Below are 448,462 nucleotides of genomic sequence, written 5' to 3'. Positions count from 1 at the left end.
GAACACGGACAAATGATAGCTTCGCTTGCCGCTGTGCGCCTGCATCCCTACATGCGCCGCATGTTCATCGAAACCGAAACTACGCCCAACCCGTCCAGCCTCAAGTTCCTGCCGGGACGTCCCGTCATGGGCCAGGGGACCCGCGAGTTCGCATCCCCCGAAGCGGCGGAGGCAAGTCCGCTGGCGCAGGCGATCTTCGACACCGGTGAGGTGGTGAATGTTTTCTTCGGCGGCGAATTCGTAACCGTTACCGCTGCTCCCGGCGCAAGCTGGACCGATCTGAAACCCCAGGTCCTGTCCATCCTGCTTGACCACTTCGTATCCGAGGCTCCGCTTTTCGCAGCAGGGACAGCGGCCGGCATCGCTGTACCTCCGGAAGATGAAGAGCTGCTGGTCGAAGAGAACGAGGCCGACGCCGACATCGTCGCGCAGATCAATGAATTGCTCGAAACGCGCGTTCGGCCCGCGGTGGCAGGCGATGGCGGCGACATCCAGTATCGCGGGTTCCGCGACGGTGTGGTCTATCTGCAGCTCCAGGGCGCCTGCGCCGGCTGCCCTTCGTCTACGGCCACACTGAAGCATGGCATCGAGGGTCTGCTGAAACATTATGTCCCGGAGGTCGTTGAGGTTCGCGCAGCCTGAATTTCATTTCGACACGCGAGTATTCGATGACCAAGCAGTTTCACGACAACACCCTTTCCGCCGACGCCCTCGACCAGGTTTTCCGCGAGGCACGCAGCTACAATGGCTGGCTCGAAAAAGAAGTGTCGGACGAACAGATTCATGCAATCTACGAATTGCTGAAGATGGCGCCGACGTCTGCGAACATGCAGCCTTCGCGAATTGTCTGGGTGAAATCGGAAGCTGCGAAGAAAAAACTCGCCGATTGTGCGTCGGAAGGAAACACCGACAAGATCCTGACTGCCCCGGTTACGGCTATCATCGGGTACGACATCGACTTCCATGAAGAGCTGCCTTGGCTCTTTCCCCATACCGACGCAAAGAGCTGGTTCGAGGGCGACGAGGAAGGACGCAAGGAAGGCGCATTCCGCAATTCCTCGCTGCAGGGCGCATACCTCATGATCGCAGCACGCGCTGTCGGCCTGGATTGTGGCCCGATGTCGGGCTTCGATGCGGACGCAGTCGACAAGGCATTCTTCGGGGACAACCCGAAGCACAGGACCAACTTCATCTGCTCGATCGGTTACGGTGATCCGACCACGATCTTCGACCGTAGCCCGCGGCCCGATTTCGACAAATTCAACACCATCGCCTGACTTGAAGCGCGCGCAAGGCTGAGGCACTGCGCTTTTCATGCGTTTGCTTGTTATAGAAACCGCGACGGAAGCCTGCTCGGTAGCGCTCTTCGACGGGGATCATTCACTGGGATCGTTTCACGAGACCATCGGCCGCGGCCACGTGGAGCGGCTCGTCCCCATGATTTCCCGCCTCGATGAAAAGGGGAAGGCAGACATGATCTGCGTTTCCCTTGGCCCGGGCAGCTTCACGGGTGTGAGGATCGGCCTTGCGACGGCACGCGCGCTGGGCGTTGCCTGGAATGTCCCGGTTCGTGGATACCCCACTCTCGCGCTCGTTGCGGCAATGGCCCGAAGCGAAGAGGCAGGCGAAGTCACGGTGTGCATGAATGGCGGCCATGGCGAATGGTTCATGCAGGATTTCGACGCGGCGGGTCTCCCGATGGCTGAACTCTCGTCAGTCTCTCCCGAAGCTGCTGCTCAACGCACGACCTATCCGACCATCGCCGGATCGCGGGCAGAAGAGCTGGCTGCATTACTTGATCGGCAACCCTCGGGAGTCGTGAAGACACTCCCTGAAGCCGCGAAGTTCCAGCATTTGCCCGAAGCCCTGCTGAGCGAAAAGCTGTCCCCCTTGTACGGACGCGCGCCGGACGCCAAACTGCCCTCGAGATGACCGATATCGACAAGGTGATGGCGGTTATGAATGCCGCATTCGATCCCCACTGGCGCGAGGCATGGACGCGCCGGCAGGTCGAAGATTCGCTCGCGCTTTCATCCGGCTTCATGATCCTGATGGATGAATTGGGCTCCTATCCCTGTGATGGCAAGCCTGCTGCAGGCTTCGTCCTTGCCCGCAGGGTGCTGGACGAAGTCGAATTGCTTTTGATCGGAGTATTGCCTGAAAAGAGGGGACGCGGACTTGGCAGGAAGCTGCTCGACGAGTTCTTGCACAAGTCGGCCCAACTCGGCGCGGCCAACGTCTTTCTCGAAGTACGCGCTAACAATCAGGCCGAGAAGGTCTACCGAGCAGCAGGCTTTGCGCCGATTGGGCGAAGGAAAGACTACTATCGTACTGTCGATGGGACCAGAATAGACGCTGTGACCTTCGGAAAAGCCCTCTGATCGGGATTAATGATCGCGAATCTTGTATACACGCGACAAAAGTGGCGTTTTTATACAATTCCGAGTAGACAGTGCCAAAACTCCCCTATAGTCGAAAGAAAAGGGAGAAATTGCACTATGGACCAATTCGAAACCGACATGACCGAGACGCTCATTACGCTGACGTCGGACATCGTCGCCGCTCACGTCAGCAATAACAGTGTCGCCGTTGATGACGTTCCGACGTTGATTTCGAATGTCTATGCCGCTCTCACCGGGCTCGAAGGCGGAGGCGCGGCGGAAGAAGTGCGTCCCGATCCGGCCGTATCGATCCGGTCCTCGATCAAGAAAGATCACATCGTCTGCCTCGATTGCGGCAAGAAGATGAAGATGCTCAAGCGCCACCTTTCGACCGAACATGGGATGACGCCGGACGAATATCGCCAGCGCTGGGATCTTTCTTCTGATTATCCGATGGTTGCGCCCGATTATGCGGATACGCGCCGCGATCTTGCGAAGAAGATCGGTCTTGGTCGCAAGCCTGGCCAGAAGCGCGGTCGTCGTAAAGCCGCCTAATCGGCACTGCCTGCTTGAGAACAATGCCCCGGCCCGATAAGGGTGCGGGGCGTTTTCAATTGGGGATCCCCATTGCACCAGAAGATCGATCTAGAGCAGCTTTGTGCTGACAAGGGACTGCGTATCACCGAACAGCGTCGCACTATTGCGAAAGTGCTGTCGGAAAGCGACGATCATCCCGATGTGGAAATGCTCCACGAACGTGCCAATAAGATCGATCCCGGCATTTCGATTGCCACGGTCTATCGTACCGTGCGCCTGTTCGAAGAAGCCGGCATTCTCGACCGCCACGACTTCGGGGACGGACGCGCTCGCTATGAAGCCGCACCCGAGGCGCATCACGACCACCTGATCGATGTGGAAAGTGGCAAGGTCGTCGAATTCGTCGACCCCGAACTCGAAGCTTTGCAAAAGCAGATAGCAGAGAAGCTGGGATACCGCCTCGTCGACCACCGCATGGAGCTTTATGGCGTCCGCCTCGACCGCGAAGGCTGAGCGCCGCCTGGAGCGTTATTCCAAGAAGCGGCTCGCTGCAGCACGCGGCGAGAAGGTTCCTCTGACGCCGATCGGATGGGTCCGCTTTATTGCGCGACTTGTCGGCATAGTCTTGCTTCTGCTGTTCTTCGTCCCGCTCCATTATGCCTTCCGCATCGTGGCGTATGGTTCACCCTTCCCCATGCTGTTCCTGCGCTACACAGCGCGGGTCGTAGGAGCGCGGGTCGAGGTGGTCGGCACTCCCCTGCGACGTGATGTATTTTTCATCGCCAATCACGTTTCGTGGATCGACATCCTCGCCATGGCCGGAGCCAGCGGTACGGCTTTCGTCGCCAAGTACGAATTGAGCCAGGTGCCCGTCATCGGCTGGCTTTGCAGCCTAAACCGGACGGTATTCGTCAAGCGCGAACACCGCATGGGTGTCGCAGAACAGATCAACGCTCTGAAGGAAGCTCTCGCCGACAATTGGTCCGTGACCGTATTTCCGGAAGGAACGGTCACCGACGGGCATTCTCTCTTACCCTTCAAGTCGAGCATGATTTCAGTTCTCGAACCGCCTCCCCCCGGGGTCATGGTCCAGCCCGTGGTGGTCGATTACGGACAAAATTCGGAAGAGATCGGTTGGATTGGCGAAGAAAGCGGCCTGCACAATGCAATGCGCATCATGGCTCGGCGCGGTACGTTCAAGCTCCGCCTGCATTATCTCGAGCCCTTCAGCCCGGAGGAATATCGCGGTCGCAAGGCGATCGCATCCAAGGCGCGGGAGGAAATCGAGGAGAGGCTAATCGCGAACCTCGGAGGGCCGCTACGCGATTACCAGCACGTGGTGGATGCGGTCCGCTACAAGCCGCCGCAAGCCGAAACGGAAGGCTAAAGCTCCGCTTTCACCAGCCAGTCGTGGAACAGCCGCACCGGCCTTTCTTCAAGTGCCGTGGGCTTGCAGACGAACCAGTAACTGTAGGGGCTTTCGACTTCGACGCCGTACAGATCTGTCAGGCGATCATCGGCCGCGCGGCGCAAGTGATCATCATGCATAATCGCAATGCCGAGACCCTGCGCAGCCGCTTCGAGCATCAACTGACCTGAATCGAAGTGGTCGATCGCCGCAGGTTCGATATCCCTCAGGCCGAGCTCGTCTTTCCAGGCCACGAAGCTTTCGGGCAATCCGTTGTGGATCAGGAAAGTCTGGCGTCCGAGCAATTCCGGATCGGGCTTGTCACCAAGCTTAGCAGCCAGTTCCTTGCTCGCGATCGCGTGCACCATGTTGAAATCGAGGCGAACGGCATGGAGGCCGCTGGCCGGCCCTCGCGACAGGATAATTGCCGCATCGAGCGTATCGCCAACTCGGTCTTCGAGATGCGGTCCCGTGTCGATGTCGATGTGCAACAGGGGGTGGCGTGCCCTCAGCTCTGCCAGGCGCGGGAAAAGCCTCTGGCTGCCGAACAGCGGCAGCACGCCCAAGTGCAATCTCAGGACGGAAAGATTGTCGGACTGGCTCTCCACCGCCCTCGCCAAGGCTTCCAGCTGGGGGTTCACCGCTTCGTAGAAGGCGTGACCGTCGTCGGTTAGCTGCATGGCCTGACGCGCACGGGTGAACAGCTTCTTGCCGACGAATTCCTCAAGATTGCCAATTCGCCTCGACAAAGCGGAGGGGCTCAGGCCCAACTCGTCTGCCGCTGCACGCGCCGACCCCAATCGGACCGTGCGGACGAATGCCTCGAGGGCGCGCAATGGGGGAAGTCTGCGGACAGCCATGGTGCGCTCGGCCTATTGCGCCCCAGCGACCCTGTCGAGGACCAATGTGCGAATTAATGCAACAGAGCGATCAGTCATCCTTGGCAACCCCACCGGGCGGCTCGTGCAGGCGCATGCGCTTAACGTGGGTCTCGTCACCATCGAGGATTTCAATCCGCCAGCCGCTGTCGTGTTCCAGCACCTTGCCTACGGGCGGAACCTGCTCAGCGAGGACGAATGCGAGGCCACCGAGCGTGTCGACCGCCTCCTCCACCTCTGCAAGGCGCGGATCGACCTTGTGGGCCACGTCGTCCAGTTCGGCGCGGGCGTCGCAATCCCACATCCCCTCGCCGATCGACACGATCCATTCTTCGGGCAATTCGTCGTGTTCGTCTTCGATCTCCCCGACGATTTCCTCGACGAGGTCTTCGATAGTTATCAGCCCGTCGGTGCCGGAGAACTCGTCGATCACAATTGCCAGATGCATGCGCTGAGCCCGCATATCCGCGAGCACATCCAGGGCGTTGCGGGTCTGCGGAACATAGAGCGGTTGCCGCATCAGCACGGTCCAGTCCACCGGGGCCGCTTTCTTCTCTGCCAGAAAGGGAAATACATCCTTGATGTGGATCATCCCGATCACATCGTCGAGCTGGCCGCGGTAGACAGGCATGCGCGAATGGCCGTGCTCGGAGAAAGTCGCGACCAGTTCGTCCCAGGTGGCATCGGCGGAAATCGCCACGATTTCGCCGCGCGGCACCGCGACGTCGTCGGCATCGTGCTCGCTGAAATGCAGCAGGTTACGCAGCATCTGGCGCTCTACGCCGGACAGGTCGCCCTTGGCATCATCTTCGGCCGAGGAATCGCCGTTCTCGCCTTCGTGTTCGTCGATAGCCTCTTCGAGCTGCGCGCGCAGGGAGCGCTCGCCGCTATCGGGGTCGAACAGTTTACGGATTGCGGGCCAAAGCCCGCTGCTACTCTCCGCGTCTCCGGCGGGGGTGGAAGAATTGGCCATGGGCCGGGTGCGTACTCCTATTTGTCGCGGTCCCCATATGGGTCCGCTATACCCAGTTTTGCAAGCGCTTCGATCTCGAGTTTTTCCATAGCCTCTGCCTGCGCGTCGGAATCGACATGATCGTGACCGGCTAGATGGAGGAAACCGTGGATCAGAAGATGGGCGGCGTGGTCCGCCAGACTTACCACTTTCTCCTCCGCTTCACGGGCGCAAGTCTCGAACGCCAGAGCGATATCGCCGAGCATCTCGGGCGGTCCATCCGGACCTAACGCAATGAGGTCTTCGCGCTCCAGCATCGGAAATGAAAGCACATTGGTCGGCTTGTCCTTGCCCCGCCATTCCCGATTGAGCTCGTGAACCTGCTCGTCACCGGTGAAAAGGACGCTCGTGACGAGGCGCGCATGGCCGAGCGCAGGTTCGATCCTTGCGATCGCGGCATAAGCCTTGGCCGAGAGGGCTTCCCAATCCTCGTCCGCAGGCCAGCCGTCGATTTCGATATCCAGGTCCACCTAGGCCGCCGGGCCCTCGTAAGCCTCGACAATCCGCCCCACGATCGGGTGCCGCACGACGTCGGCGGCGGTGAAGCGAATGGTGCCGAAACCGTCGACGCCCTCCAGCTTCCCGACCGCGTCAGCCAATCCGCTCATCCTGTCGCCGCCGGGAATGTCGACCTGGCGCGGGTCACCGCAGATTACCATCCGGCTGTTCTGGCCGAAGCGGGTGAGAAACATCTTCATCTGTTCGCGCGTGGTGTTCTGCGCTTCGTCGAGGATGACGAAGGCGTCAGCCAGCGTGCGGCCGCGCATGAAGGCGATGGGCGCGATTTCGATCTCGCCCGAGGCCAGCCGCCGCTCGACCTGTTCGGGCGGCATGCAATCATAAAGCGCGTCGTAAAGCGGACGCAGGTAGGGATCGACCTTGTCCTTCATGTCGCCCGGCAGGAAGCCGAGCTTTTCGCCCGCTTCGACGGCAGGACGGGAAAGGATCAGGCGTTGCACGCTGCCATTGATCAGCTGCGCAACGGCCTGGGCCACCGCAAGATAGGTCTTGCCGGTTCCCGCCGGACCGAGCGCGAAGATGATGTCGTCGCGCGTAAGCGACCGCATATATGTCGCCTGCATCGCGCTGCGCGGGACGATCGTCTTGCGCCGTGTGCGGATCATGATCGGCGGGCCCTTGGGCTCTGCGTCCATGATCCCGTCCAGCGTCGGCTCGTTCGACATGGAAATCAGGGACTCGATCGCGCCTGCGTCAAGATCCTGCCCCTGCGAGAGGCGATCGTACATTTCATTGAGGACGTCGCGGGCGCGCGCCACGCTGTCTTCCGGGCCTTCGATATGGAGATCGTTGCCACGCGCCGCGATGAAAACGCCGAGGCGGTTCTCGACCTGGACGAGGTTGGCATCGAATTGCCCGAACAGTGCGCCCAAGAGGCTCTGGTTATCGAAGCTGATGTCGATCTGTGCGCGGCGAACTTCACGCTGCGGACTGGGCGGCGGTGTGAAAGCCTGATGGGCCTTCGGTGCGGGTTTACGAGCCATGCGCTCCTTTCGTTTCCGAGTCGGAATCTAGGCCCTGTCCGGACTTGCGCAAGTCATGGCGCGACGATCCGGTGGAAAGTCACGCGGATGTCATCAAGCGGAGACGGTTTCCCGCAGCTTTCCGGCGATCGAGTTCGGCCCCGCCTCGACCAGTTCGGCCTGAACGAGATCGCCGATTTGCGCGTCGCCTGCGAACCAGACGCTTTGCAGCCAAGGTGACTTGCCAAGCCATTGGCCCTCATGCTTGCCCTTGCGTTCGACGAGGACTTCGCACGTCTTGCCAACGCTCGCTTCGTTGAAGGCCATCTGGTCACGATTGAGCGCGGCCTGGAGGCGCTGGAGACGTTCGTCCATGACCTCTTTCGCGACCTGCCCGTCCATCGTCGCAGCAGGCGTACCGGGACGCGGGCTGTACTTGAAGCTGAAGGCCTGCGCGTATTTGACCTCGTCCACCAGCGCGAGGGTTTCCTCGAATTCGGCATCGGTCTCGCCCGGGAAGCCGACGATGAAGTCGCCCGACAATGCGAGGTCGGGCCGCGCAGCACGGAAACGGTCCAGCAGCTTGAGGTAGCTTTCCGCCGTGTGGCTGCGGTTCATCGCCTTCAGGACCCGGTCGCTGCCCGCCTGCACCGGCAGGTGGAGGAAGGGCATCAGCTTGTCGATCTCGCCATGCGCGGCGATCAGGTCGTCGTCCATGTCGGCCGGATGGCTGGTGGTGTAACGGATGCGCGAGAGGCCATCGACGTTGGCAAGGTCGCGGATCAGGCCTGCGAGGCCGACCTGGTGGCCCTTCTCGTCCTCGCCGCCCCAAGCCGAGACATTCTGGCCAAGCAGCGTAATCTCCTTCGCGCCAGCGTCGACCAGCTTCTTCGCTTCGATCACCAGGTCACTGTAAGGACGGCTGATTTCCGCGCCGCGGGTATAGGGCACCACGCAATAGGTACAGAATTTGTCGCAGCCCTCCTGCACGGTGAGGAAGCTCGCCGGATTGGTGCGGCGGCGTTCGGGCAGTGCGGCAAACTTGGCGATGGCCGGCATGTCGGTGTCGGTCGCGCGCTCGCCCTTCACTGCCTTGTCCAGCATCTCCGGCAGGCGGTGATAGGCCTGCGGGCCGACGACCATGCTGACCGCCGGAGAGCGCTTCATGATCTCCTCGCCCTCGGCCTGCGCGACACAGCCCGCGACGGCGATCAGCGGCTCCTTGCCCGCCTCGCGCCCCGCCTTGGTCAGGCGACCGATGTCCGAATAGACCTTCTCCGCCGCCTTCTCGCGAATGTGGCAGGTGTTGAGCACGACGAGGTCTGCCTCCTCGCCCTCGGGCGCGGGCACGATACCCTGCTCACCCAGCATTTCGGCCATGCGCTCGCCGTCGTAGACGTTCATCTGGCAGCCGAAGCTCTTGACCCTGTAGGTCTTGGGGGTGGTTGATTTCATAGGAATTTCAACAAATTTCCGTGGGTGGCCCCACACATTCTCCGCCGCCACCGCTTGGAGCGCCGTCTGGTCCAAGCAAAGCAGCAAGTCCTAAAGTTGCGAAGCAGAATGCAACTACGCCACCGACAACCGCGAGAACGTTCAGGCCAAATTTTTCGTTCAAGACCGAATACGCAATGATACCAGCGCCGAAGGTGAACGGAATTGCGACAATCCATCGAAGCCCGTTGAAATTGTCAGGAGCGAAGAAGAATAGCCAAAAAATCCCGCCAATGATAGCGACAGCGGCTGCGATCTCTTTCCAAGCCTCGAAGGCGACGCCTTTCTCATTGAGTGGATCTGTTTCGTTCACCCAACAGTAGCCTTCACGATCTTGCCCGGGTTTGCCGGCGGCTCGCCCTTGGGCAGGGCGTCGATGTGTTCCATACCGCTCTCGACCTGGCCCCAGACGGTGTACTGGCCGTCGAGGAATTCGGCGTCGTCGAAGCAGATGAAGAACTGGCTGTTGGCGCTGTCGGGCACCTGGGTGCGGGCCATCGAGCAGGTGCCGCGGGTGTGCGGTTCGCTGTTGAATTCGGCCTTGAGGTCGGGCTTGTCGCTGCCGCCCATGCCGGTGCCGGTCGGATCGCCGCCCTGCGCCATGAAGCCCGGGATCACGCGGTGGAACACCACGCCGTCGTAAAAGCCTTCGCCTGCCAGCGTCGTGATACGCTCTACGTGTCCGGGTGCGAGATCGGGGCGCAGCTTGATGACGACGTCCTTGTTGTCGCCGTCGCCGGTGTCGAGGGTGAAGGTCAGCTTGTCGGCCATTGGTATTGTCTCCTGTAATTCGGTTGGCGCCTACATAGGCGTTCACAGCCTCATGTCACCCTCTGCTTGCTTTATGAGGCCCACTGCCTAGAGGTTGCGCCCCATGGCGGAGCACGAGCGCCCCCTTGACGATGACGACGTGATCCTGGCCGGCGAGGAGCAGGACGAAGGCGCGCGTCCGGACGACCGCATCGACGACGAGCGCATGGACGAGGAGAACACGCTCAAGCGCGAATTCGTCCGATCCGTCGAAGATGCACTGGAAGCGGGCGAGACCGGTGCGGTCTACGACCTTGTCGAACCGCTCCACCCCGCCGACGTCGCCGACCTTCTCGAACTGTTCGACCGTGACGAGCGTCACCAGCTCGCCGCGGCCATCACCGACCTGATGACCAGCGAAGTCGTTGCCGAACTCAACGACTACGTTCGCGAAGAGATGATGGAAGCGCTTCCTGCCGATGCGGTGGCGCAGATCGCGGAACAGCTCGATACCGACGATGCCGTCCAGCTGATCGAGGATCTGGACGAGGACGACCAGCGCGCCATCCTGGCCGAACTGGAACCGGAAGACCGGTTGGCCATCCAGTCGGCCCTCTCCTATCCGGAAGAGACCGCCGGCCGCCTGATGAACCGCGATTTCGTCGCGGTGCCGGAGCACATCAAGGTCGGCGACCTGATCGACTTCCTGCGTGAGGGACGCGAATTGCCGGAGGACTTCTTCGAGGTCTTCGTGGTCGACCAGCGCCACCACCCCGTCGGCACCTGCAACCTCTCGTGGATCCTGCGCACGCCGCGCAACATCGCGCTGGGCGATGTGATGAAGCGCGACCAGACGCTGATCCCCGCCATGCTCGACCAGGAAGAGGTCGCGCTGATGTTCCAGAAGTACGGCCTCATCTCCGCCGCCGTGGTGGACGAGGACGGGCGCCTGGTGGGCCAGATGACGGTCGACGACATCGTCCACATCATCGCGGAAGAAGCGGGCGAGGACGCCCTGCTCATGTCCGGTGCAGGTGAAGGCGACATCAACGAGCCGATACGGGAGGCATACTCCAGCCGCGTACGTTGGCTGGTCGCCAACCTCGGCACCGCGCTCATCGCATCGCTCATCATCGCCGCATTCGGCGCCGCTATCGAGAAGCTGGTCGCCCTTGCCGTGCTCATGCCGATCGTCGCCAGTATCGGCGGCAATGCCGGTACGCAGACCATGGCCGTGACCGTTCGCGCCATCGCCATGAACCAGCTGACGCGCAGCAACACCCGGCGCATCCTGACACGCGAATTGCGCGTCGCGCTGCTCAACGGTGTGACCATTGCCGTGCTGATCGGAGCGGCGACGGCGGTCATCTTCACCCCGCTGCTGGGTGCGGTGATTGCGTTGGCCATGGTCATCAACGTGGTGACAGCCGGGCTTGCAGGCGTCCTGGTCCCCGTCGCTTTCGACCGCCTGGACCAGGACCCTGCAGTGGCATCCAGCGTATTCGTGACCATGATTACGGATTCGATGGGTTTCTTCGCTTTCCTCGGCCTTGCCGTGGCATTGCAGGTCGTCTGATCTCCTACAGAGTGGAACGGGTGGAACACGGTCCTGGGAGAAAAAATCCTCGGCCTGCAAAACACCCCCGAAACGGCGCAATTGCGTTGATGGGCGGCGAGAGTCTTCGTCCATGACGCATGCCTGCCCCAGCCGCGCCATTGTAGGAAAGCCCGTTCCCGGCATTGCGGATCGGCCCATGCAAACTACATCGGTCCCATGCCGCTAAACCTGACCAAGATCGCTTTCGGTGCGCAAAGCTATGGCGATATCGAAAGCTGGTATGCGCAGCGGCGCAGTCCGAACCTGACCACCCGTTATCGCCCGACCAAGTGGGAACAGTGCATCGGGGGCTCGCTCTACTGGATCCACCAGCATAGCATTGTGGCGCGCAGCGAAATCCTCGGCTTCAGCGAGACGAAGGACGGGCGCTGGTCCATCGACCTGAAGCCCGAACTGGTGCGCGTCATGCCTCGCCCCAAGCGCGCCCACCAGGGCTGGCGCTATCTCAAGGGCGATCCGCCGCGCGATCTGGAAGACGGCGAGGACATCGGCGATGCCCTGCCCGGCAAGCTCGCCGGAAAGCTGGAGCGCCTGGGGCTGATCTAGCCCGGTATCACAATCACTTACGCTGGGTGTCGCCGGAACCGGCTGCGTTCCGCGCCGTTGTGACGTCACCGACTGATAAAACATGGCGCGCCGTCGGTCTGCGCTATCGGAGAGTGACTATGAAGAAGTTCCTGACAATGCTCGCATTCGGCAGCTCGGCCATCCTGCTTTCGGCCTGCAACACGATCGACGGCATCGGCGAAGATGTCGAATCCGCAACCGACTGTGCCGACGGCGTAGAAGGCAACTGCTAAGCCGCACCAAGCCGATCGGCTTACGAAAGAGGCGCCACCCCACGCGGGCGGCGCCTCTTTCTTTGCCTATTGCTTCTGCCTGCTCGCGCCCTCGGGAAAGCGAGCGCTCTTTGCGGTGAAATGCGGAACATTGCCAAGGGCTTACCCGTTGGTTGGGCAAAGGAGACTTTCATATGCCCGAACGCCAATCCATGCACCCCGACAACGACCTGATCGACGAGATTACTAAGTACGACACCCCGTCGCAGCAGAGCCGTTCCGGCGGCGAAGTAAACCGCCAGGTCGGCACACGCGGCGAACTGAACCGCGCCTTCGACCCCGACAATCGCGAGCCGGAAGTCGGCTCGGACAACCCGGCACAGGACGCACAGAAGGGTGAGAAGACCCTTCAGGCCATGCAGGACAGCCGTTCCAGCTAAAGCTGGCTACACAGCTTACAGCGAGAGACGCCCCGCCGGTTCTTACCGGTGGGGCGTTCTTCTATCTCGCTATTGGCCTGGATTATTGCGCTTACGAGGAAGCGGAACCTGTCTCGCGATTAGTAAAAACGATCGAGATTCTATCGAGAGCTTGCCAGTCTGCGCCTTTCAGCGCGTATGTATCCAATCGTGCGGGGATCGCTAATGTAGAAGTGAACGGCAATGACTGCGCCGTCTCGCGTCTCAAAAACAGCTTTCACGCCGGCCGAGGGCTTTGACAAAGGGTGATACGCTTTCTCGCATGAGATTGCGTTTTCCGGAAAGCTCGAAGGCTGGTAGCATTGGGACCAGTTGATCCAATGATCGACACCTTCCTTTTTGCGAGCATCCTGCGGGAGAGGAAGATTACCGAATTCCGATCCCGCGAGACCCAATTTCTCCATGAAATTGACCGCATACCGTTCTACCATTGCTTGTTGCTTCGGATCATCGGAATAAGCAATGCGACAGGTGAAAAGCGCCTGTTCATCGCAATCGCGAACCCGTGCATTAAAATCGATCACCATCCCATTCGAAATCATAGTGGCTAGAGCGCCACGAATACGTTCTCGCTCTTCGCGACTGCGGAATTCCGCTTCGTCGATAGGTGGGAAAAGCGCGTCCATCATGGACTGCACGCCCTCAGCAGTCGCAATCTCTGCTCCTCCAGGCCTATCGTTCGCCATGGCAGGACCCACCGCAAACAGGGCGATACTCACATTCAGCATCGCTCGATGTAATCCCGCAAGCTGCACTAAACACTCCCAAGTTACTTTAGCTTCCAAGTCCAGGAGTAAGGTAAATCACTGATATAAACCTTACCGCGCCTGGAAAACCCGCCACTCAGAAGGGAAATTGGACCGGAATACGAGTTGGCTTCACCCAGCCGCTGCCGTCTTCTCCGCCACCCGCCTCAGCGCATTGACGTAAGACTCCGGTGGCTGTGCGCCGGGCACCATGAACCGGCCCTCCAGGATCATCGCGGGTACGCCGCTGATGTTCATGTCCCATGCGGCGCGTTCTTCGGCGCGGGTCTTGTGGGCGACCTGCTCGTCGTCGAGCGCGGCTGACGCGGCGTCGCGGTCGAGCCCGACGCTCTCGGCCACATCCAGCAGCACTTCGCGCTCGCCGATCCGCTGGCGGGCATTGAAATGCGCCTTGAACAGGGCGAGCTTGAGTTCGGTCTGCTTTTCCGCGCCGTGCTCCTCGCCCGTCCAGGTCAGCAGCTTGTGCGCCTCGAACGTGTTCCACATCATCGCATCGGGCGCAGGGTCCGGCCCTTCGTAATCGAGCGATACGCCAGCCGCATCGGCAGCCTGCCGCATCTGGCCTTGGACTTCCTTCGACTGCTCGATCGTGCGCCCGTATTTGCGTGCGATATGGGCGGTGCGCTCCTCGCCTTCTTCCGGCATGTCGGGATTGAGTTCGAAAGCGTGCCAGCGCACGTCCGCCTCGATCTCGCCTCCCAGCTGCTCGAGCGCCTGCGACAGGTTCCCCCATCCGACGAGGCACCAGGGGCACATCACGTCGGACCAGATATCGATCGTCATCTTGCGGGGCTGGGTCATGTGTGGATCCACCAATGCATGAGGTGATGGGCGATGGCATGGGGCGGCGGCGCGCGGAACGGACCGTCGCCTGCCAGCGAGGCTTTCACCTCGTCGCGCGTGTACCAGTTGATTTCCGCCATCTCGGTTTCGTCGATGGTCAGGGCGTCGTCATCGGCATGACTGTGGCAGCCGATCATCAGCTGGCTGGGGAACGGCCACGGCTGGCTGGCGACATAGGTCACGTCGCGTACGCGCACGCCGCTTTCCTCGAAGACCTCTCGCGCAACGCCTTCCTCGATGCTTTCACCGGGTTCGACAAAGCCTGCGAGTGCGGAAAAACTGCCCTCGGGCCAGCCAAGACCACGGCCGAGCATCAGCTTGCCGTCATATTCGACCAGCATGATCGTGACGGGGTCCGTGCGCGGGAAGTGGCTTGCCCCGCAGGCCGTGCAATCACGCTGCCAACCGCCCTTGGCGATTTTCGTATCGCCGCCGCACTGGGCGCAGAACCGGTGGCGTGCGTGCCAGTCGACGATGCTGCGTGCGCCGCCGTAGAGCGCAAGATCGTCGGGCTGAAGATTGGCCATTAGCGACCAGAGCTGCGGGTTCGCCATGCGCGGACTTGCATCGCCGCGCGGCGGGACGGCTGCAAAGCAGGCCTTGCCTTCATCGAGGCCCAGGAACACCAGTTCCGCGTCCTCCGGCGCATCCGCCAGAGTGCCCCACGAAAGGCGCCCGGCATCGTCCATCGACGGCATCAGACCATCGAGAGCAAGCAGCCGGGCCTTCCAGTTCATGTAGCCTGCCAGCCGCTCCGGATCGGCGCGGACGTGGTCGGCGCGATCCAGGCGCGAGCCGGTAAAGGAAAGCACGGCGCTTACGCGCCCATCATGGCTGCAAGGTCGGCCTGTACGGCGTTGGGGAAGCCTTCGTGGATGGGATAGGCTTCGGACGGCATGTACTGGGTGTAGAGGCTGGCCCGCAGTTTCGCCGGGTAGTTGACGAAAGCGACCGTACCGGCAGCGCCGCCCCAGCCGAACGAACCGTCAGATACACGGCCACCGGCGCCGAAGCCCTGTCCTTCGACCCAGGTGCCCTTGGTGACGGCGGTTTCCGGCAGCAGGTCCGAAGTACCGAGCTTGACCGCAGCCTCGCTCATCACGCGCTTGCCGTCGATTTCACCATAGCCAAGCAGCATCTTGAGGAAGCGGTCGTAATCGCGCGGGCTGGAAACCAGACCCGCCCCGCCGAACGGGAATGCCGGATCGTCGAGATAGATCGAAGCGCCGGCCGGATCGAGCGGCAGCGGGGTGCCGCCCATGATGCCGTAATTGGTGGTGAGGCGCGGCACTTCGCTTTTCGGCACGCGGAAGAAGGTGCTGTTCATGCCCGCCGGCTCGAAAATCTGGGTGCGCAAATATTCGTCGAAGCTCATGCCGCTCGCGACTTCGATGACGCGGCCGAGCAGGTCGAGGCTGACCGAATAGCTCCACTTGCTGCCCGGTTGGAGGACCAGCGGAAGCTGGGCAAGATTGTTGGCGAACTTGTCGAGGCCGCGGATTGCCTCCTCGCGGCCGAGGCCCGGGATCGGCAGGCGCGTCACCTGGCCGGGCACCACGCCGTACTTCACATATTGTTCGCGGATCGGCCCCTTCTGGATGATCGAATAGCCAAGGCCCGCCGTGTGCGTCAGCAGGTGACGGATCGTGATCGGGCGCTCTGCCGGGACGAGATCGGTGACCGAACCGTCATAGGTCTTCTGCACCATCATCTTGGAGAATGCGGGCAGGATTTCGGCGAGAGGCTGGTCGAGGCCCAGCTTGCCCTCGTCGATGAGCATCATGGTCGCCATGCCGGTGACCGGCTTGGTCATCGAATATATGCGGTAGAGGCTATCCATGCCGGCAGGCGTCGCGCCGCCGATCGCCAGCGTGCCCTTGGCGATGAGCAGGGGATCGCGGTCACCCCAGCCCAGCGCGGCCGCCATATTCGCGACCTTGCCTTCGGAGACATACTTGTCGACCAGCTTGGAGACCATCGGCCAGTCCGCCGACTTGCTGTGTGCCAGCGCCAGGCCGCCGCCCGGCAGGCCCGACATGGCTGCACCGGCGGTCAGCCACGCCCCGCCCCTGAGCAGCGAACGGCGCGAAAGCTGGGCATCGTCGAAATTGCGGTAGGCCATTATATTCCTCTCGAAGTTCTTTTCGCGCCTTTTGTGCGGAAGCGATGCTGAACGGTCAATTGCGAATTGAAACTCTTGAATTTCGTCAGTGTCCTATCCATATAGGACACATGCTGAACCTTCTCTCATTCCTGTTCGGAATCGTCTCGCTCGTCATCGTCATTCCGGCCACGATACCTCTCTTGGGGTGGGCGAACTGGCTGGCCCTGCCGCTTATCGTAATCGGCATCATCGTCGGCCAGCTGTCGTCGAGCAATTCGGGCCGCAATTTCAACATCATCGTGCTGCTGATCGCGGCACTGCGCCTGACGCTGGGCGGCGGCATCATCTAGGCAAGCGCCAGCCGCGCTGCCTTTGCGAACAGCGTCGGTAATCCCGCTTCGTCGAGCCTGTCGAGCGGCCACCATTCCCCCTCTTCAAGGGGGTCGGAGGTCGCTTGCGTTTCGCACACCGCCAGTTCCAGCGCGAAATGCGAGAATGTGTGCCGAACAAGCCCCAGGTCGCGCCACGGCCCGCCGGTCGGAGCATTTTTGTGACCGTCGCCCTTCGCGGACCATCCGTCATCGGGAAGCGCGCGCATTCCGCCCAGCATTCCCGTCCCCTCACGCCTTACGAGCCAGACGTGATCCTCTCTGGTGATCCAGTAAGCCTGCCCCTCGCGCACCGGCTTTGCCTTCTTCGGTGCCTTGAACGGATAGCGCGAAGGATCGCCGTTTGTCCTGCCCTCGCACGAGGCCGATAACGGACAAAGCAGGCACTTCGGATCGCGCGACGTGCAGATCGTCGCGCCGAGATCCATCATCGCTTGCGCGAAATCGCCCGCCCGCTGCTCGGGCGTAATCTGGTCCGTGTGCTCGCGAATGAGCTTGCGGGAAGAAGGTAGCGGCTCCTCGATCGCGAACAGCCGCGAAACCACCCGCTCGACATTGGCGTCGACTACAACGGCGCGTGCGCCGAACGCGATCGAGGCAACCGCAGCGGCAGTATAGGCGCCGAGGCCGGGCAGGCCGCGTAATTCGCTCTCGGTCCGGGGGAAGCCGCCCATGTCGGAAACGGCGCGCGAAGCCTTCACGAGATTTCTCGCCCGCGAATAATACCCCAGCCCCGCCCATGCCGCCATGACGTCTTCTTCCGGCGCCGCCGCCAAATCCTCGACGCTCGGCCAGCGATCGGTGAACGCTTCAAAATAGGGTTTCACCGCAGCGACCGTAGTCTGTTGCAGCATCACCTCGGAAAGCCAGACCCGGTAGGGGTCGGTCGGCGGCGCACCGGGCCGCGCACGCCACGGCAGGTCGCGGGCGTGCGTGTCGTACCATGCGAGAAGTGTGTCGGAGATGCTGGCGGCCACGCGCTGCCTATGGCATGAGCGCAGCCCTAATGGAAAGCGACAAGCCGAAATCCCCGAACAGGCCTTCCGGGCAGAAGAAGCCCGCCAGCAAAGGCAAGGCGGGAAAGCCGTACGAGCGGCCCAGGGGCGGTCAGGCAAAAGCCATCTCGGACCTGATGCCACAGATCGGACGACCCGCTTTCCGCCGCTTCGGTTTCGTCCAGTCATCGATCGTGAGCCGATGGCCCGAAATCGTCGGTGACACCCATTCGCGGGTCTGCACGCCGGAAATGATCCGCTTCCCTCCGGGCGAAAAATCCGAAGGGATCCTGGAACTGGTGGTCAAGCCCGCCCACGCCCCGCTGATACAGCAGGTCTTGCCGGAGATCATCGAGCGCGTGAACCGGTTCTTCGGTTACAAGGCAGTGGCACGAATCAAGCTTCGGCAAGGTGCGGTTAAGCCGCCCGAGGCAAAGCAGAAGGCGAAAGCCCCGCCGTCGCTGAAGCCAATACCGATGGAACTTGGCGATAGTTTGCGCGATATCGGGGATCCTGAACTGCGTGCCGTGCTTGAATCGCTGGCACGCGGTCTCGGATCGCAAGAGGAAGACGGAACCGACTGACGTGAAAATTTCTGCCAAACTCGCCGCGAGCGCCCTTTTCGCCGCTGCTGCATTTGCTTCCATTCCCGCCGCTGGACAGGACCTTCCGACGAACAAGCCGCGCGGTAACTGGAATACCGTGGTCAACGAAGTCGACGGCGGCCATGTCCTCGGCAATCCCGATGCCGATGCGCGGCTGGTCGAATTCATGAGCTATACCTGCTCGCACTGCGCAGAGTTCACGAAGACCGGCGAAAGCGCGATCAAGCTTCTCTACGTGCCCGGCGGCAAGGTTTCCTACGAGGTCCGGCACCTTATCCGCGATCCGGTCGACCTCACGGCGGCCCTCGCCGCGCAATGCGGTGCGCCCTCCAAGTTCTTCGCCAATCACACCGCGCTGCTTATGAAATATCCCGAATGGATGGCCAAGGCGCGCAGCATGACACAGGCGCAGATGGCGCGGTGGAATTTCGGCAGCTTCGCAGCTCGCTCTCAAGCGATTGCTAGCGATCTCGATTTTTACGAGATCATGGAAAGCCGCGGTTATTCGCGCATCCAGCTGGACGACTGTCTGAAGGACGAGACCAAGGCGCGCGCCATTGCGGCACAAAGCCAGGCCGATGTTGCGAAATACGGGCTGACCGGCACTCCGACTTTCATCATGGGCGGAGAGATGCTCGACGCGCATGATTGGCCGCGCCTCCAGCCCTATCTCGACGCGCTCTACAAGAAGTAACTCTGCAACTTCATGGTTGCATTTGTCGGGGATAGGGCTGTGGACACAGCGCCTCCAGCGCTTCACCCGCCCCAAACCCTGGCTTAGCCTACCCAATCACTCGAGAGGATACCGATGAAAACCAGCTTGCGCCTCGCCATTCTCGCACCATTCGCCCTGACGCTTGCGGCGTGCGGCGACAGCACGGAAGAGGCGGACGCCGGTTCGCTCGAAGGGGATGCGATCGCCGCGATCGCCGCACCGGAAGGTACGAGCTGGCTTGAAGTCGCCAGCAAGACCGGCAATGGCGGGTTCGTAATCGGCAATCCCGACGCGCCGCTGAAGCTGGTGGAATTTGCCAGCCACACCTGCGGAGCCTGCGCCTATTTCGCCGAGAACGGTTCGACGCCCCTCCAGCAGGATTACGTCGATACCGGCGTGGTCAGCTATGAAATCCGCCCGCTTCTGCGCGATCCGCTGGACGTGACGATTTCGACGCTGGCACAGTGCGGCGCTCCGGAAAGCTTCCACGCCTTGTCCGACCAGGCATGGGCTTCCCTCGGCACATTTGGCGAAACGCTTCAGGCCAACCCGTCTGCGTATGAAGCCGCGATGCAGGCAGCGCCCGAACAGCGCTTCCTCCAGCTTGCCCAGTCCGCAGGACTGATCGATTTCTTCGCCGCTCGCGGTCTCTCCGCCGATCAGGCGCGCACCTGCCTGACGGACGCACAGGGAATCGAGGCTATCGCGACCACCTCGCGCACTGCGGCCGATGAACTGAACGTCACCGGCACACCCACCTTCTTCCTCAACGGCCAGCGGCTCGACGGGAACCAGTGGGCGCAGATCGAACCAATCCTGCAACGCGCCGGCGCCAGGTAAAGCCGGGGCTAAAGGGGGGACACGGCGACGATGCTCATAAAACAGCTCAGACTGAGCGGTTTCAAGAGCTTCGTCGAGCCGTCCACCCTGCGCATCGAACCCGGGCTGACCGGCGTGGTCGGCCCCAACGGGTGCGGTAAATCCAACCTGCTGGAGGCGATCCGCTGGGTCATGGGCGAAAACTCGCCCAAGTCCATGCGCTCGGGCGGGATGGAAGACGTCATCTTCGCCGGCACCGCCACGCGTCCGCAGCGCGACTTCGCCGAAGTCCAGCTATCTGCCGAAAGCGACGAAGGCGACGAGCTTGAGGTCATCCGCCGGATCGAGCGCGGCGCGGGCAGCGCGTACCGCGTCAATGGCAAGGATGTGCGCGCCAAGGATGTCGCCCTCACCTTCGCCGATGCCGCCACAGGTGCCCACTCCCCTGCCCTCGTCAGCCAGGGCAAGATCGCGCAGGTCATCGCGGCAAAGCCGGTCGAACGCCGCCAGATGCTGGAAGAGGCGGCGGGGATCGCAGGTCTCCATGTCCGCCGCAAGGATGCCGAGAGCAAGCTGCGCTCGACCGAAACCAATCTGGCGCGGCTCGAAGATCTGATGGCCGGGCTCGACAGCCAGATCGCTTCGCTGCGGCGGCAGGCGAAACAGGCGGAACGCTACAAAAAACTCTCGGACGAGATAAAGACTGCCGAGGCCCGGCTCGTGTTCGCACGCTGGCGCGATGCCGCAGCGGCTGCCGAAGAAGCCAGGAAAGCCGCTGCTGCTGCCGAAGCGCGGGTGACCGAGGCGCAGAAGGCCGCCGACGAAGCGCAGAAAGCGCAGCGAGCAGCCGCCGAAGCATTGGCACAAGCGCGCGAGGAGCAGGCAGACCGCCGTGACGACGCGAGCGCACATGGGCACCGCATGGCTGCCCTGACCAGCCAGCTGGAGGCGGCAGAACAGCGCCTCGCCGATCTCGACCGCCAGAAGCGCCGGCTGGAGGAAGATCGCGGCGATGCCGACCGCATGACCAAGGACGCGGCAGAGGCTTTGGCACGGCTCGAAAAGGAACTCGCAAACAGCGAGAAAGACCTCGCCGCAAACGAGGAACGCCGTCCCTCGCTCGTCGCGCAAAGCGAGGACGCAGAACGCGCCAGCCGCACGGCAGAACTTGCCTTGGCAAAAGCCACTGCCGATAATGCCGGGGTCGAGGCTGAATGGCGCGTCGTAGAGGCGGAGATAGCGCAGGCCCGGATGCGCCTTGAACGGATCGAGGCCGACGGTCGCCGGATGGCCGAACAGCGGCAGTCTCTGGCAGGCGAAGACGTCGAGGGAGCGCTCGAAATCGCCAGGATCGCTGCCGAGGAAGCGGCCAAGTCGCTGGCAAGCAAGCGTGCGGCTATCGAAAGCATGCAGGCACGCAAGAGCGAATTGCAGGCCGCGCGCGATGAGGCGTCGAGTGCGCTCTCTGCCGCCAAAGCCGAGCTGTCAGGCATCCAGCGCGAACACGATGCCCTCCTCCGCGACCGTGAAGCACGCGAGCGCGCCGCCGCCAAGCGCTCGGGCCGCAAGCAGGCCATCGACGGCGTGCGTGCCGCCAAGGGCTATGAACGGGCGGCTGCCGCAGCCTTGGGCCGCGACGGGAAAGCCTTGCTTGGACTGCCGGACGAAGGCGCGGAAGGTCGCTACTGGACCGGTGCGAACGCCCCGCCGGCAGTGGTCGACAACCTCGCGGATCACCTTGACCAGTGTCCCGACGAACTGCGCGCCCGGCTCGCGCTCGTCCATGTGGCAGACAGCGACGATGGCCGCACGCTCGCTCCCGGCGAAAGCCTGGTCACCCTTGGTGGTCAGCTGCGTCGTTGGGATGGTCTTGTCGTTCGCGGCGAAGGCGCAGCGGAAGCTGCAAAGCTTGAAGCGGACAATCGGTTTGCAGAGCTGGCGGAACGGCTGCCAGCCCTGCAAGCGGCAGTATCGGCTGCTCAACACGATGAGGCCCGTTCGAGCGAAGAACTGGGCACGCTTCAGCGCGAGTTGATCGCCGCCGATCGCGAATTGGCCGCTACCGCCGATGCAGAGAGGCAGGCGCTGCGCGCACTCGACCAGGCCGAGGCCGCTCGCGAACGTATCGCCGCCCGGCTGGAAGAGCTCGGACGCGCCGAGGGCGAGCACAGCGAATTGCGTGCTGCTGCCAAATCGGAGCTGGCAGCAGCGCAGGCCAAGCAGGCCGCGCTGCCCGACCCGGAGGCTGGCCGCGCCTCGCTCGATGCGGCGCGGGCGAAAAACGAGGCCGCCCGCTCGACCCTTCAGGCACGCGCCGCAGAGCTTGCCGCGCACGATCAGTCACTCGCCGTCGCGCGCGAACGCACCGCCGCGCAGCGCAGCGACATGTCAAACTGGCAGGCCCGTTCGGGCGAAGCCACGCGCCGCCTTTCCGACATGGCCCGCCGATTCAAGGAAATCGAAGAAGAGCGCGCGGTCTTCGCAGCCAAGCCGGAAGGGCTGCTGCGCGAAATCGAACAGGGCGACCAGGTGCGCGAACGGTTGGGCACCGAGTTGGCGAAGGCGGAGCAGGCTGTCGCACAGGCAAACGAGCGCGCGGCCGAAGCTGACAGCGTCTACGCTACTGCCAACGAAGCGCTGGCGGCCGCCCGCGAAAACCGCGCTGGCCTGTCCGAACGGGCAGAGAACCAGGACGGCCGCCGCATCGAAATGGCGCGGATTTCAGGCGAACGCTTTCAGTCGCCCCCGCCCCTGCTCCCCGCAAAATTCGAGTTCGAGGAAACCGAGGTCAAGTCGGCGGACCAGGAAGGCGAGGAAATGGATCGCCTCACCGCCAGCCGCGAGCGTATCGGGCCGGTGAACCTCGTCGCGGCCGAAGAGCTCGAAAGGATCGAGAGCGAGCATGGCTCGAACGCGGCCGAGCAGGAAGAACTGCGCGAAGCCGTCAATCGCCTGCGCGGCTCGATCGGCAGCCTCAACCGCGAAGGGCGTGAGCGATTGCGCGAGGCGTTCGAGCAGGTCAACGATCACTTCAAGCACCTCTTCACGCGTTTGTTCGAAGGCGGCGAAGCGCACCTTGCCCTGATCGACAGCGACGACCCGCTCGAAGCGGGCCTCGAAATCTTCGCCCAGCCGCCGGGCAAGCGCCTCCAGTCGCTCACCCTCTTGTCGGGCGGGGAACAGGCGCTAACGGCCACGGCACTCATTTTCGCGCTGTTCCTGACCAACCCAGCCCCGATCTGCGTGCTCGACGAGGTCGACGCGCCGCTGGACGATGCCAACATCGACCGCTTCTGCGACCTGCTCGACGCCATGGTGCGCGAAACCAACACGCGGTACCTGATCGTCACGCACAACGCCGTGACGATGAGCCGGATGCATCGCCTTTTCGGCGTCACCATGATCGAGAAAGGCATCAGCCGCCTCGTCAGCGTCGACCTTGGCGGGGCGGAAGAACTTCTGGCGGCAGAATAGCGTGTCGGATATTCCCGCTGCGTGATGCGGCGGGGGACCAACGATGACGCAACGGATAGGTGATGGCAGCGCGGGCGATGTCGATTATGGCGACATCGGGGGAACCTACGCCCAATTCCGCCAGCCCGACCCGATAATCGAAGCTCAGATCCACCGCGCGTTGGGAGATGCAAAGACCGTCTTGAACGTCGGCGCAGGAGCCGGTTCCTACGAGCCGACCGATCGTGAGGTCACGGCGGTCGAACCATCGCGTTCCATGCGGGCACAGCGTCCTGCACATCTGGTCGAAGCCGTCGATGCCATGGCGGAAGACCTGCCTTTTCCCGACAAATCCTTCGATGCCTCGATGGCGAGCGTTACCGTCCACCAGTGGAGCGATCTCGAAAAAGGCCTGTCGGAAATGCGCCGGGTCACGATCGGCCCGATCGTCCTGCTGGTGTGCGATCCGGAGCTTATGCACGACTATTGGCTGAGCGATTACATTCCCGAAGTGCGCGCAGTCGAAGCCGCGCGTTTCCCGCAGATTTCGAGGATTGTGGACGCCTTGGGAGGCAAGATCGAAGTCGAGCCAGTTCCCGTCCCGCTGGAATGCAGCGACGGTTTCAACGAAGCCTATTACGGAAGGCCCGAACGCTTCCTCAATCCTGCCGCACGACTGGCCTGTTCAAGCTGGAGCCTGGTTCCGGATGAAGCGGTCGATCGTTTCGTCACCACGCTTGCCGAAGATCTGGAAAGCGGGAATTGGGATCGAAAATACGGGCACTTGCGCACGCAGCCGTTCTTTGACGGTCCGCTGCGCCTGATCATTGGAAGACCAGTCTAGTTGAGCCTGGCCCTAACCGGCGGCTTCTAGCGCGGCACGCAGTTCGTCACGCACGGACTTCAGGCGCGGGAGGAGAGCTGCGGGGGACCCGGCAGGTGTGGAGATTGTCGCATCCTGCGCCGCAGTCTGCTGGTCCGGAACGCCGCGCAGCGCGGCTTTCGCGCCCTTCAGAGTATAGCCTTCCTCGTTTACTAGCCGGTTGATCCGTTCGACCAAGGCCACGTCTTCGGCGCGGTAATAGCGCCGTCCGCCACTGCGTTTCAGGGGCTTGAGGCTGGGGAACTGCTGTTCCCAATATCGCAGGACATGGGTCTTGATACCCGTCGCTCGCGCTACCTCACCGATGGTGCGGAGCGCACCTTCGTCCTTGTGATCGTCGAATTCGGCCATGCGATCCCCTTAGCAGTTAGCCGTCGGCGACGCGATCCTTAAGCAACTGGCTTGCCCGGAAAGTCATGACGCGGCGCGGCGTGATCGGAACTTCTACGCCCGTTTTGGGATTACGGCCAATACGCTCTTTCTTGTCGCGCAGAACGAAGCTGCCGAAACCGGAAATCTTCACGTTCTCACCCTGGATCAGGGCCTGCGACATCTTGTCGAGCACCTGCTCCACCAGATCGAGCGATTCGGCCCTGCTGAGGCCCATCTTACGATTGATAGTTTCTGCCAGATCGGCGCGGGTCAGGGTTCCCACCGAGCGCATCATGTCCATTTCTCTCTCCCCAGACGCGACCCTGGGTCCGATTTAGAAATGGCAACATACTGTATTCGGTAGTCTTTTACAACCGAATGCGTCATTTGTTTATAAGCTTACATGCGGGCGAGCGATGCACCCCAGGTAAATCCGCCGCCCATGGCTTCGAACATGACGAGATCGCCCTGTTTTATCCGGCCGTCCCGGCGCGCAACATCGAAGGCCAGCGGGACCGAAGCAGCCGACGTATTGGCGTGCTTGTCCACCGTGACGATCACCTTTTCTACCGGCAGATTGAGCTTGCGCGCGGTCGCATCGAGGATGCGCGCGTTGGCCTGATGCGGCACGACCCAGTCGATTTCTTCGGCAGAAATTCCTGTATTTCCAATCACTTCACGCAGAACATCGGCAAGATTCACCACGGCATGACGGAACACTTCGCGTCCCTTCATCCGCAGCTTGCCAACTTCTCCGGTCGTCGAGGGACCGCCATCGACGTAGAGCAATTCGCGATGCGCTCCGTCGGCATGAAGCTTGGTCGAAAGGATGCCGGGACCGTCCTCGGCAACGTCCTGCGCTTCGAGCACCACGGCCCCCGCGCCGTCGCCGAAAAGGACGCAGGTCGTGCGGTCTTCCCAGTCGAGAATGCGGCTGAAAGTCTCTGCGCCGATCACCAGCGCCTTCTGCGCCATGCCGGTGCGCAGCATCGAGTCGGCGGTTGCCAGCGCGTACAGGAAACCCGAGCAGACTGCCTGCACATCGAAAGCCACACCCCCGCCGCAGCCCAGCGCATGCTGGACCTGGGTAGCAGTGGCGGGAAAGGTGTGGTCGGGCGTGGCCGTCGCCAGTACGATCAGGCCGATTTCGCTCGCCTCGACGCCCGCATCTTCGAGCGCATTGCGAGCCGCTTCGGTTGCCAGGGTCGAGGTGGTTTCACCCTCGCCGGCGATGTAGCGCTGGCGGATGCCGGTGCGTTCCACGATCCATTCGTCGCTGGTTTCGACACGCTCGGCCATCTCGGCGTTGGTCACACACTTCGCTGGAAGTGCGCTGCCGCTGCCGGTGATGACCGAACGGATCATTTCGCCGAGAACCCTTCGGTGCCGACAGCGCCGAGATCCTTGCGGATGCGGTTGAGGATATCGTCCTCAAGCAGGCGTGCGGCGACTTCCACGGCATTGGCGACGCCGGTGGCGTCCGCGCTTCCATGGCTTTTCACAACCACGCCGTTGAGGCCGAGGAATACGGCGCCGTTATGGTTGTTCGGGTCGAGATGGTGCTTGAGCAATTCGGTCGCCGGACGCGACACGAGGAAGCCGACCTTGGAGCGAATCGAGCTGGTGAAGGCGCGGCGCAGCAGGTCGGTGACGAAGCGCGCCGTACCTTCGATCGCCTTGAGCGCGATATTGCCGGAAAACCCGTCGCACACGACCACATCGCATTCGCCGCGGTTGATCTTGTCCGCTTCGACATAGCCTTCGAACTCCATGTCGAGACCGGTGGCCCCGCGCAGGATTTCGGCGGCATTCTGGATGTCTTCGGTGCCCTTGGTCTCTTCCGTGCCGATATTCAGCAGGCGGGTGCGCGGACGTTCGCGGCCGGTCACGATGCGCGAATAGGCCGCGCCCATGATGGCGAACTGGACCAGGTTGCGCGCATCGCATTCGCGGTTTGCGCCAAGGTCGAGCATGATAACGTCGTTATCGCCCAGCGTCGGCAAGAGCGCTGCAAGGGCGGGCCGGTCGAGGCCCGGCATTGTGCGCAGGGCAAGCTTGCTCATCGCCATCAGCGCGCCGGTGTTTCCGGCAGAGACGGCTGCGCCAGCTTCGCCGCGCTTAACGGCGTCGACAGCCAGGCCCATGCTGGTGGTTTTCGCACGGCGCAGGGCCTTGGAAGGCTTTTCGTCGCCCCCGACCACATCTTCGCAATGCAGGATTTCCGAAGCGCCGGACATTCCCGGATGATCGGCGAGCGCATTCTTGATGCGCGTTTCATCGCCGACCAGCAGGAACTTGAATCGATCGTGGCGGCGCCGCGCCATCGCGGCACCGTCGATCATGGTGCGCACGCCTTCGTCGCCGCCCATCGCGTCAATAGCGATACGCGGCAAACTCATGACGATCTCCGGCTTACGGTGACGGTCTTAAAGACCGACGGCGATGACTTCGCGCCCGTTGTAGAAACCGCAGTGCGGGCAAAGGTTGTGCGGACGCTTGAGTTCACCGCAGTTCGAGCACTCGTGATGAGCTTCGACCTTGAGCGAATCGTGCGCACGACGGTTGCCGCGGCGGTGGGGCGATACTTTCCTCTTGGGGACGGCCATGGCGGCACCTGTTCCTCAAACAATTACAATCAATTTCGGTGGCCGCCCTAGTGGAAGGTCCGGCAACGCACAAGTGCGCTTAAACCCGAAACTTCTCGACCATGACGGTGAAGGCGCGCGCTATAGCGATTTTTCGCCTCAGTGCAAGCGCTGTGCGTTGTCATCACCTGCACATTGCATGGTCCGGCCCTTGCCTATAGCCCGAGATGGGGTTCGCGAGAGAAATCACAAGGGAGGGATCGTATGGGTTTGTTTCTACCTGTCACACTGACAGCAGCGGCTGCGGCGGCACTTATCAACCTGTGGCTGTCGGTGCGAGTCGGCCAGATGCGCGGTGTAACCAAGACAATTCACGGCGACGACGGAGGCGGTCCGCTGACCCGCCGGATGCGCGCACAGCTCAACTTCGTGGAAAACACGCCCTTCGTGCTCGTCCTTATCGCTGCGATCGAAATTAGCGGCAAGGGCGCTCCGTGGCTCGCCTGGGTTGCCGGCATCTATATGCTGGGCCGCGTCGCCCACGGCATGGGCATGGATGCGGAAACCGGCACCAAGCCACGCATGATCGGCACTCTGATCACCATGCTGACCCTTCTGGGACTCGCGGTGATGGCCACGCTGATTGCGATGCGGGTTATCTAGGGAAAAGGCGGGCCGGGCGCGTGTCCGGCCCGCTTCTCACGCAAGCGCCGCGTCGCTGACGAAGGCGTTTGTCTTGCGCTCCTGGCCGAACGTGCTGGTCGGACCGTGGCCCGGAATGAACGTCACGTCATCGCCCAGCGGCCAGAGCTTCTTTGTAATCGCGTCGATCAGGTCCTGGTGGTTGCCCATAGGGAAATCGGTGCGCCCGATGCTGCCCTGGAACAGGACGTCACCCACGATGGCAAATTTGCTCGGCCGGTTGAAGAAGACCACGTGCCCGGGGGTGTGGCCGGGGCAGTGAATGACTTCGAGCTCCAGCTCGCCAACAGTGACAGTATCGCCATCTTCCAGCCAGCGGTCCGGTTCGAAAACCTGGCTGTTCATACCGTAGCGCGCGCCGTCCTCTTCAAGGCGGCTGATCCAGAAACGGTCGGCCTCCTGCGGTCCCTCGATCGGCAAGCCAAGTTCCTTGGCCAGGACACCCGCCTCGCCGCAATGGTCCATGTGGCCGTGCGTGATGAGGATCTTTTCAAGTTCCACCCCGGTCTTGGCGACCGCAGCCTTCAGCTTGTCGAGATCGCCGCCCGGATCGATCAGGGCACCCTTGTTGGTCTTGGTGCACCAGATCAGCGAGCAGTTCTGCTGGAGCGGCGTTACCGGTACAATGCCGGCTTTCATCGGGGGCTGCGAAGGGGTTTCGGTCATGCGGCCGAGATGGCTGTAGCGGCGCCTGAATGCAAGTCAGTGCGCCCGCCAGACGATCAAACCCTGCCTCCTTTCCAAACCACGCGTCCGATCACCTCCACCTCGTCCCGCGCGAGTTCGATCGGCGCATAGGCGTCGTTCGCGCTGATGAGTGTGATACGCCCCGGCGCGCTGGCCTGGATCTGTTTGACGTGCAGCACGTCTGCGATGCGCACGACATGGATGCCCTCGCCTGCGCGCTTGTTGCGGTCGACAAAAATCTCGTCTCCGCTGCGAAGGGTCGGCTCCATACTGTCGCCCTCTACCCGGATCGCCGACAGGTCTGCACCCTCAAGGCCCATCTCGCGCAACCATCGGCGCGAGAAGCGGAAACTGTCGAAGGATATTTCCTCCGCTGAAACCGCACCAGGCCCCGCTGAAGCATCGAGAGCGAGCCTCGGTACAGCGAGAAAGTCGTCCGATTCGCGCGGTCGGACCAGTTCCGGATCGGCGCCCAGTTCGACCTCGTCCACACCGAAGAATTCCGCCAGCCTGCGCCGGTCCTGTTCCTCCAGCCGACGCGGACTACCCTTGCGCACGAATTGCTGCAAGTAACTGGGATTACGCCCCAACATCGACGAAAGCGCCGACAGGCTGGTCCGGTTCGATTCCGCCAATTCGACCAGTCGCGCCCGGTCCGCGCTGAGATTTTCCGCCATCCTTAACTCCTCGCCAACTCTCGTGATTGGCACAAATCCGCGCTTCCCGAAGAACTCGCCAGAGAAAATTCCTATAGCATAGGATTTTTCCTAGACAAGTAGGATTTGGGCTGGAACGAATAGAGAACACGGCGAGCGATTCGTCAGTCCGAACAGCCAAAGGGGAGCACCGCATATGCTGATTCGATCCATCGAGAAGTTCCTTCGCACCCACGAGATGCCGCCGACCAAGTTCGGTCGTCTCGCGGCTCACGATCCCCGCTTCGTTCTCGACCTCAGGATGGGACGCGAGCCCCGCAGCGGCACCGAAGCACGCATTCGCGGGTTCATGATGGGGTTCGAGGCAGCGCGCGGCGAAACTCCCTCCAAGGAGGTGGCGCATGTCGGTTGAAGGCAAACCACCCCGCAAGAGACCCATTCGCCCCCGCCGGACCGCTGGGGATCGGTTGCGTGACGCCCTGATTACCCTTGGCGAACACCAGGGACAGGTGCTCACCCATACGGAAAAGGCATGGGCCAGCATCACCTTCGCAGGCACGCGCCACAGCCTTTCCATCCTGTTCGCGGGCGAGGATGCGGTGGAAGCGGGGGAGCGTTTCATTGCCGCCCTGCCCGATCACGAATTCATGCTCGCCGGACAGCTGGTTGCCGACGCCGGCGTGAGCGAGGTCGATCACCGGATCATGCCCGACCCGCGACTGGTCGTTCAGTGCGAGCTGCTCCTGCTCGAAGACGCCTGATCAGTAACCGGCGACAAGGTCCATCTGCGGGCTGACCGGCTCGCCCTTCTGCCACCTTTCGAGATTCTCGACGAACCTGTCGGCGCTGCGCTGGAACATCCTGGTCTGCGCGCGGCCCGACAGGTGCATCGTGACCTGCGCATTTTCGAGATCCCACAGCGGGTGATCTTCCGGAAGCGGCTCCGGATCGGTCACGTCGAGCAAGGCGGCTTCGATCTTCTTTGCCTGCAAGGCCTCGACGAGCGCATCCTGTTCCACCACATCGCCGCGCGCGATGTTCACGAGCACGGCATTGGGGCGCATGGCGGCCAATTCGGCGGCACCGATCATGCCCTTGGTTTCTTCGGTGGACGGTACCGCCAGGATTACCCAATCGAACTCGCCCAGCTTCTCGCGCCATTCACCGGGGCGCAGGTTACCTTCCCCACCTGAACGACGCACCGGCACCACCGTCATGTCGAACGCCTCGAGACGCGTCTTGATCAGGCTGCCGATCGCACCAAGGCCGAGGAGCAGCACGCGCTCGCCCGACAATTCGCGCTTGCCGGGGCTGTCGAGCAGCCACTCGTGCCGTTCCTGCGCGCGGACGACCTCGCGATAGCCCTTGGCATGGGCGAGCATCAGCATGACGACATATTCGGCGATGGTGATGGCGTTGATGCCGACACCGTTCGTGACCGTGACCCCGCGCTCCTGAAGGAGTTCCAGCGGCATAAAGTCGAGGCCGGCATAGATGGAATTGAGCCACTTTAGATTGGTCGCGGCCTTCGCGATCTCGATCATCGGCTCTTTGTCGTTGAGGTCGAACCACCCGATCTCAGCCTCCGGAGCGAGTTCCAGCGCCTGCTCCTTGGTCATGAACCACATGGGCTCCACCCAATCGGGCAGGCGCGGCTCCACCAGCGGGCGGATCAGGGCGGACATCACGGCTTTGGTCATGCGGGGGACTCTCCTCTTCAAGAAACAGTCCCTAACCGCAACTTAGCCCAGCTTCCACTCCCAGCCGAGCGGATCGCCGTCCATCACTTCAACACCCTTGGCAGCGAGGGTCGCGCGGATCGCATCGCTGGTGGCGAAATCCTTGGCGATTTTCGCCTCCTTGCGGCGGATCAGTTCGGCCTCGATCTCGGCTTCGGTGATCTCTGCCGAGACTGGGCGAATGCGGAGGTGTTCGCGGGTCAGGTCGAACAGGTTCAGGCCAAGAACGCGGTCCATGTCCTCGATCACGGCGCGCTTCACACCGCCATCGACCTTCTTGACCGCCAGCGCCTCGTCCAGCGCCACAAGGGCGACAGAAGTGTTAAGATCGTCAGAAATCGCGGCCTCGAACTTTTCACGCATCGGTGCGAACTTCTGGTGCGATGGATCGCCTGCCACTTCGTCCTTCAGGCGTTCGACACCCATCACGATACGCTTCAACCGCGTCAGCGCAGCCCCCAGCCCCTCCCAGCTGAACTCCAGCTCGCTGCGGTAATGCGCCTGGAGGCACATCATGCGGTATGCGAGCGGGTGGTAGCCCTTGTCGATCAGCAGTTGCAGCCGGAGGAACTCGCCCGAGCTCTTCGACATCTTGCCGCTGCGCTCGACAAGGAAATTGTTGTGCATCCAGATGCGCGCGCCGCTGTTCTCGGCATCGCCCAGCCCGCCGGTGCAGCAATAGGCCTGGTTCTGCGCGATCTCGTTCGGGTGGTGGATTTCGCGATGGTCGATGCCGCCGGTGTGGATGTCGAACGGGAAGCCGAGCAGCGCCTCACCCATGACCGAGCATTCGAGATGCCAGCCGGGCGCGCCCTTGCCCCATGGTGAATCCCATTCCATCTGCCGCGTCTCGCCCTCAGGCGTCTTGCGCCAGATTGCAAAGTCGGCGGCGTTGCGCTTGCCTTCCAGCCGGCCGATCCGGCCTTCGCCTTCCTCGGTCACGGCGCGGGCCAACTTGCCATAGTCATCGATGGTCGAGACGTCGAAATAGAGACCGCTTTCGAGCTCGTAGCAGTGCTTGTCGGCGATCCGCTTGCCCCACTCGATCATCGGCTCGACATATTCCGTGGCGCGCGGGTGCTGCTTGCCGGTAATGTTGAGCCGGGCAAGGTCGCGCTCGAAATCTTCCTGATAGAACTTGGCGATATCCCAGGCGGATTTGCCCGCCTTGGCCGCCATTTTCTCCATCTTGTCTTCGCCCTCGTCCGCATCGGAGGTGAGGTGGCCGACATCGGTGATGTTGATCACATGGGTGAGGTCGTAGCCTTTCCAGCGCAGCACACGGCCGAGCGTGTCGGAGAACACGTAGGCGCGCATATTACCGATGTGCTGGTAGTTGTAGACCGTCGGCCCGCAGGAATAGACGCGCGCCTCGCCCGGATGGACGGGAGTGAAAGTCTCGATCTCGCGGGTGAGCGAGTTGAACAGCTTGAACGGCGTTTCGGTCATGGCGTGCGCATTAGGTCGCGGCGCGCTTACTGCCAACCCTCCCAGCGCACGGATTCTTTCAGCGGGGCGCGTTTCACATCGAACTGGTTCACCGGAGCATCCGGATCGCGGTAACCGATGGCCATGCCGCAGAAGAAGGTGTGGTCGTCTGGAATGTCGACCATCTCGCGCACCTGCGGGCTGTAGGCGGCCCAGGCTTCCTGCGCGCAGCTATCCAGCCCTTCCTCGCGCAGCAGCAGCATGATCGTCTGCAGCCACATGCCGATATCGCTCCACTGCGGCGGGCCCATGTATTTGGGCGTGTGGACCAGCATCAGCACCGGCGCCCCGAAGGCGCGAAAGTTCTGCGCGAACCACATGAGGCGCTTGGCCTTGTCCTCTCGGGTGATGCCGAGCGAGGAATACATGTCCTCGCCCACGCCGAAGCGGCGCTCCTCGTAAACGCCGTCGAGACCCTTGGGATAAATATCGTATTCGGGCTTCAGCGCCGCGCGCCCTTTGGGAAACTCCTGCGCCACCCGGTCGAACAACGCCTGCATCGGCTCGCCGGTGAGCATAATGGCATTCCACGGCTGAACGTTACCGCCCGAAGGCGAACGCTGCGCCTTCTCGAGCACGCGGATGAGCGTTTCTCGGTCGACCGGCTGGTCGGTAAAGGCGCGGACGGAGCGGCGAGACTGGACGGCTTGGGTAACGTTCATTTGCTATCCTTGGTCGGAACAAAATCAATCCGTGCTGATCGGGCGAGAATTGTTCCGCCTGTGCCGTAGACATCCTCTAGGCCCAATTCGATGTCACCAGCTCGTACGTCAAACAACCTAGGGGGAAACTCCGTGCCTTCTATAATCGTACGAAATCCGAGCGAATGAACAGTGCTGGGTACAGCGCAAAAAAGATGGAAGCCAACCACTTGGACCATCGCTATTTTCACCCGGCATTTCTTATCGGGATTGAATGTCCCTCTTTGCCAGGCTCCATCCATTTCGATTTCCACGATAGCCTGCCCATCGCGCAGATAAAGTCCGACGAGGTCAGAATCGTGGAAGGAAGGGTGTTCCCCCAAATATTCGGTGAGGGCAGAACACCCCGCAATTCCACTCAGAACTGACGGATCAAAGTCCCAATCAAATGGTCTTTTGTGTTTCTGGGTCGCCAACGCTTAGCTCACTCCACCTCGAACAATCCCGCAAGTTGCTCGATAATAGTCCCCCCGAGCTGTTCCACGTCCATGATCGTCACCGAGCGCTTGTAATAGCGGGTCACGTCATGGCCGATGCCGATGGCGGCGAGCTGGACGGGGCTTTGCTTCTCGATCCACTCGATCACCTTGCGCAGGTGCCCTTCGAGATAGCCCGCCTGGTTCACGCTCAGCGTGCTGTCGTCGACCGGCGCGCCGTCGCTGATGACCAGAAGGATGCGGCGGTCTTCGGGGCGAGCGAGCAAGCGGGTGTGCGCCCAGAGCAGCGCCTCGCCGTCGATGTTTTCCTTCAGCAGCCCTTCGCGCATCATCAGGCCGAGATTGCGGCGCGCGCGGCGCCAGGGTTCGTCGGCCTTCTTGTAGATGATGTGGCGCAGATCGTTGAGGCGGCCCGGGTCGGCAGGACGGCCGTCGGCGAGCCACGCCTCGCGTGATTGCCCACCCTTCCACGCCCGGGTGGTGAAGCCGAGGATTTCGGTCTTCACGCCGCAGCGTTCGAGCGTACGCGCCATGATGTCGGCGCTGATCGCAGCGATGGAGCTCGGCCGCCCGCGCATCGAGCCGGAATTGTCGATCAGCAGGGTGACGACCGTGTCCTTGAACTCGGTGTCTCGCTCCATCTTGTAGGACAGCGCATGGCCGGGGCTGACGACCACGCGGGTCAGGCGTGCGGCATCGAGCAGGCCTTCTTCCTGGTCGAAATCCCAGCTGCGGTTCTGCTGCGCCATGAGGCGGCGCTGGAGCCGGTTGGCCAGCCGCGTGACGATGCCCTGCAGGCCAGCAAGCTGGCTGTCGAGATAGGCGCGCAGACGGTCCAGTTCCTCGTGATCGCACAGCTCGGGCGCCTCGACCACCTCGTCGAACTTGTCGGTATAGGCGCGGTAGTTGAAATCTTCGGGCAGGTCGGTCCACGGTCGGTTCGGGCGGACGGGCTGCATGCCCTCGCCGTCCTCGTCCGAAGGATCGCCATCGGACATTTCCTGCTCGCCCTCGACGTCCTGATCCGCATCGCCATCGGCTTCGCCGTCGCTGACTTCGCCGCGGGCATCGGTTTCCTGCGGCTGGGCCTCGCCCTCGTCTTCCTCGTCGGTGTCCTGGTCTTCTTCGGGCGTATCGCCCTCGTCCTCGTCACCGTCCTCGCGGCCCTCGTCCTCGGGCATTTCGGGCAAGGTCAGCTCGAGATGACGGAGCATCTCCATCGTCAGGTCCTGGAAGGCGCGCTGGTCGTCGAGCGCTCCTGCAAGATCGTCCATATCGCTGCCGATCTTCGACAGGATGTCCTCGCGCACCATGTCGACGCCCGCCTTCGCGCGCTCGGGTATGGCTTCGCCCGTCAGCGCCTCGCGCAGCATCAGGGAAAGCGCAGTCGGCAGCGGGACTTCGTTCGCGGCATCGGCGCGCGCGATGGGGTCGCTGGCCGTGCGCAGTTCGACCGCCGCGTCCAGGTTGTCGCGAATGCCGGAATAGCGCGTGCTGCCGATCGCCTCGTAACGCACCTGCTCGATCGCATCGTAGCAGGCGCGGGCAATCGGTTCGGGCGGCGCGCCGCGATTGTGCAGCGCTTCGTTGTGGTGGCGAAGGCGCAGCGCGAAGCTGTCGGCAAAGCCGCGCGCTTCCGTCGCCTGGTCCTTGGGCAAGGTGCGACCGGGCAGCGGAACGCGGAAGTTCTTGCCCGACTGGCTCGGGCTGTCCGCGCTCCACGCGACCTCGACCTCCGGCTCCTGCGCCAGGGCGCGGGCGGTGCCGGTCAGTGCCTGCTTGAAGCGGTCGAGGGGTGTCTGGTCGGTCACGTAGGCCTAGTTAGGACGTCGGGATGCTTTGGCCAGTCTTTTCCCAGTCCTTGATGAAGCCTTCCAGGCCCTTGTCGGTCAGGACGTGCTTGAAGAGGCCCTTGATCACGGCAGGCGGCATGGTGGCGACATCGGCACCGATACGCGCACTTTGCAGCACGTGGACGGGGTTGCGGATCGAAGCGACGAGGATTTCGGTCTCGAAGCCGTAGTTGGAATAGATCTGCGCGATATCCGCGATCAGCTCCATGCCGTCGAAGCCGTTGTCGTCGTGGCGGCCAACGAAAGGCGACACGAAGGTCGCGCCCGCCTTGGCCGCAAGCAGGGCCTGGTTGGCCGAGAAGCACAGCGTCACATTGACCATCGTGCCGTCGCTGGTCAGCTTCTTGCAGGTCTTGAGCCCGTCGATCGTCAGCGGAACCTTGATGCAGACATTGTCCGCGATCCGGCGCAGGGTTTCCGCTTCCTTCATCATGGTTTCATGGTCGAGCGCGACGACCTCGGCGCTGACCGGGCCATCGGTAAGGCCGCAGATTTCCTTGGTCACTTCCATGAAATCGCGACCCGACTTGGCGATCAGTGAGGGATTGGTCGTCACCCCGTCGAGCAGGCCGGTGTCGGCCATTTCCTTGATGTCGGCGATATCGGCAGTGTCGACGAAGAATTTCATGGGTGTGCGCTCCGCAAAAAGGCGAGAAAAGGTGTTACCCGCTGCAAGGCGATTGCGGGCTATGAGTCAAGGCTTGGCCGTCGCACGCTCACGCATTGCCCACCACCAAACAGGCCGCGGCGACTAGCGCCCCGGTCCAGCGGTTGGCGCGGAAACGTTCGAGCGGATTGTCGGGGTCCTCGCCATCCAGCGTGGCGACCTGCCATACCAGATGCGCGGCAGCGGGCAGCAGGGCCAGCAAGGCGATCCAATCCGCCCGGTATAGCCAGAAGGCAAGCGCCCAAAGGGCCACGGCTCCACCATAGAACAGCGCGACGCCCCCGCGCACCCTGCCCCCAAGGCGGAGTGCGGACGAGCGTATGCCGACCAGCGCGTCATCCTCGCGGTCCTGCATGGCGTAGATCGTGTCGTAACCAATCACCCACAGCGCAGCGCCCGCATACATGGCGGCCAGCGCATCGAGATTATCGGCGCGGAAATGGGTGAAACCGACCAGCAGCCCCCAGGTGAAGACCATGCCGAGCCACGCCTGCGGCCACCAGGTGATGCGCTTCATGAACGGATAGGCCGCAACCAGCGCAAGGCTGGCCAGCGCGACCATTTGCGCCAGCGGTTCGAGTTGCAGCAGGACGACGAGGCCGACGAGGCTCAGCGTAACCAGCCAGCCCCATGCGAGTTTCTTCGACACGCGCCCGCTTGCCACAGGGCGGCTGGCGGTGCGCGCCACCTGCCGGTCGAGCTTGGCATCGACGATGTCGTTATAGACGCAGCCCGCGCCGCGCATGGCGATGCTGCCGAGCAATAGCCAGCCGAGCAGCGCGAACTGCCAACCTGCTCCTGCCAGCCACACGCCCCATGCGCAGGGCCAGAACAGCAGCCACCAGCCGATCGGCCGGTCGAACCGCGCCAGCATCGCAAGGTCGCGCGGCAATTGCGGCAGGCGCTCGACCAGTCCGCGATGTTCGCTGTCGGGGACGATCTGCGGAGGGGCGGAGGTGTCGTTCATCGCTTGCTTCCTAATGCGCGAGACGCCAACAGGCTAGCCATGCCTGCAACAGCCGCCTGGCCGCCCAAGAGCGCTCCCCGCCTGTTCGTCGACACCGAACTTTCGAACCATGCGACCGTTCAGATAGAGGGCAATCAGGCGCACTACCTGACCAAGGTCATGAGGGTATCCCCCGGCGACGCGGTGATCCTGTGCGACAACGTGACTGGCGAGTGGGCCGCCGAAGTGGTCGAAGCCGGCAAGCGTCACGTGACGCTGCAACCGACCCATCACCAGCGCCCGCGCGAGCCGGTGCCGGATTTCTGGCTGTGTCCTGCGCTGTTGAAAAAAGACCGCTTCGACATGGTGCTGGAAAAGGCGACCGAGCTCGGCGTCGACCGGATCGCGCCGGTCGTCACGCGGCGCTGCGTTGCGGACAAACTCAACCTCGACCGTGCTTCTGCCATAGTGACCGAAGCGGCAGAGCAATGTGCCCGTACTGCTCTCCCCCAGGTAGCAGAGCCGGTGAAGCTCGACGCCCTGCTGCGCGATTGGCCCGAAGATCGCCTGCTGTTCTTTGCCGACGAGGAAGGCGGCGAACCGGCCGCCGATGCCTTTTGCTATGCGGACGGCCCGGCAGCACTGCTCACCGGGCCCGAAGGCGGCTTCGACGATGCAGAACGAGAGGCGATCCGCGCCCACCCCAATGCCCGCCCGATCGGTCTCGGCCCGCGCATCCTGCGCGGCGAAACGGCAGCGATTGCGGGAATAGCCGTGTGGATGGCTGAGGCAGGCGACTGGATCGACGAGGAATAATTCCTTTGCGCAGCGGGATTGGGTTTTCTAACGCCACCCAATGAGCACGCGCGACACCTCCGCCAAGGAAGATCCGATCATCGAATCGCGCGACCAGTTGGTCGCCCCGATGCAGTCTGGCGAAAAACCGAAGGCCGACTGGCGCATCGGGACCGAGCATGAAAAGCTGGTGTTCCGCCGCGAGGATTTCCGCGCGCCTTCCTATGACGAACCAGGCGGCATTCGCGATATCCTGATGTCGCTGCGCCAGTTCGGGTGGGAGCCGGTGGAGGAAGGCGGCAAGGTCATCGCCATGCGCGGCGACGACGGCACGGTCAGCCTAGAACCGGCCGGCCAGCTGGAGCTATCCGGCGCGCCGCTGGAAAACCTGCACCAGACCTGCGCCGAAACCGGACGACACCTCGATCAGGTGAAGCGTGTCGGCGAAGACTGCGGCGTCGGCTTCCTCGGCCTCGGCATGTGGCCCGACAAGACCCGCGAAGAGCTGCCGATCATGCCCAAGGGCCGCTACGAGATCATGATGCGGCACATGCCGCGCGTCGGCACTCTCGGACTCGACATGATGCTGCGGACCTGCACCATCCAGGTGAACCTCGACTATTCATCGGAAGCGGACATGGTGCAGAAGTTCCGCACCGGCCTCGCGCTGCAACCGCTGGCAACGGCCCTGTTCGCCAATTCGCCCTTCACCGAAGGGAAGCCCAACGGATACCTTTCCTATCGCAGCCATATCTGGAGCGACACCGACCCGCATCGCACCGGCATGCTGCCCTTCGTGTTCGAAGACGGCTTCGGATATGAACGCTGGGTCGACTACATGCTCGACGTGCCGATGTATTTCGTCTTCCGCGACGGCAAGTACCTCGACGCGGCAGGCCTCAGTTTCCGCGAATTCCTCGATGGCAAGCTGTCGATTCTCCCCGGCGAAAAGCCGACGCAAAGCGACTGGTGGGATCACCTTTCCACCGCCTTCCCCGAAGTACGCCTCAAGAGCTTCCTCGAAATGCGCGGCGCGGACGGCGGTCCGTGGAGCCGCATCTGCGCCCTTCCCGCATTCTGGGTCGGCCTGCTCTACGACCAGGGCGCGCTCGATGCGGCGTGGAACCTGGTCAAGGACTGGACGATGGAAGAGCGCGAAAACCTGCGTAACGCGGTGCCCAAGCTGGCGCTCGACGCGCCTATCCCTGGTGGTGGCAAGCTGCGCGATATGGCGAAGGACGTGCTGGCCATCGCCCGCTCGGGTCTCGCTGCGCGCGGCAGGCTGAATACCTCGGGCGACAACGAAACGGGCTTCCTCGAAACGCTCGACGAGATCGTCGCCAGCGGCAAGGTGCCCGCGCAAGTCCTGCTGGATCGCTATCACGGCGAATGGGGCGGCGATATCAAGCGGGTCTACAAATACAGCTTCTGAGAGAGGACACGGCGATGATCCAGATTAACGGCACGATCCGACTGGCCGAAGGTATCGACAGCAACACGCTGGACGCGATCATTACCATGGTCCGCGCAAGCCGCGCAGAAGACGGCTGCCTCGATTATACTTTCGCGCGCGATCTGGCCGATCCCAACACGCTTGTCCTGTTCGAGCGGTGGCGCGACAAGGCGGCGCTCGATGCGCATGGCAAATCGGCGCACATGGCGGCTTTCCAGGAAGTCATGGCGAACAATCCGCCCGTTTCGCGCGACCTGCGGATCTACGAAACCGACGACGGCCAGCCGCTCGGCTGACTACTCGGCAGGTTGTGCCGGTGCCCGCGGGCGCGGCGTAAACTTCGCGAAAAGCCTCGTCAGCGGCGCGGTAATCAGGCCGTTGCGCCCCATCCACGCGTAATAATCGCGATATTTCTGGTCCTCGGCCAGCAGGTGCGCCTCTTCCGTGCGCGCACGCCAATAATAGATGCCGTTCACGCAGAGGAGGAAGAAGGTGTTGCGGATCGCATCCACCGGGCTCTGGTTCACGACGAGGAACGGCATCACGCTGCACCACCAGAACAGGTTCTTGGACAGATACGCAGGGTGCCGGGTGAAGCGATACGGGCCGTTGGTCAGCACACCGCGGTAGGTGAGGTTGGAAAACCGGATACCGAAGGCGAACGTCGCCCACGCATAAATCGCGGTCAGGCAGACCAGCAATCCCGCCCACAGCCACAGGACAACCTCGTTTCCGGCCAGCCAGTAATGCCATTGTTCGACATGGTGTTCGTAGCTCATGACCTGCCCGTTGCCGAGGATGCCCCACACGAACGGCGGATAGCACACCAGCGCTGCCAGCCAGCCGCCGAGGAAGGGATTGCCGGACCGGATGTGCGCATCGAGCGGACGTAACGTCACAATGTATCCCACCGCGCCCACCATCACATCGACGAGGAACAGCAGGTTGATCAGCACCACGGCGAAAATCACCGGGTTGGACAGGAATTCATAGAGGTCGGCATTCACTACATTGGCGAAGTTCACCGGTACGATCGAGATCATGAAAGCGCCGAAAAAGGCCTTGATGATCCATGCGCGCCAGTGCTTCAGCACCTCCCCGCGGTCCCAGTCGTCGCGCATGAACAGCATGGCGCCGAAATGCCAGGCATGGTCGCGCGGGTTCTTCATCACGCGGTCCAGCCACAGAACATAGGGCACCGACAGCACCACCATCGCGGCCCCCATGACCGCCAATACCTTCAGCGCGTAAATATAGTTTCCGGCCCAGTACCAGCGACACAGGCAGTAAAGCGCTACAAGGATGGCCCAGGTCGCCCACAGTCCCGCGATCTTGGTCAGCGACATCTCGAGATCGGGCTTGCGGCTTTTCCCGAGCGACCAGTCGATCCCGGTCGAAGGGCGCAGGTGCACCTTGTCGACGAGTATCGACCACGCAACCATGGGCACGGTGATGAAGACGAGGCCGGCAATTGCCGCGTTTTGCCCGACCAGTGGCTCTCGCGGGCCCGGCAGCCCCCAGAATTCGGCTATTCCCGCCCAGTCCCGCGCAATCCACACCCATGCGAGCAATGCAGCAAGCCCCACCAGCCCGACGGCTGGCGAGACATCGCTGGGTGGACGCGTGTCCGGAACGGATGCGTGTTGGACCATGGCCGCACCCTATAACGCGGCAATGGTAAACGGTACGAAAACTATCGCGCGCCTAGCGGAAAGCGGTGATCGTGCCGCTGTCGTCGAGAACGAAGAGCGTTTCGTTGGCAACAACGGGTGGCAAGCTGATAGATTCGCCCAGTTCGGTGAACAGGGTGGCCGAACCTTCGCCGGTGCTGATGCGCCAGATCTCGCCATTGGAATTGACCGCCCACAGCTGGCCGCCGGCGAGAACCGGACCCTGCCAGAAGATCGGGTTCTTCTTCTTTTCCTCGTTTTCGTAACGCGGCATCTGGGTCAGCCAGCGGACCTTGCCGCTGCTGCGCTGGATCGAGATCAGGCGCGCATCGTCGGTCAGCGCGAAAATCCACTCGCCAGCGATGGCCGGGGTCGAAATCCCTGCCACGTTGAGTTCCCACAGGCGCTGGCCCGTGACGAGCTCATATGCGGCCATGCGTCCACCCTGACCAAGCGCATAGACCCGGCCATTGTCGATGATGGGATCGGCGTCGATGTCCGACAGTGCACCGACCTGCGTGGAGATCGAGGTGCGGGCCAGGGCGTCTGCCCATAGGCTGCGGCCGTTTTCATAGCGATAGGCGATGAGTTCGCCCGAAGTGTAACCGGCAACGACCGTACCCTGACCTGCCGCAGGGGCAGCCACGCCGAACACGCCTGCCATGGTCGTCGAACCCGATTCGTCCCACTGCAGGCTGCCATCCGCCGCGTTGAGGGCGTAAAGGAGGTTATCCTGAGTCATCACGAAGACGTTGTCGTACGCCAGCGTCGGCGAACCGCGCAGCGGGCCGCCGGGCTTCACCTTCCACAGCTCGGCACCGGTCTGCGCATCGAGGGCGAAGACATTGCCTGCCCCATCGGTGCCGTAGACCTTGCCCGCGCTGTAGCTGACGCCGCCGCCGAAAGCCGAGGGGCGCGTGTCGTCGGTAAGTTGCGATTGGTAGTCCCACTGGCGCACACCGGTCTGCGCATTGAAGGCGTTCACGCGGCCGTCGGTGCCAACGGCAAACAACTTGCCACCACCAACAACGGGAGAAGCGCCGAGACGCTGGCGATTGTCGGCGCCGGCGACTTCCGCGGTGAAGGCACGGGTCGGGGTTTGCGAGAGGGCAAGGTGCCCGTAGCTCTTGCTGGCGGAGCCGCCTGCCTGGCCCCATTCGGCATTGGCCTGCGCCGGGGGCAGGACCACCGAAACGCCGGCGAGCGACGGATCGACCTTCGCGCCCGTTTCGATACGCGAAAGGATAGGCTCACGGTCGCCGAGGGTCGGGGTCGTTTTCTTGTCGTCGGAGCCCCCGAACAGGCCACCGCTACAGGCGGCGAGGCCCAAGGCCAGGGTTGCGGCAATCGTGCCGCGCTTGATCGATTTGGCTTTGGTCTGGCTCATCATGGGTCCGTATATGATCGATTATTCGCTGGGTGTGCCGGATTGCGGGTCGGCACGCTGGCTGTCGAGCAGTTCCTCGACATCGTCCACGGCATCGACGCCTAGCACGCCAGCCATATTGAGCACGCGTGCACGTGCACCTTCCGGTGTCGCGGCGTCGCGGGCGATCTGGCCGAACAATGCTCCGGCCTCTGCGCGCTTGCCCTGTGCCAGATAGGCATGGGCGACGAGCTCGCCTGCCGTGGCGAAGAAGGGTTCGCCCGGGGTCGCAAGCGGCTTGAGCTTGGCGATGACGTCCGCAGGCTTCATCGAATCGTACTGGACGGTAACCTGGCGGATCAGGGCGATATCGCGGAAGGTTTCCGGCGCGCTGCCATCTTCGGCTACTTCGCCGAACAGCTTGGCGGCTTCTTCGGCATTGCCTTCTTCCGCCGCCAGACCTGCGCGCAGCAGCTTGGCGCTGATCGCGGGGGTTCCTTCGCCCTCCACGCCGTCGAGACGGTCGAGTGCTGCCGCGGTATTGCCGGCTTCGAGCTGGTCGAGCGCGACGACCAGGGCTTCGGACTGGTTTTCCATCGCCGCTTCGTTGCGGTTGTCCCACCACAGGTATCCGCCGAATGCCGCAAGGCCGACGATCAGCACGCCGATCAGCGGTTTGCCATAAGTCCCCATGAAGCTTTCCATGTCGCCCTGGCGGACGGCATCGTCGACCTCGCGCAGAAGGGCTTCCTGTTCGGCGGCCTCGGCGCGTGATTTCTTTTCTTCGCGGGTGAGTTCGGTCTTGGGTTTGCGGGCCACTGCGGCTCGGTCTCCATTAAGGGCAAATCTGTGGGCGGGTCTTTAGGCATAGCTCGGTAAGAGGGCAATGCCTGTCCGTCCGGGGAGCGAGCCTGTCCCCCGACGGGTGAACGCGCGATGAAACGTCGCGCAGCGCTTCAGAACTCCCTGCGCATGGCACTGGAATACAGGCGGCGATAGGTCGCGACCATCTTGTCGCGGTCGAACTGCGCACGGGCCTTCGACTGGTTTGCCGCTCCGATCCGCTCTGCGCGGCCGGAATCGCGCGCCAGGTCGCGTAGGTATGCGGATAGTGCACCCTCGTTGCCCGGCGGCGTGATAAATTCACGGTTTTCCTCGGCCACGATGTCCTTGATGTCGCCCACGTCCGGCGCAACGACAGGAAGGCCAGCGGCCATCGCCTCTACTACCGAGAGGGGGAATTGCTCGGAATCGCTCGACAGGGCGAATATATCGAACAGGCCTATCACGCGCGCCGGATCCCTGACCGCACCGGGCAAGTGGACACGGTCGTTGATCTCCAGCCGGTCGACTTCCGCCTGGATAGCATCGCGCTCTGCCCCCTCGCCGATGATCACGAGGTGCCATTGATCATCCATGGAAGCGAATGCGCGCACCAGCCGGGGCAGGTTCTTCACGGTTCTCAGGCCCGCCAGCGTGCCGACCCAATGCTCGCCCTTGCGCTTGATCAGCCGCAGGGTGTCGGGCTTGGGCCGCATGGCGAAAGCCTTGGTGTCGATGCCGTTGGGGATCCGCTTCACGCGGCCGAGCGGTTGCTGCCATTCGACGAGTGCGATCTCTTCCAGCGTCTCGGATGGCACGACCAGGCCGGATGCCTTGCCCAGCGCAACCCGGCGATACCAGGTGCGGCTGCGCTTGCGTTTCCTCAATTCGCTTTCGTCGAACCCATCTTCGTGATGAATCAGCGGTGGCAGGTCGAGCGCCTCGGAAAACATCGTGTGCGCCATGACTGCATCCATCGCGCCCCAATTATAGGTCAGCACGAGGTCGTATTGCTTCATCGCCTTGGCGATTTTCATCAGCCGACCGGGAAGCGGTGTGCCCTTGAGGCTCGGGAAATCAGGCTGCAGCGTGACGCGAATGCCCTTGGCAATGCCCTCTGCCGCATCGAGCCGGTCCGGTTCAGCCGACACGATTGTGTGGGCCAGCCTGCCCCCGAAGGCGTTGATCAATTCGACAGTGCGACGTTCCTTGCCGCCAGCGGCAAAGGTCGATTGCAGGTGCAGGACACGCGGCACGCCGCCGCCGGACTTGGCGTTCATTTGACGCTGGCGAGCAGGGAATCGATCGCCGTGCGCACTTCCGGCTCGTCCAGCGTAGGCGCATGGCCGGCATCCGCGACGACGACGACATCCGCGTTGGGGGCGCGCTTCTGCATTTCGGCGAAAGCATCGGCGCTCAGCAAGGCGGACAGGCCGCCGCGCACCAGCAGCAGCGGATTGCTCGCCAATGCTTCGAAACCGGGCCACAGGTCGGGCGGGACTGCATTTTCATCGGCGTCGTTGAACGGGTCCGCGATCTTCATGTCGTAATCGAATGCGATGCGGCCATTGCTGCACACGGTCATCCCGCGCTTGGCCATCGCAATCCAGTCCTCCGTATCGAAGGAGGGATGCGATTCCCCATGCACCTCTTCCAGCGCGCGTGCCGCGTGCATCCAGGTCGGGAAGCTGCGGCCCTGGCCCAGGTACGTGCGAATCTTGTCGATGCCCGCCGGATCGACCACCGGGCCGATATCGTTGAGCAGCGCGGCAGCAATGCGCTGCGGCATGGCCTGCGCGATCAGCATGGTCATGAGCCCGCCCATCGAGGTGCCGATGGAGACAAACTTTTCGATTCCCTCCTGCTCAAGGAGAGCCAGAACGTCGCCGATGTAATGCGGCACGGCGTAGGTCGCGCTGTCTTCGGCGTAGTCGCTTTTCCCGCGACCGCGCATGTCGGGCACGATCACCCGCCAGCCTTGGTCGGCGATATGTGCCGCGACGTCTTCGAAATCCTTGCTGTTGCGGGTCAGGCCATGAAGACACAGCACCGGAGGGCGATCGTTCGCCTGCCCGTAATCACGAAAATAGAGGGTCAGGCCCTCGGCGCTTTGCCAGCTACGCTCGCTGTATTCGGTGCTCATAGGAAGCGCGGTAGCGCCTCGCGCAGCAAATTTCGAGCCATGACTTGCACGCAAGGTCCAAGGACCTCATTTCTCAAGGGATGCCAAATGCCCCGGAACCTGCCGCCTACCGCCCCGATACACCGATCCTCGGCCTTGGCGATTGGCTCGGCGATCCGGTAGAAGCGGCCGATTTTCCCGAGACGAGATTGCGCTTCCGCAATGATCGCTGGGCAGCGGCGGTCGGTCTGGCGGACTTGAGCGACGAGGAATGGACGCGTCATTTCGGCCGGTTTTCCCCGCTGCCCGATAACTTGCCCCACCCGCTCGCCCTGCGCTATCACGGACACCAGTTCCGCGTGTACAATCCGGAGCTTGGTGACGGGCGCGGGTTTCTCTTTGCGCAGCTGCGCGACGGGCAGAACCGCCTGCTCGACCTCGGCACCAAGGGATCGGGCCAGACACCGTGGAGCCGCGCTGGCGATGGCCGCCTGACCCTGAAGGGTGCGGTACGCGAAATCCTCGCCACCGAGATGCTCGAAGCGCTCGGCGTGAATACGTCGAAGACGTTCAGCGTCGTCGAGACCGGAGAACAGCTGGAACGCGGCGACGAACCATCGCCCACGCGATCGGCGGTGATGACGCGGCTAAGCCACGGGCACATCCGCATCGGCACGTTCCAGCGCTTGCTGGCGCTCGAAGAAAAAGAGCACATGGAAGCGCTGGTCGATTACTGCCTGACGCAGTTTCCCGGCCCTTCCTCTCCGGAGGATGCGCCGGGGCGCGACGAGCCCGCGGTGCGCCTGATGCACCAGGTGGTCGAGCGGCTGGCCGATCTTGCCGCCGCCTGGATGGTCGCTGGCTTCGTCCACGGCGTTCTCAACACCGATAACATGAACATTTCGGGCGAGAGCTTCGATTACGGTCCTTGGCGGTTCCTGCCGCAATGGAAGCCCGGTTTCACCGCCGCCTATTTCGACCATTCCGGCCTGTACGCCTTCGGGCGCCAGCCGGAAGCGCTGCACTGGAATTGCGGCCAGTTCGCGATTGCGCTGAGGCTGATCTGCGACGCCCCGCCCCTCGTTGCGGCAATGGAGCGGTTCGGCCCGCTCTACATGGATGCGGTTGCACGGCGCTGGTGCTGGCGTCTTGGCGTCGTTCCCAAGGACAATGACGACGACGCGCGGCTGGTCGGCACCTGCGAAGCGCTGATGGCCGAAAACGAGGCTCAGCCTGACGAATTCTTCTTCCGGCACCGTGGAGGCCGGGACGCACAAGGCGACCTCGCCGCTGCGCTTGCGGGATACGAGCCTGTCGCGGATAACCACGGGTATTGGTTGGACGAGGCTCCGCAATCTATGTTGATCGAGGAGGTCGAAGCCATCTGGGCCGCGATAGACCGAGACGATGACTGGGCGCCGCTCCATGCAAAGATCGACGCGCTCCGCCGCATGGGCAACGCCCATGGTCCGGCACCGGTCCTGCCCGATCGGCGCTGGACCCCGCACACTTGATTTGACGCGCAGGCGCGGCTGTCACATAGGCGGCGCGAGAAGCTCGCACGAGCGAGAGGAAGGGACCCTACGTGTCGCAAGCCGAAATGATTTCCACCGAACCGGCCACCGGCAAGCTGCTCTGGAAGGGCGAAGTCGGGAGTGTCGAGCAAGCGATCGATATCGCGGTAAAAGCCAAGACGGACTGGGCCCGCCAGCCGGTCGGCCAGCGCATCGAACTGGTCCGTCGCTTCGCCAACGAAGTGCGCAAACAGGCGGACCCCTTCGCCGAACTCATCGCACGCGAGACGGGCAAGCCCCTGTGGGAAGCCAAGACCGAAGTCCAGGCCGTCATCGGCAAGGTCGAAATCTCGGTCACGGCCTATGCCGAGCGCACTGGCCAGAAGAAGCTCGACAGCGCGCTGCAGGGCACGGCGGCCCTGCGCCACAAGCCTCACGGCGTGATGGCTGTCCTCGGCCCGTACAATTTCCCCGCCCACCTTCCCAACGGACACATTGTGCCGGCATTGATCGCGGGCAACGTCGTGATCTTCAAGCCGAGCGAGAAGACCCCGGCCGTCGGCGAATTCCTGGTGAAATGCTTCAACGCCTCGGGCATTCCGGAAGGCGTGGTCCAATGCCTCCACGGCGGTGCCGAGGAAGGCAAGGCGCTTGTCGAACACGCCATGATCGACGGCGTCCTGTTCACCGGATCGGCGCGTGCCGGCATTGCGATCAACCGCAAGCTGGCCAGCAATCCGGCCAAGATCGTCGCGCTGGAAATGGGCGGAAACAATCCGATCGTGATGCTCGACACGCCCAAGATCGACGATGCTGCGGCAACCATCATCCAGTCGGCCTTCACTACTGCGGGCCAGCGTTGCACGGCGGCGCGGCGCCTGATCGTGGTCGACAGCATCTACGACCAGATCGTGCCGGCAGTGAAGAAGCTGGCGGAAAAGCTGATCGTGGCCGAGCCGTTTGCCGATCCCCAGCCCTTCATGGGCTGTGTCATCGACAACCAGACGGCGGATCTGCTGTCCGAAAGCTTCGTCGCGCTGATCAGCCGTGGTGGCAAGCCGGTGATGCACATGAAGCGTCCCGACGAGCAGCTGCCTTTCCTGTCGCCCTCGATCATCGACGCGACCGAGATGAGCGACCGGCCCGACATCGAGCTCTTCGGCCCGCTGTTGCAGGTGATCCGCGTGCCCGACTTCGATGCCGCAATCGCAGAGGCCAACAACACGCGTTACGGCCTCTCCGCCTCGCTGATGGGCGGCAAGCCGGAAGATTTCGAGAAGTTCTGGTTCGAAGCGCGCGCGGGTATCATCAACTGGAACCGACCCACCAATGGTGCGTCCTCGGCCGCTCCGTTCGGCGGTGTCGGCCTGTCGGGCAATCACCGCCCGGCCGCCTTCTACGCGGCGGATTACTGCGCCTATCCGGTCGCCAGCACGGAAATGGACCAGCCACGCGCCAGCATCGGGATCGGCCTCAAGGAAGGCTGATCCGGTTCGGCCTCAGCGCTTGCTGGTAACGAGGTCGACTTCGGTCACCTTGCCCGGCAGGTCGCGGGCGTAGATGACCATCGCGCTCTTACCATCGATGGCGGACAGCACGTTTTCGCCTGCCTTGAGCGCATGTTCCACCGTGTATCCGGCATCGGCTGCGCGGGTTGCGTAGAATGCCAGCACGTCGCTTTTCGGCACGCCGGTGCGGAAGGTAACTGCACGGACAGTGCAGCCTCCATCGTCGCTGCCAGCCGCCTCGATCGTGTTTCCGCGAGGATAGATCGGGAATTCGGCCGGAAGTTTGGCCGACCACGAGGCCGAATAGCTCACTTTTTCGAAGCAGTTTGTGTTGCCTGGGCCCTGGAGCGCGCGTGCAGCCTGGACCATGGCAGGTGTGTCTGCCGCACCCTCTCCCAGCCGTTTCGCGGTCGGTAGTGCATCCATGTTGGCGCTGCCGCCCACCATCTGGACCGCACGATTGCGTGCATCCTCGATCGCCCGTTCCGAGGTGTCGATCTTGGGAATGTTCTGGTTTCCGGTACCCGACAGCGCAGCACCCTCTTCGCTGCTGTTAGCCAGATCGGGATCGGTCGCGAGATTTTCGTTGAGCGCGCCCTCGCTGGCCGCGTTCATGTCATCGCCGTCCTCGGCATCTCCGTTCCCGCCCGAACAGGCGGCAAGCATCGCGATGGGGGCAGCAAAGGCAATCAGGCGCAGTTTCATTTCGGGCATCTCCGGCACATTTCCGTGCCGATATGCCTTCCCCGCGCGAAATTGACCATACGCTGCGCAAGCATGGCTCAATGCGGGACAATCCCGTGCGAACGCATAAAGGGCGCCGCCCGCCCCTCTTGTGGAGGGTGCGGACGACGCCCATCACAACCCGAAGGTCGCGCTATCGGCCGCGGGTGGGCACGGCCTCAAGCTGTTGTCTGATTAGCCGCAGCGGGTGCTCGAGCGGTCGATGGAGCGTCCGAGAAGGGCACCGGCAGCGCCGCCGATGATGGCGCCGAGCGTACGGTCCCCGCCGCGACCGGCTACTTCGTGACCCACAAGGGCTCCGACGCCTGCGCCGATCAGGAGACCGGTCGTGCCGTTCTCACGCTCGCAATAGTAGCGACCGTCACGGCCGCGCCAGATGCGCGTATCGCGATAAACCGGCTGTCCGTAATCGCGGTCGTAACCCATGTAATAGGGGCGCGCTTCGCGATAGCCGCGATATTCGCGATGATCGTCGTAATGACCGCGGTGATGACGCTTCCAGTGCTTGCGCTTTTGCTTCTTGCCATGCTCGTAAGTCATGTCACCGGCGATGGAGGCCGCGACACTGTGTGCCTGCGGTGCAGCATGGGCCGGTACTGCGGCAGATGCCGGAGCGGCGAGAGTGAGGCCGGTGGCCGCGAGGGCCAGCGAAGCGGTCTTGAGAAGCGTTGCCATAATTCAAATCCTTGGTCGTATTCGACTCGGGGTGCGTCGATGGCGTTCAGAATTACGCTCCGCTTCCTGAACGATTTGCAACGCCGCAGTCAGATTGGTTCAGTTTCGACGAGTTGAGCATTAACGCACGACGAATTGAGGCTTGCGGCCCGGTAGAAGCAGGCCTAGGCGGCAGCGGTTCATGGACACGACAGAATCCGACCAGCGCCGTTCGGGCCTTACCTCCGCGCTGGGTGCCTATGTAATATGGGGATTCCTGCCGCTGTACCTGCTCCTCGTGAGGGAAGTTCCGGCGTTCGAATTCGTCGGCTGGCGTATCCTGTGGACGCTTCCCCTTTGCCTCGTGATCGTGGCCGCCAGGAAGCAACTGCCCCAGCTGAGAGCCGCCTTTGCGACGCCGAAGGTGATGCTGCTCCTGCTGACCAGCGCCACCCTGATCGCGGTCAACTGGGTCGTCTACGTCTGGGCTATCCAGCAGGGCAATGTCTACGCGGCCAGCCTTGGCTATTACATCAACCCACTGGTCAACGTCCTCTTGGGCACACTGTTATTGGGAGAGCGATTGAGCCGCGCTCAGTGGGCAGCGGTGGCGCTGGCCGGTGTCGGTGTCTCCATGCTTCTGGCAGGCGCTCTCACGACGCTCTGGATCAGCCTGACCCTGGCGCTGAGTTTTGGCACCTACGGCCTTATCCGCAAGCAGGTGGACGTGGGCGCCCTGCCCGGTCTCACCATCGAATCCCTTCTACTTAGCGTTCCGGCGGCAGGCGTCGCAATTTATTATGCCGGATTGCCGGAAGGGTCATCGTTCACGCAGTCGTTCGGGCTCGGTGCGGCGATCATGCTGGGTGGAGCGTTGACCGCATTTCCGCTGCTGCTGGTCGCAATCGCGGCGCGCAAACTGCCCTATTCGACGCTGGGCTTCATCCAGTTCCTCGCGCCAAGCATCGTCTTCGTGCTCGGCCTGACCGTGTTCGGAGAACAGCTGAAATGGGCGCAGGCGGCCTGCTTCGCCTGCATCTGGATGGCGGCAGTGATCTTCGTATGGGATTTGTGGAACCGGTCTAGGACGCCAGCCGCCAGCTGAGCGTTTCGCCGGCGTGGAAGGGGACGATCCGGGCTTCCCCGCCGTCGACTTCATCCGGAACCTTGACCGCGTTCTTTTCCAGCGTGACCGTCTCTTCATTCACGGGCAGCGAATAGAAGGCCGGGCCGTTCAGGCTGGCAAAGGCCTCGAACCGGTCGAGCGCATCTTCCTCGTCGAACACCGTGACATAGCTTTCGAGCGCGAACGGCGCATTGAAGATGCCCGCACAGCCGCAGGCCGATTCCTTGTCATGGCGATAGTGCGGGGCGCTGTCGGTGCCGAGGAAATACTTGGCCGAACCGCCGGTGGCCGCCTGGCGAAGTGCAAGACGATGCTCTTCCCGCTTGGCTACCGGCAGGCAGAACATATGCGGCCTGATCCCGCCGACGAGAATGGCGTTCCGGTTGATGTGGAGGTGCTGCGGCGTAATCGTCGCCGCGATATTCTGGCCGGACGCATCCACGAACTCGACCGCCTGCCGCGTCGTGATGTGTTCGAAGATCACCTTCAATTCTGGCAGGCGCTTGACCAGCGGCGCAAGAACGCGATCGATGAAAACGGCTTCACGGTCGAATATGTCGATATCGGCATGGGTGACTTCGCCATGCACGCACAGCGGCATTCCGATTTCCGCCATCTTCTCGAGGACGCCCTCGATATTGGCCACGTCGGTCACGCCGTGGGCGGAATTGGTCGTAGCCCCTGCGGGATAGAGCTTGGCAGCGGTCAGGGCGCCTTCTACATAGCCGGTGGCAAGGTCCGACGGATCGGTCTCGTCGGTGAGATAGGCGGTCATTAGCGGCGTGAAGTCGACACCTGCGGGCACCGCTGCACTGATCCGGTCGCGGTATTCTCTCGCTAGGGCGCTGGTCGTAACCGGCGGCGACAGGTTCGGCATCACGATCGCTCGCGCGAACTGGCGCGCCGTGTGTGGCACGACGGCTTCCATGGTCGCTCCGTCGCGGAAATGCAGGTGCCAGTCGTCGGGGCGGCGGATGGTGAGTGTCTGGGTCATGATCGCGGTTCCCTTAGCCCTGCTTTTGCCGATCTGCCAGCCATGCCCGCGCATCCTCCTCACCCTGTTCCCAAGTTCGCGTCACCTTCGAGGCGTCTGCGAAGTCGATCTTGTCGGCAGCGACTTCACGGCTCGGCTGGACGTAGGTTTTGCGGGCCTCATCCGGGAAACGGGCATAGCGGCTCGAAAGCAGGGTTAGCGTGCGGCCGTTATCCGGCTGGGGCGGCGGCGCCTTGTCGAGCATCCCACCGTCGAGAACGCGATCACCCTCCCACCGGGGCACGTCGAACACCGGGGGAATGGTCGCAGCCGCGCAGATCAGGTCGACCAAGGCACCATCGCGGGCCGCCTGCCTCGCATCCACGCACAACGTCGTCAGGCCTGCACCGCGCGGCCATGTCAGGTGCGGGGTAGAGCGGACCGCCTGATCCAGCTTGTAGAGCACGCCGTAAAAAAGCGCGGCTGCCATGGGTGGCATGCCGCGGGGCGGACACGACAGATAGACCTGGAACTGCGGACCTCCAGCTATCCGCTCGATCGCTTCGGCATCCAGCGTCGTTTCGACAACGGCGCGGTAGATTTCCTGGTGCGGCGTATAATTCGATCGATTGCGGGCATAGTTAGCTTCGTTGATCTCGAAGGCTTCGGTCATGAGAATAAGGAGATCGCGTTCACGGTCTCCGATCCAGGTGGCCGCGCTCAGGGCGCCGCCGGAAACTCCGCTGATCCTGACCGGGTCCAGCGCCAGCGCATCGCCCGCTTGGGCCAGGAAGCCGCCATGCCAGAAGCAGCGAATCCCTCCGCCGGAAAAGACCAATTGTTCGAAATCGAAATTCACAACATTGCCTATGGCCAGCATCCGCCTATCTGTCACCCATGACTGCAAGCCGCCTGTTCGACCGCGCCGTGATCCGCCTTTCCCCTTCCGACGGGGAAGAGGACGTCGCCGCCTTCCTCCAGGGGCTGCTTACCAACGATGTGCGCGGAGCCTTGCCGGTTTACGCAGCGCTCCTGACGCCTCAGGGCAAGATGCTGTTCGACATATTCGTCTGGCCAGCCGCCGACGGCGAAATCCTGCTCGATTGCGAGAAGGACCAGGCGGAAAGCCTCGCCAAGCGCCTTTCCCTGTACCGCTTGCGCCGCAAGATCGACATCGCTGTCGATGAAAGCCTTGGCGTCCATTGGCAGAAAGAGCCGGGAGACGGCGGCGCAGCCGACCCGCGCCTGGCGTCGTTGGGGCAACGCTGGCTGGCACCCGTATCGGAAGAGGACGAGCCCGCCGACGACGCGTATCTCGCGCACCGGCTCGGTCTGGGTGTGCCCGAAGGATATGGCGAGATGGGCGACATCCTCTGGCTGGAAACCAATGCCGTGGAACTGCATGGCGTGGCTTTCGACAAGGGATGCTACATCGGCCAGGAAAACACCGCCCGGATGAATTGGCGCAGCAAGGTCAACCGCCGACTGATGGTGGTCCCGCTCGAGAAATCCGACGAAAAGCGACGCAAGGCTACCTACGACGACCTCGGACTGGCGGTAGACCATCTGCGCGTTGCCGACATCCACCCGGCGACAGTGCCGGTCTGGCTGGAACGCGCATTCGTCGAGGACTGATAGCCGCTCGTGCCGCTCTCGCTAATCCATCCCGCGGGGACGAAAGAGTTGGTATGAGGGTTATGACCGATGAAAAGATCGATGCTGTTTGCGGCCGCCCTGGCCGTGACGTCCCAGACCGCCATCGCGCAGGATGCGCCTGACCCACAGGTCGACGAGGCCGTCCGCAGTGAGGTGGTCGGCGCACTCGCCGAAGCGATGATCGACAAATATGTCTTCCCGGACAAGGGGGAAGAAACCGCTGCCGCCCTGCGCGAAAAGGCAGCGACCGGAACATACCGCAGCCATGCCACCGCCCGCGCCTTCGCCGATGCGCTGCGCACCGACCTGCGCGAAGCGGGCAACGACCGCCATTTGCAGGTCCGCTTCATCCCCGGCTTCGCGCCTCCGCCCGAAGGGGCCGATCCCAACAAGCATACGCCCGAGGAAGTCGAGGAGATGCAGCGCGAGATGGCAGCCAATGGCTTCGGCATCTTTCGCACCATGCGCCTTCCCGGCAATGTCGGCTATCTCGACGTCCGCTTCTTCGGCCCGCCCGAAGGCGTCGCGCCGGCCTATGAGGCCGCCATGCAACTGCTCGACGGCAGCGATGCGCTTATCATCGACCTGCGCGCCAATGGCGGCGGCGACCCGGCATCGGTGGCCCAGCTCGTCAGCCATCTCTTCGCCAAGGGCGACGTGCGCCACATCAATAGCATTTACGAGCGCACCCAGGACCGCACGCGCGAGTTCTGGACCAACCAGAGCGTCGCCACGCGCTACATCGGGCCGCTGTTCGTCCTGACCTCGAGCTATACGTTCTCAGGCGGCGAGGAATTCGCCTACGACATCCAGACGCAGGAGCGCGGCACGCTGGTCGGCGAGACCACCGGCGGCGGCGCGAACCCGGGCATGATGGTCCCGCTCGGCCACGGCTTTGCCGCCTTCATCCCTACCGGGCGCGCCATCAATCCGGTTACCGGCACCAATTGGGAGCATGTCGGGGTGAAGCCGGATATCGCCGTCGACGCCGACCAGGCGATGACTACCGCCATTGGCCGGGCGCTGGCCGCGATCAGGGAAGCGAACCCGGATCGGGCAGAGGACATCGCGGGCGTCGAGGCTAGGCTCGCCGAAGGCAAGCTCGACCTGCCCGGCTGGAAGGACCCCAGCGAGGGGCGCTAGGACTTGTCGGCGACCGCTTCGAGCGAGCGTACCAGCATCCGCTCGGCGCGGTCGCGAGCCGCCGTTTCCGGCAGGCCGAGCGAGCGCGCCAGCGCGCTGCCGATCAGCGCATCGCCCATGGCCATCAGGACCAGCGCCAGCGTTTCTTCGTGAACCTGCGTGGCCGATCCGCTATGGGCGGCCTCCTCGGGCGCGATCTCGTCCACCAGTTCGTGGATCGTTTCCACGATCGGGGTGAGCGCATCCTCATTGCCGGTCAGGATCATCCAGCTGGCAAGCGCGCCCGCGCCTTCCTTGTCGAAGGCATCGAAAGCGAGGTCGACCACTTCGCGCGGGTGGCCCAGGCCGGCGCGGCTGGCGCGAACCGCGTCGGCGATTGTCGCGCAGACGGCTTCGGCCAGATGCCCGGCAAGCGCTTTCTGCAGGCCGGCAGCGGAGCCGAAATGGTGGAGCAGGTTCGCATGCGTGCGCCCGATCCGCGCGGCGACCGCTTTCAGCGTCACCGACTGAGGCCCTGTTTCGATCAAAAGACCGCGGGCGGCCTCCAGGGCTGCGAGGCGCGATTCTTCGGGTGAAAGTCGTTTGCGGGTTGCCATTGCGGCAGAGCGGTAAACCATTGCGGCGGACAGGGGAAGCCGCCCGCGAACCTTATTGACACTTATGTCAGTAGCCGCTACTTACACTGATGTAAGTTAATCACGGAGCAGGACATGAACGCCCCCCTCCCCATCGATACCGCAACCGCCAAGACTGCGCCGACCCCGGCCGATCTCACCATCACCGTGCGCGACGAGCGTTTCAATCGCGGAACCAACCCGCGCCGCTGGTGGGCCGGAGAACCCTTCGGCACGGCATGGCACAATGCGCTTTCTGCCACCTTCCCGCGCGGAGAGGCATTCTTCATCGAAGCCGTGAAGGCACACCGCGAAGGTGCCGATCCCAAGCTGGAGGCGGAAATCCGCGCGTTCGTGCGGCAGGAAATCAATCACACCCGCGAACACATCGCCTTCAACAAGCTGGCCGAGAACGCCAGGTACGACATCAAGGCAATCGACACGCGCGTCGCTGAAATGCTGGCGCTCACCAAGGGTCGCCCTGCCATTGCAAACCTCGCCGTCACCATGGCGCTGGAGCACTACACTGCCATGATGGCAGCGGAATTTCTCGCCAACCCGCAGCACTTCAGGGACGCGGATCCAGAAGTGCGCAAAATGTGGCGCTGGCATGCGGCCGAGGAAATCGAACACAAGGGCGTCGCCTACGACACCTGGAACCACGCAACCAAGGACTGGACGCCGTTCCGTCGCTGGAAAGTGCGCAGCCTCGTGATGCTGACAGTCACGGCCCGCTTCTTCAAGAACCGCTGGATCGATTCGCTCAACCTGCTGGAGCAGGATGGCATCACCGGCTTCAAGGCGAAGTGGGGCCTGTTCAAGTACCTCACCGTTTCGCCTGGTGTCGTGCGCCGCATCTTCCCGGCGTGGCTGAGCTATTTCAAGCCCGGCTTCCACCCATGGGATCACGACGATCGCGAATTGATCGGACTGTACGAGGGCGAGTTCGAAGACGCCCTTCTCCCCGCCGAATAACCCGAGCCATCGGGTCGCAAGGAAGGCCCCGCGAGCGAACGCGGGGCCTTTTATCTTGTTCAAGCCGCCATCGGCGGCGCAACCTTGGTTTGGTCGAGGTTCAGTTCGAAAAGGGCGCAATCGACATCCGCGCCGCGCGCACAGCTGTACCGCTTCGCGACCCGTCCCGTGGGCCGGAAGCCAAGCTTGCGCAAGACCCGGCCCGACGCGGGATTGTCGAGGAAGTGCCCGGCCTCGATCTGACGATAGCCGAGCAGCTTCGCCACTTCGAGCACGCCCAGTCCGGCCTCGGTCGCATAGCCCTGACCCCAATAGGGCCGCGCGATCCAGTAGCCGAGCTCGACGCCAGTTTCGGTCTCACCCAGCCCGATCGAGCCGATGATTCGCGAGCCATGCTCGCCGGGTAGCGTCATGAGGAAATTGGGGACGCGTTGGTCCTGCTCGCGCTTGACGAATTCTCGCGCATGTTCGGGGAGATACGGCCACGGCGCGCGGGCAAGATTGCGGACGACACCTTCGTCGGCGATCCCGCCAAACAGTGCCTCGGCATCTTCGGGCCATGCAGGCCGCAGCAGCAGCCTCTCGGTGATATGGAACATGCGTTTACTCCCCGTCAGGTCCACGCTCCGGGCTCCTAGGCCGGACGCGTGACAATTGCGTGATGGCGAAAGGCAATTTTCGCCTATGCGGTTTTGAAGAGGGAGAAACGACAAGAGGGAGACGGGTCGGCCCCATCTCCCTCTTCGTCTGCCGGATCGTTAGCCCGGCTGGGACCGTCCCGTTTGGACGATCCCGTTATCGGATTGTCCGGTTATTCGGCGGCTTCCGCCATTTGGTCGACCGATACGTATTTGCGGCCGAGCTTGCCCGAGTGGAATCGGACGACGCCGTCGGTAAGCGCGAACAGCGTGTGGTCCTTGCCCATGCCGACGTTGACGGCCGGGTAGAACTTCGTGCCGCGCTGACGCACGATAATGTTGCCGGCGACGACGTTTTCGCTGCCGAACTTCTTCACACCAAGACGACGACCGGCTGAGTCGCGACCGTTACGCGATGAACCGCCTGCTTTTTTATGTGCCATGGTCCGGGTTCCTTACTTCTTGGATTCGGTCTTCTTGGCTGCTGCCTTCTTGGCAGGAGCCTTCTTGGCGGGGGCCGCCTTCGTAGCAGCAGCCTTCTTCGGCGCTGCCTTCTTGGCCTTGGGCGCAGCCTTCTCTTCGGAAGTGTCCTTCTTCGGAGCGGCCTTCTTTTCTTCGGCCTTGGGCGCCGCTTCCTTCTTGGGAGCAGCCTTCTTCTCGGCCTTCGAGTCGCCGACAGCAGTGATGCGCAGCAGGGTCATCTGCTGGCGGTGGCCGTTCTTGCGGCGATAGTTGTGGCGGCGGCGCTTCTTGAAGACCGTGACCTTCTCGCTCTTCGCCTGGGCGATGATTTCAGCCGAGACGGTGGTCTTGGCAGCATCGGCGATCTTGTCGCCTTCGCCTGCAAGCAGGACGTCACCCAGCGTGATGGTATCACCGGCTTCGCCAGCCAGCTTCTCAACCGCGATCTTGTCTCCGGCGGCAACCCGGTATTGCTTGCCGCCCGTGCGCACTACTGCGAACATGGTCGTTATCTCTCGTTCAAATTGCTGTGCCGCATCCTTGCGAATCTACGGCGCACCCGTCGACCCACCTAGGGCGGGCCCGGAAAGAAGCGTGCCGTTAGGCGAATCCCGCAATCAAGTCAACGCTGGCGGCTGGCATTTTTTGCCATTCTCGCTGGCGCGCTTCCTGCTGCATGCTATGTGAGCGCGATGCTGCGAATTGCAAGTTTCTCTACCGCTCTTGTCCTCACCCTCGGTGGGTGCGCCGCTTCGAGTGGAGATTACCCATCGCTCGCCGTGCGGGATGTGGAGCGGGTGGACGGCAGTTTTGCCTCTCCGGAGCGCAAGGCGATCCAAGTACCCGAAGTCGAGATCGATCTGGACGGAACGCTGGACGTCGTGCTTCCCGCCCTCGTCTCCCGCACCGAAGAAGCCCACGCAGAGTTTGTGCGTCTTGCCCCAAGGGCACAGCGCCTCGTCGCGTCGGCGTCCAATACGGCGGAGGGTTCGCCCGCCTGGGCCAGCGCGCAGGTCGCACTTGCCGAGCTCGATTCGGCACGTAGCGTGGCGGCGGTGCCGCTCGGCGATATCGACACCCTCTATACCGCAAAGCGTGTGGCCGCCGAAGACGTGACCGCGATCGAGCAGGCCCGCGAACGGATCGTAGCCCTCATAAGCGAAGAAGACCGCACGCTCGCGCAATTACGCGAACGTGCGGACTAATAGTTCAAGCTGAAAACGCGGGAAGCGAACTAGGCCAGCGCCTCCCGCGTTCCCCTCTCCTATCGCACGATCGATGCGATGGTGACTGCGATGATGCCCCAGCTGAATACGATTGCCGGCAGGATCAGGACCTGGACGGCCGCATCGCGCATCGGGAGGCGTCCGGTGTGGGTGGAAATGCCTTGCGAGCGGAGCTGGCTCCAGCTCATTGGCTTCGACTTCGTCTCCGGCGCCAAGCGCGTCCAGATCGTAGGTACGCCGAACCCGGCTACGATAAAGAAGGCGAATATCGCCATCGGGATTGCAAGGCCGGCAGTCGGCAGGCCGGTTGCCATTACCGCAAGGAAACCGAGATACAGTCCGACGGTCGCAACATAGAGACCCTTCGGCAATTCGAAGGTCCGGTCGACCTCGTGGTGCTTGACCGGGGTTTCGACGATGCGGGCCTGTTCGGCTACCAGTTCGCGGCTGAAGTGCTTAACCATTGTGCGTCTCCTGTGTTGGAGACTTGATGCCGAACGCGCGGTCCCGATTCCTTGATCGAGATCAATTCAGCGAGATTATTTCCAGCGATCGAGATCGCTGTGGTCTTGCTCACGCGGTTCGATCCAGTGCCAGCCATCTCCCCTTCGCTCGCGTTTCCAGAACCAGGATGCGGATTTCAGGTGGTCCATAAGAAAATCGACCGCATCGAATGCCGCGCGGCGATGAGACGCTGCTGCCGCCACCAGCACGATCGGCTGGCCCGGCGTCATCACCCCTACCCGGTGCCAGGCAAGCACTCCTGCAAGATCGAAGCGCTGCAAGGCGGTTCGAGCAAGTTCTTCCATGCCCGGCAGGGTGAGCGGCTCGTAATGGCTGAGTTCCAGCGCCTTTACATCGCTATCCGTGCGCACCTTGCCGAGAAACGATGCCGTGCCTCCAGCATCGGGATAAAGGGCGTTGAAAGCCGCAAGCGCCTCGCCAACAGACAGCCCCCGATCGAGTAGGCGGATGTCATGGGGGGAAGAAAGCGCGAGCCTAGCCACCGCTCACCGGGGGGAGCAGCGCGACTTCGTCGCCATCCTCCGCCAGCAGAGTAGTCTTGTCGGCGAGCACAAGGCCCTTGCAGGCAACATTGACCCGCTCTTCCCGCAATTGCGCAGAGACTGGAGTCCCAACTGCCTCGAGAAGACCATTCCAGTCGAGTGGCGCCTCGACCTGCATCTCATCCTGACCTGCCAGATCCCGCAGAGGCCCGAGGAAGAGGATCCGTACGCTCACTGCGACGCCTCTAGATAATGTCCGGTCACGCCCGGGGCTCGTTCGAGATACGCGACGATGCCGTCGAGTGCAGCGCCCTCACCTGCGACGACATTTGCGCGCTGCGGCGTGTGTTTGCGCGCCAACATGGCTGCTGCAGCACTGCGCCATTCGCCGTGCGTGTGATCGGCGGGCGGCATGGTTATGACAACGTCCTGCCCGTTCGACAGCGCGCGCTCTATCGGGTCGAGCCAATTCTGGTGAAACAGTCCCGCCGCGGCGAGCGGTTCTTCCGGCAGTCCCTCGACCTCGATCCGCTTCATCAGCGGCGCTCGCGATGGAGCGTGATCCCGATTTTCTCGCCCGCTTCTGCAATCGCCAGCTTGACGATCTTCACCGTCACGGCCTCGACGCGCTTGTCCTGCAGGAACAGCGTTTCGCAAACATGGTCTGCGACCGCCTCGATCAGCTTGAAATGTACTCCCTCCGGCAGGGCTTCCGAAGCGGCGAACTTGAGATCCATGTAGTTCTTGGAATCGTCGAGCGGCGTGTCCGCATCGTAATGCGCAAGCGGCTTCATCCGGACCTGGATCGTGAAGCGCAGCGGCTGCGGCTTGCCCGTCTCTTCCGAATAGATGCCGGTGAGGACGTCATGTTCGAAGTCCGCAACTTCGAGGATCAGCGAATCGTTCATGGGTCCCCCTAACCCGGATTGGACCAGCGTGCGAAGATCGCGGTGGGCAAATGCCGTCCGTTCTCGCCGGTTTCGCGTACCGCAAGGTCGCCATGTTCTATCTTGCCGGGCAGGTCGGCGAACACCTCTTCCAGAAGTCCGCCAAGCGCGAGGCTGCTCATTCGGACGGCATAGACCGTCAGGAACAGGAAGCGGCTGTTTTCGTCCAGCAGTTTGCGGCAGTCGGAAACCAGTTCGGGAAGGCCGTCTTCAAGTCGCCAGGTTTCGTTCTTCGGGCCGCGGCCGAATTTCGGCGGATCGAGAATGATGCCGTCGTAGCGATTTTTCCGGCGAACCTCGCGTGCGGCGAACTTCATCGCATCGTCGACCAGCCAGCGGATCGGGCGATCTTCCATGCCGGAAAGCGCCGCGTTCTCGCGGGCCTGCGCAACCGATTTCTTGCTAGCATCGACATGCGTCACCCGGCCGTGGCGGCTGAGCGCGAGCGAACCGACGCCGGTGTAGCCGAACAGGTTCATGGTCTCCGCATCGGTGCGCCCGTCGAGCTGCTTACGCATCCAGTCCCACACCGGCGCCATGTCGGGGAAGAATTGCAGGTGGCGAAACGGCGTCGGCTGGGCGGTAAAACGCACCTCGTCATAGCCGAGGGTCCAGCCCGCTTCGGGCAGGCTGTCGTTCAAGTGCCAGCGACCGCCGCCATCCTCGTCGGCGCCGGGAATGAATTCCCCGTCGGCCCGCCAGTCGTCGCTACGCGGCGACCACATGGCCTGCGGTTCGGGGCGGATGAAACTGTAATCGCCGAAGCTTTCCAGTTTGCGGCCATGCCCGCTGTCGAGCAGGCGATAGGCATCCCAGCCCTCCCCGACCATAAGCATCGGATCGCGCACAAGGTCGGCCATCAGGCCGCGTGCTCCAGGATGTGGGCACGCACGGCCTCGTAGGTGCCGGGCAATTCCACATAGCTTTCCTCGCGCGCGAACAGGTCGCCTACGCGAGACGGCAGGGGCGGACGCAGCCCGGTCGCCCGTTCGACGGCATCGGGGAACTTGGCCGGATGAGCCGTCGCGAGCGTCACGACTGGCACCGTTGGATCGATCCGTGCGGTGCGAGCCGCGTGAAGGCCGATAGCGGTATGCGGATCGAGCATTTCATCGCACTGCTCGAAAGCCCAACGCATGGCCTGCGCCATGTCGTCCGCATCGGCGCGAGCGCTCGTGAACAGGGAAGCCGCGCCTTCGCGCTGCGCATTGGTAAGCCGCATCGCCTTTTGCGCATCGAAGGCCGCCATCTGGTCGGCCATCGCAAGGCCATCGCGCCCGCCGACGTCAAACAGGAGGCGTTCGAAATTGGAGCTGACCTGGATGTCCATGCTGGGCGCAGCGGTGGCGGTCACGGTGCCGGTCGAATAATCGCCGTCCGCCAGCGCGCGATGCAGGATGTCGTTCACATTGGTGGCGACCAGAAGCTTTTCGATCGGCAGCCCCATCTGCGCCGCCACGTGGCCTGCGAAGACATCGCCAAAATTCCCGGTCGGCACGCTGAAAGCGACCTTGCGCTCCGGCCCGCCCAGCTGAAGCGCGGAGGTGAAGTAATAAACCACCTGCGCCATCAGCCTGGCCCAGTTGATCGAGTTGACCGCACCGATCCGGTGCTTGGCCGTGACGTCGGCATCGGCAAAGATGCGCTTCACCATTGCCTGCGCATCGTCGAAACTGCCATCGATGGCGATGTTGTGGACGTTGGGCGCGCGCACCGTGGTCATCTGGCGGCGCTGGACGTCGCTGACCCTGCCCTTGGGGTGCAGCATGAAGATCTCGACATTGTCGAGCCCTGCAACCGCATCGATCGCGGCGCTGCCGGTATCGCCGCTCGTCGCGCCGACGATGGTAAGGCTGCCCTCTTCCCGTGCCAGGAATTCTTCGAACAGCAGGCCAAGCATCTGCAACGCCACGTCCTTGAAGGCCAGCGTCGGACCGTGGAACAGCTCGAGCACCCAATGCTGCTCGTCCAGTTGTACCAGAGGTGTGACTGCCTTGTGAGCGAAGCGGCCGTATGCCTTCGCCGTGAGTTCACGCAGGCGCTCAGGCGTCAGGCAATCGCCGACAAAGGGCTCCATCACGCGGGCGGCCACTTCGGCATACGGAAGACCGCGCATATCGGCGATCTGGTCCTGGGTGAACCGGGGCCACTCTTCGGGCACGTAAAGGCCGCCATCGCTGGCAAGGCCTGCCAGGGTGACGCCTGCAAAATCGAGCGTCGGAGCGCTGCCGCGGGTGGAGACGTATTTCATCGTGAGAAGGCGGTTAGCGAGGTGCCGCCCACCGGGCAAGCAAGCGGGTCTTTATTCGTCTTTAGCGCGTGTGCCACGCCGACGCAGGGCAAGGATGTAGATCACCAGCGCAGTGAGCGCGAAGAAGAACCACTGTCCGGCATAAGCGAGGTGGTTGTTGGGGAGGTTTCGCGGATCGGGGCTGGCCAGCGGTTCGAGGCCTGCCAGACCTTCTGCAGACACCACACGTCCGCCGGGCGCAATCGTACCGCGTACTTCGCCGCCTTCCCATTCGACCGGTTGCGGGCTGCGCGAAAAACCGAGATCGACAATTATGGTCCGGCCATCTGCCAGGACGCAACTCGCCCTGTGCGCCATGCCCTTTGCTCCGCGGCTATCGGTACCAGCCACGGTCGTGGTGTTCGTCACATCCTGGCAGGTAACCGTGGTCCTGCGGTAGAGCACATCCTCGATGCCTGCTGCATCGTCCGGGTATCCGACCTCCGACGACATGCGCAGCGATTGCTCCGCCTGCACAATGAGCGCCTCCTTCTCGTCCATCCGGCCCAACTGCCAGAAGCCGAGCGCGATCATCACGGCAATGGCTCCTGCCACGATTATCGTAGGAATGATGGGAATGCGGGTGGTCATGGTGTCATTGTCTCGATCGAAAGCGAAAGGGGCAGCCGCGGCAATGCCGGGCTGCCCCTTTCAATATCCGGCAAGCCGGAAGGCATTAGTGGAATTCGGCTCCCCAGCCGCCCCAGACGTAGACTACAGCGAAGAGGAAGAGCCACACGACGTCGACGAAGTGCCAGTACCATGCAGCCGCTTCGAAACCGAAGTGCTGGCGGGGCGTGAAGTGGCCCTTGTAGGTGCGCACGAGGCAGACGATCAGGAAGATCGTGCCGACGAGCACGTGGAAGCCGTGGAAGCCGGTCGCCATGTAGAAGGCCGAGCTGTACGTGTTGCCGCCGAAGGCGAACGGCGCGACGCCATACTCGTAAGCCTGGATCAGGGTAAAGACAGTACCGAGGATGACAGTGAGCCACAGGCCCTTCTTCAGGCCTTCGCGGTCACCGTGGATCAGCGAGTGGTGCGCCCAGGTAACCGTGGTGCCCGAGCAGAGCAGGATCATGGTGTTCAGCAGCGGGAGGCTGAAGGGATTAATGACTTCTTCGATCGCCGCCGGGGGCCAGACGCCGCCCACCACTTCGGAGATTTCCGAGGGGAACAGTGCGAAATCGAACCAGCTCCAGAACCAGCCGACGAAGAACATCACTTCCGAAGCGATGAACAAGATCATGCCGTAACGCATGTGCAGCTGGACGACCGGCGTGTGATCGCCGCGCTCTGCTTCCTTCACGATGTTGCTGAACCACGCGAAGAACGTGGCGATCAGGCCAGCGATGCCGAGACCGAGCACAAGGTGCGCGCTGGCCATTTCGTGCATGAAGAGAACCATGCCGCTGGTGAAAGTAAGCGCCGACAGCGAGCCGATCAGCGGCCAGATATCGGGTTCGAGGATATGATATTCGTGATTGACGTTGCCAGCCATTATACTCGCGTCCTGTATTCGCGTTATCGCGCTGCCCTTAAAGCGCCATGGCGCGCGGGTCTAGGGTCTACTCTGCAGAATCTATCGCGCGGTGGAAAGTATAGGAAAGCGTGATCTGTTCGACACCTTCCATGTTGGGATCGTCCAGCGCCTTGGGATCGACGAAATACAGCACCGGCATGCGGACTTCCTGTCCTGGCTGGAGCGTCTGCTCGGTAAAGCAGAAGCACTGGATCTTGTTGAAATATGCGCCCGCCTGGACCGGCATGACGTTGAATGTCGCCGTGCCGGTGACCGGCTTGTCGGAATTGTTCCTTGCAACGTATATCGCCATGTCGCGCTGACCGATGGTTACCGTGTCCGTCGGCTGTTCCGGCTTGAAGTCCCAGCCGAGGCCCGGTGCGACGGAACCGTCGAACCGGATCGAAATCTGCTTGCCACCGGCAGCCTGGCCCATCCGCTCGGCTAGGCTGGCTTCACTTTCCGTGGCGCGCTGCGTCGTTCCGCCGAAGCCGGTGACCTGGCAGAACAATTCGTAAAGCGGCACCGCAGCGTAACCGAGGCCGAGCATGGCGGCGGCGCCCAGCAGGGCCAGCAGCGCTGTGCGGGTCTTGCGTGTTTCGAGCGTTGCAGCAGTCACCTTATCCTCACATCCTCACGATCGTGATCATGTAGAAAAGCACTGCGAGAAACAGAAGGATCCCGCCGAGGACGAGATTCCGGCTCTTCTGGCGGCGCTTGAATTCGGCTTCTTCTTCGGGGGTCATAGGGCGGCTCCGTATTGGGCGGCGATGCGATCCACGACCAGCACCGCGAAAAGGGCGAAGAGGTATAAGATGCTATAGCCGAAAAGGCGCTTTTCCGGGAGCATCTTGTCCCCTTCATCCGGCTCGCGGAATGCGACGGGGAAGGAGAGCGCCAGAAAGCCCACCGACAGAATGCTGGCCGAAATCCCGTAGATCGCGCCTGTCCCGCCGATGAGCCACGGCGCGATGGCAACCGGGAGGAGAAAGACCGAATAAGCCAGGATCTGGCGACGCGTCGATTTGGCGCCTTTGACCACCGGCATCATCGGAATTCCGACCTTTGCGTAATCGCTCTGCACGAACAGGGCGAGCGCCCAGAAATGCGGCGGCGTCCAGGTGAAGATAATCGCGAAAAGCAGGACCGGCATCAGGGTAATATCGCCAGTTACGGCAACCCAGCCGATCAGCGGCGGAAAGGCCCCTGCCCCGCCTCCGATAACGATATTCTGCGGCGTGCGCGGCTTCAGCCAGATAGTGTAGATCACCGCATAATAGACGATGGACAGCGCCAGTATCGCCGCCGACAGCCAATTTACCGCAAGGCCCATGATGACCACGGAGGCGGCGGATATCAGGATGCCGAAGTCCCGGGCGTCGGTGCGCTGCATCTTGCCAGTCGGCAAAGGACGCTGCGAAGTGCGCTTCATTTCCGCGTCGATGTCCGCTTCCCACCACTGGTTGAGAGCGGCCGCACCGCCCGCGCCGAGTGCGATACACAGGATGGCGGTAAAACCGATCACCGGATTGATGCTTCCAGGCGCAGCCAGCAGGCCGCACAGGCCCGTGAAGATCACGAGGCTCATCACGCGTGGCTTGGTCAGCGCGTAAAAATCGCGCCAGTCCGCCGGGAGCTGGGTTGTGGGGGCTGCTTCAGTCATGGGATTCGCTGGCGCCGCCTATACCTTGTTACGAGGCCCTGTCCAAGCCGTCTCGGGAAGACATGCGCCGGCCTGCTCGGTCACAGCTTCGAAAGCCATTCGAGCAGCAATCGGTTCACCTCTTCAGGGCGTTCCTGCTGCGTCCAATGGCCAACGTTTTCGAGTATGTGCCCTTCGATCTTCGGCGCGAAGAACTTCATCATGCCGACCGGGTCGGTGACCGCGCCGAAGAGGAAGGTTGCCGGATCACGGGTGCCGCCGATGAACAGCGATGGCTGCTCGATCCGCTTGCCGTTCCAGCCCTGCAACCATTCGAAATCCCGTTCGTGATTGCGATACCGGTTGAGCGGGCCGCGAAAGCCCGACGCCTTGAATTCCGCCTCGTAGAAGTCGAGGTCCTCGTCGGTGAGCCAGGGCACAGGTAGCGGGTCGGGAAGCCCCTCGAGGAAGGTCGCGCCATAGGGCTTGTCCCAATAGCTGCCCGCCGGGACATCGCCGCTGATCGAGTACATCATCCGGTGCACCCAGTCGCGCGGGTCCTTCTCGGCCTCGGCTTCGGCCACACCCTCGGCCTGGAAATACTCTTGGTAGAAGTACTTTCCCTGGGATGTGAAGTGCTCGTGAAACACCTCGGTAAAGGGGCGCTGGGGCACTCCCGCAAACGGGACAGAGAGGCCCGCGACTGCGCGGAAATGTTCGGGATGGGTAAGCGCGGTATTCCAGACGATGGGCGCGCCCCAGTCATGCCCGATCAGGATCGCCGGCTGGTCCGGTCGCAGGGCCATCTTCAGGCCGACGAGGTCCCCGACAATCCGTTCGAGCGCATAAGCTTCGACCGGGTGCGGCTTGTCCGAGCCACCATAACCGCGAACGTCGATGGCACAGGCTGTGAATCCCGCCTCGGCGATCGGAGCGATCTGGTGCCGCCAGCTGTACCAGCTTTCCGGAAAGCCATGCACCATGATGACGAGCGGACCGTCGCCCTCGAGCGCACAACGCAGGCTCAGCTCTCCGACATCGATCATCCGCATTTCAGGCATTCGGGCTTTCCTTCGCGCAAAACAAAACGGCCGATCCCTCATGGGACCGGCCGCTTGTCATTGTCCAGTGGACTAACCGTTTGGTCGGGACTGGGCCGTTCAGGCGGGCTTCGCGCCGCGCGGCATGTGGTCGTGGTGATCGTGGTGCTCTTCGATCACCGGCAGTTCGCTGAACTGGTGGAACGGCGGCGGGCTCGACAGCGTCCACTCGAGCGTGGTTGCACCCTCGCCCCAATAGTTGTCTTCGGCCTTCTTGCCGGCGACGAAGGCATAGATGATGTTCACGAAGAACAGGACCATCGATGCAGCCATGATCGTGTACCCGAGGGTGCTGATCTCGTTCCAGTAGGTGTAGGCGTCCGCGTAGTCCGGATAACGGCGCGGCATGCCCTGCCAGCCCAGGAAGTGCTGCGGGAAGAAGATCACGTTCACGCCGATGAAGAAGCCCCAGAAGTGCAGGTGCGAGAGCAGTTCGGAGTGCATCCGGCCGCTCATCTTCGGGAACCAGTAGTAGAAACCGGCGAACATCGAGAACACGGCGCCCATCGACAGCACGTAGTGGAAGTGGGCAACCACGAAGTAGGTGTCGTGCACGACATCGTCCACGCCGCCATTGGCGAGGTAGACGCCGGTGACGCCGCCCACGGTGAACAGGAAGATGAAGCCCAGCGCCCAGACCATCGGCGACTTGAACTCGATCGAGCCGCCCCACATCGTGGCGATCCAGCTGAAGATCTTCACGCCGGTCGGGACCGCGATGACCATGGTCGCTGCGGTGAAGTACATCTTCGTGTTCACGTCGAGGCCGACGGTGTACATGTGGTGGGCCCACACGACGAAGCCGACGACACCAATCGCGACCATGGCGTAGGCCATGCCGAGATAGCCGAAGACCGGCTTGCGGCTGAAGGTCGCCACGATCTGCGAAATCATGCCGAAGCCAGGCAGGATCATGATGTACACTTCGGGGTGACCGAAGAACCAGAACAGGTGCTGGTAAAGGATCGGGTCGCCACCACCTGCGGGGTCGAAGAAGGTCGTGCCGAAGTTACGATCGGTAATCAGCATCGTGATTGCCGCCGCGAGAACCGGCAGGGCCAGCAGCAGCAGGAATGCGGTGACCAGCACCGACCATACGAACAGCGGCATCTTGTGCAGGGTCATGCCCGGCGCACGCATGTTGAAAATGGTGGTAATGAAGTTCGTGGCACCCAGGATCGAGCCTGCGCCCGCAAGGTGCAGCGAGAAGATTGCGAAATCGACTGCCGGACCGGTCGAGCCCGAGGTCGAAAGCGGTGCGTATACCGTCCAGCCCACGCCAGCGCCCGGCCCGATACCGCCGGGCACGAAGAGCGAGAACATCAGCGACAGGAAGCCTGCCACCGTCAGCCAGAACGAGATGTTGTTCATGCGCGGGAACGCCATGTCGGGCGCACCGATCATCAGCGGGACGAACCAGTTGCCGAAGCCACCGATCATCGCGGGCATGACCATGAAGAAGACCATGATCAGGCCGTGAGCAGTGATGAACACGTTCCACATGTGAAGCGCGCTGTCGATATCGGCTGCGCCGCCCATCAATTGCGCCCAATACTGGAGGTACTGGATGCCGGGTTCGGCGAGCTCGGCACGCATGATGCCCGAAATCGCGCCACCAACGATACCCGCGAAGATCGCGAAGATCAGGTAGAGCGTACCGATGTCCTTGTGGTTCGTGGACATGAACCAGCGCGCGAAGAAGCCGGGCTTGTGGTCGGCATCGTGTGCGTGGTGGTCGTCGTGGGCCTGGAAGCTGTCGGCGGTAGTGGCCATCTTGCTATACTCTCGAATGCGTTTTCGTCAGCGGACTGAAATCTGAGGCGTAATCAGGTGGTCGGATTTTCGACCGGGAATTCACCGGCACCGACAGCACCTTCTACAGTGCTTTCAGGTTCCTGGAGCGGAGCGAGCTCTGCATCCAGATCGCCGGTTTCTTCGGCGCCGGCAATCGTGCCGCCCTGTGCGAGGACCCACTGGTTATACTGCTCGAGCGGGAGCGCTTCAACGGTGATCGGCATATAAGCGTGACGGGCGCCGCACAGCTCGGAACACTGGCCGTAATAAACGCCCGGCTTTTCGACCATCAGGATCTTCTCGTTGAGACGACCCGGGACGGCGTCGAGCTTGAACCACAGGCTCGGCACGGCGAACGAGTGGATCACGTCGGCAGCAGTGATCTGCATACGGATCGGAACGCCGACCGGTACGACCATGCGATTGTCGACGGCAAGCTGCGTCGGTTCACCGCGGGCTTCCGCCTCGGCATCGTCAAGCATGTTCGAGATGATCTCGAATTCGCCATTGTCGGGGTATGTGTAGCCCCAATACCACTGGTAGCCGGTCGCCTTGATGGTGATGGCATCCTTGGGGATCGGCTCGTACTGCTTGGCGATCAGCGTGATCGAGGGGATCGCGATGGCAAGCAGGATGAGTGCCGGAACGACTGTCCAGACGACTTCGATCAGCGTGTTGTGGCTGGTCTTCGACGGCGTCGGATTTGCCGAGCGGCGGAAACGGAACATGGTGTAAAGCATCAGCACCAGGACGAAGAGGCTGATCGCGACCATTACCCAGATCAGGCCGACGTGCAGGCCATATGCGAATTCGCCGGTTTCCGAGAACTGCTGCTGGATGTCGACACCGGCATCAACCGGCATACCGATACCTTCGGTCGGTTTCATCGGCGTGTAGGCCCCGCTACCTTCCGTAACGGCACCCGGATCGGCAACGTCCGCTGCCTCTGCCGGATCGACAGATTCGAGCTGTTCGGTGGCGGTAGCTTCGGCTGCATCCTGCGCAATGGCGGCGTGCGATCCGAAGACCAGGGCGAAGGCCATTACCAGGCTGGCGACAATCCGGTGGAAACCGAGGAATTTCATCGTCTTGGCACTCTTTCGTGTCATGTCATCGTCCGGGCCTGAACCTCGCTGTGTAGGCCGAAAAAGTACCTTCGGCGCACGGGCTAGCGACCCTGCAACGAGGGCCCGGTTGGGCCGCCCTATAGATAGACATCGCGAATGCCTCAAGCGCTGGGGGCAGAAAAATGTGCATCCTGCATTGCCTCTTGCGCAATCGAGCCGGACGCGCTTTGAGCCAAGGCGACATGACAGAAGATGAAATCCTCTCCGAATTCCGCGCCAGCGAAGCCCTGCTCGAAGGCCATTTCAAGCTATCGAGCGGCAAGCACAGCGGGCATTACCTGCAATGCGCGCGGGTGCTGATGAACCCCGATCGGGCCGGCAGGCTGGCACGAGCCCTGGCCCAAAAAATCCCGCGCGAGATGCGCAACGAAATCGACGTGGTCGTCAGCCCCGCAATGGGCGGCATCATCATCGGCCAGGAAATGGGACGCGCGCTGGGCAAGGACGCGATGTTCCTCGAACGGCCCGAAGGCGAATTCCACCTGCGCCGCGGGTTCCGCATCGAACCGGGTGCAAAGGTGCTGATGGTCGAAGATGTGGTAACTACAGGTCTTTCGAGCCGGGAAGCTATTGCCGCCGTGGGACGCGAGGGCGGAGAAGTGATCGCCGAGGTATCGCTGGTCGACCGCAGCAATGGCTCTGCCGATCTGGGCGTGCCGTTCTTCCCGCTCATCGATATCAACTTCCCGACCTATGACGAGAGCGAGGTTCCGGAAGATTTGGCCGCAATCGAGATCACCAAGCCAGGCAGTCGCAAGTGAGAGCAGTATTGGCGGCACTGGCTGCGGTCATGCTGACCGGCTGCCCGCCGCCAGACGGGTTGGTATATAGCACATCCTCACCCTCTGCATCGCTGCTGACCAAGGACCGCCTGCAGCCGATCGTCGATACCTATGCATTCGATGGCGAACTGCGCATTTCCGGCGGCCCCCTGGACGGAGCGGCAATGGGCAGGGGAAATCTCTGGCCGTGGGCGTCGGTGACCAAGCAAATGGTTGCCACGCTTGTGATGCAGGAAGTCGAGCATGGCAGGATTTCGCTCGACGTTCCTGTCAGCAGGTACCTTTCCGAGTGGCCTGATAGCGGCCCAGCCGCTCCGAGTCTTCGACAACTGCTGCGTCACCAGTCCGGCCTCTACGATCCCGAAGACGATGCAGGCTTCGTAATCGACCCGTCGACCCCGCTCGACCCAATGGTATGCGTTGATCGTCGAACGCAGGCGGCGGGCGGAGATTTCAACTATACGAACTGCGACACGCTGATCGTCGGCAAAGTGCTCGAACGGGTTACCGGGCTGGATCTGGCGAGCCTTTTTGCCGAGCGAATTGCAGAGCCCTCCGGCATGATGGAAGCCGGGTTCGTCACCGCCGAAACACAGCTGGCTCCCAGCGCGAAAGGCACCCCGGCAAGCGAGATCGCCAATTACGGAGCGTCAGGCGCATTGGCTGGCACCACTCGCGACCTGATTGCATTCGACAGGGCGTTGATGGCCGGGCACCTGCTCTCGCGATCCGCGCGCGAAGAAATGTGGGACGGAGTGCCAGAGCTTGGCTACGTCGCTCTCGGCCAATGGGAAAGCACCCTCCCTCTTGATGGTTGCGCCGAGCCAGTCCGGATCATCGAACGGCGCGGCGCGATCGGCGGTTACCAGGCCCGCAACTTCATCATTCCGGAACGCGATATAGCCATCGTCACCTTCATCGGGCAAAGCGAAGACGATTATTCCTTCGGCGAACCGTGGAGCCGCGAGGGACTCAGCTACGAACTTCTTTCTGCAGCGGTGTGTTCAATATGACCCGTCCCCTACGCCTCGGCGTAAACATCGACCACGTCGCCACCATCCGCAATGCGCGCGGCGGCGACCATCCCGATCCGGTGCGCGCTGCCAAGATCGTGGCGAGCGTCGGCGGCGACGGGATCACCGCCCACCTTCGCGAAGACCGGCGTCACATCCGCGATGACGACCTCAGGCGCATCCAGGAGGCCACCGACCTCCCCCTCAACCTTGAAATGGCAGCGACCGAGGAAATGCTCGAGATCGCGCTGGCCCACAAACCGCATGCCGCCTGTATTGTCCCGGAAAAGCGCGAGGAGCGGACGACCGAAGGCGGTCTCGACGCTGCCGGCCAGCACAATACGCTGGCGCCGATCGTCTGGAAGCTGAAGGACAACGGCATCCGCGTGTCGTTGTTCATCGAGGCTGACGAGCGCCAGCTGGATGCCGCACTAAAGCTTGGCGTCGAGGTGGTGGAATTCCACACCGGCGAATATGCGCACGCCCATCTCGATGGCGACAGCGAGAAGATGGCCCGCGAATTTAAGCGCATTGCCGATATGGCCGCGCTGGCTGCCAAGAACGGGATCGAGCCCCATGCGGGGCACGGCCTCACTTACGAGAACGTCCAGCCAATCGCCGCCATTCCCCAGATCGCCGAACTCAACATCGGGCACTATTTGGTGGGCGAAGCGGTCTTCGTCGGTCTGGAAAGCGCGGTACGCCATATGCGTGAATTGATGGACGAAGCTCGGTGAGCAAGGCCGCGCTGTCCGGCAAGGAACAGCTTTGGGCGCTCGCAGGCGTCATCCCATTCCTCTTGAGCATCGGACTGCTGGCTTTCGCGGTCTCGCAAGAGACTGCGCTCGCATTTGCGATCGGCTGGCCGATCATCCAAGTGATCGGCTATGCTGGCGCGTTCAAACGCTCAAAGGGCGAGATCGACCACCCCCTGGTCAAGAGCCAGGTCTTCATTCACTGGATGATGCTGATCATCCTTATCGTCATGATTTCGAGGGCAGCATGATCATCGGAATGGGCTCCGACCTGTGCAATATCGAGCGTATCCAGAATTCGCTCGACCGCTATGGCGAACGGTTCGAACTGCGCGTCTTCACCGAGATCGAGCGTGCGAAGGCCAGACGGCGCCCCTTCACCATCGCCGGCACTTACGCGAAGCGCTTTGCCGCAAAGGAAGCTTTCTCCAAAGCGGTCGGGACCGGCTTTCGGCGCGGTGTCTTCATGAAGCATATCGGCGTTGTGAACGCCCCTTCGGGCGCCCCTACCCTGGCGCTGGAGGGCGGCGCGGCACAAAGGCTTGCCGAAATGGTCCCGCACGGCCATGAGCCGCGCATTCATCTCACCCTCACCGACGACCATCCATGGGCACAGGCCTTCGTCATCATCGAGGCCTATCCCGCTTGAGTATCGACACACCGGCCGTGACCAGATCAAAAGAAAAAGACGAGAAGGTAAACTGGTTCGCGGAAATCCGCGGCCTGGCGCTGATGCTGCTCGCCGTCTTCGCCTTCCACAGCTTCATTGCGAAGCCGTTCTACATCCCGTCCGAATCGATGCTGCCCAACCTGCTGGTCGGGGACCGACTAGTGGTGAGCAAGTACCCTTATGGCTGGAACTGGTCTTCGGTCAGCTTCCACCTTGCGCCGCGGGGCGACTGGCGGGTTGCAGGATCGACGCCCGAATACGGGGATATCGTCATTCCAGTGCACCCGGAGCGTGACGAGGATTACATCAAGCGCGTCGTCGGCCTGCCCGGCGATACGATCGCGGTCGTCAACGGGCGCATCGAATTGAACGGTACGCCCGTGCCGCAGGAGGTGGAGCCTGCGCGCGACCTGCCGGTCGATGCCAATTCCACCTGCTGGGGCTTCGGCGATCCGAGCTTCCTGGTGACCGACGACGACGGCACGCCCGTTTGCCGCGTCCCGGTCCTACGCGAGACGCTGCCGAACGGGGCGAATTATCTCGTCATCGACCACACGCGCACACAGCTCGACAATTTCGGACCAATGACCATTCCGGCAGGCGAAGTTTTCGTAATGGGCGACAATCGCGACCATTCCTCCGACAGCCGCGAACTCAACTCCTCGCGCGGACTCCTCGGCCCCGTACCGCTCGAAAATATCGGCGGACGCGCGGAATTCATCACCTTCTCGCTCGACGGCACGACTTCACTCAACCCCGTGACCTGGTTTACCAGCTTGCGCGAAGGGCGTTCCTGGACCACTCTGCGCCCTGCCATAGCGCAGGAGCCCGAAGGATAAATGCCTGAAAACAAAGCCGCGCAATCCGACCTGGCGGTAGAGGACGACAAGCCCGGCGCCAGCCCCACGCGTATCGGCGATCCGCGCCTGAGGTTCGAAGCGGCCCGGGCATTGACCTGGGGCCTCGTCATCGGCCTGATCGCACTTGCAGTCCACCTTTCCCAATCGCTGCTGGTCATTTTCGGCGCGATGGTTTTTGCAGCCCTGATCGACGGCGGCTCGCGTCTCCTGGGTCGCGCCCTTCCCATCGGCCGCAACTGGCGCGTGGCCATTGTCCTCGTGCTGGCGACCGCCTTCCTGGTCTGGCTGGTCTATTTTGCAGGCTCGCAGATCTCGCAGCAGGCGGCCGAGTTCCCTTCGATAATCGAAATGCAGCTGGAGCGTTTCCTGGAATATCTGCGCGGCAAGGGCTTTGCCGTGCGGACCGAGGACATCCAGTCGATGATCGGCAACCTCGTCAGCGGGGTCGGCACGGTCACTCGCGCCATCGGCGGCCTCTTCGGGGGCGTGACCACCCTCCTGCTGATCATCATCATCGGCATCTATTTCGCCATCGACCCGCGCATCTACGAGCGCGGCGTCGCCTGGATGGTCCCGGCGAACAAGCGCGAGGCGTTCTACGATACGCTCAGCTACCAGGCCTATACGATGCGCAGGCTGCTCGCCGGACGGCTGGTCGGCATGGTCGCAGAGGGTATCTTCACCTGGGCCTTGCTCGCGCTCTACGGGGTGCCGATGGCCGCCCTGCTCGGCCTGCTGACCGGACTGCTGGCCTTCATTCCGAATATCGGCGCGATCATCTCGGGCGTCCTGATGGTGCTGGTCGGGTTCTCCGGCGGCGTGGACATGGGGCTCTATACGATCTTCGTCTATTTCCTCGTACAGAACTTCGACGGCTATATCCTGGTCCCCATGATCGCCAAGAAGACGGTCGATCTTGCGCCGGGCCTCGTCCTGTCGGCCCAGCTGATTTTCGGGGTGCTCTTCGGTATTCTTGGTCTGGCGTTGGCCGACCCGATGCTGGCGATGATGAAAGTCGCGCTGGAACGCCGTTCGGAGCGTTTGGCAAAGCTTGACGAAAACGAAGAGATGACGGAGGCAGAGGCCTGAAATGGCACGCAAATTCCTCTATTTCGTGGCTATCATCATCGCGATAATCATCGTCGGCGCAATCGCGCTAGCGATCTATGGGCGCGAGGCGACAGAGATCGCTTTCGTCCCGCGGGGCGAATTCGTCGAGCAGGAAGCGCTCGCCGCCAACGCCTATGAAGATCCAGCCATGTGGTATTCGAGGCCCGGTATCGGGACCGACGATCCGGCGCGCTACCAACCCGCCATTGCGCAGATAGCAGCCGATCCCGCAACCCGCGCGCCGTCGCCCGAAGCTCCCGCCGCCGAACGGAGCATAGACGGACCCGCGCCTTTCGCCACCGTGGGTTCGGCGCGCGGTGAAGCTGCCGACGCCAGCGAGACGCCGTCCTTCGCCGTCTTCTTCGTACCGCCCACCAGCTACACCAAGGGCGCGCTGGGCGAATGGAATGCGCCGCTGGACGATGCCGAGACCGACCGGCTCGCGCGCGTATTCCTCAGGGGCCTCGCAAGTCCCTTCAACCGCGCTGAGGAGATTTGGGCGCCAAAATACAGGCAGGCTGCCGTGGGCGCGTTCCTGACCGAAAAGGACGAGGCGAGCCGCGCAATCGATGCCGCCTATGCCGACATCGCTCAGGCGTTCGCCTATTTCCTCGATAGCGTGGATGCCGACAAGCCGATCGTACTGGCGGGCCACAGCCAGGGCTCCGTCCATATCCTGCGCCTTCTGCGCGACGAGGTTGCCGACACGTCCCTGCGCGACAGGATCGCCGCAGTCTACGTTCCGGGCTGGCCGATTTCGGTCGAACACGACCTGCCGTCGCTCCCCTATCCGGCCTGCGCAACGGGCGAACAGGCGAGCTGCGTCGTATCCTACATCAGCTTCACTGACGATGGCGATCCGGGGCAATTGCTCCAGAGATACAGCGCGCTTCCCGGCCTTGACGGTAAGCCGCGTGGCCAGGACGACATGGTACTGTGCGTCAATCCGCTGACTGGAATGACGGGCGGCTCGGCACCTGCTGCCGATAATCTCGGAACGCTCAAGCCAAGCGCGGACATGAGTTCCGCCGAACTGGTCCCGGGAGCGGTGCCCGCGCGCTGCGATGAAGCGGGCATCTTGCGTATCGGCGACGCGCCCGATCTCGGCCCAGGCGTGTTGCCGGGCGGCAATTATCACGTCTACGACATCCCCTTGTTCTGGAAGAACTTGCAGGAAGATGTCCTCAACCGGGTTCGCACATGGGCAACGCGGCAATCGTAACCGACAACCGGCTCGAATTCGGCGACCTGCTGCCTGACGGCGGGGTTCTCCTCGCGCTCGACCTCGGGACGAAGACAATTGGCGTTGCGACGTGCGATGCCGGATGGCGCTTTGCCACCGCCGGCAAGACCCTGCCTCGGGGCAAGTTCACCCAGGACTGCGGAAAACTGCGCGAAATCGTGAAGGACCGCGCGGTCCGGGGCGTGGTCATCGGATTGCCTCGCAATATGGACGGCAAGGAAGGGCCGCGCGCCCAGGCCAGCCGGGCTTATGCACGGAACATTGCGACCGCGCTGGACTTACCCGTGCTGCTGTGGGACGAACGCTGGTCGACCGCGAGTGCGGAGGCCGCGATGATCGGACAGGACATGAGCCGGGCAAAGCGCGCCGAACGTATCGATGCCCACGCGGCAGCGGTCATCCTGCAAGGCGCCATAGACGCGCTGGCGGGAGGGGGTTTTTAGGGAGAGGGTCGCAAATGCTGGGATTGTTCGACGTGTTCGACGTCTACGAAGGTAATACGAAAATCAGGGCGAGCCGACGTCGCAGAATTTTACGCCTGCTTGCCTTCGCCGTCATCGCCGTGCTCTTCGTCCTGACAATCCGAACCCTTTGGTAGAAAGCTCCTAGAGCGCAGCTCTTCGCGAAGCTGCTTCGGCCGCAAGCATTATGCTACCGCTCTGCTCTGCCCGCCGCCACAGGAAATCCTGGTCAGCCTTGTCCAGCAAGCCGCTACGCGCTTCATAGCTGGCGAGACTCATCCTGTCGCTTGGGTGCGACCTGCCTACCCATTCCGCGAAATCCAGCGCTTCTTCGGTTCCGATTCCGATGGCGCAGCGCAGGAAGCACTCGGTCGACGTGGGGTTGAGAATGCCCGTAACGGTCTCGTTCTCGAGATCGAAGCCGTACTGGTCACACCAGCCCTTCGCAGGATCGACGTGCATCACGTTAAGCGAGACCGAAAGGCTTTTCGGCGGCAGTTGGGCGTGCACGTCGCGGTGGGCGCGGTAGAGCATCAGCTTGCCTTCGGTCAGGGCGGACCGCTCGACAAACCTCAGCCCTGCCTTTTCGCCCTTATATCCCGCCACGCTTTCGTAGTCGTATTCGTAGTAATCGCTCAGATAGCCGGGTCCGAAATAGCCTGCCGTCAGAAAGCTGAAATTGTGGTCGTGCGGAATTCCGTAGACGAAAGCCTTCGCTCCGTTGGCCTTGAAGCAGGCCTCGTCTTCACTGGGCCAGATATTCGCGCGCAGGAAGAAACTGCCCATGTTCGGCGACAGGACAATCGCCTGTGGTCCATAACCGCTTTCGTGGCCGCCTTCGCGATGGTTCTGCTTGAGCTGTTCGATCAGAAGGTCGCCGAGAAAATTGCGGTCATTGGCGAGCCGCCGCAAAGCAAGCGAAGCATTCGAAAGGCTGCACTCGTCTTCGGGATCGAAGCCTCCCGACAGCATTTCGATGCACTCTCCAAGAGCGTGCGATTGAGTGTCGACTACATCGATTACGCGGGGCATTCGGCAAGCTCCTGTGAGGCTAACTGGGGATAAGTTTCGAGCAGCTGCGCGCGCAGTGTCCCTGCCGTCGTAGCGAGGGGATCGCCAGGGTCGCTGGCCATCCGGGTGAGCGCGGCGAACCCAAGTCCACTGTCGAGCGCGAGGCATTCGCGCAGCGCCTGCCAGCGGGCATGATCGCTGCCCTCGCGGCTGAGCCGGGCAAGGACCGGAGCCGCATCGCGCCGCCCCATGCGCCCCAGCAAGGCCGCTTTCATTTCAAGACCGCTTTCATGACGCGAACCGCTCGCCCGGTGCAGCAGGCGGCCATCGTCCAGCGCATATTCGCAGGCGTCGCCGGGCACCTCGTCCGTCCTCGACAGGCGCAGGACCGCCAACCGGCCATGCACCCTCAAAATGGATTTCGTGTTGTTACGCCCGGCGAAATGCATCACCTCGCCAGCGGTAATCCGGCGGGTGTCGCAATCGATCGCCGCTCTGTCCCGCCGCTCTTCGAGTAATTCGAGAAAACGAATGTCGGCACTGCCCGCCAGCACGGCCTCGTGCCGCTCACCACCTGCAAAACAGGCGGACTTCGCCTCGGCACCGCCCAGCTCGGTGTACAGCAACAACGTCAGCGCCGCACGGCCGGACTGGGCGAGTTGAAGCACGCTTAGACCATCCGAATGCTGATGACGGATTGGGACCTGGCCCGTCGGGTTCTTGGCCAGACAGGCCAGCATCGGCTGCATCAGTGCCGTCACCAGATCATGCGCTTTTGAGCCATCGCCGAAGAGTGCCTCCAGGGTCGGGCAATCATCCAGCGACGCGCCGTCCCCGTAGGCTTCAAGCTCGCCGAGCGCATTGAATGCCTCACCGCTGCGCCATTCGTCGCGAACCTGTTCGAGAGCTAACTGCGCGTTGCGCTGCGAAGCGGAATCACCTCGCAGCGCGCGCAATTTCGGATCGATCCTCACTGCGTCTGCCCGACCTTAGAAGAAAGTTTCCGGCTCTACGGTCTCGTAGACGTAGACCATGATCACGACCACGCGATCGTCCACGGTCGGACCGCCATTGGCGGAAAGGCTGCCGAAGAGACCGGTAACCGTGTCGAGGCCCGGCAGGCTGGAAATATCGATCTTGGGAAGATCCATTGTGTGCTCCCTGTTGCGCGGAGCATGGCGTCGGTGCCGTGCTTTCGCCGCGCCGGCACTGGCTGGCGCGTTGCGGGGCGGGGATCGAATTAAAAGGCTGTAACTTGCGGGAACCCGGCGCTATCGCCGCCCCGAACCATGACCAAGACAGAGACTTTCGATCCACGCGCGGCCACGCCATTCCTCACCAGCAGGGGGCATTCCGGCTGGCTGGGACTGGCCTATTCCGACCACGGCGAAGATTGGGTTGAACTCACCCTCCCATGGCGCACGGACCTGCTCGGCGAGGAAGGACAGCAAGTTCTCGCTTCGGGCCCGATCATGAGCCTCATGGACATGGCAAGCGGCCTGGCGATCTGGAAAACGATGAACCGGTTCGAACCGATCGCTACGCTCGATCTCAGGGTCGATTACGTTCGCCCTGCACGCGAAGGCGCATCGGTTTTCGGTCGTTCACAATGTTATCGCCTGACTCGCAGCGCCGCCTTCGTCAGGGGGCTTGCCCATGACGGCGACGTCGATGACCCCGTCGCCCATATCCAGGGCGTCTTCATGAAGATCGGCGGAGCCGACACGCGGGAGGTGCCCGGTGGCTGAGCATCCCGACATCAGCGTCCTTACCCCTTATGCCCGCTCGCTCGGCATAAAACTGGCGGAATGGGACGGCGGCACGCCGATCATGCGCGTGGACTTCGTCGAGGCAGTCGAAGGACGGCCCGAGCATTACCATGGCGGGGCAACCGGTGGGCTGCTGGAGACTGCAGGCTATGCGGCCCTGCGGGCCCTATTGGCGCAGAAGGACCGGGAGGCGGTGCTCAAGCCGATCAACATCACCGTGCAATATCTGTCGGCGGGCAAGAGCCGCGAGAGTTACGCCAGAGGTCGCGTCACCAAGCTTGGTCGCCGCAGCGCGAACATCACGGTCGAGGCGTGGCAGGACGATCCCAAGCGCCCCATCGCAACCGCAGTCATGAATGTCCTGATGGCGGAGCCGGCGCAGGACTAATTGGGATCGAGAGCGCCTCGCCGTTCGAGCTCCTCGCGAACCGCCTGGTTACGTTGCTCTTCGGCCCTGCGCCGCGCTTCTTCGATCGCCTCTTCGGAAATGGAAACGCCTTCGTCTCCAATCCGAATATCGACCGGAATGCCCTCGATCTCGGTCGAGAAAACCGCCTCGCCGTCGCGAATCCGCAAGCGCGAATTGCCATCGCCCAAGGGAATATCCTCCAGGTCGGGCACGTCGAGCGGTTCGACTGGTCCGCCCGGATCCTCGTTGGAGCGCGGTCCCGCACGATCCGGTGCAGCCGATGCACCCAGCGCCTGCGTCATGAAATTCCGCCAGATTTGCGCGGGCAATCCGCCGCCAGAAATTCCATTGAGCGAAGAGTTGTCGTCATTGCCGATCCACACACCGACGACCAGGTCGCCCGCATAGCCCACGAAGAGGGCGTCGCGGTTGTCCTGGCTGGTGCCGGTCTTGCCGAAATTCGGTCCGGACAGCATGGCCCGGCGCCCGGTCCCCTTGTTGATGACGGCTCGCAACATGTCCTCGATTTCGCCATGCGTCGAACTGCTCAGGCTGTCGTTGCCGTCCCACATGCGCTGGAACCAGTTCCGCTCTTCCTGGGCAAAGGCGTGCGGTTTCACCGGGAATGAATTCGCCGCAATCCCCGCATAGGCCGCGGTCAGCTCGAGCAGGTTCATGCTGGTGGAGCCGAGCGCGATGCTGGGATCGCCGGGAGTGAAGTCACCGGTGATCCCGAAATCGCGGACCGTCTCGATGACCTTTTCCGACCCCACCTCGTTGAATAGGCGCAGGGTCGCGACATTGCTGGACTGGGCCAGAGCATCGCGCAGGGTGATCGTAGGAGAGTAGCGACCATTGGCATTGCGCGGGCGATAGCTGCCCTCGGTAATCTCGGTGTTGTCGATCGTGTCGTCCGGGCTCCACCCGTCGCGCAGCGCGGCGAGGTAAACGAAGGTCTTGATCGTCGATCCCGACTGGCGCTCGGCCTGCGTTGCCCGGTTGAACGGAGAAGTCGCGTAGTCCTTGCCGCCGATCATCGCCACGACTTCACCATTAGTACGCATGGCGACGAGTGCCACCTGCGCTCCGCCCAGGGGCACACGGCTGGTCACATTACGCGCAATGTTCTGGAGCCGGCTGTCCAGCGTGGTGGTCAACGTCAGGCGGGAATAACCGGTTTCGGTCAAACGGCGTGCTTCGGGAAGGGCCCAGTCGGCGAAATAGGTGCCGGTCGGAAGGTCGCTCTTCATGCGCACGTCGAGCGCGGGAGACTTCATTGCCCGCGCCTGCGCCTCGGTGATGTACCCCGCCGCAACCATCGACTGGATGACCAGGCGCATGCGCTTTTCGGCGCGATCGTAATGGCGGGTCGGTGCATAGGCGCTGGGCGCCTGCAATAGCCCCGCGAGCATTGCCGCCTGGTTCGGCCGCAGGTTTTCCGGCTGGCGATAGAAATAATGCAGGCTTGCTGCGCGCAGACCGTAAACATTGTCGCCGAAATAGGCGTTGGACAGGTAGCGTTCGAGAATCTCGTCCTTCGTCAGCCAGCTTTCCAACCAGAAGGCGATCATCGCCTCGCGGGCCTTACGAGTCAGCGTGCGCTCGGGAGTGAGGAAAGTGAACTTGGCGAGCTGCTGGGTGATCGTGCTGCCCCCGCCGGTGCCGGTTACGGCAGCACGCGCGATGCCTCGCGGATCGACACCCCAATGGCTGTAGAACCGGCGATCCTCGATCGCGAGGAATGCCTGAACGACGTGGGCCGGCAGGCGGTCGACATCGACCGGCTCGTCGGTAATTGCGCCATTGCGGGCAATCGGCGTCCCGTCGGCAGCAAGCAGGGTAATCTGTGGCGGTGCGATCGGCTCTAGCGATTTGCCCAGCGGCGCAGTTATCGCCAGCCAGCCGACAAGGATTATGAAAAGTGCCAGGATCGCGGCGATTGCGCGTACGACCCACCAGCGCTTGCGGCGACCGCGCCAATACTCCCGTTGCCAGGGGCGAAGGCGCTTCTTCTCTTCGCGGGCGAGCGCATCGTCGAGATCGTCCCAGCGCGAATCCCAGGCATCGTCGTCGAACCCGTCGTGCAGCGAATAGAAGCCGCGATGCGAAGTCATCGCCGGTTCGCCGCGCCGTCTGCGAAAGATGGAATCGAGTACGCCCATGACCTACTGTGCTACACAAATAACACAGTCATTCATAGGGGGCTCAACCTTAACTCTTCCCGACCACGCTTTCGGGCAGGTCTTCGCCGAACACGCGCTGGTAGTATTCGGCCACCAGCATGCGCTCTTCCTCGTCGCATTTGTTGAGGAACGAGAGGCGGAAGGCAAAGCCGACATCCTTGAAGATGGCGTAATTCTGCGCCCAGGTGATCACCGTACGCGGGCTCATCACGGTCGAGATATCGCCATTGATGAAACCCTGGCGCGACAGGTCGGCGACCTTGATCATGTCGGCGAGGATCTTGGGATCGATGTCGGGGTTCTTCGCCTCGACGATCTTCTGCTCGGTTTCGGCGGGCAGGTAGTTGAGGCCCACCACGATGTTCCAGCGGTCCATCTGGCCCTGGTTGATCGCCTGCGTGCCGTGATAGAGGCCACTCGTATCGCCGAGGCCGACCGTGTTGGCCGTGGCGAACAGGCGGAAGTTCGGGTCCGGGCGGATCACGCGGTTCTGGTCGAGCAACGTGAGCTTGCCCTGCTGTTCGAGCACGCGCTGGATCACGAACATCACGTCCGGGCGGCCAGCGTCATATTCGTCGAACACCAGCGCGACGGGGTGCTGCAGCGCCCAGGGAAGCAGGCCTTCGCGAAATTCGGTCACCTGCAATCCGTCGCGCAGCACGATGGCATCGCGGCCGACGAGGTCGATACGGCTGATATGCGCATCGAGGTTGATGCGGATGCAAGGCCAGTTGAGGCGGGCTGCGACCTGTTCGATGTGGGTGGACTTACCCGTGCCGTGATAGCCCTGTACCATCACGCGGCGATCGTGCGCGAAGCCCGCGAGGATGGCGAGCGTCGTGTCCGGATCGAACACATAGCTTTCGTCCAGGTCAGGCGTGCGTTCGTCAGGCTTGGAAAACGCCGGTACTTTCCAGTCGATGTCGATGCCGAATGTCTCGCGGACATCCACCTCGATATCGGGTGCGGGAAGGACGGTTTTGGCAGCCGCGTCGAAGGTCTTGTCGGTCATCTCGTTCATCGCAGGGGCGAGGTAGGGATTTATCTTGGCCGAGCCAAGCCTATATTGGCCAGCAATGCCCCAAGACCCGCTTTCAGAACGCATCCGCATGAAGCTCGTCGAGCGCGTGCGCGGCGTGTTCAACGATGTCGAAGGCGGGGAACAGCCGGTCCCGGTTTCGGATGATGCCCTGTTCGATAAAGATACGCCCATACGCATGGTGCACGCGGACATCGTGGGCATGATGGTCGGCGGGATCCGCGGTTTGCTGTTGCAGATGCTCCATCCGCACGCGCTGCAGGGTGTCCTCGATCATTCCAATTTCCGCTCCGACATGCATGGCCGGCTGAGGCGCACTGCGCGCTTCATCGCGGTCACGACCTTCGGTCACCGCGACGATGCGCAGGTGGCGATAGAGCGGGTCAACCGGATCCATGCAGCGGTTGGCGGCACCCTGCCCGACGGTTCGCCCTATTCCGCCAGCGATCCGCGCACTCTCGCCTGGGTCCACGTTGCCGAAGCCACTAGCTTCCTGGCGGCCTATTTGCGTCATGTCCGTCCAGACATGCCGGGCAGCGAGCAGGACGAATACTATCGCCAGTTCGCCGTCATCGCCCGCGCACTCGGCGCGGATCCGATCCCGATCGACCGGCGCGAGGCCGAGCAGATATTCCGCGAACTGCGCAGCGATCTCGCAACATCGCCTAAGGCACGCGAGATCGCCGATCTGGTTCTCACGCAGCGACCGGAAGGGGCACCGCCTGCCGTCCAGTCAATGCTCGGTGCAGAAGCGGTGGCGCTGCTTCCTCCCTTTGCTCGCTCGATGCTCGGCCTCGAAAGACCTGGCATCGGGGCACTCCCAGCCCGAGCGGCCACTTGGGGCGTAGGCAAGACACTACGATGGGCCTTCCGCCAAAATTGACGCGCATTTGCCGTGGGGGCTTGCTACAGTTCGGGCCGAGGAGACGAGACATGGCCGAATACACCTTCTTCACCAATCCGATGAGCCGCGGTCAGATTGCGCGCTGGGCACTGCACGAGGTTGGTGCGGATTACGACACGGAACTGGTCGAATGGGCCGCCAAGTCGGAAGCTTTCCTTAAGGCCAATCCGCTCGGCAAGGTTCCCACGCTCGTCCACCATCACGGCGACCACATCCATACCGTCACCGAGGCGGCAGCGATCTGTCATTACCTCGCCGAGATGCATCCCGAAGCGGGGCTTTTGCCCGAGCCGCATGAGAAAGCCGCCTATTTCCGCCGTCTGTTCTTTGCCGCAGGTCCGGTCGAGCAGGCGGTGATCGCCAACAGCATGGGCTGGAGCGTCGACGATCCGCAGAAGCAGGGCATGCTCGGGTTCGGCAGCTACGAGCGGGCGATGGACACCTTCGACACGCTCATGGCGGACCGCGACTATGTATGCGGAGATCGCTTCACCATGGCTGATGTCTATGTCGGCAGCCAGGTCGACTGGGGATTGCAATTCGGCACAATTCCCGAGCGGCCTGTATTCGAGGCCTATGCGCAGCGACTACGCGAAAGGCCTGCCTACAAGGAAGCCAAGGCGATCGACATGCAACTGGTGTCGCAGCAGCAGGGTTAGGCGATCGCCCTGCTCTTACGCAGCGTCTGGTAGGCTTCGACGACCCTGTTGAGCCGCGTCTCGTATCCGCGATCACCGCCGTTCCGGTCTGGATGGTAGCGTCGGACGAGCTCCGAATACCGCCGCCGCAGGACCTTTCGATCCACGTCGAGGCCAAGACCCATGGTGTCGAGCGCCTCTGCCTCCTCCCGGCTGAACCGGCCGTCCATCGCCATTTCCGCCTGGCGCCGGGCCTTGCTCTTGAATCCGTTGGCCCGCGCCGAGATCGCTTCGAGCGGGTCGTCGTAATCCGCCCAGCGCGGCATGCCGTCCACGCCCGCAGTCGGCCTGAAGCTGGGACTTTCGGTTCGCCAGCCGCTGGCAGGGCCCTGCGCGTCGAGGATTTCCTCCGCCGTCATGCCTTCGAACCAATCGTACCCGGCGTTGAATTCACGCACGTGATCCAGGCACATCCAGCGCCACCTGCCCGGCCCGTCGAAGCCATGCCCTGCCCCGCCCGGAGCACGAAACTCTCCTGCCTCCCTGCAAGTCGGGTGTTCGCACACTCTTCCGGTGTCTTCATATCTTCCGTGAAACTTTGTCTGGCGCATTCGTTCTAGGATGGGGAGCGAATCCCTGTATGGAAAGAGGCGAAAAGGAGAAACGATCCGATGGCAGGCCCGGTTCAACAGGAGATGGAACGGCTTTTGACGGACGCATTCGCGCCGACGCGCCTCGAAGTGATCAACGACAGTGCCAAGCACCACGGCCACGCGGGCGACGACGGTAGCGGCGAATCCCACTTCACCGTGGTGATCGAGGCTCCCGCCTTTTCCGAAAAGAGCCGCGTCGAACGCCAGCGCATGGTGAATAAGGCGCTGGGCGATATCCCGGGCGAGCGCGTCCACGCCCTATCCATCCAGGCATCTGCACCGACCAGCTAAGGGGAGCCGCCATGAGCCAGATCGACCTTACGCTTCAGCCGACGACCCACGATCTCGGCCAGTTCGAGGTCCGACGGGTTCTCCCCGCCAAGAAACGCAGCATGGTCGGCCCCTTTATTTTCGTCGACCAGTTCGGCCCCTCCCAGCTCGATCTCGGCAGCGGCATGGACGTGCGCCCGCACCCGCACATCAACCTTGCGACGGTCACCTGGCTGTTCGAAGGCGCGATCGACCATCGCGACAGCCTGGGTAGCTTCTCGACTATCCGTCCGGGGCAGGTGAACCTGATGACTGCAGGCAAGGGCATCGTTCACTCCGAACGCTCTCCGGAAGAAGAGCGCAAAGCCGGACCCAAGCTCTACGGGATGCAAACCTGGCTTGCTCTGCCGGATGGCCGCGAGGAGATCGATCCCGCTTTCGAAGAACGCAAGGACTTGCCGATCGTCGAAGACGGCCGCGCCAAGGCCATCGTCATCATGGGCGAATTGTGGGGCGAACGCGCGCCAACAACGACCTATGCGGAAACGATCTATGCCGAGATCGTACTGGAGGCCGGCGGGGCGATACCGATCGAAGAAGACGCCGACGAACGGGCCCTCATGTTGGTCGGCGGAGAGGCGAGCGTAGATGGACACCCGCTGGAAAAATATACGCTCAACGTCCTCCAGCCCGGCCGTGACATGACGCTCGAAAGCAAATCGGGTGCGCGCGTGATGCTGATGGGCGGTGAAGCTTTCAGCAGCAATCGCCATGCCTGGTGGAATTTCGTCAGTTCCAGCCGCGAGAGGATCCAGCAGGCCAAGGAAGATTGGCGCGAGGGCCGCTTTCCGGTCGTACCCGGAGACAGCGAAGAGCGGATCGAATTGCCCGACGGTGCACCCAAGACCGTCACCTATCCTTGAGGAGGGACACAGATGAGTTTCGAGGGAAAAACTGCCTGGATTACCGGCGCCAGTAGCGGCATCGGTGCTGCACTCGCACGCGACTGGTCAGGTCGCGGCGCAAACGTGGTACTTTCCGGGCGGGACGAGGGGCGCCTGGCAGAGGTCGCCTCCGGACTCGACACCGACACGCTCATCCTCCCGTTCGACGTCCGCGACGAAGCGGCGATGCAAGCCGCGACAGAGCAGGCAATCGGCTGGAAGGGCAGTGTCGATATCTTCGTTGCCAATGCGGGCATTTCGCAGCGCAGCCCCGCGGTCCAGACTTCGATGCAGGTCTACCGCGACATTATCGAAATCGACCTGACCGCGCAGATCGCCGCGACACAGGCACTGCTACCGCATTTCGCCGAACGCGGCGACGGGCATCTCCTGTTCATCTCCTCGATCGCCGGCAAGGTCGGCGTGCCCATGCGCACCGCCTATTGCGCAGCGAAACACGGGCTGATCGGCTATGCCGATGCTTTGCGCGGTGAATTGTCCCGCAGCGATATCGGCGTCCATGTCGTGTGTCCCGGATCGGTTGCTACCGATGTCAGCCGCAACGCCCTGACCTCCGATGGCAGCAAGCGCGGCCGCAGCGACAAGGTGATCGACAATGGAATCCGTCCCGAAGATGCCGCCCGGCGGATCGTCGATGCGGTGGCCGAGGGACAGCGCGAGATAATTGTCGCTGATGGGATGGAAGAAGCGATGGGCGAGATGCGCCGCACGCCCGACGCGCTGTTCGACCAGGTCGCGGCGATGGTCGCGTCCGGCTACATGGAAAAAATGCAGGCGGAAGAGTGATGAACTGGCCACAAAAGCGCGTCGCGCTGGCGAATGGCATCGAACTCGACGTCGTCGATACCGGGCCAACCGATGCCCCTGCTCTGATCTTCCTGCATGGCTTTCCGGAGAACCACCGTACCTGGCGCAACCAGATCGCGCATTTCGAGGATCGCTTCCGCTGCGTGGCGCCCGACCAGCGCGGCTACCGCGGATCGAGCACCCCCGAAAAGGTAGAGGACTATACGCCGGACAAGCTGGTCGGCGATGTGTTCCTGCTCGCCGACGCACTCGGGATCGGCGAGTTCACAATTGTCGGTCACGACTGGGGCGGTGCGATTGCATGGGGTGTCGCCATGGCTGGCGAACAGATGGGCCGCGTCCCCCGCGCGGTCATCGCCAATGCCCCGCATCACGCCGTCTTCCAGAAACTGCTCTACACATCGCCCGTCCAGCGAGAAGCAAGCCAGTATATGCGCGGCTTCCGCGATCCGGCCAAGGACGAGCTGGTAAGAGAGCACGGCCTGTTCGGCATCCTGCAGGACCAGATCAACTGGGATGCACCCGACAAGATGGAGCCCGAAGAACGCGCTATCCTGCTGAAAGACTGGCAGGACCGCGAGACGGCTTTTGCGATGCTGAAATGGTATCGCGCAAGTCCGATCGACATCCCGCCGCTCGATGCGCCTTACGAAACGCCCGAAGGCTGGTCGCCGCCCGAGCTACCCAAGCTTACGATACCGACCTTGGTTATCTGGGCGCAGGACGATCTCGCCCTTCCGCCTGAAAACACGGCAGAATTAGGCAAGTATGTCGAGAAGTTGACTCTCGTCGAAGTGCCCGATTGCGGTCATTTCGTGCCGTGGGAAGCGCCCGATGCGGTAAATGCGGCAATGGACGCTTTCCTGGCACAGACGGATTAGCCGCCCAGCCAATCCACCCAAGCACCGTGCGGATGGGCATTCGCGAGGTGCACCGCCTCGCCTCCACCGGGCCAGTAGCGAACATGCAATTCGTGGGCGAAAGTCTCGCGATTGGTTTCAAGCGAAATGTGGGCAAAAGGCTTGTTTGCGCTCGCTCGCGCCCCCGCCTCCTGCATGGCCTCTTCGATCAGGTCCTGCGTAGCGTCGGGCAGGTATTGCCACATGATGGAATGGGCGAGAACGCGCGTCACGCCTTTGTCCTGAGGCTTCGCCAATTCCGCTTTCACCCACTGGCCGGCATCCATCCGGTCGATATGCGGCGGCTCGTCCTCGGCGAGCATGATCGCTGCATCGATGCGTGCCATGCGTCCCGTCGCCTCGGGCCAGACGAAGCTCTTGAGCCGCAAGGCCTCGGCTCTATCCGTCAGATCGACGGGGGCGATGTCGCTTCCGCGCGCCGTTACGAGGGTGTAACCAGTATTCGGAGGGGCTTTGCCGCGCCACTCCGGAGTGATGATCATGGGGCTGCCTTGGGGGCCGACATGCACATCGCCCAACTCATATCTATAGCGACCCATCATCGTGTTGATCCCCGCGCTCGCGCCGATCTCAAGCCATTCGAACTGCGCCGAAGTCCGCCCGTCCGCCAGCCAGAGCAGAGCTGCGGCGAAGCTTGAAGAGCGCCCCGCCTCATTGGTTTGCGGCGGCCCGTCGAGCCATGGGAGTAGCCGCGTATCGTGGGTCTCTACCAGCTCGCGAATGAGGGCGTCGGCATCGGATTGCGACGGCATGCGCCCGGCGTAAAGCGCCTCCAGTCGCGGTTCGTCACCGGTGAGGAGGAGGTTGTGAATGCCTCCGGTAATCCTGAGCGGCATCGCATCGCGCAGGCTCAATCCCTGCCACGCGAAAATCCTGCGCGCGGTTGCCGCCTCGCTATCTTCCAGCGCCAGGAGCGCGCGGACAACTTGCGCCGTCCCGGGAGCGCCCGCCTGTTCGGCATGCGTCGCCTGCCACTCGATAGCTTCGGGGACCGAAACGATATCCATTACACCGCCAGCGGTCATATGCGTTGCCCTTTCCTGCCTGCGCCCCTATTTGCGCCACGCAATGAATAGTGGACTGACCTTCGCCGTGCCCAAGGGGCGCATTCTCGACGAGGCGTTGCCCGTGATGGCGCGCGCCGGAGTGGTGCCCGAGGATGGCTTTCACGACAAGAGCAACCGCTCGCTCACCTTCGCCACCACGCGCGAGGACATGCGACTGATCCGTGTACGCGCGTTCGATGTGGCTACCTTTGTAGCCCACGGCGCTGCTCAGATGGGCATTGTAGGCTCTGATGTAATAGAAGAGTTCGATTATGCAGAGCTCTACGCACCCGTCGATCTCGATATCGGCCATTGCCATCTCGCTGTCGCCGAACCCAAAGGTGCGAGCGCGACGAACGGCGCCAGCCACCTGCGCGTTGCGACCAAATATCCCAATATCACCCGCCGCCATTTCGAGCGGATGGGAATTCAGGCGGAATGCGTGAAGCTGAACGGCGCAATGGAAATCGCGCCCGAGCTTGGCCTTGCCGGACGGATCGTCGACCTCGTTTCGACGGGCACTACCCTGCGTGAAAACGGACTCGTGGAATCCAGCCACATCATGGACATTTCCGCGCGGCTGATCGTCAACCGTGCCGCGCTCAAGACCGATCCGCGCGTTGCCGAACTGGTCGAGGCCTTCCGCGCCGACAGCGAACAGCGGGACGCGGCCTGATGTTGTTGCTGCGTACCACCGATGCCGATTTCGAGGCGAAGTTCGCCCGCGTCGTGCGCGACCGGCGCGAAAGCGATGCGCAGGTCGGCCGCGACGTTGCTGGCATTCTCAGCGAAGTACGCGAAAGCGGCGACAAGGCGCTGGTGGAATACACCAAGCGCTTCGACGGCCATAACCTGTCGAGCGATGGCGACTGGTCGATTTCCAAGCAAGCATGCGAAAAAGCCTATCACGCCATTGATGCCGAACTTCGCGACGCGCTGGAAACGGCGGCGACACGCATTCGCGCCTATCATGAGGGCCAGCTTCCCGAAGATCGCGACTATACCGATAGCATCGGCATGCGCCTTGGTGCGCGCTGGTCGGCTGTCGAGGCGGCGGGGCTGTACGTCCCCGGCGGACGCGCAGCCTATCCCTCATCGCTGCTGATGAATGCGATCCCCGCCAAGGTTGCGGGTGTCGACCGGCTGGTCGTGACCACCCCCACGCCGAAGGGCGAAGTGAACGAACTGGTCCTCGCCGCAGCCCATGTGGCAGGCATCGATGAAATCTGGCGTGTTGGCGGCGCACAGGCTGTCGCCGCTCTTGCTTACGGCACCGAGCGGATCGAGCGGGTCGACGTCATCACCGGCCCGGGCAACGCCTGGGTCGCCGAGGCCAAACGCCAGCTTTATGGCGTGGTCGGCATCGACATGGTTGCCGGACCCAGCGAAATCCTCGTCATTGCGGACGGCAAGAACGATCCCGACTGGATCGCCGCAGACCTGTTGAGCCAGGCGGAGCACGATCCGACCAGCCAGTCGATCCTCATCACCGACGATGCCGCTTTCGCCGCGCAGGTGAGCGATGCGATCGACCTCGCCTTCATGAAATTGCCGACGGCCAAGACCGCCAGGCAGAGTTGGGACGATCACGGGCTCGTCGTCATCGTCGACACGCTCGACGATGCGATCCCGCTTGCGGACCGGCTGGCTGCCGAGCATGTCGAAATCGCGGTCGACGATCCCGAACCCCTGTTCGCGAAGCTCCGCCATGCCGGCAGCGTTTTCCTTGGGCGCAACACGCCCGAGGCGGTCGGCGACTATATCGCCGGTCCCAACCACGTCCTTCCGACCGGACGCCGCGCCCGTTTCGCGAGCGGCCTCTCCGTGCTCGATTTCATGAAACGCACCAGCTTCATCGGCGCTACGCCCGATGCCCTCGCCGCGATCGGTCCTGCCGCCGTTCGCCTGGCCGAGGCCGAAGGGCTTCCCGCCCACGCTCTTTCCATTTCCAAGAGGCTCAAGTGAACACAGCCCCCCGCTCCCAGGCCCGTAGCGCCGCCCGTCTCGGCGCCGTGCAGGCACTCTACCAGCAGCAGATGGAGGGCACCTCCACCATCCGCCTGCTCGACGAATTCCACCAGCACCGTCTCGGCAAGGTGATCGAGGACGAGGAATACGCCGACGCCGATGTCGCGTTCTTCGACGATGTCGTGAAGGGAGTCGACGCCCGCCGCGAAGAGATCGACGACCTCCTGACCGCGCGCCTTGCCTCCGGCTGGACGCTCGCACGCCTCGACAAGACCATGCTCCAGATCCTGCGTGCCGGCACATACGAACTGCTGGCCCGTGTCGACGTGCCCAAGGCCGCTTCGATCAGCGAATACGTCGATGTCGCCAAGGCATTCTTCGACGATCGCGAGGCCAAGTTCGTCAACGGCATCCTCGACGCGGTTGCGAAAGAGACGGGACGCTGAACGAAGCGGGCTTCATCGACGCGTTGAAGGCGCTGGCGACATCGCCGGCCGCACGCGGCCTTGAAGACGATGCCGCAATTCTGGAATTCGGGGACGAAACCCTCGTCCTCACCCACGACACAATGATCGAGGGCGTCCACACGTTGGCGGGGCAGGACCCTGCCGATGTCGCGTGGAAGCTGGTTGCGGTGAACTTGTCGGACCTCGCCGCGAAAGGCGCAAAGCCCGTCGGCGTCCTGATCTCGCACATGCTGGGAACGGACGATCATCGCTTCGTAACCGGCCTTGGCGAAATCCTGGCGAGATACGACGTGCCGCTCCTGGGTGGAGACACCGTTCGCGGAGATGGCCAGCGCGTTTGGGGCTGTACCGCGATCGGGCGGGCGACCCATCGACCCGTCCCGTCGCGTGGCGGGGCGAGACCCGGGGACAAGGTCTACCTGTCCGGCAGGATCGGATACGCCATGCTCGGTCTCGAAGCCCTGCGCGACGACACCGATCAGGACGATAGCGCCTATCGTCGCCCCCAGCCCCAGCTCGAACTCGGGCAAGATCTCGCACCGCACGTCTCAGCGATGATGGATGTCTCCGACGGCCTGCTGCTGGACGCATCGCGGATCGCCCGGGCAAGCGGTGTGACGCTATCATTCGACAGTGTTCCGCTCTCGGGTCTGGCCCCGGAAGGCCGCCTGGATGAGGCAATCCGGTGGGGCGACGACTACGTTCTGCTGTGCACCGGACCGGCCGGTCTCGACGAGACGCTAGCCGTCACTTGCGTCGGCGAAGTCAGGGCGCGGGCGGACCATGATGTCCTGCTCGACAATGAGCCGCCAACGGGCGATCTCGGCTACACGCACTGATATTGCCGGATAGCGGGGCACAACCCGCCGTTTGCCGCCATTTCGGGCCTTGTCACGCAAGACATGACCCTTATACCTCTCGCCCACGTGCTCCGACGTCTCCCAAGGTCGAGAAGCATAAACATAAAACGGGAGGGGAAATTTTCGTGGACTTAGTTCTCATAGCAATTGCGCTGGGACTGCTGGCCGTCGTGTACGGCTTCGTCACCAGCCGCCAGGTGCTCAATTCGGGTGCCGGCAATGAAAGAATGCAGGAAATCGCAGGCGCCATCCAGGAGGGTGCGCAAGCCTATCTGAAGCGTCAGTACACCACCATCGCCATGGTCGGCGTCGTCGTCGCCGTGCTGGTGTTCGTGTTCCTCGGCCTGTGGCCGGCCGTCGGCTTCCTGATCGGCGCCGTCCTGTCGGGCGTTGCAGGCTTCATCGGCATGAACATCTCGGTGCGGGCCAACGTTCGCACGGCCGCTGCCGCGCAGAGCGGACTGCAGCAGGGCCTTACCCTCGCATTCCGCGCTGGCGCCATCACCGGCATGCTCGTGGCAGGCCTCGCCCTGCTTTCGATCGCGGTGTTCTTCTGGTACCTCGTCGGTCCGGGCGGTTTCGCTGCCGATAGCGACGAAGTGGTCTACGGCCTCGTCGGTCTCGCCTTCGGCGCTTCGCTGATCTCGATCTTCGCGCGTCTGGGCGGCGGTATCTTCACCAAGGCCGCAGACGTCGGCGCCGATCTCGTCGGCAAAGTCGAAGCAGGCATCCCCGAAGACGATCCACGCAACCCGGCCGTGATTGCCGACAACGTGGGCGACAACGTGGGCGACTGCGCCGGCATGGCTGCCGACTTGTTCGAAACCTATGTCGTAACGGTCGGTGTCACAATGGTCCTGACCGCGCTGCTCTTTAGCGAGGTTCTGGGCGACCTGCTGCTGCCCATGATGGCACTGCCCCTGCTGATCGGCGGCGCGTGCATCGTGACCAGCATCATCGGCACCTATTTCGTGAAGCTCGGCAAGGGCAGCACGAACGTGATGGGCGCGATGTACAAGGGCTTCATCGTCTCGGCAGTCCTCGCCATTCCGCTCATCTATGTCGTCATCAGCTATGCGCTTGGCGGTATGGGAACGGAAATCGGCGGCGCTGTCGCAGGCATCGACCCGGGCGCTCCGCTGGCTGAAGAAGGCACGGCAGCTCAGGTCGTCGGATTTACCGGCATGGACCTGTTCTGGTGCTCGCTGATCGGCCTCGCGATCACCGGCCTCATCATCTGGATCACCGAGTATTACACCGGCACGAACTATCGTCCGGTCCGCTCGATCGCCAAGAGCTCGGAAACGGGTCACGGCACCAATGTGATCCAGGGCCTCGCCATCAGCCTTGAATCGACCGCACTTCCGACGCTGGTGATCGTCGCCGGCATCATCGCCACCTTCCAGCTCGCCGGGCTCATGGGCATCGCCTATGCCGCCACCGCAATGCTGGCTTTGGCGGGTATGGTCGTGGCACTCGACGCCTATGGCCCGGTGACGGACAACGCAGGCGGCATCGCGGAAATGGCCGGTCTCGACGAAAGCGTTCGCGAAAAGACCGACATGCTCGATGCAGTGGGCAACACCACCAAGGCCGTGACCAAGGGCTATGCAATCGGTTCGGCGGGCCTCGGCGCGCTGGTGCTGTTCGCCGCCTACACGACCGACCTTGCGAAGCTGTTCCCGGATGCTGACGTCGATTTCAGCCTCGAGAACCCGTATGTCATCGTCGGCCTGCTTCTCGGCGCACTGCTCCCGTACCTCTTCGGTGCGATGGGCATGACCGCCGTGGGCCGCGCGGCCGGCGACGTGGTGAAGGACGTGCGCGAGCAGTTCGCAGCCGATGCAGGCATCATGGCCGGCACCAGCAAGCCAAACTACGCGCGTACGGTCGACCTCGTGACCAAGGCCGCGATCAAGGAAATGATCCTGCCTTCGATGCTTCCGCTTCTGGCACCGATCGTGGTCTACTTCTCCATCCTGTTCCTTGCAGGCCAGGAGAACGCCTTTGCTGCGGTGGGTGCATTGCTCCTCGGCGTGATCATCGGCGGTATCTTCGTGGCGCTTTCCATGACCGCCGGCGGCGGTGCGTGGGATAACGCCAAGAAGTACATCGAAGACGGCAATCACGGCGGCAAGGGCTCCGAAGCCCACAAGGCTGCCGTGACCGGCGACACCGTGGGCGATCCCTACAAGGATACCGCGGGCCCGGCCGTGAACCCGATGATCAAGATCACCAATATCGTTGCACTGCTGCTCCTCGCAGCACTCGCAGCTGGCTGATCCGTAAGATCATTGACGCTACAAAGGGCGGCGGCATCTCAGGGTGTCGCCGCCCTTTTCCGTGTGGGCATCGTGGTTTGCATCGCCGCACGATGGCGCTAGACCTTACATCAGGGTCGGAACTGCGCACTGCGACGGGGCCGGAAATATGCAGGAGCTTGGCAAACGCTCGGACTGCTCGTCCGCTGCCCTTTTCCCATGCCCACTGCCCGACGGCTTCCATTGCATCTCGTGGAAGGACGCAAACGCCCGCTTGCCCGAGGACGCGTGGCATTCTCTTGCCGGAAGCGCCGTATCGCCGAATCCGTTTTTCGAGCGCTGGTTTCTTCTGCCCTCCCTCAAGGCTTTCGATCCAAGTGGCCAGGTCGCGCTCGCCATTCTGGTAGAGGCCGGTCATCTGCGCGCGCTCATGCCGTTCGGGCAATCCGGCGACTATCACGGGCGCTCGTTACGTCACGCTGCCGCATGGTTGCACCCCAATATGTTCTGCGGCGCACCTTTGATCGCAGACGGGTACGAGACGCAGTTCTGGACGGATCTACTGGACCACATCGACCGCAACGCGGACGGAGCGCTGTTCTTTCACCTGCGACAGGTTTCGCCCGACGATCCGGTGATCGGATCTTTGCAGGAGGCCTGCCAGCGGACCCGCAGAACCATGCGAAAGGTCTTTTCCGCACAGCGTGCCCTGCTCCAAAGCAGCCTGCCGCCCGAGGCCTACCTCGCGAACTCAATGACCACGAAGGCGCGCAAGGAATTGCGGCGGCAGCGCAAGCGGCTGGCCGAAACCGGGACGCTCGAATTTTCAAGGGAGCGGTCGGACACGGATATCGACGGCTGGGTGGAGGCGTTTCTCGCCCTCGAAGAACGAGGGTGGAAAGGCGAAGCGGGTTCCGCCATCGCCGCCGATCCGCGCACGCGCGAAGTGTTTGGCAGGTCGCTCGCCAATGCGGCAGCTCTTGGCCGGCTGGAACGGCTGACCCTCTCCTGCGACGGTCGTCCCGTCGCCATGCTGGCCACTTTCCTCACGCCGCCCGGTTCATTCGCGTTCAAGACGACCTTCGACGAAGACTTCGCGAGGTTTTCGCCCGGCTTGCAGCTCCAGCTCGAAAACCTCGCCCTGCTGGAGGACGAGCGTATAGAATGGTGCGACAGCTGCGCCGTCCCGGGGCATTCGATGATCGAGCGCATCTGGTCCGAACGCAGGCGGATAGCCTGTTATTCGATCCCCGTAGGCACGGGTTGGCGCCGAATGGCAGGAGAGGCACTCGCATGGATCGAGGAACGGCGTCAGGAGGGCAGGCAATGAGCAGCAGGAAGCCTCCGGTATTCGACCATGAAAGCAGGGATGTCTTCGCCAGATCCTACCCCGAGGTGCCGCACACGCTCACCCATCATCTGGAAGACGAGCAGCGACTGACCCTCGACCGCCTGGCCGAACTGGCGTCGCAGCTTCCCGCCGGGAGCGTGGAATATAACCGCGGCGATGTGCCGATCGGCGTGGACGGCAAGCCCGCGTCCAACGGCCTCTCTATCCAGGACACGATCCGCCGGATTGCCGACAGCAACAGTTGGGCTGTCCTCAAGAATATCGAACAGGTGCCCGTATATCGCGACCTGCTCGAAGGGCTGCTCGACGAAATGAAGCCATTTATCGAAGCGCGGACCGGACGGATGCTGACCCCGCAGGGCTATATCTTCATTTCCAGCCCGGATGCAGTCACGCCTTACCATTTCGATCCGGAGCATAATATCCTGCTCCAGCTTAGCGGCACCAAGGTCATGACGCAGTTCCCCGCAGGCGATCCCGGTTTCGCGCCGGACACTGTGCATGAAAGCTATCACCTGGGCGGCCCGCGCGAATTGCCTTGGAACGACGCGCTCATAGACGCGGGCAGGCAATTCGAACTGGGGCCCAAGGAGGCGGTATATGTGCCGGTCATGGCGCCCCATTTCGTGCGCAACGGCCCTGCAAGTTCGATTTCTCTTTCCATCACCTGGCGAAGCGAGTGGAGCTATGCCGAGGCTGCGGCGCGCTGCTTCAACGGCGTCCTGCGCCGACGGGGCATGGCTCCGAGAGCGCCGGGCAGGTGGCCCCATCGCAACCGTGCCAAGTCGCTCGCCTGGCGGGTGCTGAGACGACTTGGAGCCGGGGGCGCTTGACCCTGCGCGCGCTCCGACGCAAAGCCGCTGCGTGACCGATACCAAGACCCCAGAAGACCTCGTCGCCGGATTAATCCGCCTGTTGACCGTAACCGACAAGGGCGACGGACATTTCGCAGGTCGCCAGCAGCCCGGAGGCATCGGGCGCGTATTCGGCGGACAGGTCGTCGCGCAGGCCCTCCAGGCAGCGCAGGCCAGCGCGCCGGAGGGGATGGAGGCGCATTCGCTTCACGCCTATTTCCTGCGCGGCGGACGCGAGGGCATCGACATCGACTATTCGGTCGCTGCCGATTTCGACGGCCGGTCCTTCGCCAATCGCAGGGTCGTCGCGCGCCAGCAGATCGGTGACGACGCGCCGAGCGCGATCCTGAACCTCACCGCCAGTTTCCAGCGCCCCGAAGACGGGCTGGAACACGCGGAAAGCCCGATGCCGGACGTCGCCCCGCCCGAAGACCTGTTGTCCGACGGCGAGTTGAGGAAACGTTTCCTGGATGCGATGGACAAGGTTTCTGACGTTCAGCGCGCCCTGATGCTGCGCCCGCGCCCCATCGAGATGCGCACGTCCGACAAGCTGCACTGGATGAACGCAGAACCCAAGCCGCCTGCCGCGCATAGCTGGTTCCGCACAGTCGCCCCGCTTCCTCCGATCGAGGAAAACCCAGCCCTGCACAGGGCCGTGATCGCCTATGCCAGCGATTTCACGCTGCTCGGCACAAGTGCCCTGCCCCATGGCCTGTCGTGGGCGCGCGGCGAACTGAAAGGCGCCAGCCTCGACCATACGATCTGGTTCCATCGCCCCGCCCGCGCCGACGAATGGCTACTCTACGCAACGGACAGCCCGTGGTCCGGTGGCGGTCGCGGTTTCAACCGTGGCCGGATTTTCAATCGGGACGGGCAGCTGGTCGCCAGCGTGGCGCAGGAAGGCGTGATCCGGCGCGCAAAGGGCAAGGACGAAGGCTGAGCGCGCCCTTCATTTCGCAGGTGCAAAATAAAACGAGCCAAACGGGTCGAATCCCGCTATAGGGCCGCCTGAACGCGCCGACGGCTTCTAATTTCCGCCGCGCTCTCCCTCTCGCGCACGTGCCTTAACGGACCGCGAGCAGCCGGATTCCTGTTTCCCCGCACGTCGCAGATATCGATGTGCCAAAGCCCGTGAGCCTTATGTCCTTCGAAACTCTCCCGCCGATGATCGGCGAAGCGCTGACCGAGCGCGGCTATACCGACCTTACCCCCGTCCAGTCCGCCACGATCGCGGACGACGCGAAAGGCCGCGATCTCATCGTTTCCGCCCAGACGGGCTCCGGCAAGACCGTCGCTTTCGGGCTGGCGCTGGCCGACGCCCTGCTGGAAGAAACCCGCAATCTGTCGCTGGTGGAAAAGCCGCTCGCACTGGTTATCGCACCGACGCGCGAGCTTGCCCTGCAGGTGAGCCGCGAACTCGGCTGGCTCTATGCCAAGGCAGGTCTGCGCATCGCGACCTGCGTCGGCGGAATGGACGCCAGCAAGGAACGCCGCGCCCTGCGGGCCGGACCAGCGATCGTCGTCGGCACGCCGGGTCGTCTGCGCGACCACCTCGAACGCGGCGCGTTGGACCTCTCTGGCCTAATCGGCGTCGTGCTGGACGAAGCGGACGAGATGCTCGACATGGGCTTCCGCGACGATCTTGAAGAAATTCTCGACGCCTCGCCCGAAACGCGCCGCACGCTGCTGTTTTCGGCTACCATGCCGGGCCCGATCGTGCGCCTCGCCGAACGCTATCAGCAGGACGCGCTGCGCCTCTCGCTGCGCGGCGAAGACCGTGGTCACGGGGACATCAGCTACCAGGCGATCACCGTCTCCCCTGCCGAGATCGAGAATGCCGTCGTCAACCTGCTTCGCTTCCACGAGGCGGAAACGGCAATCCTGTTCTGCGCGACACGCGACAATGTGCGGCGATTCCACGCAACGCTCCAAGAGCGCGGGTTCGCAGCCGTTGCACTTTCTGGCGAGCATTCGCAATCGGAACGCAACCAGGCTCTCCAGGCCCTGCGCGACAAGCGTGTGCGCGTGTGCGTTGCCACGGACGTGGCAGCCCGCGGCATCGACTTGCCGACGTTGAGCCTCGTCATACATGTCGAGATTCCGCGCGATGCGGAAACCCTGCAGCACCGCTCCGGTCGTACCGGCCGTGCGGGCAAGAAGGGTACGGCTGCGATCATCGTGCCCTACAACCGTCGTCGCCGGGTCGAAGGCATGTTGCGCGGTGCACAGATCGCTGCGGAATGGATGGAAGCGCCCTCGCCGGAACAGATCCGCAAGAAGGATCGCACCCGCCTGATGGAACGCCTCACCGAGCCGCGCGAGTTCAGCAATGAAGATCGCGAGATGGCGGCCGACCTGCTGTCGCGTATGCCCCCGGAAGACATCGCTGCCGCGCTGGTGAACACCCACCGCGCTCGTCTGCCCGAACCCGAAGAACTGGTCGCCAACACGCCCGAGGGGCGCGAAAAGGCCAAGACCGAACGCCACCGCCCCGGTTTCGAGGACGTGGCCTGGTTCAAGATCGGCGTCGGGCGCCGCCAGAATGCGGAACCGCGCTGGATCCTGCCGCTGCTGTGCCGCCGTGGTCACATCACGCGCAACGAGATCGGTGCAATCCGCGTGGGCCAGCACGAAACCTGGTTCCAGATTCCGAATAACGTCGCCGGCAAGTTCGCCGATGCCGTTGCGCGCACCGCGAGCCCGGAAGACGAGCAGGACGCGATCCTGATCGAAGCGGCGCCCGACGGACCCCGTATCGAGGCACGCCAGAACCGCCGTGAACACGGCGGTGGTGGCGGCGGTGGCCCGCGCGTTCGCCCCAAGCCCTTCGGCAAGGGTCCCGGCGGAAAGAAGCCCGGCAAGCCCTTCAAGAAGGGTCCGGGTGCAGGCAAGAAGTTCGCTGGAAAGCGCAAGCCGGGCCAGCCCGCAAAGGGCTGACCCGTTGCGCTCTCTCCTCCCCAACTCAGTGCTTGAGGAGGAGTGGCACCTTCACATCCGTGAGCATGGCGCGCGTCACGCCTCCGAACAACCGTTCGGCAAGGCGCAGGCGCCCATAGCAGCCCATCACGATCAGGCCCGCATCACGCGAATCGGCGGCCGACTGTATCGCGTGGGCGATACCCTTGTCGTCTGCCGCGACCTGCACGATCTCGCAGCCGATACCGTGACGGGCGAGGTAATCGGCGCCGCGAATAGCGGGCAGGTCGAAATCCTTGTCGCTCTTTTTCCCTTCGCCGACAGTCACGAGAAAGACCGCCTTCATCTTCGCCAGAAGGGGAACCGCAGCGCGCAGGGCGTGGGAGGCTTCCGACGATCCATCCCAGGCGACAATCGCCGTCTTGTCGAAGTCGAGCCGCTTGCACTCGTCCGGCAGGACCAGCACGGGGCAATCCGCGCCCAGCGCCACCTCACCGGCCGTGAACGACGGTGATTTGCCGCCGCTACGCGGCTCCTTCTCGCCGATCACGATTAGGTCGGCCAAGGTCGAATGGCGAATGAGCGAGAGCGATACCGGCCCTGCGCAATCGATCCAGTCCCACGCCACGCCTTCGTTGGCGAGGTCGTTTTCGGTATCTGCCTTCAACTTGGCCGCTTCTTCGCGCCAGATCGGCACCATGGCGGCGAAGGCTGCGCCATAGGGATCGATCGTGCCAGCGGCCTCATAGGGCACCGCGTTCAGTACCGAGAGATGACCGTCGAAGGCCCGCGCCAGGTCGAGTGCGAGATCTAGGCGCTGCGCATGGCCCTTGTCGGCGAAAGCGTTGAACAGAATGGACTTCATGGCGAATCTCCCACTTGGCGTTGATCCGGCAACCGAGGCTTTCCGGATTTGATGCAGTCAGGATAGCGCTTGCACGGCGGCGTTCATTGATCTGGCTCAAATTTGGGCCGCCGCCTCGAATGACACCAACTCGCGAAATTCGCGTCCAGTCGGAAGCCCTACCCGCCCGCGTGGTAGAAATCGTAGATCTGTTGCGCGACGCCTTCGCTAATGCCCGGCGCACGCATGAGGTCCTCCAGGGCCGCAGCCCTGACCTTGCCCGCGGTGCCGAAGTGGAGCAGCAGCGCGCGTTTGCGCGCGGGACCGATGCCCGGGATCTCGTCCAATGGCGAAGCGGTGATCGCGCGGCTCCGCTTGGCGCGGTGGGCGCCGATGGCATAGCGGTGCACTTCGTCGCGCAGGTTCTGGGCGTGGAACAATACCTGCGAATTGACCGGCAGCGTCTTTTCGCGCCCGTCGGGGAAATGGAACACCTCACGCCCTTCGCGACCGTGATGCGGCCCCTTGGCGATACCGATGACCGGAACATCGTCCGCGATTCCCAGATCCTCCAGCACCGCCATCACGCTCGACACCTGTCCCTTGCCGCCATCGATCAGCAGCAGATCGGGCCAGATCGCCTCGTGCCCCTTGCCCGTCGGAGAAGCCTCGTTGTCACGCTCCGTTTCGGCCAGCTTGCGGAAGCGGCGCTGCATGACCTCGCGCATCATGCCGAAATCGTCATTGGTCTTGGCGGTCTTGATGTTGAACTTGCGATACTGGCCCTTTTCGAAGCCTTCGGGCCCGGCGACCACCATCGCACCCAGCGCCTTGTCGCCCTGGATATGGCTGTTGTCGTATATCTCGATACGCTGCGGCACTTCTTCCAGCTCGAGGAATTCGGCCAGTTCGCGCAGGATGCGAGCCTTGGTCCCGCTTTCGGCCAGCCGCCGTTCGAGCGCCTCGGTCGCGTTGCGCTGGGCCTGTTGCATCAGCTTGCGGCGATCGCCGCGCTGCGGGATCGAGATGGCGACGGCATGGCCCGCCTTTTCCGCCAGTGCCTCTGCGATAAGCTCCTGCTCCGCCAGTTCGCGATCGGTCAGGATGGTCTTTGGCGGAGGAACTTCCTCGTAGAACTGGAGCAGCACATCGGCCAGAACCTGCGCCTCCTCCAGATCGCCCGTATTGCGCGGGAAGAACGCGCGATGCCCCCAGTTCTGTCCGCCGCGAATGAAAAACGCCTGCACGCCGATCTGGCCGCCCTTCTTCGCCAGCGCGAAAACATCGGCATCACCCACGCCGCTGGCATTGATGGCCTGCGAACCCTGGATGAATGTCGCGGCGCGCAGCCGGTCGCGCAGGATCGCCGCGGTCTCGAAGTCGAGATCTTCGGCAGCCTTCGCCATCTGCTTTTCGATATTGGCCTGCACGGCGGAGGATTTGCCGGACAGGAAATCCTTCGCCTCGTACACAAGGCTCGCGTAGCCTTCCTCGTCGATGCGGCCGACACACGGCGCGCTGCATCGCTTGATCTGGTAGAGCAGGCAGGGCCGGTCGCGATTGTTGAAGAAGCTGTCCGTACAGCTCCGCAACAGGAAGAGTTTCTGAAGCGCGTTCAGCGTCTTGTTGACCGAACCTGCGCTGGCGAAGGGACCGTAGTAATTGCCCTTGGCCCGCCGCGCGCCGCGATGCTTCTGGATGCGCGGGAAGGCATGGTCGGCACGCAGGAGGATGAAGGGAAAGCTCTTGTCGTCGCGCAGCAGCACGTTGAACGGCGGGCGATAACGCTTGATCAATTGCGCTTCGAGCAGAAGCGCCTCGGCCTCCGAGTTGGTGACCACGATTTCCATCGCACGGCACTGGCTGATCATGCGCACGATGCGGTTCGAAAGGCCGTTGATCTGGGTGTAGTTGGCAACGCGCGCCTTCAGGCTGCGGGCTTTCCCGACATAGAGCACATCTCCGCGCGTATCGAGCATCCGGTATACGCCGGGCCGCGGCTTTAGCGTCTTTACCGTCTCGCGAATGGCGGCGATCCCCGCTTCTAGGTCCGGCTGCGCGCTGGCCACGGTCTTGGTGGCGCGTTCCTCGTGGAAACGCTCCTTACCTCTGGGATCGTTGGGGGAACCGGCCTTCGAACGCGACATGACAAGGGAGATAGGCGGTGGACGCGCCATACTCAATCGCTTGCGCACAAAGGTCATTGAGGGCACGGATTGTCGGTATGGACGGGAACAAGATAGCGCCGCCGCGTACGGTCGGCTTCTGGGGCACCTCGCTGTTCCAGATCAACGGAATGATCGGGTCGGGAATATTTGCCCTACCCGCCGTGCTGGTAGCCGCCGTGGGCAGCTTTGCGCCGTGGCTGATGGTTATCGGCGGGATCATGTTCCTGCCGCTGGCGCTCACCTTCGCGTGGCTTGCCGCACGTTTCGACGGTAGCGGCGGACCGGTGCTCTACGGCAAGGCAGCTTTCGGCAGCTTTGCCGGCTTCCAGGCCGGGTGGGGTCGCTATGCATCGGGCGCAGTCGCGATGGCCGCGAACACCCACGTCATGATCGCCTATTTCGCGGCGGTCTTCCCATGGTTGGAGAACGGCACGGCGGCGACCGCCACCGTAGTCGTCACGATCCTTGCACTGACGGGCGTGACGCTGTTGAGCATGCGCAGTTCGGTCAACACGCTGGGCCTGCTGACCGCATTGAAGCTCATGCCGCTGGGCCTCATCATCGGGGTGGCCATGTTCGGAGCCTTCGCGCACAAGGCGGTAGTCCTGCCAGAGTTCAGCCAGGTCGAGTCCGTCGTCTTGCTGCTGTTCTACGCGTTCATCGGGTTCGAGGGCGTGACCGTCCCGGCAGGCGAGGTGCGGGATCCGAAGAAGGATATTCCGCGCGTCCTGGTCACCGTGTTGGCGGGTGTCACCATTCTCTATGCGCTGGTGATCTGGGCCTATCTCACCATTGGCCCCGAAGAAGGCGCCAATGAGAACGCGCTCGCAGGAGCGGCGGAGGTAGCCATGGGCCAATGGGGCGCACTTGTCATCGTCGTGGGCGCAGGTTTCTCGATCGCCGCCAATAGCTTGGGCGGACTGATCATCGTACCGCGCATGGCATACGGCATGGCCGAACAGGGAATGCTGCCCCAGTGGTTCGAGCGTGTCAGCCCGCGTTTCCTGACGCCTGCAAACTCCATCCTGTTCTACGGTTTTGCATCGGCCCTGTTCGCCGTGTGGGGAGGCTTTCTGGCGCTCGCTGCGGCCAGCACGCTGTCGCGCTTGCTGACCTATGTCATAACGGCCGCGGCACTGCCGATGATCGAACATCGCGAAGGGCGGATAAATCCGCTGCACCTGATTGTCGCCGTCCTGGCTTTCGCTGCCTCGGTCTGGATTGCCAGTCATGCGAACCAGCAGGCGTGGACCATGTTCGGTGTGCTCGTAGTCGTCGGCACGGTCCTGTATTTCGTTGCCGCGCGCCAGAAGCCGACAGAACAAGCCTGAGGCCGCCATGCCGGACAACTTCGATGCCATAATCCTCGGCGCAGGTGCCGCGGGCCTTATGTGCGCGGCGAGAGCCGGCCAGCGCGGCAAGCGGATGCTGGTGCTCGAAAAGGCGGACAGCCCCGGCAAGAAGATCCTCATCTCCGGCGGGGGCCGGTGCAACTTCACCAACATCGGCGCTGGTCCGGCAAATTACCTCTCAGCCAATCCGCATTTCGCCAAGAGCGCACTGGCCCGTTACACGGCGCGCGATTTCCTCGAACTGGTCGAAAGCTACGATATCGCATGGCACGAGAAGACGCTCGGCCAGCTGTTTTGCGACGGCTCGGCCAAGCAGATCGTGGCCATGCTGCTCGCCGAATGCGACAAGGCAAGCGTGTTCGGCGGGGAAGTGGTCGTCCGGTGCAATGAGGACGTGCGAACGGTCGAGCGTGATAACGGCTTTACCGTCACCACCGACAGGGGAACCTATCAAGGCGCATCGCTGGTCATCGCGACGGGCGGACCATCGATACCGAAGATGGGCGCGACCGGCTTCGCCTATGACCTGGCCCGTAAATTCGGCCTGAAAATCGTCGAGCCGCGCCCTGCCCTGGTCCCGCTGACATTGGGCGGCGAAGAAGTTCTGTTTCGCGAGATCTCGGGCGTTTCGGCCCCGGTCGTGGCGAGCGCAGGAAAGGGACGCTTTCCGGAAGCCGCGCTGTTCACGCATCGCGGCCTGTCCGGGCCTGCGATCCTGCAGGCCTCCTCCTACTGGAAGCCGGGTGATCCGATCCTGATAGACTTCCTGCCAGAAAGAGGTGCGGAATGGCTGCTCGAGCGCAAGCAGGAAACGCCCCGGGCCACAGTCCGCAGCGCCCTTCGCGAAGAGCTGCCCGACAGGCTGGCAGACATCCTCGCAGAAAAACTGAGCGTGGAGAGCGAGCTCGGCAATGCGTCCGACAAGGCGCTGCGCATTGCTAGCGAACGGCTCAAGCGGTGGGAATTCCGGCCAAATGGCACGGAAGGCTTCGCCAAGGCCGAAGTCACCGTCGGCGGCATCTCGACCACCGAATTATCGTCGAAAACTCTGGAGGCGAAGCAAGTCCCCGGACTTTACGCCATCGGGGAAGCTGTCGACGTAACCGGTTGGCTCGGCGGGTATAATTTCCAATGGGCCTGGGCCAGCGGCGTTGCCGCGGGGGAAGCGCTGTAACGCGCGATTTGACGCGCTGCACAATGATGCTAGCTTCCTTTCTTCGGACCGGCAAAAGCCGGCCGTGCAGGGGAGAGTTGCCGGGTGCCTTCGCGGGTGTGCGGCGGCTGGAAAGGAACATATGCAGCAACTGCAGGGCATGGACGCGAGTTTCGTCGCGCTCGAGACGCGCAATTCGCCGATGCATATCGGCTCCATCCTTATCTACGATCCCAGTACCGCGCCCGGCGGGTTCGTCCGCTTCAAGGACATCCTCGGTTTCATCGAGAGCCGACTGCAACTCTCGACTACCATGCGGCAACGCCTCGTTCGCGTGCCCTTCGATCTCGATTATCCCTACTGGATAGAAGATCCCGATTTCGATCTCGAATACCATGTCCGGCACGTCGCCCTCCCTGCACCGGGCGATTGGCGACAGCTGTGCATCCAGGCGGCCCGCGTCTTTGCCCGGCCGCTCGACCTCAGCCGCCCGCCGTGGGAAATCACGGTCGTCGAGGGGCTCGACGGCGTCGAAGGCGTGAAGAAGGGCAGCTATGCCTACATCACCAAGGTCCACCACGCGGCGATCGACGGGATGAGCGGGATCGACCTGATGGAGGCGACCCACACTCTGCGCCCCGACCAGCCGCCGCCCGAAACGCCCGACAAATGGAAGCCGGAAAAGGTGCCCAACCCGGTCGAATTGCTGGGCAAGAGCTATTTCAACGCGATCACCAATCCGCTCAAGCAGCTGGAAGTGGCCGCCAAGGCCGCACCCGGCCTCGCCAAGGCGCTAAAGGGCCTCGCCGCGAAGGAATTCGACGTCTCGAGCGAGATGATCGCCCCCAAGACGCGCTTCAACAAGAAGATCTCTCCCCACCGCGTGGTCGAAGGGGTCAGCGTTCCGCTGGCAGAGATCAAGGCGATCCGGACCGCCGCCGAAGGCGCCAAGGTCAACGACGTGTTCCTCGCCATTATCGGCGGAGCGATGCGGCGCTACCTTGAGAACAAGGGCGAACTGCCGAAGAAAACGCTCACCGCCATGGCGCCTATCTCGGTCCGCTCGTCGAACGAAAAGGACACGATGGGTAACCAGGTCGCGGCGATGATCGCCCCGCTCGGCACCCATATCGCCGACCCGATCGAACGGCTCGAGTGGGTGCACGACCGCACGAAGAATTCCAAGGCCATGACCGATGCGCTGGGCGCGCGGAACATGACCGAAATGAGCAAGGCTAGCCCTGCCCTTTTCATGGCCCTTGGCGCACAGCTCTACAGCCGTCTCAGCCTCGCCAATCGCGGTGTGGGGCCGATCTTCACGACAGTCGTGACCAATGTGCCCGGCCCTCCCATTCCGATTTATTCTGCCGGCGCGAAGATGCAGAGCATGATGGGGCTGCTTTGCCTCACCGACGGATTGGGGCTCGGCCATGTCGTGCAGTCCTATACGGACGAGGCGACCATCGCATTTACGGCCGATCGCGAGATGATGCCCGATCCGGAATTCTACGTGGAGTGCATCCGCGAATCCTACGAAGAACTGCGCGAAGCCGCGAAAGCCGGGGGCAAGCCTGCAGCGAAGGAAACCACACCCAAAAAGCCCGCCACCAAGAAGCGGGCACCGGCCAAGAAGGCCGCAACGACAACGAAGAAGGCGCCCGCCAAGAAGGGCACCAAAAGGGTCGCCAGCCGTTCAAAGGCTGCCCCGAAAGGGAAAGGAACAACCAAATCGTGACACAAGCAACCGCCGCAAGGGTCGACGCGCGTCCCCCCAGCCGCATCCTCGCGCTGGCCGAACCCGGCCGCGCCATGGGAGAGCTGGCGAGCTTCTACGCACTGCGTCCCTTCATGAGCCTGCTCCCGCGCGGCGACGGGCACGGCGTGTTGGTGCTGCCCGGCTTCATGGCGTCGGACTACTCCACCGGTCCATTGCGCCGCTTGCTGTGCGACCTGGGTTATGACTGCGCCGGCTGGAATCTCGGCCGCAACATCAAGGTGGACCAGGCCCGTATCGAAGCGATGATGGGCTGCGTCGACGAACTCCACGAGCGCACCGGCCGCCCGATCAGCATCGTCGGCTGGAGCCTTGGGGGCGTGTTCGCGCGCGAACTGGCCAAGCTGGCTCCAGAGAAGGTCCGTCAGGTCATCAGCCTCGGCAGCCCGATCTCCGACGATCGCAACCATACCAATGCCCGCCGCCTGTTCGAATACCTCAACGGCAAGGAGCCGGAGGTGATGCAGGGCGACAACTTCAAGAAGCTCGCCGAAGCGCCGCCGGTCCCGACCACGTCGATCCTCACGCGCACGGACGGTGTCGTCCACTGGCGCGGTTCGGTGCAGGAAGGCGACCGCGAGGACTGCGAAAACATCGAAGTGCTCGCCAGCCATTGCGGCCTCGGCGTCAATCCGGCGGCGGTCTACGCAATCGCCGACCGTCTCGCCCAGGGCGAAGGCGGGTGGAAACCGTTCAACGCGCCCCTATGGGCACGGATCGTCTTTCCCCAGCGCTCGCTTCACTAAGAGCAGTCTCGCCGCGCCTCAGAAGGCCTTGCGAATGTCGATGCCGAGATAGCGCCCGACCGGGTCTATCCGTTCGGGCGCAAAGGCGTCCGGCACTTCGCCGTTTTCGTCCAGCACTTCGCGTTGCGCATCGAACACGTTGTCGACCACGAAAGCCAGACGCAGGCCTTTCATCCAGCCCTCGTCCTTCTTGAAGATTTCACCGAGGTCGGCGAACAGCCGCATGTCGAACGTGGCCAGATCGCCGAAGAAGAGGTCGCTGGATCCCGGGGTATCGCCCCCCAGCAGCGTGGCCTCGCCGGTATAACGGCCGGACAAGCGCAGGCCGTAGCCCTGCCAGAAGAGGCCGGCTTCGAGGCGTGAGGTATGCTCGGAGATCGCACCGCCCTGCAGGACATCGCCAGAGAGCTGGTCGAACAGGGGTCCGCCCTGCGCAAGCAAGACTTCGTTCTCCAGCGCGATATTGTGATTGACGCTGAGAAAATAGCGCGGCCGCGTGTCATTGGAATCGCCGCCGAACATTCGGCCGAAACCGCCACCGCCGCGACGCTCGCCCGATTGCTGGCTTTCACCCGCTGGCGGGGACGAACAGATCCGCTCGCGCATGGTTTTCACCTTTTCCGGATCGATCTCGCCGTTTTCTCCGCGAAGGCGGGCAAGTACCTGTTCGGGCAGGCCGTCGAGCTGCGGAGGATCGGCACAGATCGCTGTGCGCATGGCGGTAAATTCTTCGCTGCGCCGTTCGGCGTCCTCGCCGCAGAACCTTTCGCGGGCAGCGGCGATCTTTTCGGGATCGGGGTTGCCGTTTTCGTCGAGCAGGCGTGCACGGAACATCTCCGGCACCCCTGAAAGGTCCGGCATCTCGCCTTCGGGCGTTTGGCAGAAGGTCTCGCGCAGTGCTTCCATACGTCCCGGATCGAAGCCGCCCCCGCCCTGACTCCCACGTCCCGCACCGGGCGGCGGTCCACCCCGACCGCGTTCACCGCGTTCGGGCCGTTCGGGCGCCTTGCCGATCTGGCCGCGAGCATTAAGGCCGAACGAGACTACCCTGCTGCGGGTCTCGTAGAGAGTCAGTGGACGACGATCGATGGAGAGCAGGTCGCCCGTCAGATCGCGGGTTACGCGATCCGGGAATGCTTGCTCGAAGGCCGCGCCGAAGCCCGGCGTTGCCGTTACTTCACGTGAACGGTTGATGCCGTAATCGACCTGGAAGCGGGCGTTTTCCCAGAACGGCAATTCCCAGTTTCCACTGAACTTCCAGTCCGCCTGCGTTTCGGCTGCCAGGTCGGGATTGCCACCGGTGACGATGGTCGCGAGCACGGTTTCGCCGCTCGAATAATCGAAAACGGGGACGTTAAATTCATCGATGCGCGGGTTGCCGAGGCTGGCGAGACCGGGCGCGACCTCGCGCCAGATGCGCGTGGCGCTGAAGCCGAGGGTGTCCGTCGGCCCCCAGTTGATACCGGCGCTCCAGTTACCGAGCGTCCCGAAGTCCGAAAGATCTTCGAAACCCGAACTGAAGTTGAGGCTGACGCCGCCGATTGCGCCCCAATGCCCGCCTCGCTCGGAGATCGGGACGGAGATATTCGTCCCTCCGTTCAGCCGCCGCCGCGTGAGCTCGGTCTCGAAATCGGTCCTGGTGTCGTCGCTGGCGAGGCGCACCCAGTCCAGTCCGTAGTCGACCGTAACACTGACATCGCCTGCCGGCAGGCTGATCGGATAGCCGGTCAGGGTCAGCGCGTTATCCAGCCGCCAGGTCCGATTCTTGGCGATATCGAAGCCGCTGCCGTCGAAAGCGTCGATCTCGGTGCGCGTGTCCGTGAAGACCGAGTTGTTCGTGAAGACCGCATTCCAGTCCCCCAGCGGTCGGGAAACGGTTGCGCCCACCGACACGGTATCGATATCGCTCCGCCGCTCGAGCGGCACGAGGCCGTCATTCGACAACCCCGACAGGCTGCGGCTTTCCGAGTGGTTGACCGTACCGTTCAGGCTGAGCGACAAGCCGGTTTCTTGGAAAGCGCGAGCGTAGTTGATCGTGCCCTCGGCGCTCATCGTGTCCGGACGCAGGCTGCGGAACGCAGCTTCGCCTGGTTCGCCGTTTGCGACGGTCAGGCCCCGCTCGGCCTCGGTAAGCAGGCTGGAATCCTCGATGTCGAGGTTGATGTTGAAACGTCCCTTCTCGCCGATACGCAGGAAAGTCAGCTCCTGTTCGTTGCGCGTGAAGCCTCCGCTCTCCGGGCCTTCATACTCGACTTCGGCCGTTACGCTGCGGAAATCGGGCTTGAGGAGGATATTGACGACGCGCTGGTCGGGAGAGAAGCCGAACCGCTGGGCGGTTTCTTCGGGGAAGACCTCGACCTTGCGGATCGCCTCGGGCGGATAGCTGCGGAATTCGCGCCAGCTGGATACGCGTATGCCGTTAATGAGGAATACCGGGCGGCCACCACCACGCCCGCCGCGAGCGCCGCTGCCCGTCGCAGGTTCGATGGCAGCGATCACGTCTGCGATCGAACTCGCGCCGAACGAGGCGATGTCCGCCTCATCGAATTCGGCGATCGGTTTCTCCTCGACGAAAAGCTGCCCCCGGATGCGGGTTCCTTCGACGACGATGGTATCGTTCGCGGCCGGAGGCACGCTTGCTTCGATCTCGTCGGGATCGGGCAGCGATTGCGGTTCCTGCTCCTCTGCCAAGGCGATCAGCGGCATACCGGCCAGTACCAGCGCAAGCATGCTTGCGGATTGGCGAGAACGTAAATTTATCAAAGACTAATCCTGCCTTGTCATTCCGCCCACAGCCCCTGTCGGGCATAGGCCGCTCTTAATTTCGATCAAACAGCCACTATGTATCGGTTTGTCGCGTGACTACGCCTCGCAGCCTCAATGCCTAAAGCTTCCCTTTTATCCCGCCTGCCGCTATGGGCGCGCGATACGAACCGATGAACAGCATTTTTGACTAAGGATACGAATGGCCAAGGAAGAACTTCTCGAAATGCGCGGGCGCGTTGTGGAGCTGCTGCCCAATGCTATGTTCCGCGTCGAGCTCGAGAACGGCCATGAGGTGCTCGGCCACACGGCAGGCAAGATGCGCAAGAACCGCATTCGCGTCCTGGTGGGCGACGAGGTGCTGTGCGAACTGACGCCTTACGATCTGACCAAGGCGCGCATCACCTACCGCTTCATGCCCGGACGCGGCGGCCCCGGCCCCCAATAAGCCGTCGTGGGCAAGCCCACTCTCATATTAGCATCCGCCAGCCCGCGCCGCCGCGAACTGATCGCGCGGCTCGGCCTGACGCCGGATGCCATCGCACCTGCCGATATCGACGAAACGCCCGCCAAGGGCGAACTGCCGCGCGACTATGCCAAGCGCATGGCCCGCGAGAAGGCCGAAGCTGCCGCTTCGGACGAGGGGTACGTTCTGGCTGGAGACACTGTGGTTGCAGCCGGTCGGCGGATCCTGCCCAAGGCGGAAGACGAGGCGACGGCGCGGGAATGCCTGGCGCTATTGTCGGGCCGTCGCCACCGCGTCCTGTCAGCCATAGCCCTGCGCGCGCCCGACGGCACGATGCGCGAACGGCTCAGCGAGACGATCGTGATGTTCAAGCGCCTCTCTCCAGAAGAGATCGACGCCTATATCGCCAGTGGCGAATGGGACGGCAAGGCCGGGGGCTATGCTATCCAGGGTTTTGCGGAAGGGCTGATCTCGCGCATCCAGGGCAGCCATTCGGGTGTCGTCGGCCTGCCGCTTTACGAGACAAGAGCGCTGCTGAAGGCGGCGGGCTTCGCAATTGCCTGATTGGCTGGTCGAGGAAGGGATCGGCGAGACACGCGCGATCCTGCTCGACGGCGACACGGTGATTGCTGCGAAATGCCGCTGGCATGGCGAACTTCATGCAGGCCAGCACGTTTCGGCCAAACTCACTACGAAACGCGGAACGCGCGGAACCGGACTTCTGGAGGATGGGCTCGAGCTCCTGCTCGACAAGCTGCCGCGCGATGCGAGCGAGGGAACGACGATTGCGTGCGCAATCACCCGCGCCGCCATCACCGAACGAGGACGATACAAGCTGCCTTCGGCGCGCCCGATCGAAGCGGTACAGAACGCCGGACCCGACACCTTCGCCAGCGCCAGGATCGTTCACCGCTTTCCCGCGGGGGCCTGGGAGGGCGTCTGGGAAGAGGCGTCCAGCGGTCATGTCGCATTCGACGGAGGCTCGCTGCTTCTTGCCGTTACTCCGGCAATGACCCTCATCGACATCGACGGCGACTTGCCTCCGCGCGAGCTTGCCTCAAGGGCGGTCCCCTCGATCGCCCATGCATTGCGCCAATTCGATCTGGCAGGCTCGATCGGGATCGACTTCCCAACCTTGGAAACCAAAGCGGACCGCAGGGCCATCGACGCCGCCCTCGACGATGCGCTGGACGACTGGCCTCACGAAAGGACCGCCATGAACGGGTTCGGCTTCGTGCAGCTGGTCGCCCGGCTCGAGGGGCCCTCTCTCCTCCACCGGTTCGCGACTTCTCGCACGGGTATGGCTGCCCGCATGGCGCTACGCCGGGCAGAGCGAGTGGAAGGGGCCGGCACCACCCTTCTGACCGTTCACCCGGCCCTCAAGTCGAAAATCAAGCAGGAATGGATCACCGAGCTGGAGCGCCGGACAGGTCGTCCGATGAGGATAGAGACCGATCCGGGACTTGCCATCGAAACGGCCGCTGCCCAAATCGTGCCTCATGACTAGCAAGAATCGCCCCTGCCCGATCTGCAAGAAGCCGCGCAGCCAAGAGCACGCGCCTTTCTGTTCCTCGCGCTGCCGCGACCGCGACCTGGCGAAATGGTTCGGCGATGGTTATTCGGTGCCCGGACGCCCTGCCTTGCCCGAAGAAATCGCTGGAGAAGTGGTCGGCGGCAAGGAAGAGTAAAATTCCCCCCTTGCAAAGGCGCGCCAGCTTCGCCATAGGCGCGCTCTCATTGCTCGCGGGGCTCATTTAAGCCTCCTTTGCCGAAGCAGTGTGCCCGGGTAGCTCAGTGGTAGAGCAGACGACTGAAAATCGTCGTGTCGGTGGTTCGACTCCGCCCCTGGGCACCACCTTCCTATTCAGACAGGAAATGCTCCACGGCGTGGGCGACGTCGCCCAAGCTTGCGAGATCGCGCGGCCTGCGCAGGATGCAAACCGGCGTGCCGGCAACCACCTGAGCCGCGACATGGGCCTGCCTGACCCAGCCATCCATCGCTTCGAGCATTTCGGGTCGATAGACCGTCGCAGCGAGGACCGCCGTCACCGCGCGATGCCCCTCCAGCCTCTCGATTTCGACTTTCTCACCGTCGGCCAGCACGAAGATCGCCCCTAGCGGCAATATTCCCTCCCCGGCATTATTCTTAGGCGCGCGGAGATGAAACTTGTCGTCGCGGAAATGGTCGCGCTGGATTACGCGATCTTCCCAGCCCAGCGCCTCGATCGCGTTGCGCCAAAGCTTGATCCGTGTGCTCGCGGGATAAACGCACGAAACTTCAGGGGATGCATCGATGCGACTGAGGTCGTCAGATACGAGCGACCACCCCTTCACCAGCATTGCAGCCGCCATCGTGCTTTTGCCCATGCCCGCATCGCCGCAGAACAGTATCGCTTGGCCATGGTGTTCGACCACGCTGCCATGCCACATGGCGAGGCCGCGCTGGTATCCCAAGGCGCCCCACGCGCTGCCTAGTGTAAAGAGGCGCAGATCACGATCCTGCGCACCTGCGTGCGGATAGACGCGGATTGTCTGCCCGCCCTGAATTTCCCAGACCCCGACATCATCGATCGCGAATCGGATCAGGTCGCCTTCGACGATCGTACCGTCCGCTTCGCTGCAAGCTGGCGCCTCTGCGTCGGAAACGACGATCGCGACGTCGCCTCCCTCACCGCAGGCGAAATCCTGCCATTCAGGCAACGCCAGGTCGGACGCGATCGAGAGGCCCGAGTGAAAGTAGTGTAAAGGCGCAGACATGTGCTTTCCTGCTGCCCTTCACGCAGCCAGGCTGCAAGCATTGTTGCAAGGGTCGCGGGGCGCGATTGCGTCCCCCTTTCATTCGCTGTAAAGGCGCAGGCTCGACGCCCCGGGGCGATCGGACACAGGCCGATCGTACTGCCGGGGCGGCAGTTTTTTGAGCGCGAAGGAAAATCCGCCCATGTCACGTCGCCGCCAGATCTACGAAGGCAAGGCCAAGATCCTCTATGAGGGCCCCGAACCGGGCACGATCATCCAGTATTTCAAGGATGACGCGACCGCCTTCAACGCCCAGAAAAAGGGTACGATCAACGGCAAGGGCGTGATAAACAACCGCATCAGCGAGTATGTGTTCACACGCCTTTCGCACATCGGTATTCCGACGCACTTCATTCGCCGCCTGAATATGCGGGAACAGCTGGTGCGCCAGGTCGAGATCATTCCTCTCGAAGTCGTGGTGCGCAACGTGGCCGCCGGTACGCTGTCCAAGCGCCTCGGCATCGAGGAAGGCGAAGTCCTGCCGCACACGCTGATCGAATATTGCTACAAGGACGACAGCCTTGGCGATCCCAAGGTTTCCGAAGAAGAAATCGCCTGCTTCAACTGGTGCAACCACGAAGAAATGCAGGATATGTCCAGCATGGCGATCCGCATCAACGACTTCCTTTCGGGCATGTTCAGCGCGATCGACATCCGGCTCGTCGACTTCAAGCTGGAATTCGGACGTATCTGGGACGGCGATTATGCCCGTGTGATCCTGGCCGACGAAATCAGCCCCGACGGGTGCCGCCTGTGGGATATCAACACCGGCGAAAAGCTCGACAAGGACCGGTTCCGCCGCGACCTTGGCGGCGAAAGCGAAGCCTATCAGGAAGTCGCGCGCCGTCTCGGCTTGCTGCAGAATGAAGACAATGGCCCCGGCGAAGTGCTCGACATGAACGCCCATCGCGGCCGTCTGCGCACGCCGGCAAAACCGACCAAGAAATAATCGCTCAGACCACGTAGCTCAGCGTCAGGCCGCTTGGCCCGATTGCAAATCCGCAGTCGGGCATATGGTCGCCGTCGACCTGTACCGGCGTCACGCAGCGGTCGAATTCGACCCTGCGGCACGAACGGATTTCGGCAATGCCCATTCTGGCGACCGGCAAGCGCAGCATCACTGCCAGGCTGAGAGCGATCGTACCCATCCGCGTGGAGCGCTTGAGCGTGATCAGTTCGACCGAATCAGCGGCCAGTGCGGCCTCCGGGCTAACCTTGAACGGACCGGCATAGAGCGCTGCGTGGCTGACGATGGCGGCTTCCGCTTCGTATTCGAACGGATCGCCACTCGCCAGTTCGCCGCGGATCGTCATCGTGTCGCGCGGCCAGTCGCGCATTTGCTGTGCCAATGCTACGACGTAGGCATAGCGGCCGATGCGTTTCTTCAGCCTGCCGTCGACACGTGCCACTGCATGGCTGTCGGGACCGATCGAAAGACATGAGACAATCGGCATGTCGCCCAGCCGATAGAGGGGCGATTGAACCCACGTTTCCGGGCCGCGCTCCCACGCAGCACGCAGATCGGCGGCAAATTGCGACGGTTTGCGCGCATAGCCCAATTCTCGGGCAACGAGATTGATCGTGCCCGAGGGGGCTACGCACAAGGGCACCTTCCCCGCAGCCGGACCCAATGCCTGGACGGTATCGCGCAGCGTTCCGTCGCCACCGTGGACGCATACCAGATCGGCAGAACCGGATAGCTGTGCGCCTTCTGCGGTCGTTGGCATCGGCGTCACGACGAACCCCTGACCCTCCAGCGCGATAACGAGAGCGTCGAGATGCGACTGGCTGAAGCTGCCCGAAACCGGGTTGTAGACGAGGTCGAGCGAGGCCATCGGATCGCTTTTAGTGACCTGCGCGATCCTGCGCCACGAAAAAGGGCCGGAAGGTCATCCCTCCCGGCCCCTCTTGGATCACATTAACGTATCGCTCAGTAGTCGAAACGGACCGACAGGCCGATCACGCGCGGATCGTTTACGAACGCGGTGTTGTTGTTGAAGTCGATACCGCCCTTCACATTGTCCGCATCGGTGATGTTGCGGGCGAAGAGAGCCACTTCGAACGTGCCGTCCTGCTTGGCGTAACCGACGCGCAGACCGCCTTCGATCTGGTTGTCGACGACATATTCCGCGCTGTCATAGAGGAAGAAGCTGGTTTCTCCCTGATACGTCCAGTCGGTGTAGGCGAAGAGTTCACCCACGGTGCCCAGCGGGATTGCGTAACGCGCGGTCAGGTCGGCAATCCATTCCGGAGCGTTGGGGAACGGGTTGCCGTCCACCAGCGCACGGTCGGTGCCCGACAGGTTCACGATCGGATCGAGCACGGTGCATTGCGCACAGATGCCGACTGCCAGGTTCTCGTCACGGATTTCGGTGTTGTTGTAACTGGCACCGGCAGTGACGAGGAAGTTCGGCGTGATCTGGAACGCGCTGTCCAGTTCGAAGCCCCAGCCGCGACCGTCTGCCGCATTGACCAGCTGCACCAGGTTTCCGGCACCGCCGACCGCGGAGAACTGCGGGTCTTCGATGTTGTAGAAGTAGGCTGCACCGTTCAGACGGACCCGGCGATCGGCCAGTTCCGACTTGAAGCCGACTTCGTAGCTCATGATCTTCTCGCTCGTCGCGATCGACGGCGGGGCGAAGAAAGCTACGTCGCGGCCCTGGATCGTCGGTGCGCGGAAACCGCTAGCGACGCGGGCATAGACGCTCGCATCGGCAGTGACGTCCACGAACGCCGCCAGGTCCCAGCTCAGACGCTCGTCGGAAACTTCGCGGGACTGCGGGTCGGCTGCATCACGCACGAAGAATGCCTTGTCGTCTTCGGTGTAACGCAGGCCGCCGGTCAGCTTGATCGTGTCGGTGACCTGTGTGGAGAGCTGGCCGAACAACGCCCAGCTTTCGTTGGTGTGGTTCACAGTCACGGAAGGCGGGAAGTCGAAACCGACCGTCGTCACGTCGAAGTCGCTGTCGAAGTAGAAGCCGCCGACCTGCCAGTCGAAAGCACCGCCGCCATTGCTGGCGAGACGGACTTCCTGCGTGAACTGGTCGAGCTCGATCGAATCCTGCGTATCGGACGGGAACGGGATGAAGCCCGGACCCATAATGGGCAGGAAGCTTGCGCCAAAACCACCGTCGATGTCGCCGCGGCTGGAGCCTTCGCTGTCGGCCCAGCTGGTGATCGAGGTGAAGGTGGCGAAGTCTGCTTCGTAATCGACCGTACCGGTGATGATCTCGGCCTTGTACTGCGCCTGGTTACCGGCACCGGCATCGTAGAACACGGTGTCGCGGTCGTAGTTCTCGTTGAGATCGTTGTTGCCCGGGCCAAGGATGTTGGCGCGGAACAGCGTCGATGTGCCATCGAGGTCGCGGATCGAGTAGCTGCCCAGGATCGACAGGCGATCGGTAGGCGTCAGCAGGATCTGCGCGCGGCCGGCGATGTCGGTGTAGGCGCCGTATGCGTCCTCCTCACCGGTGAAGCCGTTGTCGACCCAGTTGTCGCGCTGCTGCCACATGCCCGACAAGCGGACCGAGGCAAGGCCGGGGGCGACCGGGATAGTCATGCCGCCATCGATGGCAACCGAACCGAAGCTGCCATAGCTGGCCGAGCCGGTCACGGCGAATTCGTCGCCCGGCTTCACGGTGTCGATCTTGACGATGCCTGCCGGCGTGTTGCGGCCGAACAGCGTGCCCTGCGGTCCGCGAAGCACTTCGACGCGCTCGACGTCGAAGATGGGGAAGCTCTTCAGCGTTACGTTTTCGTGGACGACATCATCCATGACCACCGAGACCGGCTGCGATGCCGCAAGGTCGAAATCGGTGTTGCCGAGACCGCGAATATAGAAACGGGGCGCTGCACGGCCGTTTGAGCTTTCAACGAACAGGCCCGGCACGTGGGCCGAGAGGGCCGTAATGTCGGCACCGGCGTCGAAGATGCTGCGGGTCGCGTCGGCCGACAGGGTAGCGGCGGAAACCGGAACCTGCTGCAGGTTTTCTTCGCGGCGGTTGGCGGTTACGACAATCGTGTCGAGCTGGCCGTTATTGGCCTCTTCGGCACCGGTTGCTTCGGTGTCGGAGCTATCGACGTCTTGCGCCAGAGCCGGCTGCGCGAACGCGAGTGCCAGCGTGCTGGCGGAGAGAAGGCGGAGAGTAAGGGAGCGGTCAATCATGGGATGATCCTTTTGGCCCAGCGCTTGCCTGCGCGGGTTGGTGGGATGGAGAAGGGGAATTGACCGGGCGCCATTAGCCCAACCACACCATAATTGGAGTCGCAAACCGGCAGAAGCCTGCGGGATTTGGCGCTATGTTGCATTGCAGTGACAGATGCGGCGGCTGCGAAACGTCACGCGCCGCGGCGTGCACTATAAATACAACACAGCATCTCGTCGGACAATTACTATTGTAGTCCAGCAGTTCGTAGATAGCATTCGGTCGTTTGTCGCGTTTCTAGGAAAATCAGTAGAATTGAGACGAACCGGGACTTCTTCTTTGAAATCGACGAGTTACAGTTGGCGTCGGGACTGCCGCTTGGTGCGGCGTAAGAACAGGGACGCACTATGAAAAATTCTTCCATCCGCAGGATTCTCGTCGCCACACCGCTGATCGCGCTGACGCTGGCTGGATGCACCACGTACTCCGACACCACGGCTCCTGTCGCTTCGACCACGGCAGCCACTTCCGGCGTGGAATTGGGCCTTCCCGCGCGGACCGGTCTGACGGGCTGGAACTTCCCGGTGTACGATGTGCCGGCCGATCCGGCCGTGCGTTACGGCATTCTCGACAATGGAATGAAATACGCAATCCTGCGCAATGAAACGCCGCAAGACGAAGTCGTGCTGCGCATGAATTTCGACATCGGCTGGATCGACGAGAAGGAGGGCGAATTCAACGCTGCGCACTTCATCGAGCACATGGCATTCAACGGTTCGACCAACATTCCCGAAGGGGAGATGATCAAGCTGCTCGAACGAGAGGGTCTCAAGTTCGGGGCAGACACGAACGCCAGCACCTTTTTCGAAGACACCACCTACAAGCTGAGCCTGCCGCGTAATGACGCCGAGCTGATCGGCACCGGGCTGATGCTGATGCGCGAAGTCGGCTCCGAACTGACGTTCGACCCCGAGGCGGTTGATCGCGAGCGCGGTATCCTCCAGTCCGAAATCCAGACGCGAAACACCTACAACAGACGTCTCGGTAGAGCGTACCAGAGCTTCATCGCTCCGGGCACGCCCTTCGCCGAGAACATCAGCCATCCCACCGAGACTGCTGTAACTGCATCGATCACCGCAGACGAACTCCGCGGTATCTACGAGCGCTTCTACCGGCCCGACAACGCAACCCTGATCGTGGTCGGAGATGTCGAGCCTGACGAAATCGAAGGCATGGTTCGCGAACGCTTCGGCGATTGGGAAAAGCCCGCCAGCGCGATAATCGAGAGCGAGCGCGGCGAGATCGATTTCGATCGACCGGCGCAGGCTGGTTACTTCGTCGATCCGGCAGTGAACTACATCGTCCAGATCGACCGCCTCGCTCCATACGAGCGTAAGCTGAGCACGGTCGAGCAGGGACGCAAATCGCTGCAGCTTCAACTGGCCTCCATGGTCGTAAATCGCCGCCTGCAGAACCTGGCGCGCGATCCGGAAGGGTCGATCCTGGGCGGACGTCTCGCAACTTCGGATTTCTTCGACCGGGCAGTGCAGTCGAACATCCAGCTCGTGGCCAAGGACGGGCAATGGCGCGAAGCACTGGCGACTGCGGAACAGGAGGTGCGCCGCGCCACCCTGCATGGTTTCACCCAGAGTGAAATCGATGAAGCCCTGACGAACCTGGAAACCGCGCTGCGCAATGGTGCGGAACGGCAGGCTACGCGCCCTAGCCAGGCACTCGCAGACGGAATTCTCGCCACCGTGCGCGACGAACAGATTTTCGCGACGCCAGCCACCCGCCTCGCCGTGTTCGAAAGCGTCCGCGGCGAACTGACCCCGGAGAAGATCCACGAAACCTTCCGCGGCACCTTCGTAGGTTCGGCGCCGCTGGTCCACATAGCGACCAAGCAGGAAATAGAAGGTGGGGAAGACACGATCCTGGCTGCCTATAACGCTTCTACCAAAGTCGCCGTGGCAGCGCCGGAGGAGAAAGTGACCGCTGCCTTCGCTTACGAAGATTTCGGCGCGGAAGGGACTGTCGTGTCGGACCGAAAAGTCGATGATCTCGACTACCGTGAAGTGCGGTTTGGCAACAATGTCATGCTCAACCTCAAGAAGACCGATTTCAAGGACAAGGAGATACTCTTCCATGTCCGGATCGGAGCGGGCGAACTGGCGATCGGCGACGCCGAACCTGCGGCGTCGACGATGCTCAATGCTGTCTCGGCAACGGCCGGGCTCGAAGCGCACGACCTCGACGAGTTGCAGCGCATTTTCGCCGGGCGCAATGTGAGGTACGGCATTTTCGCCGCCAATGATCACTTCCACATCCCCGGCTCGACCAAGGCGGATGACTTCCTTTCCCAGATGCAGATTGCTGCCGCATTCCTGACTTCGCCCGGATACCGCCAGGAAGCCGAAGCGCAGTGGCAGGCGCTGATCCCGCCGTATATCGCGCGCCTCGATGCCAATCCCCAGGCCGTGGCAGGATCGCAGGTTCCCCGTATCGTGGCGAATGGCGATGCGCGCTTCGGGGCGCAGAGCGAGGACGTGCTGCTCGACACGACCTTGGCCGATCTTCGCAATGCCGTTTCGCCGAACCTCGGCAATTCGCCTATCGAGATCGTGGTGGTCGGAGATATCGACGAACAGGCAATCATCGATGCCGTGGCCAAGACTTTCGGCGCCCTGCCGGAGCGACCGCTCGAAAGTCAGAGCTTCGCCGAAGCACGCCAGGTCAGCTTTGCAGCAGACAGGAGCAAGCGCACTCTCTACCATTCCGGCGCTGCCGATCAGGGTATGGTGCAGGTCTACTGGCCGACCACTGACGATGATGACTTCCGCGAGGAGGTGGTCGGAGGCCTAGCTGCAGAAACGCTGCGTCTTCGCCTGCTGGAAACGTTGCGGGAGGAACTCGGCGCAACCTATACTCCGATGGCCGGGTTGGAGATGTCCGACACCTTCGACAACTTCGGCTATCTGATCGCGGCAGCCATTGTCGCTCCCGAGAACCAGGACCTTGTCTTCGAAACCATCGCGCAGATCGCGGCGGACCTGGGTTCGAATGGCATCGACGACGATCTGCTGTCCCGGGCACGCAACCCGCTGCTGGAAAAGCTTGCCAAGGACCGGCGTGAAAACGGGTACTGGCTGGGATCGCTGGAAGCGGCCCAACTCCAAAGCGATCGCCTTGATCGGGTGCGCAATTACGAATCGATCCTGCGGTCGGTCACCACCGCCGACGTGAAAGCGTTCGCCGAGAAGTATCTCGTTGCCAGCGAAGCGCTGGAGATCGCCATCGTACCCAAGCCCGGACAATAAGAGGGGAGATGGCCCTTCCCTCGTCCCGATAATCTGCCCGAAACCCCGGTCGGCGACTTGCTTCGCTGGCCGGGGCACGGCATAGGCGCGCGCAAGAAATCCAATCCTTGCGATCAAAGGCATTGCTCATGAAAGTCCGCGTCCTTGTCAGCCTCAAGCCCGGCGTCCTCGACCCGCAAGGCCGTGCGGTGCACCACGCGCTCGAAGGCCTTGGCTTCTCCGGCGTAGAAAGCGCCCGGATCGGCCGCACGATCGACCTCGACGTGGCCGACGACACGAGCGACGAGGCCCTCACCGAAATGTGCGAGAAGCTCCTCGCCAATACGGTGATCGAGAACTACCGCATCGAGAAGCTCGACTGATGGCTTTTCGCGCAGCTGTCGTTACCTTTCCCGGGTCCAATTGCGACCGCGACATGGCGGTTGCGATCGAACAGGTTTCCGGCTCGGCACCGGTCCGCGTCTGGCATGGTGATGCGCAGCTTCCAGAGGGGCTGGACTTCATCGCCCTGCCGGGCGGCTTTTCCTACGGCGACTACCTGCGTTCAGGCGCGATGGCGGCGAACAGCCCTATCATGCGCGAGATCGTGCGCGCAGCAGAGCGCGGCGTCCCGGTTCTGGGCGTTTGCAACGGCTTCCAGGTCCTTACCGAAGCGCGCCTCCTGCCCGGAGCGTTGATGCGCAATGCGGGCCAGACCTTCATCTGCCGCAATGTCGGCCTGAGGGTGGAAAACACGCAGTCGATTTTCACATCCGGCTATGACGCAGGACAGGAAATCAGCATCCCGGTCGCGCATCACGACGGAAATTTCTTCGCCGACAACGAAACCCTCGACCGGATCGAAGGCGATGGCCGTGTTGCGTTTCGCTACATGGAAAATTGCAACGGGTCGCAGCGTGATATCGCGGGCGTGCTCAATGCGGCGGGCAACGTCCTCGGCATGATGCCCCACCCCGAGCGCGCAGTCGATGCGGCCCATGGCGGGACAGACGGTCTGGCATTGTTCGAGGCGGCTATCCGGTCTCTCGCGGACGCCTGATCACGCCGATCGCGCTTCGTCTCTGGCGAAGATCTTCCGAACTTCCGAAACCGGCATCGGGCGTCCGAAGTGATAGCCCTGTATCTTCGTGCATCCCAAACGGCGGATCAGTTCCGCCTCTTCCTCGGTCTCCACACCCTCTGCCGTGGTGGTCATGTCCAAACTATCGGCCATGGCGACAACGGCACGAATGATCGCAAGGCTTTCGGGGCTGTTCTGCGCCGCGCCCTGGACGAACATCCGGTCGACCTTGATGGTCGTGAACTGCATCTTGCGAATGTAGCCGAGCGAAGAGTAGCCGGTACCGAAGTCATCCAGCGCAACCGAGCAACCGAGCGCCAGGCACTGTTCCAGCGCCTTTCGCACGACGCCTGCGTCACGCAGGAATATGCTCTCCGTCACCTCGAGCTCGAGCCGTTCGGCAGGCAAGCCGCTGTGCGACAAGGCCCTGACCACCGTTCCGACGAAATCGGGCTCCAGCAATTGCTCGGGCGAGACGTTGACGTTTACCTTCACGTGCGCCGGCCAATGGCTGGCGGCTTCGCGGCAGGCCTCGTTGAGTACCCAAGTGCCGATTGGCACGATCAGTCGCGTGTCTTCTGCCAGGGGGATGAATTTCACCGGGCTGACGAACCCGTGCACCTTGCTGTTCCAGCGTAACAAGGCCTCGAAGCTGACCACATCCTCGCTCGTGGCATCGACCACGGGCTGGTAGTGGACTTCCATCTCGTCGTTCTCGAGCGCGCTGCGAAGCGAGAACTCCAGCTGACGCTTCTCTTCGGCGATAGCGTGGAGTTCGGGCTGGTATTCGCAATGGATGCCGCCGCCTTCGTCCTTCGCGCGGTAGAGCGCGAGGTCCGCATTGCGCAGCAGTTCTTCCACGCTCTTGCCATCACGAGGTCCCAAGGCCGAACCGACGCTCGCGCCAACGTAAAGGACATGGTTTTCGACATGGTACGGCGCGGAGAGCGCCGCGATGACCGTCTTGGCGAGAGTGTCGATGCGCCGCCTGTCCGACGCATCGCGAACGACGATCGCAAATTCGTCCCCGCCCAGCCTGCCGCACGTCTCTCCTTCATCCATCAGCGGCGCGAGCCTGCCGGCCACTTCGGCCAGCATCTTGTCGCCGATGAGATGACCAAGCGAATCGTTCACTGCCTTGAAGCGGTCCAGATCGATCATCAGGAAAGCGCAGCGCGAACGCCACTTGTCCGCATATGCCAGGGCGTCGCGCAGCGTTTCGTTGAGCATCAGCCGGTTCGGAAGCTGGGTCAGCGTGTCGTAGCGCGCAAGATACGCGATCTTCTCGCTGCTCTCATGCTTGACCGTAACATCGGAACCGACGCCGCGGAAACCGCGCCAGACGCCCTTCTCATCCAGGACCGGCGTACCGGAGATTTCCCAATACCGCCGTTCGCCATTGATGACGACGCTGACAGTGAGGTTGGAGAAGCTTTCGCGTTGTTTCAGTTTCTCGGAGAATTCGCGCAGGCTGGCTGGAAAATTCCCCGCTTCCCAATTGTCGCCCGAAATCAGTTTCAGGAAGTATTGGCCTTCGACTGCCGCAGGAGTGCTCCCGAGTGCGAATGCCAGCCTCGGGCTGACATTTCGCAATTTGCGGGCGGTATCGATATGCCAAAGCCAGTCGGCTTCGCCCTCTTCGAATTCGCGCAGCAGCATCGACACGACTTCGCTCTTTTCCTGCATCACCAGTTCGGACAGGCGTGCGCCGACCCGCATGCGCGCCATCTCGAAGGTGCCCAAAGTGCCGATCATCATGGTCATTCCGATCATAGCGGCAAGCAGGCCATCACCGTTCATCAGTGAGACCAGAAGCGGACCGACCGATGCGGCAAGGAGGAATGTTATCGTGCTGAGCGGAACACTGTACCGGCTCGTCACTGTCGAGACGACGAGGAAGCACAGGATTATCCAGATCGTAATGAGGTCGCTCGCGGCGCCCAATGCGCACAGGGCCACGATCCCCAGTGACCAGACAGCACCCTTGTTTGCCGAAGACATGGCGTGTGCCCGCACGTTTTCGGGATCGAAGCGACCTGCTTCCGCGATCCTGAGTTTGCGATCGAGGATGAAGGCATGGGCGATGCTGAGTGAAAGCGCGCAGCCCCAGGTCACCAGTATGACGGCAGGCACCTTGGAATAGGTGGCGTAGGCAACCAGGGCGAAGGCGATCATGTGGAACAACGCACGGACAAACGCACGACGCGCCACCAGCGAATATTGATGACCGTGAATGCGGGACCAGTCCGAACCCTGGACGTTCGACATGCCAAGGACCTGACGTGCAGTCAGCTCCTCTGCATTAATCGGTTGGTTTTCTATCGTCTGGCTCACACTCGCACGATTAACCTCGAAAGGTTAGCCGCACGTAAACCTAAGACGGAAAAGAGAAACCTCGGTCCTGGGAGCTATTCGACAGTAACGGATTTCGCGAGATTGCGGGGCTGGTCGACATCAGTGCCTTTCACGCAGGCTACGTGATAGGCCAGCAACTGCACAGGAACCGCGTAAACCAGGGGCGCAATCAGGGGATGGACCTTCGGCATTTCGATGGTTGCCATGCAGCCTTCACCCGCTTGTTCCAGGCCTTCCGCATCGGAAATGAGCACGATCTGCCCTCCGCGTGCGCGTACCTCTTCCATATTCGACACTGTCTTTTCGAACAGGGGGCCGGACGGCGCGAGAACGATAACCGGAACCTCGTCGTCGATCAGCGCGATCGGGCCGTGCTTCATCTCGCCGCTGGCATAGCCCTCGGCGTGGATGTAGCTGATTTCCTTGAGTTTCAGCGCACCTTCGAGGGCCATGGGAAAATCAGGGCCTCGACCGAGATACAGCACATCGCGCGCCGGTGCGATCAGGTGGGCCATCGATGCGATGTCATCGTCGTGATCGAGGGCAGCGTTGAGGCATGCAGGCGCTTCCAGGAGGTGTTCTACGACCCGCTGCTCTTCTTCCCGGTTCATCAGGCCTTTGGTGACGGCCATGTGCGCTGCAAGCGCAGCCAGGACTGCCAACTGGCAGGTAAAAGCCTTGGTCGAAGCAACGCCGATTTCGGGACCGGCATGGGTGGGCAGCAGGAGATCCGCCTCCCGGGCCATGGAACTGGTCGGGACATTGACGACAGCGGCAATGGTCTGCCCCTGCTCCTTGCAGTGACGCAAGGCAGCAAGCGTGTCCGCGGTCTCACCGCTTTGCGAGATGAACAGGGAAAGCCCGTTCTCCTCCAGCACTGGCTCCCGGTAACGGAATTCGCTGGCGACATCGATATCGACAGGGACGCGGGCGAACTGTTCGAACCAGTATTTCGCGACCATTCCGGCATAATAGGAAGTTCCGCAGGCGACGATGGTTACCCGGCGGATCGACGAGATGTCGAAATCGAATTGCGGCAAGGCGACGGAATTGTCCGACTGGCGCAGATAGGAACTGAGCGTCTGCGCAACCACCGTCGGCTGCTCGAAGATCTCCTTCTGCATGAAGTGGCGGTAATTGCCCTTCTCCACCGCAGCCGCAGAAGCCCCGGAGGTCCTGATCTCGCGTTCGACTACCTTGCCTTCGTCATCATGGATCTCGGCCCCGTCACGAGTGACGACAACCCAGTCTCCTTCTTCGAGATAGGTAATCTGCTGCGTGAGAGGCGCCAGCGCCAGGGCGTCGGATCCGATGTAGGTTTCTCCGTCCCCGTACCCAACGACGAGCGGCGAACCGCGACGCGCTCCGATGAGCATGTCGGGATGGTCGCGAAACGCGATGGCAAGCGCGAAAGCACCCCGCAGGCGCGGCAGGACGTTGGCAACCGCCTCGCTTGGCGTTTCACCATTTTCTACCCGACGCGAGACAAGGTGAGCCACCACCTCGCTGTCGGTTTCGCTCTCCAGCGTCCGGCCATCCGCGATCAGTTCGGCCTTCAGTTCCTTGAAGTTCTCTATGATGCCGTTGTGAACGAGCGCGACGCGCTCGGTCGCGTGCGGGTGAGCGTTCTTTGCCGTCGGAGCGCCGTGCGTCGCCCATCGCGTATGCGCGATACCTACATCGCCCGCGGCGGGACTGTCCGCCAAAACACTGACGAGATTGGACAATTTTCCTTCCGCCCGGCGGCGGATCAGGCTAGAATCGTGGATGGTGCAGATACCCGCGCTGTCATAACCGCGGTATTCCATGCGTTTCAGGCCGTCGACCAACCGCTCAGCAACCGGTTCCTTGCCGACAATCCCGATAATTCCGCACATACAGACTGCTCCAAAACAATGACGCGGTCGTGACTTAGTTGATTTTGCCGAGCGATCAACGGCTCTCGGGTCGGGAGGCGCGCGGCGTGCTCCACCAGAGTATCAATCCTGCGCCGATGATTATCGTCGCTCCCAGCAATGTCATCAGATCCGGCACATCGCCGAACCACCACCAGCCCAGGCTCGTCGCCACCAGCATCTGCACATAGGTCGTGGGCGCGATTGTCGATGCCCCTGCGCGTTGGGTGCCCATGTAGGCAAGCCAATGAGCGCTGCTCGCAGTCACTGCAACCACCGCGCAGCGGGCAATGACCGACCAGTCCGGCATCGTAACCCTTAGCGCTTCCACGCCGGAAAAATGCCCTCCCAGGGCTGCGACCAGGAGGACCGGCATGGCGCCTACCTGCATGAAAACCTGCATCGACAGGGCACTCCCCTGCCCTGCACTGGCACGATTGGCGATGACCATGAGCGCGAAAAAGAAAGCGGACGCCAGCGGCAACAGCGCGACCAGCCCGAGGGCGGTCAGGTTCGGCCGCAGGACCAGCGCCACCCCGATCAGCGCAACGAGCGATGCCAGCCAGACGGCAGGGCGCACCTTTTCGCCGAGCAGTGGGCCCGAGAGGACCGCAACGATCACTGGCGACACGAATGCCAGCGCCATGGCTGTCGCAAGCGGCATCACGAAGATTGCCGAGAAGAACATCAACGACGCGGCGGCGAGGCACACCCCGCGAGCAAACTGGAGCTTCGGATTGGCCGGCCTGAATGCTTGTGGCCCCTCGGTCATGGCCAACAAAGCCGAAAGCCCCGTAGCCCCGATAGCGAAGCGCACACACGCAACCGCAAGCGGCGACCATTCCCCGGCCATCGTCTTGATCACCGCATCCCCTACGCTGAGCAACGCAAACCCGCACAGGGCGAGCAGGATGCCGCTACGTTCGGAATGTTGCATGGGAGGAAAGCCTTGGAAATTCGGGATGAATGGGCTCACTAGACTGGGGGGACCGTCATTGCCATCGCGACGGATCTTTACCAGCCATTTACCAAACTTCTTCAAGGCAAGCGGGAATATGTTTATAGGGTGCTTGGGGGGGCTTTTCGTGCGATGACCAAATTGATCATTCAGATCCCGTGTCTGAACGAGGCGGACACGATAGGCGACACAATCAGTAAGTTGCCCTCCAAAATCGACGGGATCGATGCGATCGAAATCCTGATCATTGATGACGGCAGCACCGATGACACCGTTGAGAAAGCACGTGCGGCAGGAATAAATCATATCGTTCGGCATCGCCGAAATCGTGGCTTGGCTGCAGCTTTCCAAAGCGGTGTGAGCAAGGCGCTCAGCGAGGGTGCCGATGTCATTGTAAACACCGATGCTGATGGCCAGTACGAAGGAGCGGACATCGACCTGCTCGTCAGACCGATTATTAATGGCACTGCCGATATTGCTGTGGGCGACCGGGGTGTTTCCGACAATGTGCACTTCGGCGTTTTCAAACGCCAGTTGCAGCGTCTCGGCAGTCTCTTAGTCAAAAGCTTATCCAAGGCCGAAATCAATGACGCTGTAAGTGGTTTCCGTGCCTTTAGCAGAGATGCTGCGAAGCGGCTAACCATTACGACAGAGTTTAGCTATACCACAGACATGCTGATTCAGGCGGGGCGTAAGCGGATGGCGATTGCCAGCGTCCCCGTCCGAACCCACGAGACCAAACGACCATCGCGCCTCTTTAAGTCGATTCCACGCTTCATCGTCAACCAGATGATCACGATTGGCCGAGCCTACACAACATACAATCCCTTGCGCGTTTTCGTGACCACAGGACTCTTTTTGAGTTTGGTCGGCATCCTTCCAATCACGCGCTTCCTCTGGTTCTACCTTCAAGGCGACGGAAATGGTCACCTTCAATCCCTCGTCATCGGAAGTGCCATCATGATAGTTGGTGCCTTGTTCTGCATGCTCGGGGTGTTAGCCGATCTCACGGCCGCAAATCGTAAGATGATCGAAACGACACTGCTCGAAGTGCGGGATTTGCGTGATCAGATCTCTCAAAAGGAAGAAAGTGAACTACTCGAGCTAAACAGCCGCGAAGGTGAAAATACGTTGTGAGTATGAAGCCTCTGCATCGACAGCGAATGTCGCCCACAGGCGACCTATCTAGGTCTCGACCGGATGCGGCTTTAGCGACCGGGACACTATTGCCTTGCATAGTACTATTGCTATTTATGCACGGTGATATCGCATTTAATCGCGCAATAAACTGGGACGAGTTTTATCATCATTCTTTGATATACGACCTTCTCTCAGGAGAATTATCCCAAACTTTCCAGACTTTTATGGCTCGCATTTATTCGTGGGTGCCAGGCTTAACGTCAGATATAAAGTCGCAATTCTTGATATTGCGGATCGGTGGGCTTGCAACTCTGCTGATTGCAGCAATTTCAATTTTTCTCTGCACACGCGCCTTCGCGTCGCGATCCACATCACTTGTTTGCAGCTTGTCTTACTTGGGCGCAGGGTATGTGCTGCAACATGGAGCCTCCTACAGAGCTGACACTCTTGCAGCGGGAGGGCTCCTACTAGGCGCATCGGTGCTGTTGCGAACCGATCTTCGATTTGCATGGTTGGCCATAGGAGCCACCATCACAGCGCTGGCTTCTATGCTAACAATAAAGGTGGTTTTGTTCGCACCGATTTTCGCAGGAGTGGCATTATATCGCTTGTCGAAATCCAATGGAAAGATCGGGACTCTTAAGAGCCTCGTTCTATTCGTTGGTTTGACCGTAGTGATTTGGATGGCTGGCATATATTTCCATTCCCAGTCCGTTAAAGAAGCTGATCCCACCGAAGTTGTGAGCTTGTCGTTGAGGGTGATGTTCGGCTTTGGCGATCTGCCATATTACTCAGTTATCCCTATCGCCGCTATTTTAAGCCTCCCCCTAGCCATAGCCATATTGATCACTCCCATCGTTTTGCTGATCAAGAACAAAGAAATGCGGCACGATAAATACGCGATCTGGGGATTTTGGTTACCGGTGCTTTCCCTTGCGTTTTATCACAACACAGCGCCGTATTTTTATGCCTACCTCCTAGCCCCCCTTGCGGTTGCCTGCGCACCTGTATTCGAGTGGTTCTGCAAGCGATATTCGCCCGCTTTCCTAGGAGTTCTTATCCTTCTCAACGCGGGGGCTGTCTGGTCTCTGGAGGAAAGACAAACTCTGAAGAACCAGATGGCGCTGCTCAAAGGAGTGCAGAGCATAGCGCCCAATCGCTACGGCTACTTTGATGCCAATGGTATGGCCGGTTGGCTGAAAAAGGAGAACCACTTCACCACCTTGGTGGGACAAGACCGATACTGGCACAATGAAGTACCAAGGTATGCAGACGTAATGGCCGCAAAGGCAGTACCGCTCGTGCTGGCCACCGATCCCGCTTTTGAAGGCGCATTGGATCACGAAGCCGAAACCACGGCCTTCTTTGCGGCGGATCGAGACGCACTTCGGGAAAGCTACATTCCATTTTGGGGACCAGTTCATCTCGCGGGAAAGGAACTGGAACCCGGCGAGCAGGCGACATGGAACGTCCGGGTGCCCGGGCCCTATACCGTAAGTGGCCATGTGCTTGTCGAGGGCATGGATATGGAAACGGGCGACGTGATTGAATTGCAGCGCGGCCAGATAGTACTAGCCGAGACACACGGTGCCCCGGCAGCGCTGACCTGGGGCGACAACATTGCTAAACCGACACATGCTCCGCCACCTCGCCCCTATTGGACCGGGTTCTGATAGCTATCAGAACTGCTTCTCGTCCGATGATGACAAACCAGCTTCTCGATCAAACACTGACCTGAAAAGATCATGCGAAATATTGCCCCTATTGAAGTCGTTATTGGAACCAAGGCCCAGTACATAAAAACGGCGCCGGTTCTTCGTGAATTGCGCCTCCAGAATATACCTTATCGGCTTATCGACACGGGACAGCACGCAGCGCTGTCGCCTGCCATTCGTGCCGCTCTTGATGTGGACGATCCTGAGGTGATTCTCGCAAATGACGGCAACGTTACCTCAATTGGCCACGCGGTGATCTGGTCATTGAAACTGCTTCTCGTCGCTCTTTTCCAAAAGCGAAGAGTTCAGCGCGAAATTTTCGACCCGCAATCGCAATGGTGCATTATTCACGGTGATACACCCACCACCTTCCTTTCTCTGCTGCTCGCAAAGCGTGCAGGCAAGAAGGTCGTGCACCTTGAAGCGGGACTTCGCTCTTTCCGAATTTTCCGCCCTTTCCCGGAAGAACTGGTCCGCATTTTTTGCATGCACTTTTCGGATCTCCTGTTTGTACCAAGCACTTTCGCCCTACAAAATGCGAGAAAGATGGGGCTTGAAGAGAAATCAGTTTTGCTGCCGCAGAACACCAACGTCGAAGCGCTGGAGTACGCCCTTACACAAGAGAGTGCGCAGCCGATCCCGGACGAACCATTTGCTTTAGTGACCACCCATCGAGTCGAGACGATTCTCAACAAGCAAAATCTACGATTTGTTATCGATGCGGCGCAGGAGGTGGCCACCACAAAGCATGTGGTCTTCGTCCTGCATGATCCTACAGAACGTAGACTCTTAAAATACGGTTGGATGGAAGAGCTTCTAACAAACAACAACATTACGTTGCAAAAGCTTACCGATCACCCGGGCTTTGTACGACTACTAGATAATTGCGATTTCGTGATGACCGACGGTGGGAGTATCCAGGAAGAAGCTTATTTCCTAGACAAGCCTTGCTTGGTCCTTCGCTCGGAAACCGAACGAGACGAAGGCTTGGCTACCAATGTGAGGTTAGCCAACTTCGATACGACTGCTTTTCAAGAATTCTTGAAAATTTGGCCAACTCTTCGACGAGGAGAAAAAGAACCCAACCTTAGGCCTTCAAGACTCATCGTCGATCACCTTATCCCGATCAGGACTGCCCACTGATGATGAGTGCTGGTTTCGTGTCGACAAATAGGTGACTCCAGCCGCCGCAACAATTGCATCGACAACGATGGTCATGGTTCGATGAATCAGAGATACCGTGATTGCAAAGGCGGCGTCGGCAAACAAAGAAAGCAGCGCTACCATCGCCAACTCGCGGAGTCCGATACCAGCAGGGGCTCCCGGCGCAGAGAAACCTATAATCCAAGCGGCGACAAATATACCGATCGCAGCCATCGGCGGAATTTCGCCCCCTAAACTACGTAAAACGACATAAAAAGACAAACCAACGATAATTTGAGAGACAAATACCAACCCAAATATTTGTAAAATATTCGCAATTGATATTTTCGCATGCGATAGCCATATGGCCAGTAACATTATCGGTAATACAGATAAAATAACTCCAAGGGCAGATACGTTCTCATAGTCATCCAACAATTGGGTGACACGCACATCGTATGAGAGCGTAAGAAAGGCGATCGCAATCCCGCTGACTAACGCGAATGCCAGTTCAATTAAACTTGCGAATCCTGTTTCGCGCAATGGAACTCCTAGAGCTTTAGACATCGCTCCTCGGCCGAGGTATTGCGCAACGTTACCCGGAACATACTTACCAATTTGGCTAACCAGTCCGATAATTACCATCGGCGCCGTTCTGACACCTCTTTGAAGTGCCCGCAGTATATGCGGAAAACACAGAGAAGACACAAAAAGAGATAGAGCGTACAATAAAGAGCCATATAAAATATACTCCCAATTTTTTACATCCACATTCTTTATGTCATCAGCTTTTTCCGTTATTATGATCGCAATAAATATTATCGATAATAATGAAAGCCCGCCAGAAATGACCCTTAGGGCCACGCCGCTTCGTATGTTACTTAAAGTTTTCAGACCAATTCTCTTGGGCATGAGGAAATTGCTCGTAGAAGGTTAACTTGCGCAGGAAATTGAAAATTATCGGCTCGCCTTGGCTGCGGTAAGTCGGGTGGGTCGTCAAGCATCTCGTGGTCCTCTCCCACCCCCCAACATTAGGAAAAAATCAAGGTTTCCGAATTATTCACCACAACCGCAAAGACGTGATTTGCCATCCTTTCGGCAAAACCAGCGCGTCATATGGATAGTGAGCCTCGGGGGTTTGGCATGAGTGCATTCGGACGCAAGAACGGTGCTGGCGGTATGGGATCCGGCGCTCGTCCGCAGTTTGGCGTGGCAAAGCCCATGCGCGGCGGCGCTGGCGGTTCCAAGTCCGCTGGCGACGATGCAGCCGAAGGCGGCGAACAGTTTCCTCCCCTTCCCGAAGAAGGCGCACCTGCCGCCGACGGCGCACCCACGGATCGCAACAGCGAGGCCATGGCCCGTCTGTCCGAGCGAATGAACGCAACTCACTCCGGCGACAGCGAAGTCGGCGGCTTTGAAGCCAGCGTTCACAAGATCAAGGAACAGGTCCTTCCGCGCCTGCTCGAACGCGTCGACCCCGAAGCGGCTGCTACGCTCACCAAGGATGAACTGTCGGAAGAATTCCGCCCGATCATCATGGAAGTGCTGGCCGAACTAAAGGTCACGCTTAATCGCCGCGAACAGTTCGCACTCGAGAAAGTCCTGGTCGACGAACTGCTCGGCTTCGGTCCGCTCGAGGAGCTGCTCAACGATCCCGACGTATCCGACATCATGGTCAACGGTCCGGACCAGACCTACATTGAAAAAGGCGGCAAGCTGATCCTTGCGCCGATCCGCTTCCGTGACGAGGGACATCTCTTCCAGATTGCCCAGCGCATCGTGAACCAGGTCGGCCGCCGCGTCGACCAGACCACCCCGCTTGCCGACGCCCGCTTGAAGGACGGTAGCCGTGTGAACGTCATTGTGCCGCCGCTTTCGCTGCGCGGCACCGCGATCTCCATTCGTAAGTTCTCCGAGAAACCGATCACATTGGACATGCTCCAGGGCTTCGGTTCGATGAGCGAGAAGATGTGCACCGCGCTCAAGATTGCCGGCGCTTGCCGCATGAACATCGTGATTTCGGGCGGTACGGGTTCGGGTAAGACGACGATGCTCAACGCCCTGTCGAAGATGATCGACCCGGGCGAGCGCGTGCTCACCATCGAGGACGCCGCCGAACTCCGCCTGCAGCAGCCCCACTGGCTGCCGCTGGAAACGCGTCCGCCGAACCTTGAAGGCCAGGGTGCCATCACCATCGGCGACCTCGTGAAGAACGCCCTGCGTATGCGTCCTGACCGCATCATCCTGGGCGAAATCCGTGGCGCGGAATGTTTCGACCTTCTCGCCGCCATGAACACCGGCCACGACGGTTCGATGTGTACGCTTCACGCCAACAGTCCGCGTGAGTGCCTCGGCCGTATGGAAAACATGATCCTGATGGGCGACATCAAGATCCCTAAAGAAGCAATCTCGCGTCAGATCGCCGAATCCGTCGACCTGATCGTGCAGGTGAAGCGTCTTCGCGACGGTTCGCGCCGTACCACCAACATTACCGAAGTCATCGGTATGGAAGGCGACGTGATCGTGACGCAGGAACTGTTCAAGTTTGAATATCTCGACGAGGGCGAGGACGGCAAGATCATGGGCGAGTTCCGTTCCAGCGGCCTGCGCCCCTACACGCTCGAGAAAGCTCGGCAGTTCGGCTTCGACCAGGCGTATCTGGAAGCCTGCCTCTAACGGGCAGCCCTATCCCCTGATTACAGCGGGGATCGAAACAACCAGCAGTGCGCCGCCCAGGACGGCGAACGTCAGGAAAAGTCCCGTCCAGGGTACCCAGCCGACATTATCGATGCTGGTGCGCTTCGAACGCCGGCGCTCCATTATCAGGGCGACCAGCGCCACAGCGATGCACGCGGCACCCCAAAGGGCGACGATTTCCGCCTCGCTCGCAAACGTAAGGAACCCCTTCATCGCCGGCATATGGGCGGCGAATTGCCCTGCTCCAAGGGGTAGGTTGCAGGAACGGCGTCTCTACAGGGCGGTTTTTTGTGGTATTGGAGCCAGTCCGAGAGGTCCTCGGGCGAAGGAGAATACCATGATGAAGAAACTGATGCTCGCCGTGGGTCTCACCACGATGTGTCTTGCCGCCACTGCCTGCAACACCGTAAAGGGCCTGGGTGAAGATATCCAATCGGTCGGCGAAGCTGGTGAAGACGCGATCGATTGACAACCAAAGGATCGCTCCCATGCTGAAACGCCTGATTTTGATTGCATCTGCCCTCTCCATGACTGCTGCGCTTGGTGCCTGCAACACGGTGAAAGGCCTTGGCGAAGACGTGAAATCCGTCGGTAAGGCCGGGGAACGCGCAATCGACTGACGCTGTTTTTGCAGACCGCGATCAGTAAGCGCCCGCCCGTCAAACGGCGGGCGTTTTCGTTTCAGTTCTTGCGATAAACCAGGACGAGGTTGTTGGCCGGCATTTCATGGCGCGCTTTACGAACCAGTCCATGTTTCGTGGCTAATCCGTCAAGCCATTCGACATGACGAATTCCCCAATCGGCATTACGGGCGCGCAGGCTGCGATCGAAATCGATGTTCGAACGGGCCGGCTCGAAACCCCCTTCAAAAAACGGTCCATATAAAATCAGCGGCGCTTCGCCGCTCAGCGCCATGCCCGCACCTCGGAGGAGGCCCTCACTCGCGGAAGCGGGGCTGATATGGACCATATTCACGCATAAGATCGCTGCAACTGCACCGACGTCCCAATCGGGATCCGCCGCATCAAGCGCAATCGCCTGTTCCAGATTGCCCAGCCCCGCTTCGGCTGCCCACGCATCAATCGATGCGAGCGCGTCCGGGTCGAGATCGCTCGGCTGCCAGCGCAAGCGTGGGAAGCGACGGGCAAAGAAGACGGCGTGCTCCCCCGACCCGCTCGCGATTTCGAGAACCTTACCCCGATCCGGAAGTTCTCCGGCCAGGACGTCGGCGAGCGGGCCTGAATTGCGTGCAGTTGCAGGCGCGTGGCGTTTCATCGCAGCAAGCTCAATTCACCAGCCGGTCTCGCCCTTCCCAGTAAGGGGCGCGCAAGTCCTTTCGCAGGATCTTGCCGCTGGCATTGCGCGGCATCACGTCGATGACGTCGATGCTCTTGGGAACCTTGAATTTTGCGAGACGCTCACTCGTCCAGGCAATAATGTCGGCTTCGTCTATCTGGGTCCCCGGTTTGGGTACGACGCAGGCTTTCACCGCCTCGCCCCAGGTGTCGTCGGGGACGCCGATCACTGCGACTTCGCCGACGCTCGGATGGCCGTAGATGGCGCTTTCGACCTGTGCCGGGTACACGTTTTCGCCGCCCGAAATGATCATGTCCTTGATGCGGTCCTGGATGAAAACGTAGCCGTCCGCATCCATGTAGGCGGCGTCACCGGTATGCATCCAGCCGTCCTTGAGCGAGCTCTCCGTCGCGTCCGGCAGGTTCCAGTAACACGCCATGTTTGAGGGGCTCTTGCAAATCAGTTCGCCGACCTCACCGCGGGGGAGTTCCTGGCCGTTCTCCCCGATGACCTTGAGTTCTACGCCGGCCACGGCCTTGCCGCATGATTTCATGCGCTCGTTCCCCTCGAGCGAATGATCTTCAGGCGGAAGCGCTGCGATGGTCCCGGTAGTTTCGGTCATGCCATAGCATTGCAGGAATCCCGCCTCGGGTATGGTGCGCACCGCTTCGCGCAAAAGGTCGAGCGGGATCGGTGCCGCTCCATAGAGCACATATTTGACCGCAGACATGTCGGTCGTCTTTGCCCGAGGATGTTGGACGACCATCTGCAAGGCAGCCGGAACGATGAACAGGCGCGTAATGCCCTGCTCGAACCCGTCGAGAACCCCGTCCGGCGTGAATTCGGCCTGCACGATAGAGCGGATACCAGCCCCCATCGCCATGACGCCCAGCCCCGTCCCGCCGATGTGGGCGCACGGCATGCAAACGAGGATCGCTTCATCCTCGTCGAACAGGGACCACGGCTGGCCTTCTTCCTGGCTCGGAATGCGAAGCGAGAACAGGTTGCGATTGGTGAGAACCGCGCCTTTGGGATTGCCGGTCGTGCCCGAGGTATAAAGCTGGAGTACCGCGTCATCGGGGCCTGCCGGCTCAAAGCTTGCTTCCTCCGCCTGATCGATGACGGCGATGGCCGCTTGCTGGCCGATAACTTCGGGCTTTTCGGACAGTTCGGCGACAGCCTTGGAGGCCATGTCCTCGAACCCCTCGCCAAGGAACAGGATCTTCGCCCCTGTATCCTTGAGGATATAAGCGACTTCCGGAGCGGCCAGGCGCCAGCCGATCGGCACCATGACCACGCCCATACGGGCGGCGGAATAGAACAGTTCGAAATAATGGCGCGCATTCTTGCCGAGCCAAGCGACCCGGTCGCCCTTGGTCAGGCCGTGTGCGGTCAACATAGCCACGATCTTGCGACTGCGCCTCTCGAATTCGGCGTAGGTGATCGCATCGTCACCTTCTTCCAGAACGACGGTGTCGGGCCGTTCGCTGGCCCAATGCGTAATGAATTCGTCGAAGCTCAGCTTCTGTTCGCCGGTACCGGTCATCGCCTGTATCTCCCTTGCGGGCCATCATGCCATGCATGCGGCCGAGGGCAAGCGTGCTATTTCCAGCGACCCCCGGCACGAGCTCGTCGTTCTCTTATGGCGAGCCAGAGGACGAGACCGAGGGGCCCTGCCATCAAGGTCGCGAAAAGGATCGGCGCCTGGATGAAACGCGAGAAATTCTTCGCATCGGCATCGCGCGCGATCCACAGGCCAACGAAGAGGTCGAAGGCGAGATAGTGGATCCAACCGATTGTCACGCCGGCATCGCTCGCGAAAATCTGGCGCACTCCCTCGATGGAGGAAAAATTACCGCCCTCAACACCCGGAAAAACACCCGTCACCACCGCAATCAAGAAGACTGCGTAGGCCGCGCTCAACAACCCGACGCCGAGATAGAGGATTGCCGAAAGCAGTGCCGGCGATCGCGGCAGGAACACAAGTGCCACCCACATCAACAACGCCAATGCGTTCGCGATTCCAAAGGCAGTGTCCCACATGGTCGCTCTCCTAGTCTGCAATCAGTTGCGGCAAGCGCTTTGCGGCCCGAACTATGCCGTCGTTGTCGTGGACGAAACGTCCCCTCGCCGCGCTCTTTGCAAGCGCTATCGCAGCCTGCGCTACGGTCTCTGCGTCGATCGCGCGATACTGGCGGTACTTGCCGTGAAGGAGGAGGTTTGCGACCGGCGCTGCGGCTATTCCGATTCTCTCACCAAGCCTGCGATCATTCTCCCGCTTGCCGCGGAGCAGCCCGGGGCGAAGGATATCGAGGCGGTTGAAGCGCAGCTTCGTCAACTCGCGCTCGGTTTCACCTTTGACGCGAAGGTAGAAATTCTTGGACGCCATATCCGCGCCGACGGAACTCACGGCGACGAAGCGGTCGACGCCCTGCTCCTTTGCCGCGCGCGCAGTGTCCAGCACGAGGTGCTGGTCGACGGCGCGAAAGGCCTCTTCGTTTTCTCCGGCCTTCTTCCAGGTTGTGCCCAGCGCACAGATAACTGCCTTAGGTCGGAGCGCTTCCAGCACTTCACCCCATTTGGCCGGTTCTGCGACGAACAGCTCCATGCGTATACCGCGCGGCAGCTGTGCTTCGCGCCGGGCGATCGCCGAAAGGCGTACGTCCTCGCGGCCGATACATTCTTCCATGACCTTGCCGCCGATCAGGCCGGTTGCACCGATCAGGCACAGACGCAGCACTTCGTCAGACATTGGACAACCCCTGCGGAGCGCGTCCGTATATCCGCGTGCACTGGTCGATCGCGAAACGATCGGTCATGCCTGCGATGAAATCGGCAATGTGCCGGCTTTTCTCCGGATCGGTGCCGGGAAGGCGTTCAAGCCAGTCATCGGGCATCGTGGTTGGATCTTGCTGATAGGCCACGAACAGGCGCGCGATTACGTCGCGCGCGCGTTCCGCAGTCTGCAACTGCTCCGGATGGTAATAGAGCCGCTGGTACATGAACTTTTTCAGCATGCGTTCCCGGTCCGCCATATCGGGCGAGAATCCGGCGAGTTGCTTGCCCGCCTCGCGAACCTGCTGGACGCTGTCGAGGCCCACGATGTTCTTGCGTGTGTGCTCCAGAACATCGTTCACCATAAGGCCGATCTGGCTGCGGACCAGTTCGCGAAGCTGCTTGTCGCGCGAGATGTGCGGAAATCGCTTCTCCACTGCCCGAAACTGATCCGCGAGGAAATCGATCTCCATCAGATCGTCGAGCGAAAGGAAACCGGCTCGCAGCCCATCATCGATGTCGTGATTGTCGTAGGCGATGTCGTCCGCGACTGCCGCCACCTGCGCTTCGAGGGAGGGCCATTGACCGAGTTCCAGCGGGTAAGCGGCATCGATGTCGCTCAAGGCCCAGTTGGCTGCCGAGACGGGACCATTGTGCTTGGCGAGGCCCTCGAGCGTTTCCCAGGTCAGATTAAGCCCGGGATGGTCGGGGTAATTACTCTCCAGCCGCGCCAGCATCCTGATGCCCTGCGCATTGTGGTCATAGCCGCCAGCGTGGACCATCGCCTCCTCGAGCGCTGTTTCGCCTGCGTGACCGAACGGGGGATGGCCGATATCGTGGCCGAGACACAAAGCCTCTGTAAGATCCTCGTCCAGCCCCAGTTCACGCGCAATAACGCGTCCGATCTGGGCGACTTCGATGCTGTGCGTGAGGCGCGTTCGATAGTGATCGCCGTCGGGCGCCACGAAGACCTGCGTCTTGGATCGCAGGCGGCGAAAAGCGATCGAGTGAATTATGCGGTCGCGGTCGCGCTGGAATTCGCTGCGCGGACCACGCGTGCCGTCACGGTCTTCGGAAAATTCGCGCCCGCGCGAAGCAGCGGGATCGGCAGCGTAAGGAGCTCTGTTCATGGAGCGCCAAGGCTTAGGTCAGCCGAATCCGCGCGACAACGTGAACGAAATGGGAACTTGCCCGCTTATCGGCGAAAAGCGACGCTGCGTGCCAAAAAACGGCCGATGCCGGTCAATTGTCGGCGAGCATCCATTCCGCAGCGGCGCGGCAGTGGATATCGGTGGAATCGAAGACGGGCAGCACATTCGCATCCGTGTCGACCACCATCTCCAATTCGGTGCAGGCAAGGACGATGGCTTTCGCGCCTTCTTTGTCCTTGTTGGTGATGATTGTCTTTAGCGCTCGTTCGGCAGACCGCGTGACCCTGCCGAGCATCAATTCCTTGTAGATGATGCCATCGACCAGTTCCACATCGCCCGGATCGGGCGGCAGCAGGTCGACGTCATGTGCGACGAGGCGCTGGCGATAGAAGCTTTCTGTCATCACGAAACGCGTCCCGAGCAAGGCCGCATTGTTGCAATTGGCCTTCTTCATTGCTTCGCCGACACTGTCTGCAATGTGCAGGACGGGAATGGATAACCCTTCGGCCACGCGGTCGTAGACCTTGTGCATGGTGTTGGCGGCGATGATCATGCCTTGGGCACCGGCACTCTCCAGGCGGCGGCCGCTTTCGACGAGCAAGGAAGCGACCGCATCCCAGTCATCGGCTTGCTTGGCCTTGGCGATCAGCGAATAGTCCAGGCTTTCGATCAGTAGCGGCGCGCTCGACATGAAGTTGGAGCGGCGCTGGATTTCCTTGTTGATACGTTCGTAATAGGCGCGGGTCGAAACCCAGCTCATGCCCCCGATGAGACCCAATTTGCGCAAGTAAGCGCTCCTTCCCGTTACCCTGTTACCACCGCATGATGCGACTTGTGTTTCAACGCCCTAGAACGGACGTGCGCTATTGCGGTTCCTCGGTTTCGGTGTTTCGGGTGGAGAGATTTTCGGCCAGCCATTCCGACAGATCGGCAGCGCTGCGCTCCGGTGTTTCTTCCATCGGGATGTGGCCGATCCCGTCATAAGCGACGAGCGTGGCGTTCGGGATATTCTCGGCATACCACTGGCCGCCAGCGAAGGGCACGAGCGCATCCTCTTTCCCCCACATCACGAGTGTAGGCACCGACATCGTTGCGGCCTGCTCGGCGGTGAAGCCTTCGCGCGGAGTCCCGAACCGCTTGCGTGTCGCAGCCCGATTTCCCGGATAGCGAGCCATTTCCCAATAGCGATCGATGGCCGCATCGGTGACGACAGCCTGATTGGAAACACTTTGCGACAGGCTCTTCGCTACCAGCGAGCGCGGGAGCACCTGGCTTAGCCCGGTTCCGACCACCGGCATGGTTGCGAGCTTGAAAGCGAGGTTACCCGAACCCTCGCGCTCGATGGGTGCACCCGACGCGTCGACCAGCACCAGACCATCGAGGCGCTCCGGGTCTTCGAGTGCATAGGCCATTGCGATCCAGCCACCCATCGAATTGCCGGCAAGGGTAAATGTGTCGAGCGCAAGCGCATCGGCTACCGCGTCGACGTCCGCTACGAATGCGGCCCGCGTGAACTCCGCATCCGGCGCCGCACCGGTTAGGCCGTGACCGCGCTGGTCGTAACGCACGACGCGGTAGTCTTCCCTGAGGATTTCAGCCCAGGGTTGCCACGTATGCAGATCGGCGTTCGAGCCGTGCAACAGCACGATAACGGGCGCGTCGCGCGGTCCTTCGTCGCGAACGTGGATTTCACGTCCGTCGGCAAGCGTCACTGCTTGCGATGGAGCAGAGCCATATTTGGCCCACATCTCGTCGCGGTCAGTGTCAGGTGTGCGCAAGAAGAGGAATGCGATCACCCCGATGACGAGGACTGCGGCGAAGATCCGAAAAACCCATTTCACTGCGGCATCTCCTCGATCCAGCGACGCACAGCATCGGCGCCTTCTTCGTCAATCGTCGCCTTGCCAAGTTCCGGCATGGCTATCCCGGGTTCATTGCTGAGCATGCGATGAAGAAGGATTGATTCCTGCGGCTTTCCGGGCACCACGTCGAAGAGCAATCCTCCGGCGCCGCGGCCGGCAGCTACCGGTCGCTTCATGATGCCGTTCGCATGGGGGTCGTCTTGCTCCCAACGCAGATCCAATCCGCTATTCGAGGCGGTCGCGCCAGGGCGGTGGCAATGCGCGCAGTTCACATCCAGAAAAGCTCGCGCAACGGCCGCCGTGCTCGACTGCGCACGATTTTCCCAAACCGGCAGCGTATCCGCGCCCTCCGGAAGCACGCCGAGATTGGCCGACAGCCATTCCTGAGAAAGATTACGCGCCTTGGGTCCGATCGGAACAACTGCATCGTTTAGGCCGTGGCATTCCTTGCATTGGTTCTTGTTGGGCACGCGGTAACTGATTTCTTCGCCCTGGGGCGTCGTGACCGGGACGCGAGCACCGGCGATAGCCAGGCGGGCCTCCGTCTGTTTTTCGTTCCACACATAGGGAAGTGCAAGCCATCCTTCCGCGCGGTGCAACAGGACGCGGGTTTCGATCAGTCGGCGCTCGTCACCTTCGCCAAATGCAAAGGTCTTGATCAGGGCGGTGCCGACCGGAAAATCGATCAGGCCTTCCCCGTCCGGCTGCATCTTCGTGCCCTGCGGCACGTAGACGAAACGAAGCTTTTCCGCTCCGTCCGAATAGAGCGGTGTATTGAGGCGATAGGGGATCACGCCGAGCGTCGGGATCTGGGCATCTGCATGAATGAAAAAGCCGAACTCCTCCAAGGTTCGCGGCAATGCCTTGCCCTGGATTGCCGCATCGGAGACTTCTGGCGCCATCCTGCGCGCTTCGACTGCCGCGGCAGAGGCGAAGGCGAGCACTGCGCAGAGAAAGACGCTGAGGTGCTTCATGATTACAGGCGAGTGTCCAGTTCCGCCGGCGCACCGATGCCGCTGCGGTCGAAGCTATCCGCAGGCGCATCGACCGTCATCAGGCCGGGCTGCGCACCGCCCAGCCCCTTACCCGCTTCTGTCAGGTTGAGGCTCCAGCCCATGGTGCCCTCTGCGGCCACGAGCGAACCAAGGCCATCCCACAGCACGGGAGGCAATTCGCCGCCGAATGCCGCAAGCAGCATCTCTGCACCGTCGAGCTGCGGATCGTAACCGCCGCCATCGAACTGGTTCGGCCCGACCACGACCTCGCGCGGCAACGGATTGTAGCGATCGTCATCATAGGGCTGAGTATAGGCGATCACCATGACCGGAGCGGTCGGGTTGCCCGAGAGGATATTGTCCTCGATCAGGACGTTTTCGTTGGCCATCACCATGATGCCGGTGCCGCGGCGCACCCCGGCAACGATATTGCCAGGAGGCGCGAAATTGGGCGTGTCGTTGGCCACCACGAGGTTGTTCGCAACGACAACATTTCCGCCGCCCATTACCGGCAGGTTGGGAAGATCGAAGACGAGGATGCCACCCGTATTGCGCGTGGCGATATTGTGTTCGACCAGCGCGTTGCGGCTGTTTTCGATTTCAATCCCCGCCACATTCGCCTCGGCGATCGAATTGCGCACAGTGATCCGGTTGGATTGGCCGACATAGATACCGGCATCGCTCGCCCCGGTCACTTTGACACCATCGATCAGCACGCCCGTGCTTTCGACCGGATAGATGCCGTAGGCGCCGTTTTCCGGATGAGGCCCCCGCGTCCAGGTAACGCGGATGCGGTGATAAACGATATTGTCGGCGCCCTTCGACTTCACGCCGTCGCCCTTTGGGTTTTCCAAGGCGAAATCACGCATGGTGACGTTGTCCGAAGTGACGAGAAGCCCCTCGCCCGCGCCCTGTTGACCGGTGAAGTCCAGAACCGTCCCGTCCATCCCTGCACCGCGCAGGGTCACGCCGTCGACATCGAGACTGAGCCCGTCGCTCATCGCATAGCGGCCGGCTTCCAGCACGATCTCGTCGCCGGGCTGGGCAAGGATCAGCGCTTCCTGCAAGCGCTCCTGGGCGTTTTCTCCGGGCGATATCGTGTGGGTTTCCGCAAGCAGCGGAGTGGCGCTGGCGAGCAGCGTGGCGACAAATGCGGTGCGGATCATGTGTGTCTCCCTCTCGGCCCACATAGTGCCGCTATCGGGAGCTATTGCAAGCGTCTCTAACGCGTCGTGAACGAGCAGATTGCCGCCGAGGTGCCGACGACCTCGATCGCTTCGGGATCATCCACACGGCGCAGGCGCTCAAGAAATTCGGCCATATTGAGCGGCACCGCGCTTTCGCCGTCGCGCGCCTGGAGGTTCTCCAGCTTGCGCAATTGGTTGAGCGACAGGCGCTCCGCCATGCGGGTGCCCATGCAGGCTGCCACGGGCTGCGAGATACCCTTGTTCACCAGCACGCTCTCGATGCGCCCCGCCGTCACGCGCTCGATCCCGCCAAAATAGCCCCAGGCGAACAGGCCGAGGATAGCGACAAGGGCGATGCCGATGATTGCTTTACGCATAGGTTAGTCGAGCGCCTTCACGATTTCCTCGACCATCTTCTTGGCATCGGACAGCAGCATCATAGTCTGGTCCATGTAGAAGACGTCGTTGTCGACACCGGCATAGCCCACGCCCCCCATCGAACGCTTGATGAAGAAGACCTGCTTGGCCTTGTCCACGTCGAACACGGGCATCCCGTAGATTGGGGAAGATTTTTCGGTCTTGGCCGCGGGGTTCACCACATCGTTCGCGCCGATGATGAAGGCGACGTCGGCCTGCGCGAATTCGCTGTTGATGTCCTCCAGCTCGAAGACGTTCTCGTAAGGCACCTGCGCTTCGGCGAGCAGCACGTTCATGTGGCCCGGCATGCGCCCGGCAACGGGGTGGATGGCGTATTTCACCTCGACGCCCTTTTCCTCCAAGATGTCGGCCATTTCGCGCAGCGCGTGCTGCGCCTGCGCCACCGCCATGCCGTAGCCCGGAATGATGATGACCTTTTCCGCCTGTTCGAGCATGAAGGCGGCATCGGCCGCGCTGCCCTGCTTGTAGGGGCGCTGCTCCTTCGCCTCGCCTCCGCCCGCGCTGGCATCCGCACCGAAACCGCCCGCGATCACGGAGATGAAACTGCGATTCATCGCGCGGCACATGATGTAGCTCAGGATCGCGCCCGAAGAGCCCACCAGCGCGCCGGTGATGATCATCGCCGTATTGCCGAGCGTGAAGCCCATCGCGGCCGCCGCCCAGCCCGAATAGCTGTTGAGCATCGAGACCACGACCGGCATGTCCGCCCCGCCGATGGGTATGATCAGCAGGAAGCCGATGAGGAAGGCCAGAACCGTCAGCGCGACGATCAGCGGCATGGTCTCGGAAGGTCCGGCCATGGCGAAGAGCGCCGTCAGCACGATGATTGCCGCCAACACGCCGAGATTGATGATATGGCGTGCGGGCAGCAGGATTGGCGAACCGCTCATCCGTCCCGACAACTTGGCAAAGGCAATGACCGAGCCGGAGAAGGTGATCGCTCCGATCGCGATGCCGAGGCCCATCTCGATCTTGGAAACCGCACTTATGTCGCTGCCCGGCAAGAGCAGGCCAAAGGCCCCCGGATTGAGGTAAGCCGCCCAGCCCACCAGCACTGCGGCAAGACCGACCAGTGAGTGGAAGGCTGCGACCAGTTCGGGCATTGCGGTCATAGCGATGCGGCGGGCGGTTATGAGGCCGATCACCGCGCCTATTGCGATGGCAACGAGGATCTCGCTCATCGACGCCCAGTCGGGTCCGGCATCACACAAACCGAATTCGCCGCACATCTTCTCAGGAATGTGCGTCAGCAATGTCGTGACTACCGCGATCAGCATCCCGATCATGCCGAAGCGATTGCCCGCTCGGCTGGTCGCTGGCGAGGACAGGCCGCGCAGCGCGAGGATGAAGAACACACCCGAAACGAGGTAGGCGAGCGCCACCCACGGGTTCACGGGCACGCCAGTCGAGGCGGCAGCGGGGGTCGCGAGCAGCGCAAAAGGCGCGGCGAGGAGAAGGCGACGCATCACTTCTTCTCCTTCTTCTTGTACATCGCGAGCATTCGCGCCGTCACCGCGAAGCCGCCGAAGATGTTCACGGATGCGAGCACGATGCCGAGCAGCCCCAGCCACTTCGCCCCCGGCACATCCGCCGCCGCCGCCGCGATCAGCGCACCGACGATGATCACCGAGGAAATCGCATTGGTCACCGCCATCAAGGGCGTGTGCAGCGCGGGCGTGACCGACCAGACCACGTAGTAGCCGACGAAACACGCCAGCACGAAGATCGAGAGGATTGAAATGAAGTCCATTATCGTGACCCCTCCCCGGGTCGGGTGATTACTGCGCCGCCAACCTCTCGTTCACGACCTTGCCGCCCTGCGTCAGGCGAACGGCGTCGCCGATTTCCTCGTCGAGGACAGGCTTTCCGGCCTCCTCATCCCAGAAGGCAGACAGGAAATTGTAGAGATTGCGCGCGAACAGCGCCGAAGCGTCGGCTGCCAGATGCCCGGCCGTGTTCGAATAGCCGATGATCTTCACGCCGTGCTTCTCGACAGTCTGGTCGGGCTGAGAGCCTACCACATTCCCGCCCTGCGCCACCGCGAGGTCGAAGATCACACTACCCGGCTTCATGCTGGCGATCTGCGCGTCCGAGATCAGGCGCGGCGCATCCCGACCCGGGATCAGCGCTGTGGTGATGACGATGTCCTGCTTTGCGATATGGCTGGATACCAGCTCGGCCTGCGCCTTCTGATATTCCTCGCTCATTTCGGTGGCGTAACCGCCCGAACCTTCGCCCTCGATGCCAGCCACATCCTCAACGAAAACCGGCTTCGCGCCAAGCGACATGATCTGCTCTTTCGTGGCGCTGCGCACATCGGTGGCCGAGACCTGCGCGCCGAGGCGCTTGGCAGTCGCAATCGCCTGAAGTCCGGCAACGCCCACACCCATCACGAACACCCTGGCCGCCTGCACCGTACCGGCCGCGGTCATCATCATCGGGAAGGCGCGGCCGTAGACATTCGCCGCAGTCAGCACGGCCTTGTAGCCAGCCAGGTTCGACTGGCTGGAAAGGACGTCCATGCTCTGCGCGCGCGTGATGCGCGGCATGAATTCCATCGACAGCGCTTCCAGTCCCGCCTTGGCATAGGCTTCGACGCGCGCTTTCTCGCGAAAAGGATCGAATGTCGCGGCGACCCACGCACCCGGCTTCGCACCCGCAAGTAGCGCCACATCGGGAGCCTGCACCCCGAGCACGATGTCGGCGCCATCCACGACTTTTGCCGCTGGGGCCACTTCGGCCCCGGCGTCACGATAGGCTTGGTCGGTGATGGAGGCGCTTACCCCTGCGCCTTCTTCGACCGCGACATCGGCCCCAAGTGCGATGAATTTTTTTGCCGTTTCCGGCGTCAATGCGACGCGGCTTTCGCCGGCGTCTCTCTCAGCCAGAACAGCGATCCGCATCTAGTGCGCGCTCAACCGGAGATCAGGATGACGACGATCGCAGCTATGATCGCAATTACGGGAATTGCCCACTTAAGCATTCCGATGAAAGAGCCATAGGTCTTGCTATGCGCTTTCATGTCGTTGCCCGGTTCCATACTCAGTCCCTCAAATGTTAACTCATTCCACGAACCCCTAGAGCGCTGATTAATCTTCGACAAGTGCCTGAATTCCCCGATCCACCGCCGAATTACAGGCTTAATCGCCCCTTTACCCATTTGCGATAGACCCTTCGGCAGCGAGCCCGCGATCATGCGAGCGCGCCTGAAGGAGTATGCGGGACAATGGCGAGTCAGGAAGGCCGTCTTCTCATGCTGATCGACGACGAACCGGCGCAAAGCCGTCTCGTCACCGCCCTCGCCGCGCGCGAAGGGTGGCGCACTTTGGTGGTCGAAAGCTGCGAAGAAGCGCAAAAAACCCTGTCCTCGAAAGAGGGTGCCCAGATTGGTGCCGTCCTGGTCGACCAATGGGTGCCGGGCGACAACGCCTGCAATTTCATCCGCTCCTTGAAGGCTGACAATCCGAATATTCCCGTCATGATGCTCACGGCGAGTACTTCGCCTTTGCTGGCGGTCGAGGCCATGCGCGCAGGCGCCAACGATTACCTGATCAAGCCGATCGCCCCTGAACGCTTTCTCTCGGCCTTGCGCAGCGCAACGCGTCGCGAAGCGCCAAAGGACGAATTGCAGCCCATGACGGAGAAGCTCTCCGAGGTGCTGGACTTCGATGCCATGGTCGGCACCGCAGCCCCGTTCCGCACCGCGCTTGCCAAGGCGGCAACCGCAGCGCGTGGTCATGGGCACGTGCTCGTCGAGGGCGAGACAGGCACCGGCAAGGAAATGCTGCTTCGCGCCATGCATCAGGCGTCGACCCGTTCGAAGGCGGCCGTGCGTCTGGTCAATTGCGCAGGCATGCCTGCCAATTCGCTGGAATCGCTTCTGTTCGGCCACGAGAAAGGCGCCTTCCCGGGCGCTTTCGACAAGCAGATCGGGCTGATCCAGCATTGCGACGGTGGCACCTTGATGCTCGACGAGATCGACCGGATCGATCCAGCGATCCAGGAGCGGCTGGCCGAAACGCTGGAGACCGGCATCGTGCGTCCCACTGGCGCGTCGCACGGTTTCAAGGTCGACGTTCGCGTTTTCGGTGCAAGCGACGTTCCGCTCGACATACTGATCGAGAACGGCGAGTTCTCCGAAGCCTTACGCGACAAGCTGTCCGCGACCAGCATCTATCTCCCGCCGCTGCGCGACCGATTGGGGGACATTCCCGCCCTCACCCGCTATTTCCTCTCGCGGATTGCCGAACAACCCGGGCTCAAACACCACTCGATTGCCGATAGCGGCCTGTCGCTGCTGGAAGCCTACGACTGGCCGGGCAACGTTCGCCAGCTCCAGGCTGTGCTCTTCCGCGCCTCCGTTTTCTGCGATGGCGAGGCCCTCACTGCCGAAAGCTTCCCGCAGCTTGCCGAACTGCTCGGCGATGGACACCGCGGTGAAAGCCGCGCTCGCGGGCTCGGCGTGCTGCTTTATCAGGACGATGGCAACCTGCGACCTCTGGAAGAGATCGAGGCCGACATCATCCGCCTGGCAATCGGGCACTATCGCGGGCGCATGACCGAAGTCGCGCGCCGCCTCGGCATCGGCCGCTCGACCCTCTATCGCAAGCTTTCCGACCTCGGCATCGACAACGCTGCGTGATCTGCTAGAAAGCGGGTCGAACCGAACGGGAGTAATTCAGGTGAACAAGGGACACCGCTGAGGCGGAACGACTGTCCACGCGGCTGCAAACGCGGCCCGAATTGCATCTGAATTTCCCGAGGTAACACCATGCAAAAACTGAATGAGAAACTGTGCGTCGTCACCGGCGGCGCACGCGGTATCGGCAAGGCCGTCTGTGCAGCTTTCAAGGCCGAAGGCGCGCGCGTCGTGCTGACCGATATCGACGACGCAGAAGGGCGAAAAGCCGCCGATGCGCTAGGCTGCGAGTTCGCCCGGCTAGATGTCGCGAGCGAGGCGGATTGGGACGCCTTTGCGCACGCTTTCCCGGCCATCGACGTGCTGGTGAATAATGCCGGCATCACTGGTTTCGAGGACGGCCCTGCCGCGCACGATCCGGAAAACGCCACTCTTTCCGAATGGCGACGCGTCCATGCGGTCAACACCGACGGTTGCTTCCTAGGCTGTCGTTATGCCCTTCGCGCGATGAAGGAGAAGGGTGCGGGCTCGATCATCAACATGTCCTCGCGCTCCGGCCTTGTCGGCATTCCGGGCGCGGCAGCCTACGCGGCGAGCAAGGCGGCGATGCGCAACCACTCGAAGTCGGTGGCGCTCTATGCCGCACAGAACGGCTGCGCGATCCGCTGCAATTCGATCCATCCTGCCGCCATCCTTACCGACATCTGGGAGCCGATGCTGGGCGACGGTCCCGATCGCGATGCGCGCATGGCGGCCCTCGTTGCCGATACGCCCCTGAAGCGCTTCGGCACGGTCGAGGAGGTCGCCGCTCTGTGCGTCTACCTCGCCAGCGACGAGAGCGGCTACATGACCGGCAGCGAACTCACGCTCGACGGCGGATTACTGGCAGGCTCGGCAGCTTCTCCGGGTAGCTAACCCGGCAGGTCGCTGAAGTCGGTCAGTGCTGCGTCCCTGAGGCCGCGCCAGACGTTGCGCGCCTGCACGGTTTCAGGGACGTCGTGCACCCGCACCACCTGGGCCCCGCTCCGCATTGCCTCGAGCGCAAGGGCAACGCTGCCACCTAGGCGCTGTTCAACAGGCGCCTCCTTGCTCAGCGCACCGATCATGCGCTTGCGGCTGGCACCGAACAGGAGCGGGTGCCCGAGCGCATGGAACATCGGCAGGGCGTTGATCAGGGCGAGATTGTCTGCCAGCGATTTGCCGAAGCCGATCCCGACATCGAGCATGATGTGCTTCGCCTCGATCCCCGCCTCCAGTGCGGCGTCACGGCGTGCTCGAAGGGCATCGAATACGTCGAACACCACCGCGTCATAGTCGCCACCAGCGTGAAGGTCCTCGCCCCCGGCACCCGGCGCATGCATCAGCACCACCGGACACCCGGCAGCAGCAACCACTTCGACGCTGCGCGGATCGTGCTTGAGACCCGACACGTCGTTGACCAGATGCGCACCGGCCCCCAGTGCAGCCTCCATGACGGCGGCCTTGCGCGTATCGATGCTAATCGCGGCCCCCATCGCTGAACACGCCTCGACCGCCGGTACCACGCGAGCGATCTCATCGCCTTCCCACAGTGGCTGCGCACCCGGCCGCGTGCTTTCGCCGCCAATGTCGATGATGGCCGCGCCGGCCTCGAGCATGGCGGCCGCGACTTCGCGCTGGACGTCGGGCTTGTCCATGAACTCGCCGCCGTCGCTGAAGCTGTCGGGCGTGACGTTGAGGATGCCCATGACCTGCGGTTGGTCCAACGCGACCGCTCGGCTTCCCAACTGCAAGGGCGGATGCGCCAGCGTGAGGTTGGCCCACTGGGCCTCGGCCTCTGCGCCCAATTCGTCGGGCAAGGCGCCCATGACTTCGTCGATGGTGTCGACCGAGGCGAGAAGCCTTTCGACGACCTCCCCGTCACGCCGCAGGATCACGGCGAAGCGGCTGGCGTAAACCATCGTCCCGGCAAGCCGGATGGCATTGCCATGTTCCGATTGTGGACCCGGGGCGAAACCGACAGGGCGGATATAGACGCGATCACTCATCGTTCAGCCTTCTAGCAGCGAAGCTAAAGGATGGAACACATGGAACACGGCCTTGGGAGAGAAATCTGCAACCCCGTAAATTCGTCGATCGTCAGCTCATGTGCCCCGAGTAATGTGGGCCACGGCAGTATGACAATCTTCAGACGAGCGTGTGCAGGCAGATATCGCATTCGACGCCAGCTGCAGGAAACCGCAGGTCGACTCTGCCGGCCGATCCGATCGCATCTGCAATCAGGCGGGAGCCGAAACCATCCTCGTGGACAGCCTCGACCCTGGGGCCGCCTTCCTCGCGCCAGGCAATGTCGAGCGCGTCTCCATTTGCGGAAATGCTGACAAAAACCCTACCATCCGAATTCGAAAGTGCGCCATATTTCAGCGCATTCGTGACAAGCTCGTGGAAGACTAGAGCGAGTCCCTGACCGGCGGCGCCGGAAAGCTCCTTGTCGCCACCCACCTCGATTTCAACCCTCTTCTCAAGGCTCGGAAACGCTGCCAGCTCCGCTTCCAGTATCGCGCGCGATGTGAGGGTTTCGGAAGCATCGCTGACCATCAGGCGATGACTTCGAGCGAGAGCTTCGACGCGCCCCTCCAGCGATTTTGCAAATCCTGCGATGTCGTCCGCCTTGCGCGACGACAATCGCACGATCGACTTGATCACCGCCAGCATGTTGCGAACCCGATGATTGAGCTCTTCGGTCAGGAGCGTGAGCCGGTTTTCGCGCTGCTTGGTATCGGTGATGTCGATCACGTGACCGATCAGCTTGGCCACCTTGCCATCCGGTCCCATCAGCGGTCGGCCCGAGGCGCTGATCCAGCGTAACTCCCCGTCATTCTTCCGAATGGCACAGTCGAAGGACCAGACTTCGCCCTTCTCGATAGCAGCCTGTTGCAGGTCGTGGACCAACTGACGTTGCTCGGGGACGACGTGTTCGATGAACTTGTCATAAGTCCATTCGTCCAGCCGTTCCTCATATCCGAAAATCGCGTCGTGATGCGCGTTGCGCAGTGCGAGACCGCTGCTCACGTCCAATTCCCAGATGCCGATATGGCCGGTCTGAAGGATCAGCCGCAGGTGGTCGGCGCTAAGCTCTTCGAATGGCTTGAGGTCGGGCATCTGGTCGTCAAAGTTATCATATGTGGAGAGGCTGTCACGCGAAATCGGGCGGTGTGGTCCAGGCACCTCGCGAACGAAAATCGGGCGCCCCTTCACAGGAGCGCCCGTTCCAAATTCTTGTCCGAGATCAACCGCCGAAGTTGAAGCGCACGCCGAGCGACACGATCGACTGCTGCGTTTCCACTTCAAGCGTAGCCGGAAGCAGGTTCAGTTCGACTTCCGGATCGTTGAAACTGTCGCGATAGGTGTACTGGGCGAAGATATCGAGGCCTTCGCTCACTTCGAAACCGGCACCTGCCATCAACTGGTAACCGAAGCTGCCGTCGCTATCGTCAGCCACATCCACGCCCGAAGGCTGGTAGTTCACATCGGTCCACTGATAGCCGAGGCCTGCGCCGACGAACGGCTTGAAGGTCGCGTCCGGTCCGCCGATGTCGTAATAGACGTTACCGAACAGGCCGAAGTTCGAGACATCGCCCTGCCCGTCGGCAATCACCGCACCGACGGTCGGGTTGGCATCGTCGGCGGCACCGCGGGTCAGCACGGCGACGTCGACGGTGTCGATATTGCCACCACCGACGGTGAGGCCGCTGTGCGTCTCAACGTCATACGAATTGTAGAACAGCTGGCCTTCGAAACGCAGGCCAGATGCCGTGGCATAACCGATGGCGCCGCTGGCTTCGAAGCCGTTGTCGAATTCGGTATTCCAGCCCACGCTGGTACCAGCCGGAATGGCACCGAAATCGTCGGTTGCGGCGATATCGGCGGTGGTTTCACCGCTGTTGTCGGAATCCGAGGGCAGAACGTAACCACCAGTTACGCTTACGTAAGTGCCCTGCGCAGCGGCTGCGCTGGGGATAGCTACCAGGCCGGCGGCGGCCGCGGTCGTGATAAGGATCTTGTTCAAGAGTCTTCTCCGTAATTTGGCCTGCGCTCGTTGCGCATCGGTTCGCCCAACGAGGCTGCGCAAGGCAGGTTCCGGCCAAAATTCGGGAACTTGTGGCAATTCTGCACTCTCACGATGACTGGTGCAAAAAGGGCGTTTATCCGCCATTTTCGGGGCTGCGAGCGACAGTCTTCTGGGAACTCCCCTTGGCTCTCGCCCATTGCTCGGGTTGCAAACAGCCCGGGTCCGTTCCGGACGCAACACGAGATTCCGATGCCCCATGAACTGACGCTCCACAGCATCCGCCCGGTCACCCACGACGTCCACGAATTGACTTTCGAGCGGCCGGAGGGCTTCGAGTTCCGCCCGGGGCAGGCCACCGATCTCGCGCTGGACCGCGATGGATGGAGGGACGAGAAACGCCCCTTCACCTTTACCTCCCTGCCCGGCGCGGACCATCTTCAGTTTACGATCAAATCATATCCTTCGCATGACGGCGTCACAGAACAGATCGGCATGATGGAAGCAGGTGACGGTGTCCTGATCGAGGGCCCGTGGGGCGCGATCGAGGACAAGGGTCCCGGTGTGATCATCGCCGGCGGTGCCGGTTTGACGCCCTTGCTCGCCATTCTTCGTGCGCGGCAAAAGAGCCATGGGTCGCTGGACGGCTACCGGCTGATCTTCTCGAATAGCAAAGAGAAGGACATCATTCTTCGTGAGGAGCTCGAGAAGATGCCGGGGCTCCGATTGGACCTCGTCCTGAGCGACGAAGACGTCGACGGGATCCACCATGGCCAGGTCGACGGCGATTTCCTCGACGAGGCAGGCCTCGATTTCGGCAACATGTTCTATTTGTGCGGACCCCCTCCGATGGAGGACGACGTGTCGAGCGCGCTCAAGGCCCGGGGTGTTTCTGAGGACCGGCTGGTCCGCGAAGCAGAATAGGATCGCAAACCGCCCCTTACGGCGTGTCCTCAGTCCTCGACGGCCAGCAGGTAGAGCTGGCGCGCAGCGTCGATCGGTTTCACGTCCCCATCGACTTCGTAATGCCAGAAGGTCCAGCCGTTGCAGCTGGGCGCGCCCTGCAATTCCTTGCCGAGGCCGTGAATGCTGCCGGTCTGCTTGCCGCACGCGAGCGACCCGTCGGCGCGGACGATGGCTTTCCAGCGCCGCTTCTTGTCGAACAGTTCGGTGCCGGGCTTCAGATAACCGTTTTCGACCAGCGCGCCGAAAGCCACCTTGGGTGCGCTGCGGCCCGCCTGCATCGTGGTGAGCGCGCTTTCGTCGAGCGGGAGTTCCTTCTCGATCCGCTTGATCGCAGCGTTGCGATAGACGCCTTCGCGCTCGCAGCCGATCCACTGGCGGCCGAGACGCTTGGCCACCGCACCGGTCGTACCGGTGCCGAAGAAGGGGTCGAGCACGACGTCGCCCTTCTCCGTGGTCGATAGCAGCACACGGTAAAGCAGGCTTTCGGGTTTCTGCGTCGGGTGAACCTTGGTGCCGCCTTCCTTCAGGCGTTCTGCGCCGTTGCAGATCGGCAGGACCCAATCGCTGCGCATCTGGAGCTCGTCGTTGAGCGTCTTCATCGCGCGGTAGTTGAAGTGATACTTCGCCTTCTCGCCCTGGCTGCACCACAGCAGCGTCTCGTGCGCATTGGTGAAGCGAGTGCCGCGGAAATTAGGCATCGGGTTCGACTTGCGCCAGACGATATCGTTCAGGATCCAGAAGCCCAGGTCCTGCAGGATCGCGCCGACGCGGTAGATGTTGTGATAGCTGCCGATGACCCACAGCGCGCCATCGGGCTTTAGGATGCGCTTCGCCTCGACCAGCCAGGCGCGGGTAAAATCGTCATAGGCCTTGAAGGTGTCGAACTTGTCCCAATCGTCGGTCACTGCATCGACATGGCTGCCGTCGGGCCGGTTGAGATCGCCGCCAAGCTGGAGATTGTATGGCGGATCCGCGAAAACAAGGTCGACGCTGGCTGTCGGGATGGAGCGCATGGCTTCCACGCAATCGCCTTCGAGGATCTTGCCCACGGGCAATTCGAGCGGGAGTTCGACCGCTCTTTCTGTGCGCTGAACGCGCGATTTCGTGGTCTCGATGACCCCCATGTGACCGTCCCCTTTGGCTTAGTTATCCACAGGGTGAGTCCAAACCGATTCCACGTCAAGCAGCTTCTGGGTTGCATATCGCTTCGACACACAACTCCTGAGGGAGAACGAAAGGAGTCCCCCACAAGATGTTGAGTCCGCACGAATTCGGCGGACTCAACATGATGCGGTGTGACCCGGAAGACTCTTTTCGTCGGTGTTTTCGGCTGGATTAGCTCTCGGCGGGCGCAAGACCCGGATCGACGCCGGTCAGGTCGATCGACTTCTCCCACAAGCGGGCAGCCAGCAGCGGGTCGCGGGCCGTGCGTGTGGCATAGGCCTTGCCCGATGCCTTGCCGCTCATTTCGCGGAAGCCCCAGCTGCCGAAATAGTCGCCGCCCTCGGCTTGCGGATCTGTGGCGGCCTGCAAGGCCGGGATGGCACCGTCCTCGGCAGAATTTAGGGCGAGCCCGATGACGGGGCCAAAAACGCTGCCGAGCAGGCCGAGGTGACGTGTCAGTTCCGTCTGCGCGACGCCCGGGTGGCAGGCAATCGATACGACCGGCGAGTTCGCGGCGCGCAGCCTGCGGTCCAGTTCGAGCGCAAAGAGAAGGTTGGCCAGCTTGCTCTGGCCGTAGAACTTCGTGCGCGAATAGCCGTGCCTCGCGTCGAGATTGTCGAAATCGATCTTGGCGCCCTTATGCGCGATGGACGACTGCGACACGACCCGCGCACCGCCGTCCTGCGCCAGCTTGTCGAGCAACAGGCCGGTGAATGCGAAATGTCCGAGATGGTTCACCGCGAATTGAGATTCCGTGCCGCCGATCGAGTGCGATAGCGGCGGCACCATGATCCCGGCATTGTTCACCAGGATGTCGATCTTCTTCTCCCCCTTCACCTTTTCGGCGGCCTCGCGGATCGAAGCGAGATTGCCGAGATCGAGGTGCAGGTAATCGAGATCCGCCTCCTCCGGCCCGCTCGCGATATCGTCCATCGCCGCTTTGGCCTTGTCCCCATCGCGGCAAGCTAGGATCACACGCGCGCCCTTGCGCGACAGGCCGCGGGCGATTTCCAGCCCGATGCCGGTATTGGAGCCGGTGACGATCGCGGTCTTGCCGCTCTGGTCGGGAATATCGGAATAGGCAAAGGTCACGCGAACATCTCCATTTGCGATACCGGCGCAAAGCTGCGGCGGTGCAGCGGGCTCGGTCCGTGTGTTCGCAATGCTTCGAGATGCTGGGGCGTTCCATAACCGGCGTTGCGCTCCCATCCGTAGTGGGGAAAACGATCCGCCGCATCGCGCATGACGCGGTCGCGATATTCCTTGGCCAGGATCGACGCGGCGCCGATTGCCTTTTCTTTGCCGTCGCCCCCCACGATCGCACGCGCGGGCCAGCGCCAGGCATCGCAGCGGCCATGCGGCGTCTGGTTCCCGTCGATGAGCACAGCTTCGGGCTCCTCTCCCAAAGTGTCCACCAGACGGGAAACGGCGAGCGTCATTGCGAGCATTGTGGCCTGGAAGATATTAATCCTGTCGATCTCCTCAACGCCGACGATGCCGAGGCCCCAAGCACAATTTTCGACGATTTGCGGCTCCAGCGCGGAACGGCGAGCGGCGCTGAGCTTTTTGGAATCGTCGAGGCCTTCGGGGCACGGGTTGCACAAGACCACGGCGGCAGCGACAACAGGACCGGCAAGCGGTCCGCGACCGGCCTCGTCCACGCCGATGATCAGCGGAGCTTGGCCCAGACCTTGTTCGGGAGATGAAGAGATCATGAAACGCCTATCGGTTATTGCCGCCACCCTATCCCCGCTGCTGATGGCCGCAAGCTGTGGAGGCGGTTACTCCACCGATGGAGGCAGCTCGGCGACATCGACGCCAACCCCGGTGGCAGGCGAATTCTCAGGCGAGTTCGCGATTACCGAACACGGATCGTTCGCCGATCCATGGGCTTCGGCCTTCCTCCCCGGCACCCGAATGATCTTCATCACCGAACAGGCAGGCAGCATCAAGTTCAAGGATCTCGCCAGTGGAAGGCTGGGCACTGTCACCGGCGTGCCCGAGGTCGATTATGGCGGCCAGGGTGGCTTGGGCGAAATCGCTTTCCTACCCAGCGAGGCAGGCCAGGGCACCGACCGCCGCACGATCTATCTGAGCTGGGCAGAAGCGGGTGAAGGCGATACGCGCGGTGCCGTGGTTGGTCGTGGCACATTGGTGTGCCAGCAGGCCGACGAGTGCAGCATTGAGGGGCTCGACGTCATCTGGCGCCAGGCGCCCAAGGTGACGGGCCGCGGCCATTATTCCCACCGCATCGCGTTCAGCCCGGACGAGCGATATCTTTTCATCACGAGCGGCGACCGCCAGAAGATGCAACCGGCGCAAGACACTTCGAACACGCTCGGCACCGTGGTGCGCCTCAACCTCGACGGCACTCCCGCTGCCGGTAACCCGCTGGCCGGACAGGGCAGCCCGAGCGACCAGATCTGGTCGTGGGGCCATCGCAACCTCCTCGGCATCGACTTCGATGCGAGCGGCCGCTTGTGGGAAATCGAGCACGGTCCGGCAGGCGGCGACGAATTGAATCTCGTCAAGCGCGGCGCCAACTATGGATGGCCGCTACGCTCGAACGGCGATCACTACGATGGCGACGACATTCCCGATCATACCGCCGACGACGGGTTCGAGAAGTTCGCGATCAACTGGACGCCGGTCATCGCGCCTGGAAACATGATTTTCTATCGCGGGGACCTGTTTCCCGGGCTCAAGGGCGATGCGATGATCTCCGGCCTCAAGACCAAGGCCTTGATCCGGGTCGAAGTGGATGGCGAGAACGCGCGCGAAGTGGCGCGTTACGACATGGGCAACCGCATCCGCTCTGTCATCGAAGGCCCGGACGGCGCACTCTGGGTCCTCGAAGACGGGGAAACGGGCCGCCTGCTGGAACTTCGCCCCGAATAAGCGAAACTTGGTCGACTTGATGGCGGTGCGGCCCTAATCGCCGCGCCGCTATGGCGACTATCGTACCCCTTTCCGCAATCGACCCTGCACTGGTCGAGCAATTGCTCGACGCGGCATTCGGGCAGCAGCGGCACGCGCGCACCGCCTATCGGATCCGCGAAGGGGTTGAAGCGCTCGAGGCGCTGAGCTTCGCCGTGCTCGACGAAGACGAATACCTTGCCGGAACCATCCAGCTGTGGCCCGTCGCCCTCGTCGATCCCGAGGGCAGGCCTCACCCTATGATCATGGTCGGCCCGGTTGCGGTCATGCCTGGACGGCAGGGCGAAGGTTTCGGCAAGGCGCTGATGGCGGCAAGCCTCGGTGCAATCGAAAGCGGTTTCGAAACCGGTGCCATGCCCTTGCCGCAGGTCATGATCGGCGACCCGGAATACTACGCGCGCTGGGACTTCACCGCGCAGCATACGGGCGGTTGGCACTGCCCCGGGCCCTTCGAAAAAGATCGGCTGCTGGTGCGGACCAGCAATCCCGGCGTGCTTCCGAACGAAGGCATGCTTGGACCGTGGCCCGCATAGAGTTGCGCTAAGCCGCGCGCCGCCCCAAATAGCGGGGCATGGTATATACCCCTCCCCCGGAACTTGCCGGACTGTCGCTGGCCCAGATTGCCGAGCAGGTCGAGGCGCGCAAGCTGCCTCCTGTTGAACAATGGACACCCGAACAGGTCGGTGAGAGCCATATGCAAATCCTGGAAGACGGCACCTGGCTACACGAAGGCAGCCCTATCTCCAGGCCGGCGATGGTCCGGGCTTTCGCGGGGCTATTAAGGCGGGAGGACGATGGGCGGTATTGGCTTGTCACCCCGTTCCAGAAGCTATCCATCGACGTCGAGGACGCCTGCTTCATCGCCACCGACGTCAGCGAGACGGAGGGCAACCTCGCCTTCCGCATCAATACCGATGAGTTGGTGGTCGCGGGACCGGACAACCCCATCCGCGCGGCTGGCGATACCGAGAAACCGCGCCTCTATGTCCACGTCAGGCGCGGCTGCGAGGCACGCCTCAATCGCTCGACCTACGAACAGCTCGCCCAGATTGCGCTGGGGAACGGCGAGGACTGGAGTGTGACCAGCGGCGGAGAGCGGTTCTCGCTACAGCCTGCATGAGCGAACTGTTCGATCGCCTCACCCACTTGTTCGAGCAGGGCCACGCCGCGCCCTCGCCCGAGCTGCTGAGCGACGAACGTTTTGCTGATCTAGACCGCACGGCCGATGCGGCAGTCCTCATCGCGGTGACGGACCGCGCCGACCCGACAGTGCTACTCACCCAGCGTCCGCGGACCATGCGCGACCATCCCGGCCAGGTCGCTTTCCCCGGTGGCAAACTCGACGAAGGCGAGCATGCCGTGGACGCCGCCCTGCGCGAGGCGTGGGAGGAACTGGGCATCGAGCGGCAGCACGTGCGGGTGATCGGCACGACAGACCGCTACCAGACCGGTACGGGTTTCGACATCACGCCGGTCCTTGCCACCGTTCCTCACGACCTGCCTATTCGTCCCGACCCGCGCGAAGTCGAAAGCTGGTTCGAAGCGCCGCTATCGCTCCTCATGCATCCGGAGAACTGGCGGGAGAACGAGGTTTTCTGGAAAGGCGCGATGCGCCGCTATTACGAGATGGATCACGAAGGCTACCGCATCTGGGGTGTGACCGCTGCGATCTGCATCAACCTCTCGCGGCGGCTGGCGTGGAAGGCATGAGCGTTCTAAAGGCGCTGCCATGACCCGCCTGCCCGACGCCGCCTGGACGAAGCGCACCGACCTCGCCGCCCTCGTGGCGGCGCTGGGTGCCGACAACACCCGCTATGTCGGCGGCGCTGTGCGCGACACGCTGCTGGCCAAGGCGATCCACGATATCGACCTCGCCACCACACTCGTGCCCCATGCCGTTATCGATCGCTGCAAGGAGGCGGGCATCCGTACGGTTCCGACCGGTATCGACCACGGAACGGTGACGGCGATCCTGCCGAATGGCCCGGTCGAAATCACGACCCTGCGTCGCGATGTCTCGACCGACGGTCGACGCGCCACGGTCGCATTCGCTGAAGAATGGCGCGAAGATGCGGCGCGTCGCGATTTCACGATCAACGCGCTCTACGCACACCCCGACACACTTGAGATCGACGATTATTTCGGCGGATTGGCCGATCTGGCAGAGCGCCGGGTGCGGTTCATCGGCGACGCTCGGGAACGTATTCGGGAAGATCACCTGCGGATCCTCCGGTATTTCCGATTCCAGGCGCGGTTTGGCGATAGTCCCGAAAGCGAGGCGATCTCGGCATGCTCCGATCTGGCGCACACGCTCAAGGGTCTCAGCCGCGAACGGGTGGCGATGGAATTGCTGGGCATCCTTGCCCTTCCCGACCCGCGTGGTTCGATAGCGTTGATGGCAGAGCATGGCGTGCTCGAGGTTATCCTTCCCGAAGCACGCGAGAGGGAGCAGAAAGTCCTTGCCGCGCTTGTCGCCCATGAGGCGCAGCTCGATCTAGAAGGTGATCCCGTCCGTCGTCTGGCCGCTCTCCTCCCGCCAATTCCCTCCATCGCTCAGGCCGTCGCCGCCCGGCTACGCCTTTCGCGCGCTCAGCGTGCGCGCTTGTCCTGCGCTGCCGAGCGCAAGGATGCGGATGCAGAGGCCCCGCGCGCTCTTGCCTATGCCGAAGGTATGGAATGCGCGCGCGACCGGCTGCTTATCGGGGGCTCCGACATAGCCCCGCTGTCCGGTTGGGATGTCCCGCGATTGCCGTTGAAAGGCGGCGAGATCGTTGCGCGCGGGGTCGGCGCGGGTCCGGAGGTTGCACGCATCCTGCAAGCCGTCGAGGCCCGCTGGGTCGAGGAAGAATTTCCCGACGCCAGCCGCGTCGCGCAATTGCTTGAAGAAGAGCTGTCCGCCCGTTCGCCTGGTTGATTGCAGCGTTGCAGCACGTATCCAGGACAGTTCGTCGCGCCGATCCTTCGGTTCATCCCCGGCTTCAGCTTGGCTTAAGCTGCACTGCAGCATAACTGGCTCACGCGGTTGCTTCCCAGCGATCGGTTTGTCATAGAGCGCCCGCTTCCTGGAGGGGGCATGCGGCATCGGCGTGAGGCTTTGTTCTCCGCAGCCGCTCAAATTTTCCACAGGACCCTTAGCGCGCACAGATGCGCATGGGGTTCGCATAATCTGAACAAGTTTAGGAGTTCGTCCATGAAGTTCGCAAAGCTGGCCGTCGCTGCCGTCGCACTCGCCGCCACCCCCGCCCTCGCCAACGAGCAGGTCGCTGCAGGCGCTACCGTGACCGGTCCCGAAGGCAATGCCGTCGGAACTATCGTTTCGGTCGAAAACGGCCAAGCCGTGCTCGACACCGGCAAGCACAAGGTTCCGCTGGGCGTCGAAATGTACGGCCAGGGCGAAACCGGCCCGACCATTACCGTGACCAAGGCCCAGCTCGACGGCATGATCGATGCACAAATCGCAGAAGCCAACGCCAAGCGTGACGCCGCACTTGTTGTCGACGCAGCGGTACTCAGCGCCGACGGTCAGATGCTCGGCACGGTCTACACCATCGACAGCGAAGACATGGCGATCATCAAGAGCGACGCTGGCATCGTCACGATGACACGCGATAACTTCGCCCTGGACGCTAACGGCGCGTTGATAGTTCTGTTCAACGCTGCCGATATCGCACCGAGCTTCACCCCGGTTCCGGAAGGCGCCGAAATCCTGACGCCGGCACAGGCTCGCGCAAAGCAGGCCGAAGCCGCTGCAGGCGATGCTGCCGAGTAAGCGAAGACTACAAATTCCCTGAGCCCAGTTTCAGGGTCGCAAGGGGCCGGGAGTGCGAAAGCGCTTCCGGCCTTTCTGCTATCCGAACCGGTTGTCGCGCGGGAAGCCTTGCGGCGGGAGGCGGCCTGCACCGCCACGCGCAACCTTCCACTGCCACATGTCGCCTTCGGTACGGGTCCGGTCGCCCTTGCCGCCCATCGTCCAGCTGAGCCCCTCTTCCAGCTTGAACGTGGTCGCATCCGACAGGCCACCATCGCGATAGCTTTGCAGCTTCACGCCCTGGCCCTTTGCGAGGCGCGGCAATTCCTCGAGGTTGAAAACCACCAGCTTGCGGTTGTCGCCGACGACGGCGACGTGGTCGTGCCCTTGCTCGATAGCCCGCGCAACGACCAGCTTCGCATCGCCCTTCAGATTGACGACCTGGCGGCCCTTTCGCGTTTCGGCGAGCATGGCGTCGGTGGTTGCGGCAAAACCCTTGCCGGTATCTGCGGCGAGCAGGACTTCCTGCCCTTCGCGATGGACGATTACGGCCGCGATCTGGGTACTCGTCTCGATGTCGAGCGTATTGCGGACCGGTTCACCGAACCCGCGCGCACCCGGCAGTTTGTCGGCCCCGAGCGTGAAGACACGGCCGTCGGCACCGACCAGCAGTAGCTTGTCGGTCGTTTGCGCGTGCAGGACAAAGGCCGGAGCGTCGCCTTCCTTGTATTTGAATTCCTGGTCCAGCGGCAGGTGGCCCTTGGCACCGCGTACCCAGCCCTTCTGCGACAGGATCACGGTGACCGGCTCTTTCTCGATCATCGCGTCCATGCTGAATTCGACTGCTGGTGCCGCCTCTTCGATCGTCGTGCGGCGGCGGCCCAGATCGGTGTCAGGTCCGTATTCCTTGCGCAGCGCATTGAGATCGCGCTTCAGGCGCGTGCGCTGGCGAGCCGGGGAGCCAAGCAGTTTCTCAAGCTCGTCCTGTTCTTTCAGCAACTCGTCCTTCTCATTGCGAAGCTGCATTTCCTCCAGCTTGCGCAAGGACCGCAGGCGCATGTTGAGGATCGCTTCGGCCTGCCGGTCGGTAAGCTTGAATTCCTCCATCATGACCGGCTTCGGCTCGTCCTCCGTCCGGATGATCTCGATAACGCGGTCGAGGTTGAGGAAGGCGATGATATAGCCTTCGACCAGCTCCAGCCGCTTGGCGATCTGTTCGAGCCGGTGGCGGCTGCGGCGCTGGAGGATGTCGATCTGGCTGGCGATCCAATTTTCGAGCAGTTCCTTCAGCCCCATGACCATCGGCGTGCGGCTGGCATTCAGCACATTGAGGTTGAGGCCGAAACGCGTTTCCATGTCGGTGAGCTTGTAGATGCTCTCCTTGAGCAGCTCGGGATCGACATTGCGGCTGCGCGGCACGAGCACGATGCGGATGGACTCGTCGCTTTCGTCGCGCACGTCCTCCAGGATCGGCAGCTTCTTGTCGGCAATCGCTTGTGCGATCTGCTCAATTAGCTTGCCCTTCGCGACCTGGTAGGGAATTTCGGAAATGACCAGTTGCCACTGGCCGCCGCCCAGCCGCTCGATCCCCGCTTCGCGATCTTCGGCCTTCTCCGCCTCTTCCGCATGGAAGCGCCCACGCACGCGGAACGACCCGCGTCCCGTTTCATAGGCATGGCTGATCGTATCCGCGCTTTCGGGAACGACCCCGCCCGTGGCGAAGTCCGGCCCCTTGAACAACTCCATCAGGCGCGGGTGTTCGACATGGGGATTGTCGATCACCTCCAGCGTCGCATCGACGATCTCGGCGACGTTATGCGAGGGGATATTGGTCGCCATGCCCACCGCGATCCCGCTCGCGCCGTTGGCGAGCAGGTTGGGGAAGAGACCCGGCATGATTTCCGGTTCTTCTTCCTCGTTATTGTAGGTCGGGATGAAGTCGACCGTGCCCGCGTCCAGCCCCTCCATCAGGCGCATCGCGGTCTTGGTCAGGCGCGCTTCGGTGTAGCGATATGCGGCAGCGTTATCGCCATCGATATTGCCGAAGTTGCCCTGCCCTTCGACGAGCGGATAGCGCAGCGCGAAATCCTGGGCGAGACGGACCATCGCATCATAAGCGGCCGTGTCGCCGTGCGGGTGGTACTTACCGATGACTTCGCCGACCACGCGGGCGGACTTCTTGAACCCGCTCGATGGGTCCAGCTTGAGCTGGCGCATGGTCCACAGCAGGCGCCGGTGGACCGGCTTCAACCCGTCACGAAGATCGGGCAGCGAGCGTGCGGTAATCGTGCTCAGCGCGTAGACGAGATAGCGTTCCGACAGGGCGGAGTCGAAAGGTGCATCAACGATCGCGTCGAACGGATCGACGCCAGAATCATCAAGATCGGTAGTGGCCATACGCCCTGCCCTATCAGAGCCACGGCTCGGCTGTCAGTACGGAACACAGCGCTGTCCCCACACGTTGCATGGGTAACAGAAAATCAAGGAGTTACCCTATGACAAAGCGCATCATGATCCTCGCCACCAACGGCTTCGAGCAGTCGGAGCTGATGAAGCCCATGGCCAATCTGGAAGACGCCGGTTTCGAAACCACTGTCGTGAGTCTCGAAAAGGGCGAAATCAAGGGTTGGGACCAGAAGGATTGGGGCGACAGCGTTGCCGTAGAGAAGACGGTCGACGAGATTTCCGACTGTTCGGGCTACGACGCTCTGCTCCTCCCGGGTGGCCAGATGAATCCCGACATCCTGCGTATGAACGAGCGCGCCATTGCGATCGTCCGCGAATTCGACATGGCGGGCAAGCCGATCGCCGCGATCTGCCACGCACCGTGGCTGCTCGCCGAAGCCGATCTCATCAAGGGCAAGACGGTCACCGCATGGCCCTCGATCCGTACCGACCTGAAGAATGCAGGTGCGAACGTGGTCGACAAGGAAGCCGTCGTCGATGGCAACCTCATTACCAGCCGCAACCCCGACGACATTCCGGCATTCAGCAAGGCGCTGATCGAAATGCTCGGTCAAACTGCCGAGAAGCGCGAACTCGAAAGCGCCTAACCGCTAGATCACTCTCGAGGAGAGAGGATGGCCCCGTCGCAGCAATGCGGCGGGGTTTTGTCCCTTTTTGGACCCTTGAGTGCGTGCAAGCATTGGGAATGGCATGGGGAAACAACAACTACTTCGCTCGATCCTGGTCCTGTTGCTCGCGGCCGCCGGCTTGTCCGCTCCGCCGGTGATGGCGCAAGGCATCGCGGTTGCGGAAGATAGCGAGCCTTACGTCTACGAGGTCGAGCAACTCGAATTCGAGGCCGGGCCGACCGCGCCGCTCGATCTCGACACCCCGATGGGGCTGATGGAAAGCTTCCTCGCGGCAGGCGAAGCGGGCGACTGGGAAAGCGCCGCCGCCGGTCTCGACATGGCCAATATCGCCGACGGAGACCCGCAGGATCTTGCGGCAAAACTCTATGACCTCGTCCATCGCTCCGTTCCGGTCGACTGGGCCGCACTGCCGGACCGCCCCGATGCGGTAGACACCGGCACGAGCAGCAAGGACCCCATGGCTGGCGTGCCGCGCCGTTCGATCACGATCGGCAGGCTGGCGTTGGACAACCGGTCCGTCCCGATCCGCATCGCCCGTGTCCAGGCACCAGACGGCGAACCGCTGTGGGTTTTCAGCCGCCAGACCGTCGACAATGTCCCAGCGCTCTACGAAGTCTACGGCCCGACCAAATTCGAAGAGATGCTGCCGGCACCCTTGCGCAAGCAAGCGTTCTGGACGCTGGCCTGGTGGGAAGTCATCGCCCTGCCAATTATCCTGCTCGTCGGTGCGCTGGCCGCCGCGCTGACCTATTTCGCGCTCAACCGTTGGCGCAAGCATCTCGACGAAGAGACCAAGCGGCACGGTGTCGTGAGCGCGGTCCACCTGCCGGCGACGCTGCTGGCCTTTGCCGGGACCATCGCGCTCGTAAGGGAAACCTTTTTCCGCCTCTCCGGTCCGGTGCGCGACCTGCTCGATCCCTTACAGCTCATCCTCATCGTCGCCGCCATCCTCGGGATCGCGCTCTCCGTGATCGAAGCGCTCTTCGATTTCGCCACCGACCGCCGGACGACCAAGCTGGAGGCGCCGGAAAACAACGAAGACCGCAATTTCTACACCAAGCTCAGTGCCATCCGGCGCATCATAACCGCAGCGCTCTTATTGGCGGGTGTGGGCTTCCTGCTGGTCGCCAGCAATATCTCTACCACCCTCGGCTTCTCCATCATCGCGTCGGCCGGCGTGCTCGGCCTCGTCCTCGTCTTCGCCGCGCGAAAGGTGCTGGGCGACATCATGGCCAGCGTCCAGATCGCTTTCGCTCAGACCGCGCGGATCGGCGATGCGGTCCATTACGACGGCCAGTGGTGCTACGTCGAAAAGATCGGTTTCACCCACTTGCGCCTGCGCACTTGGGACGAGCGCCGCGTCATCGCCCCTGTCAGCGCCTTCACCAGCGAAAGCTTTGAGAACTGGACCAAGAAGGACGCCAGCCTGATGATGCATGTCGAGTTGGAACTCGACAACCGCGCCGATGTCGAAGCGCTGCGCGAACCATTCTCCCAATTCATCGAGAACGACGACGACGTCATCGATCCCGAAGATGCCGTTTGCGAAGTCATCAACCAGAACGCCAAGGCGATGGTCGTGCGCTTCATGGTCCGCGCCGTCGATCCCAAGGTCGGCTGGGCAATGCATTGCCGCCTTCGCGAACACATGCTGGCAGCGGCCTCCAAGATGGACGCGGCGGCAGGCAACGAACCCGTACCCGCCTACATCCCGCGCGAACGCGAAGTGCGCATGGACGAGGCGGGTTAGCCCCTGCTCATGTCGTGGCTTTCCGCCGGGATCGCCACGCTCAACCCGTCGAGGCCGTCCTCAAGCAAGATCTGGCAGGACAGGCGGCTGGTGCGGCGCACGCCTGCAGCTAGGTCGAGCATGTCTTCCTCTTCCTCGCTTGCCTCGGGAAGCCGGTCGAACCAGTCGGCGTCCACGACCACATGGCATGTCGAACAGGCCATCTGCCCCTCGCACGTACCTTCCAGCGGCATGCCTGCTGCTTGCGCCACCTTCAACAGGCTGTCGCCAGCGATTCCCTCGGCTTCCACCCGCTTGCCATCGGTAGTGTGAAAAACGACCCTCATAGCGATCCCTGCGCCTCTGCTGCCTCGTTGATGATGCGCCCCGCCTCCTCGATTTCATCAAGCGTGGTGTAGCGCCCGAAACCAAGGCGGATGGACGCCTTGGTGAGTTTCTTAGGCAGGCCGATGGCTTCGAGCACATGGCTGGTGCGTCCAGATCCGCTGGCGCAGGCGGACCCTGCCGAGAACATCACGTTGCGGCACTCGCTCATCAACCGGCCCACATCGAGGCCGCCGCCATTGGGACCACGCGGGCGGATGTTGAGATTGCCGTGATAGCGCGCCTCCGCGCTGCCGTTGAGTTCCCACTTGTCGAAGATTTCGGTCGCCCGTTTCCAGAGCTTCTGCACGTGCTCGGCATCCTGCTCCATGCGATCCTTGGCCTCGGCAGCGGCAGCGCCCATGCCCGCAATCAGCGCAGGCGATAGCGTGCCGGAGCGAAGGCCGAATTCCTGCCCGCCGCCCGTCTGGACCTCGTGCAAATCGACCCCGTCGCGCACCCACAAAGCGCCCACGCCCTTGGGCCCATGGAATTTGTGCGCGCTGATCGCGATCATGTCCGCGCCGGTGACCTCGATCTTCCCATAGGCCTGCACCGCATCGCACAGGTAAAGCGCGTTGTTCTCCTTCGCCTTGCGGTGCCATTCGACCGTGGGCTGGATCACGCCGATCTCGTTGTTCACCTGCATCAGGCAGACCAGCCGGGTGTCCTGCGGCAGGTCCTGCTTGGTATTGCACTGCCCGTCCTTGGCGACGTTCAGCACATGGCATTTGCCCGCATCCTTCGCCGTGTCGAGCACGGCGGAATGTTCGATGGCGGACACGCTGACGGTCCCGCTGCCTCCGTCCCTTGCCCGCGTCCCGCGAATGGCGAGATTGAGCGCTTCGGTCGCGCCGGAGGTGAAGATCACCTTCCCGCCGGCGGGGAAGAGCGCCGCCACCTGGTCGCGCGCGAATTCGATCGCGGCCTTGGCCTCGCGGCCCATCTTGTGAGGGGAGTGCGGATTGCCGAACCCGGTACCGCCCGGCCCGTCGAGCCAGCGCATCATGGCATCGCGCGCTTCGGGGGCGAGCGGGGTCGTGGCTTGGTAGTCAAGGTAGATCATGCCGCTGCCCGTGCCGGGCAAAGGCGACGAAGTTTACACCCTGTCACCCGCCCTGAACGCGTCGAGACGCCCGGAATTGCGGGATTTTTCGCACGAGCCACCAGGGTGACACTTTGCTGCTTTGCGCGGAGAAAAACTGAATTCGTCATGGATCGGATCGTGGCCCGTCGTTCCGGAGTAGGAAAGGGATTGGCGGCGCAGGCGGCCGCGATGAACGTCATGCCTTCGCCAATTCAAGCCATACCTCGCAGAAGCGTTCCACTTCTTCGCGCGTGGTGTTCCAGCCGAAACTGGCGCGAATGGTCCGGTCGGCAACGTCGGCTTCGACCTGCATCGCCTGTAGCACGTGGCTGGTCTTCATCGTGCCGGACGAACAGGCGCTGCCTTGCGAGACCGAGATACCCGCCATGTCGAACCGCATGACCTGCGCGCTACCGCTCATCTTGGGCATGGCGATGGCGCGGATATAAGGCGTGGGGTCGGAAAGGCCGTCAGACAGGAATTTGCCACCGCTTTCGCGGCAGTGGGCAATAATTGCATCGAGCGGTTCGAGCACGAAGGGATCGAGATAGGGAGAGTGCGCAGCTTCCAGCGCTGCCGCCATGCCAGCCGCGCCAGGCAAATTCTCGGTGCCGCGTCGGTACCCGCGTTCTTGCCCACCCGCCGGTTCGAGCATCGCGAAGTCTTTCACAAGCAGTGCGCCAACTCCGATAGGACCGCCAAATTTATGCGCAGAGACTATTGCCAAGTCGCAAGGCGGAAGCGCGAGCTTGCCTGCGCTTTGGGCGCAATCGGCGAGCACGAGACCACCAGCTTGGTGCACCATTCCGGCAATCGGGGCGAGGTCCTGCCGATTGCCTGTTTCGGAATTGATTTGCTGTACGGCGACAAGCGGTCGCTCTCGCTGGACGGCTTCGGACAGGACCTCCAGATCGAGCGCTCCATCGGGCAGGACCGGCAGCCTTTCTGCATCGGGAGCCGCTTTCAGGATGGCATCGTGCTCCACCGCCGAAACCAGCCGTGCGCCCGTTTTTGCCTGACCCAGCGCCAGCGCCGCTGCCTCGCTCGCTCCGGAGGTGAAGATCACCTCCCCCTCCCAGCCGAGCGCCTGTTTCACCCGTTCGCGGGCATCTTCCAGCGCGGCGCGGGCCTTGCGGCCTTCGGCGTGCGGACTACTGGGATTTGCCCAAAGGTCGAAGCCTTCTTCCATCGCGGCGCGCGCTTCGGGGCGCAGCGGCGTGGTGGCGGCATGATCGAGATAAATTCGTGTCTTGACGGGACGTGCTCAATATAATTGCGATTTCGCAGCGAAACCCTATATAGCGCGCAACCTCGCGCAAGCCATATCCGGCCTGCGCCATCGAAAATTTCCGACAGGGTACATCTCCCCATGCCGACCGTGATCTTTCCCGGCCCCGAAGGCCGCCTCGAAGGCCGTTTCTCTCCCGCACCGCGTCCGCGCGCGCCCGTAGCGATGATCCTCCACCCGCACCCGCAGGGCGGCGGCACCATGAACGAGCAGATTACGCAGCGGCTCTACAAGACCTTCGTCAATCGCGGCTTCGCCACGCTGCGCTTCAACTTCCGCGGCGTTGGCCGCAGCCAGGGCAGCTTCGACAACGGGATCGGCGAATTGTCCGATGCCGCAGCCGCGCTCGACTGGGTGCAGCAGGTCCATCCCGAAGCGCAGGTGACCTGGGTTGCCGGTGTCAGCTTCGGTTCGCTCATCGGTATGCAGCTGCTCATGCGCCGCCCGGAAATCCGCGGCTGGATCAGCATCGGCGCGCCTGCCAGCATGTACGATTTCTCGTTCCTCGCACCCTGCCCCGCCAGCGGGATCTTCATCCACGGCGCGCAGGACACGGTGGTCCAGCCGGGCGCCGTTACCAAGCTCGTCGAAAAGCTGCGCACGCAGAAGCACATCACCGTGCACCACGAAGAAATCCCGCGTGCGAACCACTTCTTCGAGAACGAGCAGGAAGAACTGATGAAGTCGGTCGACAATTACCTCGACTTCCGCCTCGATCCGAGCTGCCCGATCAAGTGATCTGCTGACGGGCGGCTCCGACCCGATTTATCAGTAAATTAAAGCCTTTCCTGACAGGATCGCTGCGTCATCCGCGCGTCCAAACTCGTACCTCTTGCATTCATGGTGTAATGTTGTAACATTGCAGCCTAGAGTCGCAAGGAGAGGAAAGACTATGGCCTATGCAGATACAAGGAAGGCATCGCCGGCCGGCATGCTCGCCGCCATCGGTGTGCAGGCTGCCATCGGCTTTGCCGTCATCACCGGCCTGACCGTAACGGCAGGCATCGTCGAAAAGCCGGACATACTCGACACCTGGGACATCAAGGACGAGCCGCCGCCCCCGGCTCCGCCTCCGCCGGAACCCGCCACCGATGCCGTACCGGAAGTCGCCACGACACCGCCCATCACGGTGCCCAAGCCGGACCTGTCGCTGTCGGATATCAAGCCCGTCATCCCCACCACCGATCTGATCCTGCCGCCGCAGCCCATGCCCAAGCCGGGTCCGACCAAGCTCGATCCGGTCCCCTCGCCCACACCCAGCGGCTTCGATCCCGTAGGTGCCAAGCCGCGCAACGATCCGGGCCGCTGGCTGAGCGATCGTGACTACAAGTCGAGCTGGGCGCGCCGCGACCTGACCGGCACCGCAACTTTCAAGCTCGATATCGCGGCGACCGGCAAGGTGACCGGGTGCCAGGTGACCCGTTCCACCGGACACTCCGAACTCGATGCCGCAACCTGCGTGCTGGTCCAGAAACGCGCGAAGTTCGAGCCCGCCCGAGGTCGCTCGGGCGAGCCGGTGGCGGGAAGCTATACCGGCTCCGTCCTCTGGCAGCTGCCCGACTGAGCCTCCCGATCGGGCAGCGTCAGCGAGAGCCCCGTTCGACCTTGTCGAGCGGGGCTTCTCCGTCTGCGGTGGGTACCGTCCAGATCATCACGTTCACGACGGCGATGATCGCCAGCAGCACCATCAGGCCCGCATTCCTGAGATTGCCCGTCCGCTTCCACAGCATCCACGCGCCGAAAACCAGCAGGGCCGCAGCAAGAACGGTGAGCGATAGAACAGTGTCGAGCATGATTTCCCCGATTTTCGATGGGTGTATCCGGCGTTTGGCGGCGGAACGTCCGAACGTCTTTATCGTTTAACAAAGGTGCAGTCACTCTGACTGCGAAATCTTTCACAAAGGGGATTCAGCGATGGGTATTTTCAGCAAGATCAAGGACGCGATTTTCGGCAAGGAAGCCAAGGCGCAGGAAGCGCCGCCTGCCAATACCCCGGCCGGTGTCCCCCCGCAGCAGGACCGGAGCGTGCCCATGGTCAATGTCGAGAACAGTCTCGATTCCATGCCCGGCGCCGATCGCCTCAACTGGCGCACCAGCATTGTCGACCTGATGAAGCTGATCAACGTCGATTCCAGCTATGAAAACCGCAAGGCTCTGGCCCAGGAGCTTGGCCGCGAAGATTACAGCGGCACGGCGGAAGACAACATCTGGCTGCACCGCCGCACCATGCAGGAATTGTCGGCCAATGGTGGCCGCGTCCCGCCCGAATTCCTCGATTGATTTGACAAGGTGAGCGCGGCGGCCCCAAACCGCCGCGCATGACCACCCAAACCTTTGAAACCACCCGCCGCCAGTTCATCGCAGGACTTGGCGCGACCAGCGCTCTCACCCTCGGCGGATGCGCCGCAATCCCCCGTCCAGAAGGCATTTCGGCGGCTCAGACGATCGGTGCCGAGCGCCTGCTTGAAGTCGTCGGCTACAACCTGCTCGCCCACGAGCCGGAGCGCGCTACCGGACTTGGCGTCGATACCGGCCAATACGCGCATCTTCGCGGCAAGCTGGAAGACCAGTCGCCCGCGGGGCAACAGGCCTATGCGAACACTCTCAGGCAAGACCTCGAGCGCGTCCGCGCCTTCCCGCGCGAAGGCCTGGACAGCGAAAACCTGACCAATCTCGAAGTCGTCGAAAGCGCCTACGAACTCGCGCTCGACGGCTTTGCGCTTCCTTATGGCGACACGCCGGTCGGCAACTGGCGGACCGCGCCCTATGTCGTGATCCAGAACGTGCGCGAATACCTCGCCCTGCCGCGCTTCATGCAGTCGAGCCACAATGTCGAAAACGGCGACGATGCCGACGCCTATATCGAGCGCATGGAGCAGATGCCCTCGGTCTTCGATGGCGAGCTGGCCCGCATTCGCGCAGCGCGCGGCATGGGGGTCGTGCCGCCCTCCTTCCTGCTCGACAAGGCGATCGGCCAGATGGAGCAGACCATCGCCAGCGCCGGCAAGGGCGAGCTTTTCGCCGACGATCTGCGCGCCAAGCTCGATGCCAAGGGCATGCCGGAAAGCCACGCCAACCGCGCCCTGACACTGGAAACCGGTCCGATTGCCGAGGCACTGCAGCGCCAGCTTGCCGAACTTCGCGCCGAACGCGCCGTCGCCAGCGACGCGCCGGGCATTTCCGCGCGCCCTCAGGGCGAGGAATTCTACGCCTGGGCCCTGCGCTCCAGCACGACCACGCGCCTCACCCCCGACGAGGTCCACAACCAGGGCCTCGAAGAACTCGATGCGCTGCACGCGCGCATGGACCCGATCCTGCGCGATATCGGCTACACCAGTGGCTCGGTCGGCGAACGGATGCAGGAACTCGGCAACGATCCGCGCTACAAGTTCGCAGAAGGCGATCCGGGCCGCGAAGAGATCATGGAGTTCATCTGGGACCGGGTGAACTGGATCAAGGGCCAGATGCCGCGCGCCTTCAACACGCTGGTCGATCCCAACATGGAAGTGAAGCGCATCCCGCCGGCCGAAGAAGTCGGCGCGCCGGGCGCCTATGGCGGCGCGGGCAGCAAGGACGGCTCCATCCCGGGCCGCTTCTGGATCAATCTGCGAGACACCGACCTGCATCGCAAATACGATCTCGCCGACCTGACCTATCACGAGACGATCCCCGGTCACGTGTGGGAGGGCGAATATTCCAATCGCCTGCCGCTCATCCGCTCGATCCTCGCCTTCAACCCGTTCAGCGAAGGCTGGGCTCTCTATGGCGAACAGATGGCCGAAGAACTGGGCGCATACGACGAATTCACGGTCGGCCGCCTCGGCTATCTGCAAAGTCTCGCCTTCCGCGCGTGCCGCATGGTGGTGGATACCGGCCTTCACGCCAAGGGCTGGAGCCGCGAGCGCGCCGTCCAGTTCTTCGTCGAACGCAACGGCAGCAAGCGCGGCGAGGTGGAGAGCGAAGTCGATCGCTATTGCAGCTGGCCGGGGCAGGCGACCGGCTACAAGCTCGGCCACAGCCGCATCGTCGACCAGCGCTCGCGTGCAGAGCGCGAGTTGGGGAGCCGATACGATTTCAAGGCGTTCAACGATGCAGTGATCCTCGGCGGCAATGTGCCGATGGATGTGCTGGAGCGGAATGTGGAGCGCTATATCGCGTCCGCCTCCGCCTAGGGCGGAGTTGAACGGAAGGCCTGATGGAACAGATCGGCGAAGACCTGGAGACGATGCCGCGCGTTCCACTGGCCGACGAACATGTCGCCTGCCTGCGCGAACTCGGTACCGAGCAGACTTACGACAAGGGCGCGATGGTGGCCGAGGCGGGCGATGTCATGGATCGCTTCGTCTATGTGCTCGACGGAGAGATCGAGGTCGTCGACCCGTTTTCCGGAGAGCGCCTGCTCGAAAGTGCCCTCGGCCCGACTCAGTTCATGGGCGAGATCGCCTTCCTCAATGCCGGTTCGCATACGCTTCCCATGCGCGCGGCGCAGGACACGCGTACGCTGGAAGTGCCGCGCGAGGCCATGCTGGACCTCATGTCGCGCATCCCGGAATTATCGGACCACGTGCTGGGCGTTTTCGCCGCCCGCAGGCGCAAGCAGTTCGAAGGCAACAACAGCGCGATCAAGCTGATCGGTGCAGACCAGGATGCGGCAGTGCAATCGGTCGAACGCTTCCTCAGCCGCAACCGCGTACCCTTCCAGACGCTGGATCTCGACGGGGACGACGACGAGGCGCTGGAGGCGTGCCGGCTGGTGGAACATCGCCCGGCAGTGATCCTCGGACAGGACCGGGTGATTGACGATCCCAGCCCGCGCAAGATGGCCCAGTACTTGGGACTCGACATGGATGTCTGCCGCGAGACGGTTTACGACCTTTTGATCGTCGGAGCCGGACCCGCAGGCGTCGCAGCCGCAGTCTATGCCGGTAGCGAAGGGCTGCAGGCACTAGTGGTGGAAGACACCGCCATCGGCGGGCAGGCAGGCACCAGCAGCCGGATCGAGAACTACATGGGTTTCCCGACCGGCATCAGCGGCGCCGACTTGGTCTATCGTGGGCAGATCCAGGCGATGAAATTCGGCACCCGCTTCGCCATGCCTCGCCAGGTCTGCGGGCTGGTCCGCCGCGATGACGGCACCTTTTGTGCCGATCTCGACGATGGCGACCAGGTCTGCGCAAGAACGGTGCTGGTCGCCACCGGCGTGCAGTACCGCCGCCTGCCCCTCGACCGGCTCGCCGAATTCGAGAGCAAGGGCATTTTCTACGCCGCCACCGACATGGAATCCCGCTTCTGCGCGAAGACCGAAGCGGTCGTCATCGGTGGTGGCAATTCGGCGGGGCAGGCTGCAATGTATCTCAGCCGCACTGCGCGCCATGTCCACATCGTCGTGCGCGGCGACAGCCTTGCCGAAAGCATGTCGAAATATCTGACGGACAGGCTGATTGCCGACCCGTCGATCACCATACACTACCAGACCGAGGCGAGCGCGTTGCATGGCGACGATCACCTGGAAGGCGTAACGCTGAGCGGCCCCAATGGCGAAGAGGAGATCGCGACCAGGGCGCTGTTCATCATGATCGGCGCCGCGCCCAACACGCAATGGCTATCGGACCTGGCGCAGACCGATGAGGGCGGGTTCGTCGTGACAGGCAGCGATGCCGGGCGCAGTTCGCCCTATGAAACCAGCGCAGACGGTATTTTTGCCGTCGGCGATGTGCGCGCAGGATCCGTCAAACGGGTCGCCAGCGCCGTCGGCGAAGGATCGGTCGTGGTCAGCCGGATCTGGAACTACATCGACGGGCTGTTGCGAGAACAGCCCGCCGCTTAGGCGTCACCGCGCGGCGAGCCCGCCCACGATCGAGCCCAGGATTCCGCCAAGGCCGCCGCCCTGCTGGGCGCTGCCACCACCCGCCTGCTTCGCCATGTAGCCGGCGACCGCCATCGCGAGGATCGGCAGCATCTTCTTGAGCAGGTTCTCGTCGAGCCCGGTGATGGCCGACACTTCGCTGGCGACGCCGCGGCTGGTTTCCTTGCCGCCGAAGATCGTGCCAAGGATGTCGTTACCCTTGCCCGTATCGGTCGGACCGCCGCCGAGGACGGATTCGAGCAGGCCGCCACCGCCAAGGCCGCCGATGATGCTGCCAAGCCCGCCAAGGCCAGAAGTCCCCGCCGTGGTCCTACCCATACCGGCAACAATGGCCGGAAGCAGGGCGCCCGCGCCTGTGCGTGCGGTTTGCTCGTCGATGTTCAGCTCGCGTGCCATGCTGGCAATCGCGCCGCTGTCCTGAAGCATCCTGGCCAAGCTCATTCTTACTCTCCCTATCGAATCGAAAACGCACATTGCGCCACCCGGCACCGATTTCAAAGCCCGCCAATGAACCGATCTGTCGCCGATGAAGGAACACGCCTCAGATTTCTCGGATAATTCCGAGCAGAAACGTTGCCATCCAAAGTATATATACTAGGATATCGACTAACTGGAGGGTCTGAATGAAGTATTGGGTCGCTTTTCTGGCGCTTTTTGCGCTTGCCTCGCCTGCGTACGCAGATTGGTACGAAGCATCGAGTGAGCATTTCGTCATCTACGCGGATGACAAGGAGAAGGATATCCGGCGCTTTGCCGAGAACCTCGAACGCTATCATTCCGCGATGGCCCACGTCCTCAATCAGAAGCTGGATCGACCGAGCCCGTCAAATCGTGTCGTCATCTTCGTCGCGGGCAACCAGCGGGACATCCGTGAACTGGCGGGAACGAAGGACAAGACGCTCGCCGGGTTCTACCTGCCGCGTGCCGGTGCATCGCGCGCGTTCGTCCAGGATATCCGCAACAAGAAGGGGTATCCGAGCTTTTCGACCACGGTGCTGCTGCACGAATATGCGCACCACTTCCTGATCTCGACCACACGCTACGAAATGCCCCGCTGGATGAGTGAGGGCGCCGCAGAGTTCTTCGCTGCCGCCAGCTTCAACGGCGACGGCACCGTCCAGATCGGACGTCCTGCCCAGCATCGCGGCCTTGAACTGGCCTATGCCGAAAGGGTGACGGTGGAGCAGCTGCTTGACCAAGAGCTTTATGAGAACAGCAGGAGCGGTCGATACGACGCATTCTACGGTCGCAGCTGGGCGCTGTACCATATGCTGACCTTCAGCGAGGATCGGCAGGGGCAGCTGGGGCAATATTGGCTCAGGGTAGCCCGCGGTATGCCGTCGATCGACGCCGGGCGGGAAGTCTTCGGCGATCTTGATGCGCTCGACCGCGAACTCGACAGTTATCTGCAGCAAAAACGCATGATGAACTATGTCCTGAAGCCGGAAATGATACCCTTCAGCCCCGTCGAGATACGGCAGTTGTCCGAAGGCGAAGGGGAGATGATGAGCGTGCGGATGCGCTCGCAGCGCGGGGTCGATGAAGAAACCGCCGCCGAGGTTGTTGCGGACGCGCGCAAGATCGCGGTCGAATATCCGGGCGATGCGGGCGTGATGACCGCTCTGGCGGAGGCGGAATACGACGCAGGCAACGACGATGCTGCCATCGCGGCGGCCGATGCCGCAATCGCGCTCGATCCGTCCCGCAAGAATGCCTATGTCCAAAAGGGTTACGCACTGTTCCGCAAGGCGGAAGAGGCCGACGATGAAGACGCGGCATTCGAAGCTGCGATGGTTCCGTTCAGCCAGCTCAATGCGCTGGAAGTGGACCATCCTCTCCCGCTGATCTATTTCTACCGCAGCTTCGTCAATCGCAGAATGATGCCGAGCGAAAGCGCTCGTCACGCACTCGAGCGGGCCTACCAGCTCGCGCCCTTCGACAAGGGACTCGGCATGAATGTGGCCATGATGCAGGCCGGAGAGGGAAAAATCGCGCTCGCGATGGATACATTGGGTCCGCTATCGGCCGACCCGCATGGCGGCGGCCTTGCCAAGCGCGCCAGGCTCTATCTCGGACAACTTGGAAATGCGACCGAGGGCGAGCCCTGGTGGCCGTCGGCTATCATTGTCGATATACCGGAAATCGACGCCGACGAAGGCGAAGACTGACCCGATCCCGATACGAAAACCCCCGGGCCGCGTTTGATCGCGGCCCGGGGGCTCTCCTCTCCAACTTGATGAACCGTCAGGCGGCAGCAGGTGCCGCGTCGCGTACGCCCTGGTCGACATGGGCTGCGAAAGGTTCGAAATTGTCCACGAACAGCTGCACCAGCTTGGTTGCGGTGCGGTCGTATTCGTCCTTGTCGTCCCAAGTGGAACGCGGGTCGAGGATCTGGCTGTCGACGCCCGGGACCGCAATCGGCACTTCGAAGCCGAAGTTCGGATCCTTGCGGAATTCCGCTTCGTTGAGGCTGCCGTCGAGCGCCGCATTGAGCAGGGCGCGGGTCGCCTTGATCGGCATGCGGTTGCCGGTGCCGTACTTGCCGCCGGTCCAGCCGGTGTTGACCAGCCAGCACTGCGCGCCGCCTTCGGCGATACGCTTCTTCAGAAGGTTTCCGTAAACGCTCGGGTGGCGGGGCATGAAGGGTGCGCCGAAGCAGGTCGAGAACGTCGCTTCAGGCTCGGTCACGCCGATTTCGGTGCCAGCGACCTTGGCGGTGTAGCCCGACAGGAAGTGATACATCGCCTGGTCGGGTGTAAGACGCGCGATCGGAGGCAGGACACCGAAGGCATCGGCTGTCAGCATGATCACATTGCTGGGCGGCGGGCCCATGTTGTCGTCCGACGTGTTCGGGATCGAGGACAGAGGATAGGCGCCGCGGGTGTTCTCCGCGAGGCTGTTGTCGTCGAGATCGATTTCGCCATTATCGTCCATCACCACGTTTTCGAGGACGGTGCCCTCCATGCGAGTGGTGGCGTAGATTTCCGGTTCGGCCTCGGGGTTGAGGCGGATCATCTTTGCGTAGCAGCCACCTTCGAAATTGAAGACTGCCGTGTCCGACCAGCCATGCTCGTCATCGCCGATCAGCGTACGGCTGGCATCGGCCGAAAGCGTGGTCTTGCCGGTGCCGGAGAGGCCGAAGAACACCGCGCTCTTGCCGTCGGGGCCGATATTGGCCGAACAGTGCATCGGCATGACGCCCTTGGGCGGCAGCAGGTAGTTGAGGATGCCGAAGACACTCTTCTTCATTTCGCCGGCATATTTGGTGCCGCCGATCAGGATCAGCTTTTCTTCGAGGTTGACCGCAATCACGGTCTCGCTGCGAGTACCGTGGCGGTCCGGATCGGCCTTGAAGCTCGGCAGGTCGACGATGGTGTATTCGGGCACGAAACCTTCGAGTTCGGCTTCGGTCGGGCGCACCAGCAGGGTGCGGATGAACTGGTTGTGCCAGGCGAGCTCGTTGATGACGCGCACGTTGACGCGGTATTCCGGCTGCGAACCGCCGAACAGGTCGGCCACGAACAGCTCTTCCTTGTCGGCGAGCGCCGCCATGAAGTCCTGTTTCAGGGCAGCGAAGTGCTCCGGCTTCATCGAAGCGTTGTTGTCCCACCAGACCGTGTCTTCGGTTTCGGCGTTGCGGACGATGAACTTGTCCTTCGCGCTGCGGCCGGTGTGCTTTCCGGTCTGGACGACCAGCGGGCCATGCTTGGCGCGGCGGCCTTCGCCCCGCTCGAGCGCCGCGGCGGTCAGTTCTTCGGAAGTGAGATTGGGATGGATCGTCGCATCGATCTCGAAGCCCTGCGCGGCAAGCGAGGTGGAAAGCGGAAAGGTCACTGAAATCTCCAGCGCTGGTGAGCGAATTGTGTCCGGGAATCGCTGGCGCATACGAATGCGCCGCCCTTACCGGTCCCTTAGTCCGGCCCCGCCGCAACGTCAAACCACCATAGACCAAGAATGCCCAGAACGTGTGCGGCGTGCGTTGTCTTGCGTAAGGAAAAGCGTTACCCGACACAAACCATGGAAAACCAAGGCGAACAGGCCACCGCCCCGCAGGGCGCCACACCGCAAGCGGACGACCGCACGACCATTGCGCTGGTCGATGACGATCGCAACATCCTGACAACAGTTTCTATCGCGCTGCAGGCAGAAGGTTTTGCCACGCGCGTCTATTCCGACGGGGAGGCCGCGCTGACGGCGCTGCTCGACAATCCGCCGGACCTCGCGATCTTCGACATCAAGATGCCCAAGATGGACGGCATGGAATTGCTGCGTCGCCTGCGCGAAAACTCCGCCCTCCCCGTCATTTTCCTGACCAGCAAGGACGACGAGCAGGACGAGGAAGCCGGGCTGCAGATGGGTGCGGACGATTATATCGCCAAACCCTTCTCGCTCCGCTTGCTGCTGGCGCGCATCCGCGCGATCCTGCGCCGTAGCGATGCCCGGCGCCCCCTGCCGCTCGAAGTCGGCGAGAAGGCTGCCGAGATCATCGAGCGTGGGCGCCTGCGCATGGATCCGGCCCGCCATCACGTCACATGGGATGGCAAGCCGGTGTCGCTGACCGTGACGGAGTTCCTGCTGCTGGAGGCGCTCGCGCTGCATCCGGGCGTCATCAAGAGCCGCAACCAGTTGATGGATGCTGCATATCCCGACGACACCTATGTCGACGATCGCACCGTGGACAGCCATATCAAGCGAATGCGGCGCAAGTTCCGCAGCGTGGACAATGATTTTTCCTCGATCGAAACGCTTTACGGCGCCGGCTACAGCTTCAGCGATGGCTGAGAAGGACAGCGTCCTCAGGGGCGATCCACGACTTGAGAAATTGCGCTGGTCGCGCCGCCTTTCGCTCACCAGCCGCATCCTGTTCGTGAATGTCCTGCCGCTGGTGCTCCTTGGCGGCGGCGTCCTCTATCTCGACAGCTATCGCAAGCAATTGCTGGACGAGCGGTTCAAGCTCGCGCTGGTGGAAGCGCAGATCACGGCAGAGGCCCTGGCCGGTGCTACGGTCCAGCGACAGGAAGCCTTGCTGATCCAGATCGGCAAGGAACAGCGCCTGCGCCTCAGGGTCTATGGTCCCGGGGGAGAGCTGGAATCGGACAGTTTCGCGCTCGCTCCACCCAGTTTCGACCTCCCCGAACCGGCAGAGGTCGACCAGCGCGACATCGCGTACAGGATGGACCGCTGGTTCGACCGCATCGTGGGGGCACCCGCTCTGCCCGACTATGTCGAGCCAAAGAGTGACGAGGCTTCTGCCTGGCCGGAACTGGTCCGCGCCCGCGAAGAAAGCCTGACCCAAATCGTGCTGCGCGATGCGCCCGACGGTACACACGTGATCAACGCGGCCGCACCCGTCGGGCTGGATGGCGATACCTTGCTGCTGACCCGCAATCCCGTCGACATCACGGAGAGCGTACGTTCTGCCCGCACCACAGTCGCGCTGATCGTGCTGCTGTTCCTGCTTGTTTCAACGCTGCTGTCCTTCTTCCTCGCGCAGACGATCGTGCGGCCCTTGCGCGAACTCGTGCAGGCAGCCGTGCGTGTGCGCCAAGGCCGCGACCGCGCGGTGGAAGTCCCCCGCCTGCCCCAGCGCCGCGACGAAATCGGCATGCTGGCGCGGTCGATCTCGGACATGACCGCCGCCTTGCGCCATCGGATCGACGCGGTGGAAAGTTTCGCGGCCGACGTGGCGCACGAAATCAAGAACCCGCTGGCGAGCCTGCGTAGCGCGACCGAAAGCCTGGCCAAGGTCGATGACCCCGAATTGCGCGCCCAGCTTCTCGATATCGCGACGCATGATGTCCGCCGGATCGACAGGCTGGTCACCGAGATTTCCGATGCCAGCCGGATCGACGCGGAACTCTCGCGCGCCGAATTCGAGCCCGTGGATCTCGACACGCTTGTGCGCAATATCGTTAGCAGCCGCGAAGAGCGCGGAGAGAACGAGGGCCGTAAGGTCGAAATCCATGCAGGTGGCGGATCCTATACCGTCATGGGTGTTGCAATGCGCCTTGAAAGGGTGATCGACAACCTGCTCGACAATGCGGTGTCTTTCTCGCCGGAAGATGCCCCGATCGCGGTCCACCTTTCCCGCCGCGACGGAATCGTCGACCTCGCGGTCGAGGACTGCGGCCCCGGCATTCCGGAAGAAAAGCGCGAGAAAGTCTTCCACCGCTTCCATTCCGACCGTCCCGATGGCGAGGATTTCGGCAACCACTCCGGCCTCGGCCTCGCGATTGCGCGCACCATCGCAGAGGCGCATGATGGCACGCTGCACGCAGAGATGCGTCCGGGCGGGGTCGAAGGCGCGTGCCTCGTGCTCAGCCTTCCCGCTGCACGGTGACCGAAACGCTCTTCAACGTCAGCTGCGTGAGCCTGGGCGGCCGCGCGATCCTGATCAGCGGCCCGCCGGGCAGCGGCAAGTCGTCTTTGGCGCTTGCGCTAATAGATCGCGGAGCACAGCTTGTCGGGGACGATGGAATATCGCTCGATATTTCGGACGATGTTCTGGTGGCCAGCCCTCCCCCCGAAACCGCTGGCAAGATGGAAGTCCGCAATGTGGGCATCGTCGAACTGCCGACCACAACGGCTCCAGTCGCCCTGGTGTTGCACCTCAACCCTGAAGCACCGCGCTTCCCCCTTGAAGACCAGCATCGCAAATTCCTCGGCATCCAGATCCCGCTAATCGATTTCCGGCCGGGAGACGCCGTCCAGGCCCTGCGCGCACAATACGCGTTGGATAAACATGGCCTGAGGGTTCCATCCCCCTCCCCCGGGGGTGCTACGAAGGCGCGATGAGCGACGACTCGCAAAAGCAACGCGTACTTTTGGTCACCGGCCTGTCCGGCGCGGGCAAGAGCACCGCCTTGCAGGTCCTGGAAGACCTCGGATGGGAAGCGATCGACAACTTTCCGATCCGCCTGCTCACCGGGCTCGTCGGGACCGAAAGCGACCACCCTGCACCGATTGCCATCGGCTTCGATTCGCGGACCCGCGGCTTCGTCCCGTCCGAGACCATCGAACAATGCAAACTGATCTCACAGCGCGATGACATCGAGTTGATGACCCTTTTCATCGACTGCTCCACTGCCGAGCTGGAGCGCCGTTACAACGAAACCCGCCGTCCCCATCCCATGGCCCGCGGCCGTCCGGTCGCTGGCGGGATCGCCGCCGAACGCGAGGTTCTCGAACCGCTCAGGCGCTGGGCCGACAGCGTCATCGACACGACCGGCTTTTCGACCAACCAGCTGCAACAAGTCGTCCGCGAACGCTTTGCCGACAGCGAAGCCCGCGACATGACGATCACCGTATCGAGCTTCGGTTTCGCCCGGGGTATGCCCCCGCTCGCCGACCTCGTTTTCGACATGCGATTTCTCGATAATCCACACTGGATCGACGGCCTGCGCGAACAGACCGGACTGGATGAAGATGTCGCAGAGCACATCGCCGCGGATCCGGCATTCGGGCCGTCTTTCGCGCGCATTTCAGACACTTTGCGGGAATTGCTGCCACGCTATGCCGCACAGGGCCGTAGCTACCTGAACATCGCTTTCGGCTGCACCGGCGGACGCCACCGTTCTGTCTACAGCGCCGAACGCGCAGCCGAGGTCTTGCGCGAGGCAGGATTTTCGCCCACGGTCATACACCGAAATCTGGGAAGCCGCCCCGCCGATCCGCTCGAGCGCCGCTGATTCCCTCGCCGCATAATGGTCGACAGACAAAGCTAACACCTTCGGAAAGCACAGCACGGCTCACTTCCCATGATCGGAATGATTCTCGTTACCCACGGCAAACTGGCCGAGCACTTTATTGATGCGATGGAGCACGTCGTTGGCCGGCAGGAAGGTGTCGCCACCATCTGCATCGGTCCGAACGACGATATGGAATTGCGGCGGAAGGATATCGCCGATGCCATCGAGAAGGTCGATGACGGCGATGGCGCGATCATCCTGACAGACCTGTTCGGCGGCACGCCGTCCAATCTCGCGATCTCGCTGCTCGATACCGGTAGGATCGAGGTGATCGCCGGGATCAACCTGCCGATGCTGATCCGCCTTGCAGGCGCGCGCAAGTCGATGAACGTTGTCGATGCCGTGAACGCCGCGCAGACGGCGGGCCGCAATTACATTACCGTGGCGAGCGAGTTCCTCGGCCAGGAAATCGATAGCGAACGGAAGGCAAGTTGAGCGAGCTTCGCAGGACCCTCACCGTCGTCAATCAGCGCGGGCTTCATGCACGGGCCAGCGCCAAGTTCGTCGGCGCGGTCGCGGAAGTACCCGAAGGCTGCTCGGTACGCGTTGCGAAGGGCAGCAACGAAGCTGCAGGGGGAAGCATCCTTGGCCTCATGATGCTCGGAGCGGCCAAGGGCGACACGATCGAACTTATCGTTGCGGGAAACGGTGCGGACACTGTCATGGCCGACCTGTCCGCCATGATCGAGGACGGTTTCGGAGAGCCCTGACATGATGGGCGAGCGCAGCGACGCGCGCCGGATCATCACCGGCTTTTCCAATCCCACGGTCAAGGCGCTGCGTGCCCTGCGCGAAAAGAAGCACCGCAAGGCGGCGGGCAAGTTCCTCGCAGAGGGTCTCCGCCTGCTCACCGATGCGCGAGAATGCGGTCATGTGCCGGAGACGCTGGTCCTGTCCGACAAGCGCGACCCGCATCCGCTGCTGTCCGAACTGGAGCGAGCGGTCGAGGCATCGGGCGGCGAGATCATCGAAACCTCGCCCGACATCCTCGCCAAGATCACCGGCAAGGATAATCCGCAGGCGGTCGCCGGTGTATTCGCCGAATTCGACACTTCGCTTGCCGCGCTCGACAGGAATGCTGCCGATATCTGGTTGGTGGCGCAGGCGCTGCGCGATCCCGGCAATCTTGGCACGATGCTCCGAACCGCCGATGCCATCGGTGCAGGTGGCGTCATCCTGATCGACGATTGCGCAGACCCCTTCAGTGTCGAAACAGTACGCGCCAGCATGGGCGCCATCTTCACGCGGCGCGTTGCGCGCGCTGCATGGACCGAGTTCGAACAATGGCTGCGTGCCGGCGACGGCCAGCTGGTCGCCGCTTCGCTGCGCGATGCCGAACCCTATCGCAGCGCACCTTATGCCGCGCCCTGTTTCGTCATGGTCGGCAACGAAAGCCGGGGCCTGCCCGAAGAATACGAGATGGCGTGCGACCTTCGCGTGACCATGCCAATGAAAGGCCGCGCCGACAGCCTCAATGCCGCGGTTGCGGCTGCAGTGCTTGGCTACGAGGTGCTGGCAGCACTCGACAGTGGAAGCGCTTGATCCCGCGTCCGAATTGCTGCCTAATCGCGGCAAGGGAGAGACGGGATGATGAAAAGCGCAAGGTTTGCCGGAGTAGCTGGGGCCTTGCTCCTGTCAGCCTGCGTCACTGCCCCCGTCGAAGTGGCACAGGCCGATCCGGCCGATCTGATTCTTACCAACGCGCGGGTCTATTCGCTCGCCTGGGGCGACCCTGACGGGGACGGCAAGCCTGCTGCCGACGCGCCTTTCGATGGCTCGAACTGGCGACCTGACGCCGAAGCAGTCGCGATCGACGATGGCGCAATCGTGTTTGCCGGAAGCGCGCAGGATGCTCTTGCGTGGCAGGGTGCCGAAACGCGCATAGTCGATCTTCGCGGCGCGACTGTCCTCCCGGGCCTTGTAGACACGCACACCCATGTGGTCGAATTCGGCGCAAAGCTGGATGCCGTCGATCTCACCGATGTCGCGACCGAAGCCGAAGCCGTCGCGCTCGTTGCCGAACGCGCGAAGATGCTGCCTGCCGGAGAATGGATTATCGGCGCAGGTTGGGACGAAGGCGCATGGGCCAATGCCTATCCCGACAAGGCGCTCCTAAGCGAAGCCGTGCCCGATCATCCGGTCGTCATGCGGAGCCTTCACGGTTTCGGGCTATGGGCCAACCAAGCGGCTCTCGATGCGGCCGGGATCACGGCGCAGAGCGCAGTGCCGGAAGGTGGCGAAATGCGGCTCGGCGACGATGGCGCGCCCAGCGGCCTGTTTCTCAACCGGGCCACGACCATGCTGGACGAGGCGATCCCCACGGCATCTCTCGAAACCCGTATGCGGCAGACGCAAAAGGGCCTGATGCAGATGGCGCGCGACGGCTATGTCACGGTCCATGAAGCAGGCGCTGATACGCACGCGATGGAGACGTTCGCCGCCTTGGAAGAGGCCGGTACCTTTCCGATCCGCGTCTACGCCATGCTTTCCTTGCGCGATGAGCCACTGATGCGCCGCTGGATCGCGAGGGGACCGGACAGCGACACGGATTCCATGCTCGTGACGCGATCCGTGAAGGCCTATTACGACGGGGCGCTGGGCTCGCGCGGGGCGCGGCTGTTGGAAGATTACGCGGACCGTCCCGGCCATCGCGGCGTCAGCGGGAGCGGATACGGCTTCGATCGCGAATTGAACGAAGCGGCCATGAAAGCGGGCTTCCAGACCGGCATCCACGCCATCGGTGACGCGGGCAACCGCGAGGCGCTCGACATTCTCGAAAACGTCTTTGCAGAGGCCCCCGCTGCACGCGACAATCGCCACCGGATCGAGCACGCACAGGTCATCGCCCCCGAAGACATGGACCGCTTTGCCGAACTGGGCGTCATCGCATCGATGGAACCGCCGCACGCGGTGGAGGACAAGACCTGGGCCGAAGACAGGCTCGGGTCAAAGCGTATTCGCGGGGCCTATGCCTGGCGCACCTTGCTGCGAAATGGCGCACGGATGACTTTCAACGCCGACAATCCAGGCAGCGATCACAGCATCTTCTACGGGCTTCACGCAGCCGTTACGCGGCGCGACAAGGACCTGCAGCCCGACGGCGGGTGGTATCCCGAAGAGGCGGTAACCATCGAGGAAGCGATCCGCGCCTATACTTCGTGGTCGGCCTATGCGGGCTTCCGCGAAGACGAGACCGGCATCATCGCTCCCGGCCGCTGGGCCGATCTGACGGTCATGGACATCGACCCGTTCACCCTCGCCCGGACCGATCCCGCGAAGATACTGGAAGGCGGGATCGTAATGACAATCGTCAACGGCGAGATCGTCTTCGAGAGATAGCGCCTATTCGGCCGCCTCGCGGCCGTCTTCAATCTGTGCCGCATCCTCGGCATTGTAGCGCGGGGTCGCCTCGACCTTGGGCACTTCCTCGATCTCGCGCTTGCCGATCTCGATGCCCTGTTCGGAAAGACGACGTCCGGCAGACAGCACATTACGCTCGAAACTGCCCACGAACTTGTTGTAATTGTTGACCGCGGTTTCCAACCCGCCGCCGACGCGCTTCATGTGTTCCGCAGCAACCGCAAGACGGTCGTAGAGCTCTGCCCCCGCTTTACCGATGGCGACCGCTTCCTGGGCGATCGTGTCCTGCCGCCAGACCTGCGCGACGGTTCGCGCGATTGCGACAAGGTTGGTCGGCGTTGCAAGCAGCACCTTGTTGTGGAACGCGAAGTCCCACAGTTCCGGATCGTGTTCGAGCGCGGCGGCCACGAAATGTTCGCCGGGGACGAACATGACCACATAGTCGGGCGCGTCGTCGAACTGGCTCTGGTAGCCCTTGGAGCCGAGCGTCTGGACGTGGCCGCGCATCGACTTGGCATGCTGGTCCATGTGCCGTGCGCGCTCACCATCGTCCTCAGCCTCGAACGCGGCCTGGTAGGCATTGAGCGAGACCTTCGCATCGATCACCAGCTTCTTCTGGCCCGGCACGTTGACGATGGCATCGGGTCGCAGGCGTCCGCTTTCGGTATCGACCGACTGTTCGAGAATGAAATCGGTGTGCTCCGACAGGCCGCACTGTTCCAGCACGTTCTGCAAGGCCCGCTCACCCCAGCGACCGCGCGCCTTGGGAGCGTTGGTGAGGCTGTTGCCAAGCCGCTGCGCCTCACGCCGGACCTCTTCCTGCCCGCGCTGCATTTCGGTGATTTGCTGGTAAAGGCGCCCGAAGGCGTCGGTGCGCTTTTCTTCGAGATCGGCAACCTGGCGTTCGTACTTGGCCAGCCGTTCCCCGACCGGTTGCAGCAGGGCCTTGATCTTTTCTTCCGAAGTCTTTTCCGAGTGGCCCAGCCGTTCGCTCGCCCGTTCGAGAAACTTCTCCTGCGCTGCGCCGAGGACTTTCGCACCGGTATTCTCGAATTCCTTGAGCAGGTTGGCCCGCGATTCTTCCAGCAGGCGCTTCTGTTCCTCAAAACCGGCGGCCCGCGCTTTCAGCGCGCCATGCGCCTCGCGCTCTTCGTCCAGCTTGCGCGCCAGCTCGTCCGCCCGCGCCGCGCGATCGGACATGGTCGCCAGTTCGGGCGCCATGCGTGACAGCTTTTCGGACAGGTCCTTTGCCTCGCCATCGCGATCCGCATGGCGGGCCTTCCATTCCGCCACCGGGCGCGAGCCGAAAAACCAGCCTGCGAGCCCTCCGACAAGGAGGCCGCCGAACAATGCGATAAGAATGAAAATCATCGGATCCATGCCGCGACATTAGGCGGAACGGAGAGAGAACGCCAGAGGGCGCGGAAAGCTATCTACCGCTGGCGTTTCACCACGAGGTTGTAGAGGAAATAAAACCCCACCGTGAAGGCGAGGAAATAGGCGGCGAAGCGGATCGCGAGCTCGTCGAAACCCGTTCCGTCGCTGAAATAGCGCCAGGTGCAGCTGAGCAGGGCGAACAGCAGTCCGGCCAGTGCCGCCTGCGACCAGCTGATCCGGTCAGGCTGCCTCACGCAGTTTCTTCAGCTTCTTCAGGGCCATGTTGCGCTTGAGGCGCGAAAGATGGTCGATGAAGAGAATGCCTTCGAGGTGGTCCATCTCGTGCTGGATGCAGGTGGCCATCAGGCCTTCCATCTCTTCTTCGTGAACCTTGCCGTCGAGGTCCTGGTAGCGCACGCGGCAAGTGGCCGGACGATCCACATCGGCGAAGATGTCGGGGACCGAAAGGCAGCCTTCCTGGTAGCTCGCCAGATCTTCCGCCGGATCGAGGATTTCAGGGTTCACGAAGACCCGCGGTTCCTTCTTCGTCGGATAGTGGTGGTGGTGATGACCGCCGTGATCGCACTCTTCCGGCTCTGCATCGGTGTCTTCGGGCTGAAGATCGATGACGAGCAGGCGCTTGGGCACGCCGACCTGGATCGCGGCGAGGCCGATGCCGGGCGCGGCATACATGGTTTCGAACATGTCCTCGACCAGCGTTTTCAGCTCGTCGTCGAACTCGGTTACGGGTTCGGACACGGTCTTGAGCCGGGAATCCGGCACTTCGAGGATTTCACGGATAGCCATGAGGGGTCAGATAGGCGCTGAATGCGACCAATTCAATCGAATTGGCCTGCACTCACTGATCGATTAGCCGAGCGGCCGCCGCGCACGCAGCGCCTGCGCCAGAGTGCCCTCGTCAAGATAGTCCAGCTCTCCGCCGACCGGCAGGCCGTGCGCCAGCTGCGTGATGCGGATCGGGAAATCCTCCAGCCGTTCGGCGATGTAATGCGCGGTGGTCTGGCCTTCGAGAGTTGCGTTCATGGCGAGGACCACTTCGTCCACCCCGCCCGCCTCGACGCGCGAAAGCAGGCTGGCGATATTGAGGTCTTCAGGGCGAATACCGTCCAGTGCCGACAGCTTGCCGCCGAGCACGTGGTACTTGCCGGTAAACAGCTTCGCCCGGTCGAGCGCCCATAGATCCGCCACGTCCTCTACCACGCACAGCCCCTTGCCGTCGCGGCGCGGATCGGCGCAGATGCCGCAGGGGTTGGTGGTGTCGACATTGCCGCAGGTGTCGCATTCGACCAGCGCCTCGCCCACTGTGGCGAGTGCCTCGAGCAGCGCGGGCAGCGCGCTCTCGCGCCGTTTCACCAGCCACAGCACGGCACGGCGCGCGCTGCGCGGGCCGAGGCCGGGAAGGCGCGCCAGCGCGGCGGCCAGCGTCTCGATCTCTTGCGATGCCATAGATGCACAGATAGGGGCGCAAGCGCGACCAAGAAAGGCCATAGAACACGTCATGCGCATAATCTTCATGGGAAGCCCGGATTTCGCCGTGCCCACGCTGCAGGCGCTGGTCGATGCGGCGCATGAAGTGGTGTGCGTCTATACGCAGCCGCCCCGCCCCGGCGGTCGGCGCGGCAAGGCACTGACCAAAACCGCCGTGCACGAGCGTGCAGACCGGCTGGGGATCGAGGTGCGCCATCCCAAATCGCTGAAATCGGCCGAGGAGCAGGTGGCTTTTGCTGCGCTCGATGCCGATATCGCGGTGGTCGCGGCCTATGGCCTGATCCTGCCGCAGGCGATCCTCGATGCGCCGGAACACGGCTGCCTCAATGTCCATGCCTCCATCCTGCCGCACTGGCGCGGCGCGGCGCCCATCCACCGCTCGATCATGGCGGGTGACGAGGTGACGGGCGTCACGATCATGCAGATGGAAGCGGGCCTCGATACCGGCCCCATGCTCGCCACCGTGCGCACACCGATCGAGGACAAGACCACGGGCGAATTGACCGAGGAACTGGCCGAACTGGGTGCGCAGTTGATGGTCGGCACGCTCATCGATCTCGGCGCCTTGCACGCGGTCGAGCAGGACGATGCCGAGGCGACCTATGCCGCCAAGATCGACAAGGCCGAGGCCCGACTGGACTGGACCCGTCCGGCAGAAGAGGTCGTGCGTCACGTACACGGCCTGTCACCCTTCCCCGGCGCATGGTTCGACCATGACGGGCAGCGGGTGAAACTGCTGCGGGCAGAGTTATGCGAGGGGTCGGGTGATGCGGGAGAGGTGCTGGACGACCGCCTCGCCATCGCCTGCGGAGAAGGGGCGATCCGGCCGCTCGAATTGCAACGGGCGGGCAAGCCGCGCATGGACCTCGAGACTTTCCTGCGCGGCAATCCGATTGCGCAAGGCACCCGCCTTTCGTGACCCGTTTCGCGCTCACCCTGGAATTCGACGGAACGCCGTTTTTCGGCCTGCAGCGCCAGCCGCACGGGCCGAGCGTGCAACAGGCCGTCGAGGAAGCGGCCTTCGCGGTAACCGGCGAGGAAGTGCGGCTGGCCAGCGCCGGGCGGACAGATACGGGCGTGCACGCGCTGGCGATGCGCAGCCATCTCGACATCGAAAAGGATATCGAACCTTTTCGACTTATGGAGGCACTCAACGCAAAGCTCCGCCCCGATCCGGTGGCAGTGACGCAATGTGAGGTCGTACCGGACGATTGGCACGCGCGCTTCACCTGCACCGGGCGCAGCTATGTCTACAGGATCGCCAATCGCCGCGCGCCGCTGACGCTGGAGAAAAACCGCGCCTGGCAGGTGCCCCAGCCGCTCGACGAAAAAGCCATGCATGAGGCCGCGCAGGCGCTGGTCGGCAACCACGACTTCACGACCTTCCGGTCTGCTCATTGCCAGTCGGCCAGTCCACAAAAGACGCTCGACCGGCTGGAGGTGGAACGTGACGGGGATCACGTCCTGATCCATGCTGCGGCGCGCAGTTTCCTGCATCACCAGGTGCGCTCTATGGTCGGCTGCCTTGCACTCGTCGGCATGGGCCGCTGGGCTGTCGGTGATGTGAAAAAGGCGCTGGAAGCGCGCGACCGGCAGGAACTGGGCCTCAACGCGCCGCCGCACGGCCTCTATTTCGTTGCGGCGACCTATCCGGACGACAACTGACGTAACGGCACCCTAGCCAAGCCCGATTTCGAGGCGTAGCGAGGCCGCAAACAGGTTTCGTAAAGCAACGAAAGGGAATTGGATGACCACCGGCAAACAGCTTTTCACCACTCTGGAATCGGACGGCACGCTGACCGTCGAGATCGCCGAAAGCACCTTCCCCGAACCGACCGGCAACCAGGTCCTGGTCAAGATGGAAGCGGCTCCGATCAATCCATCCGACCTCGCCATCCTCACCGGCGCGGCGGATTTCGAGAATGCGGAATATTCGCCCGGCAAGGTCGTCGCGAAAATGCCCGAACCCTTCAACACCGGCTCCAAGGCTCGCCACGGCCAGCGCCTGCCTGCTGGTAACGAAGGCGCCGGCACCGTCGTCGCCACCGGCGATAGCGATATGGCCAAGGCGCTGATGGGCCAGCGCGTCGCCTGCGTTCCGGGCAACGCCTACAGCCAGTACGCCATCGCGGATGCTGCCATGTGCCTGCCGCTCGGCGATCACAGCGCGGAAGCGGGCGCGTCCAGCTTCGTCAACCCGATGACCGCGCTCGGCTTTGCCGAAAACGCCAAGATGGACGGCCAGAAGGCGATCCTGCACACGGTCGGCGCATCGAACCTCGGGCAGATGCTGGTCAAGATCTGCCAGGAAGACGGCCTCGGCCTCGTCAACATCGTGCGCAAGCAGGACCAGGTGGACCTGCTGAAAGGCCTTGGCGCCAGCCATGTCGTCAATTCCTCGGACGGGGATTTCATGGCCAACCTCAAGGCGGCCATCGACGAAACCGACGCTTTCTACGGCTTCGACCCCATCGGCGGCGGCCAGATGGTCGACACCTGCTTCAAGGCGATGGAACAGGTCGCCGTGGCCAAGATGACCGAATATTCGCGCTATGGTTCGAACCAGCAGAAGCGGATGTTCATCTACGGCCGCCTCGACTTCGGGCCGACCACGCTGACACCCTCCTACGGCTTCGGCTGGACGCTGTCGGGCTGGCTGCTGACGCCCTTCCTCCAGACGGCGGGCATGGAAACGGTGATGCGGATGCGCAAGCGCGTGCTCGACAACCTCACCACCACTTTCGCCAGCAGCTACAAGACCAAGGTCGATTTGGAAGGCATGCTGACGAAGGAAGCGATCCTCGATTATCGCCAGATGAAGACGGGCGAGAAATACCTCGTCCTGCCCAACGGCTAAGGCTTAGCGACCGTCGAAGGCGCGCTGGATGGCCGCGGGATCGCTGGTTCCGCTGGCCAGCAGCAATTGCAGCAGGATGCGCGCCTTCTGCGGGTTGAGCGCGCGGGCGGCGACAAAGCCGTTCGGCGTGTCCTCGGCCTCGCGATCGACCAGCCCTTCATCGGTCCGACTTGCGCGAACGACGGCGATGCCGCCCTTAGCCAACAGCGCCAGTTCCTGCCGCACGCGTTCGGGCATATTGCCCTCGCCCACGCCTGCAACGACGATACCGCGCGTTTCCTCGCCAACGAGGCGAAGCACTTCCTCGGCACACAAACCCGCATGGGCATAAGCGATCACGACCTGAGGCAAATCGTCGCACCACGTGAACGCAGCCGCCTCGTCCTCGCGCCAGGGAGCGCCGAACCATTCGAGTGACGCTGGCGTCACGAGACCAACGGATTCGCGGGGGAAGCCCCTGAAAGCGTCGGTTCCCCGGGTGCGGACCTTGCGCACATCGCGCGCGCCGAACACGCGGTCGCCCATCACGACCAGCACGCCGCGACCCGACGCATCCGGATCGCTCGCGACGCGCACCGCATTGGCGAAATTGCGCAGGCCGTCATACCCGACCGCATCGGCAGGCCGCATGGCGCCGACGACAACGACCGGCTTGGTCGCAGGCAGGGTCAGGTCGAGCAGGAAGGCCGTTTCTTCCAGCGTATCGGTGCCGTGCGTGACCACCACTCCATCGCACCTATCATCGGCCAAACTCTCCGAAATCGCGGCATGGAGTTGGTTCCACACCGCCGGACCGATATCTCCAGAATCGATATTGGCGATCTGGCGGCCGGACAATTCCGCCTCCAGCCCCAGGCCCCCGACCTTCTCGAGATAGTCCTCGATCCCGATTTCGCCCGAGCGGTAATCGCTCGCTATCGCCGACCCGGCGATTCCCGCGATCGTGCCTCCGGTGGCAAGGACATGCAGTCTTGTCGTCATCTGCCGCGCGATAGCGGGAAAGATACATCAGGTCACGGCGCGAAATTTTAACATAGGACAAAGGTCATGCGCTAAAAATGCGTCGCATCTGCAGAAACGAACATAAAGCTAACATGGGTTAATGGACCTCGTGGGAGCACCTTGCTTTATCGCGCGCAATGGACGCAATTCGTGGTGACATAAGGTCTGCCCAATACCCTCTGACCGGTGAATTCCTCGCCGGACGGCTGAGGGAACACCTGGACGTGGACGACCTTGAATACATCGAGAGACTCATCGACTCCGTGGAAGAACACGGTGATGGCACGCGCCTGCTGGAAAGGGGCGATGTCACCGACAGGAGCACGATGCTGATCGAAGGTTACGTGTTCCGCACGATCGAAAGCGGGGATCGCCGATATATAGTCGGGGTGCAGGTGCCGGGTGATTTCGTCGACCTGCACGGGTTCGCGTTGAAGCGCCTCGACCACAGCATCGTCGCGGCAGGACCGGTCAAGGTCGGCACCGTAAGCCACGAGAGTCTGCGCAGGGTCATGCAGGAACGTCCCAATATCGCTCGTGCCATGTGGTTTGCGACGCTGCTCGACGCTTCGATCCATCGCAAATGGATCCAGATCCTCGAACAGCTCGATGCGCCAAAGCGGATCGCGCATCTCTATGCCGAACTGCACAAGCGGCTGGAGCTGGTCGGCCGCAACGTACCGCGCACCTTGCGCACTCCTTTCACCCAGATCGACCTTGCCGACATGTGCGGGGTCAGCGCCATCCACGCCAATCGCGCGGTCGGCAAGTTGCGCGAGTTGGGCGTTGCCGAAATCCGCCGCGGCGACCTTTACACCGAGGATTGGGAGCGCCTGCAGCGCTATGCGCGGTTCAATGCCGACTACCTTTACGGCGACGGCGCGCTGAAGCTGGACGAAGGCTGGAACTGATACTCGCGCTTGACCCGGCGCGAAACCGCGCTACATGCGCGCTTCACCCCGATTGGGGGCGCTTAGCTCAGTTGGTAGAGCATCTCGTTTACACCGAGAGGGTCGGCGGTTCGAGCCCGTCAGCGCCCACCATCACTCCCCGAAAACCTCCGCCACGGCCGCGCGCGCTTCGTCGCTCGACCAGTCGTAGTCGCCGACGACGCGCCAGACTTCCAGCCCCTGCGCATCGTAGAGGATCGTGGTCGGCAGCGGCGTGTTGTCGTAGTGCAGGCCAAGCTCGTTCTGCGGATCCATCCACGGCTCGAGGTAACCGAACGCGTTCGCTTCGAAGTATGGCGCGACCTTTTCGGCCCCGCCCGCGTCCTGGCTCACCGTGATGACGTGCAATTGTTCGTCGAAATCCGCAGCAAGCGCATCGAGCAGCGGCATCTCCTTCTTGCACGGCGCGCACCATGTCGCCCACAAATTCAGCAGCACCGGCGTTCCCTGCAATGCGTCCAGATTGAGCTGGCGTCCGTCGGGATTGCTCACATTGATGGCTGGCATCAGGCTGTCGGCATAGGTGCGGTCGATCTCGCCGGTTGTGATCTGTGAAGCACCGCTTTCTTGCGCCTCATCGGGCGCGCTCCTATCGCAAGCGGACACAGCAAGACCCAGGGTGATGATCAGCGTGAGCGATAAGCGGGACAATCAAGGCTCCAATGCAATGTGGGGCGGCAGGTTCGCCGAAGGACCTAGCGCCATCATGCGCGAAATCAACGCCTCGATCCCCTTCGACAAGGCGCTGTGGCGCGAAGATATCGCGGGAAGCCGCGCGCATGTCGCCATGCTGGCCAAGCAGGGCATCGTCAGCGAAGCCGATGCCGCCGCGATCGACAAGGGTCTCGCGCAGATCGCCGAGGAATACGAAGCGGACGGCGTGCCCGAGGACTGGGACCTCGAGGACATCCACATGACCGTCGAGGCGCGGCTGACCGAAATCGTCGGTCCGGTCGCGGGGCGCCTCCACACCGCGCGCAGTCGCAACGACCAGGTCGCGACCGATTTTCGGATGTGGGTGCGCAGCGCCAATCGCCGCGCGATCGCGGGGATAGACGCGGTGCTCCACGCGCTGGTCGCCCGCGCCGACGAGCATGCCGACACGATCATGCCGGGCTTCACCCATTTGCAGACCGCGCAGCCTGTGACGCTCGGCCACCACCTGCTCGCCTATTTCGAAATGCTGGTGCGCGACCGCTCGCGGTTCTCAGACGCGCTGGCGCGGATGGACGAATGCCCGCTCGGTTCGGCGGCGCTTGCCGGAACCGGCTTCGACCTCAACCGCGAGATGACCGCGCAGGCGCTGGGCTTCGCCCGGCCCACTCGCAACAGCCTCGATGCGGTGTCGGATCGCGATTTCGCGCTCGATTACCTCATGGCGGCCAGCCAGTGCGCCTTGCACCTTTCGCGCCTGGCGGAGGAATTTATCATCTGGGCCAGCCAGCCCTTCGGCTTCGTGAAACTGCCCGATACGCTGTCGACCGGCAGCTCGATCATGCCGCAAAAGCGCAATCCCGACGCCGCCGAACTGGTGCGCGGCCATGCAGGGCGCGTGATCGGCTGCACCACGGCGCTGATGGTGACGATGAAGGGCCTCCCGCTGGCCTATTCCAAGGACATGCAGGACGACAAGCCGCCGGTCTTCGAAGCCGCCGGCTTGATGGACCTTTCGCTTGCCGCAATGGCGGGAATGGTGGCCGATAGCGGGTTCGACAAGGCCCGCATGCGCAAGGCCGCAGAGGCCGGTCATGCAACTGCAACCGACCTTGCCGACTGGCTCGTGCGGCAGGCTGACATCCCTTTCCGGGAGGCGCATCACATCACCGGTGCAGCGGTAAAGCTGGCCGACGAGAAAGGTGTCGCCCTCGACGGCCTCGCCATCGAGGATCTAGAGGCCATCGACAGCCGGATCGACGAACGCGTGTTCGACGCGCTTTCGGTCGATGCATCGGTCGCTGCGCGTTCTTCCTATGGCGGGACCGCGCCCGAGCGGGTAAGGCAGCAAGTGGAAGATGCCCGCAAGCGGCTGGAGAAGTTCTGATGCGCCTTGGCGCCCTCTTAATTGCCCTCACCCTGCTGTCCGCCTGCGGGCAGAAGGCGCAGCTCAAGCCCCTGGCAGGCGAGACGCTGCCGCCTGCGCCCTTCGGTGCCGAAGTGCAGCCGGATGCCGACGACCTGCTCCAGCTCGATCCCCAGGCCGCTCCGGAGCGCAGCACAGAATTGCGCACCCGTTCCGAAGAACGCGAGGACGATCCCTTCGATCTCCCGCCCGAGTAGGTTGCAGCGCGACAAGGAAGGCTTGCTAGACTTGTCCAAGGCCATTCGGCAAACGCGCTGGCCATGGACCATTTCCAGATCCGCGATGGCGTCCTCCATGCCGAGGACGTGCCGCTTACCCAGATCGCAGAAGCGGTCGGCACGCCCGTTTACGTCTATTCGCGCGCCACGCTTGAACGTCACGCGCGCGTCTATCGTGAAGGGCTGTCCGCGCTCGACAATCCGCACATTGCCTTTGCGGTCAAATCCAACCCCAACCTCGCCGTTCTGCGCGTGCTTGCCAACATGGGCTATGGCGCCGACGTCGTTTCGGGTGGCGAACTGACGCGCGCCCTGGCCGCCAGGATGAAGCCTGAAGACATCGTGTTTTCCGGCGTCGGCAAAACGCATGACGAACTCCAGCAGGGTCTCGAATGCGGGATCGGCCAGTTCAACATAGAGAGCGAGGAAGAGGGCTACGAACTGGCGGCGATCGCCCGCCGCTTCGGCAAGACGGCCGCCTGCGGCCTGCGCGTCAATCCCGATGTCGATGCGCGCACGCACGAGAAAATCTCGACCGGCAAGCGTGAGAACAAGTTCGGCGTGCCGATCGATCGTGCAGTCGAAATCTACGCGGCGCTGTCGGGTGAAGACGGTCTCGATATGCGCGGCGTTGCCGTTCACATCGGCAGTCAGTTGGCCGACCTCGAGCCGCTCGAAACCGCTTTCGGCAAGGTCGGTGCGCTCATCTCCGACCTGCGCGCGCAAGGGTGCAAGGTCACGCATGCCGATCTCGGCGGCGGGCTCGGCGTGCCGTACAAGAGCGGCGAGGAATATCCCTCACCTGCAGCCTATGGCGAAATGGTCGCAAGGGTCTCCAACGGATGGGACGTGCGCCTGATGTTTGAACCGGGGCGCGTGATTGCCGGGAATGCCGGAGTCCTTCTCACCCGGGTAGTGCGCGTGAAGCGCGGGATCGAGCGGCCTTTCGTGGTCGTCGATGCGGCGATGAACGACCTCGCCCGCCCTGCCATGTACGGTGCGTGGCATGATTTCGAAGCGGTGGAACCTACCGGACAGCGGATGACCGCCCACATCGTCGGCCCGATCTGCGAAACGGGTGACACCTTCGCGATGGACCGCGAATGCGATGCACTGGTCGCCGGAGAATTGGCGGTTTTCCGCACCGCAGGCGCTTATGGCGCGACCATGGCGTCAAGCTACAACAGCCGCGGTTTCGTGGCCGAAGTGCTGGTCGACGGGGACCGTTTCGCGACCGTCGCCGACCGGATTGCGGCAGGCGCGATCATGGACGCGGAACGCGTGCCGGAATGGCTCGACTGATGTTGCATTCGCTCCCGCTATTCCATCGTATTTCCGGCCAGCGGGTGGTCGTAGTGGGCAGCGGCGAGATGGCGGATGCCAAGGCCCGTCTCGTAGGACGCGCGGGAGGCATTCCCTGCGGGGAGACCGAGGCTCATCACGCGAAACTCGCCTTCGTGGCGCTCGAGGACGAGCGCGCGGCAGAGGCGGCGGCGCTGCGACTGAAACGGCTCGGCCTCTTGGTAAACGTCGCGGATAGGCCGGACCTGTGCGACTTTACACTGCCCAGCCTGCTTGAACGCGATCCCGTGCTGGTTGCGGTGAGCACTGGCGGGGCATCGGCCGGCCTGGCGAAGCACCTGCGCCTGCGACTGGAAGCTATCCTGCCGCAACATCTTGGCGGATTGGCCGAGGCATTATCCAACGCGCGCGAGAAAATCCGGGCGAAATTCCCTTCCGGCGACGACCGCCGGCGCGCGCTCGACGGCGCGCTCTCGCAAGGCGGCGCGCTCGATGTAATGGCCGCGAAGAGTGTAGAGGATGTAGAGCGCTGGATAGAGGATGGCGACCATCCTGTAGCGGACGAGGTCCTCGAAATCGTGTTGACGAGCGATGATCCGGAAGACCTCACTATCCGGCAGGCACGCGCGCTGGGAGAAGCCGACCACGTGCTGCACGATAGCGATATTCCCGAAGCGATCCTGATCCGTGCCCGGGCCGATGCGGCGCGTCATGCATTGCCGTGCGACGATCCGCCGACCAGCGGGCGCCGGGTCGTGATCAGGAAAGGCTAGGCTACAGCCTCGACCCGTTGGCGCGCGCCGATACCGGCTTCGCGAAAATACCGTGCCATCGCATCGGCCGTGCTGTCGGCCAGCGCGATATGCGCGCGGCGACGGTCGGCAGGATCGGGAATGCGCAGCAACAGGCCGCTTTCGACCATTTGCGCTATCCAGCGCAGAGCCGTGGTGGCAGGAACGCCCGCCGCGATGCACAGTGAAGTCACGCTGACCCGCTCCCTTCCGGCGCGCGCGGCAGCGAGGTCGAGCAATATGTCCCACGCCGGATCGGCGAAGAGGTCTGCATCGAAGAACTTGGCCCGCATCTGGCGGCGGCGAATGACCGCGCGGATCGCGGCCGCATCGGGCAGGCTCGGCACTTCTGCCCGAACACTCTCCGCATCCTGTCCGCGCCACGCCTGCGCTGCGGCTTCCAATCGAAATGCGCCCCCGCCTTCCCGCTGACCGGGAGACAGGCGTTCGATCCGTTCCGCCATCTTGCCGACCTGTTCGGTCAGGCGAAGGAGCATCAGGCGGTCTTCTTCGGCGAGTTCGCGCAATCGCAGGTTCGGCACATCGGCCAGCACTCGGCCCACCGCGATGATGCGTTCGGCGCGTCCCGGTTCCACGAGGATCTGCGCCCCCGACATGGAGAAACAGCCGAACACCGCATCGAGCGCTTCCATCCCGGTGGAGATCACCATCTGCGCGCCCGACTTGCCTGCCCGCATGTCCAGCCGCGCAAGCAGCGCCATCGTTTCCGCATCGGCCGCAAGGCAATCGACCAGCACGAGGTCGCCCAGCGCTGCGATCGAGCCGCTGGCAAACTCGTCAAGCCGGCAGCATTCCAGCACGCGAAAGCCCGCTGCCACAGCGTCGTCACGCATCTGCGCGCGCACGGCGTCGCGGTCCGCCAATATGGTCACGCCAAGCTGGCATCCGGCCCCGTCATACACCGGCTCGTAACTGAAATCGGCCTGCATGGAATCACCTCTCACGAGTCTCTGTAGGAGAACTTTGTGAGAACAAACAGTGATCGTGTCAAGAATTCAGGGGCGTATTTCGATCGGTGTCCCGTCGGGGATCAGCGACCACAGCTCCGCGATCTCGCGGTTGGAAAGGGCAATGCAGCCATCGGTCCAGTCGCCCGGAACGCGCGCATCGAAGGGCATTCCATTGGGCTGGCCGTGCAGGAAAATCAGCCCGCCGGGCGAGCGCCCCCGCGCCTTGGCATAGGCTTTGTCGGCGGCATTGGGATAGTCGATGTAGAGGCTGAGGTAGTAGCTCGACTGCTCGTTGCCGTATGTAATGGTGTAGCGGCCTTCGGGCGTGCGCTCGTCCCCTTCGAAGCGTTTATGGCCGACCGGCTGGTCGCCATATTGCAGGCCGTCATAAGTGCGGATGATCTTGCCCGCTTGGTAAACCCACAGCGTGCGATCCGACTTGTCGACCAGCACGAAATCCGCCCGCTCCCCCTCCTGCGCCTGTTGTGCACGCGCTTCCGGTACGGCTTGCGAGCAGGCCGTCAGGAGAAAGAGGCAGAACAGCGAAAGGATACGCATCGGGCGCATCCTGCCATTGCCCGATCAATCAGTCGAGGAATGGATCGCGCATAAGGATCGTATCGTCGCGTTCCGGGCTGGTGGACACCAGCGCCACGGGCGTTTCGATCAGTTCCTGCACGCGCTGGATGTATTTCACCGCATTGGCGGGCAGGTCAGCAAAGCTGCGCGCCCCGGCGGTCGATTCCTTCCAACCGTCCATCGTCTCGTAGATCGGCTCCACCTCCGCCTGGTCGGCGGCATGGCTGGGGAAGTAGTCGTAGACATTGCCGCGCAGGCGATAGCCGGTGCAGATCTTCACCTCGTCCAGCCCGTCGAGCACGTCGATCTTGGTGAGCGCGATGCCGGTGACGCCGCTGATCGAACAGCTCTGGCGCACGATGACCGCATCGAACCAGCCGACGCGGCGCTGGCGGCCGGTGACGGTACCGAATTCATGGCCCCGTTCGCCGATACCCTTGCCGACTTCATCCTCGAGTTCGGTCGGGAAGGGGCCGCTGCCGACGCGCGTGGTGTAGGCTTTGACGATGCCGAGCACATAGCCGGTCGAATTCGGGCCGAGGCCGCTGCCTGCCGCCGCCGTGCCGCTGACCGTGTTGGAGCTGGTGACGAAGGGATAGGTGCCGTGATCGATGTCGAGCAGCACGCCCTGTGCGCCTTCGAACAGGATCTTGGCGCCGGCCTTGCGGACTTTCTTGAGGCGCTTCCAGACCGGCTGGGCGAAATGCAGCACGAAATCGGCAATGCCGCGCAATTCTTCGAGCAACGCCTCGCGATCGACCGGCGGCTGGTCGAAACCGGCGCGCAGTGCGTCATGGTGTGCGCACAGGCGATCGAGCTGCGGTTCGAGATGGTCGAGATGGGCAAGGTCGCAAACGCGGATCGCGCGGCGGCCGACCTTGTCTTCATAGGCAGGGCCGATGCCGCGTCCGGTGGTGCCGATCTTGCCCGAACCGGCGGCCGCTTCGCGCAGCCCGTCGAGATCGCGGTGGATCGGCAGGATCACCGGGCAATTGTCGGCAAGTGCCAGATTGTCCGCGTTGATGGTAACGCCCTGCCCTTCGAGCTTTTCGACCTCGGCCTTCAGAGCCCAGGGGTCCAGCACCACGCCATTGCCGATGATCGACAGCGTGCCCGATACGATGCCCGAAGGCAGCAGCGAAAGCTTGTATACGTTCCCGTCGATGACCAGCGTGTGGCCCGCGTTATGGCCGCCCTGGAACCGGACGACGGCATCGGCGCGGCTGGCGAGCCAGTCGACGATCTTGCCCTTGCCCTCATCGCCCCACTGGGCGCCGATTACGGTGACGTTGGCCATTGAAAATCTACTCGCGATCTAGGGATGCACAAACGCGCGTCGCGTTAGGCGTTTGGAGCGAAGGGGGCAAGGCAGATCGGGGAAACTTCGACGCCACTTCTCCATTGTTCAGGCAAAGGAGAATTTATGACCGACTATCCCACGCTCAACCTGAACGACGGCCGCCAGATTCCGCAGCTCGGCTTCGGCACCTACAAGATCGACGAGGACAAGGCGCCCGAAGCCGTCTCGACCGCGATCGACGTGGGCTACTGGCTGATCGACACTGCGGCGATCTACCAGAACGAGAAGGGCGTCGGCAAAGGCGTGGGCGAATGGTCCGACATCTTCCTGCAGACCAAGGTCTGGAACGAGAGCCAGGGGTACGAGCGGGCCAAGCGTGCTGCGGACAAGTGCCTGAAGCGGCTGGGCCGCGACCATGTCGACATGCTGCTGATCCACTGGCCCTGCCCCGACAAGGGCGAATTCGTGGACACGTGGAAGGCGTTCATCGAACTGCGCGAGGAGGGCAAGGCCAAGTCCATCGGCGTTTCCAACTTCCGCGAACAGGATTTGCGAAAGCTGGTCGACGAAACAGGGGTGACCCCGGCGCTCAACCAGGTGGAACTGCACCCCAGCTTCCAGCAGCGCGCCCTGCGCAAGGTGCATGAGGAAATGGGCATCGTCACGCAAAGCTGGTCGCCGCTCGGCCAGGGCGAAGGCCTCTCGAACGAGACCATCGAGGCGATTGCGGAAGACACCGGCCAGCCCGCCAGCGCGGTTATCATCCGCTGGCACATCCAGCACGGTTTCTCGACGATCCCCAAGGCCAGCAGCCGCAAGCATATCGAGGCCAATTTCAAGGCCTTGTCGTTCGAACTGTCGGACGACCAGATGGCGCGGATCGACGCCCTCGACAGCGAAGATGGTCGCATGGGCCCCGACCCAAGCGAATTCTGCTGAACAGGAGGGGTGCGAGGCCGCGTGCACGCTGCTAAAGGCGCGCCATCATGACCGAGCACCCCATCCGTATTGCCGCGCTCTATCACTTCACGCGGTTCGACGATCCAGCCGCCCTGCGCCCCGCCCTTGCCGCGCTGTGCGACGAGCACGGCGTCAAGGGCACGCTGCTGCTGGCGCATGAAGGCATCAACGGCACGATCGCCGGAACCGATGCGGGCATCCAGGCGGTGCTCGACCACATCCGCGCCCTGCCGGGCTGCGAGGATCTGGAAGTGAAGGAATCGCGCGCCGACACCATGCCCTTCTATCGCAGCAAGGTGCGCGTGAAGGCGGAAATCGTCACCATGGGCCAGCCCGACCTCGACCCTGTCGAGGGTGTGGGCACCTATGTCGCGCCGGAGGACTGGAACGCGCTGATTTCCGATCCCGACACCATCGTGATCGACACGCGCAACGATTACGAGGTGCAGATCGGTTCGTTCGAGGGCGCGATCGACCCGGAAACCAAGAGCTTTCGCGAATTTCCCGAATGGTTCCGCGCCCGCCGCGCCGAATTCGAGGCCGAGGGCAAGACGCCAAAGATCGCCATGTTCTGCACCGGCGGCATCCGCTGCGAGAAATCGACCGCTTTCGTCAAATCCGAAGGGCTGGACGAGGTTTACCACCTCAAGGGCGGTATCCTCAAATACCTCGAGGAAGTGCCCGAAGAAGAAAGCCTCTGGAAAGGCGAATGCTTCGTCTTCGACGAGCGGGTGAGCGTCAAACACGGCCTCGAAATCGGGGAACACACGCTGTGCCGCGCCTGCCGCATGCCGCTGTCGCCCGACGACCTCTTGCACGAAACCTACGAGGAAGGCGTCTCCTGCCGCCATTGCCACGCAGAGCGCACCGACGAACAGCGCGCCCGCTATGCCGAGCGCCAGCGCCAGTCGAAGCTCGCACGCGAGCGGGGCGAGGCCCATGTCGGCAAGGTGCTGGACCGGGACGAGGACGATGGCTGAACCTGTCCTCTACAGCTTCCGCCGCTGCCCCTTTGCCATGCGGGCGCGCATGGCGCTGCACATAAGCGGGGTGGAGAAAGAACACCGCGAGGTCGTGCTGCGCGACAAGCCCTCAGCGATGCTGGAAGTCTCGCCCAAGGGGACCGTCCCCGTGTTCGTCACCGATGACGGCACGGTGCTGGAGGAAAGCCTCGACATCATGCGCTGGGCTCTCGGCAAGAACGATCCCGAAGGCTGGCTGGAGCGTCAGGACGCAGACCTGCTGGAAGCGACCGACGGGCCGTTCAAGCATCACCTCGACCGTTACAAATACCACACGCGCTACGAGGATGCCGACCCGCTCGAGCACCGCGCGCAGTGCCTCAACCACCTTAAACGCCTGGACGAGCGACTGGAGGATCAGCCCAACCTGTGCGGCGAGCAGCGCGGTTTCGCCGATATCGCGATTTTCCCCTTCGTGCGGCAATGCGCCAATCACGATCGCGACTGGTTCGGCAGTGCAGGGATTGCCAACGTCGCCGCATGGCTCGAACGCCATGTGACGTCCGACCTCTTCGCAGCCATCATGACCAAATATCCGAAGTGGGAGCCGGAAGCGGCCTAGAGCGGTTTCGGTTCGCCGTTATCGAGGCGGTGTGTGCACCCCAGCGATGCCGCGTCGTCCTCTGCGTTGACGGCTGCACGGGTGCGCCAGCCATTGGCGCGAAGGGCTGCCGCTGCAGAGCGGTCGTGGCCGAGCGGCAGGAACACGGTGTCGCGCTGCTCCGCTTCGCCCTTGCCCAAGGCTTCCAAAATCGGTTCCATGTAGAGCGAGAAGCCGGTGGCCGCCTCGTCGCTGCCCTTGATGGAATAGGTGCCGCCGCGGCCCAGCGCACCGCGTGCCTTGTCGGTGTGCAGCGTGAAACCGAACCAGCTCTGGTATCCGAAACCGTGGCGTTCGGACGGGTCCAGCGTCAGGCGCACGCGGTCGCCAAGGATCGCAGCCACTTCGCGCAGCGCCGCAGTCCGGCTGGCGAGCACGCCGCCGACATCCAACGCCGACAGCTTCTCCAGCGCCTGCTCCATCGGCCCTGCGGCATAGAGCAGCGGGAGATAGGCAGCGCCGCCGACAGCCTTGAGGCCACCTGCGTCTTTCATGTCGAGTTCGCGGCGCACCGCTTCACGCTGCTCCACACCGAGCGGTAGCGCTTCTTCGGCCAGCGTATCGACGAGATCGGGCATGGTGAAATCGACCGACAGGCCATCGACGCCGGCTGCCTCCAGCGCATCCAGCGCAACGGAAACAGCTTCGGCGGCGGCTGCCACGCTGTCGCTGCCGACCAGTTCGGCACCCAGCTGCAATCGCTGGCGTGCAGGATCGAGCTGGTCCGCCTTGATCGTGGCGACCTCACCTGCATAGCAAAGGCGCAGCGGGCGCGGCGCATCGCGCAGGGAGGTGGCGGCAATACGGCCGACCTGCACGGTCATGTCGCTGCGCAGGGCCAGCGTGCGCAGGCTTTCGGGATCGGTGAAGCGGATCATGCGGCGCGTCGCCACGCCTTCCATGCGTCCGGCAAGCGAATGCTCGAATTCCACCAGCGGTGGGCGCACACGGTCGTAACCGTGCGCGTCCATCGATTGTAGCACCTGGCGCATGGCGCTGGTGATGGCGGCGGCACGCGCAGGCAGCGCGTCTTCGAGCCCGATGGGCAGGAGATCGTCAGGCTGTGTCATACGGCCAGCGCCCCTGCCCCATCGCGCATCAGAATGCCAGTGGCATTACGGTCTTCACGCCTTCCAGCGCGCAGGCCTTGTCGACGACGTCCTGCGGGATCGGCTGGTCGACGCTGAGCAACAGGATCGCTTCCCCGCCCGCTTCGCGGCGGCCGAGGTTGAAGGTGCCGATGTTGATGCCGTTTTCGCCCAACAGCGAACCGATACGGCCGATGAAGCCTGGCGCGTCTTCGTTGACAATGTAGAGCATGTGGCCGTCGAGCTCCGCTTCGATCCGAACCCCGAAGATTTCGGTCAGGCGCGGCGCATCGGCGCCGAACAGCGTGCCGGCAACCGAACGATCGCCGCTATCGGTGCCCACGGTCACGCGCAGTAGCGTGTTGTAGGCGCCTTCCTTTTCGTGACGGATCGAACGGATATCGAGGCCGCGTTCCTTCGCGAGGAAGGGCGCGTTGACCATGTTCACCGTGTCCGAATACTGGCGCATCAGGCCGGCCAGCACCGCACCTTCGATCGGCTTGCCCGAAAGCTGGGCTGCGGCGCCTTCGCGCTCGATGCTGATCTTGGTGAGATTGCCGTGGGCGAGCTGGCCCACGAGGCTGCCGAGGTTTTCGGCAAGACCCATGTAGGGGCGCAGCTTCGGCGCTTCCTCGGCACTGAGTGAAGGCATGTTGAGCGCATTGGTGACGCCGCCGTTGACGAGGTAATCCGCCAGTTGTTCGGCCACCTGCAAGGCGACATTGACCTGCGCTTCATTCGTGCTGGCGCCGAGGTGCGGCGTGCAGATGAAGTTGGGCTTGCCGAAAAGCGGCGATTCCTTGGCCGGTTCGGTCTGGAATACGTCCAGCGCCGCACCTGCCACCTGGCCGCTGTCGAGCGCATCGGCCAGCGCCGCTTCGTCGATGAGGCCGCCGCGCGCACAGTTGACGATGCGCACGCCCTTCTTGGTCTTGGCGAGGTTTTCGCGGCTGAGGATGTTGCGGGTTTCATCGGTCAGCGGCGTGTGCAGCGTGATGAAATCGGCACGGGCGAGCAACGTGTCGAGATCGACCTTCTCGACTCCGATCTCGACTGCGCGGTCTTCGGTCAGGAAAGGATCGAATGCGATGACCTTCATCTTGAGGCCCTGTGCGCGGCTGGCGACGATCGAGCCGATATTGCCTGCGCCGATCAGACCCAGCGTCTTGCCGGTAACTTCCACACCCATGAAATCGTTCTTCGGCCATTCGCCCGCCTGCGTGCGGCGATCGGCGGCCGGGATCTGGCGGGCAAGCGCCATGATCATCGCGATGGCGTGTTCGGCGGTGGTGATCGAGTTGCCGAACGGGGTGTTCATCACGACCACGCCCTTGCCGCTGGCATAGGGGATATCGACATTGTCGACGCCGATACCGGCGCGGCCGATGACCTTGAGATTGGTCGCCGCGTCGAGGATTTCCTTGGTAACCTTGGTCGACGACCGGATGGCGAGGCCATCGTATTCGCCGATGCGGGCTTTCAGTTCTTCCGGCGTTTCACCGGTGATGACGTCGACGTTGCAGCCGCGCTCTTCGAAAATGCGCGCCGCGTTCGGGTCCATCTTGTCGCTGATGAGGACTTTTGGTTTGCTCATGACGGAATATTCCTGTCGTTCTCCCGGCTTTGCGCCGGGGCATTGATAAGGGAAAAGGCGGCGGCCCGATGCGCGGGCCGCCAGCCGGATCAGCCGTTCTTGACGGTCTCGTAGGCCCACTCGATCCAGGGCAGGAGACGCTTCAGGTCTTCCTGCTCGACCGTGCCGCCGCACCAGATGCGCAGGGACGGCGGGGCGTCGCGATAGCCGTTGAAATCGTAGCCCACGTCGCGCTCTTCCAGCAGCTTGACGATTTTCTTGGGCACGCCAGCTTTGTCCTCGTCGGACAGGCTGTCGTACCAGTCGCCCTGGAAGACGAAGCACACGCCGGTGTTGGTGCGCTTGGCAGGGTCGGAGACCATGTTGCGCAGCCACGGCGTCGCCTCGATCCAGTCGAGCACGATCTTGGCATTGGCATCGGCGCGTTCGAACATCGCCTTGCGCCCGCCCATCGCCTGCGCCCATTCGAGCGCATCGATGTAATCTTCGGTCGCCAGCATGGACGGCGTGTTGATCGTTGCGCCTTCGAAAATGCCGCGGTTGATCTTGTCGCCCTTCTTCAGGCGGAAGAGCTTGGGCAGCGGCCACTGGGGATCGTATTCCTCGATCCGGTTCACCGCCTTGGGGCTCAGGATCAGCATGCCGTGCTGGGCTTCGCTGCCCATCACCTTCTGCCAGCTGTAGGTCGTGGCATCGAGCTTGGCCCAGTCCATCTCCATCGCGAAGACCGCGCTGGTCGCATCGTTGATCGCCAGACCTTCACGGCCTTCGGCCAGCCAGTCGGTGTTGGGGATCTTCGCGCCCGAGGTCGTGCCGTTCCAGGTGAAGACGACGTCATTTTCCTGCGGGATCGACGCGAGATCGGGAATTTCGCCGTAATCGGCATCCAGCGTGGTCAGCTTGGGCAGCTTGAGCTGCTTGACCGCGTCCTGGATCCAGACGTTGCCGAAACTTTCCCACGCCGCGACCGTGGCCGGGCGATCGGGGCGCAGCATCGTCCACATCGCGCATTCCAGCGCGCCGGTGTCCGAGGCGGGCATGATGCCGACCAGGTAATCCTCGGGCACGCCGAGCATCTCCTTCGACAGGTCGATGGCATATTTCAGCCGCGACTTGCCAAGGGCGCTGCGATGCGAGCGTCCGAGCGATTCGGTTTTGAGGTTGGAAGCGGACCAGCCCTTGTGCTTGGCAGTCGGTCCGGACGAAAAGAAAGGGCGCTCGGGTTTGAGCGTCGGTTCGGCAGTCATGTATTCTCTCCTTGCAGAGAGCTCGCGCGGCGTTGGGACCGCGTGGCCCGTCGGCGGCAATAATGTTGCGGTGCGGCGAGTCAATGCGAAATAGGTATGCGTCGGAAAAGGGTGGGTGTGTTGAAACAAGCGCCCTCTCGCCAAAATCGTTCCACTTGCCTAAAGCCCGCGCTGATGGACGTTACGGATCTACGCATCGCGCTGTTCAGCGGGAACTACAACTACACCCGCGACGGGTGCAATCAGGCCTTGAACCGCCTGGCCGAGTATCTCCTGCGGCAAGGGGCAGCCCTGCGCGTCTACGCGCCGGTAGTGGCCGAGCCAGATTTCCCGCCCACCGGCGACCTCGTAAATGTGCCGAACATGCGCATGCCGGTGAAGAATCGCGGCGAATATCGCCTCGGCCTCCCGCTCGATGCGAAGGCGCGCGCGGATCTGGAAGCTTTTGCCCCCAATACCATCCACCTTTCGGCGCCCGACTTCACCGGTCATTCGGCGCTTAACTGGGCGCGCAAGCGCGATATTCCCGTGCTGGCCTCGGTACACACACGCTTCGAGACCTACCCGCAATATTACGGCGCGGGTTTCCTCGAACCTGCGGTAGTCGCGCTGCTGAGGCGCTATTACCAGCGCACCGATGCGCTGGTGGCACCTTCGCAGAGCCAGATCGACGAACTGAAGGCCCAGGGGATGCACGATGACATCTCGATCTGGTCGCGCGGGGTCGACCGCGAAGTCTTCGATCCCTCGCGACGGGACATGGAATGGCGCCGCGCGCACGGCCTTGCAGACGACGACGTGGCGATCGTTTTCCTCGGCCGATTGGTCATGGAAAAGGGTCTCGACGTCTTTGCCGAAACGATCGTCCAGTTGCGCAAGCGGCAGGTTCCGCACAAGGTGCTCGTCATCGGTGACGGTCCGGCGCGCAGCTGGTTCGAAAAGGCGCTTCCCGGCGGCACTTTTGCAGGCTTCAAGACCGGTGCCGATCTCGGCAAGGCGCTGGCGAGCGGGGACATCTTCTTCAACCCTTCGATCACCGAGACTTTCGGCAATGTGACGCTGGAGGCGATGGCCTGCGGGTTGCCCGTGGTGGCGGCAGGCGCGACGGGCGCGGCCAGCCTTGTGACGGACGGCGAGACGGGATGCCTGGTCCCTCCGGGCAAGCCCGAGGTTTTCGCCCCGGCCTGTGCCGAAGCACTGGCGCCCTATTGCACCGACGATGCCCTGCGGCTTGCCCATGGCGCGAACGGAGAGAAAGCCGCACGCGCCTATTCATGGGACGCGATCAACCAAGCGGTGGTCGAAACCTATCTGCGGCTGCACGCCTCTCGCACAGCCGCATAACAGGTGCTGGTCCTAGCGCAGGACGCCCTTCTTCTTCATCGACCAGGCATACCAGAGCTGGAAGATGGCTAGACCCCACAAAAGGATCGGGAACCAGCCGGGCTGCATTTCCGCCAGTTCGGCAGGCATATCCGCTCCCGCTTCATAGACTGTCGTCAGCGCTATACCGATGAGCGAGATGACGAAGGACCAGACGGCGAAGCGGCTGCGCAGCAAAAGCAGGACCGAGCCCATCACCGCGCCCCATACGCCGAGTGCCCAACCAGCTTCCGCCCAGGCGGGAAACTGGTCGAGATAATCGATGCCCGCCTGCGGGTACCCCATGGAATTGAGGTAATCCATGTTCCGCAGCTGCGTCTGCGTGTAATCGTTAGCGCCGAAGCCGTTCCACAACAGCGTCACGATCCCGACCACCCATAGGTGCCAAGGTGCCTTAGTCGCACTATCCATCTGATAATCCTCCCTCTCGCGTCCCTCGGCCGCTAGACTAGCGCCCGGACCGGGAGACGCAAGATTGAGGGCAGATCAGAGCCGTTCGATCTTCTTCGCCAGCTCGTCCACCAAATCGACGATTTCTCGGATTGTGTCGTCGTCCAGCTTTCCCGAGCGAGCGCGGTTCTTGAGTACGTTGGCAAGGTTGCCGACCGCGCGGAACATCTCCGGCGTGGCATAGGCCCGGCGGCGCTCTCCATGTCCTGCAAGCCGGTCGAACAAGGCCTCAACCTCGTCGGCGCGCTCCTCCAGCTCTTCACGTCCGGCATCGCTTACCTCGAAGGCCTTGCGTGTTTCGTCGCCCTTGGCCGGCACGATTGCGCCCTCGTCCTCGAGCAGCGAGAGAGTGGGATAAACCGTGCCCGGGCTGGGCGCATAGCTGCCGCCGGTCAGGTCCTCGACCGCCTTGATCAGTTCGTAGCCATGGCGCGCTTCATCGGCGAGCAGCTTGAGCAGGACGAGGCGCAGTTCGCCCGAACCGAACATGCGGCGACGACGGCGACCGCCACCGCCTTTGCCGAAGGGGCCGCCGGGGCCAAACGGTCCGCCCGGGCCAAACGGCCCTCCGGGTCCGAACGGACCGTCACGCCCGAAGGCATCGTCCCAGCCACCGGCCATCATCGCCGCGTAGGGCATTTTTCCGAGCTTGCGCATCTTGCGCCATTTATGAGCCTTGTGCATCGCATAATCCTATATCTTCGATATTGCTAAGATATATCTTACATCCACGAGCGCAAGCACCCCCTGCAATTTGTCGGCGAACGCACTATGTGATCCGATCAATGGCCGACCTCTTTCCCGAAGATCTCCCCCAGAGCCCCGCGACCGAGAGCGTGCGCGAAGATGCACCGCTTGCCGACCGGCTGCGTCCCAATTCCCTCGCCGAAGTGATCGGACAGGACCATCTGACCGGCCCCGAAGGCGCGATCGGCCGCATGGTAGCGGCAGGCCGCCTTTCCAGCATGATCCTGTGGGGGCCGCCCGGCACCGGCAAGACGACAATCGCGCGCCTGCTGGCGGACAGCGTGGGCATGCGCTTCGAGAGCGTGAGCGCGGTGTTCTCCGGCGTAGCGGACCTCAAGAAAGCCTTCGCCGCCGCAGACAAGGCGGCGCAGGCCGGACAGCGCACGCTGCTGTTCGTGGACGAGATCCATCGCTTCAACCGCGCCCAGCAGGACGGTTTCCTGCCTTTCGTTGAGCGCGGGACTGTGACGCTGGTGGGCGCGACGACGGAAAATCCAAGCTTCGCCCTCAACGCCGCACTACTCAGCCGCGCGCAGGTATTGATCCTCCAGCGCCTCGACCGCGAGGCTCTCGGGCAATTGCTCGACCGGGCGGAAGAGCTGGAAGGCCCCCTGCCCCTCACAGCAGAGGCGCGCGATGCACTGGTGGCGAGCGCCGATGGCGACGGGCGCTTCCTGCTCAACCAGGCGGAAACGCTGTACAACGCGAAGATACCCGAACCGCTCGATCCCGCGGCGCTCGGCAAATTCCTCCAGCGACGCGTCGCGGTCTACGACAAGGATCGCGAAGGCCATTACAACCTCATTTCCGCACTCCACAAGGCGGTGCGCGGCAGCGATGTGCAGGCCAGCCTCTATTACCTCGCGCGGATGCTAACCGCTGGCGAAGAGCCGCGCTTCCTAGCACGACGGCTGGTGCGCATGGCCGTGGAAGATATCGGCATGGCCGACCCGCAGGCGCTGGTGCAATGCATGGCGGCGAAGGACGCTTACGAGTTTCTCGGCAGCCCGGAAGGCGAACTCGCGCTGGTGCAGGCCTGCACCTATCTCGCCACCGCGCCCAAATCGAACGCGGTCTACAAGGCGCAGAAATCCTCGTTCAAAAGCGCGAAGGAAACCGGCAGCCTGATGCCGCCGCAGAACATCCTCAACGCGCCGACCAAGCTGATGAAGGATATCGGCTATGGTTCGGGCTACAGCTACGACCACGATGCAGAGGACGGCTTTTCGGGCGACAATTACTGGCCCGAGGAGATGGAGCCGCAAAGCTATTACCAGCCGGTTGAGCGCGGGTTCGAGCGCGAAGTGAAGAAGCGCCTCGACTATTGGGACAAGCTCAGGCGCGAGCGTGACTGACCGCTTCGACCATTTCGTGGCGATCGACTGGTCGGGGGCGAAAGGGGCGAAGCAGAAAGGCATCGCCGTCGCCATCGCCGATGCAGGCGGCGGCCCGCCGGTACTGGTCGAACGCGGAAAAGGCTGGGGCCGCGAAGATGTCCTCACCATCCTGCGCGACGACCTGCCGGACGATACGTTGGTCGGGGTCGATCTGGGCATCTCCCTCCCCCATGCCGATTGCGGCGCGTTCTTCCCTGCGAACGACGTGCTCCTGCCCCACGCCCCCTCGCTCTGGGCGCTGATCGACGACATCTGCTCGCATGAAGTGAACCTCGGCGCACAGGCCTTTGTCGATCACCCGTCCTACCGTCCCTATTTCCGCGACGGTAGCGATACCGGCGCGCATTTCTTCTGCGACAAAGCCGACCACCGGCGCGGGCGCTTTCGCGTGACCGAGCAGGTGCAGGCCAGCATGGGCTGCAAACCCTATTCGAACTTCAACCTCGTCGGCGCGGCGCAGGTCGGCAAGTCCAGCCTCACCGGCATGCGGATGCTGCACCAGCTGCGCGGACGCCTGCCCGTCTGGCCGGTCGACCCGCTACCCTCCACCGGTTCGGCTCTGGTCGAGATTTATACCAGCCTCGCCGCGCTGGAGGCAGGCCGCAGCGCAGGGCGAGCAAAGATGCGCACGGTCGAGGAATTGAATGCGGCGCTTACCGCCCTCGGGTCGCCTTCGGTACCCGGCAGCGGGGCAATCGACGACCACGCTTCCGACGCGCTGCTGACGGCCGCATGGCTGCGCAAAGTGGCCGGAGAACGGGAACGCTGGGCCCCGCGAGGGCTAACCGATGAAATTGCACGCACAGAGGGCTGGACCTTCGGCGCATTTTAGCCCAAAGGCGCGCGTCGTTGGGTGAACAGGCCGGCTTAGCTCAGTTGGTAGAGCAGTTGATTTGTAATCATCAGGTCGCGGGTTCGACTCCTGCAGCCGGCACCACCCGCCCCCTTAGCCCTCGTTTCCAGCCTCGCTTGCGGCCATCAGGTCCATGAAGTTGCGGGCGGCTTCGCGCTCGTCCTCGTTCTCGAATGCCACGTCGAGATCGGGTGCGGCGCCGAGCATGAAGAGCAGCGACCACAGCGCGAAGCGTTTGCCCGGGTCTGTTTCGAGGCCGAGGTCCACGCGGCAGCGTTCTATGCCCGCTTCCATGCCTGCCGGGGTCACCTCGGTCAGGTCGGGGGTAGCGAAATAGCGGCGCATGAGATCGTCGAACTGCATGAGCGCCCGAGTAGGTGCGAAAGCGGTGCGGCGCAAAGACAATTCGGCAGGGTGCCCAGCTTAGGGGCCACCAATGCTCGCCATCGGCGGCAAAAACGATTAGAGGCGCGCCATGCACTTTCTCGACCAAGCCAAGATCTACCTGAAAAGCGGTTCCGGAGGCCCCGGTGCCGTCAGCTTTCGGCGCGAGAAATATATCCAGTACGGCGGCCCCGACGGCGGCAATGGCGGCAAAGGCGGCGACATCGTTTTCGAAGCGGTCGAAGGCCTCAACACGCTGATCGACTTCCGGTATTCGCAGCATTTCAAGGCGAAGCGCGGTAGCCACGGCATGGGCCGCGACCGGACCGGCGCAGGCGCTCCCGACCTGGTGATCCAGGTTCCGGTCGGCACGCAGGTCCTGTCCGAAGACAAGGAAGAAGTGCTCGCCGATTTCACCGAAGCGGGACAACAGGTCGTCTTCCTCGAAGGCGGTATCGGCGGACGCGGCAACGCCAGCTACAAGAGCTCGACCAACCGCGCCCCGCGCCAGCACCAGCCGGGCGAAGCGGGCGAGGAGATGTGGGTCTGGCTTCGGCTCAAGCTGCTGGCGGACGTGGGCCTGCTGGGCCTGCCGAACGCGGGCAAGTCGACCTTCATCAACCAGGTCACGAATACCAACGCGAAGGTCGGGGCCTATGCCTTCACCACGCTGGTGCCCAAGCTGGGCGTCGTGCGGCACAAGGGCCGCGAATTCGTCGTTGCCGACATTCCCGGCCTGATCGAGGGCGCTGCCGAAGGCGCAGGGATCGGCGACCGCTTCCTCGGCCATATCGAACGTTGCCGCGTGCTGATCCACCTGATCGACATTGCCGGCGACGATCCTGCCGACGCCTATCGCACAGTGAATGCAGAGCTCGAGGCCTACGGCGCAGGCCTGCTCGACAAGCCGCAGCTGGTCGTGCTGAACAAGCTCGACCTTGCCGACAAGGAACTGGGCACGGCGTTCGCCGACGAACTGCTGGCCGCAGGGGCGGAAAAGGTCTTCTCCATCTCCGGCGCGACGGGCGCAGGGATCGAGGAGCTGATGGACGCGGTCCTGAGCTATCTGCCCGATCGCACGTCGACCGAAACCAAGGCCGCCCCTGTCGACGATACAGATGCCGACGACGCATCCGACTGGTCGCCTCTCTGATCACGCGATGGCCATAGCCTCCCTCGCCGACATTCGTTCTGCCAGGCGCCTGATCGTCAAGGTCGGGTCGGCCCTGCTGATCGAAAACGGTGAAGCGCGGCGCGGCTGGCTGGCGGGATTGGCCGGCGAACTGGCCGAATTGAGGGAAGCGGGCACCGAAATCATCGTGGTATCCTCGGGCGCGATTGCGCTGGGTGCTGCGCGCCTCGGCCTGCCGAAGGGTGGCCGCGCGAGCCTCGCCGATGCGCAGGCGGCCGCGTCCGTCGGGCAGGTCGAACTGGCGCGGGTCTGGGGAGAGGCGCTGGCGGCGCATGGCATGCTCGCCGCGCAGATGCTCGTGACGCTGGGCGATCTCGAGGATCGCAGGCGCTATCTCAACGCCTCCGCAACGCTCCAGCGGCTGGTCGAAACCGGCGCGGTGCCGGTCGTCAACGAGAACGACAGCGTGGCGACCGAAGAAATCCGGTTCGGCGACAACGACCGGCTTGCCGCCCGCGTGGCGCAGGCCGCAGGCGGGGATGCGGTCCTGCTGCTTTCCGACGTCGACGGGCTCTACGATCGCCACCCGGGCGAGGATGGCGCGCAGCTGATCGAAAAGGTCGAGGGCGTTTCACCCGAAGTCATCGCCATGGCGAGCACCGAATCGGGATCGGGCATGGGCTCGGGCGGCATGGTGGCCAAATTGCAGGCCGCGCGCATTGCCGAGCGCGCCGGGATCTGCCTCGCGATCATCAACGGCACATATGACGCCCCCATCGGCAGGGCGCTGGACAGCGGGACCGGCACCTTGTTCACCGCGCAGGGCGAGGAGAGCGCACGCAAGGCGTGGCTGTCCGGGCGGCTGGCCCCCGCTGGCGTCCTGACGGTCGATCCCGGTTGCACAGCTGCACTCGCCAATGGCGCGAGCCTGCTCGCGGCAGGTCTCACTGCGGTCGAGGGCGATTTCCAGCGCGGTGACCTTGTCGCGATCCACGGCGCCAAGGGCGAGCGGCTGGGCCAGGGCCTCGTCGAATACAGCGCCGCCGAATGCCGCCAGATCGTGGGCCTGCGCGAAGACGAACAGGCCGCAAAGCTCGGCTATTCACCCCGCGCGGCCGTCGTCCACCGCGACCATATGGTGCGCGCGTGATCATCGCACTGACAGGAGCCACCGGCTTCGTCGGCCGGGCCGTGCTCGACGTCGCTGGCGACCGGGATATCCGGGTACGTGCGCTGACCCGCCGTGCGCAGGACGAAACGGCCGGAGTGGAGTGGATCGAGGGCAGCCTGTCCGACATCGCATCGTTGGAAACACTTTGCGAAGGCGCCGACGCCATCATCCACGTGGCAGGCCTGACCAACACGCCCGATCCCGCTGCTTTCCACGAGGCGAATGTCGAGGGAACCTCGCGCCTGATCGATGCCGCCAAGGCGAAGAAAGTGAAACGCTTCGTCTTCGTCTCTTCCCTCGCCGCGCGCGAGCCGGGCTTGTCGGCCTATGGCGCATCGAAGGCGGAAGCAGAAAAGCTGGTCGAGGCAAGCGGCCTCGACTGGACCACCGTGCGCCCGCCCGGCGTCTACGGTCCTCGCGATGTCGACTATTTCGAGATGTTCCGCAGCGCGAAATTCGGGTTTCTGCCCCTGCCCCCGCGCGGTGCCAGTTCGCTCATTCATGTGCACGACCTTGCGCGTCTCCTGCTCGACCTCGTCGATGCGTCGCCTGCGTTGGTGAGACGCAAACTGTTCGAGCCGGACGACGGTCGCGAAGGCGGCTGGGGTCATGACGAGCTTGCCAAGGCGATCGGGCACGCCGTGGGCCGCCGCGTTTTCGCGCCTCACCTGCCCAAGAACGTGCTGGAACTGGGCGCAAAGGCCGACGAGATCCTGCGCGGCGAAAAGGCGCGCCTGACCGCCGACCGGGTCGGCTACATGACCCACCCGAACTGGGTATCGCGATCCGCAATGAAGGTGCCCGCAGCCGTGTGGGAGCCCCATATCGAAAGCCGCGACGGCCTGAAGCTGACCGCGCAATGGTATCGCGACGAAGGCTGGCTCTGAGCCGGATTTGCATTTCAGCGTGGGCGCAATTGCCCTCGTCGCTCCTCCCCCCTAGGGTCCGCGCAGGGTTGCGAGTCGTGAGCGGAAAAATCCGCCTTCATTCACGGGTCGCATTGGAGGTCTTCATGAGAAAACTGATACTCGTCGCAAGCGCGGCGATCCTGGCAGGCTGTTCGCAGGCTGCCGAAGAAGAAGTCGTTGACGAACCGGTGGAAGAAACCGCCGTGGTGGAAGAGGCCGGCATTGCCGCCGATGGTCAGCCGACCGCGGGAATGTACCGTGTCACGTCTTCGGACGGGACCGTGTACGACGAGGATCTTCGCACCGACGGAACCTACACCCAGTCGCTCAATGGCGAAGTGGTCGAAACCGGAACGTGGGAGCAGAAGTCGCCGAGCCAGTACTGCTACACTGCCGACGAAGCCTATGTCGACGAAGACACGCCCGCCGAGCAGCAATGCAACACCGAGCAGATCGGCGAAGACGGCGTCTGGACGTCGACCAATGCCGCCGGCGAGACTGCGGTCGTCGAACGCGTAGAAAGCTGAGTTGAACCAATCGGGGCGCGGGGGATCGATCCCTCGCGCCCTCTTTCTTTAGAGAAACGGTTCCTCGCCAGGCTTGTGGATGCCGCATTCGACCTTATCCCAGCCGCTCCACCTGCCAGCGCGGGGGTCTTCGCCGGGCTTGACCTGGCGGGTACAGGGGGAACACCCGATCGAGGGGAAACCGCGCTCCACCAGCGGGTGGCGCGGGAGGTCGTGTTCTTCGAAATAGCTGGCAATCCGGTCCGCGTCCCAGTCGATCAGCGGATTTATCTTCATCCGCCCCTGTGCATCCGCAGTGTCCACTTCGAAGCGCGGCAGATTGGCGCGCGTCGTGGACTGGAACGCCTTGCGCCCCGTGAGGCTGGCATCATAACGCGCCAGCGCCTTTTCCAGCGGACGCACCTTGCGCAATTCGCAGCATCCGTCAGGATCGTATGACCAGCGCAGGCCCGTCTCGTCGCGCTTTTCGAGGTCGGAAAGCTCGGGATACAGGTCGATCCGGTTGAGGCCGAGCAGGTCGGTCAATTCATCGCGATAAGCCAGCGTTTCGGAAAAATGCTTGCCCGTGTCGAGAAACAGGATCGGGATGCTGTCATCGACCCGCGACACCAGGTGCAGCAACGCCGCACTTTCCGCGCCGAAACTGGACACGAGGGCGATGTCTCCCACCAGGTTGCCCTCGACCACGGCGCGCAGCCAGTCTTCCGTCTCGCTGCCGCGAAACATTCGGTTCAGGCGGATGGCGTCCTGATCCGTGAAGCGTGGCCCCGTGTCGAGCCGGTCGATGGCGCGCGTTTCGTTCATGCGTGACGCTTGGCCCAGATCGGCGTGCGGCTGTCGGCGGCGGGCTGGTATACTTCCGGCCAGCGCGACAATGCGGTTTCGAGGTCAGCCTCGTTTAGGGCTGCGTCGGGTTCGAACGCATCGAAGCCGCAGCGGCGCATATAGGCGACCTGGTCCACCAGCACATCGCCGACGGCGCGCAATTCGCCCTCGTACCCGGCCTCGCGCAGGAGGCGAGCGGAGGAATATCCGCGCCCGTCACCGAAAGCGGGGAAGTTCACTTCCACAAGAGCAAGGCGTTCCAGATGCGGGATCAGTTCGCGCGCATCGTCGCCCGGTTCCACCCGCACGGCGCTGGCGTTCGACTGGTCGAGGAAGGAATCGACCGTCACCGCCGCGTGATCGACGGGCTCGTCTTCGCGATAGCGGATGAGCGTGTCGGTGTCGGAAACGAAGTCAGCCATAAAGGGCCTCCTTGAAGGGGGTCATGCCGATACGGCGGTAAGTGTCGAGGAAGCGTTCGCCGTCCTGGCGTTCGCGCAGGTAGACGTCTGCGGCGGTTTCGACCGCGTCGACGATCCCTGCTTCGTCGAAGCCGGGGCCGGTGATCTTGGCGAGGCTGACGTCCTCCGCCTCGCTCCCGCCGAGCAGGAGCTGGTAGTTTTCGACGCCCTTCTTATCGACGCCAAGGATGCCGATATGGCCCGCGTGATGGTGGCCGCAGGCGTTGATGCAGCCGGAAATCTTCAGCTTGAGCTGTCCGAGCGCTTCGGTCTTGCCATTTGCGGCAAAACGCTCCGAAATCTGCTGCGCAACGGGGATCGAGCGCGCATTGGCGAGGCTGCAGTAATCGAGGCCCGGGCAGGCGATGATATCCTCGACCGTATCGAGGTTCGGGCTGCCCAGCCCTGCTTCATCGAGAGCGGTCCACAGCGCGTGGAGATCGGCCTTGCGGACGTGCGGCAGGACGATGTTCTGCGTGTGCATTACGCGCAGCTCGTCGAAGCTGTAATCTCGTGCGAGGTCGGCCATGAGGTGCATCTGTTCGGTCGTCGCATCGCCGGGAATTCCGCCCACGGGCTTCAGGCTGATGACGGCGGACACGTATCCACCAGCCTTGTGCGCAACGGTATTGCGGTCGACCCACAGGGCGAAATCGGGATCGCTACGGTCGATCTCGTCGGCCAGGCCCGTTTCGAAAAGCGGGTCCTCGAAGAAGGTGCGGATGCGCTCGAGTTCGGCGAACGGTGGTTCGACGCCCTGTTCCAGTAAATGCGCGAATTCAGCCTCGACCTGGCGGGTGTATTCTTCCGCGCCCATTTCGTGGACAAGGATCTTGATCCGCGCCTTGTACTTGTTGTCGCGCCGTCCGTGGCGGTTGTAGACCCGCAGACACGCCTCGGCATAGGTGACCAGCTGGTCGAGCGGGACGAAGGGGTTGATGCAAGGCGCGATCATCGGCGTGCGGCCCATGCCCCCGCCGACATAGAAAGCAGCGCCCAATTCGCCGTCCTGCTCCACGATCTGGATGCCGATGTCATGCAACCGCATGGCTGCACGATCGGTATCGCTGGCGATCACCGCGATCTTGAACTTGCGTGGCAGATAGCTGAATTCGGGATGGAAGCTCGACCATTGCCTCAGCAATTCGGCATAAGGCCTTGGATCGACGACCTCGTCGGCGGCTGCGCCCGCGAAGTGATCGGATGAGATATTGCGGATGCAGTTCCCGCTGGTCTGGATGGCGTGCATTTCCACCTTGGCAAGATCGGCCAGGATGTCCGCCGCATCTTCCAGCTTGATCCAGTTGTACTGGATGTTCTGGCGGGTGGTGAAATGCCCGTACCCGCGGTCGTACTTCTCCGCGATATCGGCCAGCGCGTGCATCTGCCGGCTGTCGAGCGTGCCATAGGGAATGGCGACGCGCAGCATGTAGGCGTGCAGCTGGAGATAGAGCCCATTCATCAGCCGCAGCGGCTTGAACTGGTCTTCGGTCAGCTTTCCTTCCAGACGGCGGCGTGCCTGGTCGCGAAATTCCTCGACCCGGGCGTCGACCATCTGCTGGTCGAATGAATCGTACTTATACATCAGATCACCCAGTTGCCGATGTCGGGATCGGCCGGTTTGAGAGTGAGATCGGGGCGCACCGTCGGGCCGATCGCGCGGACGCGGTCCTTGATGTGCGAAGGGCGCGGACTGCCCTCGTCCATCGTGGCGTCAATCGCATAAGGCGCGTTGACGCGGCGCGCGGCTTCCTCGCGGCGGGCGATCTCGTCTTCGCTCCCGGTGACGTCCACGGCGTCTTCGACATGGAGAGACCAGTCGCTGCCGGTCCACCAGGTGACCGCACCCGTCTTGAGGTCGTTGCCGGTCAAGATCCTCATCGCGCAGCCTCCTGTGCAAGAGCCGCGAGCGAGAGGTTATCGCGCGCCGTCACCTCGCCGATGACGATCAGCGCGGGGCTGACCACCTGTTCTGCTTCGACAAGGTCGGGAAGACCGGCCAGCGGAGCGCGCAGCACGCGCATTTCGGGGCGAGCGCCGTTCTCGATAACCGCGACAGGCATATCGGGGGCAAGGCCGTCTTCCATCAATTTTTCCGCAATTTGCGGGGCGGTCTTCACACCCATGTAAATGACGAGCGTCCTGCCCTTGCCCGCAAGTCCGGCCCAGTCCTGGTCCTTGAGGCCCTTGCACTGGCCGGCGACGAAGCTGACGATCGACGATGCATCGCGGTGGGTCAGTGCGATCTGGGCCGCTGCCGCTGCGCCGTTGGCAGCACTGATGCCGGGCACGACTTCCACCGGGACATCTGCAGCTCGCGCCGCTTCCGCCTCTTCGCCGCCGCGGCCGAAGATGAAGGGGTCGCCGCCTTTGAGGCGCACGACGTCCTCGCCCGAGCGGGCAATGCGCACCAGCAGGTCGCAGATGTCTTCCTGCGCCATGGTGTGCTTCGAACGCTGTTTCGCGACCGAGATCAGCTCCGCCTCGGGATGGGCGAGCGCAAGAATTGCAGGATCGACGAGACCGTCATGGACGATGATGCGGGCACGATCGAGCAGGCGTGCAGCCCTGAGCGTCAGGAGTTCGGGATCGCCCGGCCCCGCGCCGACGAGATAAATGGTTCCGGTATTTGCCATGAGGCGTAGATGCGCCGCATGGCTTCCACGCGCCAATCAGAATGAATGCGCGGGCAGGTAGCGCAGATTTTGAAATCAGCGCTGTGCGCGCGCAAAACTATTCTTTTGTAACCTGCTCGCCGCCGCTGCGGGCCGCCATCAATTCGAACCACCGGTCGAGCTGGTCGCTGGACCGGATATGCAGGTCGCGCTGCGGGAACGGGATTTCGATGCCGTTCTCCTTGAAGAGCCACCACAGCTTCTTGAGGACAGCACTGCGCACGTTGCCGACGCCGTCTTCGGGATCCCTGATCCAGCAGTGGATCATGAAATTGACCGAATTGTCGCCGTATTCGGACATCCAGACCGTGGGAGGCGGCGCTTTCAGCACGCGGTCGCATGACTTGGCCGCTTCGAGCATGAGCTCTTCGGCAAGCTTCATGTCGGCTTCGTAGCTAACGCCCACCGGCACCTGCATCCGCACGTTCTTCGACGAATAGGACCAGTTTTCGACCTGGTTGATCATCAGGTTTTCGTTCGGGATGAGGTATTCGCGCTGGTCGCGGGTCGTCACCGATACCGCGCGCACGCCGATCTTGCGGATCTGGCCGAAACTTTCGTTGCCGGCCATGTCGGTGACGGCGATCACGTCGCCCGGCTTGATCGACTTGTCCATCAACAGGATGATGCCGGCGATCAGATTACCGAAGGTTTTCTGGAGACCGAAACCGATGGCGAGGCCGAATGCACCGGAGAAAACCGCCAGCGCAGTCAGGTCGATGCCGAGCAGGTCGATGCCGAGGAAGAACGCCGCAGCCCAGATCGCGATGGTGATGATCTTCTCGACCAGCAATTGCTGCGTATCGTCCAGCCGGTGGATGCGGCGAACCATCCGGCGTGACAGCTTGCTGATAAACCACGCAAATGCGATCACCCCGACGAGGATCGTTATGACGATAAGCACGTCGAACAGCGAAATTCGCATGTCGCCGAAGCTCAACGCCAAGGAATCGAGCGTGTCGACGATCGACCCGACCGTGGCGCTCTTCTCGCTGACCGCTTCCCTGATGCCTTCCGATGCCGCGACGGCGGTCTCTTCCGGAGCAGGTTCGGCCAAGGACCATGCCTGCTCTACCGTATCGGTCTGCGGGGTTTCACTGCTTGCGGGTGGTGTATCGCCCTGCACGGCTATCCTTTATCCATTGCCACGAAGGCCTGATCGAGATCGGCGATCAGGTCGTCTGCATCTTCGAGACCGATCGATAGGCGAATTCCGCAGTTATCGCCAATCCCCCAATCGCTTTTGGGCCAATCCATCACGCTGCGCACGCTCGGCACGTCGAACGGCAGGGCGAGACTTTCAAAGCCGCCCCAGCTGTATCCGATGCCGAACAATTCCAGCGCATCGATCAGGCGGACCCTTGCCGCATCGTCGCGACCCTTGAGGACAAAGCTGAACAGGCCGCAGCCGCCGGTGAAATCGCGCTCGTAGAATTCATGGCCCGGCGAGCCCGGCAGAACCGGGCACAGCACCTGCGCCACGTCATCGCGCGCTTCGAGCCAGTGCGCGATCTTGAGGGCGGTCGCCGTTTCGCGTTCCAGCCGGACGCCCATCGTCCTCAGCCCACGCAGCGCAAGGGCGGCATCGTCGGGTGATACGACATGGCCGAGCTGCTGGGCCGTCATGCGCAGACGGCGATACCAGCGTTCTCCAGCACTAGCGGAACCCATCATCAGGTCGGAATGGCCGCCGACGTGCTTGGTCAGGGCCATGATCGCAATGTCGCAGCCCCGCTCCAGCGCAGGGAAGCCGAGCGAGGTCGCCCAGGTGTTGTCCATCAGGATGACCGCGCCGCGATCCCTGCCGATCGCGGCCAGCGCGGGAATGTCGCACAATTCCATCGTCAGGCTGCCGGGGTTTTCAAGCATTACCGCCTTTGTCCGGTCGCAGAACTTTTCCGCGAACCCATCGAGGTCGAGCGGGTCGAAAAACCGGTGCTCGACGCCGAAGCGCTTGAGTAGGCCCATCGCCGTATTTCGGGTCGGATCGTAGGCATTGTCGGTCACGAGCAGGACGTCGCCCGCCTTGAGTACCGCCATCAGCGCCCCGACGATGGCCGCGACACCGCTTGGATAAAGCACTGTGCCGTGCGCCCCCGGCTCAAGCTCGGTGAGCGCGTCCGACAGCGCCCATTGCGTTGGTGCGCCCCGCCTGCCGTAGAAAAACCGCCCGTCCTCGTTTGCTTTCGGCCCCTCGCGCAGGGCTGCGCAATCGGGATAGAGATGCGTGCTCGCCCGCCATACAGGCGGATTGACAACGTGTTCGGCAAAATCGCCCGCCCGCCCCGTCGTCACGAGGCGCGTGCCCTTGCCCTGCCTGCCCCTTGAGCCTGCCATCGTCAGCCAGCCGCACCCTTCGCCTTGGGCGTATCGGGATCGGCGCCCCACTCCATCCAGCTGCCATCGTAAAGCGCGACATCTTCCTTGCCCGCCACTTCCAGCGCGAAGAGGAGGACGCAGGCCGTCATTCCGCTGTTGCAGCTGGTTACGACCGGCTTGTCGAGGTCCACTCCGGCGCCTTCGAAAATGCAGCGAATTTCTTCGGCGCTGCGATAAGTTCCATCCTCGTTGAGCAACCGGGTAAAATGCACGTTGGCTGCGCCGGGGATGTGGCCATCGGACCCACTCCCCTCTTCGCCTGCAAAGCGCGCCGCATCGCGGGCATCGACGAGTTGGGCATCGCTATCTTCCAGCGCGTCGAGGATATCCTGCTTGCCGCGCACGTCCCTGCGCACGTCGGGATCAGGATAGTCGCGTGGGGCGTGGGTCGGGCTGCCCTTGTCCACCTGGCGTCCCTCTGCGATCCACTTCGCCAGCCCGCCATCGAGCACGGCCACATTCGGTTCGCCCGCATGGTCGAACAGGAACCAGGCCCGCGCCGCGCTGCGGATGTCGCTATCGTCGTAAAGGACGATCCGTCCTCCGCGCGCCACGCCAAGCTCGCGCATCCGCTCGGCAAACTGCTCCGGGGTCGGTACGGCCTTTGGAACGCTCGACCCCGCATCGGTAAGCGTCGCCAGGTCGAGATACCTAGCCCCCGGAATGTGTCTTTGCCCGAACTCCGCCTGCGCATCCCTGCCGCTGTCGGGCAGATGCATGGTCGCATCGAGGATGATTACGTCATCGGCGCCGATCCGCGCGGCGAGCCATTCTGTCGAAACAAGCTTGTCCATGCCCCCGTGCTAGCGCGCAGGCGCTGGACTGTCGATGTCAGTCGAGAGCGCGTGCGGCAATCGGGCTCCAGCTGCGCAAGCCTTCGTCGAGGCGGAAGGGGGCCACACGGCCACCGTTGGCCTCGCCCTGCCCGACGACGAAAGTCTGGACCTTAGGCTCGCCGCGAGCATCGCTGACCTTTACCCGCAGCAGCGGGACCAGCAAGGCCATATCGCCTTGGCGCAAGGGACGCACATTGGCGATCGGGAGCTGTATCTTGCCTTCGAAGCGCACGCTCTGGCCCGGCGCGATCCGCTCGAATACATGTTGCTGCGGCAGATCCTGACCGGGCGAGGCGACCTGCTGTTCGACCGGAAGGTCGCCGTGCGCGGAAACAAGGTCCGCCGAAACCGCAACGCCCGACATGGCCGAGGTCGAACGGTTCAGCACGCTCACACGGTAATCGAGCGTCGCATTCGCGAAGGAAAGCGTCAGCTTGATGGCCTCCACCTTCAGCTGAACGGGCTTTGCTACCGGCGCAGCTGCGGGCGCCTGTTTGGGCGACACGACAGGACGTTCGATCCTTGGCGGCGGCGCACTTGCACGCTTGCGCTGCCACGCGAAGAGTGCGAGCCCCAGCGCAATCAAACCGGCCAGTGCGGCAAGAACGAACGCCCAGGAAAACCCACCTGCCTGGTCCTCGGCTGCGGCATCTTCCTGCGCGCCGGGCGCAATCGGCTCGATGATTGGCGGCGAAACGGTGCCCGGCGGGCTTATCGTGGCTTCGGTTTCTGCCGGAGCCGGGTCCGGAATAACATCCGTCGGAGCCTGGCTGGCCGGCGGCGCTGGGCGCGCACTTCCCACTACAGGGGTTTGCGTCGGAGCCCGCTGCGGCGCCGTGTCGATGACCGGTTCCGGCGTAATCGTGGGCGTTGGCCGCGGAGTGGCTTGTGCCGCGGGTGTGGCTTGCCGCGTCGGCGCAGGCGTAGGCCGTGCTGTTTCAATCACGCGCGGACGGGTCGTTAGGGGCGCTTCGTCATCCACCGGGCCCTGCACCTGCGGAGTAGGCGTCGGGGTGGGGTTCGAAGGCGGGAGCTGGAAATCCTGCACGCCCTGCGCTGCCGCAGAGGCAGGCAGGGCAAGCATCACGGCAGCAAGGAGAGGGGCAAAACGCATATTCATGGTAACGGCCGGTCTGGTCGAGGAGGCGCGCTGAATAGGCGGTGAAGGATGCGTATCCAAGCCCCCTCCTTGCGCCGGGACGACATTCGCGGCAGATGCGCGGCATGAGCGACACACCGACCCCCAAGTTTCTGGGCGAAAACAGCCCCCTGCCCACTTCGCCGGAAGAGGCAGAACTCGATTATGTGCCCAATCCGCGAGCCGGCCAGCTTTACCTGGTGCGTTTCGCAGCGCCCGAGTTCACCTCGCTGTGCCCCGTGACAGGCCAGCCCGATTTTGCGCACCTCGTCATCGACTATGCCCCTGGCGAGACGATCGTGGAATCCAAGAGCCTCAAGCTCTTCCTCGGTTCTTTCCGCAATCACAACGGCTTCCATGAAGACGTGACGGTCGGTATCGGTCAGCGCCTGTTCGAGGAAATGAAGCCCCGCTGGCTGCGTATCGGCGGATACTGGTATCCGCGCGGCGGCATCCCGATCGACGTTTTCTGGCAGAGCGGCGCTCCGCCTGCCGACCTTTGGCTTCCCGATCAGGGCGTCTCGTCCTATCGTGGGCGCGGATAGGGAGAAATTGCGATGATTGCGAAGCTGCCGAAAATCGCCCTGTGGCTGGCCGTCGGGCTGGTTCTCTGGTTCGCTGCTGCCGTCTTCGGCCCCAAGTTCGGCCTGATCGACTGGCGATTTGCGCTGGGGACGATGGTGCGCAGCTGGGGTCCGATCCTGATCGGCATCACAGCGCTGATAGCCGTCATCGCACTCGTCGCGATCCTCTGGAAGGGTCCGCGCGGCCAATGGTGGAAGGCCGCGCTCGCCCTGGCCATTCCCGCCGCCCTGATGGGTGGCCTTGCTTCGGTCGCCTCTACTGCGGAAAGCGTACCGCCGATCCACGATGTCGCCACCGACGTTACCGATCCGCCGCAGTTCACGGACTGGACCCGTGAGAAGCGCGCCCAGGCTTCGGCCAATCCGCTCAACGATTATGCGATGCCGCTTGGCGAACTGGACGCGTGGAGCGAGACGGAAGGCCCGCTCGCCTCGCAATCACACGCCCAGATCATCGCCGAAAGCTATCCCGACCTCGCCTCGATCCCCTATTCGGGCGATGCCAGCGATGCGATGGTCGCGGTTTCGCTCGCCATGGAAGATATCGGACTCTCCGAAGTTACCAGCGATGTCGAAGGCGGACGCGTCGAAGGCGTGGCTGAAACATTCCTGTTCGGCTTCAAGGACGATGTCGTTGCGCGCGTGCGCGATGGCGAGATCGACCTGCGTTCGGTCAGCCGTGTGGGTCTTTCCGATCTCGGCTACAACGCCGCGCGCCTACGCGAATTGTCGAAAGCCATCGAGAACCGGCTTAGCGAGTAAACCGGTCGATCCAGCGCCGATCCAGCCAGTCCTTAAGCTTGCGCAGCCAGCGGGTTTTCAGCGCGACGGGACCGTAGCTCAGGATGGCCTCGCCGCGCCCGGTGTTGAAGAGGTAGAAATCCATTCCCCTGCCGCGATAGGTGTTGGTCGGTGTCCGACCATCGAGGGCGCGCCGCAGATTGTCGGCAAGCACCGGTCCCGCATAGACCGCATGCACACCTGAATGCGGCAATCTGCGGTCCGTACGACGGGCCACGTCACCCACTGCAAAAATGTGCGCATGGCTGCACGACCTCTGGTGCCGGTCGACCTCGATAAAGCCATCGCCGTCGACTGCCAGCCCGCTTTCCCGCGGCCAGGCGGGAGCGCCGCTGCCGATCGCGGCAACGATCAGTTCCGGCGGCTTCAATTCCTCCCCGGCGACGCACAGCCCCTCTTCCCCGAAGGAGGCGTCGGACTCTATCAACCTGATGCCCTGCTCAGCCAGCTCCGCCCGTGCCTTGCGTTGCACGGATGCTGCGTGATCGGATAACAGCCCGCCCTCTCCGGCAATCAGGGTAACGCGCGTCTTCTTCGGCATGGGCGCATTCGCCAGACCGATAGCAAGTTCCAGCCCACCTGCCCCGCCGCCCACGACAGCGATGCGGCGCGGCGGTGCAGCGCCATCGCGCAGGTCGCGCCAGCGGTCGACGAACCGATCGATGGGACGGATATCGAGAAGGCGGGGGTCATCTCCAAGGACGCGTCTCGCACGGCCGGCCCCGCCAATGGCGATGGAGCAGATGTCGAAGGCGATATCATCGCCGGTGTCCAGGCGGACGGTTTTTCGGGAAGCGTCGATGCCCACCGCCGAAGCCTGGACCCACTCGATACCGGCCTCTTCGACCAGCGGCTGGAGTGGGATCATCGCCTCGCTCGCGCGGTATTCCCCCGCCAGCCAGCCGGGCACCATGCCGGAATAATGCATCGCCTTGCGCGGTTCGACGATTACCACCTTCTCGCAGGGCAAACCGTCCTTGCGGATATCGTCGATGACGCCGAGGTGCGCGTGTCCAGCACCGACCAGCAGAAGGGTTTTGCCGCTCATGCCAGCGATCTAGCCCTAATCGCCCGGCAGCGGAACCGGACCATCGATCAGTTGCGGATTTTCCAGCCCGATTTGAGCACGCGGTAGACGGCAAAGGCGAGTACCAGGTTGAATATGCCGAGACCGATCGCGCCATTGATGACCGCTTCGTTGGTGTCGCCAATGTCGCTCTTGCCGAGGAAGCCGAATCGGAACCCGCTGATCACGTAGAAGAAGGGGTTCAACCGGCTGATCGTCTGGAACACGGGCGCCAAATTGTCGATCAGGTAGAATGTGCCCGAGAGGAGGCTGAGCGGCGCGATCACGAAATTGCTGACTGCCGCGTTGTGGTCGAACTTTTCCGCCCAGATCGATGCCAGGAGGCCAAGAAGCGCCAGCAAGACTGCGCCCATCAGGCCGAACCAGGCGACCGCCCATGGATGTGCCAGCGACAAGTCGACGCCGGGGTAGAACGCCATCGCCAGGGCAACCGCGCCTCCGACGAGAATCGCGCGGGTGACGGCCGCAGCGACGATGCCGCCCATCAATTCGCCTTCCGAAAGGGGTGGCATGAGCAGGTCGATGATCGTGCCCTGAATTTTGCCGGACAGGAGCGAAAAGCTGGAATTCGCAAAGGCGTTCTGCATCATGCCCATGACGATCAGCCCCGGTGCAACGAAGGTGGCGAAGTTCACGCCAAGCACTTCACGCCCTTCGCGGCCCATCGCCACGGTGAAAATCACCAGAAAGAGGAAGGTAGATACGCCTGGAGCCCAGATCGTCTGCGTCTGGACCTTGAGAAAACGGCGAACCTCCTTAATATAGAGACTCCACAACCCGATGCGGTTTATCCCGGTGATCACCGGTACTCCGCGAGCGGGGAAACGACCCTTCCTCCCGGCATTACTCTCGGTGAACGAAGCATCGCCTTGCGGCACGGCGGGATTGGCGGGTTGGACTTGATCGGCCATGGGCGTGCGCCTAGGGCCAAGCATCCCGGCTGGCAAGCTACGTCGGGCCATGTAAGGAATACGGATTAGGTATGAGCTGGACCGACGAACGGATCGCGACGCTGAAGAAGATGTGGGAAGGCGGCTCCACCGCCAGCCAGATCGCCGAAGAACTCGGCGGCGTCAGTCGCAACGCGGTGATCGGCAAGGCACACCGCCTCGGCCTCAAATCCCGGCCCTCGCCCGTGAAGAGCGGCGAAAAGAAAAAGGCTGCAAAGCCGGCACCGAAGCCTGCGCCCAAGAAAGCGGCGCCGCGCGTAGCGGCGAAGCCCGCCAAGCCTGCCGCAACCGCACCTGCAGCCGCGCCCACGCCTGCCGCAACCGCCGCACGCTCGGACGCGAGCCCTTCGCAGCCGCTGCCCAACAAGACACCCGACCTGCCCAAGATCGTCTCGGTCGGACCGGGTGGCTTCCTGCGCCAGGGTCCTGGTGACCAGCAGCCGCCGATCCCGCCAGCGCCGCCGCGCCGGCTGGTCCCGGCAAAGCCCGATCCGTCGATCGCTGACAAGACCAGCCTGCTGGACCTGTCCGACAAGGTTTGCCGCTGGCCCATGGGTCACCCGGGCGAACCCGATTTCCATTTCTGCGGCGAAGCGGTGAACCCAGGCTTCCCCTATTGCGTCGAGCATTGCGGACGGGCTTACCAGGCACAGCTACCCCGTGGTGCACGCCGTCCCCCTCCGCCCCTTCCCTTTGGCGGTCCGCGCGTCCGTTAAGCGGACCGGCATGGGTTATCGTGCCAAAATCTAAAGACCTAAATTTCGCGAAGAATGGTAGAAAACCGCCATCCTTCGCGAAATCTTTCCTCGCCCTAAACCATATCGATTGACCACCCTGTCACCTCTTCCTGCGAAAAGGGGAGTGTGTCCTTTGTTAACGGACACGTTCGAGGACAAGGATCGTCATGGATTGGGCAAGCGCGTCATTCGGCGCCTTTATGGGAATAGCGATAGTGGTCAGCGTAACGTCGCTGGCCCTCTATCCATTCGTCCGCCGCGACTATCTCTTGTGGTGCGCCCTGCGTATCGCCTGCTTCGCCGCAATGACGATTGCGCTGCTCTCGCCTGGCCCTGCCGAAGGGCTGATCGCAGGACTGGATAACCGCGGCCTTGGGGAAGTCGCGCTGGCCCTCGGTGTAGCGTGTACCGGCCCCTTCTTTGCGACATATGTCGAACCGCACATCGATCTCGGACCCCATCGCAGGCATCTGTGGTATATTCTTCCTCTGGGCATCTTTGCTTCAGCCGCGACGTTTCTCGGTACGAGCTGGCCGATTTTCCACCAGCTGCACGACTTCGCACTGCTGACCGCGAGCTTCCTGCTCGGCAATAGCCTTCTCGCAGCCATCCGACGTCACAGCCGCGTCGCCAAGTTGCAGGCGATCGTCTGGGGGCCGCTCGTGCTGCTGGGCCTCGGTGCTTTCGCTTATGAATTCTTCGCCAGGGAGACCATTCCGCACTGGCCGCGACTGGTGCTTACGGCATTGTCGTTCGACCTCGTCATCACTTTCCTCGGCATCATGTACGGTTTCGGTCGCATCAAGCTGGAGCGGGACCGCGCGCTGGCCAACATCGAGGCCGCCGAACAACTCATGCTGATCGATCCGCTGACCAATATCGCCAACCGGCGCGGGCTGGACCAGCACCTCGCTTTCGACACCGCGCGCAGGCCGGCAGGGCTCGCGCTGATCGATTGCGACCACTTCAAGCTCGTGAACGATACCTTCGGTCACGAAATGGGCGACCGTGTGCTTGTCGCCGCGGCACAGGCCTTGAGGTCCGAAGACGTCTTCGTCGCACGCTTGGGCGGTGAGGAATTCGTCATCCTCGTCTATGGAGACGACTGGCAGAATATCGCGGAGAAAGCGCGCTGCCGTATCACCAGCGCCGTGCGCATTTCAGTTCCGGAGATGAGCCTACCGGTCACGGCCAGCGCCGGCCTGACGGCGATGTCGAGGACCGACACGCTCTCAACCGCCATGAGCCGTGCCGACAAGGCGCTCTATGCAGCAAAAGAAGCCGGCCGGGATCGCAGCGTCGCCCTTACCGAGTTCCTCCCCGCTAGCACGCCGCTGACGCAGGTCGCGTAGGGCGCCAATAGTGCCTAGCGCTTGCGCGCGAACCAGATGGTGTGGTGCGGCCCCTTGTTGTTGGGCCGGGCGCGGACACGGCGTTCTTCGACATCGAAGCCCGCTTCCTTCAATCTGCGGCTGAACTTGAAATCGGGTGCCGCGGACCAGACGGCGAGAATACCCCCGGGACGCAACGCGTCGCGGGCCTTGCCGAGGCCGGTAGTCGAGTAAAGACGCTGGTTGCCATCGCGCACGATCCCATCCGGCCCGTTATCGACGTCGAGGAGGATCGCGTCCCACTTCTCGCAGGTCCCGTCGTTCGCATCGTCGATCAGCGCTGCGACGTCGCACAGGACCACTTCCCCGCGCGGATCGGACAGGGTGTCTCCGGTCAGTTCGGAGAGCGGCCCCTCGGCCCATTCCAGGATTTCCGGCACGACTTCCGCCACGACGATCTGCGCACGTTCGCTCGCCTTCTCCAGCGCCTTGCGGAAGGTGAATCCCATGCCGTAGCCGCCGATCAGCACGAGCGGATCGGACTTGTCGAGTTCTGCCAGTGTCAGTTCGGCAAGCTGTTCCTCGCTGAACTGCATGCGCGTTCCCATCAGTTCGTCGCGCCCCACCATGATGATGAAATCGCGTCCATGACTGATCAGGGTCAGCGTTTCGCCATTGGGCACTTCGGCAGTGGCGACGGTTTCGCGCGGTAGCATCGGGATCTCCAGTTCGATTTGACCGCCCCGATAGCGTCTATGTCTCGCCAGCGATAGCTAGCCGGTCACTTCGAGAACCATGTTGGTCGGCGTTTCCGACGCACGGCGCACCTTTCCGAAGCCCGCTTTGTTCAGCACTCCGGTAAGCCGCTGTTGTCCCGCCTGGGCGCCCAGGCCAAGGCCCACATCCTGTGCCAGCGACGCGGGCGTGCAAACCGTGGTCGAGAAGGCGTAGAATATCTGGCCAAGAGGATGCATGTTATCGGCCATGCTGTCGCCGGCCATCGGCTCCACCAGCATGAAGGTCCCGTCCTCCTTCAGCGTTTCGCGAATATGGCGCGATGCTCCGACCGGGTCGCCCATGTCGTGCAGCGCATCGAAGATGCACGCGAAATCATAACCTTCGCCGGGATAATCCTGCGCCGAGGCCACTTCGAACTGCACATTGTCGACGCCGGCAGCCTTTGCCTTGCGTCTGGCTTCCTCGATCGATGGTTCGTGAAAGTCGTATCCGTGGACGGTCGATTTCGGATAGGCCTGAGCCATCAATATGGCCGATGAACCATGCCCGCAGCCGATATCGGCAATCTTTGCTCCAGCCTTGAGCTTTTCCTCCACTCCGTCGAGGGCGGGTATCCATTCGTTGGTCAGGTTCGCCGCATAACCGGGCCGGAAGAAGCGATCGGTGCCGCAGAAACAGCATTCGCTCTGGTCGCTCCAGGGGCGCCCCTTCCCGCTTTTGAAGGTTTTCACCGCCTTCTCGTGGCTTTCATATTGCGACACTACGGCCTGGATAAAGCCCTGCATGCAGGCAGGTTGGCCTTCGCGCGAAAAAATCAGCGCCTGTTCCGGACTGATGGAAAAGGTCTCGTCCTCCGGATGGAAATTCACGTAACCCGCCGCACTGACCGAACCGAGCCATTGGTGCAGGTATTTCTCGTTCATGCCGGTATGCTCGGCAAGCTGCGAAACGGACACGCGTCCCAATTCGTCCATCGCTTCGAATACGCCGGTCTGGTCGCCCAGATATGCCATGTACAGGCTGAGTGCGCCGGCCACGTCGCCGATTACCTTGCCGGCCAGTTCCTCGACCCTGGCCATATCGATTTGTTCGCTCATCTTCGCTCTCCCTCATGCGGTTAAGCGACCCGGCGACACCTATGCGACCAGTAATCCTTGATGAGACGACTCGCGCGTTGTGCTGCGGCGCCATCCGGACGCGACCATAGCACACCGGGCCCGGGCATGAAAAAAGGGCCGCAGGTTTCCCCGCGGCCCCTCTTCAATCGGCTGTTGCCGGATCAGTCCTTGAGGAAGTCAGGGACGTGGGCTTCACCGCCACCGTCCTTGTTTCCGCCGTCCCGGTCACCGCGATCGCGACGGGGACCGCCACGGCCGCCACGACGATCGCCGCCGCGACCACCGCCGCCGCCACGCGGGCCGCGGTCACCACGATCACCACGCGGTTCGCGCGGCGGGCGGGTGTCTTCCAGCTCTTCGCCGGTTTCCTGGTCGACCACGCGCATCGACAGGCGGACCTTGCCGCGCTGGTCGATCTCGAGGACCTTGACCTTAACTTCCTGGCCTTCCGACACGACGTCGGTCGGCTTTTCCACGCGTTCGTTCTTCATTTCGCTGACATGGACGAGACCGTCCTTGCCGCCCATGAAGTTCACGAATGCGCCGAAGTCGACGATGTTGACGACCTTGCCGTTGTAGATCTTGCCGACTTCCGCCTCTTCGACGATGCCTTCGATCCACGCACGCGCTGCGGCGATCTCGTCGGCGTTCGAGGAGCTGATCTTGATCACGCCCTCGTCGTCGATGTCGACCTTGGCACCGGTTTCGGCGACGATTTCGCGGATGACCTTGCCGCCCGTACCGATGACGTCGCGGATCTTCGACTTGTCGATTTGCATCGTTTCGATACGCGGAGCGTGCTTGGACACTTCACCGCGAGCACCCGAAAGCGCCTTGGTCATCTCGCCAAGGATGTGCGCACGGCCGGCCTTCGCCTGTTCGAGCGCCTTGGTCATGATTTCCTGCGTGATGCCGGCAACCTTGATGTCCATCTGCAGCGAGGTGATGCCGCTTTCCGAACCGGCAACCTTGAAGTCCATGTCGCCGAGGTGATCTTCGTCACCCAGGATATCCGACAGAACGGCAAAGTCGTCGCCTTCGAGGATCAGGCCCATGGCGATACCGGAAACGGGACGATCGATCGGTACGCCGGCGTCCATCATCGACAGACAGCCACCGCAAACGGTCGCCATCGAGGACGAGCCGTTCGACTCGGTGATGTCCGACAGGATACGGATGGTATACGGGAAGTCTTCATGGCTCGGCAGCACCGGGTGCAGCGCGCGCCATGCGAGCTTGCCGTGACCGGTTTCGCGGCGGCTGGTGAAGCCGAAGCGACCAACTTCGCCGACCGAATAGGGCGGGAAGTTATAGTGCAGCATGAAGTGGTTGTACGACAGGCCTTCGAGACCGTCGATCATCTGCTCAGCATCCTTGGTGCCCAGCGTGGTGGTGCAGATTGCCTGCGTTTCACCGCGCGTGAACAGGGCCGAACCGTGCGTACGGGGCAGCAGGCCGACCATGGCTTCGATCGGGCGAACCTGGTCGAGCTTACGGCCGTCGATACGCTGGCCGTCCTTCAGGATGGCGCCGCGAACGATTTCCGCTTCCAGCTTCTTGACCGCCTTGTTGGCGACCATCTGCGTCTGCGGTTCTTCCTCTGCGAAAGCTTCCTTGGCCTTGGCGCGTGCTTCGTTGAGCGCGTCCGAACGGGCCGACTTGTCGGTCAGCTTGTAGGCAGCTGCGATGTCGTTGCCGACGATGCCGCGCAGCTTTTCCTTGATGGCCGAGGTGTCGTCGGACATGTCGACTTCCCACGGATCCTTGGCAGCCTGTTCGGCAAGATCGATGATCGCGCCGATGACCTTGCGGCTTTCCTCATGCGCGAACATGATTGCGCCGAGCATTTCTTCCTCGGTCAGTTCCTTGGCTTCGGATTCGACCATCATCACCGCGTCCTGCGTCGCAGCGACGACGAGGTCGAGACGACCGTCTTCGCCAAGCGCATCGCCCAGGCTCGGGTTGAGGATGTATTCGCCGTCGTTCGAGAAGCCGACGCGTGCCGCGCCGATCGGACCCATGAAGGGCACGCCCGAGATGGTCAGTGCAGCCGAAGCGGCGATCATCGCGACGATATCGGGTTCGGTCTCGCCGTCATAGGACAGGACCTGCGCGATGACGTTGATTTCGTTGTAGAAGCCTTCCGGGAAGAGCGGACGCACGGGGCGGTCGATCAGACGGGAGGTCAGCGTTTCCTTCTCCGTGGCGCGGCCTTCGCGCTTGAAGAAGCCGCCCGGGATACGGCCCGCGGCGGAGAATTTTTCCTGGTAGTGGACGGTCAGCGGGAAGAAATCCTGCCCTTCGCGTACACTCTTGGCGGCGGTCACGGCGCAGAGCACCACGGTTTCGCCATAGGTGGCCAGCACGGCGCCGTCAGCCTGACGGGCGATCTGACCGGTTTCGAGAGTGAGGGTTTTTCCGCCCCATTCAATCGATACGGTTTTCTTGTCGAACATGTATTTTCCTTATGAACCCGCGGGCCGCCATATTGCGGAGCGGGGCCTACTTGTGCCGGGTAATCCGTCCCGGTCCGGTGCGAGGCGTAGTGTACTGCCTCATTGAAGCTCCTGTGCCGGATTGCGCAGGGGGCCAAATGCGAAGAAGGGCGACCCTTGCCGAGCCGCCCTTCTCGAAACTCTTACTTACGAAGACCCAGCTTCGCGATCAGGGCGTTGTAACGCTCCACATCCTTCTTCTTGAGATAGGCGAGGAGGTTACGGCGCTTGTTGACCATCATCAGAAGGCCGCGACGCGAGTGGTTGTCCTTGTGGTTGGCCTTGAAGTGATCCGTCAGGTTGCGGATACGTTCCGTCAGGATCGCGACCTGTACTTCGGGCGAACCGGTGTCGCCGTCTGCCTGCGCGTTGTCCTTGATGATCTCTTGCTTCTTCTCGGCGGTAATCGTCATATTCATTCTACTCCGCGACATCCGGTAGGTTGAAGCCCCGGACGACCTTGGCCGTCCCTCCGATAAGTTCCACCAGCGCAACGGGAGTATCCTCCAGCTTCGCAAAATAGAGCCCGTCGGTGTGGGGCAGTTCCGACAATACCCGGCCCTGGCGGACCGCCTGCGCGCTGTCGGGATCGAGGGGAAGAGCCGGGATGTCGTCCAGCCCCGCCTCTAGCGGCAGGAGTAGGTATTCAAGAGGCGCGCCCTTAGCGATTTCCTCCAGCTTGTCCAGCGAAATCGCCTGATTTTGATGGAAGGGGCCAGCCTTGATGCGCCTGAGATAGGTAACATGGCCGACACTTCCAAGCGCACGCGCGATGTCCCGTGCAAGAGCGCGGATGTATGTCCCTTTCGACACATGCGCTGTCAGCGTCACGGCTTCCGCAAGTTCCAGCGGAGCTGCCACATCGTAAGGGTCCGGACGCCCTGCGCCAGTCTGGAAGGCAGACCGCAGCTCGGGATCCTCGCGCTCCCCCGCCATGGTCAGGCTGTGGATCGTGACGCGCCGGGTCTTCATCTCCACCTCTTCGCCGGCACGGGCGAGGTCGTAGGCACGCTTGCCGTCGATCTTGAGAGCGGAATATTTGGGCGGGATCTGCTCGATCTCTCCGGTGAAGTGCTGCAGCACCGCAGCGATTGCGACCATCGGAGGGCGGCGGTCGCTACGCTGGATCACTTCACCTTCGGTGTCGAGCGTGTCGGTCTCCTCGCCAAACTGGATCGTAAACTCGTAAATCTTGCTGGCATCGAGCATTCGCCCGGCCAGCTTGGTCGCCTCGCCGAGCGCGATCGGCAACACGCCTTCGGCCAGCGGATCGAGCGTGCCGCCGTGGCCGACCTTGGTCTTGGCATGGCCGCCTTGGCGCAGGACCCGCTTGACCATGCCGACGGCCTGCGTCGAGCCCAGCCCGCGCGGCTTGTCGAGCACGATCCAGCCGTGCGGGGCGGGTTTTTGCAGGTCCATCAGGATAGCGCCAGTTCGACCGACTGCGCGATGCCCGCGAAGAATTCCATGATCCACATGACCGTGGGCCAGATCGTTTTCTCGATCCACCGCGCCTCCGGGAAAATCCATGCAGCCGCGATAATGACCAAGATCAGCGTCATCCCCAGCGCCTGGAGCTTTTGCCAGTGCCTCGCCCATTTTTGCGGCAAGAGGCCGCCAAGGATATGGGAGCCGTCGAACGGCGGGATGGGCAGAAGGTTGAACAGGGCGAGAAAGGTATTGATGAGAATGAAATAGGTGAATGCAGTCAGCGCCCATTCCGGCAATGACGTTCCCCAATTGGTCGCGAAAGCCGCGGCAATCCCGACGATGATCGCAGCCAGAAATGCGAGGGCGATGTTCATCCCGGGTCCGGCCGCTGCGACCGCCATCATCCCGTAACGCGGATTGTCGAGGCGACGGGGATTGACCGGGACCGGCTTTGCCCAACCGAAGACCGGCCCGCCGAACAAGGCAAGCGCTCCCGGTACGAGCAGGGTGCCAATCGGATCGACATGGCGGATCGGGTTAAAGGATAGCCTGCGCTTCTCTTTTGCCGTGGGATCCCCCAGCGCGAGCGCCGCCCAGCCATGCGCCACCTCGTGAAACACGATGGCGATGATCAGGCACGGGATAAGGATCGCCGCGAGAATGAGTGTTTCCGTCATCGAACCAAGATAGGGTGCAGAGTGCGCCTGCGCACCCCTATTGCTCCAGCGCCTGCGAAAAATGCCTGCGACACATGGCGACGTAGCGGTCGTTGCCGCCGATTTCGGTCTGTGCGCCTTCGCTGACCGCCTTGCCGTTTGCATCGACCCGCAGGTTCATCGTCGCCTTGCGCCCGCAATCGCAAACCGCCTTCATCTCGACCAGCTTGTCCGCAATGCCGAGCAAGGTGGCGGAGCCGGGAAACAGCTCGCCCTGGAAATCCGTACGCAGGCCATAGCAAAGGACGGGAATTCCCGCCTCGTCGGCCAGCCTTGCCAGTTGCCAGACCTGGGCGGGTGTCAGGAACTGCGCTTCGTCGACCAGCACGCAGGCGAGCGGCGTCTCGGCATGTTCGGCCAGAACGTGCGCGGCGATATCGGTCTGCGGCTCGAAGCGATTGGCATCGCTCGCCAGGCCGATACGGCTGGAAATCGCGCCGAAACCTGGACGGTCGTCGAGTGCGGCGGTCCACAAGGACACTCGCATTCCGCGTTCGCCATAGTTGAACGCGGTCTGGAGCAAGGTCGAGCTCTTCCCCGCGTTCATGCTGGCAAAATAGAAATACAGCTTGGCCATGGCTTGCCCTAGCGCGGGCGGCCACAGCTGTTAAGGAGGCCGTCAGACAGGATTGGGGATGACGCCCCGACCGCAGAAAAAGACAAGCGACAGGGATTTCCGATGGCAGAGGCGAGTACCGCACCCAATACGCAGACGGGCATCCTCGGATGGGTGGAGCGCACAGGCAACAAACTGCCGGATCCGGTATTCATATTCTTCTACCTGATCATCGCACTGGTAATCGTTTCCGTGATCGCAGCGGTGTCTGGCCTGACGGCCCAACACCCCACCGCGCTCGATGAAAACACCGGAAGTGCGCTGGTCATCGAGGCGGTCAGCCTGTTGTCGCCGGAGAACATCCAGCGGCTTTGGGTCGAAATGCCCAAGACGTTCACCCACTTCCACCCGCTCGGCTATGTCCTCGTCGTCATGCTGGGCGCAGGTGTCGCCGAACGATCCGGTTTCTTTGCTGCAGGCATGTCGAAAGCGGTCAAGAGCGCTCCGAAAGCCTTGCTGACCCCCGTGGTCGCGCTGGTCGCCATGATCGGCAACCACGCCGCAGACGCAGGTTATGTCGTCCTCATCCCACTGGCAGGCATCCTGTTTGCAGCTGCCGGACGCCATCCCCTCGCCGGTATCGCAGCTGCCTTCGCCGGTGTTTCGGGCGGTTTCTCCGCCAACGTCTCGCCGGGTCAGCTCGATGCGCTGCTGTTCGGCATCACCGAGGAAGCGGTCGGCGCCAGCGCGCTCGACCCCAGCTGGACCGCAAACATCGCAGGCAACTGGTACTTCATCGTGGCGATGACCGTGCTGTACCTGCCGATCATCTGGTACGTCACCGACAAGGTGATCGAACCCCGTCTTGGCGCCTGGACCAAGGGTGCAGTTGCCGGTGCGGGTGACGACGCACCTGCCGAAGTCGACGAAGATAAGGCCAGCAAGGGCCTGCGCGCCGCAGGTCTCGCCGCTCTGTTCGTGGTCGGCCTGTGGGCGCTGATGGTCTTCGCTCCGGGAACTCCGCTGGTCGACGAAGCCGCCTGCGAAGGCATTCCGGCTGCCGATTGTTCGATCCACACCGAATTGCGGCCGCTCTACCAGTCGCTGGTGGCGGGCTTCTTCCTGCTCTTCCTCCTGACCGGTTGGGCCTATGGCCGCGCGGTCGGCACGATCAAGGACCACCGCGATCTCGTCAACATGATGGCCGAAAGCATGAAGGACATGGGGTACTACCTCGTCCTCGCCTTCGCTGCCGCGCACTTCGTCGCAATGTTCGGCTGGTCCAACCTCGGCCTCATCACCGCCGTCCACGGCGCTGCGGGGATCGAGAGCACGGGCCTGCCCCTGCCGCTCGTGCTCGGACTGATGGTGATCTTTGCGGGCCTGCTGAACCTGTTCGTCGGCTCGGCCAGCGCGAAATGGGCGCTGCTTGCCCCCATCCTCGTGCCGATGCTCATGCTGCTCGGGATCAGCCCGGAAGGTGCAACGGCGGCCTACCGCGTGGGTGACAGCGCGACCAACATCATCACGCCGCTGATGGTCTATTTCCCGCTGATCCTGGTCTTCGCCCAGCGTTGGCAGAAGGACTTCGGCCTCGGTAGCCTGACCGCGATGATGCTGCCTTACTCGGTATGGCTGCTGATTTCGGGCGTCCTGCTGATCGTGGGCTGGTTCTACCTCGGCATCCCGCTCGGGCCCGATGCTCCGGTCGCCTACTCGCTGCCGGAAGCCGTAGCCCCGGCGATCATGCAGTAAGGATTACTCTTCGTCCCCGAGGTCGCGTGCGACCTTGGGGTCGGACAGCAGCTGTTCGATCCGGTCGGCCTCGTCGAAGCTTTCATCGGGCTGGAAAGTCAGTTTCGGCGCGAATTTGAGGCCGAGGCGCTGCGCCACTTCTTTCTGGAAGAAAGCCGTGTTTGTGCGCAGTGCCTTCAGAACCTCTGCCTCGTCCTTGCCGAGCAAGGGTTTCACATAAGCTTTCGCATTGCGCAGGTCGGGCGTCATCCGCACTTCGGTCACAGCGATGTTATGCGCGCGCAGCACATCGTCATGCGCTTCGCCGCGCGCGAGTAATTCGGACAAGATGTGGCGCACCCGTTCGCCTACCTTGAGGACGCGAACCGATTGCTGTTCCGAGGTCGATTGCTGGTGCTTGGCCATCAGTCTTTTCCTGTGGGTCTCGGCGTCGGGATAGCGGTGCTGGATGAACGCGCAAGCAAGTTGCCCGCGTCGTCGAACAACTCGCCTTCGAGATAGATCACCCGGCGACCACGCTTGATCACACGGCCCTTACCTACCAGCGGCCCGGCCATCACCGGACGGATCAGCGTCATGGTGATGTCGAGGTTGAGCGGTGCTTCCTCGTGGTCGGTAGCCCAGACATGGGCCCAGCCCATGACCTCGTCGAGGAAACCTGCGACAAGCCCGCCCTGCACGGTACCGCGCGGCGTGATGAAGCTGTCCGGCGCCGTGAAGCGGAGCGTGATTTCCTCACGCTCCGCATCGAAGCAGTCGAACTCGACACCCATCAGGTCCGCGTGGGCGGCACCTTGGTTATGCGGGCGTTCCTTCTCGGTATTCCTCACAGCGTGCGTTCACGCTCCTCGACCTCGAACACCTCGAGCTGATCGCCCGGCTGGATGTCGTTGGTGTCGGCAAGGACCACACCGCATTCGAGACCCGTGCGGACTTCGTCCACATCGTCCTTGAAGCGGCGCAGCGAGGCGATGGTCGTGGCCGAGACGATAACATCTTCGCGCGTGAGGCGTGCGTGCAGCCCCTTGCGGATGACGCCTTCCTCGACCAGGAGGCCTGCTGCCTTGTCCTTCTTGCCCGAACGGAACACTTCCTTGACCGCGGCACGGCCGACGACGTGTTCGATCCGCTCCGGACCCAGCTCGCCTGCCATCTCCTTCGCGATTTCCTCGGTCAGGTGATAGATGACGTCGTAATATTTCATCTCGACGCCGTCGCGCTTCACCAGTTCGCGTGCCTTGGCATTCGGACGAACATTGAAGCCGATAATCGGGGCATTCGACGCAGCGGCCAGCGAAACGTCGCTTTCCGTGATCGCGCCGACGCCTGCATGCAGGACGCGGACCTTGATCTCGTCGTTCGAGAGATTGTGCAGCGCGGTCGTGATTGCCTCGACCGAACCCTGCACGTCGGCCTTCACCAGAACGGGGAATTCGATGACGTTGGCAGCGAGGTTGTTGAACATCGTGTCGAAGCTGGTCGGAGCAAGCGCGGTGCGCTTCTCGGTCGCCTTTTCCTGGCGATACTCGGCCACTTCACGGGCACGCTGTTCGTTTTCAACAACCGTCAGGACGTCACCGGCACTCGGCACGCCGCCGAGCCCGAGGACTTCGACAGGCATCGAAGGGCCGGCCTTCTTGATCTGCTTGCCCTGGTCGTTGACGATCGCGCGGACGCGCCCGCTTTCGGTGCCGACGACGAAGGTGTTGCCACGCTCCAGCGTACCGCGCGTGATGAGCACGGTAGCGACCGGGCCGCGGCCCTTGTCGAGCTGCGCCTCGATCACGGTGGCTTCCGCCATGCGGTCGGGGTTTGCCTTCAGTTCCAGCAGTTCGGCCTGGAGCGCGATCTTCTCGAGCAGTTCATCGAGTCCGGTCTTCTCCTTTGCGGAGATTTCCACGTCCTGCACATCGCCCGACATCGATTCCACGATCACTTCGTGTTCGAGCAGGCGGTTGCGGATGTTGTCCGGATTGGCTTCAGGCTTGTCCATCTTGTTGATCGCAACGATCATCGGGACACCTGCAGCCTTGGTGTGATTGATGGCCTCGATCGTCTGCGGCATGATACCGTCATCGGCGGCCACAACCAGCACGACGATGTCCGTGACATTGGCACCACGCTGTCGCATTTCGGTGAAGGCGGCGTGGCCCGGCGTATCGAGGAAGGTGATCTCGTCGCCCCCCTTCGTCTTCACCTGGTAGCTGCCGATATGCTGCGTAATGCCTCCGGCTTCGCCTTTGACCACGTTGGCCCCGCGAAGCGCGTCAAGCAGGCTCGTCTTACCGTGATCGACGTGACCCATGATGGTGACGACCGGCGGACGCGGCTTGAGCGTTTCTTCCGGATCGACATCTTCATTATTGGTGATGTCGACATCCGCCTCGGAGACCTTCTGGATGTTGTGGCCGAACTGTTCGACGAGCAGTTCCGCCGTATCCTGGTCGATCGTCTGGTTGACGGTGACCATCATGTCGAGATTGAAGAGTTCCTTCACGAGGTCGGCACCCTTCTCGCCCATACGCTTGGCCAGTTCGCCGACAGTGATAGCTTCGGGAACGACAACGTCACGGACCTGCTTTTCACGCGGCTTGTTCGAACCGCCACCCTGCAGGCGACGTTCCTTTTCACGCGCACGCTTCAGCGCGGCGAGGCTGCGGGCGCGACGGCCTTCGTCCTCGTTGAGCGCCTTGTTGACGGTAAGCTTGCCTGAACGGCGCTTGTCCGGACTTTCCGGAGTGCGCGCAGCCTTGTCTTCTTTCTTCTTGCGTTCCGGCTTCTTGATTTCCGGACGCTTGACGGGCGTAAACTTGCGCGCTGCCGGGGTCGGAGTAGCTTCGGCTGCGGGTTCTTGCGTTGCAGCAGGTTCTTCCGCGACGGTTTCGGCCGGAGCTTCCTTCTTGGGCTTCTTCGCCTCCTTGGCAGCTTCTTCCTCGGCCTTGCGATTGTCTTCGGCGCGCTTTTTCTCGTCTTCGGCAGCCTTCTTCGCCTGCTGCTCGTCGCGCTTTCGGGCCTCTTCGGCCATCTTCAGGCGCGCTTCCTCGGCCTCACGCTGGAGCCGGGCGACGCGTTCCTGCGGGGTTTCCGCATCGGCGGCCGGCTTCTTGGGCGCAGGCTTCTTGGCTGCGGGAGCAGGAGCAGGCGCGGCTTCCGGTTCGGGAGCCGGTGCAGGCGCGGGAGCAGGTGCCGCCTCGCCAGGTTTGACGAGCTTGCGGCGGCGCTTCACCTCGACCGCCACCTTGTTGGTGCGTCCGTGGCTGAAGGTCTGCTTGACCTCGCCCGGCTGCGCGCCCTTAAGGGTCAGCGGCTTGCGGGCAGGTTTTTTCTCTTCGTCGCTCATTCTTGCTCGTTTCTCTTCTACGTATCGTTCGTATCGTCATCGGCGCGTGCGGTGACGCGCCCATCATCGGCCGGGATAGTGTGCCCCTGGTAATGCATGAGGCGCATCAAGGGCTTGCGTATCCTTGCGGCCGATGCATCGTCGGCCAAAGCGAAATGGACGACATTGTCGCGGCCCAATGCCACAGACAGTGCGTCACGGTCCAGTGGGAGTGTCCACCCTCGCATACCCGACCCTTCGGCATCGCTGCCGACACGCCAGGCCTGGTCCAGTTTCTTGCGTCCGTCCTCGCTCGCATCGCTGGCGTGCAGCAATAGCGCCACACCCCCGCTACGGGCGGTCTCGGCAATGCGTTGCGTCCCCAAGATAAGAGCTCCGACGCGCATTTCGAGACCCAGACGGTCGAGAAACACTCGGGTCAGTGCCAGATCGATCCTTTCGGCCAGATTGGCCGGAATTTCGAGATCGCCTGTCTTGAATGCTCGCGACAGTGCGCCCTTCAGTTTCCCGTTGGCGAGCGCCTCCCCGATGGCGGCACGATCGCTGCATACCCACGCCCCGCGTCCCGGAGCCTTTTCCTGCGCATCGGGCAGGACAAGACCGGAAGGCGATACGGCCAGGCGCACCAGCGCATCGCGCGAACCGGTTTCGCCGGTCAGCACGCAGCGCCTCTCGGGCTCCGGTTTACGGGGCCGCGAGGCTTCAGCGATGTCGGACGTCAGGCGCTCATTGGGTGGAGTCCGCATCGGCGGCCTCCTGCGTGTCGGTCGTCTCGGCAGCAGCCGGAGCTTCCTCTTCGTCTTCGAACCAGTGCGCGCGGGCAGCCATGATGATCTCGTTGCCCTGCTCTTCGGTCAGGCCGTATTCGCCGAGCACGCCGCCCTTGTCGACTTCGCGCTGGGGGCGATCGCGGCGCATCGGCGGGCCGTCCGGATTGTTGTTTCGGCGACGCGGTGCCTCACGCCGCTTGGCGATCAGTTCGTCGGTGGCGAGGTCGGCCACGTCGTCGAGCGTCTTGAGACCTGCCTTGCCAAGCGTGACAAGCATCGCTTCGCTCATGTGCGGCAGTTCTGCCAGCGCGTCTTCGACACCCAGTTCGCGGCGCGTCTCGCGATGCGCGGCTTCCTGACGGTCGAGCGCTTCCTTGGCGCGGTTCTGGAGTTCTTCTGCCAGATCGTCGTCGAAGCCTTCGATGCTCGCGAGTTCTTCCAGCTCGACGTAGGCAACTTCCTCGAGATCGGCGAAGCCTTCGGCAACGAGCAGCTGCGAGAGCGTTTCGTCGACGTCCAGTTCGCTTTCGAACATGTTCGAGCGCTCGGCGAATTCCTTCTGGCGCTTCTCCGAGGCTTCTTCCTCGGTCATGATGTCGATCTGGTTGCCGGTCAGCTGGCTAGCGAGACGCACGTTCTGGCCACGGCGGCCGATGGCGAGCGAAAGCTGGTCGTCGGGCACGACGACTTCGATGCGGCCGTCTTCCTCGTCGAGCACGACGCGGCTGACGGTGGCCGGCTGGAGTGCGTTCACGATGAAGGTTGCGCCGTCATCGCTCCACGGGATGATGTCGATCTTTTCGCCCTGCAGTTCCTGCACGACGGCCTGGACGCGGCTACCCTTCATGCCGACGCAGGCGCCGACCGGGTCGATGCTGCTGTCATGGCTGATGACGCCGATCTTGGCGCGGCTTCCCGGATCGCGGGCGGCGGCCTTGATCTCGATGATGCCGTCATAGATTTCCGGCACTTCCTGCGCGAACAGCTTGCGCATGAAATCGGGATGCGCGCGGCTGAGGAAGATCTGTGGGCCGCGGTTGTTACGTTCCACCTTGGTGATGAGAGCGCGGACACGCTCGCCGACACGGGCAGCTTCACGCGGGATCTGCTGGTCGCGGCGGATGACGCCTTCGGCACGGCCGAGATTGACGATCACGTGGCCGAACTCGACCGACTTGATAACGCCGGTGATGACTTCGCCAGCGCGATCCTTGAACTCTTCGAACTGACGCTCACGCTCGGCATCGCGGACCTTCTGGAAGATCACCTGCTTGGCGCTCTGCGCGTCGATACGGCCGAGATCGACCGGCGGCAGCGGGTCGACGATGAAGTCGCCGATCTTGGCGTCCTTCTCAAGCTTCTGCGCTGCCTTGAGATCGACCTGCTTGAAGTAGTCTTCCACTTCCTCGACGACCTCGACGACACGCCACAGGCGAAGGTCGCCGGTCTGCGGGTCGAGCTTTGCACGGATGTCGTTTTCCGCACCGTACCGGTTGCGGGCAGACTTCTGGATCGCTTCTTCCATCGCTTCGATCACGATGGATTTGTCGATCATCTTTTCCGATGCGACGGCGTTAGCAATCGCGAGGAGTTCAGCCTTGTTGGCGGAAATGGCACTGGCCATCAGTCGTCTGCCTTTTCTTCTTCGATGTCGTCGGCACCGCTCGTATCGAGCGGCTGGGTGGCGGCAATGAGCGCGTCGGTCAAGACGAGCTTTGCCGAGTGAATCTGGTTGCGGTCGAGCTTGACCTCGCCCGCCTTCGCATCGTCGATGACCACCTTGTCACCTTCAATGCCCTTCAATTCGCCCTTGTAGCTGCGCTGCCCGTCGAACCCCTTCTCCATGGAGATCTTGGCTTCGTGTCCGGCCCAATTGGCGAAATCCTTCGCCCGCGTGAGCGGACGGTCGATACCGGGCGAGCTGACTTCGAGGTGATAGGCCCCTTCGACCAGAACGTCGCCCTGTTCTTCCAGCTCGTCGATCCGGTCGGAAACACGGCGCGAAAGCGCGGCGCATTGTTCGATCACCAACTGGCCCGTCGCCGGGTCTTCGGCCATGATCTGCAGTGCCATCCCGCCGTCACCGGCTTCGGACGGCATCATCTTGACGCGCACGAGATCGAAACCCAGCGCATTCGCTTCGGGTTCGATGACTTCGGTCAAGCGGTCGATATCGGCCATTCATACTCCGGTTCGGACTGGCATTGCGACAACGAGGTTCGGTGCCGGCCCCTTTCGGCGCCAGCCCTACAAAGTTGCGACAATGTCGGGATGCGAGGGGAGATAGGTGCGAGTCCCTCAAAAAGCAAGACATAAGAAAAGGGGCCCGGCATGACACCGGACCCCTCCCCCTTTTTGACTGCGTGGGTCGACTTAGTTGACGACGCCGATAACGTCCGGATTGCCGTCCGGATCGCCATTGACGCGGCCGCCATTGCCGACATTGCCCTGGAGCAGGATGCCGGCGAAGTGCGGGGTAGCCATCGAGGTGCCGCTGATGGTGTTGTAACCGCCACCGGTCCAGGTCGACTTGATCGACGAACCCGGCTCTGCGTAATCGACCGGCGGGTTGCCGTAGTTCGAGAAGCTCGACCAATTGTCGCCGATTGCGAAGGACGAAATCGTGTAGACGTTGGGGCCGTTTGCACGGGCCGGCGAATGATTGTTAGCATTGTCACGCTCGTTACCAGCAGCAATAGCGAAGCGAACGCCCCCAGCCGCAGCATTGATGACTGCCTGATCGAGCGCGGTGCTGACACCCCCGCCGAGGCTCATGTTGGCGACGTCGCCTGGCTGACCGTATTGGGCAACATAGTCGATGCCGGCGATCACGCCCGAGTTCGAACCCGAGCCGCGGCGATCGAGCACTCGGACTGCAACGACCGGAGCGCCCGGTGCGACGCCGATCACGCCGATGTTGTTGTCGACTGCCGCGATCGTGCCTGCGACGTGAGTACCGTGGCCGTTCTGGTCGCCTGCATCGCCGCGCACGAAGCTGCGCGAACGCGCTACGTCGACATTGAGATCGGGATGGTCGAGCTGGATGCCGCTATCGATCACCCATGCGGTGGCGAAGTTGCCGGACGCACCGCCGCCGACGCGGGCGATACCCCAAGGAGTTTCCTGCGGAGGCTGCGCACCGCCGCCGCCACCGCCGGCTTTTTTACCACCCGGCGCCATGCCGCGGACCTGGATCGCGGTGACGACCTGGTCCTGCTCGCAATAGGCGATGTTGGGATTGTTGCGCTTCATGTTCTCGATTGCCTGCGGAGCGGCGTTGACCGCAAACCCACGCAGGGCGACCGAATAGACGTGCTTGACCTGGGCTGCACTTGCCTGGGCGGCGCGGTTGGCTTCGGCCTTGGCATTGCCGCGCGAAACCGACTTGTCGAATACGCAAATGTAGCTGTTGGCGATTTTCTCGCCTGCCTTCGCCTGAGCCGGTGCGGCAACCGCCAGCATCGGAAGGGCCGCAAGCACGGCCAGAGTCTTAGCTTTCATCAATAGTCCCTCCAGAAGTCTCAGCAGCACGCGACCCGTGCTGGACTGATGGATGGAAGGTGTAACCGGAAGAAGATGGCTGTCGAGAGGGTCAGAACTAAGAAAAATGGTAAATTTGGACTTTATCGACCAATTGTTGCATTTGGGAGACGAAATGAATTTCGGATTATCTTATGACGAGAAGTATTGTCGTCGGAATTACTCCCAACGAACCGAAATTCCGCTTGTTTTATTTGACGAGCACCTTCTTCGAGGCGTGCAACCCTACTCTTCGATCTCTCCCGAAGCTTGTGTTTCTAATTCATTATTTGCGTCGCGCTGCTCGAACCGGCGGTGGCGCACGATCCTGGGCGTGATGACGATATACAATTCGGTGGTGGTGCTCGTGGACCGCTCGTTTCGGAAGGCTGCACCGATCAGCGGGATGTCGCCGAGAAGCGGAATCTTGGACTTGGTGGTGAGCACATTTTCCTGGGTCAGCCCGCCGATGACGAAAGTCTCCCCGTCACGCACCGATGCGCTGGTCTCGGCCTCACGCTGACTGATCGTCGGGTAACCCTGGCTGAAGCCCGTCACGCTCGAAACCACACCGTATATTTTCGACGTAATGTAACCGTCGGTGCTGACTCTCGGTGCAATCTGCAGGGTAACCCCGACATTCACGTACTGGACCTGCTGGGAAACGCCGTTCACGCCGGACAGCTGGATCGAGGTGAGGATCGGAAGGGCATCACCCGTAATGATCTTGGCCGTCGAACCGCTTTGTGCAGCGATCCTCGGACGGGAAACGATCCGCCCCTCGCCCTTCTGGATCTGCGCGTAGATCGCAGCCTGCAACTGGCCCGAAGGGAGGACGTCATTGGGATCAACCCCGAACGGCAGGAAACCGCCTGTCGCCAGGTTGCCGACGGCGATCTGTCCGTTGGAATTTGTGAAATCGATCCCGAGGTTGCGCGCGCCGTTCTCCGTCAGCTCGACGAATTGCGTTTCCAGGATCACGCTGTCCACCGGCACGTCGATCAGTTCGATCTGGCGCTTTACCCGCTCGATCCGTTCGGGCGTTCCGGTGATCCAGATCGCGTTGAGACGGCGGTCGACGGCAAGGCCGCTGCCGACATTCTGACCGAGCGGCTGATCGTCGCGCTCCGCCTGCTGCGGGGCGCCGATATAGCTGGTCGACTGGTTTGCACCGGGCGATCCGAAACCGGGCTCACGTCGAATAAAGACGTCGTTCGGCGCGATCTCCGCACCTTCGGCAAGCAGGCCCACGATCTCCGACACGTCGGCATATTTGAGGAACACCAACTCGTACGAATCGCCGGGCTGATAGCTATCGACCGGCCCGCGCTGCAGTTCCTGCTGCGGCACCACCTCTTCGCCGTCCGAGCCGATCGGGCGCGTGCCGAGCGTCTCCTCGTCGCTCACCATCTCGACCCGCACCTGTACCGCGTTGTTGCCCATCTGCTCGGCCCTGATTCGCGAAGGGCGCGCGGTATCGAACCTCAGGACGAGGCTGCTGCCTTCGGTCACGAACTGCAGGGAGCGAACGAGGCCGCGATAGCTTTGCCGGTCTGGCACGCGGCCCACCTTGAGCGTCGTCGCCATGACGAGTTCTGGCCTAGTGGGGTTCTCGTCGATCGTCGCCACGCGCGGTTCAGCGGGCGAGAAGCGCAGTATGAAGGTCGCCGCGCCCTCATCTTCGGAAACCAGCCGCACCTCTTCCAGAACGGAGGGCACGACCTGCGCCGAAGCGGTGGCGAGCGGCCACACAGCTGCAATCGCTGCAAGCAACGCCAGAATGGCAAAAGGTATACGGTGCCCTGCGACCCGGGCGTGAACCGCCATCATTATTCGAAAAATTCCCAGTCCCTGGGCGGAGACATACCGAACATTACCTGCGCGGCAATACGGTTTTAGGAATATTCCCCCGCCTGTGGCCGGTTTGCGACAGGACGAGCAGTCGGCCGCCCTCTCCTATTGCCCTTCCATCAAGCCGTGCTTCTTGATTGCGTGACGCAGCTGGTCGTAACTGAGACCCAGAGCCTTGGCCGTCTGCCGCTGGTTCCAGCGGTGCTTGCCCAGGGCATGCTCAAGGATCGTACGCTCGTGCTGGTCTACAGCGGCTCTGAGGTCCTCGACCTGATCGAGCTCGGGTGCCGAATGGGCGGTAGCGGGCGCGGACTGCTCAGCCGCTTCTTTCTTCGGTATGGTCGGGGAAATCGGCTTCCAGGGGCTGTCGAACGGGTCGAACTGCACATGGCCGATGGGTGCCTCCCAATCGTCCCAGCGATACACCGCACGCTCGACCACGTTGCGCAGCTCACGGACATTGCCGGGCCAAGGGTGCTCTTCGAGCTCCTTGGCGACATGCTCCGCAAAGCCAGGCCAGGCCTCCCAGCCGAGCTCCGCCCCCATACGGCGGCCGAAATAGTCCGCCAGCACGCCGATATCCCCCTCGCGTACACGCAGGGGAGGGAGCGTGATGACCTCGAAGCTGAGCCGGTCGAGAAGGTCGGCGCGAAACTCGCCGCGCTCTGCCTTGGCGGGGAGGTCCTCGTTCGTTGCCGCGACAATTCGTACATCCACACGCATGGGACGCGACGAACCGATCCGCGTAACCTCGCCGTATTCGACTGCCCTCAGCAGCCTCTCTTGCGCCCCCATCGACAGAGTACCCAGTTCGTCGAGAAACAGAGTACCTTTGTCGGCCTCCTCGAACCTTCCGGCGCGTTGTTTGGTAGCACCGGTAAACGCTCCGGCCTCGTGTCCGAACAGCTCGGCCTCGATCAGCGTTTCAGGAAGCGCCGCGCAGTTCATGGTGACGAGCGGTTCGTCCCAGCGGGTGGATAGGCGGTGGAGGCGTTCGGCGATCAGTTCCTTGCCGGTCCCGCGCTCGCCGATCACGAGGACGGGGCGCCGCATGGGCGCTGCACGGCTGGTCCGCTCGACCGCGTCCAGGAAGGCGCCGGACTGCCCAATGAACTGATTTTCCCGCTCCATGACCAATAGATAGGGAATTTTCCCAAGGGTTGGCAATACCCGCCATCATGACGTTCGTCGAAAATTTCAAAACCATTGAATTTCCGCGCTTTATGCGTTTTGGCACGGCCTTTGCTGAACACAGGACAACAACGCATTCCAGTCCAGGGAGGACAACCATGTACGACCGCAAATTCTTCCAGACCCAGCTCGGACAAGCTGCCCTTGCCAGCATCGCGGCCATGACGGCCTTCGTCGTGCTGAGCTCGCAGATCTCCCTGACCAGCCCGGTCGCGGTCGTCGCTTCCTACGAGCAGGTAGAAATCGCGTGACCGACAATACCCCCCTCGGGCCGGAGCGCACTAGTCCCGACGCTTCGGCCCGTCCCCCCAAGCCGCATGGCAAGCGCCTTGCACGGATCGATCGCGAAGCGCAGCGCGCAAGAGATTGGACCAATCCCGAAACAGTGAATACGAAGATCAATGAATTTTTCTCAACCGGAGCACCCTTGATGGGCATTTTCAGCAGAACCCGCGATATCGTCGCCGCCAACTTCAACGACATGCTCGACAAGGCGGATGATCCGCAGAAGATGATCCGCATGATCATCCTCGAGATGGAGGAAACCCTGGTGGAAGTCCGCGCCAGCGCGGCGCGCACGATCGCGGACCAGAAGGAAATGCACCGCCACACGGTCAAGCTGGACAAGCTCCAGGCCGACTGGGGCGAGAAAGCGGCTCTCGCGCTATCTAAGGATCGCGAGGATCTTGCCCGCGCAGCCCTCGTCGAGAAAAAGAAGGCTGCCGACATGAGCGACCAGCTCAAGCAGGAGATCGCCGTTCTCGACGACGCGCTGCGCGCTTACGAGCAGGACATCCAGAAGCTGCAGAACCGCCTGCGCGAAGCACGCAGCCGCCAGACTGCGATCGCCGCCCGCCTGGAAAGCGCGGAGAACCGGGTCAAACTGCGCAGCCTGATGACCGAAGACCGCGTCGACGATGCGCTCAGCCGTTTCGACCAGCTGGAACGCCGGGTCGACTATGCCGAAGGCCGTGCCGAAGCGCTTTCCATATCGGATGGCAGCAAGCAGCCCAGCCTGTCCGACGAGATCGCTGCGCTCGAAGGCGCCGATGCGATCGACGATGAGCTTGAACAGATGAAAAAAGCGCTCGGCAAGCCCGACGCGAAGAAGGAGGACTGATCCATGGACGAGATTTTTGCAATCGTGGCGATCTTCATCGCCCTGCCGTGGATCGTCCTGCACTACATCACGAAGTGGAAGACATCCGCCACCATCACCACCGACGACGAAGCGCTGCTGGAAGAGCTCTACAATCTCGCCAAGCGCCTCGATGACCGGATGGACACTGTCGAGCGCCTCGTCGCTTCCGACAACCCCGAATTCCGCCCCGCCCGCCTCGTCCACGACAGCGAGCAGGACAATGAGCAGCTGCGCGAACTCGAACAGCTGATTGCCGAGAAAAAAGGAGCATCGAAGTGAACTCCCCCCGCACCACTCTTTATCGTGACAAGCAGAACGCGAAGTTCATGGGGGTTCTCTCCGGCATCGCGGACTACACCGGCGTCAACGCCCTGTGGATCCGCCTGGGCTTCCTGATCCTGGCCGTCTCGATGGGCTGGCCGATCCTCGCCTACTTCGTTGCCGGCATCCTGCTGAACAAGAAGCCTGCACACCTCTACTCCGAGCCTGCCGAACAGAAGTACTGGCAGGGCGTGCGGCAGAACCCCAAGCGTACGGCCCGCGAAATCCGCGGCAAGATGAAGGACATCGATCGCCGCCTGGCCGACGTCGAAACCTTCTACGTCAGCAACAACCCGCGCCTCACGGCCGAAATCGAACGCCTGCGCTAAGGCCGGGCCGAGGGGGAGAGAGAATATGGATCCCGCGCTTTTGATACCGATCCTGGCGCTGAGCATCCCGATCGTCGCGATCTGGACCAGGCACCAGCAGAAGCTCGCCGAAATGAACATTCAGACTACCGCGCAGGCAACTGCCGAACAGGCAGCGCAATACGCCAGCAAGGTGCAGCAACTGGAAGACCGCGTTCAGGTGCTGGAGCGGATCGTGACCGACAAGGGTTACGATGTCGCCACGCAGATAGAGGCACTTCGGGACCAGCGCCGCGTCGATGACGATGGCAACGGTGTCCCCCTCGGAACGCTTAACAGGGAGAAAGCATGATGGAATTCTTCACCGAAACCGCAATCATCGCCGGTGTAGCCATCATGACGGGCGGCTGGGTGGTTACGACCTGGTTGCGGATAAAGAACGGCTATCCGCTGGAAAACAGCTGGGGCAAGTCCGTCTATCCGAAGAACGATCAGGCTGTGGAGCGGGTCAAGCTGCTCACCCAGGAAAACGCCGAACTGCGCGCTGAACTGGGTTCGCTCAAGGACCGTATGGGGAATGTCGAACGCATCGTTACCGACAGCGGCTATCATCTCACGAACGAGATCGACCGCTTGCGCGACAAGTCGGAGACCAACTGATGGATGCGAACCTGATCCTGATTTTCGCCTTCGTCCTGACTGTGGCGCTGCTGGCCATGACCACCGGTATTCTCATCCACCGGCGCCAGGTCGAGCATGAAGAACGCCGCGCGGAGTTGAAGGTCCGAGAAGCCGAGGCAAAGGCCGAAGAGGCGCGCTACTCCAAGGGCGACTACAGCAAGATCGAGGAGCGTCTCCGCGTACTCGAGCGCATTGCCACCGACAGCAATCACGCTCTGGCTTCCCAGATCGACGAACTGCGCGACCTTCATCAGATCGAGGACTTGCCCGCCAGAGTGGAGACCGCGCGATGAACTGGCCTATCGCAGTAGTCCTGATCGTCATGATCGTCGCTATCGGCAAGGTCATGGCAGCGAAATATCGCGCGCAGGCAGGCATTATCGAGGACAAGCAGGGCAACCAGCAGTGGGTCGGGAAGAATGACGATCCCGAAGCCCAGCGTGAAATCGAAAACCTGCGCGAACGCATCAAGGTACTGGAGCGCATCGCCACCGACGGCAATTCGCTCGACGCGAACGAAACGCGGCGGATTTCCGCCGAGATCGAGGCCCTGCGCGACAAGCAGGTCGAAAAGGAAAACTGAGGACCATCCGGGTTCAAGGAGGACATGGGGAAATGTTCGAACCGACACTCATAATCGCAGGCGCTGCGCTGATCGGCCTGGTAATTGTCGCCGGCACCCTGCTCAGGGCATGGCACGACTGGATCGAATTCAAACGCCGCCAGCTGGAACATGATGCGCCCGTACCCGAAGACACCGGCAGCGCGATGGGCGCGGCCCGTATCGAACTTGCCGACCTGCGCGAGCGGATCAAGAAGCTCGAAGCGATTGCCAGCGGAGTGGACCTGTGAGCGCGACCAACAATGCAGCGCAGGCCGGTATCGGCCTAGGCAGCGCGATCGCCGTCGCCATCAGCTGGAGCCAGCACCAATCGATCCTCTGGGCGATAATCCAGGGATTTTTCGGCTGGTTTTACGTCATCTACTATGCATTTACCCGCCCCGGAGGGCTGGCCGGCTGAGTGCGATGGACGCCGCCGGTTTAGCTGGCTAAATGCCGCCGCCATGCGTTCACTCAATGACATTGCCGAAGAATACGACTTCCTCGAAGGCGACGAGCGGTATCGCCTGCTGATCGAGCTGGGACGGGACCTCGAACCCATGCCCGACCCGCTCAAAACCGATGCCACGCTTGTGCGCGGATGTTCGGCAGCGGTCTGGGTCTATCCGACAGGCGATGCCGACCAGCTGCATTTCCTGGCCGACAGCAATGCCGCGATCACCAAGGGCATCGTGGCGCTCGTGATATCGGCAGTACAGGACAAGCCTGCCAAAGAAGTGGCGCAGATGGACATCGCCGCCGCGCTCGATCCCTTCGATCTCAAGAACCAGCTTTCCAGCAACCGGACGCAGGGCGTGCCCAACATGATCGCGCTGGTGCAGGAGCACGCCGCGCGGATCGCGGCCGCCTAGGATGCGGCGACACATTTATCGCGCATGTGGATTCCTGTTCGTCGGACTCGGCGCCATCGGGGCGTTCCTGCCCATCATGCCGACGGTGCCCTTCCTGCTTCTGGCGGTTTATTTTTTCGCCCGCTCCAGCCCGGAACTGGAAAAGAAGATCCTCGACCACCCGACGTGGGGTCCGCAAGTGCGCGATTGGCGTGAGCGCCGCGCAATCAGCCGCCGGGCAAAGACAATGGCGATCGGAGCCATGGCGACGGGCGCTGTCTTCACCTGGTATACGCTGGGAGAGCCGTGGTACTACATTTCCATCGCCATCCTAGTGATCGCCGGCAGCTGGATTGCCACGCGCAACGAATAGACGGTATCAGGAACGCGATGCGTTTCAGTCCGTTAGGCTAACATACGGATGGGAGGGTCGACCGAAAGGAACACTCTCAAATGGCAATTCTCATTCTCATCGCCACGATCCTGCTCCCCCCGCTTGGCGTTGCTGCCAAGCACGGGCTCAGCGGCACCACATTGCTCAATGTCGTGCTGACGCTGCTGGGCTTCATTCCGGGACTGATCCACGGCCTGTATGTGAACTACGCCCGCTAAGCGGCACAGACCGATTAGAACACGAAGCGCCGGGGCCTCAGGCTCCGGCGCTTTCGCGTACGGTGGCGATCCCTGCTTCTTTCTGGCGCTTGAGTTCGGCCTTCAGCTTCGCCGGATCGCGCGCGAGGACGAAACCGAAGCTCACCCCGCCTTCCTTGCCGATGGTCGCATGGTGCAGCTTGTGTGCCTGGACCAGCCGCTTGGCGTAGCCTTTCTTGGGCACCCAGCGGAAATAGCGCTGATGCACGAGGCCATCGTGGACGAAGGTGTAGATCAGCCCGTAGCAGGTGATCCCGAAGGCGATCCACCACAGCAGGTCGGAGTAGATATATCCAACGGCGAACATTGCGAAGACGATCGTGCCGAATGTCACGGCGTAAAGATCGTTCTTCTCCAGCACGTTGTCGTGCGGTTCGTGATGGTCGCGGTGCCACCCCCAGCCCCAGCCGTGCATGATGTATTTGTGCGCCCACCAGGCGAACAGTTCCATCCCTGCGATCGACAGGATTACGGTAAGGAGGATGGCGGGAATGCTCACTTGGACGTCCCTGGCAGCGACATGGTCTCTCGGGCGCGGGGCAGGCCCCACCATGGGACATGCGGCGCGAGGTGGTGTTCGTGGTGATAGCCGAAATGGAAACAGCTGGCGAGCGATGCAAGGCTTGAAAATGCTTCGCTGCGTGCATTGTGCCGGTCGGCAAAGCCAATATCGTCGTGCCGGTGCGGGCGATAAGTGCCGAAGTAAAACAGCTGCAGCGAGGAAGCGATCGCGGGCGCCCCGTAGAGCAGCACGATCTTGAGGGCCGATATGGAGAATACAGCCCAGTATATCGTCACGACACTGCTGACGAACAGGACGGACTGCCATCCGAAATAGCGTTTGAGGAACGTGCCGTACCACGGCCAGAACCGCGTCGGATGGTCGGCGCTGAAATCAGGGTCGTCCACCGTGCCCGGAGCTTTGTGATGGGCGAAATGCGCATCGCGCATCTTGCGCCAGCCAAACCCTGCATAAAGGAACAGCAGCACTGCGCCGATCAGCCCATTGAGCCGGCCGCCGCCCGGCGCGAGCGATCCGTGCATCGCATCATGGCTGACGATGAAAAGACCGACCGAAAGCCAGCATTGCACCACCGCAATCGCCAGAGCGATCGGGAGTGTCTGCCAGGTGAGTTCGAACGCGAACATCGCAAAGATGTGCAGAGTAAGCCAGCTTGCGAAAATGGCGAAAGCCAGCCCAAGGCCGATTGCAGCCTGCCGCCCGTTGCTGGTTGTCATGTTCGGGGATGCGCCCATGCAGCGGTTGTACCCCGTCCCGACCGCTTACGACAAGCGTTTCGGAACATAGCGGCTCAGTCTTTGAAGAAGAACTTGGTCACTTCTTCGCGCAGGCGTGCGGGGCGCAGCGTTTCGGAATCGATGCAGCACCACGCGCTTTTCACTTCGGCGAGCACCTCTTCGCCGCGCTGGATCACAGTGGAGTAAAAGGCCCGCGCACCCTGCACTTTTTCAAGCACGGTGCTGGCGATCACCTCGTCATCGAGGAAAGCCGGTTTGCGGTAGGTGATTTCGTGCTTCAGCGCGACCCATGCCTTGCTGGCCACCTCTTCGGCAGGCGCGATCTTGTTCCAGTGGGCAAGGACCGCGTCCTGCACCCAATTGAGATAACGGGCGTTGTTCACATGACCCATGAAATCGATATCGGAGGGAATCACGCGGATCGGAAAGGCGAATGGCTTTGCTGACATGAGTGTAAGTAAAGCACGGAAAGGTTAACTTTGGAAGAGTCTGGATTTGCCTTTTTGCGCGCGTGACATTCCTGCCGCAAACCTGTGCGCGAAATGGCAAGCAAACCGCGCACACTCTACGAAAAGATCTGGGACGCCCACGTTGTCGAACGGCAGGGCGACGGCACCTGCCTCGTCTATATCGACCGGCACCTGGTGCACGAAGTCACCAGCCCGCAGGCATTCGAGGCACTGCGCGTCGCAGGTCGTCCGGTCCGCCGCCCGGACCTCACCCTCGCGGTGCCGGACCACAATGTTCCGACCACCGCGCGCCTTGCCGCCGACGGGTCGCGCCTCCCGATCGCCGATCCGCAAAGTGCAGCACAATTGGCGGCCCTGGAGAGGAACGCGCCGGAATTCGGCATCCGCTACATCGATGCCGTCGCACGCGAACAAGGCATCGTCCACGTCGTCGGGCCCGAGCAGGGCTTTTCGCTCCCCGGCGCGACCATCGTTTGCGGTGACAGTCATACGGCGGCCCACGGCGGGATTGGCGCGCTGGCATTCGGCATCGGCACAAGCGAGGTAGAGCATGTTCTGGCTACCCAGACCCTGCTGCTGCGCCAGTCGAAAAGCATGGAAGTGCGGGTCGAAGGCGCGCTGTCGCCCGGCGTCACTCCGAAGGACCTGATCCTGCACATCATCGGCGTGATCGGTACTGCGGGCGGCACCGGCCACGTGATCGAATATCGCGGGGAGGTGTTCGAACAGATGAGTGTCGAAGGCCGCCTCACCGTCTGCAACATGAGCATCGAGGGAGGCGCGCGAGCGGGTATCATCGCGCCGGACGACACAGTGTTCCGCTACCTCAAGGGTCGCCCCTATGCGCCGACGGGCGAAGATTGGGAACGCGCGGTCGAATGGTGGCGCTCGCTTGCCACCGATGATGGCGCCGTCTTCGACAAGAGTGTGGTCATCGACGCCTCCGATATCGAGCCGACGGTCAGCTGGGGCACTAGCCCGGAAGACGTGGTGGCCATCGGCGATAAAGTCCCCTCGCCCGATTCCTTTGCCGACCCTTCCAAGCAGGATGCCGCGCGCAAGAGCCTCGACTACATGGGCCTCGAACCGGGAACGCCGCTGGAAGATGTCGCGATCGAGAACGTTTTCATCGGGTCATGCACCAACAGCCGGATCGAGGATTTGCGCGCTGCCGCAGCGATCCTGAATGGCCGCACCAAGGCCGCCAACGTGCGCTGGGCCATCGCCGTGCCCGGATCCGGCCTCGTCAAGCAACAGGCCGAAGACGAAGGGCTGGACCGCATCTTTACCGACGCCGGCTTCGAGTGGCGCGAACCGGGCTGTTCCGCCTGTCTTGCCATGAACCCCGACAAGGTGCCGCCGGGCGAACGCTGCGCGTCGACCAGCAACCGCAATTTCGTGGGCCGCCAGGGCCCGGGCGCCCGCACCCATCTGATGAGCCCTGCCATGGCGGCTGCTGCGGCTGTTGCCGGTCACCTCGTCGACGTGAGGAAGCTATCGGGCGGGTAAGGCCTTGCCCTTCCCCGCTCTGCAATCCATGAGACCGTCATGACCAAACTCCCCAAAGGCAAGGCCGCCATCGCAGGTGCGATCGGATCGGCCGCTATCGCCGCCGCGCTGCTCTATGCGAACAAGCGCCGCGAAAAGAAGAACCAGCCGAACCAGCCCGGCCCGATCCCTTCGGGGGAAAACCCCGAAACGGACTGATCGCCAAAGCGCAAGGAGCCCGCATGACAAAGACCAGAACCGCCCTGGCGGCCGCAGCACTCGCCCTGGGCATCGCCGCCCCGGCAAGCGCGCAGGACGCAACCGACGTGGAACTGTGGCGTCTCGATTGCGGCACCATCGAACTGAGCGATGCGGGTCCCTTTTCCGATACGCACCTGTACGATGGCGAACCACGCACGCTCACCGACAGTTGCTATCTCCTCCGCAATGGCGAAAATTACCTGCTGTGGGATGCCGGCCTGCCTTCTGCGCTGAAAGGCACCAGCGTAACGCAAATGGTCTTCACGCTCAGCGTCGAACAGACCATCGCTGAACAGCTTGCTGAAATCGGCCTCGCTCCTGAGGACGTGGATTTCGTGGGGATCAGCCACTACCACGATGACCATATCGGGCAGGCCGCCGAGTTTGCGGGCGCAACGCTGTTGATTGGACGCGGCGATGCAGAAGCCGTCACCTCGGGCGCGATGGAAGCGACCCGCGCACAGCTGGCACCCTGGCTGGCCGAAGGAGCCGAGGGCGAAGTTACGCGGATCGCGTCTGACCATGACGTGTTCGGTGACGGTTCGGTCGTGATCAAGGGAATGCCCGGGCACACGCCAGGCCACTCGGTCCTGCTGGTCCGCCTTCCCGAGACCGGAAATGTCATGCTGACCGGCGATCTCTATCACTTCGAAGAGCAGGTGACGAACCGCGGTGTGCCGGCGTTCAATACCGATCGCGCAGATACGCTCGCTTCGTTCCACCGGTTCGACCAGATGGCAGAAAACCTCGAAGCGACGGTCGTGATCCAGCACGATCCGCGCCACGTGTCGCGCCTCCCCGCATTCCCGGGATCGGCGAAGTAATGGACAAGGTCAGCGTCATCTCAGGCCGCGCCATCCCGCTCGGTCTCAAGAACGTCGATACCGACGTCATCATACCTGCCCATTGGCTCAAGACCGTCAGCCGCGAAGGCCTTGGCAAAGGCGCGTTCGAGACGATCAGGCAAGCCCCCGGCAATCCTTTCGATGTCGAAGATTTCGCGGGTGCGCCGATTTTGATCGCGGGCGACAATTTCGGCTGCGGCTCCAGCCGCGAGCACGCGGCATGGGCAATGCTGGACATGGGTCTACGCGCCGTGATCGCACCGAGTTTCTCGGACATCTTTGCCGGCAACGCATTCAAGAACGGCATTCTCGCCGTCGAATTGCCGCAGGAGCAAGTGGACCGCCTGCTCGAAGTGGCGAAGACCGATCCCATCACGCTGGACCTCGAAAACCAGGTCGTGACTACACCGTACCAGGATCGCTTCGCATTCGAGATCGATCCGTTCCGCAAGCATTGCATGCTGGAAGGGCTGGACGAAATCGGCCTCACGCTGAAACGTGACGAAGCCATCGAAACACACGAGAAGACGCGCGCAGGCAGCCTCCCCTGGCTCGACGCGCCCCAATCATACCGGAGAGACGCAGCATGAAAGCAGTACTGTCGAAGGAAACAGGCGGTCCCGAAACCCTGGTAGTCGAGGATATCGACGCCCCGATGCCCGGCAAGGGTGAGGTCCTGATCGACGTTGCCGCCTGCGCGATCAACTTTCCCGACACGCTGATCATCCGCGACATGTACCAGTTCAAGCCGCCGCGCCCCTTCGCGCCGGGCGGCGAAATTTCCGGCACCATCGAAGCGCTGGGCGAAGGCGTCGAAGGTTTCGCCGTGGGGGACAAGGTCATCTGCGGTGTCGGTAATGGAGGCTTGCAGGAAAAGGTCGCTGTCGCGGCCGCACGCCTGTTCAAAGTGCCCGAAGGCATCGACCTCGTGCAGGCAAGCGCGCTCCTGATGACCTATGGCACGACTATTCACGGCCTGAAGGATCGCGGAGACATCAAGGAAGGCGAAACCGTCCTCGTGCTTGGCGCAGCAGGCGGTGTGGGCCTTTCCGCGGTAGAGCTCGCGAAGGCCTATGGCTGCCGCGTCGTGGCTGCCGTCTCCACGGAAGAAAAAGGCGAAGTCGCCAAGCAGGCAGGCGCCGACGAAGTGGTAATCTATCCGCGCGCGCCATTCGACAAGGACCAGTCCAAGGCGCTTGCACAGGCTTTCAAGGACGCTGTCGGCCCCAATGGCGCGGACATCGTCTACGACATCGTGGGCGGCGATTATTCCGAACCGGCCTTGCGCTCGATCGCGTGGGAAGGCCGCTTCCTCGTGATCGGTTTTCCGGCCGGGATCGCCAAGATGCCGCTCAACCTGACGCTGCTGAAAAGCTGCGACATTCGCGGCGTGTTCTGGGGCGCGTTCACCGCCCGCGAGCCGGAGCGCAACAACGCCAATATCGCGGAGCTGTTCGACCTCTGGAAAGCCGGCAAGATCAACCCGCTGGTCAGCGAGACCTATCCCATCGAACGCGCACACGAAGCCATCGCCAAGCTGGAAAATCGCGGCGCCATCGGCAAACTCGTCGTGACAATGGACTGATCGGGCGTTCTCGCCCTTGCCCCTTTGCCTCTCGATACCTATTCGAGAGGCAACTTCTTCCAAGGGGATAGACATGACCGACTTCAAGGATCGCGAACGGGGTGAGGAATCCAAGTTCGCCTTCGACCAGGAAACCGAATTCAAGATTGCCGCGCGTCGCAATCGCCTGCTGGGCGAATGGGCTGCGGGTTTGATGGGCCTGACCGAAGAGGAAACCGACGCTTACAAGAAAGCCGTCGTCCAGGCCGATTTCGAAGAAGCCGGTGACGAAGACGTCGTCCGCAAGCTGCTGGGCGATCTCACGGCCGCAGAATCCGACGTCAGCGAGGCCGACATCCGCGCGAAGCTCGAAGAATGCTCGGTCGAAGCGCGTCGCCAGTTCATGAGCGACCAGAAGTAATTCCATGCCGATGAAGGCAGACGACATCGTTGCCCTGATCGAGGAAGCGCTTCCGGGCGCCGTCGTCGAGATGCGCGACCTTGCGGGGGATAACGATCACTGGGCGGCGAAGGTCACCGCACCACAATTCGCGGGCAAGACGCGTGTCGCCCAGCATAAGCTGGTCTACGATGCGCTCGGTGGGCGTATGGGCGGCGAACTCCACGCCTTGCAACTCACCACCCAAGCCCCCACCTGAATCCTCACCAGATTCGAGTCATAGACAAAGGCAGGGCACATATGTCCGATGTAAATTCCCGCATTTCCGATCTCGTCGGTAGCAACGACGTCGTCCTTTTCATGAAGGGCACGCCGCTGTTTCCGCAGTGCGGCTTCTCCAATCGCGCGGTCGCCATTCTCGACCATTGCGGCGTCGCTTACGAGAGCGTCGACGTCCTGCAGGACATGGAAATCCGCCAGGGCATCAAGTCGTTCTCCGACTGGCCGACCATCCCGCAGCTTTATGTGAAGGGCGAATTCGTCGGCGGCAGCGACATCATGATGGAAATGTTCGAAGCCGGAGAGCTTCAGCAGATGATGAACGAAAAGCAGGTCGCCAAGGCCGAAAGCTGAGTTTTGACCAGCTCTGAAACGGGTAAGGCCCGCCTGGGGGACGTCCAGGCGGGCCTTTTATTTGGTGTGAGGCGGATCGGAAACCAGGGAAGATCCGCCCTTCGAAGACCAAACGTTATGCCAACAGATATGCAGGCCCCGTGCCAAAATCGCGCGCTCAAGAGATCCCGCGAGATACGATGGTTAACATTCCCTCACGCGTTCCGGACAATGTAAAAAACTCCGACACGGCGCCCGATAATCGCTTGGCAAGCGACGGAACTGCCTGCACAACCGCAGGCGATGAACGCCAAGGCCGATACACCCGATCCCATTCCAGCGGCGACGCTGGTGGTTTTCCGCAAGGGCCGTTCGGCGCCGGAACCCGAAATCCTGATGACCATCCGGTCTCGCACCATGTCGTTTGCAGGGGGCATGGCGGTATTTCCGGGCGGCAGGGTCGACCCCGAAGACTATGACCTCGCGGCCAGCATAAACGGCACCGCCGGCGACACGGACGAAGTGGCGCACCGGATCGCGGCCATCCGCGAAACACTGGAAGAAACCGGCCTTGCCCTCGGTCTTACAGGAGCGATGGACGCAGAGCGCGCAGCCGAAGCCCGTGCGCTCCTGCTCGAGAAACGGGCGCTGGCCCCGGTGCTGGAGGCATTCGACCTTTCGCTCGACCTCGATGCGCTGACCCCCTTCGCCCGCTGGCTCCCGCTCGGCCTTGCGCACAACCGGATCTTCGACACCATGTTCTACTTGGCGGATCTCGGCACGGGCGCCGTCGATATCGAGGTCGATGCGACCGAGAATACGCACCTTTTCTGGGTCAGCGCCGCCGAAGCGTTGCGCATGGCAGAGCGCCAGGACATTTCGCTCATCTTCCCGACGCGCCGCAACCTGGAACGCCTGGCGCAGTTCGCAACCTTCGATGAAGCGCGCGCCCATGCCCGCCAGACCCCGGTCCGCGTGATCACGCCCGAAGTGGTCGAGGAGCCGGACGGATCCTACCTTACCATACCCGACGATCTCGGTTACCCGATCACCCGCGAAGAGCTGACCAGCGCAAATCGAAGCTGAAGAATTGGCGCACCCGACATGAAAGTGATGGGCACTGTAATCATTGGGAAATTCTGGTTTCCATGCCCTCATAACGGCAGCTTTGCGCCCCAAATCGGCCGATCGATAAAATTTATCTGTGACCCGAAAGCTGCCATTCGTTCAAATCAATCAAGCTCGCAGGTGTTCCAGGCGCCCGATCGCTTAGATATGACTTTCGCGCGCGAAATCGCAGGATCGGGGTTGCCGTGTACAATCGATGCAATTCCTCGAATCCTAGCGCGGAACTGCTCCCATGCGCCCAATAATTTGACGCGCTAGAGATTGGCCCGCTTCGACACACGCGATCGGGTCTTTACCAGCGAGATAGGCCGACAGAAATCCGCCATTGAACGCGTCGCCGGCACCACTGGTATCGACTACTTTCACTTTCCGAGTCGGGATCATGTCGGGCTCTTGCTGCTGGCTTCGCATGAGGAGGCACCCGCTTTCCCCTGCCTTCAAAGCGACAAGCCGCCCCTCGTCGGACCACCTCCGTGCGATCTCAACATCGCTCTCGTTTGTGTTCCATAATTCCCGCTCGTCGCTGTTGGTTGGCAGACCGATGGAGCAGAACTTGGCTGCTCGCTGAGACACATCGCGTGCGTCTGCGATATTAGACCAAAGTGCTGGCCGAAAATTGCTGTCATACGCGACGGGCAAACCAGCGGCCCGTCTCTTGTCGGACACATCGAACAACTGCTCCCGGCCGGAAGCTCCAATTATTGCCAAAGTTATCAGGCTGAAATAGAGAAGCTTGGCCTCTGCTGCTGCTGCCAAGGCATCCTTCATTCCATCCAGCTCGAACATCTCCCGCGCGGCGCTCTTGTCGCGCCAGTAGAGGAAGCTTCGCTCGCCGTGCTCGTCGAGATGGATTGCGTAGATACCCGGGTTACGCGTCGGGTGGCGCAGGACGAAGCGTGTATCAATGCCCTCGTCCTGCCATTCCGCGACCAGCGCATCGCTAATCGGGTCGGTTCCGACCGCAGTGACGTAAGCAACATCGTGTCCCGCGCGGGCAAGGTGGATCGCGGTGTTCAACGTGTCTCCACCGTAGCGCAGGCCATGACCACCCTGGCTGTGATACTCGAGCATGGCCTCGCCGAAGATCAAGACGGTCAACGCGAGGGTTCCTATCAATCAGCGTGCAAGCCAGCCGCCATCGACGGCGAGGATGTGGCCCTGCACGTAATTAGCAGCCTTGCTGGAAAGGAACACGGCAGCCCCGCCGATATCCGCCGGATCGCCCCAGCGGCCTTCGGGAATGCGCTCGAGAATCTGGCGATTGCGGGTCTCGTCGGCCTGAAGCGCAGCGGTATTGTTGGTCGCGATGTAACCGGGAGCAATGGCGTTCACATTGATGCCTTTTGCGGCCCATTCATTCGCCATCAGCTTGGTCAACCCGCCTACCCCGCTCTTCGATGCAGTGTAACTGGGCACGCGGATACCGCCCTGAAAGGTGAGCATGCTGGCGATGTTGACGATCTTGCCGCGCTCCCCATTCTGGCTGGTCCAACCCGTCATGTGACGCGCCGCCGCTTGGCTTAGGAAAAACAGGACCTTAAGATTCACGTCCATCACCGCGTCCCAGTCCTCTTCGGAGAAATCGAGCGCGTCCTCGCGGCGGATTATGCCCGCGTTGTTTACGAGGATATCGAGCTTTCCGAAAGTTTCGACCGTTTCTTCGACGATTCGAGCGCAAGGCTCGATGGATGAGAGATCGGCCTTTATAACGTGCGACCGAACGCCCTCAGCCTCCACCAGCGACCGCGTCTCGCTCGGATCGCTCCGGGCAACGATGACGACATCGGACCCGGCCTTTGCCAGCGCTAGCGCAATGCCTTGCCCGATGCCCGTGTTCGCACCGGTGACAAGAGCGATTCGCCCTTCAAGATCGAATGGATTGCGGCTCATATCTTCGCTCCCCTGCCAGCGATCAAAGGCCGCGAAGGTAGTCGCTGATCGCTGCGTCCTGCGAATTGGCGTAAAACAGGTCAGCAAATCTTTGACCCGCAACCGCGCTCTTGAGCAGATCCTGGTCGACCGTCTTGAGCACTGTCAGCATATCGGTGCAGGTCTTCGACTTGAGCTCGGCCAGGACGCCACGGTTTTTGGCCATGATGGCGGCGCGTTCCTTGGGGTAGCCGACACCGCTCTCGCCCTCGAAAAGCTTGCGGTAGCAGTCCTGCAGATTGAGTTCCGCCGCCCAGCCGAAGCCCTTGGCGTAGGGCATGGCTACTGCATTGCCATCGTTGATTTGCGCGAACAGGAAGGCGTCGGTCGGGTCGATAATCAGCCCGCAGAATACGCCAGGCATGGCGTTGGCCGCCAGCATCGAACCGGTGCCGGTTCCGCAGCCCGTCACTACGAAATCCGCTGCGCCGGAGTTCAGCAGGATGCCCGTGAGCAGGCCAACCATCGGATAAGTGACCTGCGCCTCGTCTTCTGCGGTGTACATACCATAATTGTGAACCTCGTGTCCGAGCGGCTCGACCACTGCCGTAAGCGCATCGTGGATGATGCAATTCTTCGCTGCCTGGCTGTTTTCGTTGATGAGGGCAATCTTCATGATGTCTCGCTTTCAGCTGGTTCGGGTGGGCCTGAACGGCCTGTCTTGGGTCCTAGGTAACCGGTGTCATTATCTGATGCAAGCGCTTTCGCCGGAGGTTCTTATCTGATGTTCAGGAGGCCGGTGGGACGACCGAGGAGCGTTCGACGAGAGCCGAAGGTAGCAGCCATCGAGCATTGGCTTCGGCATCTTCTGGCGCGATGAGCTTCAGTGCTGCCGTTCGCGCCATATCGACAATCGGCCAATGAACCGTGGTCAGCGATGGCCAGACATGGCTTGACAGCGGCGTGTCGTCGAAGCCGACGATGGACAGGTCTTCCGGGATAAGCAAACCGCTGCGACGCGCCGCGATCATTGCGCCAATCGCCATCTCGTCATTGCAGGCGAAGATGGCTGTCGGCCGCACATCCATATCGACCAGAGATTGACCCGCGCTGACGCCGGATTCGAAGGTGTAGCTTCCGGGCCTGACAAGGCTCTCATCCAGTTCCAGCCCGGCATCATCCAGCGCCTCCTCGAAACCGGCGCGGCGTTCCTGGGGAGAGGTGAACCCTTGCGGTCCCTCGATCAGAGCGATGCGGCGATGTCCCTTGGCGATGAGATAGCCGACCGCTTCGCGCACTGCTTCGCGGTCGTTGGAACTGACCGTGTGCTCCGCCGCGTCGAGCTTGACCGATCCCATGCGCACGTAACGACATCCAAGGTCGTTGCACAGGCGCGCGATGGCGTCATTCTCCGAGACCGGTGGCAGAAGCACAACGCCATAGGGACGCTGCCGCTCGAGGAAATCGCGGATGTCTTCCTCTATCGTGGGCGAATGGCGATCGACGGGCTTTACCATCAGGTTGAAATCGCTGCCCTCCAGACCTTCCAGAATGCCTTGCTGCACATTGACGAGGAACTGGGCGTTGGGATTGTCGTGGATGGCGGCGATCACGAAGTTGCGACGCAGCGCAAGGGCGCGAGCCTGCGGGTTGGGCACATAACCGATGTCGGCAATGACCCTTTCCACCCGTTGGCGCGTTTTTTCACTCAGCAAAGGCGACTTGTTGATGACGCGACTGACCGTCTTCTTCGAGACCTCGGCAATGCGTGCCACATCGTTGATCGTCGGTTTGCTATCGCTGGCCATAGCTTCTCATATGAAAATGCTTCGCGCTGGCCAAGTACCCCGGTGTCAAAAGGCTCCCGGAAGCCACAGCGATAGAGCAGGTACGAAGCTGACGAGCAAGAGCGCAGCGATAAGCGTAAGGTAAAACGGCCAGATGGTGCGCACCATATCGGCTATGGGGATTTTGCCGACTGCGGAGCCGACGAACAGAACCGATCCAACCGGCGGCGTCACCAGCCCGATCCCCAGATTGAGCATCAGAATAATCCCGAAGTGGACCGGATCGATCCCGCTTGCGATTGCAACCGGAAGAAAGATTGGCGTCGTGATCACGATCAGCGGCGCCATATCCATGAAGGTGCCGAGCAGCAGCAGCATGATGTTGATGATGAGAAGTGCGAGCAACGGGTTGTCCGTCATCACGCCGATCAGGCTCGCCAGCGCGGCGGGTACTTCAAGCAGTGCCAGTGCGAAGCCGAACGCCGTGGCCGCCGCGATGATGAAGAGCACCATGGAAGCTGTGCGGACGGACTTTTGCGCTGCTTCCCATGTGCCGCTCCAGCCGAGATTGCGATAGACCAGGGTCCCGACGAGGATGGTGTAGATCACCGCGATAGCGGAGCTTTCTGTCGGCGTGAAAATGCCGGACAGAATGCCACCCATGATGATCACACCGGTCATCAAACCGGGTACTGCGTAAAGTGCAGCACGCAGAAAGGCCTTCCATCCAGGGAAGGCTCCCGTGGGCAGGTTGCGCCGCCGTGCAACCAGCCATGCGGTCAGCATGAGCAGGCCACCGGTAAGGATGCCGGGCACGATACCGGCCAGGAACAGATCGCCGATCGAAACGCCGATTCCCGATGCGGCGGCATAGATGATCATATTGTGGGACGGCGGGATGAGCAGACCGACAATCGCGGCGGTCACGGTGACATTGACCGAATAATCGCGGTCATAACCCTTCTCGTCCATGAGCGGCACCATCGTCGAACCGATTGCGGACGCGCTGGCGATGGCGGAGCCTGACACCGCGCCGAACATCATGCTGGCACCGACATTCACAAGACCCAAGCCGCCCCGCACGCGTCCAAAGGCGGCATCGGCCACGCGTACCAGCCGTTCGGCAATGCCGGCGCGATACATCAGGTCGCCGGCAAAAATGAAGAAGGGGATCGCCATCAGGGTGAACACGCTGATCCCCGCCGCCATGCGCTGAACCGCCACTATCAGCGGAATATCGACCACGGCAAAAGTCGCCAGAGCCGCGCCGAACAGAGCGAATGCTACTGGCACGCCGAATGCAAGCAGGAGGAACAGCACGCCGAAGAGCACGAGAATTTCCATCACTTCGTCTCCGCCATACGAACGCGGATACGCCCGATGGAAAACAGCGATATCAGGGCTCCCGTTACAGGGATCGGAATGTAGGCAAACGCGCGACTTATCCCGAGCGATGGGATCACATGGTCGCGCACCAGCCATACAAGCTGTGTGCCGAAGACCAGCAGCGCGAGACCCATGAGCGCGATTAGCGCATGGATGGCGATGCGCAGCCGCCGCCGCGTTTCCGAATTGAACTGCTGCTCGAGGATTTCGATGCGGATGTGAAAACGCTCCCACACACCTGCTCCGGCAGCAAGGAAGACATACCAGATCATCAGCACAAGCGCGGTCTGCTCGGACCAGGAAGGGCTGCTTTCGAGCACGAAACGGCCGAATACCTGCCAACCGACGACCAGCGTCATCGCCAGCAAGCCGATAGCGCCGGCTTTGGCGAGAATGTCTGCAAGCCGGTCCATCATGCGCTGCCGGCCTGCTGAATCTGGCGCACCATTTCGCGCTGGCGAGGTGTGGTCAGGAATTCATCCCACATCCCGCGCATGCGCTGGGCGAAAGGCGCCGGGTCGATCTCATTCACCTTGACGCCGCTATCCATGATTATCGCTTTGCTCTTGGCGACCTGCGCGTCCCAAAGCTCGCGCATGTAAGGTACGCTTTGTTTAGCGGCCTGCCGGATGATCGCGCGATCATCCTGCGAAAGCGTGTCCCAGCGGCGCTTCGACATCACGAAAACTTCCGGCGCCAGCAGGTGCCTCGTCAGGCTGTAATAGCGCGCCACCTCGAAATGACGGCCGCTCTCGAAGCTGGGCCAGTTGTTCTCCGCCCCGTCGATCACGCCTTGTGCGAGGCTCTGGTAAACTTCGTCGAGCGGCATCGGCACGGCATCCGCACCCAGCGACTGCACCATCGCAATATAAAGATCGGACCCTGGCACACGCAGCTTCAGCCCGCGCATGTCCTCGGGCGAGCTTATGGGGCCTCGGGTGTTGTAGAAACTGCGCGCGCCGGAATCGTAAAAGCATAGGCCGATCAGCCCGTGCGGTTCGAGAGAAGCAAGAATTTCCTCGCCGATCGGCCCATCGAGCGTGCTGCGCATATGCTCGGTCGAGGTGAAGAGGAACGGAAGAGCCGCAACACGGGTCAGAGGCTCGATCGAGTTGAGCGGGGCCAGATTGACCCGGTTGAAATCCAGCCCGCCAAATGTGGTGATTTCCAGCGTGTCGCGCTCGTTGCCCAACTGTCCGCCCGCGTACATGCGCAGGCTCAGCCTACCGCCGGTAGCCTCCTCTACTAACTCGCCAAAGCGAATGACAGCTTGCACGGTGGGATAATCGCGCACGTGCGTATCGGTCGCGGTCAGCACACCTCCACCCAAGCGCCGCGAACAGCCTGCGGCCATGGCGGCCAGCCCGCCAGCGAGAAGCGTGCGCCGAGGAATGCAGGGATTTGGCAAGCATAAACTCATGCGAAAGGTTTCGCCTCGACAAGCTCCAGATGCAACTCGCCAAGCTGTCCGAAGTCGAGACGTGAGGTGCAGCCGATTGCCGCCTCATGGACTCCCGTTATCGCGCCCGACGACACATAGGTGCCGGCCGGAAGCGAGAAGCCCTTGCGATGGGCAAGCTCGATGAGAAACTGGAGGGCAGCATCTACATCTTCGGCAGGGTTTGCGACCATTCTTTCAGCCACTGCCGTTCCATCAATCTCGGCGACGACCCGCACCTCTCCGGCGTAGTCGCGCCAATCTGGCACTTCGGGCCCGACGAGCAAACCGTTGTTGTTGCCGAAATCGGAGATCACCGCCACCGGCCCGTGATCATTGATCGCCGGGATCGGACTGCTGGCGATTTCGGCACCGATGAACAGGCGGTCCCCTGTTCTGTCTTCCCCCAAGCGGATTATGAATTCGGGTTCGATTGCCGCAAACCCACCGCAAAATACGGACATTAGCGCGCGCTGCCCGGGAACATGGTGCACGACGGATCGACCAAAGATAGGTCCTGCGAGGCGGGTTTCCTGAAAACGCTCGACGTAATCCGCTGGAACTCCACCGACCTTCCACCCTGCTACTTTGTCCGGCCATGCCGCGATCGATTTATGTTGGATGGCATAGGCTGCATCCAGGTTGTCCGGAAGGCCGGGAGGAGGCCCGGGCAAGGCGGAAGCCTCCAGCCTTGCCCGGGTGAGGATGGCCGAAGTGTCTCGATCTTCGGCCTGGAGAGCGGGATTGGTCACGCGTTTGCCCCTACGGTAGCTGACAGGTTCAGAACCTGCCCCTCAGACCGATGAAGTAGCGCGGCCCGGAATAATCAGCCTGCGCCAGGCTGTCGGGAGTTGGGCGATAGAACACATTTGGTTCGTCGAGAATGTTCAGCGCCTGAAAGCGGATCTGGACGCCATCCATCAGATCCATGCTTGCCGAGAAATCGAGGAAACCCTGATCCTCCGTGTAACGATTTTGATCGCTGCGGAACGGCTTGAAGTATTCCGAACGCCATTTGTAGGCGAGGCGCGCCGAGAATGGTCCAGTCTCGAAAAACACTGTGCCGTTGAGGCTATGCTTCGAGTAGCCGGGGATGTTGGCCGGCTGGACATAATTTGCCAGGGGCACTTCACCTGCTGTCCCGTCGATGCGGATGGGCACAGTGGTGGGATCGGGAAATTCGAAGTTTGAATCGGCCCAATTGTAGCTGGCAAGAAAGCCCAGTCCGAAGTCGAACTTGTGCTGCGCAGTCACTTCGAAGCCGTAAAGATTGCTCTTGTCGTCCGAATTGACGGTACGCGCGATCGTCACCGGCGCCGCGGCGCCATCCACTTCCAGATTGATCGTGCTGACATCGGTCCGGAAACCGGTCTGTAAACTCTTGTAGTAAGCCGCGATTGCCAGTGAGGTCGTCTTCGACGCATACCACTCGAAGGACACGTCGCCGTTCCAAGACGCAAGGGGTTCGAGAAGCGGGTTGCCGCTGGCCGTGATCGCCCGTCCGACATCTTCGAAATCATCCTCGCTGAAGGACAGCGCGGCCGACATGGCCTCCTGATCCGGCCGGGCAATGGCGCGGTAGGCCGCCAGGCGTAACAAGACATCCGGATCGAGTTCCATGATGAGGTTTGCGCTGGGCAGGAGATTCCAGAATTCATTGGTTTCCGTATTGGTGACCGGATCGCCGACCGGCGTGACGACCACCGTTCCCGGTTCCGAACCTGGCGATGTCTCGACCGCATTGCTGATGCCGACCGAAGTTATTTTGGTGTGCACCGCACGCAGGCCTAGATTGCCACGGGCCGGAACGCCGAACATATCGGTGTCAAAGTTGGCCTGGACATAGCCTGCCCAGGTTTCTTCGGTCACATCTGTGTCCTGTGCCGAGAGCGTCGAACCGGTTGGCAGCCCTGCATCGTCGCTGCCGGTGAGCGCGGCGAACAATTGTTCGGCATCCCAGTTGGCGAAGGTCAAGCCACGCATCGGGCTGTCCGACCCTGCGTAGAGATCCTGCACGAGAAAATAGCCGCGACGCGCCGCGATTGCTTCGGCAGAGTCATAGCCGTTGACGAGGTCGACAGTCTCGTCGATCCCATCGTCATGGAAGCGCTCGCGTTCGGCCCAGCGCACACCTGCCTGTAGCGAATTGAAGAACCCGTCCATCTCGTAAAGTCCGTCGAGACGGAAGGCGAGGATGGTGTCGTCGACATTTTCCAGTCGGCGGCGGGCACGCGCGCCGTTGTCGTAAAGGTCATGATTGTCCAGATCGAACATCAGACCTGTATCGTCTTCGACATCGGAAACATCGGTCAGGATCAGGTTCGGGATGTTGTAGCCCCGCTGATCGAGTTCGAAGAGCACGCGGTCGCTAGTGCGAATGCGCATGTCTTTTTCGTCCTGCCGACGCTTGGTTTCCGAATAGCCGGCGTCGGCGGTGAGAACGAGTCGGCCATTGGTCCAGGCGATATTGCCGCCAAGGCCGAGGTATTCCTCCGTGCGCTGACGCCAGACGGACTGGTTTTCCAGCCGCGTCTCGCCGCTCCAGTAGAGCAGAGCGCCGGTATCGGACACCTCTAGGGGCACGATGTCGCGGCGACCGTCGGCAATTACGAGATTGCCGCGCTCTTCGATGTCATCACGATAGGAATATTGGGCGTCGATATTGATATCGAGGTTGGGTGATGGCTGCCACTGGATGGCCCCCATCACAGCATCGCGGTCGGCATCTGTCGCTTGAGCGCGGTAGATATACTGGTTGGATACTAGGTAGAACTCGTCCCCGGCAGCTCCGGTTGGATTGCCGTCCCCGTCGAATTCGAAATCGCAATTGTTGCTCTGACCCATGCCCTCGATCGTGTTGCAAGGGCGGAAGGTCGAGCTCGTGGTGTAGATATCTTCCGGTGCGTTATCGTTGCGGATCTGTCCGCCGATCGCAATACCGAACTCTCCATCACCCAGTTGGAATTGATCGATATAGGATGCGGTAAAGCGCGAATTGAGCCCGCCGCTACCCACGACCCGATCCTGATAAGGGCTGTAGCCGACCAGGCCTTGGACTTGCAGGCGCTGCTTGCCGTAATCGACCGGCCGCAATGTCTGAAGTTCGATAATCCCCGAAACGCCACCCTCGATGAAGCTGGCCTGCTGTGATTTGTAGATAATGGCGCCGTTGATCAGTTCACTCGGGAACTGGCCGTAATTCACGTCGCGCCCGTCGCTTCCGGAGGACACTTCGCGCCCGTTGAGTACGGAAGAGCCGAGGAACGCGCCGAGGCCGCGCACGGACAGTTCGGATGCGCCACCTTTGAAGCGGTCGGACGTTACACCGACGATGCGCTCCAGCGTTTCCGCCACGGACAAATCGGGCAGATCGCCGATGTCCTCACCCACGATCGCGTCGCCGATCACGTCAAGCTCACGCTTGGCTTCGAGCGAGTTCTCGATCGTGCGGGCAATCTCGCCTGTCACCACGATCGTGTCCTCGTCCTGTAACGCCTCTTCCACAACATCGGCATCATCGTCGGGCGGGGCCGCCTGGGCCAACGCCGCAGCCGGGGTCAGAACCACGGCCGATGCGAGCAAAGTCGCCTTGATACCGAGGTGCGAAAGGCGTCCAGCACGAAGCTGGTTGGTGATGATGGTGCGCATTGGGTCTCCCTCCCGATGATGTAGCGGCATTTTTACGATCAGCCGACGATGCCTTTTGACACCGGTTACCTAATTTATTGACACCGGTGCCATTGCGCGTCAATACCCAAGATGCAAAAGAGGTTCGGGGAGTGGATTTTATGCCGCAAGAAATGGTCACGCTTTTGAAAAGCAGCGTGTTTTTTTCCGCTTTGGCAATTTCGGTCGCCACGGCCGCCCCTGTCTGGGCGCAAGATTTACCCCCGATAATCGCTAACGCGTCAGCGGATGACGAAAATTGGCTGCCGGACTTTTCCTACGCCGGTTTCGGTGTCGGAATCGAAGCTATCCCCCACGTCGCCAGCGAAGTCCGAGTAGACGATTTCGGGGCTCGTGCGGATGACGAGGTCGATGATACGGCTGCGGTTATCGCTGCCATTGCTGCTGCATCCGAACAAGGCGGGCCGGTCCGCGTGCAATTCGGAAGTGGGCGCTATATTTTGAGCGGCATCCTGTGGATCGAACACAGCGGCATTGTATTGTCGGGAATGGGTTCTGGCGAAGGGGGTACCGAACTCTACATGCCCCGTCCGCTCAATCAGTTGGATGATGGCGGCGCACTGGACGAATTGCGCACCTATCTGGTGGAAAACGACAAGCGTGAGCGGCAGAAGAAGGCCAATCTCGACACGCTGTTTTCACCGTGGAGCTGGAGCGGCGGCTTTATCTGGACCCGGGTCCCCGAAGGGCGACATGCTACCTATCTCGAAAGTCACGATCGCCCGATCGGGAAGCAAGCCGATATCACTATGGGCAAGCGCGGAGAGCGTATCCTGACAGTTGCGGATGGCCGCAACCTCGCGGTCGGGGACGTCTTACAGATTCACTGGCATAACCGTGCCGGGCCTGACGGACCATTGATCCGCGTACTCTACGGTAATACCGAAGAGGAGATCGGCTCGCGCCATTGGGAATTGCCTGACCGACCTCTCGTCAGGCAAGCAACGAAAATCGAGCGCATCGACGGCAATCGCGTGACGATTTCCGATCCGCTATTGCATCCGATTGGCGACGAGCTGCCCGCCTATTTTGCAAGCTGGGAGCACTTGTCCGACGTCGGCATCCAGGACCTTGCTCTTGCCTTCCCAGAGAATCCGTTTTTCGGCCACCATAACGAGGCAGGCTACAATGGCATCTATTTCACCGGCGTCCACGACGGGTGGATCCGCAATGTCACGGTGACCAATTCCGACAGCGGCATCCTGACCGACGATTTGGCTAACGTCACAATCGCAAACGTCCGCACCAAGGGCGATCACATGGCGCATTACAGCGTGCATATCGGTAATGTGCACAATGTGCTGGTGGACGGGTTGACCGTCGAGAACCCGACGATCCATGCACTCAGCTTCAATACACAGGCGACAAAGTCGGTCTACAAGGATGCGGTCGTCTGGTCACGGCCGAGCCTCGACCAGCACGCCGGCGCAAATCACCAGAACCTTTACGACAACGTTACCGTCCACCTGACGCCCGACCGCAAGGCGAAAGACGGCACCCCGATGTTCGACCTCTACAAGGCCGGTGGTGCGGGGTACTGGAAACCGGGCCACGCACGCTACAATACGACGTGGAATCTCAAGGTCCTAGTTGATGGCGGAGTTGCACCAGGCCAGCCGGTGACGATCTTCGCAGGTTCGGAAGGCCCTGATGCACGTATCATAGGCTTGCATGGCAATCGCCCGCTGCTGCTGGACCACACGCCCGAGCCGCATGTGGAATGGCTCAACAAGCCGGTGGCGAATGCCCCGTCGCTTTACGAGTTCCAACGGCAGAAGCGTCTCGAGACCGCACGCTAGGGCACCAGGGGCTGCGCCTCAGAATATTCACGACAACGGGAGATGAAGCATGCGCAAGGGATACATTGCGTCCGGAGCCCTGATGGCATTTGGCATCGTCAGCGCAGCATGGGCGGTTGATTTCTCGCTCGACCCGGCCATCGACGAGTTCATCAAATTTGACATCACCACCGGCGCAAGCGTGGCGCAGCACGCCTCCGATGCGCGCACCATCACTTTTACTATCCCCGACGAAACTGCCGCTCGCGCGGAAATCCGCCGCGCGTCGCAAGCCAGCGGGCCACAAGATATGGGCGGCACTTTCACACTCACCAACCAAGATGGCGACTTTCTCAGCATCATCCAGGCGCTGAACGTCAAGGCGCGCAACAAGCCGACCGGATCTTCTGAACCGGTTGCCCAGCTTGCGATCCGCAAGACCGGCAAACTCGTGAACGTCGATGGAGGGCTGCGCGCATCCTACGAGTTCTACATCGAACAGCAAAACGGCAAGCCGACCTGCGCAGCACTTGGGACCTTCACCCATGGCGAGCCAGTGTCGATCGCGATGACCTACGACATGGACGAGTGGCCCGTGTTCACACGAGATGGCGACCCGACCAAGACGTGCACCGGCGGAAAGCCTGACCGGCTGATGGGCGATCCATCCGGCGAGGCGCGCGGAACATTCTATTATTACGGGAAGCTCGGCGTCTATCAGACCAACAGCGGCGCCGGAAGCTCACAGGTGGTTTGGACGGAAATATTCGACTGAGCTGTGCAACCCAAGTGTCGGATTTGCACGCACTTTCGCCGAAAGCGGAATGTCCGCTAACGGCCCAATAGCTGCCATTAGGTGCCCATCACTTTCATGTCGGATGAATGCGAGAATCCCAGAATTCTGCGGATTGTCGCTAATGGCGCGCCCGGCAGGACTCGAACCTGCTGCCTCAAGATTAGAAGTTAGGTTGCCCACTTCCCATGAGGCCTCAATAGTGCGCAATTCTGGGGTTTTTGAGTTTCATGCATGCCATAACTTGCATGTTACCTCACTCTGAGTTACCTAGCTTGTTACCTATTGCCGATCAGGTAACAGGCGGGCCAAGGTAGGAGCTGCAACTCCTGCCCTTGACCCTCACCACAACCGACTAACTGGAGTCGAGAATATGGCTAGCATCGCACTACACCCGCGAACCGAAGAACGTAAGGCAACCGAGAGCGAAAAGCTCTACGCCGCCTGGAGGCGCGCAAAAGGCAGCTGGGACCTCGCATCCTATGCGCCAGAAACCTTTCTTAATGGCCTTCCAAATGACGAGGAGGATGCGCATTGCGATGCTACCTGCAAGGCATTGAATGCCTACCTCCTCCACCCCACCGATTGCCCACGCGAATTGGCCCGTAAGCTTCGGGTGATGCGCGACGAAGAGATTTACGACTCTTGGACAATGGCCCCTCAGATCGCCGTTGTCGTTGCCGCCGATGCCCACCGCGTCGCCTTCGGAAGCGACTGACCTATGCTTACCGACACGAAGATCGCAGCAATTAAACCGCCAGAAAAGGGACAGGACGAACACCCTGACCACAAGGTGACGGGGCTGCGGCTTCGTGTCGGCGCTGGCGGCGCAAAGTCATGGCAACTGCGCCGCCGCGTTGGGGGCAAGGTCATCAATCGGAAGCTTGGCACTTATCCGGCAATGAAGCTGGCGCAAGCGCGCAATGCAGCCGAGGCCATGATCGAGGCGCTAGAACGCGATGGCAGCACGGAAGGCATCGACAGGCCTTTTGAAGTGGCTGCGGAGGCATGGATAAAAGCGAAGAAGCGCCCTGCCCTAATTAGCCGCCAGCTTGAGCTTCACGTTTACCCTCATTGGCAGGGTCGCAAGCTAGGAGAGATTAAGCGCGCGGATGTGCGCGACCTCATCGCGGGGCTTGAAGGTGACGTCCTGCCGAACCGCGTTCTCGCGACGATCAAGACAATCTTTGGCTACGCCATAAAGCAAGACTGGATCGAGACTTCGCCAGCCGACCGCATCGACAAACCACATGAAGAGACCCCGCGCACCCGCGTTCTCGACATGGACGAGATTGCCCGCGTCTGGAAGGCGACAGGCCTTCTAGGCTATCCGGTCGGCCCTTGGGCGCGCATCCTCCTTTTGACAGCACAGCGCCGGAGCGAGGTTGCGGGAATGCGTTGGGCAGACATCGACCTCGATAATGCGACATGGACGATCTCAGCTGCCAACACCAAAGCGAAGCGCTCACACCTTGTTCCCCTCGCCCCTGCGGCGTTGGAAATCATCAAAGCCATGCCAGAGATAGGGGATTACGTCTTCTCGACGTCTGCGAACACACCCATGAAGGGCTTTGCGCGCGCCAAGGCGCAAATCGATCAATGGCTGGAAAGTAAAGACGCGGCACTTGCTGAGCCTTGGCGCTTCCACGACCTGCGGCGCTCGGCAGCAACGCACATGGTGCGCCTTGGCATTCCTGAGCTTGTGGTTTCCCGCGTCCTAAATCACCGTGTCCAAGGCGTTACAGGACAGGTTTATGCCCTGCACTCTTACGCGCCGGAAAAACGCAATGCGCTCGAAAAATGGGCGGCGGAAGTCGATAGCGCGGTGAATGGGGATCGAGGCAGCAACGTGGTGTCAATCAATGGCTGAGGAAGAGCGCGAAGCAGGCAGAGACAACGCAGCCGAACTTCTGGAATACGTCAATTCCTATCGATCTTTCGTAGAACGTGGAGACAAGGCGAAGGTGGTTCCGGCAGTTGAGACGTGCCTGTCCTTTGGCCTGCCAATTCCAGATTGGCTGGAGGATGAAGTTCGCGCAGCGGTTCGCTTCTATTTTGATAAGGGAGGCGCGGCGAAGCGCGGAAGCCCTGGAAACCGCGCCCTTACGAAGAAATCGGAAATTGATGTCGCACGATACATGGCCGTCGAGAGGGAGCGCGAGCGAAAAGGCGCGACGCTCGACAGCGCAGTTGATGCCGCTTCCGTGGCCCTTAGGGGGACATTCGCCCAAGGAGAGGCGAGGCCGATCAAAGAGAGCTACACCAAGGTAGCCGCAGTCTATCACACAGCCCGCAGGAAGCCTGGTCCGAAGCCTAGCCGCTGAGAGTTCGTGCGCGAAGTTCGGGCAAACTTCGACGGCTGAACTCCGTGCCATTTTGCCCTTATTGAACGTGACGTCCTTACAAAACAGGAGCGTCACGAATGACCCAGTTCTTAAGCCCCAAGACAGTTTGCGAGCGAGTGGCGATCAGTCGCGCAACGCTCGATAGACTTGTTGCGGCGGGCAACTTCCCTTCCCCAATTCGGCTCACCCAACGGCGCTTGGTCTACAATCAGGCAGACGTAGAAAGGTGGATGGCCGGACGCTTGGGAGAAGCGTGATGGAAACGAAAAACCCCCGCATGGGCGAACATGCGAGGGCTTCAGTATCCATTGCTGCGGATGCCAAGGCTCTTACCCGAAATCGCCCAATTTTGCAAGCCAATAGCGCCATGCGAGCACGGCTTAATCTGCTCCTGTGGAACTGGCCATGGATGCTCACCGAACACCGGAGGGCCGCATGACAGGACCGGCAAAGGCCACACCTCAGGCCAAGTGGCGGAACGCAAACCCCAAGGCAACCTGGGCGCATTCCGCCCTAAGGTCCGCGCTTCGTCGTGGCCTCCTCAAACGTGGCCGATGTGAGGTGTGTGGAGCCGAACAAACGGATGGCCACCATCCTGATTACGACCGCCCGATTCATGTGCAGTGGCTCTGCCGCAAGCACCATCGCGAGCTGCACCGAAGGCAAGCCGATGGGAAAGCCTAGAACCTTCACCACCCTTCCGGTCGCGATGATCGCTGACACGGACCTAACCGCGCTCGACCTGCGTGTGGCGGCAGTCGTTGCCCTGCATGACGGCATGAGCGCGGTGAAGGGGAAGGGCGGCGGCTGCTATGCGAAGAACGTGACGCTGGCAGCCCTCGCCCGCACCGATCCCACCAACTTCAGCAAGTCGCTCACGCGGCTTATCAAGAAGAAATATATCACGCGCGAGCCGCAGTTGATGGACAAACGGCGCTTCACCTTGCGTGTCCAATATCCTGCCGATGAAAGTTGGCGAACTGACCAACCTTCTGGCGAGACGGTGGATGTCGAAACAGGCGAGATAGTTGGTGAACCTGCCAAGCCGACACCTGAGATAGTTGGTGAAGCCGATAGCAAGAACGGCAGTTCCTCTAGGCAAACTGGCCGACACTATATTTCCTTAAAGGAGGAACTAGATTCTGTAGAAACAGAGAAACTAAATTCCTCTGAAGAGGCGCGTCTTGGCGACACGTCATTCCCGCCAAAGGATGACGGGCAGTGTTATCGCGTTAACGATGCAATCCGGCAGGGAAGAGATGCGGCCAAAGCCGTGGCTATCGAGTGGGCGCTGGACGCACACCTACCGCCCAACCTCGAAGCTCTGTCCCTAGGCGCACAAGTTTCCAAGCTCGACAAGGCATTCACAGCGATAGGCCGCAACCCGAACGCCCTGCACGAACAGGAGCGTGCCAAATACACGCACCTACTCACCGACATATTCGAGACCTTCATGGGCGGCGATCAGGACGCGACCGCACAGCAAGCCTTGCGCCTGAGCGAAGACATGGCGGTCTATTGATGGAGAGGACAATGAACGAACTACAGCACAACTGGGCAGCACAACACCGCGCGCGATGGTGGACCCCCAAGGGGGTGGTCCGATCTCCAGGGCAAGGAGGGCCTATGGCGGCGGTGGAAGCGCGTAAAAATCAAACTAAGGATGCCAAATCATGTTGAGCGCCCCTGCCCACCTGCGGGACGCTGGCAGCACCTTCTACACTTCGGTCGCTGACGAATACGCGATCACCGACGCGGCAGGCCTCGCCCTGCTCTCACGTGCGGCTGAATGCGTGGACCGAATGACGGCAGCACAAACCGCCATCGCCGAGCATGGCGAGCTTGTTCCTGACCGCTACGGCGGCGTGAAGCTCAACCCTGCCTGCAATCTGGAAAAGGACGCTCGCAGCGGATTCCTCGCAGCCGTGCGCGCCCTCAACCTCGACCTTGAACCCCTCAGGGACGGCCCAGGCCGCCCGCCTGAATAGGAGATCCACTATGCCTACCAATCGCACCCGCCGGAAGCGGACTAAGCAAGACCTCGACGTGCTCAAACTAAGGGAACTCCATCACGGCCCCGGCACGTGCCTTCTGGCAGGCTGTGGCTACTTCATGCATCCCGATTGGCCCGGAGCAGTCCCCGGCGATCAGACTGGCTTTTATTGGGATCTTAGCGACGAGAACCAAGCCAAGGTTCGCGATGCGATGCTCTCCGATTGGCGGCTTTATCGCGACGAAGTGATGGCGGCATGGGATGGCGAAGGCGATCCGTGGGTGCTCACCGAATTTGGGGAGATTGCATGATGCGACCGGAAACCGACGAACAGTTCATCATCGCAGCGCGTGCGATAGCCACCACTCTGCTAGACCGTTTTGCCCACTTCGGGCTTTCGTCTGACGAGATAGCCAACCTGTGCGGAGCCGCGTTTGGTGAAGTTCTCGCCCAGCAGCTTGGCCCGTTTGGCGCAGTCGAACGCATGCGTGACATTGCGGACACACTCGAAAAGCAAGTGCTGGATGACGCGCTCAATTCTTGACTTTGTTCCGCGTTTGTTCTATAGGGGAATCTTCCGGCAATGCCGAGGCCCGCAGGTGCTCCCTTCCTGCAAGACCCTTAACGGGCGGCCTTGGCATTCGTGCATCGATCCGCCCTCAAAATTGGATGGATGGATGAAAACCCCAAAACTGATTGAACTCGAACGTGACCGTCTCACCATCATGGAGGAGGCCCGCTCACTCTTGCACGACCTGGAGGGCGAGACCGACGAGAAGAAGGCTCGCGAACTCGAACGCAAACACGATAGCGCAATGCGCTCGCTAGACGCTAACAAGCTCGACATTGAAGAAGAGCAGATGAACGCTCGCGATGAGGACGAACGCAATTCGCGCCGCCCTGGATCGAACGGAAGCGTTGGCGGTAGCGACGATGGTTCAAGTGACTTTGCCCGCGCGTGGGGCGGTGAAGGTCGCGGCGAATGGATCGATGAGAAGGGCAACGCGGTTCGCGTGCTCGAAAACACCGACCGATTCAGCGATACCCGCCAGCGCGGCAACGCCCTTGGCGACACTGTCCGCGCGATGGTTACTGGCGCACGCAATGACACCGAACGCCGCGCCCTCTCTGAAGGCACCGACAGCGCAGGCGGCTACACTGTCCCCACCCCCCTCGCCTCTTGGTTCATCGACCGTCTGCGTTCGCAATCGGTAGCAGTTCGCGCAGGCGCTCGCACTGTGCCGATGGAATCCCAGACCCTCGCAATCGCAAGGCTGGAAACCGACCCGACGATTGGCTGGCGCGCTGAGAACGCGAGCATTGCGGAAGGCGACCCGACCTTTGGCGCAGTGACGCTGACCGCCAAGTCGCTGGCAGGCATTCTGAAGGTGTCTCGCGAGCTAATGGCCGACAGCCTCAACGTTGGCGAGATGATCGAGAACGCTCTGGCACAGACGATGGCGCTAGAGATGGACCGCGCCGCGATTTGGGGTAGCGGTTCCAGCAACCAGCCTCGCGGCGTCGTGAACACCGTTGGCATCAATAGCGTGAGCATGGGCACCAATGGCGCGGCTCTGACGGACTATGACGCGCTTATCGATGCAATCTACGAACTGCACGCGGACAATGTGCCTAATCCTACGGCTGGCATTCATCACCCCCGCACAGGGCGAGAGCTTGCGAAGCTGAAGGATGCGGACAACAACCCGCTGGGCGTTCCGGGCATGGTGTCGAACATCCCGCTCCTGTCCACGACCGCTGCGCCGATCGATGATACGCAGGGCACCGCAACCGATGCTTCTAGCATCGTTTATGGTGACTACCGCCAGATGTTCCTGGGCATGCGTGAAAGCATCAACATTCGCATTCTGGACCAGCTTTACGCTGACAGCGGCCAGATTGGCATTCTGGTTCATGCCCGCATGGATGTGCAGCTCGCACAGCCCAAGGCGTTCTGCGAACTAGCTGGCATCATTCCGCCTGCGTAACCTCTTCCCGGCGGCTGCTCGCAAGGTTCGCCGCCGGGTTTCCTGGGTGGGAGAGGGGGAGCGGTCCTCCCCCAAGGAGACCCCTCTCCCATTCCCCTGCACGATTGATAGGAATTTCCATGGCCACGACCATGCTTGGCAGTCTGCTAGTGAGTCTCGGATTGGATTCTGGCGAATTCAAATCTGGACTCACCGACGCGGAAAAGCGCCTCAAAGCCACTGAGCGCCAATTCAAAAAGCTCGGCAAGCAGATTTCAGGAATTGGCAAAGCCCTAACCGTTGGCCTGACCGGACCGATTGCTGCGGTTGGCACGGCATTCGGCATGGCCGCTAACAAGATGGCTTCCGAGAGCCGAGAGATTGCTAAATCCGCACAGGTGGCAGGCGAGAGCTTCGAGGCTTTCCAGCGCCAAGCGCACGCCGCCTCTAGTGTCGGTATCGAGTTCGATAAACTTGGCGATATCTTCAAAGACGTTCGCGACCGCGTAGGTGACTTCGCAGCCACTGGCGGCGGGCCGATGGCCGACTTTTTCGAGAACATTGCGCCTAAGGTGGGTGTCACTGCGAAGGCCTTTGAGGGTCTATCGGGCAAACAGGCTCTGCAACTGTATTTCGACAGCCTCAAAAAGGCGAACGTGTCGCAAGAGGAAATGGTTTTCTATCTGGAGGCCATGGCCAGCGATGCCACGAACCTAATTCCGCTTCTGGAAAAGGGCGGCAAGGCTTTTGATGAGCTAGGGGCCAAGGCCTCTATCGTGTCCGATGAGGACCGCGCAAACCTCGAAAAATACAACATTGCGCAAGAGCAGATGGGGCAGGCGACTAAGAAGCTAACGATTGCGTTGGTCAACAGTGGCGTTCTTGAAGCGATCACCAGCCTTGTCGAAGGGTTCGCTAAGTTTACCTCGCAGCTTGCGGAAACCAATCCCGGCGTTCTTAAAGCCGCCGTAGTCATCGGAGGCATTGCCGCCGCCGTTGGACCTGTCCTTGTCGCTCTAGGTGGCCTTGTGAGCATCGCCCCCGCCCTTGCTGCCGCATTCGGCGCGATCAAGGTTGCGGCGCTTGGCCTAATGGCCAATCCGGTTATTCTCGGCTTTGCAGCCGTAGTGGGCGGGATCTATCTGGCATGGAAAAATTGGGACAAGATTAGCGCCATTGTGCGCAACGTCTACAACGGCGTGAAAACGTGGATCGTGGACAAGCTCGGCGCAATCTTTGGGTGGGTGAAGGGCAAAATCGAGGGCGTTAAAAACGCCTTCCGCGATATGTACATTGCCGTTGTCGGCAATAGCTATGTGCCCGATATGGTGGACGAGATTGGCCAGCATATGCGCCGCCTCGATAACCTCATGGTCGCACAGGCCGTTAGCGCCACGAAAAAGACCAAGGATGCGTTTAAACAGCTTCGCGACGACCTGCGCCCCCTCTTGGCTGAATTGTTCCCTCAGGAGGCCCTGGAGGCCGAGTATCGCGCCAAGCAGGACGTTCTAGAGCAAGGCCTGCGCGATGGCGAAATCTCGCCGCAACGCTTTCAGGAGGCCATGGAGCGTGCACAGGCAGCCTATTGGGGCGAACGCGCCCCCGGCTCCAAGCCGGAATTTAACGCCGAGCCGCTAGACAAGAACCTTGCTGATGGCATTGCGAAGGCTGGCGCGGCAATCGACGTGAACCTGCCCAAGATAAACACCTTCGCCCGCGACCTTCGCGAAGGGCTTGGCGCTGCCTTCGATGAGCTTGGCTATCAATTGCAGGGCGTCTTGGTGGGCGCACAGAGCGTTATGGATGGCCTGCGCAATCTCGTTTCGCGAATGCTCTCCATGTCGTTTGAAAAGCTGTGGGGAAGCCTAGGCGCTTCGCTCAAAATTCCGGGCTTTGCGGAGGGCACGAAATTTGCCCCCGGAGGCCTCGCCCTTGTCGGTGAAAAAGGGCCGGAGCTTGTGAACCTCAAACGCGGCTCGCAGGTTATCAATAACCGCGACCTCACCGGACTGATGGCGCAGCGCAGCGCTGCACCTAGCCAACCTGTCTACATGACGGTGAACACGCCGAACGCAGACAGCTTCCGGCGCAGTTCCTCTCAAATCACCCGCGAATTGCGGCGCAAACTGAACGGATAAACCTATGCAACAGACAACAGACGCCGCCCCCTACATCACGGCAATCAGCCTCGCGCTCTATGCCGTTCACGATCAGCTTGTGGCCCAAGGCTCGCTTCAGCCCGGAAGCGTGCCCAAGGCGTTGCGGGCGTTTGATCCCGGCGCAAACGAGGAAGCCAAGACGGTGGCCGCTATCATGGAGGCTATCGCGACAAATCTGGAATCCTTCAGCTTCGGCCCCGGTGGCTCACCTCGCCAATTCGATATTGTTGACGGCGGCAAGGGAGACGAGTGATGGCGGCGGCATTCGAGAAGTGGGAACACACGGAAGACAGTTTAACTGTGACGTTGGCAATCGCTGGGCGCAGCAGCTTTGGCTTGCGGCCGGTAAGGCTGGCTACCTCGACTGGCGAGACAGATTACGCGGTTGAACTTACCACGGTAGCCACGGATAAAGACCTTCAGGGCTTTACCATGCATGGCTTTGCAACCGCTGAGACGCCTATCGGCATTCGTGTAACTGGCGCTTTGGTTGATACGATAACTCTACGCCCAGCCGATGGTTCAACCATCACGGCAGGAGCCATCCAAGCATTCGCTGGGCCGGGAGAGGGATGATGCGCGACTGGGAGCCTATCGACCCGCGAGGGGAAAAGATCACACGGCGCGAGGCATGGGCGACAGGCATACTGCTAGTCATCGGCCTCTTGTGGGTATTCTCGCCTCTGTTCCGCTGAAAGCATTTTTCGCAATGCTCAAAGAGTAGATGCGATCCGCGACAAAAGTGCGCTGGTTGCTGGCTGCTTGCAACGGAACATCGCAATTCGATTGAAGCGACACAAATCGCAACTATCTTGATGCCGCAACCCAACACTCAACTGTATCACTCTGAAACACCACTCTCACATGAACTGGCGACAACGATCAGTTTCAAGCTTGATTAACTCGGAAGTTGTAGGATAAGCGACATCAAAACGGCACTGCATGGCACCGTATGACACGGAACAGCATATGCAAAAGACCGTTGAAAGAATGCGACAAGGAGAATCCCATGAAGGCTTTTATGACCCGCGATAGCTGGGGTGGCCTTTAACTGCCCCCTGCAGTCGACATAAGCATATCAACCTCTGCGGCCCCCGATGTATGGACATTGGGGGCCGTTTTGGTACCCATCATCGCTGCGGGGGTAGCGATATGGGGCGTGCAAACGCAACGCGCTATCGCCCGCAGGAAGGCCACTCTGGACCACTTGGCCGTCGATAATGTCGACACAGACATGATCCGAGCCAGAACAACCTTTATTAAGCTTGCCCTAGGACCTGGTGGTCTTGCTCCCTACGCCGATAACGACAAGGAGCACAGCAAGGAGCAGCAAGCGATCCGTCTAATCCTCAACGATTTCGAGCTTGTCTCTACGGCCATCCAATTCGGCATCATGGATTTCGAGTTCTACAAGCAACAGGCTGGGGGCACTGCAATCCGCTACTGGGAATGCGCAGCGCCGTTCGTTCACGCAATTCGACAAAAAGCTGGCAGAAACACTTTATATTGCGAATTTGAAGCCTTAGCCGGATGGATCAGCGACGATCACAAACCCAAAAAGCGCAATCGCTTGTGGCGCAAATTTTTCTGAAAATTGGATCTTAGCGAGACGGCCGGCTTAATCCAAAGTCCTCATTGGCCGATGCATTACCCACTAGAAGGGTCCATTCTCTTTCGCTCGCGCCCTCACAGTCTCGCCATCCACCTGGAGCGAGAGCTTCGACGAGGTTCGATTGGTGATTTGGGATGAGCAGGTCTCGCGGCTCTCCGGCGCTTCCCGCCTCGATAAAAAGAGCGAGGCGCGTATCACCGGCTGAGGCAGTAAAAAACTCAGCGAACCGGTCCTGAAAAGGCCCCCATTCATCGAGGGGCATCGTTTTGCAGCGAAACATTCGCGACTCCTCAGTTACCTATAAGTTACCTAGTAAATCCAAGGTAACTCTCGAAACCTCGGAAAATTGGCGCGCCCGGCAGGACTCGAACCTGCTGCCTCAAGATTAGAAGTCTCGCGCTCTATCCAGATGAGCTACGGGCGCGCGCGGGTCAGGCCATAACGTGCCTTTGCGCCTGCGCCAATCGGGGATAGGCAGCGCTCTATGGATAAGCCCGATACACACGCCCCGGCCGCACCGCGCCGTTTTCGCTATTTCGACATCGTCATGGCGAGCTTCGTCGCCGTGCTTCTGCTATCCAACGTCATCGGAGCGGCAAAATTGTCCACCGTCGCGGGTTTTACCTTTGGCGCAGGCATCCTGTTCTTCCCAATCAGCTATGTCATCGGGGACGTGCTGACCGAGGTATACGGCTATGCCAAGGCACGCAGGGTCATCTGGGTCGGGTTCGCGGCGCTGATCTTCATGGCGTTCATGAGCTGGGCCGTCGTGGCCATGCCCCCTGCGGCAAGCTGGGACGGACAGTCGGCCTACGAAAGCGTTTTCGGGCAGGTGCCGCGCATAGTGCTGGCATCCATCATCGCCTTCTGGGCGGGCGAGTTCGTAAATTCCTACGTCCTGGCACGGATGAAGGTCTGGACGAAGGGCAAGGCGCTGTGGAGCCGGACGATCGGCTCGACCGTGTTCGGACAGGCGGTGGACAGCGCGATTTTCTACCCAATCGCCTTTCTGGGCGTGTGGGAGACGCGCGACGTGTTGATTGTGATGGTCACGAACTGGTTGTTGAAGGTCGTCTGGGAAGCGGTCCTCACCCCCGTAACCTACTTGGTGGTGGGCAAGCTCAAGGCAGCCGAAGGCGTCGAAGTGTTCGACACAGACACCGATTTCTCGCCCTTTGCGACTACCGGCAAGGACAGCTGATACGAAAAGGGGCGGCCCGATGGACCGCCCCTCCCTCTCCCCTTTTGAAAGGGTATCCTAGAACTTCGCACCGACTGCGACGCCGAAGCGACGCGGGTCGAGGGTGAAGATGTTGGTGAAGTTACCCGAAGACGCATCGGTCAGGTACAGGCCCGTCACCGAGTTGGCATCGAAAATGTTCTGGACGAAGGCGCGGACATACCAGCGCTCGTCAGCAGAGTTGAGCTGCACCTGGGCATTGGCCTGCACGAACGGAGCGATGCGGTTGACCGATCCGTTGAACACGTTGCCGTATTGCTCGCCCGTCATCGCGATATCAAGGCGCGGAACCAGCGTCATGCCGCTGCCGAATTCGGCAGTGTACTGAACGCCGATCGAGGCCTTGTATTCCGGCGCCTGGGGCAGCTTGTTGCCCTTGAGGTTGACTTCAACACCGGGGCTCAGGACCGAAAGCGGACCAAAGCTGTCGATGAAGGGTTGCAGCGGGGCAAGATCGGGATTGACCAGCCCGATCGCACCGGCAGCGGCAGCTTCGTAGATGCTGCAGATACCGAATGCGCCCGAGGAAGCGATACCGCCGTCAGCTGGGAATTCGCTGGTGCCCTGGAGCTGGAAGAACGGGTTCAGGAAGTTGACGAAAGCGTCTGCCCCCGCACCGGTGACAGCACAGAGCGAGCCGTTGCCGAGATCCTTGATGATGACAGCGTCGGGATCGCCGCCGCCCGGATCACGCGGGTTGGAGAAGAACTGGTCGCCAGCGACCTCGGCATTGAGCCAACTGAGGTTCATGTTGATCAGCCAGTTGTAGCTCGGCGAGATGATCGTCTCGAGTTCGAGACCCCAGATCTTGGCGTCGATCGTGTCGTTGACCGAAGTACGGGCAACGATACGGCTGAGCTGCAGGCCCTTGTAGTCGTAATAGAAGCCGGTGAGGTTCACCTGCGCAGCACCATCGAGGAAAGTGTTCTTCGAACCGATTTCAAAAGCATCGATCTGCTCGGAACCGAAGCTCTCCTCGACCGCGAAAATCGGCGAAAGCGGCGGGTTGATACCGCCCGACTTGTAACCGCGCGAGTACGAGAAGTAGATCTTGCTGTCAGGGCTGATTTCGTAATCCAGAACCGCGCGTCCGGTTATCTCGTTGAACGAGACTTCGCGGGTCTGCAGCAGCTGGTTTCCATCGGTGCCCGGATCGGCATCGAAGCCTCCCACGAACGGAGAGGAGAACGGGTCGGCCGTATTGGCAAACGGGTTCAGGAAGCTCGCCAGCGTGGTGCGCGCCTCGACCGTTTTCTTGTCGTCGTTGTAGCGCAGACCACCGGTGAACTTCAGCCGGTCCGAGATGTCGAAATAGACTTCACCGAAGATACCGAAGCTTTGCAGCGAGAAGTCGGTCGTGTTGTTCCGGTACATCGACGTCGCCAGGTAGGACGGCGGCAGCGGTGCCGGTGCGTCGGTGACCGGATCGGTATTCGCGAAGGCTGCGAAGGTACCGAGGATACCGGTTGCATAGTCCAGCCCGAAAGCGTTCACGTAATAGCTGTTCTCGCTCACTTCGGACTCGGCATATATCCCGCCGATCAGGAAGTTGAACGGGCCGTCGAGATCGCTCGACAGGATCGCTTCTGCCGACCACGAGGTCTGGTACTGGACCGACCTGTCGAAGCTGAGCGGCGCATCCGAACAGATGGAATTGCCCTCATAGGCACCGAAGTTCTCGTCGTCGTTGTCGGACGTGCAGAGCACTCCGTTCGGCCCATTGGGAATGAGCGCATCGGCAATCGGCGAGAAGTAAGCGCTCGATCCTGGGATGAAGCCAAGGATCGCTCCGGTGTCCGGGTCGGTAACGGGCACGCCATTGTCGGCGAAGAACTGTAGGGTGTTGAGGCCCGTCGCATATCCGCTGCGGTCGAGTACGCCGAGGTTGTAGTCCTGCCGGCTGTCGACCGTGGTTTCCTGGTAGATACCGGTCAGCGACAGGTTCATCGCACCGATGTCCTGGTCGAGATGAGCCTGCAATTGCAGTTCGTCGGCAAAATAGTCAGGCGTGAATGGCGTGTTCACGACGCGCACGTCGTCGGGCTCGTCGAAATTGGCGAAGCCGTCAGGGCCGTAGACGCTGCCGAGGGCCAGCGAAGCGGGCAGACCCTGGATGGTGAAGAGTTCCGCCGAGGTCAGCACCGATGCGAGTGTTGCGTTCGCATTGGCGCTGTCGAAGTCGCGCCGCGAATTGAGGCAGCCCAGCACACCGGTCGGGTCGCGCTGGCAGGTCTGCTTCTGGATACGCAGACGGTCGTCGTCCTCGTGGAAGTAGAAGCCCATCAGATCGATGGTGGTCGACGCGGTAGGTTCGAAACGGAGCGAGCCGCGAATGGCGTACATGTCGCGGCCGTCGATGTTCGATCCGTCGTACAGGTTCTCGGTATAGCCGTCGCGGTTGAGGTAATAGCCCGCGACGCGAACGCCGATGCTGTCGCCGATCGGCACGTTGACCATGCCCTTGGCGCGAATGCTGTCGAAATTGCCATATTCAAACTCGGCTGCAGCGCCGAAGCCTGACAGGTCCGGCTTGGCGGTGACGACGTTGACCACGCCCGAGGTTGCGTTGCGTCCGAACAGTGTACCCTGCGGGCCACGCAGGACTTCGACGCGCTCGAGATCGAAATATTCCGCTTCGAACAGGCGCGTTCCGAACAAAGGCGAACCATTGACGTGAATTGCAGTCGCCGCATCGCAGGTGACGCCGACGCAAAGGTCGCCGATCCCGCGGATGGTGAAGCTGGCGCTGGTGAAGTTGGATTTGGTAAACGAGACGTTGGGCAAGGTGAGCTGGAGATCACTCGCGTTCTCGATCTGCTGCGCTTCGAGAGCCTGTGCATCGAAGGCGCTGACCGCAATCGGAACTTCCTGCAGGCTCTGCGCCTGGCGCTGTGCGGTCACGATAATGACGCGCGAAGGGTCGATATTTTCCGCGATGCCGGATTGGCTGTCGTCCCCGGTGACATCCTGTGCATAGGCTGGAACGGCGAGCGCGCCCGCGCAGATACCGGCCAGAAGGCCTGCTCTGATCTTCATAATCCCTCTCCTCATCCTGGCCGCTCTGGAGGCGGCCTAGGAGACGAAAACTATCATGAATTCCTATGCAAGCAAGGTTTCGCGCACGATTGTTGCGCTGCAACAGCAGTTTGCGATGGATATGTTGCGACTGCGAAAAGATGCAGCCCGGTGGTTGACGTTACGGCATCGGGGCATTAGGGCGCATCCACGCCAAAATGTCACGCTTCGAGCAATTCCTCGCTTCTGGCGATTTGCGCGATACCACGCCGCCCATCCGCGCCTCGTTCGAGTTGCACGACCACGTCGATCACGCTTGCCGCATAGGCAATCGTGTCCTGTCGCGTGAGACCGATTCCCGTCTGCATGACCATCAGCGACAACTGCTCAAGCGCGCCCCGAAGGCTGTTCGCATGGATCGTCGAGAAGCTACCCGGGTGACCCGTGTTAATCGCCCGCAGGAAGCTGACGCTTTCCGCGCCGCGCAGTTCGCCCAGCACGATCCGGTCGGGCCTCAAACGCAAGGCAGCTTGCAACAGCTCGTTGGCCGTGACCTTGGCCTCGCCCAGTTCGCCCTTCACTGCGACCAGGCCGACGCCGTTTTCGCCCGGCAGCTTGAGCTCGGGCGTATCTTCCACGAGGACCACTCGCTCCTGCTTGGGAATTTCGCCCAGCATTGCGTTGAGAAAGGTCGTCTTGCCCGTACTGGTGCCCCCGGAGACGAGGATGGTGCGGCGCTGGCGCACGGCTTCACGCAGGAAGGCAATCGGCTCCGCCTGCGCATCGGGAAGGTCACCAGGCTTGCGCGGCGACAAGGGGCCCGCGTCATAGGCGTCGAGCGGAAGATCGAGCCGGCGATGGCGGCGAATGGCCATGGCCCAGTGCTTGCGCGCAGCCGGCGGACCGCAGAACTGGATACGCGCGCCATCAGGCAGCGTTGCGCCAAGCAAAGGGTGCTCGCGGTTGATGCCCTGGTGACTGACCCGCGCCACCTGTTCCGCCAAACGCTGGATCAGCCGGTCGTCGATATCGGGGCGATCGACCTTGTGCATGCCGCCTGCTGCTGCATCCTCCACCCATACTTCGCCAGGGCGATTGACCAGGATTTCGGTGACCGTGTCTCGTTCAAGCCATTCCTCGAACGGCTTGAGATAGGCTTCGAGATAGACGCTTCGCTCGCCCGACGTGTCGATCGCGGGCGCAGCGTCCGCATCGGCTTCGGGAAGGATTGGATGGATGTCGGCGGCCATGGTCGCTCCGGGCCTCAGCTGACCTTGGAAAAATCGAGATCGCGGGCGGTGAAGATCCGGATCGGTTCACCCATTTTCACCCGCACCGTCGGGCCACGCTGGCCGTCCTGCTGAGCTGCGGTGGAAGCAGCCGACTGACTTGCCCCGCCCAGCACGATACCGCCGGCACCGCCGGTCGCAAGCGCGCCGAGACCGCCGACAACCGAAAGCAGCATGGCAGATCCGAAGCGCTGGAAGAAACCGGCGCCCGAGACCTTGCCTTCGAGCCCGGTCGTGCCGTCGAAACCGATGGCGGGCGAAGCGAGGTTCACCGATGCCCCGTCGGGCCGGATCAGGCGCGTCCAGATGACATAAGCGCGTTTCTGGCCGTTCTGCATCCCGGACTGGTATTGCCCGATCAGGCGGCTGGAACGCGGCACCAGCACCTTGCTGCCATCGAAGCTGCGCACGTCCTGGCTGACCACAGCGCGCACGAAACCCGGCACATTGGTATCGATCGCCGTCTCCAGGATCGCGGGGATCAGCGTGCCTTGTGTGACGGTGGTCGAGGGATTGGTCATCGCCTTGGCCTGCGCAGGCGCACCGCCGACGCCGCCCACGCGGCTGGCGAAATCGGTCGCTGAATTGCCGCTGCCCGTTGCTCCACCGCTGGCTGCCTCTGCGGCGATTGCGGCAGCCGGTCCGGTGACTGCAGGACTGCCGGCATCGAAGACGACGGTCGGATTGCTGTAGGGATTGGGCCCGGCCATGGGCTGCGGCGCGGCGGCCAGCACTGGCGCGGGTGCAGGGTCGGCCATCGCGGCCTGCTGGTTGGCGGTCGGAGGTGCCACGACGACAGCAGGTGCCGGTGCAGCTGGCGCGGGAGCTGCGGCAGGCTGAGCCGCCTGTTGGCCGCCTATCCCCTGCGGTTCGGGCATCCGGGCCGCGCTCATGCTCCATAAGGTGACGGCACCCAGGCCGGCGACGATCGCGATGCCTGCGACCATGCCGAGCGCGTCGGACTTTCCGCCAGGACGGGCCACTGCGGGAAAGGCATTGCGCTGGGCGAGGTCGATGACGTCGGCGTCGGTTTCGTCGCGCGGATCGAAATCGTTCGCGACGCTGCTGTCGCCGGGCTTCTTTTCTGGAAGGCGCATGGCGAGACGCATCACTTCGCCTCCCTTTGGGCGAGCACGGCATCGCCGCGCTGCTGGGTGGTAGAGGCCCGTTCAGGGCCGGTGTTGATCAATGTCGCCGTGCGTTCACCGGTGCGCAGGATGATCGAACGCGGCACGCCGTCGATCGCGATTGTGTTCCCGTCGACGGTGTAATTCACCGGTCCTTCCTCACCCTTGCTGTTGGTAACGAGGATGGCTGGCACATCCCGGCCCGCAGGCCATTTGAGGAACGTGGTCTGCCCGTTGTCGAAGGCGGTTTCCGGCAGCAGCGAGGCTTCTCCCTCCCCGCTCCAGGCGAGGTTGATGTCGGCTGGGTCGAAGGTCTCGGTTGGTCCTTCCGCCGGGCCTGCGGCGGCATCGGAAGCAGCCATCTGCGTGTCTGCGAGCTCTTCTTCAGGCTCTGCCGGATAGTCGAAGCGCAACACGTAGAGCGGCTTTGCAGTCGGCGATGCGACCAGATCGAACAGATAGGTCCGCTTGCTGGTGACAACCGTCAGATTGGTCGCAGCACGCGCTTCCAGCGGTTTGACGAACAGGATGTTCGCACGCTTGTTCGGCGTTACCTGCCAAGTTGCCGAGTTGCCGATGGCGACATTCTCGATAGTCTCATCGTCACCGAACACGATGCTGGCCTGGACGTTGACGCGCCCTGGCACAGTGACGACCGAATATTCGTCGTACATGACCTGCTTCAGCCGCGCGTCCGCCAGTGCCGGCGTCGCAGACAGTGCAAGGACGAGCGCGGTCAGGACTGCGCGTTTCATGACGGTTTCTCCATTGAAGGGGCTGGACCGCGGGTAGGCACGGACTTGAAGCGGCTGCCGATCCCCATGGTCCGGCTGGGTCCCGCCTTATCGGGCCCGGCCTGAGTATTTGCTGAAGCGGTCGCATAGACCTTGGTGGTGCGTACACTGCCAACCGCACCGGAGCTATCGTTGGCGGCAGGTGCGGTGGCGGTTGCAGAGACATCGATCCGGCGCGCCTGTTCGCTCGCCTGGGTAGCGGCCTGCGCTGCGTAAAGGTGGGGCTGAAGGGCGGGCGCCGGCGCGGCGGGCTGGTCGTCACGCTCGGACTTGTCCGAAGCCAGGCCGAAAACGGTCCAACCCGAAACCATGGCACCTGCGACCTTGAGGACGAGCACCATCAGCGCGACGTGCACCGCACCGATCATGAAAAAGGCCATTCCGGCCTGTGCCGGGACGGTGCCGGGAGTCGCAGTGATCGACGACAGGATCGGAACCGACAGTTCGAGCATGATAGATCCGCCCAGCACCGCGAACAGCGGCGCCAGGGCGCACATCACAAGCCCCTTGAGCCAGCCGACGAACAACCCGCGTGTGCCGTTGAACAGGGCCAGCACAACGAATACCGGACCGATTGCGACAAGGATGCCAAGTGCGATCTTGGTCGTGACCAGAAGGCCAACCGTACCGAGCATGAACAGCATTGCGCCAAGCCACATCATCCCTTGCGGCGAGAATGCAGAGAAATCGGTGTTGCTGCCGCTCGCTTCCTGGATGGCAATGAAGACCACGTCGATTTTCTGGGCGAAGGTATCCGTGGCCGATCCTTGCGTGCCGGTCAGGACGCCTGCGAGGTAATCTGGCGTTCCTACTGCCAGGTTCCAGACCACGCTCTGATAGGCAACCCAGCTGGTCGCGAAGGTGAGTACGAGGCCGAGCGTCATCATGCGCGGGACAAGCGAGCGCACGCCGATATTGGCCCTGCCTGTCAGCAGCAGGAAGCCGAAAACCGCAATGTAAAGCGTCAGCAGGATCGTGAGCGTGGTGCCAAGGGCGCCACCTGGTGCGAACAGGCGACCGAACGCCATGGCCGACGCTTCGCCTGCCATACAGTCGACACCGCGCAGGGCGGCGGCGACGCCGTTGCCGACCTGGTCCGTCGCTTGCTGGCAGGCTGCGCTTGTCATTCTGCCGCAAGCCCTATCTGGATGTCGTCATTATCGGCGCTATCCTGAGCACCGCCCGGCCATGCGGAGCCGGTCAAAGCGGGGAACCAGTCGGCGGGCGCATCGCCCATTGCCTCGCGCAGCAGGTCCAGGCGGCGTACAGAGCTTTCGCGGCCAGACAGCAAAGTCAGCACTTCGGGCGCGCCCGACAGGTCGAGGCGGACCACCACGCTCGCATCGGGCTGGCGCACGAGAAAACAGCGACTGTGCGCTGGCAAGCTGCGGATCAGCGCCAGTTCGTGACTGGTGAGACCGAACCCGTCGCAATAATCCTCTGCGCGCGCACGGCTGTTGGGCATGAAGACCATGGTAGCGGTCTGTTCCACCAGCGCAGTCGAGATGCGGCTCTCCAGGGCATCGCGGGCGGATTGCGTCGCAAAGCCGACCAGCGCGTTGCGTTTGCGCAGCGTCTTGAGCCAGTCGCGAATGCGTGCTGCGAACACCTCGTCGTCAAGCGCCTTCCAGCCCTCGTCGATCAGGATCATCGTGGGGCTTCCGTCGAGCCGCTCTTCGATCCGGTGGAAGAGATACATCATCGTCGGGGTGCGCAGTGCGGGGTTCTCCAGCAGCGCGGTCATGTCGAAACCGAGCACGCGGGCGGAGAGGTCGAGTTGATCTTCCGCATTGTCGAACAGCCAGGCCTTCTCGCCCTCGCCGATCCAGGCCGACAGGCGGTCCGCCAGATCGCCCGGCTGGGGCCGCTTGCTGCCGGAGAGCAGCTCCTTGAAATGCCGCAGGCGGCGCAGCGAGGCGTCATTGGCATAGGCCGCATCGACCGCATGGGCGATAGTGGCCTCTTCTTCCGGACCGTTCGCATTCAGCAGGACGCCAAGCCAGTCACGCAGGAATGCCTTGTTGGTCGGGCTGTCGGACAGGCCGAGTGGATTGAACCCGGTGGGCTCGCCCGCGCGGATACTGTCGTAGCGTCCGCCGATCCCGCGCACGAAAAGCTCCGCGCCGCGGTCCTTGTCGAAGAGGACTGTGCGCGGTTTGAACTTCTGAGCCTGCGCAGCGAGGAAATTCATGACCACGGTCTTGCCCGACCCGCTCGGCCCGATGACCGAGAAATTGCCAAGGTCGCCGTGGTGGAAATTGAAGAAGAACGGGGTCGCGCTGGTGGTTTCCAGCAGGGTGACGGCATCGCCCCAGTGGTTGCCCTTCGCCTGGCCGAGCGCAAAGCCATGCAGCGAACCGAAGCTCGCCATGTTCGCGCTAGAGATCAGGGCGCGGCGCACGAGATAGCTCTCGTTGCCCGGGAACTGGCCCCAGAAAGCAGGTTCGAGGTTGGTATCTTCGCGGACCGCGATCGCTCCGGTATCGGCAAGAGCGGCACTGCATGCCGCTGTCGCATCGTCGAGGCGGGCGAGATCGCGCTCTTTCACCATTACGGTGAGGTGATGATCGCCGAAGCCCACCGCCCCGTTGCCAAGCGCATCGCGGGCGGACATCATGTCCGCACGCTCGGCCATGGCTTCCTCGTCAGCCGATTTCAGGCGCCGGATCGAAAGGTCCATCCGCTCTCGCGCGGTCTGGCGCTCGGCCGGGGCATAGCTTTCGCACACAACCATTTCGAACGGCAGGCGCAACAGGCCGTCGAGCAGGCCCGGGCTGGTCGCCTCAGGGTAATCCTTGAGGCCCAGGATGGCTGCGAAATCGGGCGAGCCGGATCCGCGCAGTTCCATCGCGTCGAGACCGAAGCTGACGCGGCGATAGGGCAGCATGTGGCCGATATCGACGTCGTCCGCAGGCTTGCGCACCGGGCGCATCTCGCCGTTGTAGAGCGCGGAAAGCAGCTCCAGCATTTCGGAATTGGTATTGCCCTGTGCACCGACATAATCGCCTAGGGGCACAGCGCCGTAAGCCTGCAGCGAAGCAATGAGCCCCTGTGCGGCAGCACGCAGGCTGCGCAGGTCCTTGGGATCGGCTTCCAGCCGGTCCTTGCGGCCTTTGAGGCGCTTGGACACCTTCTCGGCCCAGCCCGCCTTGCCGCGCGCAGGGCGCCGGATCAGCGTAATGAACTGGTCGTTGACGAATAGCTGGCCCGAGCCGAGCCGCTCTTTCCAGCGCGCATCGATATGGCGGCTGATGGGATCGGGAAATTCCGCTTCGAGGTCGATCGAAACACGGCGCCTGATGACGTGATGATAAAGCACGAAGCGCGCATCGAGCGTGGAACGCAGCACTACTTCTCGTGTGGCGGCGTGGGCGTTCAGGGCCTCGCTATCCTCGGTCTCGAACAGCAGACCGGGGACCTGGATTGCGGTCATCACGCTGCCGTCGCGCAGCAGGACGGTATTTTCGTCCACCATACGCGAATAGGGCAGGCGGTCGCCCGCCTTCGCTTCCCGCACACTCCACGAGGCGGGGCCGATCCATTTGCGGTCACGCGGCATAGCTGTTGCACCCCCAGCGCTTGTAATTCTTCACGCGCGGGCATTTGCTGACCTTGGTCATCCAGAGGTCGAAAATCCGCGGTTCGCGCAGGCAGGCGAAATAGCCCACGCCATGCATGACGAGCGCGGCAAACAGCGCCCAGAAGCTGCCCGTGATGAGGAAAATCTCGGTCGTCACCACCCCGTTGATGATGAAGTAATTGAACGTCACGCCGGCAAACATCTGCGGCCGGGTGAGCGCCTTATGGACGGGGTGGCGGACGAGAGCGGTCATATCAGCCTGCCGCCACGCCCTGGATACCGGCGACGATCGAAGCCGCGCCGAACAGGATGAACACGCCGATGATCACGGTCGCACCGAAGCGCCAGTTGAGGCGTCCGGTCAGCATCATGAAGCCGACCGCTGCAACCGCCATGACTGCTACGGCGGTCGCGACATTGCCGAGCAAAGTGCCCTGAAGCCACGACAGAGCATTAACGATGGGCCCCGAGCCCGCGGGGTCGGCGGCTTGCGCGAAAGCGGCGGTCGGCCAGAGCAACATGGCCAGTGCGGCCGAGCGGGTGACAAGCGATTTCAAGTCGGATTACTCCCGTGAATGATCTGCAAGGCGGCCCATGATCGAGGCCACGTAAAGCTGTGTTTCGCGAATGCGCGGGACGCCGCCTGCGCGCTCCACGCATCCCGGACCGGCGTTGTATGCGGCGAGCGCTTTTTCCAGGTCGCCGTCGAAGCGATCGAGCTGCGCCCTCAGGTAACGCGCGCCGCCTTCGAGATTGGCGAAGGGATCGCGTGGATCCACGCCCAGTTCGCGCGCGGTCGCGGGCATCAGCTGGGCTAGGCCCTGCGCGCCCGCAGGCGAAACGGCGTCGTGCCGCCAGCGGCTTTCCTGCCAGACCATTGCTTCGAGGAGCGATTGCGACAGGTCGAAGCGCTGCGAAAGTTCGGCGATCTTGGCGCGGTAGATTTCCGGCACGCCTGCCGAATGTGCAGCGGGGTCGGCGATGACATGATCGGGGATGGCCAGCCCTTCGGGGACCGTTTCGTTGCCATCGGCCGGGATGATAAACTGGTCGGGCGCAGCTTCAGTGGCGGCGCGGTCGCCGGCTATCCAGCGCGCTCCGTCAGCATCGATCTCCATGACGTCCGCCTTCACCGGGAAAGCGGCGAATGCTCCGCCTACGCAAATCGCGTGGAGCACCCATCGTGTACGAATCATCGTCGAACACCCTCCGTGCGGCCCCTCTGGAGACCTTACATGACACGAGGGTGACAAGAAGCTGAATGCCTGGGGAAAACTCTTTCCCCAATGAAAAAGCCCGCTCTCCGTAAAGGAAAGCGGGCATCTCGGTGGTGTTCTGTCGGCCTAGCGGCTGGCCAGCGATGCGAAGCCGGTGGTGCGTCCTTCATCGATCATCGCGAGGCCGCGACGCGCAAGCACACGCGAGTCGACCCATGATCCATCTGCGGTCTCCAGGCGATAACGGTCGTCCAGCCGGGCGGCCTGCTGGAAGCGTTCACGTGCGCCCTCGTGCTGACCGAGACGCGCCAGAGCGACCCCGTGGTTGATGAGCCGCGCCGGATCCTGCGCATCGGCGCCCGACTGCGCTTCGAGTACTTCGAGAGCACCGGCGGGATCCCCGGCCACCAGCTCTTCATAACCGATATTGTAGCTCGGCTCGGCATTCGAAACGACTTCGATCGGGCCACTACCCATAACCAGAACCGTTGCTGCGACGACGAAGGACATCTTTTCACTCCCACTCTTTCTTGAGGGGTTTTTTGAGCGAAGATTTCAGCGACTGCAACAAAACCGTAACATTGTCACAAATCTGCAATGACCGGCGAAATCCGCAGCGATTGCACTGATCGGCGGTGAAATCTGTTGAAAGTGCAACATAACGGTCACGAAGCGTCACAAACTGTCACACGCCGCCCCTAGCTGGCGAGTCGCGATCACGAATTCGCAATTTGAAATTCATCCGACTCATCCGGTTTTTGAGGGGACCGTACCCGTGACAAATATTCATCGCTCGCTCGTCCTGGGCTGCTCTGCCATCGCTCTGTCCGCTTGCGGCGCCGACGAAATCGTTTCGCCCGGCACCGGCGGCAACATCACGATCAACAATCCGCCGGCAACGCCTGCTCCCACCCCGACCCCGACGCCGCCGCCGTCGACCGTGACGCCGGCAAATGGCTGTCCGACGATCAGCGACCCGCAGGGACTGACCGATGATGGCACGATCACGGGCCCGACCGGCGAATACCGGGTCTGCACGCTGCCCTCGCGCATCAACGCCAGCATTACCCTCCCCTATATCGAAGGCCTGCTTTATCGCATGAACGGCCGCGTCGACGTGGGCACCGACGGCGGCCCCGCTCCCGACGCTAGCGACGGTCTTTCGGATACCGATGTCGAGCTGACCATAGAGCCGGGCGTGATCATCTATGCCTCGGGTTCGAGCTTCCTGAACGTCAACCGCGGCAACACCATCGAGGCGAACGGCACGGCCACCCGCCCGATCATCTTCACCAGCCGCGACAATGTCATCGGCATCAATGGTGCGAACTCTTCCGGCCAGTGGGGCGGCGTCGTCCTTTCGGGCCGCGCTCCGGTCACCGACTGCATCGCTTCGGGCGCAACGCCGGGCAGCGTCAACTGCGAACGCCAGGTCGAAGGTGCAGCCGATCCGGCCATCTTCGGCGGGGCGACCCCGGGCGACAGCTCGGGCAGCATGAAGTTCGTTCAGATCCGCTATTCGGGCTTCGTCCTTTCGGGCGACAACGAACTTCAGTCGCTGACCACTGGCGGCATCGGTTCGGGCACGACGCTGGAAAACATCATGAGCTACAACAGCTCGGATGACGGCGTCGAATTCTTCGGCGGACGCGTGAATGTGAAGAACATGATCGTGGTGGGCGCTGAAGACGACAGCATCGACACCGACACCGGTGTGAAGGCAAACCTGCAGTATGTGATCGCGATCCAGCGCCCGGGCGCCGGCGACACGATCATCGAAGCCGATTCCGACAACGCCTTCAACGATTCGACACCGCGTCAGGACACGCGCATCTCGAATGCGACCTTCGTTCACCAGAAGGCCGACGATCAGGTAATCCGCATCCGCGGCTTTGCGGACTACCGCATCGCCAACTCGGTCGTCGTCTCGGCTAACGACACGCCCTGCCTGCGCATCGATGGCCAGGAAGAGCTGACCCGCGCAGCCAATGGCGCCATCGACGAAGCCGGCCCGGTCGCCTTCGACTCGCTGGTTCTCGACTGTGCCACGCCGTTCCGCGACAGCTCTGGCGCTACTGCGGCTGAAATCGGCGCGGTGTTCGATGCAGGCACCAACAACAACTCCGCCTTCGTCAACCTGCTGTCGATGCTGTTCGTAAACGGATCGAACGAAAATGCCGTGCCGGTTTTCGATGTTACCGCATGGTCGAGCTTCTTCGAGCTGCCGAGCAACATCGGCGCGGCCTTCCCTGGCAACGACACCTGGGTGAACGGCTGGACCTGCAACTCGGCGACGGTGACGTTCGATAACGCCGTGTCGGGCTGCGACAGCCTGCCGGTCTACAACTGATCGCACAAGCCGGGCGGGGGCGGCGCTTTCACGCGCTGTCCCCGCCCTCACATCTTTCGAGGCCGATGCCTCAACCTGTTTCGACCTAGTCTTCAAGGGGGTCATCAAATGTCCACTGGCAAGCAGCTGGCAGGGCTGCTCCTGCTCTCAACCGCCCTAACCTTCCCGGCAGCCGCCCTGGCGCAGAGCACGGGCGCCGAAGGCCCGCCGCCGACCGAGGAAGAGGTTCCCGACGAGGAATTGACCGACGACATTGCCGATGTCGAAGAGCAGGCCCAGCCCGACATCTCCGTCCCAGGCGTTTCGATCATCGTTACGGGTCGCCGCCAGCGCGACGTGACCCGCTCTTCCAGCCAGGTCATCACGGTTCTCGACACCGAGAGTATCGCCCGTACCGGTGAAGGCGACATCGCTGGCGCGCTTGGCCGCGTCACCGGCCTGTCTACCCAGGGCAACGGTCTTGTCTATGTCCGCGGTCTCGGTGACCGATATTCGCTCGCCCTGCTCAACGGCCTGCCCCTGCCCTCGCCCCAGCCGCTCAGCCGCGTGGTGCCGCTCGACATCTTCCCGACCAGCGTTGTCGCCTCCAGCCTTGTCCAGAAGACCTATTCGGCCAACTTCCCCGGCGAATTCGGCGGCGGCGTGATCAATCTCACTACCCGCGCCATCCCGACCGAAAGCTTCCTCACCGTATCCGCGTCGATCAGCGGCGACAGCGAAACCACGTTCGGACCGGGCTACAGCTATTACGGCGGTGATTACGACTGGACCGGCTTCGACAATAGCCGCCGCGACGTTTCGAACTACAACGCGTTGCAGGGCTTCTTCGACAGCGGCGCCCGCATTGGCGACGATGACGTCGACCTGCAGGGCATCCTCGGCGACCTCAACGATCCCAACCTTATCCTCGTACAGAAGCTGGGCGATGTTCCGGCCAATTTCTCCGGCGGCATTACCGCAGGGACGGCAGTCGACGTTTTCCAGGACGGCCAGTTCGGCGTTATCGCCACGGCGTCTCTCAGCAACAAGTGGCGCAACCGCTTCATTACGCGCCAGACCGCAGTCAACGAGGCACTGGATCTCGATACCGACTTCGACCAATTCGTGACGGACAACCGTATGCTGGCGAACGCCATGCTCGGCTTCGGGCTGGAGGTGGGACAGCACAAGTTCCGCCTCACCAACCTGTTCATCCATGACACGCTCAAGCGCGCCTCGCTCGCACGCGGGATCGACTTCCAGGACGATGACGAGGAAATCATCCAGGACACCTCGTGGTTCGAACGCCAGCTCTTCAACACGCAAGGCGTGGCGGAACTGAAGTTCGGCGACCTGTCGATCGACCTGCGCGGCGGCTATGCCCAGACCAAGCGCGAGGCCCCGTTCGAGTACGAGTTCACCTACGTACGCACCAATAACGAGAACGACCCGCTCGGCGGCATTTTCCTCAACACGCTGGACCCTCAGCGCGGTGGTGCGATCGTCGGCTTTTCGGATCTCAAGGAAGACCTCTACTACGGCGGCGCCGATGTCGGCTATTTCTTCGCCGATTGGCTGAGCGCGACGGTGGGTTACGCCTATACCGACACCAGCCGTTTCTCGACCCGGCGCGAGTTCGATATCCGCGCCTCCAGCGCCTATCCCGATGCGTTCGGCGCGTTCCGCCCGGACAACCTGCTGGGCGATGCGCTGATTGCGCTGGGCTTCGATCGCGATGCGCAGGAAGGAGCCGGCATCGGACCATTCGAGTACAACATCTTCGAAACGACCCAGAGCGACCCCGCATTCGCCGCCGACCTCGAAATCAATGCGGCCTACGCCAAGCTAGCAATCACACCCTTCGATGTGGTCGCCCTGGATATCGGCGTTCGCTACGAGGATGCGAACCAATCGGTCCAGGCGGTCGAGGTTTTCGCCGAACCGCTGGGTTCCACCAGCGGCACATCGCTTTCGAACGACTACTGGCTGCCCGGCGGCACGCTGACCTGGGAAATCAGCGATGATCTGCAGTTCCGTGCCAGCGCATCCAAGACCATCGCCCGCCCCCAATTCCGCGAGCTGATCTTCCAGACCTATTTCGATCCGGAAACGAACCGCCAGTTCAACGGCAATCCGCGGCTGGTCGACAGCGAACTGATCAATGCCGAGGCGCGTTTCGAATATTATTTCGGCGCCGGCAGCCGCATCAGTGCGGCAGGCTTCTACAAGGATATCGAGAACCCGATCGAGATCTTCACCAGCTTCTCCGACAACGATATCATCGCGGGCTTCGCCAACGCTCCCAAGGCGCAGCTCTACGGTGGCGAGTTCGAGATCGAGTGGAACTACGACCTCTACGACCTGGGAGACTGGTTCGACAGCAAGCGCTTCGTGGCGATTGCCAACTACACCTACACGCAATCGGAAATCTCAGTCGCCGAATACGACATAGCGTCGGTTTTTCCGTTCGCAGACCAGCCTGCGACCAACTTCTTCGACGACGGTGTTCCGCTGACCGGCCAGTCCGACCATATCGTCAATTTGCAGCTGGGCCTCGAGGACCTCGACCGCCTCAGCCAGTTCACCGTGTTGGTCAAATATGCCAGCGAACGCGTGACCAGTCGCGGCGCAGGGCCCCTGCCCGACATCATCGAGGAACCGGGTCTGCAGCTCGACTTCGTGGCACGTCAAGGTTTCGAAGTCTTCGGCAGCGAGCTGGAACTCAAGTTCGAAGCTCGCAACCTTACAGGCACCGACCACGAGGAATTCCAGACCAACGGCGAAAAACGCATCGACGTGAACAGCTACCAAGTCGGGCGCAGCTTCAGCCTCGGCGCATCGCTCAAATTCTAGGACTACCAGCTCCCAACGGAAAAGGGCCGCCTCTCGATATGGGAGGCGGCCCTTTTTCTCTTATCCGGTCGCTGATCAGTGGCTGTCGTAGACGTAGCCCAGCGACCTGACTGTACGAATGGGTTCGCCCGCACCGGCCGCGCGCAGGGCGCGGCGCAAGCGACCGATCCACACGTCCACCGTTCTTTCGTCGATCGGCGGCTCCTGCTTTCCGAGTCCCTCGATCAGATCGTCGCGCGAAAGGACGCGGTCCGCATTTTCCGCGAAATAGCGCAGCAGGCGGAATTCGTTCGGGCGGAGCGATATGGGCTTGTCCGCCCAGCGGGCCTGAAGCGCATCCATGTCGATTTCCAGCTCGCCGAGGGTAAACGTCTTGAGCGCTGCCGTTCCCGAGCGTCCTGTTCCCAGGGCCAGCACCCGATCGAGCACCGTGGTACGGTCAACCGGGCCAACGATATAATCGTCCGCACCGGCGGCCAGCGCGCGCCGCTTGTCTTCCGCATCGCAGCCTTCGAGGATCATCGTGATGTGGGCAGAAGATGTACGAGGATCGGCCCTCAGCCGGCGGCACATTTCGAGGCCGGACATGTCCGTAAGCACCCAGTCGATGAAGGCGCAGATTGGTCCTTCGATTAGACGTCCGGGCCCGGCAGGCGTCAGGCGCCCGAAAACATATTGCTCATCGCCATGGTCAAAATCGCCGAAGATGTCCCCGTCATCGCCGGTCATCAAGATAGTGGTTACGCTCACCCGCGAAGTCCTTAAGCCCCAGTATTTGAGGAGTGATGGCGGCGCGATGTGACTGCCATATGACCGGTTTTCGCAGGCTGTAACAAAACGGCGCCCGCTTCGATCTCGAAGCGGGCGCCGTCATGATTTTCCTGGTGTGGGAGAGGCTTAGGCGGCCTCTTCCTTCTTCTTCTTGCCGCCGTGGACCTGGATCGGATCCTTCTTGCCTTCGACGACATCGGCATCGATTACAATTTCCGTGACGCCGTCCATGTCCGGCAGGTCGAACATCGTGTCGAGCAGGATGCCTTCGACGATCGAACGGAGGCCGCGGGCACCCGTCTTGCGCTTGATCGCCTTCTCGGCGACGGTCTGGAGAGCGTCTTCCTGGAACGTCAGCTCTACGTCCTCGAGTTCGAACAGCTTCTGGTACTGTTTGACCAGCGCGTTCTTCGGTTCGGTCAGGATGGTGACCAGAGCATCGACGTCGAGGTCGCGCAGGGTCGCGATGACAGGGAGACGGCCAACGAATTCCGGGATAAGCCCGAACTTCAGCAAGTCTTCCGGTTCGCCCTTTTCGAGCAATTCGCCCACGCGGCGCTTGTCCGGATCGGCGACATGCGCGCCGAAGCCGATCGAACGCTTCTGCAAGCGGTCGGCAATGATCTTTTCCAGGCCTGCGAAGGCGCCGCCACAGATGAACAGGATGTTCGTCGTGTCGACCTGCAGGAACTCCTGCTGCGGGTGCTTGCGGCCGCCCTGAGGCGGAACGCTGGCGGTTGTGCCTTCCATTAGCTTGAGCAATGCCTGCTGGACGCCTTCACCCGAAACGTCGCGAGTGATGGAAGGGTTTTCCGCCTTGCGGGTAATCTTGTCGATTTCGTCGATGTAAACGATGCCGTGCTGCGCCTTCTCGACATTGTAGTCGGACGACTGGAGCAGCTTGAGAATGATGTTCTCGACGTCCTCGCCCACGTAACCCGCTTCGGTCAGCGTGGTCGCGTCGGCCATGGTGAAGGGAACGTCGAAGGTGCGCGCCAGCGTCTGCGCCAGCAGCGTCTTGCCCGAGCCGGTCGGACCGACGAGCAGGATGTTCGACTTCGCCAGCTCGACATCGCCGGCCTTGCCGGCATGCTTCAGGCGCTTGTAGTGATTGTGCACGGCGACCGAGAGGACGCGCTTGGCGCGGTCCTGGCCGATCACGTAATCGTTCAATGTAGCGAAGATTTCCGACGGGGTCGGGACGTCGCCGTCCTTCTTGCCCGAAATGCCGGCCTTGGTTTCTTCGCGGATGATGTCGTTGCACAATTCCACGCATTCGTCGCAGATGAACACGGTCGGTCCCGCGATCAGTTTGCGAACTTCATGCTGCGATTTCCCGCAGAAGCTGCAGTACAGCGTGGATTTGCTATCGGTTCCGCTCAACTTGGTCATTTCCTGCTCTGCCCCGCTGGTCCGCCCACAGACTGGGATTCGCCGACTCTAGGCCGGTGCGGGTTTGGGTCAATATCCTAGGTAATTCCATCCCCTTGCCACAAACTGAAGCGGCAAGGTTGCTCAATTCCTACGACAATTTCGCAACAGTCCGGCAGCGGGACGGAAAATCCGCGCCGATCGGCACTGTTTATTCGGGCGCGCCGCCCGAACCCTTGTCTTCGTCCTTGGTCGGCTCGTCGTCGCCTTCGTTTTCCGGGCGCGCCTCGAAGACCTTGTCGACGATGCCGAATTTCATGGCTTCGTCGGCCTCGAGGAAGGTGTCGCGATCCATTGCCTTTTCGATGTCGGTCAGGCTCTGGCCGGTGTATTTCACATAGAGATCGTTCATCCGCTTGCGGATGCGCAGGATCTCGCGTGCCTGGATCTCGATATCCGATGCCATGCCGCGTGCACCGCCCGAAGGCTGGTGGACCATGACGCGGGCATTGGGGAGCGCGATGCGCATGCCAGGCTCGCCCGCGGCCAGCAGGAAGCTGCCCATAGAGGCAGCCTGGCCGATGCAGACCGTCGACACGCGCGGCTTGATGTACTGCATAGTGTCATGGATCGCCATGCCTGCAGTCACAACGCCGCCCGGCGAATTGATGTACATGCTGATCGGCTTGGAAGGGTTTTCACTTTCGAGGAACAGCAGCTGCGCCACGATCAGCGAAGCCATCGTATCTTCGACCTGGCCGGTCACGAATACGATGCGTTCACGCAGCAAGCGGCTGAAAATGTCGAACGCGCGTTCGCCACGGCTCGATTGCTCGACAACGGTCGGCACCAGCGCCCCCGTCACGGGATCGCGGGAAAACTGGCCTTGGGTGCCGTGTGCATCGTCGCCGAACAGGTTGATCATGAAATTCCTCGTATCGATTGGTTCGCGTCTATGTCGCGATAGCTGCCGCGATGTTCAAGGCTTTTAACCACGGCTCGCGCGACTACCGCCAGCCGCACGCCGTTCGTCGGACGCAAATGCCGTTCGTCGGGCCCGGCGAGTCCTTCGTCGATGCCACGTTCCACCCATCGCCTACGTTTGTAAACGAAAAGCATGGAGAGGAAACCAAAACCCTTGTATAACAGATATTTATTTCTCTGTGGTTGCGCTGTGATTGCGATGTCGGCTGCCCCCGCCATTGCCCAGGAAGCAAGTGACGATGCAGCCCCGCCGCCGAGCGAGCCTGCACCGCAGAACACCGGTTCGCGCGTATTCGAGCCTGCCTTTTTCACACAGTTTGCCCCGCGCAATGCGCTGGACATGGTCAGCCGCATTCCCGGTTTCAGCATCTCGGGTGGCAATGACAACGGACAACGCGGCCTGGGCCAAGCAAACCAGAACGTCATCGTCAACGGAGAGAGGTTTTCCAGCAAGTCGGACAGCCTGCGCGAGCAGCTTGCACGCATCCCTGCCGACGACGTGATCCGGATCGAATTGGTCGACGGCAACACGACCGACATTCCGGGCCTCACAGGGCTTGTGGCCAATGTCATTTACGAAAGCACTGGGCCTTCGGGCCAGTTTCGCTGGAACACGGGCTTTCGCGCTTACAATACCGAGGCCCAGCTGTTCGGGGGTGAAATCTCCCTTTCCGGTAGCAGTGGACGACTGGATTACACCGTTTCGCTTTCCAACGATAACAATCGCTTCGGTGCGGACGGTCCCATCCTCGTCTTCGGACCGGACGGTTCCCTGATCGAGGAGCAATATACGAAATTTTCCGGCGGATTCGACAACCCCAAGCTGTCGACCAACTTCACCTATAATTTGAGCGAGAATGTTACCGCCAATCTCAACCTCAGCTATGGCGAGGACTTCCTGTTCCGCAACATTCCCGAAACCGGCACTCCGGTCATCGGCCCGATGCGCTTTCGAGACGTGCGCGAACGCGAAGACGGACCCGAATACGAGATCGGCGGAGATATCGAATTCCCGCTCGGCCCCGGCCGCCTGAAACTCATCGCACTCGAACGGTTCGAACGCGACAACTTCACCAATGACCTGATCGACACGTTCGACGACGATACCCCAGCCAACGGGTCGCGCTATCACCAGACCAACGGCGAAGGCGAGCGGATCGGCCGGTTCGAGTACGGTTGGTCGATGTGGGATGCCGACTGGCAAGTGTCCGGCGAAGCCGCATTCAACCGCCTCGACCGCGTTTCGGCACTATTCACGCTGGGTCCGGGCGGCGAGTTCGAGCCCATCCCCTTTCCCGGCGGGAACGGCGGCGTAAGCGAGGATCGCTACGAGGGTGCGCTCAGCTATTCCAAGAGCCTTTCGCCGACCCTTTCGTTGCAGGCGATCGCCTCGGCAGAGTTTTCGACCATCGAGCAGACCGGTGTCGCCGCCAATTCGCGCAGCTTCAAGCGGCCGAAGGGATCGCTTGCCGTGACCTGGAAACCCGAGGACGATCTCGACATCTCGATTACCGCGGCACGCCGCGTAAGCCAGCTGTCGTTCGGCGACTTCCTCGCGAGCGTCTCGCTCAACGATGAGAACGAGAACGGCGGCAATAACGAACTCGTGCCCTACCAGAGCTGGGATCTCGAGCTCGAGGTAAACAAGGGCCTTGGCAAATGGGGGTCCGTAAAGTTCGAAGCGCGCCAGGGCTGGTTCGAGGACTTCATCGACTGGTTCCCGCTCGATAACGGCGGCGAAGCGCGCGGAAATATCGGCAGCGCCGACCGTCTGCACTTGGAGCTGTCGGGCACGCTCAATCTCGACCCGCTCGGAATAAGCGGCGCCCGCGTCGATTTCGACGCGGTAAAGCGCTGGATGAGCGTGACGGACCCGTTCACCGGCGAAGATCGCGCGTTTTCCTACGACCTTATCGACATGATCGATGTGGATTTCCGCCACGATGTCCCGCGCACCGATTGGGCTTATGGGTTGAATTTGTTCTCGAACAATCCAGCAGGCTATTCGCGCAGGTTCGAAATCGGACGGGGCTGGGAAGGCCCGACGTTTGCGAACTTTTTTATCGAGCACAAGGACGTATTCGGGCTGACCGTCAGCGCTAATTACAGTAATGCATTCGGCGCACGAAACTACTTCTCGCGCACCGTCTTCGATGGTCCGCGCCCTGATGGCGACGTGCTCTTCAGCGAAGAAGTCGACCGCAGGATCGGTCCTATCTTCCGCTTCTCCGTAAGCGGCGACTTCTAGCTACATTTGCAAAGCCGGATCGCTGTGGCAGGAAGGCGCCATGACGCCTCGCCTCCTTAGCGCCGCTGCGCTGTTCGCAATTGCCACCCCGCTCGCAGCACAGGAGGTCGCGACGCCTCCTGCCAATCAATCGATGGATGTGTCGGAGCGTACTCCCGACGCGGCAGAGACGGCACGGCTTTATGCGCAAAGGATTGCCGCGCTCGACGATGCCGGGCCGACGCTCAATGCCGTCATCGCCTACGACCCCGATCCGGGCGACGAAGCACAGGCCATCAATGCGGCGAGCCTGCTCGCGGCGCGAACCGTGCTGGTGAAAGACAATATCGAAACCCGCGAGTGGCCCACGACAGCGGGCAGTCTTGCCCTTGTCGACAACATGACGGGGCGCGACGCACCGCTTATCGCGAACTTGCGGCGCGCAGGCGGGCTGGTGCTCGGCAAGACGAATTTGTCCGAATGGGCCAACATCCGGGACGATTCCTCGACCAGCGGGTGGAGCGCGGTCGGCGGCCTGACCCGCAACCCCCACGCCATCGACCGCAACAGCTGCGGATCATCCTCCGGAAGCGGATCGGCGGTGGCGGCGGGGCTTGCCTGGGCGGCGATCGGGACGGAGACCAATGGCTCGATCACCTGCCCGGCCAGCATCAACGGTATCGTCGGCTTCAAGCCGAGCGTCGGCCTCGTCAGCCGGACACACGTTGTGCCGATCTCCAGCACGCAGGACACTGCCGGGCCGATGACCCGAACGGTTGCCGATGCCGCGCTCTTACTTTCAGCTATCGCAGGCGAAGACGCCGCCGATGCGGCCACTGTCGGCGTTCCGCGGCGGGCAGACTATTTCAACGGGCTGACGGACTTCTCGCTTGCGGGAAAGCGGATCGGTGTAATGCGCAAGCAGATCGGAAATCGCGCCGATGTTGCCGAAGTCTTCGAACAGGCCCTGTCCGACCTCGAGAAAGCCGGTGCAGTGCTGGTCGACATCGAATTCGATGTGAACGGGCAGATGTACGAAGACAGCTTCACCGTGCTGATGTTCGAATTGCGCGAGGAGATGGGCAAGTACCTCGCTAGCCTGCCAGGCGAAAACCTACCGCGCACCCTCGCCGAAGTGATCGCGTTCAACAAATTCAACGCGGGCGAGGAAATGCGGTGGTTCGGTCAGGGCCTCTTCGAGTTGGCAGAAACGACTAGCGACCGCGCCGCCTATGAAAAGGCTCGCGAAAATGCCGTCAGGATCGCTGGGGAAGAGACGCTGGACGCGCTGCTGGCACAGTACGACGTCGAATTTCTCGTCGCACCCACGCGCGGTCCTTCCTGGACGAGCGATCTCGTAAACGGCGACAATTTCAACGGCAGCATTGGTTTCGGGTCACCCGCTGCGATCGCTGGATACCCTCACCTGACCGTGCCCATGGGAGCGATCGAACGCCTTCCGGTCGGCATCAGCTTCTACGGAGCAAAGTGGCGGGACTTCGACGTACTACAGGTTGGCGCGGCATACGAAGCGGTCCGGAGCGCTGAGATTCCGGAGCCATCCTTCCAAAGGTGGGAACCCGACAGCGGCGCCGAACAGTAGTAACGCATGGAATTCGATCCGCGCATCTTCATGTTCGCCGTCTTCGGGCTCGGCCTGATCCTGGCCGTATCGCTCGAAAAATGGCTGGCGCGGCTATGGCTCTCGCTGCCAATCGTCTATGTCGCAGCGGGGTATATCCTGTTCTCGCTGCCCCTGGGCCTGCCGCACATCAATCCGACCGTAGACGGGTTCGATGCCGTGGCGCTGGAATACGTGACCGAGTTCATCGTGATCGCGTCGCTCGCTGCGGCGGGGATCGCGATCGACAGGCCAGCGAACTGGAAGAACTGGCGCCAGATTTGGCCGCTCCTCCTTATCGCCATGCCGCTGACCATCCTCGCCGTGTCGTTACTCGGTTGGTGGGCGCTGGGACTTGCGCCTGCCTCTGCGCTGCTGCTTGGTGCAGCGATGGCGCCAACCGACCCTGTACTCGCGCGCAGCGTGCAGGTCGGCCCTCCCGGCGAGAACGAACGGCACGATGTGCGCTTTTCGCTGACGGTCGAGGCGGGTCTCAATGACGGACTTGCCTTTCCCTTCACTTACCTTGCGATTGCGGCAGTGGGCATGACATCGCTGGGCGCGTGGACGCTCGAATGGGTCGCGCTGGACCTGATCTGGCGGATCGTGGCGGGTGTTGCCATGGGCTGGATCGTCGGGCGCGCCGGTGCCTGGTACGTGTTCGAACGCGAAGCTGACGCCAAGATGGAAGACGTGGAGGAGGACGGGGACGTCGCGAAGCATCCCAAGTATTCGACCAGCGAGGGGCTCATCGTCCTCGGCACCCTGCTGCTCGGCTACGGCCTCGCCGAAATGGTGGAAGGGTATGGTTTCATCGCTGTGTTCGTAGGCGCCGTTACTGCCCGCCAGCGCGAAAATCGCAGCCGGTACCACAAGCTCAGCCACCACTTCATCGACCAGATCGAGCAGATCGTTCTCGTCGCCGTGCTCTTCAGTTTCGGTGCAATGCTGGCAAGCGGCGTTCTCGATGCCCTCACCTGGCCGGCGGCTTTGGTCGGCCTTGCCCTGATCTTCGTGATCCGCCCGCTCGCAGGCCTGCTGGCCGAGGCGAATTGCGACCTTCCCCTTGTCGGGAAGTTCGCCGTTGCCTTTCTCGGTGTGCGCGGGATGGGTTCGATCTATTACCTCGCATACGGCCAGAACCACGCCGACTTCGAGGGGCTCGACCTGCTTTGGGCGACCGCCAGTTTCATAATCCTGGTGTCGGTCGTCGTCCACGGCGTTCTGGCCGGACCGCTGATCCGGCACGTGGAGAACAAGCGCGCCCATATCCACGAAGGGCAGGACGATACGATCGATTGCCTCGGCCCCGATGAGACGCCGCTTACAGTAGAGAAGGCGAAGAAGGCCCTCTGATATCGAATAAAACAGAAGGGGCGGCAGGATCGCTCCCGCCGCCCCTTCGATCAGCTCAAACTATCGAGCTTATTTCTTTGCAGCAGCTTTCTTGGCCGGAGCCTTCTTGGCGGCCGGCTTCTTTGCAGCGTCTTTCTTGGCGGGGGCCTTCTTCTCGCCCTCGTCCTTCTTGGCAGCAGGCTTTTTAGCCGCGGCCTTCTTCGCTGGAGCCTTCTTGGCGGGCTTGTCGTCCGCCTTCTTGGTGTCCTTCTTGGCAGCGGCCTTCTTGGCCGGAGCCTTCTTCTTGGGCTTTGCCGCTTCTTCGCTCTCGTCCGCTTCGATCGCGGCTTCGAGTTCCTCGCGAGTCACTTCGCGTTCGGTAATCTCGGCCTTGTCGAAGAGGAAGTCGACGACCTTGTCTTCATAGAGCGGCGCACGCAGCTGGGCTGCAGCCATCGGTTCGGACTGAACGTACTGGATGAACCGCTCGCGGTCTTCGGCACGGTACTGCTGCGCAGCCTGCTGGATGAGCATGCTCATCTCGTTCGGCGTAACCTGAACGTTGTTCTTCTGGCCGATCTCCGACAGCAGCAGACCAAGACGTACGCGGCGTTCGGCGATCGAACGGTAGTCGTCCTTTTCGTCCTCGATTTCCTTCAGCATCGCTTCGGGATCTTCCGAACGGGCCGCTTCCTGCTGGAGCTGGGTCCAGATCTGTTCGAACTCGGCATCGACCATGCCCTGCGGCACGGCGAAATCGTGGCCCGAAGCAAGCTGGTCGAGCAGCGAACGCTTCATCTGGGTGCGGGTGAGGCCGGCAGTTTCCTGCTCGAGCTGGCCGCGCATCAGTTCCTTGAGCTTGTCGAGACCGTCGAGGCCGAAGTTCTTTGCGAACTCGTCATCGATCTTGGTTTCGCCCTCGACCTTCACCTGCTGGACGGTGACGTCGAACTCGGCCTTCTTACCGGCGAGGTGCTGCGCCTGGTAATCCTCGGGGAAGGTGACTTCGATGGTCTTCTTGTCGCCGGTCTTGGTGCCGGTCAGCTGCTCTTCGAAGCCCGGGATGAACATGCCCGAGCCCAGGACGAGCGGGGTGTTCTCTGCCTTGCCGCCTTCGAATTCCTCACCATCCACACGGCCGACGAAGTCGATGATCAGCTGGTCGCCGTCAGCGGCCTTCTTGGACTTGGCAGCGTCCTTGTAGCTCTTGTTGTTGTCGGCGAGCATCTTGATGGAGTCCATCACCTGCTCGTCGGAAACCGGAACGACCAGGCGTTCGATTTCGATACCGTCGGTCGAGGGTGCTTCGACATCGGGCAGGATTTCGAGTTCGACCGAGATTTCTGCGGCCTTACCCTCTTCGTAGCCTTCATTGAGCTCGACCTTGGGCTGCATCGCTGGACGCAGTTCGTTGTCGGCCATCACCTTGTCGACCGATTCGCGGATCATGTCGTTGAGCGACTGCGCATGGAGCTGTTCGCCGTGCATCTTGCGCACGAGATTCGCGGGAACCTTGCCGGGGCGGAAGCCGGGCATTTTCACCTGCGGGGCAATCTTCTTGACCTCTGCATCGACACGGCCGTCGATATCCTTGGCGGTCAGGGTGATCGTGTAGGCGCGCTTCAGGCCGTCGTTGGCGGTTTCTTTGATCTGCATGGGTTTGAGAACTCGTGACTTTCCAAGTGTCTAATAAGGCGCGAAGGCTGAACGTGTCCGCGACGGATTGGTGCGGGCGAAGGGACTCGAACCCCCACATCTTTCGATACTGGTACCTAAAACCAGCGCGTCTACCAATTCCGCCACGCCCGCTAACCCGAACGAAGCTGCGCGTTAGCGGCGCACGCCACGCGTATAGGCGCGTGCCTCTAGTCGTGTCGGGCGAAAAGGGCAAGCGCGGCGATGGACGCAGGAACAGCCTATGCACCGGGTTCGTTCGCAAGGAGAAAGGAAATGCGCATGAGTGATTACGACAAACCGGCTATTCCCCCCGCGACGCCGCCTGCGATCGACCCGGATGCCGATCCCAAGACCGCTCGCGAAATGGCGGAAGAAGGCGAACACGAAGGCGATGTCCTCCAGGACCGCGGCGCACCCAACGAGAAAGACAGGCAGGCGGAGGATCGCATGGGCGCGGCGATGGAAGGCGGCAGGGACGGGGCTCGCGAAATCGCGATGGACGCCGCCGTCATGCCGCCGGACTGACCGCCAAGCTAATTGGCCTTGCAGCACGGGCAAAGCCGGATTAGGGGCGCGCTCCATGAGCGAAGACACCAAAACCGACCTCCCGCCCGACCATCTTTCGGTTAATCCGAAGAGCGACAAGTTCAACGTCGAAGTGCTCAAGCGCGGCGTTGGCATTCGCTTCAAGGGCCGTCAGCGCACCGATATCGAGGAATACTCGATCTCCGGCGGATGGGTACGTGTGCAAGCCGGCAAGACGCTTGATCGCAAGGGCAATCCCCTGACGCTCAAGCTGACCGGTCCTGTCGAAGCCTGGTACGAAGATCTCGGCGACGACGCGCCGGTCCACAAGGCCGGCTGATCAATCCGAATAGTCGGCGAAAGCCGAAAGGAAATCCTGGGAAGTTTTCGGGCGCGCTACCGTGACCGCGATCCGCGGGCGAGGGGTGATCTCGCGTGCACGCCGCTCGTCAGCATAGATGAAGCCGTCGATCGGCCAGCGCGTTTGTCCCACATCGCCGATGGGAGCGTACCAGACACGCACCTCGCTCCAGTCGTTGCCGGGCGATACGTCCATGGCGAGCACGTCTTTTTCGACCTGCCCTCGCTTTCCGTCCACCGGCGACCAGTTGGCGTGATCGAGCAGGACCCGCCGCGAATCGAGCACCCTGCTCACCGTGGCGACATGGCCAAGCTGCATCGAGCGATGTGGGCGGAACGCCATGACCGCACCTTGTCGAGGCTGGTTGCCCGTTTCGTAGCGAACCTGCGCCTGCGCCCACCATGTGCGCGCGTCGCCATAAATCTCGATGCCGGAAACCTCGCGGGCATAGGGAGCGCACTGGATATAGGCGCTCAATTCGTCCGTTTCGCTGTTCGCAAGAACCGGCTCCGCCTGAACCATGCAGGCAAAAAAGAGCGTTGCGGCGATCCTTTTCGTTCCCATGAGCGAAGGGATAGCGCGACATGGTTAAAACCTGCCTAAGCGCCTTTTCCTTGCCATTGCGCCTGCAAAACGCCACTTGCCGCGCAGAATGTACGCCACCAAACCTACTGTGATCATCATCGGTCGACCGAATGTCGGCAAATCGACCCTGTTCAACCGGCTGATCGGCAAGAAACTCGCCCTGGTCGACGACCAGCCCGGCGTCACGCGCGATCGCCGGATGGGCGACGCCGAGATTGCCGGACTCCAGTTCACGGTCGTCGATACGGCAGGTTGGGAAGACGAGGACGATGCGACGCTCCCCGGCCGGATGCGCAAGCAAACCGAAGTCAGCCTTGAAGGCGCAGACGCCGCGCTGTTCGTCATCGATGCGCGCGCCGGGATCACTCCGCTGGATGAAGAAATCGCCCGCTGGCTGCGCGAGCAGGAAGTGCCGGTCGTGCTGGTCGCCAACAAGGCTGAAGGCAAGGCGGCAGAGGCAGGCATATTCGAAAGCTATTCGCTCGGCCTCGGCGAGCCGCTTGGTGTCTCGGCAGAACACGGCGAAGGTATTGCCGATCTGTTCGGTGGCCTCTGGCCCATCATCGGAGCCAAGTCCGAAGAGGCGGAGGCCGCAGAAGAAGCCGCATTCCTGGAAAGCGATGATGAAGACGCGCCTGCCGGCCCTCTCAAGCTCGCCATCGTCGGCAGGCCGAATGCAGGCAAGTCCACGCTGATCAACCGGCTGCTCGGCGAAGATCGACTACTGACGGGTCCCGAAGCCGGTATCACCCGCGATTCCATCGCTGTGGATTGGGAATGGTTCGACCCCAAGGCGAACGAAACCCGCGAGATCAGGCTCATCGATACCGCCGGCATGCGCAAGCGCGCACGCGTTACGGACAAGATCGAGAAATTGTCCGTGGCCGATGCCAAGCGCGCTATCGACTTCGCCGAAGTCGTCGTGCTGCTGCTCGATGCGACGCAGGGGCTCGAACACCAGGATCTCAAGATCGCCAGCCAGGCGCTGGAAGAAGGTCGCGCGCTCATGGTGGCCATTAACAAGTGGGACATCGCGGAAAACGCCAGCTCGCTGTTCAACGGCATTCGCGAAGCGCTGAACGAAGGTCTTTCGCAGGTGCGCGGCGTGCCGCTGTTCGCCGTGTCGGCCAAGACCGGCAAAGGCCTCGATACGATGCTGTCGGCTGCCTTTGAAATTCGCGAGGCCTGGAGCCGCCGCGTTCCGACGGCCGCGCTCAACCGCTGGTTCGACGATGCGCTGGAGGCCAATCCGCCGCCCGCGCCCGGTGGTCGCCGGATCAAGCTGCGCTACATCACGCAGGCCAGCACTCGCCCGCCCCGCTTCGTGGTATTCGGCACGCGCCTCGACGATCTGCCCAAGAGCTACGAGCGCTATCTCATCAACGGGATTCGCGCCAAGCTCGGCTTCGATGCCGTTCCGGTGCGCGTGGTTCTGAAGAGCCCGAAGAACCCTTACAACGCCAACAAGGGCGGCGGTGGCAATTACAGCGGAGGACGCTGATGCTGTTCGACCTGCTGGTCAGCCTGCCCGGCGTCGATATTATCGAGCGAACGAGTTCGAGCCTTCGCGTTCAGAACGTAGTCCAGCTCAGCCTAGCCCCTGCCTTCCTTCTTGCGGGTATCGGCGCGGTCATGAATGTGATGACCAATCGGCTGATCTGGGTGGCTAACAAGATCGAGCGCATCCTCGCCGCCGACGAGAACGACGAAGCCGGCGACCTTATCGACGAACTGCCGGCCCTCGAGCGCAGGCGTGTCCATGCGCAGCGGGCCGTCATGCTCAGCACCGCCTCGGCATTTACGATCAGCGTCGTGATCATGCTGCTATTCATCAGCGCATTCGTGCGCACGCCGCTTGGCACGCTGGTTGCCGCAGCATGGCTCGTGACGATGGCCCTGCTGATGGCGGGCCTCGCCTCGTTTCTATTGGAGACGCGGACGGCCGCCAGGAGGAATCACGAACGTATGATGCAGCGCAAACGGAGCCGCTGATCAGCCTGCGTTGACCTGCGTATCTCCGGCAGGCTCGGAATTGAGCTGCACGTAATTCTGCAGGCCCATGCGTTCGATCATGTCGAATTGCGTTTCGAGGAAATCGACATGCTCTTCCTCGCTCTCGAGGATGCGCGCAAAAATCTCTCGGCTGACGAAATCGCGAACGCTTTCGCAATGCTCGATTGCATCGCGCAGAAGCGGAATGGCCTCGTTTTCCATTGTGAGGTCGGCCTTGAGGATTTCCTCGACCGTTTCACCGACTTTCAGTTTGTGGATAGCCTGGAAATTCGGAAGCCCGTTCAGGAAAAGGATGCGTTCGGCGAGGATGTCGGCATGCTTCATCTCGTCGATGGATTCGTGCCGTTCGTACTCTGCCAGCTTGGACACGCCCCAGTCCGCGAGGACGCGGTAGTGCAGCCAATACTGGTTGATCGCCGTCAGCTCGTTGGTCAACGCCGGATCGGAAACACCCTGCCGTAGGTAAGGCAACGCCAGGCCCATTCGAACGGACCGAAGCGGAACCGGTCGAGCCACGGTTTCGACCAGATCAACATGAGCGCCCAGCTGGCCAGGACCACCAGGTAAAGCTCCGTCCTGCCGAAACGTCCGAACAGGTCGAGACCCCAATTCCCGAACACGAACAGCATGACGATCGAGGTGCCGAGGTAATTCGTGAATGCGGCCCGCCCTGCGGCGATGATCCGGTCGGAAAGCCACCCGCCCGCCGCTGGTGCATGAATGGCGAGAAGGATCACGAGGCCGAGCACCATGAACAGGCGCGGGATATGCGTCCAGCCGACGAAAGCGGCGAGCGAGCCGTAGTATGTGATGCCGCCCGCTTTGGTTGCGAGCGCGATCCAAAGTGTCAGCGCGCCACCGACAAGCAGACTTCCCCATGCCCAGGATGTGACGAATCGCGGCCTCCATCGTCCGTCGAAGAGGCCTTTTCGATAAAGCACCATCCCGAACAGCATCAGTGGCAGGGTCTCGAATGCGAAGAACATCACGAAGGCAAGATCCCCGGCGTGGGCCGAGATGTTATGCGCCACATAGTCGCCGTAACTGCCGTCCTGGCGAATTTCCGTTTCCAGCCTGCCATCCTTCAGGTCTTCTGCAGCGCCTTGTTGCAGCTCGTCCTGCATCTGCCCGTAGACCGCGCTATCGACCTCGGTATCGGCGACGAACTGCATCGCGATGAGACTACCGTAGAGCAGAGTGCCGACGATGTAGGCGAGGATGCCGAAGGCGAGTTGCTTACGCACGCTCATCCCGATGAAGATAGCCACGGCAATGAGACCGCACAGCGCGTAGAGAAAGAGAATGTCCCCGCGCCAGATGAAGAAGAAGTGGATCGCCCCGAACAGGCCAAGCCAAAGGAGTCGCTTGATCTGGAGCCAGACCGTCCCGCCCTTAGCCCACGTTTTCTCCATGAACAGATAGAGCCCTGCCCCGAAGAGCAGACTAAAGAGGCCGCGCATCTTACCATCGATGAGAACGAATTGCGCAACCCACATCCATCCTTCTGCCGGCGAATGCGGCACGGTGAAGGCGGTGGGATACATGTAAGCCGTGAAAGGCTGACCCATCGCGAAAATATTGGCAGCGAGGATGCCCATCACGGCGATGCCGCGAATGAAGTCCAGGCTCGTTATGCGGCTACCGGAAACGGCGACCGGTTGCGGCCGATCGGGTGTGGCGATGTCCTGATCCATGATTCCCCCTCGCCCCCTCATAGGTGGATTGGCGCGGCCTGGAAGCCCTTCGATGAATTGGTCCCGCCTAGCGGGTAACGAGGCACTCGTGCCCCGAACGCTTCAGGGAAGCGCACGCCGCCGCAGCTTCGGCCCTGCTGGCGTAGCCTCCCGCGAGGAGAATAGTCAGCTTTCCAGCCTTGCGCTCGATCCGTTCACGTCCGGCGATTTCTCCGCGCGAGGAAATCTTCGACCACAGGCGATCCGAGTTCCCCGGCACACCGAATGCGCCAAGCTGGACCTTCCAGGGGCCCGGCGCTTTCGCTGCCGGAACTTGGACGGGCGCGGGGCGTACAGGCGGCGGTGCCTTGCGGTCGACTGGAGCTGGCGCAGGTTCGGCCTTTGCGACCACGACAGGTTTAGGCGGCTCGGCTTGCTGCTTCGCAACGACGGGCGCAGGCTTTCCCAACGCGAGGTCGACCGCAGCCAGTTCAAGCGCTCTGGTCGTTTCGGCCTTCTCCTTGAGCGAGGCCGCGAGCAGCTGGGCCTGCTGGCGCTGATCGAGGGGGATAAACTCGTCCATTTGGGCAAGCGCGCCTGCAGCCTGAGGCATTTCGGCGCCATTCGCCAGGGTCAGCAGGGCATAGGCGCGCGGCCAGTCCTTTACGGCCAGGTCCCCATTGAAGTGCGCTATGCCGAGCAGATACTGCGCACGCGGTTCACCCCGCCCTGCGGCAGCTTCTATATAAGGCATTGCCTGTTCGCGCTTGCCGGTCTGGAAAAGTAGCAGCCCGTACTGGTCGGCAGCGCGGATATGCCCGCTCGCCGCAGCCTGTGCGTACAAGGCCTCCGCCCGCGCGAGATCGGCTTCCACGCCCCTACCCAGGCGATAGGCTTGAGCGAGATTGAACTGGGCGTCGGGATCACCCTGCGCGGCAGGGGCGGTCCATTCCTCGACAGCGGCGGCGAAATTCCCGGCAGTCCACGCATCGACCCCGGCCTTCACATCCGCCTGCGCTGGAACTGCAAAGGCCATGCACAGCAGTGCGAATGCGGATGTACGTTCACGTAATTTCATGGCTGCCCCTCGACCTATCCGCCGCGTATCCCGGTTCGTGCGATCCTATACGAAAGCCAAACTTAACAAAGTCCAATCCACGCGCGGCCCAGCCCTCGCAAATGAATGTGCCGCAAAATTAACCCTAAATTAGGGGTAGTCTGCGATTTCCTTCTATCGAGAGGGTCACAACCTTGTGGCTCGACTGGTTAGAAGCGCAATCAGGGGGACCAGCCTTGCGTGTATTGGCATTGGCATCGCAGAAGGGCGGATCGGGCAAGACCACGCTCTCCGGACATTTGGCCGTTCAGGCGCAACGAGCGGGCGCAGGCCCGGTCGTCCTGATCGACATCGACCCGCAAGGCTCGCTGGCCGACTGGTGGAACGAGCGTGAGGCGGAACTTCCCGCCTTCGCCCAAACCACCGTCGCACGGCTCGCCAACGACCTGGCGGTTCTTCGCCAGCAGGGTTTCAAGCTTGCAGTTCTCGATACGCCGCCGGCGATCACCATGGCTATCCAGTCGGTGATTTCGGTGGCCGAACTGATCGTCGTTCCGACACGCCCCAGCCCGCACGACCTGCGCGCCGTAGGTGCCACGGTCGACCTTTGCGAACGCGCCGGCAAGCCGCTGATCTTCGTGGTCAACGCGGCAACGCCGAAAGCCAAGATTACATCGGAAGCCGCAGTCGCGCTGTCGCAGCACGGCACCGTCGCCCCGATCACACTTCACCACCGCACGGATTTCGCTGCCTCGATGATCGATGGCCGTACCGTCATGGAAGTCGATCCCGAAAGCCGTTCGGCTGCCGAGGTGACCGCTCTGTGGAAATACATTGCGGATCGGCTCGAAAAGAATTTCCGCCGCACCGTCTTCGCCGCGCCCAATACGCAGGCGGCACAGCCTGGTGCCTATCGTCCCGCCGGTGGCTTCGGCCGTCGGGTCGCCCAGTAAGAGCAAACAAGGAAAGGCGGGGCTAGCCGGATGTCTGACGCCAATTTCGCATCGCTCTCTTCCACCCTGCTCGCACGCAAGGGCGGCGCCAAGCCTGCCATGCGCCCGCAGTCCACGGCCATCGGCCCGGTCGACGGCGCAGCAGCGGCAGCGAACCTGGAAGACCTGGGATGGAACGACATGGGTGATGAAGCGCAAAGCGCCGCACCCGAAGCCGGGCTGGTAAAGATGCCCGCCGACGTGGTCTCGATCGCGCCGAGGGCCGCCAACGAAAGTGGCGAGCCGAACCAGGTACGCGCTTCGCTCGATCGCATTGCATCGCAGCTCGAGAAGAAGCCGGAAGAAAAACAGCCCGTCCAGCGCAAATCCGCGCTGCGCCAGGGCAAGCGCGCGGCCTTCACACTGCGCCTCGACCAGGAACGCCACCTCATGCTGCGCCTCGCCTGCACCGTCCGCGGGTCCAGCGCACAGCAATTGGTGACGGACGCACTCGACGGCCTTTTGGCCGAAATGCCGGAAATCGCCGCTCTCGCTGCCCAGGTGCAGCATGACGGCAAGTAAGCAAACCAAGGACGTGGGATCGCCTTTAGGGGGTAAGCACTAATGCAGACCAAGAACCAACTCTTCGTCCGTCTGGCCGTTACCACGGCCCTGGCAACCACGGGCCTCGCCGGCTGCACCGGCAAGGTCGCGCCCACCGCTTCGCACTCGGCCGCCAAGGCCGAAGTCGCGCTGCAGAAGGGCAAGGCCGACAAGGCAGTCAAGCACGCGGAAGCCGCCGTACTAGCGTCGCCGCGCGACGCGCATGGCCGCACCCTCTTGGCCAATGCCTATCTCGAAGCGGGCCGGTTCCAGTCTGCTGCACAGACATTTTCCGATGCCGTCGCCCTTGGCGACACCGGGCCGCGCACCGTAGTGAGCCTCGCCCTCGCCCAGATCGGCGCAGGCGACCAGCTCGGTGCGATCGAAACGCTCGAACGCTGGGAAGCTTCGCTCGATCTGGCCGATTTCGGTTTGGCAATTGCACTTGCCGGACAGCCCGAACGCGGCGTGCACGTATTGAGCAATGCCATCCGCGGTGGACAGAACACCGCCAAGACCCGTCAGAACCTGGCCTATGCCTATGCCCTTTCGGGTCAGTGGCGCGAAGCACGCCTGATGGCCATGGAAGACGTTCCCGCCAATGAAGTCGGCGAACGCATGGCCGAATGGGGCGCCCTCGCCAATCCGCAGATGACCCGCCTACGCGTGGCTCACCTGATGGGTGTCGACTTCGCGGCCGACTCCGGCCAGCCGGCCATGTTGGCTCTCACGAACAACCCGAGCGTTCCGATGCTGGCCGCCGAAACGGTCGAAGAAGAAGTCGTCGTCGACGAGACGGCACCGAGCTTCGCATTCGCGAGCGAACTGCCTGCAGTAAACGCTGCACCGCAGGCCCACGACTTCGGTGATGCGCAGCTTGCGGACGCCGGCCTCGAGGCTGCGCCTCGTAAGCAGTTCGTCGCCGAAGAAGTGGTTCAGCCGACTCCGGTCGCAATCGCTGCGGCTTCGAAGGCCGAAGCTCAGGCTGCCGCCCCGGCATCGCGCCCGGCTGGAAAGCCTGCTCCCAAGGCCGCCCCGAGCATCGCGCTCGCCAAGGGCGACTACAATATCCAGCTCGGATCGTACTTCTCGATGTCGGATGCCCAGGACGGCTGGCGCAAGTTCCAGCAAAGGTATCCCGAACTCGCCGACGCGAAAAAGGTCATCACCAAGGCCCGCGTGAACGGCAAGATCTACTACCGCGTCGCGGCAGCGGGCTTTGCCAAGAATTCGGCACAGAGCATGTGCTCCAGCGTCAAGGGCAAAGGCGGCGGTTGCATCGCCTATGCCTCCGCAAATCCGCTCCCGGGTCATCTGGGCGATGCGGCAATACGGGTCGCAGCGCGCTAAGACGCGCAGCCATAAGCCAATACCTGACCCCCGCCGGAGCGATCCGGCGGGGGTTTCTTTCTCTTAGAGATGGATTTCCACGCCGCCCTTCCAAAGGCGAAGCACGCGGCCTTGAGTAGGCTGACCGTCGAAGGGTGTGTTGCCTGCGGTCGCTGCCATGCGTGCGCTCTGGACGATCCAGGGCTTGTCCGGATCGATCAGTGCCACGTCCGCTTCCAGGCCTTGCTCCAGCGATCCTGCTGCCACGCCGAGGATCGATGCCGGATTGCCCGCCACCAGCTCGAAGACACGCGCCAGATCGATAATTCCATCAGTCGCGAGCGAGAGCGCCATCGCGAGCAGGGTTTCCGCCCCGGCCATCCCTGGTTCGGCATCGGCAAAGGGCTGGCGCTTGTCTTCCGGCCCGCGCGGATCGTGCCCGCTGGAGATCACGTCGATTGTTCTGTCGGCAATCGCTTCACGGACCGCCTGCCGATCGTCTTCGCTGCGCAAGGGCGGCGACAGGCGCGCGAAGGTGCGAAAATCGACCGTGGCAAGATCGGAAAGCATGAAATGCGCGGGAGTAACGCCTGCGGTGACACGCTGGCCGCCAGCCTTCGCGTGCCGCACCAGTTCGAGCCCGGCCCGCGTGGTCACTTGCCTGAAATGGATGCGGGCACCCGCCATCTCCGCCAGGGCCAGGTCGCGCGCTATGGCGATGGCCTCTGCTTGAGCAGGTGCGCTGGGAAGGCCGCGCCGCGTCGCGTATTCGCCAGCCGTTGCAACTGCATCGCCGACAAGGGCTGCATCTTCGGCATGGGAGATAACCGGCATGTCGAGCATAGCCGCATATTGCAGCAGGCGAAGCATGACGCCGGAATCGGCTATCCAGCCACGGCCGGTGGAAACGCCTAGCGCCCCCGCCTCGCGCATCAGGGCAATCTCGGCAATTTCGGTTCCCGCAAGGCCGCGTGTTGCAGCTGCCAGCGGATGCACCCAAAAGTCGGGCTTCCCGCTTTTCGCGATATAGGAAACGCGGCTCGGCAGATCGAGCGCGGGAGACTGGTCGGGCATGAGCGCTGCACGCGTGATGCCGCCAAAATGAAAAGCGGGCTTGTCCACGGCGAAGACGCCAAGGTCGACCAGCCCCGGCGCGACCAGCTTGCCGCCAGCGTCGACGACCTCGTCCCCGCCCTGCGGCTCGCCATCACCGCATGCAGCGATACGGCCTTCCGCGATGCGGAGGTTGCCATCACGAATTCCATCGGAAGCGACCAGCTTGCCGCCGGTAATTGTCAGGGCGCGCGTTTGCTTCATGCGACCTCTCCCCATCCTTCGACCCCTCGGGCACGGCGCGTCAGGACATCGAGGCAAGCCATGCGTATCGCCACCCCCATCTCGACCTGCCGCGTTATGATCGAGCGGTCGATCATGTCGGCAACATCGCTGTCGATCTCGACCCCGCGGTTCATCGGCCCGGGATGCATGACCAGCGCGTCTTCTCCGGCCTTGGCAAGGCGGGCGGCAGTCAGGCCGTAGAGGTGGTGGTACTCCCGCGCAGAAGGAATGAACTGTCCGCTCATGCGCTCGGTCTGCAGGCGGAGCATCATGACCACATCCGCCCCGTCCAGCGCGGCGTCGAAATCATGGAAGACTTGCGCCCCCATGGCTTCGATACCCGAAGGCATGAGCGCGGGCGGAGCGCAAAGGCGGACGGTTGCCCCCAACGCCTGAAGACACAGCAGGTTCGAACGTGCGACCCGGCTGTGCAGGATATCGCCGCAAATCGTTATGGTCAGGCCGGTAAAATCGTCGCCCGACTGGCTTCGCTCTCTCAGCGCATGGCGCAGGGCCAGCGCGTCGAGCAATGCCTGCGTCGGGTGCTCGTGCTGCCCGTCTCCTGCATTGAGAACCGGGCAGTCGACCTTGTCCGCGATCAGGCCCGTCGCCCCGCTCGATCCGTGGCGGATGACGATGGCATCGGCGCGCATGGCGTTGAGGGTTATCGCGGTATCGATCAGCGTCTCGCCCTTTTTCACGCTCGACTGTGCGGCGTGCATATTGACGACGTCGGCCCCCAGCCGCTTGCCTGCAATCTCGAAACTCAAGAGCGTCCGCGTCGAGTTTTCGAAAAAGGCATTGATGATCGTCAGCCCCGAAAGACTGTCGCTGTGCTTTTGCCGCTGTCGGTTAAGATCGACCCATTGTTCCGCCTCGTCGAGCAGGAACAGGATTTCATGGCGCTCCAGCTGGCCGATGCCGAGCAGGTCGCGATGCGGAAAGGCCTGCGCTCCCGCCGGATAGCGGGATGCGTGGGGCTGTGTTTGCGAAGCTGTCATTAAAGCCACGCCCTTAGTCGAGAGCCATCGCACCCTCAAGCACATTCGGCTGGCATGGGCGGCGAAGCTTCCCTAGATCACGTGCCAAAGAGTATTCCGGGGTAAGTTACGATGCGATTTGCAGGCAAGGTTTGGCGGCTTCTGGTTGGCGTGAAGGACGGCCTCGTCCTGCTGTTCATGCTACTGTTTTTCGGCACGCTGTTCCTGATCCTCACCACCCGTCCGAGCCCGGCGCAGGTGCGTGAAGGCGCTCTGCTGCTGGAAATCGACGGCGTGGTCGTTGAAGAGCGCAGCCGGATCGACCCGCTGCAGGCCCTGCTTTCATCGCAGGCGCAGGTCGGCGAGTACCAGGCGCGCGATATCGTACGCGCCCTTGATGCTGCGGCCGGTGACGAGCGCATCGATGCGGTCGTGCTCGACCTCGAACGGTTTCTCGGTGCCGGTCAGGTGCATCTCCAGGACATTGGCGAGGCAATGGACCGCGTGCGGGCGGCAGACAAACCTGTCCTGACCTATGCCACCGCCTATGCAGACGACGGCGTCTTCCTGGCCGCGCACGCAAGCGAGGTCTGGATGAACCCGTTAGGCGGCGCAGTCGTGGCCGGCCCGGGTGGGCACCGGCTCTATTACAAGGGCCTGATCGATCGCCTCAACGTCAATGCGCGCGTCTACCGCGTTGGCACATACAAGAGCGCGGTCGAACCTTACACGCAAACCGGCATGTCCGAGCCTGCGCGTGAGAACGCCCGGGCGCTTTACGGAGCGCTGTGGGAAGAATGGCAGGCGAACGTGAAAAAGGCGCGGCCGGCTGTCGACCTCGATCTGATTACGCAATCGCCCGCCGAATGGGTCGAGGCCGCCCAAGGCGATCTGGCACAGGCCTCGCTCAACGCGGGTCTGGTCGACAAGCTCGGCAATCGCGATGCCTTCAACGCACGTGTGGTCGAATTGGTCGGAACGGATAAATGGAGCAAGCTGCCCAACGCCTTCCCCGCAACCGAATACGACGCCTGGCTGAAGGACAATCCGCTACCGGGTGACGGCAAACCCATCGGTATCGTGACCATCGCCGGCGAAATCGTCGACGGAGAAGCCGGGCCCGGAACCGCCGGAGGCACTCGCATTGCCGATCTTCTCGACGCCGCACTCGATCGCGATTTCGCGGGCCTTGTCGTTCGGGTCGATTCTCCCGGCGGATCGGTACTCGCCAGCGAAGCGATCCGCGATGCCATCCTGCGCCACAAGGCACGCGGCATTCCGGTCGCGGTATCCATGGCCAATGTCGCCGCGAGTGGCGGATATTGGGTTTCCACCCCAGCCGATCGCATTTTTGCAGAGCCCGACACCATCACCGGCTCGATTGGCATCTTCGCTGTCCTGCCCACCTTCGAGCAGGCGGCCGCGAGCATCGGCGTGACGAGTGACGGTGTGCGTACCGGTCCGTTGTCGGGCCAGCCGGACCTCGTCGGCGGATTGACGCCAGAAGTGGACCGCATCCTCCAGGCATCGATCGAAGATGGCTATCGCGACTTCCTCACCCGCGTATCGGAAGCCCGCAACATGACCCTGGATCAGGCCGATGAGGTCGGTCAGGGCCGCGTCTGGGATGGCGGAACGGCGCGTCAGCTCCAGCTGGTCGACGAATATGGCGGTCTGGAAGAAGCGCTCGCCTGGGTCGCGGGACAGGCGGAACTCGCGGACGGGGAATGGCACGCTGCCTATCTTGGCACACCGCCCAGCACGACCGATACTCTGCTTCGCCAGTGGCTGGTCGGCGAAGAGGATTCGCAAGGGCAGGATGTCTTTGCGTTGTTCGCCCGCAAGGAAACGGAAGCGGCGGACCGCGTGATCGCGGATGCCCGGCGGCTTCTGGGAACGCGTGGGGCGCAGGCTTACTGCCTCACTTGTCCCACATCGGAGGGTGGTGGGCAACAGGACGACAAGGATCGCGGCTTCCTGAAGATGCTGGTCTCCCTCTTCGGAAACTAGCGCCCGGCGCACTTGCAATGCCCCGATTCGCTGCGTAAAGGCGCGTCCCTGTCCAGCGTCCGGCACCTGCCGCGACCGCATGCGACGGGCGCGTAGCTCAGTGGTAGAGCACACCCTTCACACGGGTGGGGTCGCAGGTTCAATCCCTGCCGCGCCCACCATCTTTTCAAGAACTTAGAAGAGATGGTCCGCGTTTCCATGAAAAATTCGTGAAAAAATCTACGGAGCCCAATTGGCGCTTGCCGCCCTTTGTTGGCGCCGCTTCCTATCTTCGAGGCTTCAACTGCCGCAGCGAGGGCCGCGCGATTCAACTCGCCTCTCGCCTTGAGAATTTGGAAGATCTTCGCTGGATCGTTTGATCAATATTAACCGGTTGCATCGAACACAAGACACGCTCCAGGAATTTGGCCTATTTCCCGAAATCACAGTTGAAGATGGAAAGAGTATGAAATCCGATCCTCCCATGAATGCTACGGGAAAAAATCTCTGCGACACGCCTCTTTTCTCACTCACGGATTGCCTAAATTTGGACAAGACAGTTAGAGGCTCCCGATCACCGAAAATAGCGCCCGCACTTAAGTTGAGACAGTTGAAGGAGATGCAGCTGAGCCTAGGTGCAATCGACTCACTTTACGAAGCGGGCATGAGGTCAAAGCCTATCCATACCTCCCTTGAGCGTAAGTCGCATCTTAGAGATGTAAGAGACAAGTCAATCGCACTTTTACAATGCTTCGATATGACCCCGACGACAAAATTCGAGCAAATGAATCTGGCATTATTCACCGATAAGCACATTTTTTCAGGTATCGACCTAGACGGGTTCCAGTTTGTAAGGTCTTTACAAATACTCTGTGACGTTTGCGAAAGAATGGATAGAAAAGAGCCTGGCAACCCTCAGTCTGGCCGCAAGGCTGACGAGCGGTTTCATCTTCTGATCGGACGGTTGGGCCTCGAATACGCAATTTTTTGGGGCGGCGGGAACACACCGACAAGCATAAACGACGCGGGGGAGGGAGGCCCAAGTATAAGGTTTATGCACGCAGCCGCCGTGAAAATTACAGGTGCGAAGATGACGCATAAGAAGGTCTTCGACGCCCACAAGGCAGCGCAGACGACAGTAGTTCATCCTCTCGGGGATTGGAAAGAACAACGTCACACAGCGATGAAGCCTCAAGCTCGCTAGGTGCACAAATATCGTTCCAGATTGCGACTTATTTTCGAACCCTCAATAATTTCAAAAATCCATAGGCTTGTCCGTAGACCCAAACGGAGAGAGACCATGGATAGATCGAACCCAAACGAGTCAGCCGAGCCCGAACGGCTGAACCCCATCGCGCTTACGATTGATGAAGCAGCACGTATCGCTCGGCTCTCACGCTCGACGATCTATCTGGCTCTTCGTGACGGGAGCCTGACTGCCCGCAAGGTCGGGCGTCGCACCATCGTCTGCGTAGACGACCTGAGGCAGTTTTTGGACACGCTGCCGGCATTCGAGTGCAAACGCCTGGGCGGGGAAGATTAAGATGGCGCAATCTCCAGCAAAATCGAACCCTTCGAAAAACCTTCATCGTGCGACGGATTGCAAAAACGTGGTAATTAATGAGCTGCTCAAACAGAAGGCAGAGGACTATGTCTACTTCTTTTGCTTGTATGAAGGCTTTGGCGGTCCATGGGAATATCTTGCAAATTGCATTTCAAATGAAGTGAAGGCTTTAGCAAAATTCGCCAATACTTCGAGTTGGGAAAACAACGCCCCCGTCATGTCCTCAATTGCTAGATCGACGTGCGAACGAACCGTTCATGCGTTGATTTTGGAGGTCGGAGGTCATCTAATAGTGACGCTCTTCAATACCGAGGAATTAGCGCGGGCTGCAGACGAGGCTTTTCGCGCCAGTCATTATGAGACGTTCTTCAGTGATGAGACGTTCTTCGGTGAAATGTCGTCGGATGTCACCGCGGTGTCGATCACGGAAAACGACCCCACCCATCAAATTCTCGCCACGGGTTTCGCATATTTTTTTGCTCACGAATGGGAAGGAGGGTTTGAACTTTCGTTATATCCAACGCGAGAAGCCCGAGACCAAGCAGAACAAGCGTTTGAAAGCAAAGACGAAGACGGCTATAGTATCTACCTTATCGGTATGGGATTGACCCTCCTACCCCAAATCTAGCGTGACCAGAAACCAGTTTATAAATGCTAGAGAAAGTAAATCACTTTTGGATAATTTACTCCTATTAGAGTGACGTAGCGTTACGATTTGGGGCCGGCCCTGGACTTTCTCATGCCAACAGATTTTAGCTTCTCGGTGGAAGCTATCTCGCCGCCCACATTCAAACACATATGGTCTGGTTTAAGCCTGTCAGCACTGGGGAGGATCATTGCGGTCCGTGAGCGCTTCTAGGCCCAGAACACCAGTGCCATAAAGGTATGAGCCGTCGAACTGCGCCAAATCGCGTAGCTGCTTCTCGTCGAGGATCCGTAATCTGGCCTCTCCCTCCATCACGATTGCGCCGCGCTCCTTGAGTGTTCTGAAGCTGCGATTGGCATGCACAGGAGAGATCCCGCAGGCCTCGGCATAGTCCCGTTGCAAAAGCGGGACGGGAAGCTCGCCTTCCTCGAACAGGCCGACCAGGCGAAGGCGTTCCGCCAGTTCGGCAATGAGGTGCGCGATGCGACCTTCGGCATTGAGCCGACCGAGCCGAAAAATCCATTCCCTGTGCATCGCTGCGTCGAGAAGAGTCGAGAACCAGAGCGCGCGCGCCAGGTGAGGCATCGTCGCAACCAGCTGGCTCAGCTCGGTATGGGGCACTTCTGCCAATCTCACGGCTGTTAGCGATTGCACGCTGGTGGTCTTCGTATAGCGCTGCTGATGACAACCCGCGAATGCGTTCCAGCTTCGCAAACACGCCTTCCATAGTGTCGGCGCTATATTCCATTCCTGCCTCGATCTCCGGGTCTCCCGACAATGTGTAATGCACGGTGTAGAGTGACATGCCCGACCTCCAAAACAGCGGAAGGCGGAGCTAGCGATCCGATCCAGCGAATGCGATTTGACATTTGATAGCCCTCTCGGTGCGAGCCTGCGCGCCGAACAAAGAAACGAAACTGGGACCTGCTTCAGAAGAAGTGACCAGTCACGCCCTCAGTCGGCTGTCGGCATTATCCCCGCCGAGAACTGAAGGTCAGTTAACGAAATTCCCGAGCGATTCCTAAATGGCGCATCACGGCCACAGAAACGAAGTATGGGCCTTTCGATATGACGTCACGATGGAGTCTCGGGCAGCCTAAAAAGTTGGCCCCAACAAACAGTAAGCCCCTGACAGGATGGTTTTTTCCTTCCTAGCGGCCACCCAATTTGCGCGCGCCCACCCTACCCTCCTTCACATCGTCAAACAGGGGTAAGGTTCTGTCGCCCTGCTCATAGGCGTTGGGCTCCCGCATAATCTCGTAGCGGCGGAGCGAAGCCATAATTCGCTGCGACAATGTCTTCACAGCCACCTCCCGGTCCAGCGCGCGCGTTTCGGTGAACACGCCGCGCAATGCGTAGGGCTTGGCGGTATGGAGCGGGATTTCGATCACGCGGCGGAGCTCATCATCGTTTGGGCGAATCATCATGCGATATGAGAACACAAAGGGAACGTGTTGCCAATCGCATTTGGTGCGAGGTAGGCTCTTTCTATGTGCAATCTTTACCGTATGACGAAGGCTGTAGGCGAGGCCGCCGCATGGTTTGACGCTGTTAGCGAGCTCGACGGCGCGAATTTCGGCGACGAGGTGTTTCCTGGTTATCCCGGAGCGGTCATTGCCGATGGTCGCCTCCGCCAGATGACGTGGGGCTTCCCCCTTGTGTTGAAAAGCAAGCGAACTGGTGAGGCGCTCAAGCCAAAACCGATCAACAACGCCCGAGCCGATAAGCTCGACACGTTTTTCTGGCGCTACAGTTTCGAAGCGCGCCGCTGCCTGATCCCGGTCACTGGCTGGGCGGAAGCGGAAGGAGCGACCGGCCGCAAAACGCGCACATGGCTTACCCGCCCTGACGCCGAAATCTTCGCCGTCGCCGGCATCTGGTGCGATACTGACGACTGGGGTGCTGCCTATTCCATGGTCATGACCGATAGTGTTGGCCTCACTGCCGATCTGCACGCCCGCATGCCTGTCTTACTATCCGAACGGGACTGGCGGACATGGACCCACGGGCCGGTCGCTGGCGCTCGCGAACTGTGTCGGTCATGTAAAAGCGAGCTGTCGTTCGAGCGGACTAATGACAGATGGTGAGGCTTGGAATGACCGCAAGGAGGACGGTCTGCCAGCGAGCCAAATCTCCGGCAAGAACGCCGTTTCTTGGGGCCATGGGCGAGGTTAGACTCTACTCAAATTCTCGGGAAAACGTTCGCAACCGATCATCCGCGCGGCTCGACCCTGAAAAGTCCAAGACACTCTCCGAGATCGAGCTGCTGGTCAGCGCTTAGGAAATGCCTTCGCCATTGCGATGGCTCGCCCATAGCCGGCCAAGGATCTCCTGCCCGTCGTCACGAATAAGCGTTTGATCATAGGGTCCGTGCTTAATCCCCCATCCCAACTTACGCGGGACGATGAGGAGGTGAGCATGGAGCGGAAAATCCGCTCCGATGACACCTGGACTATGCAGCGCGACAATGCTGCCAAGGTCACGCTCACATGCGATCAGTCGCGCGAAGCTCCTCACACATTCCCAGGCGATATGAAGGCGCTCGGCAGTGCCGAGAGGCATTGTCCAGTAGGTGAGTAGTGCCTGTTTGTTAGGCGCAGCGAACTTATCGGTTTGCCGCAACAACTCACAAGGATCGCTGAGAAGATCGTCGGCTTTCGCTGGCAAGACGACCTCCACCCTCTCTGCATTCGGCGCCCAGACCGATTGGTCCGATCCTGCGAAGTCCGGGCCGAGGTGGGTTTTTCGCCAACCAAATTCGTGCCCCGAGTTAACACGGCCCCAAAAAGTTTTCCGTAACACGCCGAACGAGGTTCCCTCGGTCACTGGCTGAGGATTCAGATACAGCCACGACGAGGGATCCTTGTCGCAGGGCTCCCAACGCCCTTCTGCCTTTTTGGTGCACCGTAGATGACAAAGATAGGCACTCGAATCATTGGACAATTTCATTGCCACGACCGTAATCGCTTCGAGCTTTGCAGGCCAAAGACCGCTTTTGGGCCGTAAACTGACTGTCCGGTTCCAGTGGCCAAAGTGCGGAAAGCTGCCATTCGGCTTACGACCCGATTACATACGTTCGCGCGGCATGGCACCTAGAGGGTCAAGATTGCACTACACCTTGCTTGAATCGCCCGATGGACTGTGCTCGCCGGATACACGGCGATCGTTGTCGCGAATTATGGCTTAGGATTGCTCTACATTTTCACGTGGATGCCTCTTGCGTGTTCGCGTGCTGCTGCGGTCGCGACTTTTCGCCCGGCAACGTTCCGACGTCACCGGATACCGTTCGAGAGTCACTCTGCACCGTCCAGAGGCCCGACCGATCACGCTCAACCAAAGCAACACGCTGTTCCCCTGTCCATACCTCCACCAAACGCGATGCGGCTTCGCTCTCCAAAGCGGAAAAAACACAGGCGACGTTCTGGCCTTCGAGCTCAACACGCTTTTCAACACCGTGGCCGTCTTCATGGAATATCAGATTGTAGGTTGGCATAGCCGGACCTCGGGCAGGGTTCGGGCTCAGGGAACCAGAAACGGTCGCAACAAGGAGCTACCAAATTAAGGCGAGTCGCGTTCGACTGGCCGGAAGGTATCATGCACGGCGACATCCGACTACCTCCGGCTTATGCTGATGACTAGGCCGGACGCAGCGGTAGCTGCATGGCATGGCAAAAAATCACGAAGAAACAGAGGTATTGCTTGTCCAAGGGGGCGAGCAATCAGGTGGTAGCCAAGGCGCAGGAGTAGCCCGTCGCAGACAGTCCCACCGTCTTAAACTGACCGGTTATGTTGCGCGGCGAAAGTCGCTTCCAGTCGGCATCACATGGGATACCGAGCTACCCGGCTTCGGACTTCGCAAACGCAAGTCGGGACATCTCACGTGGATCGTCAAGCACAGGCCGCGAGGCGTGCAGCGAATGGTGACGCTGGGAAGCGCGGGAGTGGCGGCAGGTGCGCTGGGCGCTCCCGCCGCGCGCGCTGCCGCGCGCAGATTGCTCATCAAGGCCACGCTTGCCGATCTGCCTACCCCTCCGGAGAAGCATAAGGCTCCACTTTTTGCAGAGTTCGCAGAAGAATTCTGGATCGATTATTCGCCGCATTGGAAACCTTCGACGCGTGATGCATCGCGGGCCTACATGGACAGGCGGCTGATTCCACGGTTTGGTGAGCTTTCCGTCGATGCGATCGAACGGGCTGACATCAACCGTTGGCGAGACAGCATGGCCGATGCGGGAGGAGCGTTCAATCGCAGCATCCCGATCATGTCGGTGATGATGCAATATGCCGAAAAACTCGGCTATCGCGAGAAGAACACCAACCCCTGTCGCGGCGTCTCTCGCTTCAAGCGGGACCTGCCGGAACGCTATCTGTCAGCCGATGAATATCGAAGGCTCGGTAAGGTGCTGGCAGAGCACGATGGTGCCAATACATTCGTAGTCCCAGCTCTCCTGATGCTGATCTATACCGGTGCAAGGGTTTCAGAGATTGCGACCCTGCGCTGGCGCTATGTCCAGATACCCCGCCTCGCATTGCCTGACAGCAAGACCGGCCCGAAAACGATCTACCTCAACCCGCAGGCAATCGCTGTGCTCGCTGGGCTGCAGCGGCGAGGAGACGATCAACTCGTATTCCCGGCAATGTATCGCGAAGTGCCGATCAACCTGGGGCAGCACTGGGAGAAGATCAGGCGCAAGGCAGCTTTGCCCGACGTGCGCCTGCACGACTTGCGTCACAGCTTCGCCTCGGTGGCCATCGCAAAAGGCATTCCGCTTGCCACTATTGGCAAGCTGCTTGGCCATGCGCTTCCCGAAACGACCGCCCGATACGCGCACCTCGCAGACGAGGTCATTTCCGAAAGCGCCGACCGAATCTGCTCTAGCCTCGCAAACTCAATGGGGATGGCCGCATGACCAGCTACGACCTCAAACGTATCCTTGCTGAGGAGCTCGCGCGCATCGTTCCGGGTGATGCCGGAAAGCGCCGCACGAAGTTCGACTACATCCTTCCCGGTTTTGGTGAGCGTATCCATCCATCAGGCAGGAAGAGTTATGTTCTTCAGCGCACGATGGGCGGCAAGCAGAGGCTCATCACCATAGGCGATGCGGCCATTTTGACCGAGCGGATCGCCAAGGATGTTGCGCGTCGCCTCATCTTGAGGATCGAGCTTGGCCAGAATCCGGCGGACAAGAAGCAACGCGGAAGAAACACGCCGACCTATGCTGCCTTTCTTCGGCACTATTGGGAGGTGGCGGCTCCGACCTGGAAGCCATCCACGCTTGAGATACACGACATCTACCGACGAACGCATTTAAACCATGCGTTCGCCGGAAAGTTCATCGATGAGATCGGCCACGCTGATGCCGTGCGCTGGCATGCGACGCTAACGCGCTCGGCAGGTCCGGGCGCGGCCAACCGCGCTATGGAAATCCTGAAAGCCATGTTCGGCAAGGCGGAGGCATGGGGCTATCTTCCAGAGCACTCAAATCCCTTTCGCGGCGTGAAGCGCAACAAGGGGCGAAAGATCGAACGCTTCTTGAGCGAAGCCGAAATGGCCCGCCTTGGGGTCGCCCTTGCACGACATCGCGCTGCCAAGCCGAACGAGGTCGCGGTCATTTCGCTTCTCGCTTTGACAGGATGTCGGCGCGGCGAAATCCTCAACCTCACGTGGGGCGAAGTTCAGGGGCGCAAACTAAAGCTGACCGATTCAAAGACTGGGCCACGTGTCGTATGGCTTGGCAAAGAGGCGAGGACGGTCATTGATCGCTTGGCGCGCAGAAGGAGCCATGAGCGCGTCTTCCAGTTCGATGTGCTGCCCGTCTCTGCAATCGAATGGTTCTGGCGCATGCTGAGGGTCGAAGCTGGCATTGAGGACGTGAGATTGCACGATCTGCGGCACAACTATGCGAGCCTTGCCGTTCGTTCATCCGAGACGCTGCCGATGATTGGGCGCTTGCTGGGCCACAGCAACTCTTCGACTACTGCACGCTACGCTCACTTGGATGACGGGCACCTACTTTTGATGTCAGACCTGATCGGAAGTGAGATTGGCCGGAAGATTGCTTTCCGACCTCAATCTCGACAATGAGAGGTTCTCAAGAGCAACCGTGCAAGCAGCGACCGTGTGGATAACCTCGAATGCAAGGTATCTGGTTACTGGGTCGAATCACGGAATATGCTTTAGTCACCAAGGAGATGCTGGCGCATCTATTGCTGAATTAGAAAGACTAGAAATAGCAGATGAATGCGGTCGAGATTGAAGAAGCGATATCGGAGCTAGCGGAACAGCCTTTTGACAAGACTGAATTCCCCTTCCAATTCCTTGCTGCATTCGGAAATAAACCCACTACCATTAAGCGTCTTCGCTCAGGCGCGTCGAATAGCTCCGACCTTGAGGGAGGGGTGCTGCAGCGCAACAATATTCACATTGCGACATGTGAATTTGGCGAGGTAGACGCGACACTTCAGGCGTTACGGCAAAGCCCCCAGACGGCGAGTGCCCGCGCCAAATTCATTCTCGCTACCGACGGCGAGACGCTTCAAGCCGAAGAGGTTGGAAGCGACGAAGCTCCTATCGCCTGTGAGTATGCGGACTTTCCTGACCACTTCGGTTTCCTGCTCCCGCTCGCTGGCATCACGACGGTCAAGCAAATCCGTGAGAGCTCGTTCGATATCAAGGCCACTGGGCGGCTTAATCGTCTCTATGTCGAGCTGCTGAAAGACAATCCCGATTGGGACACGGATGAGCGCCGCCCCGACATGAACCATTTCATGGCGCGGCTCATTTTTTGCTTCTTTGCCGAGGACACTGACATCTTCCACGGCGAAGACCTCTTCACGCGCACCATCGAGCAGATGAGTGAGAGAGACTCGTCCAACACGCACGAGGTGATTGGCGAGATTTTCCGCGCGATGGATTGCAAGCTCGCTGAGCGAGACGCCAACGACACGCCACGTTATGCAAACCAGTTTCCTTATGTGAATGGCGAGCTTTTTTCGGGAAGCACGGAAGTCCCCACCTTCAGCAGGATCGCGCGGTCTTACCTAATCAACATCGGCAATCTCGATTGGAAGAAGATCAACCCCGACATTTTCGGGAGCATGATTCAGGCCGTCGCCGACGATGAAGAGCGCGGCGCACTTGGGATGCACTACACTAGCGTTCCGAACATCCTAAAGGTGCTCAATCCGCTCTTTCTCGACGACCTTCGCGAGAAGCTTGAGGAAGCTGGCAACAGCCCCATCAAACTTCTCAATCTCAGAAAGCGCATGGCAAAGATCAGGGTTTTTGACCCTGCCTGCGGCTCAGGTAATTTTCTTGTGATCGCTTACAAAGAGATGAGAGCAATCGAAGCGGAGATAAACCAACGCCGCGATGAAGCCGACATCAGAACTGAGATACCGCTTACCAACTTTCGCGGAATCGAGCTGCGCAATTTCCCCGCTGAAATTGCGAGATTGGCTCTAATCATCGCCGAATATCAATGCGACGTACTATACCGAGGCCAGAAGGAAGCCCTGGCAGAGTTTCTTCCACTCGACGCTGAGAATTGGATAACATGCGGAAATGCGCTTCGGCTCGATTGGTTGAGCATTTGCCCGCCTACAGGGACTGGAGTGAAGCATACTGCCGATGATCTCTTCCACACTCCGCTAGAGCAAGCGCAGATTGACTTCGAAAATGAGGGCGGTGAAACCTACTTGTGCGGAAATCCGCCATACTTAGGGAGCAAATGGCAATCAAAAGAACAGAAAGACGAACTCCGAGAGATTTTCTCGGAGCATACAGGCAGTTGGAAATCGTTGGATTATGTCGCGGGTTGGTTCGCCAAAGCCGCTGATTACGGAACAAGAACGAAGGCGGTCTCAGCGTTCGTTGCAACAAACTCGATTTGCCAAGGTGTTCAAGTGCCTATCCTATGGCCCGTTATACACGAACACCAACATCAGATTGCGTTCGCGCACACCTCATTCAAATGGTCGAACCTAGCCAGTCACAATGCAGGTGTTACCGTTGCCATCATTGGCATCGCTACGGACTACGAAAGGACACCTGTCATTTTCTCCCTCGGTGACGACGGAGAGACAATCGCGAAGTCCGTCGATAAAATTAACTCCTATCTCGTTCCAGGCCGCGGCATCAATATCTCGCCATCTCGGGCGTCTATTTCTGGCTGTGCTTACATGGACCTTGGCAACATGCCCAAGGACGGTGGTCATCTGCTGATGACCGCTTCGGAAGCCGAAAAAATGATTGCGGCTGAACCTGATACCGCGAAATTTATCTTCGATTTCGTTGGCTCGCAGGAGTTTGTGAAGGGCATCGTTCGTCGCTGCCTATGGATTGAGGATCACGAAGTCCAGGAAGCCACCAAATCTGCTCAGATTGCAGAGCGTTTGGAGGGCGTCCGCGCGATGCGCTTAGCTAGCGATGCAGAATCCACCAGAGCTTTTGCTGATCGGGCACACCGTTTCAAACAAATTCAAGGTCGTGGAAAGCATCGAACAATCGTTGTTCCCAAAGTCACATCCGAAAAACGAAGCTATTTGCCTGTCGGGTTGCTTTCGTCACATTCAATTGTGTCCGATAACGCGTTTGCAATCTACGATGCAGCGATTTGGAACATGGCTATAATTACCTCGCGAATGCATTGGGTTTGGGTTTCTACTGTCTGTGGACAATTGGAAACCCGTATCCGTTATTCAAACACTTTAGGATGGCACACCTTCCCAGTCCCCAAGCTGACGGAGAAAAATATTGATGATCTTTCGCGCTCCGCCAACGACATCCTCTTAGCGCGTGAAGCTCACTTTCCTGCCACTTTCGCGGAACTCTATGACCCGGATGATATGCCCGAAGACCTGCGCGAAGCGCATGAGAGAAACGATGAGATTTTCGAACGCATCTACATCGGCCGACGATTCAAGAATGACACTGAACGGCTTGAGAAGCTGTTCGAGCTTTACACCAAGATGACGACCAAGCCTCAATCAACGAAAACGAAAATGAAAGCCTGACCTGATGACCGCCGAGAAATCCGTTCCTTCCGTATCCGTAACCTATGCGCAGACTGGTGCTTCGACCAAGTCGAACGAGCTGGGCATGAGGGCGATGCAGGAGCGGGCATACGAGAAGCGCGGCGAGCAGTATCTCCTCATCAAGTCTCCGCCTGCGTCAGGCAAAAGCCGCGCGCTTATGTTCATCGCGCTCGACAAGCTTCACCATCAGGACTTGAAGCAGGCCATCATCACCGTCCCTGAAAAATCAATCGGGTCGAGCTTTGCCGACGAACCCCTCAGCAAGTTCGGTTTCTGGGCAGATTGGGAGGTCGAGCCTCAGTGGAACCTCTGCAATGCCCCTGGCACAGAAGGCAGCAAAGCAGATTCAGTTGGAGCGTTCCTGAAAAGCGAAGCCCGCGTCCTCGTCTGTCCGCATGCTACTTTTCGCAACGCGGTCGAGAAGTTCGGAGTCGAAGCATTCGACAATCGGTTGATTGCGGTGGATGAGTTTCACCACGTCTCAGCCAACCCAGATAACAAGCTAGGCGTACAGCTCGCCGAGCTGATCGAGCGCGACAAGGTTCACGTTGTTGCGATGACAGGCTCCTACTTTCGTGGCGATGCCGAGGCAGTCCTCGCTCCGCAGGATGAAGCAAAGTTCGATAGCGTCACTTACACCTACTATGAGCAGCTCAACGGCTACAAATGGCTGAAGACTCTCGACATCGGCTATTTCTTCTACTCAGGCTCCTATGCCGATGACATCCTGAAGGTTCTTGACCCTGACGAGAAGACCATCATTCACATCCCGAGCGTCAATTCTCGTGAGAGCACCAAGGATAAACACCGCGAAGTTGAACACATCATCGACGAGCTTGGCGAGTGGAAAGGAACCGACCCCAAGACAGGCTTCCAGCTCGTCCATACCTCAGACGGCAAGGTTCTGAAGATTGCTGACCTTGTTGATGACAGCGACCAAGGCCAACGATCCAAAGTGCTCGCGGCGCTCAAAGACCCCGCTCAGAAAAACAATCGCGACAACGTAGATATCATCATCGCTTTAGGCATGGCGAAGGAAGGATTCGACTGGATATGGTGCGAGCATGCATTGACGGTTGGATATCGCGCCAGCCTGACCGAGATTGTTCAAATCATCGGGCGAGCAACGCGCGATGCTGAAGGGAAAACCCGCGCTCGTTTCACCAATCTGATTGCTGAACCCGACGCTTCGGAAGAGGCAGTCACGGAAGCCGTCAACGATACGCTGAAAGCCATCGCTGCCAGCCTTTTGATGGAGCAGGTTCTCGCACCCCGCTTCGAGTTCAAGCCGAAGAAACCGACCAATGTCGCGACCGAAGGGTTCGACTATGGGGAGGGCGGTTACGATCCCGACGCCTGCAATGTCGGATTCAACGAAGAGCGCGGAACATTCCAAATCGAGATAAAGGGACTTGCCGAGCCAAAGTCCGAAGAGGCCGAGCGCATTTGCCGAGAAGACCTCAACGAGGTCATCACGGCCTTCGTCCAGGACAAATCCTCGATTGAACGCGGACTCTTCGATGAGGAGCTTGTCCCCGAAGAGCTCACACAGGTTCGCATGGGCAAGATTATCAAGGCCAAGTTTCCCGAACTTGATGACGAGGATCAGGAGGCCGTTCGCCAGCATGCCATCGCAGCTCTTAATCTCACTCAGAAGGCCAAGGAAATCGCCGTCGGTGGTGACAACGAGGGTAAAGGCAATACGGCTCTCATTGATGGCGTCCGCAAATACGCGATGGACGTGCGAGAACTCGACATCGACCTCATCGACCGCATCAATCCTTTCGGAGAAGCATACGCTATTCTTGCTAAGACAATGAGCGAGGAGAGCCTGAAACAGGTTGCCTCAATCATCTCTGGCAAGCGGGTCAATTTGACTCCTGAGGAGGCTCGCGACCTTGCCAAACGCGCACTGAAGTTCAAACAGGAACGCGGACGCTTGCCCTCAATCACCTCAGCGGATGCTTGGGAAAAGAGGATGGCAGAAGGCGTTGCCTTCCTTGCGCGCATGAAGGCCGAGGCTGCCAATGGCTAATTTCACGCAGGAAGACGATGACCTCCTCGAAGAGCTAGGCGTTGAGGTAGAAGCCAAAAAGGTTGCCACTCGCACACCCCGCGAAGAGCGCATCATTGCGGGCTTTGAAGAAATTCAGCGTTTCGTCGAAGAGCATGGGAAGCGCCCACGGCACGGTGAGGACAATGACATTTTCGAACGCCTGTATGCAGTCAGATTAGAGCGCATCCGAGACCAAGAAGAGTGCCGTGCTCTTGTCGAGCCGATGGACCATCAAGGCTTGCTCGACACCACCGACATTGAGCAACCAGTCGAGGTTGACGAACTCGACGATGATGCACTTCTCGCTGAGCTAGGTGTGGAAGCCGAAACGGCAGACATCACCGAACTTCGTCATGTCCGTTCCAGCGCCGAAAAGCGTGCAGCCGAAGAGATTGCCAATCGCGACAAATGCGAGGACTTCGAGAAATTCGAGCCTCTCTTCGTGAAGGTTCAAAGGGAAATCAAAGACGGCATTCGCCAAACCCGCCCATTCGTCAAAGACGCTGGCTTCCTGAAGGCCGACATCAAACAGGGTGAATTCTTCATTCTGGGCGGACAAACCGTTTACGTCGCCGAGGTCGGAGAAATCATCAAAGCGCCTAACGGTGAAACAGACGCTCGGCTTCGTGTCATCTATTCCAACGGCACCGAGAGCAATCTGTTGCTTCGCTCGCTTCAAAGGGCGCTTTATAAAGACGAGGCAGGCAGGCGGATAACTGAACCAATTGCCGGCCCACTTTTCACGGAAGAAGAAGATGACGACGATCAGGCAAGCGGAACCATCTACGTTCTGCGGAGCAGGTCCGATCATCCAACCGTCGCGGCACATCGCGAGGTGCTTCACAAAATCGGAGTGACGAGCGGCAAAGTCGAGCGACGCATCGCGAATGCTAAGATCGACCCCACCTTCCTCATGGCTGAGGTCGAAATTGTCGCGACATACGAGCTATTCAATATCAATCGTACCAAGCTTGAAAACGTCATTCATCGAGTATTCGGCGCCGCAAAACTCGACATCGAAATCATAGACCGGTTCGGTAAACCGGTCGAACCTAAGGAGTGGTTCCTGGTTCCGCGGTTCGTCATCGACGAGGCTGTAGAGCGTATAAAGGATGGCACAATTAGCACGCTAAAATATGATCCCAATTCAGCAAGTTTGATCGAAAAAGAGTTCAGATCGTGAACTGCAGGTACAAACTCTTATCACCGGACTCGGCTGGGGAGAGCGCCGACCTGCTCGCAGGTAAGAACTCGGAAGATGGACTTCGCCGAATTCAGGCTTTGTTGGCCGACTGGCTGCGAATGGAGAACGTAGTGGTCTTGACCGCCGCTGGCTGCTCAGTCGGTGCAGGTGGACGACTGATGGCGGGGCCTGCCGCCAACAATTTGGAATGCCTGGTGCTCGATGCCGTTGAACAATGTCCCCTCTCAGAAAATGCCAAGGCGATCATCGAATGGAAGAAGGCGAACGGCTTTGGTGCTGGCGGTTTTGAAGATTGGCTCAGCTACCTCTTCAACGCTTCAGGCCTTACAAAATCCGAAGAATCACCGGTCGCGTCGGTGACGTGGAAACGGGGCGAAAGCACAAACGGCGAGGGTGCATCCCAAGAACACGGGTCTCTTGTGCTGAGCGAAGATGATGAGCGAACGCTCTGCCGCTACATCGAGAAGGCGATCTATGCGGAGTGCGCACTTCAAATCGATCGTGCCGAGCTTACAGCTGAAACCTCTGGCAGCTCTTCCGGCCATATTCCGTTTCTCGCAAAGCTCATAGCTCGCGACACCAACCTAGGCCGCACTCACCTTTTCACGCTCAATTACGATACGTTGTTCGAGCAAGCGCTCGAAGAGCTTGGCATTCAATATTTCGATGGCTTCTCTGGCAAAACAACCGCTCGCTTTGATCCTGCCGTGTATGGGCTGGACATCTACTATCCTGGCGACGTTGCAGAAGGCAGGGTCCGTCGCTTCGACAAATTTCTCCAGTACTACAAGCTCCACGGTTCCTTGCATTGGTTCGTGGATGATGATGGAACGTATCGGTCGCGTCACAGGGATTTGTCGTTTGCTCAAGCTTATCGCGGTAGTGACGTTGCCGGAAAAGCTCTCAAGCTCCAGTCCGATGAATTCAATCAGATCGGATCCTTTGGCATTCTGCCCACGTCACAGAAATTCACCCAGACTCTGGGAATGCCGTTCTCGCATCTGTTCCGGCTTTTCCAGGCGAGGCTGAACCAGCCGCAGACGTTTTTGCTCGTTCTTGGATATGGTTTCGGCGATGACCACGTCACCCGCATCATCGAAACGGCCATGATGAACCCGTCTCTCGTGATGCTCGTTGTTGAGCCGAACCCGGCGAGCAAGATCGTCGAACGGATCGCCGCTTATCAAAGCTTGGGCCAGCGTGCATTTGTTCTCACGGAGCGGCTTGAGCCTGGGGCCGATTGCTCCTTCAAAATCGCTACTTTTGCCGATTTTGCGCAAAACGTCATGCCAGACGTAAAGTGGCTGGAAGACTTCAAACGGCTGCGCCAGTTTGAGGAGCAAATCCGAAAGACCGAAGAGAAAGGGTCTGAACAAACCGCAGGTGAAGCTTAATGGAGCAGCCGCGCGTCATAGGCCATGTGGTGTCCGTCAATGGCTTCCGTCTGAAAGTAGAGCTTTCGACTGAGGCCAAGTCATCATCACGCGCGACACCTGATGGCGTGCAGCGGGCTGTCGCCATCAATTCATTCTTGACCTTCGATCTTGGGGCTGGGGCTCTCGCAATCGGTATTCTCAGCGATCTTGAGGCCCGAGAAGCCTACGATCCCACAACCGATGATGAGCTGTCCTTGGAGCTAACCAAGCCCAGACGCATAGCGTCTGTTCAATTGCTGGGAATTGTGAAGCAGGCGGCCAAAGGCAACTGGAAATTCGATACAGGCATAACCATTCTACCGACTCTCGATACACCGGCTGAGGTCGCCAATCCCGATATACTAACCGGCATTTTCGGGCGGCCTCCGTTGCGAAACAAGCCAAGAGGCTGGGGTGAAGGAGATTTCGATTTTCCGTTGGAGATCGGTCATCAAACGGGCGACGAAAACACAAAAGTGAGCGCTTCGTTCAATGACCTGTTCTCAAGGCCGCTAGCTGTCGTCGGCAATACGGGGTCCGGCAAATCCTACACTGTTGCCAGCCTCATTCGCGGCGTACTTGACCACGACAAAATGCAGTCCGAGGATGGCTTTGACCCTCACATCTTCATTCTAGATATCAATGGAGAATATGCGAGCGCGTTCTTGAGCGCCCAGCAAGCAGATTATCAGCGCGAGCCAAATAAGCTCTACCTCAATGGCGAGGAATTTTGCCTTCCAGCGTGGCTCATGAACGGCGAAGAGATCTGTGATTGGCTGCAAGCTTCTGAAGCGACGCAGGAGCCAGTTCTCAAAGATTGGTGGGCGATCGCGAAAGCGTCACCAAGTGGTGCCAGCGCTTATGACCCGCTCCAAGTGGCCATTACCAAGATTGATGCTGCTGTCGCGTGGCTCGACGACCCAAAGCAGCCTGCGTCAGGGTCATTTGATGTTCCGATTAACCATGCTGAGCAATACGCGACCGATGTCGATTGGGATGGCTTTCGCAACCTAATCATCTGGACTCCCAACAACACCCACGATTGGCGCAAGATATCCAACGAAAAGGCTGTGAGGGATTGCCTCGGCGAAATCCGAACCGAACTCTTGGAGAAGATATCGCAGCGCCAGAACGAGGGGGTGAATTTCGCGAAATCCGCCGATGCCCCGCGCTTTGTCGCAGTTCAGGAGTTTCGCGATCCAAACCTCGTAGATCGGTCTACGGACCAAGAGGGTAGCAAGAGGCTGGATCAGTATCTTCTGACACTCAAGCTTCGAATGCGAACGCGTCTTGATGACCGGAGATGGCAGTCGTTCTTCAGCTTTGAAGAACAAGGCATCGACTCGTTTCAAGCATGGATGGATAAGCTGGGTATCGGACGCAAATCATCGTCCCGCGTTTCCGTCCTAGATATGTCGATGCTGGCCTCGGAGGTCCTTCCCTTCGCCTGTGCCTTGCTTGGCCGCATCTTCTTGGAAACCCGAGAAATGCTGAAGCCTGACATTCGTAGCCGTTACCCGTGGCTACTCATACTCGAAGAGGCCCACAACTACGTCAGACCGCCACGCACATTAGAGGAACGCAGTCAGAGCCTTTCACGCAGTGCGTTCGAGCGGGTCGCGAAGGAAGGAAGGAAATTTGGCCTTTCGCTCGTCGTCGCAAGCCAGAGGCCAAGCGAGATCAGTCAGACAATCATAAGTCAGTGCGCCAACTTCTTCTCGCATCGCCTCCAAAACCCCGACGACATTGATCATTTCCGCCGCATAATTCCCAAGCAAGCGCAGCGCCTGCTCGACCAGGTAACAGTTCTGGCTGCGGGCGAAGCGATAGTTTTCGGCAGTGCCCTTCATGTGCCGGTGCGGGTGCAAATGAAGATGCCTGCAAGAGAGCCCTGGAGTGCGACAGCAGCACCATTTGTTGATTGGGCGAAGGGCGACATCTTTCCTCTCAAAGATGTCATGTCTGACTGGGGATTGGATTCGAAAAAAGGAGAAGGCGAAGAGGAGGTACCTGCGGCAATCGGTGAGGCTGCGGAAGCTGAGCCGAAGTCTAATGATCTTGATGATGACATCCCCTTCTAGGACGAACCTACGCATCCTAGACCGAGACAAAGTGAACTTCTGGAAGGGTACTTGCTCACGGTTTTCCCATTCTGATGGTCGCGCAACCGGCGCGTCAAGGACGGCAGGGTCCCACCATTTTGCCTTCCCTTCGCTACGCTACAGTCCGACAAAATCGTTACCCCTACCGCCGCTGCGCGGTCGCCCCTAGGGGCGATCCCTGACCCGCCGGCCGCACGCCCATCCGTCCTGCTCCTGCCGTCAACGGCAGACATCAGGAGGATATTATGGCTTCAATTGCTCAGCACAATTCGAACTCGGATTGACGTGACCCCCTGATTTTCCTCCAAGTTGGATTAGAGTCCGGCCCTGACAGAAGGACGGACGAGATGAAGAGAACGAGGTTTTCAGAAGAGCAGATCATCGGCGTGCTCAAGGAAGCCGAGGCGGGTGCGAAGACTGCCGACTTGGCCCGGCGACACGGTGTGTCGGAAGCGACGATCTACAACTGGAAGTCGAAGTATGGTGGGCTGGAGGTGTCTGATGCCCGTCGGCTCAAGGAGCTGGAGAGCGAGAACGCCAAGCTCAAGCGGTTGCTGGCCGATGCGATGTTGGACAAGGCTGCGCTGAAGGATCTTCTGGCAAAAAAGTTCTGACGCCCGCCGCGCAGCGGGAAGCTGTCGCTCATCTTCAGGCATGCCACGGGATGAGCGAGCGACGGGCGTGCCGTGTCATCGATGCCGATCGCAAGAGCGTGCGTTACCGTTCCACCCGGGACGATGATGCCGGTCTGCGAGAGAAGCTGCGGGAGCTGGCCAACCAGCGTCGCCGGTTCGGCTATCGCCGTCTGCATATCCTGCTGCGCCGGGAGGGGATCATGATCAACCGGAAGAAGACCCAGAGGCTCTACAAGGAGGAAGGCTTGGCGGTGAGGCGTCGACGCAGCCGCAGGCGCGCAGTCGGCACGAGGGCACCTGCTCCGGTGCTGGCGCTGCCGAACCAGCGCTGGAGCCTCGACTTCGTTCACGATCAGATGGCGTCTGGCAGGCGGTTCCGCGTACTCAACGTCGTTGATGACGTGACGAGGGAGTGTCTCGCAGCGGTGCCGGATACCTCGATCTCTGGTCGCCGTGTCGTTCGCGAGCTGACCGAGCTGATCGCCCAGCGTGGCAAGCCCGGCATGATCGTCAGCGACAACGGAACCGAGCTCACCAGCAACGCCGTGCTGGCATGGTGCGGCGAGATCGGCGTCGAGTGGCATTATATCGCGCCCGGAAGGCCGATGCAGAATGGCTATGTCGAGAGCTTCAACGGTCGGATGCGGGACGAACTGCTCAACGAGACGCTGTTCTTGAGCATGGCCCATGCCCGTGTCGAGATCGCCGCCTGGGTGGATGATTACAACCGGGAGCGACCGCACTCATCGCTTGGCTACGCAACACCGGCGGCGTTCGCCGCCGAACTGGATAAGCAACGGCCTGCTTCGCTACGCCCTCCGGGCTCCGCTGCGCAGCCCATTGCTTCAACCGCGCTCATGCGCAACAACGCGGCCAGGCTCTAATCCCAGCTGGGGGAAAGCTGGGGGTCACGTCACGCGGTGTATCCGGGGCCTTTATTGGAGGAGCCTGAGGCATTTGCGAGCCGGCTCCATCTTCCTCAAAGCTATTGCTTGGCGGCCGTCTGCGATGGACGGCTCATCGCTTATCTGCTCGCTCATGGCTGGCCTAGTAAAAATCCTCCGGCCTTGGATGCGGTGCTTAGCCCCGCACGACAGAGTGAAGTCCTCTACATACATGATCTGGCGGTAGCGCCTTTCGGGCGCGGTTTGCGTCTTGGACAAAGGCTACTGCAACGCGCCTTCGAATTGGCGGTTCGAGATAAGCTGACCGATGCAGAACTGATCGCAGTGGAAGGTGCAGCGCCTTACTGGCGCCGCCTTGGTTTCATCGAGCCCGAAGTCCCCGACAGTTTGAGGCGAAAAGTTACCGCTTATGGGAAAGGTGCGCGTTGGATGGCCCGAGCGCTCCCGCTTTGCGGCTCGCCGTGGTCAGGCGAGCGTACCCTACCAGGTTCATCGGGCTCCGATTAAGCAATCTCCTAATCCGGATACGAATTTAGATGAGGCTGATCCTAAGCCGCGCGTCCTCGAAGTTTTCCGAACGACAATTATGGAAAGCCTCGATCAAATTCGACGAACGACTTCTACGGGTATTCCCTTAGATAGAAGATCACCATAGTGGCTCGGCGCAAGGCGGTGAGCCGATCTACCGGGGCCCCTGCATGCAAGCCATCTTGCATGCCCGGAGGCTCTCCGCCCCCCTAGCTGGGTTCTCAGCTTGATTCCAAAAGCTGTCAGACTGACAATGTCTTACTTCCCTTGCATGCTCGATGGGCATATTCTCCCCACGAGTCGGTGGACCACACAGAACGCGACCCTGTGTGAGATTGCACCTCGACGGTTCACCGCCTCACACATGCTCGAACCTGGACCCAATGCAGCAGCAATTTTGGTTCTAGTCTGGGCACACGAAGGGCTTGCGGTTTAACGAGGGTGTCGCTTCGACCTCTCGTTATTTCAATTGTAGATTAAACGCGACTGCAGCCAAGCTATCATGAAGCTCGCACCGTATTTTGCCTGTATGGCGATCGGCCCAAACGAGCGGTCACCTGCGACCCCACCTGTGTGAAGCGACTTCGGTCACTCTCGTGCGAATGGCCGCTCTGGGGAAGGAACGGATATGGCTGCAATGGCCGAAATTGGGGCGCATTGCTGACTGGCCAATTTGGGGCCGATAGCGGAATGTCTGCTTGCGGAGCCGATATAGCCTATAGCTGCCATTCAGTTCGCTCCAAGACCAAACCAAAGTCAATCACCGCTAGCGAGGCAAGGCTGCGTCGATGGCGACCTGGGCTAGCGCCTTCGCATTGCTTGTGACCTCTTGAGGTTGATGCAGGTGGGCAAGCACGATCGCTCCTTCCTTGATCAGCAAGAGTTGGTAGGCCAGCTCTTCCGGCTCGGGCGCGCCAGCCTGTTTCGTCAACTCCTCGAAGTATCGAGCCAACAGGCTCTTGTGCTCAGCAGAGATAGCGTGGATCGGATGATCGCGCTGCAGATACTCCGAGGACGCCTTGACGAACATGCAGCTCTTGAAGTCGGGCTCGTTGAACCATTCGCCTAGCGCGTTGAAGATAGCGAGCAGACGATCGCGTGGCTCCTCGGTCAGCGCCTCGATCCGACGCTGAAGCCAGTTTCGAAATTGCTCGTCGCGCAGCCGCAGCGTTGCAAGGATCAGATCCTCCTTCGTGCGGAAGTGTTTGTAGATTGCAGTTTTGGAGACGCCAGTTTCTTTGGCGAGACGATCCATACCGACGGCATGGAAGCCCCCGCGATAAAACGACTCGAGCGCTTTTTGGACCAGTTCCTCCCTTTTTGAAGCACTCATAACGCGACCTTTCCGGCATAAACATTCACAGATCGGTAAATAGTCACGATCTCTTGGGGAATCAACGTCGGACAATTAACTGTATATATTTCAGCAATCTAGGCCTCACACACTCCCAGTCCAAACAGATCTTAGAAAGAATTTTCCCTTTCACACATTGACAGATCGGTTATCCTCTGCGATTTAACGTGTACCGATCGGTTACGGTCGGAGCATCTTCAGGAGGAACACATGTCATCGCTCACTCATCTTTCGCCTAGATCTCGAAATGCCGCCTTCGCTATCGCTGCGAGCTTGGCTGGCGTGGCACTTGCCCCGCCTACGGTCGCATCCGCCGGGAGCGAAGTTTCCCGGGCCGCAACCGCGACCCAGCCCCCGGCCAACGATGGTCTACCCATGCCTGGCTTCGAAATTGTTCCCGGCGAGACCGCCATCGTTATCACCGATCCGCAGAACGACTTTCTCTCACCCGATGGCGTGACCTGGGGCGTTGTCGGACAGAGCATCACCGAAAATGGGACCGTCGAGAATATTGGCGCGCTGTTCGATGTGGCCGACGAAACCGGGATGCCGGTGTTCATCTCGCCGCATTACTATTTCGAGCACGATCATCGCTGGCAGTTCGAGGGAACGCTCGAGACGCTGATGCACTCCATCGGCATGTTCGACCGTCCGCATGCCCTGACTTTGGAAGGGTTCGAGGGCTCTGGCGCCGATTGGCTCGATCAGTACAAGCCGCATATCAACAACGGTCGCACCGTCGTGACCAGCCCGCACAAAGTCTACGGCCCCGACAGCAACGACCTGGTGTTGCAATTGCGCAAGGCCGGAATTTCCCAAGTCGTCCTCGGCGGCATGTCGTCCAACCTCTGCACAGAGTCGCACATGCGCGCTCTAATCGAAGCCGGCTTCGAGGTGATGGTTGTCACCGATGCGACCGCTGGCGCGATAACGCCGTACTATGACGGCTACGCCGCGTCGCTTGTCAATTTCCGCATGATCGCAAGCAAGGTCGACAACACCGAAAATACCGTCAGCGCAATCAAGGCCGCTTACGCAGCGCAGTAACCCCCGCCCCTGGCTGGAGCTCTCCCCCCTCCCGTCCTGCTCCAGCCAACTGGACGGTGGCCGCCTAAGCCATCCCCCGCCCCCTCCCGGCTCATGCGGTCACCGTCAATCCTTCAAAGCCAAGCCCAAGGAGAAAGAACGTGCGTATCAAATCAACCTGCATCACCCTCGCAATTGCTGTCGCCACCGGCATCGCCGCCCCCGCCTTCGCATCCGATGAATATAACATCACCAATGGCGTCACGACCGAAGGCACGGGTCTAGGCGTTCACGGTTTCGATACTGTCGCGCTCAGCACGCTGAATACCGTGGCACGTGGTGATGCAAGCCACGCTGTGGTCCACGACGGGGTCACCTACTATTTCGCGTCGGATATCACCGCCGAGCGCTTCAAGTCTGACCCAGCACAGTATCTTCCACAGTACGGCGGCTTCTGCGCTTATGCCGTAGCCAAGGGTAAGAAGTTCGATGGCGATCCGCGCTACGCCGATATCGTCGACGGCAAGCTCTATCTGTTCGTTAGTGCCGCCGTTTTCGAAATCTACCTTGCCGACAAGGAGAACATCTTGCGCACGGCGGCCGAGCAATGGCCCACAATCAAACACACGCCAGTCGAAGAACTTTAAGCAGACCGGTGGTCGTCGTTTCCGGCGACCACCTCCATCCCACGACATAGGAGTAAGAAGTCATGCTTTTCCCACCAGAATACCCCGAATTCGAAGCCGCCCCAGCCACGCCTATCGCTGCTCGTATTGCTGCCGGTGCGGCCTCCGTCGCGCTCGCCTTCACCAGCTTTGCCCTCGCCACAGACGCGCAGGCGCGTGAAGCCGCTCAACGTTCGCCAACTGAGGCAACGATGCAAATGATCAACCCCGCGGTCGCGCACCTCTCAATTGAGATCGAGGGTGTAGAGATCGCCTACCGCGAAGCCGGCGATCGAGAACGCCCGACAGTGCTACTGCTGCATGGCTTTCCAACCAGCTCACAAATGTTCGATGAGCTGATCCCCGCTCTGGCTGCACGCTATCACGTGCTCGCGCCCGACTATCCCGGATATGGCGCGAGCGAGATGCCGTCGCGCGAGGACTTCGAATACAGTTTCGCCAATCTGGCCAACATCGTGGACCAGTTCGTCCAAGCCAAAGAGGTCGACCGCTACAGCCTCTATCTCATGGATTATGGTGCGCCGATCGGCTTCCGCCTCTTCGCCGAAAATCCCGAGAAGGTGAACGGTTTCATCATCCAGAACGGTAATGCCTATGAAGAAGGGCTGCGCGAGTTTTGGGATCCGATCAAGGCATATTGGGCTAGCGGGTCGGCTGAGGATCGCGAAGCCTTGCGCGGCCTGCTGTCACTCGACGCAACCAAATGGCAGTACACCCATGGTGTGGGCGATGTCAGCACGATCAGCCCGGATAATTGGCATACCGACCAGTTCCTGCTCGATCGCGAGGGCAATCAGGAAATCCAGCTCGACCTCTTCGCGAGCTACGCCACCAATGTCACCGAGTATCCCAAATGGCAGGCGCTGTTCCGCGAGCACCAGCCGCCGGCGATCCTCCTGTGGGGCAAGAACGACCACATTTTCCCGGCGGAAGGCGCGCATCCCTACAAGCGCGACCTTACCAACATCGAGTTTCACTTGCTCGATACCGGCCATTTCGCGCTCGAAGAATACGGACCGATGATGGCCAAAGAAATCCTCGAATTCCTCGACCGCGAGACTCCCCAGGGCTGACACTTCCCCCACTCAGCCCTCCCTTGCGGGGCGCGGTACGTCCCCTCTCTCTCCAGTCCGCGCCCCACATTTCTCTCCTCCCGATCCGAGTAAACACAATGACCAAGCTTGCCCCCCCATTCACCGCAGAAACCGCCGCCGCAAAAGTCCAGGCGGCTGAAGATGCCTGGAACACGCGCGATCCGGAACGCGTCGCGCTCGCCTATTCGCCCGACAGCGAATGGAGAAACCGCGCTTCATTTCTGAAAGGGCGCGAGGAGATCCGCGCGTTTCTGGCGGAGAAGTGGAGCCGCGAGCACGATTATCGGCTCAGGAAAACGCTCTGGGCCTACACCGAAAACCGCATCGCGGTCCGCTTCGAATATGAGTGGCACGACGATGATGGGCAGTGGTTTCGCAGCCATGGCAACGAGATGTGGGAATTCGACGGTGACGGGCTCATGCAAAAGCGTTTCGCCAGCATCAACGACGAGCCGATCGCCGAGCAGGACCGCAGACTCACCTGATCCCCAGTATCCGGAGAACAATCATGCCCCGTGCCTATGCCGAATTGACCTTCACCCCCAACGTCCGCGCTGTGCAGGAGAAACAGGGTAGCGCAGTCAGCTACGCCAAGTTTCTCGCCCCCGAAGTTTCAGGAGGCGACGTACTCACCGCACGAGAGGCCGAGTTTATCGCGGAGCGCGACGGCTTCTACCAGGCAACGGTTTCTGGAACCGGCTGGCCCTATGTCCAGTTTCGTGGCGGTCCGCGCGGCTTCCTCAAGGTGCTCGATGCGAAGCGGCTCGCCTATGCCGACTTCCGCGGAAACCGCCAGTATCTCAGCGTTGGCAATCTGCAGTCGAACGAACGCATCTCGCTCTTCCTGATGGACTATCCCAACAGGCGGCGGCTGAAGATCCTCGGCACTGTCGAGCTGATCGACGTCGAGGATGATCCCGATCTCATCGCGCGACTTCACGACCCCGAGTATCGCGCTGTGCCCGAACGCGCCTTTGTCATCACCCTCGCAGGCTTCGACTGGAACTGTCCGCAACATATCCCGCAGCGCTATACGCTCGAGGAACTCAGCGAATTGGAGCCCGAACAATGAGGATGAACCAATATACCGTGCCTGTCGCGGATTTCGCCAAGTCGGTTTCCTTCTATGAAGCCCTCGGCCTCAAACTCATCGTCTCGGCGAGAAAGGAGTATGCTCGCTTTGAGGTTCCAGGCGATCTGAGCACGCTATCTCTTTCGCTTTCCCAGCATCCCACGCCCGCAAGCGGCCTCATCTATTTCGAGGTGGACGATGTCGACGCAACCGTTGCCGATCTCAGATCGCGCGGCATCGCGATCGACGAGGATCCATCCGACAAACCCTATCTCTGGAGGGAGGCCAAGCTGCGCGACCCGACGGGCAACCGCATCTGTCTATATCACGCGGGCGAAAATCGCCGATTTCCCCCGTGGAGGCTGGCTGATTAGAAGACTTGGCCGAGAATTGTGAACACATATGCTGGAGCCGCAGAGTTTGGGCCGATACCAAACTGTCTGCTGATAGGGTCGAAATTCGGAAAAGCAGCCGCTCGGCTACCGTCCCAAGAGCGGACTGTCCGTTCTTATCGACTTTATTGACTATGTCGACATTCGGGGCGGGGGGGACCTAAGTCCTTGTGACGCGTTACCTTTGCATGAGCATACTTCACACGCGACTAGGCCGCAGAAAACCCATCTGCTCGTCCACGGCTTGGGGGGAGCCGTCGGTCCTGGGATACGATCTCGCCTGCCCTCGCCCAAGCGAGGGAGGTGATTATCCTGGAACTGCCTAGCCACGGGCAGGCTCCCGCACAGGTCGACAGCGGTACGTTCGAAGGGCTGGCGCGGAGCCTGGACGATTGGCTCGTCAAAGAGAACCTTACAGGGATCGACATGGTCGGCAGCTCCTTGGGCGCCGAGCTTGTGCTCGTGATGGCGCGGCGCGGTCGCGTCGGCTCAGTCGTCGCCCTGGACCCGGGCGGCTTTTGGCAAGGGTGGGAGCGGACGTACTTCCGGACCACCATAACGGCATCGATTGCACTGGTACGGGCTTTGCGACCGGCACTTCCCGCCCTTCCGCGAAATGCCACCGGCCGGACTGCATTCATGCTGCAGCTTTCCGCAAGATCCTGAACGCTCGATCCCGGTTTCGTCTTGAATGAACTGCAGTCGTTTGCTGATACGCTTACGTTCGACTCGTTGGTAAAGGACCTTGCCACTGGCCCGATGCAGGAAGGCTCCGCGACCCGGTCGACCCGGGTGGTCATCGGCCGGGGTCACAAGGATCGCCTGTGTCTGCCGCAGCAGGCCAGCCGCGCGAAAGCTGCCTACCCGGAAGCGACAATGCACTGGTTCGAGCGCAGCAGAAACTTCCCTATGTGGGATCGGCCAGATTAAGCGATCCGCGTCATTCTCGATGCCACGGATCGCAGGGACTCTGAATGATGCTCCGGTAAGCTGGTTAGTATTCGAAAAAGCGCACAGCAGAGCTCGCCTCCGCGCTCACGCCATCTTTTTTGGGTCGGAAGAGGATCTTCGGTCCTGGCAGCAGTATCGTAGAGCAAAGACATTCGCCGGATAATCTAGATTTCCGCCCTTCAGTCATCGCTTCCGATGCCGCGAGGTGTGTCAAGCACGCTACCATTGAGGAAGCCTGGCACCGGCATAAGCACTTGCAAGCGATGACAAACTACTGGTGTCATTGCAGGTTGAGAGGACAGTCAATTGTGATGGTGCTGTCAGTCCCATTTCGGCAACTCGATCGATGGCATCAAGCAAAGCGTAAAAAACGCCTGTCGATCCCAACCCAATGGCCGTCTAACATCTGCCAGACTAGGAACTCCTGAGGTTTGAAAGGGTAGAAGGAATAACCGAATTCATCGAAAAGGGCCCAAAAATGCGCGCATTAGTCTGGAACGGAACGAACGACATCCGCTGCGAAACGGTCGACGATCCTCGCATCGAGGATCCCCGGGACTGCATTCTCAAGGTCAGTTCGACCGCGATCTGCGGCTCCGACCTGCATCTGATGGATGGTGTCGTTCCCAAGATGAAACAGGGCGATATCCTGGGCCACGAATTCATGGGCGAAGTCGTCGAGGTCGGTGCGGATGTTAAAAGGTTGAAGGTCGGCGACCGGGTGGTGGTGCCCTTCACCATATCCTGCGGCGAATGCTGGTTCTGCCAGCGCGAAATGTATTCTCTGTGCGATACGACCAATCGCACCGCGGAAAACGCGCGCGCGGCCATGGGCCACGCTCCTGCCGGACTTTTCGGTTATTCCCATCTGACCGGTGGCTATTCCGGCGGTCAGGCAGAATATGTCAGGGTGCCCCACGCCGATGTCGGTCCGATCAAGCTGGAAAACGACCTGCCGGACGACAAGGTGCTGTTCCTGTCCGACATCTTTCCGACTGGCTGGATGGCGGCGGAAAACGCCATCGGCTATGAAAAGGGCAAAACCGTTGCGGTGTGGGGAGCAGGACCGGTCGGCCAGTTTGCAGTGCGCAGCGCGTGGATGATGGGAGCGGAACGGGTCATCGTGATCGACCGGGTGCCTGAAAGGCTGGCACTCGCCGCGAGCTACGGCAAAGCCGAAACCATCGATTACAGCCAGACCGACGTCAAGGAGGCGCTAGACGAGATGACGGGTGGCCGGGGACCGGATGCAGGCATCGACGCGGTCGGCGCTGAGGCCCACGGGCACGGAGTGCTGGGCGATATCAAGGACAAAGTCGAGTTGCACACCACCGGCATGTCCGACCAGCCGTTTGCGCTGCAGGAAATGGTCATGTCAGTGCGCAAGGGCGGGACGCTGTCCGTCCCCGGCGTCTATGCCGATAAGGTGACGTTCCCGATCGGGCCTTTCATGAACAAGGGGCTCACCATGAAATCGGGACAGACACACATGCAGCGCTATCTCGCGCCGCTGCTTAAGCGGGTGGAAGCCGGTGAGATCGACCTTTCGGGCATCATCACCCATCGGGGCGACCTCAAGGACGGGCCCGATTTCTACAAGACCTTCCGCGACAAGGACGATGGCTGCATCAAATGCGTGATGAAACCGGAGGAGCTATGATTCAGGTACCGGTTATCTGAAACTGAATGAGCTAACCCTCGCGCCAAGGATCGGACGTCTGATCGATCGTGAGTTCGTCTCAATAAGGTCGGCGGGCCGCCGCGGCGTCGGTGCGGTTGTGATCGACCCAGCGATCGGCGGACATGAGGATGACCGGCTTCTGGTTGTAGAAGCGCAAGTCCTCTTTCGAAGCGTCGGTGATGGTCATCGAATAGCTACGCCTCATTCGTCGCTGTCGCGCTAGATACCGGCGCATACGAGCTTGTCGCCATCGGGGTGGTCGAACCAGATACGGCCTTTAGCGTCCTTTGGTGCTTCGGCATCGTAAAAGGATGAAACGGGTACCAGGCAGCGGCGGCGAATGGGCAGTACGTCACGGCAGAGGACGTCGGTACGACCCCCCAAGACATGGCGCTGGTGCGAACACATACGGCCCAGTTGATGGTCGAGAAAATCCGCGGCATGATCCTCGTCAGTTCGGTCGAACACGTCCTCTAGGAAGGCAAGATCATTAGGCGCGACTTCGCGAGCCGGGAGGGCAGAGCCAGGATTCCGACATGTTCTCGTGTTCAAGGATCAAGACGAACTCCGACGTTTCGCATCTTCCGTCCTGACTTCATCATGCCTGTCCGCCGTGTACCGAGGAATCATGTATTCGTCTGGTCGGCCGGCACATCACTCGGCAAGTTGGCCGCGCCCGTTTTTTCGGAGCATGCCAAACCTTCAGTGCCAAGACCGTAACAGGTCATGGACACTGAACCCATCGAATAGCCGCGCACCAGCGGATCAAGGGTTTCGTTGCGGGCAGCCGCCATTCCGGCAAGATAAATCAGCGGAACGAAATGGTCGGGCGTGGGAACCGCCGCGGCATAATCGGGATGCTCCACAAGGCGCAGCAGATCGCCCGGGTTTTCTGCCAGTTGGCGAACCGCTGCTTCATCGAAACGCTCTGCCCAGTCGAACGCAAAATCGGGCTGGTTCCAGCGCACGGCTCGGAGGTTGTGAACGACATTTCCGCTAGCGACCACCAGGACGTCGCGGTCCTGCAAGGCTGCCAGTCTTGCGCCAAGGTCAAGATGATAGCTCAGCGGCTTGAGCGCGTTGATCGAGAGCTGCACCACCGGGATGTCCGCCTCAGGGTACAGGTGCGCGAGCACCGACCACGTTCCGTGATCGAGACCCCACTGATCCTGGTCGAGACCCACCCACTCGGGCTTCACCAGCTCAACGATCTCTTTCGCGAGGTCCGGATCGCCCTGGGCCGGATATTCAAAGTCGAACAGCTCCTGTGGGAATCCGTAGAAATCGTGGATTGTGCGAGGGCGTGCCATGGCCGTCACCGCCGTAGCACCGAAATACCAATGTGCAGAAACCACGAGGATCGCCTTGGGGCGGGGCAACTCAGGCCCGAATGCCCGCCAGGCCGAGGTGTAGCCATTGCTCTCGAGCGTGTTCATCGGGCTTCCGTGGCCGATAAAGAGTGCGGGCATCCGATCCATAAGAAGACTCCTAGTGGTTCACCTTGCTGCGCGAAGGCTTGCGAAGTGATACTTCACGCGCCACTGGCAGGCTCAACAAGTTTAAATTCGGCTTCTACCGCCGATCCTTCTTACGCTCTGTTCGTTCGAGCGATAATATCGTCATCTGACGCTAAAGCATCTTGAGTGGACGGCGGTGGCGTGGCCTGGGAAATGCCGCGTCGAGTGTCGCAAGCTGAGCGTCGGAAAGAACGATATCGGCGGCGGCGCGGTTTTCCCGCACATGTGCGACTGAACTCGCTTTCGGGATGGCGATAAGACCATCTTGCCGCAACGTCCACGAAAGTGCGACCTGCACAGGGGTTGCGCCAACCTCGGCTGCAATTTTGTCGAGAGCGGGGTGGGTAGAAAGTCGTCCCTGCTCGACTGGACTATACGCCATAACCGGTATGTTATGCTCGGCGAGCCACGGCAGCAGGTCCAATTCGGGGCCTCGCCGGACCAAATTGTAGAGGATCTGGTCGGTCACGCAGCCATTCGCGCCCGCAGCGACAAGCTCTTCCATATCATCGGTATCGAGATTGCTGACACCCCAGTGTCGGATCTTTCCTGCCGATTTGAGCGCCTCCAATGCCTCCACAGTCTCAGCGAGCGGCACCGATCCCCGCCAATGGAGCAGGTAGAGGTCCAGCCGGTCGGTGCCGAGCCGCTTCAGGCTCGCCTCGCACGCACCGGCAAGGCGGGAGCGCGATGCGTTCTGCGGATATGCCTTGCTGACGAGGAACAACTGGTCGCGAACGCTGCCCAGCGCCTCGGATATCAGCGTTTCCGCCGCACCGTCGCCGTACATTTCGGCGGTATCGACGAGCGTCATGCCCAGTTCGACACCGGCGCGCAGCGCGGCGATCTCATCGGATCGCCGCTCGGTACGCTCACCCATCTTCCAGGTGCCTTGACCCATTGAAGGAATTACTTCCCCGCCGGGCAATGTCACGTGCTTCATGTGCTTTCGTCCTGTGAGATGAGTTCGGCTGTTCGGCCCGCGGGAGGCGGATTGGCAGATGACCATGATGTAACGATCATATCGCGGCCGGCCATCGATCGAGTGCCATTTTGGCGATGGAGAGCAGTTCGTTGATCGTAGCGCCGTCGCGCGCCTGAACGGACATGCCTTGCATGACCGTATTGATGAATTTGCCTAGCACGGCCGGATCGCTGTTGGCCGCAAGCTCGCCCTGCGCGGCACCGCGTTGCAGACGCTCGATCAGGAGGGCCTCCGCCGCGATACGCTTGTCGCGCAGCAGGCATTCGATGGCGGCGGACGCCGGCGAAACGGCTGCCGCTGCCGAATACATGAAGCAGCCGGCCGGCGTTCCAGGTTCCGAGAATGATGACGCCGCTCGTTCCAGCAGGCCTTTGACGGCCTCGTAGGTGGACAGCGCCGGATCGTTGATCGGTGCATAGAGGTGGACGCTGAACGTTGCGGCGTAGCGCTCGATCACCGCCGCAAACAGCCCTGCCTTGTTCTCAAACGCTGCATAGAGACTGGCGGCGGCAACGCCAGTCTCCGCCACCAGATCGGCCATCGATGTCGCCTCGTAGCCGCGCTGCCAGAACAGCCGCACCGCCTTGTCGAGCGCAGCGTCAGTGTCGAACACACGAGGGCGACCTGCGCGGCGACGGGCTCTCGTCTCTGTCATCTCTGGTGCACGATATGGAACGATCGATAAATAATATCTTGAAACTGGTGGTTCGCACCCTTACAGAACGATCATTCAATAATCAAGGAGCATCCCATGAGCCGCATTGTCCGTATTCACGAATATGGCGACGCCAGCGTCCTCAGGATTGAAGATGTGGCAGTCCCCGCGCCCGCGGCCGACGAAGTGCAGATCGCGGTGAAGGCGATAGGCATAAACCGCGCCGAGGTGATGTTCCGCAACCATGCCTACCTTCAGGAAGCCGAGTTCCCGAGCCGCCTTGGATATGAGGCTGCCGGCATTGTCGTTACGGTCGGCGCGGACGTGACCGGGTTTGCGGAAGGCGAAGCCGTCAGCGTCATCCCCCCGCTCGATATCGCTCGTTGGGGGACTTATGGCGAGGTCGCCAACGTGCCCGCCCGCCTCGTCGTCAAGCATCCGGCGGCGCTATCGTTCGAGGAAGCGGCGGCCGTATGGATGCAGTATGTCACCGCCTGGGGTGCGCTGGTGGAGCAGGCAAAACTCGGTGAGGGCGATTTCGTCATCGTCACTGCTGCCTCCAGCAGCGTCGGCCTTGCCGCCTTCCAGATTGCGCGGATGGTCGGCGCGACGGTAATCGCGACGACGCGTACCGGCGCCAAGCGCCAGGCCCTGATCGATGCCGGTGCACATCATGTCGTCGCGACCGGGGAAGAGGATCTGGTAGCAAGGGTGATGGAGATAACCGATGGTCAGGGTGCGCGCGTGGTGCTCGATCCGGTCGGAGGCCCGTCGTTCGAGCCGCTGACCGAGAGCATGGCACGCGGCGGCATCCTGCTCCAATATGGCGCGCTCAGCGGCGAACCGACGCCGTTCCCGTTGTTCTCCGTGCTGGGCAAGAGCCTCACGCTCAAGGGGTATCTCTACAGCGAGATCGTCTCGGACGATGCCGCCCTCGATCGCGCCAAGGCGTTCATCGTGGCGGGTCTGGAATCGGGCGCGCTCAAGCCGCGGATCGCGCGCACTTTCCCGCTCGACGCCATCCAGGACGCTCACCGCTTCCTCGAATCGAACGATCAGATCGGCAAGGTCGTCGTTACGGTCTGACCGGCATACCGGGGGGAGTAAGCGATCGCCCCCCCCCCTTCACCGACAAAGGATCGGACGATCGGCGCCCATGCCAGTATGAGAATGTCGACGAATTTGCGCTGACGCAACGGCCTGGCACTAGCAATCAGTTTAACTCAACGAGGGTATCCCAACATGAAATCTCGCGCCGCTGTAGCCTTCGAGGCGGGCAAGCCACTCGAAATCGTCGAGATCGATGTCGCCCCACCCCGGAAAGGCGAAGTCCTCATACGGGTGACGCACACCGGTGTGTGCCACACCGACGCGTACACGCTGGAGGGGAGTGATCCGGAGGGTGTTTTCCCGGTGGTTCTGGGCCACGAGGGCGCGGGCATCGTTGTCGAGGTCGGTGAAGGCGTCACCAGCGTCGTGCCGGGCGATCACGTGATTCCGCTCTACACCGCCGAGTGCGGCAAGTGCGACTTCTGCCTGTCGGGCAAGACCAACCTGTGCGTCGCTGTCCGCGAAACGCAGGGCAAGGGCTTGATGCCCGATGGGACCACCCGCTTTTCGTACAACGGTCAGCCCCTCTATCATTACATGGGCTGTTCAACCTTCAGTGAATATACTGTCGTCGCCGAAGTCTCGCTCGCCAAGATCAATCCCGAGGCAAACCCCGAACACGTCTGCCTGCTCGGCTGCGGCGTCACGACCGGCATCGGCGCAGTCCATAATACCGCCAAGGTCCAGCCCGGAGACTCGGTCGCCGTGTTCGGACTCGGCGGCATCGGCCTCGCGGCGATTCAGGGTGCGCGCCAGGCGAAGGCGGGTCGCATCATCGCCATCGACACCAATCCGTCCAAGTTCGAGCTGGCACGCCAGTTCGGTGCGACCGAGTGCATCAACCCCAAGGACCATGACAAGCCCATCCAGCAAGTGCTGATCGAGATGACGGGCTGGGGCATCGATCATACCTTCGAGTGCATCGGCAACGTCCAAGTCATGCGCGCCGCGCTTGAATCAGCGCACCGTGGCTGGGGTCAGTCGATCGTGATCGGCGTTGCCGGCGCGGGCGAGGAAATCTCCACCCGCCCATTCCAGCTCGTCACGGGCCGCGTATGGAAGGGGTCAGCTTTCGGCGGTGTCAAGGGACGGACAGAGCTCCCCGGCATGGTCGAGGACGCGATGAGAGGCGATATCGATCTGGCCCCGTTCGTAACCCACACGATGGGTTTGGAGGAGATCAACGAGGCCTTCCAATTGATGCACGAAGGCAAGTCGATCCGCTCGGTCATTCACTACTGACCTATCGTTACGAAGCGGCGCGAGGCGCCCGGATCGACAATTCGTCCGTCATCATGGCCCGACCCAGGCCATGATGACGCGCGCTCTGGCAAATGGGCAACGCGTCGCGATGGGGTAACAAGCGCCGAAGTCCGGTCGTTTCATGCCGATAGCGCCACGGACCAGGGCCGCCTCGCCCAGGCGCTTACCAGCGGAGTGTGTGTGGCCTCGTCGCGCGGCCCAAAGGGGAAAATCATTTTGTCGTAACCTTTGTCTGATGCGGGAAAAATATTTCAAAGGTGCCGAACATCGGGCCGGCCTTGGCGTTGGATGTACTTAGTCGGAAATGCATTCATCTGTTATCCGACTGTGATGAACCACGGGACGCACCGGCGTATAGGGCAGGAAGACTGAATTGAAGAGCAAGAATATTAACGCGACTACGCCGGCCACCGATCATGGGCATGCGGGTCCGCCCGATTGCGTGCAGGTTCGCGGCGCGCGCCAGAATAACCTCAAGAATATTGACGTCGATGTACCTCGCAACGCCTTCGTGGCGTTCACCGGCATATCGGGTTCGGGCAAGTCATCGCTCGCGTTCGGCACCCTTTATGCCGAAGCCCAGCGACGTTACCTGGAATCGGTCGCGCCCTATGCCCGTCGCCTGATTGACCAGGCGGGCGTGCCGGAGGTCGACGCGATCGACGGTTTGCCGCCTGCGGTCGCGTTGCAGCAGCAACGCGGCTCGGCCAATGCACGATCCTCGGTCGGCAGCGTGACGACGCTCTCCAGCCTCGTGCGGATGCTCTATTCGCGCGTCGGAGAATATCCGCGCCATCAACCCATGCTCTATGCGGAGGATTTTTCCCCCAACACGGTCGCCGGTGCCTGCCCGACCTGTCACGGCATCGGCCGCGTATATGACGCGACCGAAGAGACGATGGTCCCTGACGACAGCCTCACCATTCGCGACCGGGCGATCGCCGCCTGGCCGACCGCCTGGCATGGCCAGAACCTGCGCGATATCCTCGTTTCGCTCGGCTATGACGTCGATACGCCGTGGCGAGACCTGCCCAAAAAGGATCGCGACTGGATCCTCTTCACTGAAGAGGCGCCGATGGTGCCGGTCTATGCGGGCCTAACGCCCGAACAGACCCGGACGGCGCTCAAGCGCGGCATGGAGCCGAGCTATCAGGGCACCTTCACCGGCGCGCGCCGCTATGTGCTGGAAACCTTCGCCAACACTAAAAGCGCGCTGATGAAGAAGCGCGTCTCGCAATATATCATCGGTCGCGATTGCCCGACTTGCGACGGCAAGCGCCTGAAGCGCGAAGCCCTGTCCGTGAAGTTCGCGGGCCTCGACATCGCCGAGTTCGGCGACCTGACGGTGTTGAAACTCCGGGACTTGCTCACGCCCGTCGCGCATGGCGAATACGGGGGCGCCGCGGCGGTCCCGAAGGGCCATGCCCTCGGCAAGGCGGCCCGCGATGCGGCGGTCGAACGGCGAGTCGCGGCAGGAGGTTCGGCGCACAAGGCTGCGCCCGACGTACGCCGCACGCCCAATCTCTCCGACGAGAAGCGGATCGCCGCCCAACGCCTTGCCTGCGAATTGATCGAGCGGCTAGAGCCGCTGATCGATCTTGGCCTTGGCTACATTTCGCTCGACCGCAGCACGCCGACGCTCTCCTCCGGAGAGCTGCAACGCTTGCGGCTCGCCACGCAATTGTCGTCACAGCTTTTCGGCGTGGTCTATGTGCTTGACGAGCCTTCGGCAGGGTTGCACCCGGCAGATGGCGAAGCCTTGCTCACCATCCTCGAGCGTCTCAAGGCGGCGGGCAACTCCCTGTTCGTCGTCGAACATGATCTCGACGTGATCCGCCGCGCGGAATGGCTCGTCGATGTCGGGCCAGGAGCCGGGGAAAAGGGCGGTGAAGTCCTCTACAGCGGGCCGATAGAGGGGCTTGCCGACGTCGAGACTTCGATCACCCGCCGCTACCTGTTCGCAGAGCCGCTCCACAGTGAGCGCACACCGCGCGATCCCAAGGCATGGCTACGCCTGGAAGGGATCAGGCGGAACAATCTCCATGGTCTCGACGTCGAGTTTCCCATCGGCTGCTTCACCGCTGTCACCGGCGTTTCGGGATCGGGCAAATCCAGTCTTGTCAGTCAGGCGCTGCCCGAGCTCGTCACGGAACACCTCGGCGGCCCCCCCGTGGCCGAGGAGGAGGATATCGATCCGCTGCTCGATGTTGCGCAGAACGACACTGAAGGACGCGTTGTCGCAGGCATGGAGCATGTTCGCAGGCTGGTGCGGGTCGATCAGAAACCGATCGGCCGCACGCCGCGCTCGAACCTAGCCACCTACAGCGGCATGTTCGACCATGTGCGACGGCTCTTCGCTGATACGCCGCTCGCCCGCCGGCGGCACTACAAGCCGGGAAGGTTCTCGTTCAACGTCCCGCAAGGCCGCTGCCCTGTGTGCGAGGGCGAGGGATACGTCATGGTGGAGCTGCTGTTCCTGCCGAGCGTTTTTGCCCCGTGCTCGACCTGTCATGGCTCTCGCTACAACCCGCAAACGCTCGAAGTCGAATGGAACGGGCGCAATATCGCCCAGGTGCTCGAACTGACGGTCGACGATGCGTGCGATTTCTTCGCTGGCGAGGCATCCGTGATGCGCTCCCTCGACGTGTTGCGGGAGATCGGTCTTGGCTATCTGAGGCTCGGTCAGCCGGCGACCGAGCTGTCTGGCGGGGAAGCGCAACGCATCAAGCTGGCGACTGAACTGCAACGCGCTCAACGCGGCAACACGATCTACATCCTCGACGAGCCAACTTCGGGCCTTCACCCCTCCGATGGCGACCGGCTGATGCAACACCTGCAGGACCTCGTAGACGCCGGCAATACCGTCGTAGTCGTCGAACATGACATGCGCGCCATCGCCCAGACGGACTGGGTCATCGACCTGGGACCGGGGGCCGGGGAAGATGGGGGCCGTATCGTTGCCAGCGGCGTCCCTGGCGTCGTTGCGGAAGCGGAAGGTAGTCTCACCGCTCGCTATCTCAAGGCGGCGCTGTAGGTCGTAAACCTAGCCGAACGCACGTTGGACCAGGTGCATCTCAACCACACGTTGGGATGGGTCGACTCCGGAAGCGGGACCCGGCGATGCGTCACCGCGGTGACGCGGCTCAGGTTTTAGGTGCCGCAGGTCGCCGTGTTCGTGTGATACGCGGCGTGGCGAACGGCCAATCGCTGGCTATCCGCCACGCTTGCTTTGTGCAGACCTTCTTCATTGAGAGGGCCCTTCACATGGTTCGTCGAAACGCCCCGTCTTAATTCCCTGCTGCGATTTCCTCGACGAGTTTGGCACAGAAGGCGGGCAAATCATCGGGATCGCGGCTAGTAACAAGGCCGTTGTCGACCACGACTTCCTCATCGGTCCATGTACCGCCGGCGTTCTCGATATCGACCTTCAGCGTCGGGTAGGACGTCAAGGTGCGACCCTTGAGCACGTCCGCCTCGATCAATGTCCAGGGTGCATGGCATATAGCCGCGACAGGTTTCTTCTGATCGAAGAAAGCCCGGATGAAACCGATTGCCTCGTCGCTGCCGCGCAGCTTGTCGGCACCGACGGTCCCTCCGGGCACGACAAGTCCGTCGAAATCGTCGGCTTTGACATCGGAAAACGTCTTGTCGATAGTATAGCTGCCGCCCTCGTCGAGATCGCCATTGACTGTGCGGGCCTTGCCCGATTCAAAACTGACCACGGTCACTTCGCCACCAGCGTCCTCGACAGCTTGCTTAGGCTTCGAGAATTCTGGTTCTTCCGTCCCGCGGGGTGCGATCAGAATGGCGACCGATTTGCCTTCTAAAGTCATAATTTATCTCCTCTTCTGTCCAAGATTAAGGTCAGGTGCCCGGCTTGAGCACGACCTTCGTCCAACAAGCATCGTGCTCGTCGAAATTCTTGAAGGCGCCCGAGCCCGCCGCCGTCGACTGAGCCGGTGCCGCCGCGCTCCAAGGCTCAGCCGTGCGCGAAAGCCTGCGCCGCCGCCTCGGCCATGGCCTGATCCTGCTTGCCGGCGCCGCCCGACACGCCCACCGCGCCGATCACCGTCTCGCCCTCCTTGATCGGCACGCCCCCGGCGAAGATCATCACCTTGCCGTCGTTGGAGGCATGGATGCCGTAGAAGTCGGCGCCCGGCTGGGCGAGCTTCGCCAGCGCCTTGGTCTCGACGTTGAACGCGCGCGCCGTCCACGCCTTCCTTATCGCGATGTCGACGCTGCCGCGCCACGCATCATCCATCCGCGCGAACGCCAGGAGGCAGCCGCCCGCGTCCACCACCGCGATGTTCGACGGGCTGCCGATCCGCTCGGCCTCCGCGATCCCCGCCTCGATGATCGTCCGCGTGTCGTTCAGCTCGAGTGTCCTGGATGGTGCGCATGGCGTGTATCCTTGGCCAGTTCGGGGAAAGCTGTTCAGTGCACGCCGCCGCGCGCGGGTCCCCCCCGCGGGCGAGAGCGACGTGCTAGGGTGCCGATCGCTCCGCTATTTCGCGGCCAGCAGGGTGAACTTGTGAATCTGCGGCGGTTCGGAAAACAGTTCGTCTGCCTTTTCCATCAGTGCGGCGGCAACCTTGCCGTCGAGATGGGCCTGGCGATCCTGCTCTGTCTCGAACGTATCGAAGATCCCGTACGCACCGGGACCTTCCTCGATCGCGTACCAGGTCTGAGTGCCCGGCTCAGCTTGAACGAGCGGCAATGCCGAGGTCAGGAAATCGGCGACATCGCGCTCTTTTCCGGGCTTGGCCTTCAGCGGTACATACAGGGCAAGTTTGGGCATAAGTGACTCCTCAAGTGATACGGACAGATATTGTTCGGCAAACTAACGGACGAGCGGGCCGGCACGTTCCCTAAGAGGCGGAGCACACCCGGCCCCGCCTCCTCGTCGAAATCAGAACTCCTGTGCGGTCGGCCGGATGACGATCGCGTTGATGTCGACGTCATCCGGTTGTTCGACAGCGAACGCGATAGCACGCGCCACCGATGCCGTCGGGATGGCCTGCTTGTAGAAGTCGAGCACCGTTTCGGCAGCCGTGCCTGATGTCGTGAACTTCAAATCGCTTTCGACAGCTCCAGGCTCGATTGACGTGACCCGGACTTTTTCCCCCACCTCGTGGCGCAAGCCTTCGCTGATCGCGCTGACGGCAAACTTGGTGCCGGAGTAGACCGTGCCGCCCGGTGCGAAGACCTTGATACCCGCAACCGAGCTCAGGTTGATGATGTGACCGCTGCCCTGGTCGAGAAAACCGGGAAGGGCCGCCGCGATGCCGTAGAGCGTACCCTTCAGATTGACGTCGATCATCTGGTCCCACTCGTCGGTGTTGACCTCGGCCATTGGACGGATCGGCATAAGCCCGGCATTGTTGATCAGCACGTCGAGGCGGCCGAAGTCGGCAATGATTGCGGCGACGACGGACTGGACCGCCGATTTGTCGGTCACGTCCAGCGCGTAGCTACGTGCCGTGCCACCGTTTGCGGCGATGTCAGCGACGACCTCGTCGAGCCTGTCCTTGCGACGCGCGGCGATCGCCACCTTCGCGCCGCGTTCCGCGAGAAGACGCGCAGTTTCCGCGCCGATGCCGCTGCTGCCGCCGGTAATGAGAACGACCTTGCCTTCGATACCCTTTGTCATAATTGTATTCCTTCAAGTCAGTTGTTGATTTTTTGCCGGATCGCGGCCCCGCGCGAGCCTGCCCGGCCTGATGGGATCACTGTGAGCGCAAGAGGACGGGCCCGGCGCCCACCCGGATGCGGAGCAGCTCGTAAGGCTTGCGGCGTAAATCCCGTCCGCCGTGAAAGCCGGGCTGGCGGTGGAGCTGGTTGGCAGTGAAGTAGAGATAGCCGTCGGTGCCGATCGACAGTGTGTCGGGCCAGCTGATGCGGGGGTCGCTGACTACCGTCGTCCAGCGGCCCTGGTCGAGCACGCGGATCGCGTTGTTCTCGTAATCGCCGGCGAACACGCGGCCCCGGTCGTCTTCGGCAATCCCGTCCGAGGCGCCTTTGCGCCCCAGGCTGCGTACCGCGCGGGCCAGTTCCTCCTCGGACACCGCGGGGTCACGCAGCATGGCCGTGGGGACCGCGTGCAGCGTGCGGCCCGACAGTGGACCGTAATACAGCAGGCTGCCGTCGGCGCTAAGCCCGATTGCGTCGCTCGCGATTGTTACCGGCGTCGCGGGTCCATCGGCGGGACGGTTCATGAGCACCGCGCCGTCGACAACCGGGGTGAAGCCGGGCTCGGGGTTGGTCGTCGCATGGTTCGACAGGCGCCGGATCGCACGTCCGCTGGCGATATCGACGACGATGATGCCGCCGATCCCCTCGTTGCTGCTGTCGGTGATGTAGGCGACGCCCTCGGCCCCCTGACGCAGATCGAAGCGCACGTCGTTGAGGTAGGTCGTGGGCAGCACCACGCTGGGCGGCAGGACGATCGTCTTCACCACCCGGTCGGTCGCGAGGTCGATTGCCACCAGCTTTGCACCGCCGGCCTGTGGTTGAGAGAATTTGGGCGCCGCCGTGTCGAGCACCCACAGGCGATTGGCGCCGTCTGCCACCACGCTCTGCACCGAGATGAAATGCCCCGCCGGGTCGGCCGGCTCGGGCCGATTGGTCGCGGCGTCGGGATAGGGCACCGCCTTGCCGTCCACCAGCTCGGCAACCGTGAATGGCGCGTTATCGCCCCATTGCGGAAAGTTGACGAAGATGCGCCCGTTGGGTGCGACTGTTACGCCAGTCGGCATCGCTCCATCGAAGGTCGCGACCTGTTCGATCTGGGGCGCGGATGCACCATCGCGGGTCATCGAGCAGGCGGCAAGCGAGAGGGCAGCGCCAGCGGCAAAAAGCAGTTTGACGGAGATTTTCATGGGATCATTTCCTTGAGAATGCGGGCCGCTTCGTGGGGCTCGGACCGGAGATATTGCGGGGGCGCCTTTACCGATGCGCCAAGCGCGGCGGCGGCGTGCCAAGGCCAACGCGGATCCCACAGCGCAGCGCGGGCTATCGCTATTGCGTCGGCATGCCCGTCTTCGAGGATGCGCTCCGCCTGCTGCGGATCGGTGATCATTCCGACCGCCACGACAGGCATGGCGACCGCGTCCTTGACTGTCCGCGCCAGCGGCACCTGATAGCCGGGACCGACAGGGATCTGCTGGCGCGGGTCGAGGCCGCCGCCGGAGACGTGGATTGCCGAACAACCGCGCCGCTCCAGCTCCTGTGCAAACAATGCGGTTTCCTCCGCTGTCCAGCCGCCTTCAACCCAATCGGTCCCAGAAACGCGGACGCTCACCGGGCGGTCGGCCGGAAACGCTTCGCGCACGGCATCGAACACTTCCAGCGGGAACCGCATCCGGTTGTCGAGGCTGCCGCCGTATTCGTCGCCGCGCCGGTTGGAGATCGGCGAAAGAAACGCGTGAAGCAGATAGCCATGCGCGGCGTGAATCTGGACGGCTTCGATGCCGAGCCTGCCGGCGCGCCGGGCGGCATCCACGAACGCCTCCCGGATGCGGGCAAGCCCTGACTCGTCCAGTTCGACAGGGGGATGGTCGTCCGGAGCAAAGGGAATGGCGCTGGGTCCCACGGTCTGCCAGCCATTCTCCGTATCGGGGGGAAGCTGCGCTCCGCCGTGCCACGGCTTGGCGCTGCTCGCCTTGCGGCCGGCATGGGCCAGCTGGATGATCAGCGGCATGTCCGACCAACGGCGCACACTTTCGAGCACGCTTCGCATCGCCGCTTCGGTACGGTCATCGTAAAGGCCGATGTCACCGTGGGTGATGCGCCCTTCGGGGCTGACCGCGGTCGCCTCTATCGTCAGCGCGCCCGCGCCCGAGAGCGCCAACTGGCCGAGATGCATCTGGTGCCAGTCGGTCATCGCGCCGTCGACTGCCGAATACTGGCACATCGGCGCGATGACGATGCGGTTGGCGAGCCGCAGCCCGCCAACCTCAATCGGTTCGAACAACTTCACCATCACCATTTGCCCGTGTTGGGCATGGAGGCCCAGGGTTCGGCCGGAGCCTTGTGTTCGCCCTTCTGCAGCAGTTCGATCGAGATCCCGTCCGGCGAGCGCACGAACGCCATGTGTCCGTCGCGCGGGGGGCGATTGACCGTCACGCCGCCCGCGTGCAGCCGCGCGCACGTTTCGTAAATGTCGTCGACCCCGTAGGCGAGGTGGCCGAAATTGCGGCCCCCGGTATAAGTCTCGGCAGGGCTGCCGTCCTCGGGCGGCCAGTTGTACGTCAGCTCGACCTCGGCTTCGCCCTGCTCGCCGTCGCCGCGGAAATCCTCGTCGGCGGCAAGGTAGATCAGCGTGTAACGCCCGGCCTGGTTCTCGATGCGCCGGGTCTCCTTGAGACCCAGCAGCGTGAAGAAACGGATCGCCGCCTCGGGGTCGGCGACGCGCAGCATGGTGTGGAGATACCGCATGATCAGGCGACCTTGTCCTGAAGGGCTTCCATCACCAGCTCCGCAGTGCGGGTAGCGCTGGCGGGGTTCTGGCCGGTCACCAGATTGCCGTCGCGCAGGGCGAACGGGGCAAAATCGGGGCCGCCCTCGTGCTTGCCCCCAAGTTCCTTGAGCCGCGTTTCGAGCAGGAACGGCACCGCGTGATCGAGGCCGACCGCGCGTTCCTCGCTGTCGGTGAAGCCCGCGACACGGCGACCGGCGACGAAGGGCGTGCCATCGGTCTTCTTCGCCGAGACCAGACCCGCCGGTCCATGGCAGACGGCGGCGACGATCTTGCCTTCGCGGTCGAAGCGCTCGACCAGGCGGGCCAGTTCGTCGCTGCCGGGGTAATCAAACATGGTGCCGTGGCCGCCCGGCAGAAACAGCGCGTCGTAGCCGGCGGGATCGATGCTTGTGAATACAGGGGTGCTGGCAACCTCGGCCTTCAGGGCCTCGTCCTTCAGATAGCGCTCGACCGAAGCGTCGTTCTCGCCGTCGGCGTTGACGCTGCGCTGGTCGACGGGGATGGCGCCGCCCTTGATCGAGGCCAGCGTCACCTCGGCGCCCGCATCGCGGAAGGCATAATACGGGGTGGTAAGTTCCTCGAGCCAGACACCCGTCGGTTCGGTGCCGGGAGTCATGCGGTCGGCGGAGGTGGCCACCATGAGAATGCGGGTCATCGTCAATTGTCCTTTTCCATTGATGTCGGGGGCACGAGCAAACGCAACCGGCGCAGCCGCACCCGCCACAAAGAAAGCGGTGAGAGCCATCAGCATTTGGCGGCGATTTTGCCTTCGATCGTTCCTTTCGGTAGCTTAGATACGCAGGGAACGGCATCATGAAACCCAGCGGGAATGGTGGACGGCCATAAATTCGCTTATGGAACCGCAATGTCCCTCCTGCAGTTGCGCACCTTCGTCGAAGTCTACCGCCGTCGTTCACTGAGCGAGGCGGCTCGGGCAATCGGCATCACCCAACCGGCGGCGTCGCAGCACATCGCATCGCTCGAGGCGCAATTGGGCCGTCCCTTGTTTGATCGCCATTCGCGCGGCGTCCGACCAACAGCGATTGCCGACGATCTGGCGGCTTCGATCGGAAGCAGCCTCGATACGGCGGAATCGGCACTGGCCAGCGCGCGGGCCCGTTCGTCGCGCATCTCGGGCACGGTCCACATCGCCGCGCCGTCGGACCTGCTGGGAGAGATGATCGCGCCCAGACTGGCGCCGCTGCTGGATGCGGGGCTAGACCTACGCCTGCATATCGGCGGGCGCGAGGCGCTCTATGCCTTGCTGCTCGAAGACAAGGTGCACCTGGCTGTCACCGCCTCGCAACCCGAAGATCCGCGGTTGGCCTTCCATGCGCTGGGCGAGGAACACCTGCGCGCCGTAGCCTCTCCCCCCGTGGCCATGCGGATTGCCGAATTGCCGCTTGCCGACGGGCTCAACCGGACGGCCCACCTCGCCTACGATCTTGACCGGCCGCTGCTGCGGACCTGGCTCGAGGCAAACCAGATCGAGCTGATCAGCCAGCCAGCCTTGACCGCGCCCGATCTGCGGGTGCTACGGTCGGGATTGCGCGCGGGTCTGGGCTGGACGGTGCTGCCCGGCTATCTCACCCGCAGCGAACGCGCTGCCTGCACGCTGATCGAGATACCCGCGCCGATCACGGTGCCGCGCAACGCATACTACCTCGTCTGGGCACGCTCATCGCTGCGACACCCGCGCGTGGCCATGGCTCGGGACGCCCTGATTGCTGCACTCCGAACATAATGGTGGCCACGCCTGTTGGGCCGTGAGCGCAATGTCGGGTCTGAACCAGTTGAGCGCTGGCGAATCGAATGGCGGCTTTCGGGATCGTCGGCGACAACGCCGAACGACCGAATTTGGGGCGCAAAGCTGCCTTTCTTTCCCTTGCGACCCAATGCAGCTTAAAGGCACGACTGTCCCTGTTGTTGTCTACGAATGCGGAGCTACGTCCTACGCCCCCATCGCTCCGTGAATCGTCAGGACAATGTGTTGCAGGTAAGGAGAGACTGAAGGCTTGATACCGCCCTTCCCTTTCCGGCCTCGATATCTTCAGGAACCGTATCAACACGAACGACTCCATTTGCCTCCAAGCCGGACATCCTCGGCGACGTCTCGGACGTGACGAGCCACGCGCGTTCTGATCCGGTCGGAAGATATAGATGGCAATTCGGGACCGTCAGCGCGCCGCGATCTTGCCAGATGAAGAGCGCCAATTCGATCATCTGGAATTTGCCTTCGCTCCATTCGAACGCGAGGCGAAGCATGTCATGCCGAGTAGATTGAACAACCTCAGCAAGGCTGAGGGCATCATTCATGGTGCACCGATACCCGGCACTAAACGCCAATCCTGTCTCAAGCCTGTCGGTCGCGAGCAGCATCTTATGAACCGCTTTCGCGTACGCCAACATCACATTGGTTTCGACATTGCTAATCTTTTTGATCTTCCTCGTTTTTCCTCCCCCAATCCGGGGACATTCCACCTCCAATCAAAAACTCTCACGCAGAGATGCCCGCGGGAGGGCAGCATCCCGCGGGCATCTCTCGATCTGTCGTCTGAGCAATTCAGCGAGAGTGCTTGTCCCACAGATCGGACAAGATCCCCTGCCCCTCGTCACGCAGCAATTCACCATCGAAAGGAGCATGGCGAAGTCCGAGACCGTTCAAGGCTCGCGGAACGATGAGGAGATGGGCATGCAGAGGAAAAGCCGCACCAACCGATCCTGGGGAATGCAGGATCACGATTGACGCAAGGTCGCGCTCGGATGCGAGCATCACAGAGAACGAGCGCGCTTTTTCCCACCCGACGTGAAGCCGCTCGGCATCGGACAGCGGCAGGGTCAGGTACGTGAGCAGCCCGGCTTCGTTAGGCGGAGAGCATGAATCTACTTCGCGCAGCAGCAAATCAGGGCTGCTCAACATGTCGTCGGCCCGGGCGGGCAGAATGACTTCGACCTTCTCGGCATTCGGGGCCCAGTGCGACCGGTCCGCGTTCACGAATGACGCTCCCAGGTGGCACTTGCGGAAACCGAACTCGTGGGCGTTGTTCGTGCGCCCCCTGAAGGTTTTCCGCAGCACTCCGAATACGAAACCGCTCGAGGACCCCTCCGGGTTCAAGTAGAGCCAGCTGAGCGGATCCTTCTCATCCGTTTTGGTAGGTAAACTCGCTTTTTTCGTGCGCGGCTTGGATTTGGTCGCAGCCATCAGAACGTCACTCCCTTCAGAAAGCGGGAAATCTCGTCGGCCATGCGGTCGCATCCCTCCTTCAATTCATGAGCCGCTACGGGCGCTTTCCAGCGCATGGCGAGTCCCTTCTCCGTGACCTCCACGCACCTTCCATTCGAGCTCGGCACGAACCACAGCCTCTCATTTGCCCGACACGGAATCAGGTTCGTCAGCAGGATCGGCTCTGCGGATGAGCGAAGAACGATGTCGGCGAGCGCCGGGAATTCACCGGTGACCAAGCGCATCAGCAAAACGTCACGATCACGATCCGTCGACGTCTTGAGCATCGCGAAGTCGAACCGCTCGGCGTCCGCAGTCCCGCTGAGGACGAGATTGCACTCCGCCAGATCGAGGCATCCTTGCGGCATTCCTGGCAATCGCCATTCGGCAACTTTTGTCGCTTCCAGTTCAAGCAGCGGCAGCGCCAGAAGTCGCTCGCAGGGTGCGAGGGGTCTGTTATTGAATTTTGTCATTTCAGGCTTTCTCAGGAGGGTCACCGATCAGTATTGATCGGATCAGGCTGCCTTCAAATTTTCCTCCGAAGGACAGCTTCGCCTGGCCCAGCCAATCTACCTATCGTCGCTCCCACTCTGCGGGCGGCCGATTTTGACCGCGACTAGCGGCTTTTTCCCTTCTGCGGTCCCAGCGGCAGATTAGTCCCTTTGCTGGAACCGCGCGATGGAACACGCTCTGGGCTCTCTGCCGAAGCGGCCGCGGGCGGGGGGGCGCTTCGCACAGCTTCGGATTCAGCGTCCGTCCGCTCATAATTATTTTGCTGCTTGTTCCTCTCCGCAGCATCGGTCGCATCTGACGCAGCATTATTCGGTGGGTGCGATCGCGGCCGCTCGCCGGTGACACATTCGGATGGCTGAGAATCTAGTTTAGCTAGTGTGCCAATATCGAAATCAAGGTTCACGGCTTGCCCGTTCGTTCCGCTCATCGCAGACCTGTTAATGTTTGAGGTAGCATCGCTTGGTCGGCGTTCGCGATCTTCGGCAGCACGGCGGTCGACGAAGTCTTGATCTATCAGGCATCCGCCAAGCCCATTACGTTGGGCGAGCTCAAAGGCGCGTTCACGAAATTGCCTGCTTCCAGTCACAGACACCTTCCCGTGAAATTTCTGCGCGGAGAGCCGAAGTGCGGCCACGATGACTTCATCTTCCACGGCCAGAATGACGTCGATGCGATCGCCTCGATCGACGAAAACGGTGGGGGCGTCAGCGTGCCGGGCATACCGAACTTCGTTGCCTGATTGGAAGGGCACGAACCCACCGATAGGTCTGGGCTCTACATGAGCAGGTTCCTGACCGGTCAAACTTGGAAACAAATCTTTGCGACGACACCATTTGGCGGCGGTCTCTCCGTCATTTTTCCAGTAATGAAAGCTTTCGAGATTGGGAGGGGGCTTAGCGAACTCGGGTTCGGGTCGAGCTTCGCAATTCTGAAGCAGAGCAGCCCGCGCGATCTCGGTAGCATTTTGCTTTCTCGTCCCGCGCAAGCGTTCGAGTTCCCGCAGTTTCTTCTTGCGCTTGCGATCGGCGCGATATTCATCGCAAAGTTCACGGAACTCTATCGCACCCTTCGCATTCGGAAGAACGTCCTGTTCAGGTGATCTCGCTTCGACCTTCACAGAGGGACGGCGAGCGACAAAGTCGCCTAAATCTTTCGCCCGCCTGATCATCGTGATGCGACTGTTCACGCGCGAAGCGGACACGAACTCTTCACCGATCCCGATCTTGATCCCGTTGGTGCCGACCCGCTCGTAGGTCATGCCTTTCGCAGCCAGACGCTCGTGAAGTTCGGGCCAAGAGCGCGCATTCAGGATGATCGGAACCGCTTCTTCCTGCGCGATACGCTGCACGGACTTGAAACCGGTTCGCCATTCTGCGGCCGACGCTCCGGTGCAGATCGGCTTGTGACCAACAGCCTTCAGCTTCGCGGCACGCTTCGAAAGAATCGTTTTCCCGCCGACAACCACGTATCGCTGCTTCTCTTCCGCCTGCCACCCGAAGTGATCCACAATCTTGGCTACAGCCTGATGCGCGGCCTCCTTGTTGAAGCCATGGTTTATTTCGATCATGCGCCTGTTTAGCATGTCGAAGCGATTGACGGCGATGTGACAATGGAGATTGTTCGTGTCGCCGTGCAACACATAGATCGCTGGCTGACCGCCCAATCCCAAGTGGCCCAGAAACATTTCGACGGTCTCGTCGACCTGTTTCGAAGTGGGTTTTTCGTCTTCCCTCCAGCTTAGCAGCCAGTGGTCGACAGGATTAGGACTCCGCGTGGCCGCATTCGCGAGCGCCATCATCTCAGCCCTACGAGCATGCTCGGTATTGCTGAGGAGGTTCCGGTAACCCGAATGCAGAAGGCGCACGCCGGAACTGTCCCCAAACCCCGCGCGGAGCATGTAATCCACCATATAGGCCTTCTCGTCACTCTCCTTTTCCGGAGCGAGGAGATAGTCGATGAGCGAGCGTGCATGAGCGATGCGCTCTCGCGTAATCTGACGAAGGTTCTTCCGTGCCTTGATGCGCTTCGTGATCATCGCGAAGGAGGATCTACATGAATCGCGAGATGCGAAATTGCCGACCGGATATCCACCAACAGTCCGGTGATTTCCATTCTATCAATTTCTGGATTCTTGGCAGCTGCAGATAGCCGGACGCCCATCTCATGGAGCGCCGCGATCTTGCGGTAAACGTTTCGCGATCGTTCACCGCTTTCGGGATTCCCGCCCAGAAGCTTAGCTCGAACGAAATCCGATACTGAGCGATCGCCGACAATTTCCTTCAACTTGCGATGCTGCTCGTTATCTAGCCGGACAACAATTTTCCGCCCCTGATCTATTCGTGCTGCTCCCGCCCTCGGCTTCCCGTGGCGTCTCGGCGCCGGCCTATTATCTTGATCCATGACTTCTCCCCTCCCCTGAATGCGACAAGCCCCCACGCGGAGCATTGCTGATTTTATCAGCTGGTGGTGGAATACACCACCCATCCTGCTTATTTAACTTTCCTCCCTATTGAACGCGGAGGCTGGGCCGGAGCGGCGACCCTATCGAACGCGGAGGCTGGGCCGGAGCGGCGACCCTATCGAACGCGGAGGCTGGGCCGGAGCGGCGACCCTATCGAACGCGGAGGCTGGGCCGGAGCGGCGACCCTATCGAACGCGGAGGCTGGGCCGGAGCGGCGACCCTATCGAACGCGGAGGCTGGGCCGGAGCGGCGACCCTATCGAACGCGGAGGCTGGGCCGGAGCGGCGACCCTATCGAACGCGGAGGCTGGGCCGGAGCGGCGACCCTATCGAACGCGGAGGCTGGGCCGGAGCGGCGACCCTATCGAACGCGGTGGCTGGGCCGGAGCGGCGACCCTATCGAACGCGGAGGCTGGGCCGGAGCGGCGACCCTATCGAACGCGGAGGCTGGGCCGGAGCGGTCATCGGCAAGTGGGACCACTTCCCGCCGCCCGACGCTTCCGCTGCAGGCCCGTTCCCTTGCTGGCCGAGCCGACATGACGTCGACCGATTTTATAGCTCTTCTCCGACGATGCGAATAATTTTGCACCGTTGATCTGGGACGGTCACACTCCGATCACGCTTGATGAAGATCCGATATATCAATTTGAGCGCGAACATGGCTGACTGCGCGTGTCTTAATGCGACGCGGATCACGGAATGGTCCAAGCCCGCCAACAACGCGCTTGCTTTCCGCACGTACTACGTCGCGGCTGACAGCGGTGAAGCAGGGGATTTGAGGTTCACTTTGCAGAAGACATCGGAGGGGATGTGGATGATCCAGAATATCAGCGGATGAGGTTCAAGTGCCGACCTGGCGGGCAGAATCTGATGACTGTAGGTATCAGATTTTGGGCAGTTCTAGGGCCGATAGCGGACTGACCACTTTCGGGTTTCGTGACGACGAGAGCCGCCCTTTCACAGTCGGCTTGATTACGATCGCGAATAATTGAACAAGGCGTATCGGGGCTCCGAACCCATTCCATCACTAGTCGCTCAGGCCGCCCAATCGCCCTGAGCGATAGGCCGCTTCGACTTGTTCGATTTCATCCTCGGTGGTCATGACAAAGGGCCCTCTTTGGACGAACGCCTCTTTAATCGGTTCACCTGTCACAACTACAACTTGGCTCTCGGAACTGGCTCTCAGCACCAATGTGACGGGCTCTGGCTTTCCACCAACTGAAAAGGCTTCGCCAGAATGTATCGTGATGAGGCGTTCTCCATCGAGTTTCTCGACGCTTCCTTTGACAACATGAATCCATTGAGAATGACCCAGAGCAACTTCGTGCTCGAATTCACCACCTGCGTTTATCATCGCATCAAGAATCGTCAGCGGCAGTGCGGGTGAGCTGGACCCGACAAGTCCATTGCTCCTCCCCAGTACGAGACGAACCTTCGCATCACTGCTAACAATCTGAGGCATATCGACCGCCTTTACGTGAAGGGCTTCAGGCGCATCGTGCTTCAGTCGGGCTGGAAGGTTCACAAACATCTGAAGGCCATGCGTCCGTGAACCAGGGGTAGGCTTCTCGTCGTGCAGTGCGCCGCTTCCTGCCTTGAGCCAATAAAGATCGCCGGGCTCCAGATCGATATCGTTACCCATGGAGTCCCGGTTGTTGAAAAGGCCGACACTGTCTTCGAACAGGACAGTAACTGCTGACATGCCTGCATGGGCGTGTGCGCCGAATGTCGGTTCGCTCATGAAGTAGTGATCGACCATCACCAGCGGATCCATCAATCCGCTGAATCTAGCATGCTTAAAACTGAGCGCCCTGAAGCCCTGACCGATCGACAATCGCTCCCCGGTGATCGGTTCGTGTTCGACGGTCACCTTAGGGGCTGCGATTTCAGCTGCGTAACGTTGCCGCATCTCGGTTTCTCCAATTGAATCCACACACCCTTGAGTACGGCCCTTAGGGCTGTAGTTCTTGCCAGTCGCCGCCACACACTTGCCAGTTCGCGCCAGTCTGCCAAATTCGGATAGCGGCCAAAGCGGGCCGAACCGTATTCAATCCTCAATGCCGAGAAATCGGAATGTTTGGCCCAATGTGTTGAACGTTCCATGTGCCAGGATCAGAGGCAGGATATTGCGGCGACCGAACCACAGGTAGAGTAGCCCGAAAGCAAGACCGCCTGCTCCTGTGACAAGTGCACCATGCCAGCCCTGATAGTAGGCATGTCGATAACCGAAGAAGATGGATGATATCAGAACCGCCAGCAGGTCTGCTCGCAGCCCTCCGTCCATCGCCTCGCTCGCGTGACTGATGATGAAGGCACGGAACAGGAGTTCTTCAAAGAACGAGCCGTGCGTCCACACGAAGAACATGATGACGAGGTAGGCGCTGAGATTGCCCTCGACGTGAGCGAAGCGGTCGCTGGTGCCGATATCCACGAAGAACATGTCGGCAATCATCGACATCGTCTGGGCGAAGGCGAGGAAGACGATCATGGACAGCAGCGTCAGGCCGAGAGTTTTCGGCCAGCTCTCGGGCCAGCGGAAACCCAGGTCGCTCCACGTTTTGCCGCGGCGGCGCAGCAGGATCGTCCCCACGATCATCGCGCTGAACGTTGATGCGGGTCCTGCGTAAAGCTGAGAGGCAGGGAGCAGCGACTGCTTGACGACGACCATGACCGCAACGACCACGATCAGGTCTCTCAGGGCAGTCCATCGCGGATTTGCGGAGCCGGTTTCCTCCGGCTCCTCACTTGTGGCGACTGGTAATGTCATTGCTTTGGGTACTCCCGCTCGGCTCGAGTTGCAGACCGGCGTCGGCGCAGGACCGCAGTGACCATGACGATCAGGATCACCAAGACGCCGGCGGCGAATACGGCGAGGGCCGTGGGGAGGCGCGATACGAAGGTCAGTGTGTCGACATTCCCGGTCTTCCAGAACACCCACTGGCCGGCGACCTCGGTTGCAAGCGTTGGATTGCCGGTCGACAGGACCACGATGCCGTCTCCGGTTGCCGGATCGAACCGCGCGGCGGTGTTGATCGCGGGCTCGTTGCTGCCGTCGTGGCCGATGATGAAACCGCCCGAATTGTTCGGCGCATAGAGCATTGCGCCAAGGCCCCATATGTCGGCACCCATGTCGGAGGCGTGCGGGGTCCCCATCAGGGCCATGGTCTCGTCCGCGAGTACAGGGTTCGACCTGCCAGGCGCTTGTGCGGCGATGAACTTGGCGAGGTCGTCCGATGTCGTGAAGAGCGAGGTCGCCGCCAGCGCGGTGTACCAGCGAAACGGCTCGTTCGTGCCGTCAGCGCGGAAATTCTCGGCGAGCCCCATCTCCTGTGCCGCCGCATGGTCGAAGGTCGTGCGTTTCATGCCCAGCGGAGCAAGGACGCGCCTTTGCATGAAAGCCGGGAATGCTTCTCCCGAGACTTCCTCGATCACCAGCTGCAGTAGCGTGTAGCCTCCGCCCGAATACTGCCATCCGGACCCGGGCTCGCTGCCCAGTATCGTCTTCCCGTCCTTATCGGGAGAGACATCCATGGCCCGGGTGAGCGAGGCTTCGAGGGTCTGTCGCTCCTGCGCCGTGCCGAACCCGTCGTATCCCAGCCCGTCCGTGAGGCCCGCCGTGTGGCTGAGCAGGCGCCGGACCGTGACGCCCGAAGGATCGAATTCGGATGCGGGCAATTGCCAGCGTGTGAGATAGGTCGAAACCGGCGCGTCGAGATCGATCCGGCCCTCTTCGACCAGGGCCATGACGCCCCATGCGGTGATCCACTTGCCGAGTGAGGCGACCTGGAAAACCGTCTGCGCATCGATCGGCTCGCCGTTCGACAAGTGAAAATCCTCCACCTGTGCGCCGGCTTCGAGAAGGACGAAGCTGATATTGCCGGCACCGTCCCGCTCGGCGATCTGCTGTGCAGCCTGCGCAAAACCGCGATCGTCACCGGGTGCCGCGATGGCCGAATGCCCCCAGCCGCGGTCCACCGCTGCAAAAACTATCGCCCCCCACAGCGCACAGAATAAGAGAGCAAGACCTGCTATCGAGAAAAACCTCTTCATCTCACATCGCTCCGGCGCTGCGTACATCCGACAAGCCGGAAGCTTCCAGCACCTGTATCGGCTCCATCCCTCTCACGAGGTTGTAAATTGCTTCTCGCCGGTCTGCGGCCTGATCGACATAGGCCGAGGCGATCTGGCGCCCGATCCAATAGCCGAGATCGCTGTGCCAATCTTCAGGCACGTTGCCGTGGTTGAAATGCCATCGGCGCAATGCATCCCGGGCCTCGAGTGACATAGTAGCAAGGGTTTCGCCCCGGCTCGCGCTATCCTTCAGGATTTGGCGGTCTCGGTGGAACCGGGTCATGAGCACCTCGCGGCGGGCAGAAGCCCATGCGTGGCGCTCGGTATCTGGCACTCGTCCCAGAATGATGGTGGCGACCATGTCAGCGATGCCCTCATGCAGTGCCAAGGAAAGCAAGGGATCCGCACCCAGCGTGCTCGCATCAAGTGGAGGCTGGAAAGAGTGTATGGTTTCGTGCGCAAAGAAGTATCGCAGGGCTTCCCGTAACTCACCATCGGTCCTGCTGCCGACACAGAGCGTCTCCAGCCCGATTACCTGGACTCCCTGCGAGGCGATTCCTGCCACTGTTCCCGCACCGATTACGACCTCGACGCGGGGGAGCGACCGGCCCGGGAACAGACCGGAGAGGGCAAGGTAGATCGCCTGCAAATCCCGATCCGCACCCTTGATAAGCGGAAGGCATCTTTCGATGGCATCTGAGTAGATAGCGGGCTTTTGTGCGATCGCTGCGGAGAGCGCAGCAGCTGTCACGAAGCGCGTTGCCCGCATCAGGGCCAATCCGTCGCCTGCTGCGGAAAGATATTCTTCCTCCAGCTCTTCCTCGGTCGGTTGCCCGTCGCTCGCGATGAAGAGAGCGGCAAAGCGGTCGGCATCGCGGGTGTCGACAACGGCTTCGAGCGGGTCGCGCGCGGCAAGCGGTTGGGCTGCGAGCGCGAGCACGGCGGTCGTCAATACGGACATCCTGATCATCGTGTCGTCCTTCTAGGGGTGAGTGGCAGTGGGAAAGCTCCGCACCGGTCAGACCTGCCCACTGGTGATCAGCGTGATTGCGGCGATGGTGTAGAGACCGGCTGTCAGCACGCTGCCGATCGACCGGGCGTGATTGAGACGCGTCCATTTGCGGCCATATTCGCGCCAGTAGGCGTGACCCTCTGGGCTGGTGTGATCGAGGCTGTCGAGCCTGTTGTTCATCGGCACATTGCCGAAGATCGTCATGAGGAAGACGCTCGGCAGGTAGACCAAGGGCGCGAGGATAAGCGCGGCCAGCGCGGAACCCTCGAAGACCGTAAGGCTGTAAAAGGAGAAAAGCGTCGAGAAAACCGCAATCGAGAGGATACCCGCGACGAACTGGCTCCTGATCACATCACGATTAATATGCTGCATCGCTTCCATGCCGCCCGCCGCTTCGGTCTTGAGCAATGCCGACATGATGAATTCGGAAAAGGCCGAAAATACCCCTCCGACTATGGCGCTCCAGAGCGCGAGGAAGAGGCAGAAGTAGAGGGGCCATTCATAAGTCATGCTGCGACCCTCCACAAGCCGGTCGCAGCGACCTGTCGGGCGTAATCCGCGAAGTCCTTCGGGCGCCTGCCCAATGCTCGCTCGACGCCGTCGGTCAGGTGGGCGTTGCGTCCGTCGAGAACCGTGGAGAACAGGTAATCGAGCATCCACACGACGTCCTCGGGCGCACCCGAACCGGTTAGCTCCTCGATAAAGCCGTCATGGGGCACATCGATATAGGCAATCTCGCGCCCCGTCGCGGCCGACAACTCCGCCGCGATCTCGGCCATGGTCATCAGACGGGGGCCGGTGACTTCGTAGATTTCGCCGTCGTGCCCATCTTCCAGAATGGCGGCGGCGGCGACGTCGGCAATATCGTCGACATCGACGAACGGTTCGGGAGTATCGCCTGCCGGAAGGGTAATCGCCCCGCTCAGCACCATCTCGATAAAAGCGCCTTCCGAGAAATTCTGATTGAACCAGCTCGCACGCACTATGGTCCATTCGAGGCCACTGTCCTGCACGATTTGCTCGCAGGCCTGGGCTTCCTTCTCTCCGCGACCCGATAACAGCACCAACCGTTCGACACCTTGCAGCTTTGCGCGCCAGACGAGTGCCCTGATCGCATCGGTTGCGCCGGGCATGGCCAGGTCGGGGGAATAGGTAATGTAGATACTGGAGACACCATCCAGTGCGGCATTCCAGCCTTCCTCACGATCCCAGTCGAACGCGGGGACTGACGATCGCGATCCTATGCGGACGGATCGCCCTGCAGCCGCCAGCCGCTCTGCGACTCTCTTGCCGGTCTTGCCGGTTCCACCGATCACCAGTGTAGTTTTCTTGCCCGACGAGGTTCTGGTCATTTGCTTTCTCTCGTTTGTTGGAGACAAGCATGGAGTAGGCCGGGAGCACTCGTCCCTCTTGCCCTAGGATGACAAGATTTGTGCAAATGGCGCCATCAGCCAGATGTCGAACTCAACCTATATGAGCGCGGTGTTTCACCCGCCCAGCGTTTGAAGGCTCTGGTAAACCCGCTTTGCTCGGCGAAGCCGGTAAGGAAGGCTATTTCGACCAGAGGGAAATCCGTCGTGCGCAGCAGCCGTTCGGACAATTCCCGCCGGGCTTGATCTACCAGGTCCTGGAACACAGCGCCTTCGTCGCTCAGTTTACGCTGGAGTGTACGAGCGCTCATCCCAAGGGCTCTTGCGACATGCGACAACTTTGGAATCCCGCCGCTCAGGTTTTTGCCGATCTGCGATTTCACCTGAAACGCTATCGGCACCTCCGACTTCATTTCGGCGAGCATCTCCTCGACGCGTTCATCGAAGAAGCGAGAGATTGCATCGTCACCAACCGCGTTCGGCAAAGCCAGTTCTTCATTGGCTATGACAATCCCGTTGGCCCCCGCTCCATCCTCGACAGGGCAGCCAAGATAGTTCTCGAGAAAATCTCGATCACCGATGAAATCATGCGCGCAGTACGCGTGGACCGGCTTGAAAGGGCGGCCGGAAGCTTCGCGCGATATTGCGGTGAAGGAGGCGAAAGTCGCTTCGTTGGACAATCTTGCGCCTTTGGGAGCCTCATCGGTCAATCGTAGAAACTGGATCTCGGTTGTTTGCTCGTTGCGAGCAATCTCAATCGCTCTCACCCCAGCGACAACCCCGACATACCGTTGAGCCCGATCCCACCCATCCATGAGCGTGGGTGAGCTCTTCCAAGCAAGACCAACTGCTCCCAGTTCCTCGCAGCGCATCGATGCACCGAGCTTGATGTGAGCTCGCGGCAAACCGTCCTCGGCTTCGGCGATGGTTTCCAGTAGCCTGACATAATCCTCCTCCGCGACCATCGTTGCAAGGTCCGCTGGTTGATGCATGTCGAGCTTACAAATCGCAAAAAGCTCCGCCCGGTCGAGATGTTCGGGAGCCTGCTCGATCGCTTTTCGCGAATAGATAGACGAAGATTGAGCCACCGTGGAAGGTTAACCTCCTTGCTTATTGGTTGGAAGGGTGAGGCAACTTGCTCCGTTATCAGCGATCCTGGTCGAGCAGCGACTTCACCGAAACGGAGAGGCTCGCCCTGCTGTAGAGAAGCCCGAGGCCGCAGACGCACAGGCCGACCAGCATCATCGCTGACGCCATCCAGAGCGGCTGCGGGGTGTAGGTCATTGAGAACTGCGACTGATAGATCAGCAGTCCGGCGAGCCACGTGCCTGACACGGCACCCACTCCTGCAATACCCGCGACCGTGAGCCAGTCGTAGAGCGCGAGGCGCAAGCATCCGCGCCTGGTGACGCCCATGCTCAGGAGCAGACCGTTCTTCTGCCGGTCCTCGCTCTCGAAACCCTGCATCGAAGCCGCGATGACGAGCGCGGTCATGACCAGTACCATTCCGGCGAAACCGACCACGATTTTCGTGACGAGCGCGAGCGTATCGTCGAACCGCCGGGTAATTTCCTTCAAGGGTACGAGTGACAGGGTGGGTGTGTCCCGCCACAAGGAGCCCAGATTGCCCCAGGCCGCATCGGGAAGTTCCGCACTGCCCATATAGAAGGTTCGGGGCGCCAGCGCGGCATGCGCCCGTTCGGGCATCTGGAACCAGAAGGTTACAGATCCGCCGCCCGGCTTGTAGGCGTGCTCCGCAACCAGCTCCAGCTCGACCTCATCGCCATCGATCGCGAACGCAAGCCGGTCTCCGAATGCGAGGCCCAGATCGGCGATCACCTCGCTCTCAGCCGAGACCTGCCGCCAGCTTGTATCGTCTTCCGACCACCAGCGGCCGGCAACGAGACTGTTATTGTCCGGCACCTCGCGCGACCATGACATGCGTAGGGATTCGCCGACCACCGCCAGCGTTTCGCTGGGCGAGGCGACCGCCTCGGCGACGGGTTTCCCGTTTATCCCGACCAGCTTAGCGCTCGCGTAGGGGCGCATCTGACGAATTCCGGCCTGGTTCGCAGCGCTCCAGTCCTCGAAGACGGCCAACTCCTCTGCCGGAAGTTCCGCGACCATCAGATTGCCGTTGTTGGCCCGCGAATAGCTCTCCATGGTCGAGCCGATGTCCTTCATCAGCATAAGCGTGAAGAGCAGCAGCAGGCTGCAAAGGCCGAGCCCCAGGATCTGCGACGACTTGCTGACTATGCGCTGCTTCATGACGAAGAAACTGAAAGACAGCAGGCCCGTCCGGTTGCGCCCGAGGCGCTCGCCGAGCGTCAGTATGGCCCAGCTCAGGAAGATCATGAGCACCAGCGCCGCGCCCAGCGCGCCCAGCGTGAGCAGGGTCAGCGTCACATTGTCGGAATAGTACGCCGCCAGCACCGTGATACTTGCGGCTCCCCAGAACAGCCGCAGCCACCGGGCCGAAGGATATTCGATCGACCGGATCAGGCTGACGAGAGAGGCGCGCCGAAGTTGCAGCAACATCGGCACTTGGAACGCCAGGAGCAGCAAGGCGATGAGCGCGAAGGTCTTCGCCATGACGAGCGGATGGGTCTGCGCAGCTATGCCCGGAAACTGGTCCGCCAGCTGATCGACGAGGAAGCCCTGCGCGAGCATGGCTAGGCCGGCTCCCGCGAGGAGGGAAAGTACGAAGCAGACGAGCCACTGGAACACCGCCAACCGCATGCATTGGGTCATGCTCTGACCAAAGCTGAGATAGATTGAAAGCCGCTGCGTCTGGCGCTTGAGATACCGGCGATTGGCCATGTCGATGGCGATCGCGGCGAGAAAGAACAGGATCACCGAAGCCAGGCCGAGGAAATTCTCGATGCGCTGCCAGAACAATGCCAGAGGATGGCCTCCGCCGGTCTTGGTGACGACCGCGAAATCCCCGTGGTTCTCGGCAGTCCATTCCTCGATCAGCGCTTGGCGGTCGGCATCGGCGGCAATGAGCACACGGTGGACGATCTGGCTGCTCGCCTCATCGGCAAGCCTCAGCGAGCCCTCACCGACGAGCGCGCGCATAGCGACCGAATGGCCTTCTGCCAGGCGGTCAGGTTCATGGTAAAGGATCGCGGATACGGTGAGCGCATCTTCGCCGATCGCGACCCGGTCGCCGATCTCGACGCCAAGGGCCCTTGCCGCCCTCGGTCCGAGCCAGATTTCACCTTGTGTCGGGCCGCGCACGGTTTTCTCCAGCGAGGTCTGGTCGAGGCCGGACCCTATCTCGAGCTTGCCCTGCAGGGGGTAGTTTTCATCCGCGATCTTGACCTGTACCCGAACAGTCTTGGCCTCGTGGGATACTGCTAGCGGAACCATTCGGACTTCGGCCACAGCGTCGGCCCATCCGGCAATCTGCCGCAGATCGTCATCAGGAAGCGCGCGCGGACCGGACAAGGACATGTCCGCGCCCAGCATCTGGTCGAGGTTGTCGTCGAGATAGGCCTGCACGGACGCCCCGGTCAGCGCCAGTGTCGTGAGGAAGAAAACGAGGGCAGTCTGGATCGCAATGACCAGTCTACCGTCGCTCGAACGCGCATCGGACAGGGCGTTCTCGAAGCCGGTGCGCAGCCAGCTCATGCGAGTGCCTCGATGCCCGAGGGTGAAAGGGCCAGGCGACTGTGCGCGCGCCTTGCGAGGGCATCGCTGTGGGTCACCACAATCAGGGCGGCCCCGGTCTCTTCGGCAAAGCTGAACATCAGATCGGTAATCGTCGCTGAGGTGGCCGCGTCGAGATTGCCGGTCGGCTCATCGGCAAAAACGAAAGCGGGTGCTGTCGCAAAGGCCCTGGCAATTGCGACCCGCTGCTGTTCGCCGCCACTCATCTCGGTCGGCTTGTGGCTGGCGCGATCCTGCAAATTCACTCTTTCGAGCCAGTCAGACGCCTGCGCATAGGCCTGTCGATCGCCGCCCAGTTTGAGCGGGAGGGCGATATTGCCGAGCGCGTCGAGTTCGGGGAGCAGGTGGAACTGCTGGAACACGAAACCGGAATTCCTGCGCAATTGCGTCGTAGTGAGCTCCCGGCCATCCAGCATGAAACTGACCTCGCCATGCTTCGGCGGCTCGAGTCCGGCGGCAAGCGACAACAGGCTCGATTTGCCGACGCCCGAGGGCCCGACGATCGCGTGGGTCTTCCCTCCCTCGAATACGAGATCAATCTCCTCGAAAAGCGATATCCGACCGTGGGGCGCGTCGAAGAAATGGGAGATGCGGTGCAGGCCAATCTGGGTATTCATGCCATCCTCGGGTCCAGTGATGGCAGCGAGGTCTATGAGGCGGCAGGTCAAATCAGTGTGAAACGGAATTTGACATCCGATTGACGTTTACCGGTCCAGAGGCCGGACGGGCTGTCCTGTGCTATGAGGTGTCCGGCGGGTTCGAGGGGAGGTGCGGATTGCGGGTTCTGGTGATCGAAGACAATCTGGATATCCAGGCGAACATCGCCGACTATCTCGAGCCGGAGTTTCTCCTCGATTTCGCCTATAATGGCGAGGAGGGGCTCAAGCTCGCCTGCACCAACGATTACGATGTCATCGTGCTCGACCTCAACCTGCCGCGACTGGACGGGATCGAGCTGTGCCGGAGGTACAAGGCCGAGGCGCGGCTTCAGGCGCCGATCCTGATGCTCACCGCCAGAGATACGCTCGACGACAAGGAAGACGGGTTTGCTGCCGGCGCCGATGACTATCTGACCAAGCCCTTCGCCTTGCGCGAACTCAAGATGCGGATCGGCGCATTGGCCAGCCGCCCGAGGGTCGTGAACGCGCTCGAGCTGCGCTTTGCCGACCTGGTCCTCGACCCGTCCGGCCAGACCGCCCGCATCGGGGACGAATCGAGGCATCTTAACAAGATGGAGGCGGACATCCTCAAGTGGCTGATGCAGGAAGTCCCGAACCCCTTGCCGGGATCGACGATAAGCTACCAGATCTGGGGCGACGAGCCACCGGCCAGTGGCGCCTTGCGAACTCACATCTACAATCTTCGCCGCATCCTGGCCGAATTGCAGCCCGGCGGTGACCCGGCGATCGAGATCGCCACCAATCGGACACGCGGCTATAGGCTCACCCGCGGAGGCGACCGATGAGGCCACGGGCGCGAAGCGTGCAATCCCTGCTCACGCGCAATCTCCTGCTCTCGGTCGGCCTGTGTTTCGCAGCGACGGTTCTCGTGGCGGTGCTCTTCGGCTTCGACCTGGAGGACCAGATTTTTGAGAACCAGGCGAGCAGCGTGGCGGACCGTGTCATTGGCAGGCAGGAAAGCCCTTCCCCAACGACTGCCAACACGATTTCCGGCATTGAGATGCAGTACTACGAGCGGTTCGATGCGTTGCCCGCACCACTCGGGAAGGGGATCGATCCCACGTGGACCGACGGCGAATACGAAGTCACCGTCGACAGCGACACACACTACCATGTGGCCATACGTTCGGTCGACGGAGAGCCGCATTATATCACCTTCAATGCGCGGCCCTACGTCCGCTCGACGCAGCAGGTTCTACAATTCATCGCCATCGTCGCCGTGCTGGGCGGGGTGATGCTGGTAATCGCGCTCATCTTCCTGGGGAGATTGGCCAAAAGGGTTAGCGGTCCGCTGGAAGCGATGGCGCAAGCAGCATCCGGTGAATGTCCCGCTGCCTCCGGGCCGAGCGAGACCGACAACCCGCCGGAGGAAATAGTCCTGCTCGCCGCATCGCTTGCAGCGCGTGACGAGCGGATCGAGGAACTCATCGAACGCGAACGGCAATTCAATCGCGACGTCAGTCATGAGCTGCGAACGCCGCTATCGATTGCGATGGGAGCCGCCGAACTACTGGATGATGCGGGCGAGCGCACACCGGTCACCGACCGGCTGGGATCGGCTCTCGGAAACATGCGCTTGCTGACCGAAGGCATCCTGTGGCTCGGCCGCCAGCCGGATGAGGATGCTACATGCAATGTCTGGCAGAGCTGCGAACAGGCAGCGAAGATCAACCGGCACTTGCTCAATGATGACGAGGTCGCTTTCGGCATTGTTGGAGACCGGGGTTCCCGGATGCCGGTGCCCGATGCCGTAGCGCAGGTGATCATCGGCAACCTGGTACGCAATGCATTCACGTTCACCAATCAGGGCGAAGTCTCAGTTCGCATTTCCGAGAGCGATGTTTGCGTGCGAGACACAGGCGTGGGTTTCGGCGAGCCTTCCGATGTAGGCGGCTTCGGAATCGGGCTGTCCCTAGCTGAAAGGCTTTGCGCGCATTTCGGGCTGGCGATCAGTGTCGGGCCCGACGAGGAAACCGGGACGATTGCCCGGGTTTCATGGTGACCGCGGTCGCGCCGCAATGGGTTTGACGCCGCTTTGACTTCGCCGCGGCTAGCATATCTCCACACACATGGAGATTGCTATGAATACCCTATTCTCGAGAATTGCTCTCTGCTTTGCTGCGGCATTGGCTGTTATGGGCGCGCTTCCGGCACAGTCCCAGACGCTTGTCGAACCTTTGGTGATGGAAGCTTCGGACGGAGATCGGATCACTGGCTTCCTCTTCGAAAAGCACGGAACCGGTGACGAGGCACCCGTCGCGATCCTGATGCACGGCTTGGGGCAGTCGAGCATGACGTGGCTGGCATACGATCAGGCTTTTTACGTCGACGCCGTGACGCGCGACCTCATCGAAAGGGGTTACAGAGTCTTCGCTCTCGACGCGCGGGCCCATGGGCCGCGGGCAAATGAGCTTTCGCCGATCGACCGGCTCAAGGGCGCGCGGACGGGCGAGGCGGGTCCCTATCGCGCCATGATCAGCCAGACTGTCGCCGACTATGTCGAACTGCTCAACTACATCGAAACCCGGTTCGCCAAGCCCGACCGGGTAGTGGTCATCGGCTACAGCATGGGCGCGCAAACAGCGATCTTGCTGTCCGCGCAGGATGATCGCGTATCGCAGCTGGTCACCATGGTACCGCCCGCTGTCCGCAACGTGCCGGAAGTGGCCCCGATCACCTTCGCCGACCGGGTCAAAGCGAACTGGCTCTTGGTCACCGCGAGCGAGGACCAGTTTTCGACCCCGGAGCAGAATGCCGAGCTGGTGAAACTTGCCGGTGCCAATCTCGCCCGCGTGGAATTCGAAAGCGGTCACAGATTGCCGCGGGAATATACCGATACCGTTGCAGCATGGATCGCAGAGGAGGGTCGATAGAATCTATCATTGCCCGGTTGGCATTTCGATTGTTTCCGATTGCTTTGGTGAAGCCGAGAGAGGGAATGCCAGGCATTGCACGCCAATCCGTTCGCCATAAGGTCAATAGCTGCCGGTCGGCTATCGGGTAGTGGCTAGCAATGCTCCAATGTCCAATATGAGGGCGCTTAGCTGCCACCCGCACAAGCCTGAATGAACGGCCGGTTTCGGGGTTGTGGTGGGAGTGCTCTAATGTCCGAGAAGAGGGCAAAAGGAGCCCCCGGATCTCGTCATACGAGCACCATGGTTTGTGTTCTTTTCGAACAATTCTCTTGCTTCGCTCGAAGAAACTGCCTTCGCCGCGACGCCGTCCGCCAATGATCAAATGAAGAGCGTCGCCAGCGCCTCCTCAGCATCGCCCCGCACTAAATGGCCGTAGTGCTTCTCGATCATCGCGACGCTGGTGCCAGATAGTTGCGCCACGGTAAGGATGGGAAGGCGTGCGCGGATTAAGTCAGTGATGACGCTATGGCGCAGGGTGTAGGCTGTCGTAGCATTGGGTAAGCCTGCGGCTCTCACTGCTTCCTTTATCGGATACTTCCAAGCATCCTTGTTCCATTCGGAGCCCCCTGACCGAGCGAAGATCGGCGCATCGGAAGCTTTACCCTCCAATTGTTCGGCAACGAAGGCAGAGACGATTTGCGGAATTGCAATCTGGCGAGGATTGCCATTTTTGTCCCTCCCAATGTTGAGCGAACGTGTCCGCTCGTCGAAGTCACGAACCTTTAGCGACGCAAGCGCTCCCGGACGTAAAGGCAAGAGGCATAGAGCTTTGACGAAGGGGGCCGCGACGTCATCGCAAGCATCAACAAGACGCTTTCGTTCATGCCGATCAAGATAGAGCCCTCTCCGTCTATCTGCGCCCTTGAATGGCCGTAGCGCTTCCTGCCATGCGGCATCGGTATTTGGCGCGCCCAGCTTGAGGACTTGTCCGAGCGCGGCGCGCAGGGGCACCATATCACGGTTGACCGTGGACTTGGACCGCTCTTTAGTTTGTTGGTCCCCGCTTTTGTTCCGAGAGACAAGAGCTGGAGCCGCCTCCAGTCGTTTACGCCAAGCCCTGAGATGGTGGCGTCGGAGCTTGTCGAGTTTTACTTTGGCTATCGGGTCGTTATTGACATGCCGCCGAAACACTCCCTCCGCAATCGATCCAGGCTTTTCCTGCAGATACGCTACGCACGCATCCTTAACTGTGGCGATCGCACGGGGGCGCTCACCTCCGCTTTCAACGGTTTCAGCCCAGGTCTCAGCATCCAATTTCGCCTGGTTGAATATCTCATGGCCAGTAAGCGTCCCGTAATCACCCAACCGCTTACGTGAGTTTCGGTTCGTGTCTGGATTATAAACACGGGCAAACCACGTGCCTCCAACTTTCTTCCTCGAAGGGCGGAAGCCAACATAACACCCTTGCCGCAATCGTTGCCAGTAAGGCTCATCACCAGTCCTGGGCTTCAGCTTTTCCCGTTCCCCAATGCGGCTCAAATCGGCCATGATCTGCCAGCTCCAAAATCCATGAAAAAAACATGAAAAATATGGGTGGACGTCACCGAACGTCCGTACTTGTTTTTACACGCTTTTTTGTCCCAGTAAAGTTGCCGATGTCTAATTTCTCACCCTTCACACGGGTGGGGTCGCAAGTTCAATCCTTGCCGCGCCCACCATTTCCTCCCCCGCCAATCCGAACGCGCTCCCCGCCCCTTTCCGGGACGCGCTTGCAATTCCGTAGCGTCATCCTACCATGGCGATCGAGGTCGCATGAGCCAGTGGCGGTAACGCCCACTTGTGCGGAGGGGCGAATATGGGGGCGATTACCAGCAGGCTGGGCCGGATTCCGGCCGCCGTTTGGTTGATCCTGACATTACTGACGATCGTGCTGTTCTACGTCGGGATAAAGACCGGCGGGTTCAACATGTCGCTGGAGCGGATACCGTGGGGCATTCTGGTGCCATCCGCCGCCGCGATCTGCCTCGGTCATTCCTTCATGCTGCTTGGCTGGAAGCGCGCTCTGACGCTGTTCCTGATGGCAGTGTTCATCTCGTTCGGTTTCGAATTCGTCGGCGAGAGCACGGGATTGATTTTCGGTCCCTATTTCTACACCCATATCCTCGGCTGGAAGCTGTTCGACCGCATCCCGGTTCTGATCCCGCTCGCCTGGTATATGATGTTCTATCCAAGCTACATCATCACCAACCTGATCGCGGAAGGCGGCCCGGTTTCCCGGCGCACGGCCATCGTCCCGATCATCTGGATGAGCTTGCTTAGCGCGATGGTCATGACTGCCTGGGACCTGACCATGGATCCGGTAATGAGCTATCACCCCTGCCCCGATCATGGCCTCGATTGCCTGACCAAGGAACTTCAGCCCGGAGAAGTCGGCCACCCAGCATGGGTGTGGGTCGACCCCGGACCGCATTTCGGTGTGCCGCTGGAGAATTTTCGCGGCTGGCTGATCGCGAGCTTCACTGTCTTCTTCCTTTACAGACTGGTGGAACGACGCCTTCCTCTCGACCCGGCACCGGGAATGAATTCCCGTTTCATGATCGCCATTCCCGTCGGTCTCTATGCCGGCATGGCCCTGATCGACACGTGGCTCGGCTATCCGGAAATCGAGGATGTGCACCTGATTTCCCCATTCGTAATGGGCATCCCGGCCTTCTTCGCCGCCTTCCACCTCTTTGCGAACCGCACGGATCTGCCGCTCTACCCGCAGCAGGGTGAAGTGGTGGCTTCAACGCTCCAGGAGCGGGCGGAGGGCCAGCCATGACGAAGACACGCATCGCCATTCTCGGCGGCGGACTTTCTGGCATCGTCACCGCGTTCTACCTCAGCGCACCGGAGCAACGCAGGAAGTACGACATCACGATCTACCAGCTGGGCTGGAGACTGGGCGGCAAGTGCGCCACCGGCCGCAATCCCGACCACGGCGAACGAGTGCAGGAACACGGCCTTCACGTGTTCATGGGCGCTTACCAGAACGCGTTCCGCATGGTGCAGGAAGCCTATGGCGAAGCGAAAAACCTTCCGTTCGAGACGTGGGACAAGGCTTTCACCCAGCAGACGAAGCTCACGCTGATGGATCGCCGTGATGGCAAATATGAACCTTGGCCTTTCGGCGTGCCCGTTATGCCGGGTACGCCGGGTATAACCAAGGCACCCGACATCTGGGGACGTATCGCCGAGGTTCTCGAGTGGATCGAGAGCGAAATGCTCGGGACGCACGGCATCACGTTCTCCGATCACCCCGATCTTTCCTCGCTGCCATGGTGGCGCCGCATGATCGTGCGGATTCTCCTTGGCATCGAACATATCGTCGCGGAGGCGGCCAGCGTCATCATTCGCGATGCGATGGGGATCGTGCAAGCATTGGTCGAGGACCCCGGCAAGCACGGCGCGCACCACCATAGCCTGCTGGCCGACGCTGTGTCGGGATTGCGCAGCTGGATCCAGCGACGAGCGCGCCCATTGCTCAATGAAGATGCAGACTTGCGGCACTTCTGGATTTTCGTCGACCTTGGCCTGACCAGCCTGATCGGCTCCCTGCGCGACGGGCTTCTCTTCGATCCTGAAGCCAATCTGGAACGGGTCAATGCTCTCGATTACCGCGACTGGCTGAGGTCGCACGGCGCGGACGAGCTGACTCTGGATTCTTCTTTGATCCGGAGCCTGTACGACCTGATCTTCGCATATCCGCAAGGCGACTGGACGAAGCCGGGAGAAGTCGAGGCGGGGACCATGGTGGTCTCGCTGATGAACACGGCAACCTATCAGGGCGCGATCATCTGGAAATTCAACAGCGCTACCGGCGATGCGATCGTCCAGCCGATTTACGAGGTCCTGAAACAGCGCGGCGTGAAGGTGGAATTCTTTCATCGAGTCGATCGTCTGGTTCCCTCGGCCGACGGAAAGCAGATCGAGGCGGTCGAACTGGGCCGGCAGGTGGAATTGCTTGGCGGGGATTACGATCCGCTGCGCCAGCTCAAGAGCGGACAATACGTCTGGCCGGACCGCCCCCGCTTCGAGCAGATCAAGGACGGGGACAAATTGCGCGCTTCGGGGGCCGATCTCGAATCGCACTGGACCGAATGGGAAGATGCCCTGCCCCCGCTCACCCTGACGGCGGGTGACGATTACGATGCACTTGTGCTGGCCATCCCACCTACAGCCCACCCGATCATCTGCCGTGACCTGATCGCCCAGAAGCCCGAATGGGCGCGATTCAATAACACGATCCGCAGTACGGCAACGCAGAACCTGCAAACCTGGATGGACAGGGACGAGGTGAAGCTCGGCTGGACGCTTCCCACCCTCGTCGGCGCCTTCGACAAGGTCAATCTGAATACTTGGTGCGACATATCCGAAGTCCTCGCGACGGAGGAATGGCCCAAAGACTCAGGAATTCGCACCGAGCAGATCATGTGCGGCCCGCTGCCGTGCAAGGACACACTCCCACCGTCCTCGGATCACGAATTTCCGTTGCGCGAGCAGAGAAAGGTCGAGCAGTTCGCCGAGCAATTCCTGGAGCAGCAGGGTGAGCGCTTCTGGCCAGGCGGCTTCGGTCCCGGTGCGCCGAAGGGCGGCGCCATCCGCAGCACCTATGTGCGCGCCAATATCGATCCGAGCGAACGCTACACGCTAACGGTCCGCAACTCGACGCGTCATCGTATGACCGCCAGCGGGTCGACCTATTCGAACCTCTATCTCACGGGCGACTGGATCCAGAACGGGCAAAACCTCGGCTCCTTCGAGGCAAGCACGATTTCCGGGATGCTCGCGAGCCACGCGATCTCGAAATTCCCGACCGACATTCGCGGCGTCGATGCCGAAGCGCTGACACAGGCGGAATATCCGGCAAGGCCGTCGCAGGCGCGGGGCGCCTTCGTGAAGCATCCTGGCATGGTCACATTCCCGGGGCGGATCACCCTCGACAATACGACCATGTGGGCCTTCCTGCTCGATGCCGACTACGACCTGATGGCAGGCTATTGCCGCAGGATGTTCGACGAACCCAGCGGGGGCGAGATCCGCGTTCGCCCGATGACGTCGAAAATGATGATGACCATCGTCGACATCGGCACCGGCCGCTTCGTCGACGAGCCGGACATGGGCTGGTCGCCCGAGCGGGAACTGACGTTCTGGATCCCGGCGGTGCGCGTCGAGGAGCGCGGCGGCAAGGAGGTTGCGACCCATTTCGACATGGTCATGCCCTACCTCGTCCTGGACAATCCGGTAGCTATCGCATCGGGTCGGGAAATCTTCGGATATGCCAAGCAGAAAGGCTGGATCACCCTGCCCGACGACGAAGGCAATTCCGCGGGCGCTCTCAACGTCGACCTATTCGCCACAAGATCCTTCGGTGAGAATGCCGAACAGGCGCGGCACCGCCTTCTGACGCTGGACCACAAAGGGGAGAGGGACAGCTCCACGCTGTCGGGCATTTCCGGTTTCCGCGACGCCGTCCGGACGCTCTACCATCACGTCGGCAAGGGCGGAGATGGCTGGCACAACAGCCTCGAACTCGACTTCGAAATTCTCGGCGACGCCCTGCACCGCCGCGTGCCGCAGCTGTTCCTCAAGCAATTTCGCGACGTCCATGATGGCAACAGGGCATGTTACCAGGCAATCACCGAAGCGATGGGCGAGGTCACGCGCTTTGACGCCTTCCCCAAGCTGACGAGTTTCGACATGACGCTCGAACATCTCGACAGCTCACCGGTGGCGAAAGATTTCGGGATCAACCCCCGTCAGGAAGTCCACGGGGTGCGGCTCACCTATGACATGACGATCATGCCCGGAAAGGTCCTCTGGCAGAGCTGAAACACGCGGCATGGCAAATTCGGAAAATCCGGCTTATTGAGAACGCTCACTGCCGCGATAGTGCGGCTGTCGAACGGGGGAAGCATTGCACGACCTGTTCATATCCTATGGCCGCGCAGACGAGGATGTCGCCCGCCTTTACGCCTCGACCCTTCAGGACGAGGGCTTCGCGGTGTGGTGGGATGAAACACTGCGCTCGGGCGATACCTACGACGAGGTGATCGAGAAGGCATTGCGCCAGGCCCCGGCGGTAGTCGTGCTCTGGTCGGCAACTTCGGTGCAGTCCCGGTGGGTTCGGTCGGAAGCGACCATCGGCGATCGACACGGGGCGCTGGTCCCAGCCATGATTTCACCGTGCGAGCGGCCAATCATGTTCGAACTGACCCAGACCGCCGACCTCACCGGTTGGAACGGCGATCGGTCGGATCCGCGCTGGCAGGCGTTCGTGTCCGATATCCGACAGGTTGTCGATCGGCGCAGTTCCAGGGACGGGACGGAAGCAGAAACCGTTAGACCCCAAGCGTCCGCCCATGCCCCTCCCCCACTTCCACCACCGGAAAACGCAGAAGGCGAGTTGCCGTCGCTGGCGGTTCTCCCGTTCAAGAACCGCTCGGGCCTCGAAGACGACGATGTTTTTGCAATCGGTCTGGTCGAGGACGTAATCGACGCGCTGTCGCAGGCAGCGGAACTGCGGGTTATTTCCAGCAGCGCGGTCGCGCGTTACCGCGACGGCGAAATCGCCGATATAGAGGCGATGGCGCGTAGTCTGGGGGTGCGATATATCCTCGAAGGGAACGTTCGGCGCAGGATGAAATCCCTGCGTGTCACAGCCCAGCTGCTCGACGCGCGAACCGGCACCATCCTCTGGACACAAAAGTTCGAACGGCCGCTGGACGAACTCGCCGAACTTGAAGAGGAACTGGTCCTCGAAGTCGCCGCCCATCTCAATTCGCAGGTCAACCGCCTCGAGATGGAACGCGCTCTAAAAAAGCCGGAAAATCTGACCGCATGGGAACTGGTCACGCGGGCCGTGGCCAATTACCGCCAGATAACCGGCGAAACTCTTCTCCTGGCATTGCAGGATGCTCAGAAGGCGGTCGAGATCGCCCCGTCTTACGGCCTGGCCCACGCCATGCTCGCCGATGCGAACGCGACGATATATATGCATGCTTCGCCCGACGATCCTGACGCTATCGCGAAAATCAATGCAGAGATTAGCCGCGCCCTGACGCTCGATCCGGACAATCCGATGGTGCTGGCTCACGTCGCCGAGGCCTATAATTACATCGGCCAGCCCGAGGACGCCCTGATCTACGCTCAGCGCGCGTTGGAGAAGAGTCCTAACTTCGGCCTTGCGCATTACAACGCCGGGATCGCCCACGCATTGATGCACAATGCCGACGAAGCATTGGAGCAGTTCGATCTCGAGATCGTCCAGGCCCCGGGCGCGCATACCCAGTTTGCCACGTATGTCTGGAAAGGCAGCGTCCACCTGCGGGACGGAAAGTTGCCCGAAGCCCGCAAACAATACGACCGCGCATTGCGCCTCAACCATACCAGCGCAGCGGCCCATCTGGGCCTGTTCCTGGTCGACAAGCACGAGGGCAATCACGAGCAGGCAGCAGACCATCTCACCAAGATGCGCGAGCACGATCCGCAGGTCACGCTCGACCTGCTCCAGCTTCGCCTGCAACGCTGGTTCGGCAAACTGGAGCATTGTGACGAGATGTGCGCTTGGGCGCAGGAGCACTGGCAAGCGGAAGGCGCAACGGACTGAATGTCGAAACAGCTCGATCTGAAACCGCGCCTCACCTTGCGCATCGGCATCACCGGTCACAGGCCACCGCGATTGCCGACCGACCGAAATGAGGCCGTAAGGCATGGCTGCGAGGACATTTTCGCCCGCGCGAAAACCGCCCTTCACGACATCTTCGAACGCAACCGCGATGTTTTCTCCGACGAGGAGCCTGTCGTCAGGCTGATCTCCGCCATGGCAACCGGTGCCGATACGGTGGCTGCCGAAGCGGCGCTGGCGCAGGGCTTGCCGCTCTCCGCCTGCCTGCCTTTTCGCAAGGAAGACTATGCGCGCGATTTCGAACCTTCCGAATGGGCAAAGACGCTGGCCCTGATCGAGACGGCGGAAAGCACAGTGGAACTTGTCGATCACGAGCCGGGCGATCCCGGAGCTTACGAAGCGATCGGTCGCCTCGTGCTGGCCCAGTCGGACATCCTCATCGCAGTATGGGACGGCGATGCAGCCCGCGGCCGTGGCGGCACGACGGAAGTCGTCGCCCAGGCCGTGGCCAGCCATATGCCTGTCATCCATGTCTGGCCCGACGAGGTCCACCCACCGCAATTGCTGTGGAGCGGCCTTCACGACGAGATACCGGACCGTCCGTCCATCGATGGGGTCGAACGTGTCGAGCTGTCGAAAGCCCTGACCCAGCTGCTCGAGGCTCTTTGCGCGCCGCCCGAAGGCGAGGATGCGCAATGCCTGCAGACCTTTTACGCCCCCGCTCCCAAGCGCAAGCAGTTCAGCATGGCCTGGCCCCTCCTGCTGCTTGCATGCGGGACGAAAAGCATCGCCAAGACGCGCTTCAAGATGCCCACCGTCGCCGAAGCGCGCACGTACTTCATGCCGATGGTCGAACCCTTCGCAGGTCTCGGAGCCCTCGGGCGCAGGCTGAACGACGAGGTTGCCGACCGCTTCGCAAGAGCGGATATGGCGGCGAGCTATTTCGCCTTGCGGTTCAGAAGCAGTTTCGTGACCAATTTCACGCTGGCTGCCCTCGCGGTCCTGCTTGCGCTGTCGGGCCTGTTCTGGCCCGCGGGCAAGTCTTTCCTGATCGCCGCCGAGCTGCTGGTAATCGCCCTCATCATCCTGAACACGCGAAGTGCGCGCAGGTCGGATTTCCATACGATGTGGATCGACAGGCGCCATCTGGCCGAGCGCCTCAGGTTGCTGGCAATGTCCTCGACACTAGGAAGGCTGGAACTGCGCGACGTGGAGGATGGTACCACGCACCCGGGCTGGGTCACCTGGTATGCCCGTGCCACGGCGCGCGAACTGGATATGCCGCCTGGGCAGTTGGACCGCGACTACCTGGCGCGGGTTCGGGAGACGGCCATCCGCTTGATCCGCGACCAGATCGCCTATCACGACGGCAACGCCCATTTGATGGAACATACCAACCATAGGTTGCACGAGGCAGGCGACTGGTTGTTCGTCGGCACGATCATGTTTTGCGCCCTTTACCTGTCGACCCCGATCTTCTCGGACAAGATGGGCTATATATCCGGTGTCAGCCTGGCAGCGGTCACGACTTTCGCGACCGCCTTTTTCCCGGCACTCGCCGCGGCCCTGTACGGCATCCGCATGCAGGGCGATTTCGCCGCGACTGCAGAACGATCGACCGCCCTCGCCCGCCGCCTGCGCAAGCTCGAAGCGTCATTCCAGCGCGATGATCTTGGCTACACGCGCCTCGTAGACAGGATCAGGAGGCTTAGCGACATCATGCTGTCGGATGTGCACCAGTGGCAGCAGCAATACGAAACGCGGCCCATTGCCCTGCCGGGCTGACCCCAATGAAAAACGCCGCCCCGATCGGGACGGCGTTTCTACAAGGCGATTTCAGGCGGTTCAGGCTGCCTCGGCAGGCTTTTTCACCTTCGCAGACTTGATAGTCTGCGGTTCGGCATCGCCGGTACCGGTGTTCTTTTCCGACAGCTTCTTGGCGATGTAACCACCTGCACCAAGCGCGATCATCGCCGGAAGGCTCAACCTGCGCAGCGCGGCTGCTGCAATGACGCCGAGCGCTGCACCGCCTGCCCCGCCAATGCCGGTGGACGTCTTCTTCGCAAGCCTGTCGCCCATATAGGCGCCGATAACCTTGCCAATCATATTCGTGTCTCCTTTGTCCATATAACGGTCAGAGACGGCTCGTGTTCCGGGGGGTCAGGCCTCTATTCCCTTTGCAAGCAAGGTATTGGCAGCCTTGGCCACCGTTTCGGGATCGGGATCGCCCTGCCTGTTCCAGATGGCATAACGCAGCCCTAGGAACACATTCATCCCCATCAGGGCCCAGGCCTCGACCTCGCCCAGATCCGACCGCATCACACCCACCTGCGCTCCGTCTTTCAGGCGCTGTGCGATTCGTTCGCCGATCGTCTCGTAATGGGCCCGGTAGCTTTCCGGATCGACGAATTCCGCCTCGTCGATGATGCGGTAGATTTCCTTGTGTTCGCTGGCAAAGCGCAGGAACCCGCCAAGCGCCGCACGCTCTATCGCGAGCGGGTCGGTCTCGTCCGCGATGGCGTCGCGCGCTGCGGATTTCACCGCGTCGCTCATGTCGAGCACAAGCGCACGGAAGATCGCATCCTTGCTGTCGAAATAGGTGTAGAAAGAGCCGAGTGCCACACCTGCCCGGCGCGTGATCGAGCTGATCGACGCATCGTGGAAGCCGCGCTCACCGAATTCGATGGCCGCCGCATCCAGCAGTTTGCGCTGGGTTTTGCGCCCCCTTTCGGTGCGCGGAACCTTGGGGCTCTCGATCGTTTCGCGGTCCATCCAAACTGCCTCCCTTATCCCTCGCTACCCCGTCTGCCCGGCATAACGCAAGATTAAACTTGAAAGGTGGTTCAGTTTTCAATATTGCTCATGTCGAGAGATTATGAGGGAGGTTCCGAAATGCATTTTCACCCCGTGCGCCTGACGGCAGCATTGATGACTGGTGTCGCTTGCGCGGCACTCGCTACGCCCGCTTCGGCCCAGTCGGAAACGGATGCCGTTGCAGAGATCGACGAGAGCGAGGACGTGATCGTCGTTACTGCCCGCCGCCGCGAAGAACGTCTGATCGATGTGCCGATCGCCGTTTCAGCCTTCTCGGGCGAATCTCTTGAAGAGCGCGGCGCGCTGGATATCACCGACATCGCGCAGGCGGTCCCCAACGTAACGCTGGAAGCCAGCCGCGCTACCAACTCCACCCTGTCTGCCTTCATTCGCGGCATTGGCCAGCAGGATCCCGTATCGGGCTTCGAGCAGGGCGTCGGCATCTATCTCGACGACGTTTACCTGAACCGACCACAGGCGGCGGTGCTCGATATCTACGACGTCGAGCGGATCGAGATCCTGCGCGGCCCGCAGGGAACCCTTTACGGACGCAACACAATCGGCGGTGCCGTCAAATACGTGACCAAGCGGCTGCCGCTCGAACCCTCGTTCAAGGCGCGCGCCACCTATGGCACGTATGACCAGGCAGAGGGCGTCGTGACCGCTTCCGTTCCGATGGGCGACATGGTGCGTATCGGCGGCTCGCTCGCACGCCTGTCGCGCGGCGGGTTCGGCGACAACCTCACTACGGGGCTCGAGAACTACAACAAGGATATCTGGGCCGGACGGCTCAGCCTGGAAGTCGGCGGCTATGACGAGCCCGGCTTCATTCGCCTTCAGGGCGACTACACCAAGGACAAGTCCCTCCCCCGCGGTGGTACGCGCCTCATCCCCGGCCTCGCTTCGGGCGCGCCGATCCTCGACAACGTGTTCGACACGCGCGGAGCGTTGAACGATCCGGAACAGGACGTCGAAAGCTACGGGATTTCGCTCCACGCCGAGATGGAATTGTCGGACGCGCTGACGCTTCGTTCGATCTCCGCATGGCGCAAGGACGACAGCTATACGCCGATCGATTTCGATGCACTTCCGGTGGTCGATCTCGACGTGCCCGGCGCCTATCTCAACGAGCAGCTGAGCCAGGAATTCCAGCTCTTGTGGGACGATGGCGGAGCGCTGTCCGGCCTGCTCGGCTTCTACTATCTCGATGCGAAGGCCGACACGCTGTTCGACGTGCGCATCTTCACCACTTTCCCGGGCCTGACGGCTTACACGCAAGCGGAAGTCGACACCGAAACCTATGCAATCTTCGGGGACTTCACCTTCGACTTCACCGATCAGCTCAGCCTGTCTCTGGGTGGCCGCTATACCTGGGATGAGCGTAGCGCCAGCATCCTGCGCCAGAATTATCTTGGCGGCGGCTCGCCGATCTTCGGCGGCGCAGGCGTGCCATTCGGCGGGCCTTCGACCGATTTCGACGGCAGCAGGGAATTCAAGAAATTCACCCCGCGCGCCTCGATCAGCTTCATGCCGACGCCCGATCACAACATTTACGCCAGCTATTCCAAGGGCTTCAAGGGCGGTGGCTTCGATCCGCGCGGCGTCGGGGCGAATGCTCCGGCAGCCATTACCGGTGCACCGACCGACGCCGAAGTGGCCGATTTCCTCAGCTTCGCCCCGGAAGAGGTCGACAGCTACGAAGTGGGCTACAAAGGCAGCCTCGGCATTCTGAACATCGCGGCTGCTGCCTTCTACGCGGACTACACCGATGTGCAGATCCCGGGTTCGGTTGCCTGCGAAGTTGGCGGCCTGCCGAGCTTCTGCGGTGTTGTGTCGAACGCGGGTAAAGCCACCTTCAAGGGTCTCGAACTGGAAGCAAACGCGCGCTTCGGCGGCGGCTTCGGCCTGTCGGGCTCGCTCGGCTATATCGACGCGGAATACGACGAATATATCACCGATATCGGCGGCACTCCCACCGATGTTGCCGACTTCCGCGTCGTCCAGAACACGCCCGAGTTCACCGGCAGCCTGACCGCCAGCTACGATGCCGATCTGGGCAGCGGCGATCTCTACCTGGGCGCAACGGTCTCCTATCGCAGCAAGGTGAGCCAGTTCGAAATTCCGAACCCCTATCTCGACCAGGACGGCTACGCTCTCGTAGATGCGAGCGTGAAATGGACCGCGCCGGGCGGCAACTGGAGCATCGGGCTCTACGGCAAGAACCTGCTCGACAAGGAATACAAGACGAGCGGTTATACTTTCGTCCTGACCGACCCGGAGACCGGCGAAATCCAGAACGGAACCAACGGATTCCCGATCCCCACGCTGGGCCCCGACGGAACGCTGACTGCGTTCTACGGCAATCCGCGGCAGGTCTTCGCAACGCTCACCTTCGAATACTGAGCACCGAGCAACCAGCTCTCCCAGGAAGGCGGCGACCGGGAAACCGGATCGCCGCCTTCTACCTATCCAGCGGCGATGGCCGCTCCGGTTGTCGCACGGGGGTGGTCGACGGCAATCCCATAGGTGCGAACATAATCACCAAGCCGTTCGTAAACCTGGCCGGCTTCCAGACCGAACTCGGCAAGCGAATACTGGTGCGGCGTCCTCTTTTGCGCAGCGGAACGGGCGAGGAATGCCTCCATCCCCGGCACGGCCGGAGTGATGTCGAAACCGAGGAAATCGTAGACCCGCTCCATTGTCCCGCGCCAGTCGCGGTCCATGGCATCGAACTGGACGTCGATCATTCTATCGCGCGGTATTGCGTCGCGCGCGTCGCGCATGCGGGATATCATTAGCTCGGTCTTACGCAGCCACTCACGCCCGATTTCATCGGGTGAAACATCGTCCGAATAGATAATTGTCTGGTTCCATGCGAGCGAGGCGGCGCTGCCGACGATCGATTGCGGGTCGCGATGCGTGAAGATCAGCCTCGCATCGGGGAACACTTCCAGCAAGGCGGGCAAGTCCAGCATGTGCTGCGGGGTCTTGAGGATCCACGGCCGCAGCGAGCTTTCCTGCTGCGACCATCCGATGAGGCGCAACAGGTTCGCCATGTGCCGGTAAGCCGGGACCGCCGATTCCGCCTCGCTCCACCTGGCAAAGGTCGGGATGCGCCACTGCGCCTCGAATTTCATGCCGTACATGCTTGCGGCGATCAGGCCGAGTTCCTCTTCCGGCTCGAACGGGCCGGTGGGATGGATCGACAGGGTGCGCGGATTGGCGAGCCGGGCGACCTTCATGATGCGCGCGGCCAGCTTGGGCCGGAAGTCCTCCGCCTCTCCTGCCATGACCTCCTCGAAACCCGGACGCGGGACAGGGCTGATCGTCTCGAAACTGCGCAGGTGCGCGAACCTCTGGTCGCTTGCCAGAAGGCGATGCATCCGGGTGGTCCCCGAGCGCATCGGGCCGACGATCACGACCGGGTTCCTGATTGGCCGCGCCAGGATTTCCGGGTGCCGGTCGAACCATTGCTGCGCATAGAGCCGGTCGCGCAGCAGGTGGTGGATCGTCTTCATGGCGGAGAAGTCGCCGGCCGCGTTCAGTCTTGCTTCGACTTTCGTCGAATCGAGCAGCACCTCCAGCGCGCCCTCGAACCAGCGATCGCCGAAATCGTCCGATCCATAGGCTTCGCTCACCTGTTCGATCAGGAAATCCGGCTCCAGCCGCGCGGGATCGACGAGGCCGACCTTGCGCCCTGCCCGGATCGCCGCGTCGGCTACATCGATGAAACGTGTGCGGCGGGGCGGCGTAAGCGGCTGGTTTTGCAAGTGTCTCGGCCTCTCTTTCGGCGTGGGCGCATCGGGTGCGGCCATAGATGCTTCAATGTACGAGATCAGGATGGGTGCCCGCTCTTTTCCTCACTGGCCAAGGCGGCGCGCAGGCGGCATAGCGCGCACCATGCACGACATCGCCTTTATCAGAGCCAATCCGTCCGACTTCGATGCCGCCATGACCAGGCGCGGCGGAGAAGCCGTATCCGACCGCATCCTCGCCCTCGACGCCCGCAAGCGCGAGGCGCAGACGCGGGTCCAGGAAGCGCAGAGCCGCCGCAACGAAGCCTCCAAGGCAATCGGCCAGGCGATGGGCCAGGGCGACAAGGACAAGGCCGAGGCGCTGAAGGCTGAAGTGGCCGAAATCAAGGCTTCGATGCCCGAATGGGAACAGGCCGAACGCGAAGCCGGCGCCGAGCTCGACGACCTCTTGGCCCGGCTGCCGAACCTTCCCGCCGACGATGTGCCGGAAGGCGAAGACGAGGACGACAATGTCGAAGTCTCGCGCTGGGGCGACAAGCGCGATTTCGCTTTCGAGCCAAAGGAACACGCCGATATCGGCCCTGCGCTCGGCATGGACTTCGAAACCGGCGCCAAGCTGTCGGGTGCGCGCTTCACCTTCCTGCGCGGCGACATGGCCCGCCTTCACCGCGCGCTTGCCCAGTTCATGCTCGACAAGCAAACGCGCGAGAACGGCTATACCGAATGCAATCCGCCGGTGCTGGTCAACGACGATGCCATGTACGGCACTGACAAGCTGCCCAAGTTTGCTGACGATAGTTTTCAAACTTACCGGACGCCTCCGCCATTACCGAAAACCAATGGTCGTGTTGATATCAGTAAGCTCGATATGTCTAACGTGGGGACGAAATTTGTGGTCCCCATGGAAGCTTTCGAAGAGCACAATGACTTCTCTGACCCTGAGGTCGAGGATATCTGGCAAGTCGATTCGAACGAATTGAGCTCAATCATCCCAGGTCAATGGCTCATCCCAACCTCGGAAGTCCCGCTGACCGCCTCGGTCGCAGACCAGATCATTCCAGAACCGGTCGAACCCATCCGCCTTACCGCCCATACGCTGTGCTTCCGCAGCGAAGCGGGCTCTGCAGGCAAGGACACGCGCGGGTTCATCCGCCAGCACCAGTTCGAAAAGGTCGAGATGGTCAGCATCTGCCGCCCGGAAGACAGCGAGGCCGAGCACGAGCGCATGACCCGGTGTGCCGAGGGCATCCTCGAGGCGCTGGAGCTTCCCTATCGCAAGATGCTGCTGTGTGTCGGCGACATGGGCTTCGGTGCGCGCAAGACCTTCGATCTTGAAGTCTGGCTGCCCGGACAGGGTGCCTACCGCGAGATTTCCTCCTGCTCGAACACGGGCGAATTCCAGGCGCGCCGCATGAATGCGCGCTATCGTCCCGAAGGCGAGAAGAAGACCCGCTTCCTCCACACACTCAACGGCTCGGGCCTCGCGGTCGGCCGCACGCTGGTCGCGGTCATGGAGAATTACCAGAACGAAGACGGCAGCGTCACCGTGCCCGAAGCCCTCGCCCCCTACATGGGCGGCGTCACCAAGCTGGAACCTGCAGCATGAGGATCCTTCTTACCAATGACGACGGCATCCGCGCAGCGGGCCTCGAAGTGCTCGAGGGCATCGCGCGCAAGTTTTCCGACGACATCTGGATCTGCGCTCCCGACGAGGAACAGTCGGGCATGGGCCACGCGCTCACGCTGACGCGGCCCGTGCGCCTGCGCAAGCACGACGACAGGCGCTTTTCCGTGACCGGCACGCCCACCGATTCCGTCACCATGGGCCTGCGCAAGGTCATGGACGGACCGCCCGACCTGATCCTGTCCGGCGTCAATCGCGGGGCGAACCTTGGCGACGACATCACCTATTCGGGGACGGTATCGGCGGCCATCGAAGGGGCGCTGGCCGGCATCCGCTCCATCGCGCTCAGCCAGGTCTACGCCAAGGAAGGGCTCGGCAATGGCGTCCAGTTCGGTGCGGCCGTGGAATGGGGCGAGCGCGTCCTTGCGCCGCTGCTCGACACGCCCCTGCCCAAGCGCACGCTCGTCAACATCAACTTCCCGCCGCGCCCGGGCAGCGAAGTGCGCGGTATCCGTGCGACGCGGCAGGGCTTTCACGACTATTCGCGCGGCACGGTGGTCGAAGGGCGCGACCCGCGCGGCTTCGAATATTTCTGGTTCGGCCTCGATCCGATCGAGCACACGCTGGACCACGGGACCGATCTCGAAGCCATCGAGGAAGGCTTCGTTTCGGTCACTCCGCTACATCTCGACCTCACCCATCACGCCTCGCTCGGCGCGTTGGGCGAACGCTATGAAAGCTAAGCGGTCTTGACCGTCCTGCCGCGCTCGCCCACCTACTGTTTTGAATGAGCAGGCAAAAGCAGATCGACCGGATCATGCCGGACAAGAGCCCGCGGACATACCGCGGTCCGCGGTTCAAACCCTTGCGCCGAGCGGTGAAAATTCCTGTATGGGGAGATCTTGGCATCAGGCTGGGCCTGGCGCTTTTCCTTATCGGCATCGTGGTCATGGTCCACTGGTGGGACCGCGAAGGACTGGTCGACAATCTCGACGGGGAAGTCAGTTTCCTCGACGTGATCTATTTCACCATGATCTCGATCACGACGACGGGCTTCGGCGATATCGCCCCGATCTCGGACCGGGCGCGACTGGTGGAGGCCGTTATCGTGACACCGATCCGGTTTGCAGTGTTTTTCATCTTCGTGGGCACGGCCTACAATTTCATCATCAAGCGCAGCTGGGAGAAATGGCGCATGGCCCGCATCCAGGAACAGCTTTCGGACCACATCGTGGTCCTGGGCTATGGCATTTCCGGTTCTGAATCGGTCGCGGAACTGATCGAGCGCGGCACCGACCCCTCCTGCATCGTCGTCATCGACCCGAGCGAGGAACGTCTCGCCGATGCGGAAGCGCTTGGCTGCAACATCATGGCTGCCGACGCAACGCGCGACACGACGCTCAAGGCAGTGCGCATATCGGAAGCGCAAAACGTCCTCGTTTCCGCGGGCCGCGACGATACCTCGATCCTGATCGTGCTGACGGTGCGTGCGCTCGCACCCGACGTTCCGATCAGCGTCGTCGTGCGTGCGGACGATAACGAATCGCTCGCGCGTCAGGCGGGCGCGAACAACGTGATCAACCCGGTCCGCTTCACCGGCCTGCTGCTGGCAGGATCGGCGAAGGGAGAACACATCGCGGAATATCTCGCCGATCTCGCGTCTGTTTCGGGCCGGGTCCAGCTGGTCGAACGCGAAGTGACCGAAGAGGAATGCGGCTGCGCGATCGGCGACCTCACGACCGGTGGCCGGGGCCTGCGCGTCTACCGCGACGGGCGCGCGATCGGTTTCTGGGAAGACGAATGCCAGAACCTGCAGAAGGGCGACATCATCGTCGAGATCATCGCCACTCCCAATGGCGAGAGGAAAGGCGACGGCCACGTGGCCGACGACCGCCGGCGCGAAGAAGCCTGATCAGTCCAGCAGCAGGAAAACCCCGCCGATCGCGAGATAGGCGACTAGCCAGTACGACCAGTCGAACAGCGCTTCGCGCAGCTCGCCCTCGCGGCGCACGGCAGTGATGACGAGCGCCGGTCCGATGAAGGTCAGAGCAAGCCCGCCGGTCATCATGAAGTAGAGCCAGGGCTTGGCCTGCAGGGTCGCAACACCGACTCGCGCAAGCATGTGCCCGATCATTGCCGCACTGACCGCAAGCAGGATGGCGGCGAGCAGGTGCAGTCCGAGCTTTTCGCCCGGCAGCGCCTTCCGGCCATAGAATGCCACGCCCAACAGCGCCGCAACTGCCCAGCCCGCTCCGACGGCAATCCAATTTACAGGTCCCATTCGTCCCTCCTAGCGCGCATCGCAGGGTTGGTGTAGAGGGCCGCCCAATCATGACCAGCACAACCTCATCGATCCCCGACCAGAAAAAGGTCGGCATGGTTTCCCTCGGATGTCCCAAGGCCCTCGTCGACAGCGAGCGCATCCTCACGCGTCTGCGCGCCGATGGCTATGCGATGAGCCCCGATTACGCCGGTGCCGACGTGGTGCTGGTGAACACGTGCGGCTTTCTCGACAGCGCGAAGGAGGAAAGCCTTCAGGCGATCGGCGAGGCGATTGCAGAGAATGGTCGCGTGATCGTGACCGGCTGCATGGGCGAAGAGGCTGACGTCATTCGCGCCGCGCATCCCAGCGTCCTCGCAGTGACGGGCGCGCATCAGTACGAGCAGGTGGTCGAAGCGGTGCACGAACACGCCCCGCCGAGCCAGGGGCCTTTCATCGACCTGATCCCGCAGCCCGATGTGAAACTCACGCCGCGCCATTACAGCTATCTGAAGATCTCGGAGGGCTGCAACCACTCCTGCGCCTTCTGCATCATCCCTGACTTGCGCGGCAAACTTGCCAGCCGCCGGATCGATGCCGTGCTGCGCGAGGCCGAAAAACTGGTCGCAGCAGGGACGAAGGAATTGCTGGTCATCAGCCAGGACACCTCGGCTTACGGTGTCGACACGCGGCACGAAGAGCGCCAGTGGAAGGGCAATCCCGTCCGCGCGCACATGACGGACCTGGCGCGCGAACTTGGCCAGCTGGATATCGGCGGCGGGATGCCGCCATGGGTCCGGCTGCACTATGTCTATCCCTATCCGCACGTCGATGCGGTCATCCCGCTGATGGCCGAGGGACTCCTGACGCCCTATCTCGACATTCCCTTCCAGCATGCGAGCCCGAAGGTGCTGCGCGCCATGAAGCGCCCGGCCAACGAGGCAAAGGTGCTCGACCGGCTGAAGAACTGGCGTTCCATCTGTCCCGACATAGTGGTGCGTTCCAGCTTCGTCGTCGGCTTCCCCGGCGAAACCGAAGAGGATTTCCAGTACCTGCTGGACTGGCTCGAAGAAGCGCAGCTCGACCGCGTGGGCGCATTTCGTTTCGAGCCCGTGGAGGGCGCTCAGGCCAATGCCCTCCCCGATCCCGTCCCCGAAGAAGTGAAGGAAGAGCGCTACACGCGGATCATGGAAGTGACCGCCCGCATCAGCGCGGAGAAGCTCCAGGCCAAGGTCGGACGCACGCTTCCGGTCATCATCGACGAGGTCGGCTTGCCCGACGAAGACGGCGATGTCGGAGCCACTGGCCGAAGCCAGGCCGACGCCCCTGAAATCGATGGCGCTGTCTACCTGCGCAACGTTCCGCAGGACCTTTCTCCCGGCGCAATCGTATCCGCGAAAATCGAGGATGCGGACGAGCACGACCTTTTCGGCGTCATTTCGTAAATTCTGGGCCGCGCTTGAATGCCGGAATTTAAGATTTTAGCCGGCCGACAGATTCCAATGCAAACCACCGCTTTTGCGTAACTTCTTTGGGCGGCGGGCGTTGCGCAACGCCGGATAAGCGGCGCAGTCGTTAACGCTAGCCCCTTAAGCGCCCTTAACCATCGAAACGGGCAGTATCCCTGCGTCACCCGCAGAAATCCGCCGCGCCGTTGAAACATTCTTAAGATTAATCGCCCCATAGGGGCAGGCGATGGACGAGAAAACCGCCCTCGCCCCGGTGCCGGGACCGCGTGATCGGAAGCCTTCGGGCAAACGATCCGAAGGTCGCCTGAAGCGCCTGCAACACCTGCTCTGGTCGGGTGCGGTGGCGTTCGTCATGCTTGCAACGATGATGCTGGTTCCGGTGGATCAGTTTCTCTGGATGATCCAGTCGAGGGTCGCCAACCAGCAACCTTCCGGAGAAATCGTATTCGTCGGATCGAGTGCGGAAGTAGATGGACGGTTGACGGCCACTGAGCGCAAACAGCTTGTCGAAGGCCTCCGCCGCCTTAGGGATGCGGAAGTTGCGAAAGTCTATCTGGATTTCGTTCTTCACGAAGGAGACAGTCCCGACGCCGATGCGGAGCTCGCTGCGGCAATTGCAGATTTCGGCGAAGACTTGGTTCTTGTCGACCAGATAAAACCGGCCCTCAACGGGGAGGAAGAACTACTTCGCTCCAATCCGATTTTCGAAGGGGCTGGCGGTCGCGTTATTACCGACAGGTCGACCACATGGATGGGATATCAGTGGACCGTTCGCGGCGCTGACCGAGCCGCAAACGCGCCTGCGCCATTTGCGGTCGCTCTCGCGCAAGAACCCAAGGCGCCGACCGGTATTGTGCAGATCGATTACGGTTTCGATCCCGACCTGATACCGGCGTTTCGTCTTCGCAACGTTGTAGATGGCAACACTTCGCTGGCGAGCCTTAAAGAAAAGCATGTCGTTATCGGTCCTTCGACTTCCAAGTCGACTGAGCCCGTTTCGATCCCAGGCAAGTACAACGCCCCGCCGAGCTATCCGGCAATCTACGCTGCCGAAACCTTCAAGTCGGGGCGCAATGGATTTGTCGGCGGGTTGCCACTCACACTTCTCTTTGCGGCGGCTATCGCAGCCACGGTCTTGTTCGCACGTCTTAAGAAAGTCCGCCGGATCGCATACGTAGCGATCGCCTTGGCTCTCCCCGGCGTTTTGTTTGCTGGAGCGTATTTCGGGGTACGCACCGAACTCGCATATGCAGGCGCTCTTGTTTTTGCGTTCGCAGCACAACGCTCTCGCGCACGGTGGCGACTGCGGGTCGCCAATATCGACAATGATACAGGGTTGGAGAAACTTCGCGTTCTCGATCGGGCCGTATCACAAAACTTCCTGCGCACCGGACACATCGTCGTGGCACGCCTCCAAGGCTTGGAGCAAGTTTTGAAGACGCTAGGTTCGGCCGAGCGCTCCAGTTACATCTTGCGCCTCGTCGACCGCCTTCGGGCAGCCGACCAGGAACTGGCCATCTATATCGATGGGCACTTCCTCGCCTGGCACTCGACCGAACGCGATACTGGCCGCCTGATCGAACATCTCGAAGGCTTGCGCGCGATATTCGCCGCGCCGATCAAGGTCGGCTCGGAAAGCGTCGACGTCGGCATCACTTTCGGCGTCGCATCGATCGGTGAGGCAGGTCGCAACTCGGTCGCCGCGGCCGCCGCGGCAGCAGAAGAGACTTCCGAGGCGCATGAACCGATCAAGATCGCCCAGGTCGCCTCGCACCATGACGAATTGTGGGACATTTCGCTCCGCGCGCGAATCGACGCGGCCATGGAAGCCGGCGAGATCTACTGTGTCTACCAGCCGAAAATCGACATGATCTCAGGCTCCCTCACCGGTGTCGAAGCGCTGGTGCGCTGGCATGATCCGGAACGCGGATTTATTTCTCCGATCAAGTTCATCGCCCAGTCCGAAAAGGCCGGGCGCATGGAGCACCTGACGCGATACGTCCTCCAGACTGCCTGCAATGCCGGACGCCTGATGCATTTCCGCGGTTCTGCCGTCTCCATGTCGGTCAACATCTCGGCCACCTTGCTCAACGATATGCGAATCGTTGGCATCGTGCGGAACACGCTGCAGGCGACGGGCTTCGATCCGCGATCGCTGATCCTCGAAATTACCGAGACCGCTCGGATCGGGGACCTTGCCAAGGCCGCAACTATTCTCGACGAATTGAAATTGCTGGGACTGAAGATCTCGATGGATGATTTTGGAGTGGGTGCCGCCAATTTCGAAACGTTTTACGGACTTCCGTTCGATGAGCTGAAAATCGACCGTCTTTTCGTCGATTCTATTTCGCGTAGCGAAAAGGCCAAGGCGATCGCGTCCAGTATTATCGAGATGGGCAAGGCTGCGCGAATCACCGTGGTCGCGGAAGGGGCAGAAGACGAGAAAACCCTTCAAATCCTTAACGAAATTGGCTGCCGATACGTCCAGGGCTATGCATTGGCCCGCCCATTGTCGCTGACTAACCTGTTGGAATTTCAGGATTCCTATGAGGGGTCGCAGACCGGAACGTAGTTAACTCTTTACAAACAGACATAGTTAATGGATTACTTCCTGTTGAAACCACAACAGGAGGCAAACCATGTGGGATTTTTGGGGCTGGCTTATGGGCGGCCGTAGCAAATAACTACGCATGCTTTTAGCTAGCATTGTATTCGAAAGGGCTCCTCACGGGGCCCTTTCTTTTTTGGGGTATCGAACCGCGCATCACGCCTGAAACATTGTCGGCACCGCTGCGTTGTCACCTCATGCCCATCAGGATCGAAAGCAGCTTCGCCTTCTCACTCGAACGCGAGACCGACGTCTTGCTGCAGTTCGAGGCCGCCGCAATACCGGAGCAGCGTGTCCTTTCGACCCGCACCCGGCTCAGCCCTGCCATCCACGAAGCGCGCGTCGGAGCGCAGGACGATATCGGCGAACGCATCTGGATCCGCGCCAACGGCCTGTTCGAAGTCGAATACGAGGCCGAGGTCGAGATCATGCGCGACGTATCCGACGTCGCAGCTTGCGGTGCCCTTCACCCTCACCAATTGCCTGGCGAAGCGGTCGAGTATCTGTTCGACAGCCGCTATTGCCCGAGCGACCGGTTCCAGACCTTCGTCGAGGACGAATTCGGCAACACGTCCGGCGGCGCGCGCATTGCCGCGATCCGCGACTGGATAGCTTCGAACTTCACCTACACTCCCGGCTCTTCCGGACCGCAGACCACCGCGCTCGACAGCTTCGTCGAACGGCGCGGGATCTGCCGGGATTATGCCCACACGATGATCGTCATGGCGCGTGCAAGTACCATCCCTGCCCGCTACGTCGCCTGTTACGCGCCGGGCGTCGATCCTCAGGACTTCCACGCGGTAGCCGAGGTCTTTCTGGCTGATCCCAAGATGGAGGGCGGCGGCAGCTGGCAACTGGTGGATGCGACGGGAATGGCCGATCCGGCGGAGACGGTGAAGATCGGCATCGGCCGCGATGCTGCGGACGTAAGCTTTCTGACCACCTTCGGCATGAGCGACTTCAAGCGCAGTTCGGTGAGCGTTACGCGCGTCGACCAAGAATAGGAATGCACCTGTCTGGCGCCCAATCGCGCGCCCTGATAGGCGACTGAATGATAAAGGGGAGAACAGCCGCCAATGGACGGTACATGCCAGAGCTAGCCTTCACCGCCGATCGCCTGCTCCTGTTCGGAGCCACCGGCGACCTGTCGCAGCGGATGCTCCTGCCTTCGCTTTGCGCGCTCAATTTCGACAACCTTCTTAACCAGGACCTGCGGATAGTCTGCACCGCCCGGTCGGAGATGAGCACCCACGAGTTCCGCAACTTCGCGCGGGAAGCGCTGGAAAAGTACCTGCCCAAGCACCGGCGCGGCGGCATGGCCGATTTCCTTAACCGGCTGAGCTACGTCCCGGTCGATGCGACCACGCCCGAAGGCTATGACAAGCTTGCAGAGGAAGTGGGCGAATATGATGGGCTGGCGATCTTCCTGTCGACCGCGCCCAGCCTGTTCGAACCGACCATCAGCGGGCTCGAACGTGTCGACCTGACCCGCGGCAATGCGCGCATCGCGCTGGAAAAGCCGCTCGGCACCGATTTCGACAGCAGCTGCGAGATCAACGATGCGGTGGCCAAGGCCTTCCCCGAACACCGCATTTTCCGCATCGATCATTACCTCGGCAAGGAAACTGTCCAGAACCTGCTGGCGCTGCGTTTTGCCAATATCCTGTTCGAGCCGGTCTGGAATTCCAACTATATCGAACATGTCCAGATCACCGTCGCGGAGACAGTGGGCCTGGAATCGCGCGTCGCCTATTATGACGACAGCGGGGCCCTGCGCGACATGGTTCAGAACCATATGCTGCAACTGCTGGCGCTGGTCGCGATGGAGCCGCCGACGAGCTTCGATGCCACTGCCGTGCGCGATGAAAAGGTCAAGGTCCTCCGGGCCCTACGCGAAGTGTCCCAGTCCGAAGTCGTCACCGGCCAGTACCGCGCCGGGGCCGTCGACGGGAAGAGCGTGCCCGGTTACGACGAGGAACTGGGCAAGGAAAGCGACACGGAAACCTTCGTTGCGGTCAAGGCGAATGTCGACAACTGGCGCTGGCGCGGCGTTCCCTTCTACCTGAGGCACGGCAAGCGCCTGCCCGAACGCGTCACCGAAATCGTTATCCAGTTCCGCTGTATCCCTCACTCCATCTTCGAGGGACGCGGCGCGGTGACGCAGCCGAACAGGCTGGTCATTGAAATCCAGCCGAAGGAAAACATCCAGCTATCGATGATGGCGAAGGTCCCGGGCCTGGGCCGCGAAGGGTTGCGCTTGCGCCCCGTGCCGCTCGACATCGCGATGCCGGATGCCTTTTCCGACACCGTGCGCCGCATCGCTTACGAACGGCTGCTCCTCGACCTCATCGAAGGCGACCAGACGCTGTTCGTCCGCCGCGACGAAGTCGAAGCCCAATGGGAGTGGATCGACCAGATCCGCGCGCTCTGGGCAGAGAACGATATGAAACCCAAGACCTATTCATCAGGTTCATGGGGGCCCAGCGCGGCCATCGCGCTTGCCGAACGCGACGGGGTGACGTGGCACGATGACTAAACCGCTCAACGATACGATCACCCGGGTTACGGAGCGCGTGATTGCCAATTCGCGCGACAGCCGCTCCGCCTATCTCGACCTCATGGATCGCGAGGGCGAACGCCAGGTCGATCGCCATTCATTGTCCTGCTCGAACCTCGCCCACGCTTTTGCCGGGGCAGAGGACGACCAGAACGCCATCAAGGCGGCGCAAGGCCCGAACCTCGGCATAGTGACCGCCTACAACGATATGCTGTCCGCCCACCAGCCCTACCACCGCTATCCCGAGCGCATGAAGATCTGGGCGCGCGAGGTTGGCGCGACGGCACAGGTCGCAGGCGGCACGCCGGCCATGTGCGATGGCGTGACGCAAGGGCAGGACGGCATGGAACTGTCGCTCTTCAGCCGCGACACGATCGCGCTCAGCACCATCGTCGCCCTGTCACACGCCATGTACGACGGCGTCGCCCTGCTCGGCATTTGCGACAAGATCGTTCCCGGCCTCCTGATGGGCGCCCTGCGTTTCGGCCACCTGCCGACGATTTTCGTGCCTTCGGGTCCCATGGGCACCGGCATTTCCAATAAGGAAAAGCAACGCACGCGCCAGCTTTACGCAGAAGGCAAGGTCGGGCGCGACGAGCTCCTCGCGAGCGAGATGGGCAGCTACCATTCGCCCGGCACCTGCACATTCTACGGCACCGCCAATTCCAATCAGATGATGATGGAGATGATGGGCCTGCACGTTCCGGGCGCGGCCTTCGTTCCGCCGGGCGCCAAGCTGCGTCAGGAACTCACGCGTTCCGCCACGCACCGGCTCGCCGCGATCCGCAAGGAAGGGGACGACTTCCGTCCGCTGTCACGAGTCGTCGACGAGAAAGCCATCATCAACGCTGCAATCGGCCTCCTCGCGACGGGCGGATCCACCAATCACGCGATCCATATTCCCGCCATGGCGCGGGCCGCCGGCATCCGTTTCGACTGGAGCGATCTTGCCGAACTTTCCAGCGCCGTGCCGCTGGTCGCGCGCGTCTATCCCAACGGGTCGGGCGATGTGAACCATTTCCACGACGCAGGCGGCATGGGTTACGTAATCGGCACACTGCTCGACGAGGGGCTTGCCCACGCAGACATTCTCACCGTCTGGGACGGGGGTTTCGAAGCCTATTCGCGCGAACCGGGAATGGATGGCGAAGAGCTGACATGGCGCGATCCGGGCCCGAGCGGGGACACGGAAATGCTGCGCCCCGCATCCGATCCCTTCCAGTCCGACGGCGGCATGCGCCTCGTCGAGGGCAATCTCGGACGTGCCTGTTTCAAATCGTCCGCCGTCGAACGCGAGCGCTGGACCATCGAGGCGCCGTGCCGCGTTTTCGAAGACCAGCATTCGGTCAATGAGGCCTTCAAGAAGGGCGAACTCGACAAGGATGTGGTCGTGGTGGTCCGCTTCCAGGGTCCGCGCGCCAATGGCATGCCAGAGCTGCATAAGCTCACCCCTGCCCTCGGCGTTCTCCAGGACCGTGGGTACCGGGTGGCGCTCGTCACCGATGGCCGGATGAGCGGCGCCAGCGGGAAAGTCCCCGCGGCAATCCACTGCACACCCGAAGCACTGGGCGGTGGACCGCTGGCCAAACTGCGTGACGGCGACATCGTCAAGGTCTGTGCGGAGGCCGGCACGCTGTCGACTACGGCCGATCTCGGCAGCCGGGAAGCCGCGCACGAGCCTGCGCCCGACATGGGCATGGGCCGCGAATTCTATGCCATGTTCCGCGCCAATTCCGACGGCGCGGAACAAGGCGCTTCATCGATGCTCGCAATGGCAGGATTGTAGGATATGGAACTCGTCAGCGTAGATATCGGCGGCACGCATGCCCGTTTCACCATCGCCACCATCCGCGACGATGGCACGATCACGCTGAACGAGCCGGAGACGCTCCACACGGAAGACCACGCCAGCTTCCAGACCGCGTGGGAAGATTTTCGCGATCGCATGGGCGGCACCCTGCCCCCCCGCGTGTCCATGGCGATAGCCGGACCGGTAGGCGGCGATGTGATCCGCTTCACCAACAATCCCTGGATCATCCGCCCCGCGCTCGTAAAGGAAAAGCTGGGCGTCGAGAACTACTGCATCGTGAACGACTTCGAGGCCGTGGCCCACGCCGTGGCGCGTGTGGGCGAGGACCAGTTCATCCACCTCACCGGCCCCGACAAGCCGCTCGCGCCGACCGGACGCCTCAGCGTGCTCGGACCGGGCACGGGCCTCGGTGTTGCGCATCTCTATCGCGAACCTGACGGCACTTACCGCGTCTCGGCAACGGAGGGCGGTCACATAGATTTCGCACCGCTCGATCAGATCGACGACGCCATCCTCGCCCGCCTGCGCAAGCGCCATACGCGCGTATCGGTGGAGCGCGTGGTCGCAGGACCTGCAATTTCCGATATCTATCAAACCCTTGCTGCGATGGAGGGTCGTCCGGTCGCCGAGGAAGACGATATCGCGATCTGGACGCGCGGCCAGGACGGCAGCGATAGCCTCGCGGCTGCGGCGGTCGACCGGTTCTGCATGTCGCTGGGTAGCGTCGCAGGTGACATTGCCCTGGCGCAGGGCGGTTTCGGCGGTGTCGTGATTGCAGGCGGCCTCGGCTACCGTATTCGCGAAACACTGCTCAAGTCCGGCTTTGCAGAACGCTTCAAGTCCAAGGGCCGATTCCAGGAACTGATGGCATCGATCCCGGTCAAGCTCATCACCCATCCGCAACCCGGCCTGTTCGGGGCAGCCGCCGCATTCGCAAGAGAACACGCATGAATATTGCCGACATCATGAAAACCGCGCCGGTCATCCCGGTAATCGTCGTGGACGAGGTGGAGCACGCCGTGCCCCTCGCCCGCGCACTGGTCGCCGGCGGGCTGCGCGTCCTCGAAGTGACGCTGCGCACCCCTGCCGCACTCGATGCAATCACCGCCATGAAGCAGGTGGACGGCGCGATCGTCGGTGCAGGTACGGTGACGAACCAGCAGGACCTCGCCAATGCCATCCAGGCGGGCAGCGAGTTCATCGTCTCGCCGGGACTGACCGAACCGCTGGGCAAGGCAGCCATTCGCGAAGGCATCCCCTTCCTGCCCGGCATCGCCAATGCCGGCGACATAATGCGCGGGCTCGACCTCGGGCTCACGCATTTCAAATTCTTCCCTGCCATGGCGGCAGGCGGCCTGCCCGCGCTCAAGGCTTTGGCGGCACCCTTCGGCCAGTGCCGCTTCTGCCCGACGGGCGGAATCTCCGAAGCCAATGCAAGCGAGTGGCTGGCCTTCGACCCGGTACTCTGCGTCGGGGGCAGCTGGGTCGCCCCGCGCGGTCCGGTGGACGAGGCCGCAGTCGAGCAAATGGCGCGCAAGGCCTGCGAACTGGGCCGGTAACCGCCGCTTCCACGACCGTTCCGCCGTGGGACTGCACCTGCTGCGTTCATGGAAAAGCGCGGGTTATTGCCCTATGTACAAAAGCATGAACGCGATTCTCAGATGGATTGGCGGAACCACGCTTGTGGTCGCACTCGGCCTCGCCGCACTGGCGTTTGGCGTGACGAGCAGTGCGCAACCTGAATTCGAGAAGGCGCCCGAAACCGCGGCTCCCACAAAGCTCCAGCCCGAAGCGGCGATCCTCGCAAAGCTGGAAGCCGATGCGAAGCGTCCCTTCACCATCCGGCGTGTCCTTCCGATCGAAGGGCCGATCAAGTATGGCGAATGGCATTGGGACGACGAGGGCGTGCCCGAAGGTCCGTTGCTGATCACGGTCGACCTCGAGGCACGGACGATTTCCGTCTTTCGCGATGGTTACGAAATCGGCGCCGCCGCAGTGATGCTGGGCACGGACGAACATCCCACGCCCACAGGTACATTCCCGATCCTCACCAAGGAACGGCACAATGTCTCGGAGAAGTACGGCAATGCGCCCATGCCCTGGACCCTCCGCCTGACATGGGACGGGATTGCCATTCACGGCGGCTCGGAAGTGCAGAACGGCTATGCCAGCCATGGCTGCGTCGCCATTCCCGACCCGCTAGCCGCCCGGATTTTCGAGATCGCGCAGAAAGGCGACAAGGTCATCATTACCGATGGCAAGCGCATCGGCGTGGGTGACCCTATCATCTAGTTGCCGCGCCGGGGTGGCTCCTTGCTGCAAAAATAGCTTTCATCGCGCCTTTCGACGAGCACGCCTGCGATATTGGCGCGGTCGCGGCCGGTCTTCAGGAAGTCGATCACCTCGCCCAAGCTGATTGTCGCGCCCAGCGTCAGCATTGCCCTGCGCACGAGACGTGCATTGGTGTCGAGCAGGTTCGTATAGGGGACGCGGATCTGACTGCCGCTCACGTCCGCAGAGCGCTCCCAACTCATGTCCGCCAGTGACTGGAGCGTACGCTCCGCCTCCTCCAGATGCTTTGCCGAGCGCGCCAGTGCGGCGGCGTCCAGCCACTCCGCTTGCGCCAGCGCCTTGCGCATCCTGACCCTGTCGTAGCGCTCGTCGAGATTGCTCGGATCATGGACAAAATCGAAATCGCTCGCTTCGACAATCGCGCGGAGTTCATCCCGGCGGAAACCCAGCAGCGGCCGCACGATATCGGCCTCGCACCCCTCAATCCGGGTGCGCGAGCGAATGCCTGCGAGCCCGCCCAGCCCGCTGCCGCGATTGAGCCGCATGAGGACGGTTTCGGCCTGGTCGTCCGCGTGGTGTGCGGTCGCGATGGTCGCGATACCGCGCCGTTGCGCCCAGTCGCCAAGTGCAGCATAGCGCGCAATCCGCGCCTGTTCCTGCGTGTTACCGGGAGCGACTTCGGCCTCAAGGACTTCACACGGGATGCCGAGCTTCCTGCACGCATTTGCGACCAGGGCGCATTCCTGCGCCGCTTCAGGCCGCAGGCCGTGATCGACCGTCGCGACTGCCAGCCCCTCGGGATCTAGGGCCTCGGCTGCAAGCAACAGCATTGCCATGCTGTCGGCCCCGCCGGAAACGGCAAGGCCCAGAACGCCTTGGTCGAGGCGCAGCCGGTTTAGGTCGCCGAGGAATCGATCAATCAATTCATCGGCGACGGCCACGTCAGCTGCAGGTCACGCGGCCGAGATTGCGTTCGTACTGGCCCTGAAGACGCCCTGCCGCGAGTGCGGGATATGTCTCGCCGAATTCGGCCAAGGCGATGCAGGCGCGCTTCGTATCGTCGAGCGCGATCATCGCTTCCGCAAGGTAGAGCAGGCTGTCGCCGGCACGCGGCGCGTTCTTGTCGGCCTGATAATTGCGCAGGAACCAGGGAGCCGCATCATTGGGCTTACCATCGTCGAGATAGGCGCGGCCCAGCAGGTTGCGGCCATAGGTTGCGCGCCAGTGGCTGGGATAGCGTTCCACGAACAGGGTCAGCTGCTGCTGCGCTTCGGGGAAGAAGCCCGCGTCCCACAAACGGTAACCGTAGGAGTATTCGTCATCCGCCGCATCGTCGGTCTGCGGTTTGGCGATCGCCTGGACTGCCGCGACACGCTCCGCGCTGGGTTGCGCGGCCGCGGGTGTCGGAGTGGGCGTAGGCGTCGAGCTTGTCGCCGGCCTGGTGGTCGACGCCGTGCCGGAAGTCGTGGTGGCCGCAGGCGTGGGCGAAGGAGCCGGAGCATTGGCCGCTTCGAGCGCTTCGATCCGTTCTTCGAGCAGGCGCATTGCATTGCCGCCGACCTCGTACTGGGCGGTCAGCCGCTGGAGCTGGGTTTCAAGTGCATCGAGACGCGCGAGAATGTCGGTCACGGCAGTCGTCGATGTCGTCGTGCTCACGCTCGGGCGAGCGGCGGGCTGTCCGGAAATCTCGGGCTCGAAATAGCGTCCGTCGCCGCCCGGGAAGACCTTGCGCTGCAAGGCGCGGACTTCGGCTTCCAGCTTACGAATGCGCGTCTGGGAATCGTCCTGTGCCGCAGCCGGCATGGAAGTCGCCACCAGTGCGGCAGCAAATGCGCCAAGTCCGAAACCACGTGCAATGCGGGTCGATGTCACGCCCGTTCTCCTCAATACGAAATCCATGTGAATCTAGCCCTACCCCCGCGAAACTGTCGAGGGGATGAAGCGGGTTTTCCGCCGTGATCAGGTAGCGGGTGTCGCCGATCCGGCAGCAGGCGCGGAAGGCGTATCTGCGGCCCCTTCCTGCGCGGCTGGTCGGGCGAGCAAAGCCTCTGCCGTCACCGGGACGTCACGCACCACCTCGTCCTCTTCGGAAAGCTTGGGCACGGAACGCCCGCCGATCGTGATCGCCAGCGCATACGGGCGTCCGGTCCATATCTGCGGGCCCTCGGCGTCGCTCGGCACGGTGTATGTGTCGCCAGTATTCATCTGCGCTTCGTACAAGCGTTCCCCATTGACGTCGTAGAACTTGACCCAGGTCTCGTCCATTTCGCTGGTGAATACCACCGGGCCACCGGTCGGCTGCGTGGCCGGAGCCGGCTCGCTCGCCTGCGGATTGTCGGCTGCGGCGAATTGCTCTTCGGGATCCTGCAAGGGTGCAGGCCCAAGCCCGGGAGCGAAGTAGCTGCGGTAAAAGGCGTAAATGCCGCCCATCAGGAGGATCGCCGCGAATACTGCAAACCAGGCAAGTCCGCGACCCGGTACGCGCGCAGGATCGCCCGGCTCGAACTTTGCAGGTGTGGAGTCCGCCTTGCCCTGGTGCTCTGCCAGCTCGGCACGCACCTGGTCGAGTACTTCACGCTCGTCGAGGTCCAACGTGCGCGCATAGGTGCGGCTGAACCCGATGGCATAAGTGCGCGATGGCAGCGAGGCGAAGTCGCCCGCCTCAATCGATTCAAGGTGACGCTGGGGAATCCGGGTTTCTGCCGCGACCTGCTCCAGCTCGAGGCCTTTCGCCTCGCGCGCAGCGCGCAGCCTGTCACCCACGCGGTCCATGCGCGCGCTCTCCTCTTCGACGATGCCGTCTTTTTCCATGCGATTCCCGAATGATTAGTGCCCGGCGGGTGTTCCCGCTCCCGTTGACGCCAGAATGGGATAGCAGGCCCATGTGTCAAGCATTGATCGGGCCGCGACCACGCCTTGGGGACGAGCCGCGCGCGCTACGCGACGAAATCAGTCGAGGTCGATGTCGTTGTCCGCCGCCCATTGAGATAGCTCGGCTCGCATATCCGCCGGCGGATTGAGCAACCAGCGCTGCATCTGCGCCGAAAGGTCGGGCAGATAGACCTTGCGTACCAATTCCTTGATCGGACCAACGGCTGCTGGCGTAATCGAGAACCGCGTGAAGCCGAGCCCCATGAGTGCCAACGCTTCTAGCCGCCTGCCGCCCATTTCGCCGCACACTGCAAGGCGAACCTTCGAGCCGACCATGTTCTTCGCGATCCGGTCCATGAAACGCAGGATCGAGGGGCTGAGCCAGTCATAGCGTTCGGCCAGCTTGGGGTTCGCCCTGTCCGCTGCGAACAGGAACTGGGTCAGGTCGTTGGTCCCCACGGAAATGAAGGACACCTTGGGCAGGAGCAGGTCGAGCACTTCGGCCAGAGAGGGCACTTCGAGCATGCAGCCATATTCGATGCTTTCGGGCATATGGCGGCGGCGCTGGCGGAGGAAATCGGCCTGCTCCTCGAAAATCGCCTTTGCCGCGTCGAACTCCCATGGTTCGGACACCATCGGGAACATGACCGAAAGCTGCCGTCCCGCTGCCGCTTCCAGCAGGGCGCGGGCCTGTGCCTTCAGCAGCCCTTCGCGTTCCAGCGACAGGCGCAGGGCGCGCCAGCCCATGGCCGGGTTCTCGTCCCGCTCGGCAGTGTTGTTGTCGAGATAAGGCACCGCCTTGTCGCCACCGATATCGACGGTGCGGAAGATGACTTGCTTGCCGTCCGCCGCATCGAGGACGTCGCGATAAAGCCGCATCTGCCGCTCGCGCTGGGGAAGCGTCGAGGAGACGAGGAACTGGAATTCGGTACGGAACAGCCCGATACCGTCTGCACCGGTAAGCTGGAGCGCACTGACATCGTCGCGAAGCCCGGCGTTGATCATCACCATCACGCGCGTACCGTCACGGGTGAACGGTTCGACATCGCGCAGTTCGGCATAGGCCGCCTGCTTTTCGCGGTTGCGCGCAAATCGCGTCTCGAACGCGTCCAGCATGGTCTGCGTGGGGCGCAGCGTTACGGTGCCCTTGTCGGCATCGACCAGGATTTCATCGCCCTCGCTGACGCGGGACCGGAAGCCGGGAACCCGCCCAAGGACAGGAATTCCCATCGCCCGCGCAACGATCACGACGTGGGCGGTAAGCGACCCTTCTTCGAGCACTACGCCCTTCAATCGGCGACGGTCGTATTCGAGCAATTCAGCCGGACCGAGGTTGCGCGCGATCAGGATCGTGTCGCGCCTCAGACCCTGCGATGCAGCCGTTCCGAGCTGGCCGGAAACGATGCGCAGCAACCTGTTCGACAGGTCTTCCAGATCGTGCATCCGGTCGGCGAGAAGGGGATCGTCGATCTCGCGCATCCGCATGCGCGTGCGCTGCTGGACCCGTTCGATCGCGGCCTCGGCAGTCAGTCCGCTGTCGATCGCTTCGTTGATCCGGCGGCTCCAGCCCTCGTCATAGGCGAACATCTTGTAGGTCTCGAGCACCTCGACATGTTCGCCGCCCTTGCCGAATTCGGGCTCCTTGCCCATCGCGTCGATCTGGTCGCGCATCTTGTCGAATGCCCGGTAGACACGCTGGCGTTCGGCCTCGACGTCTTCCGCCATGACCTGATCGATTTCGATCCGCGGCTGGTGGAAGACTGCAGCACCGGCGGCCAGGCCTTTCACCAGGGTCAGGCCATCGAACACTTCCATCTCGGTCGATGGTTCGCCGAAACCGAGATCGGCTTCGTCATCCACGAGTTCCTTGTGCGCGATGAGTTCGGACAGGACCATGGCGGTGGTCTGCAGCGCCTCGATCTCGACCTCTTCGTATTTGCGAGGTTCCATGTGCTGGACGCACAGCACGCCGACCGCGCGTTCGCGATAGACGATGGGAACGCCGGCAAACGAATGGAACTTTTCCTCCCCCGTTTCAGGGCGATAGAGGAAGTCCGGGTGAGCTTTCGCTTCCGCCAGGTTCAGGGTTTCGATGTTCTGGGCGATCGTCCCGGTCAGCCCTTCGCCGATCCCCATACGCGTGACGTGAACCGCCTCCGGATTGAGGCCGCGGGTGGCGAACAGCTCGAGCATTCCTTCGCGCAGGAGGTAGATCGAGCACACTTCGCTCGACAGCGCATCGGCAATGATCTCGACCACGCGATCCAGCTTGTGCTGGGCGTGCGTGCGCCCAGCCATAACTTCGTGAAGGCGCGTGAGAATCTGGCGAGCTGATGCAACTGCTGACATGGCTCGCAGCTATAGCAAGATTGGTGGCTTGCGAAAGCGGGACGGTGGCACGAGGCCATGCCCCGCCTTCGATGCGGCCCCCTTAATTGGCGGCCAGTTCTTCCTTGATCCGAAGCTTCTGCCTCTTGATCTTCTGGATCATCGCGATGTCGGGCGCCGGGCGGGTCTGTTCATCGTGCAGGCGAGCTTCGAGCCCGGCGTGCTTGGCCTTCAGTGCGTCGACATGTGATGAGTGCATCGGGTTGTCTCCTTCGTGAGCTTGCGACCCATTAGAAGCGACTCGTGCCATTGCGGAACGAGCCGCAGACCGATTATCAAATCATACTATTTCGAATTTACAAAGCCCCTCCTTAGGGTCATGCGACAGGCCGAGATTTTGGGAAGACGATCGTGAACGAACAAGAGCTGCGCAAACGCCTGGAAATGCTGCGTAGCGAGCATCGCGACCTCGATGTTGCAATTGCCGTGCTGACCGAAGCGGGCGACCAGGGCGGCTTCACCGACCAGCTCCAGATCGCCCGACTGAAGAAGCGCAAGCTGATCCTGAAAGACCGCATTTCCATCATCGAGGACAATCTCATTCCCGATATCATCGCCTGAGCGCGCGTCTCTTAGCGGGACAAGCCCGCCACCGCGTTGGCACATTAACGCGTATTGCTCTATCGGCCCGGACACATGATCGCATCCACAGCCATAACCCAGCAAATCGTGGAAGAACTCTACGCCGAAGCGCTGCTTCTGGCGGATGAGGCACGCGCCGCCTTCGACCTGAGCGATGCGCAGGACCCGGTCCTTGAAGCCAATGAAGTCCGCATCGCAATGTCGATCGAAGCCCTTCGCACGACGACGCGGGTAATGAATTCCCTGGCATGGCTGCTCAACCAGCGCGCCTATTTCTCCGGTGAACTGAGCCGCGAGCAATTGAAGAAACACGGCACGCTCGGCGAAGAGCGCCCTTCCGACCCGCGCAACATGGCGCGGCTTCCGCTCAAGGTGCGGTCCCTGATCCGCGACACCGAGCGCCTGCATGGCCGCGTGGCACGTCTCGACCGGGAACAACGCTCACGAGACGCGGCGAATGACGATCCGGTCGGCAGCCTCCAGGGGCGCATAGCCGACGCGTTCGGCGCCGCCTGATCAGGCTGCCGAGAGCGCCTTGGCGTAGCGTGCGAGCCGGGCTTCGCGCACATCCGCATCCATCGACGGCTTGAAGGTATCGGCCTTGCCGCGCATCTGCGCCGCGGCCGCTTCGAGCGAGGGATATAGCCCTGCCCCGACGGCCGCACAGACCGCTGCACCAAGCGCGGTCGTCTCCACGAACTCGGGCCGCTCGACATCGATATCGAGAATGTCGGCGAGATCTTGCGCCATCCAGTCATTGGCGCTCATCCCGCCGTCGATACGCAGGCTCGCCCAAGGTGCGCCATCGGCGGCGAATGCCTGCGCGAGATCATGCGTCTGGTGCGCCATCGCCTCCAGCGCAGCGCGCGCGATCTGCGCCTTGCCGCTGGCGAAACTGAGACCCGAGATGACGCCGCGCGCTTCGGGCATCCAGTGCGGCGCGCCAAGTCCGGCAAGCGCAGGCACGATCACCACTTCGCCGCTGTCCTCGATGGACCGTGCCAGTTCTTCCGTCTGCGCGGCGCTTTCTATGAGGCCCAGTTCGTCGCGCAGATATTTGATCAGGCTGCCCGCCACGAAACAGGCGCCCTCGATCGCATAGGTCCGCTGGCCGCCCGACTGGTGCAGGACCGTGCCGAGAAGCCGGTGATCCGAGCGGGGAATGTCGCTGCCCTTGTTGGTCAGGACGAAGGCGCCGGTTCCGTAGGTCGCCTTGGTTTCGCCGAACGAGAGGCAGCCCTGCCCGATCGTCGCCGATTGCTGGTCGCCCACGAGACCGGTGATGGGGACCGCCTGCCCCAGCCATTCATCCGTGGCGACGGCCAGTTCGCCATGCGTATCGACGACCTGTGGCAGGCTTTCGCGCGGAACGCCGAAAAGCTTGCACAGATCCTCGTCGAACTGCTCACCATCAAGCGCAAGCAGCAGGGTCCGGCTGGCGTTGCTGGCATCCGAAATATGAGTTCCGCCAGACAGCTTGAAAACCAGCCAGCTTTCGACCGTTCCGAAAGCGAGCGTGTCGTTGTCGTGCGCAGCGCGCACCGCCTCGTCATTGTCGAGCATCCAGCGCATCTTCGTGCCCGAAAAATACGGGTCCAGCAGCAGGCCGGTGCGCTGTTGGACCGACGGTTCGTGCCCCGCATCCTTCAGCTTCGCGCAGAAATCCGAAGTCCGGCGATCCTGCCAGACGATGGCGCGTGCCAATGGCTCGCCGCTGTTGCGGTCCCATGCGACAACGGTTTCGCGCTGGTTGGTGATGCCGATGGCCGCAATCCGTCGAGCGTCCTCGCCCACTGCTTCGCGCATGCAGCCGAGCGTCTTTTCCCAGATTTCCGCCGCATCGTGTTCGACCCAGCCGGGGCGCGGATAGTGCTGCGTCAGTTCGGCCTGAGATACCGCCTCCAGCCCGCCCTGCCTGTCGAAGACCATCGCCCTGGTGGACGTCGTTCCCGCGTCGAGAACAAGAATACACTCGGCCATGATTTCTCCCTCTTCACCGGCAGGTGGTGACATGAACCGCCACCTCCCCCATATGCAACCCCATGGCAGGTCCTCCTCCCAAACCATGGCCCACGGGCGAAGCGCAACAGCTCGAACCGCTGGTCAGGCGCGTGCTCGCCCCCAACCCCTCGCCCTATACCTATACGGGGACGCAGTCCTACGTGGTCGGCATCGGCGGCGGCTGTGCGGTGATCGATCCGGGTCCGGACGATCCCGAGCATCTCCTGGCGCTGGATGCGGCCATCGGTGACGAGCATGTCTGCGCGATCATGTGCACGCACACGCACCGCGACCACTCGCCTGCCGCCCGCCCCCTTGCCGCGCGTACGGGTGCGCCCATCGTCGGATGTGCCCCACTCGTCCTCGACGATAGCGGTCCGCGCGCCGACGCGTCGTTCGACCGCACCTACGAACCCGACCGCGTGCTGGCCGATGGAGAGGCGATGACCGGCCCGGGCTGGACATTGCGCGCCGTTGCAACGCCCGGCCACGTGTCGAACCACCTATGCTTCGCGCTGGAGGAAAGCGGCGCCCTGTTCACCGGCGACCATGTCATGGGCTGGTCCACTAGCGTCGTCGTGCCGCCCGACGGGGACATGGCCGATTACATGGCCAGCCTCGAAAAACTCTACGCCCGCGAGGACCGCGTTTTCTATCCGGCCCATGGTGAAGCGATCGAGAAGCCGCGCCAGATGGTCCGGGGGATGATCGGCCATCGCCGCCAGCGCGAGAACCAGATCCTGCGCCACCTGGAGGACGGCCCTCTGGAAGCCGCCGGTTTCGTACCCAGGATGTACAAGGGGCTCGATGCGCGCCTGCATGGCGCGGCCAGGATGTCGGTTACCGCCCATCTCATCGATCTGGAACGCCGAGGACTGGTGCAGCGTTCTGGAGAGGTATGGCAAACAACACCGAGCAAACAGACACCCTAGAAACCGGCATCGTCACGAAACCGCGCAAGGAGCAATCGCTCGCGCGGGTACAGGCGGTTCCGTGGCTCATCGTGATCTTCCTGATTGCCGCATGTGCATGGCTGGGCTGGCGCGCGTTCTTCTACCAGGAGGAAGGCGATCCGGTTGGAAGCGCGATGCTTGCGTTCGAGAAACAGAATTCGCTTACGGTTTTCTCCTCTCGCTTCGAAGTTGTGGCGGAAAGCGTCGACAAGCGTGGTGTCTTTGGCGTCGACCTGCTTGAGAGCAGGCAGGCGGCAGTCATTCCGGCGACGGTCGAATATCGGCTCGACCTATCGCGAATGGATCGCGACCGCTTCGAATGGGACGAGGCCAGCGACACGCTCGGGGTAATCCTGCCTGCACTAAAGATTTCGCGCCCCAATCTCGACGAAGGATCGCAGACCACCTTCACCGAAGGCACTTACGTCAGCCGCGATGCGAGCAGCGATCTTGCCCGCAACAACTCGCGACAGGCTGAACGCAAGGCGGCGGAATTTGCCAAGAACCCGCAGGTTATCGCCATGGCGCGCGGTGCTGCCAAAGAGGCGGTGCGTCAGAACCTCGCCATCCCGCTCCAAGTCGCGGGCTACGAGAACATAACAGTCAATGTTCGTTTCGACGGGGAAACACCAGCGGACTGATTGACGGCCCTCCGCTCCCCCGATAGCTTTCGCGACATAACGATAAACATAAATGGTCGCGTGAACTTGGGGGAGGGAACGACCATGGCATCTACTGCTGCGCATTCCGGATCGAGCGCTATTCGGGGCGAAACCCGCTTTTTCACCATAATGGCGGTAGTCATGTCGACGATTATCGTCGCGGGCTTCTCGCTCAATCTTGCGATGGGCCGGTCCAGCTTCAACGTCCCCTGGGCCTATCACGTCCACGGCATCATCTTCATGTCCTGGATCGGGCTGTACCTCGCCCAGCACTTCACGGCCTCGTCGGGCAATTGGGCTCTCCACCGCAAGCTCGGCAAATTCGCCTATCTTCTGCTGCCGGTCATGCTGGCTGCCGGATCCCTCATCATGGTTGTCGTCGCGCAGCGAACCGGCGGCCCATTCTTTTTCGATGTGAACGAATTTCTCATCAGCAATCTGGCGCTGGTCTGGTGCTTCGGTTTCCTCGCTTTCTGGGCGCTGCTGAGACAACGCTATACGGGCTGGCACCGGCGGTTGATGCTGTGTTCCATGGCCATCCTGCTGGGGCCGGGCGTCGGGCGCCTGCTGCCCCTGCCGCTGATGATACCCAACGCGTGGATCATCACCACCATCATCACGATGATCTTTCCCGTGATCGGCATGATCGCCGACAAGCGCAAGCTCGGCCGCGTCCATCCGGCCTATTGGTGGGGCCTCGGAATCTACGCCGGTGTGTTCGTCGCCTCGATGCTGTTTGCGTATTCTCCGCTGGGATACGCGGTCACCGATTGGGTTATTGCAGGGACGCCCGGAGCGGAGCGCCCGATGGAAGCGTTTCTCCCGCCCGGCTTCACAATGTAGCGGTTCGCGGAACCCCCTCGCCTCGCCAGCCATTCTGTCTATAAGCGCATCAAACGCATCAGACGGGACAGATTATGACTGCCGAAACCAGCCTGCCGACCGGGGAAGACCTGCTCAGCGAAATCGATCGTCTCCGCAAGGAGAAGAACGCGATCATCCTGGCGCATTACTACCAGACAGCCGATATCCAGGACATCGCCGATTTCGTGGGCGACAGCCTGGAATTGTCGCGCAAGGCAGCGGAAACCGATGCCGACGTCATCGTCTTTTGCGGCGTGAAGTTCATGGCCGACACGGCCAAGATCCTCAGCCCCGAAAAGATCGTGGTCCTCCCCGACATGGACGCCGGTTGCAGCCTTGAAGACAGCTGCCCGCCCGAAAAGTTCAAGGCGTTCCGCGAAGCCCACCCCGATCACATCGCGCTGACCTACATCAACTGCTCGACCGAGGTGAAAGCGCTGTCGGACGTGATCGTCACCAGCTCCAGCGCGGAAACGATCATCAGCCAGATCCCCGAAGACCAGAAGATCATTTTCGGCCCCGACCGTCACCTTGGCGGCTACATGAGCCGCAAGTTCAACCGCGAAATGCTGCTGTGGCCGGGCGTCTGCATCGTGCACGAGGCTTTCAGCGAGACCGAGCTGCTCAAGCTCAAGGCCCAGCACCCCGATGCGCCCGTCGCCGCGCATCCCGAATGCCCGCCGACGATCATCGACCATGCCGATTACGTCGGCTCTACCAGCGGCATCCTGCAGTTCGCCAAGACTTTCGAAGGCGATACGCTGATCGTAGCCACCGAACCGCACATCATCCACCAGATGGAAAAGGCCCTGCCCGAGAAGAATTTCATCGGCGCACCGGGGGCGGACGGCAACTGCAGCTGCAACATCTGTCCTTACATGGCGCTCAACACGATGGAGAAGATGTACGCTTGTTTGCGCGATCTCGAACCGCGTATCGAGATCGAGGAAGGCCTGCGCCTGAAGGCCAAGCAGAGCCTCGACCGGATGCTCGAAATGGCCAGCGGCACGATCGGAAAAGGCGATCTCGGAAAAGTCTGAGGCACCGAGAGCGGTCATGCGCGTTTAGCCCTGCATGACCGCTGAAATCCGCTTTTTCTGGGCGCGCCTCAACGCCAATTACTGGTTCTATCCGGCGCTTTTCTCGATCCTTGCCGCGATCCTTGCGTTTACAATGGTCTGGCTCGATCGTTCCGGCTTTGCCGAGTTCCTCAACGATGTGAACTGGGTTATTCCTGCCCGTCCCAAGGGTGCAGCGGACATGCTCACCGTCATGGCAGGCAGCATGATCGGTGTCGCCTCGACGGTATTCTCGATCACGATTGCGGCGGTCGCCTATGCCAGCGGTAACTACGGACCGCGCCTGCTGACGAACTTCATGGAAGATCGCGGCAACCAGCTGAGCCTTGCGACCTTTATCGGCAGCTTCGTCTATTCCTTGCTCGTCCTTCGGGCAGTCCGCGCCGAAGACGAAACGCCCGCCACGATCAGCGACGCCACCACCACCGCACTACCCGGCTTCACACCGCAACTCTCGCTACTCGTCGCTTATGTCCTGCTCGGTCTGTGCGTTGCCGTGCTTGTCTTCTTCCTCAACCACATCCCGTCCAGCATCCGCATCAACAAGGTGCTCGAAGGGATTGGCGGCCGGCTTCTCGAAGCCATCCGCGAGACCTATCCTGTCGAGGATGAATTCTCCGATGCGCGCGAACCCGAAGGCGGCGATCCGATTACCGCCTGGAGCACGGGCTATGTGCAGCTCATCGATTTCGAGGATCTCGAGAAAATCGCGCGCGATTGCGGCTGCACCTTCTCGCTGGTCGTGCGGACCGGAGACTTCGTCCACCGCGAAATGGAACTCATTTGCATCAAGGGATGCAAGCCGGAAAAAATCGAGGACCGCGTGCGCGAATGTTTCACGCTCGGGGCCACGCGCACGCCGGAACAGGATCCGCAATTCCTGATCGACGAGCTGGTCGAGATCGGCCTGCGAGCGCTCTCGCCCGGGATCAACGACCCTTTCACTGCCATTACGGCGCTACACTGGCTTGGCGCGGCCACGGCAGAAGTGGGGCGCCGGGATCTGCGCAAGAACGTGTGTGCAGAGGACGCGGAAGATTGCCCGGTGATCCCGGCCCCCGACGGGTTCGATCATTATGTCAAACGCGGTTTTGGCGCGATCCGCAGCGCGGTTGCGACATCGCCCATCGCATCGGAGGTCATGCTCGATACCCTCGCCAATGCGGCGACCCCGCTCGAGCACGAGGGGCGCCAGGCCAGCCTCAAGCAAGAAGCCGACAAACTGGCGGAACAGGTCAAGCTGAACCTTGCCGGCCCGGACCTCGAACGGTTCGAACAGCACCACAGCGAATTCAACCGCACTTTCTGGTGAGCGTCAGCGCGTTCGCGGGACCTTGGCCTTGCCCGCCGCACTGCGGGCGATGACGAGGGCCGTTCCCACCAGCGCCATGCCTGCGACATCCAGCAGGGTGAGCATTTCTCCGAAGACCGCCCAGCCGATCGTCGCACCGATAGCCGGCTGGAGCAGGAGAGCCATGCCGATGATCAGCGGCGGGAAATGGCGAAGCGAGAAGACGAGCAGGCCCTGCCCGATGATCTGGCTCGACAGTGCCAGCAGGACGACCGGTTGCCATCCGGCTTCGCCCGGCCAGATCGGTTCGCCGCTTGCGAGCGCGATGGTCAGCAGGATCGGCGAAGCGGCCAGCGAAACCAGCAAGAGGACGCTCCACTGTCCCAATGCCGTTCTCGCGCGCTGTGCGGGCAAGAGGTAGAAGGCGTAGAATAGCCCAGCGGCAAGGCAGAAGAGGTCGCCGACGAAGCTTTCCTGCGAAATCTCGAGGCTGCGACCGAGAAGAATCGCAGCACCCAGCAGGGCCATTGCGACCCCTGAAAACTCTCGACCGGATGGCGCACGGCGCAGGGCAATTAGCCCCCAGATCATCAGGATCACGCTGCCCGAATTGCCGAACAGGACAGCATTGCCGAGCCGGGTCCGTTCGATCCCCACGTGCCAGCTGGCAAGATCGAGCGCGAAGAACACCCCGGCGGCGATAGCAAACAGCGCAAGCCGCCCGTCGAGTGGTTCGGGCGACCGTGTACGCCAGGCGAGCAATGCAAGGATCGGGATCGGCAGCAGCAAGCGCCAGAACGCGGACGAGACAGGGCCCGTATCCGCCAGCCTAACCAGCCATGGCCCGAGAGCCAGCGCAAAGTTGCCGGCAAGAAGGGCGGCGAAGTGCCACGCTCCGGGCTGAAAGCCATTCTTGTCGGCCTGGGCGCTTGTTTCGCTCATCCCGGCCCCCTAGCTCTCCTGTCACAAGGAAGTCAGCAAAAAAGGACTTGTCCCACATGCATGCAAAGCTGTTCGAACCGCTCGCTCTAGGCGCCATCGAAACGAAGAACCGCGTCTACATGGCCCCGCTCACTCGCGGTCGTTCGACGCAGCCCGGCTCCATCCCGAACGACATGATGGCGACTTATTACCGCCAGCGCGCAGGGGCAGGCCTGATCATTTCCGAAGCCACCGGCATCAGCGTGGAAGGCCTGGGGTGGCCCGCCGCTCCCGGCATCTGGAGCGATGAACAGGTCGAAGGCTGGAAGCCCGTGACGCAAGCCGTGCACGAGGAAGGCGGCAAGATCGTATTGCAGCTGTGGCACATGGGCCGCCTCGTCCATCCGGATTTCTTGGGCGGCGAGCCGCCGGTCTCGGCCAGCGCCACCTGCGCTCCCGGCCATGCCCATACATTCGAGGGCCGCAAGGATTACCAGCCAGCCCGCGCGCTCGGCACGGACGAAATCGCACGCGTGGTTGAAGATTACCGCCACGCCGCCGAGAATGCGAGAAAGGCTGGTTTCGACGGCGTCCAGCTACACGGCGCGAACGGCTATCTGGTCGACCAATTCCTGCGCGACAGCACCAACCAGCGCGATGACGAATATGGCGGCAGCCCGGAGAACCGCACGCGTTTCCTGCGCGAAGTGCTGACTGCCCTGATCGACGTGTGGGGAGCCGACCGCGTCGGCGTGCGCCTGTCACCCAACGGCGAGACGCAAGGCTGCGACGATAGCGATCCGCCCGCAACCTTCGGTGCCGCCGCAAAGGTGGTCGAGGAACTCGGCCTCGCCTTCCTCGAACTGCGCGAGCCGGGACCGGAAGGCACATTCGGCAGCACCGACGTGCCCAAGCAGAGCCCGCTGATCCGCCAGATCTATTCGGGGCCGCTCGTACTCAACAGCGACTATTCGCCCGAAGATGCGGTGGCGGACATCGAAGCAGGTCGTTGCGATGCCGTCAGCTGGGGCCGCGACTTCATCTCCAACCCCGACCTGCCGGAGCGTTTCCGCCTGGGCGCAAGCCTGCAACCAAATGTAAACGTGCCGCAAAGCTGGTACCTTCCGGGACCGGAGGGATACATTGATTACCCCATGCTAACCAAACAGGAGCACACTCCGGCAGAGTGATTCGCACCAGTCCGGCGCGTTTCGCCCGCTAAGGAGGGTTGTCGTATGCGCTCGTGGATCCATGTCCCGGCGGACAAGGAAAAGGCCCTGGGCCAGGTTGCAGGCAGCGGCGCAGACGTCGTGGTCGTCGACCTGGCCCGAGCCGCCAACGCCGATGCCAAGCAGCATAGCCGCCTTGCGGCACGCGACTGGCTGGTATCGCATCGCGAGCAACTGGTTGCTGCCCGCCGGTTCGAACGGTGGGCGCGTGTCGGACCGGTCTCCAGCCCGCAGTGGCGCGACGATCTGGATGCAGCACTCGAAGGATCACCGGACGGAATCGTCTTGGCGGGTTGTTCGAGTAGCGAAGATATCCAGCAGTTCGCTGCCATGCTCTACGAGGGCGAAGCGAAAGCCGGACTGCGCAGCAATTCGATCCATATCGTGCCGGAACTAGGAGGAAGCCCGGCAGCCGCGCTGAACCTCGCCGCGTTCGCGAGCGAACTGCATCCGCGCATCGTGGGATATGGCTGGGATGCGGCTTCTCTGGCGCGCACGATCGGCGCACGAAGAATGCGGGGTCCAGGCGGCTTGTGGATCGATCCGCTCGCCCACGTGAGGGCTCAGGTACTGCTTGCTGCCCACGCACGCGGATTACAGGCGATAGAGGCGGGTTTCCGCGATACCCGCGATGCGGAAGGTGCTGAGCGGGCGATCAAGGCAGCACGCGCCGACGGCTTCACCGGCATGATCGCGGTTCATCCGGCGCAGGTAGATCCGATCAATAAGGCCTTCCAGCCGTCCCCCGATGAATCTGCAGAGGCACGCGAACTGATCGGTCTGTTTTCGCTCAATCCCGGCGCCGAAATTCTCCCCTTTCGGGGACGGTACGTGGGTCAGGCAGACCTGGTCCGCGCCAAGGTGCTGATCGGCGAGAGTTAGGCTTCGCCCTCGGCGTCAGCGCCTTCTGCCTCGTCCGCAGGCTCTGCGGGTTCCGCAGCACTGGGCTCTTCGGCGCTATCGTCTTGCGTTTCCGCAGCATCGCCATCGGAAGAGGCAGCTGTAGGCTCGTCATCCGATTTCTGCCTCAAGGGAGGAGCCTGTGAAGTCTGCGTGGCAAGCGGGAGCATATCGTCACTGATAGTGCCGCCCAGCACCTCGCCCTCTGCGGTCTGCATCCCGTCATCGGCCGCGACCTCGCCAGGTTCGTCCTGGCAACCTGCCATCAGCAACGCGCCTACGGCAATTATCGCAATACGTTTCATGGCAGCGCACATTCCTTTCCGGACAAGGCGGCGAGAAAATCGCCAGCCCGTCGCTTGAGCGCCTCGTCGAAGGCGTCAGGAGCAGTGACATGGCCCAGCCGCGCCATGCTTGTCACGCCGAATTCTTCGATCCCGCACGGGACGATCCCCGTGAAATGAGAAAGGTCGGGGTCGAGATTGACCGAAAAGCCATGCATCGTGACCCACCGCCTGACACGTACGCCGATGGCCCCGATCTTGGCATCGCGCCCGTCGATATCGCGCGTCCAGATGCCTATCCGCCCTTCGGAACGCCAGCATTCGACCCCGAGGTCACCAAGTGTCGCGATGACCCAGCCTTCGAGTGAGTGGACGAAGCAGCGCACGTCGCGGCCACGTTCCTTCAGGTCGAGCATGACATAGCCGATCCGCTGGCCCGGACCGTGATAGGTATAACGGCCACCGCGACCAGCCTCCACCACTTCGAACCTGGGATCGAGCAGTTCGGCCCCATCGGCACTGGTACCCGCGGTGTAGACTGGCGGGTGCTCGAGCATCCAGAGGAGCTCTCGCGCGTCTCCCTCGGCAATCGCCCGGTTGCGGGTCTCCATTTGCTCAAGCGCTTCGCGATAGGGAACCCGCGCCTTTTCGGCACGCCATTCGACGCTATCGGTGAGCAAATCGTCCATCGTGATTGCGTGGCAATGCCCGCTGCGCTTATCAAGTGGGAAAGAGAGGGTAACGCGATGAAATTCGACTTCGACAAGGGCTGGACCGAGGCGCTTGCAATGATCCGCAGCAATTTCGGGCTGCTGGCCACGATCGCGGGTGTCCTGATCTTCCTGCCGTCCGCATTCGCCGCGATCCTGTTCCCAGACGCGAGCCTGCAGATTGCCGGCGGCAATTCGGCGCAGCCTGACATGGACCAGTTGCAAGCAGCCATGCAGACGCTGGTTGCCGAATATTGGTGGCTGTTCCTGATCGTATTCCTGCTGACCAGCCTTGCGCAATTGGCGATGTTCGCCTTCATGCGCCGCCGCGCTTCACCCACGGTCGGGGAAGCACTCGGAACTGCTGCCGGTCTCCTGCCTAGCTTTGTCGGCGCCTACATATTGCAAGTGCTGGCGCTGACGGTCCCTTACGTGCTGCTTGTGGCATTGCCGGCATTTGCCGGCCTCGCACCGATCGCCCTTGTCGGAGCATTGGTGATGATCCCGCTGGTCATTTACCTGATGATCAAGTTCTCGCTGACGACGGCAGTGATCGGCCTCGAGGGGGAGCGCAATCCCGTCGCTGCCCTTCGCCGGTCCTGGAAGCTGACGAAGGGCAATTCGTTCCGGCTGCTCGGCTTCTATCTCCTGCTGGCAGTTGCCGCTTTCATCCTGTTCCTGCTCGCAGGCTGGATCGTGGGACTGGTCTTCTCGTTCGGGGGTCCGGAAACGGTCAGCTTCGGCACGGCCCTCTTCGCGGGCGTCGTCGATGCCCTATCGTCGGTATTCATGGTCAGCATCTTTGCCGCCATCCATGCCCAGCTGTCGCGCCTGTCGGTGGCGGACGACAGCCTCGAAGCCTAGTTCTTCGGTTCTTTCCAGCCCCAGAACAGCTGGCATGGCAGCACGTTGAGCGCCTCGAACCCGCGTTCGATCCGCTGGAAGTGCGGCGCCATGTAATCGCGCGCCTTGGCGGAGAACTGGTACACGAGAAACGCGCCGCCGGGACGGATGACGCGGTAGGTTGCCTCTGCAATCGCGGGGCCTACGCCCGCTGGCAGGGTCGAAAACGGCAGGCCCGAAAGCACGTAATCGGCGTGATCATGCCCATGTGCCTTGACGATCTCCTCGACATCGGCAGCCGACCCGTGAACGGCAGTAAAGCGACTGTCGATGAAGTGCTTGCGCAGGTAGTCGATATAGAGCGGGTTGGTGTCGATCACGATCAACGCACCATCGCGCGGCAGGCGATCGAGAACGGCCTGGCAGAAAGTCCCGACCCCCGGCCCGTATTCGACGAACAACTTGCATTCGTCCCATTTGACCGGGCCCAGCATCTTTTCGATGGTGAAGCGCGAGGACGGGATGATCGAACCGACCATCTTGGGATGTTCGATAAAACCGCGAAAGAAGACGCCCCACTGGCCGAAAAACCGCGCTGCTTTCTGTTTTAACGAGCGCCTTTCGAGCGCGCCGACATTGTTGCCTCCGGTCAAGTCCGGCCCCTTCACATATCGAAAAGACAAGCACTTGCTGTGGCAGGCACGCTTGGCCATTGCAAGCAGGACCGGCTCGGCGTAGCCCGCAAAGCCTATGGCAGATGCCGATCCTTCCGACGCCGTGACGTCACCGGTCGCCAAGGCGCCAAAGCCCATCTCGCGCGAGCGGATGACGCTGCTGTTTGCAGTTATGCTGACGACGGCTGCCGGTAACACCGCAATGCAGTCGGTCATGCCCTCCATCGGCACGGCCCTTGAAATCGACGATGTCTGGATCAGCCTTGCCTATAGCTGGTCCGCCCTCCTGTGGGTCGTGTGCGCGCCGTTCTGGGCCGATCGATCCGACCGGCGCGGCCGCAAGGCCATGATGGCGCTGGGGATGATCGGGTTCATCATATCGATGGCGCTTTGCGGGCTTGCGCTGTGGTTCGGCCTCATCGGCCTCTTAAGCGGAACGGCAGCGCTCATGGCCTTTGCCGCCGCGCGCAGCCTTTACGGCGGGTTCGGCAGCGCAGCGCCGCCTGCCGTGCAGGCTTATGTCGCCAGCCGCACACCGCGCGCCGAGCGAACGCAGGCGCTGTCGCTGATCGCCTCTAGTTTCGGGCTGGGGACGGTGATCGGCCCTGCACTCGCGCCCCTGATGGTCCTGCCCTTCGTAGGGCTGACCGGGCCCTTCATCATCTTTGCCCTCATCGGGATCATCACTCTCATGGCCCTGCGCCTGAGGTTACCGAACGACGAACCGCAATTCGCAGCAAGGGGCAGCGCCTACGATGCTCCCTATGCGGGCGCCTCGCACTCGGCGGACCTAGACGAGGACGAGGACGAGGAAGAGGTCGAACCGCACAAATTGCGCTGGTTCGAACCGCGCCTGCGCCCCTGGGTCACAGTGGGTCTGCTGGGCGGACACGCGCAAGCGATGGTGCTCGGCATTGCGGGCTTCCTGGTGCTCGACCGGCTTGGCCTGCGCGACACGCCGGCGGAAGGCACTGGCCCGGTTGGCCTGGTCCTGATGGCAGGCGCTATCGCGACCTTGCTTGCACAGTGGGGCCTCATCCCGCGCCTCAACCTGGGACCACGCGGCGCAACGTTATCGGGCATCGCGGTCGCAGGTTTCGGCGTGGCCATGCTGGGCGTTGCCGACGATATCCATTCGATCGCGCTCAGCTTCGCGATCGCGTCGCTCGGCTTCGGCCTTTTCAGGCCGGGATCGACTTCGGGCACATCGCTCGCCGTCACCCGCGCGGAGCAGGGGCAGGCTGGCGGTGTCACAGCCTCGGTTGCCGGTGCCAGCTACATCTACGCGCCCGCGCTCGGGGTATGGCTGTACGGTCATTCCGACTGGCTGGGCTTCGGCCTGATCGTCGCGCTATGCGCCATCGTGTTCGTCTACGGGTGGTTCAGCCTGCAGCCCGACAGCAAGCTGACGCGCGAGCGCACCTAGAGAATTTCGAGGACCTTGTCCTGCGGCCGGCAAAGGCGAACGCCCTTTTCCGTTTCGACCAGCGGCCGTTCGATCAGGATCGGCTCTGCCGCCATCGCTTCCAGCACTGCTTCATCCGAAGCGTCCGGCAGGCCGCGCTCTTCGGCATCGGTCCCGCGCTTGCGCAGGCCCTCCGCAGGAGAAATGCCTGCATCCTTGTAAAGCTGCGCAAGCTTGTCGGCGCTGGGCGGCGTCTTGAGATACTCGATCACCTCCACGTCCACCCCGGACAGGTTCTCCAGGATCGCCAGCGTCTTGCGCGATGTTCCGCATTTCGGGTTGTGCCAGATGGTCGCTTTCATGGGAGGTCTCCTGATGTCTTGGCGCTGCATCTAATCGTCTGATGCGATCAGTGAAAGGCACGCTTGCGATTTTTTCATCGCCTATTGCGCGATTAGCGGTTGCTAATGCGAATGGCTCTCAATAGCAGGGCGTCACGAGATTGAGAATCAATCGCAAGAACAGAAAGCTTTGCATGAAACCGACCACCCTCGCCCTTCTTGCCGCGACAACTGCGCTCGCCACTCCGGCCTATGCAGCGGAAGAGGCGCAGCCCGAACGCGATTACCTGCCCACCGACATCGTCGTCACGGGCGACCGTTCGGACGGCTACGATAACGACGACGGCTCCACGGCTACCAAGACGCCGACGCCGCTGATCGACGTACCGCAGGCGGTTTCCTTCATCACCGAAGACCAGCTCGAAGACCAGTCGATCCGCCAGCTCAATGATGCCCTGCGCTATGTCCCGGGCATCAGCATGGAAACCGGCGAAGGTCACCGCGACGAAGTGTTCATTCGCGGCCAGGAAACCACTGCAGACTTCTACATCGACGGGCTGCGCGACGACGCGCAGTATTACCGCTCGCTCTACAATATCGACCGCGTCGAAGTGCTGAAGGGCGCCAATGCGCTAATCTTCGGGCGCGGCGCGGGCGGCGGTGCGATCAACCGCGTGGCCAAGCGCGCAGAACTGGGCGATGTCTTCACCAGCGGCGAAGCCTCCGTCGATACCTTCGGTGCGTTCGCCCTGCTGGCCGACGTAAACCAGGCCGTGTCGAACGACGTCGCGCTGCGCCTCAACGCGACCTATGAGGAATTCGACAACGATCGCGACTTCTACAACGGTCGCTTCATCGGTGTATCGCCGACGGTAACCGCAGCTCTCGGTGCGGATACGACGTTGATCGCCAGCTATACCTACGACAATGACGAACGCGTCACCGACCGCGGCGTACCCTCGCTCGACAATCGTCCGCTAACCGGTTTCGACAGCACCTTCTTCGGCGATGCCGGTTTCAACCGCTCGGAAGTCGATGTGCACATCGGCCGCGTCCGCCTCGAACATGATTTCAACAGCGGCCTCACTGCCAATGCCACAGTCCAGTTCGCCGATTACGATAAGGTCTATTCCAACATCGTCCCCTCGGGCACCGATGGCGAAACCGTCACGCTTGGCGGCTATCTTGATGCGCAGCAGCGCACAAACTGGATCGGCCAGGCGAACCTCGTCTGGGAAGCGGACTTTGGCGACACCCTGTCCTCTACCCTGCTCTTCGGCATGGAAGCGGGCCGCCAGGATTCGGCCAACCAGCGCCAGAACGTCTCCTTCACCCGCACGGTGGATGCGAGCGATCCCGATGCGCTGCAGCCGAACGAGACGCCGCTGACGGACGTACTGTTCATTCCTCCCTTCCAGCTCGATCCGGTATCCCGCTCGCGCGATAGCGATCTCGAAACGCTCTCCTTCTACATCCAGGAACAGCTCGAAATCGGCCAGTTTCTCGAACTGGTGGCAGGCGTTCGCTGGGATCGCTTCGACCTCGAAACCGTGAACGTGCTCAATGGCCAGCCGGGCGACCGGGTCGACGAGAAGTTCAGCCCGCGCCTCGGCCTGATCGTGAAGCCTACGCCGGACCTGTCGCTCTATGCGTCCTATTCGGAAAGCTTCCTTCCCCAGGCGGGCGACCAGTTCTTCATCCTGTCGCAGGGCGATGCCCAATTCGAGCCCGAGAAGTTCACCAATTACGAACTCGGCGCCAAGTGGGCCCCGCTCGACAAGGTCCTTCTGAGCGCGGCAATCTTCCGTCTTGAGCGGACCAATATCCAGGCTCCCTCGCCCACGGACGAGACGCTGACGGTGCTGGCTGGCGAAAGCCGCATCGAAGGCTTCGAATTCAGCGCGGTCGGCGAGATCGCCGATTTCTGGAAGGCCAATCTCGGCTACACCTATCTCGACGGCGAATTGCTCAACGACAACGCATTCGGCGATGCCGGCCAGCGCTTGCAGCAATTGCCCAAGCACTCGATCAGCGCCTGGAACCGCTTCGATGTGACCGAGCAGCTGGGCTTCGGCTTCGGCGTAATCCACCAGTCGGAGCAGTTTGCAAGCTTCTCCAACACGGTGGTCCTGCCCAGCTACTGGCGCGTCGATGCCGCCGCTTACTACACCGTGAGCGACCGGCTGAGCGTGCAGCTCAACATCGAGAACCTGTTCGACGAAGACTATTATCCGAGCGCGCACGGCAACAACAACATCCAGCCGGCCGATCCCTTCAGCGCACGCATCGGCGTCCGCTTCGAGATCTAAGGGCACTGCACGCACAGAGAGCGACTTTCCTACACGCGCGTTATTGCGCAGTGGGGAAGTCGCTCTTTCTATTGGTCGATCAAGCGTTTGCGTAACGAGGTGTCACCCGGCCCCGGGACAGGGAAGCACGATTCTTCTCGTTTAATTTCAGGGCCTTGAGATGGAATCCCGAAGGCGACACGGTGTCGCCTTTGTCACCTGTTTTCCGGCTCGGCTCGCCCGCTTGCTTCCGGGGGTACGGCAAGCGCAGGCACTTCGCGCGCGGCGTCTTCGCTGCTGATGCCCGGCGCAGGTGCCGCGCTGATCCGTTCCTGCCGGCGCGCAACGCGCCCCGCTCGCTGGATGGCGTTTACCAATCGTGGATAGACACCGCAGCGGCAAAGGTTGGGCACGGCAGCCTTGATGTCGGCTTCGGACGCACCTGGATTGCGATTGATGAGGGCGGCGGCCGCCATGACGATGCCCGGCGTGCAGAACCCGCACTGGATTGCCTGTTCCGCCACCAGTGCCTGTTGGACGGGGTGCGAGCGGTCGCCGCTCAGCCCCTCGATCGTGGTAACGAACCGGCCTTCCGCTTCGCCAATGGTGACGAGGCAGGACCGCAGCGGTTCACCGTCGATATGGACCATACACGATCCGCAATCGCCCGTGCCGCATCCGTATTTGGTACCGGTGAGGTTGGCGGCGTCACGCAAGGCCCACAAGAGGGGCGTATCGTCGTCCATGAGGAATTCGACCGGACGGTCGTTCACAGTCATGCGTGACATGGGTAGCGGGACCTATCGGGCGTAGTGTTCGAGATAGCCGCAGCGATTGCAGCGCCAGCTCTCAATAGCGAGCAGGCTCTTCTTGTCGACCTTCAGTCCCCACCATCTCTTGTCCGGGGCGCCCTTGTGCCAGCAGGGCACATGGCTCTCTCCGTAGCCGCGATCGACCGTGAAGCCTTCTTCCATCCGCCCGTCGCATTTCGGGCAGGTCTTTCCTGCCGCCATCAGCTCTGCCAGCTGTCGTCGATCTTGGACACGCGGCGCTTCCATGCCTCGAAATCGAGGACGCCCGCACCGCCCTGGCTGGCCATCACGGCAAGGTCGCGCTGGTGCACGTCGACCACCTCTTGCGAAATCACGTTGGCCTCGCCTTGGGAAAGGGTCGCGACCTGGATTTCGCAGGCACGCTGGAGCGCCCACATCTTCACGAACATGCCGGAAATGGTCTTGTCCATCACCACCGGGCCATGGTTGCGCAGCATCAGGATCGAGTGGTTGCCGAGGTTCTCGACCAGGCGGTCGCCCTCTTCGGCGCGGACGGTCACGCCTTCGAAGTCGTGATAACCGATCTGGCCCTGGAAATTGCAGGCATAGAAATTGCTCGGGACCAGCCCGTCCTTGTGGCTGCACACTGCCATGGTGGCAGTCGTATGGACGTGGCAGATCGCCGTCGCTTTTTCGCCAAGGTGCTTATGAAAGTGGGCGTGCTGGGTGAAGCCGGCCTTGTTCACCATGTATTGCGACTGGCCGACATTGTTGCCTTCGACATCGATCTTGACGAGGTTCGAGGCGGTCACTTCATCGTAGAGCAGGCCGAAGGGATTGATGAGGAACGTGTCCTTTTCTCCCGGCACGGCAACAGAGATGTGGTTGTAGATGCTCTCGCCCCAGCCGAGGTGGTCGAAGATGCGATAGCAGGCCGCCAAATCCTGCCGGACTTTCCATTCCGCTTCGCTGCATTCGAACTTGGGCTTCATCTGCGTTGCCATGGCGTGCTCTCCTTAGGTCTCTTATTGCAACCTCTATCGCATGGAGGGCCCCTTGCGGGCAAGCTATGCCGCGCAATTGAGCGCTTCCCTTGCGCGCCCCGCCCCGCTAGCGCTCCCCCTTAATGAGCGAGACGGCCAAACTGACGCGCGGAAGCATTGCGGGCCATCTCGTCGGGCAGACCGCGCCCATGGTCATCGGAGTGGCCGCGATAATGTCGGTGGGCCTGATCGATGCCTATTTCATCGGCCAGCTAGGCTCGCAGGAACTCGCCGCGGTCAGCTTCATCTTCCCGATCACCATCGCGCTATCCAGTCTTGGCGTCGGGGTGATGGTCGGGATCAATTCCGTGATCGCCCGCGCGCTGGGCGAAGGCGATGTCGAGCGTGCGGAACGGCGCGCCAATTTCGGAGCGGTCTTCGCGCTCGTGGTGGGCGTGGTCATGGGGCTGGTGCTCTTCCTGCTGCTCGATCCGCTTTTCCGGCTGATGCAGGCGAGCGATGCGCTCCTGCCGCTGATCCGCGCATACATGCAGCCCTATTCACTCGGACTTCCGGTCCTGCTGCTCCAGATGGGCCTCAACGGCGTGCTGCGCGGACAGGGCGAGGCACGCAAGACGAGCTACGTTTCGATCACCTACTCGGTCGCCAACTGGATACTCGACCCGATCCTGATCACCGGCGCATTCGGATTTGCAGGGTTCGGCATAGCGGGGGCCGCCTACGCCTCGATCGCCGGGTTCGGCATCGCGATCCTGGTCGCCCTCTACCTGATCAAGCGCGCGCAATTGCACATCAATCCGACCTCCATCCGCAGCTGCAACCTGGGCGAAAGCAGCCGCGCAATCATAAGCGTTGCCGGGCCTGCGGCCTTTTCCAATGCCATCAACCCCATCGGCCTTTCGGTCCTCACTGCCTTGCTCGCCAGCCAGGGCGAGGCTGCGGTGGCCGGGTTCGGTGCAGCAGGCAGGCTCCAGAGCTTTGCCACCGTCCCCTTGCTGGCGCTGTCGGGATCGATCGGTGCGATCGTCGGCCAGAACTGGGGCGCGCGGCAGCCCGACCGATCCCGCCTGGCGATGCTCTATTCCGCCGGCTTCTGCGTGGTGTACGGGCTGGCGACGGCGATACTGCTTTACTTCACGGGCGGCTGGTTCGCGCAGTTCTTCACCGAGGATCCCGCTGTTGTCGCCGAATTCGAAAGCTATCTGGAGATCGCAGTCTGGGGCTATGCCGGCTTCGGGCTGCTGATCGTGGCGAATGGCGCGCTCAATGCGGTCGACCGGGCAGGTCTCGCCCTTTTCCAGAGTGCCGCACGCGTCTTCCTCGTCATGCTGCCTTTCGGTTGGTTGCTGCGTTCAAGCCTGGGTGCCGAGGCGATCTACGGAGCGGAACTGGTTGCGAATATCGCCGGCGGTCTCCTTGCGTCCCTCATCGTATGGCGCGTCCTGAGAAAGGGTTCCGAGCGTTGAGGGCTATCCCAACCAAACGTTAACCATCATCGTCCATAGCGTTTGCGGAATATCAGGGGATCCGTTGACGTCATGGATGAGTTGCTGGCCGATTTCATCGCCGAAACACGCGAAATGCTCGAACAGAGCGGGACGGAACTCGTCGCGTGGGAAGCCGATCCGTCGGACAGGGCGCGCATCGATACAATCTTCCGTTTCGTGCATACCGTTAAGGGTAATTGCGGCTTTTTCGACTTTCCGCTGCTGGAAAAACTGAGCCACGCAGCCGAGGATGCCCTTGCCGAATGTCGGGCCGGGCGGCGCGAAGCCGATCCCCCGCTGGTCACGGCCGTGCTCGCGATCATCGACCGCATCGGCGAGCTCGCAGACCTTATCGAAGCGGGTGAAGAGCTGGTCGAGGACCAGAACGACATGGCCCTGATCGCCGCTCTGGAGGCCGACGCCGCGATCGAAGTGCAAAGCGACGTCGTCCCTGTCGAGCCCGTTTCCGACGAACAAGACGACGCGGTGACTACGGCTGCCAAACGCAATACGGTGCAGCGCTCGATCCGCCTGCCGGTCGATCTTCTCGACGAGGTCATGAAGGGCGTGTCCGACATGGTCCTGGCGCGCAACGACCTTGCCCGCCGCCTGCGCGAAGCTGGCGAACAGCCGACCATCGACGGCCCGTTCGAACGTCTATCCGCCATCCTCGCAGATGTACGCACGTCGATCACCCGGATGCGCATGCAGCGGCTCGAGCATCTCTTTACATCCCTGCCCCGCCTTGTCCGCGACCTTTCGAGCGAACTTGGCAAGCAGGTCATGGTAGATTTCGAGGGTGGCGAGGTCGAACTCGACCGCGAGATGATCGAGATGATCCGCGATCCGCTCACCCATATCATTCGCAACGCCATCGACCACGGCGTCGAAAGCCCTGTCGAACGGCTGCAGAAGGGCAAGCGCGAAATTGGCCTGCTACGTTTCGCTGCACGCCAGTCGGGCAACCAGATCAGCCTGCTAGTCAGCGACGATGGTGGCGGGATCAATACCGAACGCCTTGGCCAGAAAGCGGTCGCGGCCGGAATTTACACAAAGGCCGAGATCGATCGGATGTCCGATGCGCAAAAGCATCAGCTGATTTTCGAACCCGGCCTGTCGACAGCGGACGAAGTCAGCGCCGTGTCCGGCCGCGGTGTCGGCATGGATGTCGTGCGCGCCAACCTCGAGCGCGTGGGCGGATCCATCACGGTTTCAAGCAAGCCCGGCGAGGGAACGAGCTTCCATCTGCACTTGCCCCTCACGCTCTCCATTATCGCGACGCTTACCGTCTCCAGCGGCGGACAGAATTACGCCATCCCGCGCAGCTACATCGAAGAAATCGTCTTCGGCAGCGCGAGCAGCGTCGAGTTTGCGCAGGCCGGCGCCCGCCGCCTCATTACCTTCCGCGGTCGCCGCGTGCCCTGCCTCTCGCTCGCCGACGTGCTCGGCACGCAAGACAACGAGCGATGCGAGTGGGAAACCAAGACACTCGTGCTCGTGCGCCTGGCGAGCGAAGACGTGTTCGCCCTCGCCGTAGACCGCGTGCACGATCACGAAGACGTGGTGGTGAAACCGATCGCACCCGCGATCATGCAGACGAAGCTTTATGCTGGCACCACCCTCCTCGACGATGGCACTCCGATGATGCTGCTAGATTTGCCCAGCATCGCGCAGATGCGGGGGCTCGTTGGTGAAATGCGCTCCAAACCCGCGATTGCGGACGAGCAGACCCAGAAGAAAGCGAAGAATGGTGTCCCGCTGATGCTCTTCCGGGGGCTCGATGGGCGACGCCGCGCGGTCAGGCTGGAACTCGTCAAGCGCATCGATACCGTGTCGTGCGACGCTTTCGACATCGACGGTGCACGCACGCAGGCTGTCATCGACGGCCGCATCCTCCCGCTTGCCGGGCTGGAACACGGCACCCTGCCCGAAGAACGCTGCCGCCTGATCCGCCTGAGCGACGGCGATAGCGAGCTGGTCTACGCAGTATCCGAAGTTCTCGATGCGGCAGAGATGACCGACGAATTGGTCGTCTCAGCCGACGATGCATCGATCGAAGGGGTCACGCTGGTGGAGGGCAAGCCCGTACCGCTGATCGATGGCCATACCCTGTTCTTCCGCTATTCGACGCCCAAGCGCATCGAGCAACCGCTCAAGTGCCGAATCCCGCAAGACAGCGACTGGGCGCGGACCATCCTCGAGCCCCTCGTAGAGGCCGCCGGCTACCGGATCGCCGAGGAGGATGACGACGACGCCGATCTTGCCATCGAGATCGCCGGAAATACGGCTCCTCACGGGCCCGCCAAGGAGACCATCCGGTTGCGGCCCGACCCCGAGGACGCAGGAGACGGATCGATCTATCGCTACGATCGCGAGAGCTTGCTGGCAGAACTCAAGCGCGTACGCACCGGGAGGGCAGCATGAACGATTTGCTTTTGATGTGCACCATCGCCGGGCGCGATGCAGCGATCCCTGCACTGCGCGTCCAGACAATTCTCGAGATCGACGACGTCACGCCGATTCCGGGCACGCCGGATTTCATTTGCGGCCTGACGCCGCTCCGCAGCCAGGCGCTGACCGTAGTCGACTGCGCGCTGGCGCTTGGTTTCGACCAGCCCTGCTCTTCCCCCGATCGTCGCGCCGCCGTGGTCGAGATCGACGGGCACCTCTATGCGCTCCTGGTCGATTCGGCGCAGGACGTGTCCGAGGCACGCAGCGATCTCGTCGCCATCCCGGGAGGTCTTGGCGAAGGCTGGCAACGGGCAGGCCTCGGCATGGTCGAGACCGAAACGGGTCCGGTGGTGCTGGTCGATATCGAAAAGATCATAGCGGGACCACCCGCGCTCGCTGCTTAAGCGATTGGTTACCGACTGTATTTATGATGCAGCTCGAAACTCAAGGGACGTAAACATGAAAAGCTGCCTTATCGTCGACGATTCACGGGTGATCCGGAAGGTTTCGCGCCATATTCTGGAGTCGCTGGAATTCTCCGTGGAAGAAGCCGAGAACGGCAAGGAAGGTCTCGACAGGTGTGCCGAAAGCATGCCCGACGTCATTCTTCTCGATTGGAACATGCCCGTGATGACGGGCATCGAATTCATCACCCAGCTACGCCAGCGCGAAGGCGGTGACAGGCCCAAGGTGGTTTTCTGCACCACGGAAAACGATGTCGCCCACATTCGCGAAGCCATCAGTGCCGGCGCGGACGAATATGTGATGAAACCGTTCGATCACGAAACGTTGCAGATCAAGCTCCAGCTTGTTGGCATGGCATAAACGGGAGCAGCACGATGGTTGCAGCTCTGCGCCAGAATACCGCTGAGAAACCCGCAGACGTCGCCGAAGACAAGCGGGTGAAGATCATGCTCGTGGACGATTCGCTTACTGTGCGGACCGTCTTCTCGCGCATGCTTGCCAAGGAAGCCGATTTCAACGTCGTCGCCACGGCCAGCACTGCCGAACGCGGCCTGGACGAACTTCGCTCCCAGGCGGTCGACGTGATCATGCTCGACCTCGAAATGCCCGGCATGGGTGGGCTCGAAGCACTTCCAAAGCTTCTCGAGGTCTCGCCCACGACCAAGGTCCTGGTGATATCCTCGCTCACTGCCGAAGGGGCAGAGCATACGGTCGAAGCCCTGCGCATGGGCGCGGCTGACACCATGCTGAAACCGAGACCGGGCGGGTTCGACGACGATTACCGCGACCAGCTCATGGACAAGATCCGGGCGCTGAAGGGCCTGCCTGCGGATGTGGCGAGGCGCGCCTGTGCAAGGCCGGTTGCCCGCCGCGCCGGCAAGCAGCCGCAGGTCGTTGCGATCGGCGCCTCGACGGGCGGCATTCACGCGCTCAACCTGTTCCTGCGCAAACTGCCGAAGGATTTCACGCTGCCGATTTTGATCACGCAGCACCTGCCCGGCAATTTCATCCCGGTGTTTGCGCGTCAGATGGAGGTCGCGTCCGGCCGCCAGGCGGTGCTCGCGGACGAGGGCGTGGAGATCGAACGCGGCAAGCTGATCATCGCGCCGGGACACGGCCACATGGTGGTGCGCCGCAAGGGCACGCGATACGAAACCGGGCTTGCCTATCATCCTGTGAAGAGCGGTTGCACTCCATCGGTGGATCCGATGTTCGAAAGCCTTGCCGAAGCTTATGACGGCGAAGTCGCCGGAGTGCTGCTCTCGGGTATGGGCCGCGACGGCACGGACGGGGCCGAATCCATCGTAAAGGCCGGCGGTTCGATCTACGCACAGGACGCGAAAAGCTGTGCGGTCTGGGGAATGCCGCGTGCCATTACCGAGATGGGCCTGGCGACGGCATGCCTCCCGCCGGAAGAACTCGCGCAAAGCATTCTGGACAAGGCGGGAGCGCAGGCATGGCGATAGACGATGCCTCCCATCGTATCATCGCCGATCTCCTTGCGTCTCGTACCGGGCAGCAACTGACCGAAAGCCGCCGCTGGCGTGTTTCGACTGCACTATCCGGTCTGTTCCGCGAAATCGGCATCGAGAATGTCGATCAACTCGCCTGCATGCTGGAAAGACCGGGCGAATACCGGCTTGCGACGCGCGTCGTCGAGGCTCTCCTGAACAACGAGACCTATTTCTTCCGCGATCACGTGTATTTCAACACTTTGGCAAGCACGGTTCTGCCCGAACTCGCCAAGAAGCGCGCGAGCACGCGACGGTTGACGATTTGGTCGGCAGGCTGTTCCACGGGACAGGAGGCGCTGAGCCTCGCCATGATCTTTGCCGAACAATCCGGTCGTTGGCAGGACTGGACCATCGAAATCGTTGGCACGGATATCTCCGGCAAGGCCATCGAGCAGGCCCAGAGCGGCGTCTATTCGCAGTTCGAAATCCAGCGCGGCATCTCGGTTGCGCAGATGCTCAATTTCTTTGCCGAAGCGCAGGGTGGTTGGAAGGTCTCCGAGAAGATTAAGGCCATGACGCGCTTCGAGCGGCAGAACATTCTGGATTTCCCACCTTCACCAGGCAAGTTCGACCTCGTCCTTTGCCGCAACGTGCTGCTCTACTTCGCGCCAGAAACGCGCAGGACCGCATTCGACAAACTGGCCAGTGGGCTGGCTTCGGATGGTCTCCTCATGCTGGGCGCTGGGGAAACCGTCGTCGGGCAGACAGACCGGTTCGAGCCTTCAGGCCTCGGCTCTGCACTGTACTGTCCTGCGATCGGCAAGGCAGCAGCGCCGCGCAAATCGATCGAAAACATTCTGCGACCGGCAGCGGCCACGGGCTGAAAGTGACCTTTTTCGCTTTCGATTTTTCGGAACGGTAAACGCCGATTTTACCGTTCCTTAGTCATTGCGATCTAATCCTCGTGGACTTGATTTGGAAAAGAACGCTTATTCAGGGGGCGAACGCGTGGCAAAGCTGAGTGACAAGACCAGT

General features: G+C 61.8%; 462 protein-coding genes and 6 tRNA genes (1 of these 468 running past the window's edge). 242 read left to right on the top strand and 226 right to left on the bottom strand.

Annotated features, from left to right (window positions below; all coding sequences use genetic code 11):
- Window positions 1-60 precede the first annotated feature (60 nt).
- The 7 genes from CVE41_RS12280 (at window position 61) to CVE41_RS12250 (ending at window position 4,305) form a co-directional block, all read left to right on the top strand.
- A complete protein-coding gene (locus tag CVE41_RS12280; RefSeq protein ID WP_100261515.1) occupies window positions 61-642 on the top strand; it encodes a NifU family protein in 582 nt (193 codons plus the stop codon).
- Window positions 643-668: 26 nt separating this feature from the next.
- Window positions 669-1,277: a malonic semialdehyde reductase gene (locus CVE41_RS12275; RefSeq protein ID WP_100260916.1), complete on the top strand. Its 609-nt coding sequence runs from the start codon at window positions 669-671 to the stop codon at window positions 1,275-1,277.
- Between the two features lie 37 nt (window positions 1,278-1,314).
- Window positions 1,315-1,932: a tRNA (adenosine(37)-N6)-threonylcarbamoyltransferase complex dimerization subunit type 1 TsaB gene (tsaB, locus tag CVE41_RS12270; RefSeq protein WP_100260915.1), complete on the top strand. Its 618-nt coding sequence runs from the start codon at window positions 1,315-1,317 to the stop codon at window positions 1,930-1,932.
- Window positions 1,929-2,381, top strand: coding sequence for a GNAT family N-acetyltransferase (locus tag CVE41_RS12265; protein ID WP_232725698.1), 453 nt, complete (start codon window positions 1,929-1,931; stop codon window positions 2,379-2,381). Before tsaB ends, CVE41_RS12265 begins: the two co-directional genes overlap by 4 nt.
- A gap of 117 nt (window positions 2,382-2,498) precedes the next feature.
- Window positions 2,499-2,936 (top strand): MucR family transcriptional regulator, encoded by a 438-nt coding sequence (locus CVE41_RS12260; RefSeq protein WP_100260914.1) that lies wholly within the window; start codon window positions 2,499-2,501, stop codon window positions 2,934-2,936.
- Between the two features lie 72 nt (window positions 2,937-3,008).
- Window positions 3,009-3,431 carry a Fur family transcriptional regulator gene (locus CVE41_RS12255; RefSeq protein WP_100260913.1) on the top strand — a complete coding sequence of 141 codons (423 nt, stop codon included), beginning with the start codon at window positions 3,009-3,011 and terminating at the stop codon, window positions 3,429-3,431.
- Window positions 3,403-4,305 carry a lysophospholipid acyltransferase family protein gene (locus tag CVE41_RS12250; protein ID WP_100260912.1) on the top strand — a complete coding sequence of 301 codons (903 nt, stop codon included), beginning with the start codon at window positions 3,403-3,405 and terminating at the stop codon, window positions 4,303-4,305. The genes CVE41_RS12255 and CVE41_RS12250 overlap by 29 nt, the downstream gene beginning before the upstream one ends.
- On the opposite strand, the gene CVE41_RS12245 is transcribed toward CVE41_RS12250, so the two are convergent.
- The 7 genes from CVE41_RS12245 to CVE41_RS12215 all read right to left on the bottom strand — a co-directional run bounded on the left by CVE41_RS12245 (window position 4,302) and on the right by CVE41_RS12215 (window position 9,962).
- Complete coding sequence (locus CVE41_RS12245) at window positions 4,302-5,186, bottom strand: LysR substrate-binding domain-containing protein (RefSeq protein ID WP_100260911.1); 885 nt, start codon at window positions 5,184-5,186, stop codon at window positions 4,302-4,304. The genes CVE41_RS12250 and CVE41_RS12245 overlap by 4 nt on opposite strands.
- Window positions 5,187-5,256: 70 nt before the next feature.
- A complete protein-coding gene (locus tag CVE41_RS12240) occupies window positions 5,257-6,177 on the bottom strand; it encodes a hemolysin family protein (protein WP_100260910.1) in 921 nt (306 codons plus the stop codon).
- 17 nt (window positions 6,178-6,194) lie between these two features.
- Window positions 6,195-6,686 carry an rRNA maturation RNase YbeY gene (gene ybeY / locus CVE41_RS12235; protein ID WP_100260909.1) on the bottom strand — a complete coding sequence of 164 codons (492 nt, stop codon included), beginning with the start codon at window positions 6,684-6,686 and terminating at the stop codon, window positions 6,195-6,197.
- The gene (locus CVE41_RS12230) at window positions 6,687-7,718 is read right to left on the bottom strand and encodes a PhoH family protein (RefSeq protein WP_100260908.1); all 1,032 of its coding nucleotides are present in this window, start codon (window positions 7,716-7,718) and stop codon (window positions 6,687-6,689) included.
- 93 nt (window positions 7,719-7,811) lie between these two features.
- Window positions 7,812-9,152, bottom strand: a complete 1,341-nt coding sequence (miaB, locus tag CVE41_RS12225) for a tRNA (N6-isopentenyl adenosine(37)-C2)-methylthiotransferase MiaB (protein WP_100260907.1) — start codon at window positions 9,150-9,152, stop codon at window positions 7,812-7,814.
- 7 nt (window positions 9,153-9,159) lie between these two features.
- On the bottom strand, window positions 9,160-9,504 hold the full coding sequence (locus CVE41_RS12220) for a hypothetical protein (protein ID WP_100260906.1): 345 nt from the start codon (window positions 9,502-9,504) through the stop codon (window positions 9,160-9,162).
- Window positions 9,501-9,962 (bottom strand): peptidylprolyl isomerase, encoded by a 462-nt coding sequence (locus CVE41_RS12215; protein WP_100260905.1) that lies wholly within the window; start codon window positions 9,960-9,962, stop codon window positions 9,501-9,503. The genes CVE41_RS12220 and CVE41_RS12215 overlap by 4 nt, the downstream gene beginning before the upstream one ends.
- A 103-nt stretch (window positions 9,963-10,065) precedes the next feature.
- Here CVE41_RS12215 and mgtE point away from each other — a divergent pair, with 103 nt between their 5' ends.
- The 4 genes from mgtE (at window position 10,066) to CVE41_RS12195 (ending at window position 12,778) form a co-directional block, all read left to right on the top strand.
- Window positions 10,066-11,517, top strand: coding sequence for a magnesium transporter (gene mgtE / locus CVE41_RS12210; protein ID WP_100260904.1), 1,452 nt, complete (start codon window positions 10,066-10,068; stop codon window positions 11,515-11,517).
- A gap of 198 nt (window positions 11,518-11,715) precedes the next feature.
- Window positions 11,716-12,105, top strand: a complete 390-nt coding sequence (locus CVE41_RS12205) for a DUF1489 family protein (RefSeq protein ID WP_090482511.1) — start codon at window positions 11,716-11,718, stop codon at window positions 12,103-12,105.
- Window positions 12,106-12,224: 119 nt separating this feature from the next.
- A complete protein-coding gene (locus CVE41_RS12200) occupies window positions 12,225-12,359 on the top strand; it encodes an entericidin EcnA/B family protein (RefSeq protein WP_100260903.1) in 135 nt (44 codons plus the stop codon).
- A gap of 173 nt (window positions 12,360-12,532) precedes the next feature.
- On the top strand, window positions 12,533-12,778 hold the full coding sequence (locus CVE41_RS12195; RefSeq protein WP_198507664.1) for a hypothetical protein: 246 nt from the start codon (window positions 12,533-12,535) through the stop codon (window positions 12,776-12,778).
- A gap of 140 nt (window positions 12,779-12,918) precedes the next feature.
- On the opposite strand, the gene CVE41_RS12190 is transcribed toward CVE41_RS12195, so the two are convergent.
- From CVE41_RS12190 to CVE41_RS12175, 4 genes are all read right to left on the bottom strand, one after another.
- Window positions 12,919-13,536 (bottom strand): hypothetical protein, encoded by a 618-nt coding sequence (locus CVE41_RS12190; protein ID WP_157799503.1) that lies wholly within the window; start codon window positions 13,534-13,536, stop codon window positions 12,919-12,921.
- Window positions 13,537-13,695: 159 nt separating this feature from the next.
- Window positions 13,696-14,385 carry a DsbA family oxidoreductase gene (locus CVE41_RS12185; protein ID WP_100260901.1) on the bottom strand — a complete coding sequence of 230 codons (690 nt, stop codon included), beginning with the start codon at window positions 14,383-14,385 and terminating at the stop codon, window positions 13,696-13,698.
- Complete coding sequence (gene nudC, locus CVE41_RS12180; protein ID WP_232725859.1) at window positions 14,382-15,164, bottom strand: NAD(+) diphosphatase; 783 nt, start codon at window positions 15,162-15,164, stop codon at window positions 14,382-14,384. The genes CVE41_RS12185 and nudC overlap by 4 nt, the downstream gene beginning before the upstream one ends.
- A gap of 80 nt (window positions 15,165-15,244) precedes the next feature.
- Window positions 15,245-16,549, bottom strand: coding sequence for a serine hydrolase domain-containing protein (locus tag CVE41_RS12175; RefSeq protein ID WP_100260899.1), 1,305 nt, complete (start codon window positions 16,547-16,549; stop codon window positions 15,245-15,247).
- A gap of 110 nt (window positions 16,550-16,659) precedes the next feature.
- Between CVE41_RS12175 and CVE41_RS12170 the strand changes: the two genes are divergently transcribed.
- A complete protein-coding gene (locus CVE41_RS12170; RefSeq protein WP_090482492.1) occupies window positions 16,660-16,881 on the top strand; it encodes a hypothetical protein in 222 nt (73 codons plus the stop codon).
- Here the strand turns inward: CVE41_RS12170 and mutY are convergent.
- On the bottom strand, window positions 16,878-17,897 hold the full coding sequence (gene mutY / locus CVE41_RS12165; protein ID WP_100260898.1) for an A/G-specific adenine glycosylase: 1,020 nt from the start codon (window positions 17,895-17,897) through the stop codon (window positions 16,878-16,880). The two genes, CVE41_RS12170 and mutY, sit on opposite strands and share 4 nt — an antisense overlap.
- Window positions 17,898-17,911: 14 nt before the next feature.
- Here mutY and CVE41_RS12160 point away from each other — a divergent pair, with 14 nt between their 5' ends.
- The 5 genes from CVE41_RS12160 to CVE41_RS12140 all read left to right on the top strand — a co-directional run bounded on the left by CVE41_RS12160 (window position 17,912) and on the right by CVE41_RS12140 (window position 24,351).
- Window positions 17,912-18,499 carry a DUF721 domain-containing protein gene (locus tag CVE41_RS12160; RefSeq protein ID WP_232725696.1) on the top strand — a complete coding sequence of 196 codons (588 nt, stop codon included), beginning with the start codon at window positions 17,912-17,914 and terminating at the stop codon, window positions 18,497-18,499.
- Between the two features lies 1 nt (window position 18,500).
- On the top strand, window positions 18,501-19,214 hold the full coding sequence (locus CVE41_RS12155) for a DsbA family protein (protein WP_157799502.1): 714 nt from the start codon (window positions 18,501-18,503) through the stop codon (window positions 19,212-19,214).
- Window positions 19,215-19,328: 114 nt separating this feature from the next.
- Window positions 19,329-20,075, top strand: a complete 747-nt coding sequence (locus CVE41_RS12150) for a thioredoxin domain-containing protein (protein ID WP_100260895.1) — start codon at window positions 19,329-19,331, stop codon at window positions 20,073-20,075.
- Window positions 20,076-20,105: 30 nt separating this feature from the next.
- Window positions 20,106-23,528: a chromosome segregation protein SMC gene (gene smc / locus CVE41_RS12145; RefSeq protein ID WP_100260894.1), complete on the top strand. Its 3,423-nt coding sequence runs from the start codon at window positions 20,106-20,108 to the stop codon at window positions 23,526-23,528.
- A 43-nt stretch (window positions 23,529-23,571) separates the two neighbouring features.
- Complete coding sequence (locus tag CVE41_RS12140; RefSeq protein WP_100260893.1) at window positions 23,572-24,351, top strand: class I SAM-dependent methyltransferase; 780 nt, start codon at window positions 23,572-23,574, stop codon at window positions 24,349-24,351.
- Window positions 24,352-24,363: 12 nt separating this feature from the next.
- On the opposite strand, the gene CVE41_RS12135 is transcribed toward CVE41_RS12140, so the two are convergent.
- The 5 genes from CVE41_RS12135 to rpmF form a co-directional block, all read right to left on the bottom strand.
- Window positions 24,364-24,741, bottom strand: a complete 378-nt coding sequence (locus CVE41_RS12135) for a MerR family transcriptional regulator (RefSeq protein WP_100260892.1) — start codon at window positions 24,739-24,741, stop codon at window positions 24,364-24,366.
- 16 nt (window positions 24,742-24,757) lie between these two features.
- The gene (locus tag CVE41_RS12130; RefSeq protein ID WP_198507783.1) at window positions 24,758-25,057 is read right to left on the bottom strand and encodes an integration host factor subunit alpha; all 300 of its coding nucleotides are present in this window, start codon (window positions 25,055-25,057) and stop codon (window positions 24,758-24,760) included.
- A gap of 104 nt (window positions 25,058-25,161) precedes the next feature.
- On the bottom strand, window positions 25,162-26,127 hold the full coding sequence (locus CVE41_RS12125) for a beta-ketoacyl-ACP synthase III (protein ID WP_100260891.1): 966 nt from the start codon (window positions 26,125-26,127) through the stop codon (window positions 25,162-25,164).
- Window positions 26,124-27,161, bottom strand: coding sequence for a phosphate acyltransferase PlsX (gene plsX / locus CVE41_RS12120; RefSeq protein ID WP_100260890.1), 1,038 nt, complete (start codon window positions 27,159-27,161; stop codon window positions 26,124-26,126). The genes CVE41_RS12125 and plsX overlap by 4 nt, the downstream gene beginning before the upstream one ends.
- A gap of 27 nt (window positions 27,162-27,188) precedes the next feature.
- On the bottom strand, window positions 27,189-27,368 hold the full coding sequence (gene rpmF / locus CVE41_RS12115; protein ID WP_090482457.1) for a 50S ribosomal protein L32: 180 nt from the start codon (window positions 27,366-27,368) through the stop codon (window positions 27,189-27,191).
- Between the two features lie 243 nt (window positions 27,369-27,611).
- Here rpmF and CVE41_RS12110 point away from each other — a divergent pair, with 243 nt between their 5' ends.
- Window positions 27,612-28,010, top strand: coding sequence for an MAPEG family protein (locus CVE41_RS12110; protein WP_198507663.1), 399 nt, complete (start codon window positions 27,612-27,614; stop codon window positions 28,008-28,010).
- 36 nt (window positions 28,011-28,046) lie between these two features.
- On the opposite strand, the gene CVE41_RS12105 is transcribed toward CVE41_RS12110, so the two are convergent.
- Both CVE41_RS12105 and CVE41_RS12100 read right to left on the bottom strand, forming a co-directional pair.
- Window positions 28,047-28,688 carry an MBL fold metallo-hydrolase gene (locus CVE41_RS12105; RefSeq protein ID WP_100261510.1) on the bottom strand — a complete coding sequence of 214 codons (642 nt, stop codon included), beginning with the start codon at window positions 28,686-28,688 and terminating at the stop codon, window positions 28,047-28,049.
- 83 nt (window positions 28,689-28,771) lie between these two features.
- Window positions 28,772-29,413 (bottom strand): S24 family peptidase, encoded by a 642-nt coding sequence (locus CVE41_RS12100; protein WP_100260889.1) that lies wholly within the window; start codon window positions 29,411-29,413, stop codon window positions 28,772-28,774.
- 175 nt (window positions 29,414-29,588) lie between these two features.
- Between CVE41_RS12100 and CVE41_RS12095 the strand changes: the two genes are divergently transcribed.
- A complete protein-coding gene (locus tag CVE41_RS12095; protein WP_100260888.1) occupies window positions 29,589-29,804 on the top strand; it encodes a hypothetical protein in 216 nt (71 codons plus the stop codon).
- On the top strand, window positions 29,794-30,153 hold the full coding sequence (locus CVE41_RS12090; RefSeq protein ID WP_232725694.1) for a hypothetical protein: 360 nt from the start codon (window positions 29,794-29,796) through the stop codon (window positions 30,151-30,153). The genes CVE41_RS12095 and CVE41_RS12090 overlap by 11 nt, the downstream gene beginning before the upstream one ends.
- Here the strand turns inward: CVE41_RS12090 and CVE41_RS12085 are convergent, their stop codons facing one another.
- From CVE41_RS12085 to ubiA, 7 genes are all read right to left on the bottom strand, one after another.
- Window positions 30,154-31,092, bottom strand: a complete 939-nt coding sequence (locus CVE41_RS12085; RefSeq protein WP_100260887.1) for a D-2-hydroxyacid dehydrogenase — start codon at window positions 31,090-31,092, stop codon at window positions 30,154-30,156.
- Window positions 31,093-31,134: 42 nt separating this feature from the next.
- Window positions 31,135-32,580 carry a cysteine--tRNA ligase gene (gene cysS, locus CVE41_RS12080; RefSeq protein ID WP_100260886.1) on the bottom strand — a complete coding sequence of 482 codons (1,446 nt, stop codon included), beginning with the start codon at window positions 32,578-32,580 and terminating at the stop codon, window positions 31,135-31,137.
- Between the two features lie 26 nt (window positions 32,581-32,606).
- Entirely contained in the window at window positions 32,607-33,281 is a 675-nt protein-coding gene (locus tag CVE41_RS12075) for a nitroreductase (protein ID WP_100260885.1), read from the bottom strand.
- The gene (locus tag CVE41_RS14660) at window positions 33,278-33,736 is read right to left on the bottom strand and encodes a hypothetical protein (RefSeq protein WP_157799501.1); all 459 of its coding nucleotides are present in this window, start codon (window positions 33,734-33,736) and stop codon (window positions 33,278-33,280) included. Before CVE41_RS14660 ends, CVE41_RS12075 begins: the two co-directional genes overlap by 4 nt.
- 8 nt (window positions 33,737-33,744) lie before the next feature.
- Entirely contained in the window at window positions 33,745-35,568 is a 1,824-nt protein-coding gene (gene cobT, locus CVE41_RS12065; RefSeq protein WP_100260883.1) for a cobaltochelatase subunit CobT, read from the bottom strand.
- Window positions 35,569-35,578: 10 nt separating this feature from the next.
- The gene (gene fsa / locus CVE41_RS12060; RefSeq protein ID WP_100260882.1) at window positions 35,579-36,238 is read right to left on the bottom strand and encodes a fructose-6-phosphate aldolase; all 660 of its coding nucleotides are present in this window, start codon (window positions 36,236-36,238) and stop codon (window positions 35,579-35,581) included.
- An 88-nt stretch (window positions 36,239-36,326) separates the two neighbouring features.
- Complete coding sequence (ubiA, locus tag CVE41_RS12055) at window positions 36,327-37,244, bottom strand: 4-hydroxybenzoate octaprenyltransferase (protein WP_100260881.1); 918 nt, start codon at window positions 37,242-37,244, stop codon at window positions 36,327-36,329.
- 39 nt (window positions 37,245-37,283) lie between these two features.
- Here ubiA and CVE41_RS12050 point away from each other — a divergent pair, with 39 nt between their 5' ends.
- The 3 genes from CVE41_RS12050 to CVE41_RS12040 are packed head-to-tail and all read left to right on the top strand — an operon-like array spanning window position 37,284 to window position 39,767.
- Window positions 37,284-38,039 carry a 16S rRNA (uracil(1498)-N(3))-methyltransferase gene (locus tag CVE41_RS12050; RefSeq protein ID WP_100260880.1) on the top strand — a complete coding sequence of 252 codons (756 nt, stop codon included), beginning with the start codon at window positions 37,284-37,286 and terminating at the stop codon, window positions 38,037-38,039.
- Window positions 38,040-38,079: 40 nt separating this feature from the next.
- Window positions 38,080-39,450, top strand: coding sequence for a glutamate--cysteine ligase (locus CVE41_RS12045; protein ID WP_100260879.1), 1,371 nt, complete (start codon window positions 38,080-38,082; stop codon window positions 39,448-39,450).
- 14 nt (window positions 39,451-39,464) lie between these two features.
- Window positions 39,465-39,767 (top strand): putative quinol monooxygenase, encoded by a 303-nt coding sequence (locus CVE41_RS12040; RefSeq protein WP_100260878.1) that lies wholly within the window; start codon window positions 39,465-39,467, stop codon window positions 39,765-39,767.
- Here the strand turns inward: CVE41_RS12040 and CVE41_RS12035 are convergent, their stop codons facing one another.
- The 5 genes from CVE41_RS12035 to CVE41_RS12015 form a co-directional block, all read right to left on the bottom strand.
- A complete protein-coding gene (locus tag CVE41_RS12035) occupies window positions 39,768-41,123 on the bottom strand; it encodes a methyltransferase family protein (protein ID WP_100260877.1) in 1,356 nt (451 codons plus the stop codon).
- 52 nt (window positions 41,124-41,175) lie between these two features.
- Window positions 41,176-42,528 (bottom strand): outer membrane protein assembly factor BamB family protein, encoded by a 1,353-nt coding sequence (locus CVE41_RS12030; RefSeq protein WP_232725693.1) that lies wholly within the window; start codon window positions 42,526-42,528, stop codon window positions 41,176-41,178.
- A 21-nt stretch (window positions 42,529-42,549) separates the two neighbouring features.
- Window positions 42,550-43,326 carry a tetratricopeptide repeat protein gene (locus CVE41_RS12025; protein ID WP_100260875.1) on the bottom strand — a complete coding sequence of 259 codons (777 nt, stop codon included), beginning with the start codon at window positions 43,324-43,326 and terminating at the stop codon, window positions 42,550-42,552.
- Window positions 43,327-43,463: 137 nt separating this feature from the next.
- Window positions 43,464-44,609 carry a glycosyltransferase gene (locus CVE41_RS12020; RefSeq protein ID WP_100260874.1) on the bottom strand — a complete coding sequence of 382 codons (1,146 nt, stop codon included), beginning with the start codon at window positions 44,607-44,609 and terminating at the stop codon, window positions 43,464-43,466.
- Window positions 44,606-45,472, bottom strand: coding sequence for an alpha/beta fold hydrolase (locus CVE41_RS12015; protein ID WP_100260873.1), 867 nt, complete (start codon window positions 45,470-45,472; stop codon window positions 44,606-44,608). Before CVE41_RS12015 ends, CVE41_RS12020 begins: the two co-directional genes overlap by 4 nt.
- Before the next feature lie 80 nt (window positions 45,473-45,552).
- On the opposite strand from CVE41_RS12015, the gene CVE41_RS12010 reads away from it, so the two are divergent.
- Together CVE41_RS12010 and astD are read left to right on the top strand one after the other, a co-directional pair.
- Window positions 45,553-46,965 carry a protein adenylyltransferase SelO gene (locus tag CVE41_RS12010; protein WP_100260872.1) on the top strand — a complete coding sequence of 471 codons (1,413 nt, stop codon included), beginning with the start codon at window positions 45,553-45,555 and terminating at the stop codon, window positions 46,963-46,965.
- An 86-nt stretch (window positions 46,966-47,051) separates the two neighbouring features.
- Window positions 47,052-48,452 carry a succinylglutamate-semialdehyde dehydrogenase gene (gene astD / locus CVE41_RS12005; RefSeq protein ID WP_100260871.1) on the top strand — a complete coding sequence of 467 codons (1,401 nt, stop codon included), beginning with the start codon at window positions 47,052-47,054 and terminating at the stop codon, window positions 48,450-48,452.
- 12 nt (window positions 48,453-48,464) lie between these two features.
- Here astD and CVE41_RS12000 read toward each other — a convergent pair whose 3' ends face one another.
- Together CVE41_RS12000 and CVE41_RS11995 are read right to left on the bottom strand one after the other, a co-directional pair.
- Window positions 48,465-49,187 carry a hypothetical protein gene (locus tag CVE41_RS12000; protein ID WP_100260870.1) on the bottom strand — a complete coding sequence of 241 codons (723 nt, stop codon included), beginning with the start codon at window positions 49,185-49,187 and terminating at the stop codon, window positions 48,465-48,467.
- A gap of 204 nt (window positions 49,188-49,391) precedes the next feature.
- Window positions 49,392-49,892: a glycine zipper 2TM domain-containing protein gene (locus CVE41_RS11995; RefSeq protein ID WP_100260869.1), complete on the bottom strand. Its 501-nt coding sequence runs from the start codon at window positions 49,890-49,892 to the stop codon at window positions 49,392-49,394.
- A gap of 181 nt (window positions 49,893-50,073) precedes the next feature.
- On the opposite strand from CVE41_RS11995, the gene rarD reads away from it, so the two are divergent.
- Entirely contained in the window at window positions 50,074-50,976 is a 903-nt protein-coding gene (gene rarD, locus CVE41_RS11990) for an EamA family transporter RarD (RefSeq protein WP_100260868.1), read from the top strand.
- Here the strand turns inward: rarD and pyrC are convergent.
- Together pyrC and CVE41_RS11980 are read right to left on the bottom strand one after the other, a co-directional pair.
- Complete coding sequence (gene pyrC, locus CVE41_RS11985) at window positions 50,954-51,991, bottom strand: dihydroorotase (RefSeq protein WP_100261508.1); 1,038 nt, start codon at window positions 51,989-51,991, stop codon at window positions 50,954-50,956. The two genes, rarD and pyrC, sit on opposite strands and share 23 nt — an antisense overlap.
- Before the next feature lie 13 nt (window positions 51,992-52,004).
- Complete coding sequence (locus CVE41_RS11980; RefSeq protein WP_232725692.1) at window positions 52,005-52,865, bottom strand: patatin-like phospholipase family protein; 861 nt, start codon at window positions 52,863-52,865, stop codon at window positions 52,005-52,007.
- Between the two features lie 2 nt (window positions 52,866-52,867).
- On the opposite strand from CVE41_RS11980, the gene ygfZ reads away from it, so the two are divergent.
- Together ygfZ and CVE41_RS11970 are read left to right on the top strand one after the other, a co-directional pair.
- Entirely contained in the window at window positions 52,868-53,605 is a 738-nt protein-coding gene (gene ygfZ, locus CVE41_RS11975) for a CAF17-like 4Fe-4S cluster assembly/insertion protein YgfZ (protein WP_100260866.1), read from the top strand.
- A 69-nt stretch (window positions 53,606-53,674) separates the two neighbouring features.
- Entirely contained in the window at window positions 53,675-54,769 is a 1,095-nt protein-coding gene (locus CVE41_RS11970; RefSeq protein WP_100260865.1) for a S41 family peptidase, read from the top strand.
- Here the strand turns inward: CVE41_RS11970 and CVE41_RS11965 are convergent.
- A complete protein-coding gene (locus CVE41_RS11965; RefSeq protein ID WP_100260864.1) occupies window positions 54,766-55,365 on the bottom strand; it encodes a TetR/AcrR family transcriptional regulator in 600 nt (199 codons plus the stop codon). The genes CVE41_RS11970 and CVE41_RS11965 overlap by 4 nt on opposite strands.
- 114 nt (window positions 55,366-55,479) lie before the next feature.
- Here CVE41_RS11965 and CVE41_RS11960 point away from each other — a divergent pair, with 114 nt between their 5' ends.
- A complete protein-coding gene (locus tag CVE41_RS11960; RefSeq protein WP_198507662.1) occupies window positions 55,480-56,358 on the top strand; it encodes a metal-dependent hydrolase in 879 nt (292 codons plus the stop codon).
- A 59-nt stretch (window positions 56,359-56,417) separates the two neighbouring features.
- On the opposite strand, the gene CVE41_RS11955 is transcribed toward CVE41_RS11960, so the two are convergent.
- From CVE41_RS11955 to rplU, 3 genes are all read right to left on the bottom strand, one after another.
- Window positions 56,418-56,957 carry a GNAT family N-acetyltransferase gene (locus CVE41_RS11955; protein WP_100260863.1) on the bottom strand — a complete coding sequence of 180 codons (540 nt, stop codon included), beginning with the start codon at window positions 56,955-56,957 and terminating at the stop codon, window positions 56,418-56,420.
- A 212-nt stretch (window positions 56,958-57,169) separates the two neighbouring features.
- Complete coding sequence (gene rpmA, locus CVE41_RS11950) at window positions 57,170-57,439, bottom strand: 50S ribosomal protein L27 (protein WP_006833595.1); 270 nt, start codon at window positions 57,437-57,439, stop codon at window positions 57,170-57,172.
- A gap of 12 nt (window positions 57,440-57,451) precedes the next feature.
- Window positions 57,452-57,961, bottom strand: coding sequence for a 50S ribosomal protein L21 (rplU, locus tag CVE41_RS11945; protein ID WP_100260862.1), 510 nt, complete (start codon window positions 57,959-57,961; stop codon window positions 57,452-57,454).
- A 180-nt stretch (window positions 57,962-58,141) separates the two neighbouring features.
- On the opposite strand from rplU, the gene CVE41_RS11940 reads away from it, so the two are divergent.
- Window positions 58,142-58,663 carry a hypothetical protein gene (locus CVE41_RS11940; protein WP_198507661.1) on the top strand — a complete coding sequence of 174 codons (522 nt, stop codon included), beginning with the start codon at window positions 58,142-58,144 and terminating at the stop codon, window positions 58,661-58,663.
- Between the two features lie 59 nt (window positions 58,664-58,722).
- Here the strand turns inward: CVE41_RS11940 and CVE41_RS11935 are convergent, their stop codons facing one another.
- The 14 genes from CVE41_RS11935 to coxB all read right to left on the bottom strand — a co-directional run bounded on the left by CVE41_RS11935 (window position 58,723) and on the right by coxB (window position 70,092).
- The gene (locus CVE41_RS11935; RefSeq protein ID WP_100260860.1) at window positions 58,723-59,148 is read right to left on the bottom strand and encodes a hypothetical protein; all 426 of its coding nucleotides are present in this window, start codon (window positions 59,146-59,148) and stop codon (window positions 58,723-58,725) included.
- A 75-nt stretch (window positions 59,149-59,223) separates the two neighbouring features.
- Window positions 59,224-59,691, bottom strand: coding sequence for a molybdenum cofactor biosynthesis protein MoaE (locus tag CVE41_RS11930; RefSeq protein WP_100260859.1), 468 nt, complete (start codon window positions 59,689-59,691; stop codon window positions 59,224-59,226).
- Complete coding sequence (locus CVE41_RS11925) at window positions 59,684-59,926, bottom strand: MoaD/ThiS family protein (RefSeq protein WP_100260858.1); 243 nt, start codon at window positions 59,924-59,926, stop codon at window positions 59,684-59,686. Before CVE41_RS11925 ends, CVE41_RS11930 begins: the two co-directional genes overlap by 8 nt.
- Complete coding sequence (locus CVE41_RS11920) at window positions 59,923-60,228, bottom strand: Rossmann fold domain-containing protein (protein ID WP_100260857.1); 306 nt, start codon at window positions 60,226-60,228, stop codon at window positions 59,923-59,925. The genes CVE41_RS11925 and CVE41_RS11920 overlap by 4 nt, the downstream gene beginning before the upstream one ends.
- A complete protein-coding gene (locus CVE41_RS11915; protein ID WP_100260856.1) occupies window positions 60,228-60,599 on the bottom strand; it encodes a dihydroneopterin aldolase in 372 nt (123 codons plus the stop codon). Before CVE41_RS11915 ends, CVE41_RS11920 begins: the two co-directional genes overlap by 1 nt.
- Window positions 60,600-60,607: 8 nt before the next feature.
- Complete coding sequence (locus CVE41_RS11910; RefSeq protein ID WP_100260855.1) at window positions 60,608-61,498, bottom strand: class I SAM-dependent methyltransferase; 891 nt, start codon at window positions 61,496-61,498, stop codon at window positions 60,608-60,610.
- On the bottom strand, window positions 61,498-62,889 hold the full coding sequence (thrC, locus tag CVE41_RS11905) for a threonine synthase (RefSeq protein ID WP_100260854.1): 1,392 nt from the start codon (window positions 62,887-62,889) through the stop codon (window positions 61,498-61,500). The genes CVE41_RS11910 and thrC overlap by 1 nt, the downstream gene beginning before the upstream one ends.
- Before the next feature lie 51 nt (window positions 62,890-62,940).
- A complete protein-coding gene (locus tag CVE41_RS11900; protein ID WP_100260853.1) occupies window positions 62,941-63,519 on the bottom strand; it encodes an SURF1 family protein in 579 nt (192 codons plus the stop codon).
- Between the two features lie 85 nt (window positions 63,520-63,604).
- A complete protein-coding gene (locus tag CVE41_RS11895) occupies window positions 63,605-64,426 on the bottom strand; it encodes a cytochrome c oxidase subunit 3 (protein ID WP_100260852.1) in 822 nt (273 codons plus the stop codon).
- Window positions 64,427-64,493: 67 nt separating this feature from the next.
- On the bottom strand, window positions 64,494-65,066 hold the full coding sequence (locus tag CVE41_RS11890) for a cytochrome c oxidase assembly protein (protein ID WP_100260851.1): 573 nt from the start codon (window positions 65,064-65,066) through the stop codon (window positions 64,494-64,496).
- Window positions 65,067-65,189: 123 nt separating this feature from the next.
- Complete coding sequence (locus CVE41_RS11885) at window positions 65,190-66,110, bottom strand: heme o synthase (protein ID WP_100260850.1); 921 nt, start codon at window positions 66,108-66,110, stop codon at window positions 65,190-65,192.
- Between the two features lie 80 nt (window positions 66,111-66,190).
- Window positions 66,191-67,150 carry an alpha/beta fold hydrolase gene (locus CVE41_RS11880; RefSeq protein ID WP_232725691.1) on the bottom strand — a complete coding sequence of 320 codons (960 nt, stop codon included), beginning with the start codon at window positions 67,148-67,150 and terminating at the stop codon, window positions 66,191-66,193.
- A gap of 99 nt (window positions 67,151-67,249) precedes the next feature.
- Window positions 67,250-68,962, bottom strand: a complete 1,713-nt coding sequence (ctaD, locus tag CVE41_RS11875; RefSeq protein WP_100260849.1) for a cytochrome c oxidase subunit I — start codon at window positions 68,960-68,962, stop codon at window positions 67,250-67,252.
- Window positions 68,963-69,015: 53 nt separating this feature from the next.
- Complete coding sequence (coxB, locus tag CVE41_RS11870) at window positions 69,016-70,092, bottom strand: cytochrome c oxidase subunit II (protein ID WP_232725690.1); 1,077 nt, start codon at window positions 70,090-70,092, stop codon at window positions 69,016-69,018.
- Between the two features lie 200 nt (window positions 70,093-70,292).
- On the opposite strand from coxB, the gene pyrE reads away from it, so the two are divergent.
- Genes pyrE through ruvX form a run of 9 tightly spaced genes read left to right on the top strand, consistent with a single transcriptional unit; the run spans window position 70,293 to window position 76,986 of the window.
- Window positions 70,293-70,871, top strand: coding sequence for an orotate phosphoribosyltransferase (gene pyrE, locus CVE41_RS11865; protein WP_100260847.1), 579 nt, complete (start codon window positions 70,293-70,295; stop codon window positions 70,869-70,871).
- Window positions 70,868-71,905, top strand: a complete 1,038-nt coding sequence (locus CVE41_RS11860; protein ID WP_157799499.1) for a serine hydrolase domain-containing protein — start codon at window positions 70,868-70,870, stop codon at window positions 71,903-71,905. Before pyrE ends, CVE41_RS11860 begins: the two co-directional genes overlap by 4 nt.
- Window positions 71,902-72,642 (top strand): pyridoxine 5'-phosphate synthase, encoded by a 741-nt coding sequence (locus CVE41_RS11855; protein ID WP_100260845.1) that lies wholly within the window; start codon window positions 71,902-71,904, stop codon window positions 72,640-72,642. The genes CVE41_RS11860 and CVE41_RS11855 overlap by 4 nt, the downstream gene beginning before the upstream one ends.
- A complete protein-coding gene (locus CVE41_RS11850; protein WP_100260844.1) occupies window positions 72,639-72,911 on the top strand; it encodes a pyridoxal phosphate biosynthetic protein in 273 nt (90 codons plus the stop codon). Before CVE41_RS11855 ends, CVE41_RS11850 begins: the two co-directional genes overlap by 4 nt.
- Window positions 72,908-73,309, top strand: coding sequence for a holo-ACP synthase (gene acpS / locus CVE41_RS11845; protein ID WP_100260843.1), 402 nt, complete (start codon window positions 72,908-72,910; stop codon window positions 73,307-73,309). Before CVE41_RS11850 ends, acpS begins: the two co-directional genes overlap by 4 nt.
- Window positions 73,267-74,169 carry a signal peptidase I gene (gene lepB / locus CVE41_RS11840; RefSeq protein WP_100260842.1) on the top strand — a complete coding sequence of 301 codons (903 nt, stop codon included), beginning with the start codon at window positions 73,267-73,269 and terminating at the stop codon, window positions 74,167-74,169. The genes acpS and lepB overlap by 43 nt, the downstream gene beginning before the upstream one ends.
- Window positions 74,170-75,279, top strand: a complete 1,110-nt coding sequence (locus CVE41_RS11835; RefSeq protein ID WP_100260841.1) for an AI-2E family transporter — start codon at window positions 74,170-74,172, stop codon at window positions 75,277-75,279.
- A 1-nt stretch (window position 75,280) separates the two neighbouring features.
- Window positions 75,281-76,522, top strand: coding sequence for a DUF3089 domain-containing protein (locus tag CVE41_RS11830; RefSeq protein ID WP_100260840.1), 1,242 nt, complete (start codon window positions 75,281-75,283; stop codon window positions 76,520-76,522).
- Window positions 76,501-76,986 carry a Holliday junction resolvase RuvX gene (ruvX, locus tag CVE41_RS11825; protein ID WP_100260839.1) on the top strand — a complete coding sequence of 162 codons (486 nt, stop codon included), beginning with the start codon at window positions 76,501-76,503 and terminating at the stop codon, window positions 76,984-76,986. Before CVE41_RS11830 ends, ruvX begins: the two co-directional genes overlap by 22 nt.
- Window positions 76,987-77,148: 162 nt before the next feature.
- Here the strand turns inward: ruvX and CVE41_RS11820 are convergent, their stop codons facing one another.
- The 3 genes from CVE41_RS11820 to CVE41_RS14785 are packed head-to-tail and all read right to left on the bottom strand — an operon-like array spanning window position 77,149 to window position 79,166.
- Window positions 77,149-78,036 carry a transposase gene (locus CVE41_RS11820; RefSeq protein WP_100260838.1) on the bottom strand — a complete coding sequence of 296 codons (888 nt, stop codon included), beginning with the start codon at window positions 78,034-78,036 and terminating at the stop codon, window positions 77,149-77,151.
- The gene (locus CVE41_RS11815; protein ID WP_100260837.1) at window positions 78,024-78,989 is read right to left on the bottom strand and encodes a hypothetical protein; all 966 of its coding nucleotides are present in this window, start codon (window positions 78,987-78,989) and stop codon (window positions 78,024-78,026) included. Before CVE41_RS11815 ends, CVE41_RS11820 begins: the two co-directional genes overlap by 13 nt.
- 15 nt (window positions 78,990-79,004) lie before the next feature.
- Window positions 79,005-79,166, bottom strand: a complete 162-nt coding sequence (locus CVE41_RS14785; protein WP_198507660.1) for a hypothetical protein — start codon at window positions 79,164-79,166, stop codon at window positions 79,005-79,007.
- Between the two features lie 138 nt (window positions 79,167-79,304).
- Between CVE41_RS14785 and CVE41_RS11810 the strand changes: the two genes are divergently transcribed.
- Both CVE41_RS11810 and CVE41_RS11805 read left to right on the top strand, forming a co-directional pair.
- Window positions 79,305-79,763: a PaaI family thioesterase gene (locus tag CVE41_RS11810; RefSeq protein WP_100260836.1), complete on the top strand. Its 459-nt coding sequence runs from the start codon at window positions 79,305-79,307 to the stop codon at window positions 79,761-79,763.
- Window positions 79,756-80,172, top strand: a complete 417-nt coding sequence (locus tag CVE41_RS11805; RefSeq protein WP_100260835.1) for a PaaI family thioesterase — start codon at window positions 79,756-79,758, stop codon at window positions 80,170-80,172. Before CVE41_RS11810 ends, CVE41_RS11805 begins: the two co-directional genes overlap by 8 nt.
- Here the strand turns inward: CVE41_RS11805 and CVE41_RS11800 are convergent.
- Window positions 80,169-82,307 (bottom strand): transglycosylase domain-containing protein, encoded by a 2,139-nt coding sequence (locus CVE41_RS11800; protein ID WP_232725688.1) that lies wholly within the window; start codon window positions 82,305-82,307, stop codon window positions 80,169-80,171. The two genes, CVE41_RS11805 and CVE41_RS11800, sit on opposite strands and share 4 nt — an antisense overlap.
- A 97-nt stretch (window positions 82,308-82,404) precedes the next feature.
- Window positions 82,405-83,397, bottom strand: coding sequence for an AAA family ATPase (locus CVE41_RS11795; protein ID WP_100260833.1), 993 nt, complete (start codon window positions 83,395-83,397; stop codon window positions 82,405-82,407).
- 55 nt (window positions 83,398-83,452) lie between these two features.
- On the opposite strand from CVE41_RS11795, the gene CVE41_RS11790 reads away from it, so the two are divergent.
- Together CVE41_RS11790 and CVE41_RS11785 are read left to right on the top strand one after the other, a co-directional pair.
- Window positions 83,453-84,298 carry an oxygenase MpaB family protein gene (locus CVE41_RS11790; RefSeq protein WP_100260832.1) on the top strand — a complete coding sequence of 282 codons (846 nt, stop codon included), beginning with the start codon at window positions 83,453-83,455 and terminating at the stop codon, window positions 84,296-84,298.
- 50 nt (window positions 84,299-84,348) lie between these two features.
- Window positions 84,349-84,978 carry a glutathione S-transferase family protein gene (locus tag CVE41_RS11785; RefSeq protein ID WP_100260831.1) on the top strand — a complete coding sequence of 210 codons (630 nt, stop codon included), beginning with the start codon at window positions 84,349-84,351 and terminating at the stop codon, window positions 84,976-84,978.
- On the opposite strand, the gene CVE41_RS11780 is transcribed toward CVE41_RS11785, so the two are convergent.
- Entirely contained in the window at window positions 84,975-85,568 is a 594-nt protein-coding gene (locus CVE41_RS11780; protein WP_100260830.1) for a J domain-containing protein, read from the bottom strand. The genes CVE41_RS11785 and CVE41_RS11780 overlap by 4 nt on opposite strands.
- A 60-nt stretch (window positions 85,569-85,628) precedes the next feature.
- Between CVE41_RS11780 and CVE41_RS11775 the strand changes: the two genes are divergently transcribed.
- Genes CVE41_RS11775 through CVE41_RS11760 form a run of 4 tightly spaced genes read left to right on the top strand, consistent with a single transcriptional unit; the run spans window position 85,629 to window position 88,533 of the window.
- The gene (locus CVE41_RS11775) at window positions 85,629-85,901 is read left to right on the top strand and encodes a BolA family protein (RefSeq protein WP_100260829.1); all 273 of its coding nucleotides are present in this window, start codon (window positions 85,629-85,631) and stop codon (window positions 85,899-85,901) included.
- Window positions 85,902-85,912: 11 nt separating this feature from the next.
- Window positions 85,913-86,803, top strand: coding sequence for a pirin family protein (locus CVE41_RS11770; protein WP_100260828.1), 891 nt, complete (start codon window positions 85,913-85,915; stop codon window positions 86,801-86,803).
- Between the two features lie 12 nt (window positions 86,804-86,815).
- Complete coding sequence (locus CVE41_RS11765; RefSeq protein ID WP_100260827.1) at window positions 86,816-87,631, top strand: SDR family NAD(P)-dependent oxidoreductase; 816 nt, start codon at window positions 86,816-86,818, stop codon at window positions 87,629-87,631.
- Entirely contained in the window at window positions 87,631-88,533 is a 903-nt protein-coding gene (locus CVE41_RS11760) for an alpha/beta fold hydrolase (RefSeq protein WP_100260826.1), read from the top strand. Before CVE41_RS11765 ends, CVE41_RS11760 begins: the two co-directional genes overlap by 1 nt.
- Here the strand turns inward: CVE41_RS11760 and CVE41_RS11755 are convergent.
- Window positions 88,530-89,597 (bottom strand): DUF2332 domain-containing protein, encoded by a 1,068-nt coding sequence (locus CVE41_RS11755; protein ID WP_100260825.1) that lies wholly within the window; start codon window positions 89,595-89,597, stop codon window positions 88,530-88,532. The genes CVE41_RS11760 and CVE41_RS11755 overlap by 4 nt on opposite strands.
- 43 nt (window positions 89,598-89,640) lie before the next feature.
- Here CVE41_RS11755 and hisG point away from each other — a divergent pair, with 43 nt between their 5' ends.
- The 9 genes from hisG to CVE41_RS11710 all read left to right on the top strand — a co-directional run bounded on the left by hisG (window position 89,641) and on the right by CVE41_RS11710 (window position 100,316).
- Entirely contained in the window at window positions 89,641-90,294 is a 654-nt protein-coding gene (gene hisG, locus CVE41_RS11750; protein WP_100260824.1) for an ATP phosphoribosyltransferase, read from the top strand.
- Window positions 90,294-91,583, top strand: a complete 1,290-nt coding sequence (hisD, locus tag CVE41_RS11745; protein ID WP_100260823.1) for a histidinol dehydrogenase — start codon at window positions 90,294-90,296, stop codon at window positions 91,581-91,583. The genes hisG and hisD overlap by 1 nt, the downstream gene beginning before the upstream one ends.
- Complete coding sequence (gene nusB / locus CVE41_RS11740; protein ID WP_100260822.1) at window positions 91,580-92,032, top strand: transcription antitermination factor NusB; 453 nt, start codon at window positions 91,580-91,582, stop codon at window positions 92,030-92,032. The genes hisD and nusB overlap by 4 nt, the downstream gene beginning before the upstream one ends.
- A gap of 23 nt (window positions 92,033-92,055) precedes the next feature.
- Entirely contained in the window at window positions 92,056-92,892 is an 837-nt protein-coding gene (gene thiL / locus CVE41_RS11735) for a thiamine-phosphate kinase (protein ID WP_100260821.1), read from the top strand.
- 146 nt (window positions 92,893-93,038) lie between these two features.
- The gene (locus CVE41_RS11730) at window positions 93,039-95,195 is read left to right on the top strand and encodes a sodium-translocating pyrophosphatase (RefSeq protein WP_100260820.1); all 2,157 of its coding nucleotides are present in this window, start codon (window positions 93,039-93,041) and stop codon (window positions 95,193-95,195) included.
- A 148-nt stretch (window positions 95,196-95,343) separates the two neighbouring features.
- Window positions 95,344-96,504, top strand: a complete 1,161-nt coding sequence (locus tag CVE41_RS11725) for a GNAT family N-acetyltransferase (protein ID WP_100260819.1) — start codon at window positions 95,344-95,346, stop codon at window positions 96,502-96,504.
- Complete coding sequence (locus tag CVE41_RS11720; RefSeq protein ID WP_100260818.1) at window positions 96,501-97,358, top strand: transcriptional regulator; 858 nt, start codon at window positions 96,501-96,503, stop codon at window positions 97,356-97,358. Before CVE41_RS11725 ends, CVE41_RS11720 begins: the two co-directional genes overlap by 4 nt.
- 31 nt (window positions 97,359-97,389) lie before the next feature.
- Window positions 97,390-98,319 (top strand): acyl-CoA thioesterase, encoded by a 930-nt coding sequence (locus CVE41_RS11715; RefSeq protein ID WP_100260817.1) that lies wholly within the window; start codon window positions 97,390-97,392, stop codon window positions 98,317-98,319.
- 200 nt (window positions 98,320-98,519) lie between these two features.
- Window positions 98,520-100,316 carry a DEAD/DEAH box helicase gene (locus CVE41_RS11710; protein WP_100260816.1) on the top strand — a complete coding sequence of 599 codons (1,797 nt, stop codon included), beginning with the start codon at window positions 98,520-98,522 and terminating at the stop codon, window positions 100,314-100,316.
- A 25-nt stretch (window positions 100,317-100,341) separates the two neighbouring features.
- On the opposite strand, the gene CVE41_RS11705 is transcribed toward CVE41_RS11710, so the two are convergent.
- Together CVE41_RS11705 and uvrC are read right to left on the bottom strand one after the other, a co-directional pair.
- On the bottom strand, window positions 100,342-101,160 hold the full coding sequence (locus tag CVE41_RS11705) for a universal stress protein (RefSeq protein ID WP_100260815.1): 819 nt from the start codon (window positions 101,158-101,160) through the stop codon (window positions 100,342-100,344).
- 158 nt (window positions 101,161-101,318) lie between these two features.
- Window positions 101,319-103,286: an excinuclease ABC subunit UvrC gene (gene uvrC / locus CVE41_RS11700; RefSeq protein WP_198507659.1), complete on the bottom strand. Its 1,968-nt coding sequence runs from the start codon at window positions 103,284-103,286 to the stop codon at window positions 101,319-101,321.
- A gap of 77 nt (window positions 103,287-103,363) precedes the next feature.
- On the opposite strand from uvrC, the gene CVE41_RS11695 reads away from it, so the two are divergent.
- The 4 genes from CVE41_RS11695 (at window position 103,364) to CVE41_RS11680 (ending at window position 108,332) form a co-directional block, all read left to right on the top strand.
- A complete protein-coding gene (locus tag CVE41_RS11695; RefSeq protein ID WP_100260814.1) occupies window positions 103,364-104,638 on the top strand; it encodes an APC family permease in 1,275 nt (424 codons plus the stop codon).
- A gap of 7 nt (window positions 104,639-104,645) precedes the next feature.
- Window positions 104,646-105,833 (top strand): BaiN/RdsA family NAD(P)/FAD-dependent oxidoreductase, encoded by a 1,188-nt coding sequence (locus tag CVE41_RS11690; protein ID WP_100260813.1) that lies wholly within the window; start codon window positions 104,646-104,648, stop codon window positions 105,831-105,833.
- 121 nt (window positions 105,834-105,954) lie between these two features.
- A complete protein-coding gene (locus tag CVE41_RS11685; RefSeq protein ID WP_100260812.1) occupies window positions 105,955-107,547 on the top strand; it encodes a WS/DGAT/MGAT family O-acyltransferase in 1,593 nt (530 codons plus the stop codon).
- Window positions 107,544-108,332, top strand: a complete 789-nt coding sequence (locus CVE41_RS11680; RefSeq protein WP_100260811.1) for an esterase/lipase family protein — start codon at window positions 107,544-107,546, stop codon at window positions 108,330-108,332. The genes CVE41_RS11685 and CVE41_RS11680 overlap by 4 nt, the downstream gene beginning before the upstream one ends.
- Window positions 108,333-108,350: 18 nt before the next feature.
- Here CVE41_RS11680 and CVE41_RS11675 read toward each other — a convergent pair whose 3' ends face one another.
- Entirely contained in the window at window positions 108,351-111,062 is a 2,712-nt protein-coding gene (locus CVE41_RS11675) for a TonB-dependent receptor (RefSeq protein WP_100260810.1), read from the bottom strand.
- Window positions 111,063-111,297: 235 nt separating this feature from the next.
- On the opposite strand from CVE41_RS11675, the gene infA reads away from it, so the two are divergent.
- From infA to CVE41_RS11650, 5 genes are all read left to right on the top strand, one after another.
- The gene (infA, locus tag CVE41_RS11670) at window positions 111,298-111,543 is read left to right on the top strand and encodes a translation initiation factor IF-1 (protein ID WP_007163491.1); all 246 of its coding nucleotides are present in this window, start codon (window positions 111,298-111,300) and stop codon (window positions 111,541-111,543) included.
- A 6-nt stretch (window positions 111,544-111,549) separates the two neighbouring features.
- Entirely contained in the window at window positions 111,550-112,125 is a 576-nt protein-coding gene (locus CVE41_RS11665) for a Maf family protein (RefSeq protein ID WP_100260809.1), read from the top strand.
- Window positions 112,118-113,068, top strand: coding sequence for an Rne/Rng family ribonuclease (locus tag CVE41_RS11660; RefSeq protein WP_100260808.1), 951 nt, complete (start codon window positions 112,118-112,120; stop codon window positions 113,066-113,068). Before CVE41_RS11665 ends, CVE41_RS11660 begins: the two co-directional genes overlap by 8 nt.
- A complete protein-coding gene (gene yacG, locus CVE41_RS11655; RefSeq protein WP_100260807.1) occupies window positions 113,061-113,249 on the top strand; it encodes a DNA gyrase inhibitor YacG in 189 nt (62 codons plus the stop codon). Before CVE41_RS11660 ends, yacG begins: the two co-directional genes overlap by 8 nt.
- A gap of 92 nt (window positions 113,250-113,341) precedes the next feature.
- Window positions 113,342-113,416: transfer RNA gene (locus tag CVE41_RS11650), tRNA-Phe, on the top strand.
- A gap of 5 nt (window positions 113,417-113,421) precedes the next feature.
- Here the strand turns inward: CVE41_RS11650 and CVE41_RS11645 are convergent.
- Entirely contained in the window at window positions 113,422-114,318 is an 897-nt protein-coding gene (locus CVE41_RS11645) for a hypothetical protein (protein WP_100260806.1), read from the bottom strand.
- Between the two features lie 181 nt (window positions 114,319-114,499).
- Between CVE41_RS11645 and purC the strand changes: the two genes are divergently transcribed.
- Window positions 114,500-115,306, top strand: a complete 807-nt coding sequence (gene purC, locus CVE41_RS11640; protein WP_100261504.1) for a phosphoribosylaminoimidazolesuccinocarboxamide synthase — start codon at window positions 114,500-114,502, stop codon at window positions 115,304-115,306.
- A gap of 4 nt (window positions 115,307-115,310) precedes the next feature.
- Here the strand turns inward: purC and CVE41_RS11635 are convergent, their stop codons facing one another.
- Together CVE41_RS11635 and CVE41_RS11630 are read right to left on the bottom strand one after the other, a co-directional pair.
- Window positions 115,311-116,192, bottom strand: coding sequence for a diacylglycerol/lipid kinase family protein (locus CVE41_RS11635; RefSeq protein ID WP_100260805.1), 882 nt, complete (start codon window positions 116,190-116,192; stop codon window positions 115,311-115,313).
- Window positions 116,193-116,287: 95 nt separating this feature from the next.
- On the bottom strand, window positions 116,288-118,522 hold the full coding sequence (locus CVE41_RS11630; RefSeq protein ID WP_100260804.1) for a TonB-dependent receptor: 2,235 nt from the start codon (window positions 118,520-118,522) through the stop codon (window positions 116,288-116,290).
- A gap of 387 nt (window positions 118,523-118,909) precedes the next feature.
- On the opposite strand from CVE41_RS11630, the gene CVE41_RS11625 reads away from it, so the two are divergent.
- From CVE41_RS11625 to purQ, 3 genes are all read left to right on the top strand, one after another.
- Complete coding sequence (locus tag CVE41_RS11625; protein ID WP_100260803.1) at window positions 118,910-121,819, top strand: M16 family metallopeptidase; 2,910 nt, start codon at window positions 118,910-118,912, stop codon at window positions 121,817-121,819.
- A gap of 128 nt (window positions 121,820-121,947) precedes the next feature.
- The gene (gene purS / locus CVE41_RS11620; protein ID WP_090482207.1) at window positions 121,948-122,181 is read left to right on the top strand and encodes a phosphoribosylformylglycinamidine synthase subunit PurS; all 234 of its coding nucleotides are present in this window, start codon (window positions 121,948-121,950) and stop codon (window positions 122,179-122,181) included.
- Window positions 122,181-122,858, top strand: a complete 678-nt coding sequence (purQ, locus tag CVE41_RS11615) for a phosphoribosylformylglycinamidine synthase subunit PurQ (RefSeq protein WP_100260802.1) — start codon at window positions 122,181-122,183, stop codon at window positions 122,856-122,858. Before purS ends, purQ begins: the two co-directional genes overlap by 1 nt.
- On the opposite strand, the gene CVE41_RS11610 is transcribed toward purQ, so the two are convergent.
- From CVE41_RS11610 to CVE41_RS11600, 3 genes are all read right to left on the bottom strand, one after another.
- Window positions 122,859-125,147, bottom strand: coding sequence for a putative bifunctional diguanylate cyclase/phosphodiesterase (locus tag CVE41_RS11610; RefSeq protein WP_100261503.1), 2,289 nt, complete (start codon window positions 125,145-125,147; stop codon window positions 122,859-122,861).
- Between the two features lie 140 nt (window positions 125,148-125,287).
- Window positions 125,288-127,111 (bottom strand): glutamine--fructose-6-phosphate transaminase (isomerizing), encoded by a 1,824-nt coding sequence (gene glmS / locus CVE41_RS11605; protein ID WP_100260801.1) that lies wholly within the window; start codon window positions 127,109-127,111, stop codon window positions 125,288-125,290.
- 55 nt (window positions 127,112-127,166) lie between these two features.
- A complete protein-coding gene (locus CVE41_RS11600; RefSeq protein WP_100260800.1) occupies window positions 127,167-128,066 on the bottom strand; it encodes a DMT family transporter in 900 nt (299 codons plus the stop codon).
- Window positions 128,067-128,219: 153 nt separating this feature from the next.
- Here CVE41_RS11600 and CVE41_RS11595 point away from each other — a divergent pair, with 153 nt between their 5' ends.
- The 3 genes from CVE41_RS11595 to CVE41_RS11585 all read left to right on the top strand — a co-directional run bounded on the left by CVE41_RS11595 (window position 128,220) and on the right by CVE41_RS11585 (window position 132,085).
- On the top strand, window positions 128,220-129,224 hold the full coding sequence (locus CVE41_RS11595; RefSeq protein ID WP_100260799.1) for a glycosyltransferase family 2 protein: 1,005 nt from the start codon (window positions 128,220-128,222) through the stop codon (window positions 129,222-129,224).
- Window positions 129,225-129,340: 116 nt separating this feature from the next.
- Window positions 129,341-130,900, top strand: a complete 1,560-nt coding sequence (locus CVE41_RS11590; protein WP_100260798.1) for a hypothetical protein — start codon at window positions 129,341-129,343, stop codon at window positions 130,898-130,900.
- 72 nt (window positions 130,901-130,972) lie between these two features.
- The gene (locus CVE41_RS11585) at window positions 130,973-132,085 is read left to right on the top strand and encodes a UDP-N-acetylglucosamine 2-epimerase (protein WP_100260797.1); all 1,113 of its coding nucleotides are present in this window, start codon (window positions 130,973-130,975) and stop codon (window positions 132,083-132,085) included.
- On the opposite strand, the gene CVE41_RS11580 is transcribed toward CVE41_RS11585, so the two are convergent.
- Entirely contained in the window at window positions 132,038-132,997 is a 960-nt protein-coding gene (locus CVE41_RS11580) for a lysylphosphatidylglycerol synthase transmembrane domain-containing protein (RefSeq protein ID WP_100260796.1), read from the bottom strand. The genes CVE41_RS11585 and CVE41_RS11580 overlap by 48 nt on opposite strands.
- Window positions 132,998-133,228: 231 nt before the next feature.
- Between CVE41_RS11580 and CVE41_RS11575 the strand changes: the two genes are divergently transcribed.
- Window positions 133,229-134,761, top strand: a complete 1,533-nt coding sequence (locus CVE41_RS11575) for a CpaF family protein (protein WP_198507658.1) — start codon at window positions 133,229-133,231, stop codon at window positions 134,759-134,761.
- Between the two features lie 9 nt (window positions 134,762-134,770).
- On the opposite strand, the gene CVE41_RS11570 is transcribed toward CVE41_RS11575, so the two are convergent.
- Window positions 134,771-134,995, bottom strand: a complete 225-nt coding sequence (locus tag CVE41_RS11570; protein ID WP_232725683.1) for a hypothetical protein — start codon at window positions 134,993-134,995, stop codon at window positions 134,771-134,773.
- Window positions 134,996-135,119: 124 nt separating this feature from the next.
- Here CVE41_RS11570 and CVE41_RS11565 point away from each other — a divergent pair, with 124 nt between their 5' ends.
- Complete coding sequence (locus CVE41_RS11565) at window positions 135,120-135,251, top strand: entericidin A/B family lipoprotein (RefSeq protein ID WP_100260794.1); 132 nt, start codon at window positions 135,120-135,122, stop codon at window positions 135,249-135,251.
- Between the two features lie 19 nt (window positions 135,252-135,270).
- Window positions 135,271-135,402, top strand: coding sequence for an entericidin A/B family lipoprotein (locus tag CVE41_RS11560; protein WP_100260793.1), 132 nt, complete (start codon window positions 135,271-135,273; stop codon window positions 135,400-135,402).
- 61 nt (window positions 135,403-135,463) lie between these two features.
- Here the strand turns inward: CVE41_RS11560 and CVE41_RS11555 are convergent, their stop codons facing one another.
- From CVE41_RS11555 to CVE41_RS11490, 14 genes are all read right to left on the bottom strand, one after another.
- Complete coding sequence (locus CVE41_RS11555) at window positions 135,464-136,057, bottom strand: DUF938 domain-containing protein (RefSeq protein ID WP_100260792.1); 594 nt, start codon at window positions 136,055-136,057, stop codon at window positions 135,464-135,466.
- Window positions 136,058-136,067: 10 nt separating this feature from the next.
- Complete coding sequence (locus CVE41_RS11550; RefSeq protein ID WP_100260791.1) at window positions 136,068-137,624, bottom strand: fatty acid--CoA ligase; 1,557 nt, start codon at window positions 137,622-137,624, stop codon at window positions 136,068-136,070.
- 56 nt (window positions 137,625-137,680) lie between these two features.
- A complete protein-coding gene (locus CVE41_RS11545) occupies window positions 137,681-138,121 on the bottom strand; it encodes an ABA4-like family protein (protein ID WP_100260790.1) in 441 nt (146 codons plus the stop codon).
- Window positions 138,122-138,131: 10 nt separating this feature from the next.
- Entirely contained in the window at window positions 138,132-138,830 is a 699-nt protein-coding gene (locus CVE41_RS11540) for an NAD(P)H-binding protein (RefSeq protein WP_100260789.1), read from the bottom strand.
- Window positions 138,823-139,983: a deoxyguanosinetriphosphate triphosphohydrolase gene (locus CVE41_RS11535; RefSeq protein WP_100260788.1), complete on the bottom strand. Its 1,161-nt coding sequence runs from the start codon at window positions 139,981-139,983 to the stop codon at window positions 138,823-138,825. Before CVE41_RS11535 ends, CVE41_RS11540 begins: the two co-directional genes overlap by 8 nt.
- Window positions 139,984-140,095: 112 nt before the next feature.
- A complete protein-coding gene (locus tag CVE41_RS11530) occupies window positions 140,096-140,791 on the bottom strand; it encodes an aspartate/glutamate racemase family protein (RefSeq protein WP_100260787.1) in 696 nt (231 codons plus the stop codon).
- 76 nt (window positions 140,792-140,867) lie between these two features.
- A complete protein-coding gene (locus CVE41_RS11525; protein WP_100260786.1) occupies window positions 140,868-141,845 on the bottom strand; it encodes an alpha/beta fold hydrolase in 978 nt (325 codons plus the stop codon).
- Window positions 141,842-142,840: an SO2930 family diheme c-type cytochrome gene (locus CVE41_RS11520; protein ID WP_100260785.1), complete on the bottom strand. Its 999-nt coding sequence runs from the start codon at window positions 142,838-142,840 to the stop codon at window positions 141,842-141,844. The genes CVE41_RS11525 and CVE41_RS11520 overlap by 4 nt, the downstream gene beginning before the upstream one ends.
- Window positions 142,841-142,842: 2 nt before the next feature.
- Complete coding sequence (locus CVE41_RS11515; RefSeq protein ID WP_100260784.1) at window positions 142,843-144,027, bottom strand: parallel beta-helix domain-containing protein; 1,185 nt, start codon at window positions 144,025-144,027, stop codon at window positions 142,843-142,845.
- A gap of 56 nt (window positions 144,028-144,083) precedes the next feature.
- The gene (locus CVE41_RS11510; RefSeq protein ID WP_100260783.1) at window positions 144,084-144,425 is read right to left on the bottom strand and encodes a hypothetical protein; all 342 of its coding nucleotides are present in this window, start codon (window positions 144,423-144,425) and stop codon (window positions 144,084-144,086) included.
- Between the two features lie 3 nt (window positions 144,426-144,428).
- Window positions 144,429-145,952 (bottom strand): NAD(P)(+) transhydrogenase (Re/Si-specific) subunit beta, encoded by a 1,524-nt coding sequence (locus tag CVE41_RS11505; RefSeq protein ID WP_232725681.1) that lies wholly within the window; start codon window positions 145,950-145,952, stop codon window positions 144,429-144,431.
- Complete coding sequence (locus CVE41_RS11500) at window positions 145,952-146,236, bottom strand: NAD(P) transhydrogenase subunit alpha (protein ID WP_006833497.1); 285 nt, start codon at window positions 146,234-146,236, stop codon at window positions 145,952-145,954. Before CVE41_RS11500 ends, CVE41_RS11505 begins: the two co-directional genes overlap by 1 nt.
- Before the next feature lie 28 nt (window positions 146,237-146,264).
- A complete protein-coding gene (locus tag CVE41_RS11495) occupies window positions 146,265-147,389 on the bottom strand; it encodes an NAD(P) transhydrogenase subunit alpha (protein WP_100260782.1) in 1,125 nt (374 codons plus the stop codon).
- 11 nt (window positions 147,390-147,400) lie between these two features.
- Window positions 147,401-147,526 (bottom strand): aa3-type cytochrome c oxidase subunit IV, encoded by a 126-nt coding sequence (locus CVE41_RS11490; protein ID WP_100261500.1) that lies wholly within the window; start codon window positions 147,524-147,526, stop codon window positions 147,401-147,403.
- 186 nt (window positions 147,527-147,712) lie between these two features.
- Here CVE41_RS11490 and CVE41_RS11485 point away from each other — a divergent pair, with 186 nt between their 5' ends.
- Both CVE41_RS11485 and CVE41_RS11480 read left to right on the top strand, forming a co-directional pair.
- Window positions 147,713-149,128 (top strand): sigma-54-dependent transcriptional regulator, encoded by a 1,416-nt coding sequence (locus CVE41_RS11485; RefSeq protein ID WP_100260781.1) that lies wholly within the window; start codon window positions 147,713-147,715, stop codon window positions 149,126-149,128.
- A gap of 129 nt (window positions 149,129-149,257) precedes the next feature.
- The gene (locus tag CVE41_RS11480) at window positions 149,258-150,040 is read left to right on the top strand and encodes an SDR family oxidoreductase (protein WP_100260780.1); all 783 of its coding nucleotides are present in this window, start codon (window positions 149,258-149,260) and stop codon (window positions 150,038-150,040) included.
- On the opposite strand, the gene folP is transcribed toward CVE41_RS11480, so the two are convergent.
- The 3 genes from folP to CVE41_RS11465 all read right to left on the bottom strand — a co-directional run bounded on the left by folP (window position 150,037) and on the right by CVE41_RS11465 (window position 153,173).
- Window positions 150,037-151,152 carry a dihydropteroate synthase gene (gene folP, locus CVE41_RS11475; protein WP_100260779.1) on the bottom strand — a complete coding sequence of 372 codons (1,116 nt, stop codon included), beginning with the start codon at window positions 151,150-151,152 and terminating at the stop codon, window positions 150,037-150,039. The genes CVE41_RS11480 and folP overlap by 4 nt on opposite strands.
- Window positions 151,153-151,291: 139 nt before the next feature.
- Complete coding sequence (locus CVE41_RS11470) at window positions 151,292-152,266, bottom strand: HWE histidine kinase domain-containing protein (protein ID WP_157799498.1); 975 nt, start codon at window positions 152,264-152,266, stop codon at window positions 151,292-151,294.
- Between the two features lie 127 nt (window positions 152,267-152,393).
- Complete coding sequence (locus CVE41_RS11465; RefSeq protein ID WP_157799497.1) at window positions 152,394-153,173, bottom strand: outer membrane beta-barrel protein; 780 nt, start codon at window positions 153,171-153,173, stop codon at window positions 152,394-152,396.
- Window positions 153,174-153,425: 252 nt separating this feature from the next.
- Here CVE41_RS11465 and CVE41_RS11460 point away from each other — a divergent pair, with 252 nt between their 5' ends.
- Complete coding sequence (locus tag CVE41_RS11460; RefSeq protein ID WP_100260776.1) at window positions 153,426-154,097, top strand: FAD-binding oxidoreductase; 672 nt, start codon at window positions 153,426-153,428, stop codon at window positions 154,095-154,097.
- A gap of 29 nt (window positions 154,098-154,126) precedes the next feature.
- On the opposite strand, the gene CVE41_RS11455 is transcribed toward CVE41_RS11460, so the two are convergent.
- From CVE41_RS11455 to CVE41_RS11445, 3 genes are all read right to left on the bottom strand, one after another.
- Window positions 154,127-155,263 (bottom strand): site-specific DNA-methyltransferase, encoded by a 1,137-nt coding sequence (locus CVE41_RS11455; RefSeq protein ID WP_100260775.1) that lies wholly within the window; start codon window positions 155,261-155,263, stop codon window positions 154,127-154,129.
- 211 nt (window positions 155,264-155,474) lie between these two features.
- Window positions 155,475-156,395 carry an oxidoreductase gene (locus tag CVE41_RS11450; RefSeq protein ID WP_100260774.1) on the bottom strand — a complete coding sequence of 307 codons (921 nt, stop codon included), beginning with the start codon at window positions 156,393-156,395 and terminating at the stop codon, window positions 155,475-155,477.
- A complete protein-coding gene (locus CVE41_RS11445) occupies window positions 156,392-157,018 on the bottom strand; it encodes a ribonuclease HII (protein WP_100260773.1) in 627 nt (208 codons plus the stop codon). Before CVE41_RS11445 ends, CVE41_RS11450 begins: the two co-directional genes overlap by 4 nt.
- Between CVE41_RS11445 and CVE41_RS11440 the strand changes: the two genes are divergently transcribed.
- The 6 genes from CVE41_RS11440 (at window position 157,017) to CVE41_RS11415 (ending at window position 162,009) form a co-directional block, all read left to right on the top strand.
- Window positions 157,017-158,201 carry a PQQ-dependent sugar dehydrogenase gene (locus tag CVE41_RS11440; RefSeq protein ID WP_100260772.1) on the top strand — a complete coding sequence of 395 codons (1,185 nt, stop codon included), beginning with the start codon at window positions 157,017-157,019 and terminating at the stop codon, window positions 158,199-158,201. The genes CVE41_RS11445 and CVE41_RS11440 overlap by 2 nt on opposite strands.
- A 50-nt stretch (window positions 158,202-158,251) precedes the next feature.
- The gene (locus tag CVE41_RS11435; protein ID WP_100260771.1) at window positions 158,252-158,773 is read left to right on the top strand and encodes a GNAT family N-acetyltransferase; all 522 of its coding nucleotides are present in this window, start codon (window positions 158,252-158,254) and stop codon (window positions 158,771-158,773) included.
- Window positions 158,774-158,811: 38 nt separating this feature from the next.
- Complete coding sequence (locus tag CVE41_RS11430) at window positions 158,812-159,360, top strand: DUF1285 domain-containing protein (protein WP_100260770.1); 549 nt, start codon at window positions 158,812-158,814, stop codon at window positions 159,358-159,360.
- Window positions 159,357-159,950 carry a CoA pyrophosphatase gene (locus CVE41_RS11425; RefSeq protein ID WP_100260769.1) on the top strand — a complete coding sequence of 198 codons (594 nt, stop codon included), beginning with the start codon at window positions 159,357-159,359 and terminating at the stop codon, window positions 159,948-159,950. Before CVE41_RS11430 ends, CVE41_RS11425 begins: the two co-directional genes overlap by 4 nt.
- Window positions 159,951-159,969: 19 nt before the next feature.
- Complete coding sequence (locus CVE41_RS11420) at window positions 159,970-161,154, top strand: CCA tRNA nucleotidyltransferase (protein ID WP_100260768.1); 1,185 nt, start codon at window positions 159,970-159,972, stop codon at window positions 161,152-161,154.
- 276 nt (window positions 161,155-161,430) lie between these two features.
- Window positions 161,431-162,009: a hypothetical protein gene (locus CVE41_RS11415; RefSeq protein ID WP_100260767.1), complete on the top strand. Its 579-nt coding sequence runs from the start codon at window positions 161,431-161,433 to the stop codon at window positions 162,007-162,009.
- A gap of 78 nt (window positions 162,010-162,087) precedes the next feature.
- On the opposite strand, the gene parC is transcribed toward CVE41_RS11415, so the two are convergent.
- Window positions 162,088-164,385, bottom strand: coding sequence for a DNA topoisomerase IV subunit A (gene parC, locus CVE41_RS11410; RefSeq protein WP_100260766.1), 2,298 nt, complete (start codon window positions 164,383-164,385; stop codon window positions 162,088-162,090).
- Window positions 164,386-164,483: 98 nt separating this feature from the next.
- Here parC and CVE41_RS11405 point away from each other — a divergent pair, with 98 nt between their 5' ends.
- Both CVE41_RS11405 and CVE41_RS11400 read left to right on the top strand, forming a co-directional pair.
- Window positions 164,484-165,041, top strand: coding sequence for a type 1 glutamine amidotransferase domain-containing protein (locus CVE41_RS11405; protein ID WP_100260765.1), 558 nt, complete (start codon window positions 164,484-164,486; stop codon window positions 165,039-165,041).
- 103 nt (window positions 165,042-165,144) lie between these two features.
- Window positions 165,145-166,833 (top strand): mechanosensitive ion channel family protein, encoded by a 1,689-nt coding sequence (locus tag CVE41_RS11400; protein ID WP_100260764.1) that lies wholly within the window; start codon window positions 165,145-165,147, stop codon window positions 166,831-166,833.
- Here CVE41_RS11400 and CVE41_RS11395 read toward each other — a convergent pair.
- The 3 genes from CVE41_RS11395 to CVE41_RS11385 all read right to left on the bottom strand — a co-directional run bounded on the left by CVE41_RS11395 (window position 166,830) and on the right by CVE41_RS11385 (window position 169,526).
- Window positions 166,830-167,159 (bottom strand): 2Fe-2S iron-sulfur cluster-binding protein, encoded by a 330-nt coding sequence (locus tag CVE41_RS11395; protein ID WP_100260763.1) that lies wholly within the window; start codon window positions 167,157-167,159, stop codon window positions 166,830-166,832. The genes CVE41_RS11400 and CVE41_RS11395 overlap by 4 nt on opposite strands.
- Window positions 167,156-168,262, bottom strand: coding sequence for a cysteine desulfurase family protein (locus CVE41_RS11390; RefSeq protein WP_100261499.1), 1,107 nt, complete (start codon window positions 168,260-168,262; stop codon window positions 167,156-167,158). The genes CVE41_RS11395 and CVE41_RS11390 overlap by 4 nt, the downstream gene beginning before the upstream one ends.
- A 217-nt stretch (window positions 168,263-168,479) precedes the next feature.
- Window positions 168,480-169,526, bottom strand: coding sequence for a cysteine desulfurase family protein (locus CVE41_RS11385; RefSeq protein WP_100260762.1), 1,047 nt, complete (start codon window positions 169,524-169,526; stop codon window positions 168,480-168,482).
- A gap of 126 nt (window positions 169,527-169,652) precedes the next feature.
- On the opposite strand from CVE41_RS11385, the gene CVE41_RS11380 reads away from it, so the two are divergent.
- Together CVE41_RS11380 and CVE41_RS11375 are read left to right on the top strand one after the other, a co-directional pair.
- Window positions 169,653-170,309 carry an alpha/beta hydrolase gene (locus CVE41_RS11380; RefSeq protein WP_100260761.1) on the top strand — a complete coding sequence of 219 codons (657 nt, stop codon included), beginning with the start codon at window positions 169,653-169,655 and terminating at the stop codon, window positions 170,307-170,309.
- Window positions 170,310-170,463: 154 nt separating this feature from the next.
- Window positions 170,464-171,135: an energy transducer TonB gene (locus CVE41_RS11375; protein WP_100260760.1), complete on the top strand. Its 672-nt coding sequence runs from the start codon at window positions 170,464-170,466 to the stop codon at window positions 171,133-171,135.
- Between the two features lie 19 nt (window positions 171,136-171,154).
- Here CVE41_RS11375 and CVE41_RS11370 read toward each other — a convergent pair whose 3' ends face one another.
- On the bottom strand, window positions 171,155-171,364 hold the full coding sequence (locus tag CVE41_RS11370) for a hypothetical protein (RefSeq protein WP_100260759.1): 210 nt from the start codon (window positions 171,362-171,364) through the stop codon (window positions 171,155-171,157).
- Window positions 171,365-171,485: 121 nt separating this feature from the next.
- Between CVE41_RS11370 and CVE41_RS11365 the strand changes: the two genes are divergently transcribed.
- From CVE41_RS11365 to CVE41_RS11355, 3 genes are read left to right on the top strand one after another with little or no spacing between them, the layout of a single operon-like run.
- Window positions 171,486-171,851 carry a DUF3597 domain-containing protein gene (locus tag CVE41_RS11365; protein WP_100260758.1) on the top strand — a complete coding sequence of 122 codons (366 nt, stop codon included), beginning with the start codon at window positions 171,486-171,488 and terminating at the stop codon, window positions 171,849-171,851.
- A 38-nt stretch (window positions 171,852-171,889) separates the two neighbouring features.
- On the top strand, window positions 171,890-173,743 hold the full coding sequence (locus CVE41_RS11360) for a DUF885 domain-containing protein (protein ID WP_100260757.1): 1,854 nt from the start codon (window positions 171,890-171,892) through the stop codon (window positions 173,741-173,743).
- 23 nt (window positions 173,744-173,766) lie between these two features.
- Window positions 173,767-175,398: an FAD-dependent oxidoreductase gene (locus CVE41_RS11355; RefSeq protein WP_100260756.1), complete on the top strand. Its 1,632-nt coding sequence runs from the start codon at window positions 173,767-173,769 to the stop codon at window positions 175,396-175,398.
- Window positions 175,399-175,401: 3 nt separating this feature from the next.
- Here the strand turns inward: CVE41_RS11355 and CVE41_RS11350 are convergent, their stop codons facing one another.
- Window positions 175,402-175,878 carry a DUF937 domain-containing protein gene (locus tag CVE41_RS11350; protein ID WP_100260755.1) on the bottom strand — a complete coding sequence of 159 codons (477 nt, stop codon included), beginning with the start codon at window positions 175,876-175,878 and terminating at the stop codon, window positions 175,402-175,404.
- Between the two features lie 182 nt (window positions 175,879-176,060).
- Between CVE41_RS11350 and CVE41_RS11345 the strand changes: the two genes are divergently transcribed.
- Window positions 176,061-177,605, top strand: a complete 1,545-nt coding sequence (locus CVE41_RS11345) for a DUF1570 domain-containing protein (protein WP_100260754.1) — start codon at window positions 176,061-176,063, stop codon at window positions 177,603-177,605.
- A 76-nt stretch (window positions 177,606-177,681) separates the two neighbouring features.
- Here the strand turns inward: CVE41_RS11345 and CVE41_RS11340 are convergent, their stop codons facing one another.
- Window positions 177,682-179,322, bottom strand: coding sequence for a phosphoenolpyruvate carboxykinase (locus CVE41_RS11340; RefSeq protein ID WP_100260753.1), 1,641 nt, complete (start codon window positions 179,320-179,322; stop codon window positions 177,682-177,684).
- A gap of 132 nt (window positions 179,323-179,454) precedes the next feature.
- On the opposite strand from CVE41_RS11340, the gene CVE41_RS11335 reads away from it, so the two are divergent.
- The 8 genes from CVE41_RS11335 (at window position 179,455) to CVE41_RS11300 (ending at window position 186,524) form a co-directional block, all read left to right on the top strand.
- Window positions 179,455-180,219, top strand: a complete 765-nt coding sequence (locus CVE41_RS11335; RefSeq protein ID WP_100260752.1) for a response regulator transcription factor — start codon at window positions 179,455-179,457, stop codon at window positions 180,217-180,219.
- Complete coding sequence (locus CVE41_RS11330; RefSeq protein ID WP_100260751.1) at window positions 180,212-181,777, top strand: sensor histidine kinase; 1,566 nt, start codon at window positions 180,212-180,214, stop codon at window positions 181,775-181,777. Before CVE41_RS11335 ends, CVE41_RS11330 begins: the two co-directional genes overlap by 8 nt.
- The gene (locus tag CVE41_RS11325; protein WP_100260750.1) at window positions 181,774-182,232 is read left to right on the top strand and encodes an HPr kinase/phosphorylase; all 459 of its coding nucleotides are present in this window, start codon (window positions 181,774-181,776) and stop codon (window positions 182,230-182,232) included. Before CVE41_RS11330 ends, CVE41_RS11325 begins: the two co-directional genes overlap by 4 nt.
- Window positions 182,229-183,125, top strand: coding sequence for an RNase adapter RapZ (rapZ, locus tag CVE41_RS11320; RefSeq protein ID WP_100260749.1), 897 nt, complete (start codon window positions 182,229-182,231; stop codon window positions 183,123-183,125). Before CVE41_RS11325 ends, rapZ begins: the two co-directional genes overlap by 4 nt.
- A gap of 69 nt (window positions 183,126-183,194) precedes the next feature.
- Window positions 183,195-183,620 carry a PTS sugar transporter subunit IIA gene (locus CVE41_RS11315; RefSeq protein ID WP_100260748.1) on the top strand — a complete coding sequence of 142 codons (426 nt, stop codon included), beginning with the start codon at window positions 183,195-183,197 and terminating at the stop codon, window positions 183,618-183,620.
- A complete protein-coding gene (locus CVE41_RS11310) occupies window positions 183,617-183,895 on the top strand; it encodes an HPr family phosphocarrier protein (RefSeq protein WP_100260747.1) in 279 nt (92 codons plus the stop codon). The genes CVE41_RS11315 and CVE41_RS11310 overlap by 4 nt, the downstream gene beginning before the upstream one ends.
- A gap of 1 nt (window position 183,896) precedes the next feature.
- The gene (locus CVE41_RS11305) at window positions 183,897-184,727 is read left to right on the top strand and encodes a TrmH family RNA methyltransferase (RefSeq protein WP_100260746.1); all 831 of its coding nucleotides are present in this window, start codon (window positions 183,897-183,899) and stop codon (window positions 184,725-184,727) included.
- 45 nt (window positions 184,728-184,772) lie between these two features.
- Window positions 184,773-186,524: an amidohydrolase gene (locus CVE41_RS11300; protein ID WP_100260745.1), complete on the top strand. Its 1,752-nt coding sequence runs from the start codon at window positions 184,773-184,775 to the stop codon at window positions 186,522-186,524.
- A 3-nt stretch (window positions 186,525-186,527) separates the two neighbouring features.
- Here the strand turns inward: CVE41_RS11300 and CVE41_RS11295 are convergent, their stop codons facing one another.
- The 4 genes from CVE41_RS11295 to recR all read right to left on the bottom strand — a co-directional run bounded on the left by CVE41_RS11295 (window position 186,528) and on the right by recR (window position 189,389).
- On the bottom strand, window positions 186,528-187,925 hold the full coding sequence (locus CVE41_RS11295) for a DNA recombination protein RmuC (RefSeq protein ID WP_100260744.1): 1,398 nt from the start codon (window positions 187,923-187,925) through the stop codon (window positions 186,528-186,530).
- A 53-nt stretch (window positions 187,926-187,978) separates the two neighbouring features.
- Window positions 187,979-188,176 (bottom strand): hypothetical protein, encoded by a 198-nt coding sequence (locus CVE41_RS11290; protein WP_100260743.1) that lies wholly within the window; start codon window positions 188,174-188,176, stop codon window positions 187,979-187,981.
- Window positions 188,163-188,729, bottom strand: a complete 567-nt coding sequence (locus CVE41_RS11285) for a peptide deformylase (RefSeq protein WP_100260742.1) — start codon at window positions 188,727-188,729, stop codon at window positions 188,163-188,165. Before CVE41_RS11285 ends, CVE41_RS11290 begins: the two co-directional genes overlap by 14 nt.
- A gap of 63 nt (window positions 188,730-188,792) precedes the next feature.
- Entirely contained in the window at window positions 188,793-189,389 is a 597-nt protein-coding gene (gene recR / locus CVE41_RS11280; protein WP_100260741.1) for a recombination mediator RecR, read from the bottom strand.
- Window positions 189,390-189,441: 52 nt separating this feature from the next.
- Between recR and fmt the strand changes: the two genes are divergently transcribed.
- The 3 genes from fmt to CVE41_RS11265 all read left to right on the top strand — a co-directional run bounded on the left by fmt (window position 189,442) and on the right by CVE41_RS11265 (window position 192,288).
- Window positions 189,442-190,350, top strand: coding sequence for a methionyl-tRNA formyltransferase (fmt, locus tag CVE41_RS11275; protein WP_100260740.1), 909 nt, complete (start codon window positions 189,442-189,444; stop codon window positions 190,348-190,350).
- Window positions 190,347-191,096 (top strand): tRNA pseudouridine(38-40) synthase TruA, encoded by a 750-nt coding sequence (gene truA, locus CVE41_RS11270; RefSeq protein ID WP_100260739.1) that lies wholly within the window; start codon window positions 190,347-190,349, stop codon window positions 191,094-191,096. The genes fmt and truA overlap by 4 nt, the downstream gene beginning before the upstream one ends.
- Window positions 191,097-191,178: 82 nt before the next feature.
- Window positions 191,179-192,288 (top strand): zinc-binding dehydrogenase, encoded by a 1,110-nt coding sequence (locus CVE41_RS11265; protein ID WP_100260738.1) that lies wholly within the window; start codon window positions 191,179-191,181, stop codon window positions 192,286-192,288.
- A gap of 3 nt (window positions 192,289-192,291) precedes the next feature.
- Here CVE41_RS11265 and CVE41_RS11260 read toward each other — a convergent pair whose 3' ends face one another.
- Window positions 192,292-193,269: an asparaginase gene (locus CVE41_RS11260; RefSeq protein WP_100260737.1), complete on the bottom strand. Its 978-nt coding sequence runs from the start codon at window positions 193,267-193,269 to the stop codon at window positions 192,292-192,294.
- Window positions 193,270-193,514: 245 nt separating this feature from the next.
- On the opposite strand from CVE41_RS11260, the gene CVE41_RS11255 reads away from it, so the two are divergent.
- Entirely contained in the window at window positions 193,515-194,201 is a 687-nt protein-coding gene (locus CVE41_RS11255) for a Crp/Fnr family transcriptional regulator (protein WP_232725676.1), read from the top strand.
- 56 nt (window positions 194,202-194,257) lie between these two features.
- Window positions 194,258-194,333: transfer RNA gene (locus tag CVE41_RS11250), tRNA-Val, on the top strand.
- Here the strand turns inward: CVE41_RS11250 and CVE41_RS11245 are convergent.
- Window positions 194,334-194,891, bottom strand: a complete 558-nt coding sequence (locus CVE41_RS11245; RefSeq protein ID WP_100260735.1) for a TlpA family protein disulfide reductase — start codon at window positions 194,889-194,891, stop codon at window positions 194,334-194,336.
- A gap of 16 nt (window positions 194,892-194,907) precedes the next feature.
- Between CVE41_RS11245 and argH the strand changes: the two genes are divergently transcribed.
- The 4 genes from argH to CVE41_RS11225 all read left to right on the top strand — a co-directional run bounded on the left by argH (window position 194,908) and on the right by CVE41_RS11225 (window position 198,613).
- The gene (argH, locus tag CVE41_RS11240) at window positions 194,908-196,281 is read left to right on the top strand and encodes an argininosuccinate lyase (protein ID WP_100260734.1); all 1,374 of its coding nucleotides are present in this window, start codon (window positions 194,908-194,910) and stop codon (window positions 196,279-196,281) included.
- Window positions 196,281-196,517 carry a hypothetical protein gene (locus CVE41_RS11235; RefSeq protein ID WP_100260733.1) on the top strand — a complete coding sequence of 79 codons (237 nt, stop codon included), beginning with the start codon at window positions 196,281-196,283 and terminating at the stop codon, window positions 196,515-196,517. Before argH ends, CVE41_RS11235 begins: the two co-directional genes overlap by 1 nt.
- Before the next feature lie 63 nt (window positions 196,518-196,580).
- The gene (lysA, locus tag CVE41_RS11230; RefSeq protein WP_100260732.1) at window positions 196,581-197,840 is read left to right on the top strand and encodes a diaminopimelate decarboxylase; all 1,260 of its coding nucleotides are present in this window, start codon (window positions 196,581-196,583) and stop codon (window positions 197,838-197,840) included.
- Window positions 197,840-198,613, top strand: coding sequence for a precorrin-2 dehydrogenase/sirohydrochlorin ferrochelatase family protein (locus CVE41_RS11225; RefSeq protein ID WP_232725674.1), 774 nt, complete (start codon window positions 197,840-197,842; stop codon window positions 198,611-198,613). The genes lysA and CVE41_RS11225 overlap by 1 nt, the downstream gene beginning before the upstream one ends.
- Here CVE41_RS11225 and CVE41_RS11220 read toward each other — a convergent pair.
- The 3 genes from CVE41_RS11220 to CVE41_RS11210 form a co-directional block, all read right to left on the bottom strand.
- Complete coding sequence (locus tag CVE41_RS11220; protein WP_100260730.1) at window positions 198,610-199,581, bottom strand: helix-turn-helix domain-containing protein; 972 nt, start codon at window positions 199,579-199,581, stop codon at window positions 198,610-198,612. The two genes, CVE41_RS11225 and CVE41_RS11220, sit on opposite strands and share 4 nt — an antisense overlap.
- Before the next feature lie 66 nt (window positions 199,582-199,647).
- Complete coding sequence (locus CVE41_RS11215; protein WP_100261498.1) at window positions 199,648-200,160, bottom strand: L,D-transpeptidase family protein; 513 nt, start codon at window positions 200,158-200,160, stop codon at window positions 199,648-199,650.
- Between the two features lie 28 nt (window positions 200,161-200,188).
- Complete coding sequence (locus CVE41_RS11210) at window positions 200,189-201,478, bottom strand: adenylosuccinate synthase (protein ID WP_100260729.1); 1,290 nt, start codon at window positions 201,476-201,478, stop codon at window positions 200,189-200,191.
- A gap of 126 nt (window positions 201,479-201,604) precedes the next feature.
- On the opposite strand from CVE41_RS11210, the gene CVE41_RS11205 reads away from it, so the two are divergent.
- From CVE41_RS11205 to CVE41_RS11195, 3 genes are read left to right on the top strand one after another with little or no spacing between them, the layout of a single operon-like run.
- Window positions 201,605-202,420: an aldo/keto reductase gene (locus tag CVE41_RS11205; RefSeq protein ID WP_100260728.1), complete on the top strand. Its 816-nt coding sequence runs from the start codon at window positions 201,605-201,607 to the stop codon at window positions 202,418-202,420.
- A gap of 47 nt (window positions 202,421-202,467) precedes the next feature.
- Window positions 202,468-203,421: an oxygen-dependent tRNA uridine(34) hydroxylase TrhO gene (gene trhO / locus CVE41_RS11200; RefSeq protein ID WP_100260727.1), complete on the top strand. Its 954-nt coding sequence runs from the start codon at window positions 202,468-202,470 to the stop codon at window positions 203,419-203,421.
- A complete protein-coding gene (locus tag CVE41_RS11195; RefSeq protein ID WP_100260726.1) occupies window positions 203,414-204,025 on the top strand; it encodes a glutathione S-transferase in 612 nt (203 codons plus the stop codon). Before trhO ends, CVE41_RS11195 begins: the two co-directional genes overlap by 8 nt.
- Here CVE41_RS11195 and CVE41_RS11190 read toward each other — a convergent pair.
- From CVE41_RS11190 to CVE41_RS11180, 3 genes are all read right to left on the bottom strand, one after another.
- The gene (locus CVE41_RS11190; RefSeq protein ID WP_100260725.1) at window positions 204,022-205,134 is read right to left on the bottom strand and encodes an ATP phosphoribosyltransferase regulatory subunit; all 1,113 of its coding nucleotides are present in this window, start codon (window positions 205,132-205,134) and stop codon (window positions 204,022-204,024) included. The two genes, CVE41_RS11195 and CVE41_RS11190, sit on opposite strands and share 4 nt — an antisense overlap.
- 28 nt (window positions 205,135-205,162) lie before the next feature.
- Window positions 205,163-206,746 (bottom strand): phosphoglycerate dehydrogenase, encoded by a 1,584-nt coding sequence (gene serA, locus CVE41_RS11185; protein ID WP_100260724.1) that lies wholly within the window; start codon window positions 206,744-206,746, stop codon window positions 205,163-205,165.
- Window positions 206,747-206,835: 89 nt separating this feature from the next.
- Complete coding sequence (locus CVE41_RS11180) at window positions 206,836-207,993, bottom strand: phosphoserine transaminase (RefSeq protein WP_100260723.1); 1,158 nt, start codon at window positions 207,991-207,993, stop codon at window positions 206,836-206,838.
- A 174-nt stretch (window positions 207,994-208,167) separates the two neighbouring features.
- On the opposite strand from CVE41_RS11180, the gene CVE41_RS11175 reads away from it, so the two are divergent.
- Entirely contained in the window at window positions 208,168-209,337 is a 1,170-nt protein-coding gene (locus tag CVE41_RS11175; RefSeq protein ID WP_100260722.1) for a glycosyltransferase family 4 protein, read from the top strand.
- Between the two features lie 12 nt (window positions 209,338-209,349).
- On the opposite strand, the gene CVE41_RS11170 is transcribed toward CVE41_RS11175, so the two are convergent.
- Window positions 209,350-209,787, bottom strand: a complete 438-nt coding sequence (locus CVE41_RS11170; RefSeq protein WP_157799495.1) for a hypothetical protein — start codon at window positions 209,785-209,787, stop codon at window positions 209,350-209,352.
- Window positions 209,788-209,862: 75 nt separating this feature from the next.
- Window positions 209,863-210,510 carry a PadR family transcriptional regulator gene (locus CVE41_RS11165; protein ID WP_232725672.1) on the bottom strand — a complete coding sequence of 216 codons (648 nt, stop codon included), beginning with the start codon at window positions 210,508-210,510 and terminating at the stop codon, window positions 209,863-209,865.
- A gap of 101 nt (window positions 210,511-210,611) precedes the next feature.
- Between CVE41_RS11165 and CVE41_RS11160 the strand changes: the two genes are divergently transcribed.
- The 3 genes from CVE41_RS11160 to CVE41_RS11150 all read left to right on the top strand — a co-directional run bounded on the left by CVE41_RS11160 (window position 210,612) and on the right by CVE41_RS11150 (window position 212,907).
- A complete protein-coding gene (locus CVE41_RS11160; protein WP_100260720.1) occupies window positions 210,612-211,928 on the top strand; it encodes a replication-associated recombination protein A in 1,317 nt (438 codons plus the stop codon).
- Complete coding sequence (locus CVE41_RS11155; RefSeq protein WP_100260719.1) at window positions 211,921-212,802, top strand: hypothetical protein; 882 nt, start codon at window positions 211,921-211,923, stop codon at window positions 212,800-212,802. The genes CVE41_RS11160 and CVE41_RS11155 overlap by 8 nt, the downstream gene beginning before the upstream one ends.
- A gap of 29 nt (window positions 212,803-212,831) precedes the next feature.
- Window positions 212,832-212,907, top strand: a tRNA-Thr gene (locus tag CVE41_RS11150).
- 9 nt (window positions 212,908-212,916) lie between these two features.
- On the opposite strand, the gene CVE41_RS11145 is transcribed toward CVE41_RS11150, so the two are convergent.
- Window positions 212,917-213,186 (bottom strand): hypothetical protein, encoded by a 270-nt coding sequence (locus CVE41_RS11145; RefSeq protein ID WP_100260718.1) that lies wholly within the window; start codon window positions 213,184-213,186, stop codon window positions 212,917-212,919.
- A gap of 112 nt (window positions 213,187-213,298) precedes the next feature.
- Here CVE41_RS11145 and obgE point away from each other — a divergent pair, with 112 nt between their 5' ends.
- The 4 genes from obgE (at window position 213,299) to CVE41_RS11125 (ending at window position 216,945) form a co-directional block, all read left to right on the top strand.
- On the top strand, window positions 213,299-214,360 hold the full coding sequence (obgE, locus tag CVE41_RS11140; protein WP_100260717.1) for a GTPase ObgE: 1,062 nt from the start codon (window positions 213,299-213,301) through the stop codon (window positions 214,358-214,360).
- 7 nt (window positions 214,361-214,367) lie between these two features.
- The gene (gene proB / locus CVE41_RS11135; protein WP_100260716.1) at window positions 214,368-215,489 is read left to right on the top strand and encodes a glutamate 5-kinase; all 1,122 of its coding nucleotides are present in this window, start codon (window positions 214,368-214,370) and stop codon (window positions 215,487-215,489) included.
- Window positions 215,486-216,397, top strand: coding sequence for an NAD-dependent epimerase/dehydratase family protein (locus CVE41_RS11130; protein ID WP_232725671.1), 912 nt, complete (start codon window positions 215,486-215,488; stop codon window positions 216,395-216,397). The genes proB and CVE41_RS11130 overlap by 4 nt, the downstream gene beginning before the upstream one ends.
- A 125-nt stretch (window positions 216,398-216,522) precedes the next feature.
- Entirely contained in the window at window positions 216,523-216,945 is a 423-nt protein-coding gene (locus tag CVE41_RS11125; RefSeq protein ID WP_100260714.1) for a hypothetical protein, read from the top strand.
- Window positions 216,946-216,993: 48 nt separating this feature from the next.
- On the opposite strand, the gene CVE41_RS11120 is transcribed toward CVE41_RS11125, so the two are convergent.
- The 9 genes from CVE41_RS11120 to CVE41_RS11080 form a co-directional block, all read right to left on the bottom strand.
- Window positions 216,994-217,749 (bottom strand): phosphoadenylyl-sulfate reductase, encoded by a 756-nt coding sequence (locus tag CVE41_RS11120; protein ID WP_100260713.1) that lies wholly within the window; start codon window positions 217,747-217,749, stop codon window positions 216,994-216,996.
- Window positions 217,746-218,192, bottom strand: coding sequence for a DUF934 domain-containing protein (locus CVE41_RS11115; RefSeq protein WP_100260712.1), 447 nt, complete (start codon window positions 218,190-218,192; stop codon window positions 217,746-217,748). The genes CVE41_RS11120 and CVE41_RS11115 overlap by 4 nt, the downstream gene beginning before the upstream one ends.
- Window positions 218,185-219,816: a nitrite/sulfite reductase gene (locus CVE41_RS11110; protein WP_100260711.1), complete on the bottom strand. Its 1,632-nt coding sequence runs from the start codon at window positions 219,814-219,816 to the stop codon at window positions 218,185-218,187. Before CVE41_RS11110 ends, CVE41_RS11115 begins: the two co-directional genes overlap by 8 nt.
- Window positions 219,816-220,112 carry a DUF2849 domain-containing protein gene (locus tag CVE41_RS11105; protein WP_100260710.1) on the bottom strand — a complete coding sequence of 99 codons (297 nt, stop codon included), beginning with the start codon at window positions 220,110-220,112 and terminating at the stop codon, window positions 219,816-219,818. Before CVE41_RS11105 ends, CVE41_RS11110 begins: the two co-directional genes overlap by 1 nt.
- The gene (cobA, locus tag CVE41_RS11100; RefSeq protein ID WP_100260709.1) at window positions 220,109-220,867 is read right to left on the bottom strand and encodes a uroporphyrinogen-III C-methyltransferase; all 759 of its coding nucleotides are present in this window, start codon (window positions 220,865-220,867) and stop codon (window positions 220,109-220,111) included. The genes CVE41_RS11105 and cobA overlap by 4 nt, the downstream gene beginning before the upstream one ends.
- Window positions 220,868-220,964: 97 nt before the next feature.
- A complete protein-coding gene (locus tag CVE41_RS11095) occupies window positions 220,965-222,032 on the bottom strand; it encodes a mechanosensitive ion channel family protein (RefSeq protein WP_100260708.1) in 1,068 nt (355 codons plus the stop codon).
- Between the two features lie 2 nt (window positions 222,033-222,034).
- A complete protein-coding gene (gene metC / locus CVE41_RS11090) occupies window positions 222,035-223,243 on the bottom strand; it encodes a cystathionine beta-lyase (protein ID WP_100260707.1) in 1,209 nt (402 codons plus the stop codon).
- 2 nt (window positions 223,244-223,245) lie between these two features.
- The gene (locus CVE41_RS11085) at window positions 223,246-224,079 is read right to left on the bottom strand and encodes a sulfurtransferase (protein ID WP_100260706.1); all 834 of its coding nucleotides are present in this window, start codon (window positions 224,077-224,079) and stop codon (window positions 223,246-223,248) included.
- Window positions 224,080-224,116: 37 nt separating this feature from the next.
- Window positions 224,117-225,241, bottom strand: a complete 1,125-nt coding sequence (locus CVE41_RS11080) for a hypothetical protein (protein WP_100260705.1) — start codon at window positions 225,239-225,241, stop codon at window positions 224,117-224,119.
- A 104-nt stretch (window positions 225,242-225,345) separates the two neighbouring features.
- On the opposite strand from CVE41_RS11080, the gene queF reads away from it, so the two are divergent.
- Both queF and CVE41_RS11070 read left to right on the top strand, forming a co-directional pair.
- A complete protein-coding gene (queF, locus tag CVE41_RS11075; protein ID WP_100261496.1) occupies window positions 225,346-225,804 on the top strand; it encodes a preQ(1) synthase in 459 nt (152 codons plus the stop codon).
- Window positions 225,805-225,816: 12 nt separating this feature from the next.
- The gene (locus tag CVE41_RS11070; protein WP_100260704.1) at window positions 225,817-226,605 is read left to right on the top strand and encodes a DUF1499 domain-containing protein; all 789 of its coding nucleotides are present in this window, start codon (window positions 225,817-225,819) and stop codon (window positions 226,603-226,605) included.
- Here the strand turns inward: CVE41_RS11070 and CVE41_RS11065 are convergent.
- The gene (locus CVE41_RS11065) at window positions 226,595-227,692 is read right to left on the bottom strand and encodes an FAD-dependent oxidoreductase (RefSeq protein WP_100260703.1); all 1,098 of its coding nucleotides are present in this window, start codon (window positions 227,690-227,692) and stop codon (window positions 226,595-226,597) included. The genes CVE41_RS11070 and CVE41_RS11065 overlap by 11 nt on opposite strands.
- Window positions 227,693-227,739: 47 nt before the next feature.
- Window positions 227,740-228,642, bottom strand: coding sequence for an ABC transporter permease (locus CVE41_RS11060; protein WP_100260702.1), 903 nt, complete (start codon window positions 228,640-228,642; stop codon window positions 227,740-227,742).
- 71 nt (window positions 228,643-228,713) lie between these two features.
- Between CVE41_RS11060 and CVE41_RS11055 the strand changes: the two genes are divergently transcribed.
- A complete protein-coding gene (locus CVE41_RS11055) occupies window positions 228,714-229,397 on the top strand; it encodes a GcrA family cell cycle regulator (protein ID WP_100260701.1) in 684 nt (227 codons plus the stop codon).
- A 221-nt stretch (window positions 229,398-229,618) separates the two neighbouring features.
- Complete coding sequence (locus CVE41_RS11050) at window positions 229,619-230,770, top strand: GGDEF domain-containing protein (RefSeq protein WP_157799494.1); 1,152 nt, start codon at window positions 229,619-229,621, stop codon at window positions 230,768-230,770.
- Window positions 230,771-230,784: 14 nt separating this feature from the next.
- Here the strand turns inward: CVE41_RS11050 and CVE41_RS11045 are convergent, their stop codons facing one another.
- The 7 genes from CVE41_RS11045 to CVE41_RS11015 all read right to left on the bottom strand — a co-directional run bounded on the left by CVE41_RS11045 (window position 230,785) and on the right by CVE41_RS11015 (window position 237,824).
- The gene (locus tag CVE41_RS11045; protein WP_100260699.1) at window positions 230,785-231,465 is read right to left on the bottom strand and encodes a spermidine synthase family protein; all 681 of its coding nucleotides are present in this window, start codon (window positions 231,463-231,465) and stop codon (window positions 230,785-230,787) included.
- Window positions 231,466-231,522: 57 nt separating this feature from the next.
- Window positions 231,523-232,584, bottom strand: a complete 1,062-nt coding sequence (locus CVE41_RS11040) for a class I SAM-dependent methyltransferase (RefSeq protein WP_100260698.1) — start codon at window positions 232,582-232,584, stop codon at window positions 231,523-231,525.
- Window positions 232,585-232,766: 182 nt separating this feature from the next.
- Window positions 232,767-235,061 carry a polyribonucleotide nucleotidyltransferase gene (gene pnp / locus CVE41_RS11035; protein WP_100260697.1) on the bottom strand — a complete coding sequence of 765 codons (2,295 nt, stop codon included), beginning with the start codon at window positions 235,059-235,061 and terminating at the stop codon, window positions 232,767-232,769.
- 182 nt (window positions 235,062-235,243) lie between these two features.
- A complete protein-coding gene (gene rpsO, locus CVE41_RS11030) occupies window positions 235,244-235,513 on the bottom strand; it encodes a 30S ribosomal protein S15 (RefSeq protein ID WP_090482753.1) in 270 nt (89 codons plus the stop codon).
- Window positions 235,514-235,520: 7 nt separating this feature from the next.
- Window positions 235,521-236,519, bottom strand: a complete 999-nt coding sequence (gene truB, locus CVE41_RS11025) for a tRNA pseudouridine(55) synthase TruB (protein WP_100260696.1) — start codon at window positions 236,517-236,519, stop codon at window positions 235,521-235,523.
- Window positions 236,519-237,208: a site-2 protease family protein gene (locus CVE41_RS11020; RefSeq protein ID WP_100260695.1), complete on the bottom strand. Its 690-nt coding sequence runs from the start codon at window positions 237,206-237,208 to the stop codon at window positions 236,519-236,521. Before CVE41_RS11020 ends, truB begins: the two co-directional genes overlap by 1 nt.
- A gap of 37 nt (window positions 237,209-237,245) precedes the next feature.
- Window positions 237,246-237,824: a thymidine kinase gene (locus CVE41_RS11015; protein WP_100260694.1), complete on the bottom strand. Its 579-nt coding sequence runs from the start codon at window positions 237,822-237,824 to the stop codon at window positions 237,246-237,248.
- A 102-nt stretch (window positions 237,825-237,926) separates the two neighbouring features.
- Between CVE41_RS11015 and CVE41_RS11010 the strand changes: the two genes are divergently transcribed.
- Window positions 237,927-239,558: an AbgT family transporter gene (locus CVE41_RS11010; protein WP_100260693.1), complete on the top strand. Its 1,632-nt coding sequence runs from the start codon at window positions 237,927-237,929 to the stop codon at window positions 239,556-239,558.
- 3 nt (window positions 239,559-239,561) lie between these two features.
- Here CVE41_RS11010 and rbfA read toward each other — a convergent pair whose 3' ends face one another.
- From rbfA to pspF, 9 genes are all read right to left on the bottom strand, one after another.
- Window positions 239,562-239,963 carry a 30S ribosome-binding factor RbfA gene (rbfA, locus tag CVE41_RS11005; protein ID WP_100260692.1) on the bottom strand — a complete coding sequence of 134 codons (402 nt, stop codon included), beginning with the start codon at window positions 239,961-239,963 and terminating at the stop codon, window positions 239,562-239,564.
- The gene (locus tag CVE41_RS11000; RefSeq protein WP_332835714.1) at window positions 239,963-240,388 is read right to left on the bottom strand and encodes a PaaI family thioesterase; all 426 of its coding nucleotides are present in this window, start codon (window positions 240,386-240,388) and stop codon (window positions 239,963-239,965) included. The genes rbfA and CVE41_RS11000 overlap by 1 nt, the downstream gene beginning before the upstream one ends.
- Window positions 240,385-242,898: a translation initiation factor IF-2 gene (gene infB, locus CVE41_RS10995; protein ID WP_100260691.1), complete on the bottom strand. Its 2,514-nt coding sequence runs from the start codon at window positions 242,896-242,898 to the stop codon at window positions 240,385-240,387. Before infB ends, CVE41_RS11000 begins: the two co-directional genes overlap by 4 nt.
- A gap of 17 nt (window positions 242,899-242,915) precedes the next feature.
- Window positions 242,916-243,644 carry a DUF448 domain-containing protein gene (locus tag CVE41_RS10990; protein WP_100260690.1) on the bottom strand — a complete coding sequence of 243 codons (729 nt, stop codon included), beginning with the start codon at window positions 243,642-243,644 and terminating at the stop codon, window positions 242,916-242,918.
- Window positions 243,625-245,292: a transcription termination factor NusA gene (gene nusA / locus CVE41_RS10985; RefSeq protein ID WP_100260689.1), complete on the bottom strand. Its 1,668-nt coding sequence runs from the start codon at window positions 245,290-245,292 to the stop codon at window positions 243,625-243,627. Before nusA ends, CVE41_RS10990 begins: the two co-directional genes overlap by 20 nt.
- On the bottom strand, window positions 245,292-245,849 hold the full coding sequence (gene rimP, locus CVE41_RS10980) for a ribosome maturation protein RimP (protein WP_100260688.1): 558 nt from the start codon (window positions 245,847-245,849) through the stop codon (window positions 245,292-245,294). The genes nusA and rimP overlap by 1 nt, the downstream gene beginning before the upstream one ends.
- A 192-nt stretch (window positions 245,850-246,041) precedes the next feature.
- Entirely contained in the window at window positions 246,042-247,169 is a 1,128-nt protein-coding gene (locus CVE41_RS10975) for a S8 family serine peptidase (RefSeq protein WP_100260687.1), read from the bottom strand.
- Window positions 247,170-247,433: 264 nt separating this feature from the next.
- Window positions 247,434-249,017: a type II secretion system protein GspD gene (locus CVE41_RS10970; protein ID WP_100260686.1), complete on the bottom strand. Its 1,584-nt coding sequence runs from the start codon at window positions 249,015-249,017 to the stop codon at window positions 247,434-247,436.
- A gap of 126 nt (window positions 249,018-249,143) precedes the next feature.
- On the bottom strand, window positions 249,144-250,169 hold the full coding sequence (pspF, locus tag CVE41_RS10965) for a phage shock protein operon transcriptional activator (RefSeq protein ID WP_100260685.1): 1,026 nt from the start codon (window positions 250,167-250,169) through the stop codon (window positions 249,144-249,146).
- Window positions 250,170-250,216: 47 nt separating this feature from the next.
- Here pspF and CVE41_RS14780 point away from each other — a divergent pair, with 47 nt between their 5' ends.
- From CVE41_RS14780 to CVE41_RS10910, 13 genes are all read left to right on the top strand, one after another.
- Window positions 250,217-250,480 (top strand): hypothetical protein, encoded by a 264-nt coding sequence (locus tag CVE41_RS14780; protein ID WP_198507792.1) that lies wholly within the window; start codon window positions 250,217-250,219, stop codon window positions 250,478-250,480.
- An 86-nt stretch (window positions 250,481-250,566) separates the two neighbouring features.
- Window positions 250,567-251,349, top strand: a complete 783-nt coding sequence (gene pspA, locus CVE41_RS10960) for a phage shock protein PspA (RefSeq protein ID WP_232725858.1) — start codon at window positions 250,567-250,569, stop codon at window positions 251,347-251,349.
- A gap of 3 nt (window positions 251,350-251,352) precedes the next feature.
- Entirely contained in the window at window positions 251,353-251,649 is a 297-nt protein-coding gene (pspB, locus tag CVE41_RS10955) for an envelope stress response membrane protein PspB (RefSeq protein WP_100260684.1), read from the top strand.
- Window positions 251,646-252,020, top strand: a complete 375-nt coding sequence (pspC, locus tag CVE41_RS10950) for an envelope stress response membrane protein PspC (RefSeq protein ID WP_090481839.1) — start codon at window positions 251,646-251,648, stop codon at window positions 252,018-252,020. Before pspB ends, pspC begins: the two co-directional genes overlap by 4 nt.
- A gap of 25 nt (window positions 252,021-252,045) precedes the next feature.
- A complete protein-coding gene (locus tag CVE41_RS10945; RefSeq protein WP_100260683.1) occupies window positions 252,046-252,351 on the top strand; it encodes a hypothetical protein in 306 nt (101 codons plus the stop codon).
- Window positions 252,351-252,659, top strand: coding sequence for a hypothetical protein (locus tag CVE41_RS10940; protein ID WP_100260682.1), 309 nt, complete (start codon window positions 252,351-252,353; stop codon window positions 252,657-252,659). The genes CVE41_RS10945 and CVE41_RS10940 overlap by 1 nt, the downstream gene beginning before the upstream one ends.
- Window positions 252,659-252,973 carry a hypothetical protein gene (locus CVE41_RS10935; RefSeq protein WP_100260681.1) on the top strand — a complete coding sequence of 105 codons (315 nt, stop codon included), beginning with the start codon at window positions 252,659-252,661 and terminating at the stop codon, window positions 252,971-252,973. The genes CVE41_RS10940 and CVE41_RS10935 overlap by 1 nt, the downstream gene beginning before the upstream one ends.
- Window positions 252,970-253,263 (top strand): hypothetical protein, encoded by a 294-nt coding sequence (locus CVE41_RS10930; protein WP_100260680.1) that lies wholly within the window; start codon window positions 252,970-252,972, stop codon window positions 253,261-253,263. The genes CVE41_RS10935 and CVE41_RS10930 overlap by 4 nt, the downstream gene beginning before the upstream one ends.
- A 32-nt stretch (window positions 253,264-253,295) precedes the next feature.
- Window positions 253,296-253,532: a hypothetical protein gene (locus tag CVE41_RS10925; protein ID WP_100260679.1), complete on the top strand. Its 237-nt coding sequence runs from the start codon at window positions 253,296-253,298 to the stop codon at window positions 253,530-253,532.
- On the top strand, window positions 253,529-253,702 hold the full coding sequence (locus CVE41_RS14775; RefSeq protein WP_198507657.1) for a hypothetical protein: 174 nt from the start codon (window positions 253,529-253,531) through the stop codon (window positions 253,700-253,702). The genes CVE41_RS10925 and CVE41_RS14775 overlap by 4 nt, the downstream gene beginning before the upstream one ends.
- Window positions 253,703-253,745: 43 nt before the next feature.
- Window positions 253,746-254,153, top strand: coding sequence for a SufE family protein (locus tag CVE41_RS10920; RefSeq protein WP_100260678.1), 408 nt, complete (start codon window positions 253,746-253,748; stop codon window positions 254,151-254,153).
- 1 nt (window position 254,154) lies between these two features.
- Complete coding sequence (locus CVE41_RS10915) at window positions 254,155-254,505, top strand: YbaN family protein (protein ID WP_100260677.1); 351 nt, start codon at window positions 254,155-254,157, stop codon at window positions 254,503-254,505.
- Window positions 254,506-254,585: 80 nt separating this feature from the next.
- Complete coding sequence (locus CVE41_RS10910) at window positions 254,586-254,744, top strand: YqaE/Pmp3 family membrane protein (RefSeq protein ID WP_100260676.1); 159 nt, start codon at window positions 254,586-254,588, stop codon at window positions 254,742-254,744.
- A 37-nt stretch (window positions 254,745-254,781) separates the two neighbouring features.
- On the opposite strand, the gene CVE41_RS10905 is transcribed toward CVE41_RS10910, so the two are convergent.
- The 3 genes from CVE41_RS10905 to CVE41_RS10895 all read right to left on the bottom strand — a co-directional run bounded on the left by CVE41_RS10905 (window position 254,782) and on the right by CVE41_RS10895 (window position 256,492).
- The gene (locus CVE41_RS10905; RefSeq protein WP_232725670.1) at window positions 254,782-255,282 is read right to left on the bottom strand and encodes a sterol desaturase family protein; all 501 of its coding nucleotides are present in this window, start codon (window positions 255,280-255,282) and stop codon (window positions 254,782-254,784) included.
- The gene (locus CVE41_RS10900) at window positions 255,279-256,022 is read right to left on the bottom strand and encodes a fatty acid desaturase (RefSeq protein ID WP_100261493.1); all 744 of its coding nucleotides are present in this window, start codon (window positions 256,020-256,022) and stop codon (window positions 255,279-255,281) included. Before CVE41_RS10900 ends, CVE41_RS10905 begins: the two co-directional genes overlap by 4 nt.
- Before the next feature lie 74 nt (window positions 256,023-256,096).
- The gene (locus CVE41_RS10895) at window positions 256,097-256,492 is read right to left on the bottom strand and encodes an acyl-CoA thioesterase (protein WP_100260674.1); all 396 of its coding nucleotides are present in this window, start codon (window positions 256,490-256,492) and stop codon (window positions 256,097-256,099) included.
- A 93-nt stretch (window positions 256,493-256,585) separates the two neighbouring features.
- On the opposite strand from CVE41_RS10895, the gene leuC reads away from it, so the two are divergent.
- The 9 genes from leuC to CVE41_RS10850 all read left to right on the top strand — a co-directional run bounded on the left by leuC (window position 256,586) and on the right by CVE41_RS10850 (window position 262,769).
- Window positions 256,586-258,022 carry a 3-isopropylmalate dehydratase large subunit gene (leuC, locus tag CVE41_RS10890; RefSeq protein WP_100261492.1) on the top strand — a complete coding sequence of 479 codons (1,437 nt, stop codon included), beginning with the start codon at window positions 256,586-256,588 and terminating at the stop codon, window positions 258,020-258,022.
- A 39-nt stretch (window positions 258,023-258,061) separates the two neighbouring features.
- Entirely contained in the window at window positions 258,062-258,220 is a 159-nt protein-coding gene (locus CVE41_RS10885) for an isopropylmalate isomerase (RefSeq protein ID WP_090481808.1), read from the top strand.
- 23 nt (window positions 258,221-258,243) lie between these two features.
- Entirely contained in the window at window positions 258,244-259,086 is an 843-nt protein-coding gene (locus tag CVE41_RS10880; RefSeq protein ID WP_100260673.1) for an N-acyl homoserine lactonase family protein, read from the top strand.
- On the top strand, window positions 259,086-259,697 hold the full coding sequence (leuD, locus tag CVE41_RS10875) for a 3-isopropylmalate dehydratase small subunit (RefSeq protein ID WP_100260672.1): 612 nt from the start codon (window positions 259,086-259,088) through the stop codon (window positions 259,695-259,697). The genes CVE41_RS10880 and leuD overlap by 1 nt, the downstream gene beginning before the upstream one ends.
- Window positions 259,694-260,692, top strand: coding sequence for an NADPH:quinone oxidoreductase family protein (locus CVE41_RS10870; protein WP_100260671.1), 999 nt, complete (start codon window positions 259,694-259,696; stop codon window positions 260,690-260,692). Before leuD ends, CVE41_RS10870 begins: the two co-directional genes overlap by 4 nt.
- Before the next feature lie 73 nt (window positions 260,693-260,765).
- Complete coding sequence (locus CVE41_RS10865; RefSeq protein ID WP_100260670.1) at window positions 260,766-261,092, top strand: DUF1476 domain-containing protein; 327 nt, start codon at window positions 260,766-260,768, stop codon at window positions 261,090-261,092.
- 4 nt (window positions 261,093-261,096) lie between these two features.
- Window positions 261,097-261,330 (top strand): BolA/IbaG family iron-sulfur metabolism protein, encoded by a 234-nt coding sequence (locus CVE41_RS10860; protein WP_090481794.1) that lies wholly within the window; start codon window positions 261,097-261,099, stop codon window positions 261,328-261,330.
- Window positions 261,331-261,371: 41 nt separating this feature from the next.
- Complete coding sequence (gene grxD / locus CVE41_RS10855; protein WP_100260669.1) at window positions 261,372-261,704, top strand: Grx4 family monothiol glutaredoxin; 333 nt, start codon at window positions 261,372-261,374, stop codon at window positions 261,702-261,704.
- Window positions 261,705-261,986: 282 nt separating this feature from the next.
- Complete coding sequence (locus tag CVE41_RS10850; RefSeq protein WP_100260668.1) at window positions 261,987-262,769, top strand: NUDIX hydrolase; 783 nt, start codon at window positions 261,987-261,989, stop codon at window positions 262,767-262,769.
- A gap of 255 nt (window positions 262,770-263,024) precedes the next feature.
- Here the strand turns inward: CVE41_RS10850 and CVE41_RS10845 are convergent, their stop codons facing one another.
- The 9 genes from CVE41_RS10845 to CVE41_RS10805 form a co-directional block, all read right to left on the bottom strand.
- Window positions 263,025-263,900, bottom strand: a complete 876-nt coding sequence (locus CVE41_RS10845) for a sugar kinase (RefSeq protein WP_232725669.1) — start codon at window positions 263,898-263,900, stop codon at window positions 263,025-263,027.
- Between the two features lie 27 nt (window positions 263,901-263,927).
- A complete protein-coding gene (gene kduD / locus CVE41_RS10840) occupies window positions 263,928-264,701 on the bottom strand; it encodes a 2-dehydro-3-deoxy-D-gluconate 5-dehydrogenase KduD (RefSeq protein ID WP_100260667.1) in 774 nt (257 codons plus the stop codon).
- 22 nt (window positions 264,702-264,723) lie between these two features.
- Entirely contained in the window at window positions 264,724-265,356 is a 633-nt protein-coding gene (locus tag CVE41_RS10835; protein ID WP_100260666.1) for an RpiB/LacA/LacB family sugar-phosphate isomerase, read from the bottom strand.
- A gap of 112 nt (window positions 265,357-265,468) precedes the next feature.
- On the bottom strand, window positions 265,469-266,488 hold the full coding sequence (locus CVE41_RS10830) for a LacI family DNA-binding transcriptional regulator (protein WP_100260665.1): 1,020 nt from the start codon (window positions 266,486-266,488) through the stop codon (window positions 265,469-265,471).
- Window positions 266,489-266,533: 45 nt separating this feature from the next.
- Complete coding sequence (locus CVE41_RS10825) at window positions 266,534-267,811, bottom strand: TRAP transporter large permease (RefSeq protein WP_100260664.1); 1,278 nt, start codon at window positions 267,809-267,811, stop codon at window positions 266,534-266,536.
- The gene (locus tag CVE41_RS10820) at window positions 267,811-268,269 is read right to left on the bottom strand and encodes a TRAP transporter small permease (RefSeq protein ID WP_100260663.1); all 459 of its coding nucleotides are present in this window, start codon (window positions 268,267-268,269) and stop codon (window positions 267,811-267,813) included. The genes CVE41_RS10825 and CVE41_RS10820 overlap by 1 nt, the downstream gene beginning before the upstream one ends.
- Window positions 268,266-269,261: a TRAP transporter substrate-binding protein gene (locus tag CVE41_RS10815; RefSeq protein WP_232725668.1), complete on the bottom strand. Its 996-nt coding sequence runs from the start codon at window positions 269,259-269,261 to the stop codon at window positions 268,266-268,268. Before CVE41_RS10815 ends, CVE41_RS10820 begins: the two co-directional genes overlap by 4 nt.
- Window positions 269,262-269,269: 8 nt before the next feature.
- Window positions 269,270-270,043, bottom strand: coding sequence for a 2-keto-4-pentenoate hydratase (locus CVE41_RS10810; RefSeq protein ID WP_100260661.1), 774 nt, complete (start codon window positions 270,041-270,043; stop codon window positions 269,270-269,272).
- Window positions 270,044-270,071: 28 nt separating this feature from the next.
- Window positions 270,072-272,939, bottom strand: a complete 2,868-nt coding sequence (locus tag CVE41_RS10805; protein ID WP_157799493.1) for a TonB-dependent receptor — start codon at window positions 272,937-272,939, stop codon at window positions 270,072-270,074.
- A 140-nt stretch (window positions 272,940-273,079) separates the two neighbouring features.
- On the opposite strand from CVE41_RS10805, the gene CVE41_RS10800 reads away from it, so the two are divergent.
- The 15 genes from CVE41_RS10800 (at window position 273,080) to CVE41_RS10725 (ending at window position 285,604) form a co-directional block, all read left to right on the top strand.
- A complete protein-coding gene (locus tag CVE41_RS10800; protein WP_100260659.1) occupies window positions 273,080-274,777 on the top strand; it encodes a glycosyl hydrolase family 28-related protein in 1,698 nt (565 codons plus the stop codon).
- 82 nt (window positions 274,778-274,859) lie between these two features.
- Complete coding sequence (locus CVE41_RS10795; protein WP_198507655.1) at window positions 274,860-275,531, top strand: hypothetical protein; 672 nt, start codon at window positions 274,860-274,862, stop codon at window positions 275,529-275,531.
- A gap of 391 nt (window positions 275,532-275,922) precedes the next feature.
- Window positions 275,923-276,267: a hypothetical protein gene (locus CVE41_RS10790; RefSeq protein WP_100260657.1), complete on the top strand. Its 345-nt coding sequence runs from the start codon at window positions 275,923-275,925 to the stop codon at window positions 276,265-276,267.
- Window positions 276,268-276,270: 3 nt separating this feature from the next.
- The gene (locus CVE41_RS10785) at window positions 276,271-277,419 is read left to right on the top strand and encodes a tyrosine-type recombinase/integrase (protein WP_100260656.1); all 1,149 of its coding nucleotides are present in this window, start codon (window positions 276,271-276,273) and stop codon (window positions 277,417-277,419) included.
- Window positions 277,412-277,873, top strand: coding sequence for a hypothetical protein (locus tag CVE41_RS10780; RefSeq protein WP_100260655.1), 462 nt, complete (start codon window positions 277,412-277,414; stop codon window positions 277,871-277,873). The genes CVE41_RS10785 and CVE41_RS10780 overlap by 8 nt, the downstream gene beginning before the upstream one ends.
- Window positions 277,874-277,971: 98 nt before the next feature.
- Window positions 277,972-278,151, top strand: a complete 180-nt coding sequence (locus CVE41_RS15045; RefSeq protein WP_100260654.1) for a helix-turn-helix transcriptional regulator — start codon at window positions 277,972-277,974, stop codon at window positions 278,149-278,151.
- 326 nt (window positions 278,152-278,477) lie between these two features.
- Entirely contained in the window at window positions 278,478-279,416 is a 939-nt protein-coding gene (locus CVE41_RS10765) for a MarR family transcriptional regulator (RefSeq protein WP_157799492.1), read from the top strand.
- 151 nt (window positions 279,417-279,567) lie between these two features.
- Window positions 279,568-279,882: a hypothetical protein gene (locus tag CVE41_RS10760; RefSeq protein ID WP_198507654.1), complete on the top strand. Its 315-nt coding sequence runs from the start codon at window positions 279,568-279,570 to the stop codon at window positions 279,880-279,882.
- Between the two features lie 10 nt (window positions 279,883-279,892).
- The gene (locus CVE41_RS14655) at window positions 279,893-280,198 is read left to right on the top strand and encodes a hypothetical protein (protein ID WP_157799491.1); all 306 of its coding nucleotides are present in this window, start codon (window positions 279,893-279,895) and stop codon (window positions 280,196-280,198) included.
- The gene (locus CVE41_RS10750) at window positions 280,195-280,431 is read left to right on the top strand and encodes a hypothetical protein (RefSeq protein ID WP_100260649.1); all 237 of its coding nucleotides are present in this window, start codon (window positions 280,195-280,197) and stop codon (window positions 280,429-280,431) included. Before CVE41_RS14655 ends, CVE41_RS10750 begins: the two co-directional genes overlap by 4 nt.
- Before the next feature lie 133 nt (window positions 280,432-280,564).
- Window positions 280,565-281,875 carry a phage major capsid protein gene (locus CVE41_RS10745; protein ID WP_157799490.1) on the top strand — a complete coding sequence of 437 codons (1,311 nt, stop codon included), beginning with the start codon at window positions 280,565-280,567 and terminating at the stop codon, window positions 281,873-281,875.
- A gap of 119 nt (window positions 281,876-281,994) precedes the next feature.
- On the top strand, window positions 281,995-283,992 hold the full coding sequence (locus CVE41_RS10740; RefSeq protein ID WP_100260647.1) for a phage tail tape measure protein: 1,998 nt from the start codon (window positions 281,995-281,997) through the stop codon (window positions 283,990-283,992).
- A gap of 4 nt (window positions 283,993-283,996) precedes the next feature.
- Window positions 283,997-284,266, top strand: a complete 270-nt coding sequence (locus CVE41_RS10735) for a hypothetical protein (RefSeq protein WP_100260646.1) — start codon at window positions 283,997-283,999, stop codon at window positions 284,264-284,266.
- Entirely contained in the window at window positions 284,266-284,589 is a 324-nt protein-coding gene (locus CVE41_RS10730) for a hypothetical protein (protein WP_100260645.1), read from the top strand. Before CVE41_RS10735 ends, CVE41_RS10730 begins: the two co-directional genes overlap by 1 nt.
- Window positions 284,590-285,133: 544 nt before the next feature.
- On the top strand, window positions 285,134-285,604 hold the full coding sequence (locus tag CVE41_RS10725) for a DUF4760 domain-containing protein (protein WP_157799489.1): 471 nt from the start codon (window positions 285,134-285,136) through the stop codon (window positions 285,602-285,604).
- 368 nt (window positions 285,605-285,972) lie between these two features.
- On the opposite strand, the gene CVE41_RS10720 is transcribed toward CVE41_RS10725, so the two are convergent.
- A tRNA-Arg gene (locus CVE41_RS10720) sits at window positions 285,973-286,049 on the bottom strand.
- 60 nt (window positions 286,050-286,109) lie between these two features.
- On the opposite strand from CVE41_RS10720, the gene CVE41_RS10715 reads away from it, so the two are divergent.
- Complete coding sequence (locus CVE41_RS10715) at window positions 286,110-286,826, top strand: queuosine precursor transporter (RefSeq protein WP_100260643.1); 717 nt, start codon at window positions 286,110-286,112, stop codon at window positions 286,824-286,826.
- Between the two features lie 57 nt (window positions 286,827-286,883).
- Here CVE41_RS10715 and CVE41_RS10710 read toward each other — a convergent pair whose 3' ends face one another.
- The 10 genes from CVE41_RS10710 to CVE41_RS10665 all read right to left on the bottom strand — a co-directional run bounded on the left by CVE41_RS10710 (window position 286,884) and on the right by CVE41_RS10665 (window position 298,397).
- Window positions 286,884-289,901 (bottom strand): TonB-dependent receptor, encoded by a 3,018-nt coding sequence (locus CVE41_RS10710; protein ID WP_100260642.1) that lies wholly within the window; start codon window positions 289,899-289,901, stop codon window positions 286,884-286,886.
- A gap of 200 nt (window positions 289,902-290,101) precedes the next feature.
- Entirely contained in the window at window positions 290,102-291,130 is a 1,029-nt protein-coding gene (gene virB11 / locus CVE41_RS10705; RefSeq protein WP_100260641.1) for a P-type DNA transfer ATPase VirB11, read from the bottom strand.
- A gap of 14 nt (window positions 291,131-291,144) precedes the next feature.
- The gene (locus CVE41_RS10700) at window positions 291,145-292,278 is read right to left on the bottom strand and encodes a TrbI/VirB10 family protein (RefSeq protein ID WP_100260640.1); all 1,134 of its coding nucleotides are present in this window, start codon (window positions 292,276-292,278) and stop codon (window positions 291,145-291,147) included.
- The gene (locus tag CVE41_RS10695) at window positions 292,278-293,051 is read right to left on the bottom strand and encodes a TrbG/VirB9 family P-type conjugative transfer protein (RefSeq protein ID WP_100260639.1); all 774 of its coding nucleotides are present in this window, start codon (window positions 293,049-293,051) and stop codon (window positions 292,278-292,280) included. The genes CVE41_RS10700 and CVE41_RS10695 overlap by 1 nt, the downstream gene beginning before the upstream one ends.
- Entirely contained in the window at window positions 293,048-294,217 is a 1,170-nt protein-coding gene (locus CVE41_RS10690; protein WP_100260638.1) for a type IV secretion system protein, read from the bottom strand. Before CVE41_RS10690 ends, CVE41_RS10695 begins: the two co-directional genes overlap by 4 nt.
- The gene (locus CVE41_RS10685) at window positions 294,214-296,649 is read right to left on the bottom strand and encodes a VirB4 family type IV secretion/conjugal transfer ATPase (RefSeq protein WP_100260637.1); all 2,436 of its coding nucleotides are present in this window, start codon (window positions 296,647-296,649) and stop codon (window positions 294,214-294,216) included. The genes CVE41_RS10690 and CVE41_RS10685 overlap by 4 nt, the downstream gene beginning before the upstream one ends.
- Window positions 296,639-296,923 (bottom strand): type IV secretion system protein VirB3, encoded by a 285-nt coding sequence (locus CVE41_RS10680; protein ID WP_090478181.1) that lies wholly within the window; start codon window positions 296,921-296,923, stop codon window positions 296,639-296,641. Before CVE41_RS10680 ends, CVE41_RS10685 begins: the two co-directional genes overlap by 11 nt.
- A gap of 1 nt (window position 296,924) precedes the next feature.
- Window positions 296,925-297,227 (bottom strand): TrbC/VirB2 family protein, encoded by a 303-nt coding sequence (locus CVE41_RS10675; RefSeq protein WP_100260636.1) that lies wholly within the window; start codon window positions 297,225-297,227, stop codon window positions 296,925-296,927.
- Between the two features lie 6 nt (window positions 297,228-297,233).
- On the bottom strand, window positions 297,234-297,866 hold the full coding sequence (locus tag CVE41_RS10670) for a lytic transglycosylase domain-containing protein (protein ID WP_232725665.1): 633 nt from the start codon (window positions 297,864-297,866) through the stop codon (window positions 297,234-297,236).
- Window positions 297,867-298,013: 147 nt separating this feature from the next.
- Window positions 298,014-298,397, bottom strand: a complete 384-nt coding sequence (locus CVE41_RS10665) for a tetratricopeptide repeat protein (protein WP_100260634.1) — start codon at window positions 298,395-298,397, stop codon at window positions 298,014-298,016.
- Between the two features lie 265 nt (window positions 298,398-298,662).
- Here CVE41_RS10665 and CVE41_RS10660 point away from each other — a divergent pair, with 265 nt between their 5' ends.
- On the top strand, window positions 298,663-300,237 hold the full coding sequence (locus CVE41_RS10660; RefSeq protein ID WP_100260633.1) for a hypothetical protein: 1,575 nt from the start codon (window positions 298,663-298,665) through the stop codon (window positions 300,235-300,237).
- A gap of 108 nt (window positions 300,238-300,345) precedes the next feature.
- Window positions 300,346-303,069 carry a TonB-dependent receptor domain-containing protein gene (locus CVE41_RS10655; protein ID WP_100260632.1) on the top strand — a complete coding sequence of 908 codons (2,724 nt, stop codon included), beginning with the start codon at window positions 300,346-300,348 and terminating at the stop codon, window positions 303,067-303,069.
- Window positions 303,070-303,144: 75 nt separating this feature from the next.
- Here the strand turns inward: CVE41_RS10655 and CVE41_RS10650 are convergent, their stop codons facing one another.
- The 4 genes from CVE41_RS10650 to CVE41_RS14910 all read right to left on the bottom strand — a co-directional run bounded on the left by CVE41_RS10650 (window position 303,145) and on the right by CVE41_RS14910 (window position 306,549).
- Window positions 303,145-303,819, bottom strand: coding sequence for a response regulator transcription factor (locus CVE41_RS10650; RefSeq protein WP_232725663.1), 675 nt, complete (start codon window positions 303,817-303,819; stop codon window positions 303,145-303,147).
- A 147-nt stretch (window positions 303,820-303,966) separates the two neighbouring features.
- Window positions 303,967-305,232 (bottom strand): ATP-dependent Clp protease ATP-binding subunit ClpX, encoded by a 1,266-nt coding sequence (gene clpX, locus CVE41_RS10645; RefSeq protein WP_100260630.1) that lies wholly within the window; start codon window positions 305,230-305,232, stop codon window positions 303,967-303,969.
- Window positions 305,233-305,422: 190 nt separating this feature from the next.
- The gene (locus tag CVE41_RS10640; RefSeq protein ID WP_100260629.1) at window positions 305,423-306,136 is read right to left on the bottom strand and encodes an ATP-dependent Clp protease proteolytic subunit; all 714 of its coding nucleotides are present in this window, start codon (window positions 306,134-306,136) and stop codon (window positions 305,423-305,425) included.
- A complete protein-coding gene (locus tag CVE41_RS14910; protein WP_232725661.1) occupies window positions 306,133-306,549 on the bottom strand; it encodes a hypothetical protein in 417 nt (138 codons plus the stop codon). Before CVE41_RS14910 ends, CVE41_RS10640 begins: the two co-directional genes overlap by 4 nt.
- On the opposite strand from CVE41_RS14910, the gene CVE41_RS10630 reads away from it, so the two are divergent.
- The 3 genes from CVE41_RS10630 to CVE41_RS10620 are packed head-to-tail and all read left to right on the top strand — an operon-like array spanning window position 306,536 to window position 311,399.
- Window positions 306,536-308,443 carry a TonB-dependent receptor gene (locus CVE41_RS10630; RefSeq protein WP_232725660.1) on the top strand — a complete coding sequence of 636 codons (1,908 nt, stop codon included), beginning with the start codon at window positions 306,536-306,538 and terminating at the stop codon, window positions 308,441-308,443. The genes CVE41_RS14910 and CVE41_RS10630 overlap by 14 nt on opposite strands.
- Before the next feature lie 40 nt (window positions 308,444-308,483).
- The gene (locus CVE41_RS10625) at window positions 308,484-310,025 is read left to right on the top strand and encodes an amidase (protein WP_100260626.1); all 1,542 of its coding nucleotides are present in this window, start codon (window positions 308,484-308,486) and stop codon (window positions 310,023-310,025) included.
- 6 nt (window positions 310,026-310,031) lie between these two features.
- Window positions 310,032-311,399, top strand: coding sequence for a cation:proton antiporter (locus CVE41_RS10620; RefSeq protein WP_100260625.1), 1,368 nt, complete (start codon window positions 310,032-310,034; stop codon window positions 311,397-311,399).
- A gap of 69 nt (window positions 311,400-311,468) precedes the next feature.
- Here the strand turns inward: CVE41_RS10620 and tig are convergent, their stop codons facing one another.
- Complete coding sequence (gene tig / locus CVE41_RS10615; RefSeq protein WP_100260624.1) at window positions 311,469-313,034, bottom strand: trigger factor; 1,566 nt, start codon at window positions 313,032-313,034, stop codon at window positions 311,469-311,471.
- Window positions 313,035-313,102: 68 nt separating this feature from the next.
- A tRNA-Leu gene (locus tag CVE41_RS10610) sits at window positions 313,103-313,187 on the bottom strand.
- A 147-nt stretch (window positions 313,188-313,334) separates the two neighbouring features.
- Between CVE41_RS10610 and CVE41_RS10605 the strand changes: the two genes are divergently transcribed.
- Entirely contained in the window at window positions 313,335-313,580 is a 246-nt protein-coding gene (locus CVE41_RS10605; RefSeq protein WP_157799488.1) for a hypothetical protein, read from the top strand.
- A 55-nt stretch (window positions 313,581-313,635) separates the two neighbouring features.
- Window positions 313,636-313,920, top strand: a complete 285-nt coding sequence (locus tag CVE41_RS10600; protein WP_100260622.1) for a DUF3297 family protein — start codon at window positions 313,636-313,638, stop codon at window positions 313,918-313,920.
- Here the strand turns inward: CVE41_RS10600 and CVE41_RS10595 are convergent, their stop codons facing one another.
- Window positions 313,921-314,505 carry a CHAP domain-containing protein gene (locus CVE41_RS10595; RefSeq protein WP_100260621.1) on the bottom strand — a complete coding sequence of 195 codons (585 nt, stop codon included), beginning with the start codon at window positions 314,503-314,505 and terminating at the stop codon, window positions 313,921-313,923.
- 88 nt (window positions 314,506-314,593) lie between these two features.
- Here CVE41_RS10595 and der point away from each other — a divergent pair, with 88 nt between their 5' ends.
- Both der and CVE41_RS10585 read left to right on the top strand, forming a co-directional pair.
- Window positions 314,594-316,027, top strand: coding sequence for a ribosome biogenesis GTPase Der (gene der, locus CVE41_RS10590; protein WP_100260620.1), 1,434 nt, complete (start codon window positions 314,594-314,596; stop codon window positions 316,025-316,027).
- Window positions 316,027-316,518: a DUF2721 domain-containing protein gene (locus CVE41_RS10585; RefSeq protein ID WP_232725659.1), complete on the top strand. Its 492-nt coding sequence runs from the start codon at window positions 316,027-316,029 to the stop codon at window positions 316,516-316,518. Before der ends, CVE41_RS10585 begins: the two co-directional genes overlap by 1 nt.
- Here CVE41_RS10585 and bfr read toward each other — a convergent pair whose 3' ends face one another.
- From bfr to CVE41_RS10570, 3 genes are all read right to left on the bottom strand, one after another.
- Window positions 316,519-317,022, bottom strand: a complete 504-nt coding sequence (gene bfr / locus CVE41_RS10580; protein ID WP_100260619.1) for a bacterioferritin — start codon at window positions 317,020-317,022, stop codon at window positions 316,519-316,521.
- Window positions 316,971-318,233 carry a DUF418 domain-containing protein gene (locus CVE41_RS10575; RefSeq protein ID WP_232725658.1) on the bottom strand — a complete coding sequence of 421 codons (1,263 nt, stop codon included), beginning with the start codon at window positions 318,231-318,233 and terminating at the stop codon, window positions 316,971-316,973. Before CVE41_RS10575 ends, bfr begins: the two co-directional genes overlap by 52 nt.
- Window positions 318,234-318,300: 67 nt before the next feature.
- Window positions 318,301-319,290: an SPOR domain-containing protein gene (locus CVE41_RS10570; RefSeq protein ID WP_100260618.1), complete on the bottom strand. Its 990-nt coding sequence runs from the start codon at window positions 319,288-319,290 to the stop codon at window positions 318,301-318,303.
- A 215-nt stretch (window positions 319,291-319,505) separates the two neighbouring features.
- Here CVE41_RS10570 and CVE41_RS10565 point away from each other — a divergent pair, with 215 nt between their 5' ends.
- From CVE41_RS10565 to CVE41_RS10555, 3 genes are read left to right on the top strand one after another with little or no spacing between them, the layout of a single operon-like run.
- Entirely contained in the window at window positions 319,506-320,222 is a 717-nt protein-coding gene (locus CVE41_RS10565; RefSeq protein WP_100260617.1) for a ParA family protein, read from the top strand.
- 30 nt (window positions 320,223-320,252) lie between these two features.
- Window positions 320,253-320,783 (top strand): hypothetical protein, encoded by a 531-nt coding sequence (locus tag CVE41_RS10560; protein ID WP_100260616.1) that lies wholly within the window; start codon window positions 320,253-320,255, stop codon window positions 320,781-320,783.
- 42 nt (window positions 320,784-320,825) lie between these two features.
- Window positions 320,826-322,154: an SPOR domain-containing protein gene (locus CVE41_RS10555; RefSeq protein ID WP_100260615.1), complete on the top strand. Its 1,329-nt coding sequence runs from the start codon at window positions 320,826-320,828 to the stop codon at window positions 322,152-322,154.
- Between the two features lie 63 nt (window positions 322,155-322,217).
- On the opposite strand, the gene CVE41_RS10550 is transcribed toward CVE41_RS10555, so the two are convergent.
- Together CVE41_RS10550 and CVE41_RS10545 are read right to left on the bottom strand one after the other, a co-directional pair.
- Complete coding sequence (locus CVE41_RS10550) at window positions 322,218-323,450, bottom strand: dihydroorotase (RefSeq protein ID WP_100260614.1); 1,233 nt, start codon at window positions 323,448-323,450, stop codon at window positions 322,218-322,220.
- On the bottom strand, window positions 323,447-324,472 hold the full coding sequence (locus CVE41_RS10545) for an aspartate carbamoyltransferase catalytic subunit (protein ID WP_100260613.1): 1,026 nt from the start codon (window positions 324,470-324,472) through the stop codon (window positions 323,447-323,449). Before CVE41_RS10545 ends, CVE41_RS10550 begins: the two co-directional genes overlap by 4 nt.
- A 111-nt stretch (window positions 324,473-324,583) precedes the next feature.
- Here CVE41_RS10545 and sppA point away from each other — a divergent pair, with 111 nt between their 5' ends.
- From sppA to CVE41_RS10520, 5 genes are all read left to right on the top strand, one after another.
- The gene (gene sppA / locus CVE41_RS10540; RefSeq protein ID WP_100260612.1) at window positions 324,584-326,461 is read left to right on the top strand and encodes a signal peptide peptidase SppA; all 1,878 of its coding nucleotides are present in this window, start codon (window positions 324,584-324,586) and stop codon (window positions 326,459-326,461) included.
- A gap of 86 nt (window positions 326,462-326,547) precedes the next feature.
- Window positions 326,548-326,622 (top strand) — tRNA-Val (locus tag CVE41_RS10535).
- A 194-nt stretch (window positions 326,623-326,816) separates the two neighbouring features.
- Window positions 326,817-327,644 carry a hypothetical protein gene (locus tag CVE41_RS10530; protein ID WP_198507653.1) on the top strand — a complete coding sequence of 276 codons (828 nt, stop codon included), beginning with the start codon at window positions 326,817-326,819 and terminating at the stop codon, window positions 327,642-327,644.
- A gap of 96 nt (window positions 327,645-327,740) precedes the next feature.
- On the top strand, window positions 327,741-327,983 hold the full coding sequence (locus CVE41_RS10525; RefSeq protein WP_100260610.1) for a helix-turn-helix domain-containing protein: 243 nt from the start codon (window positions 327,741-327,743) through the stop codon (window positions 327,981-327,983).
- Window position 327,984: 1 nt separating this feature from the next.
- On the top strand, window positions 327,985-328,632 hold the full coding sequence (locus tag CVE41_RS10520) for a hypothetical protein (RefSeq protein ID WP_100260609.1): 648 nt from the start codon (window positions 327,985-327,987) through the stop codon (window positions 328,630-328,632).
- A 189-nt stretch (window positions 328,633-328,821) separates the two neighbouring features.
- Here the strand turns inward: CVE41_RS10520 and CVE41_RS10515 are convergent, their stop codons facing one another.
- Together CVE41_RS10515 and CVE41_RS10510 are read right to left on the bottom strand one after the other, a co-directional pair.
- On the bottom strand, window positions 328,822-329,304 hold the full coding sequence (locus CVE41_RS10515) for a Crp/Fnr family transcriptional regulator (protein WP_232725657.1): 483 nt from the start codon (window positions 329,302-329,304) through the stop codon (window positions 328,822-328,824).
- Window positions 329,305-329,801: 497 nt separating this feature from the next.
- Window positions 329,802-330,077: a hypothetical protein gene (locus CVE41_RS10510; protein WP_100260608.1), complete on the bottom strand. Its 276-nt coding sequence runs from the start codon at window positions 330,075-330,077 to the stop codon at window positions 329,802-329,804.
- Window positions 330,078-330,140: 63 nt separating this feature from the next.
- Between CVE41_RS10510 and CVE41_RS10505 the strand changes: the two genes are divergently transcribed.
- Window positions 330,141-330,737: an SOS response-associated peptidase gene (locus CVE41_RS10505; protein ID WP_100260607.1), complete on the top strand. Its 597-nt coding sequence runs from the start codon at window positions 330,141-330,143 to the stop codon at window positions 330,735-330,737.
- A 190-nt stretch (window positions 330,738-330,927) separates the two neighbouring features.
- On the opposite strand, the gene CVE41_RS14650 is transcribed toward CVE41_RS10505, so the two are convergent.
- Window positions 330,928-331,599, bottom strand: coding sequence for a hypothetical protein (locus CVE41_RS14650; protein WP_157799486.1), 672 nt, complete (start codon window positions 331,597-331,599; stop codon window positions 330,928-330,930).
- Between the two features lie 253 nt (window positions 331,600-331,852).
- Window positions 331,853-332,143, bottom strand: coding sequence for a hypothetical protein (locus CVE41_RS14645; RefSeq protein WP_157799485.1), 291 nt, complete (start codon window positions 332,141-332,143; stop codon window positions 331,853-331,855).
- Window positions 332,144-332,567: 424 nt separating this feature from the next.
- Between CVE41_RS14645 and CVE41_RS10495 the strand changes: the two genes are divergently transcribed.
- The 9 genes from CVE41_RS10495 (at window position 332,568) to CVE41_RS15040 (ending at window position 346,510) form a co-directional block, all read left to right on the top strand.
- Window positions 332,568-333,560, top strand: a complete 993-nt coding sequence (locus CVE41_RS10495) for a tyrosine-type recombinase/integrase (RefSeq protein ID WP_100260605.1) — start codon at window positions 332,568-332,570, stop codon at window positions 333,558-333,560.
- Complete coding sequence (locus CVE41_RS10490) at window positions 333,557-334,735, top strand: site-specific integrase (protein ID WP_100260604.1); 1,179 nt, start codon at window positions 333,557-333,559, stop codon at window positions 334,733-334,735. The genes CVE41_RS10495 and CVE41_RS10490 overlap by 4 nt, the downstream gene beginning before the upstream one ends.
- A gap of 152 nt (window positions 334,736-334,887) precedes the next feature.
- Entirely contained in the window at window positions 334,888-337,665 is a 2,778-nt protein-coding gene (locus CVE41_RS10485; protein ID WP_100260603.1) for a class I SAM-dependent DNA methyltransferase, read from the top strand.
- Between the two features lie 4 nt (window positions 337,666-337,669).
- Entirely contained in the window at window positions 337,670-339,721 is a 2,052-nt protein-coding gene (locus CVE41_RS10480; RefSeq protein WP_100260602.1) for a DEAD/DEAH box helicase, read from the top strand.
- Window positions 339,714-340,925, top strand: coding sequence for a GIY-YIG nuclease family protein (locus tag CVE41_RS10475; RefSeq protein WP_100260601.1), 1,212 nt, complete (start codon window positions 339,714-339,716; stop codon window positions 340,923-340,925). The genes CVE41_RS10480 and CVE41_RS10475 overlap by 8 nt, the downstream gene beginning before the upstream one ends.
- A gap of 101 nt (window positions 340,926-341,026) precedes the next feature.
- On the top strand, window positions 341,027-342,340 hold the full coding sequence (locus CVE41_RS10470; protein ID WP_198507652.1) for an SIR2 family protein: 1,314 nt from the start codon (window positions 341,027-341,029) through the stop codon (window positions 342,338-342,340).
- Window positions 342,340-344,442, top strand: coding sequence for an ATP-binding protein (locus CVE41_RS10465; RefSeq protein ID WP_100260599.1), 2,103 nt, complete (start codon window positions 342,340-342,342; stop codon window positions 344,440-344,442). Before CVE41_RS10470 ends, CVE41_RS10465 begins: the two co-directional genes overlap by 1 nt.
- Window positions 344,443-344,810: 368 nt before the next feature.
- Window positions 344,811-345,982, top strand: a protein-coding gene (locus CVE41_RS10460) for an IS3 family transposase (RefSeq protein ID WP_100260598.1) whose coding sequence is annotated in 2 segments (ribosomal slippage) — window positions 344,811-345,063 and window positions 345,063-345,982 — 1,173 coding nt in all. Because the reading frame shifts where the segments join, the coding sequence is not laid out codon by codon here.
- A gap of 36 nt (window positions 345,983-346,018) precedes the next feature.
- Window positions 346,019-346,510 carry a GNAT family N-acetyltransferase gene (locus CVE41_RS15040; RefSeq protein WP_408633947.1) on the top strand — a complete coding sequence of 164 codons (492 nt, stop codon included), beginning with the start codon at window positions 346,019-346,021 and terminating at the stop codon, window positions 346,508-346,510.
- Window positions 346,511-347,297: 787 nt separating this feature from the next.
- On the opposite strand, the gene CVE41_RS10450 is transcribed toward CVE41_RS15040, so the two are convergent.
- Entirely contained in the window at window positions 347,298-347,864 is a 567-nt protein-coding gene (locus tag CVE41_RS10450; RefSeq protein WP_100260596.1) for a TetR/AcrR family transcriptional regulator, read from the bottom strand.
- 396 nt (window positions 347,865-348,260) lie between these two features.
- Here CVE41_RS10450 and CVE41_RS10445 point away from each other — a divergent pair, with 396 nt between their 5' ends.
- The 9 genes from CVE41_RS10445 to CVE41_RS10410 all read left to right on the top strand — a co-directional run bounded on the left by CVE41_RS10445 (window position 348,261) and on the right by CVE41_RS10410 (window position 354,766).
- Window positions 348,261-348,932 carry an isochorismatase family protein gene (locus CVE41_RS10445; RefSeq protein ID WP_100260595.1) on the top strand — a complete coding sequence of 224 codons (672 nt, stop codon included), beginning with the start codon at window positions 348,261-348,263 and terminating at the stop codon, window positions 348,930-348,932.
- Between the two features lie 140 nt (window positions 348,933-349,072).
- A complete protein-coding gene (locus CVE41_RS10440; protein WP_100260594.1) occupies window positions 349,073-349,558 on the top strand; it encodes a YHS domain-containing (seleno)protein in 486 nt (161 codons plus the stop codon).
- Window positions 349,559-349,620: 62 nt separating this feature from the next.
- Window positions 349,621-350,670, top strand: a complete 1,050-nt coding sequence (locus CVE41_RS10435) for an alpha/beta fold hydrolase (RefSeq protein ID WP_100260593.1) — start codon at window positions 349,621-349,623, stop codon at window positions 350,668-350,670.
- A 98-nt stretch (window positions 350,671-350,768) separates the two neighbouring features.
- Entirely contained in the window at window positions 350,769-351,176 is a 408-nt protein-coding gene (locus CVE41_RS10430) for a nuclear transport factor 2 family protein (protein ID WP_100260592.1), read from the top strand.
- A 23-nt stretch (window positions 351,177-351,199) separates the two neighbouring features.
- Window positions 351,200-351,763 (top strand): pyridoxamine 5'-phosphate oxidase family protein, encoded by a 564-nt coding sequence (locus CVE41_RS10425; RefSeq protein WP_100260591.1) that lies wholly within the window; start codon window positions 351,200-351,202, stop codon window positions 351,761-351,763.
- Between the two features lie 2 nt (window positions 351,764-351,765).
- Window positions 351,766-352,137, top strand: a complete 372-nt coding sequence (locus CVE41_RS10420) for a VOC family protein (protein ID WP_198507651.1) — start codon at window positions 351,766-351,768, stop codon at window positions 352,135-352,137.
- Between the two features lie 321 nt (window positions 352,138-352,458).
- Window positions 352,459-352,821 carry an alpha/beta hydrolase gene (locus CVE41_RS14905; RefSeq protein ID WP_232725656.1) on the top strand — a complete coding sequence of 121 codons (363 nt, stop codon included), beginning with the start codon at window positions 352,459-352,461 and terminating at the stop codon, window positions 352,819-352,821.
- 21 nt (window positions 352,822-352,842) lie between these two features.
- Entirely contained in the window at window positions 352,843-353,085 is a 243-nt protein-coding gene (locus CVE41_RS14900; RefSeq protein WP_232725655.1) for an alpha/beta fold hydrolase, read from the top strand.
- A gap of 499 nt (window positions 353,086-353,584) precedes the next feature.
- The gene (locus tag CVE41_RS10410) at window positions 353,585-354,766 is read left to right on the top strand and encodes a zinc-dependent alcohol dehydrogenase (RefSeq protein WP_100260589.1); all 1,182 of its coding nucleotides are present in this window, start codon (window positions 353,585-353,587) and stop codon (window positions 354,764-354,766) included.
- 79 nt (window positions 354,767-354,845) lie between these two features.
- On the opposite strand, the gene CVE41_RS14980 is transcribed toward CVE41_RS10410, so the two are convergent.
- The 5 genes from CVE41_RS14980 to CVE41_RS10390 all read right to left on the bottom strand — a co-directional run bounded on the left by CVE41_RS14980 (window position 354,846) and on the right by CVE41_RS10390 (window position 357,902).
- Window positions 354,846-354,974, bottom strand: coding sequence for a hypothetical protein (locus CVE41_RS14980; RefSeq protein ID WP_269800153.1), 129 nt, complete (start codon window positions 354,972-354,974; stop codon window positions 354,846-354,848).
- Between the two features lie 32 nt (window positions 354,975-355,006).
- A complete protein-coding gene (locus CVE41_RS10405) occupies window positions 355,007-355,255 on the bottom strand; it encodes a hypothetical protein (RefSeq protein ID WP_100260588.1) in 249 nt (82 codons plus the stop codon).
- Between the two features lie 158 nt (window positions 355,256-355,413).
- Window positions 355,414-356,256 carry a 4,5-DOPA-extradiol-dioxygenase gene (gene ygiD, locus CVE41_RS10400; RefSeq protein WP_269800181.1) on the bottom strand — a complete coding sequence of 281 codons (843 nt, stop codon included), beginning with the start codon at window positions 356,254-356,256 and terminating at the stop codon, window positions 355,414-355,416.
- A 160-nt stretch (window positions 356,257-356,416) separates the two neighbouring features.
- Window positions 356,417-357,247, bottom strand: a complete 831-nt coding sequence (locus CVE41_RS10395) for an aldo/keto reductase (RefSeq protein WP_198507650.1) — start codon at window positions 357,245-357,247, stop codon at window positions 356,417-356,419.
- Window positions 357,248-357,323: 76 nt separating this feature from the next.
- Window positions 357,324-357,902, bottom strand: a complete 579-nt coding sequence (locus CVE41_RS10390) for a TetR/AcrR family transcriptional regulator (protein ID WP_232725652.1) — start codon at window positions 357,900-357,902, stop codon at window positions 357,324-357,326.
- Between the two features lie 138 nt (window positions 357,903-358,040).
- Here CVE41_RS10390 and CVE41_RS10385 point away from each other — a divergent pair, with 138 nt between their 5' ends.
- The 3 genes from CVE41_RS10385 (at window position 358,041) to CVE41_RS10375 (ending at window position 363,351) form a co-directional block, all read left to right on the top strand.
- Window positions 358,041-359,030: a zinc-dependent alcohol dehydrogenase family protein gene (locus tag CVE41_RS10385; RefSeq protein ID WP_100260584.1), complete on the top strand. Its 990-nt coding sequence runs from the start codon at window positions 358,041-358,043 to the stop codon at window positions 359,028-359,030.
- A 156-nt stretch (window positions 359,031-359,186) separates the two neighbouring features.
- Window positions 359,187-360,296: an S-(hydroxymethyl)glutathione dehydrogenase/class III alcohol dehydrogenase gene (locus tag CVE41_RS10380; RefSeq protein ID WP_100260583.1), complete on the top strand. Its 1,110-nt coding sequence runs from the start codon at window positions 359,187-359,189 to the stop codon at window positions 360,294-360,296.
- Between the two features lie 394 nt (window positions 360,297-360,690).
- A complete protein-coding gene (locus CVE41_RS10375; RefSeq protein ID WP_232725649.1) occupies window positions 360,691-363,351 on the top strand; it encodes an excinuclease ABC subunit UvrA in 2,661 nt (886 codons plus the stop codon).
- Window positions 363,352-363,604: 253 nt separating this feature from the next.
- On the opposite strand, the gene CVE41_RS10370 is transcribed toward CVE41_RS10375, so the two are convergent.
- The 8 genes from CVE41_RS10370 to CVE41_RS10335 all read right to left on the bottom strand — a co-directional run bounded on the left by CVE41_RS10370 (window position 363,605) and on the right by CVE41_RS10335 (window position 369,451).
- Window positions 363,605-364,150 (bottom strand): type 1 glutamine amidotransferase domain-containing protein, encoded by a 546-nt coding sequence (locus tag CVE41_RS10370; RefSeq protein ID WP_100260581.1) that lies wholly within the window; start codon window positions 364,148-364,150, stop codon window positions 363,605-363,607.
- 146 nt (window positions 364,151-364,296) lie between these two features.
- Window positions 364,297-364,692, bottom strand: coding sequence for a GlcG/HbpS family heme-binding protein (locus tag CVE41_RS10365; RefSeq protein WP_269800180.1), 396 nt, complete (start codon window positions 364,690-364,692; stop codon window positions 364,297-364,299).
- A 129-nt stretch (window positions 364,693-364,821) separates the two neighbouring features.
- Entirely contained in the window at window positions 364,822-365,115 is a 294-nt protein-coding gene (locus CVE41_RS10360; RefSeq protein WP_100260579.1) for a putative quinol monooxygenase, read from the bottom strand.
- A 111-nt stretch (window positions 365,116-365,226) separates the two neighbouring features.
- Window positions 365,227-365,967: an SDR family oxidoreductase gene (locus tag CVE41_RS10355; protein ID WP_100260578.1), complete on the bottom strand. Its 741-nt coding sequence runs from the start codon at window positions 365,965-365,967 to the stop codon at window positions 365,227-365,229.
- A 76-nt stretch (window positions 365,968-366,043) separates the two neighbouring features.
- A complete protein-coding gene (locus CVE41_RS10350; protein WP_100260577.1) occupies window positions 366,044-367,195 on the bottom strand; it encodes an L-dopachrome tautomerase-related protein in 1,152 nt (383 codons plus the stop codon).
- Window positions 367,192-368,304 (bottom strand): NADH:flavin oxidoreductase/NADH oxidase, encoded by a 1,113-nt coding sequence (locus CVE41_RS10345; protein ID WP_100260576.1) that lies wholly within the window; start codon window positions 368,302-368,304, stop codon window positions 367,192-367,194. The genes CVE41_RS10350 and CVE41_RS10345 overlap by 4 nt, the downstream gene beginning before the upstream one ends.
- The gene (locus CVE41_RS10340) at window positions 368,298-368,756 is read right to left on the bottom strand and encodes a VOC family protein (protein WP_100260575.1); all 459 of its coding nucleotides are present in this window, start codon (window positions 368,754-368,756) and stop codon (window positions 368,298-368,300) included. Before CVE41_RS10340 ends, CVE41_RS10345 begins: the two co-directional genes overlap by 7 nt.
- The gene (locus tag CVE41_RS10335) at window positions 368,756-369,451 is read right to left on the bottom strand and encodes a type 1 glutamine amidotransferase domain-containing protein (protein WP_100261487.1); all 696 of its coding nucleotides are present in this window, start codon (window positions 369,449-369,451) and stop codon (window positions 368,756-368,758) included. Before CVE41_RS10335 ends, CVE41_RS10340 begins: the two co-directional genes overlap by 1 nt.
- A gap of 210 nt (window positions 369,452-369,661) precedes the next feature.
- Between CVE41_RS10335 and CVE41_RS10330 the strand changes: the two genes are divergently transcribed.
- Window positions 369,662-370,540 carry a LysR family transcriptional regulator gene (locus CVE41_RS10330; protein WP_100260574.1) on the top strand — a complete coding sequence of 293 codons (879 nt, stop codon included), beginning with the start codon at window positions 369,662-369,664 and terminating at the stop codon, window positions 370,538-370,540.
- Between the two features lie 233 nt (window positions 370,541-370,773).
- On the opposite strand, the gene CVE41_RS10325 is transcribed toward CVE41_RS10330, so the two are convergent.
- From CVE41_RS10325 to CVE41_RS10305, 5 genes are all read right to left on the bottom strand, one after another.
- Window positions 370,774-371,175 (bottom strand): hypothetical protein, encoded by a 402-nt coding sequence (locus CVE41_RS10325; RefSeq protein ID WP_157799482.1) that lies wholly within the window; start codon window positions 371,173-371,175, stop codon window positions 370,774-370,776.
- A 184-nt stretch (window positions 371,176-371,359) separates the two neighbouring features.
- Window positions 371,360-371,998, bottom strand: coding sequence for a hypothetical protein (locus CVE41_RS10320; RefSeq protein WP_100260572.1), 639 nt, complete (start codon window positions 371,996-371,998; stop codon window positions 371,360-371,362).
- A complete protein-coding gene (locus CVE41_RS10315) occupies window positions 371,998-372,492 on the bottom strand; it encodes a hypothetical protein (RefSeq protein WP_100260571.1) in 495 nt (164 codons plus the stop codon). The genes CVE41_RS10320 and CVE41_RS10315 overlap by 1 nt, the downstream gene beginning before the upstream one ends.
- Window positions 372,493-372,635: 143 nt before the next feature.
- Window positions 372,636-374,567, bottom strand: a complete 1,932-nt coding sequence (locus tag CVE41_RS10310) for a relaxase/mobilization nuclease domain-containing protein (protein ID WP_100260570.1) — start codon at window positions 374,565-374,567, stop codon at window positions 372,636-372,638.
- Window positions 374,564-374,932 (bottom strand): hypothetical protein, encoded by a 369-nt coding sequence (locus CVE41_RS10305; protein ID WP_157799481.1) that lies wholly within the window; start codon window positions 374,930-374,932, stop codon window positions 374,564-374,566. The genes CVE41_RS10310 and CVE41_RS10305 overlap by 4 nt, the downstream gene beginning before the upstream one ends.
- 718 nt (window positions 374,933-375,650) lie before the next feature.
- Here CVE41_RS10305 and CVE41_RS14770 point away from each other — a divergent pair.
- A complete protein-coding gene (locus CVE41_RS14770; RefSeq protein ID WP_198507649.1) occupies window positions 375,651-375,830 on the top strand; it encodes a hypothetical protein in 180 nt (59 codons plus the stop codon).
- A gap of 189 nt (window positions 375,831-376,019) precedes the next feature.
- Here CVE41_RS14770 and CVE41_RS10295 read toward each other — a convergent pair whose 3' ends face one another.
- The 9 genes from CVE41_RS10295 to CVE41_RS10255 form a co-directional block, all read right to left on the bottom strand.
- Entirely contained in the window at window positions 376,020-376,901 is an 882-nt protein-coding gene (locus CVE41_RS10295; protein ID WP_100260567.1) for a pirin family protein, read from the bottom strand.
- 138 nt (window positions 376,902-377,039) lie between these two features.
- Window positions 377,040-377,759: a CPBP family intramembrane glutamic endopeptidase gene (locus tag CVE41_RS10290; RefSeq protein WP_100260566.1), complete on the bottom strand. Its 720-nt coding sequence runs from the start codon at window positions 377,757-377,759 to the stop codon at window positions 377,040-377,042.
- A complete protein-coding gene (locus CVE41_RS10285; protein ID WP_100260565.1) occupies window positions 377,756-379,042 on the bottom strand; it encodes a serine hydrolase domain-containing protein in 1,287 nt (428 codons plus the stop codon). Before CVE41_RS10285 ends, CVE41_RS10290 begins: the two co-directional genes overlap by 4 nt.
- A gap of 1 nt (window position 379,043) precedes the next feature.
- Window positions 379,044-380,033, bottom strand: a complete 990-nt coding sequence (locus CVE41_RS10280; protein WP_100260564.1) for a hypothetical protein — start codon at window positions 380,031-380,033, stop codon at window positions 379,044-379,046.
- Between the two features lie 48 nt (window positions 380,034-380,081).
- On the bottom strand, window positions 380,082-380,585 hold the full coding sequence (locus CVE41_RS10275; protein ID WP_100260563.1) for an anthrone oxygenase family protein: 504 nt from the start codon (window positions 380,583-380,585) through the stop codon (window positions 380,082-380,084).
- On the bottom strand, window positions 380,582-381,427 hold the full coding sequence (locus CVE41_RS10270) for an NmrA family NAD(P)-binding protein (protein ID WP_100260562.1): 846 nt from the start codon (window positions 381,425-381,427) through the stop codon (window positions 380,582-380,584). The genes CVE41_RS10275 and CVE41_RS10270 overlap by 4 nt, the downstream gene beginning before the upstream one ends.
- Window positions 381,428-381,522: 95 nt before the next feature.
- Window positions 381,523-382,533, bottom strand: coding sequence for an AraC family transcriptional regulator (locus tag CVE41_RS10265; RefSeq protein ID WP_157799480.1), 1,011 nt, complete (start codon window positions 382,531-382,533; stop codon window positions 381,523-381,525).
- Between the two features lie 58 nt (window positions 382,534-382,591).
- Window positions 382,592-385,078: an ABC transporter permease gene (locus CVE41_RS10260; protein WP_100260560.1), complete on the bottom strand. Its 2,487-nt coding sequence runs from the start codon at window positions 385,076-385,078 to the stop codon at window positions 382,592-382,594.
- The gene (locus CVE41_RS10255; protein WP_100260559.1) at window positions 385,075-385,734 is read right to left on the bottom strand and encodes an ABC transporter ATP-binding protein; all 660 of its coding nucleotides are present in this window, start codon (window positions 385,732-385,734) and stop codon (window positions 385,075-385,077) included. Before CVE41_RS10255 ends, CVE41_RS10260 begins: the two co-directional genes overlap by 4 nt.
- 170 nt (window positions 385,735-385,904) lie before the next feature.
- Between CVE41_RS10255 and CVE41_RS10250 the strand changes: the two genes are divergently transcribed.
- The 3 genes from CVE41_RS10250 to CVE41_RS10240 all read left to right on the top strand — a co-directional run bounded on the left by CVE41_RS10250 (window position 385,905) and on the right by CVE41_RS10240 (window position 388,670).
- Window positions 385,905-386,582, top strand: a complete 678-nt coding sequence (locus CVE41_RS10250) for a response regulator transcription factor (RefSeq protein ID WP_198507648.1) — start codon at window positions 385,905-385,907, stop codon at window positions 386,580-386,582.
- Window positions 386,583-386,599: 17 nt separating this feature from the next.
- A complete protein-coding gene (locus CVE41_RS10245) occupies window positions 386,600-387,799 on the top strand; it encodes a sensor histidine kinase (protein ID WP_198507647.1) in 1,200 nt (399 codons plus the stop codon).
- Window positions 387,800-387,878: 79 nt separating this feature from the next.
- Window positions 387,879-388,670: an alpha/beta hydrolase gene (locus tag CVE41_RS10240; protein WP_157799479.1), complete on the top strand. Its 792-nt coding sequence runs from the start codon at window positions 387,879-387,881 to the stop codon at window positions 388,668-388,670.
- Between the two features lie 360 nt (window positions 388,671-389,030).
- Here the strand turns inward: CVE41_RS10240 and CVE41_RS10235 are convergent, their stop codons facing one another.
- Window positions 389,031-390,200 (bottom strand): tyrosine-type recombinase/integrase, encoded by a 1,170-nt coding sequence (locus CVE41_RS10235; protein ID WP_100260555.1) that lies wholly within the window; start codon window positions 390,198-390,200, stop codon window positions 389,031-389,033.
- A 307-nt stretch (window positions 390,201-390,507) separates the two neighbouring features.
- Here CVE41_RS10235 and CVE41_RS10230 point away from each other — a divergent pair, with 307 nt between their 5' ends.
- The 4 genes from CVE41_RS10230 to CVE41_RS10215 all read left to right on the top strand — a co-directional run bounded on the left by CVE41_RS10230 (window position 390,508) and on the right by CVE41_RS10215 (window position 398,103).
- The gene (locus CVE41_RS10230; protein WP_100260554.1) at window positions 390,508-391,473 is read left to right on the top strand and encodes a carotenoid biosynthesis protein; all 966 of its coding nucleotides are present in this window, start codon (window positions 390,508-390,510) and stop codon (window positions 391,471-391,473) included.
- A complete protein-coding gene (locus tag CVE41_RS10225; RefSeq protein ID WP_100260553.1) occupies window positions 391,470-394,523 on the top strand; it encodes an NAD(P)-binding protein in 3,054 nt (1,017 codons plus the stop codon). Before CVE41_RS10230 ends, CVE41_RS10225 begins: the two co-directional genes overlap by 4 nt.
- An 85-nt stretch (window positions 394,524-394,608) precedes the next feature.
- Window positions 394,609-396,300 carry a TIR domain-containing protein gene (locus CVE41_RS10220; RefSeq protein WP_100260552.1) on the top strand — a complete coding sequence of 564 codons (1,692 nt, stop codon included), beginning with the start codon at window positions 394,609-394,611 and terminating at the stop codon, window positions 396,298-396,300.
- Window positions 396,301-398,103 carry a magnesium transporter CorA family protein gene (locus CVE41_RS10215; protein WP_100260551.1) on the top strand — a complete coding sequence of 601 codons (1,803 nt, stop codon included), beginning with the start codon at window positions 396,301-396,303 and terminating at the stop codon, window positions 398,101-398,103.
- A gap of 60 nt (window positions 398,104-398,163) precedes the next feature.
- Here the strand turns inward: CVE41_RS10215 and CVE41_RS10210 are convergent, their stop codons facing one another.
- Both CVE41_RS10210 and CVE41_RS10205 read right to left on the bottom strand, forming a co-directional pair.
- Complete coding sequence (locus CVE41_RS10210; protein ID WP_157799478.1) at window positions 398,164-398,424, bottom strand: hypothetical protein; 261 nt, start codon at window positions 398,422-398,424, stop codon at window positions 398,164-398,166.
- Between the two features lie 54 nt (window positions 398,425-398,478).
- Window positions 398,479-399,090: a TetR/AcrR family transcriptional regulator gene (locus CVE41_RS10205; protein WP_100260549.1), complete on the bottom strand. Its 612-nt coding sequence runs from the start codon at window positions 399,088-399,090 to the stop codon at window positions 398,479-398,481.
- A gap of 120 nt (window positions 399,091-399,210) precedes the next feature.
- On the opposite strand from CVE41_RS10205, the gene CVE41_RS10200 reads away from it, so the two are divergent.
- Complete coding sequence (locus CVE41_RS10200) at window positions 399,211-401,535, top strand: TonB-dependent receptor (RefSeq protein ID WP_100260548.1); 2,325 nt, start codon at window positions 399,211-399,213, stop codon at window positions 401,533-401,535.
- A gap of 62 nt (window positions 401,536-401,597) precedes the next feature.
- On the opposite strand, the gene CVE41_RS10195 is transcribed toward CVE41_RS10200, so the two are convergent.
- Complete coding sequence (locus CVE41_RS10195; protein ID WP_232725647.1) at window positions 401,598-402,902, bottom strand: sulfotransferase family protein; 1,305 nt, start codon at window positions 402,900-402,902, stop codon at window positions 401,598-401,600.
- Between the two features lie 130 nt (window positions 402,903-403,032).
- On the opposite strand from CVE41_RS10195, the gene serS reads away from it, so the two are divergent.
- From serS to CVE41_RS10180, 3 genes are all read left to right on the top strand, one after another.
- Entirely contained in the window at window positions 403,033-404,493 is a 1,461-nt protein-coding gene (gene serS / locus CVE41_RS10190) for a serine--tRNA ligase (protein ID WP_100260546.1), read from the top strand.
- Entirely contained in the window at window positions 404,490-405,254 is a 765-nt protein-coding gene (gene surE, locus CVE41_RS10185; protein ID WP_100260545.1) for a 5'/3'-nucleotidase SurE, read from the top strand. Before serS ends, surE begins: the two co-directional genes overlap by 4 nt.
- A gap of 74 nt (window positions 405,255-405,328) precedes the next feature.
- The gene (locus CVE41_RS10180; RefSeq protein WP_232725856.1) at window positions 405,329-406,423 is read left to right on the top strand and encodes a potassium channel family protein; all 1,095 of its coding nucleotides are present in this window, start codon (window positions 405,329-405,331) and stop codon (window positions 406,421-406,423) included.
- Here CVE41_RS10180 and CVE41_RS10175 read toward each other — a convergent pair whose 3' ends face one another.
- Entirely contained in the window at window positions 406,424-406,792 is a 369-nt protein-coding gene (locus tag CVE41_RS10175) for a DUF1761 domain-containing protein (RefSeq protein WP_100260543.1), read from the bottom strand.
- A gap of 50 nt (window positions 406,793-406,842) precedes the next feature.
- On the opposite strand from CVE41_RS10175, the gene rimO reads away from it, so the two are divergent.
- From rimO to CVE41_RS10135, 8 genes are all read left to right on the top strand, one after another.
- Entirely contained in the window at window positions 406,843-408,216 is a 1,374-nt protein-coding gene (gene rimO, locus CVE41_RS10170) for a 30S ribosomal protein S12 methylthiotransferase RimO (protein ID WP_100260542.1), read from the top strand.
- Between the two features lie 250 nt (window positions 408,217-408,466).
- Window positions 408,467-410,812 carry an EAL domain-containing protein gene (locus CVE41_RS10165; RefSeq protein WP_100260541.1) on the top strand — a complete coding sequence of 782 codons (2,346 nt, stop codon included), beginning with the start codon at window positions 408,467-408,469 and terminating at the stop codon, window positions 410,810-410,812.
- A 233-nt stretch (window positions 410,813-411,045) separates the two neighbouring features.
- A complete protein-coding gene (locus CVE41_RS10160) occupies window positions 411,046-411,852 on the top strand; it encodes a transglutaminase-like domain-containing protein (protein ID WP_100261486.1) in 807 nt (268 codons plus the stop codon).
- An 83-nt stretch (window positions 411,853-411,935) separates the two neighbouring features.
- Window positions 411,936-413,384 carry a glucose-6-phosphate dehydrogenase gene (gene zwf, locus CVE41_RS10155; protein WP_100260540.1) on the top strand — a complete coding sequence of 483 codons (1,449 nt, stop codon included), beginning with the start codon at window positions 411,936-411,938 and terminating at the stop codon, window positions 413,382-413,384.
- Window positions 413,377-415,191: a phosphogluconate dehydratase gene (gene edd / locus CVE41_RS10150; protein WP_100260539.1), complete on the top strand. Its 1,815-nt coding sequence runs from the start codon at window positions 413,377-413,379 to the stop codon at window positions 415,189-415,191. The genes zwf and edd overlap by 8 nt, the downstream gene beginning before the upstream one ends.
- A 3-nt stretch (window positions 415,192-415,194) precedes the next feature.
- Entirely contained in the window at window positions 415,195-416,166 is a 972-nt protein-coding gene (gene glk / locus CVE41_RS10145) for a glucokinase (protein ID WP_100260538.1), read from the top strand.
- Window positions 416,163-416,774: a bifunctional 4-hydroxy-2-oxoglutarate aldolase/2-dehydro-3-deoxy-phosphogluconate aldolase gene (gene eda / locus CVE41_RS10140; RefSeq protein WP_100260537.1), complete on the top strand. Its 612-nt coding sequence runs from the start codon at window positions 416,163-416,165 to the stop codon at window positions 416,772-416,774. The genes glk and eda overlap by 4 nt, the downstream gene beginning before the upstream one ends.
- Before the next feature lie 85 nt (window positions 416,775-416,859).
- The gene (locus tag CVE41_RS10135; protein WP_100261485.1) at window positions 416,860-417,507 is read left to right on the top strand and encodes a L,D-transpeptidase family protein; all 648 of its coding nucleotides are present in this window, start codon (window positions 416,860-416,862) and stop codon (window positions 417,505-417,507) included.
- Here CVE41_RS10135 and tilS read toward each other — a convergent pair.
- From tilS to CVE41_RS10110, 5 genes are all read right to left on the bottom strand, one after another.
- The gene (tilS, locus tag CVE41_RS10130; protein ID WP_100260536.1) at window positions 417,504-418,448 is read right to left on the bottom strand and encodes a tRNA lysidine(34) synthetase TilS; all 945 of its coding nucleotides are present in this window, start codon (window positions 418,446-418,448) and stop codon (window positions 417,504-417,506) included. The genes CVE41_RS10135 and tilS overlap by 4 nt on opposite strands.
- Before the next feature lies 1 nt (window position 418,449).
- On the bottom strand, window positions 418,450-419,310 hold the full coding sequence (locus tag CVE41_RS10125) for a tetratricopeptide repeat protein (protein ID WP_232725855.1): 861 nt from the start codon (window positions 419,308-419,310) through the stop codon (window positions 418,450-418,452).
- Window positions 419,311-419,466: 156 nt separating this feature from the next.
- Window positions 419,467-420,318 (bottom strand): helix-turn-helix domain-containing protein, encoded by an 852-nt coding sequence (locus CVE41_RS10120; protein WP_100260534.1) that lies wholly within the window; start codon window positions 420,316-420,318, stop codon window positions 419,467-419,469.
- Between the two features lie 138 nt (window positions 420,319-420,456).
- Window positions 420,457-422,727: a phosphoenolpyruvate--protein phosphotransferase gene (gene ptsP / locus CVE41_RS10115; RefSeq protein ID WP_100260533.1), complete on the bottom strand. Its 2,271-nt coding sequence runs from the start codon at window positions 422,725-422,727 to the stop codon at window positions 420,457-420,459.
- Between the two features lie 82 nt (window positions 422,728-422,809).
- Window positions 422,810-422,965 carry a YdcH family protein gene (locus CVE41_RS10110; protein ID WP_100260532.1) on the bottom strand — a complete coding sequence of 52 codons (156 nt, stop codon included), beginning with the start codon at window positions 422,963-422,965 and terminating at the stop codon, window positions 422,810-422,812.
- Window positions 422,966-423,117: 152 nt separating this feature from the next.
- Between CVE41_RS10110 and CVE41_RS10105 the strand changes: the two genes are divergently transcribed.
- Window positions 423,118-423,327 carry a YdcH family protein gene (locus CVE41_RS10105; RefSeq protein WP_100260531.1) on the top strand — a complete coding sequence of 70 codons (210 nt, stop codon included), beginning with the start codon at window positions 423,118-423,120 and terminating at the stop codon, window positions 423,325-423,327.
- A gap of 75 nt (window positions 423,328-423,402) precedes the next feature.
- Window positions 423,403-423,864 (top strand): DUF1465 family protein, encoded by a 462-nt coding sequence (locus CVE41_RS10100; RefSeq protein WP_100260530.1) that lies wholly within the window; start codon window positions 423,403-423,405, stop codon window positions 423,862-423,864.
- On the opposite strand, the gene glpK is transcribed toward CVE41_RS10100, so the two are convergent.
- The gene (gene glpK / locus CVE41_RS10095; RefSeq protein WP_100260529.1) at window positions 423,865-425,328 is read right to left on the bottom strand and encodes a glycerol kinase GlpK; all 1,464 of its coding nucleotides are present in this window, start codon (window positions 425,326-425,328) and stop codon (window positions 423,865-423,867) included. It lies immediately after the preceding gene.
- A 62-nt stretch (window positions 425,329-425,390) separates the two neighbouring features.
- Between glpK and CVE41_RS10090 the strand changes: the two genes are divergently transcribed.
- The 5 genes from CVE41_RS10090 to CVE41_RS10070 all read left to right on the top strand — a co-directional run bounded on the left by CVE41_RS10090 (window position 425,391) and on the right by CVE41_RS10070 (window position 430,219).
- The gene (locus CVE41_RS10090) at window positions 425,391-426,281 is read left to right on the top strand and encodes an MBL fold metallo-hydrolase (protein WP_100260528.1); all 891 of its coding nucleotides are present in this window, start codon (window positions 425,391-425,393) and stop codon (window positions 426,279-426,281) included.
- Window positions 426,248-426,943, top strand: coding sequence for a DUF4230 domain-containing protein (locus tag CVE41_RS10085; RefSeq protein ID WP_100260527.1), 696 nt, complete (start codon window positions 426,248-426,250; stop codon window positions 426,941-426,943). Before CVE41_RS10090 ends, CVE41_RS10085 begins: the two co-directional genes overlap by 34 nt.
- An 84-nt stretch (window positions 426,944-427,027) precedes the next feature.
- On the top strand, window positions 427,028-427,807 hold the full coding sequence (locus CVE41_RS10080; RefSeq protein WP_100261484.1) for a hypothetical protein: 780 nt from the start codon (window positions 427,028-427,030) through the stop codon (window positions 427,805-427,807).
- 74 nt (window positions 427,808-427,881) lie between these two features.
- Window positions 427,882-428,868: a quinolinate synthase NadA gene (gene nadA, locus CVE41_RS10075; protein ID WP_100260526.1), complete on the top strand. Its 987-nt coding sequence runs from the start codon at window positions 427,882-427,884 to the stop codon at window positions 428,866-428,868.
- Window positions 428,869-428,902: 34 nt separating this feature from the next.
- Complete coding sequence (locus CVE41_RS10070; RefSeq protein WP_100260525.1) at window positions 428,903-430,219, top strand: DUF2254 domain-containing protein; 1,317 nt, start codon at window positions 428,903-428,905, stop codon at window positions 430,217-430,219.
- Between the two features lie 3 nt (window positions 430,220-430,222).
- Here the strand turns inward: CVE41_RS10070 and CVE41_RS10065 are convergent, their stop codons facing one another.
- On the bottom strand, window positions 430,223-431,140 hold the full coding sequence (locus tag CVE41_RS10065; protein WP_100260524.1) for a DMT family transporter: 918 nt from the start codon (window positions 431,138-431,140) through the stop codon (window positions 430,223-430,225).
- Window positions 431,141-431,196: 56 nt separating this feature from the next.
- On the opposite strand from CVE41_RS10065, the gene CVE41_RS10060 reads away from it, so the two are divergent.
- Both CVE41_RS10060 and CVE41_RS10055 read left to right on the top strand, forming a co-directional pair.
- Window positions 431,197-432,309 carry an alkene reductase gene (locus CVE41_RS10060; protein WP_100260523.1) on the top strand — a complete coding sequence of 371 codons (1,113 nt, stop codon included), beginning with the start codon at window positions 431,197-431,199 and terminating at the stop codon, window positions 432,307-432,309.
- A gap of 45 nt (window positions 432,310-432,354) precedes the next feature.
- Window positions 432,355-433,230: an HpcH/HpaI aldolase/citrate lyase family protein gene (locus CVE41_RS10055; protein ID WP_100260522.1), complete on the top strand. Its 876-nt coding sequence runs from the start codon at window positions 432,355-432,357 to the stop codon at window positions 433,228-433,230.
- Here the strand turns inward: CVE41_RS10055 and CVE41_RS10050 are convergent.
- Together CVE41_RS10050 and lipB are read right to left on the bottom strand one after the other, a co-directional pair.
- Window positions 433,227-433,553 (bottom strand): hypothetical protein, encoded by a 327-nt coding sequence (locus CVE41_RS10050; RefSeq protein WP_157799477.1) that lies wholly within the window; start codon window positions 433,551-433,553, stop codon window positions 433,227-433,229. The two genes, CVE41_RS10055 and CVE41_RS10050, sit on opposite strands and share 4 nt — an antisense overlap.
- The gene (gene lipB / locus CVE41_RS10045) at window positions 433,550-434,221 is read right to left on the bottom strand and encodes a lipoyl(octanoyl) transferase LipB (protein WP_100260520.1); all 672 of its coding nucleotides are present in this window, start codon (window positions 434,219-434,221) and stop codon (window positions 433,550-433,552) included. Before lipB ends, CVE41_RS10050 begins: the two co-directional genes overlap by 4 nt.
- Window positions 434,222-434,236: 15 nt before the next feature.
- On the opposite strand from lipB, the gene CVE41_RS10040 reads away from it, so the two are divergent.
- Window positions 434,237-435,106, top strand: a complete 870-nt coding sequence (locus tag CVE41_RS10040; protein ID WP_100260519.1) for a glycerophosphoryl diester phosphodiesterase membrane domain-containing protein — start codon at window positions 434,237-434,239, stop codon at window positions 435,104-435,106.
- Here the strand turns inward: CVE41_RS10040 and CVE41_RS10035 are convergent.
- Entirely contained in the window at window positions 435,103-435,738 is a 636-nt protein-coding gene (locus CVE41_RS10035; RefSeq protein WP_100261483.1) for a class I SAM-dependent methyltransferase, read from the bottom strand. The genes CVE41_RS10040 and CVE41_RS10035 overlap by 4 nt on opposite strands.
- 97 nt (window positions 435,739-435,835) lie before the next feature.
- On the opposite strand from CVE41_RS10035, the gene CVE41_RS10030 reads away from it, so the two are divergent.
- Entirely contained in the window at window positions 435,836-437,185 is a 1,350-nt protein-coding gene (locus CVE41_RS10030; RefSeq protein WP_100260518.1) for an MFS transporter, read from the top strand.
- Here the strand turns inward: CVE41_RS10030 and arsC are convergent.
- Window positions 437,182-437,526 (bottom strand): arsenate reductase (glutaredoxin), encoded by a 345-nt coding sequence (gene arsC, locus CVE41_RS10025; RefSeq protein ID WP_100260517.1) that lies wholly within the window; start codon window positions 437,524-437,526, stop codon window positions 437,182-437,184. The genes CVE41_RS10030 and arsC overlap by 4 nt on opposite strands.
- Before the next feature lie 173 nt (window positions 437,527-437,699).
- Here arsC and CVE41_RS10020 point away from each other — a divergent pair, with 173 nt between their 5' ends.
- Complete coding sequence (locus CVE41_RS10020) at window positions 437,700-439,814, top strand: TonB-dependent receptor (protein ID WP_100260516.1); 2,115 nt, start codon at window positions 437,700-437,702, stop codon at window positions 439,812-439,814.
- Between the two features lie 194 nt (window positions 439,815-440,008).
- On the opposite strand, the gene CVE41_RS10015 is transcribed toward CVE41_RS10020, so the two are convergent.
- The 3 genes from CVE41_RS10015 to CVE41_RS10010 are packed head-to-tail and all read right to left on the bottom strand — an operon-like array spanning window position 440,009 to window position 441,570.
- A complete protein-coding gene (locus CVE41_RS10015; RefSeq protein WP_100260515.1) occupies window positions 440,009-440,581 on the bottom strand; it encodes a (2Fe-2S)-binding protein in 573 nt (190 codons plus the stop codon).
- A 12-nt stretch (window positions 440,582-440,593) separates the two neighbouring features.
- A complete protein-coding gene (locus CVE41_RS14635) occupies window positions 440,594-440,806 on the bottom strand; it encodes a hypothetical protein (RefSeq protein ID WP_157799475.1) in 213 nt (70 codons plus the stop codon).
- A complete protein-coding gene (locus CVE41_RS10010; RefSeq protein WP_100260514.1) occupies window positions 440,806-441,570 on the bottom strand; it encodes a class II aldolase/adducin family protein in 765 nt (254 codons plus the stop codon). The genes CVE41_RS14635 and CVE41_RS10010 overlap by 1 nt, the downstream gene beginning before the upstream one ends.
- Before the next feature lie 122 nt (window positions 441,571-441,692).
- Here CVE41_RS10010 and CVE41_RS10005 point away from each other — a divergent pair, with 122 nt between their 5' ends.
- The 7 genes from CVE41_RS10005 to CVE41_RS09975 all read left to right on the top strand — a co-directional run.
- Entirely contained in the window at window positions 441,693-443,036 is a 1,344-nt protein-coding gene (locus tag CVE41_RS10005; protein ID WP_100260513.1) for an MATE family efflux transporter, read from the top strand.
- Between the two features lie 72 nt (window positions 443,037-443,108).
- Complete coding sequence (locus CVE41_RS10000) at window positions 443,109-445,481, top strand: chemotaxis protein CheA (protein ID WP_100260512.1); 2,373 nt, start codon at window positions 443,109-443,111, stop codon at window positions 445,479-445,481.
- Entirely contained in the window at window positions 445,478-445,912 is a 435-nt protein-coding gene (locus CVE41_RS09995; RefSeq protein WP_100260511.1) for a chemotaxis protein CheW, read from the top strand. Before CVE41_RS10000 ends, CVE41_RS09995 begins: the two co-directional genes overlap by 4 nt.
- Window positions 445,913-445,967: 55 nt before the next feature.
- Window positions 445,968-446,333, top strand: a complete 366-nt coding sequence (locus CVE41_RS09990) for a response regulator (protein ID WP_100260510.1) — start codon at window positions 445,968-445,970, stop codon at window positions 446,331-446,333.
- Between the two features lie 14 nt (window positions 446,334-446,347).
- On the top strand, window positions 446,348-447,439 hold the full coding sequence (cheB, locus tag CVE41_RS09985; RefSeq protein ID WP_232725645.1) for a chemotaxis-specific protein-glutamate methyltransferase CheB: 1,092 nt from the start codon (window positions 446,348-446,350) through the stop codon (window positions 447,437-447,439).
- Window positions 447,430-448,311, top strand: a complete 882-nt coding sequence (locus CVE41_RS09980) for a CheR family methyltransferase (RefSeq protein ID WP_100260509.1) — start codon at window positions 447,430-447,432, stop codon at window positions 448,309-448,311. Before cheB ends, CVE41_RS09980 begins: the two co-directional genes overlap by 10 nt.
- Before the next feature lie 124 nt (window positions 448,312-448,435).
- A protein-coding gene (locus CVE41_RS09975) for a putative bifunctional diguanylate cyclase/phosphodiesterase (protein WP_232725643.1) crosses the window boundary here: on the top strand, window positions 448,436-448,462 show its 5' portion. It continues 1,512 nt past the right edge of the window; only the first 27 of its 1,539 coding nucleotides appear in the window; the start codon lies at window positions 448,436-448,438; the stop codon falls past the right edge of the window.

Origin of the sequence: Qipengyuania seohaensis (genome assembly GCF_002795865.1) — a bacterium.
In the GTDB taxonomy this organism is placed as follows: Bacteria; Pseudomonadota; Alphaproteobacteria; order Sphingomonadales; family Sphingomonadaceae; genus Qipengyuania; species Qipengyuania seohaensis.
Note: the sequence above shows the minus strand (reverse complement) of the source record. Positions and strands in the feature narration are given on the sequence as shown.

Coding starts and splice junctions, on each gene's coding strand:
- CVE41_RS12280 (WP_100261515.1), top strand. CDS start 61: ATGTTCATCGAAACCGAAACTACGCCCAACCCGTCCAGCCTCAAGTTC.
- CVE41_RS12275 (WP_100260916.1), top strand. CDS start 669: ATGACCAAGCAGTTTCACGACAACACCCTTTCCGCCGACGCCCTCGAC.
- tsaB (WP_100260915.1), top strand. CDS start 1,315: ATGCGTTTGCTTGTTATAGAAACCGCGACGGAAGCCTGCTCGGTAGCG.
- CVE41_RS12265 (WP_232725698.1), top strand. CDS start 1,929: ATGACCGATATCGACAAGGTGATGGCGGTTATGAATGCCGCATTCGAT.
- CVE41_RS12260 (WP_100260914.1), top strand. CDS start 2,499: ATGGACCAATTCGAAACCGACATGACCGAGACGCTCATTACGCTGACG.
- CVE41_RS12250 (WP_100260912.1), top strand. CDS start 3,403: ATGGCGTCCGCCTCGACCGCGAAGGCTGAGCGCCGCCTGGAGCGTTAT.
- CVE41_RS12245 (WP_100260911.1), bottom strand. CDS start 5,186: ATGGCTGTCCGCAGACTTCCCCCATTGCGCGCCCTCGAGGCATTCGTC.
- CVE41_RS12240 (WP_100260910.1), bottom strand. CDS start 6,177: ATGGCCAATTCTTCCACCCCCGCCGGAGACGCGGAGAGTAGCAGCGGG.
- CVE41_RS12230 (WP_100260908.1), bottom strand. CDS start 7,718: ATGGCTCGTAAACCCGCACCGAAGGCCCATCAGGCTTTCACACCGCCG.
- miaB (WP_100260907.1), bottom strand. CDS start 9,152: ATGAAATCAACCACCCCCAAGACCTACAGGGTCAAGAGCTTCGGCTGC.
- CVE41_RS12215 (WP_100260905.1), bottom strand. CDS start 9,962: ATGGCCGACAAGCTGACCTTCACCCTCGACACCGGCGACGGCGACAAC.
- mgtE (WP_100260904.1), top strand. CDS start 10,066: ATGGCGGAGCACGAGCGCCCCCTTGACGATGACGACGTGATCCTGGCC.
- CVE41_RS12205 (WP_090482511.1), top strand. CDS start 11,716: ATGCCGCTAAACCTGACCAAGATCGCTTTCGGTGCGCAAAGCTATGGC.
- CVE41_RS12200 (WP_100260903.1), top strand. CDS start 12,225: ATGAAGAAGTTCCTGACAATGCTCGCATTCGGCAGCTCGGCCATCCTG.
- CVE41_RS12195 (WP_198507664.1), top strand. CDS start 12,533: ATGCCCGAACGCCAATCCATGCACCCCGACAACGACCTGATCGACGAG.
- CVE41_RS12185 (WP_100260901.1), bottom strand. CDS start 14,385: ATGACCCAGCCCCGCAAGATGACGATCGATATCTGGTCCGACGTGATG.
- nudC (WP_232725859.1), bottom strand. CDS start 15,164: ATGAACTGGAAGGCCCGGCTGCTTGCTCTCGATGGTCTGATGCCGTCG.
- CVE41_RS12175 (WP_100260899.1), bottom strand. CDS start 16,549: ATGGCCTACCGCAATTTCGACGATGCCCAGCTTTCGCGCCGTTCGCTG.
- CVE41_RS12170 (WP_090482492.1), top strand. CDS start 16,660: ATGCTGAACCTTCTCTCATTCCTGTTCGGAATCGTCTCGCTCGTCATC.
- CVE41_RS12160 (WP_232725696.1), top strand. CDS start 17,912: ATGAGCGCAGCCCTAATGGAAAGCGACAAGCCGAAATCCCCGAACAGG.
- CVE41_RS12150 (WP_100260895.1), top strand. CDS start 19,329: ATGAAAACCAGCTTGCGCCTCGCCATTCTCGCACCATTCGCCCTGACG.
- smc (WP_100260894.1), top strand. CDS start 20,106: ATGCTCATAAAACAGCTCAGACTGAGCGGTTTCAAGAGCTTCGTCGAG.
- CVE41_RS12140 (WP_100260893.1), top strand. CDS start 23,572: ATGACGCAACGGATAGGTGATGGCAGCGCGGGCGATGTCGATTATGGC.
- CVE41_RS12135 (WP_100260892.1), bottom strand. CDS start 24,741: ATGGCCGAATTCGACGATCACAAGGACGAAGGTGCGCTCCGCACCATC.
- CVE41_RS12130 (WP_198507783.1), bottom strand. CDS start 25,057: ATGATGCGCTCGGTGGGAACCCTGACCCGCGCCGATCTGGCAGAAACT.
- CVE41_RS12125 (WP_100260891.1), bottom strand. CDS start 26,127: ATGATCCGTTCGGTCATCACCGGCAGCGGCAGCGCACTTCCAGCGAAG.
- plsX (WP_100260890.1), bottom strand. CDS start 27,161: ATGAGTTTGCCGCGTATCGCTATTGACGCGATGGGCGGCGACGAAGGC.
- rpmF (WP_090482457.1), bottom strand. CDS start 27,368: ATGGCCGTCCCCAAGAGGAAAGTATCGCCCCACCGCCGCGGCAACCGT.
- CVE41_RS12110 (WP_198507663.1), top strand. CDS start 27,612: ATGGGTTTGTTTCTACCTGTCACACTGACAGCAGCGGCTGCGGCGGCA.
- CVE41_RS12105 (WP_100261510.1), bottom strand. CDS start 28,688: ATGAAAGCCGGCATTGTACCGGTAACGCCGCTCCAGCAGAACTGCTCG.
- CVE41_RS12100 (WP_100260889.1), bottom strand. CDS start 29,413: ATGGCGGAAAATCTCAGCGCGGACCGGGCGCGACTGGTCGAATTGGCG.
- CVE41_RS12095 (WP_100260888.1), top strand. CDS start 29,589: ATGCTGATTCGATCCATCGAGAAGTTCCTTCGCACCCACGAGATGCCG.
- CVE41_RS12090 (WP_232725694.1), top strand. CDS start 29,794: ATGTCGGTTGAAGGCAAACCACCCCGCAAGAGACCCATTCGCCCCCGC.
- CVE41_RS12085 (WP_100260887.1), bottom strand. CDS start 31,092: ATGACCAAAGCCGTGATGTCCGCCCTGATCCGCCCGCTGGTGGAGCCG.
- cysS (WP_100260886.1), bottom strand. CDS start 32,580: ATGACCGAAACGCCGTTCAAGCTGTTCAACTCGCTCACCCGCGAGATC.
- CVE41_RS12075 (WP_100260885.1), bottom strand. CDS start 33,281: ATGAACGTTACCCAAGCCGTCCAGTCTCGCCGCTCCGTCCGCGCCTTT.
- fsa (WP_100260882.1), bottom strand. CDS start 36,238: ATGAAATTCTTCGTCGACACTGCCGATATCGCCGACATCAAGGAAATG.
- ubiA (WP_100260881.1), bottom strand. CDS start 37,244: ATGAACGACACCTCCGCCCCTCCGCAGATCGTCCCCGACAGCGAACAT.
- CVE41_RS12050 (WP_100260880.1), top strand. CDS start 37,284: ATGCCTGCAACAGCCGCCTGGCCGCCCAAGAGCGCTCCCCGCCTGTTC.
- CVE41_RS12045 (WP_100260879.1), top strand. CDS start 38,080: ATGAGCACGCGCGACACCTCCGCCAAGGAAGATCCGATCATCGAATCG.
- CVE41_RS12040 (WP_100260878.1), top strand. CDS start 39,465: ATGATCCAGATTAACGGCACGATCCGACTGGCCGAAGGTATCGACAGC.
- CVE41_RS12035 (WP_100260877.1), bottom strand. CDS start 41,123: ATGGTCCAACACGCATCCGTTCCGGACACGCGTCCACCCAGCGATGTC.
- CVE41_RS12030 (WP_232725693.1), bottom strand. CDS start 42,528: ATGAGCCAGACCAAAGCCAAATCGATCAAGCGCGGCACGATTGCCGCA.
- CVE41_RS12020 (WP_100260874.1), bottom strand. CDS start 44,609: ATGAACGCCAAGTCCGGCGGCGGCGTGCCGCGTGTCCTGCACCTGCAA.
- CVE41_RS12015 (WP_100260873.1), bottom strand. CDS start 45,472: ATGAGCACCGAATACAGCGAGCGTAGCTGGCAAAGCGCCGAGGGCCTG.
- CVE41_RS12010 (WP_100260872.1), top strand. CDS start 45,553: ATGCCAAATGCCCCGGAACCTGCCGCCTACCGCCCCGATACACCGATC.
- astD (WP_100260871.1), top strand. CDS start 47,052: ATGATTTCCACCGAACCGGCCACCGGCAAGCTGCTCTGGAAGGGCGAA.
- CVE41_RS12000 (WP_100260870.1), bottom strand. CDS start 49,187: ATGCCCGAAATGAAACTGCGCCTGATTGCCTTTGCTGCCCCCATCGCG.
- CVE41_RS11995 (WP_100260869.1), bottom strand. CDS start 49,892: ATGGCAACGCTTCTCAAGACCGCTTCGCTGGCCCTCGCGGCCACCGGC.
- rarD (WP_100260868.1), top strand. CDS start 50,074: ATGGACACGACAGAATCCGACCAGCGCCGTTCGGGCCTTACCTCCGCG.
- pyrC (WP_100261508.1), bottom strand. CDS start 51,991: ATGACCCAGACACTCACCATCCGCCGCCCCGACGACTGGCACCTGCAT.
- ygfZ (WP_100260866.1), top strand. CDS start 52,868: ATGACTGCAAGCCGCCTGTTCGACCGCGCCGTGATCCGCCTTTCCCCT.
- CVE41_RS11970 (WP_100260865.1), top strand. CDS start 53,675: ATGAAAAGATCGATGCTGTTTGCGGCCGCCCTGGCCGTGACGTCCCAG.
- CVE41_RS11965 (WP_100260864.1), bottom strand. CDS start 55,365: ATGGCAACCCGCAAACGACTTTCACCCGAAGAATCGCGCCTCGCAGCC.
- CVE41_RS11960 (WP_198507662.1), top strand. CDS start 55,480: ATGAACGCCCCCCTCCCCATCGATACCGCAACCGCCAAGACTGCGCCG.
- CVE41_RS11955 (WP_100260863.1), bottom strand. CDS start 56,957: ATGTTCCATATCACCGAGAGGCTGCTGCTGCGGCCTGCATGGCCCGAA.
- rpmA (WP_006833595.1), bottom strand. CDS start 57,439: ATGGCACATAAAAAAGCAGGCGGTTCATCGCGTAACGGTCGCGACTCA.
- rplU (WP_100260862.1), bottom strand. CDS start 57,961: ATGTTCGCAGTAGTGCGCACGGGCGGCAAGCAATACCGGGTTGCCGCC.
- CVE41_RS11935 (WP_100260860.1), bottom strand. CDS start 59,148: ATGGTTAAGCACTTCAGCCGCGAACTGGTAGCCGAACAGGCCCGCATC.
- CVE41_RS11920 (WP_100260857.1), bottom strand. CDS start 60,228: ATGAAGCGGATCGAGGTCGAGGGACTGCCGGAAGAACCGCTCGCCGCG.
- CVE41_RS11915 (WP_100260856.1), bottom strand. CDS start 60,599: ATGAACGATTCGCTGATCCTCGAAGTTGCGGACTTCGAACATGACGTC.
- CVE41_RS11910 (WP_100260855.1), bottom strand. CDS start 61,498: ATGGCCGACCTTGTGCGCGATCCGATGCTTATGGTCGGGGAGGGCTGG.
- thrC (WP_100260854.1), bottom strand. CDS start 62,889: ATGAAATACGTCTCCACCCGCGGCAGCGCTCCGACGCTCGATTTTGCA.
- CVE41_RS11900 (WP_100260853.1), bottom strand. CDS start 63,519: ATGACCACCCGCATTCCCATCATTCCTACGATAATCGTGGCAGGAGCC.
- CVE41_RS11895 (WP_100260852.1), bottom strand. CDS start 64,426: ATGGCTGGCAACGTCAATCACGAATATCATATCCTCGAACCCGATATC.
- CVE41_RS11885 (WP_100260850.1), bottom strand. CDS start 66,110: ATGACTGAAGCAGCCCCCACAACCCAGCTCCCGGCGGACTGGCGCGAT.
- CVE41_RS11880 (WP_232725691.1), bottom strand. CDS start 67,150: ATGCCTGAAATGCGGATGATCGATGTCGGAGAGCTGAGCCTGCGTTGT.
- ctaD (WP_100260849.1), bottom strand. CDS start 68,962: ATGGCCACTACCGCCGACAGCTTCCAGGCCCACGACGACCACCACGCA.
- coxB (WP_232725690.1), bottom strand. CDS start 70,092: ATGACACGAAAGAGTGCCAAGACGATGAAATTCCTCGGTTTCCACCGG.
- pyrE (WP_100260847.1), top strand. CDS start 70,293: ATGACAGAAGATGAAATCCTCTCCGAATTCCGCGCCAGCGAAGCCCTG.
- CVE41_RS11855 (WP_100260845.1), top strand. CDS start 71,902: ATGACCCGTCCCCTACGCCTCGGCGTAAACATCGACCACGTCGCCACC.
- acpS (WP_100260843.1), top strand. CDS start 72,908: ATGATCATCGGAATGGGCTCCGACCTGTGCAATATCGAGCGTATCCAG.
- lepB (WP_100260842.1), top strand. CDS start 73,267: ATGGGCACAGGCCTTCGTCATCATCGAGGCCTATCCCGCTTGAGTATC.
- CVE41_RS11835 (WP_100260841.1), top strand. CDS start 74,170: ATGCCTGAAAACAAAGCCGCGCAATCCGACCTGGCGGTAGAGGACGAC.
- CVE41_RS11830 (WP_100260840.1), top strand. CDS start 75,281: ATGGCACGCAAATTCCTCTATTTCGTGGCTATCATCATCGCGATAATC.
- ruvX (WP_100260839.1), top strand. CDS start 76,501: ATGGGCAACGCGGCAATCGTAACCGACAACCGGCTCGAATTCGGCGAC.
- CVE41_RS11820 (WP_100260838.1), bottom strand. CDS start 78,036: ATGCCCCGCGTAATCGATGTAGTCGACACTCAATCGCACGCTCTTGGA.
- CVE41_RS14785 (WP_198507660.1), bottom strand. CDS start 79,166: ATGGATCTTCCCAAGATCGATATTTCCAGCCTGCCGGGCCTCGACACG.
- CVE41_RS11810 (WP_100260836.1), top strand. CDS start 79,305: ATGACCAAGACAGAGACTTTCGATCCACGCGCGGCCACGCCATTCCTC.
- CVE41_RS11800 (WP_232725688.1), bottom strand. CDS start 82,307: ATGACTTCGCATCGCGGCTTCTATTCGCTGCACGACGGGTTCGACGAC.
- CVE41_RS11795 (WP_100260833.1), bottom strand. CDS start 83,397: ATGAACGAGATGACCGACAAGACCTTCGACGCGGCTGCCAAAACCGTC.
- CVE41_RS11790 (WP_100260832.1), top strand. CDS start 83,453: ATGCCCCAAGACCCGCTTTCAGAACGCATCCGCATGAAGCTCGTCGAG.
- CVE41_RS11785 (WP_100260831.1), top strand. CDS start 84,349: ATGGCCGAATACACCTTCTTCACCAATCCGATGAGCCGCGGTCAGATT.
- CVE41_RS11780 (WP_100260830.1), bottom strand. CDS start 85,568: ATGCGCCAGACAAAGTTTCACGGAAGATATGAAGACACCGGAAGAGTG.
- CVE41_RS11775 (WP_100260829.1), top strand. CDS start 85,629: ATGGCAGGCCCGGTTCAACAGGAGATGGAACGGCTTTTGACGGACGCA.
- CVE41_RS11770 (WP_100260828.1), top strand. CDS start 85,913: ATGAGCCAGATCGACCTTACGCTTCAGCCGACGACCCACGATCTCGGC.
- CVE41_RS11765 (WP_100260827.1), top strand. CDS start 86,816: ATGAGTTTCGAGGGAAAAACTGCCTGGATTACCGGCGCCAGTAGCGGC.
- CVE41_RS11760 (WP_100260826.1), top strand. CDS start 87,631: ATGAACTGGCCACAAAAGCGCGTCGCGCTGGCGAATGGCATCGAACTC.
- CVE41_RS11755 (WP_100260825.1), bottom strand. CDS start 89,597: ATGACCGCTGGCGGTGTAATGGATATCGTTTCGGTCCCCGAAGCTATC.
- hisG (WP_100260824.1), top strand. CDS start 89,641: ATGAATAGTGGACTGACCTTCGCCGTGCCCAAGGGGCGCATTCTCGAC.
- hisD (WP_100260823.1), top strand. CDS start 90,294: ATGTTGTTGCTGCGTACCACCGATGCCGATTTCGAGGCGAAGTTCGCC.
- CVE41_RS11725 (WP_100260819.1), top strand. CDS start 95,344: ATGCAGGAGCTTGGCAAACGCTCGGACTGCTCGTCCGCTGCCCTTTTC.
- CVE41_RS11720 (WP_100260818.1), top strand. CDS start 96,501: ATGAGCAGCAGGAAGCCTCCGGTATTCGACCATGAAAGCAGGGATGTC.
- CVE41_RS11710 (WP_100260816.1), top strand. CDS start 98,520: ATGTCCTTCGAAACTCTCCCGCCGATGATCGGCGAAGCGCTGACCGAG.
- CVE41_RS11705 (WP_100260815.1), bottom strand. CDS start 101,160: ATGAAGTCCATTCTGTTCAACGCTTTCGCCGACAAGGGCCATGCGCAG.
- uvrC (WP_198507659.1), bottom strand. CDS start 103,286: ATGTCGCGTTCGAAGGCCGGTTCCCCCAACGATCCCAGAGGTAAGGAG.
- CVE41_RS11695 (WP_100260814.1), top strand. CDS start 103,364: ATGGACGGGAACAAGATAGCGCCGCCGCGTACGGTCGGCTTCTGGGGC.
- CVE41_RS11690 (WP_100260813.1), top strand. CDS start 104,646: ATGCCGGACAACTTCGATGCCATAATCCTCGGCGCAGGTGCCGCGGGC.
- CVE41_RS11685 (WP_100260812.1), top strand. CDS start 105,955: ATGCAGCAACTGCAGGGCATGGACGCGAGTTTCGTCGCGCTCGAGACG.
- CVE41_RS11675 (WP_100260810.1), bottom strand. CDS start 111,062: ATGCTTGCGCTGGTACTGGCCGGTATGCCGCTGATCGCCTTGGCAGAG.
- infA (WP_007163491.1), top strand. CDS start 111,298: ATGGCCAAGGAAGAACTTCTCGAAATGCGCGGGCGCGTTGTGGAGCTG.
- yacG (WP_100260807.1), top strand. CDS start 113,061: ATGACTAGCAAGAATCGCCCCTGCCCGATCTGCAAGAAGCCGCGCAGC.
- CVE41_RS11645 (WP_100260806.1), bottom strand. CDS start 114,318: ATGTCTGCGCCTTTACACTACTTTCACTCGGGCCTCTCGATCGCGTCC.
- purC (WP_100261504.1), top strand. CDS start 114,500: ATGTCACGTCGCCGCCAGATCTACGAAGGCAAGGCCAAGATCCTCTAT.
- CVE41_RS11635 (WP_100260805.1), bottom strand. CDS start 116,192: ATGGCCTCGCTCGACCTCGTCTACAACCCGGTTTCGGGCAGCTTCAGC.
- CVE41_RS11630 (WP_100260804.1), bottom strand. CDS start 118,522: ATGATTGACCGCTCCCTTACTCTCCGCCTTCTCTCCGCCAGCACGCTG.
- CVE41_RS11625 (WP_100260803.1), top strand. CDS start 118,910: ATGAAAAATTCTTCCATCCGCAGGATTCTCGTCGCCACACCGCTGATC.
- purS (WP_090482207.1), top strand. CDS start 121,948: ATGAAAGTCCGCGTCCTTGTCAGCCTCAAGCCCGGCGTCCTCGACCCG.
- purQ (WP_100260802.1), top strand. CDS start 122,181: ATGGCTTTTCGCGCAGCTGTCGTTACCTTTCCCGGGTCCAATTGCGAC.
- CVE41_RS11610 (WP_100261503.1), bottom strand. CDS start 125,147: ATGTCGAACGTCCAGGGTTCGGACTGGTCCCGCATTCACGGTCATCAA.
- glmS (WP_100260801.1), bottom strand. CDS start 127,111: ATGTGCGGAATTATCGGGATTGTCGGCAAGGAACCGGTTGCTGAGCGG.
- CVE41_RS11600 (WP_100260800.1), bottom strand. CDS start 128,066: ATGCAACATTCCGAACGTAGCGGCATCCTGCTCGCCCTGTGCGGGTTT.
- CVE41_RS11595 (WP_100260799.1), top strand. CDS start 128,220: ATGACCAAATTGATCATTCAGATCCCGTGTCTGAACGAGGCGGACACG.
- CVE41_RS11590 (WP_100260798.1), top strand. CDS start 129,341: ATGCACGGTGATATCGCATTTAATCGCGCAATAAACTGGGACGAGTTT.
- CVE41_RS11585 (WP_100260797.1), top strand. CDS start 130,973: ATGCGAAATATTGCCCCTATTGAAGTCGTTATTGGAACCAAGGCCCAG.
- CVE41_RS11580 (WP_100260796.1), bottom strand. CDS start 132,997: ATGCCCAAGAGAATTGGTCTGAAAACTTTAAGTAACATACGAAGCGGC.
- CVE41_RS11575 (WP_198507658.1), top strand. CDS start 133,229: ATGAGTGCATTCGGACGCAAGAACGGTGCTGGCGGTATGGGATCCGGC.
- CVE41_RS11570 (WP_232725683.1), bottom strand. CDS start 134,995: ATGAAGGGGTTCCTTACGTTTGCGAGCGAGGCGGAAATCGTCGCCCTT.
- CVE41_RS11565 (WP_100260794.1), top strand. CDS start 135,120: ATGATGAAGAAACTGATGCTCGCCGTGGGTCTCACCACGATGTGTCTT.
- CVE41_RS11560 (WP_100260793.1), top strand. CDS start 135,271: ATGCTGAAACGCCTGATTTTGATTGCATCTGCCCTCTCCATGACTGCT.
- CVE41_RS11555 (WP_100260792.1), bottom strand. CDS start 136,057: ATGAAACGCCACGCGCCTGCAACTGCACGCAATTCAGGCCCGCTCGCC.
- CVE41_RS11550 (WP_100260791.1), bottom strand. CDS start 137,624: ATGACCGGTACCGGCGAACAGAAGCTGAGCTTCGACGAATTCATTACG.
- CVE41_RS11545 (WP_100260790.1), bottom strand. CDS start 138,121: ATGTGGGACACTGCCTTTGGAATCGCGAACGCATTGGCGTTGTTGATG.
- CVE41_RS11540 (WP_100260789.1), bottom strand. CDS start 138,830: ATGTCTGACGAAGTGCTGCGTCTGTGCCTGATCGGTGCAACCGGCCTG.
- CVE41_RS11535 (WP_100260788.1), bottom strand. CDS start 139,983: ATGAACAGAGCTCCTTACGCTGCCGATCCCGCTGCTTCGCGCGGGCGC.
- CVE41_RS11520 (WP_100260785.1), bottom strand. CDS start 142,840: ATGAAGCACCTCAGCGTCTTTCTCTGCGCAGTGCTCGCCTTCGCCTCT.
- CVE41_RS11515 (WP_100260784.1), bottom strand. CDS start 144,027: ATGATCCGCACCGCATTTGTCGCCACGCTGCTCGCCAGCGCCACTCCG.
- CVE41_RS11510 (WP_100260783.1), bottom strand. CDS start 144,425: ATGCGTAAAGCAATCATCGGCATCGCCCTTGTCGCTATCCTCGGCCTG.
- CVE41_RS11505 (WP_232725681.1), bottom strand. CDS start 145,952: ATGCGTCGCCTTCTCCTCGCCGCGCCTTTTGCGCTGCTCGCGACCCCC.
- CVE41_RS11500 (WP_006833497.1), bottom strand. CDS start 146,236: ATGGACTTCATTTCAATCCTCTCGATCTTCGTGCTGGCGTGTTTCGTC.
- CVE41_RS11495 (WP_100260782.1), bottom strand. CDS start 147,389: ATGCGGATCGCTGTTCTGGCTGAGAGAGACGCCGGCGAAAGCCGCGTC.
- CVE41_RS11490 (WP_100261500.1), bottom strand. CDS start 147,526: ATGGAACCGGGCAACGACATGAAAGCGCATAGCAAGACCTATGGCTCT.
- CVE41_RS11485 (WP_100260781.1), top strand. CDS start 147,713: ATGGCGAGTCAGGAAGGCCGTCTTCTCATGCTGATCGACGACGAACCG.
- CVE41_RS11480 (WP_100260780.1), top strand. CDS start 149,258: ATGCAAAAACTGAATGAGAAACTGTGCGTCGTCACCGGCGGCGCACGC.
- folP (WP_100260779.1), bottom strand. CDS start 151,152: ATGAGTGATCGCGTCTATATCCGCCCTGTCGGTTTCGCCCCGGGTCCA.
- CVE41_RS11470 (WP_157799498.1), bottom strand. CDS start 152,266: ATGCCCGACCTCAAGCCATTCGAAGAGCTTAGCGCCGACCACCTGCGG.
- CVE41_RS11460 (WP_100260776.1), top strand. CDS start 153,426: ATGCCCCATGAACTGACGCTCCACAGCATCCGCCCGGTCACCCACGAC.
- CVE41_RS11455 (WP_100260775.1), bottom strand. CDS start 155,263: ATGGGGGTCATCGAGACCACGAAATCGCGCGTTCAGCGCACAGAAAGA.
- CVE41_RS11440 (WP_100260772.1), top strand. CDS start 157,017: ATGAAACGCCTATCGGTTATTGCCGCCACCCTATCCCCGCTGCTGATG.
- CVE41_RS11445 (WP_100260773.1), bottom strand. CDS start 157,018: ATGATCTCTTCATCTCCCGAACAAGGTCTGGGCCAAGCTCCGCTGATC.
- CVE41_RS11435 (WP_100260771.1), top strand. CDS start 158,252: ATGGCGACTATCGTACCCCTTTCCGCAATCGACCCTGCACTGGTCGAG.
- CVE41_RS11430 (WP_100260770.1), top strand. CDS start 158,812: ATGGTATATACCCCTCCCCCGGAACTTGCCGGACTGTCGCTGGCCCAG.
- CVE41_RS11425 (WP_100260769.1), top strand. CDS start 159,357: ATGAGCGAACTGTTCGATCGCCTCACCCACTTGTTCGAGCAGGGCCAC.
- CVE41_RS11420 (WP_100260768.1), top strand. CDS start 159,970: ATGACCCGCCTGCCCGACGCCGCCTGGACGAAGCGCACCGACCTCGCC.
- CVE41_RS11415 (WP_100260767.1), top strand. CDS start 161,431: ATGAAGTTCGCAAAGCTGGCCGTCGCTGCCGTCGCACTCGCCGCCACC.
- parC (WP_100260766.1), bottom strand. CDS start 164,385: ATGGCCACTACCGATCTTGATGATTCTGGCGTCGATCCGTTCGACGCG.
- CVE41_RS11405 (WP_100260765.1), top strand. CDS start 164,484: ATGACAAAGCGCATCATGATCCTCGCCACCAACGGCTTCGAGCAGTCG.
- CVE41_RS11400 (WP_100260764.1), top strand. CDS start 165,145: ATGGGGAAACAACAACTACTTCGCTCGATCCTGGTCCTGTTGCTCGCG.
- CVE41_RS11395 (WP_100260763.1), bottom strand. CDS start 167,159: ATGAGGGTCGTTTTTCACACTACCGATGGCAAGCGGGTGGAAGCCGAG.
- CVE41_RS11390 (WP_100261499.1), bottom strand. CDS start 168,262: ATGATCTACCTTGACTACCAAGCCACGACCCCGCTCGCCCCCGAAGCG.
- CVE41_RS11380 (WP_100260761.1), top strand. CDS start 169,653: ATGCCGACCGTGATCTTTCCCGGCCCCGAAGGCCGCCTCGAAGGCCGT.
- CVE41_RS11375 (WP_100260760.1), top strand. CDS start 170,464: ATGGCCTATGCAGATACAAGGAAGGCATCGCCGGCCGGCATGCTCGCC.
- CVE41_RS11370 (WP_100260759.1), bottom strand. CDS start 171,364: ATGCTCGACACTGTTCTATCGCTCACCGTTCTTGCTGCGGCCCTGCTG.
- CVE41_RS11365 (WP_100260758.1), top strand. CDS start 171,486: ATGGGTATTTTCAGCAAGATCAAGGACGCGATTTTCGGCAAGGAAGCC.
- CVE41_RS11360 (WP_100260757.1), top strand. CDS start 171,890: ATGACCACCCAAACCTTTGAAACCACCCGCCGCCAGTTCATCGCAGGA.
- CVE41_RS11355 (WP_100260756.1), top strand. CDS start 173,767: ATGGAACAGATCGGCGAAGACCTGGAGACGATGCCGCGCGTTCCACTG.
- CVE41_RS11350 (WP_100260755.1), bottom strand. CDS start 175,878: ATGAGCTTGGCCAGGATGCTTCAGGACAGCGGCGCGATTGCCAGCATG.
- CVE41_RS11345 (WP_100260754.1), top strand. CDS start 176,061: ATGAAGTATTGGGTCGCTTTTCTGGCGCTTTTTGCGCTTGCCTCGCCT.
- CVE41_RS11340 (WP_100260753.1), bottom strand. CDS start 179,322: ATGCGCCAGCGATTCCCGGACACAATTCGCTCACCAGCGCTGGAGATT.
- CVE41_RS11335 (WP_100260752.1), top strand. CDS start 179,455: ATGGAAAACCAAGGCGAACAGGCCACCGCCCCGCAGGGCGCCACACCG.
- CVE41_RS11330 (WP_100260751.1), top strand. CDS start 180,212: ATGGCTGAGAAGGACAGCGTCCTCAGGGGCGATCCACGACTTGAGAAA.
- rapZ (WP_100260749.1), top strand. CDS start 182,229: ATGAGCGACGACTCGCAAAAGCAACGCGTACTTTTGGTCACCGGCCTG.
- CVE41_RS11315 (WP_100260748.1), top strand. CDS start 183,195: ATGATCGGAATGATTCTCGTTACCCACGGCAAACTGGCCGAGCACTTT.
- CVE41_RS11305 (WP_100260746.1), top strand. CDS start 183,897: ATGATGGGCGAGCGCAGCGACGCGCGCCGGATCATCACCGGCTTTTCC.
- CVE41_RS11300 (WP_100260745.1), top strand. CDS start 184,773: ATGATGAAAAGCGCAAGGTTTGCCGGAGTAGCTGGGGCCTTGCTCCTG.
- CVE41_RS11295 (WP_100260744.1), bottom strand. CDS start 187,925: ATGGATCCGATGATTTTCATTCTTATCGCATTGTTCGGCGGCCTCCTT.
- CVE41_RS11285 (WP_100260742.1), bottom strand. CDS start 188,729: ATGGCTATCCGTGAAATCCTCGAAGTGCCGGATTCCCGGCTCAAGACC.
- recR (WP_100260741.1), bottom strand. CDS start 189,389: ATGGCATCGCAAGAGATCGAGACGCTGGCCGCCGCGCTGGCGCGCCTT.
- fmt (WP_100260740.1), top strand. CDS start 189,442: ATGCGCATAATCTTCATGGGAAGCCCGGATTTCGCCGTGCCCACGCTG.
- CVE41_RS11265 (WP_100260738.1), top strand. CDS start 191,179: ATGACCACCGGCAAACAGCTTTTCACCACTCTGGAATCGGACGGCACG.
- CVE41_RS11260 (WP_100260737.1), bottom strand. CDS start 193,269: ATGACGACAAGACTGCATGTCCTTGCCACCGGAGGCACGATCGCGGGA.
- argH (WP_100260734.1), top strand. CDS start 194,908: ATGTGGGGCGGCAGGTTCGCCGAAGGACCTAGCGCCATCATGCGCGAA.
- CVE41_RS11235 (WP_100260733.1), top strand. CDS start 196,281: ATGCGCCTTGGCGCCCTCTTAATTGCCCTCACCCTGCTGTCCGCCTGC.
- lysA (WP_100260732.1), top strand. CDS start 196,581: ATGGACCATTTCCAGATCCGCGATGGCGTCCTCCATGCCGAGGACGTG.
- CVE41_RS11225 (WP_232725674.1), top strand. CDS start 197,840: ATGTTGCATTCGCTCCCGCTATTCCATCGTATTTCCGGCCAGCGGGTG.
- CVE41_RS11220 (WP_100260730.1), bottom strand. CDS start 199,581: ATGCAGGCCGATTTCAGTTACGAGCCGGTGTATGACGGGGCCGGATGC.
- CVE41_RS11215 (WP_100261498.1), bottom strand. CDS start 200,160: ATGCGTATCCTTTCGCTGTTCTGCCTCTTTCTCCTGACGGCCTGCTCG.
- CVE41_RS11210 (WP_100260729.1), bottom strand. CDS start 201,478: ATGGCCAACGTCACCGTAATCGGCGCCCAGTGGGGCGATGAGGGCAAG.
- CVE41_RS11205 (WP_100260728.1), top strand. CDS start 201,605: ATGACCGACTATCCCACGCTCAACCTGAACGACGGCCGCCAGATTCCG.
- trhO (WP_100260727.1), top strand. CDS start 202,468: ATGACCGAGCACCCCATCCGTATTGCCGCGCTCTATCACTTCACGCGG.
- CVE41_RS11195 (WP_100260726.1), top strand. CDS start 203,414: ATGGCTGAACCTGTCCTCTACAGCTTCCGCCGCTGCCCCTTTGCCATG.
- CVE41_RS11190 (WP_100260725.1), bottom strand. CDS start 205,134: ATGACACAGCCTGACGATCTCCTGCCCATCGGGCTCGAAGACGCGCTG.
- serA (WP_100260724.1), bottom strand. CDS start 206,746: ATGAGCAAACCAAAAGTCCTCATCAGCGACAAGATGGACCCGAACGCG.
- CVE41_RS11180 (WP_100260723.1), bottom strand. CDS start 207,993: ATGACTGCCGAACCGACGCTCAAACCCGAGCGCCCTTTCTTTTCGTCC.
- CVE41_RS11175 (WP_100260722.1), top strand. CDS start 208,168: ATGGACGTTACGGATCTACGCATCGCGCTGTTCAGCGGGAACTACAAC.
- CVE41_RS11170 (WP_157799495.1), bottom strand. CDS start 209,787: ATGGATAGTGCGACTAAGGCACCTTGGCACCTATGGGTGGTCGGGATC.
- CVE41_RS11165 (WP_232725672.1), bottom strand. CDS start 210,510: ATGCACAAGGCTCATAAATGGCGCAAGATGCGCAAGCTCGGAAAAATG.
- CVE41_RS11160 (WP_100260720.1), top strand. CDS start 210,612: ATGGCCGACCTCTTTCCCGAAGATCTCCCCCAGAGCCCCGCGACCGAG.
- CVE41_RS11145 (WP_100260718.1), bottom strand. CDS start 213,186: ATGCAGTTCGACGATCTCATGCGCCGCTATTTCGCTACCCCCGACCTG.
- obgE (WP_100260717.1), top strand. CDS start 213,299: ATGCACTTTCTCGACCAAGCCAAGATCTACCTGAAAAGCGGTTCCGGA.
- proB (WP_100260716.1), top strand. CDS start 214,368: ATGGCCATAGCCTCCCTCGCCGACATTCGTTCTGCCAGGCGCCTGATC.
- CVE41_RS11125 (WP_100260714.1), top strand. CDS start 216,523: ATGAGAAAACTGATACTCGTCGCAAGCGCGGCGATCCTGGCAGGCTGT.
- CVE41_RS11120 (WP_100260713.1), bottom strand. CDS start 217,749: ATGAACGAAACGCGCGCCATCGACCGGCTCGACACGGGGCCACGCTTC.
- CVE41_RS11115 (WP_100260712.1), bottom strand. CDS start 218,192: ATGGCTGACTTCGTTTCCGACACCGACACGCTCATCCGCTATCGCGAA.
- CVE41_RS11110 (WP_100260711.1), bottom strand. CDS start 219,816: ATGTATAAGTACGATTCATTCGACCAGCAGATGGTCGACGCCCGGGTC.
- CVE41_RS11105 (WP_100260710.1), bottom strand. CDS start 220,112: ATGAGGATCTTGACCGGCAACGACCTCAAGACGGGTGCGGTCACCTGG.
- cobA (WP_100260709.1), bottom strand. CDS start 220,867: ATGGCAAATACCGGAACCATTTATCTCGTCGGCGCGGGGCCGGGCGAT.
- metC (WP_100260707.1), bottom strand. CDS start 223,243: ATGGCAGGCTCAAGGGGCAGGCAGGGCAAGGGCACGCGCCTCGTGACG.
- CVE41_RS11085 (WP_100260706.1), bottom strand. CDS start 224,079: ATGGACAAGCTTGTTTCGACAGAATGGCTCGCCGCGCGGATCGGCGCC.
- CVE41_RS11080 (WP_100260705.1), bottom strand. CDS start 225,241: ATGAATATGCGTTTTGCCCCTCTCCTTGCTGCCGTGATGCTTGCCCTG.
- queF (WP_100261496.1), top strand. CDS start 225,346: ATGAGCGACACACCGACCCCCAAGTTTCTGGGCGAAAACAGCCCCCTG.
- CVE41_RS11070 (WP_100260704.1), top strand. CDS start 225,817: ATGATTGCGAAGCTGCCGAAAATCGCCCTGTGGCTGGCCGTCGGGCTG.
- CVE41_RS11065 (WP_100260703.1), bottom strand. CDS start 227,692: ATGAGCGGCAAAACCCTTCTGCTGGTCGGTGCTGGACACGCGCACCTC.
- CVE41_RS11060 (WP_100260702.1), bottom strand. CDS start 228,642: ATGGCCGATCAAGTCCAACCCGCCAATCCCGCCGTGCCGCAAGGCGAT.
- CVE41_RS11055 (WP_100260701.1), top strand. CDS start 228,714: ATGAGCTGGACCGACGAACGGATCGCGACGCTGAAGAAGATGTGGGAA.
- CVE41_RS11050 (WP_157799494.1), top strand. CDS start 229,619: ATGGGAATAGCGATAGTGGTCAGCGTAACGTCGCTGGCCCTCTATCCA.
- CVE41_RS11045 (WP_100260699.1), bottom strand. CDS start 231,465: ATGCTACCGCGCGAAACCGTCGCCACTGCCGAAGTGCCCAATGGCGAA.
- CVE41_RS11040 (WP_100260698.1), bottom strand. CDS start 232,584: ATGAGCGAACAAATCGATATGGCCAGGGTCGAGGAACTGGCCGGCAAG.
- pnp (WP_100260697.1), bottom strand. CDS start 235,061: ATGTTCGACAAGAAAACCGTATCGATTGAATGGGGCGGAAAAACCCTC.
- rpsO (WP_090482753.1), bottom strand. CDS start 235,513: ATGACGATTACCGCCGAGAAGAAGCAAGAGATCATCAAGGACAACGCG.
- truB (WP_100260696.1), bottom strand. CDS start 236,519: ATGGACCTGCAAAAACCCGCCCCGCACGGCTGGATCGTGCTCGACAAG.
- CVE41_RS11020 (WP_100260695.1), bottom strand. CDS start 237,208: ATGACGGAAACACTCATTCTCGCGGCGATCCTTATCCCGTGCCTGATC.
- CVE41_RS11015 (WP_100260694.1), bottom strand. CDS start 237,824: ATGGCCAAGCTGTATTTCTATTTTGCCAGCATGAACGCGGGGAAGAGC.
- CVE41_RS11010 (WP_100260693.1), top strand. CDS start 237,927: ATGGCAGAGGCGAGTACCGCACCCAATACGCAGACGGGCATCCTCGGA.
- rbfA (WP_100260692.1), bottom strand. CDS start 239,963: ATGGCCAAGCACCAGCAATCGACCTCGGAACAGCAATCGGTTCGCGTC.
- infB (WP_100260691.1), bottom strand. CDS start 242,898: ATGAGCGACGAAGAGAAAAAACCTGCCCGCAAGCCGCTGACCCTTAAG.
- CVE41_RS10990 (WP_100260690.1), bottom strand. CDS start 243,644: ATGCGGACTCCACCCAATGAGCGCCTGACGTCCGACATCGCTGAAGCC.
- nusA (WP_100260689.1), bottom strand. CDS start 245,292: ATGGCCAGTGCCATTTCCGCCAACAAGGCTGAACTCCTCGCGATTGCT.
- rimP (WP_100260688.1), bottom strand. CDS start 245,849: ATGGCCGATATCGACCGCTTGACCGAAGTCATCGAACCCGAAGCGAAT.
- CVE41_RS10975 (WP_100260687.1), bottom strand. CDS start 247,169: ATGAAAGCTAAGACTCTGGCCGTGCTTGCGGCCCTTCCGATGCTGGCG.
- CVE41_RS10970 (WP_100260686.1), bottom strand. CDS start 249,017: ATGATGGCGGTTCACGCCCGGGTCGCAGGGCACCGTATACCTTTTGCC.
- pspF (WP_100260685.1), bottom strand. CDS start 250,169: ATGGAGCGGGAAAATCAGTTCATTGGGCAGTCCGGCGCCTTCCTGGAC.
- CVE41_RS14780 (WP_198507792.1), top strand. CDS start 250,217: ATGACGTTCGTCGAAAATTTCAAAACCATTGAATTTCCGCGCTTTATG.
- pspB (WP_100260684.1), top strand. CDS start 251,353: ATGGACGAGATTTTTGCAATCGTGGCGATCTTCATCGCCCTGCCGTGG.
- CVE41_RS10945 (WP_100260683.1), top strand. CDS start 252,046: ATGGATCCCGCGCTTTTGATACCGATCCTGGCGCTGAGCATCCCGATC.
- CVE41_RS10940 (WP_100260682.1), top strand. CDS start 252,351: ATGGAATTCTTCACCGAAACCGCAATCATCGCCGGTGTAGCCATCATG.
- CVE41_RS10935 (WP_100260681.1), top strand. CDS start 252,659: ATGGATGCGAACCTGATCCTGATTTTCGCCTTCGTCCTGACTGTGGCG.
- CVE41_RS10930 (WP_100260680.1), top strand. CDS start 252,970: ATGAACTGGCCTATCGCAGTAGTCCTGATCGTCATGATCGTCGCTATC.
- CVE41_RS10925 (WP_100260679.1), top strand. CDS start 253,296: ATGTTCGAACCGACACTCATAATCGCAGGCGCTGCGCTGATCGGCCTG.
- CVE41_RS10920 (WP_100260678.1), top strand. CDS start 253,746: ATGCGTTCACTCAATGACATTGCCGAAGAATACGACTTCCTCGAAGGC.
- CVE41_RS10915 (WP_100260677.1), top strand. CDS start 254,155: ATGCGGCGACACATTTATCGCGCATGTGGATTCCTGTTCGTCGGACTC.
- CVE41_RS10910 (WP_100260676.1), top strand. CDS start 254,586: ATGGCAATTCTCATTCTCATCGCCACGATCCTGCTCCCCCCGCTTGGC.
- CVE41_RS10900 (WP_100261493.1), bottom strand. CDS start 256,022: ATGACAACCAGCAACGGGCGGCAGGCTGCAATCGGCCTTGGGCTGGCT.
- CVE41_RS10895 (WP_100260674.1), bottom strand. CDS start 256,492: ATGTCAGCAAAGCCATTCGCCTTTCCGATCCGCGTGATTCCCTCCGAT.
- leuC (WP_100261492.1), top strand. CDS start 256,586: ATGGCAAGCAAACCGCGCACACTCTACGAAAAGATCTGGGACGCCCAC.
- CVE41_RS10885 (WP_090481808.1), top strand. CDS start 258,062: ATGACCAAACTCCCCAAAGGCAAGGCCGCCATCGCAGGTGCGATCGGA.
- CVE41_RS10880 (WP_100260673.1), top strand. CDS start 258,244: ATGACAAAGACCAGAACCGCCCTGGCGGCCGCAGCACTCGCCCTGGGC.
- leuD (WP_100260672.1), top strand. CDS start 259,086: ATGGACAAGGTCAGCGTCATCTCAGGCCGCGCCATCCCGCTCGGTCTC.
- CVE41_RS10870 (WP_100260671.1), top strand. CDS start 259,694: ATGAAAGCAGTACTGTCGAAGGAAACAGGCGGTCCCGAAACCCTGGTA.
- CVE41_RS10865 (WP_100260670.1), top strand. CDS start 260,766: ATGACCGACTTCAAGGATCGCGAACGGGGTGAGGAATCCAAGTTCGCC.
- CVE41_RS10860 (WP_090481794.1), top strand. CDS start 261,097: ATGCCGATGAAGGCAGACGACATCGTTGCCCTGATCGAGGAAGCGCTT.
- grxD (WP_100260669.1), top strand. CDS start 261,372: ATGTCCGATGTAAATTCCCGCATTTCCGATCTCGTCGGTAGCAACGAC.
- CVE41_RS10850 (WP_100260668.1), top strand. CDS start 261,987: ATGAACGCCAAGGCCGATACACCCGATCCCATTCCAGCGGCGACGCTG.
- kduD (WP_100260667.1), bottom strand. CDS start 264,701: ATGAGCCGCAATCCATTCGATCTTGAAGGGCGAATCGCTCTTGTCACC.
- CVE41_RS10835 (WP_100260666.1), bottom strand. CDS start 265,356: ATGAAGATTGCCCTCATCAACGAAAACAGCCAGGCAGCGAAGAATTGC.
- CVE41_RS10830 (WP_100260665.1), bottom strand. CDS start 266,488: ATGGCCAGCGATAGCAAACCGACGATCAACGATGTGGCACGCATTGCC.
- CVE41_RS10825 (WP_100260664.1), bottom strand. CDS start 267,811: ATGGAAATTCTCGTGCTCTTCGGCGTGCTGTTCCTCCTGCTTGCATTC.
- CVE41_RS10820 (WP_100260663.1), bottom strand. CDS start 268,269: ATGATGGACCGGCTTGCAGACATTCTCGCCAAAGCCGGCGCTATCGGC.
- CVE41_RS10805 (WP_157799493.1), bottom strand. CDS start 272,939: ATGCGCACCATCATCACCAACCAGCTTCGTGCTGGACGCCTTTCGCAC.
- CVE41_RS10800 (WP_100260659.1), top strand. CDS start 273,080: ATGCCGCAAGAAATGGTCACGCTTTTGAAAAGCAGCGTGTTTTTTTCC.
- CVE41_RS10795 (WP_198507655.1), top strand. CDS start 274,860: ATGGCATTTGGCATCGTCAGCGCAGCATGGGCGGTTGATTTCTCGCTC.
- CVE41_RS10790 (WP_100260657.1), top strand. CDS start 275,923: ATGGCTAGCATCGCACTACACCCGCGAACCGAAGAACGTAAGGCAACC.
- CVE41_RS10785 (WP_100260656.1), top strand. CDS start 276,271: ATGCTTACCGACACGAAGATCGCAGCAATTAAACCGCCAGAAAAGGGA.
- CVE41_RS10780 (WP_100260655.1), top strand. CDS start 277,412: ATGGCTGAGGAAGAGCGCGAAGCAGGCAGAGACAACGCAGCCGAACTT.
- CVE41_RS15045 (WP_100260654.1), top strand. CDS start 277,972: ATGACCCAGTTCTTAAGCCCCAAGACAGTTTGCGAGCGAGTGGCGATC.
- CVE41_RS10765 (WP_157799492.1), top strand. CDS start 278,478: ATGGCCACCATCCTGATTACGACCGCCCGATTCATGTGCAGTGGCTCT.
- CVE41_RS10760 (WP_198507654.1), top strand. CDS start 279,568: ATGTTGAGCGCCCCTGCCCACCTGCGGGACGCTGGCAGCACCTTCTAC.
- CVE41_RS14655 (WP_157799491.1), top strand. CDS start 279,893: ATGCCTACCAATCGCACCCGCCGGAAGCGGACTAAGCAAGACCTCGAC.
- CVE41_RS10750 (WP_100260649.1), top strand. CDS start 280,195: ATGATGCGACCGGAAACCGACGAACAGTTCATCATCGCAGCGCGTGCG.
- CVE41_RS10745 (WP_157799490.1), top strand. CDS start 280,565: ATGAAAACCCCAAAACTGATTGAACTCGAACGTGACCGTCTCACCATC.
- CVE41_RS10740 (WP_100260647.1), top strand. CDS start 281,995: ATGGCCACGACCATGCTTGGCAGTCTGCTAGTGAGTCTCGGATTGGAT.
- CVE41_RS10735 (WP_100260646.1), top strand. CDS start 283,997: ATGCAACAGACAACAGACGCCGCCCCCTACATCACGGCAATCAGCCTC.
- CVE41_RS10730 (WP_100260645.1), top strand. CDS start 284,266: ATGGCGGCGGCATTCGAGAAGTGGGAACACACGGAAGACAGTTTAACT.
- CVE41_RS10715 (WP_100260643.1), top strand. CDS start 286,110: ATGGATAAGCCCGATACACACGCCCCGGCCGCACCGCGCCGTTTTCGC.
- CVE41_RS10710 (WP_100260642.1), bottom strand. CDS start 289,901: ATGAAGATCAGAGCAGGCCTTCTGGCCGGTATCTGCGCGGGCGCGCTC.
- virB11 (WP_100260641.1), bottom strand. CDS start 291,130: ATGGCCGCCGACATCCATCCAATCCTTCCCGAAGCCGATGCGGACGCT.
- CVE41_RS10700 (WP_100260640.1), bottom strand. CDS start 292,278: ATGCGTCTCGCCATGCGCCTTCCAGAAAAGAAGCCCGGCGACAGCAGC.
- CVE41_RS10695 (WP_100260639.1), bottom strand. CDS start 293,051: ATGAAACGCGCAGTCCTGACCGCGCTCGTCCTTGCACTGTCTGCGACG.
- CVE41_RS10690 (WP_100260638.1), bottom strand. CDS start 294,217: ATGACAAGCGCAGCCTGCCAGCAAGCGACGGACCAGGTCGGCAACGGC.
- CVE41_RS10685 (WP_100260637.1), bottom strand. CDS start 296,649: ATGCCGCGTGACCGCAAATGGATCGGCCCCGCCTCGTGGAGTGTGCGG.
- CVE41_RS10680 (WP_090478181.1), bottom strand. CDS start 296,923: ATGACCGCTCTCGTCCGCCACCCCGTCCATAAGGCGCTCACCCGGCCG.
- CVE41_RS10670 (WP_232725665.1), bottom strand. CDS start 297,866: ATGATTCGTACACGATGGGTGCTCCACGCGATTTGCGTAGGCGGAGCA.
- CVE41_RS10665 (WP_100260634.1), bottom strand. CDS start 298,397: ATGTCCTTCGTCGTCGCAGCAACGGTTCTGGTTATGGGTAGTGGCCCG.
- CVE41_RS10655 (WP_100260632.1), top strand. CDS start 300,346: ATGTCCACTGGCAAGCAGCTGGCAGGGCTGCTCCTGCTCTCAACCGCC.
- clpX (WP_100260630.1), bottom strand. CDS start 305,232: ATGACCAAGTTGAGCGGAACCGATAGCAAATCCACGCTGTACTGCAGC.
- CVE41_RS10640 (WP_100260629.1), bottom strand. CDS start 306,136: ATGATCAACCTGTTCGGCGACGATGCACACGGCACCCAAGGCCAGTTT.
- CVE41_RS10630 (WP_232725660.1), top strand. CDS start 306,536: ATGGTCAGCCGCATTCCCGGTTTCAGCATCTCGGGTGGCAATGACAAC.
- CVE41_RS14910 (WP_232725661.1), bottom strand. CDS start 306,549: ATGCGGCTGACCATGTCCAGCGCATTGCGCGGGGCAAACTGTGTGAAA.
- CVE41_RS10625 (WP_100260626.1), top strand. CDS start 308,484: ATGACGCCTCGCCTCCTTAGCGCCGCTGCGCTGTTCGCAATTGCCACC.
- CVE41_RS10620 (WP_100260625.1), top strand. CDS start 310,032: ATGGAATTCGATCCGCGCATCTTCATGTTCGCCGTCTTCGGGCTCGGC.
- tig (WP_100260624.1), bottom strand. CDS start 313,034: ATGCAGATCAAAGAAACCGCCAACGACGGCCTGAAGCGCGCCTACACG.
- CVE41_RS10605 (WP_157799488.1), top strand. CDS start 313,335: ATGAGTGATTACGACAAACCGGCTATTCCCCCCGCGACGCCGCCTGCG.
- CVE41_RS10600 (WP_100260622.1), top strand. CDS start 313,636: ATGAGCGAAGACACCAAAACCGACCTCCCGCCCGACCATCTTTCGGTT.
- CVE41_RS10595 (WP_100260621.1), bottom strand. CDS start 314,505: ATGGGAACGAAAAGGATCGCCGCAACGCTCTTTTTTGCCTGCATGGTT.
- der (WP_100260620.1), top strand. CDS start 314,594: ATGTACGCCACCAAACCTACTGTGATCATCATCGGTCGACCGAATGTC.
- CVE41_RS10585 (WP_232725659.1), top strand. CDS start 316,027: ATGCTGTTCGACCTGCTGGTCAGCCTGCCCGGCGTCGATATTATCGAG.
- bfr (WP_100260619.1), bottom strand. CDS start 317,022: ATGGGCCTGGCGTTGCCTTACCTACGGCAGGGTGTTTCCGATCCGGCG.
- CVE41_RS10575 (WP_232725658.1), bottom strand. CDS start 318,233: ATGGATCAGGACATCGCCACACCCGATCGGCCGCAACCGGTCGCCGTT.
- CVE41_RS10570 (WP_100260618.1), bottom strand. CDS start 319,290: ATGAAATTACGTGAACGTACATCCGCATTCGCACTGCTGTGCATGGCC.
- CVE41_RS10560 (WP_100260616.1), top strand. CDS start 320,253: ATGTCTGACGCCAATTTCGCATCGCTCTCTTCCACCCTGCTCGCACGC.
- CVE41_RS10555 (WP_100260615.1), top strand. CDS start 320,826: ATGCAGACCAAGAACCAACTCTTCGTCCGTCTGGCCGTTACCACGGCC.
- CVE41_RS10550 (WP_100260614.1), bottom strand. CDS start 323,450: ATGAAGCAAACGCGCGCCCTGACAATTACCGGCGGCAAGCTGGTCGCT.
- CVE41_RS10545 (WP_100260613.1), bottom strand. CDS start 324,472: ATGACAGCTTCGCAAACACAGCCCCACGCATCCCGCTATCCGGCGGGA.
- sppA (WP_100260612.1), top strand. CDS start 324,584: ATGCGATTTGCAGGCAAGGTTTGGCGGCTTCTGGTTGGCGTGAAGGAC.
- CVE41_RS10525 (WP_100260610.1), top strand. CDS start 327,741: ATGGATAGATCGAACCCAAACGAGTCAGCCGAGCCCGAACGGCTGAAC.
- CVE41_RS10520 (WP_100260609.1), top strand. CDS start 327,985: ATGGCGCAATCTCCAGCAAAATCGAACCCTTCGAAAAACCTTCATCGT.
- CVE41_RS10510 (WP_100260608.1), bottom strand. CDS start 330,077: ATGATGATTCGCCCAAACGATGATGAGCTCCGCCGCGTGATCGAAATC.
- CVE41_RS10505 (WP_100260607.1), top strand. CDS start 330,141: ATGTGCAATCTTTACCGTATGACGAAGGCTGTAGGCGAGGCCGCCGCA.
- CVE41_RS14650 (WP_157799486.1), bottom strand. CDS start 331,599: ATGAAATTGTCCAATGATTCGAGTGCCTATCTTTGTCATCTACGGTGC.
- CVE41_RS14645 (WP_157799485.1), bottom strand. CDS start 332,143: ATGCCAACCTACAATCTGATATTCCATGAAGACGGCCACGGTGTTGAA.
- CVE41_RS10495 (WP_100260605.1), top strand. CDS start 332,568: ATGGTGACGCTGGGAAGCGCGGGAGTGGCGGCAGGTGCGCTGGGCGCT.
- CVE41_RS10490 (WP_100260604.1), top strand. CDS start 333,557: ATGACCAGCTACGACCTCAAACGTATCCTTGCTGAGGAGCTCGCGCGC.
- CVE41_RS10485 (WP_100260603.1), top strand. CDS start 334,888: ATGAATGCGGTCGAGATTGAAGAAGCGATATCGGAGCTAGCGGAACAG.
- CVE41_RS10480 (WP_100260602.1), top strand. CDS start 337,670: ATGACCGCCGAGAAATCCGTTCCTTCCGTATCCGTAACCTATGCGCAG.
- CVE41_RS10475 (WP_100260601.1), top strand. CDS start 339,714: ATGGCTAATTTCACGCAGGAAGACGATGACCTCCTCGAAGAGCTAGGC.
- CVE41_RS10465 (WP_100260599.1), top strand. CDS start 342,340: ATGGAGCAGCCGCGCGTCATAGGCCATGTGGTGTCCGTCAATGGCTTC.
- CVE41_RS10450 (WP_100260596.1), bottom strand. CDS start 347,864: ATGAGTGCTTCAAAAAGGGAGGAACTGGTCCAAAAAGCGCTCGAGTCG.
- CVE41_RS10445 (WP_100260595.1), top strand. CDS start 348,261: ATGCCTGGCTTCGAAATTGTTCCCGGCGAGACCGCCATCGTTATCACC.
- CVE41_RS10435 (WP_100260593.1), top strand. CDS start 349,621: ATGCTTTTCCCACCAGAATACCCCGAATTCGAAGCCGCCCCAGCCACG.
- CVE41_RS10430 (WP_100260592.1), top strand. CDS start 350,769: ATGACCAAGCTTGCCCCCCCATTCACCGCAGAAACCGCCGCCGCAAAA.
- CVE41_RS10425 (WP_100260591.1), top strand. CDS start 351,200: ATGCCCCGTGCCTATGCCGAATTGACCTTCACCCCCAACGTCCGCGCT.
- CVE41_RS10420 (WP_198507651.1), top strand. CDS start 351,766: ATGAACCAATATACCGTGCCTGTCGCGGATTTCGCCAAGTCGGTTTCC.
- CVE41_RS10410 (WP_100260589.1), top strand. CDS start 353,585: ATGCGCGCATTAGTCTGGAACGGAACGAACGACATCCGCTGCGAAACG.
- CVE41_RS14980 (WP_269800153.1), bottom strand. CDS start 354,974: ATGACCATCACCGACGCTTCGAAAGAGGACTTGCGCTTCTACAACCAG.
- ygiD (WP_269800181.1), bottom strand. CDS start 356,256: ATGCCCGCACTCTTTATCGGCCACGGAAGCCCGATGAACACGCTCGAG.
- CVE41_RS10395 (WP_198507650.1), bottom strand. CDS start 357,247: ATGAAGCACGTGACATTGCCCGGCGGGGAAGTAATTCCTTCAATGGGT.
- CVE41_RS10385 (WP_100260584.1), top strand. CDS start 358,041: ATGAGCCGCATTGTCCGTATTCACGAATATGGCGACGCCAGCGTCCTC.
- CVE41_RS10380 (WP_100260583.1), top strand. CDS start 359,187: ATGAAATCTCGCGCCGCTGTAGCCTTCGAGGCGGGCAAGCCACTCGAA.
- CVE41_RS10370 (WP_100260581.1), bottom strand. CDS start 364,150: ATGACTTTAGAAGGCAAATCGGTCGCCATTCTGATCGCACCCCGCGGG.
- CVE41_RS10360 (WP_100260579.1), bottom strand. CDS start 365,115: ATGCCCAAACTTGCCCTGTATGTACCGCTGAAGGCCAAGCCCGGAAAA.
- CVE41_RS10355 (WP_100260578.1), bottom strand. CDS start 365,967: ATGACAAAGGGTATCGAAGGCAAGGTCGTTCTCATTACCGGCGGCAGC.
- CVE41_RS10350 (WP_100260577.1), bottom strand. CDS start 367,195: ATGAAAATCTCCGTCAAACTGCTTTTTGCCGCTGGCGCTGCCCTCTCG.
- CVE41_RS10345 (WP_100260576.1), bottom strand. CDS start 368,304: ATGGTGATGGTGAAGTTGTTCGAACCGATTGAGGTTGGCGGGCTGCGG.
- CVE41_RS10335 (WP_100261487.1), bottom strand. CDS start 369,451: ATGACCCGCATTCTCATGGTGGCCACCTCCGCCGACCGCATGACTCCC.
- CVE41_RS10330 (WP_100260574.1), top strand. CDS start 369,662: ATGTCCCTCCTGCAGTTGCGCACCTTCGTCGAAGTCTACCGCCGTCGT.
- CVE41_RS10325 (WP_157799482.1), bottom strand. CDS start 371,175: ATGCTGCTCGCGACCGACAGGCTTGAGACAGGATTGGCGTTTAGTGCC.
- CVE41_RS10320 (WP_100260572.1), bottom strand. CDS start 371,998: ATGGCTGCGACCAAATCCAAGCCGCGCACGAAAAAAGCGAGTTTACCT.
- CVE41_RS10315 (WP_100260571.1), bottom strand. CDS start 372,492: ATGACAAAATTCAATAACAGACCCCTCGCACCCTGCGAGCGACTTCTG.
- CVE41_RS10310 (WP_100260570.1), bottom strand. CDS start 374,567: ATGATCACGAAGCGCATCAAGGCACGGAAGAACCTTCGTCAGATTACG.
- CVE41_RS10305 (WP_157799481.1), bottom strand. CDS start 374,932: ATGGATCAAGATAATAGGCCGGCGCCGAGACGCCACGGGAAGCCGAGG.
- CVE41_RS14770 (WP_198507649.1), top strand. CDS start 375,651: ATGGCTGACTGCGCGTGTCTTAATGCGACGCGGATCACGGAATGGTCC.
- CVE41_RS10295 (WP_100260567.1), bottom strand. CDS start 376,901: ATGCGGCAACGTTACGCAGCTGAAATCGCAGCCCCTAAGGTGACCGTC.
- CVE41_RS10290 (WP_100260566.1), bottom strand. CDS start 377,759: ATGACATTACCAGTCGCCACAAGTGAGGAGCCGGAGGAAACCGGCTCC.
- CVE41_RS10285 (WP_100260565.1), bottom strand. CDS start 379,042: ATGAAGAGGTTTTTCTCGATAGCAGGTCTTGCTCTCTTATTCTGTGCG.
- CVE41_RS10280 (WP_100260564.1), bottom strand. CDS start 380,033: ATGATCAGGATGTCCGTATTGACGACCGCCGTGCTCGCGCTCGCAGCC.
- CVE41_RS10275 (WP_100260563.1), bottom strand. CDS start 380,585: ATGACTTATGAATGGCCCCTCTACTTCTGCCTCTTCCTCGCGCTCTGG.
- CVE41_RS10270 (WP_100260562.1), bottom strand. CDS start 381,427: ATGACCAGAACCTCGTCGGGCAAGAAAACTACACTGGTGATCGGTGGA.
- CVE41_RS10260 (WP_100260560.1), bottom strand. CDS start 385,078: ATGAGCTGGCTGCGCACCGGCTTCGAGAACGCCCTGTCCGATGCGCGT.
- CVE41_RS10255 (WP_100260559.1), bottom strand. CDS start 385,734: ATGAATACCCAGATTGGCCTGCACCGCATCTCCCATTTCTTCGACGCG.
- CVE41_RS10240 (WP_157799479.1), top strand. CDS start 387,879: ATGAATACCCTATTCTCGAGAATTGCTCTCTGCTTTGCTGCGGCATTG.
- CVE41_RS10235 (WP_100260555.1), bottom strand. CDS start 390,200: ATGGCCGATTTGAGCCGCATTGGGGAACGGGAAAAGCTGAAGCCCAGG.
- CVE41_RS10230 (WP_100260554.1), top strand. CDS start 390,508: ATGGGGGCGATTACCAGCAGGCTGGGCCGGATTCCGGCCGCCGTTTGG.
- CVE41_RS10225 (WP_100260553.1), top strand. CDS start 391,470: ATGACGAAGACACGCATCGCCATTCTCGGCGGCGGACTTTCTGGCATC.
- CVE41_RS10215 (WP_100260551.1), top strand. CDS start 396,301: ATGTCGAAACAGCTCGATCTGAAACCGCGCCTCACCTTGCGCATCGGC.
- CVE41_RS10210 (WP_157799478.1), bottom strand. CDS start 398,424: ATGATTGGCAAGGTTATCGGCGCCTATATGGGCGACAGGCTTGCGAAG.
- CVE41_RS10205 (WP_100260549.1), bottom strand. CDS start 399,090: ATGGACCGCGAAACGATCGAGAGCCCCAAGGTTCCGCGCACCGAAAGG.
- CVE41_RS10200 (WP_100260548.1), top strand. CDS start 399,211: ATGCATTTTCACCCCGTGCGCCTGACGGCAGCATTGATGACTGGTGTC.
- serS (WP_100260546.1), top strand. CDS start 403,033: ATGCACGACATCGCCTTTATCAGAGCCAATCCGTCCGACTTCGATGCC.
- surE (WP_100260545.1), top strand. CDS start 404,490: ATGAGGATCCTTCTTACCAATGACGACGGCATCCGCGCAGCGGGCCTC.
- CVE41_RS10180 (WP_232725856.1), top strand. CDS start 405,329: ATGCCGGACAAGAGCCCGCGGACATACCGCGGTCCGCGGTTCAAACCC.
- CVE41_RS10175 (WP_100260543.1), bottom strand. CDS start 406,792: ATGGGACCTGTAAATTGGATTGCCGTCGGAGCGGGCTGGGCAGTTGCG.
- rimO (WP_100260542.1), top strand. CDS start 406,843: ATGACCAGCACAACCTCATCGATCCCCGACCAGAAAAAGGTCGGCATG.
- CVE41_RS10165 (WP_100260541.1), top strand. CDS start 408,467: ATGGACGAGAAAACCGCCCTCGCCCCGGTGCCGGGACCGCGTGATCGG.
- CVE41_RS10160 (WP_100261486.1), top strand. CDS start 411,046: ATGCCCATCAGGATCGAAAGCAGCTTCGCCTTCTCACTCGAACGCGAG.
- zwf (WP_100260540.1), top strand. CDS start 411,936: ATGCCAGAGCTAGCCTTCACCGCCGATCGCCTGCTCCTGTTCGGAGCC.
- edd (WP_100260539.1), top strand. CDS start 413,377: ATGACTAAACCGCTCAACGATACGATCACCCGGGTTACGGAGCGCGTG.
- glk (WP_100260538.1), top strand. CDS start 415,195: ATGGAACTCGTCAGCGTAGATATCGGCGGCACGCATGCCCGTTTCACC.
- eda (WP_100260537.1), top strand. CDS start 416,163: ATGAATATTGCCGACATCATGAAAACCGCGCCGGTCATCCCGGTAATC.
- CVE41_RS10135 (WP_100261485.1), top strand. CDS start 416,860: ATGAACGCGATTCTCAGATGGATTGGCGGAACCACGCTTGTGGTCGCA.
- CVE41_RS10125 (WP_232725855.1), bottom strand. CDS start 419,310: ATGCCGGCTGCGGCACAGGACGATTCCCAGACGCGCATTCGTAAGCTG.
- CVE41_RS10120 (WP_100260534.1), bottom strand. CDS start 420,318: ATGGAAAAAGACGGCATCGTCGAAGAGGAGAGCGCGCGCATGGACCGC.
- ptsP (WP_100260533.1), bottom strand. CDS start 422,727: ATGTCAGCAGTTGCATCAGCTCGCCAGATTCTCACGCGCCTTCACGAA.
- CVE41_RS10110 (WP_100260532.1), bottom strand. CDS start 422,965: ATGCACTCATCACATGTCGACGCACTGAAGGCCAAGCACGCCGGGCTC.
- CVE41_RS10100 (WP_100260530.1), top strand. CDS start 423,403: ATGATCGCATCCACAGCCATAACCCAGCAAATCGTGGAAGAACTCTAC.
- glpK (WP_100260529.1), bottom strand. CDS start 425,328: ATGGCCGAGTGTATTCTTGTTCTCGACGCGGGAACGACGTCCACCAGG.
- CVE41_RS10090 (WP_100260528.1), top strand. CDS start 425,391: ATGGCAGGTCCTCCTCCCAAACCATGGCCCACGGGCGAAGCGCAACAG.
- CVE41_RS10085 (WP_100260527.1), top strand. CDS start 426,248: ATGGCAAACAACACCGAGCAAACAGACACCCTAGAAACCGGCATCGTC.
- CVE41_RS10080 (WP_100261484.1), top strand. CDS start 427,028: ATGGCATCTACTGCTGCGCATTCCGGATCGAGCGCTATTCGGGGCGAA.
- nadA (WP_100260526.1), top strand. CDS start 427,882: ATGACTGCCGAAACCAGCCTGCCGACCGGGGAAGACCTGCTCAGCGAA.
- CVE41_RS10070 (WP_100260525.1), top strand. CDS start 428,903: ATGACCGCTGAAATCCGCTTTTTCTGGGCGCGCCTCAACGCCAATTAC.
- CVE41_RS10065 (WP_100260524.1), bottom strand. CDS start 431,140: ATGAGCGAAACAAGCGCCCAGGCCGACAAGAATGGCTTTCAGCCCGGA.
- CVE41_RS10060 (WP_100260523.1), top strand. CDS start 431,197: ATGCATGCAAAGCTGTTCGAACCGCTCGCTCTAGGCGCCATCGAAACG.
- CVE41_RS10055 (WP_100260522.1), top strand. CDS start 432,355: ATGCGCTCGTGGATCCATGTCCCGGCGGACAAGGAAAAGGCCCTGGGC.
- CVE41_RS10050 (WP_157799477.1), bottom strand. CDS start 433,553: ATGAAACGTATTGCGATAATTGCCGTAGGCGCGTTGCTGATGGCAGGT.
- lipB (WP_100260520.1), bottom strand. CDS start 434,221: ATGGACGATTTGCTCACCGATAGCGTCGAATGGCGTGCCGAAAAGGCG.
- CVE41_RS10040 (WP_100260519.1), top strand. CDS start 434,237: ATGCCCGCTGCGCTTATCAAGTGGGAAAGAGAGGGTAACGCGATGAAA.
- CVE41_RS10030 (WP_100260518.1), top strand. CDS start 435,836: ATGGCAGATGCCGATCCTTCCGACGCCGTGACGTCACCGGTCGCCAAG.
- arsC (WP_100260517.1), bottom strand. CDS start 437,526: ATGAAAGCGACCATCTGGCACAACCCGAAATGCGGAACATCGCGCAAG.
- CVE41_RS10020 (WP_100260516.1), top strand. CDS start 437,700: ATGAAACCGACCACCCTCGCCCTTCTTGCCGCGACAACTGCGCTCGCC.
- CVE41_RS10015 (WP_100260515.1), bottom strand. CDS start 440,581: ATGTCACGCATGACTGTGAACGACCGTCCGGTCGAATTCCTCATGGAC.
- CVE41_RS14635 (WP_157799475.1), bottom strand. CDS start 440,806: ATGGCGGCAGGAAAGACCTGCCCGAAATGCGACGGGCGGATGGAAGAA.
- CVE41_RS10010 (WP_100260514.1), bottom strand. CDS start 441,570: ATGGCAACGCAGATGAAGCCCAAGTTCGAATGCAGCGAAGCGGAATGG.
- CVE41_RS10005 (WP_100260513.1), top strand. CDS start 441,693: ATGAGCGAGACGGCCAAACTGACGCGCGGAAGCATTGCGGGCCATCTC.
- CVE41_RS10000 (WP_100260512.1), top strand. CDS start 443,109: ATGGATGAGTTGCTGGCCGATTTCATCGCCGAAACACGCGAAATGCTC.
- CVE41_RS09995 (WP_100260511.1), top strand. CDS start 445,478: ATGAACGATTTGCTTTTGATGTGCACCATCGCCGGGCGCGATGCAGCG.
- CVE41_RS09990 (WP_100260510.1), top strand. CDS start 445,968: ATGAAAAGCTGCCTTATCGTCGACGATTCACGGGTGATCCGGAAGGTT.
- cheB (WP_232725645.1), top strand. CDS start 446,348: ATGGTTGCAGCTCTGCGCCAGAATACCGCTGAGAAACCCGCAGACGTC.
- CVE41_RS09980 (WP_100260509.1), top strand. CDS start 447,430: ATGGCGATAGACGATGCCTCCCATCGTATCATCGCCGATCTCCTTGCG.